A 449,371-nucleotide genomic window follows, 5' to 3' on the forward strand; every position below is an offset into this window, starting at 1 on the left:
ATGTCCCGCTCCGAGGAGAAGCTGCCCATCTGAATTTTTGTCTGAACTTAGACAAAAAACTTTCCCGCCATGGAGGGTTTTGCTAGCCTCGCGGCAGTTGCCCGGCCGGCTCGCCGGAGCGACCGCTCGGGAGGAACTGCCATGGTTGGAACGTATTTGGGCCGGCTGGGTCTAGCCGGCGCGGCGATCGTCTATGCCCTGTCGGCAAGCGCTGCCGACAAGCCCAAAGTGCTGGTGATCTATCCCTATCTGGGCGATCAGTCCTTCGTCCGCATGCACAAGGCTTCCGAGGCGGAGGCAAAGAAATATCCCGACGTGACGATCAACATCGTCGCCGGGCCGGATCGCACCAACGCCAATTACTTCATCACCGCCATCGAGAAGGCGATGACCGAGGGCTACAACGTCATCGCCATCAACCACGGCGGCGCGGCCGCCCAGCTCTATCCCGCGCTGGAGAAGGCCCAGGCCGCCGGCATCAAGGTGGTGGGCTTCGACACCGGCCTTCCCCAGCTCAAGGACCACGCGTCGGACGTGCTCTACGACATTCCCGGCGCCTCCGGAAAAGCCGGCGAATTGTTCGCCGGCATCGTGCCGAAGGGCGCCAAGATCGGCATCATCCGCTGCCTGCTCGGCAATCCCGACACGGACGCCTTCATCGACGGCTTCAAGAAGGCGACCGCCGCGATGGCGTACAACGTCGTCATGGACGCGGACGCCAAGTGCGACCCGGCCAATGCCCGCACCATCACCGAGAACATGCTGACGGCGACGCCGGACCTCGGCGGCCTGTTCAACGTCTTCGATGTGTCGGCGCAGGGCTCCCTCCAGGCCCTGAAGGCGGCCGGCAGCAGCGTGCCGATGGGCTCCATCGGCGGCCAGCTCTACGGGGCGGACGCCGTCGCGGCCGGAACCAGCTGGAAGTTCACCGTGCCCTATCCCTTCGAGGCCATCGGCTCCTACGCGGTCGACACGGCGGTCAAGGTGGCGAAGGGCGAGAAGGTCGAGCCGAAGACGGTCGTGCCGGTCGCCACGCCGCTGACGCCCGAGAACGCCGGCAAATATGCCGCGGACCTGAAGGCGTCGCTGGCGCAGTGATCCCGCGCGGCGCTTATCTTGGCGTCTATGGGGGCAAGCCCGGCCATGACGGGCTGAGAGGTCTTCGCCAATCGACAACCGGAGCATTTGTTTCCCGGCGATGCCCTCCTGTGTGTGACCAGACATGGTTTGGAGCGCGATGACCGACACGACCTCCCCACAGGCCGCCGACCGCAAGGACAGTCCCGTCCCGTTTGCGATCGACTTCGGCCTCAAGCTGCTGCGCACCGGCCCGCTGTTCATCCTGCTGGCGCTGGTCGTCGCCATGACGCTGCTGAACGAATATTTCCTCACCGTGCGCAACCTCCAGAACCTGTGCACGCAGACGGCGATGGTGGCGGCGCTCGCCCTCGGCCAGCTCCTCGTCATCGTGGTGCGCGGCGTCGACGTGTCGGTGGGCAGCGTGCTCGGCCTCACCGTCGTCGTCTCCGGCCTGCTGATGCAGGCCGGCCATGACAGCGGCTTGCTGCACGTCGCCACCTTCATAGGCGTCGGCGCTCTCTTCGGCGCCTTCAATGGCTTCATGATCGTCAAGGGTGGCATCCCGCAGCCGCTGATCGTCACCGTCGCCACGCTGGGGATCGGCCGCGGCATGGCGCTGCTCCTGAGCGGCGGCACCGAGCATATCGGCATGGCGCCTGTCGTCGGCGCCGCGGGCAGCGGCTTCGTGCTCGGCATCCCCGTCCCCGCGCTCCTCGTCGGCCTGCTGACGGTCGGGCTGGCAGTGTTCACCATGCGCACGCTGTGGGGCCGCTGGATCTACGCCGTGGGCGGCAACCCGGATGTCGCCGGCTGGCTGGGCGTCCCGCGCGACCGGGTGATCATCAGCTGCTACGTCATCTGCGGCGCCATGGCCGGCTTCGCCGGGCTTCTCTACGCCGGCCGCACGGATGCGGCCTCGCCGCTGGCCGGGGTGGGCATGGAGCTGGATGCCGTCACCGCCGTCATCATCGGCGGCGCCAGCCTGTTCGGCGGCAGGGGCCACATCGCCAACGCGCTGGTGGGAGCGCTGATCATCGGCGTCATCCGCAACGGATTGAACCTGATGAGCGTCTCGCCCTTCTGGGAAGCCATCGCCATCGGCGCATCGATCCTGCTGGCGCTGGAGCTGGACGTGCTCCGCCGCTATCTGGAAAACCGGCTGCGGGCCCTTGCCGCGAGGTCGCTGCGATGACGCGGGACGTGATCCTGGAAGTGCGCGGCGCCCGCAAGTCCTTCGGCTTCGTGACGGCGCTGGGCGGCGTCGACCTGCAACTCCACCGCGGCGAGATCCTGGCGCTGCTGGGCGACAACGGCGCGGGCAAGACCAGCCTGGTGCGCGCCATCAGCGGCGTCATGCGCCTGGACGAGGGCGAGGTGCTGCTGGAAGGCAGGCCGCTGGTGCTGCATTCGCCGGGGGACGCGCGCCGGGCCGGCATCGAGACCGTCTACCAGAGCCTCGCGGTGCTGGACAATCTCGACGTGGCGTCGAATTTCCTGATCGGGCGCGAGCGCACGCGGCCGCGCTGGCTGGGCCCGCTCGGCTTCCTCAACCCGCGGCGCGAGGCCGAGCAGTGGGTCGAGGCGACGAAGGACCTGGGCATCAAGGCGCTCAATCCCAGGCAGGAGATCGGATTGATGTCGGGCGGCCAGAGGCAGGCGGTGGCGGTCGCCCGCGCGGTTGCCTTCGCCAGCAAGGTCGTCATCCTTGATGAGCCGACCGCGGCGCTCGGCGTGCGCGAGTCCGGCCAGGTGCTGAAGCTCATCAAGTCGCTGCCGCAACGCGGCGTCTCGGTCATCCTGATCAGCCATAACATGGACCATGTGATGCAGGTGGCCGACCGCGCGGTCGTCTTGCGGCAAGGCCGTGTCGCCGGCTCGTTGGTCCCCGAACGCGCCAGCGTGCCACAACTCATCGCCATGATCATGGGCGCCGACGCCGGCGCCCAATCGGCGGCCGGCTGATCCGGCGCATTTTCGGAAGGGGCTCCCCGTGTCGGATCGTGAACCACGCCGTGACGAGGGCGCCGGCCGGACGGCCGACCGCCCCCCCCGCACCATCATCGGCCTGGACTACGGCACGGAATCGGCGCGCGGCGTCCTGATCGACGCCGACACCGGCGCCCAGCTTGCCGATCACACGCATGCCTATCGCCATGGCGTCATGACCGCCCGCCTGCCCGGCGGCGAGGCGCTGCCGCGCGGATGGGCGCTCCAGGACGCGGCCGACTATATCGAGGCGGCGCAGGACATCCTCGGCCGGCTCGGCCGGGGCCGCACGGTCGAGGGCATCGGCATCGGCTTCACCGCCAGCACGCCCCTGCCGGCGGACAGGGACGGGACCCCGCTGTCCCGGCATTTCCCGCATGAGCCGCACGCCTATGTGAAATTGTGGAAGCACGCGGCCGCCCAGCCGCAGGCCGATCGCATCAACGCTGCGGGCGGCGCCTTCCTCGACAATTTCGGCGGCAAGGTCTCAGGTGAATGGCTGCTGGCAAAGGCGGCCCAGCTCGCCGAAGAGGCCCCCGATATCTGGTCGAAGACGGCCCGATTCATCGAGGCCGGCGACTGGCTGGTCAGCCAATTGATCGGGCATGAGGTCCGCAGCCTCGGCTTCGCGACCTACAAGGCCCAATACCTGCCCGGCGCAGGCTATCCCGTCGGCCTCGTGCCGGGCCTGGAAACCCGGCTCGCCGCCCCCGCCCCCGCCGGCACGGCGGCGGGCGCGTTGAGCGAGGAATGGCGGTCACGCACGGGAATTGCCGGGCCGGCGAAAGTCGCGGTCGCGATCATCGATTCCCACGTGGTGCTGCCGGCGGTCGGCGGCATCTCGGACGGAACCCTGGTGGCCGCGCTCGGCACATCCGCGGTCTACCTCTACCTGTCCGAAACGTTCCGGCCGCTGCCGCCCGGCATCGAGGGAGTCGCCCGCGACGGCTCGATCGCCGGCCTGTGGTGCTACGAGGCGGGACAGGCCGGCTTTGGCGACTCGCTGGCGTGGTTCGTGCGCAACTTCCGCCCCGGCGGCGACGAGGCCGAGGGCTATCGCCTGCTCGGCGAGCAGGCGAGCCGCATCGCGCCCGGGCAGGCGGGGCTGGTCGCCCTCGACTGGTGGAGCGGCAACCGGGTGCCGTGGGCGGACTCCCGCCTGAGCGGCGTGCTGGCCGGGTTGACCATGCAGACCGCTCCGGCGCAGGTCTACAGGGCGATGATCGAGTCGATCTGCTTCGGCGCGCGCAGCATCGTCGAGCGTTTCGAAAAAGGCGGCCTGCCGGTGAAGCGCGTCGTGCTCACCAGCGGGCTGGCGGCGAAGAACCCGCTCCTGGTGCAGATCATGGCCGACGTGCTGGGCCGTCCGGTGCTGCTGGCGGAGATCGACAACCCCACCTCCACCGGCGCGGCCATCCACGGCGCGGTTGCGGCCGGTTTGGTCGCAGGCTTCGCCGAAGGCAGCAGGACATACGGCGCGGCCCGCTTCGCGACCGTCGAGGCCGACGCCGCCAATGCCACGACCTATTCCCGGCTGTTCGGCATCTACGAGGATCTGTCGAACAACGAAGCGCTTCGCCGGAGCCTGGTGGCGATCCGTGACATCGAGCTGTCGCGCGTCCCCGGATCGTAGCGCCGGCGAGGCCCGCGGCGCCTACCCCTTCCAGACCCACTGCTCCGGCACGCGGACATGGATCGGGTCGCCGGCCGCGATCCGGCCGGCGCGGTCGACGGTGGCGACCACGCCGCGCAGGCGCTTCGACACCTCGACGAAGCGGAAATCGATCCGCGCCTCGTCCGGCAGCCGGCGGGCGATCTCGCCGCCGGCGATGCGGCACGGCGCGTTCTGGTCGGTGACCGCCAGCGCGGCGCCGGAGGGGAAGAACAGCCGCGTGCCGCGCGGGATCATCGAGAAGGCCGGCAGACCGGAGACGGCGAGGTTCGCCCCGATCCATTCCGGCTCGATCACGGCGACGCCGAGCGCCGCGGCGATCTCGGCCAGTTCCTCGACCGAGACGATGGAAAGCTGGCGTTCGTTGCGGATCGGGTCGCCGCGCTTGAACCACGGCACGCGCACATCGGCCGGGCGGGAGAAGCCGGCATGGCGGTCGCCCGGAATGCCCTCCAGCGTCAGGTCGATCGTCTCGACCCGCAGCGTCGCGATCTCCTCGCCCTGCCCGACCGCCAGCGACGCGGCCAGCGCCGTGCGCTTGATCACCGGGATGATCGCAACCGCAGCCTCGACCCGCTTGCCCTCGTCAGCCATGGCTTGCTCCTGTTCGGTGCGGACCATGCCTCACGCCGCACCGGTTCGCCATCGCAAAACGCCGATGACCCCGCGGCGAGCGCCGACGGGCGGTTCCCCGCTCAGCGTCGGGCGACAATGAACAGCCGCGGAAAGGCCAGCAGGACCTTGCCGTCGGCGCGCACGGGATAGGCCTCCGCCAGCCTGGCCTGGTAGGCGGCGAGGAAGCCCCGGCGCTCCTCCTCGTCGAGCGGGTCGAGGAAGGGCCTCAGCCCGGTCGCCCGCAGCCAGTCGACGATCGCGGCCGTGCCGGCCAGCGGATGATGATAGGTGGTGCGCCAGATGTCGACCGACGCGGCCCGCGACGCCAGCAGGTCGTAATAGCCGGAGGCCGGCAGGATGCGCTCGCGGATCGCGGCGGCATCGCCGAGCTTGGCGGCCCACGGCCCGTCCGCCGCGGTCGCCCGCATGGCGCGATGGCTGGGCTCCTCGAGGTTGTCCGGCATCTGCACGGCGAGAACGCCGCCGGGCCTGAGCTGCGCCATCAGCCGCGGGAACAGGCCGTCATGGCCGCCGACCCATTGCAGCACCGCATTGGCGAAGATCACGTCCACCGGCGCCTCGGCCTGCCATGTCGCCACATCGGCCTTGACGAAACGGGCGGTCGGAAGCCGCTTCACGGCATTCGCCAGCATGTCGTCCGACGTGTCGAGGCCGGTCAGCGCCGCACCGGGCCAGCGCTCGGCCAGGAGTTCGGTCGAATTGCCCGGACCGCAGCCGAGGTCGACGGCCTGCGCCGCCGTCTCCAGCGGCACCCGGGCCAGCAGTTCGCGCGCCGGACGCGTGCGCTCATCCGCGAAGCGCAGATACAGGGAGGCGTTCCAGTCAGCCATGACGACCTCGTTCGCTCGGTCCGCGCCGCTCCGGCATGCGGCGGTCGCCGCGAATGTGACCGAGTCGCTCCCCGCCTTCGAGGGGCAAGAGGACGCACGCCCACCGACCGACACTGTCACGCCAGGGACAGGGCCCTGTCGAACACGGGGTCTCGCCCCGCCGCATAATCGGAAAAGGTCGTGTCGACGCGGATGTCGGGCATCAGCGAGATGCCGCGCGGCCCGAAGGCGACGCTGGCCCAGTAGCAGGCCGCAAGGTTGCGGCATCCGTCCTGATAGTCCTCGTAGCGGGTGCTGTATGTGGCGACGATGCCGGAATTGGGCAGCGTCCTGGTCCTGGTTTCGGCCCAGAAATGTCCGTCGTCGCCCATGGGCTCGCCGATGAACACCACCGTGCCCGGGCCTGCCGCCTTCAGCACCGCCGCGGTCGCGATGGCGGCGGAGAAGGTCCCGCGCCCGATCAGCACGGCGATGCGCCCCTGCGGCATCAGCTTGGGCAGCGCCTCGGCGAAGAGCAGCGTCTCGAAGAGATTGCCGCCATTGTTGAAGCGCAGGTCGAGCAGGACGCATTGCGGCGGCTTCGGCGCCACCTGCCGCTCGAGCACGCCGAACAGCAGCTCCCTGTCCAACGCCTCCGGCTCGCGGCCGACCAGGCTGTTGCTGCGGATGTAGAGCAGCTTGCCGCTGTCGCCCAGCCACTGCGTCGACAGATCCCGCGGCCGGGCATAGGCCAGAGGGAGATCGGCCAGCCCGTCGAGGACATGCAGCCAGCGGCCGGGCAAGGCCTTGTCGTCGGGCATGAGCACCGACCAGGCGCTGGCGAACGGCAGATGGGCGTCGCCGGGATCCGGGCGGGTCGCCGGCCCGAGCCGGACCACGCTGTCGCGGCCGTCGCGCAGGCGCAGCGTCAAGGTGAGGTCGCCCGCCTGCGGCATGGCCCCGATGCGTCGCAACATCGCCGGGCCGGTGAGATAGGCGGCGCCGAGGCACCGTATCCGCTGGTCGGTGCCGGACACGTAGGGCGCCACCCGGGAGAGGGCCTCCTCCGCCGCCAGGGGGCCGAGCCGGTCGATGCGCGCGCCCAGCAGAGACGGCAATTGCGGTTCTGCGCGGACGATGTGGAGCCCGTCGGCGAACCACCATGTCCGGATCGGCAGGTCGCCGAGGAGGCGGCCGACCATCGCCGCGGTGTGGCCGTTGCGCGGGATGGCGGCCGCCCGCATCACGGCCAGGGCCAGATCGGCGGCCGACATCGTCCCCGCCCCGGCCATGGCCTCGGCGACCGCCCGGTCGAAGAGCACGCGCTGCTGTGCATCGAAGCTGCGGTCGAGCGGCGCCCACTGCGTCCGCAGATAGGTCAGATCCGCCCGGATCTGATCGGCCGTCAGCTCGGAGCGCCGAGCCCCCGCAGCGGTCTGTGCCATGCCGAAACCGGGCACCGCAGCCCAGGCCAGGGCGGCCGAAGCTCCCCGCATCCATTGCCGGCGATTCAGGTGCATGGCGCAGGCCCCGGCAGACGACCCTTCGCATAGTAGCGCCGGCCGACGCCGCTCGCCATTGGCCTCCGGCCCTCCACCGTCACGCTTTCGCGATGGCGCGGATTGCGGTATTACTTTTTGCGACGAGTAATACGAGGTGGCGATGGCGACGGCGGTAACCGTCAAGGGGCAGGTCACCCTGCCCAAGGCCGTGCGCGAGGCGGCCGGCATCCGGCCCGGCGACTATGTCGAGGCCCGGGCGACGGCGCTCGGCACGGTGGTGATCGAGAAGACCCGCACCGACGCGCTGGCGCGCATCGAGCGCAGCCTGGACGACCTGCGCAAGCGCGGCCTCTTCGCCAGCATGAGCGCCGAGGAGATCCTGCGCCTGACCCGGGACGACGAATGACGCTGGTCGACAGCGACGTCCTGGTCGACCTGTTCTTTCGCGACGCGATCTGGTTCCACTGGTCCAAGACCAACCTGGCGCGGCGCTCGGAGATCGGGCCGCTCGCCGTCGTCGACGTGACCTTCAGCGAGATCGCCATCGGCTTCGCCCATGCCGCCGACGTCGAGATGACGCTGGAGGCGCTCAGCATCGAGCGCATGGCCATGAGCAACGAGGCGCTGCACGCCGCCGCCCAGGCCTTCAAGCGCTACCGGGCGGCCGGCGGGCGCCATACGGGCGTGCTGCCGCATTTCCTGATCGGGGCCTGCGCCCTCACCGCCGGCCTGCCGGTCCTGACGCGGGACCGCCGCTATGCCGTGCACTTTCCCGGCGTCGAGCTGATCACGCCGTAGCCCGACGAATGCGCGCGGCGCGCCGAGGCGAGGCCGCCCGGCCCCACGCAACGGATTGTCGGGACGATCCGCGCATGCAATCTTCCCCTGCGTGACTCACGGCATAACCACGCACGACGCCACGCTGGCGGCGCGGTGACCTCAAGACCGTCGAGACCGTTCATATGGACCGAACCACGGGGCCGATGCCGCCAGGCGGGGCCTCCCGATCCTCCAGGCATGTTGGAAGAGAATACGATGGTGGAAATTCCTGAAGCGACCCTGTCGTTCCAGTGGGACTCGACAAAGAGCATGGGTTGGACGGCCGGCGTCGTCGGCGATTTTCCCGAGGCGGACTGGATACGCCTCGATCTGACGTCAGGCCGCACCTACGATTTCTACACCGGCGTGGTCGGGGCCGAATCCTATCCGTACCTCGAACTCTACGATTCCGACGGCAACAAGATCGCGCAATCCGACGTCGCCATCGTATCCCACCTGTCGTACACCGCGACAACCGATGGAGTCGCATACGTCAAGGCGCATTACGAGTTCGGCGGGTATTACGATATCTTTGCCACGACGCTTCAAGGCGGCGGCTACGTCGCGACGGACTGGATCCCGGGCATAAGCGCCACCTATTACGGCCGGGGCCCCCGGATCTTCGGCCTCGACGGCAACGATCAGATCTGGCTCGGAACCAGCCACGAGGCGCATGGCGGCGGCGGCAACGACAAGATCGTCGGCAATGCGGGGAACGATCGGATCACCGGCGGCTACGGAAACGACAGCCTCTATGGCAATGGCGGCAATGACGTCATCTGGGGCGGGCACGGAGACGATCGGATCTGGGGCAACGAGGGCGACGACGAGATCTTCGGCGGCCTCGGCAACGATACCGTGCAAGGCGGCAGCGGCAATGACAGGATCCTCGATCTCGACGGGCAGAACATCCTGCATGGCGGCGACGGCGCGGATTCCATCACGGGCTCCGGCAAGCTCTACGGCGATGACGGCAATGACGTGCTTGTCGGATCCCAGGGCAAGGACACGCTCATCGGCGGGAACGGCGACGACCGACTGGAAGGAGACGCGGGAGCCGACCGCCTGACCGGCGGGGCGGGCGCGGACCTCTTCATCTTCAAGGCGAACGACAGCACATCGGCCATTGCCGGCCGCGACACCATCGCCGATTTCGCCCAGGCCGATGGCGACAGGATCGAGCTGCGCTACATGGACGCCGACACCGGCACGGCCGGCAACCAGGCTTTTCACTTCATCGGCACCAGTGCCTTTTCGCACCATGCCGGGGAACTGCGCTACAAGGCGCAGAGTGGAAACGTCTATGTCTATGGTGACGTCGACGGCGACGGCCGCGCCGACTTCTCCGTCCAGATCAACGGCCTGACGACGATCGACGCAAGCGCGTTCCACCTGTAGCGCCGGCCTGCCGCGACGCCGGCCGGCCCCCCGACGCGGCCGGACATGCCGCCCCGGCGGGGCCGCTGCGCGCCTACGACGCCTTCGACGGCCTGCGGGCCTCGATCACGATGCGCACGCCGAGGATCACCATGGTGATCGCGATCAGGATCACCGAGATCGCGGCGATGGCCGGGTCGATATTGTCGCGCAGGCCCATCCACATCTGGCGCGGCAGGGTGATGGCGTTGACGCTGGTGACGAACAGCGTGACGCCGATCTCCTCCCAGGACAGCACGAAGGACAGCATCAGCGCGGTGAGGATGCCGAACTTGATGTTGGGCAGGATCACCTGGAAGGCGCGCTGGGTGACGGTGGCGCCGAGGCCGCGGGCGGCAAGGTCGATGCGGCGGTCGACCTGCGACAGCGCCACCAGCACCAGCACCACGGCGAAGGGGGCGATCATCACGGTGTGCGCCAGCGCGACGCCGAGCCAGGTGTCGTAGCCGACCAGCTCGTTCACCTTGGACAGGCCCGTCAGCAGGAAATACAGCGTCATGGCCGAGACCACCGGCGGCACCACCATCGGCAGCAGCACGAAGCCGATGAGCAGGGCCGAGAAGCGCGGCTGGAACATCCAGATGCCGAGGCTGAAGGTCACGGCCAGGGCGGTGGCGAGCAGGCTCGCCACCACGCCGATGCGCACGCTGAGCAGGATGCTGCGGCCCCAGTCGGGGTTGTCGATCAGCGCCTGGTAGTGCCGCAGCGACAGCACGCCCGAGGGCATCGACAGGTAGCGCGTCGGCGTGAACGACACCGGCAGCACGGCCACGATCGGCAGCAGCAGGAACACCGCGACGAGCACGGCGAAGACGAGGACGACAGGTCCGGGACGGGCTTGGATCATGGGTCAGCGCATCATCGTCGAGGGTTTGACGAAGCGGAACAGCAGCGCCATCAGGCCGCCGACGATCAGCACCAGCACGACGCTGATGGCGGCGCCCAGGCCCCAGTCCGGACTCTGGAAGATGCGCAGATAGACCAGCTCCGCCACCATGACGCTGCGCCCGCCGCCGAGGATGGCCGGCGTGACGAAGAAGCCGAGGGCGAAGACGAAGACGATCAGCCCCGCGCCGATGATGCCGGCCATCGTCATCGGCAGGAACACCGTCCAGAAGATGCGCATCCGCGAGGCGCCGAGGCCGCGCGCCGCCAGCAGCACGCGCTCGTCCAGGCTGCGCATGGCCGAGGCCAGGGGGAACACGGCGAAGGGGATGAGGAAATGCGTCATGCCGACGATGACGCCGAACTCGTTGCGCACCAGCGTCAGGGGCTCGGCGATGATGCCGGTCGCCTGCAGCCAGGTGTTGATCAGCCCGCGGTTCTGCAGCAGCGCCAGCCAGCCGAAGGCGCGGGTGAGCACCGAGATCCAGAACGGCACCAGGATGCAGAACTCGGCGAGCAGGCGCTGGGTCGGCGTGCCGCGCACCCAGACATAGGCGATGGCGTAGGCCGAGACCACGGAGCACAGCATCACCGCGGCGCAGATGCGGAAGGTGCGCAGGAACACCGACTGCACCAGCGGATCGGTCAGGGCCGTGACATAATTGCCGACCCCGGGCTCCGGCAGGGTGAAGCTCCACTGCATCACGCCGAGGAAGGGCAAGGCATAGGCGAGGCCGAGGAACGCCAGCAATGGCGCCAGCAGTGCGAACTTGCGCAGGGCCATGTATCGCCGCTCCTGGTTCGGGGCCGGGATGGTCGCGGCGGCGGCCGGGCCGAGGGCCGACGCCGCGCAGGCGCGCCGGGCGCGGGGCGGCTGTGCGACCCGCGTCCGGTCCGGATCAGGCGGAGATGATCTTGGTGTATTCGTCCAGGGCCTTGCCGTAATTGTCGGCATACCAGTTCATGTCGAGCGCCACCTGCTTGACCATGTTGGCCGGGTCGACCGGATTGATCCGCTTCTTGTCGGCCGGGATCAGGGCATCCGTCGCCGGGTTGGCCGGCCCCTGGCCGAGCATGTCGAAGATCACCAGCTGGCGCTGCGGATCCTGGGCGCTGGCGATGAACTTCATCGCCGCCTCCTTGCCGCCGGGGTTGTTCTTGATCACCGCCATGGCGCCGGGCGAGAGCAGGCCCTGGTCCCAGATGAACTTGATCTGGCCGCCGGAATCCTGCTCCAGCAGCGAGGCGCGCGTCGACCAGATCAGCGCCATCGTGGCCTCGCCGTTCAGCAGGACGGACTGGCTCTCGGCGCCGCCGCCCCAGTAGGCCACGACATTGTCCTTGAAGGCGGCGATCTTGTCGTGCGCGCGCTTGAGGTCGAGCGGATAGAGCTTGTCGGCGGGGACGCCGTCGGCGAGCAGCGCCGCCTCCCACATGCCCACGCCCCACTTGTACAGCGAGCGCTTGCCCGGGAACTTCGCGACGTCGAAGAAGTCGGCCATGCTCTTGGGCGGGTTGTCGCCGAACTTCGAAGCGTCGTAGGCGATGACATAGGAGAAGAAATAGGTCGAGGCGGCATGCTCCCAGCCGAAGCCCGGGCGCATCTTGGCCTTGTCGACGATGGTGTAGTCGATCGGCTCCACCATGCCCTGCTTGCCCAGCGAGATCGCCGAGAACGGGTCGGCGTCGACGATGTCCCAGGTCGGCTTGCCGCTCTTGAACTGGGCGGTGATGCCGCCCTCGGTCGGCCCCGAGCCGTCCATCTTGACGACGATGCCGGTCTCCTTGGTGAAGGGCTTGCCATAGGCCTCGTCGTAGGCCTTGATGGCGTCGCCGCCCCAGTTGACGAACACCAGTTCCTTGGCCTGGGCCGAGGCGTCGCTCGAGCGCAGCAGTGCGGGCGCGCCCGCCAGGAGCATGCCGGCGAGCTGGGCGAAGCGGCGACGGGTGATCTCGCCCCGTGCGACCTTGTCCGACAGGATTTCGAGGCAGTCCTTCGTGAAGGCGTGATTCATGGTGGTGTCCCCTGCGGTTTGTCGTAATTGCCGGACTAGTTCCCGTCCGGAAGGAGGAATCCCTGGTCGGCCGGCCAGGTCGCCCAGACCGGCGCGCCGGGCGCCAGGCCGGCCGCGGCGGTGTTGGCCGGCACCGACAGGGACAGCGCGACGCCGCCCCTGGTGACGAGGTTGAGCTGCGTGGCCGAGCCGAGATAGGAGCTGGAGACCACCGTCGCCGGGACACCGTTGCGATCGGCCGGCTGCTGCAGCGACAGCGCCATGTGCTCGGGCCGCACCGCCAGCATCGCCGAGGCGTTGAGGTCGCGGCGCGGCGCCCGTACCCCGATGCGCACGCCCTCGCACAGGCCGGCGGCCCCGCCGGCCTCGGCCGCGACGTCCGCCAGCGGCAGCAGGTTGATCTGGCCGAGGAACTCGGCGACGAAGCGGCTCTCCGGCCGCTCATAGACCGCCTGGGGCGTGCCGACCTGCAGCACCTCGCCATGGTTGAAGATGGCGATGCGCGAGGACAGGGCCAGCGCCTCGGACTGGTCGTGCGTCACGAACACGAAGGTGGTGCCGGTCTCGGTGTGCAGGCGCTTCACCTCCGCCTGCATCGCCTCGCGCAAGGTCTTGTCGAGGGCGGAGAACGGCTCGTCGAGCAGCAGCACCGCCGGTTCGAACACCAGGGCCCGCGCCAGCGCCACGCGCTGCTGCTGGCCGCCGGAGAGCTGCGAGGGCGACTTGTGGCCGTGGCCGGCAAGGCCGACGCGCTCGATCATCTCGCCGACGCGGCGCTTGATCTCGTCGGCGGGACGGCGGCGGATGCGCAGGGGGAAGGCGATGTTGTTGGCCACGCTCATGTGCGGGAACAGGGCGTAGCCCTGGAACACCATGCCGAAGGACCGCTCCTCCGCCTTCACGTCGGTGATGTCCTTGCCGTCCATGTGGAGCCGCCCCCCGGTCGGGGACAGGAAGCCGGCGAGGATCATCAGGAAGGTGGTCTTGCCCGAGCCCGACGGCCCCAGCAAGGTCAGGAATTCGCCGCGACCGATGGTCAGCGACAGGCCCTTGAGTGCCTGGAACGAGCCGAATGTCTTGCTGATGCTATCAGCCCTGATCTCGACGGTCTGACGGTGTGGAGCCATGCCAACCCCTGCTCGTTGTCGAAAGGTTAGGCAGAGGTGCAGCCGAGGGCAACCGAATTGTTTTCGTCCGATCGACAAACGAAATTCACCACTGCGCGGCCCGGAGCGTCAGGCGTGGCGCGGGCGCAGCGTGTCGGTCTGGGCAAGGCGCGACTTCAGCCAGCCGGTGAAGGCGGCCAGCCCGGCATGGCCGGCCCGGGCGTGCTCCGTCACCAGGAAATAGGAGCGGGTTGACTTGATCGCCAGCTCGAAGGGCCGCACCAGCTGGCCCGAGCGCATGGCCGGGCGGCAGGTCAGCTCGTCGCCCATGGCGATGCCCTGGCCGGCGGTCGCGGCGGCAAGGACGAGGTTCATGTCGGAGAAGACGATGCCGCATTCGGTGTCGGGATTCTCCACCCCGGCCAGGGTCAGCCAGCGCGTCCAGTCCTCGAAATCGCCGAGATGCAGCAGGTGCGTCCCAAGCACGTCGGCGGGCGCGGCCAGGCCGCCGATCTCGTTGAGCAGCACCGGGCTGCACAGCGGCGTGAATTCGACCTCGCAGAGCAGCTCCACCGCCCGGTTCGGCCAATTGCCGTCACCGAAGGCGATGAAGATGTCGACGGCGGGATTGGTGACGTCGTCGAGCCGGCGCGGCGTGACGATGCGCAGCGATACATCGGGATACTGGTCCTGGAAATCGGCGATCTCGGCGCAGAGCCAGAACGAGGCGAAGCCGGGCGTGCAGCTGACCGTCAAGGTGCCGCCGACGCCGCGATCGCCGGTCTGCAGCGCGGCATCGCCGATGACCGTGAGGGCCTGGCGCACCCGGTTGGCATAGCGCCGGCCCCGGGCCGTCAGCTCCACGCCCTTGCCGGCCCGCTCCAGCAGGGCGAAGCCGAGGTCGCGCTCCAGCAGGCGCAACTGGTGGCTGACGGCGCTGCGCGTCAGGTGCAGTTCGTCCGCCGCACGCCAGACGCTGCCATGGCGGGCGAAACTGTCGAGAGCCCGCAGGGCCTGGGTCGAGGGAATGCGTGGCGGCATGGCGGCGAGGGGTGAACAGAATTTGCCGGTAACGGGAAAACATATCACTTTTTTCGACGCCGCATCACCGCATAGGATTTGGCTGTGAACAGGCGGGCGGCCCGGCGATCCGGGCCTGGACGCGTCCCGCCCGCCGCCCGGCCTCCGGCGCCGGTCGACGGCGGGCCGGAAGCTTCGCGGTTCGCGAGCGCCTGCCCGACCGTACCGAGGAAGCGTGCCGTGACGTCAGATGCCCAACGATCCGCCCTGCTCCACGTCGACGAGACGCGCCCCGCGCTCTCCGCCTGGACGAGGCACATCTTCGACCTCGGCGAGACCGCCTGGCGCGAATATGAATCCGCCGCCTGGTATGTCGACCTGCTGCGCCGGGAAGGCTTCTCGGTCGAGGAAGGTTCGGCCGGCATGCCGACCGCCTTCGCCGCCCACTGGACCAACGGTCCCGGCCCGACCATCGGCATGTATGCCGAGTATGACGCGGTGCCCGGCAATTGCCAGGACGCGGCCACGGTGAAGCGCCCGCGCCCGGGCCTCAGCGAGCATGCCGGCGGCCACACCGATCCGCATTCGGGCCTGGGCATCGGCAGCCTCGGCGGCCTGCTCGCCTGCAAGGCGGCGATGCAGCGCCACGGCGTCACCGGCACGCTGCGGTTCACCGGCGAGCCGGCCGAGAAGGTCCGCGGCTCCAAGCCGATCCATGCCGCCAGGGGCTATTATGACGGGCTGGACGGCATGATCTCGTTCCATCCCGCCTATATGCTGCCGCTGTGCAACACGGCGCGCTGGGACACCCATTGCGGCGCCGCCTATGCGATGATCTACCGCTTCGTCTGCGACCGGCCGGAAGACTGGGCCCGCGGCGGCGGCGACGGCGCGCCGATCCCGCAGTCGCATTCGGCGGTGCGTGCGCCCGGGGCCAGCGAAGCCCTGATGACCATGTTCATGATGTCGAAGGCGCTGCGCGACTCCATGCTGCCGCACCAGGGCGGCTGGTCGATCAGCGAGGCGATCCTGACCGCGGGCCAGGCCACCGCCGACAATCTGCCGGCGCGCCTGGCCGAGATCCAGTACATGATGCGCGTGCCGACCCTGGCCATGGCCAAGCAGGTCACGGCCGCGCTCGATCGCAACGCGGCCGCCGCCGCCGCCATGGCCGGCTGCCGGGTCGAGCGGCACTGGGTGTCGAAGTCGCGGCCCGGCCTGGCCAATCACGCCATGGCCCGCATCACCTACGAGGCCCTGGCCGGCATCGGCGCGCCGCGCTGGGACGAGCCGGCCAGGGTGGTGGCGCGCCAGATGCAGGCCGGCCTCGGCCTGGAGCCGATGGCCGATCCCTTCCTGCCGGAATGCGAGCGGCTGATCGAGCCGCAGGCGGCGGAGGCGATCCTGCGGCGCGACCTGCCGCCCTCCCAGGTCAACTCGACCTCGGACGACTACACCGACATGACCTGGCACGCGCCGACCGTCCGGTTCTACATCGCGCGCCCGGCCCTGCGGGCTCCGACCGGCTTTGCCTATCCCGACTGGGTGATGAACGCGCTCGGCGGCATCGGCGCGACCATCGACCCGATGGTCGCGTGCGCCGCCAAGACCGTGGCGCTGACAGCGCTGCGCCTGATCGAGGACGGCGCGGCCCGCGCCGCCGCCCGCGACGAGTTCCTGCAGCGGACCGGCGGCGGCATCGGCGGATCGAACTGGATCGCGCCGCTCTGCGACTACGAGCCGCCGATCCATTTCCGCTGGCCCGAATACGTCACCACCGTCCGCGGCCGGGACTGGTGGATCCCGACCCCGCCCTGAAGGAGCAACAGATGAACCGGCAAGACCGCATCGGCACCACCGAACCCTTCACCCTGCAGCGTCGCAACCCGAGCGGCGGCACGAAGCCGCTGGCCGGCTGGGGCTTCCGCAACGAGACCGATCCGCTGACCGACGTGCTGCTCGGCTCGCCGGCCTTCCTGCGGCACCTCGCCACCAGCTCCCTGTCGCGCAAGCATCTGCGCGAGGCGCCGTGCAACATCCAGACCGCCCAGGCTCAGCACAAGGACCTGGTCGCCGCCTACGAGCATTTCGGCGTCAAGGTGCACTGGCACGAGCCGACCCCGGAACTGCCGATGCAGGTCTATTCGCGCGATTCCAGCGTGATGACGCCCTATGGCGCCATGATCACCGCCATGGCGAACTGGTGGCGCCGCGGCGAGAACTACGCCGCCATCCGCACATATGAGAAGCTCGGCATTCCGATCTACGACATGGTGACCGCCGGCACCTTCGAGGGCGGCGACTTCAACGTGATCGAGGACGGCGTGGTGCTGATCGGCTGCGGCGGCGCCCGCACCCAGGAGGAAGGCGCCCGCCAGGTCGAGGCCTGGTTCAGGGCCGAGGGCTGGGAGACGCGTCTCGCCTTCATCGACGAATACTACGTCCACATCGACCTGATGGTGGTGCCGGTCGCCCCCAAGCTGACCGCCGTCTGCCTGGCCTGCACCGAACCGGGCATCGTCGACTGGCTGAAGGGCAAGGGCCATGAGATCATCGACGTGCCCTTCCAGGACACGATGGCGCTCGGCTGCAACTTCATGTCGCTGGGCAAGGACCGGATCATCGCCCCGACCTCGAGCAGGACGCTGATCGAGCAGCTCAAGGCGCGCGGCTTCGAGGTTGCGGCGGTCGACACGGCCGAGATCTCGAAGACCGGCGGCGGCATCCACTGCATGGCCCAGGCCCTGCGCCGCGAGCCGGCCTGATCCGACATAAAAAGCCCCGCCGGCGTCACCACGCCGGCGGCGTCGGCATGCGATCGGCAGCAATTCCCGCGCCGTGCCCGAAAATCCGGAGACGATAAGCCGGCAAAGAATCTTGCATGTCGGCAGGTAGCGACCGCGGCCGATATCGGGATATCGACAACATCCCTGGCGCGAAAGGGCCGGCAGGACAGAACCGCCGGCGTTGCCGGACGGCTCCTCAGCCGTTCCCGGCCGGAAGCAGCATGCTCGCGTGCGAGTAGGCCGAGTCGGGCTGCGCCTGGTTTTCGGCGGCGAGCGACCGCACGATCCGGATCAACGAGCTGATCGCCGCGCGTGGATCGCCATCACAATTGTGGATGAGCTCGTCGATCAATTCGTCTTCGTCCGTGCCGAGCAAGGACGGTTCGGCCGTCGGAGGGGGTCTGGAAAAATGAATCATGGCGGACGCCTCGTTTCCATGGACCATGGCATGGCGAATTTATGGCCGCATACCCCATTTGGGGTAGAGCCGCCCCAAACGAAAGCAAAACCCTTGAGGGTGTTCCCTGGGTAACAGCTCCCCCATGGGAATGCTGACGGAGATCGATTGCACCGCCACGACAGCCCCCGCCTCGCTCGCGGCGGCCTCGCACTCTGCCGGACCGGGCGTATGCTGGCGCAGGGCCTGGGAGCGCAACCGGACGAGGAAGCCGGACGATGCCATGGGCGCTGCGAAGCCGGGTCCTGCGCGCAAGCCTGTTCTTGCCCGGCCTGCTGGCGTCCGTGCCGGCGGCGATCATCGTCTGGCTCCGGGGCGCAGACATATGGTTTTCGTACCGATCGCCGATCGCGGACGGCCTCCCCGGCAAATGGAGCGAGGATCGGCCGGAGTTCCGGCGCCGCGTGCACCGGCAGTTCCCGGTCGGGGCCCCTGCCAAGGACGTCAGGCAAGCCTTTCTCGATCAGGGGTTCGAGGAGAACGGGCCGGTGGCCCTGGGTGGCCTGTCGACCGACGATGGGGGGCGGCCGGCTGCGCGCCGCTGCCACGCGATTGAGCCCGGAGCGAGGCGATTTCCCCTGTCGCACGCTGCTTTCCGTAGGATGGACCGCGGATGCAGTTGGCAGGATCGCGTCGATCGAGGCGAACTTCGACTATTATTGCCTGTAGACAGCGCCGATCACTCGGCCGCGCGGCGGGATGGCAGGACGGACGGTTCGGCCGCCGGGACCGACTGCGGCAAGGCGCGAGCTCCTTCTCCCGGTTGAGAAAAGGACGGGGGTGAGAGACTTCCAGAAATGAGGCTGATCTCTGCCGAAAGGGCTTGATCCGTCAGCCTTGCTCGGGACCGTTGAGCCCCTCGCCCCTGCCCCTCTCCCGATCGGGAGAGGGATTTCCAGCGCCTCGGTTTGGAGGGACGGCCGCGCTCAGCGCGAGAACTTCTTGTACTGGATGCGCTTCGGGATGGTCGAATCGATGCCCAGGCGCCGCTTCTTGTCCTCTTCATAGGCCTCGAAATTGCCCTCGAACCACTCGACATGGCTGTCGCCCTCGAAGGCGAGGATGTGAGTGGCGAGGCGATCGAGGAAGAAGCGATCGTGGGAGATGATGACGGCGCAGCCGGCATAGTTCTCCAGCGCGTCCTCCAGCGCCCGCAGCGTCTCCACGTCGAGGTCGTTGGTCGGCTCGTCCAGGAACAGGACGTTGGAGCCTTCCTTGAGCATCTTGGCGAGCTGGACGCGGTTGCGCTCGCCGCCCGAGAGCACGCCGACCTTCTTCTGCTGGTCGCCGCCCTTGAAGTTGAAGGCGGAGGTATAGCCGCGCGAATTGATCTCGCGCTTGCCGAGATAGAGGATCTCGTTGCCGCCCGAGATCTCCTCCCACACCGTCTTGTTGGGATCGAGCTGGTCGCGCGACTGGTCGACATAGCCCGGCTTCACCGTCTCGCCGAAGCGGATCGTGCCGGCGTCGGGCTTCTCCAGGCCGAGCAGCATGCGGAACAGCGTGGTCTTGCCGGCGCCGTTCGGGCCGATCACGCCGACGATGCCGCCCGGCGGCAGGCTGAAGGACAGGTCGTCGATCAGGAGCCGGTCGCCATAGGCCTTGGACAGGCCCTCGGCCTCGATCACCACGCCGCCGAGGCGCGGGCCGGTCTGGATCATGATCTGGGCCGTCGACGGGCCCTTCTCGTTGGCCTTGGCCAGCAGGTCCTCATAGGCGTTGATGCGCGCCTTCGACTTGGCCTGCCGCGCCTTGGGCGAGGCGGAGATCCATTCCTGCTCGGCGGCCAACGCCTTCTGGCGGTTCTCCTCCTCGCGCGACTCCTGGGCCAGGCGCTTCTGCTTCTGCGCCAGCCAGGAGGAGTAATTGCCCTCGTAGGGGATGCCGCGGCCGCGGTCGAGCTCGAGGATCCAGCCGGTGACGTTGTCGAGGAAGTAGCGGTCGTGGGTGACGATCAGGATCGCGCCGGGATAGTTGCGCAGATGGCCTTCGAGCCAGGCCACCGTCTCGGCGTCGAGATGGTTGGTCGGCTCGTCCAGCAGCAGGAGTTCGGGCTGCTCCAGCAGGAGGCGGCACAGCGCGACGCGGCGGCGCTCGCCGCCCGACAGGGTGGCGACGTCCGCGTCGTCCGGCGGGCAGCGCAGCGCCTCCATCGCCTGGTCGATCTGGCTGTCGAGGTCCCACAGGTTCTTGGCGTCGATCTCGTCCTGGAGACGGGTCATCTCCTCGGCGGTCTCGTCGGAATAGTTCATCGCCACTTCATTGTAGCGGTCGAGGATCGCCTTCTTGGCGGCGACGCCGTCCATGACGTTCTCGCGCACCGTCTTGGCCGGATCGAGCTGCGGCTCCTGCGGGAGGTAGCCGACCCGCGCGCCTTCGGCCACCCAGCCGTCGCCGGTGAACTCCTTGTCGATGCCGGCCATGATCCGGAGCAGCGTCGACTTGCCCGAGCCGTTGACGCCGAGCACGCCGATCTTGGCGTCGGGGTAGAAGGAGAGGTGGATGTTCTCCAGCACCTTCTTGCCGCCGGGATAGGTCTTGTTCAGACCCTGCATGTGATAGACGAACTGATAGGAGGCCATCGCCGCGCCCTGCCGCACTGAAGTTTCGGGATTGGGCCGGTGTGTACCCGAGGGGGCGCGGTGGAGCAAGGCGCCTGCATCGCCGATCGCGCGCCGCGGCGGCGTCCGATGAACCCGCGGCCTTGAATTCGTCGGCCCTTACGCCCTAGACGATTGAACGCAACCAGCAGCGGAGCACTCCCATGCCGTCTTCCCTTCGCGGCCGCATCGTCCTCGTCACCGGCGCCTCGCGCGGTATCGGGCGCGCGGCGACCCTGGCGCTCGCCGGGGAAGGCGCTACTGTGGTCGGGGTCGCGCGCACACTGGAGGCCATGGACGGGCTGCAGGCGGAGGCGCGCGCCGCCGGCGGCGACCTGTTCGGCATCGCCGCCGACATGGTCGACGGCCGGCGCATCCACGAACTCGGCGACCTCGTCGGCACCCGCTACGGCCGGCTCGACGGGCTGTTCGGCAATGCCGGCCTGCTCGGCCCCAAGGCCCCGATCGCCACGATCGCGCCCAAGGACTGGGATTATGCGGTCGCGGTCAACCTGACGGCGAACTGGCGGCTTCTGCACGTGCTCGACCCGCTGCTGCGCCGCTCCGACGCCGGCCGGGCGCTGTTCGTCACCTCCGGCGTCGCCTGGAAGCGCCACGCCGGCTGGACGCCCTATGCCGCCACCAAGGCCGGGCTGGAGGCCGTGGTCGGGGTCTATGCCAACGAGGTGGCGGACACGCCGGTCCGCGCCAACCTGATCAGCCCCGGGCCGATCCGCACGGAGCTGCGGGTCGAGGCCTGGCCGGACGAGGATCCCTCGACCGTGCCGACGCCGGAAGACCTCGCGCCCTCCATCGTCATGCTGCTGTCACCCACCTTCACCGAGAACGGCGTCATCTACGACTTCAAGCAGCGTCGCGTCACCCGCCACCTGGCGCCGGCCTGAACGCCGGCCACGCCGGCCAGGCCGGGCTCCCCGGCACCGTTCACGATACCGGCGGTTCGGCCGGCACGGCCGGCGGTTGAGTGCTAGGCTATCAGCCATGATACCGATCCGCGCCGCCGTCCTGCTGCTGGTCCTCGCTGCCCCCCTGCCCGCCCGAGCGCAGATGCTGGACAACGGCTGCGACATCGAGACCTCATCCTTCGCCGGCGTGAAGCCGCCGACGCGCCAGCAGCGGTCCGGCCCGATCGTCGCCAGGCCGCAGACCCCCTGCCCGACCGTCCCGAGCCAGTGGGACAATGCGATCGGCCCGATCGGTGTCGAGGTCGACCTGAACGCGCGCCGCCGTCCGCCCTTTCCGCAGCCGCGGGACTGAGTCGGCGGTCCAGGCTGTGCACGGCTCGCGCCCTCCCGTCAGGCCCCGGCCGCAAGACCGATCCCACGAACGAGCTGCCCCGGCCGCGAGCGATGGCAAGCCATCCCCATCCCTGTGCGCCGCAGCATGGATCGCGCCTTGACAGGTCGTGCATCCTCTGCAAATTTTTACACCAGAGAAAAAAATTTACAGGGAGAGGCGGGCGGGTGATGCGGGCCAGTGGCGTTGCCGCAATCGACGAGGAAGTCTCCCTCGCCACCCGGGCGGCCTGGCTCTATTTCGCCGGCGGCTTCACCCAGGCGGAGGTTGCGGCGCGGCTCAACGTGCCGAGCGTCAAGGCCCATCGCCTGATCTCCCGCGCCAGCCGTGACGGCCTGATCCGCGTCTTCGTCGACGGGCCGGTGGCCGAATGCTTCCAGCTCGAGGAAGAGATCAAGCGGCGCTTCGGCATCGCCTTCTGCCATGTCTCGCCCGACATCGGCGAGACCGGCCTGCCGCTGAAGACGCTCGGCCTCGCCGGAGCCTCCTTCCTGCGCTCGCAGCTGGACGCGGGTCACGAGGTCATCGGCGTCGGCCATGGCCGCACCCTTGCCGCCGCCGTCGCGCATCTGCCGCAGGTGCCCGGCGCCAGCGTCAAGTTCGTGTCTCTGCTCGGCGGCCTGACACGCAAGTTCTCCGCCAGCCCCTTCGACGTCATCCACCGCCTGGCCGAGCGCACCGGCGCCGAGGCCTACCTCATGCCGGTGCCGGTCTTCGCCAACACGGCCGCGGACCGGGCCGTGCTGCTGGCGCAGATCGGCATCGCCGACGTCTTCGCCATGGCCCGCACGGCGACGCTGATGCTGGCCGGCATCGGCGAGGCGCGGGCCGAAGGGTCGCTCGTCACCTCCGGCATGATCGGCCTCGACGAAGTGGCCGAGCTCGAGCGCGCCGACGTCCGGGGCGAGATCCTCAGCCATTTCCTCGGCGCCGACGGCCGGGTGATCGAGACGAGCCTGTCGCAGCGCTCGATCTCGCTCGGCGTGGAGGATCTGCGCGGCCGCCGCGTCGTCGCCATCGCCGGCGGCCCCAGCAAGACCAGCGCCATCCGCGCGGTGCTCAACAGCGACTTTTTGAAGGGACTGATCACCGACGAAGCAACGGCTCGTCGCCTCGTCGGTCCGATACCTGGAGCCTGAGGTTCCCAATTCCAACACAAGAGCGGCGCAACCGCCCGCAACCGATCACGGGAGAGAACCATGTCCGAAAAGGCGAAGGACTTCTTCAAGCAGTTCAAGGCGGGCAGGATCAGCCGCCGCGAGCTGATGGAGGGCGCGGGGAAGCTCGGCATCACCGCAGCGACCGCCAATTTCATGCTCAACGCCGCGGCGACGAACGCCATCGCGGCCGATTTCGACTGGCAGAAGTTCAAGGGCAAGTCGATCAAGCTTCTGCTGAACAAGCATCCCTATGCCGACGCGATGATTGCCGACATCGCCAACTTCAAGTCGCTGACCGGCATGGATGTCACCTATGACATCTTCCCGGAGGACGTCTATTTCGACAAGGTGACGGCCGCCCTCTCCTCCAAGTCCGACCAGTACGACGCCTTCATGACCGGCGCCTACATGACCTGGACCTACGGCCCGGCCGGCTGGATCGACGACCTCAACGAGTACATCAAGGACCCGGCCAGGACCAACCCGAACTATGCCTGGGAGGACGTGCTGCCGGGCCTGCGCGCCTCCACGGCCTGGAACGGCGTGCCGGGCGGCGAGCTCGGCTCGGCCGACGCCAAGCAGTGGTGCATCCCGTGGGGCTACGAGCTCAACTCGATCACCTACAATCGCAAGATGTACGAGAAGGCCGGCGTCGAGCCCGCCAAGAACCTGCCCGACCTGGTGGAGAAGTCCGCCAAGCTGACCAAGGACCTCGGTGGCCCCTATGGCATCGGCGTCCGCGGCTCGCGCTCCTGGGCGACGATCCACCCGGGCTTCCTGTCGGGCTATTCGAACTACGGCCAGCGCGACCTCAAGGTCACCGACGGCAAGCTGTCGGCGGCGATGAACACGGCGGAATCGAAGGCCTATCACAAGCTGTTCGTGGAGATGATCCAGAACTCCGGCCCGAAGAACTGGTCGACCTACACCTGGTACCAGGTCGGCACCGATCTCGGCGCCGGCGCCTCCGCCACCATCTTCGACGCCGACATCCTCGGCTACTTCATGAACGGCGGCGACAACAAGGAGAAGGGCAATCTCGGCTTCCACGCCTTCGCGGCGAATCCGGACGCCAAGGCCCCGACCCCGAACGTCTGGATCTGGTCGCTGGCGATGAACGCCTTCGGCAAGCAGAAGGACGCTGCCTGGTACTTCATGCAGTGGGCCTCCTCCACCGAGCACGACATGTTCGGCGCCCGCAAGATGGACTTCGTCAACCCGGTGCGCGCCTCGGTCTGGAAGGACGAGGAGTTCCGCGCCCGCATCGACAAGTCCTACAACGGCTACCTCGCCCAGCATGACGCTTCGGCGCCGGGCGCGAAGATCTACTTCACCGCGCAGCCCCTGTTCTTCGACGTCACCACCCAATGGGCGGAGGCGCTGCAGAAGATGGTCGCCAAGGAGGTGCCCGTCGACGAAGGCCTCGACCAGCTCGCCGCCTCCATCGACAAGCAGCTCAAGGATGCCGGCCTCGGCTGAGCCGAAGCAGGCCGGACGCCTCGCGGCGCGCGTTTCCTCCGCGCGCGCCGCGACTCTTCTCCTTCCAGCGCAGGACCCCGCGCCATGACCGCCATCGCAGAGCCAGCCCGGCGCCGCCGCAAGGCGCAGGTCCTGCCCTATCTCCTCAGCCTGCCGGCGCTTCTGGTGTGCATCGGCATCCTCGTGCCGTTCGTCACCGCGCTCTATTATTCTATGCTGCGCTTCCGCCTGAACATGCCGGCGATGAAGGGCTTCATCTGGTTCACCAACTACCTGAACTTTCTGTCCGACCCCGAGTTCTGGAACACGGTGCGGGTGTCGCTGGTCTACACCGTGCTGACGGTGGGCATCGAGCTCGTCTTCGGCCTGATGATCGCCATGCTGCTGGTCAAGCGCAGCCGCTTCAACAACATCGCCTCGATCCTGCTGCTGCTGCCGCTGATGACGGCGCCGGCCATCGCCGCGCTGATGTGGAAGCTGATGACCAACCCGAACTTCGGCGTCCTGTCCTACTTCGTCCAGAGTCTGGGTTTCGAGGACTTCAAGTGGGCCTCCGACACCCGCACGGCGATGTTCACCGTGGTGCTGGTCGACGTCTGGGTCTACACGCCCTTCATCATGATCCTGCTGCTCGCCGGCCTGCGCTCGCTGCCGCAGCAGCCCTTCGAGGCCGCGGCGCTCGACGGCGTGCCGCGCCGCTTCGTCTTCTTCCGCATCACGCTGCCGATGCTGATGCCCTACATCATCACCGCCTCGCTGTTCCGGCTGCTCGACAGCATCCAGCAGTTCGACATCATCTACGCCATGACCCAGGGCGGGCCCGGCAACACCCTGATGGCCTTCCAGGTGCGCGCCTATATCGAGTTCTATTCCTACACCAATGTCGGCAAGTCGGCGGCGCTGCTCGTCATCCTCTGGGCGGTCACCTATGCCTTGTCGAACCTCTTCATCAAGCACTGGCTGAAGCTGCGCGAGCGCGCGCACGGCGCGGCGTAGGGGGCGACCATGGAACACACCTCCGCCCTCGAACGGGCCGTCCGCGCCATCCTGATCACCCTGGTGCTGATCTTCTTCCTGTTCCCGATCTTCTGGATCTTCCTGATGTCGTTCCAGACGAACGAGGACATCCTGCGCATCCCGCCGAGCCCATTCTTCTCGCCGACCCTGTCGAACTACCAGGCGCTGATCACCGGCAAGCTGGTGTCCGTGGCCGGTACGCTCGACATCGCATTCATGAAGAACCTGTGGAACAGCGTGCTGCTCTCCACCGTCTCGGTGGCGATCTCGCTGCTGCTCGGCGTGCCGGCGGCCTATGCCTTCGCCCGCTTCAAGTTCCGGCTGAGCGAGGACATCGCCTTCACGCTGCTGTCCTTCCGCTTCGCGCCGCCGCTCCTGGTGCTGCTGCCCCTGTCGCTGTTCTTCCAGAGTCTCGGGCTGACCGACACCTATGTCGGCCTGATCTGGGTCTACCAGCTCATCGCCCTGCCGCTGATCCTCTGGATCGTACGCGGCTATTTCGAGGACATCTCGCCGGACATCGAATATGCCTACCGCATCGCCGGCCACAGCTGGTGGCGCACCTTCACGCGCATCGCCGTGCCGCTCGCCGGGCCCGGCATCGCGGCGGCGGGGCTGCTGGCCTTCATCTTCTGCTGGAACAATTTCGTGTTTGCGCTGATCCTGGCTTCGGCCGACAAGCAGCCGGTGACGGTCGGCGCCCTCGCCTTCGTCACCGCCTCCGGCATCCAGTACGGGCAGGTCGCCGCGGCGATCGTGCTCTCGGTGACCCCGACCCTGCTGCTGGCCCTCTATGCCCAGCGCTACCTGGTCGAGGGCCTGTCGCTCGGCGCAGTGAAGGGCTGACCCATGGCTCAGATCGAACTGCAAGGCCTCGCCAAGGCATTCAAGACCGGCAGCGTGTTCCATGACCTGTCGCTGGCGGCGGAAGAGGGCGAGATCGTCGTGATCTTCGGTCCCTCCGGCGCCGGCAAGACGGTGCTGCTGCGCCTGATCGCCGGGGTCGCCGATCCCGACGCGGGCGCCATCCACCTGGAGGGCCGCGACGTCACCGATGCCCCGCCCGAGACGCGCGGCGTCGGCATGGCCTTCCAGAACTTCGCGCTGTTCCCGCACATGAGCGCCTTCGACAACATCGCCAGCGCCCTGACCGCCGGCTCGACCCCGGCCGGGACGATCAAGACCAAGGTCGATGCGGTGGCGCGGCTCCTCAAGATCACCCATGTGATGCAGCACCAGCCGCGCGAGCTTTCCAACGGGCAGAAGCAGCGCACCGCCCTGGCCCGCGCCCTGGTGGCCGACCCCAAGATCCTGCTGCTCGACGACCCGCTGCGCAACGTCGACGCCAAGCTGCGCTACGAGATGCGGCTGGAGCTGCCCTCGCTGCTGAAGGCCTCGGGCTCGACCGTGCTCTACGTCACCCAGGACTACAAGGAGGCGATGGCGCTCGGCGACCGCATCGCCGTGCTGCTCGACGGCGGCTTCGCCCAGGTGGCGACGCCGACCGAGATCTATCGCGAGCCGGCCTCGCTCGGCGTCGCCCGCCTGTTCGGCGACCCGACCATCAACCTGATCCCGGTCTCGCCCAAGGCCTCGCCCTCCGGACCGCGCATCGAACTCGGCGGCAAGATCCTGCATCTGCCCGAGCGCTATGCCGACGCCGCCGGCTCGGATTGCACGCTCGGCCTCAGGCCGGAGTCGATCACGGTCGAGGATCTGGCGACACCCGAGAGCTTTCCGGTCGAGGTCGTCGCGGTGACGCCGCTCAACGAGAAGACCGTGCTGCTGCTGCGCACCGGCGACGGCCGCGAGATCCTGGCGTCCGAATCCGGCAACGAGGAGGCGCCGCGCCGCCATGGGCCGGCCCATGCCCGCTTCGACGGCGAGACCGCCCTCCTGTTCGACACCGCCACAGGCCGCCGCATCGCACCGCGGACCTCACTCCGGGAGCAGCCCCTTCATGTCTGACACGGCTCTCTCGATCGACGCCGTCGACAAGATCTACCAGCGCCGCGGCAAGCCGCCCGTGCATGCCGTGAAGGCGCTGAGCATGGCGGTGAAGAAGGGCGAGATCGTCGCGCTGCTCGGCTCCTCGGGCTGCGGCAAGACCTCGACGCTGCGCATGATCGCCGGCTTCGAGGGGGTCAGCCGGGGCTCGATCTCGCTGGCGGGCCGACGCATCGAGCACCTGCCGCCGGCCGGGCGCCGCGTCGCCATGGCCTTCGAGGGCTACTCGCTCTATCCCCCGCTCACCGTGCGCGACAACATCGCCTTCGCGCTGAAGTCCTCGCGCATGGCGCAGGACGAGATCGCCCGCGCCGTCGGCGAGGTCGCAGCCCTGGTCGAGATCGAGGCGATCCTCGACCGCTATCCCTCCTCGATCTCCGGCGGCCAGCAGCAGCGCGCCAGTCTAGCCCGCGCCCTGGTGCGGCGCGCCGACCTCTATCTGCTCGACGAGCCGATGGGCCAGCTGGAACCGCAGCTGCGCGCGGTGCTGCGCGGGCGCCTCAAGAGCCTGCTGGTCGAGCGCGGCATGACCTCGATCTTCGTCACCCACGACCAGACCGAGGCCAACGCCCTCGCCGACCGCATCGCGGTGATGGAGGGCGGCGTGCTGCAGCAGTTCGCCAGCCAGAAGGAGTTGAAGGACCGCCCCGCCAACCTGTTCGTCGCCACGTTCATCGGCGAGCCGCCGATGAACGTCTTCGACGCCGCCATCGAGGCGGGCGAGCGTCTGCGTATCGCCGTGACCAACGGGCCGACGCTCGAGCTCGGCCCGTCCGACCTGCCGCCGCCGGTGCGCGAGGCGATCGGCCGGCGCACCAGCGCGGTGATCGGCGTGCGCCCGCATTCGGTCCGGCTCGGCTCCGGCCCGAACGAGGCGCGCGTCGTCTCCAACCAGTGGCTCGGCGACCAGAGCCACCTGGCGCTCGACGTCGCCGGCAAGCTGCTGGTCGCGGTGTCCCATGCCGCGGTCCCCGCGCGGCCGGGCGAGACCCTGCGCTACGATTTCCAGGCCGCGGACCTGCACGTCTTCGATGCGGCCAGCGGAGCGGCCGTGTCCCACGGCAGGGAGGTGGCGTGATGGGCTCGGGAAAAGGTTCCGGACACGTCGCGGTGCCCCCCTCTCCCGGCCGGGAGAGGGGCAGGGGTGAGGGCCTGATCGGATCGGTGATCGGCAATACCACCGATCACCGCAGCAACCGGCATCGTCCTCTCCTGGCAGGTCTAGTCCCTCACTCCTGCCCCCTCCCAGTCGGGAGAGGGGTGGCGCGCGAGCGTAACCCATGACCCGCGACATCCTCATCGGCATCGATGCCGGCACCTCGGTGATCAAGTCGGTGGCGTTCACGCTCGCCGGCGAGCAGGTCGCCATGGCCTCGCTGCCCAACAGCTACGCCACGCCCGGCCCCGGCCAGGTCGAGCAGGACATGCTGCGCACCTGGGCCGACACCGCCGCGACGCTGCGCCAGCTCGGCGAGATGGTGCCGAACCTCTCGGCCCGCACCGCCGCCCTGGCGGTGACGGCCCAGGGCGACGGCACCTGGCTGATCGACAAGGCGGGCGAGCCGGTCGGCGGCGGCCTGCTCTGGCTCGATAGCCGGGCCGCGGCCGACGTAGCCGAATACATGGCGACGGACGCCTATGCCCGGCATTACGCCCTCACCGGCTCCGGCCTCAACGCCTGCATGGCCTCCGGCCAGATCGCCTGGCTGAAGCGCCACCAGCCCGAGCGCATCGCCCAGGCCGCGACCACGCTGCATTGCAAGGACTGGCTTTATTTCAAGCTGACCGGCGACCGCGCCACCTGTCCGTCCGAAGCCAACTTCACGTTCGGCAACTACCGCACCCGGGAGTACGAGCCCTTCATCCTGGAGGCGATGGGCATCGCCGACTGCGAGCGCCTGCTGCCGCCGATCATCGAGGGCACGCGGGTGGCCGGCAGCCTCGGCGCCGCGGCCGCCTCGGTCACCGGCCTGCCCACCGGCCTGCCGGTGGTGCTCGGCTATCTCGACACGGTCTGCACCGCCCTCGGAGGCGGGCTCTACGACCGCGACGGCAGCGTCGGCGTCTCGGTGTTCGGCTCCACCGGCATGCATATGCGCTTCGCCCCGACGCCGGACGATGTCCGCCTCAACCCGGACCGCTCCGGCTACACCAAATGCTTCCCGGTGCCGGGGGCCCTGGCGCAGATGCAGTCGAACATGGCGGCGACGCTCAACATCGACTGGCTGCTGGACGTCGCCCGCGGCGCCGCCGCCATGGCCGGCACGCAGGTGACGCGCAAGGACCTGCTCTCCGGCATGGATGCCCACGTCCTCGGCGCCACGCCGGGCGCCGCGCTCTATCATCCCTACATCTTCGAGGCGGGCGAGCGCGGCCCGTTCCTCGACCCCAACGCCCGGGCCCAGTTCACCGGCCTGTCGACCCGCACCAGCTTCGCCGACATGATGCGCGCGGTCTATGAGGGCCTCGCCTTCGCCGCGCGCGACTGCTACCTCGCCACCGGCTCGATCCCGCGCGAGGTGCGGCTCGGCGGCGGCGCGGCCCGCTCCTCCGCCATCCGCCTCATCCTCGCCTCGGCGCTGGACGCGCAGGTGCGCACGGTGCAGCGCGAGGAGGCCGGCGCCGCCGGCGCCGTGATGATGGCGGCCGTCAATCTCGGCCTCTATCCCGACATGGCCGCCTGCGCCCAGGCCTGGGTCACGCCGCTGCTCGGCGAAGCCACCGCACCCGACCGCGACCTGACCCGCCTCTACGGCGAGTTGTTCGAGGTCTATCGCACGGTCCGCGCGGCGATGCCGCCGGCCTGGGCCGCTCTCAATTCCATCAGACAGGAACGAACGCCATGACCGCATCCATCGTCATCATCGGCGACCGCTTCATGCTGCCCGGCATGTTCGAGAAGGCGCTGCGCGACAAGTGCGGCGAAGGGCTCGACATCCGCTCGCACGAGATGCCCTGGCCGGACGAGCCCATGGAGCACGGCTATGCCAAGGCCGGCATGGACGGGCTGAAGGAGTACCAGGGCGACGCCGACGAGATCGTGGCGATGATCGGCGACGCCGAGATCGTGGTGACCCAGCTCGCTCCCTTCTCCGCCGGCATGATGGACCGCCTGCCCAACCTCAAGTTGATCGCCGTCTCGCGCGGCGGACCGGTCAATATCGACATGGCGGCGGCGCGCGAGCGCAAGATCCGCGTCGTCAACACGCCCGGCCGCAACGCCAGCGCGGTCGCCGAGTTCACCATCGGCGCCATCCTGGCCGAGACGCGGCTGATCACCCGCGGCCATGAGAGCCTGCGCAGGGGCGAGTGGCGCGGCGACCTCTACCGGGCCGACCTCACCGGCGAGGAACTGTCCGAGATGACGGTCGGCGTGGTCGGCTACGGCCATGTCGGCACCAAGGTCGTGCGCCTGCTCAAGGCCTTCGGCTGCCGCATCCTGGTGCACGACCCCTATGTGCAGCTCTCGGTCGACGACCTCAACGACGGGGTCGAGCAGGTGTCGATGGACAAGCTGATCAGCGAAAGCGACATCGTCACGCTGCATGCGCGCGTCACCAGCGAGACCCGCGGCTTCTTCGGCAAGGACCAGTTCGCGGCGATGAAGCCGGGCGCCTTCTTCGTCAACACGGCGCGCGGCCCGCTGGTCGACTATGCCGCGCTGACCGAGGCGCTGAAGAGCCGGCACCTGCGCGGCGCCGCGATCGAGACCTTCGCCATCGAGCCCGTGCCGCCGGACTGGGAGCTGCTGCAGCTCGACAACGTCACGCTGACGCCGCACATCGCCGGCGCCTCGGTCAAGACGGTGAAATATGCCGCCGAGCGCGCAGCCGAGGAAGTGCGGCGCTTTCTCGCCGGCGAGCCGCCGCTCAACCCGTGCTGAACGACGCCGGAGCCCGCGACGCCTGGGCGCGGCCGGTCACCCAGTCCGAGAAGCGGGCGACTAGGGGCTCGGCCGCGCGGCCTTCGGCGCACAGGCAATAATAGCTGCGCGAGGCCTCGACGCCGGCCTCGAACGGGCGCACCAGCCGGCCCGAGCGCAAGTGCTCCTGCGCCGGGAGATCGCTGACCAGCGCCACGCCCCGCCCTTCCAGCGCCGCGGCCAGGGCCATCGGCAGGCTGCCGAAATGGGCGTTGCGCCGCGGAGCCCCGGCGACGCCGGCCGCCGCCAGCCAGCGCCGCCACTCCGCCCCGTCATCCTCATGCAGCAGCCAGTGGCCGGGCAGATCCCGCGCCGCCCGCAGCGGCGCGGCGCCGTTGAGCAGGCGCGGGCTGCACACCGGCCGCAGCACCACGTCGGCCAGGCGCCGCCAGCGGCAGCCCGGCCAGGGCGGATTGCCATAGACCACCGCCACGTCGCACTCGCGCCAGTCGACCTGCGCCATCTCCGCCGCGGGCAGCATCCGGAAGGCGGCAAGGCCGGCAGTCTCGGCGAACTCGAACATGGCCGGCGCGAGCCAGGAGACCGCCAGCGCCGGCGGCACCGCGACCGTCAGGGACCGCGCCGCCAGGCTCTCGACCGGCGTCGCGATCGCCGCGGCGCAGCCGTCGAGCTCCTCGAAGGCGGCGGCCACCGAGCGGCGCAACGTCTGGCCGGCCTCGGTCAGTTGCAACGTCCGTCCCCGGCGCGCGAACAGGGCGGCACCGAGCCCCTCCTGCAGCGCTCGGATCTGCTGGGAGACCGCTCCGGGCGTGACATGCAGCTCCATCGCGGCGCCCCGCACCGAGCCGATCCGCGCCACCGCCTCGAAGGCCCTGAGATAGACGAGGCCCTGCAGCCGCTTCGTCACCCGATCGTTCGCTTTCGCTAAATCCGCACCGTCGAAATCATATGGTTTGTCGAACGGTTGTCGAGATCTTAGCCTTGCCCCGACCTGATACCGGAGCTGCTCGCATGGCAGGCGAAACCTTCATCAAGGCGCGGCCCTTCGACTACCCCTATGACGGCCGGCTCGATCCGGCCGCTACGGCCCTGCTGGTCATCGACCTGCAGATCGACTTCCTCTCGCCGGACGGCTATTTCGCCCGCAAGGGCTACGACCCGGCGCCGCTGCGCGCCATCCTGCCGGCGGTGAACAGCGTCATCGCCGCGGCACGGGCGGCCGGCTGCCCGATCATCCACACCCGCCAGGGCTATCGCGCCGACATGGCCGACATGACGCCCTATGAGCGCTGGCGCCGCCGGCGGGCCGGGCTGGAGGGCACGCAGGTACTGCTGCGCTCCTCGCCCGGCTACGACATCGTGCCGGAGATTGCGGTGCTGCCCGAGGACATCGTCGTCGACAAGACCGCCAACGGCGCCTTCACCCACACCGACCTCGACCACGTTCTGCGCGCCAGGGGCATCACCCACCTGCTCTTCGCCGGCTGCACCACGGATGTCTGCGTCGGCACCACCATGCGCGAGGCGGCCGACCGCAACTACCAGTGCCTGCTGATCGAGGATGCCTGCGCCAGCGGCGACGCCTATGCCCATGCCGCGGCCGTCCACATGGTCACGGTCGAGGACGGCATCTACGGCGTCGTCTCGACGGCGGCCGACGTCGTCGCCGGACTGGCCGCCCTGCCGCCCGGGCGCTGAGGAAGAGCCCGTGCCCCTCTTCATCTCGCTGATGCGGCTGACCCGGCGCGGCCTCGAGGAGATCGGCAACTCGCCCGAGCGCGCCCGCATCAGCGCCGCCCGCGTCGAGAGCCTGGGCGGCAGCAGCCTCGGCTTCTACGCCACCATGGGCGCCTACGACTTCGTCCAGATCTTCGAGATGCCGAGCGAGGCGGCGATGATGGAATATCTCGTCGCGGCCCGGCGGGACGGCCATGTCGAGCCGCTCGTCCTGCCGGCCTTCGACGGCGAGGATTGGCGCTCGATCGTCGGGCGGGCGCTGGCGGGCTGAGTCGTCGGACCGTCGCGGGAACATCGCGCTCAAGGTTCGATGCGTGCCGTCGCCCGTGGCATCGGCCCCGGGCGGAAGCGGTTCGGCCTTCCGATTCCCCGCTGCGAGCAGCGTGGCGTACGGCGGCCGTCGCAAACGATCTCACGGCCGACGACATCGGCGCGGACCGCACGGATATCCAGCGCACGCCCGGTGCAGTCCGGGACGACGAAACGGTCCCGTTGCCCATCGATCGATTGGCGGTCGGCGCCGGACAGGCTAACCTGCGGGACCCGGACCGGTCCGGGCCGTCCCCGTCCCGCCGCGCAGCGATGCCAGCCCATGTCCCGTTCCGAACTCGACCGCCTTCTCGACCTTTCCGCGCGCATCGGCGCCGATCCCGCCCTGGTGCAAGGCGCCGGCGGCAACACCTCGATCAAGCAGGACGGCACCCTGGTGATCAAGGCCTCCGGCGCCTGGCTCGCCCAGGCCAGGGAGCAGCCGATCATGGTGCCGGTGCGCCTCGGCGCCCTGCTCGACGCCGTGGAGCGTGACGACCCGGCTGCCGAGAGCTGCGTCGACTTCGTCGTCGCCGAGAACAATCCACTGGGATTGCGCCCCTCGATCGAGACCACCATGCACGGCGTGCTGCCCCAGCGCGTCGTCGTGCACGTCCACTGCGTCGAGACCATCGCCTGGGCCGTGCGCGAGGACGCGAGGACGGCGCTGGCCCCGAAGCTCGCCGGCTTCGACTGGGCCTTCGCGCCCTATGCCCGTCCCGGCCGCCCCCTCACCCGCTCCATCCTCGACAATCTGCGCCCGGGCGTGAACGTGCTGGTGCTCGGCAATCACGGCCTCGTCGTCGCCGCCGACACGGTGGCGGAGGCCGAGGCCCTGCTCGCCGCCGTGTCGGAGCGGCTGCGCCTGCCGGTCCGCACCGCTGCCGCCGCCGACGCGGGCGCCCTCGAGCGCGCCGCGGCCGGCTCGCATTACCGGCCGGCCGCCGACCCGCGCACCCATGCCAGCGCCACCGATCCGGCCAGCTTCCTCATCGCCACCGCCGGCTCCTTCTACCCCGACCACGTCATCTTCCTCGGCCCGGCGGCGGTGCCGCTGGCGCCGGGCGTCGCGCCCGACGCGCTGGCCGCCCATGCCGGCCGCCCGGCCCTGCCGATGATCCTGGTCGAGGGCGCCGGCGTGCTGCTGCACGACACCGCCACGCCCGGCGCCGCCGCCCTCGCCCGCTGCCTCGCCGACGTCGCCGCCCGCATCGACCCGCGCGCCAGGCTGCGGCTGTTCTCGCCGGCGGAGGAGGATGCGCTGACCAATTGGGACGCGGAGAAGTACCGCCAGGCGCTGGACAGGAAGGCGCAATAGCCGGCGCTACGGCCCGGCCGTGGCGTCGCGCCGGCGCAGCGCCCGCAGGATCTGCGCGACGACAGCGTCCACGGGCGGTTCGACGCCGACCGTGATCACGTCGGCCTCGTCGGCACCGGGGCGCTCCAGCGTCGCGAACTGGCTCTCGATCAGGATTGTCGGCATGAAGTGGCCCTTGCGCCGGCCCATGCGCTCGCGCACCTCGGCCGGCGTCGCATCGAGGAAGACGAAGGTCACCGCACCGCCGGCGCCTTGGCGGATACGGTCGCGATAGGCCCGCCGGAGAGCGGAACAGGCGATCACCACGCCCCTGGGATAGGCCGCGGCGTCGGCGAGACTGGCCGCCACCCGGGCGAGCCAGGGCCAGCGATCCGCGTCGGTCAGCGGCTGGCCGGCGGCCATCTTGGCGACGTTCCCGGGCGGATGCAGGCTGTCGCCGTCGACGAAGGAGATACCGAGGCCGGCGGCAAGGCCTGCGCCGACCACCGACTTGCCCGAGCCGCTGACGCCCATCGCCACTAGGCGGAACCGCGCCTCGGGTGCTGTCGCGTCCGGGATCGTGTCCATGGCCTCTCCCCCTGTCGCCGCCCCCCGCCCCTCGGACGCTGACCTCGCTACCGTCCGGTCCGGCGCGTCTGGAAGCTACCTCCCCTGTTGGGCCGGCGATAGTGCGCGTGGCGGAAGAGTCGCGCAGGCCCTGTGGCAGGTCGGCTGGACGGCCCCCTGGAATGAGACAGCTGAGTCCGGATGACAGGGGACGGCCGGGTTGTGAGCCTGTGGTCCCGGGACCTCGCGGTCCTCGATCAGCCCTGCCAGGGATCGACGGCGATCACGCCGGTTCCCTCGAAATCCCTGACGTTCCGCGTCACGACGGTCAGGCCACGAACCAGGGCCGTGGCCGCGATCAGCGCGTCGGCCTCGTTGCGTCGGTCGGGGACATGCAGATGTGCGCAGCGGGTGGCCACCGCGTCGTCCACGGGCAGGATGCGTCCTTCGAATTCGGGTCGGATGCGCGTGTCGAGCCAGACCCGAAGGCGAGCGCCTTGTGCGGCATCGCGGCGCTGGACGGAGAGGACGCCGCGCTCCAGCTCCAGGATGGTGATCGCCGAGATGGAGAACTTCGCCGCATCCTCCGCGCCGATCCATGCGACGACCTTGGCGTCCGCCTTGCCGTCGCCGATCTTGCGCAGCTCGGAGACGACGTTCGTGTCGAGGAGATAGCTCAAGAGAGGTCGACCTCGCGCGGCGCGATCCCGGCACGCGGCGGATCGAAGTCGATGTCCGACAGGCCGGGCATGGCCAGCGCCTCGATGAGGCTGCGGCGCTCGCCGGTCAGGCGCTGAAACTCGTCATAGGTCATCAGCACATGCGAAGGCTTGCCGCGGTCGGTAATGACCACCGGACCCTTCCGGGCGGCCTTCTTGGCGCGGCTGACGTCATGGTTCAGCTCACGGCTGGAAAGGGTCGTGATGCTCACGGCGCACCTCCATGTAGGCAACTGCCTACATACGGCGGATAAGATCGAAATTCCAGTGGTCAGCCGCGACGCGCCGCCTGCGCGCGCCGATACGCGCCGATGCCCTCCTGGCCGGGCCGAGAAGCACCTCTCCGGCGACGCGCGCCTGGGCGGAGCGCATCCATGTGCGACACGGCGATCGCCTGCTGCCGATCGGTCGTGACCGTGGCGCTTCCGCAGCGGCGCGGGGACGGATTGCCGATGAGAGCAAGGCGGCCGAGCCGGGGCATGATCGTGCCTCCGTCGAACGGTACCGGGCTTGGACGTCGCAACGTTCGACGGGCAAGGGCGGTCAATGACGCCAGCTCTGCGGGGTTGCAGGCAGGTCTCCCGTGACGTCCACGTGGGCGGCGCCGCCTGCCTCCAGCGGCGCCTTTTCGGAGAAGCTGAGATCGAGGAGACGGCCGTCATCGGTGAGGAGTTGAATGTCCCTGCGGCCGAACACGCGGGTGAGAGCGATCGCGGGCAGCCTGATCTCGCCGCAGCAGACGATGCCGACCGGTTGTCTGAAGAAGCCGTCAAAATCGTAGGACACGCGTGCGATCTCTTCGCCGTTGCGCCTGAGCATGCCGCTCCCTGAGATGCCGCCGAGATAACGCATGATCGAGTGCCTCCGAAGTCCAGAGGGGCCGGCCATGCAGGCCGACGCGCCCCTGCATGTCGACGGCCCCTGAAAGAGCTGCTCGGGGCTGCGGTCTGGAATGAAGTCAAATCCCCGCCACGAGTGTGGATTTCACCTGTCGTGGAGCCGAAAAACACTGCAGATCAGAGATTCAGAAAATAAACTTCCGAAAACACCACCGACCAATCCAGCGTAAATCCAGGCGCCAAACCTCCATGCACTCGATCAACATGGGCTTTTGTGAGCATAAATACAAGCATTTCCTGGAAAATTTCCTCAAGGCGCGGAGACGATAGACAAAATATCCCGCAAGCAAGCGAGCCTTGACAGGCCTCTTCATCGGAGGAGACGTGCGACCGGGCGGGGCCGGCCGGAGGACGTCTGTAGCCATGGAAAGGAAAATGGCCGCGGATAGTTTTGGGAGCGCGCAATTTTCGCTGAATGACGATCGAGGATCAATGTATCCTGAAATAATTATCTGCCGGCCATCCACTTTCGTGCTATGGTGATTTTGATCATATGCGATCAAAAAATTCTTCGTCCAGGCGTGCTTTTACGAAGCCCCCCGTCCGGCTCGCTGTTCGCCGCGCGCATTTTGTCTTCAGCGAAGCGCGAATTCACGCGGGTTCGGAAAATTCTATCAGGACATCCAATGGAACATCACAGATTTCAAGTCGGTGACAAGGTCTCGCTCATGGGCGACCCTCGCGCCATGGCCCACGGCTCCGGCTACACGGTCAGCCGCCTGCTTCCCGCGGCAAGAGTCGAGCCGCGCTACCGCATCAAGCGAAGCATCGAGGCTCATGAGCGGGTCGCGGAAGAGCATGAGCTGCGAAGCGCGGAGCTCGGTCGGTGAACCAGCGCACGACGAGAGCAGCACGGGCTATGCGGTTTGGCGCGATCGTGCGCGCCGGCGGAGAGCCGACATGACCATCCGTACGTCCCGCGGAACCACAACCTTCACGAGGCCGTTCGAGCTGGAGGGATTTGCCGCGCCCCAGCCGGCCGGCGAGTACCGCCTCGACTGGGATGAGGAACTCATCGAGGGGGTTTCGTTCCTCGCCTACCGGCGTGTGGCGGCGCTGTTGTACCTGCCTGCCATCACGGCCCCGCAAGGCCGCGTCGAGGTGGTCACCGTGCTGCCGTCGACGCTCGACGCCATGCTGGAATATGATCGCCGTCCCGCGTGACGAAGGTCTGCCCCGGGACGGCGATGGCCCGGGCGGCCGGGCGCCCCGGTTGCCCCAGCGGGAATTTCCCAGGATGAGATCGGTCGGCCGGCAGATTTGAACTGACGCGCCTGCGGCAGTGGAATGTGCGTATGTAATAATATTTTGAATTTCCTTGTATTTTTGTCCGCGGAGGACCATACTTAAAAAGTAGATAAATAGACTTTTCCCGGAGACAGGCCTTCTGCATGGCTGAAGATAATTGCGCTTGTCTGCCCGGTTAACGGAGAATCATCATGAACACCAAGTCGCTGATATGGATCAAGCCCGCCTTGTTCGGCGCGGTTGGCGGTGCTGTCGCGCTCGCCGTCGTCGGCTTCAACTGGGGCGGATGGATGACGGGAGGCAGCGCCAAGACCATGGCCGACAATCAAGCGCAGACCGCCGTCGTGCTCGCCCTGACGCCCATTTGTCTGGATTTGGCGAAGCGGGACCCCGACTTCACCGCGAAGCTTACGGAGCTGAAGAAGGTCTCCGCCTACGGACGCGGCGAGGAGATCGTGAAGGCCGGATGGGGAACGACGCTCGGCACGCTGGAAACCAACAAGCTGGTCGCCCGCGCCTGCGCGGACAAGCTGGTGCTCTGAAGGTGGGAGTCGTCGCAGCCGGGATGAACGGCCCATACTGTCGCCGGCCCCCATTGCCGGCGCCGCCGTTCCTGGTGCTGCTTGTCGAGCGGGACCTCGGTTCTCGGCTGAGGAGCGCGCACGAGCTGCTCGACGACGGATACGAGGTCGTCGAAAGCGAAAGCGCCAGCGAGGCGATGAGCGTCCTCGACAGCCGTGACGACTTCGATGCGATGATTGCCGACGTCCACCCGGATCAGGCTCCGGGTGGCTTGGCGTTCGCCCGTTACGTCGCCAACCGTCACCCGTCCATGAAGATCCTGGTTGTCTCCGACTGGACCGAGGCACATGCCGAAGCGAATGCGATCGCGGTCGGGTTCCTGCCGAAGCGGCATTTCGCCGGCGCCCTGACCCGGCAAATGCGCGGTCTGCTCGCGCAAGCACCGACGCCCGTTGCGACGGCTTGATGCAGGTTCCGATGCCGGCGGAAAGGGCCCCTCTCGACACAGCGTCCGTGGGGCGCCCCGGCGTCCGGGATTTTCCTTCCTTGGCGGGTGCGAAGCGCTCCAGTGCGTCGGTGCTGTCCCCCAACGCCTCCGCGGGCTCCGGACCATCATACCGGTCAAGCCCTGCCGACCGGTAGCAGAGTTCGAAAGGCTGGACCTTCGGCAGGCGCGGGTCATTCCACGCGGCGAAGCGGTGCGGGACGGAGAAGGAGAGTTGTCGTGACGACCGAGGCGAGGCTGATCTACAGCAGTTCGAATGGAGACAGATGGCTCCTCGTCCCTCAAGAGGGCTCGGGCTGGCCGCGCGTGAGACATGAGCCGAACCGCTCTTCGGGCGGCCTTGCAGCCGAGATCGAGATCGCCGACTTCCTGTTGCGCGACGGCCGGGGCCCGCAGCATGATGCGCTGCGGGTGCTTCTCGGCACTTCGCTCTTCCCAGGCGGCAAGGACGAGCGCGGGCTCCGCACCGCGGCGCCGGATGCCCCCGAGGCCGGCCGGATTACCGCCGCGCAGATACGGGCCGGCCGGGGGCTGCTCGGTTGGTCCGAGGACCGGCTGGCGCAGGAAGCCCAGCTGGAGCGCGACGAACTCGCGGACTGCGAAAGCGGGCGTGGCACGCCTCCCTATGACCATCTGGTGCGGATCGGCCGAACCCTGGGGTTGGCGGGCGTCGTGCTGATCGGCGAAGGCGAGATCACAGCCGGCGGCCCCGGTGTCCGGATGGGGGCCCTGGGCACCTCGACGGGCTACCCCGGCGAAGCTCCGGAATCGGACCTCAACGACAACGATCGGTCGGATGAGGCGGCGCGGGCGAACGCGGCGAGATAGCGGTGCCGGCATGGGGCGAGCCACTCCCCGGTCCGGGCGAAGTCGCCGACGGCACGCGGACAGTGGAGCCGCGCCCGGCGATCGGCGGCGCAGGCGCCTTCACCACCCCCGGGGCTACAGCCTCGGGCTGCGGGCTGGATCGTCGGTTCGCCTGTGGACGTCCCGCCGCCCGCGGCGAGCAGATCGGATCGTCAAGCCGCACCGATCGACCGATGCGGGAACTCCCCCCTCCCGCCCGACGAGCAGCCGCCGCAGATAGCCCTGCTCGCCATTACGGGGATGGTTTACTTAAATCTTCGATTAAGTAAACCATCCCCGTAATTGTGATCGCCGTAATCGCGATCTGGATCTGGGACGAGATCGACGGCGGACTGACCGTTTCAAATCGATGCACAACCTGTCTGACGAGGCGCTGGGCGAGCAATGGGGGCGCCCGTAGCTGACTCTTCTCGCGATGGCCGGCATCGGTGGTGAGCCCATTTCAATCCCTATCCATCGCTCGGCAGCAAAGCCGTTTATTTCGAGCAGAATATCGGCATCCGGGGGACTCTCCGTAGATATACGCAGGTTCATCGTGCCACCAGCCATTGGCGCGCCCTCGAAATAGCTTCGCATCAGAGTCTTCACTCACTTGATACTATCATAATTCATTCAAACTAACGCAAGGATACATCATTATATAAGACTTAGTCCACCATTTATTCATACAAATTTCATTTCAATTCACAAAAATTTCGACAGCAATAGGTATATACTTCATGAATCTTTACGTAAAAACAAGTTGATTTTCTAAATTTATTGATCAGAATGCAATTGCGCTGGGCCTTTCAGATGGATATCCAGCTACGTAAACTGGAGGTAATGGTCGTGGCCAACATCGTTGGACCGCCTGGATCCGCTATTCGGAATCGACCGATCACGTCTGAACTTCGCGACATACTAATGGCGGCCGCAGACGCGGTCGGAGTTGACCGGGTCAGGATCACCTCTGGCGGCCAGCCCGGCACGACCGGCGGGCGAACCGGCTCTACGCGGCACGATGGCGGCAGGGCCGCGGATCTTCAACTCGAGCAAAACGGTAGCACGCTCTCTTTCACAGACCAGAATGGCGGGCCAATCATTGAAGGATTTGTGACGGCTGCCGCAGCACGTGGTGCCACGGGGATCGGCGCAGGTGTCGGTTACATGGGAAACAAAACCCTTCATATTGGGTTCGGCCTCACCCCATCGGACGACTCAAAGCTCGTCTGGGGCGCGGGCGGCAAATCGGCAAACGCGCCGGACTGGTTGAGAAGAGCCGCCCGGAAAGGATGGGACAATCCCCCAGCAGCTATTGCCCAGGAGATCGTCGCAGCCAGAGAGCCGGGCCGCTATGTGGTGATTGCCCGAGGAGGCCTGCGTCTGCGCAATGGGCCGAGCCTTAGCTTCGATGCCACCAGAACCCTCGGCGCCGGAACTGAGGTTACGGTCTTGGGTTTCGATGGCCCGGCTGCGGATTGGGCGCGCGTGGACCTGGAAGACGACGGCCTGATCGACGGGCATGTGTTCGCGGCCTTCCTGACCCCCGTGGATGCTCATGCCGTCGATGAGGCGGCGGAAGAAGAGCCCACCGCCTGACGCAGTTCGAACGGACGTTCCGCTCGCCTTACATGTCGAGCTCTCTACCTTGATCGACGGATGCATGGTCATGCCGAAGGCGAACGACATACAATGGTTCAAGGGAGAATTCAGTGCCGATATCAATGCCGCAGTCTCGGGAACGCCGTTCGACGTCGACATGATCGTGGCGATAGCCTGCCAGGAGACCGGCTATATCTGGTCGGTTTTGAGAAAAAAGACACTTTCACGTGACGAAATATTGGCCCTCTGCGTGGGAGATACGATCGACTATGCGGGGCCAAACAAGGGCCGCCAAGCCTTTCCCAGAAACAAGGCTGCTTTGCTTGCAAGGCCGAACGGCGAACGAATGTTTCAGATCGCCCGAACCGCGCTCGTCAGCATGGCGGCCTATGTGCCGGGGTATGAAAAGGCAGTCACCAATCCGGACAAGTTTTGCCGCGGTTACGGCGTGTTCCAGCGCGATCTGCAGTTCTTCAAGGGCGATCCCGATTATTTTCTTGAAAAAAAATACGAATACTTTTCGAAATCTCTGGAATTTTGCCTAAAGGAACTAAAGTCAAAGGCAGAGAATTTAGGATTGAATAATAAACCTCGGTTATCCGACATGGAATTCGCCAGCGTCGCAATTGCGTACAACACCGGACATTATGATCCGAACAAGGGACTGAAGCAGGGATATTTTGACGGTAACCGTTACTATGGTGAGTACATTTATGATTTCGTGCGGCTATCCCGCAACGTCGGCTCGACTGCTGCTCCGCCGCTAGCACTGGGGCGTTATGTCGTTGCGGCACGTGGGGGATTACGCCTTCGCAACGGTCCCGGTCTCGACTTCGCGGTGACGAAAACACTCAGCCCGGGTACCGAGTTGACCGTGGTCGGGTCCGATGGTGCGGAGGGTGAGTGGGCACGTGTGGACCTCGAAGGCGACGGACTCGTCGACGGGCATGTTTTCGCCTCTTTCCTGGTGGCCGCTGCCGCTCAGCCAGATAATTATGAGCATGCCGAAGAGCCCGACGAAGAAGCCGTTTCTTGGAGCCCATCCTGAAAGGGTTGAGCGGTTGAGGTGCGCGTGCTTCCAAGGGGTTGTTCAGGCCATCTTGGTAAGTCGAGAGAGGGCGCAGTGGCTTGGGCCTGTTGGCAACGCCCCGTTTCCCTTCCTCGCTCATCAAACCGGACATGCGGATTTCCCGCCTCCGGCTTTCCGAGTGGCTTCATTGTCAGGCCCACGGCGTGGCGTGGGGTGCACGCGTTGGAGTTGCCGCACGTCGAGTTCCGCGAAGATGGTGCTGCAAAATAAGCCCTTCACCCGATTCCCCTGAGCGCCGGATGCGTGCGGCAAGCAGGGTCGCGGCTTCGCCGGCATGGCACGATGCTGGTGTGAGCAGGGCCAAGGCGAGCCTTTCGGGCCTCACCTCCCGCCCCGACGGCGTCGGGGCGCCTTCCCCGCCTTCGGCGGAGAAGGCTTTTCCGAGCCCCTTCCGGAAGCGCGCCTCCCGCCCCCGCCTCAGGCGCTGACCTCGCTGCCGTCCTGGCCCCAGCGCGTGTGGAAGCTGCCTTCCTTGTCGAGCCGGCGATAGGTGTGTGCGCCGAAATAATCGCGCAGGCCCTGCAGCAGGTTGGCCGGGCCGCGCGCGCGCCGCAGCCCGTCATAATAGGCGAGCGAGGAGGCGAAGGCCGGCACCGGCACGCCCTGCTCGACGGCCAGCGCCACCACGCGCCGCCAGGCCGGCTCGGCCTTGGTCACTGCGGCGCGGAAGGAACTCTGCAGCAACAGGTTCGGCACGCTCTCGCCGCTGTCATAGGCCTCGCGGATGCGGTCGAGGAAACGGGCTCGGATGATGCAGCCGCCGCGCCAGAGCGTGGCGACCTCGCCGAGCCTCAGGTCCCAGCCGAACTGGTCGGAGGCGGCGGTCATCTGCTCGAAGCCCTGGGCATAGGCGGCGATCTTGGAGGCATAGAGCGCGTCACGGATCGCGTCGATGTCCGCAGGCGTCGCCGGGCGCGGCGCGGGAGCGGGGTGCGGCAGCAGCTTCTCCGCCGCGATGCGCTGCGCCCGGCGCGCCGACAGGGCACGGGCGAAAACCGCCTCGGTGATCGAGGTCAGCGGCACGCCGAGATCGAGCGCCGACTGTGCGGTCCAGCGGCCGGTGCCCTTCTGCTCGGCTTCGTCGACGATGGCGTCGACCAGGGCGCCGCCGGTGGCGTCGCGCTTGCGCAGCACCGCGGCGGTGATCTCGATCAGGTAGGAATCGAGCTCACCCGTCCTCCAGTCCGCGAAGATGTCGGCGATGGCGGCGGCGTCGAGGCCGTAGACCGTCTTGAACAGGTCGTAGGCCTCGGCGATCAGCTGCATGTCGGCATATTCGATGCCGTTGTGCACCATCTTGACGTAGTGGCCGGAGCCCTCGGGCCCGATGAAGGCGCAGCAGGGCGTGCCGTCCACCTGCGCGGCCATGCGCGTCACCATCGGCTCGATGCGGGCATAGGCCTCGCGCTCGCCGCCCGGCATCATGCTTGGGCCTTCGAGGGCCCCTTCCTCGCCGCCGGAAATGCCCATGCCGAGGAAGCGCAGGCCCTTGTCCTTGAGCTGATGGAAGCGTCGACCGGTGTCGGTGAAGAGCGAGTTGCCGCCGTCGATCACGATGTCGCCGGCTTCCAGATGCGGTACCAGCTCGGCGATGACGTCGTCCACCGGCTGGCCGGCCTTGACCATGATGATGATGGCGCGCGGGCGGGCCAGGGCGGCGACGAAGTCGGGAATGGTCTTGGCCGGCACGAAGCGGCCCTCGCTGCCATGGGCGGCGATCAGCTCGTCCGTGCGCCCACCATGGCGGTTGTACACCGCGACGCCGAAGCCCTTGCGGGCGGCGTTGCGCGCCAGGTTCGCGCCCATGGTCGCCAGGCCGAGGACGCCGAGGTCGGCAAGATCAGTCATGGTCCCTCTCAAAATCACCGAAGACAAATCGCATCAGGCGGAACGCCTGCCGCTCCCCTCCCCCTTGCGGGGAGGGGTGTGGGGTGGGGGTCCCTCAGGACAAGGCGCACCATGCTCGTCACGACCCCCACCCTTTATCCCTCCCCGCAAGGGGGAGGGAAGACTCACGCGTCACGCTTGAGGCGGGAGCGATGCGTCTCGCCCGGCCGAAGGAGCGAGCCGCCGCCCCTTCATTTCGAATCCTGCTGGAAGAAGGCGTGCACCTTCCGGGCGGTGGCCTCGTCGATGCCGGGGCAGCCCTGCAGGTCGGCCAGCGAGGCACGCGAGATCGCCTTCAGCGTGCCGAAATGGTGCAGCAGCGCCCGCTTGCGCTGCGGGCCGATACCGCCGATCTCCTGCAGCCCGCCCTCGCGCATCGACTTCGAGCGCTTCTGGCGATGCGCTCCGATGGCGAAGCGATGCGCCTCGTCGCGCAGGCGCTGCACGAAGTAGAGCACCGGGTCGCGCGGCGCCAGCTTGAACGACGGCCGGCCCTCGATGACGAAGGTCTCGCGCCCGGCGTCCCGGTCGAGCCCCTTGGCGATGCCGACCAGCGGCACGTCCTCGATGCCGAGATCGGCCAGGGTCTCGCGCGCCGCCTTGAGCTGGCCGGCGCCGCCGTCGATCAGCACCAGGTCGGGCCAGGGCGAGCCTTCGCCCTCCCCCCGTTCGCCCTCGCGCGGCGCCTCCTTCAAGAGCCGCGAGAAGCGCCGCTGCAGCACCTCGCGCATCATGCCGAAATCGTCGCCCGGCGTCAGTTCCTCGGACTTGATGTTGAACTTGCGATAGCTGTTCTTCATGAAGCCGTCCGGCCCGGCGACGATCATGCCGCCGACCGCGTTCGTCCCCATGATGTGGGAGTTGTCGTAAACCTCGATCCGCCGCGGCATCTCCTCCAGGCCGAAGGCCTCGGCAACGCCTTCCAGCAGCTTGATCTGCGAGGAGGATTCGGCCAGGCGCCGCCCCAGCGCCTCGCGGGCGTTGTTGGCGGCATGCTCGACCAGGTCGCGCTTCTCGCCGCGCCTGGGCGTCGCGACCTCGGTGCGATGGCCGGCCTTGAGGCTCAGCGCCTGCTGCAGCAGGTCCGCTCCCTCCACCTCGTGCGACAGCAGCACCAGGCGCGGCGCCGGCTTGTCGTCGTAGAACTGCGCCAGGAAGGCGTCGAGCACCTCCGCCGCCGACAGGGTCTTGTCGGCCTTGGGGAAGTAGGCGCGGTTGCCCCAGTTCTGATAGGTGCGGAAGAAGAACACCTCGATGCAGAACTGCCCGGCCTCCTCGTGGATGGCGAAGACGTCGGCCTCCTCCACGGTCTGCGGGTTGACGCCCTGGGTCGACTGGATCGCCGACAGCGCCGCCAGGCGGTCGCGATAGCGGGCGGCCCGCTCGAACTCCAGCTCCTCGGCCGCCGCCTGCATCTCGGCCGCCATCCGCTCCTTGATCGCCTTGGACTTGCCGGTCAGGAAGGCGCGCGCCTCGCCGACCAGCTCGCTGTAGGCCTCCGGGCCGATCTCGCCGGTGCACGGCGCCGAGCAGCGCTTGATCTGGTGCAGCAGGCAGGGGCGCGTGCGGGTGGAAAACACCGAATCCGTGCAGGAACGCACCAGGAAGGCGCGCTCCAGCGCGTTCATGGTGCGGTTGACGGCAAGCACGCTGGCGAACGGTCCGAAATAGTCGCCCTTGCGGGTGCGGGCGCCGCGGTGCTTGGTCAGTTGCGGCGCCGGATGGTCGCCGGTCAGGAGGATGTAGGGGAAGGACTTGTCGTCCCGCATCAGCACGTTGAAGCGCGGCTTCAGGCTCTTGATCAGGTTGGTCTCGAGCAGCAGCGCCTCGGTCTCGGTCTCGGTGGTGACGAACTCCATCGCCGCCGTTTCCGCGATCATCCGGGCGATGCGCGCCGTCGGCGCCACGCCGCGGGCATAGCTCGCCACCCGCTTCTTGAGGGAGCGGGCCTTGCCGACATAGAGCACCGCGCCCTCGGCGTCGATCATCCGGTAGACGCCGGGCGCGTTCGGCAGCGTCTTCCAGAAGGCGTGGATCACCGCCGCGCCGGCGCGCAACGAGGAGGGCACGCTGGCTTCGTCGAAGGCGAAGTCGACGGCGGACGCCGTTTCCTCGAACGCGTCCTCGACAGTGTCCCGGGGTGAATCGATCATGCCCGGAAAGTAATGGCTCGCCGGCCCCATGGCGAGAGGGCGCGGCGCGGATACCGCACCCGGCGGACCGGCAGGCGGATTGAGCGGATTCGGCCACAGGATTGCCATGTCGGGCGCGCTCTCTTGGCGTCCCGGGGCTGGGCGGACACGATTCACTTCGCGAGGCAGACTTTATGACGATCTGGCGGGCGCTGCTGGTCCTTGCCGGCCTGGTTCTTTCGACGATCCCCTCCTATGCCGCGCCGGCCGAGAAGCGCATCGCTCTCGTCGTCGGCAACGCCGCCTATGCGGCGGGCGCCCTGCCCACCCCGGCCAACGATGCCGGCCTGATCGCGCAGACCTTGCAGGCCGCCGGCTTCGATGTCGTCGGCGCGCGCGATCTCGACGGCGAGTCGCTGCGGCGTGCGCTGCATGACTTCCTCGACAAGGCCTCCTCCTCCGGTCCGGACACGGTCGCCTTCATCTATCTCGCCGGCTACGGCCTGCAGCTCCAGGGCGACAATTACTTCGTGCCGGTCGATGCCCGGCTGTCGCGCGTCTCGGACGTGCCGGTCGAAGCCGTGCGCGTCTCCGACTACGTCAGATCCCTGGCCGGCCTCGGACTCAAGGCCGGCGTCGTCGTGCTCGACGCGGCGCGGGCCTCGCCCTTCCTGAAGTCCGAGCAGCAGCCGCCGGCGGGCGGGCTCGCGCTGGTCGATCCCGATCCGGGCCTGCTCGTCGCCTTCAACGCCGCGCCGGGCACGATCGGCCCGCCTGAGGCCGGCCCCTACGGCGCCTATGCCAAGGCGCTGGCGGAGATGATGCGCCAGGCCGGCCTCGCCCTGCCGGACGTGTTCGCCCAGACGCGCCTGCGCGTCGGCGAGGCCACCCAGGGGGCCGAGTTGCCCTGGGATGCCTCTAAGCTCACGGCCGCCGTCACGCTGTTCGAGCGCGGCCCCGACGCTCCCCCGCCCCCGGAGGCCTATCGGGACGCACCGCGGCTGCGCAGCCAGCCCGTCCGCTCCTTCGCGCCGGCCGAGGCCTACACGGCCGCCGTGGCCCGAGACACCTTCCAGGGCTACCAGGACTTCCTCGCCGCCTTCCCGGACGACCCGATGGCGCCGCGGGTGCGCGCCATCCTGGCAGCCCGCCGCGAGGCCATCACCTGGCGTCGGACCTGGCAGACCGACTCGCCGCAGGCCTACTGGTCCTATCTCGATCGCTACCCGCACGGCCCCCATGCCTGGGACGCCCGCCGGCGCCTGCGCGAGCTCAGCGCGGCGGCAGCCCCGCCGCCCGCCTTCACCGCGATCGCCTACGACCTGCCGCCGCCGCCGCCCGCCGAGATCGTCTATGTCGAGCGGCCCGTCATCGTCTTCGACGATCCGGTGTGGCGGCTGCCGCCGCCGCCCCCGCCGCCGGTGATCTTCCTGCCGCCGCCGGTGGTCGTGGTGGTCGCGCCCCCGCCGCCGCCGATCGTCGCCTACGCGCTGCCGGTGCCGGTGTTCGAGCCGGTGCCGCGCTGGGCGGAGCCGCCGCGCTACGTCGTCGCGCCTCCCGAGGATGAGCTGTTCCGCAACATTCACGAGCGGATCGATCCCCGCGCTCCCGAGCACGGCGTCACCGCGGGCCAGGTCGCGGGCGCGGCGGCGGCGGTCGGCGCCGGGGCGGCACTGCTCAAGGTGGCGCTGCCGCCGTCGGTCGCCAGGAAGGCGCAGCCGTCCCCCGGGCCCCGGCCCCTGCCAGGCGCCGCCGCCCTGCCCGGCAACGAACACCTGCCGGCCCAGCAGGCCCTGCGGCCGCCGGCCGCCGCGCCCGACATGAAGCCCGTGCCGGGCAAGCCCCTCCCCGCGCCGCCGGCGGCTCCGCTCGGAAAGCCGCTGGAGGCCAGGCCGGGCAAGCCGGTGCTCGACAACGGCGTCAAGCCGCTGACCGGCGCCGCTGTCGTGCCGGGGACCGTATCCCCGCCCGCCCTGCGGGCTCGCAAGCCCCCCCGCGACAACGCCGGCCCCGCCGACAAGCAGCCGGCGGCCGCCGTGGCCGAGCCGGTCGACCAGGCCCATCGGACCAAGGCCGCCGAGCCGCGCAAGCCCGACCGGCGGCCGGCGCCAAAGCCGGTGCCGGCGCTCGGTGACGGAAAGCCGGTCCGGCCGCAACCCGGGCTCGCGCGCGACACCGGTCCTCCCCGGCCCCAGGCCAAGCCTCCGCGCGCGGCGGGACCGGCACCGGCACGGATGCGCGCCGCGCCGCCGCCCCATCCCTCCGCGCCCCATCCCTCCGCGCCCCGTCCGGGCGCGCAGCACCCGCGTTGCGGCAGGCCCCCATGCCACTGAGGCCGGGCCGGACCGCCGGCCGCCTCGCAACTTTCCCCGCGGCATCCCCGTAATGCCGGAACCGGGCCGCGCCCCGCGCGGTCCGGCCAAATCATCAAAGGGGGATACCATGCGTTCAACACTGCTGATGGAGGCGGGCCTGGTGGTCGCCGCCCTGTCCTGCGGCGCCGGTGCTGCGGAAGCCGCCGCCAGGAAGAGCCTCTATGAACGGCTCGGCGGCCAGCCGGCGATCGTTGCCGTCGTCGACGACTTCGTCGGCAACGTCGCAGCCGACAAGCGGATCAACGCCTTCTTCGCCAGGACCGACGCCAAGACCTTCAAGGCCACGCTGGTGGACCAGCTCTGCGCCGGCACGGGCGGGCCCTGCGTCTACAAGGGAAAAGACATGAAGACTGCGCATCAGGGCCGCGGCATCCGCGAGGAGCACTTCGCCGCCCTGGTCGAGGACCTCGACAAGACCCTGGCCAAGTTCAAGGTGCCGAGGAAGGAACAGAAGGAGCTCCTGGCCATCCTGGCGCCGATGAAGACGGACATCGTCGAGAAATAGGCTGCGGGGGCCGGCCTCGGAATGCTCGACAAAGGAGGTCGTCCCGGCACCGTGTCCGCGGCGGCCATCCGCGGTGTCGCCGCACGCATCGGCGGTTCAGCCTGGCGTGCGGCGGCGCCGCGGCCGCCTCCGGCCCGGCACGGTCGCCGGCTGTGCCGAGGCAGTGCCTCCGAGAAAACGAAGCGAAGGGAGCCGCGGCCCGGGCTATAGCTCGCCTCTCCAGCAAGGAACACCGCCATGTCCGCCTCGTCCGCCCTCCGCCTTCTCCGGTCCTGCGACTACCGCGTCACCCCGTGGAAGAACGGCCAGGGCGTGACCCACGACATCCTGCTGCTGCCGGAAGGCAGCGGCCATGACGACTTCGATATCCGCATCAGCCGGGCGCCGATCGCCGGGGAGGCCCCGTTCTCCAGCTTCCCCGGCATCGACCGGCGGATCACGCTGCTGTCCGGCGATGACTTCGACCTCGTGTTCGAAGACGGCGCACGCCTGCCGCTGCGGTGGCTGCAGCCGCAAGGCTTCGACAGCGCGCGGGCGCCCTCGCCTCGCCTGCCCGGCGGGCCGGTGACCGTCCTGAACGTGATGACCCGGCGCGGCCGCTGGCGCTCGCAGGTCGAGCCGCTCGCCGGCGGCGCGGTGCTGCATCTCCAGCCGGCCGACGGCGCGCTGGTCGTGCTTCACGCCGTATCGGGCGACTGGACGATCACTGCCGGCAAGGCGGAGGTCCGGGCCGGCGCCGGCGAGACGCTGCTGGCGCATGGCGGCTCGGAACTGGCCCTCGCCGGCGGCCAGCCGGCCGAAGCCCTGCTCGCCGTGCTGACGCCGGCGGCCGAAGGAGCGTGAGCGAACGGGCGGCGCATCGCCGCCGCCCGTTCGTCCCGGCTCCGATCAGAGATAGAGCTTGCGGACGACGTCGTTGCCGAGGAGGTCCTTGGCCGAGCCGCTGGCCGCGATGCGCCCCTTGACCACGAGATAGCCGCGATGGGCGATCGACAGCGCCGTCTCGGCGTTCTGCTCGATCAGGAGCACGGCCGTGCCCTCTTCATTGATCCTGGCGACGATGTCGAAATATTCGTCGATCAGCTTGGGCGACAGGCCGAGCGAGGGCTCGTCCATCACCACCAGCTTGGGCGCGGCGATCAGGGCGCGGGCCAGAGCCACCATGGCCTGCTCGCCGCCGGAGAGCGTGCCGGCCTGCTGGCCGATGCGCTCGCGGATGCGCGGGAACAGCTCGGCCATGGCGTCGAGCCGGGATTCGAAGTCGAGCCTGCTGCGGGCCGCGTCGAAGCCGAGCCGGATGTTCTCGCGCACCGTGAGCTGGGGAAACAGGCGCCGGCCCTCCGGCACGAAGCCGATGCCGCGGCGCGCCAGCATCTCCGTGCGCAGGCTGCCATTGCCGGCGCCGAGCACGTCGATCCTGCCGCCGACCAGGGGCAGCAGCCCGGAGATGGCGCGGAACGTGGTGGTCTTGCCGGCGCCGTTGGGTCCGAGCAGGCAGACGAGCTCGCCTGGCGAAACCGCCAGCGAGACGTCGCGCAGCATCGGCACGACGCCGTAATTGGTGCTGATCGATTGCAGCTCAAGCATGACCGGCCTTCCGTCCGAGATAGGCTTCCTGCACGCGAGGCAGGCGGCGCACGTCGGCGAAATCGCCGTCTGCGATCTTCTGGCCGTAGTCGATCACCATCACCCGGTGCGGCAGCTCGGCCACCAGGCGCATGTCGTGCTCGATGATCATCACCGCCAGCTCCGGCCGCCGGCGCGACACTTCGCGGATGTCGGCGATCAGGGCGTCGGTGTCGCGGTCGTCCATGCCGGAGGACGGCTCGTCGAGCAGCAGCACCTGCGGCTCGGAGGCGAGCGCCCGGGCGATCTCCAGGCGGCGCCGGTCGGCCTGGGCGAGCTCGCCCGCCGGCCGCTCGCGCTGGGCGTAGAGCCCGGCCGAGACCGCCTTCAGCAATTCGCCCGCCTGCTGCGCCGCCCCCTCCAGCTCGCGCCGCGCATGGCCCGGCCGGAACAGCGCATCGAACACGCCGCAGCGGGTGCGGGTGTGCATGCCGATGACGACGTTGTCGACGACGCTGAGATCGGAGAACAGACGGCTCGACTGGAAGGTGCGGGCGATGCCGCGGGCCGTGATCCTGTGGGTCGGCACGCCCCTGAGGTCGGTGCCGCCGAGGCGGACCTGGCCGGCCGTCGGCGTGTAGATGCCGGTGATCAAGTTGAAGAGCGTCGACTTGCCGGCCCCGTTCGGACCGATGATGCCGAGGATCTCGCCGCGCTTCAGCGTGAAGTCGACGCCGTTGAGGGCGACGAGGCCGCCGAAGCGCATGGTCAGGCCCTGGCCTTCGAGCGCGATGCTGCCGCTCATCTCAGCCTCCGTAGCGGCGCAGGCGCTGGGGGAACAGCCCCTGCGGCCGGATGATCAGGAACAGGATCACGACGACGCCGGTGAACAGGATGCGGTAATCGGAGAAGACCCGCAGCTTTTCCGGCAGGAGCGTGAGGAGAAAGGCGCCCAGGATCACGCCGAGGATGTTGTCCATGCCGCCGACGATGACCATGGTCATGATCGTCACCGACACCAGGAAGGTGAAGTTGTCCGGCGAGATGAAGCTGATATAGAAGGCGTAGATCGTGCCGGCGAAGGCGGCGAGGAAGGCATCGACCGCGAAGGCCAGCACCTTGTACCAGGTGACGTTGATGCCCTGGCAACGGGCCGCCAGTTCGTCCGCCCGCAGCGCGTTCCAGGCCAGCCCGACCCGGGAGGCGTGCAGGCGCCGCGCCGTGACGATGGCGAGAGCGACCAGCGCGGCGGAGAGATAGTAGAAGTTCGCCTGGCTCGGCAGCGAGTATCCGAAGATCTCGATCGGCGAGGCGAAGGAATGGCCGAACAGGCTCGGCGCCGGGATGCCGACCAGGCCGTTGGGACCGCCGGTCCATTCGAAATTGTTGAGCAGCTGGTGCACGACGACGCCGAAGGCGATGGTCACCAGGGCGAGATAGCTCTCCTTGGTGCGCATCGAGGGAATGCCGAGCAGGAAGCCGAAGGCGGTCGCCACCAGGGCGGCGATCGGCAACGCCAGCCAGAAGCTCACGTCGAAATTGATGGCCAGCAGCGCCGAGGCGTAGGCGCCGATGCCGTAGGAAGCGCCGGTGGCGAAGTTCGGGATGTTGGCGCTGCCGAGCTGGAAGTTCAGCGCCAGCGCCAGCACCGAATAGAGCTGCGCCACGATCAGAAGGTGCAGCGCGTAGCTGTCGCCACCCATGGTGAAGGGCAGCAGCACGACGATGGCGATGCCGAGCACGAGCGCGAAGGCGCCGTTGGCGGCAAAGGCGTCGGCGATGCGCGCCTCGATGCGCGGGCGGATCTGCAGGACGGCGAAGCCGGCGCCGAGGACGGCAAGGATGGCGACGACGAGCGGCCAGTCCTCGGCGAGCAGGAACTGGCGGAGCAGGGCGGCGGCGATCAGCTCCAGGCCGGCGACGATCGCAAGATCGGCGGCGACGCCGGGTTTGGCGGTGTTGGACAGCACGGTGGTCGACATCCCGTTTTCAGACCTTCTCGATCACCGGCCGGCCGAGCAGCCCCGACGGCCGGAACACCAGCACGAGGATGACGAGCAGGAAGGCGAAGACCAGCCGGTAGGAGGCGCCGTCCGGCACCATGGCCTGGATGACGGTGTCGAGCCCGGCGATCAGCAGGCTGCCGAGGATCGCGCCGGGCATGCTGCCGAGGCCGCCGATCACCGCCGCGGAAAAGCCGATCAGGCCGGCCTGCACGCCGAAGTCGAACCGGACGACGCCCGCATAGCTCGAATAGAACAGGCCGCCGACGGCGCCGACGGCGGAGGCGATGAAGAAGGTGGCCCAGAAGATGCGGTTGGGATCGATGGCCATCAGGCGCGCCGCCTCCTGGTCCTGCGACACCGCCCGGATGCGCACGCCGAGCGGCGTGCGGTGCAGAACGAAGAACAGCAGCGCCACGGCGGCGACCGACGTGGCGATGACGAACAGGCTGAAGCCCGGCAGGACGATGCCGCCCGGCAGCTCCAGGTTGTTCGATATCAGTTGCGGAAAGGCCTGCGGATTGCTGCCGTTGGGATAGAGGTGGCGCACCAGTTCGCGCAGCACCGTGCCGAGCGCCACCGTGGCGACCAGCGCCATCATCGGCGGCGCATGCCGGAAGCGACGGATCACCAGGAGGTCGAGCAGGACGCCGAGCAGGCCGGTGAGGACGACGGCGACCAGGCAGGCGGCCACGAGGCTGGCGGCCCCGACTTCACCGGCGGCCGAGCCGAGCAGGATCTGCACCGTGGCCAGCGCCAGGAACGGCGCCATCAGCGACACGTCGCCATGCGAGAAGTGAATGACATTCAGCACGCCGAACAGCAGGCTGAAACCGAGCGCCACCAGCGCATAGATGCAGCCGAGCGTGATCCAGTTCAGGCATTGCAGCAGAAAGATACTTCCCATGGGCTGGAAACTCCGGCGCGGCGCCTTGTTGCTTCTTGTATGCGCTGGCGCCGATCCTGGAACTCTGAACGGCGCGGATCCGGATTTCCAGAGCAGGATGGCAACGAATTTCCGCAGCCGAGGCTCGGAAAAAACGAATTTGATCGCCCATGGCCTCAATGCACCCTTTCCAGGCCGACCAGCAAGGCCCGACCCGATCGGCCGACGCATGGGCAGGCGGTCCCATCTCGAGAGCGGAAAACAAAGATGAAAATCAAGCAAGCCAGCGGCATTACCCGGCGTCTGGCAACGGTGGCGGTCGCGGCGGCCGCGATGCTGGCCGTCGCGCCGGCCGTGCAGGCCCAGGAAGTCATCAAGCTCGGCTTCATCGGCCCGGTCAGCGGCGGCAACGCGGCGCAGGGGCTGGGCGCACGCAACGGTTTCCTGCTGGCCATCGAGCAGGCCAACGCGTCCGGCTATCCCTACAAGGTCGAAGGCGTCGCCCTCGACGATGCATCCGACCCGCAGACCGGCGTCTCGGCCGCGCTGAAGCTGGTCAACGACCCGAAGGTGGTCGCGGCCACCGGCCATTGGAACAGCCCGGTGGCCCTCGCCACCATCCCCGTCTTCAACCGCTACCAGATGCCCTTCATCGTCTGGGGCGCGATCGGGCCGAAGATCACCGAGCAGAACCTGCCGGTCGTCACCCGCGTCACCCCGACCCTTGTCAACGAGAACAAGCCCCTGGCCGAGTGGGCGGCGAGCGGCCTCAAGGCCAGGAAGATCGCGGTCGTCACCGACACCAGCGACTATGGCCGGGCCAACGCCCAGTGGTTCAGCCAGTTCTTCAAGGACAATGGCGGCGAGATCGTCGCCAGCGAGGCCCTGCCGGTCGGCACCACCGATTTCCGCGCCATCCTGACCCGCATCAAGGGCCTGTCGCCCGACGCGGTCTATTTCGGCGGCGTCATCACCGAGGCGGGCATCCTGCGCAAGCAGATGGCGGAACTCTCGGTCGGCGTGCCGATGATCGGCATCTCCGGCTTCTACGATCCGGACTTCATCAAGATCGCCGGCGCCGCCGCCGACGGCACGATGGTGAGCTATCCCAAGTCGCAGAGCAACCCGAAGCTCGACAAGATGAATGCCGACTACGAGGCCCGCAAGTTCGCCGAGGCCGCCAGCCCCTACACCAAATATGCCTTCGATGCGACCAACATCCTGCTGCAGGTGATCCGCGAGCACGGCACGAAGGACAAGGCGGCCCTGGCCAAGGCGGTGCGCGACATCAAGTTCGACGGCGTGCTCGGCACCACCACCTTCGATGCCCAGGGCCAGACCCAGATCCCGGTCGAGATCGAGATCAAGGAAGTCAAGAACGGCGCCTGGACCGACCACTGAACCGCGGCCTTGCGCCGGCGCTTCGCGCGGACGAGCTTCGTCGCGCCGAGGTGCCGGCGCCCGTCGACGCCGTCGCGGGCGGCCCGTCGCTGCGCCGGGCTGCACGACGCGCGATGGCCCGTTCGCCCAGGACCTCAGAAATTCTGATCCAAAAGATACACAAGATATAATTTACAGAACTTGAAGCAGTGTTCATGGTCGGCGCAAGGATCGACCGCCGCCCCGGCTGTCTCTGATGGCGAAGCGAAGTATTCGGGAGAAAAGCTCATGTCGACCGCAGCCGAATGCCTGACCACGGACCTCGCCGGCCCGCCCGCGCGCGACCTGCCTGCGGCGGACCGCGAAGCCTTCGTCGCGGCGATGAGCGGAGCGGTGACCGGCGTGAACATCATCACCACCGACGGCGTCGCCGGCCAGCGCGGCGTGACGGTGAGCGCCGTCGCCTCGGTCTCGGCCGACCCGCCGATGGTGCTCGCCTGCGTCAACCGCCGCAGCCCCGCCGCCGACGCCATCCGCCGCAACGGCGTGTTCTGCGTCAATCTCCTGGCCGCCCACCATGCTCCGCTCTCCGACGTCTTCGCCGGCCGACCGCGCGAGGGCGAGCCGTTCGATTTCCGCCGTGCCGACTGGCAGGCGGGGGCCAGCGGCACCGCCAGGCTCGCCGACGCCGTCGCCGCCTTCGACTGCGTGCTCCACAGCGCCGTCGACGCGGGCACCCACACCATCTTCGTCGGCCGCGTGGTGGAAGTTTCCGCCGGCGACCGGGAGCCGCTCGCCTATTGCCGGCGCTCCTACTGCACTCCCGCCGCGATGGCCGTGGCCGGCTGACGCCGCCCCTCGCGCTTTCCAGCTTCGACAGAAAGGCACTTTCCATGATCAGGACCGGTCAGCAGTACCGCGACTCCATCCGCGACGGACGCCGCGTGTGGATCAACGGCGAACGCGTCAAGGACGTCACCGTCCATCCGATGTTCAAGCCGCTGGTCGACATCCGCGCCCGCATCTACGACATGGCGCACGAGGAGCGCTACCAGGCCGAGATGACCTATGAGGAGGGCGGCGAGCGCTTCGCCGTCGGCCTGAAGCTGCCCCACACCCAGCAGGACTGGCACGACAAGCGCCGCGCCACCGACCTGGTGCTGGAGGACGTCAAGGGCATCGTCACCCGCGTCGGCGACGAGACGGTCGGCGAGATGTGGTCGCTGTTCGACGGCCAGGACGTGCTCAACGAAGTCGATCCGCGCTTCTCGCAGAACATCGCCCGCCACATCGACCTCGTCACCCGCAACGACCCCTTCCACGTCTCCGCCAACACCGATCCCAAGGGCGACCGTTCCAAGCGGCCGCAGGACCAGGATCCGGACATGCTGCTGCACGTGGTCAGGGAGACCGACGCCGGCATCGTCGTGCGTGGCGCCAAGTATGAGACGGCGGCGGCCTATGCCAACCAGGCCTTCACCAAGCCGACCATCGCCAACTGGGGCGACAGCAAGCTGTCGGAATATGCCGTCGGCTTCATCTGCGACTTCGCCTCGCCGAACCTGCGCTTCATCTCGCGCACCGGCTTCGCCGGCCGCGCCCCGGCCGAGGACTACCCGCTCGCCAACCGTTTCGACGAGGTCGACACGCTGGTCGTCTATGACGACGTGCTGATCCCCTGGGAGAACGTGCTGTTCTACCAGCACACCCGGGCCGCCGCCTTCATCCGCGCGACGCTGCACCGCTACTCCGCCTTCGCCTTCGTGCAGCGCAACCTCAAGCTCGCCGACATGATGATCGGCGCCGCGCTGTGGAACGTGAAGCAGACCGGCCTGGAGCACCAGCAGGCGGTGCAGGAAAAGCTGGCGACGCTCGCCTGCTATCGCGAGGGCATCAACGCCCACCTCACCGCGGCGATCGCCACGGCCGAGCCGAGCCCGGCGGGCCTCCTGATGCCGAACCAGTCGCTCCTGATGACCGGCCGCGTGCTCGCCTGCTCGCAGCTGCACCTGATGATGCACATCGCCCGCGAGCTCTGCGGCGGCCAGATCTGCGTCACCCCCGACGCCGCCACCTTCCGCGATCCGGAAGCCGGCAAGTGGCTGAACAAGTTCTACAGCCTCAACGACAACTGGCAGGCCGACGACCGGCGCAAGCTGCTGGCCTTCGCCCGCGACCTGCTCAATTCCGACTACGCCGGCCACCGGCTGACCTTCCAGCTCTTCGCCCAGTCGCCGCCCTTCGCCCATCTCGCCGCGGTCTACCGCAACTTCGACTGGACCGACGCGCTGCGCTTCACCAAGGAAGCCGCCGGCCTGTCCGACCAGATCTATGGCCGCAAGCCGATCGCCGCCGAGTGACCCCGCCGCCCCGCGGCATTCCTTCCTGCCTGGACTCTCCTCCCATGATCCACAAGCGCCTTCGCCCGTTCAACACCAAGGAAACCTATCCCGAGCAGAAGCTCGACAACGACCTGTCGCAGGGCGTGGTCGCGCGCGGCACCACAGTGTTCCTGCGCGGCCAGGTCTCGCAGGATCTCGACAGCCGCGAGAGTCTGCATGTCGGCGACGCCACCCTGCAGACCCGCAAGACCATGCAAAACATCAAGATGCTGCTGGAGGAAGCCGGCAGCGAGATGGCCCATGTCTGCCGCATCGTCGTCTACCTCACCGACATCCGCTACCGCGAGGCGGTCTACCAGGAGATGGGCCGCTGGCTGAAGGGCGTGTTCCCCTGCTCGACCGGCCTGGTCGTGCCGGCCCTCGCCCGCCCCGAATGGGTGGTCGAGATCGAGGTGACTGCCGTCATCCCCGACGCCTGAGCACAGCCGTCACGGGCCTTAAACACCAGGGCGTCTCGCCGGGAGGGAATGACCGCCCGGCGGGACGCCGCCGCGATTCAGCCAATTCCGGACGCCGCGCGTCCGTACAGGGGGAACAGCCCATGACCTTTTCCATTTCGGCCCGGTGCAGCCGCAGCGGCATGTTCGGCATCGCCGTGTCCTCGTCGAGCCCCTGCGTCGCCGCGCGCTGCGCCCATGCCCGTGCCGGCGCCGGCGCGGTCGCGACCCAGAACATCACCGACCCGACGCTGGGCCCGCGCGGCCTCGACCTGCTCGCCTCCGGCCTGTCGGCGAGCGAGGCGCTGGAGGAACTGAAGGCTGGGGCCCGGCACATCGAATACCGCCAGCTCGCTCTGGTCGACCGCGACGGCAACAGCGCCGGCTTCTCCGGCAGCCGCACGCTGGGCCAGCACCGCACCGTGACCGGGCGCGACGTGGTTGCCGCCGGCAACCTCCTGTCCAGCCTGGCCGTGCCCGAGCGCATGGTCGAGACCTTCCTGAAGCTCGCCGACGCCCCGCTCGGCGATCGCCTGGTCAAGGCGATGCAGGCAGCCCTGGCGGCCGGCGGCGAGGAAGGACCGGTGCATTCGGTCGGCATGCTGCTGGTGCGCGACGTCGCCTGGCCGGTGGCGGACCTGCGCGTCGACTGGCACGAGACCGACCCGATCGGCGAGCTCGACCGGCTCTGGGAGCTGTGGAAGCCGCAGATGGACGCCTATGTGACGCGCGCCCTCGATCCGTCGTCCGCACCGTCCTACGGCGTGCCCGGCGACCTTTAGGGACAGTGCGGTTCGGCGGAGACACGCCTTGCGTCCTCGCCCCGTTTCGACGCATCCGGACAATCCGGCGCGATGCCGTCGGACCGCAGGACGCCCCAGGTTCCGATGGCAGGCGCGGGCACCGCAGCCGGCCGTCGTCACGGCGTTGCGCACCATCGCTTGACCCGCGGCTGCAAGGCATGATCATGCCCTCCAGCCCGGGGCGAGCCATGGCCCGCCGCCGGGGCGGGTTTTCCCTGCCCCGGCCCGACCATTCCTTTCCCCCCGGGCGCGCCGTGATCACACAGGACCTGCAAGCCTTCTCGATGCGCTTCACGCTCAGGCAGCTCGCTTACTTCGTGGCCGCGGGGGAGACCGGCAGCATCACGCTCGCATCCGAACGGGTGAACATCTCCCAGCCCTCGATCTCGGCCGCCATCTCCCAGCTCGAGACCGAGTTCAGCCTGCAGCTCTTCGTTCGCCACCACGCCCAGGGCCTCTCCCTGACGCCGGCCGGCGAACGCTTCCTCCAGGCCGCCAAGGCGCTGCTGCAGCAGGCGGAGGAGTTGCACGACGTCGCCGACGAGGTTGCCTCCTCCGTCACCGGTCCCCTGCATATCGGCTCGTTCCGCACCTTCGCGCCGCTGCTGGTGCCGGACCTGTGCAAGAGCTTTCTCGACCAGTATCCCGGCGTGAAGCTGCGCGTCTCGGAGGGGGACGAGGCGGCATTGATCGGCAAGCTGCGCCGGGCCGAGATCAGCATCGCCATCACCTATGAGCTCAACGTCACCGACGACGTCGCCTTCGAACCGCTGGCCGAGCTGCCGACCCATCTCGTCCTGCCCGCCGGCCACGCCATGGCCGGGCGCGACGCCGTTGCCCTGGCCGAACTGGAGGGCGAGCCGTTCATCCTCCTCGACATGCCGCTGACCCGCGAATATTTCCTGTCGCTGTTCCTGCGCGAAGGGCTGACGCCCAACATCGTCACCAGTTCGCACTATCCCGAGACCGTGCGCAGCTATGTCGCCAGCGGCTTCGGCTACGCCCTGGCGACCGCCCGCCCCGCCAACATGACCGCCGTCAACGGCAAGCCGCTGGTCTATGTCCGGCTGCTCGGCGACTATGCCCCGATGGTCCTCGGTCTCGCCTCGCTCAAGGGCCTGCGCAAGACCCGCGCCGCCGAGGCCTTCGAAGCCCATTGCCGCCGCCAGGTCTCCACCCGCAACCTCCCCGGCATGGCGCCCTGGGACATTCCGGCCGGCCGCCGGACCTGAGGCTCTTCCTCGGAGCCTGACGCGAAAGTCGGCGACGGAGGATCGTCGAGGGATTTTCGTCGATCCGGCAGGAGCCGATCGCCGCCAATATCAAGGATGCTGGCAAGATGCGGCGACGCACCGGGCGGCGAAAGGACCCGCCGAGTCGACCCTCGACTTTCGGATCAAGCTCTCAGGCCGCCAGCGTGTCGACCAGGCGTTCCAGCATGCGCGAGCACGCCGCCATCTGGTCGAGCGTGACGAACTCGTCCGGCTTGTGGGCGTGGCGGATGTCGCCCGGACCGCACACCACCGTCGCAATGCCGAGGCGCTGGCGGAACAATCCCCCTTCCGTGCCGAAGGCGATCTTGCGCAGCGCCGCTCCGCCGGTGAGGCCGCCGACGAAGCCCACGACCGCCTCCTCCGCTCCCGTCTGCAGGCCCGGATAGGCATTGACGATCTCCACCGTCACCCCGGTGTCGGCGAAGCGCTCGCGGGCCCCGCGCGTCAGCGCTCCCGCCGCGTCGAACAGGCGGTCGAGCAGCCTCTGCGGCTCGTCGCCGGGCAGGTTGCGGATCTCGAAATCGAGGGTGCAGTCCCGCGGCACGATGTTGAGCGCCGTGCCCCCGTGAATGGTGCCGACATGCACCGTGGTGAACGGCACGGCATAGTCCGGGTCATGGCTGCCCGAGGCCAGGATCTCCTCCTGCAGCGAGCGCAGCGCCGTCACCATGTCGGCGGCGAGATGAATGGCGTTGAGCCCTTCCGGCGCATGGCTGGAATGGCATTCCCTGCCCAGGCAGGCGATGCGGCCGGCGGTCTTGCCCTTGTGCGCCACCACCGTCTCCATCGCGGTCGGCTCGCCGATGATGCACATCGCCGGCAGGTCCGCCGAGCCCGCCATCTGGTCGATCAGGCGCCGGACGCCGACGCAGCCGATCTCCTCATCGTAGCTGAAGGCCAGGTGCAGCGGCCGCGCCAGGGGCCGCCGGGCCGCCGCCTCGGCCGCGGCGAGGGCGCAGGCCAGGAAGCCCTTCATGTCGGCGGTGCCGCGGCCGATCAGCCGGTCCTCCCGCTCCAGGAGGCGGAAGGGATCGGAGCTCCAGGCCTGCCCCTCGGTCGGCACCACGTCGGTATGCCCCGACAGCATGACCCCGCCCGGCCCGGCCGGCCCGACAACCGCGTGGAGGTTTGCCTTGCGCCCGTCCTCGCTCGGCACGAGGCGAGCCTCGATCCCGACGGCGGCGAGCAGGTCGCGGACATAGGCGACGAGGTCGAGATTGCTGTCGCGGCTGACGGTCGGAAAGGCGATGAGGCGATCGAGGATCGCGAGCGTGCGCTGCATGGACATGGACTGGAACACCACGGCGGCTGAGGGGCAGCCGCATCATAGCCGCCGGTCCGCCCGGCGGGCGTCGGCATTTTCGAGGCGTCGCGTCGGCAAAGCCGAAGCAGGTGCGAGCGCGGCAGGTGCCTATCCGGTCCAGGCCAGGTGCTGTCCGCCGTCGACCACGAGCATCTGGCCGGTAACGCTGCGGGCGCGGGCGAGGTAGAGCACCGCCTCGGCGATGTCCGCGACGGAGCTGCCGTGGCCGAGCGGCGTACCGGCCGCCTCCCGCTCGAATTCGGCCTCGGTCTGGCGCGTGTTCGGCACGGTCGGTCCCGGCCCGATGCCATTGACGCGAATGCGCGGCGCCAGCGCCTGCGCCAGGGTCTGCGTCGCCGTGTAGAGGCCGGCCTTGCTGAGATAGTAGGAAACGTAGTCCGGCCGCGGATGCAGCACCCGCTGGTCGATCAGGTTGACGATCGACGGATCCGCCGCATCGGGCGGGACTTGCCGGGCGAAGGCCTGGGAGAGGAAGATCGGTGCGCGCAGATTGACCGCCATCGTCCGGTCATAGGCCGCCATTTGCAGCGTACCGATTTCGTCGGGCTCGAACTCCGAGGCGTTGTTGACCAGAAGCGTCAGCGGCCCGACGGCGGCGGCTGCCGTCGGCACCAGTTGCTCGACCGCTTCGGCCAGCCCCAGATCCGCGGCGACGACGGCAGCCCTGCCGCCGGTGCCGACGATCTCGGCCGCCACGTCTTCCGCCGCCCGGCGCGAACGGTTGCAGTGGATGGCGACCGCATAGCCCTCGGCCGCCAGCGCCCGGGCGACGGCGCCACCGATGCGCCTGGCGGCACCGGTGACGAGCGCGCCGCCGCGCGATTGCAGATATGACGTCATGACCAGCCGCTCCCCGTGCAGGATTTCCGGACTGCACCGCCGGGGCGGCTCGAAAACCTCGCAGAGTCACAAGATCGGACCGCCTGTCGGAACCGCAACCCCGGCGGGCGGGCATCGTTAACCCCCGCACCGGCCGTATACGATCGATTCACACTGAACGAAAGATGACGGCGACTGCGCAAAGGCTCTTAACGCTCGTTAACGACTTGCGCCCTATCGATCGCGGCGAAGGCCGGCCTGACAACCGGCCGTTGAGGTTTCCGAGGATGCACCATCGACCGCGCCCGCTCCTGCCCGATGCGAGGGTTTCGACCGGATCCCCGATCCGGCCGAACCGCCGCCGGGGAGCCCTGCGGTCGCCGCAGGCTGGCGGGACCAGCGGCCCATGCCCCCGAATCGCCTGCAAGTATCCCGCTCGCGTCCCTGCCCCGGGCAGCGGGCTCAGCTCCGTCCTCCGCCTCGCCGCGGCTCGCCTGGCATTGGCCGCCATGGCGGCGACCGGCTCCGTCGAAGCCGGGCGTGCCGCCGAGCCGGCACCGCTCGAAGCCTACGACGCCCAGACGGTCTCGGCCGCGGTCTATGACTGGACCGGACTCGACGCCGCGGCGCATGACGGCCGGGACCGGATTGCCACCATCCCGGCCAATGCCGGCGACCGGCCGGGTGGCGCGCGGCCCGGCGCGGCCTTCGCATCCCCACCCCGCGCCACCGGCCGCGACGAGGACATCGTCACCGGCAGCATCGACAGGCCCGACAGCCCGAAGGCGCTCGGCTGGCTCGGCTCGCCGCAAACCCGGGCGAGCCTCCCCCTCAACCGGTACTTCATCCACGGCATCGGCAGCTTCGGATTCGGACGCCTCGCCGCTCCCGTCAGCAGCGCCGACCTCGGCCGCTGGAACCGCGACTGGACGCAGGGTGTCGGCGCCGAGCTCGTCCTTGCCCGTGACTGGACGCCCCGGCTGGAGGCGTTCCGCTATGATCTCGGGCATATCGGCTTCGACGGGCTCCTGTCGCCGATCGCGCCCGGCGGCGTGATGGCTCGCGGCGGAGATCCGGGCGAATTCTGAAATGACCGCATCGGGCAATCTCGACAAAAGCGCGTGACTGTCACGCAACAATCTCATTAACAGAAGTTAAACATTTTTGATGATCAACATCTCTTCATCCAGAATCTCTCATGCCATAACAATGTAAGCGACTGTCCCATAAAATTTCCGACCCGATCCGGTCATAATACCGCCTCTTTGTGAAAACACCTTGTGACTATGGAACTACAGATTTTCACATCCAAACAGACTACATCTGAACCATCGCGATGACGGGCGAAACATCTTCGACCCGCCCGCACAGACTGCGTATCCGAGTACATGGAGACCATCATGAAGACGCTTCTTTTCGCCACTGCCGCGGCCATGCTGCTGGCGGCCCCGGCGATTGCAGCCGACCTCGCGCCCAACTACGGTGAGCCGGCCCCGCCGCCTTATGCGGAGCAGCCGGCCGGCCACAACTGGACCGGCTTCTATGCCGGCGTGAACGCCGGCTACGGCTTCTCGGGCGACCTGGGCAAGAGCGACACCACGCGCCTCAACGATGCCAAGGGGTTCGAGGCCGGCGGCCAGGTCGGCTACAACTACCAGATCGCTCCGGTGGTGGTCGGCATCGAGGCCGAGATGGATTATTCGGACGTCAAGGACAAGTACGCCGGCACGAGCGGCAACCTGAACTACCGCGGCTCGGTGACCCCGCGCCTCGGCTACGCTGCGGACCGGATCATGCCCTATGTGAAGGGCGGTCTCGCCTTCGGGGATACCGAGATCAAGGTCAACGGCGTCGGCTCCGACAGCAAGACCCAGGTCGGCTGGACCGGCGGCGCCGGCGTCGAATACGCCGTCACCGACAACGTCTCGGTGCGCGGCGAGTACAACTACACCGATCTCGGCAAGGACACCTTCACCTTCGGCAACAAGACGGTGAAGAGCGGCTACAAGGGCAGCGACGTCAAGGCCGGCATCAACTACAAGTTCTGATCCTCTCGATCGGAAGACCGAAAGGCCCGGCTCGCGCCGGGCCTTTTGTCGTGCGCGGACTGCGCGGCATCCGCGAAAGCGGAGCCGCCCTCAGCCGGGCACCCGGGTCAGCTCGAAGGAGGGCACGGCCGCGGCGAAGGCCGTCAGCCATTCGACCAGTCGCGGGTGGTCCGCGCGCCAGGCCCCGGCGAAGCGCAGGTCGAGATAGCCGAGCGCGCAGGCCAGCGCGATGTCGTCGACATGGATGTCCGGATCGAAGGGTCCGACCGTCTGTTCCAGTGCCGCCAGAACCCGCTCGACCTTGCCCGCCTGATGGTCGGTCCAGGTCTTGGCCCGCTGTTCCTCCGGCCGGAACCGCACCTCGTAGACCTGCAGGAGGGCAGCATCCATGAGGCCGTCGCAGAGGGCCTGGCGGGTCAGCACGTCAAACCGCGACAGGCCGACCGGAATGATCCGCCCTCCCCCGGCCAGGGCGTCGAGATATTCCACGATGACCCGGCTGTCGTAGATCACCGTCCCGTCGGCGACGACCAGAGCCGGGATCTTACCCAGCGGATTCTGCAGGCGCAGGGAATCGCCGGGATCGTTGGTGTCGGCGGCGACGATGGTGATGCGGTCGATCAGGCCCAGATGATGGGCGGCGATCTTGACCTTGCGGCCAAAGGGCGAGGCTGGCGATGAGCGCAGAATCATCATGGCGTTCGGGCAACTCGGTTGGCGGAAGGGAACGAAACCTCAAGCAAACGACGGACCGGCGCCGAGCTCCTGTCCACCATTCTGCTTAGGGCTTCGGCCTCTCCGTGGCCAGCCTGAAACGGTGTCGCGTCGTCAGCCGAGGACCAGGTTCACCGCCTTCGGCCCCTTGCCCTTCTTGTCGGGCTCGACGTCGAAGGTGATCCGCTGTCCTTCCGCGAGGTCGGACAGGCCGGACCGCTCGACTGCGGTGATGTGGACGAAAATGTCCCTGCCGCCGTCATCGGGCTTGATGAAGCCGTAGCCCTTCTGGGCATTGAAGAATTTCACCGTGCCGCTCTGCGCCATCGATTGCTCCGCGTCCGCTCAATCGGCTGCCGGCGCCCACGCCGGTAGAGACGGTCGAAGACCAGGATACGTCGAAGCATTGCCACCATGGAGGAGTCGGCCATGGGATCTACTTGCGATTTCACCGGGTGCCTACCCCGCCCGATTAATCATAAGTGTCATCCAAGTGCAGCTTTCGCGCAAGGGGGTGGTGTTGCGTTATGTGTCGTCATGTCTCGCTGCGTCACTCGGCCTTGAGCCATTCCACCCGCGCATGGCCCCGGCCCTCGCGGGCCAGCCGTTCCGCCAGGGCCGGTGCCAGGACGCCCAGCTCTTCGTCGAGGCGCCAGGGCGGATTGACGATCGCCATGCCGCAGCCGTTGAGCCGGTCGACGCGCTCGACGTCGAAGAGCCCGATCTCCGCCCGCAGCACCGTCGCGGCCGGCAGCGTCGCCAGCTTGCGGGCGAAGGCGTCGACCTCTCGCCGCCCCTTGATCGGATACCAGATGGCGTAGATGCCGGTGGCCCAGCGCCGCAATCCCGCTTCCAGCCCTTCGATGATCGCACGGAACTCCCGCTCCTGCTCGAAGGGCGGGTCGACCAGCACCAGGCCGCGCCGCTCCGGCGGCGGCAGCCGCGCCTTGAGCACGCCCCAGCCATCGGCCTCGACGATGCTCGCGCGCCTGTCGCGGCCGATCGCTTCGTGCAGCAGCCGGGCCACGGCCGGCTGTGTCTCGCAGAAGGTGAAGCGGTCCTGCGGCCGGGCGAGGCGCTGCACCAGGTGCGGCGACCCCGGATAGAGCCTGGGCCGATAGGCCGCCATCTCGCGGGCTATGCCCAGCCAGGGCTCGGCGAGGTCGGCCGCCGCGCCGTCGAGCGGCCGGTCGAGCAGGCGGCCGAGGCCGTCATGCCATTCGCCCGTCCGCTGCGCGGCCTCGGCGTCGAGATCGTAGAGGCCGGCCCCCGCATGGGTGTCGATCACCCGGAAGGCCGCGTCCTTGCGGCACAGATGCTGCAGGATCCGGCCGAGGACGGCGTGCTTGAAGACGTCGGCGAAATTGCCGGCGTGGAAGGCGTGGCGATAATTCATGCCGGCTCACAAGCAGGTCGCGGGCAGGAAGTCCAGCGCCCAGCAGAGCCCGAAGCGGCGGCGGCATCAAGTCCGGTCGCGAATGGCCGCCCGACGCGACAAGGCGGGCCGGAGGGCCCGCCTGCCAGGTGCCGTTGGGGGGAGCGTCAGTCGCAGCCGCCACCGTAGCCGTAGCCGCCATAGCCGCCCTCATAAGAGTTCCGGCGGCGGGGAGCGTAGGAGACCTCGTAGCCGTAGTCGCCCTCGTCGTAATAGCGCACGATCCGGCGCTGGATCTTGACCGGCTTGCGCACCGGGGCCTCGACCACCGGCGCCTCGGCCGGAGCAGCCTTCCCGGCCACGGGCGGCGGCGCATCGGCCTGCGGTGCGGCATCGGCCTGCGGCGCCGGATCGGCGGCGTCGACGGCGGCCGGCGCGGGCTGCTCGGCGACCGGCTCCGAAGCGGCGAGCCTGGCCGGAGCCGGCCCGGCGGCGTCCGGGGCGGCCGCGACGGGCACGATCTGGCGCTGGGCCGGAACCTGGCCCTTGTCGGCGACGGACTGGACCGGTGGCACCGGCCGCAGCCGCACCGGGTCGCCGGCCGGCTGGGTAGGCAGGACGAAAGGCTGGGTCCGCGGCGGCCGCACGACATCGCCGACCGGCTGGACCGGGCGGGAGAAGACACGCTGCGGGTTGCCGCGATCGGCCACCGGCGAGATCGGCACCAGCGGCCGCAGGCGCACCGGCGCGCCGACCGGCTGGGCCGGCGGAGCCTTGACGAAGCCTTGCGGACGGGGCTGCTCGCCGACCGGTCCCACCGGACGCAGGCGCAGCCGGCCCGGCGACTGGCCGGTCGGCTCGCCGGCCGGCCGGACCTTGAGGATGCGGGGGCGGAAGTCGCTCTGGGCCGAGGCCGTCCCGGCGGCGGTGGAGATGAAGGCGAGAGCGGCGACGGAAGCGGCGAGAAGAATGCGCATTGGACGTCTCCTGTGCCCGGAAAGATCTGATGGGCGGAGACTATGCTGTTCGCCGGCGCCTGCCTGTGCCGGTTGTCACACGCGGATGACGTAGGTCTTTCGCGTGGTCTCGACCACCTCCCACGTACCGGTCAGGCCGGGCTCGAGCACGATGGTATCGCCCGGGCCGAGCCGCACCGGCTCGCCGCCGTCCGGCGTGACGATCGAGCGGCCTTCGAGCAGGGTGCAACTCTCCCACTCGTCGTAGGAGACACGCCATTTGCCCGGGGTCGCCTCCCACACGCCGCAGAAGGTCTTGCCGTCGGCGCTCTCATAGGCGTTCCAGGTGCGGAAGCGCGGCTGTCCGGCGAGCACGCGGTCCGGCGCCGGCGCCCCCGCCTCGGGCTCGCCCGCGCCGGCGGCGGGAAAACGAATATGCCTGGTCATGTCAGCGTACCTTGGGAACAACGATGGATCGGGCCCGGCACGTGTCGCGCTGGACTTCCTGCGGGCAGGCGCGGAACGTGCGCATATCCTTGGTCAGGCAGATGCGCACGCCCTGCAGCACCGGACGGCCGCCGTCGCCGCGACCGCAATCGACCGTCATCATGTCGGGGCGCAGGCCCGGATTGGCGGCGGCGATCGCCCTTTCGATATCGAGCGGCGAGGTTTCGACGTCCTCGGCCGGGGCGCGGTAGGCTTCGGGCGTCTCCAGCGACGAATAGAGCTTGGCGATCGCTGCGAAATACTGCGACGGCGGCAGGCCGGAGCAGGTGCCGTGCTTCTTCCATTCGTAGCGCGCCAGCCCCTCGGAGGGCATCACGCCGCGGACCGCCTCGACGTCGCGCCGCTGCGGAACGCGCCCCTGCGGCAGGCAATAGGACGGGTAGCCCTGCTCGGATTGCGGCCAGAGCCCGTGTACGACGAAGCCGAGCCCCGTGCCCACGGCGCATTGGTCGCGCGCCTTGGCCTCGCCGCCGGACGCGCAGAAGCCCGGCGACCAGGACAATGCCAGCAGGTAGAGATCGAAATCGCCGGCGGCGGCGCCCTTGTTCTCGCGCGGGGCAGCCGAGGCGCCGCCGCCGATCAGCAGCGCCGCGACGCCCGCGCCGATCGCGCGCTGCAGCCGGCGGCTGCGACCGGAAGAACGGATCGGTCCACTGGCGCGACCCGCAGGCCTCACGGCTGCGCCATCTTGCAGTCGGGCGCGAAGGCGAGGTTGCGATCGAGGCCGCTGACGCACCACTCCACGCCCCAGCTCCCGCCGGAAGCCCCGATCATGCTGGCAAAATTGAGGTCCTCGCCGATGGCATAGTAGACCGTGCGATAGCGCTGGTCGGAGACCAGGACGCGTGCGCTGCAGAAGCGCCGCGGAATATAGCTCGGCCCCCACGGCCGGAACGCGATCTCCCGCGCCCGGTCGAAAGACAGAAGGGTGAGGCTGGAATTCCAGTAGGTGGACTCCCGGCTGGCGAATTTCTGCGCGATCTTCGTGACCACATACGAGTCCCGGCAGGACGGCAGGACGCCGTCATAGTTGGGGCCGGACAGCCAGAAGTTCTTCTCGAGCAGGGACGCGGCGCTGGCCGGCGCCGCGACCGCGACAGCGAGCACGAAAGCGGCGAGACGGACGGCAGTCATGTCTGGAATCCTCGGTCCTGTGTGGCGCGAGCTTGCGTGGCGGTGCGAGCGGCGTCAAGGGCGTCGCATCGTCCTTTGCGGCAAGACGTCGTCCGCCGGGCGGCAACGGATCACCCGAACGCCATGCGGCGCGGGCGGGTCGACCGGGAGGAGCGACTCGTCGCGAAGGACATGTTCATGGCCCGGTGCCGGCGGCTATCGGCGGACCGCCGCAAGCGACGGCCGGGGCCGTCTCCTTCATGCGGCGCCGGCTTTTCGGGCAGCGGCGATGCCGTTCCATCTGTGGCAGGCGTTTGTATCGATGTCGAAGAGGTCGAGGGCGCGAGCGACGGAGTAGTCGACCATGTCTGCGAGGGTTTCGGGCCTGGCGTAGAAGGCGGGGACGGGCGGCATGAGGACGGCGCCCATTTCGGCGAGGGCGGTCATGGTGCGCAGGTGTCCGAGGTGGAGCGGGGTCTCGCGGACCATGAGCACCAGGCGGCGGCGTTCCTTGAGCACGACGTCGGCGGCGCGGCTGATCAGGCTGGAGGTGACGCCTGTGGCGATCTCGGACATGGTGCGGACCGAGCAGGGGGCGATCAGCATGCCGAGGGTGCGGAAGGAGCCGCTGGCGATGGCGGCGCCGACATCGGCGACGGCGTGGACGACGCCGGCCTTCGCGGCCACGTCGGCGGGGCTGAGGCCGAGCTCGTGCGACAGGGTGAGGTGGGCGGAGCGGGTGACGACGAGGTGGGTCTCGATGCCCGCCGCCGCCAGGAGCTCGAGCGCCCGGACGCCGTAGACGGCGCCCGAGGCGCCGCTGATGCCGACGACGAGGCGCGGGCGCTGCTGGGGTGGGGTTGGGGTCATGGCGCGGCCCGCTCAGGCGCCCGGGAACCAGTGCGCCAGGTCGACGGTGTCGGCGAGGCGGATTGTCTTGCGCTCGAACTCGGCGCGGCGGTGGAACGGCTTGGTGGCGTCGATCAGCAGGCGGCCCCAATGGTCCTTCTGCTCGTCGCGGTAGAAGGAGGGGGTGTCGGGGATGATCATCATGTCCTTGTCCGGGCGGCAGCGGGTCAGGATGGCCCACATGACGTCGTCCATGTCGTAGATGTCGACATCGGCGTCGACCACGGTGATCACCTTGGCCCAGATCGGCTCGGCGCCGATCGTCGCCAGCATGACCTGGCGGGCATGGCCCTCGAACTGCGGGTCGATCTTGACCACGGCGTGGGTGACGAAGGGCTGGCAGGTGACGTCGAGGATGCCGGGCAGGGCCGCGCTCAGGCGCTGGTAGATGTTGGCCGAGACCGAGAGCTCCAGGGTGAGCACCTCCTCGGCCGAGCCGCACAGGATGGAGTGGAACACCGCGTCGCGGCGGACGGTGACGCCGAGCACCTCGAACACGGCGTTCGGGCCCTCGGGCACGTAATAGCCCATGAACTCGCCGAACGGGCCCTCGGGCCGGCGTTCGTTCGGCAGGAAGCGGCCCTCGATGACGATCTCGGTGTCGGCCGGCACCTCCAGGTCGATGTGGCGGCACTTGCGCATGGCGATCGGGCTGCCCTTGAGGCGGGCGGCCACCTCCAGCTCGTCGACGTCGTAGGGCAGCGGCGCGGCCGCGGTCAGGAAGGCGGTGGCCGGGGCGCCGATCAGCATCGCCGCCTCCAGCGGCCGGCCCAGCTTCTCCGCCTTCTCGTGGTAGAGGGTCAGGTGGTGGCGCGGCGCCAGGCGGCAGCGCAGCTCGCGGTCGCTGACATACATCGAGCGGTGGTAGGACAGGTTGCCGACGCCGGTCTCCGGGTCCTTGGCGATGAACATCGCCGAGGTGAAGTAGGGCGCGGCGTCGCGGTCCGAATAGGTGATCAGCGGCAGGTCCGACAGCGTGCACTCGGTCAGGCCGTCGTCCCCGGCCGGCACGAAGGGCGCGCCGCCCTGGCTGCCGAGATGGGCCAGGTTGCTCCATTGCCGGCAGAAGTCCCGGGCGTCGATGCCGATGACCTCGGCCAGGCGCTCGCGCGAGCCGTAGACATTGGTGACGACGGGAAAGCGGGTGCCCTTGACGTTGGTGAACAGGATCGGCTTGCCCCAGCGCTTCTGCGCCGCATGGGTGACGGCGGCCAGCTCGTGGAACGGGTCGATCGCCTTGTCGACCACCAGAAGGTCGCCGCGCTCGCGCAGGCGGGCAAGATAGGTCCTCATCGGATTCTCCGGGGGGAAGGGTTGGTCGGGGGCGGCGTCGCGGGCCCGGGCCGGGGGCCGCCGGAGCTGGCCTCGTGGGCGCTGCGCAGGCGGTAGCGGTCGCCCGGATAGAGGAAGCGGCTGCGCGTCACCGGCACGTCGCCGCGCCAGGTGCGGCGGTCGAGCAGCAGGCAGGGCTGGCCGGCGTCGATCTGCAGCGCCGCCCGGCTCTCCTCGTCCGGGCGGATGGCGCGGATGGTGTTGTCGACATAGGTCACCTCCGTCTCGCGCAAGAGGTAGGCGTGCGGCGTCATCCGGGTGAAGTCCTGGTCGAGATAGCCGGGGGCCTCCTCGGCGTTGACGAAGCGGTCCTCCAGCTGGATGGGGGTGCCGTCCTCCTTGTGCAGGAGGCGCGAGTGGAAGACGACGCCGTCCTGGGGCAGCGCCAGCAGCTTGGCGCGGGCGTCGTCGGGGGCGAGCGCGCAAAGTGATATCACTTCGCTGGCGTGCACGCCGCCGTCGCCCTCGATCTCCTCGGAGACGTCGGGCAGGTCGAAGATGGCGCATTGCATGCGCGGGCCGATGACGAAGGTGCCGCGGCCCTGGATGCGCACCAGCACGCCCTCGGTCTGCAGCTCGCGCAGGGCGCGGCGGACGGTCAGCCGCGAGGCGCCGAACTCCTCCGCCAGCTCCTCCTCGCGCGGGATCTGGAAGTCGGCCGGCCATTCGGCGGCGCGGATGCGCTTCTCGATCGCCGTCTTGATCTGGCCGTACAGCGGCTGGGCAACCGGCAGTGTCCCGCTCATGGAGCCTCGGTCGGATGACAAATGAATATCACTTTCGCCAGGATACGCGGCCTTGCGCGGCGCTGTCCAGCCTCGGATGCGGCAAATGCCGCGAAATCCCGCCAGAACCCGCAAGAGTCCGCTTGACAGGCCCGGGATAATCCTATCCATTCCCAGCAAACGAATATCATTATCCACGAAAAAACATAGACATTTGTCGGCCGCGGCCCCTGCGCCTGCCGCCGCACCCCGGCGGCCGCGCCGGATCATGGAGAGACCGGATGATGGCGGGCGCGTTGCCGAAGCTGGACATGTACATCGACGGCGCCTGGGTCGCGCCGGCCTCGGGCGCGTATTTCGAGACGGTCGACCCCTTCACCGCCAGGCCCTGGGCCCTCGTCGCCCGCGGCGGCGCCGCCGATGCCGACCGCGCCGTGCGCGCCGCCCACAAGGCCTTCACCGACGGGCCATGGCGCCGGATGCACCCCTCCAGGCGCGGCCGCATCATCCACCGCCTCGGCGAATTGATCGAGGCGCATGCCGACGCCCTCGCCGAGATCGAGGTCCGCGACAATGGCCGCCTGCTCGCCGAGATGCGCCACCAGATCCGCTACATCCCGAACTGGTACTTCTACTATGCCGGCCTCGCCGACAAGATCGAGGGCGCGGTGCACCCCTGCGACAAGCCGGCGCTCAGCTTCTCGCGCCACGAGCCGCTCGGCGTCTGCGTCGGCATCGTGCCCTGGAACGCGCCGCTGTTCCTGTTGTCGCTCAAGGCCCCGGCGGCGCTGGCGGCCGGCAACACCCTGGTGCTCAAGCCGGCCGAGCACACCTCCGCCACCGCCCTCAAGCTGATGGAGCTGGTCGAGCAGGCCGGCTTCCCGCCCGGCGTCATCAACGTCGTCACCGGCTACGGCAAGGAGGTCGGCGAGCCGCTCGTCACCCATCCCCTGACCCGCCATGTCGGCTTCACCGGCTCGACCGCCACCGGCGCCCATCTCTACGCCCTGGCGGCCCGGGACGTGAAGCGCGTCAGCCTCGAGCTCGGCGGCAAGTCGCCCAACATCGTCTTCAACGACGCCGACCTCGACAACGCCGTGCGCGGCGTGGTCGGCGGCATCTTCGGCGCCGTCGGCCAGACCTGCATCGCCGGCTCGCGCCTCCTGGTCCAGCGCGGCATCCACGACGCCTTCGTCGAGAAGCTCGCCGCCTTCAGCAAGTCGGCCCGCATCGGCGATCCGCGCAACCCCGCCACCCAGATCGGCCCGATCGCCAACCGCATGCAGTACGACAAGGTGCTCGGCTATATCGACATCGCCCGCCAGGAGGGTGCCGAGCTGGTGCTCGGCGGCAAGCGCCCGGACGCGGCCGAATGCGCCGAGGGCTTCTTCGTCGAGCCCACCATCTTCACCGGCGTCGACAACCGCATGCGCATCGCCCGCGAGGAGGTGTTCGGCCCGGTGCTCTCCACCATCGTCTTCGACACCATGGAGGAGGCGGTCGCCATCGCCAACGACACCGAGTTCGGCCTCGCCGCCGGCCTGTGGACCGCCGACATGAAGCAGGCGCTGCGCATGACCGAGCTCCTCGACGCCGGCAGCGTCTGGGTCAACACCTACCGCGACGTCTCCTACACCACCCCCTTCGGCGGCTACAAGAAGAGCGGCATCGGCCGCGAGAACGGCCTCGAAGGCGTCCGCGAATACCTCCAGACAAAGGCCGTCTGGCTCTCCACAGCTCACGAAATCGCAAACCCGTTCGTCATCGGGTGAGGAACGGACCCGAGCCGTCATGACCCGCGCGACCGCACCATGCCTGCCCGCAGAGGCCGATGTCGTCGTCATCGGCGGCGGCATCATGGGCACGGCGGCCGCCTTCTTCCTCGCCAGGCGAGGGATCTCGGTGGCGCTGTGCGAGAAGGGCGTCATCGCGGGCGAGCAGTCGAGCCGCAATCTCGGCTGGTGCCGGACATTGGGGCGCGATCCGGCCGAAATGCCGCTGATGCTCGAAAGCGTGAAGCTCTGGCATGCCAGCGGCGACCTGCTGGGGGAACAGACGGGATATCGCGCCACCGGCCTTCTCTACGGCTATGGCGACGACAAGGAGATCGCGGGCCGCACCGGCTGGCTCGACGTCGCGGCCACGCACGGCATCGAGACACGGCTGCTGCGCGGCCGCGACATCGAGGCCTTGCTGCCCGGCGCCAGGACCTTGCCGAAGGTCGCCATCTATACGCCGGGCGACGGACGGGCGGACCCCGGCCTGGCGACGCACGCCTTTGCCAAAGCGGCGCGGCTCGGGGGCGCCGCGGTCATCGAGAACTGCGCCGTGCGTACGCTCGACATGAGCGCCGGGCGCGTATCCGGCGTCGTCACCGAGCATGGCCCGATCCGCTGCAAGGCCGTGCTGCTCGCCGGCGGCGCCTGGTCCCGCGCCTTCGCCGGCAATATCGGCCTCGATCTGCCGCAGCTCAAGGCGATTTCCTCGGTCATGAGCACCACGGCGATCGCCGGCGGGCCGGACGTGACCACGACGATCGGCTCCTATGCCTTCGGGCGGCAAGAGGATGGCGGCTATACGGTCTCCGGCTCGTTCTCGGTGGTCGCCGACATCGTGCCGGACAGCTTTCGCCAGTTCGCCCGCTTCATCGGCCCCTTCTGGAGCGCACGGGACAAGATAAGGCTGCGCCTGGGGGGCGCCTTCCTCGACGAATGGGGCAGGCGCAGCCGCTGGACCGGCGCCGAGGCGAGCCCCTTCGAATCCGTCCGGACCCTCGATCCCACGCCGCTCGCGCGCCAGCTCGATGCCTCGTGGCGCGATCTCTGCCGCGATTTTCCGGCCTTCCGCGAGGCCCGGATCACCAGGCGCTGGGGCGGCGCCATGGACGCGACGCCCGACATGCTGCCGATCATCTCGCAGGTGCCGGCCTTGCCTGGGCTGGTCATCTCCACCGGCTATTCCGGCCATGGCTTCGGCCTCGGCCCCGCAGCCGGCCATCTCGCCGCCGATCTCCTGACCGGCGCCGCCCCGATCGTCGATCCACGGCCGTTCCGTATGGACCGTTTCCGGCCTGCGCCATGGTGGCGGACGGGCGCGCGGGACAATCAGGCCTCGTCCGCCGACAATCAGACAAAGCTCACCAACGGGAGGGAATACCAATGAATCGGCATCTCACGCATCGCCTGCGCCTGCTTGCCCGCATCACATGTCTCGGGCTTGGCCTCGCGGTCGCCGCGACGGTTCCGGCCCAGGCCGACTCGGCTGCGAGCAAGCTGCCGGCCAAGTATCGCGAAGCCGGCGTGATCAAGCTCGCGACGGAGGCGAAATACCCGCCCTTCCAGATCTTCGCCGAAGACGGCAAGACGATGATCGGCTTCGAGGTGGAGCTCTGGGACGAGATCGCCAAGCGTCTCAACGTGAAGATCGACGCGGTGTCGGTGTCGTTCGACAGCCTCATTCCCGGCGTGCAATCCGGGCGCTGGGATATCGCCATGGAAGCGATCTCCGACAATCTCGAGCGCCAGAAGGTCGTCAGCTTCGTGGATTACGGCTATACGACCCCGGCGGCCTATGTGCTGGAGAGCAACACGGCCATCAAGGATCTGGCGGATCTGTGCGGGCGCAAGGGCGGCGCGCAAAGCGGCACCGAATATGTCGACGTGATCTCGCATCACATCGCACCGGCCTGCGCCAAGGAGAACAAGCCCGAGCCGACCGCGTCCGAGTACGGCGCCGCCGATGCGGTGCTGCTTGCGCTCTATTCCGGGCGCGTCGATTTCGTCGTCACCGACTCCGCCTCGGCCCAGGAAATCAAGAAGAACGCGCCGAAGCCGGTGCGGGTGCTCACGAGCACGTCGTTCCCCCGTCCGATGAGCGGCATTGCCTTCCGCAAGAACGAAACCGAGCTCGGGCAGGCCTTGCTGGCCGCTCTCGAGGAGGTGATGGCCGACGGGACCTATGACGCCATCTACAAGAAGTGGGACGTGTTGCCGATGCGGCTCGACATCAAGCCCGGCATCAACCTGGAAACCGGCAATCCCATGAAGTGATGCAGCCTCAAGTGTCAGGCGCGCCGCCAACCACTCCCTTCCCTCTTGCGGGGAAGGGTAAGGGCTGGGGGTCGTTGACGCAGGGCTCGTCCTGTCCCGCTGGGGGCCCGCCCTTTATCCCTCCCCGCAAGAGGGAGGCGAAGATTCAGGCGTCGCGGCAAGACTCGAACGGCAGCGTCTCGCACGGCCACAGGCAAAACTGACAGGCGCGGCGTCCAACCGCTTCATCTGTTCGCGGGTGCCAACATTGATTTCGAGCGATTTCGACCGGACCATGAACAGACCTCCCCAATCGACCGATAGCGACGATATCATCTACGTCGCGGAGCGCGGCTACGGCCGCCGCCTGGCCGCAGTCCTGCTCGTCTGCCTGGTCGCGGGCTTCCTTTTCCTGATGGCCCGCAATCCCAATGTCGGGCCCGAGATCATCGCCGAATATCTCTTCAGCCCTCGCATCCTCTGGGGCCTCTTTCTGACGGTCTGGCTGACGCTGGTCACCATGGCGATCGGCATCGCCCTCGGAACGCTGCTGGCGGTCATGACCATGTCCACCAACGGCGTCATCGCCGCCGTGGCGCAGGGCTATGTCTGGTTCTTCCGCGGCACGCCGGTGCTGGTGCAGTTGATCTTCTGGTACAATCTCGCAGCCCTGTTCCCCGCCATTTCGATCGGCATCCCGTTCACCTCCTATTGGCTGGAGGTTCCCACGAACGACGTGATCACGCCGTTCACGGCCGCGATCCTCGGGCTGGGCCTCAACGAGGCGGCCTATATGTCGGAAATCGTGCGCGCCGGGCTCCTGGCTGTCGATCCCGGCCAGCGCCAGGCGGCGAAGGCGCTCGGCATGACCAATGGCAAGGCGCTGAGGCGGATCGTCCTGCCGCAGGCCATGCCGTCGATCATTCCGCCCACGGGCAATGAGACGATCGGCATGCTGAAGACGACCTCGCTGGTCAGCGTCATCGCTCTCGCCGACCTGCTGTATTCGGCGCAGATGATCTATTCGCGCAACTTCCAGACCATCCCGCTCCTGCTTGTCGCCTGCTTCTGGTATCTCTTCGCCACGACCATTCTCAGCCTCTTCCAGCGCCGCATCGAACAGCGCTTTGGCCGCGGCCTCGCCCGGAGCAGCATCCGATGACGCATCCGATGGTCGTCTTTGACAACGTCTCGAAAACCTACGGCGCGGTCCCGGTCCTCAAGAAGATCGACCTGACGGTCGCCGCCGGCGAGGTGCTCTGCCTCATCGGGCCGTCGGGCTCCGGCAAGTCGACGCTCCTGCGCTGCGTCAATCATCTGGAAAAGGTCGACGGCGGCAGCATTCACGTCGACGGCGAGATGGTCGGCTATCGGCGTGTCGGCCGTTTCGCCCACGAGCTGCCCGAGCGCGCGCTGGCCAAGCAGCGGGCGTGCATCGGCATGGTGTTCCAGAACTTCAATCTGTTCGGCCATATGACGGTGCTGGAGAACGTCGTCGAGGCGCCGATGCAGGTTCTGGGACGCCCCCTCAAGGAAGCCCGGGACGTCGCCGAGACGCTTCTGGCTCGCGTCGGATTGCTGGAAAAGCTGGACGTGTATCCGCGCATGCTTTCGGGCGGCCAGCAGCAGCGCGTCGCCATCGCCCGCGCACTGGCGATGAAGCCCAAGCTCATGCTGTTCGACGAGCCGACGAGCGCGCTCGACCCCGAGCTTGTCGGCGAAGTGCTCGACGTGATGCGCGGACTCGCCAGCGAAGGCATGACGATGATGGTGGTCACCCACGAAATGTCGTTTGCGCGCGAAATCTCCGACCGTGTCGCATTCATGGCGGACGGCAACATCGTCGAGTACGGCCCGCCGAAGGAGGTCCTCGACAATCCGCGCCTCGAGCGCACGCGCAACTTCCTGGCCAAGGTTCGCTAGGTAGAGCTGCAGCCGCGGCGCGCGGCGGAGACGCCCGGCGCCTCCGCAGGCTGCCTTTCGATGCCCGGGGCTCGCGGGCCGTCGCCCCGCCTGTCGGAGCCGACGGGGCCAGCCGCGGGACGACGAGGCGGGTCCTCGGCTGGCGGCCCTTCCTTCGGCCTGAACCGAAGGAGGTCGACAGGGCCGGCGCAAGGCCCTCCTCTCATCGATTTCTTCGCCCGATGTCCCTGCACCGCGCCGTGTCGCCATTTCGTCGTCATGCTTGGCCTGATAGAAGCGCGCGATGATGACTGGTCGGGATTCGCCCATGCAGGCTTTCACCACCGCCCGTGACGCCGCCCTGGCGCTGCGCCCCGACGAGCCGGTCTACGGCTTCCGCCCATCCGTGCTGAAGGCCGACGCCCGGACCTTCATGCAGGCGTTCCGCGGCAAGACCGCCTATGCCGTCAAGACCAATGGCGAGCCGATGATCCTCAAGGTGCTGGCCGAGGCGGGCATCGACACCTTCGACGTGGCGAGCCCAGCCGAGTTCGCGGCGGTGCGCAGCGTCGCGCCTTCGGCGCAGATGCTCTACATGCACCCGGTCAAGGCCCAGTCGCATATCCGCCTGGCGCTGGAGACCTACGGCATCCGCACCCTTTCGCTCGACCATGAGGCGGAAGTGGCCAAGATCGTGCGCATCGTCCGCGCCCTCGACATCCCGCCCGAGGAAGTGACGCTGTTCGTGCGTCTTCTCACCAAAGGTGCCGCAGCCTATGAATTGTCGAAGAAATTCGGCGCCGGCCCCGCCCATGCCGTCGAGCTGCTCGACCGGATCTCGGCGATCGGCTTCAAGACCGGCATCGCCTTCCATGTCGGCTCGCAGGTCGAGGATCCCGAGACCTATGAGCGGGCTCTGGCCTCGACGGCCTGGGTGCGCTCGCGCATCAAGACCGACATCGTCGAGCTCGACATCGGCGGCGGCTTTCCCGGGCAGTACGGCATCGACCCGAAGAAGGGCAACGGCGCTCCGACGCCGACTGTGCCCGAATTGATGACCCGCATCGCCGCCGACACCGCCGAATGGGGCCTCGACGACCTGCCGATCGTCGCCGAGCCCGGCCGGGTGATCGTGGCGCGCTGCCTGTCGGTGCTGGTGCGCGTGCTCCTGAAGAAGGGCCAGCGCGTCTACATCAACGACGGCGTCTGGTCGTCCCTGTCCGATTCGTGGACGGGCAAGCTGCTGCTGCCGACCCGCCTCATTCCCGATCCCGCCCGCAATCGCCGCAACGGCTCGCCGGACAAGATCGTTCCCTTCCGCATCTGCGGCGCCACCTGCGATTCCGTCGACATCCTGTCGCGCCCCTTTCTGCTGCCGGAGACGGTGGAGACCGGCGACTGGATCGAGATCGGCCACATCGGCGCCTATTCCCTCGGCTTGCGCACCCGCTTCAACGGCTTCTATCCCGACACCTTCGTCGAGATCGCCACCCCGTTCGAGGACGAGGCCGGCGTCGCCGGCTTCGCCGCGCCGGAGATGCGCGGCGGGCATTGACGTCGGCGAACCGTGCCCCTCCGGAAACGGGCTCAGCTTGTGCAATCCGGGCTCGAATGAGGCCGCGAAAATGCGGGGTCATCGCAGCATGGGTGCAACGCTCCCCAACGACGCGCCCCTTGGCGCAATATGAGTGGTTTAAGGCTCCGAATTCTGCTTATTGCGGTAGGGCATGGGTCTCGCGCGAGCAAGAAGCACGACCCGTTTCGGGCGGGCGATTCTTTCCGGGCGCCTGCCTGAAACGCTGAAACGTCGCAACCGGCTTCGAGACAGATCTGAACATGGCCGCTTTCAGCTCTTGCTGAGACAAGTCGGCAGAGATGAAGGAGCATGGCGAATGTTGACGAAGCGGGACCTACTTCGCTCGGCCGCGGCGATCGCCGCCGGCTCGACGATTGCGAAGCCGAGCCTCCTGATGGCGCAGGGCTACCCCGGCATCATCGAGGCCAAGGACATCGCCGAAGCCGGATTCATTTACGGTCTTCCGATCGTGATGAACTACGGCATCATGTACGAATACGCCATCGATCGAAATTCGAGCCAGTTCAAGGCGCCGTTCAATCAGATCAAGAGCGAAACCCACGTCTCCACTTATAAGGACACCGCTGTCGTTTCGCCGAACAGCGACACCCCCTATTCGATTCTGTGGATGGACCTTCGGGCAGAGCCGCTCGTGCTTTCGGTCCCGCAGGTGGCCCCAGAGCGTTACTACTCTGTCCAACTTGTGGACTGCAACACCTTCAACTACGGCTATATCGGCAGTCGCGCGACCGGCAACGATGCGGGCGACTACATGGTGGTCGGACCGGAGTGGAACGGAACCACGCCCGCCGGAGTGAAGAAGGTGTTCCGGTCGAGCACGCAGTTTTCGCTCGCGCTTTTCCGCACCCAGCTTTTTGAGCCGAGCGACATTGACAACGTGATGAAGGTGCAAAGCGGCTACAAGGCGCAGCCGCTTTCCGCCTATCTGAAGCAGTCGGCGCCGCCGGCCCCGCCGGCTGTGAATTTCCCGAAAATCGACAAGGAACTCGTGAAGACGAACTTCTTCGAGTATCTCGACTTCTGCTTGCAGTTCGCGCCGGTGATCGAGAGCGAGAAGGATATTCGCGCGAAGCTCGCCCGCATCGGTGTCGGGCCCGGCAAGACTTTTAACTTCAGGGATCTCTCGCTTGAGCACAAGGCTGAGATACTCGTCGGAATGAGGCAAGGCGAGCGAAAGGTCGACGAGGCTGCCGACAAGGCCGGCGTGTCGGTCAATGGCTGGCGGCTCAGCGCCCTTTGGGGCGATGCCGAATTCATCGACGGCGATTGGCTGAAGCGCGCCGCGGGCGCCAAGGCTGGTATCTACGGAAACGATTCAGAGGAAGCCACCTATCCGCTCGGGAAATTCGACTCGGAGGAAAGGCCGCTCGACGGCAGCAAGCATAATTACACGCTGACTTTTCCCGCCGGTCAATTGCCGCCCGTCAACGCCTTCTGGTCGGTGACGATGTACGATGGCAAGACCCAATTGCTGATCGAGAACCCGATCGACCGCTATCTGATCAATTCGCCGATGCTGGCGAACATGAAGAAGAACGCGGATGGGTCGCTGACGCTGTACATCCAGCACAAGTCGCCGGGCGCGGACAAGGAATCGAACTGGCTGCCGGCGCCGAACGGCCCGATCTACACGGCCATGCGGCTCTATTGGCCGAAAGCAGACGCGCCTTCAGTCCTGCCCCCGGGCAAAGGCACGTGGCAGCCGCCCGGTCTCGTTGCAGCGCAACAGTGATCTCCCGACTTTGCTGATGCGCGGTGCCGTATCTCGGCGAGGAACGAGAATGAAACGCACGACGAAACTGCTGTGCGCCACCGCCGCGGTGGCGCTGATGAGTTTCGGCACCGCTTCCGCGGTCGCAAACACCAGGAAGTTCGCCAAGGTCTATTCTGGTTCGGCCCGACTCCGCCCGAAGGCCATCAGGCCACCTGGGTCCAGACGGTCCCCGGCAAGGGCTGGAACGTTCTTCTTCGCCTCTATGGGCCGCTGGAGTCATGGTTCGACAAGACTTGGAAGCCGGGCGAGATCGAACCGGTGCAGTGATGCGGCGCTTTTTCCGGTCAGCCTGATCTCCGGTCAAATCGAGAATGCACACGCTGGAGAGACGACAACCGGAAAGCCGCTGTGATTCGGCGGCTTTCAATCTGCCTGCGACCGTCCTTCTCGGAGGGCTATGGCGCAGGCGAATCGCCCTCCCTGTATCGTTCTCGGCCCATCTCGGGCGTTCCCGAGATGGGAGGGAGGGAAAACGCGGGCGTCGCGGTGAAGGCGGAACCGCGGCGTCTCGCACGAAGGGCGGGCTTCGTCGGCCCGCCTCCAGCCGGTCTCAGGCGGCGGCCTTGGACGGATCGGGCCGCACGGCGAGGTTGAAGTCCTCGATCAGGGTGCGGGTGATGGCGCCCGGCTTGAAGCTGTAGGGCCCGATCTCCGCCACAGGCGTCACTTCCGCCGCGGTACCGGTGAGGAAGCATTCGTGGAAGCTCGCCAGTTCGTCCGGCATGATCCGCCGCTCGATCACCTCCAGCCCCCGCGCCTTGGCGAGGCCGACGACCGTCTGGCGGGTGATGCCGTCCAGGAAGCAGTCGGCGATCGGCGTGTGGATCTGGCCGTCGCGGGTGAAGAACACGTTGGCGCCGGTGCACTCGGCCACCCGGCCTTCCCAATCGAGCATCAGCGCATCGGCATAGCCCTTGCGCTCGGCCCGGTGCTTGGAGATCGTGCAGATCATGTAGAGGCCGGCGGCCTTCGACAGGCACGGCGACGTGCGCGGGTCGGGGCGGCGATAGTCGGCGATGTCGAGGCGGATGCCCTTCATCTTGGTGGCCATGTCGAACATGCTCGGCCACTCCCAGGTGGCGATGGCCACATGGATGGTGTTGTGCTGGGCGGCGACCGCCATCATCTCCGAACCGCGCCAGGCGATCGGGCGGACATAGGCGTCCTTCAGGCCGTTCTTCTCCAGCACCAGGGCCTTGGCCGCGTCGATCTCGGCGACGGAATAGGGCACGACGAAGTCGAGAATCTCCGCCGAACGCCTGAGCCGGGCCGAATGCTCCGTCGATTTGAAGATCGTGCCGCCATAGGCGCGCTCGCCCTCGAACACGGCGCTGCCATAGTGCAGCCCATGCGACAGGACATGCAGCTTGGCCTCGGTCCAGGGCACGATCTTGCCGTCGAGCCAGATGAAGCCGTCGCGTTGATCGAAGGGCACAGACATCGTCAATCCTCCCGCGCTTTGTCGCGCGTTCCATCGATAAGCCGGCGCTTTTGCGTCGGGAAACAAGTCCCGGTATTGTTTTGCGCCGGGAACCGCTTGCCGTCCAGCGGGGACGGTTCTGGCCTGAACAGACAGGCCGATCCTTGCGCCGCGGACCCTTTTTGAGTAACGATCCGACCGAAATATGTCAATATGGCTGACGTAAATTTCTCCTCCCCCCTGCCGCCCCGGCTCGCGGATCCCGCGTCGCCGCCGCTCTATGACCTGATCGAACTCCTGTTCTTCGCCTATCGCGACTTCGTGTCGGAAGCCGACCATCTGCTGGAGGCCTACAGCTTCGGCCGGGCTCATCACCGCGTGCTGCACTTCGTCGACCGCAATCCCGGCCTCACGGTGGCCGAGCTCCTGGAGATCCTGAAGATCACCAAGCAGTCGCTCGGCCGGGTGCTGAAGGAACTGGTCGACCAGGGCTTCATCATCCAGCGCAAGGGCGACGAAGACCGGCGCCAGCGCCTGCTCGAACCGACGCCGGCCGGCAAGGCGCTGGCGCACGAGCTGGCCGTGCTGCAGTCCCGGCGCATCGCGGCGGCCCTCGCCGAGACCGGCCCGGGCAGCCACGCTGTCGCCAAACGTTTCCTGTTCTCTCTCGTCGATCCCTTCGAGCGTCCGGCGGTCGAGCGCCTGGTGCTCGAGAACGTGGCCAACCAAGAGGACCGATGACCAAGCCGATCCAGCCCGTCGCCGACGATGCGCCGCATCTCCTGGTCGTCGACGACGACAACCGCATCCGCGCCCTGCTGTCGCGCTACCTGGCCGAGCAGGGCTATCGCGTGACCACGGCGGAGAATGCGGCCAGCGCCCGGGCCCGGATCGAGGCTCTGTCCTTCGACCTCCTCATCCTCGACGTGATGATGCCCGGCGAGAACGGCTTCGCGCTCGCCAAGTCGATCCGCGCGAGCTCGAACGTGCCGATCCTGATGCTGACCGCCCAGGGCAACACCAACGACCGCATCCGCGGCCTGGAGATCGGCGCAGACGACTACCTGGCCAAGCCTTTCGAGCCGCGCGAACTGCTGCTGCGCATCGGCAACATCCTCAAGCGCACGCCGCCGGCTCCGCCGGCCGAACCGGCGCGCGAGAGCGTCAGCTTCGGCACCTTCACCTTCCACGTCGCCCGGGGCGAGCTGCAGAGCGACGGCGAGACCATCCGCATCACCGAGCGCGAGCGCGACATGCTGCGCCTGCTGGTCGAGGTTCCCGGCGAGACCGTCGACCGCCTCGCCCTCGCCGGTCCCTCCTCCGACGCCTCGAACGAGCGCACGGTCGACGTGCAGATCAATCGCCTCAGGCGCAAGATCGAGCGCGACCCGGGCAACCCCGTCTATCTGCAGACCGTCCGCGGCTCGGGCTACCGCCTGGTGGTCGACCCGTGACGACGGCCCCTCCCGCCTCCCCCACCCGTTCGAGCTGGCTGGCGTCGCACTGGCGCGACCTGCTGGCCGCGCCGGGCCGCGGCCTGTCGGCGCTCGGCGACCGCATGCCCAAGGGGCTCTACGCCCGCTCGCTGCTGATCATCATCACGCCGATCGTCATCCTCCAGGCGGTGCTCGCCTATGTCTTCATGGAGAAGCACTGGCAGAGCGTCACCGCCAGGCTTTCGGCGGCGACGACCAAGGACATCGCGGCGCTCATCGAGCTCTACCAGCAGTTCCCGCACGACCCGCAGACCGTGCAGAAGCTGGCGCGCATCGCCCAGGACCAGCTCGCCCTGACCGTCGAGTTCCGGCCGCCGGAGGATCTGCCGCCGGCCGGCCCGAAGCCGTTCTTCTCCATCCTCGACCAGGCCCTGTCGGACGAGATCACGCAGCGCATCGCCCGGCCGTTCTGGATCGACACGGTCGGCCGCTCCGACCTCGTCGAGATCCGGATCAAGCTCGACGACGGCGTGATGCGCGTCTTCGCCCGGCGCAGCCAGACCTACGCCTCCAACAGCCACATCTTCCTGGTCTGGATGGTCGGCTCGTCGCTGATCCTGATGACCGTGGCCGTGCTGTTCCTGCGCAACCAGATCCGGCCGATCCAGCAACTGGCCTCCGCCGCGGAGGCGTTCGGCAAGGGGCGCGACGTCGCCAATTTCCGCCCGCGCGGCGCCCGCGAGGTCCGCCAGGCCGCCAGCGCCTTCATCGAGATGCGCCGCCGCGTCGAGCGCGCCATCGAGCAGCGCACCACCATGCTCAACGGCGTCTCGCACGACCTGCGCACCATCCTCACCCGCTTCAAGCTGTCCCTGGCGCTGATGGACGAGGCCAGCCCGGAAGCGCAGGACATGCAGAAGGACATCGACGAGATGAGCCGCATGCTGGAGGCCTATCTCGCCTTCGCGCGCGGCGACGCCGCCGAACACGCCTCGGCCACGGACATCGCCGGGCTGCTCGAGGATCTGCGCGCCGAATCCCAGCGCCAGGGTCACGAGACCCGCGTGTCCTTCCAGGGCGACCCGATCGTCACCGTGCGTCCGGACGCCTTCAAGCGCTGCCTCGCCAACCTCGTCTCCAACGCCCAGCACTTCGGCGAGGAGATCGTCATCACCGGCCAGCGCGAAACGCGCTACCTCACCCTCCACGTCGACGACGACGGCCCCGGCGTGCCGGAAAGCCAGCGCGAGGAAGTGTTCAAGCCCTTCGTCCGCCTCGACGAGGGCCGCAACCAGGACCATGCCGGCACGGGGCTGGGCCTGGCCATCGCCCGCGACATCGCCCGCGGCCATGGCGGCGACGTGACCCTCGGCAAGAGCCCGCTCGGCGGCCTCAGGGCGAGCGTGCGGGTGCCGGTGTAGCGCCGGCCGGCGTCCTCAGAACAGCCGGCCGCCATTGGGCACCGGCCGGCTCGGGCCGACCAGCACCACCGCGTCCTCGCCGTCGGGGAAGCCGAGCGTCAGCACTTCCGACATGAACTTGCCGATCTGGCGCGGCGGAAAGTTCACCACCGCCGCGACCTGCCGCCCCACCAGCGTCTCGGGCTTATAATGCACAGTGATCTGCGCCGAGGATTTCCTCACGCCGATCTCGGGGCCGAAGTCGATCTGCAGCTTGAAGGCCGGCTTGCGCGCCTCGGGAAAGGGCTCGGCGGCAATGATGGTGCCGACCCGGACGTCGACAGCCAGGAAATCGTCGAAACCGATCTGGCGCGCGCGATCCGAACCGCTCATGTGTCTGGTCCTGTCAGGAAAGGGCGGGAGGGGGCGGCGACCACGGAGCGCCGCTGTTTCGGCCTGAGGCGTCGTCCGTAAATAAGTGCTCCAGGCGCGACGCCGGCCGGTCCCCTCCCCCTTGCGGGGAGGGATAAGGGGCTGGGGGTCGTCGACGTAGGGTTCATCCTATCCTGCACGACCCCCACCCTGTATCCCTCCCCACCCATCTCGGGTGTTCCCGAGATGGGCAGACAAGGAAGGCAAGTCGGAAACATCCGACTTGCCGGGGGAGGGAAGACGCGGGCGGCGCGGCAAGTCCGGCATGGAGCCCATCTCGCCCACAGGGGGGCTTCGCAAAATGGAGGTGAAGCACTTAGTCCCGGACGCAGTCTTAGCGCGGCGATCGGCGGGATTCAATCAGATCACCGCCGGACGAGCGACAGGCCCGGCGCAGGGTCCGGAAAAAGGGCGGAAATCCCCTCTGCACGAAGCGGCGCCCCACCGACTTCGCTGGAGAGGGCTCTTCCGCGCCTCGTCCTGCAACGCCCTCAGACGGCCTCGGCGCCGTCCCGGCCATCCTCGCGACGGCGACGTTCGGTGGCGTCGGAGAAACGCTCCCGTATCCGGTCGCGGAAGCGCGAGCGACGCTGCATCGAGCGCTCGGCGATGCGGCGGAATGGGCTCGTAATCCGCCACAGGTCGTCGGCGCGTTCCATCCAGCGCTCGCCGGAACGCAGCTGCCGGTCGATCTCGGTCATGGTGCGGCCCAGGCCCTCGTCCTCGTCGGCGAGCCAGACCCGCACGATCCGCGACCAGGCCAGCGCCAGGCCCTGGGCCCGGATGGCGCCGAGCGGGCCTTCGGTGTCGATCGACGCGGCCGCCAGCATCCATTGCATCGAGCCGACGGCCACTCGGTTCCAGGCGGCGAGCGCCAGCGGATCCTGCAGCAGCGCCCGGGAAATGTGGCGGATCGCCTGCTTGTGGGGCCCGAGCGCATCGATGCGGCGCATCAGCGTGTCGAACAGCCGCTCGCGCGCCGGCTCCTCCGCCATGGCGGGATCGATGCCGTCGAGCACGATCTGGTCGACCCGGCGCGAGAACGCCGCCAGGACCGCTCCTTTCGATGGAAACAGGCCACGCAGCTCCGAGAGGGAGAGACCCGCCCTCTCGGCGAGATCCGGCAGGCTGATCTCGTGCCAATCCCGCTCTGCCGCCAGTTCCATCAGAGCGTCGATGGCGGCGGCGCGCATATCCCTCGGCGCCTCGGATTCGGGGTTCGTCGCCGGCTTTCTCGCCATGGTCGCCTCCGTTTCGATGCTGCGCCTGAAACATAGGCACTCGCCGGCGGCGATCAATGTGGCGGATCAGCCCGCCAGCTCCTGCGCCCGCTTCCTGGCTGCGGCGACCGCCCTTTCCATCAGCGGCGCCAGACCGCCCTCGCCCATCAGCACGGCGAGCGCAGCCGCCGTCGTGCCGCCCGGGCTGGTGACGTTCTGGCGCAGCGTCGCCGCCGTCTGGTCGGAGCGGTGCAGCAGCTCGCCCGACCCCGCCACGGTCTCGCGGGCGAGGCGCATGGCAAGCCCGGCCGGCAGCCCCGCGGCGACGCCGGCCTGGGCCATGGCCTCGACGAGATGGAAGACATAGGCGGGGCCCGAGCCGGACACCGCGGTCACCGCATCGATCAGCGCCTCGTCCTCGACCCACTCCACCGCGCCGGTGGCGCGCAGCAGCGCGTCGGCCGCGGCACGCTGGCCCGCCGTCACCTGCGCATTCGGCACCGCGACCGTGATGCCGCGGCCCACGGCCGCCGGCGTGTTGGGCATCGCCCGCACGATCGCCGCTCCGGGCGGCAGCAGCGCCGCAATGCCGGCGATGGTCTTGCCGGCCATGATCGACACGGCCAGCGTGGTCGGCGCCACATGGGCAGCCACCTGCGGCAGCACCTCGGCCATCATCTGCGGCTTGATCGCCAGCAGGATCACGGCGGGAGCGCCGAAGGCGGCAAGGTCCGGGTTCACGGCGACGCCGGCCGCCCGCATCAACGCCGTGGTGTCCTCGGGCGGATGCGGATCGATGGCGGCGACGCTCTTCGGGTCGAGCCCGAGCTTGAGCCAGCCGTCGAGCATGGCGCCGCCCATCTTGCCGGCGCCGAGCAGCAGGAGCTTGCCGCCGAGATCGAGCATCACGCCTCTCCCACGGTTTCGAACAGCACGACCGCCAGCGCGTCCTTGGGCGACTTGCCGCCCCAGATCACGAACTGGAAGGCCTGGAAATAGCGCTCGCAGGTCTGCAGCGCCGTCTCGATCAGCGCCTCGCACTGGCGCGGATTGACCGTGGCGCCGCCGGCCAGGAACAGCGCGTGCCGGAACATGATGACGCTGTCGGCATTCCAGATGTCGAAATGCCCGACCCAGAGCTGCTCGTTGACCAGCGCGACGAGCTGCAGCACGTCGGCCAGGCGACGATCGGGAATGCGGGTATCGAAGGAACAGGACAGGTGCAGCGCCTCGATGTCGTCCATCCAGGTGAAGGCGACCGAGTAGTCGGCGGCCAATCCCTTGACGACGATCGAGATCTCGTCCTCGCCATGGCGGTCGAAAGCCCAGTCGTGAGCGCTTGCCACATGCTCGACGAGGTCGACGGGATGACCGGCCCGCTCGCTCAGCATTTCGATCACGGCGAACCCTTTTCCGGCGCCGCCGGGGACGCCGCGCCGCCTTGCTACCGCGGCGGACCGTCCCGCCGTTTCCATGGCGACGACTTTCGGGATTCTCGCTGAATCGGCAAGGATTCGTTCATCTCTTCCACAAGCTGGCTTTTCGCCCGGGAGTCGGCTGTGGATAAGCCTCGCCGGCTGCGATCAATGCGCGGCGAGCCTGGCCTCCAGGTCCGTCAGCCGCGCCGCCAGGCGCTCGTTCTCGTCGCGGGCCTTGGCGGCCATCTCCTTCACCGCCTCGAACTCATCGCGCGTGACATAGTCGAGATCGCGCAGGATGCGCTCGGCCTGGGCGCGGACCACGCCGTCGACCTCGCGGCGCACGCCCTGCGCCATGCCGGCGGCATCGGTCATCAACTTGGCGAACTCGTCGAAAATGCGGCCGGTGGTCTGGGTCATGGCGAAACTCCTTTGCCTGCTCCTATCATGGCGCCGCGGCCGGCGCGAGACGGGAACCATGCGCCGCCGCGCCCGCTGTCTTGACCCCGCCACACAGCCGCGACACTAAGGCCGCATGCTGTACGCGCTCCCCCTGCCCATCATCGATCCCGTCCTCGTCGAGATCGGTCCCTTCGCCATCCGCTGGTATGCGCTGGCCTATATCTTCGGCCTGGTCGCAGGCTGGCTCTACGGCAAAAGCCTGATCGCCAACACGACGCTCTGGACGAAGCCGCCGGGCGATCCGGCGCTGTTCGACGACCTGCTGGTCTGGGTGACCTTCGGCGTCATCCTCGGCGGCCGCCTGGGCCAGGTGCTGATCTACGAACCCGGTTACTACTTCGCCAATCCGGCCGAGATCGTGCAGGTCTGGCACGGCGGCATGGCCTTCCACGGCGGACTGATCGGCGCGGCGCTGGCGATCGTCCTGTTCGCGCGCCGGCACGGCGTGCCGGTGCTGTCCTATCTCGACGTGGCCGCGGCAGTGGCGCCGATCGGCCTGTTCCTCGGCCGGCTGGCGAATTTCGTCAACGACGAGCTCTGGGGCCGGCCGACCGACGTGCCCTGGGCCGTGCTGTTCCCGCGCTCGGCCGACGCCAGCGGCGAGATCGTGCCGCGCCATCCCAGCCAGCTCTACGAGGCGGCGCTGGAGGGGCTGCTGCTGTTCGTGGTGCTGCTGGTCCTGACGCGCCGCGGCGGGCTCAAGCGTCCTGGCCTCGTCACCGGCGTGTTCGGCATCGGCTACGCCCTGGCCCGCTCCTTCGCCGAGCTGTTCCGCGAGCCCGACGGCTATGTGCTCGGCCCGATCACCGCGGGCATGGCCCTCTCCCTGCCGCTGATCATCGTCGGCGCCGGCCTGGTCTGGCAAGCCCTGCGGCAGAGGGCTCCGGCGTGACCACGCCGCTCGGCCGGGAGATCGCCGAGCTGGTCCGGGCCGACGGCCCGATCAGCGTCGCCCGCTTCATGGCCCTCGCCCTCGGCCATCCCGTCCATGGCTATTACCGCACGCGCGACCCGCTCGGAGTACGCGGCGACTTCGTCACCGCCCCGGAGATCAGCCAGATGTTCGGCGAGTTGATCGGGCTGTGGGCGGCCCATGCCTGGCACCGCTCCGGCCGGCCCGATCCCGTCATCCTCGCCGAGCTCGGCCCGGGCCGCGGCACCCTGATGGCCGACGCCCTGCGCGCCGTCGGCAAGGCGGCGCCGGACTTCTCGGCGGCACTGCGCCTCCACCTGGTCGAGACCAGCCCGGTGCTGCGCCGCCGGCAGGCCGACGCCCTGCCGGGCCGCGCCCCGCACTGGCACGACGGCGTCGAGACCCTGCCGGACGGCCCGCTCATCCTGGTGGCGAACGAGTTCTTCGACGCTCTGCCGGTGCGCCAGCTGCAGCGCCGCGGCGGCCGCTGGCACGAGCGTCTCGTCGGACTGGGGGAAGGCGGCGATCTCGCCTTCGGCCTCGCCGCCGGGCCGGTCGATGCGAAGGGACTGCCGGATGCGCCCGAAGGCGCGGTGCTGGAGATCGGCGAGGACGGCCTCGCTCTCATGGGCCGCCTCGCCCGCCGCCTCGGTCGCGACGGCGGCGCGGCGCTGATCGTCGACTACGGCCACCTGGAGACCGGCTTCGGCGACACGCTGCAGGCGATGCGCGACCACGCCTATGCCGATCCGCTCGCAGACCCGGGCGAGGCCGACCTGACCGCGCATGTCGACTTCGCCGCCCTGGCCCGCGCCGCCACGGCCGCCGGCGCGCGCATCGATTTCGCCGCGACCCAGGCCGATCTCCTGGAGAGCCTCGGCATCCATGCCCTCGCCGCCACCCTGAAGCGGCGGGCTTCGCCGACCCAGGCCGCCGATATCGACGCGGCGCTGGCCCGGCTGACCGACCGCGGCGACCGCGGCATGGGCGGGTTGTTCAAGGCGCTCGGACTGAGCGGCGGGTAGGGTCACGCCGACGACGCCGGGCCGACGCCCTACCGCACCTCGTTGCCCCAGATCCCGACCCGGCCGCGCCTGGCCTCGGCCGTAGCCGTCTTGATCATCTCCGGCGCGTCGGGCGTCGCCTTGGCGAAGCCGTCTCGGACCATGCGCACGGCCAGCGCCAGGCCGGTGGCGCCGCATTCGACCACGATCACCGCGCCGTCGGTGCCGACGGAGCGGCACTCCAGCGTCTTGCCGAGCAGTTCCTTGCGCAGGGCGACCACGCTCCGCCGCCCGCAGGCCGTGCGGGCGCCCTGCGCACCCTTGCACACGGTTCCCGGCGCGATCGGATCGAGGCCCTCGAGGCGGTAGGACTTGCCGCCGACGATGAAGGTGGCGCTGTCGACGGCGCGCAGGTCGGCCGGCATGGTCAGCGCGAGGTCGTAGCGCGCCTGCGGCGCGGCGGCGCCTGCGACCCGTGGGAACTGCGGCGCCTCGCGGTCGACCCGCTGCGGCGCCGCAGTCCAGAACGGCTCATGCGGCTCGTCCGCCCGGCCGGCGAGCGGCGCGACGGCGGGCGGCGGCGGCGGCGTGGCGCTCGCCTGCACCGGGACCGGCGCATCGGCCACGGCGCCGCGCCGGTCCTGCGGCGGATCGGGCGCAGGCCGGGGCTGGATGATCGCCACCGCCGCCAGCCCCGCCAGCGTGAGCACGTTCAGCAAGCCCGACACGGCCCCGGCGCCACCCCTGCCGCGGCCGGCCGGACGGCCGCCGGGCACGAAGTCTCCGCGATCCGATACGACGCTCAGGCTCGGCCGCCTAGGACCGGATGTGCCAATCGCCATTCCACATTCCACGCCGTTGTGACTTCGCCTCTTCCAGCTCGCGAGCATAGGCGCCTTCGCCCTCGCGCGGGCGCAGCCATCCCAGGCCGACCAGGATGCTCGCCAGATTGCCGCCGTTGATGGTGCAGCTCATTTCCGCTTCCTGCCCAGGTTCGGCCGGCAGCGGCGCGCAGGCGACCTGCCGGTCCTTCAGCGCATTGTTCAGCGCGGCCCTGGCATAGAGGCCGCAGGCCCACAGCCCGTTGTCGGCGTCGATGCAGACGGCATTGCGGGGCGGGCCCTCCACGCCGGCCAGCCTGAACACGCGCGTATCGGCCTTGAACGTATCGGCGCTGACGATATCGAAGGGCGGCTCCACCGGACTGAACTTGCCCAGCGCCGGTTTCGCTTTCGGCTTCGAGGGTTCGCCGGCGCTGTTGCGATCGGACTTGAGCGAGGTGTTGGAGCGCAGCGGCGCTGCCTCCGGCGCGTAGGCGGCCTTGTCGGTCTTCGCCGACGCGTTGGACTGCTCGGCCACCTTGGGAGGCTGCACCGAGTCCGGCACCCCGCGCACGACCAGGACGACGAGCGCGATCAGCGCCAGCAGGCCGGCCAGCGCCGCTCCTCTGGCGACAATGGTCAGGAAATTCGGCCGCACGCCCCTCATCGCATCCGACATCATGACCTGGACGCCACTCAACTCCACTCCGCCGACGGGTCTTCTGGAAAATGCCTGCGGCGATTATGCGTCGAACGCGGCGGGATTGCGAGAAGAGCCGGCGCATGCCGTTGCCCCGGCGGCGCCGACCGCCCGGAGCCTCGCTCCGTCTCGTCCGATGCCGTCCGGCGGGCAGCATCGGCCGGGCGGGATAAGATGTGGTAAACGGAGCGGTTTGACAGCGCCGCCGCCGAGCGACGATCCTGCCGCCATGTCCGATTCGCCCGCCATCGCCCTCACCCATCCCGCGCTCGAGCTGCCGGGCGTCCGCCACGGCTTCTTCACCCGCCGGGGCGGCGTGTCCTCCGGCATCTATGCCAGCCTCAATGGCGGCCAGGGCTCGTCGGACGATCCCGGCCATGTCCGCGAGAATCGCGGCCGGATGGCGGATGCGCTCGGCGTGGAGCGCGAGCGTTTCGTCACCTGCTACCAGATCCACTCGCCCGACGTGATCACCGTCACCACGCCGTGGACGCGCGAGACCTCGCCCAAGGCCGACGCGATGGTGACGCGCGAGCGCCGGCTGGCGATCGCCGTGTCGACGGCCGATTGCGGCCCCGTTCTGTTCGCCGACGCCGCGGCCGGCGTGGTCGGCGCCGCGCATTCGGGCTGGAAGGGGGCCTTCACCGGCGTGCTCGAGGCGACGCTCGCCGCCATGGAGGCGCTCGGCGCATTGAGGACCGGCATCGTCGCGGTGCTCGGCCCGACGATCTCCAGGACCGCCTATGAGGTCGGCCCGGAATTCGTCGCGCGCTTCGTCGCGGCCGATCCCGCCAATGGATGCTACTTCGGCCCGAGCGAGCGCGACGGCCACGCCATGTTCGACCTGCCAGCCTATATCGGCGCCCGCCTGACCACAGCCGGGGTCGGCCGCTTCGAGGACATGGCGCTGTGCACCTATGCCGACGAGGAGCGCTTCTTCTCCTATCGCCGGGTGACGCATCGCAAGGAGCCGGATTACGGCCGCCTGCTGCACGCCGTCGCCCTGGCCTGAGCGGACGGACGTCCGCCCCCGCGGCCAGGATCAAGGCCGTGCCTCCCCGGCGCTTGCCTCCATGCCATCCTGGAAGGGCACGGGCTGCGGCGGCACGATGTCGAAGGGCCTCTCGGCATGCTCCGGCGACGGCGAGGTGAAGCTCCGACCGGCCGCCAGCAGGGCCAGCAGGGCGGCGGCGCCCGCCATGAGATAGAACACGGCGTCGATATCGAAGCGCCGCATCAGGCTCATGCCGACGAGCGGACCGACCACCGAGCCGAGGCCGCTGATCAGGATCAACCGTCCGCTGACGGCGACGACCCGGTCGGCCGGCATCCGGTCGTTCGCGTCGGCGGCGCAGACGGGGTAGAGGGTCGACATGAACCCTCCGAGCAGCGCCGCGGCCGGCAGGACCATCGACAGCGTGCGCGGCAGGTGGATCAGGACGATGGCGGCCACCGCGAAGCCGAGGCCGAGGCCGGCCAGCACCCGGCTCCTGTCAAAGCGGTCCGACAATCGGCCGACCGGGATCTGGAAGGCGAGGCCTCCGGCCACCGCAGCCAGCATGAACAGGCCGACCGTCGACGTTTCGATGCCCTCCCCCTGCGCCCAGGCGGGGACGAGCGCATAGAAGGCGCTGGAGATCAGTCCGTTCACGGCCGCGCCGGCAAACGCCACCGGTGCGCCCCGCAGCAACTCCCCATAGCCGAGCGTCGCCGTCGCAGTCAGGCGCGGCGGATCGGCCCGGGTCGTGCTCACCATGACCAGAGCCAGCGCGAAGAGCGTGACGATGATGTTGAACGGCAGCATCGTCTCCATCTCGACCCGGCCGACCAGGAGCTGTCCGAGGGCGAGGGCGACGAAGGTGCCGACCATGTAGAGCGAGAAGACGCGCCCGCGCTCGGCGGGCGCCGCCTTGGCGTTGAGCCAGCTCTCGGTGGTTATGAACAGGCCGGCGCAGCCGAAGCCGACGACGGCGCGCAGAAGCAGCCAGGACAGCGGCCCGACCAGCACCGGCATGGCGGCGGTCGCCAGCACGGCAAGGCCGGCGAACCCGGCATAGCCGCGAATATGGCCGATCCGCGCGATGATCGTCCCGCAGCGGATCGCGCCGATGGTGAAACCGGCGAAATAGCCGCTCAGGACCAGGCCCGCAACGGGGCCGTCGAAATTCTCCAGAGCGATGCGCAGGGAAAAGAAGGTGGTGAAGAAGCCGTTGGCGAACTGGATGACGCTCGTGGCGATGATGAGGGTACCGATCTGGGTGGGGGACGATCCGCCCGCTGACATGCGACCTCCTCGCTTTCGGGACCGAACGGGAGCATCTCGTCACGCGGGGGAATCGGCACGGAGGCGGACCGAGCCCGGGCGATCGAGACCGTCGGACGATCGTTCCCGATAATCTGGGCCGTCGCAAGGCGGTATCGGCATGCACCGGACTTCGCGGCCGGGCCGGATCAGATCCGAGGATCGGCGGAGCGGACGGGGGTCAGCGCCCGGCGGCTTCGTAGAGGCGCTGCGTCTCCAGGAGCGCCTCGTCGAGCCGCCGGCCCTCGCGATAGGGCTCCAGGCCCTCCGGACGGCTCATGCCGGGGAGCAATCGCGGGCACGGCTCGTCGGCGCCGATCACCGTCCGCACCGGGATGACGCCGGCCCAGACCGGGTGGCCATAGTCCTCCTCGTCATCGCCGACGCCCTTGGCCCGCACCTTGGCGGAGGCCTCCTCGATGTGCATGCCGATGACGGTGGTGGCCTTGGTCTCCTGTTCGGTCGTGGCGCGCAGCGCCCCGGCCCGGGCGGGGTAGAAGCGGTCGACCAGGCCGAGCAGCGCCCGCGCCTTCTCCTCGGGATCATCGACGATGCGGGCCGTGCCGAAGCACATGGCCGAGCGGTAATTGGCCGAATGGTTGAAGCCCGAACGAGCCAGCACCAGGCCGTCGAGATGGGCGACGGTCAGGCAGGCCGGCGTGCCCGCCTTGAGCTGGCGCAGCATCCGGCTCGCCGAGGAGCCGTGCCAGTAGAGATTGTCGCCCTCGCGCCAATGGATGGTCGGCGTGCAATAGGGCTGCCCGTCGAACGTGTAGGCGACGTGGCAGAGCAGGCCCGCATCGAGCACGGCGAAGACCGCGGCCCGGTCGTAGCGGCCGCGTTCGTGCATGCGCTTCACCCGGTTACGCTCGGTGACCGGGAAGGCATCGGCGGCGGCGATGGTCATGTCGTTCATGGCGCTTGCGTCCTCATTCGGTACGTGCAATCTGCGCCATGGCATTGGTCCAAAAAAGAACCAATTTTGGATTGAAACACTTGACCAATCTCCCCGACTGGTCCGCGCTCGTCCCGGTGCTGCCGGGCGAGGGTCCGCGCACGCGCGAGCTCTACGCGGCCATCCGGCGGCTGATCGAGACCGGCGCCGTCCCGGCCGGGGCCAAGCTGCCCACCACCCGTGACCTGGCCCGCCGCTTCGGCCTCTCGCGCGCCGCCGCGGTCGCCGCCTTCGAAATGCTGACCTCGGAGGGCTATGCCGAGGCGAGGGTCGGCGCCGGTACCTTCGTCGCCGGCGCGGTGCCGCAGCTGCCGCCGGCGCCGACGCAGCCGCGCCGGCCCGACCTGCAGCCGCCCCGGGCCCTGCCCTGCGCCCTGGGCGTGACGATGGCGGATGCGCGGACGCTGCGGACCTTCCGCAGCCTGCTGTCGCGCCGCCTCGCCCGGTTCGGCCCGGAGCATTTCCACTACGGTGACCCACGCGGCGGCGCGGCGCTGCGCGAGGCCATCGCCGCCTATCTGCGCTCGGCGCGCGGCGTGCGCTGCGACGCCGGCCAGATCATCGTCACCTCCGGCACGCAGCAGGGCCTCGACCTCATGGCCCGCGCCATCATCCGCCCGGGCGACGCGGCATGGATCGAAGACCCCTGCTACCCCATGGCGCGGGCGGCGCTCGCCAATGCCGGCGCTCGCGTCGCCGGCGTGCCCGTCGACGGCGAGGGCCTCGACCCGGCGCTCGGGGCCAAGCTCTGCCCGGCGGCGCGGGCCGTCTATGTCACGCCCTCGCATCAATATCCGCTCGGCGTGACCATGACCATGCGCCGCCGGCTCGCCCTGCTCGACTGGGCTCGCCGCGGCGAGGCCTGGATCATCGAGGACGACTACGACAGCGAGTTCCGCTACGCCGGGCCGCCGCTCACCGCCCTGCAGGGCATGGACGGGACCGGCCGCGTCGCCTATCTCGGCACCTTCTCCAAGGTGCTGTTTCCGGGACTGCGGGTCGGCTATGCCGTCGTGCCGGAGCCGCTGCTCGGCGCGGTGATGGATCTGCGCGCCCGAGCCGACAGGCATCCGCCGACCCTGGCCGAGGGCGCGCTGGCCGACCTGCTGAACGAGGGCCATTTCGCGGCGCATCTGCGCCGGGCCCGGCGTAGCGCGCAGGCGGCGCGCGACGCCCTTGTCGCCGGCTTGCGCCGGGAGGCGGCCGACCATCTCGCCGTCGCCGTGCCCGAACAGGGACTGCACATGGTCGCGACGCTGCACCCGGGCTTCGCCGACGACGTCGCCGTCGCCAGTGCGGCCCGGCTCGCGGGCGTCGCCCCCCGCGCCCTGTCGCCGATGCATATCGACGCCCCGCCGCGGCAGGGCCTCGTCCTCGGCTTCTCCGGCTTTACGCAGGAGCAGTTGCGCGGCGCCGCGGCGAGGCTGGGACGGGTGCTGCGCGACCGGGCGATCAAAGACCCAGCATCAGCCTGAGGTTCTGCACCGCGGCTCCGGACGCGCCCTTACCGAGGTTGTCGAGGCGGGCGATCAGCACGGCCTGCCGCTGCGCCTCGTTGGCGTGCACGCGCACCTCCAGCCGGTCGGTGTCGTTGAGCCCCTCGGCCTCGAATCGGCCCGACTGCAGCTCGGCCGCATCACGCGGCACGACGCCGATCGCGTCCGAGCCCCGGTAATGCGCCGACAGGGCGGCATGGAGGTCGCCGGCGGACGGGCGGCCCGGCAGCGCGTCCAGATGCAGCGGCACCGACACGAGCATGCCCTGCCGGAAATTGCCGACCGACGGCACGAAGATCGGCGGCCGCGCCAGCCGGGCATAGGCCTGCATCTCCGGCAGGTGCTTGTGCGAGAGACCGAGGGCATAGAGCTCGAAGGACGGCGCCCGCCCGGCCTCGTAATCCTCGATCATCGCCTTGCCGCCGCCGGAATAGCCGCTGACCGCATTGATGGCGACGGGATGGTCGGCCGGCAGCAGGCCGGCGTCGACCAGCGGCCGCAGCAGCGCGATGGCGCCGGTGGCGTAGCAGCCGGGATTGGCGACCCGCTTCGCCGCCCGGATCGCGTCGGCCTGGCCGGACGCCAGCTCGGCGAAGCCGTAGACCCAGCCTTCGGCCACGCGGTGCGCCGTGGACGCGTCGAGCAGCTTCGGCGCGTCGGCGCCGAGTCCGTCGGCCAGCGCCACCGTCTCCCTGGCCGCCGCGTCGGGCAGGCACAGCACCACAAGGTCGACCTCGCGCATCAGCGCCTGCTTGGCCGCCGCATCCTTGCGCAGTTCCGGCGCGATGCTGCGCAGCCTCACGCCCGACATGCCGGAGAGGCGCTCGCGGATGCCCAGGCCGGTGGTGCCGGCCTCGCCGTCGATGAAGACCGTGGCTTCGGACGGCGCGGCTTGCGAGGCCCTGGAGAGTTCCGACACGCTGGCCATGGCAGGCTCCACTGGTTTCACATCCTGCCTGCGGCAGGAGGAGACGATGAAACGGGAATGACGACAAGGAGAAGACAGGGCGCCGCAGGCAAGCGGCCGCGCCTCATCGCAGCCGCGCGGCGGCGGTCGAAAGGCGCAAGGCGATGGCGGCAGGCGCGATCATGCCCCGCGATATCGGGCATGACGCCGGGCCTGTCAACCATCCGCCCGCCGGCCGGCATAGCCATGCGCATGATGCAAATCGGCCACCCATCTGTGAACTTAACGTGACGCACCATTGTCGTACCCCGCGGGCCTTGGTAAGAGCCGCGCCAAGGTGCGACGTTTGAGGGTGTTCCAGATGGCGGCTGGCGACCGTGGACGCGGTTCAGGCGATATCAAGCTCGTCTGCGGCAACTCGAACAGGGCCCTGGCTGAGGCCATCGCCGCTTATCTCCAGACATCCCTGACCAAATGCTCGGTGCGGCGCTTCGCCGATATGGAGATCTTCGTCGAGATCCAGGAGAACGTCCGCGGCACCGACGTCTTCGTCATCCAGTCGACGTCGTTCCCGACCAACGACCACCTGATGGAGCTGCTGATCATCACCGATGCGCTGCGCCGCTCCTCGGCCCGGCGCATCACCGCGGTGATCCCCTATTTCGGCTATGCCCGGCAGGACCGCCGCGCCTCGGGCCGCACGCCGATCTCGGCCAAGCTGGTCGCCAACCTGATCACCCATGCCGGCGTCGACCGCGTGCTGACGCTCGACCTGCATGCCGGCCAGATCCAGGGCTTCTTCGACATTCCCACCGACAACCTCTTCGCCGCCCCGGTGATGGAGCGCGACATCAAGGCGCGCATGGACACGCGCAACCTGATGGTGGTGTCGCCGGACGTCGGCGGCGTGGTGCGTGCCCGGGCTCTGGCCAAGCGCATCGATGCGCCGCTCGCCATCGTCGACAAGCGCCGCGAACGGCCGGGCGAGAGCGAGGTGATGAACGTCATCGGCGACGTCTCCGGCCGCACCTGCATCCTGATCGACGACATCATCGACAGCGGCGGCACGCTGGTGAACGCTGCCGAAGCCCTGCTCGAGAAGGGCGCCAAGGACGTGCTGGCCTATATCACCCACGGCGTGCTGTCCGGCGGCGCCGTCGCCCGCATTGCCTCCTCCAAGCTGCGCGAGCTGGTGATCACCGATTCGATCATGCCGACCGAGGCGGTGCGCGTGGCCGAGAACATCCGCGTGCTCTCCATCGCTCCGTTGATCGGCGAGGCCATCAACCGCACGGCTTCCGAAGAGAGCGTCTCCAGCCTGTTCATCTGAGGCCTGGCCGGGCGGCGCCACGACCCGTCACGCGCCTGTCACCGCCCTGTCTTATCCGCCTTCCCCCAACGGCTCGAACGATTCGAAGCCGCCGGAGGATGCCGGACGTGAGCACTGCCGAGACAGTACGGACAGACGACGCCATCAGCACCCGTCGCCGCATCAAGGGCGCCGTGGAGCACCACCGCCTCCTGTCGATGCGCGGCCTGCAGGACCGCCTGTTCACCCTGGCCTTCAGCGGCCTCGTCTACGCCCAGATCTGGGAAGACCCCGAGATCGACATGGAGGCGCTGGCGCTGACGCCCAGCGACCATGTCGTCGCCATCGCCTCGGGCGGCTGCAACGTGATGAGCTACCTGCTCGCGAACCCCGCGGCCATCACCGCCGTCGACCTCAACGCCCATCACGTGGCGCTCAACCGCCTGAAGATCGCGGCCGCCCGGCACCTGCCGGACCACGGCACCTTCTACGACCTGTTCGCCCGCTCGGGCGTGGCGGGCAACATCGAGACCTATGCCCGACTGCGCCCCTGGCTCGATGCCGAGACCCGGGCCTACTGGGACGGCCGGGATGCGCTCGGCCGCCGCCGTGCCCGCTACTTCACCAAGAACCTCTATCGCCACGGGCTGCTCGGCCGCTTCATCGGCTTCGGCCATCTCCTCGGCCGCCTGCACCGCATCGATCCCGGCGCGCTCCTGCAGGCGCGCGACCGGGCCGAGCAGCGCACCATCTTCGAGCGCCGCATCGCTCCGCTGTTCGAACGCCCCCATATCCGCTGGTTCGCCCGGCGGCGCGCCTCGCTCTACGGTCTCGGCATCCCGCCGGCGCAGTACGACGCCCTGGCCGGCGGCGGCGACATGGCGACCGTGCTGCGCCGACGCCTGGAGCGGCTCGCCTGCGACTTCGACCTCGCCGACAACTACTTCGCCTGGCAGGCCTTCGGTCGCGGCTACAAGCCGGAGGGCGACGGCCCGGTGCCGCCCTATCTCGCCCGTGACGCCTTCGAGACCATCCAGGCCCGCGCCGGCCGTATCGAGGTGCGCCACATCAACCTGATCGACCATCTGCGCAGCCGGCCGAACGCCAGCCTGGACGCCTATGTTCTGCTCGACGCGCAGGACTGGATGACCGACGAGATCCTCACCACGCTCTGGCGCGAGATCACCCGCACCGCCCGCCCCGGTGCCCGCGTCGTCTTCCGCACCTCGGCGGAGGAGAGCCTGCTGCCCGGCCGCATCCCGGACGACGTCCTGGCGCGCTGGTCCTACGACCGCGAGCGCTGCCGCGACTTCACCGCCCGCGACCGCTCCGCCATCTATGGCGGCTTCCATCTCTACACGCTGAGGCCGCTGCAGTGACGGATCACGCCCCCGCCGCCCTCGTCTCCGCCGCGGCCGCCGAGATGGACGGCATCTATCGCTGGCAGCGCTATATCTACGACCTGACGCGCAAATACTACCTGCTCGGCCGCGACAGGCTGATCGCCGACCTCGACGCCGGCAACGGCGAGAGCGTCCTGGAGATCGGTTGCGGCACCGGCCGCAACCTGGTCGCGGCAGCGCGGCGCTTTCGAACGGCCCGGCTGCACGGTTTCGACATTTCCAGCGCCATGCTCGACACGGCGCGCCGGTCGCTCAAGCGCAGCGGCCTCGGCCAACGCGTCACACTCGGCTGCGCCGACGCCACCCTGTTCCAGGCGGCCATGTTCGGCCGCCCGCATTTCGACCGGCTCTACCTCTCCTACACCCTGTCGATGATCCCGGGCTGGCGCCAGGCGCTGGAGCGCGCCGCCCTGGCGATCGCGCCCGGCGGCAAGCTCATGATCGTCGACTTCGGCCAGCAGGAGCGGCTGCCCCTCTGGTTCAAGGCCCTGCTCTTTGCCTGGCTGCGCCGCTTCCACGTCCATCCGCAGGCCGAGCTGCCGCAGGTCCTGGCCGCCCTCGCCGATCGCCACGGCCTCACGCTCGACTGCCGGCAGCTCTACCGCGGCTACGCCTTCTCTGCCGTGCTGAGCCGGCCGAGCTCGCTCTCCTAGAGCAAAGCGCGTTTTGATGGAAATGCGCTTTGCTCTAACGCCTTGTTTCGACGCGTCTTTGCGACTTGACGCGATTCCGTCAAATCCCAAAACGCTTTAGCCCGGCCGACGCTCCCAGAACACCACGCCCTCGAAGCGGAAGGCTTCGGCACCATCCTGGTTCGTCGCCCGGTTGAGCATGGTGACGATGCCCCATTGCGGCCGGGAGGCGCTCGCCTTCCTGGCGGTGATCTCCCAGCGATAGGCCAGCGTGTCGCCGGCGCGCACCGGCAGCGCCCACACCATGTTGCGGAACCCCGGCGACGGGCCGAGGCGGCCGACCGGGCGGTCCTGCGCCCGGGCTTCCGCCAGCATGCGCTTCTGGTAGGCCACCATCAGCTTCATCCAGATCGCCGCCACGTGCCAGCCGGAGGCGACCAGACCGCCGAAGGCGCTCCGGGCCGCCGCCGCCTCGTCCATGTGGAAGGGCTGCGGATCGAACTGAGCCGCGAAGCGCTTGATCTCCGGCGCGGTGAAGGTGAAGGAGCCGAGTTCGTCGCTGTGGCCGACCGGCACGTCGTCGTAATACATCAGGCGCTCCCTCGCCGGCCGAGCATGATCGTGCCCTCCTGGGTCAGGATGGTCTCGTCGCCGGCAACGAGCTCGAACAGGAACTTGACCAGGCCCATGCCCGGCCGGCTGCGCGAAGCGCGCGCCTCCAGCACGTGCCGCCGCACCGACACGGTCATGCCGGGCCGAAGCGGCCTGAGCCATTTCACTTCGTCGATCCCCGGCGCGCCCATCGACGCCGCATCGAGCAGGAAGCCGTCGCAGTTGAGTCGCATCAGGATGGCGCAGGCGTGCCAGCCCGACGCCGCCAGCCCGCCGAGCAGCGAGGCTTCGCCCGCCGCCTCGTCGAGGTGGAAGGGCTGCGGGTCATATTCGGCGGCGAAGGCTATGATCTCGTCCTTCGTCACAGTGTGCGAGCCGTAGGCGAGCACCTCGCCGGGATGGAAGTCTTCGAAGAAGAGATGCGGTTCAGCCATGGCGGCAGACTGCCCGAACTCGGCCGGGCGCGACAAGTGCGCCCGGGGCAAGGCTGCCCTGCGACCCTTCAATTGGCGAAGCGGAAATGCAGCACGTCGCCGTCGGCAACGACATAGTCCTTGCCCTCCAGGCGGAACTTGCCGGCCTCCTTGGCACCCGCCTCGCCGCCGAGCGCGACATAATCGGCATAGGCGATGGTCTCGGCGCGGATGAAGCCCTTCTCGAAGTCGGAATGGATCACGCCTGCCGCCTGCGGCGCGCGCGTGCCCTTCGTGATGGTCCAGGCCCGCGCTTCCTTCGGGCCGACGGTGAAATAGGTGACGAGGTCGAGCAGGGCGTAGCCGGCGCGGATCACGCGGTTGAGCCCGGGCTCGGCGAGGCCGATGGCATCGAGATAGTCGCGCTGCTCCTCGGCCGGCAGCACCGCGATCTCGCTCTCGATCTTGGCCGAGACCACCACGGCCACGGCCCCCTCTTCCCGTGCGCGGCCGAGCACGCGCTCGGAGAAGTCATTGCCCTTGTCGGCCGAGGCCTCCTCGACGTTGCAGACATAGAGCACCGGCTTGGCCGTGAGCAGCTGCAGCATGTCGAAGGCCCGCCGCTCCTCCGGCTTCACGTCGACGAGGCGGGCCGGCTTGCCCTCGCGCAGCAGCACCAGGGCCCGGTTGACCAGGTCGAGCTGTTCCTTGGCCTCCTTGTCGCCGCCGCGCGCCTTCTTCTCCAGGGCGACGACGCGCTTCTCCAGGCTTTCGAGATCGGCGAGCATCAGCTCGGTCTCGATCGTCTCGATGTCGGCGATCGGGTCGATCTTGCCCTCGACGTGGGTGATGTCGCCATCCTCGAAGGAGCGCACAACATGGGCGATGGCATCGCATTCGCGGATGTTGGCAAGGAACTGGTTGCCGAGCCCCTCGCCCTTGGAGGCGCCGCGCACCAGGCCGGCGATGTCGACGAAGGTCAGGCGCGTCGGGATGATCTGGGCCGACTTGGAGATGCCCGCCAGCTTCTCGAGCCGGTCGTCCGGCACGGCGACGTCGCCGACATTCGGCTCGATGGTGCAGAATGGATAGTTCGCCGCCTGCGCCGCCGCCGTCTGCGTCAGCGCATTGAAAAGGGTCGACTTGCCGACGTTCGGCAGGCCGACGATGCCGCATTTGAAGCCCATGACCGTTCCATCATCTTGCTGGCGGCGGGTCCGCGGACGATGGGAAAGTCCCGATCCGCGCCGCCGCAAATCCGAGCGCTGAATAGCCCTTGAGGCGGAGCCCGCGCAACCGGCTTCGCAGGATCGGACCGCGTCAGTCGCCCGCCTTCTCGCCGACACGCCGCACCACCTCATGGCCGTGAGCAGCCATGAACAGGTGCACCTTGTTCTGGAAGCTCGGATCGTCCCCGGCGGCCAGCAGTTCGGCGAAGTCGGCGCAGGCCGTGCACAGATCCTCCACCCACGGCATCTCCGCCTTGGCGAAGTCGTTGAGCACATAGGGATGGACCAGCCCCTTGTCGCCGGGATGGCCGATGCCCAGGCGCACCCGCCAGTATTCGTTGCCGCAATGGGCCGTGATCGAGCGCAGGCCGTTGTGTCCGGCATTGCCGCCGCCGCGCTTCACCCTGAGCTTGGCCGGCGCGAGGTCCAGCTCGTCATGGAAGACGAAGACGTCGGTGACGCCGATCTTGTAGAAGCGCATGGCTTCGCCGACGGCCCGGCCGCTCTCGTTCATGTAGGTGGTCGGCTTGAGCAGCAGCACCCGTTCGGCGCCGAGCGATCCCTCGCAGACTTCGCCCTGGAACCGGGCGCGCCAGGGCGCGAAGCGATGCCGCCGCGCGATCTCGTCCACGGCCATGAAGCCGATATTGTGCCGGTTGCCGGCATATTTTCCGCCCGGATTGCCCAGGCCGACGAAGAGGCGCATGGCGCTCTCCCATTGACGCACAAACAGCGATGGCCGGGACAAGCCCGGCCATCGCAAGCTCAGGCGCGATGACGGCCTTACTTCTTCTCGGGCGCCGCGGCGGCGGCCTCGGCAGCCGGAGCAGCCTCGGCCTCGGTGGTCGGCGGCACGATCGACACCAGCGTCGCATCGCCCTGGGCGGCAACGGTGACGCCGGCCGGCAGCGTGACCTGCGAAACGTGCAGCGCATCGTTGATGTCGAGCCCGGACACGTCGACGTCGATCGATTCCGGAATGGCATCCGCCGGCGCCAGCACCGTCAGCGAGTGCGTGACGATGTTGACCGAGCCGCCACGCTTCACGCCGGGAGCCGACGAGGCGTTGACGGCGTGCACGGGGACGTCGACGCGGATCTTGTCGCCCGAGGCGATCCGCAGGAAGTCGACATGCTCGACCGTATCCTTGACCGGGTGCAGCGCATAGTCGCGCGGGATGACGCGGGTCTTCTCGCCGGCGATGTCGATCTCGAAGATCGTGGTCAGGAAGTGACCGGCATAGACGAGCTGCGTCGTCGACTTCAGGTCGATGGCGATGGGGGTCGGAGCCTTGCCGGCGCCGTAGATGACGGCCGGCACCTTGCCGCCGAGGCGGACGGCACGTGCGGCCCCCTTGCCGACACGCTCGCGCACCGTGGCGGAGATCTGCTTGACAGCGGACATGGTGGTGAAATCCTCAGGGTCAAAAGAAAAGGGCCGCCCACGCGGCCATTGCGCCCGCGATGCCTCCAGGGGTGTCTGGTCACGGACGCGCCGGGACATACAGCCTGATCGGCCGAAAATCAACCCGAGCACGCCTGTGACCGCCGCAGCGAGCCATGCGGCACGCTCAGAGCAGCCCGAAGAACGCGAGGCTGCCGCGGATCCCCGGCCCCAGGGCGGTGAAATGATCGCCCGGCACGGCCGCGGCCTGGACGTCGAGCCCGGCCCCGCCGGCCCGATCCGCGGTCAGGCGGCTGGCTTCGGCGAGGCGCGTCTCCGCCGTGCCGTGCAGGATGCGGACGGGACATTTGAAGCTCGTCGCATAGCACAGCGCCGAACGCATCTCGAACTCGCGCCGGTTGCGCGTGTCGAAGCAGACCTCCTCCGGGAAGCGCTTGAAGAAGGCATAGGCGTTCGGATTGCCCGAGAAGGCGACGGCGCCGCGGAACAGCCGCGTGCTCATGGCGGCCAGCATGGCCTGCGTCCCGCCGATGCTGTGCCCGGCCAGGAAGATCCGCTCGCGATCGACGCCTGGCAGGCCGGCGAGGGCTTGCGCCGCAGCCAGCACGTCACCCGTCTCGTCGTAAAAGGCGGAAAAGGCGCCGGGCAGGCCGTTCTCGCCGCGCAGGGCCGGCACCATCGCCACATAGCCGGACAGGCGATAGGGCAGCGTCAGGTCCCAATGCCCCGTCCCCAGCGCGTTGCCGCCGTGCAGGAACAGCACCGCCGGCCGGGTGCCGGCCTCGACGCCGTCGGACACCCAGGCGACGAGGTCGAGATCGCCGGAGCGGTAGCCCAGGCGTCGCGCGCCCGCCGGCGGCGTCAGCGGCTCGCCGCGATCGGGCGCCGGGCCGACCCGGGTCAGACGGGTCCGGAACGTCGTCCTTGCCGCGGCATAATCCGTCGCGATCAGCGGCGGCGCGGCGGGAACGGCGAAAGCCTGGGCAGCCCCGCCGGGCAGCACGGCGGCGAGGGCGCCGCCGAGGACGGTCCGCCGGCTGGGGCCCTTGCGATGTCGCCTCATATTTCCTCCCCCGCGAGCGCATGCCGGACAGCCGGCGTTGCAGCAGGAGAATGCGGCGAAACCATGCGCCATGCGCTGCAAGGCGCCGGGGCGGGGGTCAGACCGGGATCCGCCCGGCGACCGTAACGAGCCGGCGAGCAGCACCGGCGCCGTTGTCACCGCGTGGCCGAGCACCCGGTCGGAGCCGACCGGGCGGGCCTCGTGCTCAGCCGGGAGGCGGTCCGCTCGCCGAATGCGAAAGGGCCCCGCGAGGGGCCCTTCCGGAAACATCGTCATGCCGACATGAGGCAGGCTCAGTGCGCCCCGATGGCGGACCAGACCTTCTTCTTGGTGAAGTAGAGCAAGCCGGCCAGGACGATCAGGAAGATCATCACCTTGAAGCCCGTCTGCTTGCGCTCCTCGAGCTTGGGCTCGGCCGCCCACATCAGGAAGGCGGCGACGTCGCGGGCGTACTGGTCCACGGTCTGCGGCGTGCCGTCGGTGTACTCGACCTGGCCGTCGGCGATCGGCTTGGCCATGGCGATGAAGTGCGGCGCCGGGAACACCCTGTTGAAGTGGGTGCCGTCCGGAACCTTGACGCCTTCCGGCGGCTTCTCGCCCTTGGCCTCGTCGAGATAGCCGTCGGCGATCAGCGCGTGGATATAGTCCGGCCCGCCTTCCTGATACTGCGTGAAGATATCGAAGATGAAGCCGGGGAAGCCCGGGGGATTGCTGCGCGCCTTGGCCAGCAGCGACATGTCCGGCGGCACCGCGCCGTTGTTGGCGGCGCGGGCGGCGTTGTCGTTGGCGAAGACCAGCGGGAAGTGGTCGGCCGGCCGGCCCTTGCGCGGATTGACCTCGCCCTTGTCGTCCGGCTCGCCCGGCACCTCGTACTCGGCTGCCAGCGCCTTGACCTGGCCCTCGGTGAAGCCGGGGCCGCCCGGATCGGCGAGGTTGCGGAAGGCGACGCGGTGCAGGCTGTGGCAGGCGGCGCAGACCTCGCGATAGACCTTGAAGCCGCGCTGCAGCTGAGCCCGGTCGAAAGTACCGAATGGGCCGGAGAAGGACCAGCTCTGGCGCGGGATATGCGCGCCGCCTTCCGAGGCCATGGCCGGAAGCGAGGCGAAGCTCAGGGCGGCGGCGAGGCTGAGGCCGGTGAGGCGAGACAATTTGAACATCTGCATCGTCATCTCTTTGAAGCCTGCCTCAACCCTTGGTCTGCGGCGCAGCCGGGGCACCCACGGACGTCGGGGCCGATCCCTTCGAACGCTCCAGCACCGCGTCGGCGATCGAGGCCGGCAGGGGCTTGGTCTTCTCGATGAGGCCGAGCACCGGCAGCACGATCAGGAAGAACGCGAAGTAGAGGAAGGTCAGGAGACGCGAGGCGATGACATACCCACCTTCCGGCGGCTGAGCACCGAGATAGCCCAGGCCGATCACCACCGCGCCGAAGATCAGGATGCACTGGCGATAGAGCGGGCGATACTTGGCCGAGCGCACCTTGGACGTGTCGAGCCAGGGCATCAGCGCCAGCATGGCGATGGCGCCGAACATCAGGATCACGCCGCCGAGCTTGTCGGGAACGCCGCGCAGGATGGCGTAGAAGGGCAGGAAGTACCACTCCGGCACGATATGTGCGGGGGTGACGCCCGGATCGGCCGGCACGTAGTTCACCGCGTCGCCCAGATAGTTGGGGATGTAGAACACGAACCAGGAATAGAAGATCAGGAAGCAGACGATGCCGAACAGATCCTTCAGCGTCGCATAGGGCGTGAACGGCACGGTGTCCTTCGACGACTTCACCTCGATGCCGTCGGGGTTGTTCTGGCCGGTCACATGCAGCGCCCAGACGTGCAGGACGACCACGCCCAGCAGCATGAACGGCAGCAGGAAGTGCAGCGCGAAGAAGCGGTTGAGCGTCGGGTTGCCGACGGCGTAACCGCCCCACAGCCAGGTCACGATCGACTCGCCGACCACCGGGATGGCGCTGAACAGGTTGGTGATGACCGTGGCGCCCCAGAAGGACATCTGGCCCCAGGGCAGCACGTAGCCCATGAAGCCGGTCGCCATCATCAGGAGGAAGATCACCACGCCCAGCAGCCACAGCACCTCGCGCGGGGCCTTGTAGGAGCCGTAATACATGCCGCGGAAGATGTGGATGTAGACCGCGAGGAAGAACATCGACGCGCCGTTCGCGTGCAGGTAGCGCAGCAGCCAGCCGTAGTTGACGTCGCGCATGATGCTCTCGACCGAGGAGAAGGCGAGCGTCGCCTCGGGCGTGTAGTGCATCGCCAGCACGACACCGGTGACGATCTGCGCCACCAGCATGAACGACAGGATGGCGCCGAAGGTCCACCAATAGTTCAGGTTGCGCGGGACGGGATAGGCGATGAAGGAGGAATGGACGAGTCCGCCGATCGGCAGGCGGCTCTCGAACCACCGCCCGATGGCGCTCTTGGGGGTCCAGGTCGACGGTCCGCTCATGAGTTCATGACCTTGGCTGGTATCTTCTTGGGGTCTGAATCGGCGTCAACCGATGATGATCTTCTGCTCGCCCTCGAAATTGTAGGGCGGAATGGCGAGGTTCAGCGGCGCCGGCCCCTGCCGGATGCGGCCGGAGGTGTCGTAGACCGAGCCGTGGCAGGGGCAGAACCAGCCATCGTACTCGCCCTGGTAGCCGAGCGGCACGCAGCCCAGATGCGTGCAGATGCCGGTCACGACCAGCCACTCGGCCTTGCCCTTCTTGACGCGGTCCGAATCGGCCTGCGGGTCGCGCAGCGTCGCCACATCGACATTCTCGGCCGCCTTGATCTCGGTCTCGGTGCGGTGGCGGATGTAGATCGGGGCGCCGCGCCAGAAGATCTTGATCTCCTGTCCCACCGGAATCGGCGTCAGGTCGACCTCGACGGGCGCGCCTGCGGCGATCGTGGCGCTGTCCGGGTTCATCTGGCTGATGAACGGCCAGACCGCGGCAGCGGCGCCGACGGCGCCCACGGTCGCGGTGGCGATGTAGATGAAGTCCCTGCGACTGGCCGGTAAGGCGTGTTCGTGCGTGGAGGCCACGGATCGATCCTTCTACTGCGTCCGTCCCGGTCGGACCGGAACGCCTGACACGCCACGCCTCGACCGTGGCCGTGCATCCTGGAGCATTCCCTGCGTCGCGGCGAGCCTAATCACGGCGAAACCGGGGCAAACTCCGATCAGACGGCTCATGCCATCCTGTTGCGAAGTTGTCTAGATCGCACATGCGGGCAAGGCGCTATGTCGCATCAACGCCCGGGACGGCTCGGGCGAGGAGCCGCGGGCTCGCCCCGCCGCAGGCGAAGGGCGAGCCGGCCTTGCGCCGGCGCCGCGATGCGCGCATGGCAGGACGCCCCGCGCGCCGGCACGGCGTCCGGCGCGCGCCGGACCGGACCAGCCATGCTCACCCTCGCCCTCTACCAGCCCGATATCCCGCAGAATGCCGGGACGATGCTGCGCCTGTGCGCCTGTCTCGGCGTCGGCGCGGCGATCGTCGAGCCCGCCAGCTTCCCGGTGTCCGACCGGGCCTTCCGCCGCGCCGGCATGGACTATCTCGACCGCGTCGGCATCGATCGCCACGTGTCCTTCGCCGCCTTCGAGGACTGGCGCAGCGCCGGCCGGCGGCGCCTCGTGCTGCTCACCACCCGCGGCGCCCTGCCCTATGCCGACTTCGCCTTCCGCGCCGACGACGTGCTGATGGTCGGCCGCGAATCCGCCGGCGTGCCCGAGGCCGTGCATGCGGCGGCCGACGCCTGCGTCCGCGTGCCGATGCGCCCCGACCTGCGCTCGCTCAACGTCGCCGTCGCGGCCGCCATGGTGCTGGGCGAGGCGATGCGGCAGACCGGCGCACTCGACTCCCTCGCCTCGGGCCGGAGCTGACACTATGGTGCCGCCCGACCCGCAGGCCGACTGGACCGACGCCGTGACCGAAACATCCCTCCCCACCGACCTCGACGCCCGGAAGGCGGCCGCCCGCGCCTGGTTCGAGGCGCTGCGCGAGCGCATCTGCACCGCCTTCGAGGCGATCGAGGACGCGCTGCCGCCGGCCACGCCCCTGGCCGACCGCCCGCCCGGACGCTTCGTGCGCACGCCCTGGGCCCGCACCGACCACAGCGGCGCGCCGGGCGGCGGCGGCGTCATGGCGATGATGCACGGACGCGTCTTCGAGAAGGTCGGCGTGCACTGCTCCACCGTGTTCGGCGAGTTCTCCCCGGAATTCCGCAAGGACATTCCCGGCGCAGCGGAGGATCCGCGCTTCTGGGCCTCCGGCATCTCGCTGATCGCCCACCTGCACAATCCGCACGTCCCGGCCGTGCACATGAACACCCGCTTCGTGGCGACTTCGAAGGCTTGGTTCGGCGGCGGCGCCGACCTGACGCCGGTGCTCGACCGCCGCCGCACCCAGGAGGACGCCGACACTCAGGCCTTCCACGCCGCGCTGAAGGCGGCCTGCGATGCCCATGCCGTCGCCGACCATGCCCGCTACAAGGCCTGGTGCGACGAGTATTTCTTCCTCAAGCACCGCAACGAACCGCGCGGCGTCGGCGGCATCTTCTACGACTGGCTGAACTCCGGCGACTGGGAGGCGGATTTCGCCTTCACCCGCGACGTCGGCGAGGCCTTCCTCGGCGTCTATCCCGACCTGGTCCGCCGCAACTTCGCCGCGCCCTGGACCGAGGCCGACCGCGAGGAACAGCTCGTCCGGCGCGGGCGCTATGTCGAGTTCAACCTGATCTACGACCGCGGCACCCTGTTCGGCCTCAAGACGGGCGGCAACGTCGATTCGATCCTGTCGTCGATGCCGCCCATGGTGAAGTGGCCCTGAGCAGCACCGTCGCAGACCTGGCCGAACGGGCTTTCGAGCCGCTTTCGTCTGGCCGTCACGCAACCGGCCTAGCCTTGTCGCGCACGCAACAGAGGAGGCGGCGATGGTAAAGGCTGGAGACGTGGTGGTTCTGAGGTCGGGCGGTCAGCCCATGACGGTGATCGAGGCGCGCGGCGAGGATGCCGTGTGCGTCTGGATGGGCGAGGAAGGCGACCTCTTCCGCGACACGCTGCCGATCGTGGCGCTCGACCTGGTCGAGGCCGAGGAAGAAGACGAGGACGAAGAAGACGCGGATACGGACGCGGAGGACGAAGGAGACGAGGACGAAAGCGAAGAGGACGAGGACGACAAGGCCGAAAAGGCGGCCTGACCGCGGCCCTGTTCTGCCGCCGACGCATGCGAGCGCCCTCCCCGCCGGAGGGCGCCTTCACATGGAAGCGCTGCGTTCATCAATCGGCCGCCGGCAGGCGACGCATCGTCATGAAGATGCGGCCATCCGGCAATTCTTCCCAGAACTCGATCTCGGTCATGTAGGCGGCCTTGGGGTAGCGCGAGAACATTTCGCGCGCCTTCGCCCTCGCCTCCTCGCGCGGCAGCGTGAAGGTCTCCCGGCGAAAGCCGTCGCCGGTCTCGCCGCGCCGATCCGCATGCCTGCGGGCCAGATCTCTTGGACGAACCTCGGAGCTGCGCATGAAGTCACCCCGCTGGGAGACCTCAAATGTAGGACCGGGCCGGCCAAGAGTCGAATCGGGGCGAACACGGCATCCTTGCAAATCTGCAAGGCCATCTCGCCAATCCTGCGATTGGAAAACACGGCGGCTTGTCCGATACCTGCAGCATCGGCGTGCCTTCGCGGCACCCGTCCACAGCATTCGGAGCCTCCATGTCCGCCCGGAAGACCGTGGCTGTCCTCATCGGCAGCCTGCGCAAGGAATCCTTCAGCCGCAAGATCGCCAAGGCGCTGGCCGCCCTGACGCCCGATCTCGCCTTCGACTTCGTCGAGATCGGCAACCTGCCCTTCTTCAACCAGGATCTCGAAGCCAATCCCCCGGCCGAATGGACGGCCTTCCGCGACCGGATCAAGGCAGCCGACGCCGTGCTGTTCGTGACCGCCGAGTACAATCGCTCGGTGCCGGGCGTGCTGAAAAACGCCGTCGACGTCGGCTCGCGCCCCTACGGCCAGGGCGTGCTCATCGGCAAGCCCGCAGCGGTGATCTCCACCTCGATCGGTGCGATCGGCGGGTTCGGCGCCAACCATCATCTGCGCCAGTCGCTCTCCTTCCTGGCCATGCCTACCCTGGGCCAGCCGGAAGCCTATATCGGCAACACCGGCAGCCTGTTCAGCGAGTCGGGCGAGCTGACAAATGACGGCACCCGTGATTTCCTCATTGCCTATGGCGTGGCCTTGAACGCCTGGATCGCCAAGCATCCGGCGTGAGCCGCGGCCCGGTCGATGCCGCGACGGCCACCCGCCGCGGCATCGGCCATCCTTCGGACCGCCGGCCGACAGGCCGGCGACGATCTCGCGCCGCACCGCCACGCCGGCGATGGATCGGGTCGGCGCCTTGGCCGCCCCGCCGCCGCGATGCTATAGGCTAGGTCCATGGCATCCCGGAGCTTCACCATCTTCGACACGCCGATCGGCGCCTGCGCCATTGCCTGGGGCGAGCGCGGCGTCTTCGCGTTCCAATTGCCCGAGGCCAGCCCGGCACGCACCGGCGACCGGTTGCGGCAGAAATATCCCGATCTCGCCGAGGGGGTGTCGCCGCCCGACATCGCCGCCGCCATCGAGGCGGTCAAGGCCCTGCTCGCGGACGGCCGCGCCGACTTCTCCGCCGTCCCGCTCGATCTCGACGGCGCCCCGCCCTTCCACCGTGAAGTCTATGCGCTGGCCTGCGCCATTCCTCCGGGCGAGACCATGACCTATGGCGAGATGGCCGCCCGGCTGGGCGATCCCGGCGCAGCGCGCGCCGTCGGCCAGGCGCTCGGCCAGAACCCGATTCCGGTCATCGTGCCCTGCCATCGCATCCTGGCCGCCGGCGGCCGCACCGGCGGCTTCTCTGCCAATGGCGGCGTCGACACCAAGCTGCGCATTCTCTCGATCGAGCGGGCGCGCACCAGCGCATCGCCGCTCCTGTTCGACGAGCTGCCGCTGGCCGCCCGCTCCGACAGAAAGCGATAGCGCCCCTTGGCAGCCACGGCCTCGGGCGGGAGGCGGGCGATTTTGGCCGATCGACGCGCTGGATCGCCAGGCGAGGCTACACCGTCGCCTTGACGTTCGAGGAGCGGGTCCACAGGTCGATCCCGCCCTCGGTGGCGTGACGGTCGATCTCGGCCAGTTCCTCCGGCGAGAAAGCGTCGGCCAGCGTCGCATCCAGCGAGACATCGAGCTGCTCGACCGTCCGGGCTCCGATCAGGGCCGAGGTCACGGCCGGCTGGCGCAGCACCCAGGCGATCGCCATCTGAGCCAGGCTCTGCCCGCGCCGCCGGGCGATCGCGTCCAGCGCCCGGATGCGGGCGATGTTGTCGTCCGACAGGAAATGCTGGCGCAGCGAGCCGCCCTTGGTGACGCGCGAGCCGGCCGGCACGCCGTCGAGATATTTGTCGGTGAGCATGCCCTGGGCCAACGGCGAGAAGGCGATGCAGCCGATGCCGAGTTCGCCCAGCGTGTCGAGCAGCCCGCCCTCCACGTGCCGGTTGATCATCGAATAGGACGGCTGGTGGATCAGGCAGGGCGTGCCGAGTTCGGCGAGGATGCCGGCGGCCCGCCGCGTCAGCTCCGGCGAATAGGAGGACAGGCCGACATAGAGCGCCTTGCCCTGGCGCACCGCGCTGTCGAGCGCGCCCATCGTCTCCTCCAGCGGCGTGTCGGGATCGGCCCGATGCGAATAGAAGATGTCGACATAGTCGAGGCCCATGCGCTTCAGGCTCTGGTCGAGGCTGGCGAGCAGGCTCTTGCGCGAGTTCAGGACGCCATAGGGGCCCGGCCACATGTCGTAGCCGGCCTTGGTCGAGATAATCAGCTCGTCGCGATAGGGTTTCAGGTCGCCGGCCAGGAGCCGGCCGAAATTCTCCTCGGCCGATCCGGGCGGCGGGCCGTAGTTGTTGGCGAGGTCGAAATGGGTCACGCCGCGGTCGAAGGCGCGGCGGACGATCGCCCGCCCGGTCTCGGCGACGTCGACCCCGCCGAAATTCTGCCAGAGGCCGAGCGAGATCGCCGGCAGCATCAGGCCGCTGCGACCGGTGCGGCGATAGGGAAGCTTCGAATAGCGGTCGGCATCGGCGACGTAGGGCATGGCGGCCTCCAAATGAGGCGGAAGGTGTGGAACCGGGCCGTCGCGACGTCAATCCCGAATGTCAGACTTATTCGGCCGGACGACGCGCTCCCGCGCCCTTGGCAGGCCCCGCCGAACCGGCTTGCGCCAGCCACGGGACGCCGCGCGGCCGATGCGGCGTGCATCCGCCGCCAGCCTGTTGTATGCCGCAAGAAAGATCAGACAAGGCGGAGATGCCGCTCGGAGCGGCCATGAACGCGATCAACATCATAGCGCCTTATCGCTACCTCGATATGTGGGTCTTCGACGATCCGCGCGTCGGGCTGGTGGCCGAGCCCTTCGTCGGCGGCGCCGACACGATGCTCGACCGCGTCACCGCCCATATCCCGGACGCGCATCGCGGCTTCGTCCTGGTCTTCTCCGCGACCGCCTTCCCCGGCCACCAGTTTCGCCTGGAATGGCGACGGGAGGACGGCAGCGGCAACGTCTACTATTCGTCCGATCTCGACGCGGAAGGCTGGCTCTGCCCTGCCCTGTTTCGCTATTTCGCCGAAAGACCCGCCGAGATCTACGTGCAGATCAAGCCGAAGCCGCCCGCATAGCTGCGAGGCGCCGGCCAAAGAGGTCCCTTATGTCCACCGGAACCATCAGAGCCATATTCGACGACACCACCATCCGCGTCTACCAGGCCTTCCGTCCCGAAATCGCCGGCGCCGCCGTCAAGGCCAGCCGCTTTGTGCCGCCTTTCAGGATGGGGCGCATGACCTGGATCAAGCCCTCCTTCAACTGGATGATGTATCGCTGCGGCTACGCGCAGAAGGAGAGCCAGGAGTGCGTGCTGGGCATCGACATCACCCGCGAGGGCTTCGAATGGGCGCTGGACCACGCCGCCCTGTCGCATTTCGTGCCCGGCTTGCACGAGTCCCATGACGCCTGGAAGCGATCCGTGGAGAACAGCTCCGTGCGCATCCAGTGGGACCCGGAACGGGACTGGAAGATCCGGCCGATCGAAGGCGTCCGCTCCATTCAGATCGGCCTTGCCGGCGAGGCGGTCGAGCGCTACGTCAACGACTGGTGCGTGCGCATCGAGGATGTGACGCCGATGGCGCGCCAGACCGCCGCGGTCCTCCGCTCCGATATCCCGCCGGAGGGGCACCCCAGCACCCGCGAGCGGGCCTATCTCTACAGCGGACCGGCGGCGCGCTTCGCGGCGGAGTAGCCACCCTCCCCCGGGTGTGCAACGGCGGCCCGCCCTCGAGCTGCGCCACGATCCCCGCATCTTCCCGCCTGCTGGTGCAGGAGGGTCATGAATGCGGTGGCCTGCGGTTCCGGGAGGGGCTATCTCGCCCGCGGCACCCAGCCCTCCCTCGCCCACATCGCCGCCAGGACGCCCAGCAGCAGGGCGAGGCCGATCAGGCCGCCGAAGAGGGGCAGCACTCCGACGCCGCGCACCACGCTGACGCTGGCCTGCTTGACGCCGATCCACCCCTCGCCGGCAAGGTTGCTGCCCGAGGACACCAGCGCCACTCGCGGCACCTCGACACCGGTTCCCTCGACGAGGCGACGGACCGAGCCGTGCGTTTCCTGCGCCAGCGGCGCCAGGCGTTCGGTGGTGGAGACCACCTCCTGGTATTCACGCGGATTGGCAGGTCCGATGTTGACCAGCGCCGTCAGGGTGCCGTCGGTGGCCCGCCACAGCCCCATGGCCTTGGTGGCGAGCGTGCCGCGCCACAGGCCAGGCTCGGCTTGGGTCAGTTGCAGCGTCGTGTTCTCGCCGGAGGGACTGGTCACCGTGACGGGGTTGACCTTGTCGGCCATGGTCTGCCGCTCGACCACCAGGTTGGCGCCGTGCGCCGAGGCCCGCAGCGCCTCCTCCTCCAGGTCCGGCTCCTTCATCAGCCAGTGCGACAGCCGCCGCAGCAGGTCGACATAGGGGCCGCCGCCCTCGAAGCCGCGCGCCCACAGCCAGACATGGTCTGACAGGAACAGGGCGACGCGGCCCTTCTGCTGGCGCGACAGAACCAGCAGCGGCTGGTCCTTGGCGCCCGACATCACCGCCGTGCCGCTCTTCTGATTGGTCTCGACGGTGCGGAACCACTCGCTCCAGGCCGGCGGATCGGAGGCGGAACCGGGCAGGTCGCGAGTGACGGGGTGACGCTTGCCGAGTTCCGTGACCTTGGGCCTGAATGGCTGCTCGATCACGCCGCCGGTCGGCTCGGCCGGCAGGATATCGGCCAACGACGTGCCCCACAGGCTGGCGTCGGAGGCGAAGTCCGGGCCGGAAGCCAACATCACCGCGCCGCCGTTGCGGACGTATTCGGTGATGTTGTCGAAGTACATCTGCGGCAGAATGCCTTCCTGGGCGTATCGATCGAAAATGATCAGATCGAAGTCGGATATCTTCTCGGCAAACAGGGTGCGCGTCGGGAAGGCGATCAGCGACAATTCGTAGATCGGCGTGTTGTCCTGCTTGTGCGGCGGCCGCAGGATCGTGAAATGCACCAGCTCGACATTGGCGTCGGCCTTGAGCAAATTGCGCCAGGTCCGCTCGCCCGCATGCGGCTCGCCGGAGACCAGCAGCACCCGCATCTTGTCGCGGATGCCCTCGATCGACAGCACGGACTTGTTGTTGATGGCGGTCAGCTCGCCGGGAACCGCCTCGGCATCCAGCTCGACGATGTTGGCGCCGCCATGGGCGATCTCGACGTCGACGGCGGCGACCGAGCCGACGGCGACATTGCGCCGGGCGATCTCCTCGCCGTCGCGCCGGACCACGACCAAAGCGCTGCGCGGCATGTCCGGTCCCTGGTCGACGACACGGAAGCGCACGGTCTGGCTGCGGCCGACGATGCCGAAGCGCGGCGCCTCGACCAGCGCGATGCGCCGGTCGCGTTCATCGGCCCGGCCGGTGATCAGCGCATGCACCGGCGCATCGAAGCCGAGCGCCGCCGCCTTGGCCGGGACGTCGTCCACGACGCCGTCCGTGATCAGCACGGCGCCGCCCACCCGCTCCGGCGGTACGTCGCCGAGCGCGTTGGACAGGGGCCCGAACAGGGCGGTGCCGTCGACGACGGCACCGTCATTGCCGGCCTCGACCACCCGCACCTCGGTGTCCTTGAGCTCCTTCAGGCGCCGCACCAGGACGTCGCGCGCCGCATCGGTCTCGGCCGTCCGGTCGGCGATGCCCTGCGAGCCGGAGCGGTCGACCACCACCGCCACGACATTGGCCAGCGTCTCGCGATCCTGCCGCATGATCGAGGGGTTGGCGAGCGCCAGCACCGTGAGCGCCAGGGCTCCGGCCCGCAGGATCGCACCGCGCAGGCCGGCGCCGAGGTTGAGCAGCGCGACCGCGCCGGCCAGCGCGGCCAGGACCCAGATCGCCGGCCAGGGCAGCAGCGGGGCAAAAGCGAGGGAAAGGCCCGACATCACTGCCCCAGCCTTTCCAGCAGCGCCGGCACATGCACCTGATCGGCCTTGTAGTTGCCGGTCAGTGCATACATCACCAGATTGACCCCGCCCCGGTAGGCCATCTCGCGCTGGCGCGCGCCGCCGGGCGTCAAGGGATAGATCGGGTCGAGGCCGGGCGTCACCGCCCAGGCCGCGGCAAGGTCGTTGGACGTGATGATGATCGGCGAGACCCCGTCGCCCGCCCGCACCGGCCGGTCGCCCTCCTCGGCGCTCGCCGCCGGCATGGCCTCCACCCAGGTGTCGCCGCTGTCATAGCGGCCCGGAAACTTCTCCATGAGGTAGAAGGTCTTGGTCAGGACGTGGTTGCCCGGCACAGGCTCAAGCTCCGGAATATCGAGCGAGGACAACAGTTTCTGCAAGGTTTCTCCAGCCGGGGTCGCGCCGAACCCGGTGCCCTGCTGCAGGGCGTCGCGCGTGTCGAACAGGATGGTCCCACCCGACTTCATGAAGGCGTCGATCTTGGCCATCACCGCCGGCGGCGGCGGCGCGGCGCCGGCGACGATCGGCCAGTAGAGCAGCGCATGGAAGGCAAGTTCGTCGCGGGTGAGGTCGATGCCGATCGGATCGCCGGGCTCCAGCGCCGTGCGGTCGGTGATGAAGGCGGTCAGGCCGCGCAGACCGGCGAGGCTGGTTTCGTCGGTCTCCTTGTCCCCGGTGACGACATAGGCGAGATGAGTCTTGAGCGTCGCCTCGAAATCGACGGGAGGCTTGCCCTGTGCCCGCGCCTCGCCCGGCGGCGCGACCGCCAGTGCCAGGACAAGTCCCGCGGCGCCGGCCGCACCGGCAAGGCGCCGCAGCCGCGCGCCGCCCCCGCCCAGGAGGAAGACGAGCAGGCTGTCGGCCAGCAGCAGCGTCAGCGCCGCCAGCAGCAGCGGCGAGCCGAGCTCGCGCGGGGCCGCGGCCGCATAGGCGCTGACGCGCGCGCCCGGCCAGTCCGGCACGAACGGCGTCAGCGCCGTGTCCGGCGCCAGGGTGTTGACCGCCACCAGGGCGTCGGGCGGTCCGTAGAAGCCGGGAGGATGCTCGGCGCGGCCGATGCCGGGATCGTCGGCGTGCACCGGCTGGGCCGTCGGCGGCGGCGCCTCGAAGACGCCGGCACCGTTCAGGGTCCGGGCCGGGGCGGCCAGGACCGGTTCGGCGCGGTGCTGCGCGGCCTCGCCCGGCTTCACCGCCGAACCGGCCAGCGCTACCAGGCGGCGCAGCATGTCGACGAAGGTGCCGGACAGCGGCAGGTTGGACCAGCTCGTGTCGGCGGTGACGTGGAACAGCACGATCAGCCCCTTGCCGTGGCGGGCTGCCGTGACCAGCGGCGTGCCGTCGGCGAGCACCGCCCATGTGCGCTCGGGCAGGTCGCCGTCGGGTTCGGCCAGCACCTGCCGCGTCACGGTGACGTCGCCGGGCACGGCAAGGCCGGCGAACGGACCGCCCGCGGGGAAGGGTCCCAGCGTCTGCGGCTTCTCCCAGGAGAGCGCGCCGCCCAGCGTGCGCCCGCCCCGCCGCAGCGTCACCGGCACCAGCGGGTCGGAGGCGGCCGTCAGGCGCGAGCCGGCGAAGCGCACGAGCACGCCGCCGCCATCGACCCAGGCGGCGAGCTTGTCCTCAGCCTCGGCGAAGGTGCCGACATCGGCCAGCATGATCACCGGCAGCTTGTCGTCGACGAAGCGCAGGATCGATTCGGCCGGTGACACGCCCTCCGACGGGCGGACATCGGCGAAGGGAGCCAGGGCCTGCGACAGGTAGAAGGCGCCCGACAGCAGCGGCTGGGCCGTGTCGGCGGTCTGGCCGGAGACGACGCCGACGACGCGCCGCCGCCAGCGGTCGTCGAGAAGCTGCACCGCCCCGGCCGAGGCTTCGCCGGCAATCTCGATCCGCGCCACGTCGTTGCGCAGGTCGACCGGCATGCCGAAGCGCGCCACGGTGTCCCGGCGGCCGGGCTCGAAGGCATAGCGGGCCTCGCCGAGCGGCAGGCCCTTGATGTCGAGGGCCCGCACGATGCCGGCCGACGGCGCTCCTTCGAGTGCACGCAGCACCTTCACCGTCAGGGCTCCGGGCGCATTCTCGGCTCCGGCCAGGGCCAGCGGGCCGCGGGCCGTGTCCTGGACGATCTCCAGCGCCCGCCCGGCGAGCACGTCCTTCAGGCCGTCGACGGACGGATCGGCCGCGGCGGCGAGGCCGTCACTGAACCAGACCACCGCCGCGGCAGGTTCGCGCTTGAGAAAGGCCGCCAGGGTCTTGAGATGCGCCGACCGGTCCGGGGTCCAGGGTTCCGGCCTCAACGCCCGCAGCCGGTCGCGCGCCGCGGCGGCGGTGGACAGCGACAGATCCGTCGCCGGCCCGGCCGTCGCCAGCAGCGCCACCGGGCGGCCGGCGCCTTCGGCAACGGCGAGATGATCCTCGACCGCCTTGAGGCGAAGCTCCCAGTCGCGCGCGGCGGCCCAGCCATTGTCGACCAGCAGCAGCAGCGGCCCCGACCCGGAGGCGGCCCGTCCCGTCGGGTTCCACACCGGGCCGGCCAGCATCAGGATGACCAGCGCCGCGATGCCGAGGCGCAGCAGCGTCAGCCACCAGGGCGTGCGCGCCGGCGTCTCCTCGGTCGGCGCCAGGCCGAGCAGCAGCCTCAGCGGCGGGAAGGCGATGCGCTGCGGCCGCGGCGGCACCAGGCGCAGCAGCACCCAGAGCGCCGGCAGGGCCGCCAGGGCCAGCAGCATCAGGGGTGAGGTGAAGGCAAGCGGCATCATCGCGGCGCTCCCCCGGCGGCCTGCAGCAACGGATGCAGCGCCAGCAGCACCTGCGAGGCCGGCCGGTCGGTGCGGTGCAGCGTCAACGTCCAGCCGAGCGGCCGGATGTCCCGGCGCAACGCCTCGCGATGCGCCGCCAGGCGGCCGACATAGCCGTCCCTGAGCGCCTGCACCCGGCCTGCGGTGAGGCGACGCCCGTCCTCCGGATCGATCAGTTCGGAACGGCCGGAGAAGGGAAAGGTCTCCTCCACCGGATCGGCGATCATGACCAGGTGCCCGCGCGCCCCGCGCGAGGCCAGCGCGGCGACGCGCTCGACGGTCTCGGCCGCCGAGCCGAGGAAGTCGCCCAGCAGCACGGCCTCGGTGCGCGGCGCCAGCGGCATGGCGGGGGGCAGGCCCTGCGGGACGGCGCCCTGGCGCAGCATCGCCTCGGCGAAGCGTTCCACCACGTTGCGGCTGGACGACGGCCGCGTGGCACCGATCAGCCCGACCCGTTCGCCGCCGCGCACCAGGAGGTCGGCCAGCGCCAGCGTCAGCACCAGCGCCCGCTCGACCTTGGAAGCCTGCGCCAGCGAGGAGATGAAGGCCATCGACGCCGACCGATCGGCCCAGAGCCAGACGGTATGCGCCGATTCCCACTCGCGCTCGCGCACGTAGAGATGGTCGTCGCGCGCCGAGCGCCGCCAATCCACCCGCGTCGCCGCCTCACCGAAGCTGAAATGCCGGAACTGCCAGAAGGTCTCGCCGTCGCCTGCCTGGCGACGGCCGTGCAACCCGTGCACCGACGCGCTCGCAACCCGCCGCGCCTCGATGGCAAGGCGCGGCAGCGAGCGGGCGAGGTCGAGCGCAACCTGTTCGGTGCGCGGGCCGGGCCGGGTTTCGGCTTCGGCCAGAAGACGCGTGGCGACCGCCAAATCCCTACCCTACCGTCTTGACGAGGCGCGCGATCACGCCCTCGACCGTCTCCCCCTCGGCCCGCGCCGCGAAGGTCAGCGCCATGCGGTGCTTGAGAATCGGCTCGGCCAGGGCGGCGACATCGTCGACCGACGGCGCGAAACGGCCGTCGAGCAGGGCGCGCGCGCGCACCGCCAGCATCAGCGCCTGGCTGGCGCGCGGGCCGGGGCCCCAGGCGATCTTGCCTTCCAGATCCTTTGCCGCGCCCGGTCGCGCCGCGCGTACCAGGTCGAGGATCGCCTCCACCACGCTGTCGCCGACCGGCAGGCGCCGCACCAGGCGCTGGGCGTTGAGCAGGTCCTCCACGCTCATCGCCGGCCGCGGCGGCGTCTCCTCGGCGCCGGTGGTGAACAAGAGGATGCGCCGCTCGGCCTCGCGGTCGGGATAGGGCACGTCGATCTGCATGAGGAAGCGGTCGAGCTGGGCCTCGGGCAGCGGATAGGTGCCCTCCTGCTCCAGCGGGTTCTGGGTCGCCAGCACGTGGAAGGGCTTGGGCAGGTCGAAGCGGTTGCCCGCCACGGTGACGTGGTATTCCTGCATCGCCTGCAGCAACGCCGACTGGGTGCGCGGCGAGGCGCGGTTGATCTCGTCGGCCATCAGGAGCTGGGCGAAGACCGGCCCCTGGACGAAGCGGAACGCGCGCTTGCCGGCCGCGCTCTCCTCCAGCACCTCTGAGCCGAGGATGTCGGAGGGCATCAGGTCGGGCGTGAACTGCACGCGCCGCGCATCGAGGCCCAGCACCGTGCCGAGCGTCTCCACCAGCTTGGTCTTGGCCAGGCCCGGCACGCCGACGAGCAGGCCGTGCCCGCCCGACAGCAGCGTGATCAGCGCACCGTCGACGACGCCCTCCTGGCCGAAGATCACGGCATGGATCGCCTCCCGCGCCTTGCGGACCTGAGCGGCCGTGGTTTCGGCGGAGCGGATGATCACTTCGTCCAGGCTGGTGGCGGTTTCGCTGCTCATCATCACCTCATGGTTCCCGGTTCCTGCGAGCCCGGCACGACATCGCGCCCGTTCGCGCACGAGCCGGGCACCTTCCGGGCCGATGGTGGCGGAAAGGCGGCCGTCCCCACCCTTTTTCCGCCGTGCGGCCATCGCGACCGTTGCGCAGAAGCGCGTCGCAGGCCCGATCGTCCCGGGCACGCCCGAGCGCGACATAGTAACGCCGCCGGCCGATTGCGACGAGCGCCTGCGCGGAACTTTCGCCGGAGCGGCGGGGTTTTCCCCGGCAAGCGTTCAAAGTATCGTGACCGCACCATGCGGACCGAGCCGTGAGCACGCCCAGACAACCCGATCTCGACGGCCTGACCGAGGCGGCCCGAGCCGCTGCCACCGGCGGCCGGGCTCTGCCGCCGGTGCATCTGTGGAATCCGGACTTCTGCGGCGACATCGACATGCGCGTCGCCGCCGACGGCACCTGGTTCTACATGGGCAGCCCGATCGGCCGGCTGCCGCTGGTCAAGCTGTTCGCGTCGATCCTGCGCAGGGACCCCGAGCGCTATGTGCTGGTAACACCCGTCGAGCGTGTCGGCATCACGGTCGAGGACGCGCCCTTCGTCGCGGTCGAGATGGTGGTTGCCGAGACGGCGGCCGGGCCGGCCCTGTCCTTCCGCACCAATGTGGACGACTGGACCACCGCCGGCCCGGACCATGGCCTGCGCTTCGAGACCGGCGCTGCGGACGGGTTCAAGCCCTATGTCCATGTCCGGGCCGGGCTATGGGCGCTGGTGAACCGGGCGCTGTTCTACGATCTCGTCGCGCTCGGCGAGGTTCGCCCGGTCGACGGCGTCGCCATGTTCGGCGTCGCCTCCGCCGGCGTCTTCTTCCCGATGGCGCCCGCCGCGGCGATCGGCGCGCCGGGCTGAGGCCGGGACGAGGCGCAGCCACTCCGCATCGCCGCGCCGATCTTGCCGATCCTCGAAGCCGGTGGGCTCGCTGTCGCCGACGTGACCGCGAGGCGCGCCGCGGCCGGTCGCCACGCCCTGCCGGCGCTGCTATGAAGGCGGCGCAATCGGCGCCCGTCGCCATGCCGACCATCGGGGACAGCCGACACTTGCAGTATTCGACCAAAGCCGACGGCCTTCCGAGCCCCCAGCGCGCCTGGGCCTTCCTCGCCGTGGCCATCGCCATGACCATGGCCGTGCTCGACGGCGCCATCGTCAACGTGGCGCTGCCCTCGATCGCCCGCGATCTCGCCATCGCCGAATCCGAGACGATCTGGGTGGTCAACGCCTATCAGCTCGCCGTCACCGTGAGCCTGCTGCCGCTGGCTGCGCTCGGCGATATCGTCGGCTATCGCCGCGTCTACTGCTGGGGGCTGGCGCTGTTCACGGCCGCCTCGCTGCTCTGCGCCCTGGCTCCCTCCCTGCCCCTGCTCGTCGCGGCGCGCGGCCTGCAGGGCCTGGGGGGCGCGGGCATCATGAGCGTCAATATCGCCCTGGTGCGCTTCATCTATCCCTCGGCCATGATCGGGCGCGGCGTCGGCAATGCGGCGCTGGTGGTGGCGGTGTCGGCGGCGGCCGGCCCCACCATCGGGGCGGCCATCCTCGCCGCCGCGCCCTGGCAATGGCTGTTCCTGGTCAATGTGCCGATCGGCCTGCTCGCCCTCGCCGTCGCCACGCGCACCTTGCCCAGGACGCCACGCTCCGGCGCGCGCTTCGACCTGCCCGGGGCACTGCTCAGCGGTGTGACCTTCGGCCTGCTGATCCACGGCCTCGACGGCCTCGGCCACCACGACATTCCGATCCTCCCCTGGCTGGAGCTGGCCGCGGCAGCGGCCGTCGGCACGATCCTCGCCCGCCGCCAGCTCGCCGAGCCGCAGCCGCTGCTCCCGGTCGACCTCCTGCGCCTGCCGGTGTTCGCCCTGTCGATGGCGGCCTCGATCAGCGCCTTCAGCGCGCAGATGCTGATGTATGTGTCGCTGCCCTTCTACTTCCAGCTCCAGCTGGGCCTCTCCCCTCTCACCACAGGCCTGCTGATGACCCCCTGGCCGGTCGCCACCGGACTGATGTCGCCGATCGCCGGCCGGCTGTCCGACCATCATGCACCGGGGCTGCTGGGCGGCCTCGGCCTCGCGGTCATGGCCGCCGGGCTGTCGCTGCTGCTCCTGCTGCCCGTCGCGCCCGGCCTCCTCGACATCGCCTGGCGGCTGGCGGTCTGCGGCATCGGCTTCGGCCTGTTCCAGTCGCCGAACAACAAGACCATCATCACCTCGGCCCCGCCCTGGCGCAGCGGCGGGGCGAGCGGCCTGCAGTCGACGGCGCGGCTGCTCGGCCAGTCGATCGGCGCGGCGCTGGCCGGCGTCGTCTTCGCGCTCGCCGGCAGCCGCGACCAGTTGCTCGCCGCCATCCCTGTCGCCGTCGCCCTCTCCTGCATGGGCGCGGTCGTCAGCGCCCTGCGCCGCGCGTCCGCCAAGTGACCAACGCGGCCGGCTTGCGCACCCGGCCGTAGCGGAACCGCCGGCGCCACCACCCGTCGAGCGCCCCGGGCCCGCCCGGCACCCGGTGCTCGTCATGCATGAGGCGCATGGCGGCGATGGCGATGAGATGCGTGAGCAGGGCGGCGAGCAGCACATCCGACAGAAAATGGCCACCAAAGCCGATGCGCAGCAGCGCCACGCCAGCCGTGAAGGCGAACGCGATCACGGCGGCGATGCCGCGAAGCATCGCCGGCAGCAACGCCGTCGCCGCGAGCAGGAACGCGGCGGCGGACACCTCGCCGGAGGCGAAGGAGCAGTTGGAGCGGCAGCTGCCGCCGAAATCCCACCATGGCCGGAACCGGCTCGCCTCGCCGCGCTCGACCGCCTCCAGGACAGCAAGCGGACGCTCGCGCCCGGAATGACACTTCAGCACGCCGTTGACCAGCAGGCCCGGGCCGAGGAGGAAGGCCAGGAGCACGGCGATCAGCGTCCGCGTGTCGACGAATCGCGGCAACCGCGGCAGGGCCATGCGCAGCGCCAGGGCGAGAGCGGCGGCCATCGCCACGCAGACCGGCAGGTGCATCCCCAGCGACCGCAACAGCCGGGCCGATGCCGAAAAGCGCCATGGGAATGCCGGGCCGGCGCCGACAAACAGATCGGACACCGCCAGATCGAGTTGCGGGACCAGTCCGAGCCCGAGCCCGGCAGCGAGGGTCAGGGCCAGGGTGATGCGCAGGGCGATGCTGCCGAACATCGATCGTCCTCGCTTGCCCGGACTTCCGTCCTGATCCACAGGATCGGGATAGCGGCTGGTCATGGCGTGCTTGCGACAAGGGAGCCTGCCTCGCTGCGGCCCGATCCTCGGCTTGAAATCGACCGATGCGGCAGGCAATGCTCCGCCTCGACCCGCCGGCCCCGTGTCCGGCCCTGACATAGATCGAACCATGCCGGCCTCGGACCCGTTCCTTGACGATTTCCTCGACCGGGCTCGCCGGCGTCTCCTCGCCGCCCCGCCGCCGGGCCTGGCCGAGTTCGACATGCCGGTCGCGCTCGGCGATCACAGCTTCTCGCCCGGCCTCGCGGCCGAGATGCCGGCCGGCCCGGGCAAACCGGCGGCGGTGCTGATCGGCCTGGTCGACCATCCCGCCGGCGCCACCGCGCTGCTCACCCGGCGCTCGACGGCGTTGCGCAACCATTCCGGCCAGATCGCCTTTCCGGGCGGGCGGATCGACCCCGGCGATGCCGGCCCGCTCGGCGCCGCGCTGCGCGAGGCGGAGGAAGAAATCGGTCTCGACCGGACGCGCATCACCCCGCTCGGCTATCTCGACCTCTATCTCACCACCTCGGGTTTTCGCGTCGCGCCGGTGGTGGCGCTGGTCGAGCCCGGCTTCGCGCTGACCCTCAACCCCGCGGAAGTGGACGAGGCCTTCGAGTGCCCGCTGGCCTTCCTGATGGATCCGTCCAACCACCGCCGCGAGAGCCGGGAGTGGCGCGGCGCCATGCGCAGCTATTACGCCATGCCCTACGAGGATCGCTATATATGGGGTGTCACCGCAGGTATCCTGCGGACCCTGTACGAACGGATCTATGCCTGATGGCACGCCCCTTCCTCTACGAGGCGCTGCTCTTCCTCGTGCCCTTCGCGCTCTATGCGCTGTGGCTCGTGGTGCGGCGCGTCAACCCGGCGCGCTCGGAGGCCTGGCGCGGCGCACCGCTGATGTGGCTGGTCCTGGGCGCGCTGGTCTCCACCGGCATCGGCTTGGGCCTGGTCGGCCATTTCGGCGGCGCGCCGGCCGGCAGCTCCTACGTGCCAGCCCATCTGGAGAACGGCGTCCTGGTCGGACCGGTGATGAAATGACGGCATCCTTCGACTGGCTGGCCGAGCCGCGGCTCGGCGCGGTGCTCGCTGCGCTCGACCGCGACGGCGAGCAGGCGCGCGTCGTCGGCGGCGCCGTGCGCAACACGCTGCTCGGCGAGCCGGTCGCCGACTGGGACATTGCCACCACCGCCACGCCGGACGTCGTCGTGCAGCGCGGCACCGCCGCGCATTGGAAGGTGGTGCCGACCGGCATCGAGCACGGCACCGTCACCATCGTCGCCGGCGGCCAGCCCTTCGAGGTGACGACGCTGCGCCAGGACATCGAGACCGACGGCCGCCGCGCCATCGTCCGCTTCGGCCGCGACTTTGCCGCCGACGCGCTGCGACGGGACTTCACCATCAACGCCCTCTCCGTCTCCCGCGACGGCCGGGTGCACGACTATGCCGGCGGCATCGCCGACATCGCCGCCCGGCGCGTGCGCTTCATCGGCGAGGCCGACCGGCGCATCGCCGAGGACTATCTGCGCATCCTGCGCCTGTTCCGCTTCCATGCCCGGTTCGGCGAAGGCCCGGTCGACGCCGAAGCCATGGCCGCCTCGATCCGCGGCCGGGAGGGCCTCGCCCAGCTGTCGCGCGAACGGGTGCGCGCCGAAGCGCTGAAGCTGCTGGTCGCCTGCCGCGCCGGCGACGTGCTGGCCGAGATGGACGGCGCCGGCTTCCTGGCGGCGACGCTCGGCGGCGTCTGCCGCGTGGCGGTGTTCCGCCGCCTCGCCGCCCTGGAAGCGGCCCGCGGGCTCGACGCCGACCCCGTGCGCCGGCTGGCGGCGCTGGCACTGTTCGTCCGCGAGGACGCCCTGCGCATCGCCGAGCGCCTGCGCCTCTCCAATGCCGAGGCGCGCCGGCTCGAGACCATGGCGACCGTCGGCGAGAGCCTGAGGCGGCCTCTCGGCGACAAGCCCGGCCGCGACCTGCTCTACCGGTTGAAGAGCGCGGATTTCCGCGACTGCGTGCTGCTGGCCTGGGCTGGCTCGGACGAGGCCGGCTGGAGCCGTTCCCTCGACCTGATCGACACCTGGGCGCCGCCGCGGCAGGCGCCCTTCGGCGGCGCCCAGGCCGCCCGCCTCGGCGTGCCGCCCGGCCCGCGCATCGGCCGGGTGCTGCAGGAGGCGGAACGGCGCTGGATCGACGCCGACTATCCCGCCGACGCCGAGACCCAGGCCGCCATCCTGCGCGCCGCTATCGCCGCGTCGGCCTGATCGCCCGGCTCACCGTCCCTTGGCCATGCCCGAAACGCCCTGGAATGCCCCTTCGGCCAGTTCCTTGACCAGGAGCCGCAGCGGGTCGACCGGTCCCGGCAGGATCACCTGCCCGACCGGGATCCGGCGAAAGCCGATCCGACCGTAATAGGGTTCGTCGCCGACCAGGATGACCAGCCGGTGGCCGTCCCGGGCCGCTGCCTCGAGCGAGGCCTGCAGCAGGGCCAGGCCGATGCCGCGCGAGCGGAAGGCCGGCTCGACCGTCAGCGGCCCGAGCAGCAGGGCCGCATGCCCGCCGATCGTGATCGGCGTGAGCCGGTTGGAGCCGACGACCATCGAGCCGACCCGCGCCACGAAGGACAGGTCCAGTTGAGGCGACACGCCCTCGCGCAGGCGGAAGGCCGTGCGGGCGAAACGGCCTGGGCCGAAGGCGCGCTCATGCAGCTTCTCGATGGCCGCACCGTCCTCGGGACGCTCGGTCAAAAGGTCGATCGGGATGTCGGGCATGATGTCGGGGTCCGGTCGGAGCGAGACTTGCCCAACCGGCACTGCCGGTCAGGCATACGAAAGGGTGCGGGTCCTGCCCACGGCTCGTCGTCGCGAGGAACGGATGATCGACATGGCGGGCCGCTTAGCATGGTCCGGCGCGGCGGGGAAGGCCCGGAAAGCCGTCTCGCGCACTTTCTCGATGCGGCCGGGCCTACCAGTAGCCGTCGGGCATGCGGCGGGCCAGGACCTCGTCGATGCGCCGGCGCGTCGCCGCGGTCACGCCCTCCGGCAGGGCATCGAGCGCAAAGAAACCGCTGTCGGCGATCTCGCCGTCCCGGCTGCGCGGCGCGGTCTGCTCGAAGCGGCGCACGACATAGAACGCGACATGGTCGCGCCGGCTGACGTCGCGGTTCTGGTAGAGCCCGCGCAGTTCGACCGGGCCGTCGACGCGGATATTGCCCTCCTCCCTCAGTTCGCGCACCAGCGCCTCCTCGGCCGTCTCGCCGGGATCGACCCCGCCGCCGGGCAGGTACCAGCCCGGCACATAGGTGTGCTTGACCAGGAAGACCCGTCCCTCGCCGTCCAGCACCGCACCGCGGACGCCGAAGGTCATGCCCCTGCTGAAGCGAAAATAAAGCATGAAGAACGGCGTCATCAGACGGCCGAGCTTCTGGCGGAACGTCGAGTCCGGAAAGCGCATGGGAGACTTCTAGACGAAGAGCAAAATCTCGCGCAATTGTCGTTCGGTAAAAATCCTGCTCATTGCCTCCCCTGCGTGGCGCGCATGGCTGCCAAGCCCGGGAAAGCGCCCGCGTGGGCTGGCGTTACTCTCCGCGGCAATTTATATTGCAGCGCACAATAGAGGAGACCTGAGGGCCGGCGAGCCCTGGTATTGCATGATGATGACCTTCATTCGGATGCTCGTGGCCGCAGCGACGATTCGCCAGGACGGTGCCGGTCCGGCCCGTGCGGCGATCGGCCTGATAACCTTCAGCGGCCGCTGACACCATCCGGCGGCCTCCCGCCCCACGCCGGAGGCCGCATCCCCAAACGCTTCCCCTTTCCCCTCGAAGACGCCGTCCCCGATCGCAGCGGCCATGCCTCGCCCGGCGCATGACGCGTCGCGCCGGCGCATCTTGCCGATGTCGCGGAGATCGGCTTCCGCCATGCCGCCGCCAAGACCCGGCGCGCGCCGAGCCGCCGACCTTCGGACCGGCCCGTGACAGATCCCGGCGAGCGGCGAAGAACTGACCGGAAGGAACGATATCCATGATCAACCGGATCTGGCGGTTCGTCGCCATTGCCACCGCCGCCCTGGGCCTCCTGGCCCATGCCGGCTCCGCCATGGCCGCGCCGCGGACGCTGAGCGGGACCGTGACCTATCGAGAGCGCATCGCCCTGCCGGCCTCGGCCAGGGTCGAGGTCCGCCTCGCCGACGTGTCGCTGGCGGACGCCCCGTCGAAAACCATCGCCCGGACCGTGATCCGCCCCCGCGGACAGGTGCCGGTCCATTTCCGCCTGCGCTACGACGATTCGAAGATCAGGCGGGGCCACAGCTACGCCCTCGAAGCCCGCATCACCGTCGACGGACGGCTCTGGTTCATCTCCACGACCCGATACGCCGTCTTCGCCGGCGGAGCCGACGACACCGACATCCTGGTCGAGCGCGTCGGCGGCCAGTCGCGGACCGACGCCGCGGCGAGTCCGGCCGGACGCTGGCTGCTCGAGGACATCCGCGGTCGCGGCGTGATCGACAACCTGCAGACGGTCCTTCAGATCGCCGCCGACGGGACGGTCGGCGGCACCGGCGGCTGCAACGGCATGGGCAGCAAGGCGACCGTCAAGGGCAGCAGCATCCGCTTCACCCCGGTCGTGGCGACGATGAAAGCCTGCGCCCCCGCCGTCCTCGACCAGGAGGGCAGGTTCTTCAAGACACTCGAGGCCGTCCGCGCCTGGCGGATCGACCCGGCGCGCGGCAAGCTTCTTCTCCTCGGCGCGGGCGGCAAGCCGCTCCTTACCCTGGCCCGAATGTAGCTGCCTCGCTCACGGCGCCACCTCCCCCGCGAACACGGCGCGATAGGCGCTCGGGCTGGTGCCGAGCTGGGCCCGGAAATGGTGGCGCATGGTCGCCAGCGTGCCGAAGCCGCTGGCGGCCGCGATGTCGTCGAGCGTCGCGCCGCGTTCGCGCTCCAGGAGATCGCGCGCCCGCTGCAGGCGCTGCATCACCAACCATTCCCCCGGTGGCAGCCCCGTCGCCGCCTCGAAGCGGCGTTGGAAGGTGCGCACGCTCATGCCGGCCCGCTCCGCCAGCAGGCGGACCGGCTGGTCCCGGTCGAGCCGCTCGCGCATCCAGTCGAGCAGCGGCCCGAGGCGCATGCCCTCCCGCTGACGCGGCACCGGCGCAGCGATGAACTGGGCCTGGCCGCCCTCGCGATGCGGCGGCACCACCAGCCGCCGCGCCACCGCATTCGCGGTCTCGGCGCCGAAGTCGCACCGCACCACATGCAGGCACAGGTCGATACCCGCGGCACTGCCGGCCGCGGTCAGCACGTCGCCCTCGTCGACGTAGAGCACGCCGGGGTCGAGGCGGATGTCGGGAAAGCGCGCCGCCACCGCCGGGACATGGCGCCAATGGGTGGTGGCCCGCCGACCGGCGAGCAGGCCGGCAGCGGCCAGCACGACGATGCCCGAGCACAGCGACATGACCCTCGCCCCGCGCCGATGCGCCTGACGAAGGGCCGCGACCAGCGCGTCCGGGACCGGCGCGTCGATGCCGCGCCAGCCGGGCACGACGATCAGCCCGGCCTCCGCCAGCACGTCCAGCCCCGTCCCGGCCAGGACGGTCAGGCCGCCGCCGGCGCGCAACGGCCCCGGCTCGGCCGCGGCGACGGCGTAGCGGTACCAGTTCCCGCCGAGTTCCGGGCGCGGCAGGCCGAACACCTCATAGGCGATGCCGAACTCGAAGGTGCACAGGCCGTCATAGGCGAGGACGGCGACGGCCGGGCCGTGGGTGGCGGGCGAAGCACTTGGCATGATCTTGATGCTAGTTGGCATCTTGGCCAATAGGCAAGCCCGGCATCGCCGGGCATGGTCGCGCATGCCGAACCTGAGGAGACATGTCATGCCCAGCCCCGTCACCGCGATCCCTGCCGCCGCGCCGCAGGAGGCCGCCGAACACTATGCCCGCCGCCTCGCCTTCGAGACCGACTGCTGGGACGTGCACGAGGCGCTCCGCACCGGTGCCGCCGACTTCGTGCTGCTCGACGTGCGCGGCCCTGCCCTCTACGGCCGGGCGCATGTGCCGGGCGCGCTCAACCTGCCGCACGGCAAGATCACGGCGAGCCGCATGGCGGAATGGCCCGCCGGCACGCTGTTCGTGGTCTATTGCGCCGGGCCGCATTGCAACGGCACGGACAGGGCGGCGCTGCGGCTGGCCCGGCTCGGCCTGCCGGTCAAGGTGATGATCGGCGGCATGACCGGCTGGGCTGACGAAGGCTTTGCCGTCAGTGCGGGAAACGAGGCTGGAACCCTGGCGGCCTGAGCGCGTTTGGGCTTGCGGGGGACCGCATGCTGCAAGGGGGGCGATGCAGAAGGTACTGATCATCGGCTGCTCCGGCGCCGGCAAATCGACGCTCGCCCGTGGGCTGAGCGAACGCACGGGGCTGCCGCTGATCCATCTCGACCAGCACTATTGGCGCCCGGGCTGGGTGGCCCTCGAGGAGGACGACTGGGTCGCGGCACTGGCAGACCTGACGCAGGGAGCGCGCTGGATCATCGACGGCAACTACACCCGCACCCTGCCGCTGCGCATCGCGGCCGCGGACACCGTGGTGTTCTTCGACTTCCCCGCCTGGCGCTGCCTGTGGCGGGTGTCCCGCCGCGCGGTGCAATGGTTCGGCCGAACCCGACACGACATGACTCCGGGCTGCCCGGAGCGCCTGACGCCGGCATTCCTGCACTATGTCGCGCGCTACAACCGCGACCAGCGGCCCCGCGTGCTGGCGGCGCTCGACACGTTCGGAGGACGGCTGGTCGTGCTGAAGACGCCGGCTCAGGCCGCTGCCTTCCTCGACGCCGCTGCGCCGAGAGCCGTCCCGCAGCCGAGTCCCGCGCTGTCCCTGGCCCCTTTGCGGAAAGAGCATCCGCCGTCATCCTCCCTCTAGCCCTCGGCGATTGCGGCCGCTAGAACATCCTTGATGTTCACGCTTGCCCATTTGTCGGACCCGCATATCGGCCCCCTGCCCCGTGCGATGATGCGTGAACTCGCGGGCAAGCGCGTGCTCGGCTGGCTGAACTGGAAACGTGGCCGCCGCGACGTGCACCGCATGGACGTGCTCGAGCAGTTGCTGGCGGACCTCCACGCCCAGGAGCCCGACCACATCGCCTTGACCGGCGACGTGGTCAATCTGGCTTTGCCCGGCGAATTCCCGGCCGCCCGCCTCTTCCTGGAGCGCGTCGGGCCGCCTGACCGCCTGTCTCTGGTGCCCGGCAACCATGACGCCTACACCAAGGCCGGCGCGGTGCGGCTGCTCTCGGCCTTCGATCCGTGGATGCGCGGCGACAACAGCGGCGCCCACCCGCTCGACGAGGCCGAGCGCTTCCCCTATGTGCGCATCCGCGGCCAGGTGGCGCTCGTCGGCCTGTCCACTGCCGTGCCGACGGCCCCGTTCATGGCGACGGGAAAGCTCGGCATCCGCCAGGTCTCGCGCCTGCGCGACACGCTGGAGCATCTGGGGCATGAGGGCTATTGCCGGGTCGTGATGCTGCACCATCCGGTGCGGCGCCAGGACGCCGGCCCCACCGCCATGCTGATGGACGCGGACCGGCTGACCGCCGTGCTGCGCGGCACCGGCGCCGAGCTGGTGCTGCACGGCCATATCCACACCGGCCGCGTGCACCGCACCAACGGGCCGAAGGGCCCGATCCCGGTGGTCTGCACGCCCTCGGCCTCGGCAGCGCCGGAGCGGGCGCGCTGGCCGGCGTCCTACAACCTGTTCTCGATCAGCGGCGAGCCAGGCGCCTGGCGCATCGGCCTCACCGTCCGCGGCTTCGTCGCCGCCGGCCACCCGCCCGCGGAACTGCGGCGCGAGAAACTGTGTTGAATCGCGGCGGCGCGTCAGCGCGACCGGCCTCGTAACCCTGCCGGCAGGCTCCGCGGTCACGCGCTCGACCTTCTAGTGCAACGCGCTATGATCAGCGGTCAGGAGCATTGCCGATGGATTCTCGCACGCCTCCTTCCGCCGAGCCGCCCAGCCTGCGCGACGCAATCCGCAAGGCACGGCTCGACGATGCCGAACGCGCCGCCGCGATCGCCGATCTGCGCGGCGGCGAGCTGGCGCGCCTCGAGGTGCTCAACGACGCGCTCTCTCCGGTGTTCGCCCAGCTTCCCGACGGGGTGGAGTTGTTCGACCATGGCGTCGTGCCGGGCGAGCGCCCGCGTCTCTATGTCGACATGCTCGCCTTCGTGGAAATGGTCCGCGGCACGCGCCAGTACCGTTTCGTGCAGGATTCGCGCTGGGGCCAGCGCGTCATGGCCGAAAGCGAGGATCCGACGGCGATCCGCAAGGCCGTGACCAATTATGTCGCCCTGCGCCTGGTCGAGCGCGAAAAGGCCCTGGCCTCCGACAGCATCCAGGGACGCCTGAAGACGGACGGCGTCGCCAAGCCGCTGCCGTCGTCGGAAGGGGTCGAGGAGCGCCTGCTCGCCAAGCTGGCCCAGGTCCAGCCGCAGGAGCCGGCAGCGCCGCCCGCGGCACCGCCATCCGCCGCACCGCTTCCCGAGCCGGCGGCGGTGGCCGCGACGCCAGCGGCCGAGGCGCCGGCCCCGGCGCAAAAGCCACGGCCGCACCGCCTGCGCCAAGGCATCGGCGTGGTGGCCCTGCTGCTCGTCGGCGCCGTCCTGGGCGCCGCCGCCTTTGCCTATGCGGCGCCCTGGTTCATCAAGAGCGCCCTTTAGGTTCAGCTCCCGTCAGAGCAGGCCTCGCTTGGCGAGGTTTCGCATGAGGTGGCTCGCACCGTAGGTCCAAGGCGCGGCATCGTTGGAGCGGACGATGCGGTTGGTCAGAGACCCCAGCTCCCGGGCCGAGATGGTGACGATGTCGCCAACCTTGTGGGTGAAGCCCTTGCCGGGCGCGTCGCGATCCTCAACCGGCGCGAACATGGTGCCGAGATAGAGCACCGCCCCGTCGGGATATTGGTGGTTCGGCCCGATCATCTGCAGCACGAGGTCGCCGGGATCGCGGCTGATCCTGGCGATGGAGCTCGAGCCGGTCATGCGGAAGCCGTCCTCGCCTTCCACGGTCAGCGTCACCTCGGTGCGGCGGACATGGTCGAGCGAGAAGGTCGAATCGAACAGCCTCAGGAACGGGCCGAGGGTGGCGGAAGCGTTGTTGTCCTTGGCCTTGCCGAGCAGCAGCGCCGAGCGCCCCTCGACGTCGCGCAGGTTGACGTCGTTGCCGAGCGTGGCGCCGACGATGCGGCCGGCCGAGGAGACCGCCAGCACCACTTCCGGCTCCGGATTGTTCCAGGTCGAGGCCGGATGGATGCCGGCGTCGAAGCCGGTGCCGACCGAGGCCATCGGCGGGGCCTTGGTGAAGATCTCCGCGTCCGGGCCGATGCCGACCTCCAGATATTGCGACCAGACGCCCTGGGCGATCATCACCTCCTTCAGCCGTGCCGCCTCGGCCGACCCCGGCCGCAGCCTGGCGAGATCGTCGCCGACCAGCTTGACGATCTCGGCGCGAATCGCCGCCGCCGCGCTGGCATTGCCGCGGGCCCGCTCCTCGATCACCCGCTCCAGCATCGACACCACGAAAGTGACGCCGGCAGCCTTGATCGCCTGCAGGTCGATCGGCGACAGCAGCCAGGGCTTGCGCGGGTCTCGCGTCGCCGGCGGCGTGTTGGCCAGGATGTCGGCGATGCTGCCGACCGGCTCGGACAGCGCGGCCTTGGCAGCCTGGGCCGGATTTCGGGCCTCGCAGAGGTCGCGCACGGTCGCGAAGGTGCGGGTAATGTCGTGAAGCGCCTCGCCCTTGGCCACCACTACGGCCGGACCGTCAGCCTCCGGCAGCCAGACGCGACCGATCAGCGTGCCGGCGACACCGTCGCCGGGAAGAGTGGTTTCGGGGGAGAGGGTCAGGGACATGGCTCGACATCCGGTGGAACCTTCGCCTTAGACCAGAAGACCAGCCCTCCGTCCATCACCTGCCCGCCCCATCGCGGGTATCGTCACGCGCCATCGGCTACGATTGAAACGCCCCTGCCCGGCTTAACCAAATCTTCACCAAGCCATTGACGGCCGGCTGCCGCCAATTAGATTTGCTTTTTACGCAATGCTTGCGCACGGCCGGGTGGCGGAGTGCTTACGCGGAGGGGGGTGCATCCACCTCAGACCCTGGTTCAATTCCAGGCCCGGCCTCCACTATACAGAAACACCATTGATTTTACTGTATTTTTCCGATCTCCCGTGAAAACCTCATCAGGACGAAAGCGGGAGAATCCTGTTTCCTCTTCGTCCGCGCGAGGGACCGGGAAGTGCGCGCCGGCGGTCGTTTCCGGCGGTACGCCTGCCACGTGCAGTTGGCCGCGTGCCGGTGATCGCCCTCTTCCTCAGATCGCAAACAGGGTGCGATAGTCCTCGGGCGTATCGACGCTCGACTCGTAGACCGGATTGCGCGTGACGAAGGCTGCGGCCCTGTCGGGGTGGGCGGCAGGCAGGTCGTCCGCCGCCAGGTCGAGGCCGGCTGCCGTGAAGCCGGCCGGCACCACCACGGGATAGCCGCGCCTGCCCTGGCGCATCGGCACGAGGATGCGGGTGCGATCCCCCGCCAGATAGGCCTCGATCAGGCCGGCGACCTCACGGCCGGTGAGGCGCGGCTGGTCGCCGACGCACACCAGCGTCGCGACCGCCGAAGCGGCCGCCGCCAAACCGGCCGCAATCGCGGCGCCCTGCCCGGCCGCGGCCTCCGAGCGCACGAAATCGACGGGCAACCGCGCCAGCGCCTCGCGCACGAGTTCGTCTTGGTGGCCCGTGACGACGACGACATGCCCGACGACGCCGCGCACCGTCTCGACCACGTGCCGGATCATCGGCCGCCCCGCCACCTCGAACAGCAGCTTGTTGCCGCCCATGCGCCGCGAGGCGCCGCCGGCGAGCACCACGCCGGCGAAGCCGTCGAGCGGCAGGTCGTCCCCATCCATCGTCCGATGCTCCCGGGCTGCGGGCGGCCAGACGCTGGGGCCGCCGACCGCGTCATAGAGCATGGATGCATTGCGCTGTTAAGACGATCCGCGCCGGCTCCGAATCGGGACTCGCGCGGCGGCGGCGGGTTAATGATTCGTTTCGAAATTTGCTCGCATTGTCCGCCGCATGTTGCGTCGCGTTGCGTCCTGGGTCATTGCCGTCGGCTCCGTTGCGAGCATTGCGGCTTGCGGCTCCTTCTTCAGTTCGGAGGAGCGCGAGCCCTGGCGCGCCCGTGTCGAGGCCGCCTGCCTCGCCTCCGGCCAGGTTCGCGAGACCGCCGGCATCCGCATTGCCGAAGCCATCGAGGGGCCCGGAAGCTGCGGCCTCGACCATCCCTTCCGCGTCGCCTCACTCGAAGGCACCGGCCCGGCCGCCGCCTTTGCCTTGCTGCGGCCGCCGGCCCCGGTGCCGAACGTGCCTGCCCCGGATATGGCGCCGGACGCATCGGCTCCGGCCGTCGGCGCGCCGCTGCAACTGCCCGACGGTCCGGCGGCTTCGCAGGCGGGCCAGGACCCCGCCGCCGGTTCCCCCGACGGCTTCACGCCGCTGCCGCAACTGCCGGCATCGCAACCGATCCGCATGCGCGAGGGCGGTCCCTTCACCGTGTCGATGGACCGCAGCGTCGTCCTGTCCTGCTCGATGATCCCGGCCCTGACCAAATGGCTGGCCTCGGAGGCCCAGCCGGCGGCTCTCGCCAATTTCGGCTCGCCGATCGTCGAGATGACTTCCTTCGGCACCTATTCCTGCCGCCGGCGCAACAATGCCAGCCGCGGCCGCATGTCCGAGCACGCCTACGCCAACGCCATCGACGTCAAGGGCTTCAAGCTCGCCGACGGCCGCGAGACGCGTGTCCTGACGGGGTGGCGCGGCAGCCCGGAGGAGCGCAGCTTCTGGCGCGACATCACCTACGGCGCCTGCCGTACCTTCACCACCGTGCTCGGGCCCGGTACCTCGGGCGGCCTGCACGAGAACCACCTGCACCTCGACCTTGCCCGCCACGGCGCCCGCCTCGTCCATGTCTGCCGGCCGCGCGTGCCGCAGGGCTGGATCGCCACCGCCCAGCGCAACGGCCAGCAGCCGCCCGCCCCCGAATTCACCGGCTCGATCGTCGAGCCGCTGCGCGGCGAGGACGATCAGTAGACCGACCTCCCGGCGCAGGCATCAGGCGAAGATCCGGCCGCAACGCCCTGCCCCGACTCCGCATCCTCCAGGCGGAGAGCGCCTGCGGCCGGCCTTGCGCACGCAACGACCTGATTCGATTCCTCAGGAGATGCGCCAAAAGCCCTGGAATCCCGCAAGTTTCGGCTCGCGGCGGATCCCGGTGAGGCTGCCATCACGCGGCCACCATGGCGGGGCAGTTTCCAAAATCGGCGTGAGCGCCTATCCACGCTCCGCGTTCGTCGTCGTCCAGGGATTCGCATGCGCCTCCGCTTCCGTCTGTCCGCACTTGCCGCCCTCGCCCTTCTCGCCGTCGCCGGCTCGGCGGCTGCCGAGGACGGCCCGTGCCAGCCGCTGCAGCATGCCGGAAAGTCCTTCACCGTCTGCACCGCGGACCTGCGCCGCGACGACATCCGGCTGTTCTGGAAGGACGCCGATGGCAGCGCGCTCGGCTCCTTCGCCCGTCTGCGCCAGACGCCCGAGGGACAGCGCCTGATCTTCGCCATGAATGCCGGCATGTACCGGCCCGACTTCTCGCCGGCCGGCCTCTATGTCGAGAACGGGCGTGAATGGGTGCGCCTCAACACCGCCAACGGCCCCGGCAATTTCCACCTCAAGCCGAACGGCGTCTTCTTCATCGACGAGGGCAATGCCGGCATCGCCGAGACCGGCCGCTTCCTCAAGCTCCGGGCCCAGGCCGGGTTCAAGCCGGACTTCGCCACCCAGTCGGGACCCATGCTGGTGATCAGCGGCCGGATCCACCCCAAGATCTCCGAGAACGGCACCTCCGCCAAGATGCGCAACGGCGTCGGCGTGCGTGATGGCCAGACCGTGGTCTTCGCCATCTCCGAGGAGCCCGTCACCTTCGGCGAGTTCGCCCATCTCTTCCGCGATGCCCTGCATTGCCCGGACGCGCTGTTCCTCGACGGCAGCATCTCCGCGCTCTACGCCCCGGCGCTCGGGCGTACCGACAGCCTGTGGCCGCTCGGCCCCATCGTCGGCGTGCTGCCGAGGCAATAGCGCCGCTCTTGATCCTGTCGCCTCGGGCCCCATATGCCGTGGATGAGCAAGGGATCCGCCGGGGCGGCCGGTGCGTACGATCCGGCAAAGGCCATAGCCCGCTGGGAGACGGAGGGCGGCGCGCCGCGCGAAGGCCGCGCCTCCGGCCATCCGCAACAGGCGACCGAGCCTGAGCCCGCCAAGCATGGCGGGGCCGACCGGCGGAAGCAGGCACGCCAGGCGGCGGCACGATCGGGAACAAAATCCGACTGAGACTGTTCCCTCCACCGATGGCGCCGGGAGCGGCCTCCGGGGCGCACCGGCTTGACATGCGGAAGGGGGCTGCCAATATGAACACCATGTTCAAGATGGCTCATTCGCGGAAGACGCTGGCCCGCCGGGAAATCCCGGTCGCGGGCTTCTAACCCCGGCTCGGCCGCTCAACGCGCCCCCGAGCCCGGGGCGCTCCTATCATTTTATCACAATTTGTCTCACCGGGATCGCCGATGATCCTTGTGGTCCTGCGGGCGCTGGCATCCAGCGAGAATCCCGCGTTGCGCTCGGCAAGCCGGAAAGGCCTGCGCGGCGCCTTTCCGACAGGTGGCGAACATGCCCGAAAGCAGCAACAGCCGGTGGTTGCCGGCGATCATCGTCAGCGACGTCGACCAGGAGCGGCTGAGCCGGCTGGCGGCCTCGGCCATGGGCCGCACGCCCGAAGTGGCGGAAGACCTGATGGCCGAAATGGACCGGGCCACCGTGGTGGCCGAGCATGATGTGCCGCCCAACATCGTTCGCATGGGCTCGACGGTGGAGTTCAAGTCCGACGACGGCCAGCGTCGCCGCGTCACCCTGGTCTTCCCGGGCGAGGCAGACATCGCCCAGGGCAAGGTCTCGGTGCTGACGCCGATCGGCACCGCGCTGATCGGCCTCGCCGAAGGCCAGTCGATCATGTGGACGACGCGCGACGGCCGCGACCAGCAGCTGACCGTGCTGGCGGTCGAGCCGGCGGCCGTGCCCGCCTGACGCGCCGGTCGGCAAGCTCCGGCGAGGGGAGAGCGCGATGCGGACATGTCGGGCATTCCAGCGGTCGCCGCACCATGCGGAGCGCCTGATCGCAGGACCCTAGCCCCTGGCTGGCGCGCGCCCGGACGGCGCGGCGGAGCCAGGGGAAGCCCTCCAGCACCACAGGGTCCATCTTGTGCCGAAACGGAAAGCCTCCGCTTCGGTCGGAGACGCGTCATGTCCAATCCCAAACGCTGCCTCTTGACGACCAAAGACTATTCCACTCTCGAGCGCCTGCTCGAACGCGGCATCACGCGCAACGATCCGATCGTGCCGATGATCCGCGACAAGCTGTCGAACGCGACCGTCGTGTTCCGCGACGACATCGACCCCCGCGCGGTGACGCTGAACAGCCGCGTCGTCTTCCGCGTCGATGACGGGCCGAGCGATATCCGCATCCTCGTGCATGGCGAGGACAACGGCTTCGTCGGCATGACCATCCCGATCACGATACCGCGCGGGCTCGCGCTGCTCGGCCTGGTCGAGGACCAGGAAACGGTCATCGAAGGTCTGGGCGGCCCGCCCGAACGTATCCGTGTCGAGGAGGTGGCCTACCAGCCCGAGGCCGCGCGGCGCGGCACTCCGGGGCGCGGCCAGGGCGTAGCCTGGCCCGGCGCAGCGGCCGGCGTGGTCGATTTCGGCGCGCGGCGCGGCGCCGCCGCCCGCTCGATGCGGCCGACCTTCGATCCCGACGATGACGGGCCGTCGGCGGCCTGACTGCCGAAGCGTCTTGCGATTTGGCGGAACCACGTCGAATCGCAACGACGTGCCGAACCGGCTCGGGCCACCCTGCCGGCGCCGAACCGAGCACGACAAAGCAAAAGGACCCGCTCCGCGGCACGGAGCGGGTCCTTCCGGTTCGGTGCTGCGTGGATCGCGGCGTCGGCGGCGATCCCGGCGGCCCGTCAGGCCAGCGTGTAGCTCGTCTTCACCGTGGTGTAGAATTCAGCGGCGTAGCGCCCCTGCTCGCGCGGGCCGTAGCTCGAGCCCTTCCGGCCGCCGAACGGCACGTGATAGTCGACGCCGGCGGTCGGCAGGTTGACCATCACCATGCCCGCCTCGGCGTTGCGCTTGAAGTGGGTGGCGTGCTTCAGGCTGGTGGTGCAGATGCCGGCCGAGAGGCCGAATTCGGTGTCGTTGGCGGCGGCCAGGGCTTCGTCGTAGGTCTTGACCCGGACCACGGCGGCCACCGGCCCGAAGATCTCCTCGCGGGCGATGCGCATGGAGTTGGCGACGCCGGTGAACAGGGCCGGCGTCAGATAGAAGCCGGGATGGTCGCGGCTGACCAGTTCGCCGCCATGGGCGAGCGTCGCGCCCTCGTCCTTGCCGATCCGGATATAGTCGAGATCCTGGTCCAGCTGGCTCTGGTCGACCACCGGGCCGACATGGGTGCCGGCCTTGAGCGCATCGCCGACGACGATGCCCTTCATCCGCTCCACCAGCGCCGCGACGAAGGCGTCATGGATGCCGTCCGTGACGATCAGGCGCGAGGATGCGGTGCAGCGCTGACCGGTCGAGAAGAAGGCGCCGTTCGCCGCCACCTCGACCGCCGTCTTCAGGTCGGCGTCGTCGAGCACGACAAGCGGGTTCTTGCCACCCATCTCCAGTTGCACCTTCTTCATCGGCGAGGAGGCCACGCAGGTCGCGGCGATCTTGCGACCGGTGGCGACCGAGCCCGTGAAGGAGACTGCCGTTACGTCCGGCGAGTTGAGGATCGCCTCGCCGACCACCGAGCCGCGGCCCATGACCAGGTTGAAGACGCCGGCCGGCAACCCCGCCTTGGCGATGATCTCGGCAAGCGCATGCGCCGTCGCCGGCACCAGGTCGGCGGGCTTCAGCACCACGCAGTTGCCGTAGGCGAGCGCCGGCGCGATCTTCCAGGCCGGGATGGCGATCGGGAAGTTCCACGGCGTGATCATGCCCACCACGCCGATCGGCTCGCGCGTCACCTCCACGCCGACGCCCGGCCGGACCGAGGCCAGGATGTCTCCGGCCTGGCGCAGGCATTCGCCCGAGAAGAAGCCGAAGATCTGGCCGGCGCGCACCACCTCGCCGATGCCCTCGGGCAGCGTCTTGCCCTCTTCCCGCGACAGGATGGCGCCGAGCTCGTCCTTGCGGGCGATGATCTCGTCGGAGATGCGCTTGAGGACGTCGTGGCGCTCCTGCGGCGTCGACCGGCTCCAGGCCGGGAACGCCGCCTTGGCGGCGGCAATGGCGCGCTCGGCGTCCGCCTTGGCGGCCCGCGGGAAATGCCCGACCACGTCGCCGGTGTTGGACGGGTTGACGTCGGGTGCGAGGTCGGCGGCCTCCACCCACTCCCCGGCGATGAAATTCTTGGCGTGGATCGTCATGGCCATCCTCCTCGGTCGCGATTGTCAGAGGATTTGGCCGACGCAGACCACGACGTCAACAGGAGTCCGAGCGATCCAGCCATGCCGGCCGCGCCGTCGCGCCCTTCAGCTCGCCAGCCGCAGGTCGCTCATATATTTGTCGATGGCGTCGAACGCGGCCTGGATGCCGCCGGCCGAGTTCACCGGATAGTATTGGCCGGGGCTGGCGCAGCGCTGCAGCATCGCCGAGGTCGGGTCGCCGCCGGTGTTGACCTGGATGGTGAACAGGGTGATGCCGGCCGACTTGACGTTGCCGCACAGCTTTTCCGTGCGCTGGTCGATCGCCGACTGGCTGCTTGACCAGCGGTTTTCGGTGTTGAGCCCGTCCGTCAGCAGGATGACATAGGTGTCGTAGTCGTATTTCGGGTCCTTCGCCGGCGCCGAGAGCGGTGCGGAGCCGATCAGCGACTGGAAGCCCCATTGCAGGCCGATGGTCTGGTTGGTGTTGCCGTTCGCGTTCATCCGGTCGACCGCATCGTTCAGCCCCGTCCAGTCGGCGGTGAGCGGCATCACCTTCGAGGCCGGGCAGGCCCCCTGGACGGCCGGGAACTGGGTCGATCGCACCCCTGCCGCCGGGGCGCTGGCATTGACGTCGTTGTCCTGGTCCCGATCGGTGACGCATCCTGCCCAGGCCGTCTTGTCGGTCGTGCCCAGGAGGTCCCAGCGCAGAATCGTGTCGCGCGTGGTCGGGGTCGCGTTGAGGCCGGTGCCGATGTTGACGTTCTTGGCGAAGGGAACGAGCGAGACGTAGACGTCGCCGACCGTCTGCTCCTTGCCCTTGAGGCTCTTCAGCAGGCTCTTGGTCGCGCTCTTCAGCGCGGCCAGCTTGCCGGCCTGCGCCATCGAGCCGGTGTTGTCGAGCACCAGCGCCACGCGCAGCCGCTTGGTGCCCCAGTTCGTCGTCGTCGTCGTGCCGATGTCGACTGTCTCCCGGCCGAAGATGCGCATGAACTCGGTCTGCAATGTCCCGCTTGCCGTCATGTCGATGCGCGAAAAGCCGTCCTTGCTGTACTTGGCGGTGACGGAGACGCCGCTCATCCCCTTGTAGACGAACATGGAATTGAAATAGGCCTGCGCCAGCGTCGTGATCTTGGCCGCCTTCTGCGCCTCGCTCAGATCGACCATCGCCAGGCCCTGGGCATCCTTCGACACGGAGAGCGCCGCATAGTCGAGCGCAGCCTGCATCTCGGTGCGCGCTGCCGAGGCGCGGCCGTAATCGACAGCCACACCCGTCGCCGCCAGCAGCGGCACCAGCGCCAGGCCGAACAGCATCATGGCGTTGCCGCCCTCCGCCGGTGCAAACGCACCGATGCGCCCGCGGAGCCGGACGAGGATCGATGTCGCAGCCATGAAGACCTCCCTGCCCGGCCATCCCGACCGCAGTCGATCGGGATGAGGCGCAATTCGCTTAAATCTTTAGAGAGGATCCCGCGACCGTCGGCAAGAAGCAACAACGGCCGCATCCATCGCCGAACAGAATTGTTTTGGAGTATTATTAATAACCTCTCGTTAACCAAAAAATTCTCAACTTGGCTTTACAGATGATGAACCATGATCTCGCCTGGGTCGACCGTGGCCACGCCGGTGATGACCAGGGGGCGGCATCGGCACCGGCGCGCGCCATGCCGGATTTCCGAGCTCCTCCCACCGGGCAGGCTCGGAAACCCGGCGGACTCTCGAAAGCGAAGCAGAGTTTTGCGGATCGGAACCGTGCTCCGATCCGCGAAGCCCTGCCTAAAGCGTTTTGCGATTTGACGGAATCGCGTCAAGTCGCAAAGACGCGTCGAAACAAGGCGTTAGAGCAAAGCGCGTTTCCATCAAAACACGCTTTGCTCTAGCCTTCCATCCCGGCAAGGGCGGGTTGACGCTCCCTGACGGCGGATTCGAGGAAGTCGCAGACAACCCGGACGCGCCGGGTGTGACGGATGTCCTCGTGTACGGCGAGCCAGATGGCTTCGTCCTGCCGGCACAGATCGGGCTTTATCCTCGCAAGGCCCCGGTCCCCATGGGCGAGAATGCAAGGCAGGACCCCAAGCCCACGGCCCGACCGGATGGCGAGCACCAGCGCCTGCATGGAGTCGACCGCGAGCGCGGCGCTCCCGTCTTGCGTCCAGGACTGCAGTGCCTTCGGCAGGACGAGGAAGGACAGCGGATCGTTCCAGACGACCAGTCGATGCCCGACGATCGGCAGAGTCTGCTCCCGGACGGGATGGCGCACGAGATAGCCCGGCGCGGCATAGAGGCCGAAGGCCATCGTGCCCACGCGCCTGACCGCAAAGGTCCCGCGCTCCGGCCGGCACAGGCGCAGGCCGATATCGGCCTCGCGCTGCGGCAACCGGGCGAAGGAGGCATTGACCGTGACGCCGAGGGACAGGCCGGGGTGAGCGTCCTGCAGTTCCGGCAGCCGCGGGATGACAAGGTGATGCGCCAGGGTCTCCACGGTAACCACCCGCACCGTCCCGGATACGTGCCCGTCGCGGCCGCTGAAGCCGTCCTCCAGCTCGATCATACGGCTCTCGATCGCCGCGGCCTGCGCCACCATCCTCCGACCGGCTTCCGTGAGTTCGTAGCCGTCCGGGCGACGCTCGAACAGCCGGGTGCCCAGCGCCTCCTCCAGGGTCTCGACCCGGCGCGACACCGTCGAGAGGCTGACTTGCAGCTCCCGCGCTGCGCCGGTCAACCCGCTGCAGCGCGCAACCGCGAGAAAATAGCGCAGATCGTTCCAATTCATGCTTCTGTTTTCAGAAAGAACCTTTCCAAACATAGGCGTCACGACGCCGCCGGAGAAGCCATAGTTTCGCAACTGCGGTGCAGGGCCTGTCGATGACGACGCCCCCAGGGCCGTTGCTCGACGAAAGCACAGCCCGGGCTCACCATTCCATGAAACAGTCACGCCGGTTCGGTATCGCTGCGGCACTCCTGGCCGCATTCGCCTGGTCGCTGAACTTTGCCGTCCCGTTTGCGATCGGCCCTTACTCGGTCTTCGACTTCGCATTGCTTCGCTTCGGTCTTTCAGGGCTGGCCGGTCTTGGCTTCCTGGCCCTGAAGCGGAAGGCGGGCCGGCCTTTCACGCTCTCCGACTGGCTGACGGCGGCCCGGCTCGCCTTCATCGGATATGTCGGATATTTCCTGATGGTGACCGGAGCCGCCCTCCTGGCGGGCCCGGTGATCGCCCCCGCCATCCTCGGGCTGGTGCCGATCGTCCTCGCCCTCGCAGGCAATTTCCGCCAGGGATCGGTGCCATGGCGCTCGCTCGCGCCCCCGCTGTCGCTGGTGGCCATCGGCTTGATCCTCGTCAACTGGAGCGCCTTCGCCGTGCCGCCGGGTACGGGTCCAGCGCCGGCGCTGCCGGTCGGCCTGCTGCTCGCCGTCGGTGCCGTCGCATTGTGGGTGTGGTTCGCCCTCGCCAACGAGGCCGCGCTTGCCGCCCGCCCAGGCATGCCATCGACTGCCTGGACTGCCCTCACACTGGCCGGCGGAGGATTGGAAATGCTGGCCTTCCTGCCCGTCGGTCTGGCGATGGGGCTGTTCGAATTCCCCCGGCTCGGGTTCGGCTGGCAGGTGGCGGCGCCGCTCTATGCCTGGGGCGCCCTCCTGGCGATCCTGGGTTCGGTCGGGGGTGTCTGGGCCTGGACGATCGCGACCCGTGAGCTGCCGGTCGCGCTCGCCGCACAGCTGATCGTATCGGAGACCGTCTTCGGTGCGGTCTTCGGCCTCGCAGCGCATGGCCGCTGGCCCGCGCCGGCCGAAGCCGGCGGCATCCTCGCGCTGATCGCCGGCGTCGTCGCCGCCATCCGGGCCTTTCACAGCGCCCGCCCCTCCTCGGCCTCTGCCCGGAAGGTCCGCCCCGGATCTCCGCCAAGTCCGAAATAATGCCGGAACACATGGAACAGGGGCTTCCAGCGCTCGGTGTCGATGGGATGGGTCCCGGCGATGACGATGCTGCGATGCGCATGCGCGCGCCGAAACCTGGTCTCGACGACAAGGCGCCGCAGTTGCGCGTTCACGTACGGCGTCTCGGCCCGGCCGTGGCAGGCGACGACCTCGGCCTCGAGCTGAAGCGGGCATTCCCGGATCCGGGGCGCTCGCGCGGTCCGCGCCGCGCTCGCCGAGAAGCCTCCGGGCGCGCGCTTGTCCGCGACATGATCGCAATGGCGGACATGCGGGCCCTTTCGGCTCATGCGAGGGATTGCATCGTGGCGCCGGGATGCGGACTGTGTCTCGGTCGCGACCGAGTCGTCCGGATGCGCGCGACGCCGGACGGCAGGCTCGCGCGACCCTGGCGGTGCCGCATGCAGGAGATCGAGATGACGCCGCCGGTCAGGATCGCGGTTGCCGGGGCGGTCGGCCATATGGGGCGGGCGGTCGCCGCGGCCGTGGCCGCCGACCCGACGCTGGCGCTCGCGGGCCGCTTCGGCCGGCCCGGCAGCCCGGCGGAGGGGCTGGTCGACGCGGACACCGCGCTGGCTGCGGCGGACGTGGCGATCGACTTCACCACCGGCGCGGCTTCGGCGGCGCTGGCGCGTCTCTGCGCCGAGCGGGGCGGGCCGGCGCTGGTGATCGGCTCGACCGGCTTCGAGCCGGATGACCTTGCCGCCATCGCCGAAGCCGGCCGCCGCGTCGCCATCGTGCGCTCCGGCAATTTCTCGCTCGGCCTCAACATGCTGCTCGGCCTCGTCGCCCAGGCGGCCCGGTCGCTGCCGGCCGAGGCCTGGGACATCGAGGTGTCCGAAGCCCATCACCGCCGCAAGATCGACGCTCCCTCCGGCACGGCGCTGATGCTCGGCGAGGCTGCGGCGGCCGGCCGGGGCGTGAGCCTGGCCGCGGTCGAGCGGCGCGCCAGGGACGGCGTCACCGGCGCCCGCGGCATCGGCGAGATCGGCTTTTCCGTGCTGCGCGGCGGCGGCATCGTCGGCGAGCACAGCGTGATGTTCGCGGCGGACGAGGAGGTGCTGACCCTGTCGCACGCCGCCCTCGACCGCGGCATGTTCGCCCGCGGTGCGCTTGCCGCCGCCCACTGGGTCGCCGGCCGCCCGCCGGGCGAATACGACATGCAGGACGTCCTCGGCTTTCCGGCGAAGGACTGACCGCCGGGCCCTACACGCCCCAGCGCAGGGCGGCAGTGTGCAGCGGTGCGTCCCACAGCGCCTTGGCCTCATCGTCGAGCAGCGAGACCGTGAGGGAGCAGCCGGCCATCTCCAGCGAGGTGACGTAGGAGCCGGTGAGGAAGCGCACGGCCCTCACCCCCGCGGCCTCGAGGATGCACCGGGCGCTGCCGGCCATCAGGTAGAGCTCCATCAGCGGCGTGCCGCCGAAGCCGTTGACCAGCAGCAGCGCCTCTGCTCCCGGCCTGGGCGCCAGATCCTTGAGGATCGCCCCGAGCATCTCCTCGGCGATGGCGTCGGCCTCGGCCAGCTTCACCCGCCGGCGGCCCGGCTCGCCGTGAATGCCGACGCCCATCTCCATCTCGTCCTCGGCGAGCGTGAAGGTCGGCGTGCCGGCGGCCGGCACGGTGCAGGAGGTCAGCGCCACGCCCATCGAGCGGGTGCGGGCGTTGACCGCATCGCCCAGGGCCTTCAAGCCGGCAAGGTCGCGGCCCTGCTCCGCCGCCGCCCCGACCAGGCGTTCGACGATCAGGGTCCCGGCCACGCCGCGGCGGCCGGTGGTATAGGTGGAGTTCTCCACGGCGACGTCGTCGTCGGTGATGACGCTCAGCACCTCGCGCCCGGCCATCTCCGCCGCCATGGCGAAGTTCATCACGTCGCCTTCGTAGTTCTTGACGATGAAGAGCACGCCGGCGCCGGTGTCGACGGCCTCGGCCGCGGCGATCATCTGGTCGGGCGTCGGCGAGGTGAACACCTGGCCGGGGCACGCCGCATCCAGCATGCCGAGCCCGACGAAGCCGGCATGCAGCGGCTCATGGCCCGAGCCGCCGCCGGAGATCAGCCCGACCTTGCCGGCCTTCGGCGTCTTGCGGCGCACGAACTTGCGCTCCTCGCCCATGACCAGGATGTCGGCATGGGTGGCGACGAAGCCGTCGAGGCTCTCGGCGAGGATGGAGTCGACGGCGTTGATCAGCTTCTTCATGGCGTTTCCTCAAGGGATGATCATATCGGGCGCCTCCTGCTCCGGGAAGCGCGGGCGGGCTGTCTCAGCCCACGTCCTCCGCATAGCGCGCCAGGCGGGCGGCGACGTCGGCGATGGTCTGCTCCAGCACCCGGTTCTTCCGGGCGTCGCCGAGATCGGGCACGGTCAGCGTGATCGTGCGGGTATGCGGCTCGTGGCCCTTGCCGGCGAGCCGGCGCGGATGGGCCTGGTGATAGGCGTCGAGGAAGGCCGCCTTCTCGGCGGGCGACAGGTGGCAGACCTCGAAGATCAGCTCGACATGCTGGGCCGGGATCGGCACGGGATAGGCGGGATTGGTGATCTGCGAGACGAAGGAGCGGTTCTTGCCCAGCGCCGCCGCGAGCTTGAGCCGCGTGCCGGAGGGGCGGTTGTCCAGGACCTGGCGCAGCACGCCCTTGTAGGCGGCGACGCCGGAAGCGCCTTTGGCACCATCCTTCTCGTGCAGCGAATCCGCCATGTCACATCCTCGCGATGGCCGCCTTGACGCGAGCCACCGCGACCGGCGCGACCGACACCGCCCGCAGCCCCGTCGCCAGGAGCTTGGCCAGCAAGGATAGATCGGCGCCGGCATCGCCGCAAAGCGAGACCTCGACGCCGCGCGCCGCCCCCGCCTTCACGGTCGCCGCGATCAGTTCCAGCACGGCCGGATTGCCGGCATCGTTGAGGTCGGCGACCGCGCCGACGTCGCGCGCCGCCGCCATGGTGTACTGGGTCAGGTCATTCGAGCCGATCGAGTAGAATGCCGCGGGGAAGCGCGCCGCCGAGATCGCCGCGGCCGGCACCTCCACCATCATGCCGAGAGGCGGTCGCGCATGCGGCACGCCGGCCGCCGCCAGCGCCGCGACCGCCTCGTCGAGCAGGATGCTCGCCTGCTCCAGCTCGGCCGGGATGGCGACCATCGGCAGCATCACCTTGAGGTTGCCGTGCACGGCGGCGCGGGCCAGCGCCCTGAGCTGCACCGAGAACACCTCCGGCCGCGCCAACGACAGGCGGACGCCGCGCAGGCCGAGGAAGGGATTGGACTCGCCTTCCACCGTCAGCCCGGCGATCGGCTTGTCGCCGCCGGCATCGAGCGTGCGGATGGTGACGGGCCGGCCCTGCGCCCAGGCGGCGATACGGCCATAGACCGCGGCCTGCCTGTCCTCGTCCGGCAGGCCGGCGCTGGAATGGAACAGGAATTCGGTGCGCACCAGTCCGATCCCGTCGCAGATCGCCGGGTCGAGCCGGTCGAGCTCCTCCGGCTCGGCAATGTTGATCATGACCGCCACCGGCGTGCCGTCGGCCATGGCCGCCGGCCTGTCGCGGAAGGCCAGCGCCGCCTCGCTTTCCGCTGCCGCCGCGTTCAGCCGCGCCTCGAAGGCGAGATGCGTCCCGGGCTCGGGGTCGAACACGACGACGCCGCGGTCGCCGTCGACCAGGGCCACGGCGCCGGCAGCCGGCATGCGGCCGAGCGACACCACCATCGGCACGCCGCGCGCCCGTGCCAGCATGGCGACGTGGGACGAAGGAGAGCCGGCCCCGAGCGCGATCGCACCACCCCGGCTCCAGTCCACGGCCAGGAAACGCGACGGCGTCAGGTCCTCCCCGGCGATCACGGCGCCGTGCGGGATGGCATCGGCGCCGGCCGTGCCGGTGAGATGGCCGAGCACCCGGTCGCGGATATCGGCGAGGTCGGCAGCGCGGGCGCGGAAATAGTCGTCCTCGGCCGCCTCGTAGCCCTCGATCTCCGCCGCCAGCGCCTGCCGCCAGGCATGGTCGGCGGGTATGCCGGCCTCGATCGCGTGGAAGGCGCCTTCCGACAGCGCCTCGTCCTCCAGCATCGCCACCTGGAAGGCAAGGATGTCGGCCGCCTCGCCGTCGGCGCCCGCCGCCAGCGCGGCGACCTCCGCGGCGGCCGCGGCCAGCGAGGCCGTCAGGTCGGCCGCTTCCCGCGCCGGATCGCCGCTCGCGCGCCGGTCCACGGTGCCGGCGGCCAGCACAACCAGCGGGCCGGCGGCCAGGCCCGGCGAGGCGGCGCGGCCGGTGAGCGAAAGCTCGGTCATGGCTGCTCCCGCCGCGGGACGATGATGGTCATCAGTCCTCCCCGAACTTGTCGCGCACCAGCCCGAGCACGGCCTCGAGCGCAGCCTCGGCATCCGGCCCCGCCGTACGGAAATGCAGCGTCGTGCCTTTGGCCGCCTTGACCCGCATCACCTTCACCGGGCTCTTGGCGTCGGTCCAGGGGCCCTCCGGTATCAAGGCGAACTCGATCGAGGCGGTGTAGCGCTTGGCGAGCTGGGTCAGCTTGACCGAGGGGCGCGCGTGCAGGCCGACCGCGTTCTCCAGCACGGCCGATCCGGTCAGGGCTGTCTGCCGGGTCATGGTCACGTCCTCACGCATAGAGTTCCTCCGCCGTCCGCTTGACCGCATCGAGCGAGGAGCCGCCGGACGCTTCCGTCGCCGCGATCACCGCGCCTTCGACGATCGGCGCGTTGCACACCACCACATGCTCGCGCTTGTCCTCGTCGAGCAACTCGATCGCCATTTCCGCATTGGTCTCGGCGCCGCCGAGGTCGACCAGCACAGCGACGCCGGCCGGCGACCACACCGCCTCGATCGCCGCCTGGATCTTGGCTACGTCCGTGCCGAGCCCGCCGTCGGGGTCGCCGCCGGTCCAGGCGAGCGGCACCGCCTCGCCGACCATCTGGCGCACCATATCGGCGGCGCCTTCGGCGACCTTCACGGAATGGGAGACGATGACGATACCGACATTCATGCGACTGGCTTCCGAGTGGCAGGGGGGATTGCAGTTCCTAGAGTCCGGCGGCGTCCACCGCCGCGCCGATCATCAGCTCCGACGAGCGCGCGCCCGGATCCATGTGGCCGATGGAGCGCTCGCCGAGAAAGGAGGCGCGCCCGCGCGTCGCCTGCAGCGGCACGGTGGCCGCCGCGGCCGCCGCGGCCGCGGCCTTGATCGCTATGCCGTCGCCGCCGGCGGCGAACACCGCCTGCACCGGCACCAGCACGTCGAGCAGGGTCTTCTGCCCGGGCTCGGCCTTGCCGCGGGCCTTGACTCCGGCGATCGCCTTCTCCGTCGCCACGACCAGGTCGGCCCGGGCGGGCTCGGCCGGCAGCGCCTTGCCGAGCTCCATGAAGAAGGTGCCGACCAGCGGCCCGGAAGCACCGCCGACCTTCATCACCATGGTCATGCCGAGGGCCTTGCACAGATCCGGCAGCGGCTTGTGCGCCAGGGCCGGCAATTCCGCCAGCACCGCCTCGAAGCCGCGCTTCAGGTTGACGCCGTGATCGCCGTCGCCGATCGCCTGGTCGAGCCGGGTCAACTCCTCGGCATGGTCGATCACCGCCGCCGCCAGCGCCCTGACCAGCTTTTCCCGGCCAGCTTCGTCCATCGTCATGCCGCCACGCGCTCCCCGCTTGCGTCGAAGAGCAAGGCGCCCTTCAGACCGACCTCGATCCGGTCCCCCGCCGCCAAGGTCGAATCGGGGTCCGCCAGGGTCACGATACTCCGTCCGGCGACATCGAGATGCAGATGGCTCTGGTCGCCGAGATGCTCGATGCGCGTCACCGTGGCGGCCAGGCCCGCCGCCGTGCCGCGCGGCGCGATGGCGAGGTGCTCGGTGCGCACGCCGACAGTCTCGGTGGCGCGCGGCAAGCCGGCGTCGCGGAACAGGCTCGCCGGCACCAGGTTGATGGCGGGCTGGCCGAGTCGCGTCGCCACATAGGTGTTGACCGGGTTCTCGTAGATCTCGCGCGGCGACCCGACCTGCACCAGTCGGCCGCGATCGACCACGCCGATCCGGCTCGCCATGGTCATGGCCTCGGTCTGGTCGTGAGTGACGTAGAGCATGGTGGCGCCGAGGTCGCGCTGGATATGCTTGAGCTCCAGGCGCAGCTCGGCCCGGAGCTTGGCGTCGAGCGAGGACAGCGGCTCGTCCATCAGGTAGACCGAGGGCGAGCGCACCAGCGCCCGGCCGATGGCGACGCGTTGCATCTGGCCGCCGGAGAGCTCGGTGGCGCGGTTGGCGAGCTTGGCCTCGATATGCAGCAGCCGGGCGATCTCGCCGATCCGCGCCTTGATCTCCGCCTCCGGCGTGCGTCGCGTCGGCGAGCGCAGCGGGAAGGCCAGGTTGTCGTAGACACTGAGATGCGGATAGAGCGAATATTGCTGGAACACGAAGGCGACGTCGCGCACCGCCGGCGCCTCGGCGGTGACGTCGCGCCCGCCGATGAAGACGCTGCCGGCATCGGGCGCATCGAGCCCGGCGACAAGGCGCAGCGTCGTGGTCTTGCCGGCGCCGGTCGGACCGAGCAGCACGACGAACTCGCCGTCGCCGACGGTCAGCGTCAGGTTCTCGACGGCGCGCGTCTGCCGGAATGCCTTGGAGACGCCGTTGAGCCGGATCTCAGCCATGGAGCGCTCCCTCGTGCAGGGCCGTGCGCACGGCGCGCCCGGAGCCCTTGTGGAACAGCGACAGCTTGTCCGGCCGGAACTCCAGCCCGACGGCCTCGCCGGTCGAGAACGCCGTCGCCGACGACGCCCGCGCCCGCAGCGTGCCGTAGTCGGTCGTGACCGTGACGACCTGGGTGGTGCCGAGATATTCGGTGCCGTAGACCGCGCCGCGCACAGCTCCGTGGTCGGAGAAGCGCACATGCTCCGGCCGCACGCCGAGCACGAGCTCGCTGTCGGCCACCGCCTCGCGCGCCGCCGGCACCGCCACCGTCCCCTGCCCCAGCCGGATCTCGGCCGCGCCGGGGGCCAGCGCGCCGCGGAAGGGCAGGAAGTTCATCGGCGGCGAGCCGATGAAGTCGGCGACGAACAGCGACGCCGGCCGGTCATAGATCTCCTTCGGGCTCGCCACCTGCTCGACCACGCCGGCATTCATCACCGCGATCTTGTCGGCCATCGCCATGGCTTCGAGCTGGTCGTGGGTGACGTAGACCGTGGTGGCGCCGAGCCGGTCGTGCAGCGCCCGCAATTCCAGGATCATCGCCTCGCGCAGCTCGGTGTCGAGCGCCCCGAGCGGCTCGTCCATCAGGAAGCACTTCGGCTTGCGCACGATCGCCCGCCCGAGAGCCACCCGCTGCCGGTCGCCGCTCGCCAGGCCCGACACCGGCTTGTCGAGGAGATGGGTGATCCTCAAGGTCCGCGCCGCCTCCTCCACCCGCGTCCGGATCTCGCCCTTGCCCAGCCCCTCGCACAGCAGGGGAAAGCCGATGTTGCGCCGCACGTTCATGTGCGGATAGAGGGCGAAGAGCTGGAACACGAAGGCGATGTCGCGCGCCGAGGCCCGCTTCTGCGCCACCTCGTCGCCGCCGAGGAAGATGGCGCCGGAGGTCGGCAGCTCCAGCCCGGCGATCATGCGCAGCGTCGTCGTCTTGCCGCAGCCCGACGGGCCGAGCAGGCAAAAGAACTCGCCGTCCTCGACCGTGAAGGTCGAGGCCCTCACCGCCTGGAAGGTGCCGAAGGATTTTTCCAGGTTCTGCACGCGGATCTGCGCCATCGCTCCTACTCCGGAAACTTCGAGACGATGATGAACATCACGGTGCCGATCAGGGTGGTGACGAAGGAATAGGAATAGAGCGTCAGGGACAGGGGTTGCATCAGCATGACCACGCCGAGCGCGATGATGCCAGTGGCGATGGCCTCCAGGGGGCCGCGGCGCAGGAACCTGGTCATTTGCGCACCGCTCCGAAGGTGATGCCCCTGAGCAGGTGCTTGCGCAGCAGGACGGTGAACACGACGATCGGCACCAGGAAGAGAGTGGTGCCCGCCGCCACGGCCGGCCAGTCGAGCCCGCCCTCGCCGATGATGATCGGGATGAAGGGCGGCGCGGTCTGCGCCTCGCCCGAGGTCAGCAGCACGGCGAAGGCATATTCGTTCCAGGCGAAGATCAGGCAGAAGATGGCAGTGGCGGCGATGCCGGTCGCCGCCTGCGGCAGCACCACCTTGGTGAAGGCCTGGAAGCGGGTGTAGCCGTCGATCATCGCCGCCTCCTCATATTCGCGCGGGATCTCGTCGATGAAGCCCTTCAGCAGCCATACGGCCAGGGACACGTTAACCGAGGTGTAGAGCAGGATCATGCCGAGCCGGGTGTCGGAGAGCCCGACCTCGCGGAACATCAGGAAGATCGGGATCGCCACGGCGATCGGCGGCATCATCCGGGTGGAGAGGATGAAGAACAGCAGGTCGTCCTTCAGCGGCACCTTGAAGCGCGAGAAGCCGTAGGCCGCCAGCGTGCCGAGCAGCACGGCCAGGAAGGTCGAGCCGAAGGCGATGATCAGCGAGTTGACGAAGCGCGGCACGTAGTTGGACGGGCCGACGATCACCATGTTGCGCTCGCGCGCGATCTCCTCGCATACGCCCGAGGCCGGGCCGAGGCCATGGATGTAGTCCGGCGTCTGGCGCGAGCGCGTGGTGAAGAGGTTGCAATAGCCCTCCAGCGACGGCGTGAACATCACCTTGGGCGGATAGGAGATCGAGTCGGTCGGCGACTTGATCGAGGTCAGGCCGATCCAGGCCAGCGGGATCATGGTGATCAGGGCATAGAGGATCACCAGCGTGCCGGCGACGCCCTTGGCGAGGCGCGAGGGCGCGACGACGGAATGGGCCGAGGTCGCGGCGGTCATGGCAGCACCTTTGCGGATGATGCGCGACGCCCACCGAAATCACCGGCGTGGCGCTTGGTTCTCGAACACATCGCCATCTCCCTCACCGCTGCTTCACCCGGTTGAGCGCCTTCACATAGATGTTCGCCAGGCCGAACACGGTGACGAACAGGATGATGGCGAAGGCGGAGGAATAACCCGTGCGCCATTTCTCGAAAGCTTCGCGCTTGAGCGTGATCGAGGCGACCTCGGTGGTCGAGCCCGGTCCCCCGCCGGTGAGCAGGTTGACCATGTCGAACATCTTGAAGTTCTCGATGCCGCGGAACAGCACCGCCAGCATGATGAAGGGCAGCGCCATCGGCAGGGTGATCGACCAGAACTGCCGCCAATTGGAAGCGCGGTCGACCTCCGCCGCCTCGTAGATGTAGTCAGGGATGGAGCGCAGGCCCGCCAGGCAGATCAGCATGACGTAGGGCGTCCACATCCAGGTGTCGACGATGACGATCGCCCAGGGGCTGAGCGTCACATTGCCGAGCATTTGGAAGGACGAGGGCGGTATGCCGGTCAGGAACGACACGGCATAGTTGAACAGGCCGATCTGCGGCTGGTAGAGGAAGGTCCAGAAATTGCCCACCACCGCTGGCGACAGCATCATCGGCAGGAGGATGATGGTGGTCCACAGCCCGTGGCCGCGGAACTTCTTGTCGATGAGATAGGCGAGCCCGAAGCCCAGCACCGTCTGGATCAGGATGGTCCAGATGACGAAATGCGCCGTCACCTGCATCGCCGCCCAGACATCGGGATCGGTCAGGATCTTCTGATACCAGTCGAGCCCGACCGACTTGACCTCGGCGTTCGGCCGGTTGGCCCGGTAATTCGTGAACGACAGGTGGATCGTCCAGATCAGCGGGAAGATGTTGATCGCCAGGAGGAGCAGGATCGTCGGCGCGATGAACACCCAGGCGATGGCCCGGTCCGACAGGCCGCGGACCCGCCGCGCCAGGTTCGGCGGCGTGGCCCGGGCTGCCAGTTCGGAGGCTTTGGCGAGATCGTTCATCGAAGGTCCGCGAGGTTGGCTTGGCGATGCCGGTCGGCTCCCCCGGCTGAGTGCGGCCGGGGGATAAGCTCAGGAACGATCCGTCAGATCTTGCCGTCTTCCTTGAAGACCTCTTCCCAATCCTTCACCAGGCCGTCGAGCGCTTCCTTGGCCGTGCCCTTGCCGGCAACGACATAGTCGTGGACACGCTTCTGCTCGGCCAGGAGCAGCTGGGCGTAGGACGGCTCGGCCCAGAAATCCTTGACCTCGCCCATCGCCTTGAGGAAATCGGCCGCGAACGGCGCGGTTTGCGGGAAGCCGGGGTCGTTCAGCACCGACTTGGCGCAGGAATAGCCGCCGAGCGCCCACCACTTCTTCTGGGTCTCCGGCGCGGCGAACCACTTGATGTAGGCGAGCGCCTCGTCCTGGTTCGGCGAATAGGACACCACCGAGATGCCCTGCCCGCCGAGCTGGGAGGCATGGGTCTTCTCGCCGGGATTGACGAAGAAGCCGATCTTGTCGCCGCCGACATTCGGATCCTTGTAGAGGCCGGGGAAGAAGGCGAACCAGTTCATCTGCAGCGCGACCTGGCCCGACTTGAAGGCGTCGAGGCCCTCCTGCATGTAGGCGTTGGAATAGCCGGGCGGCGTGCAGCAGTCGAACAGCGCCTTGTAGGCTTCCAGTCCCTTCACCGCATCGGGCGAGTTGACGAAGCCTTCCATGCTGTAGGGCTTCTTCGGATCCTCGTATTGGAAGCCATAGGGATAGAGGAAGTTCGACACGCCCATGGTGATGCCTTCCGAGCCGCGCTCGGTGAAGATGGCGGCGCCATAGACTTTCTTGCCGTCGATCTCGCGGCCCTGGAAGAACTCGCCGATCTGCTTGAGCTCGTCGAGCGTCTGGGGCGGAGCAAGGTCATGGCCGTACTTCTTCTTGAACTCGGCCTGGAGCTCGGGCCTGGAGAACCAGTCCTTGCGATAGGTCCAGCCGAGCGCATCGCCCATCGCCGGCAGCGCCCAGTAGTTCGGCGTGTTCTTCGGCCATTGCGAATAGCCAACCACCGTGGCCGGCATGAAGTCGTCCATCTTGATTCCTTCCTTGTCGAAGAAATCATTCAGCTTCACATAGTGTCCGTTCTCGGCGGCACCACCGATCCACTGGGAGTCGCCGATCAGGAGATCGCAGAGCTTGCCCTTGGAATTGAGCTCGTTGAGCATGCGGTCGGCGAAGTTCGGCCAGGGCACGAACTCGAACTTCATGGCGACGCCGGTCTTGGCGGTAAAATCCTTCGACAATTCGACCAGCGCATTGGCCGGGTCCCAGGCGGCCCAGCACAGCGTGATCGTCTTGCCCTCGGCCCGCGCCGCAGGCGCGGCCATGCCGAAGCCCAGGGCCAGCGCGCCGGCCAGCAACGCCTTCATCGAAGTGGTCATGGTGCCTTTCCTCCCGTTGCAATCATCCAGGTCAGGACGCCCGCACCGCAGCCGTCGATCGGGCGTGGTTCTCCGATCCCGCCCGAAGCATTCGGGCGAAGCGGACGAGCCGTCAGCCGGCATGCGGGCGCAAGGCCGCACACAGCAAGCAAGGCTGCGGACTATCGGCGAACTGTCACGAAACCAGCATTTCCCCCGACGGATCGCCCAGGCTGTTGAGCGCCATTGCGATCCCTCGATTTGTTTAGTGCATCACGAAAGACTAAACATTGCAAGCGCCATTTTGGGCAGAGACGCGTTCACGCGCATCGGCATCGGCGCGCCGGGATGGGAGGGACCATGGATCGTCGCGGGCGCCGTCGCGCGCCCGCGATCACGGGAAGGCCGTACGAGCCGTCGGGAAGGCCCGCGGCCCTCCCGGCCAAGCAGCGTCTCGCGGTTTTCGCCACGATTGATTTTGCATTTTCCAATGCAAAATCAATGCTGCTCGGACTCTTAAATGTCAGCAGGCCCTGGAGAACCCGCCCCGGTCACATCCTGACCCAGGCGCCGTTGCGCTTCGACGATTTGATCGCCGCTTCGATGAAGGCCATGCCGGCAACACCGTCGTCGAGGGTCGGAAAGAGCACGGCGGCGTCGACCGTGGCGCCCTCGCGCCTGGCCCGGATCGCCGCCGCCGCCTCGGCGTAGATGGTGGCGAAGGCCTCCAGATAGCCTTCGGGGTGGCCGGGCGGCACCCGCGTCACCCTGGCTGCCGCCGCGCCTGCCGCGGCCGAGCCGCGGGTGACGATCCGCGTCGGCTCGCCATAGGGGGAATGGAACATCAGGTTCGGATTGTCCTGGCGCCATTGCAGGCCGCCCTTGGTGCCGTAGACGCGCAGCATCAGGCCGTTCTCGTTGCCGGGCGCCACCTGGCTCGCCCACAGCGAGCCGCGGGCGCCGTTGGTGTAGCGGAAGGTGATCTGCACGTTGTCGTCGAGCTTACGGCCCGGCACGAAGGTCGTGAGGTCGGCCGACAGTTCCGCCACCTCCAGGCCGCCGACGAACTGCGCCAGGTTGAAGGCATGGGTGCCGATGTCGCCGATGCAGCCGCCGGCGCCGGAACGGGCCGGATCGGTACGCCACTCCGCCTGCTTCTGCGCCGTGTCCTCGATCTTGGTCGTCAGCCAGTCCTGCGGATACTCCACCTGGACGAGGCGGATCTCGCCGAGCTCGCCGGCCTGCACCATCTCGCGCGCCGCGCGCATCAGGGGATAGCCGGTGTAGTTGTGGGTCACGGCGAAGACCACGCCCCTGGCCTCGGCCAGCTTCTTCAATCGCAGCGCGTCCTTGAGCGTCGTGGTCAGCGGCTTGTCGCAGATGACGTGGATGCCCGCCTTGATGAAGGCTTCGGCGGCAGGCGCATGCATATGGTTCGGCGTGACGATCGCCACCGCCTCGATCCCGTCCTTGCGCCGCTTCTCGCGGGCGGCCATCTCGGTGAAATCACCATAGGTGCGCGCCGGGTCGAGCCCGAGCGCCGCGCCCGAGCGCAGTGCCTTCTCCCGGGTCGAGGACAGCGCTCCGGCGACCAGCACGTAATGGTCGTCGATCCGGGCGGCGATGCGGTGCACCGCCCCGATGAAGGCGCCCTCACCGCCACCTACCATGCCGAGCCGGATCCGCCCGCCCGCCTTGTCGTCCGACCGTCCCTCTATGGCCATTGCGGCTCTCCCCTCGTCGCTTAAGGATTTGCCCCCCTCTCCCGGACGGGAGAGGGGCAGGGGTGAGGGCCTAGCCCTCTCCCGTCAAGACAGCAGCCTTGGCAATAGTGCCAAGCACCGCATCAATATCGCCCAGCACGAGCGCATTCGGAAACCGCAGGAGGACGAAGCCCACCGCTTCGATCTCACGCGTGCGGTCGGCGTCGTAGTCCCGGCTCCAGGCGTGCTGCCTGCCGTCGATCTCGACAATCAGATGTTTCTCGGAACAGAGGAAATCCACCGTGTAGATCAGCAGCGGAACCTGCCGCCTGAACTTCAGGCCCTGGAACCTGCGGCCGCGCAAGGCCTGCCACAGCACATCCTCGGCCCGGGTCGCAGAGGCGCGCAAATGCCTGGCGAATTGGCGCTGTTCGCTCGTCATTGCGACCGGCTAGACCCTCACCCCTGCCCCTCTCCCGCAGGGAGAGGGGTTCCTCGCGCCTGATGCCGCAGGTGTCCGACACCCCGTCTAACGGATCCCCAGCAGCCTTCGGATCTGCTTGCGGTCGACACCGGCGCCGGCGAAGTCGTCGAAGGCCTTCTCGGTGACGCGGATCAGGTGGCTCTCGATGAAGGGAGCCCCCTCGCGCGCGCCGTCCTCGGGATGCTTGAGGCAGCATTCCCACTCCAGCACCGCCCATGAGGAATAGTCGTACTGCGCCAGCTTGGAGAAGATACCGCTGAAGTCGACCTGACCGTCGCCGAGCGAACGGAACCGCCCGGCCCGCTCCGTCCAGGAGGCATAGCCGGAATAGACGCCCTGGCGCCCGGTCGGGTTGAACTCGGCGTCCTTGACGTGGAAGGCCTTGATGCGCTCGTGGTAGACGTCGATGAACTGCAGATAGTCGAGCTGCTGCAGGAGGAAGTGCGAGGGATCGTAGTTGATGTTGCAGCGCGGGTGCTGCTTCAGCTTGTCGAGGAACAGCTCGAAGGTGGTGCCATCGAACAGATCCTCCGTCGGGTGGATCTCGTAGCAGACGTCGACGCCCGCCTCGTCATGGGCGTTGAGGATCGGCTTCCAGCGCTTGGCGAGCTCGGTGAAGGCCTCGTCGATCAGGCCGGCCGGCCGCTGCGGAAACGGATAGAGGAACGGCCAGGCCAGGGCACCGGAGAAGGTGACCTCGGCGGCGAGCCCGAGGTTCTTCGATGCCTGCGCGCCGTAGAGCAGCTGCTGCACCGCCCATTTCTGCCGCTCCTTCGGCTTGCCCCGCACTTCAGGCGGAGCGAAGCCGTCGAGCATCTCGTCATAGACGGGGTGGGCGGCGACCAGTTGGCCCTGGAGATGGGTCGACAGCTCGGTGATCTCGACGCCGTGTCTGGCGGCGATGCCCTTGACCTCGTCGCAATAGGTCTTGGACTCGGCTGCCTTCTTCAGGTCGAACAGGCGCCCGTCCCAGGTCGGGATCTGCACGCCCTTGTAGCCGAGCGCCCCCGCCCATTTGCAGATCGAGTCCCACGAATTGAACGGGGCGGCATCGCCCGCAAACTGGGCAAGAAAGATCGCCGGTCCCTTGATGTTGGCCGCCATGGTTCGCCTCTCCTCGGATATCTCAGCCGGAACGCTGTTCTTGTTGCTTGACCGATCCCGGTCGCGGAAGCAGGCGCCCCCGCCAACTGGTAGGACCATGGCAAATGCTGGCGAGCGGTGCAACCTGCCCGTACCGGCGAGATCGACCTGGGCCGGACGGCGCAGAGCCGCATCGGATGTCCGGTATGGCAGGCGAACAGGTGCGAGGCGCCCGCCCGGCGCCGGGCACAAGCGCCGCAACTGGTAGGGCCAGGCTCGAGACATCATGCAAGACAGCGCCGGCCGCCCAGGTCGGGGGTGCCGGCGCTGTGATGAACCGCGAACCGCGCGAGGCTCAGCCGACCGGCTGCTCCGAGCCAAGCACCACCACCTTCGTGCCCTCGGGCGTGCGCTCATAGAGGTGCATCGCATCCTGGTTGATCATGCGGATGCAGCCGGAGGAGACGCTCTTGCCGATGGTCCAGGGCTCGACGGTGCCGTGGATGCGGAACAGCGTGTCCTTGTTGTCCTGCCACAGATACATGGCGCGGGCGCCGAGCGGGTTGCCCGGGCCGCCATGCATGCCGATACCGCTCTGCAGCTGCGACAGCCGCTTGCCCAGCTCGGGCTGGCGCTTGATCATCTCTTTGGGAGGATACCAGTCCGGCCATTCCTGCTTGGACTTGATGACCGCCGCGCCCGACCAGCCGAAGCCCTCGCGCCCGACGCCGACGCCGTAGCGCATCGCCCGGCCGTTCTCGCCGACATGGTAGAGGTAGTGGGCGTGGGGATCGATCACGATCGTGCCGGGCTGCTCGCCGGTGCTGTAGTCCACCTCCTTGCGCAGGAAGGCCTTGTTCACCTTTTTGAGGTCGACGCCCGGCACCGGAAAGGCCCCGGCCTCGGCCGGACCGTACATCGCCGCATAGTCGAAGCGCTCGCCCGACTCGTACAGCGGCTCGCTGGTCACCGGCGACACCGGCACGGCCGGCGCCGGCTCCAGGCCGGGTACGAGCATCGTAGTCGATTGCTGCGAGGTGACGCAACCGCCCAGGCCGAGCGAAAGGCCGGCGGCTGCGGTCAGGAAGGAACGGCGAGACAGGGCGGACATCGACGAAGGCAACTCCATGGCGGGGAACGGCGCATTCTACGGCAACAGCGCCGTGAGCCGCTGTTGCCGACCTGCAACGTTCCGGTTTTCTTTCCGTCCGGAGTCGCCGCTAACCGCCTGTCAGCCAACCACATTCCGCGGCTGGCCCGCCCAGCCCGCCTCGATGTTGTCGACGAGCTGGTCGGCCAGTCCCTGGATCGCCTCCTCGCTGGCCCAGGCCACGTGCGGCGTCAGGATGAAATCGGGCCGGTCGAGCAGGCGCATGAAAGGATGATCGGCCGGCGGCGGCTCCTGCGTCACCACATCGAAGGCCGCGCCGCCGATCTGCCCGCCCTCCAGCGCCGTCACCAGCGCCGCCTCGTCGACCAGGCCGCCGCGGGCCGTGTTGATGATCAGGGGCTTGCGCTGCATCAGCGCGAATTCCGGGCCGGAGATCATGTTGCGGGTGGAGGGCATCAGCGGCGAGTGCAGGGTGATGATGTCGCTGGTGCGCAGTACCGTCTCGAAGGGCGTGTAGAGCGGCCCCATGCCGGTCGTGCCCTTGTAGTCGGAGAACAGCACCTTCATCCCGAAGGCGCGGGCGATGTCGGCCACCGCCTTGCCGAGCACGCCGTCGCCGATGATGCCGAGCGTCGAATTGGCGAGGTCGCGGATCGGATAGTCGAAGTAGCAGAACTGAGCCGCATCGCGCCAGCGCCCGCGTCCGACCGAGGCATGATAGGCCAGGATCGAGCGCCGCAGCGACAGAAGCAGGGCGAATGTATGCTCGGGCACCGTATGCACGGCGTAATTGCGAATATTGGTGACGAGGATGCCGCGGGCCTTGGCGGCGGCGATGTCGATCACGTCGGTACCGGTCGCGGCCACGGCGATCAGCTTCAGGCGCGGCGCTCCGGCGATGGCGTCGGCCCGCACCGGGGCCTTGTTGGTGACGACGATGTCGGCGTCCCGGATGCGCTCGGCGACATCGGCCGGCGCAGTGCGGTCATAGGTGACCCAGTCATGGGCGAAGGCGGGGCTGCGCAGGCGCGTGCCGGGGGAAAGCGTGTCGCGGTCGAGGAAGACGATGCGGGGCTGAGTCATTGAGGAGCTTTCGGCGAGACGAGCGGCAGGAAGCGCTCATGGTAGCGACAGCATCCGACGCTCCGCCACACTTAACTCTTACTCAGATTGCCGCAGCCCCTGTGCCGCCGGGGCCGGAACCCGCCGACGGCCTCTCCCGGCGGATGGTCCCGCTACGCCGCCGACTGTGTCCGCAGGAGCTCTCCCAGCCGCTGGCGGGTCGCATCGTCGGCGGCGGTGTGGATCGCCACGGTGAAGCCGTCGTCCGGGCCGCCGGCTCGCAACGCCGCAAAATCGAACAGCAACGAGCCAACCGCAGGGTGGGTCATTGCCTTCTGCCAGAGCGGCGGCTCCGCCAGTTCGCCAGCGTTCCAGAGATGCGCGAACTCGGCGCTGGCAGCGCAAAGCTGCTTCACGAACGAGTCCATCACCGGGTCGTTCGCCATTCCGGCCGTCGTGAGCCTCAGTTGCGCGACCACCGACCGCGCCACGGCCGGCCAGTCGACGAATCGGTCCCGCATTCTCCGGTCCTGAAAGAGGCGGGCGATCAGGTTGGCCCCCCACTCGATATCGTCGTCGATATTTCCCAGGAGGAGCCGCGCCGGAGCATTGCAGGCTTTGACTTGCCAATATCGGTTCAGGATATAGGCCGGGCTGGGGCTCAGGCCGTGCACCAACGCCAGGAGGCCGGGCGACGGCACTTCGTGGCCGCGAAGCCTGCTTTTCCAATCGAGGTCGGGCCTGGCCAACTGCAGCAGGTAAGCCTGCTCGGGCGCGCTCAGCCGCAGCGCCCGCCCGATGCGGTCGAGCGCATGCAGCGAGGCGCGCACGTCCCGCCCCTGCTCCAGACGGATGTACCAGGCCGTGCTGATCCCGGCGGCATCCGCGATCTCCTCGCGCCGCAGGCCGGCTGTCCGCCGTCGTCCGGAGGGGGTCAGCCCGATGCTCTGCGGGCTCAACCTCTCCCGTCGGCCCTTCAGGAAGCGGCGAAGCTCGGCCCGCCTGGCCAGGTCCCGATCCGACATGGTCCTTCTTATCCCACGATAAGATAGCATTTTGTACCACGCTCATAGTCTCCCTATCAAACCGCATGAGCGGCGGGAGGAACGATGCGGATCACCAGACGAAGCCTGTTCGGCCATGGCCTGGCCTTGCATCTGACCGCGCGGGCGCCGAGCGCCCTTGCTGCTCGGAGCTATCCCAGGCCGAAGGACCCGACAATGAGCCCACTCCAGCAAATCCGGCAGATCGACTACACGGTGATCTTCGCGCGAGACATGAAGGCCATGCGCGCGTTCTACGAGACCGTCATGGAATTCCCCGTCGTCAAAACGCTTGGCGAAGGCTGGATCGAGTTCGGCGTCGGATCGAACCGACTGGCCCTTACGGTCTACGGCCTCGTCTTCAACGATGCCCCGCCCGCCGATGGCACCCTTTCCCTGCAGCTCGCATTTCGCGTCCCGCCTGCCGACGTGGCGGCATGCGCGAGCGCTCTCGAGGCAAAGGGCATCGGGCTGGCCGCGCCGGTGACGGATCAACCCTGGGGCCACCGCACGGTGTTCTTCCGGGATCCGGACGGCAACGTCGTCGAGATATATGCCGAGATCTAGAAACTGTCAGGGCGTGCGGGGCGGCGTCCGGCCGAGGTCGGCGGGGACTTGCCCGGCGGCGCGCAACATGAAGACGATCACCTGGGCCACGGCGCGATAGAGCGCCTCGGGGATCTCGTCGCCGAGTTCGACCGCAGCCAGGGCCCGGACCAGGGCCGGGTTCTCCTCGACGGCGACGCCGGCGGCCCGCGCCGTGGCGATGATCTCCTCGGCGATGCGGCCATGGCCCTTGGCCGTGACCCGCGGCACACCGGGATGGCAGTAATCGAGCGCGACGGCGGTGCGGCGGTCGGCGGCGGTCATGAACGACGATCCAGGACGCTGCCGGCAGGGACCTCGGGCGCGGCCGGCGCACCGGAACGCACCTCCAGCAGGCCGACATCGAGATCGGCGACGGCCAGTGCGTCGTGCAACTCGCCGATGGAGCGACGGAACAGGTCGGCCGTTTCCGGCCGCTCCGCCCAGAGCGTCACGCCGGCCCGCTCGCCCCGCAGCGAGATCAGCGCCTGCATCGGCCCGGTGCCGTCGAGATCGAGCGACAGGCGCATGCTCCAGGCCGGCGCTCCCCCCGCCGGACTTCCCCGTCCGTCGCGACCGATCGCCAGCGACACGATCGGCGCCTGCCCGCCCGGCAGCGACAGCGGAATCTCGGCCAGCCGGTCGTGGCGCGGCGGCAGGTCGGCAGGCGCGCGCGCCTCGGGCGCGACCGCGGGCGGCGGCTGCCGGGCCTGTTCCGGCATGCCGTCGGCGCCCGCCACCGGCCGGGCGACGGGGGCCGGCGACGTGTCCGGCGTCGATGTCACGGCAGCGGCCGGACGCGGCGTCGGCGCGCCGTCGCGATGCTGCGGCGGCTGGCCGGGCGCGGCCACCGGCCGGTCGGGCCGCACCGGCAGGCCCGGATCGCCGTCCGCGGGCCGGCGCGCCGCGTCCCGCCCCTCGGGCAGGACAATCAGCAGCAGCAGCGCGGCGACGACATCGCGCATGGAGGGGGCGACAGGCGATGACGGCAGGGGAGACGGAGGCCCCACCGCGGCCGAGCCGTGACCGGCCGGCGGCAGGTCGCGCAGGGCCGTCGCAACGTCCTGCGGCCATGGCCGCGACGGGAGCGCTGCGGTGGTCCCGGTCGGACCTTGCGGGTTCGGGCTGCTCCGGACCGGACGCTGCGCTGCGCCGCCGGCCTCGCCCTCGCTCCGCGGCAGGCCCGCCCCCGTCGGCGTGGGAGCAGGCCGTTCGACTGCCGTATCGGGCGTCGGAGCGATGAGATGCATCGGGTCGATCGCCGCGGCGATCAGCGCTGCGAGCGTCTGCCGGACCGGGGCGGGCAGTTGCTCGCCGCCTCGCCCGGCCAGCACGGCCAGGGCGCTGGCGATATGCGGCCCCCGCTCCGACCGCGCTTGAGCGGGTGGCGCCGGCGCCCCGTCGCCCCGCGGGTCCGCCCGCTGCGTGGGCGTGGGTTCGGAGCCGGCGGCCGCGGCGAAACGGCTTCCGTCGATCGGTTCCATCCCTGCAGCAGACGGCAAGGGCGCGGCGGACGTCTGCGACCCGGCAGCCGGAGGGGTGGCCCGGCCTGCCGGCGCATCGGCGGTTCGCGGCGTGTCCCCGGCCACCATCGCCTCGGGCGCCACCGGCTGCATCGTCCCGGACGCCGCAGCATCGATCGGCGTCGGCAAGGGCGGCACCGGTGCGCCGGCCGCCGGCGACAGCAAGGGCGGTGCGAACGGCAGCGGGTCCGCCATCGCGGCGATCGTGCCTCTCGCCGCCGCGACGCGCGTGACGGCCGCCCCCGGGGAATCCGGAGCCGACGGCGGCCTCGGGGCGACGGCGACAAGCTGCGCGGAAGCCGGCATCGCAGGCGGCTCGGCGACCGGGACGAGCGCCGCGCCCTGCCGGACGGAGGCCGGGATGCCGGACGCCGCCGGCGACTGGGACGCCCGCGGCGGCGGGCGGACGGCCGGGACGGCTGCGCCGCCGGCGGTCTCGGGAACCGGCATCGGCCCCGCCATATCGACGGCCGGCTGCACGGGTGCGGCCGGCGGGCGCGGCTGCAGGGGCTGCGCGATCGAAGCGATCTGCGCGACGAGCAGCGGCGCTGCGATCTCCGGGCTCGGCGGGCGCGACAAGCCGTTGGCCGGCAGGGCCGGCGGCTGCGACGGCAGGGCCCGCGGCTCGGCGGGCGACGGCTGGCGCCGCACCGAGACCATCAGTCGCCGGTCGTTCTCGACCACGGTCAGCTTGATCGGCTCGCCGGGCTGCAGCGGTTCGACCGGCAGGATGTCGAGCAAGGTGCCGAGCAGGGCGAGCCGCATCTCGCCACTGTCGAGCCTGGCCAGCGCCACGGCATCGACGGTCTCGCCGGCCTTGAGGGTGGCAAGCGCAGCCGGCAGCTCGGCCCGGCCCTGCGGCGCGGCCGATGCCTGCACGCTCCCCGGCACTATGGTCTCGATCGCCACCTGCGCCCCCGCGGTCCGGCCGCGCCGGTCCGATCAAGCGCCCCGCCGGGTTAAGATCCGGCAAATGCCGGCGGCGAAATCCGATCCTGTCCGCCTCGGCCAGCCTTGACCCCGGCCATGCCCCGCTCCAAAAGGCCGGGCATGGCACCTCCCCTTCTCTACCTGCGCGACATCAAGCTGACCTTCGGCGGCACGCCGACGCTGGAAGGCGCGGATCTGTCGATCGCCCCCGGCGAGCGGCTCTGCCTCGTCGGCCGCAACGGCTCGGGCAAGTCGACCCTGCTGAAGATCGCCGCCGGCCTGATCGACGCCGATGCCGGCGAGCGCTTCGTCCATCCCGGCGCGACCGTGCGCTACCTGCCGCAGGAGCCGGACTTCACCGGCTTCGACACCACCCTCGCCTATGTCGAGGCCGGGCTCGGACCGGGAGACGATGCCTATCGCGCCGCCTATCTTCTCGGCGAACTCGGCCTGAGCGGACAGGAAAATCCGCGGAACCTTTCGGGCGGCGAGGCCCGCCGCGCCGCCCTCGCCCGCGTGCTGGCGCCCGAGCCCGACATCCTGCTGCTCGACGAGCCGACCAACCATCTCGACCTGCCGGCCATCGAATGGCTGGAGCGCGAGATCGGCTCGCTGCGCTCGGCCATGGTGCTGATCAGCCACGACCGGCGCTTTCTGGAGACGCTGTCGCGCGCCACCGTCTGGCTCGACCGCGGCCAGACCCGGCGGACGGACCGCGGCTTCGCCCATTTCGAGGAATGGCGCGACGCAGTGCTGGAGGAGGAGGAGCGCGACCGCCAGAAGCTCGACCGCAAGATCGTCGCCGAGGAGCATTGGGTGCGCTACGGCGTGACCGCCCGGCGCAAGCGCAATGTCCGCCGCATGGCCAACCTGGAAGCCCTGCGCAGCGAGCGGCGCGAGGCCAGGCGCGCAGTCGGCTCGGTCAAGATGGCGGTGACCGAGGGCGAGGAGAGCAGCAAGCTGGTGATCGAGGTGATCGACGTCACCAAGGCCTGGCGTCCGGGCGAGCCGGTGGTGAAGGACTTCTCCATCCGCATCGCCCGCGGCGACCGCGTCGGCATCGTCGGCCCCAACGGCGCCGGCAAGACGACGCTGCTCAACCTGCTGACCGGGGCGATCGCGCCGGACGCGGGCACGGTCAAGCTCGGCGCCACCCTCGCCATGGTGACGCTGGACCAGCGCCGCGAGAGCCTCGACCCGAACGAGACGCTCGCCAACACCATGACCGGCGGCGGCTCCGACTACGTCGACGTCGCCGGCGAGCGCAAGCACGTCATCGGCTACATGCGCGACTTCCTGTTCCTGCCCGAGCAGGCTCGCACCCCGGTCTCGGCCCTGTCCGGCGGCGAGCGGGGCCGGCTGATGCTGGCGCGCGCCCTGGCCAAGCCCTCCAACCTGATGGTGCTGGACGAGCCGACCAACGACCTCGACCTGGAGACGCTCGACCTGCTGCAGGAGATGATCGCCGACTACAACGGCACCGTCATCGTCATCAGCCACGACCGCGATTTCCTCGACCGCGTCGTCACCTCGACCCTGATGTCCGAGCCGGGTGGACGCTGGCAGGACTATGCCGGCGGCTATTCCGACATGATCGCCCAGCGCGGCGCCGGCGTGGAGCGCCGCGCCACTCTCGCCAAGCCGGCGGAGAAGGCCGAGGACGCGCCGCCCGCCGCCCCCGCGGCCAACCGCAGATCGGCACGCAAGCTCTCCTACAAGGAGAAGCACGCGCTGGAGACGCTGCCGCGCACCATCGACAAGCTGGCGGCCGAGGCGGCACGCATCCAGGCGCTGATGGCCGATCCCGACCTGTTCTCGCGCGATCCGAAGGCGTTCTCGGAGGCCGGCCTCAAGCTGGCCGACGTCGAGGCGAAGAAGCACGCCGCCGAGGAGGAATGGCTGACGCTGGAAATGCTGCGCGAGGAGCTCGAGGGCTGACACCCATCGAGAGTGAGGCACGGGGCCCCCCTCTCCCGGAGGGAGAGGGAGATCGCGCCTTTGTCGGCCGCCGGCCTCGCCTTATCGAAATCCCCCCCGCTCCAGCACCCCCCTGCCCTTGGCGGTGAGGACATAGCCGATCGCCCGATAGCCCGCCCTGACGATGGCGATCGAGTCCATCGCCAGCGGCAGGCTGGAGCGCGCCACCTCTTCGCCGGCCGGGGTCCGGTAGACCACCTCGCACCAGCCGAACTTGCGGCACATGTGGCCGGCCTGCCCGCTGATCGGCGGGCGCAGGTCGCCGCCGGCCAGGGCCTCCAGATAAGCCTGCTCGCGCGGCGTCGGAGGTCGGTCGAAGACGGGCATATAGGTCATGATGTCCTCATTCGGCGGCGATCGGCAGGGAACGGGCCAGGCCCTCGTCGGGCCGCCGCGCCGGCGGCGCGGGGACCGGATCGTCCTCATCCTTCGGACCGATGAACCGGCCGAAGACCCAGACGAAGAAGCGGGTGACGTCGTCCATCACCGAGTAGAACGACGGCACGAAGATCAGCGACAGCACGGTCGAGACCACCAGGCCGCCGATCACGGCGATCGCCATCGGCGCGCGGAACTCACCGCCGTCGCCGTGGCCGAGCGCGGTCGGCACCATGCCGGCGACCATGGCGATGGTGGTCATCACGATCGGCCGGGCCCGCTTGCGTCCGGCATCGATGATGGCGTCGTGGCGCGACATGCCGTGCTTGACCCGCTCCACCGCGAAATCGACCAGCATGATGGCGTTCTTGGTGACGATACCCATCAGCATCAGGATGCCGATCACCACCGGCAGCGAGATCGAGTTGTTGGTGACCAGCAGCGCACCGACCACGCCGCCGAGGGAGAGCGGCAGCGAGAGGAGAATGGTGACGGGATGGAAGACGCTGCCGAGCAGCAGGATCAGTACGCCGAACACCAGGAGCAGGCCGACGCCCATCGCCATGGCGAAGCCGGTGAACACCTCCTCCATGATCTCGGCGTCGCCGGTTGGCGCGGTCCTGACCGACGGCGGCAGCGTCTGCATCACCGGCAGCGCCTGGATCTTCTCCTCCGCTTCGCCCAGCGTCATGTGGCCGGGCAGATCGGCGCCGACGGTGATGCGGCGCACGCGGTCGTAGCGGTCGATCGAGGATGGTCCCTGCCCGAACTTGACGTCGGCCACCGCCGTCAGCGGCACGGAGTCGCCGGTGGCGGTGGTCAGGCGCAACGCCTCGATCATGCCGAGATTGGTGCGCGAGGCTTCCGTCAGCTGCACCCGGATCGGGATCAGCCGGTCGCCGGCGTTGAACTTGGCGAGGTTGCCGGAGATGTCGCCGATGGTGGCCACACGCACCGCCTCCGAAATCTGCTCGGTGGTGATGCCATAGCGCGCGGCCTCGTCGATCCGCGGCACGATCTGCACCTCGGGCCGCTCGAGGCCGGCGCTGGCGGCGACGCCGGTGAGGCCGGGGATCTTGCGCATCGAGGCTTCGAGCTTGGCGACGGTGGCGTCGAGCACCACCGGGTCCGTGCCCATCAGCGCGACGTTGATGCCGCGCTCGCCGCGATCGTTGACGTACCAGGCGCGCACGTCGGGGATATCGGCGATCAGCCGGTTGATCTCCTCCTGAAGCGTCCATTGCCTGCGCTCGCGCTCGCTCTTGTGCACGAGCTCGACATAGAGCGCCGCCTTGCGCGGCTCCATCGAGCCGGTGGGCGAGGCGCCGCCGATCACCAGCACGCGTTTCACCTCGGGCATGGAGCGGATTGCGGCGACGACCTCGTCGGTCTTGGCGCTGGTATCCGCGAGGCGGCTGCCCGGCGGCAGGTCGACCGAGATGACGATGCGGCCTTCGTCGGTCCTGGGCATGAAGCCCTGGGGCAGGAGGCCGACGGCCGCCAGCGAGCCGACGAACAGCAACATGCCGACGAAGACGGTGAGATAGGGCGAATACCAGCGCGCCAGCGTCATCGCCAGGAAGCGCGTATAGGCCCGCATCACGGAGCCGTCGACCGGCTCCTTGTGATGGTGCGGCCGCAGGAGATAGGCCGTCATCGTCGGCGTGATCAGGCGCGCCACCAGGAGCGAGAAGAACACCGCCACGGCCACCACCAGGCCGAACTGCTTGAAGTACTGGCCGGCAATGCCGCCCATGAAGCTGACCGGCGCGAAGATGGCGATGATGGTCATGGTGATGGCGATCACGGCGAGGCCGATCTCGTCCGCCGCCTCGATCGAGGCGCGATAGGGCGACTTGCCCATCTTCATGTGGCGGATGATGTTCTCGATCTCGACGATGGCGTCGTCCACCAGGATGCCGGTGACCAGCGTGATCGCCAGGAGGCTGATCAGGTTGAGCGAGAAGCCCATCATGCTCATCGCCCAGAAGGTGGGGATGGCCGAGAGCGGCAGCGCCACCGCGGCGATCAGCGTGGCGCGCCAGTCGCGCAGGAAGATCAGCACGACGATGACGGCCAGCAGCGCTCCTTCGATCAGCGTCGACATCGCGGCCCAGAAGTTGCCGTAGGTGTCCTTCACGCCGTCGTCGACGAGCTGGTAGGTGATGTCGGGGCGCGCCTTGGCCAGCGCCTCGATCGCCTTGGCGACCCGGTCGGCGACCTCGGTGTCGCTGGCGCCCTTGGCGCGCTGGATCGAGAAGGCGACGATCGGCGTCTTGCCGTCGAGCCGGGCGAAGGATTTCGGCTCCTCATAGGCGTCCGTCACCTCGGCGATCTCGTCGAGGCGCATCTGCCGCCCGCCCGGCAGCGCGATCCTGGTGCCTTTCAGGTCCTCCAGCGTGTGCGAGCCGGCCAGGGTGCGGATCGACTGCTCCTGGGTGCCGATATCGCCCTTGCCGCCGGCGAGATCGACGGTGGTGGCCTGGAGCTGGCGATTGACGTTGGCCGCCGTGACGCCGAGCCCCATCAGCCGGTCGGGATCGAGCGACACCCGGATCTCGCGCGCGACGCCACCGATGCGATCGACCTTGCCGACCCCCTTCAGGCCCTGCAGCTCGCGCTTGACCACATCGTCGACATGCCAGGACAATTGCTCCAGCGTCATGCTGGGCGCGGCGACGGAATAGGTCAGGATCGGCAGGCTCTCCACGTCGATGCGGCTGACCAGCGGCTCGTCGATGGCGCGCGGCAGGTCGGTCCGGACCTTGGTGACGGCGTCCTTGACGTCGTTGAGAGCCCTGTCCGTGTCCACGCCGATGCGGAATTCCAGCATCGTCACGGACGAACCGTCGGTGACGGTCGACTGGGTGTGCTTGATGCCGGCGATGCTGGAGACGGCGTCCTCGATCTTGCGGGTGACCTGCGTCTCCAGCTCCGACGGCGCCGCGCCGGACTGGGTGACCGTGACCGAGATCAGCGGAATGTCGATGTTCGGGAACTTGGTGATCGGCAGGGTCTGGAACGACACCCAGCCGAGCGCCATCAGCACGACGAACAGCAGGATGGACGGCACGGGGTGACGGATCGACCAGGCGGAGACGTTGAAGGACATGGACGCGCTCCGTTCCTCAGCCCTTCGGCCCGATCGGCGTCACCCGGTCGCCGTCGCGCACGAACGTGCCGGCGGTGGCGACCACCGCATCGCCCGCGACGACGCCCTTGGTGATCTCGACATGGCTGGCGGTGCGCAGGCCGATGACGATCGGCATCGTCGTCACCACGCCGTCACGCACCACCTGCACCGTCGGGCCGGCCTGGGTGTAGAGCACGGCCGACTGGGGCAGGAGCACGCCGTCGCGGCTGGCGACGTCGATATTGGCCCGGCCGAAGGCGCCGATCGTCAGGCCAGGCGCCGGATCGATGGCAAGGCGCACCCGGCCGAGCCGCGTCGTCTGGTTCACCTCCGGCGAGACCAGGCGGACATGAGCCGGATAGGGCTCGGTCCGCGCCGCCGTCACCACCCTCGCCGGCATGCCCGGCTTGAGACCGGCGAGCGTCGCCTCGGGCACATCGGCCTCCAGCTCGATGGCCCCGTCCTCGATGATCCGGAACAGCGGCTCGCCGGTGGTCGAGGCGATGGCGCCGAGGCGGGCGGTGCGGCGGCTGACGACCCCGGCGGTCGGCGCCTTGATCTCGGTGCGCTCGACCTTGACCATCCACTCGCTGCGCTGCGCCTCGGCCAGCCGGCGGTCGGCCTGCGCCACGGTCAGCGCATGCTGCGCGGCGCTGAGGCGCGCGGTCGCGGTGCGGTCGGCGGCTTGGCGCAGCTCGAGCGTGTCGGCGGTGGCGATGCCGTCCTGGCGCAGGGTTTTGGAGCGGGCGAAGGCGCTGGCGGCCTGGTCCTTCGTCGCCTGTGCCTCGGCGATCGCGCTCTCGGCCTGGGAGATCGCCGCATCGGCCCGGGCGATCTGGGCGGCATTCTGGGCCAGCGAGGTCTCGATCATGGCGCGCGACAGGCGGGCCAGGACCTGCCCCTTTGTCACCGTGTCGCCCTCCTCCACCAGGATCTCGTCGACCGGGTAGCCTCCGATCTCGGGCAGGACCAGCACTTCCTCGCGCGGCACCAGGTTGCCGGTGACGATCGCGGTCTGGGTGATCGGACCGCGCACCGCCTGCACCACGGTCACCGACGGCGGCTTGGCGGCCGCCTCGGTCGGCGACGGAGCGGCCACGGCCGGCCCCGTCGGCCCCGGGCGGGACAGCAGCAGCGCCGTCGCACCGGCGACGGCGACGAGACCGGTCACCACCCCGGAGGCGCGAAACCAGAACGATCGCGACGGGCGCGGGCGAGTCGACGCCGGCGGCTGCGGCGCCGGCATCGCCGGGGCAGGCGCATCCGGGCACAGGTCGGACGGAGCCGCAACCGGCACGCCTTCGATCGGGCCATGGACAGTCTGGGCGGACATGGTGCTGGTTCCTGGTCAGGACGCGGTTTCAGCGAGGGTCTTCGCCGCCGGAGGAGCGGCGGCTGGGGCGGAATCCGGAGGGTTGAGGTCGATCTCGCCGGAGAACACGCCGTGCATGATTGCCAGCATCAGGCGGAAGCCCTCGGCGGGGTCGTAGGCCGGGTCGACGGCACGGCGCATGTGCAGGCCGTCGCCGATCGCCGAGAGGATGAAGAAGGCGGCGGCGCTGTCGACCTGCGGCGCCACCTGGCCGGCCCGCTTGGCGGCATCGATCAGGGCGATGATGCTCCGGGTGATCTCCTCGTCCGTGGCCAGGCACACCGCCCCGACCGCGGGGTTGCGCGTCGCCTCGGCCCATATCTCCATGTACTGGATGGAGCGCGAGCGCGGCTCATCGACGAAATGCTTGCGGCCGAGCTCGACGAAGGCGGCCATCACGTCGGCATTCTCGTGCACGTGCTGGAAATCGGCGCCGAAGCGCTCGCGGTCGCGCTCGCAAAGGCCCGAGACGAGTTGCTCCTTCGACTCGAAGTAGCGGTAGAGATTGCCCGCGCTCATCCCCGCCTCCTTCGCCACATCCTGCATGGTGGTGCGATGGAAGCCCGAGCGCACGATGCAGCGCTCGAACGCATCCAGGATCAACGCCCGGCGTTCTGCCGAGCGGCGGTCGCTGGCGGGGGTGGGATCGAGAAAAGGCAAGGTATGCGATGTCCTGGAATGAAAATGAATGTTCATTCTCACTACCACACCCCATGAAGCCGCGCAAACGCCGGATCCATCGCATTCCGTTATCGCGTTCATGACGGGTCGCGAGTCACTCGCCCGTATCCAATACAAATCATGAACCAACAGGAAACACCAGTGCGATCACCGGGATCACGCAGGCGTCGCGGCGAGCGGCCTTGCGGCCGGCCCGGTTCCGCCTAGGCTCGGACGGCGCGGGGTCGAGTCGCCCCCCCTGCCAGCCACAGCCGGACCGCCCCATGCGCCCCAACATCCTCTTCATCACCGCGGACCAGTGGCGCGGCGACACGTTCGGCGCCGCCGGCCACCCGGTGGTCCGCACGCCGCACATCGACGCGCTGGCGGCGAGCGGCGCCTGTTTCGCCCGGCACTACGGCCAGGCCACGCCCTGCAGTCCGGCGCGGGCCTGCCTCTACACCGGCCTCTACCAGATGACCGCCCGGGTGGTGCGCAACGGCACGCCGCTCGACGCCCGTCACGACACCATCGCCCGGATGATGCGGCGCGGCGGCTATGATCCGACCCTGTTCGGCTACACCGACCAGGCCATCGATCCGCGCACCACCAGCGAGGGCGATCCCTGGCTCACCACCTATGAGGGCGTGCTGCCCGGCTTCACCGCCCGGCTGCGCCTGCCGGAGGACAACGGTCCCTGGCTGTCCTGGCTGGCCGCCCGCGGCCACGCCATTCCGGCCGACCGCTGGGACATCTACCTGCCGGCCTCCGGCCGCTCGGATAGCCCGACCATGGCGCCGGCCCGCTACGGCGCGGACGAGACCGAGACCGCCTTCCTCACCGGCGAGTTCCTGCGCTGGCTGTCGGAGCAGCGGCCGGACCGGCCCTGGTTCGCCCACCTCTCGTTTCTGCGGCCCCACCCGCCCTTCGTGGTGCCGGAGCCGTTCAGCACGATGTACGATCCCGCCGATCCCCTGCCCTTCGCCCGCAACGCCACGCCCGCCGACGACGCGGCCCTGCACCCGCTCGTCGCCTACTGGCACGCAATCTCCCGACGCGGCGCCGGCCATTTCGTCATCGGCGCCGGCGACGCCACGGTGGCGAGCTGGTCGGACGCCGATTTCCGCACCGTCCGGGCGATCTACTGGGGCATGGTCTCGGAGGTCGACCGCCAGATCGGCCGCCTCGTCGCCGGGCTGAAGGCGGCCGGCGCCTGGGACGACACCGTGCTGGTGCTGACCGCCGACCATGGCGAGATGATGGGCGACCACTGGGCCCTCGGCAAGTTCGGCTTCTTCGACCCGTCCTGTCACGTGCCGCTGATCATCCGCGCCCCGGGCCGGCCGGCGGTGCGGGTCGAGCGCTTCACCGAGGCGGTCGACCTGGTGCCGACCCTGCTCGACCTCGCCGGCCTGCCCGTCCCCGATCACCTCGACGGCGAGACCCTCCTGCCCTATCTCGACGGCGGCGAGCCGGCCCGGCCGCGCGCCGAGGTGCATTGGGAATACGACTTCCGCGAGGTCGCCACCGGCCGGGCCCAGCAGCATTTCGGCCTGCCGCTGGACGCGCTGAACCTCGCCGTGCTGCGCGACGAGCGCTTCAAATACGTGCATTTCGGCGGCCTGCCGCCGCTGCTCTTCGACCTCGACGCCGACCCCGGCGAATGCGTCGACCGCTCCGGCGATCCGGCTCTGCAGGGCGTGCGCCTCGCCATGGCCGAGCGCATGCTGGCCTGGCGCGCGCGCCATCTCGACCGCCGGCTCACCGGCCTGGAGCTGACCGGCCGGGGCGTCGCCGAGGCCCGCCGGCGCGGCTGACGCGCGGGGCGGCGCAGATCTTCGCCCGCCTGGCCGGCCATTCGCCGCTCGATCCCCGGCCCGGAACCGGCCGCGCCGCGCGCGTCAGCGCAGGACGTAGTCCACCGGCCGCAGCGGAGGCGGCAGGTCGGTCTCGCCGAGCTGCTCCAGGACGTTCGCCTCGATCGTGCGCATGATCGCCTCCAGCGGCAGGCTGTTGGTCGCCGTGCCGAACGGCGCGGCGAGCTCGTCGCCGAGCGCGTCGAGGCCGAAGAAGGTGTAGGAGACGATCGCCGCCAGCAGCGGCGTCCACAGGCCCGAGCTCGCGACGATGCCGAACGGCAGCAGGAAGCAGAACAGATAGGCCGTGCGGTGCAGCAGCAGCGAATAGGCATAGGGCAGCGGCGTCAGCTTGATCCGCTCGGCCCCGCCCAGCACGCCCGACAATCCGCCGACACCGGCCTCGAGCGTCTGCGCCAGCTGCGGCGAGACACGCCCCGCCGCCAGCGCGGCCGCGATGTCGGCGCTGATCCGGTCGAGGACGAGGTTGGGCGGGTTGCGCCCGGCCCCGACCGCGGCGGCTTCCCCGGCCGGCAGGCGCTGCAGCGCCGCCTCGTCCACCGGCGCGTCGCGCAGGTGGCAGCGCAGCGCGTGGGCGAAGGCGATGATCCGCAGCGCCACCCGCCGCCCCTCCTCCGGGCCGAGATAGGCGACGGCCTGGCGCGCCAGGCTGCGCGCGTCGATCACCATCTGGCCGAGGATCTTGCGCGCCTCCCACCAGCGGTCGTAGCTGGCCGAATTGCGGAAGCCGGCGAAGATCGACAGGGCGATGCCGATCAGCGAGAAGGGCAGCGCCGCGATCGGCGCGGCGTGCAGCAGGCCGCGCTGCTGCAGGAGCGTGACCAGGGTCGACAGGCAGGCCACCACCAGGATCTGCGGCCAGATGCGGGGCACGATCGAGCCGCGCATGGCGAAGAGCAGCTCCCAGGCCTTGGGCTTGTCACGGATGATCACGGCGGGACTCGGGAAGGTCGGTGGCGGACAATAAGCTGGATGTACAATCCTGGTCCTTGCAGAATCAAGTCGAACATATTGTTTGGTATTTCTTGACTGGAACTCTAAGTCACATCATCGTAGCGGCTCCGCACGGTTCGTTCCGAAGGATCGCCTGACGAGCATCCGTCCCTGCGGCCCGGTCTCGCGGCGCCCCGCCCGGCGATCGGGCGCCGGCGTCGCGGGATCGGCCCCGCGGGCAGGCGCGGGATGCTCGACACCACCGACGAGGCGGAGAAGCCGGCATGACCACATACACGGGCACCAATCGCGACGACACCCTGGTCGGCGGCGTCGGCGATGACCGGCTCATCGGTCAGGGCGGCGACGACATCCTGACCGGCGGCGGCGGCGATGATGTCTTCGTCTATGATGCACGGCGATTCGGCCGTGATACCATCACCGACTTCGCCGCCGGCGACCGCATCGATCTTTCGGCGCTCGGCGTCTCCGATTTCGCCTCCCTGACGCCGTTCATGCGTCAGGTCGGCTCGGATGTCGTGATCGGCTTCGTCTATGATCAGGCATACGAACGCATCACCCTGAAGGCGACGAGCCTCGCCTCGCTGACCGCCGCGGACTTCGTGTTCGACACCTCGACCGCACCGCACACGGTGACCGGTTCCTCGCGGAACGACGTGCTGTTCGGCGGCAAGGGCGCGGACACGCTGCTGGGCGACAGCGGCAACGACACCCTGGTCGGCGGCGACGGCGATGACCGTCTGGATGGCGGTTGGGGCGATGACCGCCTGAACGGAGGCGCCGGCAACGACCGCCTGGATGGCTATTTCGGCGATGACACCCTGAACGGAGGCGCCGGCGATGATCGCCTGGATGGCGATCGGGGCGATGACACCCTGAGCGGAGGCGCGGGCAACGACCGCTTGAATGGAGGCGACGGCGCGGACATCCTGACCGGCGGCAGCGGCAGCGACACCTTTGGCTTTGATCCGCGATTTTTCGGCCGGGACACCATCAACGACTTTTCCACCAGCGACCGGATCGACCTGTCGGCGCTCGGTATCCCCGATCTCGCCACCTTGACCCCGTATATGAGCCAGATCGGCCAGGACGTGGTGATCAGTTTTGACGAAGAGGCCCGGATTACGCTGAAGGCGACGAGCCTCGCCTCGCTGACGGCCGCGAACTTCGTGTTCGACACCTCCCCCGGACCGCGCACGATGACCAGCGACGGTCTTGGCGGCATTCTGTTCGGTGGAGCGGCGGCGGACACTCTGACCGGCGGCAGCGGCAACGACGTCCTGGCTGGCGGTGACGGCGACGACATGCTGGTCGGCGATTGGGGCGACGACACCCTGACCGGTGGCGACGGCGCCGACCGCTTGAACGGAGGCGTCGGCGATGACGCCCTGAACGGAGGCGCGGGCAACGACCGCTTGAACGGAGGCGACGGCACGGACATCCTGACCGGTGGCGACGGAAACGACACCTTCGTCTTTGACCGGCGATCGTACAGCCAGGATACCATCACCGACTTCGCCGCCGGTGACCGCATCGACCTTTCGGCGCTCGGCGTCTCCGATCTGGCCACCCTGGCTCCGCTGATGAGTCAGGTCGGCGAGGACGTGGTGATCGACTTGACCCGGCATTCCCGGATCACGGTGAAGGCGACGACGCTCGCGTCGCTGACGACCGGGGACTTCGTGTTCGCCGCCCCGAGCGGGCGGCACACGATGACCGGCACGCCGTGGGACGACGTGTTGTTCGGCTCCGCGGGAGCCGACACGCTGATCGGCGGCGCAGGCGACGACACGCTCGTCGGAGGCCGCGGCAACGACGTCTTCTCCTACAAGGCGCGCGGTTTCGGCAGTGACACGATCGCCGACTTCTCCACCGGTGATCGCATCGACCTTTCGGGGATCGGCGTCCCCGATTGGGCCGCGCTGGCGCCGTTCATGAGCCAGGTCGGCCCCGACGTGGTGATCACGTTCGGTTATGCCGGCCGGCCCGAAGCGATCACCCTGAAGGCGACGAGCCTCGCCTCGCTGACGGCTGCGGACTTCGTGTTCGCCACATCGACCGCACCACGCGCCGTGACCGGCACTCCCCAGGGGGACGTCCTGTTCGGCGGCCCGGGGGCCGACGGGCTCGCCGGCGGCAAGGGCGACGACACACTCGTCGGCAGCGCCGGCAACGACATCTTCGTCTATGACGGGCGTGGCTTCGGCCGTGACACGATCGTCGACTTCTCCGCCGGCGACCGCATCGACCTTTCAGGGATCGGCGTCCCCGATCTCGCCACCCTGAGCCCGTTCATGCGCCAGGTCGGCTCCGACGTGGTGATCACCTTCGGCTACAGCTGGCAAACCTATCACTTCACGCCCGAGACCATCACGTTGAAGGGAACGGCCCTCGCCTCTCTGACCACCGCGAGTTTCGTGTTCGACCCATCGACGACGCCGCGAGTGTTGGTCGGCACGGTGTCTTCCGAAGCCCTGATCGGCGGTCGCGGCGATGACCGCCTGGCCGGCCAGGCCGGCGACGACACCATCGCCGGCGGCAGCGGCAACGACAGGCTGCAAGGCGGCGACGGCGACGACAGGCTCATCGGCGGCCTCGGCGACGACACGCTGACGGGCGGCGCCGGCAACGATATCTTCGTCTACGATGCGCCGGGCTTCGGCCGGGACGTGATCACCGACTTCAGGGACGGCGATCGCATCGACCTTTCCTCGTTCGGTTTTGTCGACCTGGACGGCCTGGCACCGTTCATGCGCCAGGCCGGCGCGAATGTGGTGATCGACTTCGGCGACGAAGGCATCACCCTGAAGGCGACGACTCTCGCCTCGCTGACGGATGCGGACTTCGTGTTCGGCCCCACGACAACGCCCGGGACGGTGACCGGCACGCCCGGCGCGGATCTGCTCATCGGCGGCGTCGGCAACGACAGGCTCGTCGGCGGCGCGGGCGACGACAGGCTGATCGGCAGCAGCGGCGACGACACGCTCCTGGGCGGTCCCGGCAACGACAGGCTGATCGGCGGCGACGGCGTCGATCTCGCCGTCTACACCGGCCTCGGCGGCGGCGTCACCGTCAACCTGTCGCTGACCGGGCCGCAGAATACCGGCGCGGGCGGCCGCGACACCCTGACAGGCATCGAGAACGTCTACGGCAGCGGCTATGCCGACATCCTGCGCGGAGACGACGGCGGCAACCGGCTGAGTGGCGATGCCGGAGACGACAAGCTGCTCGGCGGCGGCGGCGCGGACTGGCTCAGCGGCGGCGCGGGCAACGATCTCCTGACCGGCGGCGCCGGCCTGGACGTCCTGACCGGCGGCGCCGGCAGCGACACCTTCGTCTTCGACCGCCCGCCCCTGGCCGCCAGCCGCGACATCATCACCGACTTCGTCTCGGGAACCGACATGCTGCGGATCGACGCCTCGGCCTTCGGCGGCGGCCTCACGGCCGGCGGCGGCGTCACCCTGGTCGCCGGCGCCGCCCCGTCGGCGGCTGGCCACGCCGGCGGGGTGTTCCTCTACAACACCGCGACCGGCGACCTTTCCTACGACGCCGACGGCGAAGGGACAGGCCCGGCCCAGCTCTTCGCCCGCCTCAACGGCCATCCGGCGCTGGCGGCGGCGGACTTCGTCCTGGTCGCGTGAAGTCGGGCCGCGGCGCCACGGCGCGGCCGTCCACGTTCCCCGGCGCCTCGGCCTCGGCTTCGGCTTCGGCCTGCGCCCGGAAGCGGGCGATCAGCCATGCGGCCGCCGGTCCCGGCGGCGTGTCGGTGCGGTAGACGACCTCGAAGGGGTAGCGGCCGCCCTCGGCGTCGGGAAGGTCGAGCTGCACCAGCCGGCCGGCCCGCAAATCCTCCTCGATCATCGGCCTGGGCATGTTGCCCCAGCCGATGCCCTCGCGCAGCAGCGTGTGCTTGGCGCCGAGATCGGCGAGGCGCCAGGTCCGGGGGCTGGCGACGGCGAAGTCGAGGCCCCTGGTCAGGTCAGACCGGTCGGTCAGCACGAGCTGGATGTGCTCGCGCACCGCTCCGGGAGCGACCCGGCCGCCCCGGGCCAGCGGATGGTCGGGCGCGGAGACCGGGATGAGCTCGACGCTGCCGACGACGATGCGCTCGATGCCGGCATGGCCCATCCGGCCGGCGACGGGACCACTGACCCCGAGCGTGGCCGTGCGGTCGAGGATCATGCCGGTGACGGCGCCCAGCGCCTCGACGTGCAGGCGCAGATCCACCGTCGGGAACGCCTCGCGGAACCCCTTCAGCGCATCGACGACCCGCGCGGTCGGCAGCATGACGTCGAGCGTCAGGTGCACCTCGGCCTCCAGGCCCTGCAGCAGGCCGCGCACCTTGGCGCGCAGGCCGTTGACGCCGTCGGCGACGGCGCGCGCTTCCGACAGCACCGTGCGGCCGGCCTCGGTGAGTTGCGGCCTGCGGCTGGCTTCCCGGTCGAACAGGGCGAGCCCGAGCTGGGCCTCGAGATTGGCGATGGCGTAGCTGACCACCGAGGTGGCCCGCCCCAGCCGGCGGCCGGCGCCGACGAAGCTGCCGGTGTCGACCACGGCGAGGAACACCCGCAACTGGTCAAGTGTCGGCGAGCCCGGCTCGGCGGTCATGGCGATGTCCCGGCTGTCTGGCCCATGCTGTCCTTCCCCCGCCCGAGCGAAGCCTCGCACCCCCGTCGACGACCGGCCGTTCGAACAAATCGAACGGCATGGTCGATATTATTCGACTATCCTCCCGTCCGCAGCAATGCCAGACAGGGCGTGACGGCGGATGATACCGCTCATGCAGCCAGGAGCTCCGGATGACCAAGGTCCTCGTCCTCTATTACTCCACCTACGGCCATATCGAGACCATGGCCGGCGCCATCGCCGAGGGCGCGCGCGGCGCCGGCGCCGAGGTCGACATCAAGCGCGTGCCGGAGACGGTGCCCGAGGAGATCGCCAAGGCGGCCTATTTCAAGCTCGACCAGGCCGCTCCGGTGGCCAAGATCGAGGATCTCGCCGATTACGACGCGATCGTGATCGGCGCCCCCACCCGCTTCGGCCGCATGCCCTCGCAGATGGCGAGCTTCCTCGACCAGGCCGGCGGCCTGTGGGTGCGCGGCGCCCTGAACGGCAAGGTCGGCGGCGCCTTCACCTCCAGCGCCACCCAGCACGGCGGCAATGAGACCACGCTGTTCTCGATCATCGCCAATCTGCTGCATTTCGGCATGGTCGTCGTCGGCCTGCCCTACAGCCATGCCGGCCAGATGACCCTGGACGAGATCGTCGGCGGCGCCCCCTACGGCTCCACCACCATCGCCGGCGGCAAGGGCGAGCGCCAGCCCAGCGCCATCGAGCTCGCCGGCGCCCGCCACCAGGGCGAGCTGATCGCTCGCACCGCCGCCAAGCTGGCCGGCTGATCCCGCCGGGAGCGGCGAAACGCCGCCGCTCCCGCCCGTTCGCCCGGCTCACCGCCTTTCCCCCTGCCCCTGGACACGACCGCGCGAAGCCGCTATCTGAGCCTCAGTTTAGATATATTCTAAAGAGTGCGGCCATGAAGCGCTTTGCCGATCTCACCGAGGCGGAAATCCTCGCCCTTGCCATTTCGAGCGAGGAGGAGGATGCGCGCATCTATCTGCAGTTCGCGCAACGCCTCGGCGCCGCCTATCCGGCCACGGCCGCGCTGTTCGAACGGATGGCCGAGGAGGAGCAGGGCCATCGCCACAGCCTCCTGGAACTGCACACGCGCAAGTTCGGCCCGACCCTGCCCTACATCACGCGCCAGGACGTGACCGGCTTCCTCAAGCGCAACCCGATCTGGCTGCTCGAAACGATGCGCATCGAGGAGGTGCGCGAGCAGGCCGAGATGATGGAGCTGGAGGCTGCGCGCTTCTATGCGAAGGCGGCCGAACGCGCCCGCGACGTCGACATCCGCCGGCTGCTCGCCGATCTCGCCGAGGCCGAGAGGAAGCATGAGCGGACCGCCACCGAGGTCGGCGAGACGCTGGTCCCCGGCGACGTGCGGGCGCAGGAGCGCGACACCGCCCGCCGCCTGTTCGTGCTGCAGATCGTGCAGCCGGGCCTGGCCGGCCTGATCGACGGCTCGATCTCGACCCTGGCGCCGATCTTCGCCGCTGCCTTCGCCACGCAGAACTCCTGGGATGCCTTCCGGGTCGGCCTCGCCGCTTCGATCGGCGCCGGCATCAGCATGGGCCTGACCGAGGCGCTCTCCGACGATGGCGCCATCACCGGGCGCGGCAGCCCCTGGCCGCGCGGCATCGCCTGCGGCGTGATGACGACCCTGGGCGGACTCGGCCACACCCTGCCCTACCTGATCTCCGATTTCTGGACCGCCACGGCCGTGGCGGGCATCGTCGTGGCCCTGGAGCTGGCAGCCATCGCCTGGACCCGGTGGCGCTACATGGAGACGCCGTTCACCTCGGCCATGGTGCAGGTGGTGCTCGGCGGCATCCTGGTGCTGCTCACCGGCATCTTCATCGGCAGCTCGTGACGCGGGCGCGCCGTCCAGGCCGGGGACTGCCGCCGGACCCCTGCCCGCCGCCTCATGCGACGCGGCATGTCCCGAGGGCCGACGTCTCGCAGGTCGGCCTGCCTAAGGCGTTTTGCGATTTGACGGACTCGCTTCAAGTCGAAAGACGCGTCGAAACAAAGAGTTGGAGCAAAGCGCGTTTCCACTGAAACGCGCTTTGCTCCAAGCATGAGCCCGAAACAGAAAAGCCGCCGGAGCGAGCCCCGGCGGCCGGACTTTCCTGACCGCGAGCGATGCGCTCAGCGCACCGCCACGCCGCGCGCGATCTCGTCGATGCGACCGCGGAAGATACCGAGGTCATACAGCTCGCGATCGTCCAGCGCCGAGAGCGCCTTGTAGGTCTGACGATAGTTGCGATAGGCCGAGATGCGGGCGAGGAGGGCGGAAAACAGACCGGTGAGAGCCATGACGGACATCCATTGGAGAGCGATTGGTTGCCGTTTTTATAGCTCGGATCGCGCCGCGAATGTGGAAAATCGCACATATGACAAGGAATGTCCGCCATGCGCAGATTGCATGGATTTGCGGCAGACGCCCATGAATCCGGCGGCATTCCGCCCAAGCTATGATCGAAACGATCAGAAAATCGGCACATGGAGATAGATTCCCGGCCGACCTCGCAAGTGCAACATCGTTAATGTTGCGTTGCATTCGTGGAAACCTCCACATTCGTGCCGCCGGCGCAGGCTATGACGACGCGATGTCTTGCCAGCCATGGATCAAAGCCCGTCCATCCGCCTCGAATGCAAAGTAGCAGCCGCCGCCTGCCACGGGTTGCCCCCGCGTCCGTGATATCGGCTCGCCCATGAGCTCGCACAGAAGGAGCGTGCCGACCCCGCCGTGGGAGAAGATGCAGATGTCGCCTTCGCCCGTGCGCCCGGCGATGCAATCCGACACGGCTCGCCGGATTCGCTCCTGAGCATCGATGGCGCGTTCCCATCCAAGGACGCTCTCGTGAGGTTTGCCGAAGAACTGGGTTACGATCTCCCAGAAGCGCGGCGGCTCGACATATCCGGTCGACGAGCGGTCATTCTCGCCAAGCCTCGCGTCGATCTCGAAGGCAAGCCGGCGCTCCGCCTTCAACGCTTCAGCGCAATCCATCGCCTTGCGTTCGCTGCTCGCATAGACATCGCTTGCCCGTGAAAGTTCGGGCCGAGCGCAGAACGATCGAATGCGGGACCAGCCCCGTTCGGAAAGCTGCCAATCCGGGACGGGAATGGCTGGATCTATGACGACTTCGGGATGCGTGACGAAGTAGACTGTCGTCATCCTGTTTCCTGCCGTTTTCGCGAAACGACCGACGTCTGTATCGGTCTGGCGTTCGGTCGGCCGGTCCTCGCCTGCAGGCTTGCCCTCGGTCCCCACGGCGGGCGGAAATTCCCAGGCAGGCTCTTGGGAACCTGCCTGGGCTCGGCGATCGCTGCCGAAGCCGTGGGAAGCCGCCCGGCCGATCCTCGGCCGCCGGCTTTCGGACCGGGCCCTCAGGCCGTGGCGGTCACCTGGATCTCGATCAGGAGCTCCGGCAGGGCGAGCCGTGCTTCCACGGTGGCGCGCACCGGCAGGTTGGACATGTCCACCCAGGCGTCCCACACTTCGTTCATGGCGGCGAAGTGCGCGATGTCGCGCAGCCAGATGTTCACGGTGAGCAGCTTCGACTTGCTGCTGCCGGCCTCGGCCAGCAGGGCGTCGATCTGCTTGAGGATGTCGCGGGCTTGCGCCTTGACGTCGCCGGACGTGTCCTCGGCCGTGAGACCGGCGGTGGTGACGATGCCGTTGGCGACGACGGCCTTCGCAAACCGCTTGCCGGGGTGCAGACGCTTGGTCATGGAATATCCCTCAGAAGGAATGAAGACGCCGCTGTCTGGCCGAAGCCCCGGGCGAAGTCAAACCTTGCGCGGCCCGGCGAAAGTCAGCCTCAGCCGCCGGTCTTCGCCACCAGCGCCGGCGACGCGCGATAGTCATTCGGGAACAGGCGTCTGAGGGCTGAGAGCTTCGGCAGGTCGTTGGCCACGATGTAGGGATGGCCGGGATGGCGGGTCAGGAAATCCTGATGATAGCTCTCCGCCGGATAGAAAGCCTTGAGCGGATCGGTGCGGGTGACGATCGGACCGGAAAACACGCCGGCCTTGCCGAGCTGGGCGATATAGCTCTCGGCCACCCGCCGCTGTGCCGCATCGGCGGGAAAGATCGCCGACCGATACTGCGTGCCGGTGTCGGGCCCCTGGCGATTGAGCTCGGTCGGGTCGTGCACCACCGAAAAATAGATCTGCAGCAGCTTGCCATAGCTCACCACGCGCGGGTCGAAGCTGATCCTGACCGCCTCGGCGTGGCCGGTGTCGCCGCCGCTGACACTGTCATAGGTCGCCGTGTCGCGGCTCCCGCCGGAATAGCCCGAGACCGCGCCGGCGACACCCCGCACATGCTGGAACACGCCCTGCACGCCCCAGAAACAGCCGCCGGCGAGCACCGCGGTCTCGAGCCGCCGGCCGGGTGCCGGCGTCTCGTCCACGGACGGCGGCGGGATCGCCACCGCCTCCTCGGCGACGGCCACCGACGCCGGCAGCAGCAGCACCGCCGCCAACACTCCCAGCCCGGCGGCCCGGAAAACCGCGGCCAGGCTTCGGGCGGACACGAACGACATGGCGGGCCTCCGTCTGCAGTGATTGCGCCATTGTGGCCGTGCCCTCGCATCGGCCCAACACACGATTGCGCCAGCCCGGTACACGAGATCGCGAGCCGCGTCCGCCCGCCTCGGGCCTCGGCGGGTAGCCAGGACCGGCCGATCGGGGTATCGATCGAACGGCGGCGATACCGTCCGCTCCGGCACCCGCAGCTCCGTCCGGTCGCCGGCGGCCCACAAGTCCCGCGCCGCCTCGGAGGAGCCCGCCGCCAGGGCCGCCGGCAGCAGCAGGACCAGGCCTGCCAGGCTGAGGCGCCACGCTCGCCGTTCCCATGCCCGCCGGTCCTCTGTCTGCCCCCGGCCCGTCATGGCTTGCCCTTGCCGAGTTCGATCCGCTCGGCCACCGCGATCCCGGCAACGTCGAGCGCGACCTCGACCTCGCTGTCCAGCGGCGTCAGCCGTGACTGCGACACGAGCAGCCTCGCCCCGCTCCGCTTGCTCTCGGGGATCTCGAAGACGAGGACGAAGCGCCGCGGCAGTCCCCGCTGCAGCGGGACCGTCGACAGCCCGCCGGGCACGCTGGAGAGTCGCTCGCTGGCGGCATAGTCGGCGCCGCTGCGGCCGCGCCAGCTGGCAGCCGCTACCCGCACGGTCGTGCCCCGGGCTTCCGCCTGCCCCTCGACCACGGCCCACAGGCCCGAACTGGTGTAGAGCCGCTCGCGGCCGAAGGCCGTGACCGCCAGCACCCGGACCAGGCGCACCGTATCGACCTCAATGTCGAAGCCGCGAGCCGCTCGCCGACGCCGCCGCGCACCGCGACCGGCCGGGTGATGTCGACATAGCCGGGCTGGCTCGACTGCATCAGCGCCAGCAGCAGCGCCGCGCCGAGCAGCCCTGCCGGGATCCGCAGGGACGCCATCATGGCGCCATCCGCTCCGCCGGACCGAAGTCGACCGCTACCTCGACCGTGGCCACGACGTCGCGGTCGAACCAGCCGGGCGCGCCATAGAGGTTGTCGCGCGGCTTGTAGATCTGGCCGAGCAGCGCGACGCGTAGCCTGTCCGGCACAGACCGGCCCTGCGGCCAGTCCCGGACGGCGAGGTCCCGTTCCGTCATGCCGGGATGCAGCCCCGAACAGGATCGCGCGGTCGCGCGCGAGATAGAAGGCCGGCTGGCCGATGCCGTCCAGCGGCGAATCGAAGGCGAGCAGGCGCCCGAAGGCATTGCTCGTCGCCGCCGACAGGTTGGTGATGTCGAACCCCACCAGCAGCGCGTCCGGAGGTCCGGCCCCCGGCTCCAGCTGGACGGCTTCGCACCGAAACGGGCGTCCTGCACGGCCACCCGCCAGCGCCCGGTCTCGACTGCTTGCCCGTCACGGCGGCCACGATCGGCACCGGCCGGGCTCCGACCACGGCGACCGCCAGCGACAGCAACGCCGCCGCGCCGGCCCCGACGCCGGCGATCGCCCGCACGGCCATGCGCCGGCGCAGCGACGGCAGATCCACGCGGGCCATGCCCCGCCCTACCTCGCCTGTCGCCGGACAGTCTCCGGCCGATGGATGGCGGACCGGCGGCCCGCCCGCTCACAGGACATCGCATTCCTCGCAGCCCGGCCCAGCGCCGGGACGAGGAGCCACATTAGAGCAAAGCGCGTTTTGGTGGAAACGCGCTTTGCTCTAACTCCTTGTTTCGACGCGTCTTTGCGACTTGACGCGATTCCATCAAATCGCAAAACGCTTTAGCCGACCGCGGCATATCTCAAACCATCGCCGACCGACCGGGGCCTTTACAGCAGGAAGTCGCCGGCCTGGAGCGAGGCAACGTTGACCAGGTGGACGGAGAAGTCGAGGCGGCCGTCACCGTTGGTATCGCCCTGCAGGAAAAGGTCGCCGCCGCGTGCGACATAGCGCAGCTCGCCGGCATGGCGGGTGAAGGCATCCGTGCCGATGAAGGAGCTGCGTGCCGCGGCCCGGACAGAGGCGGCGAGCGGCATCACGGTTTGCCGAATCCGGGGCTGGGCGCTCGGCGAAACATGACGCTTCGCCACAGGCAAAGCGGGGACAACGTCCTCACGTTGCTCCCAAGCCACAGCCACAACAGACAGATCTTATCGTGTCGTGGAAAAAGGATCCGAGACGACCGAACGTCCGATTAACAAGCCCCCCACACGCCAATGCTGGGCCGATTTCGCCGATCCTGACTAGACCAGCCTCATCCCCTCGTCATCAAAAGGCCAGTCCGACAGATCGCCAGGAAAATAGTACCGCCGACTCTTTCTTTTTGGCCAAACAATGGTAATCCGATGCAAAATATGCCACAGTGAACAAATTTTCGAGCTTTCTACCTTTCCGGAATGATATCAATCTGCTATCTATTTATCGGAGGTTGCTTAGGATACAGAAGGAAGATCATGACGATCATACTTCATCCGAGTCAGCATGTTGATGATAATACATCAACAGTCCTTGGAGCCGATAGCTACAATGGGCCTACAACCGCGACTTCACAAACAGATGACGCCTCCCACACGCCGATTTTTCGGCCCGACTCAACCACCTCGCCCTGATCCATGCCAACGACTTTCCCTTATGATACAGTAATGGCAATTACTTCCAATGAACTCTTGAATTTTAACCATTGTCGTCTGCGTTTTTGTTAGAAAATTGCGTAACGGCAAGATGTAGTACCATAGTGCCACGCTGACCAGAAAAAACTCCTCGATAACTGGAGCTAGTAATACAATGGTTGACCTTCCCAGCAACACCACGACGACTGCGACCTTTTCCGGCGACGTACAGATGGCCGCTTCCTTCTCGGGCGACTTCGAGCAATTGGGAGATAGCGACTGGATCGGCCTTCACCTGGTCGCCGGCACCACCTATCGCTTCTTCGCCCGTGACGAGACGACTCCGGGCGTGAGCGGCGATGCCTACCTCCGCTTCTTCGACGCCCACGGTGTGGAACTCGCTCACGACGATAACAGCGGCAGCGGACAGAACGCCTACATCAGCTTCACCGCCACGCACACCGGCACCTATTTCGTCGGTGTGAACGACGTCGGTAACGCTACAGGGCGCTACACCGTCGATCTCATCAGCAGCAATTATCATGGCACGGTCATCATCAACGACGAGGTTGTTGACCAAGGAACGAACGATTGGCAGCGCTTCACGTCTGGCACGCCGAGCGACGACTTCATCGACAATGAGGATTTTGACGCGGAGGTCGAAGACACCATCTTCGGTGGAGCCGGGGACGATACGATCATCGCTGGGCAAAATTATGTTGACCCAAAGTTGGATTACAGCGACGCAAATAATACTGTGTATGGCGGGACAGGTTCTGACCATATTTATGGCGCTTATCGAGACGACACCCTCCACGGCGATGACGGGAACGATCACGTTTCCGGTGGTGCCGGCAACGATTTGGTTTGGGGCGACGCAGGCAATGATACGATCGAAGGAAACCAGGGGGCAGACTCGCTGAGCGGCGGCACTGGCGCTGACAAAATGATCGGTGGCGACGGCAGCGATACTTATTATGTGGACAATGCCCGCGATGTGATCGACGAAACCAACACGAACGGCCTCGACAAGGTCTATGCGTCGGTTAGCTTCAACCTGTCCGACTCTTTCCATTGTAAAGGTAAAGTCGAAAATCTGATCTTAACCAACATTTACGATATTAATGGTACCGGCAATGCCGTCGCCAACCAGATCTTTGGCAATGGCGGTATCAACACCCTCAAGGGCCTTGCGGGTAATGACAACCTCGACGGCCGCGGCGGCAATGATGCGCTGATCGGCGGCGCTGGCGCCGACCAGTTGAGGGGCGGGGCGGGCGCCGACAGGTTCATCTTCAACGCCGTGTCGGAGAGCACGGTCTCGGCTTTGGGCCGCGATACGATTCTCGACTTCAGCAGCGCTCAGCACGACAAGATTGATCTGCACGGCATCGACGCCAACACCGTCGCCAGCGGCAATCAGGCCTTCCACTTCATCGGCAGCGGTACGTTTACCCATCACACCGGCGAATTGCGCTACGAGACGCACGACGGCAATGTCTATCTCTACGGCGACATCAACGGCGACGGGAGCGCAGACTTGTCCGTGCAAGTCAGCCACCTTGCGACGATCCACGCAAGCGATTTCGACCTGTAGGTAACGGGAAGGCTCCGAGAGAGTCCCTGCGGGACCATAGCCGCCATCGTAGGTCGTCCCGGCGACTAAATCGCCCGGATCCAGTCGGCATCACCGAGGCTCGAACTCGCCGTTGAGGGACGGTCCCGTCAGAGGCGAACCAGGGATGGTGGCTGTCGTCATGGAGTCGGAGGGGATGTCAACCATGGCGGAGCTTCAGGCGGGACGATGAACTATAGGAGGAAGCTGCAGCAAGGAGCGCTCGGCTGAAACCTGGCTGAAACATGCCGCGAAAACGGGCGAAACCGGCCCCTGGCAGAGTGTCGGCGGATCACAATGAAAGGATCGCCCGATGCTCCCCGCCATCGACCGCCGCGGCTTCGCCCGCATCTTGCTTGCAGGCGTCTTCCTGTCCGCCGTCGATCCCGCCCTTGCCGCGGGACCGGCCACAAAGCTCTTCGCCTTCGTCGGTGAGCAGGGCGAGATCGTCGTGGCGCTGACGAAGGAGGACGCGGCGCTGGGGACCGATGCCGCGGCGATCGGCCAGGCGCTGCGCGAGCGCGGTTCGCTGACGGTGTGGCGCTATGCCGTCCGCAAGGCGAAGGACGGCGAGCTGGAGCAGGCGCCGCTGGCGAAGGTCGGCATGTCGGCGCAGGGCATTCTGCGGGTCGAGCCCTACAAGACGCCGCTTCGCGTGGTGCCGGCGGAATGAGGCCCGGTCCGATGTCCCGTCTCGCGACGGCGGCCGCGGTCGCAACGCTCCTCGCCGCGGCGGACGGCCCTTCTTCGGCGCAGGAGCTTCCGGCGGCGCCGCAGAGCCCGGCGCAGCGCCTGGCCGCGGCGGACGCGGCCAATCCGCAATGGCGCGAGGCTGCCGCCCGCGCGCTCCCGGCCGGCTGGGTGCTCGGCCGCCTTTACCGCCTGGACGACACGGCCGGAACGGCGCGCTTCGCCGCCTTTCCGCAGGGAGCGGATACGCCGTGGACGCCCGGCAACGCCTTCGACCCCGGTCGGACCGTCGAAGTGACGCTCAATGGCCAGGTCGTTGCCGGTGTCCGTGTCACCGCGCGCGCGCCGGATGACGGCGACGGGAGCGACGAGGACGAGGTCCGCCTCATGTCGGAGCTGCGTGCCGCAACGCGGGCGGAGGCGGCGAGCGGCATCACGGTCTGCCGGATCCGCGGCTGGGCGCTCAGCGAAAGCAGCGCCGGCACGCCTGTCCGCCGGACGCCGTCCGACGACGCCCCGATCGCCGGACGGCTCGCCCCTCCCTATGTGTCCCAGGACACCGACGCGTCTTCCATCGACGGATGGCGGGCCGAATTCGACATCACCGGCTACAAGGACGGCTGGTTTCGCATCGCCCATGCGACGGCGCCGGGCTCGGCCTATGACGACGAGCCGCCGCGGAGCCATCCCAGGACCTATGCCGGGACGGGATGGGTCCGGGCGACGGATGTCACCGGCGCCTACGCCAACACGCAGATGCCCGTGCCGCGGCTGCTGCAATATCCCCATGTCGACGCGCAGCCGTTTCAGCCGGGCGACTCCATCGCCGACCATGACGGCAATCTGCCGATCGACGGCACGCTGGTCCGGCTGCACGCCTGCTCGGCGGATTGGGCCCTGACCACGAGCAGGGACGGCCAGCGGGGCTGGTGGCGCGGCATCTGCTCCAACCAGGCGACGAATTGCAGCTGAGGGCTCGCGAAACACACGCGAAACACACGCTGTCTATCGTGGGGCGGTTTTTCGTCTCCCGGAAGGACAGGTCATGCCTCCATCGTCCAAGGTGCGCGCAGCCGAACCGGAGCGGACGAGCGGGAGCGCCTTCGAGCCGGTCGAGGCGGGCCTGCTGCAGGCCCTGTTCAGCGGCGTGCCGGGCCGGGCGGTTTTCGTCGACGCCGCCCATGTCTGCCGCTTCGCCAACGCGGAGTTCCTGGCCTTCGTCGGCCTGCCCGAAGCCAAGGTCATCGGCCGCACCATCGGCGACGTTCTCGGAGACGCGGTCGTCGCCTCCTACGCCCCCCATTTCGAATCGCTAGGCCGTGGCGAGCCGCTGCAGTGGGAGGGATGGGCCGAGTATGGGACGTTCGGCCGCCGCTACGTGCAGGAGACCGTGACGCCCTATCGTCGCGGACCCGACTCGGCGATCCTGGGCTTCATCGCCATTGCCCGCGACCTGACGGATCTGAAGCTGCGCGAGCAGGAGCTGGCCGATCAGGTCGCTCTGCAGAAAGCGACGGAAGCCTATCACGCGGCCGTGGTGCGCACCGCCCTCGACGGCATCGTGGTGATCGACGGCGACGGCCTGGTGGTGGATTTCAACCCGGCGGCCGAGCGGATCTTCGGGTATGAGCGGAACGCGGCGATCGGCCGTCCGATCGTGGACCTCATCATTCCGGCGGATTATCGGGCCGCGCATGAGCATGGCCTGAAATCCTATCTTGCGACCGGCGCGAGCCGCGTCCTCGGCCAGCGCCTCGAACTGCCGGCCATGCTCTCGACGGGCGCGACGATTCCGATCGAGCTGACCATCACCGACGTGACGCTGGGCGGGCGGCGGCTGTTCGCAGCCCATATCCGCGACCTTCGCGCGGCGAGGCGCGCGGAGGCGGAGATTCGCGAGCAGCGCAATGCGCTCTACCAGAAGGAGAAGCTCGCCGCGCTCGGCTCGCTTCTCGCCGGCGTCGCCCACGAGCTGAACAACCCGCTGTCCATCATCACCGGGCAGGCGATGATGCTGCGGGAGGCCATGGAGGATCGACTCGTCGCCGACTGGAACGGCCTGACGGGACGCTGCGAGCGGATCGAGAAAGCGGCAGACCGTTGCGCGCGCATCGTGCGCAGCTTCCTCGCCATGGCGCGCCAGCGCGAGGCCGAGCGCAGGCCGACCCGGCTGGCGACGGTCGTGAACGAGGCGGTGGAGCTTCTCGCCGACACCATGCGCGCAAGCGGTGTCGAGGTCGAGCGCCACTGGCCGGACGACGTGCCGACGCTCTCGCTCGACGCCAGCCAGATCCATCAGGTCGTGCTCAATCTCCTCGTCAACGCGCAGCAGGCGCTCGAGCAGGCGGGCGGCGCCGACCGCAGGATCGCCGTCCGCATCGATGTCGACCGTGAGGCGGGGGCGGTGTCGCTGTCGGTCGACGACAACGGACCCGGCGTGCCGGAGACGATCCGCAGCCGCATCTTCGATCCGTTCTTCACCACCAAGCCACAGGGGGCCGGAACGGGGATCGGGCTTGCCGTGTCCCGCGGCCTGGTCGAAGCGCATGGCGGCAGCCTGACGCTGGGCGAGGCGCCGCTGGGCGGGGCGCGCTTTGCCATCCGCCTGCCCTATGAGCCGGCGCTCGGAGAAATCGACGCCCTCCCGGACAGCGGCGCGGTTGCCGCGCCCGGGCCTTCGCACGCGCAGAGCGTGCTCGTGGTCGATGACGACGCCGCGGTCGCCGAGCTCCTGGCCGAGTTCGCCGGCCGCATCGGCTATGCGGCCGTCATCGCCAACAGCGGCAACGAGGCCAAGGCCCGGGTCGCCGCCCGTGCGGGATGCTTCGACGCGATCCTGTGCGATATCCGCATGCCGTCGGGCGACGGCCCGGCCTTCTACGACTGGCTGCTGGCGCATTATCCGGCGCTGAGCCGGCGGATCGGCTTCGTCACCGGCGACACGCTCGGCCCGCTGGCCGGCCGGTTCCTGGCGCGATCGGGCTGCCCGATGCTCGAAAAGCCCTTCGCCCTGGACGACATCCGCGCCTTCCTGGCCGATCTGACCAAGCCGCCGGGATGAGGCGCATGGCTGGCCCGGCAGAATGGCCCGCCCGGGCCGAAAATCCCGTGCCTGAAACAGTTGAAACAAATCGGACCGAGAGGGGAAACCGCGCGCGTCCATCGTGCCGGCATCGAAACCGCTGGGATGACGGCCATGGACGAACGCAAGATCGCTCTGCTCGAAACCACCTTCGCCGAAGTCAGACCCGTGCAGGAAGAGACGGCAGCGCTCTTCTATGAGCGGCTCTTCGCCAACGACCCGTCCCTGCGCCCGCTCTTTGCCGGAGCCGACATGGATGCGCAGGGCAGAAAACTCATGGGAGCGCTCGGCTTCACTGTCGGCTCGCTACGCAAGCTTGACGCGCTGGCCCCGGCCTTGGAAAGCCTCGCCGTCAGGCATGTCGGCTACGGCGTCGAGCGCGGGCACTACGACACGGTCGGCAAGGCGCTGATCGAGACGCTGGCGCTGTTCTTCGGCGTGCGGTTCACAGCCGAGACGCGCGCGGCCTGGGCCGAAACCTACAAGCTCGTCGCCGGCGTCATGACGCGTGCGGCCTATGGCGAGGCCGAGGCGGCCGCAGCGTGAGCGGCGCGCCATGCGGACCGATCACCCGCCGCGGGCCGTCACGAACATATAGCCGACCCCGCGAATGGTCTTGATCGTCGCCGGCTTGGCCGGATCCGGCTCGATCTTCTTGCGCAGCCGCGTGATCCTGACGTCGATGCTGCGGTCGAAGGGCTCGTTGTCGCGATTGTGCGCGAGGTCGAGCAGGCGATCGCGCGTCAGGACGCGGTTGGGATGCTGCGCCAGCACTCTCAGGAGATCGAATTCCATCGCGGTCAGCGGATCGCGTGAGTTGTCGGGGAGAATGAGGCAGTGCCCTTCGAGATCGAGCTTCACCTTCCCGAAGGGGACGACACGTCGGTCCGACACGTCCGGCGGCACTGGAGGCGCCGCTGCGGGCTGGGCGGCGGCCGGCGGCTCCCGCTCGGCGGCATCGCGCCCGTTGCGCCGGAGAACGGCCCGGATGCGCGCCTTGAGCTCCCGCAGATCGAAGGGCTTGGTCACATAGTCGTCGGCGCCGATCTCCAGTCCGACGATACGGTCGACGACGTCGCTTGCGCCGGTCAGCATGATGATGGGAACGCCGGACCCGGCCCGGATGCGCCGGGCGATCGAGAAACCGTCTTCCCTGGGAAGGTTGAGGTCGATGATCAGGAGATCCGCCGGATGATCGGCGAGGGCCCGGTCGAGCTCGCTGCCGCTGCCGACACCTCGCGTGGCAAATCCCTGTCCGCCGAGATAGTCGACGACCATCTCCCGCAGATCCTGATCGTCGTCCACGACGACGACACGTCCGGCATCACCACCGTTGCTCAAATCCGCAGGTCCAGCCTCGGTCACGAATCGATCCCGCATAGAGCCCGGCAACCGATTCCGGGTGTGCGGCATAGCACAGTGCGACACATTGAAAGCGGGCCTTTCCGGAAGCAAGAATGATCCTCCGAATTTTGCTGCAACACATGCGTCGCCCTCCCCTGATATCGCTCGCCGTCGTGCTGACACTCTGCGGCACATCGCCGGCCCGGCCCGACGACGCCCAGACCCCGCGGGACCTCCAGCTCCCGTCCAGCCTGCACGCCTGCCGCGCCGGCGCCTATCTGGTCGACCAGGACATCGCCGGTGTCGCCGTCAGGAAAGGGCCCGGCACGGCCTCGGCGGCGATCGCCATGCTTCCAGCCCTGCGGATGAAGCAGGGCGGCGGCGGACTCGAGCTCTACGGGGCCGAAGTCAAGGTCGTCGGCGCGGATGGCAGGGGCTGGTTCCTGATCGAGGGCGCCGAATACGACCCCGAGGACGATGCGGACGGGCCGCCCCGCAAGGTCCGGACCTTCGGCGAGACGGGCCGCGTCTACAAGGGACGCGGCTGGGTGCATGGTTCGCGTCTCGGAACGGAGATCGTGGCGTCCCGCGGCTTGCGGTCAGGCCCGGACCGCTCGGCCGGGACCGTCCATCCCCTGGCCCTGTCCGACGCGGATGCGGAGGTCGACGCAACCTTCCTCGACTGCAGAGGCGCCGCGCTGCGCCTCAGGGCCAGGGATCGGGGCAAGACGATCGAGGGCTGGATCAACCCCGAGATCGACGGCGAGAAACTCTGCTCCAGCCAGCGCACCACATGCAGCTGACGGCGCAGCCCGCCATGGTGACCTTCAGGCTGGGCGCCGAACCGATGGGACGCCACTGCGGCGAGAGGTGCTCGGCCGAGCTTCGGCATAAGCACGGAACCGTCGGACAAGAACTCCATGTCCCCAAAGAATCGAGGAGGCCTTCGATGGAACTGCCGCGGCGGGATCGCATCCGATCCCGCCGCGGCAGGTCTCGTCACACGAGCAGCAGGAAGTCGCCGGCCTGGAGCGAGGCAACGTTGACCAGGTGGACGGAGAAGTCGAGGCGGCCGTCGCCGTTGGTATCGCCCTGCAGGAAGAGGTCGCCGCCGCGTGCGACATAGCGCAGCTCGCCGGCATGGCGGGTGAAGGCATCCGTGCCGATGAAGTTGAAGGACTGCAAGCCGTCGGTGACGACATCCGCATCGATGCCGCTCAGGTCGATCTTGTCGCCCTGGGCGGCGCTGAAGTCGAGGATGGTGTCGCGGCTGCTGACGGAGGGGCTGTCGGCGGTGGTGTTGAAGACGAACCTGTCCGCCCCGGCCCCGCCGAGCAGCCGATCGGCGCCGGTGCCGCCGATCAGCACGTCGTCGCCGGCCCCGCCCAGCAGCGTGTCCTTGCCCGCGCCGCCGACCAGAAGGTCGTTGCCGGCCCGGCCATCGAGCCGGTCGTCGCCGTCGAGGCCGTCAAGGATGTTGGCCCCGCTGTTGCCGGTCAGCTTGTTGGCGAGGCCGGTGCCGGTGCCGGTGAGGTCGGCCGTCCCGGTCAGCACCAGGTCTTCGACCCCGCCGAGAACATGCAGCGCGTCCGACAGGCTGAAGCTGATCGAGGCATAGACCTTGTCGGTGCCGGTCGAGCCCGTCTCGTCGACCACGTCGCCGGCATTGTCGACATAGTAGATGTCGTCGCCATCACCGCCGGTCATCGTGTCGGCGCCGGCGCCGCCCAGGAGCGTGTCGGCCCCGGCGCCGCCGGTGATCGCATCGTCGCCGTCGTCGCCCCACAGCAGGCTGCCGTCGTTGCCGCCATGGATCTCGTCATTGCCGGCCCCGCCGTGGATGCGGTCATTGCCGGCGTCGCCGTAGAGGATGTCCGCGCCGTCGCCGCCGAAGATCTGGTCGTTGCCGTCGCCGCCATGGATCGTGTCGTCTCCCCCGTCGCCGAACAGGGAATCATTGCCGGCATCGCCCTGGATGACGTCGTCGCCTGTGCCGCCCGACAGGAAATTGTCGAAGAAGTTGCCGATCAACTGGTCGTTGCCGGCGCCGCCCAGCGCATCGAGGGCGAGCCCGAGAGTGATGGTGTCGTTCCCGGCCATGCCGAGGATGCGCTCGGCAGGCAGGCCGAGATAGATGTCGTCACTGGGCGACAGCAGGCGGTCGATGGCGGGAACCGCGCTCACGCCGACGGTGTAGGCGGTCGAGGGGAACGGATCCTGCACCTGGACGAAATAGGTCCCGGTCACGGCCGCCATATAGGTGAATGACGGGTCAATGCCGATAAAAGGCGGGGCGCCGGCGACATACAGGCCCGTCGCATCGAGGAGGCTGACGTTCAGCATCGACGGTCCCGCCCAGCCATCGTCACTGCCGTAGAAGCTGTAAGTGGTCCCGGCGACCAGGTCGACCCGGATCCAGTCCGCGTCCCCGGGGCTTTCGAAGTCTCCGCCGAAGGACGCCCCCGTCAGGGGCGAACCGAGGAAGGCGGCGGTTGTCGTGGAATCGGCGGGAAAGTCGACCATGGCGGGGGCTTCCGGATGGAGCAGGAATGGACGAGAGGGCGGTGCGGCGCGGAACACATCGGCAGCATCGCGTGGGTACCATGAAACCCTTAGGGAAACATTGCATTTCCTCAAAGGATCGGAGGCAACGCGGGGAGGACTGCAACAGCCAAGATTTCTGCGCCGGCTTCACAACGGTTGATCTCGGCTGCGAAACGCGAAGGCATCAATCGACAATTTTCTGTTTTGCATGACCAAACAGAGCCCCGGTCTGTGCGCGCTGATCCGCCGGGATTTCTGAGCTGTTCAAATCCTCTGTTTTCGTCAGGGCCTATAGTCAGATGATATTAGGCTCTTCGACCAGGACGATCCCTGCGAGCCTTGGCGACCGTCGGGTGTAGCCAGGCCCGCCGGCATCATGACGGGAGGCACGCCATCTTCCACGGCCGGCACTGCCGCAGCATGAAACTTGCCGGTCTTCCAACTCCGACGGCTCGTTTCGAACCGTCGGAGCCGGAAGACTCGGGACGCCCTGCCCAGAGCAAAGCGCGTTTTGGTGGAAACGCGCTTTGCTCCAGCTCCTTGTTTCGACGCGTCTTTGCGACTTGACGCGATTCCGTCAAATCGCAAAACGTTCTAGCCTCGAAGAACCGCAAGTCCCTTCGGCAAGGATCGCCTCCGCTCCGCCAGGCCAGCCGCCGCTGGCGGCCGCTGCCGTCACAGCAGGAAGTCGCTGGCCTGGAGCGAGGCAACGTTGGCCAGGCGGACGGAGAAGTCGAGGCGGCCGTCGCCGTCGACGTCGCCCTGCAGGAATGCGTCACCGCCCCGCGTGGCATAGCGCAGTTCGCCGGCATGGTGGGTAAAGGCGCTCGTGCCGATGAAGTTGAAATGCTGCACGCCTTCGGCGGCACTCAGGTCGAAGTTCAGGTCGATCTTGTCGCCCTCGGCGGCGCTGAAATCGAGGATGGTATCGCGGCTGAGGACGGATGGACTGTCGGTGATGGTGGTGAAGACGAAAGTGTCCGCCCCGGCCCCGCCGAGCAGCCGGTCGGCGCCGTCGCCGCCGACCAGGGAGTCGTTGCCGGCTCCGCCCAGCAGCGTGTCGTTGTCCAGGCCACCGATGAGCCGGTCGTCGCCGTTCCGGCCGTCGAGGCGGTCGGCGCCGGCGAGGCCATAGATGTCATTGCCGCCGCTGTTGCCGGTCAGCCGATTGGCGAGGCCATTGCCGACGGCCTCGTTGTCGCCCGTCCCGGTCAGCACCAGATCCTCGACGTCGCCGGCCACGCGCAGCGGATCCGTCAGGTTGAAGCCGAACGCGGCATAGATCTTGTCGGTGCCGGTCGAGCCTGTCTCGTTGACGATGTCGCCGGGATCGTCGACATAATAGATGTCGTTGCCGTTGCCGCCGGTCATGACGTCGGCGCCGGCGCCGCCCAGGAGCGTGTCGCCCCCGGCGCCGCCGATGATCTGGTCGTCGCCGTCGTCGCCCCACAGCAGGCTGCCATCGTCGCCGCCATGGATCTCGTCGTCCCCGGTCCCGCCATGGATGCGGTCATTGCCGGCGTCGCCGTAGAGGATGTCCACTCCGTCGCCGCCGAAGATCTGATCGTTGCCGGTACCGCCGTGAATGCTGTCGTCTCCCCCGTCGCCGAACAGGGAATCATTGCCGGCATCGCCCTGGATGATGTCGTCGCGTGTGCCGCCCGACAGGAAATTGTCGAAGCCGTTGCCGATCAACTGGTCGTTTCCGGCGCCGCCCAGCGCATCGAGGGCGAGCCCGAGAGTGATGGTGTCGTCCCCGGCCATGCCGAGGATGCGCTCGGCGGGCAGGCCGAGATAGATGTCGTCACTGGGCGACAGCAAATGGTCGATGGCGGGAACCGCGCTCACGCCGACGGTGTAGCCGGTCGAGGGGAGCGGATCCTGGACCTGGACGAAATAGGTCCCGGTCACGACCGCCATATAGGTGAATGACGGGTCAATGCCGATCAGAGGCGCGGCGCCGGCGACATACAGGCCCGTCGCATCGAGGAGGCTGACGTTCAGCATCGACGGTCCCGCCCAGCCATCGTCACTGCCGTAGAAGCTGTAAGTGGTCCCGGCGACCAGATCGACGCGGATCCAGTCCGCGTCTGCGGGGCTTTCGAAGTCACCGCCGAAGGACGCCCCTGTCAGGGGCGAACCGAGGAAGGCGGCGGTTGTCGTGTTACCGGCAGGAATATCGACCATGGCGAGGGCTTCCGGATGGAGCAGGAATGGGCAAGAGTGCGTTGCGGTAGGGAATGCACCGTCAGCGTTTCCCGGGTACCATGAAACCGTTAGGGAAGCATCTCATTTCCCCGAAGGATCGAAGGAAACTCGGGGACGACTGCAGCAGCCAAGGTTTCTGCTCCGGCTCGATGATGGCTGATTTCGACTGGGAAACGCGCCGTCATCGATCGAAGACGTCCTGTTTTGCATGACCAAACAGCCCCCCGGTTCCTGCACGCCGATCTGCCGGGTTTGCCGAACTCTTCAGCTCCCCTGTTTTCGTCGGGGCCTTTATTCCAGTGACATTCGGACTATTCGCGACGGATCAGGTTCTCGGGCCCGCGACATCCATCTCGACGCCGGCCAGCCCGACGATCATCGGATGGCTGCCGCGTCTCGCTCCGCCTTTCTATCGTCCGGCGAACTCGGCGATGCGCGAGACCAGGGCCGCATCCTGGCCGCCGAAGCCGTGATGCGCGCTGAAGCGGCAGGGATTGCCCTGTTCGGTGCCGCCGCTCAGCCACGTCACCTCGACCCTGCCGCCGGCCCATGCCTGGAACGGCGCCACCCCGGCCGGCCGGGTGAAACGGCAATGGTCGTCGCGATGATGCACCACCAGCGTCGGCGGCAGCAGGCGCGGCGTGCCGAGGATCGCGGCAACGCTTTCTGCCGGGCCGGACGCCTCGCTGAGGAAGCCCGACGTCAACACCAGCTTGTCCGGCCGCGCGCCCGCGGCCAGCCCCTGCGCCGCCCGCTGCGTTCCCTTGCTCGTCCCGACCACGACGACGGGTCGCCCGAGGCCGGCCATGAACTCGACCGCGGCGGCAAGGTTCGTGCCGAGCTCGACGAGCAGCACATTGTAGCCCCGGGCCGCGAAGGCGTCGCGGTTGCGGATGAGGGCATTGTCCCCGCCATCGGCGAAGCGGCCGCCGTCGCCGACATTCAGCCGGCCGTTCCCCCCTGTCAGCAGGAGGATGCTGCCCTTGGGCTTGTCGACGCGGACGAGGATGTTCGGCACCCCGGCCACCGCAACGGTCTCGCCGCCCTTCACCGTCCGAACGGTTTGCGCGACCGGGCCCGCGGACGGTCCGACCGCCAGGCAAAGCGCCACGGCGCCGGATACGGCCGACAAAATGCTGTTCCGGGACATCATCCGGCGACTCCGCTGCAGGCGTTCGAGAGCGCCGACACTGGCCAAGGACCGGATGCCCCACAAGCAAGGAATTTTCGCCCGAGCCATGAGAAAAATTCGAGGCGTCGAGCGCAGTTGGAGATCACACGGAAAATAGCCGGCTATGCGTAGTTTGACGAAGGCCCTCGCCGCCGCGCCCGGATGCGATCGTCCTGCACGGTGCGAGCAGCCGGGACGACCGCCGGTTTCGATCGTCCTGCGTCGCCCGAGGCCGGAGGCATGGAGCGGGGAGCCGGACATCGACCGGCTGCCCGCCCCGCATCGAAGCCGCCCCCTGCCCCCGGACTTGGCGCCGGGCGCCGGGCGCTGCTACAGGCGTGGTATGGTGATGTGCCGGATCGGCGTCCGAGGCGCGGGCCGGCGGCAGCGAGGACGGCGGGGAGGCAACGGGTGCCGGGCGGCAAACCGACGATTTTCACGACGATGCGAACCGAGGACGTGATCGAGGCCTATGCCCGATGGGCCCCCGTCTACGACATCGTCTTCGGTCCGGTCCTGAAGCCGTCGCGCATGGCGGCGCTTGCAGCCCTGCCGCCCGGCACCCGCCGTGTCCTGGAGGTGGGCGTGGGCACCGGTCTGTGCCTGCCCGATTACCCGCCCCATGTCGGCGTGGTCGGCATCGACCTTTCCGCCCGCATGCTGTCGCGCGCCCGCGCCCGGGTCCGGCGGCAGGCCATGACCCATGTCGAAGGCCTGCACGAAATGGATGCGGCGGAGCTGTCCTTCGCCGACGACAGCTTCGACGTGGCGATGGCCATGTACGTGATCACCGTCGCGCCCGATCCCGTCGGCATCATGGCCGAGATGCGCAGGGTGGTGAAGCCCGGCGGCCGGATCCTCGCCGTCGGCCATTTCGCATCGGACGCGGCGGCCGGCAGACCGGCCAGCCGGGCCCTGACGGCGTTCTCCCGCCTCGCGGGCTGGAGCACCACGGTTTCGGCCTCCCAGCTTCGGCGTCTGACCGGCCTGCGCCTCCTGGCCAATCGGCCGGCCGGCCTGCTCGGCGTCCATCGCCTGCTGGAGTTCCAGGTCGAGAAATAATCCGGCCCCGACACGTCATGCCTCGCGGCCACCGTCCCGCCGCCACGCCTGCGTCGCCCGACGCGGCTGGACCGGGACAGGGCGGAGCATCCGGGATCGCCGAAATCTGCGCGATGCGACTGATGGCGTGATGACCGTCACTCGCCGGCGACGGGAGAATCGATCGGTTGGGACGCGGTCGCCGCTTCCGCGGCCAGACGGATGGGATTGACGTCGTGCACGACATGGGCCGCCCGGGCGAGCGTTCCCATGACCCTTGCCTTGATGTCGGCATCGATGCCCGCCCGGTCGAACGCCATGTCCATGCAGCGTATCCAGATGTCGCGGATCTCGGCCGTGATCGGTACATGGGTATGGATGGCGCGGACGTCCGAGTGTCCGTGAAACTCGACGTAGACACGCGGGCCGCCAAAGAACCCCATCAGGAATCGGGTCTGCTCGACACGGGCATGGGCGATGCCGTGCCCGTCGAGATGCAGGACGTGCAGGGCGGCGGCGGCCGGATCCTGCTCGATGATGTCGTAGAAGCAGTCGACGAGACGGGATATCCCGTCTTCGCCGCCGAGCTGATCGTAGACGGAGGCAGGGCGTCCGGTCATCATGCCTATCCCATCCCGTGGCCGTACGGGAACGCTAGCATCGCCATCGGCGGCGCGCCATGAGACACTCCCTCACAGGCAACGGGACAGGCAAGCGATCCGGTCAGTCCGGGCCTTCATGTCCGTTCGCCCTCCTGTATCGATCGGATACGCGGCAAACCGCTTTGAACTGTCCGGCCGCCGCGATACGATCGCTGCATGGCCCCCACCGTCAGCCCGACCATCTTCGCCCGCCGCGATCAGATGTTTCCCGTTCTGGCCGATGCGGACATCGAGCGCATGCGCCGGTTTGGCGAGGCAAGGACCTATGCCGCCGGCGACCATATCGTTACCGCCGGCGAGGTTTCGCCCGGCGTGATCGTCATCCTGTCGGGCAAGGTCGATATCACGCAGTCCGGCGGGCTTGGCCGGCGCGAGGCGATCATCACCTATGGCGCCGGCAACTTCATCGGCGAACTGGCGCAGCTTTCCAGCCGGCCCTCCCTGGTCAATGCGGAGGCGGTCGAGCCGGTCGAGGCCATCGTCATCCCGTCGCGGCGTCTGCGGGACCTCATGGTGCAGGAGGCAGGTCTCGGCGAGCGCGTCATGCGGGCGCTGATCCTGCGCCGCGTCGGGCTGCTCGAAAGCGGCATCGGCGGGCCGATCATCATCGGCCCTCCCGGCAATGGCGACGTCTTGCGGCTGCAGGGTTTTCTGACCCGCAGCGGCCTGCCGCATCGCGCGCTCGATTCCGACACCGACCCCTGCGCCAAGACGCTGATCGAGCGCTTCCGCGTCGATCCGCACCACCTGCCGATCGTGCTTTGCCCGAGCGGCACGCTGCTGCGCAATCCGGGCGAGAACGAACTCGCCCGCTGCGTCGGCCTCCTGCGTCCCGTCGATGCCGACAAGATCTATGACGTGGCCATCGTCGGCGCCGGCCCCGCGGGACTGGCGGCCGCGGTCTATGCAGCCTCCGAAGGATTGTCGACGATCGTGCTCGACTGCCGCGCCTTCGGCGGCCAGGCGGGCGCGTCCTCGCGCATCGAAAACTACCTCGGCTTTCCCACCGGAATTTCGGGCATGGCGCTGATGGCCCGCGCCTACAACCAGGCACAGAAGTTCGGCGTCGAAATGGCGATACCGGACGAGGCCACGCTGCTTGGCGCGGCCGACGGCGCATCGGGCGCCCGCTACGCGCTCGATGTCGGCGACGGCGAGACGGTGCGGACGCGCGCGGTGGTGATCGCCAGCGGGGCGCGCTACCGCCGCCTCGATATCGCGAACCTGGCGCAGTTCGAGGGGACGTCCGTGCATTACTGGGTCTCTCCGATCGAGGCGCGGCTTTGCAGGGACCAGGAGGTCGTGCTGGTCGGTGCCGGCAATTCGGCCGGACAGGCCGCCGTCTACCTGGCCGGCCATGCGAGGAAGGTGACGCTGCTGGTGCGTCGCGACAGCCTCGATGCAACCATGTCGCGCTACCTGGTCGAGCGCATCGAGGCGCAGCCGAACATCGAAGTGCTGACCGAGACGGAAATCGAGGCGCTGGAGGGGCACGAGGGCCATCTTGAAGAGCTGCGCTGGCGCAACCGGGCGACCGGCGCGGAAACGACGCGCCCGATCCGCCATCTTTTCCTGTTCATCGGCGCCGACCCGAACACGGACTGGCTCGCGAACTGCAACGTCGCGCTCGATCCGAAGGGCTTCGTGCGCACCGGACCGGATCTCACGCCGACGCATGGCCTGATGGAGACGAGCCGCAGCGGCGTGTTTGCCATCGGCGACGTCCGCTCCGGCTCGACCAAGCGCGTCGCGGCCGCCGTCGGCGAAGGCGCCCAGGTGGTGGCGGCGCTGCATGCCTATCTTGCGCGGAACGGCGGCCGCGCCGTCGCGACCGAACCGGCGAGGAGATCGTGATGGACGAGTGCAGGCATACGGAAGAGATCAGGGACGTCACGCCGAGCGCACGCGGCTGCGAGGAATGCCTGAAGAGCGGGTCGCCATGGGTGCATCTTCGGATTTGCCGCACCTGTGGCCATGTCGGTTGCTGCGACGACTCGCCCAACCGCCACGCCACCAGGCATTTTCGCGCCACCGGCCACCCGATCATCGAGGGCTACGATCCGCCGGAGGGATGGGGATGGTGCTATGTCGACGAGGTCTTCATCGACCTCGGCGACCGCACCACGCCGCAGGACGGCCCTATCCCGCGCTTTTACTAGGGCGTAAACTCATAAAATGGTTTGGTGTTTATGGCGAGGCGTGATTCTCATGTCCATTTTCAAGAGGCTTTGGCAAGCAGATCTGTTCCGCGGCAGCGGCCTATTCAGTTTGTCCTGCGCATAGCCGGAGGCGAAGGCTTCGAGACGACGGTTGATCAGACTCTGATGCGCGGGTTGGCTACCGCAAGACCGCGTTTTCGTCTCGGGCCTGCCTCTGTCTCAAGCCGGGCGTCGACCTTTCGATCGGCCACAGAATCACAGCGAGGATTGCCCTACCGTGCCTCCGCCTCCGGCGATGAGCAGATGTTCAACGACGGATTTCGACAGTTCTCCCTCTTTTCGGCAGCCTGTCTTCTTTCAGGCGGCGGTGATGGCGGGATTTGTCGCAATGGCCCAAACAAATGCGGCGAGTTCGCGCGCGATGGCGACGCAGACGACATTGATCGGCTTTCCAGCCTTCGCAAGTCGACGATATCTCGCGCACAGCCGCACCTGCGCCTTCCAGGCGATTTCCTTGACAGACTGCGGCAGGAATTCGTTGCGCTCCAAAATCGCGAGTCCGACGCGCGCCGGTGAGCGATATGTCCAGGCGCCTTCGACGAGCATGCGCCGCCCGCGCGTGTTGCCCGCCTTCGTTATGCCGCCACGCGCCGTCTTGGCGCCGGACGACCGCTCGCTTGGGCACAGCCCGAGATAAGCCATGAGTTGCCTCGGGTTGGAGAAGCGGCGGAAGTCGCCGATTTCGGCGACCAAAGTCATCGCCGAAATCGCGGCGATGCCGCGCAAGGCTTGAATGGCCGCGACGACCTTCGCAAGCGACCAGGAGGGCAGAAGCTCCTGCATCTGCTTGGCCAGCCGGTCGCGTCGCGCCAGCGCCTCCTCCATTGCCTGTACAAGCTCCTCGAATGCGATCTGCCGCGCGGGATGATCAAACCGCTGGCCAGCAAGCCATTTGCGATATTTGCCGCTCCAATGTTTGCCGTCTGAATAGACCCGATCGTGCCGCAGAAGAAAGCCGGTCACCTGTTGGCGTGCTCGCCGCAAGGTCTCCACCGCCGCCTGCCTGGCGCGGCATAGGTCACGCATGGCTTCGTGCGCCTCGTCGGGAACCCAGACCGGTGTCAATTCGCCCGACCGGAACAGCGAGGCCTGGGTCACCGCATCGCGGCGATCCGTCTTCACCCGGTCGCCGGGCCGAGTGGGCACCAGCGACGGCGCCACCACCACGCATTCGTGGCCGAGCGCGACGATCTGCCGATAGAGCCCGTAGCCGCAAGGCCCGGCCTCATAGCAGAACGCCAATTGAGCGTGCTTCTTCGAGAGCCGCTCCACCAGCTTGGCGACCGCCTCCGGACGGCTCGTGATCTCGCCCAGGAACCGTGTTTCGCCTCGCCGCCCACCTTCGGCGATCGCCACCGAAATCGTCCGCTTGTGCGTATCCATCGCCACGAAAGTCGTTGTATTTTGGTCCATGGCCCATTCCCCATGCATGAGGCTCTGACCGAAAAGCCGGTCAACCCTCGTTGTTGCATGCCGCGGAACGGGCCGCCCAAATGGACATAGCGTCTCAAGGTTTCCGAACAGGGAAGTCTTTGATGACGCGCCGTCGCCACGAACTCACGGACCATGAATGGTCAATTCTTTCGCCGCTCCTGCCGAACAAACCGCGCGGTGTTCCCCGTGTGGATGACCGGCGTGTGCTGAATGGCATTCTCTGGCGGTTTCGGACTGGTTCGCCCTGGTCAGAAATCCCGGAGCGCTACGGTCCACCAACCACCTGCTACAACCGCTTCGTCCGCTGGCGGAAAGCCGGGGTCTGGGACCGGCTTCTGGAAGCGGTTTCGGAAGCTTATGATGGTGACATCGTCATGATCGACTCCAGCTGTGTCCGCGTTCACCAGCATGCGGCCACGGGAAAAAGGGGGATGGCGAGGATGGCGGCATGGGACGTTCCCGCGGCGGACTTACGAGCAAAATCCACGCGCTCGTGGACGCCGAAGGCCGTCCCGTCACCCTCCGTCTGACCGGCGGGCAGATCGCCGACTGCACCGAGGCCGACGCGTTGACGGATCAACTCGGCGAGGGAACCATCCTCTTGGCCGACAAGGGGTATGATAACAATGCCATTCGGGCCAAGGCCGCCGAGCGCAAGGCCTGGGCCAACATCCCGCCGAAGTCAAACCGCAAGGCCTCCTTTGTCTTCTCGCCCTGGGTCTATCGGCAGCGCAACCTCGTGGAGCGCTTCTTTAACAGGATCAAGCAGTTCCGAGGCATCGCAACCCGATATGACAAGCGGCCCGAGAACTTTCTCGCAGCCGTAAAGCTCATCGCAGCAAAAATATGGTGCCAAAGTTTATGAGTCGACGCCCTAGAGCAAAGCGCGTTTTGGTGGAAACGTGCTTTGCTCCAACGCCTTGTTTCGACGCGTCTTTGCGACTTGACGCGAGTCCGTCAAATCGCAAAACGCTTGAGGGCGTGCCCGGCCGCCGCGAAGCGGCGCGGAATTCGGCCGCTTTCCAATGCCGCGCGGCCACCATCCCGCCGAACTCGGCACAGATGAGCGCAGGTGTGAGCCGATCATCCCGACGCCGGCGCAAATCATAGCAGCCCTTGGGCGCTGATGATTTCAGCACGCATCTTGCCGACGACGGCATCGATGAAGGCCGAGACCGCCAACGGCAGGTGAGACCGGCTCGGGTAGACGACGCTCACGGCCAGATTGCGGCGCATGTACCGGGGCAACACCGGCACCAGTCGGCCGGCCGCGAAATCGGCCGTTCCCAGTATCGGGGTCAATGCGATGCCGAGGCCCGCGATAGCGGCCTTCCGGATTGCCTGCGCGGTGTTCGCCATCACGCGGCCGGTGACGGTCACCTCCTCCTCGGCGCCGTCGGGACCTTGGAGGCGCCACGTCGCATAGTCCCGGGCCTGCGGCACGAACAGACAGTCATGCCGGGTCAGGTCCTGCAACGTCGCCGGCGTCCCGCGCGCGGCGAGATAGGAAGGGCTGGCGACAAGCCCGATCGACCGGCTCTGGATTTTGCGCACGACATAGTTCGGACCGCGCGTCTGCGTGCCCCGAAAGGCGACATCGATGCCCTCCTCGATGAGATCGACCGTCGCGTCGCTCAGGACGAACTCGATGCGCACCTGCGGGTGAGAGGCGAGGAATTCGGCAACCCATTCCATCTTGTAGAAGTCGAAGAAGTCGGCAGGCATCGCCACGCGTATCAGTCCCCGGGGTATCCGCGCGCCGGCAATCAGATCCTCTCCCGCCTGCTGCAGCCCGTCCACGGCCGCCGCGCTGTTGCCGTAGAGCTCGTATCCGGCGTCCGTCAGCTTCAGCTTCCTGGTCGATCGCTGCATGAGCCTGACGCCGAGCTGCTCCTCCAGTTCCTGAATGCGCCGGCTGACCGTGTTGGCAGGAATCCCCAGGCGCCGCGCGGCCTCCGCGAAGCTGCCGAAGCGAACGACCTGAACGAACAGGCCGATGTCGTTCAGGTCGAGCATTGCCGGCATTCCTTCCAAATATGGAGGAGTTAAACCCGATAACTCCGCCTAGTCAATCAAACGCGGAGCGGCCACTTTCAGGGGCAGCGGGAGCCTGCCCGGCCCCGACCGTTCAACCATCCCAGGGAGCGTCCCACATGCCAAAGCCCCCGCACATCGGCATCGTCGTCGGCTCGACACGGCAGGGCCGCTTCAGCGAGCGCGCGGCCGGGTGGTTTCACACGATTGCGGCTCGCCGCACCGATCTCAGCGTCGAAACCGTCGACCTGCGCGACTACCCGATGCCGTTCTTCGACGAGCCGGCATCGCCGGCCTGGATGCCGCCGAAGCACCCGGCCGCGGAACGCTGGGCGGCGAAGCTGGCGGAGCTCGACGGGATCGTGTTCGTGACGCCCGAATACAATCACGGCTACAGCGCGGTGCTGAAGAACGCGCTGGACTATGCCTTTCAGCAGTTCAACCGCAAACCTGCCGCCTTCGTCGGATATGGTGGTGTCGGTGCCGCACGTGCGATCGAGCAACTGCGCACGGTCGTGATCGAGCTTCAGATGGCGCCGATTGCGAAGTCCGTGAACATCGGCATGGTCGAGTTCCTGGGTATCTGGCAGCAGGGCAAGGATTTCGCGGATTATCCGCATCTCGAACAGGCGGCCGTCGCCTTGCTCGACGATCTGTCCTGGTGGAGCCGCACCCTGCAAGTCGGACGTCAGGCCGCATCCGCACTGGCGTCGGTCGATTGAGCGTCCTGTGCCGCCACTCGGCCCACAACGCATGCCCACGGCGTCGTTTCGAGGGTCGGTGTCCCCGTTCGCCGTGACGGGGAGAGCCAAAGGAGACCGGTCATGAGTCAGAAGCTCGCCGTCGTCGTTTCCGGAGCCACGGGCCAGCAAGGTGGCGCAGTGGTGAAAAACCTCCTCGAGCGCGGTCACGAGGTCCGCGCCGTCACGCGCAACACCGACTCCGCGAAGGCGAGGCAATTGGCCGGCGCGGGCGTCACGCTCGTGCGCGCCGCACTCGAGGACACGGCCGCGCTTGCAAAGGCGCTCGAGGGCGCGACCTCGTTCTTCATGATGACGACGCCGTTCGAGGAAGGCCCACAGGCCGAGACCCGCCAGGGCACCTCCGCCGCGGACGCAGCCAAGGCGGCAGGCGTACACCTCGTCTTCAGTTCGGTCGGCTCGGCCGATCGGCAGACCGGCGTCCCGCACTTCGACAGCAAGTACGAGGTCGAAAAGCATATCGCCAGGATCGGCGTACGCGCCACGGTGCTGGCGCCCGTCTATTTCATGGAGAATCTCTATTTCGGCAGGGAACAGCTGGCGAAGGGCATCTACGCAACGCCGCTCCCGCCGGCGCGGCGGCTCGCGCAGGTGGCTGTCGCGGACATCGGCGCCGTCGCCGTTCGCCTCCTCGAGGATCCCGGCCGTTTCGCGGGCAAGCGCTTCGATCTCGGGGGAGACGACCTCACGGGCAACGATGTCGCGGCCGTCCTCTCACGTGTCACCGGTCGCCCGTTCAGCTATTTCCAGGTGCCGCTGGACGTCATCCGCCAACGCATGGGCGAGGACTACGTCAAGATGTACGAATGGTTCGACCGCGTCGGCTACACGCTCGATGGCGCCGCGCTGCGCCGCGAGTTCCCTGACGTCGCTTTTCACGACTTCGAGTCGTGGGCGAAGACGCAGGACTGGAACAGACTTCTCCAGGGCGCGTAGGACGTCCGCGCAACCGATGCATCGAGCCAATCACGAACGGGGAGAACTCCCATGAAAGCCGTCAGGTTGTTCGAATATGGCGGGCTGCTGGCGTTCAACGACATAGCTGCGCCGGCGATCGGGCGCGACGAGGTCCTGGTCAGGATCAGGTGTACTGCAGTCAATCACCTGGATCTCGTCGAGGCCTCGGGAAAGGCGAGAGAGATCCTGCGGATCGACCTGCCCTGGATACCTGGTCATGAGTTTTCGGGCGTCGTCGAACAGATCGGAAGTGACGTAACGACATGCGCGCCCGGTGACGCCGTATTCGGTACGACGACCGGAATGGGCGCCTACGCGGAGTATCTGGCTGTCAAGGCGTCGGCCATCGCCAGGAAGCCTTCCAACCTCTCATTCGAGGAGGCCGCATCCGTGCCGGTGGCCTCCCAGACGGCATGGCAGGGCCTCTTCACCCACGCTGACCTGAAGAAGGGACAAACGATCCTGGTTCATGGCGGCGCCGGTGCCGTGGGTACCTATGCGGTGCAGTTGGCATCGCATGCCGGTGCCGCCGTCATTGCCACCGCGAGCGGCGGCGACGAGACGTATCTCAAGTCCATCGGGGCCGGTATGGTTGTCGACTATCGGAAGGCTCCATTCGAGCATGTCCTGCAAGAGAAAGTCGATGTGGTCTTCGACTTGATCGGTGGCGATACACAGAAGCGGTCGTTCCTCGTCCTGAGGGAAGGCGGCCATCTCGTCTCCGCCGTCCAGCCCGTGTCGCAGGAAGAAGCGGCGGCGCACCACGTGTCCGGCATGATGATGCGGCTCGCCCCTTCGGGAGAGACGCTCGGCAGAATCGGGCGATTGCTGGAAGAGGGGACGATACGAACAGACGTCGCGACGGTGTACGCGCTCGAGGATGTGGCCCGCGCCTGGGAGGATATCGCCGGGAGCCTGCCGAGGGTTCATGGGATGTCGCCCGGCGGACAGCAAGCGGCGAGGCGCAAGTCCCACGGCAAGATCGTCCTTCGCGTGAGCGAATAGGGACGCCGCATTGCGGGCAATCGTCATGCGCCAGCGAATCCGACGCGATGGGCCGACCATCATCTGAAGCGAGCGATGATCTCCCAAAGACGCTGGCAGGACGCCGCGACATGCTTTCTTGGCGCGGTTGCTATACCGAGAAGAAGGCCGGTTTGGCTCGCGTCAGGCAATGAGTACCAGGCCGATAGAGGCACCGGCGACATTCCAAACGCGGCTGCTTCTCTGACAACGGGAACGTCGGGCATATCGCCGGAAAGCCTTATCAGGGCTGCCAGCCCCGCCGTGGTGATCTCGGCGACGGCATCATGCCTCTGAAGGCATTCCAGCAACGCATCACGTTGAGAGGCATAGATTCGCTTGGAACGCCGGAGATGACGCAAATAGTGCCCCTGGCGCATGAACTCGGCAGTGGCCAGTTGCGTCGACGGCCCAGGCGGCGGCCCGAGACAGGCTGCGACTTCGATGAAGCGGGACAAAAGCGATGGCGGGGCGACGAGGAAGCCGAGCCGCAAGGTCGGGCTGATCGTCTTGCTGAAAGAGCCGATGTGGATGACGCGCTCGTCTCGATCCAGTGACGCGAGAGCCGGCGCGGCCCTCCCCTGCAGCTGCAGTTCGCTCAGATAGTCGTCCTCGATCACCCAGACGTCTTGCCGGCCCGCCCAGTCTAGCAGGCGCAATCGTCGCGCCAGCGAAAGCGTGGCGCCAAGAGGCGCCTGCTGGCCCGGAGTCACGACGACGAGTTTCGCGCCGGGAGCGCGGCGCAATCCATGGTCGACGTCGATGCCGTCGGCATCGACCGGGATCGGAACCACCGATAATCGCGCGAGTTCCAGGCCGCGCCGGGTGAACGGGAAGCCAGGCTCCTCCATCCACGCCTTCGCCCCGTCGAGGCCGAGCACGCGCAGCGCCAGGCCAAGGCCGCCGGCATATCCGCCGGTGACGATGACCTGAGACGGCGAGCATTCGAGACCGCGAGACACCGCCAGGTAGCCGGCAATTTCCCGCCTCAAGTCGATCTCCCCGCGAGGATCCGGATACATCGGAGGAGCACTGGCCTCCGCGCGAACCGCATGAGCACGGATGCGCGCGAAAAGCGTCGCCGGAAACGTTTCGATCGCTGGGACGCCCATCTGGAAGATGGCCGGACCGCGCGTCATCTCCCGATATGTTTCCATGAATGAACCGGGATCGAACGGCTGTTCGGACCTGACCGCCGGACGAGGCCTCTGTGCGACATGGGTTCCGGCCGAACGAGACGCCTCGACGAGCTGTGCGGCGGACAGCTTTTCGTAGGCGACGCGCACCGTGCCGCGCGCGACGCCCAGCTGCGCCGCAAGATCCTGCCATGACGGCAGGCGCGCTCCTGGTGCGAGCACCCCATTTTCGATCGCAGCGCCGATACCGATCCGGATCTGCTCGGTCAGCGAAACCTTGGCGGAGCGATCGAGACGCAAGTGGAGCCGCTTGTCCATGCACTCCGTAGTACACGATTCTAATTCATTCTTGGTTCTTTTCCCTGGCTCATGGCGAGAGCATTTTCAAACCGGACAGGAGAAAAGCCATGGCCTTTCGATCGCTCGCCACGACGGCGTGTGCCGTACTCGCTCTCGGCATGACGACGCCCTTGGCCCGGGCGGCAGGCGACCGCGTCACCCCGAATTTCGAGCAGGCGATTCCGAACAGTCCCGGCAAATCGCTGGTCGCCGTGGTCGTCGACTATCCGCCGGGCGCGGCATCGATCCCGCACATCCATGCAAAGTCGGCCTTCATCTATGCCTTCGTTGTCTCCGGAAGGATCGAATCGAGGGTCAATGACGGCCCGACGCGGATCCACAAGGCGGGTGAGAGCTGGTCCGAGCCACCCGGCGCGAACCACTCCGTCAGCCGCAACGCAAGCCGGACCAGACCGGCCAGGCTCCTTGCGGTCTTCGTCGTCGATACCGACGACAAGAAGCTGACGACGCCGACAAAATGATGCTGCCGGCGGGAGGAAAATCACGATGAGCAAGCGCCTCGACTACAACCGGATCGCTCCCAATGGGGTGAAAGCCCTTGGCGGTGTCTACGGCTACGTCGCGCAGAGCGGGCTTCCCGCCGGCCTGGTCGAGCTTGTCTATCTGCGCGTTTCGCAGATCAACAACTGCGCCTACTGCCTCGACATGCACACCCGCGATCTCGTCAAGAAAGGGGTGTCGATCGAAAAGCTCGCTCTGGTCCAGGCCTGGGCGGAGGCCGGCAATCTGTTCAGCGAGCACGAGCGCGCCGCACTCGACTGGGCCGAGACGGTGACGCGCGTCGTCGAAACCGGCGTTCCGGATAAAGCCTTCGAGGCAGCGCGCGGCGTCTTCGAGGAAAAGGAGCTGGTCGATCTCACCATCGCGATCAGCCTGATGAACAGCTACAATCGGATGGCGATCAGCTTCCGCAATACGCCGCAGGCGGTGCTCGAGAAGTAACGGACGAGACGCTCTCGCTGGGCGCAATCAAGGAATTCTGATCATGAGAATATTCGTTGCCGGCGCCACCGGTGCGGTCGGCCTCCCGCTCGTGCGTGCGCTATGCGCGCTCGGACATCAGGTGACGGGCATGACCCGCGCCGGGCCGGGCATAGACCGCCTGCGGGAGCTGGGCGCCACTCCCTCGACCGCCGATGCTTTCGATCCGAACGCGGTCCGCAAGACCATCGCAACGGCCGCACCGGACGTCGTGATCGACGAGCTCACCTGCCTCCCCGCCGATCCGGCCGACCTCATCAGGTCGATGCCCAACGACACCCGCCTTCATCGAGAGGGTGGCGGCAATCTGCTCGCGGCGGCCGGAGAACTTGGCGTCAAGCGCTATATCATGCAGTCGCGCGGCTTCTACCTCGACGCCCCTGCCGGGCACCTCGCGGACGAGACTGCAAAGCTCCGCTATGATGCGCCCGGCGAGATCGGCAACAGTGCCCGCGCCATCGGTGCTTATGAGGATGCGGTCCTGGCTTGCCCCTCCCTGGATGGAATCGTCCTGCGTTACGGCTTCTTCTACGGGCCCGGCACCTGGTATCGCCCGGATGGCGCCATCGCCGAGCAGGTCCGCCAGCGCAGATCCGCGATTGTCGGCGATGGCAATGCCGTCTGGTCCTTTGTTCACGTCGACGATGCCATTGCCGCGACAGTTGCCGCCCTCACGGCGGAGCCAGGGGTCTACAACGTCGTGGACGACGATCCGCTGCCCGTCTCCCAATGGTTGCCCGGCTTTGCCCGCTGGGTCGACGCGCCCGAGCCTCCTCGCATGAGCGTCGAGCAGGCGCGGCAAACTGCCGGAGAAGAAGCGGTCTGCTACCATACCAGGTTGACCGGGGCCTCCAACCATCGCGCCAAAGCACAGCTCGGGTTCAAACCGCGCCCGCTGCCTTGGAAGGAGCCTGGAGCGCGCTGACATTCGGGATGCTGGTGCAGCGGAACATCTGCTTCAGGCCTCTTTTTCAGGGATGCTTGGATGTCGGTTCGCCTGATGTTGGAGCATCATGTCTGCCCGGGCCTCGATCAGGAGCGTCCGGCGCAAGGACGGCGGCGACGATCCCGACGGCGCGGGCCGCAATGCCGAACGCGCCGGGTGTTGAGAAACTCCGCGGCAACCATCAGGCCGCGAGCAGCGCGCATGCGAGTCGACCGGTCGAGACCGACGCTGGTCGCCGGCACGAGCGACCGCGTGGTGCTCATCGAGGACACGCGCGAGCTGCAGTGTCGGCGCCGAACCTGGTCGCGATGCGGACCAAGGACGGCGTCGCCTCGCTGTCGCCCTGGGAGACGCCGCTCAACGATCGATTCTTTGCCGCCGCCGAGCTTCGTCCCGGCGACAAGGACAGCGAACGCCGCGTTCGTATCGTCCGGCGTGTACCCCGGCCGCCTCGCGAAAATCGGTGCAGGCTCCAAGCGCGTCAACGAGGGCTGCTTCTATCGTTCAGAGGGAGGACAAGCTGGTGCGGAGCCGTTTCGCCGCAAAATCGAGAAAGAACCTCGTCTTCGTCGGGAGGGCGCCGGCTCCGCTGTGAATCAGGTGTACCGGCAACGGCTCGGGCTCGAACTCCGAGAGGATGATCCGCAACGCACCGTCTCGCACGGCATCCGCACATTGGTAATGCAGGACGCGGGTCGCCCCAACGCCCGACTGGGCGGCCGCCACCGCAGCCTCGGCCGTGCTGAGCGTCAACCTCGGTTTGATCGGCACGTCCACGACGCCCTTGGCGTCCCTGACCTGGAACGACCAGGTCAGGCCGGGCGCAATGAAATCGAAATTGACGGTGGGCAGCGAGGCCAGTTCGGCTGGCGATTTGGGCACGCCATGGCCGGCGAGCAATTGGGGACTCGCGCACACGACCGTCCGGATCGCGCCGACACGCGTGGCGATCATCGAGCTGTTCGGAAGCGGCCCGATCCGCACCGCCAGGTCGACATGGTCCTCAATCAGATGAAGGTTTCGGTCCGAGAGGAGAAGGCGGATATCGATTTCGGGGTATGTGGCCAGGAACTCCGTGACGATCGGCAGGATCTGTAGACGCCCGAAGAGCACCGGCGCCGTCAGGATCAGTTCGCCGCGTGGGACATTGAATTCACCAGCGGCGACGCGCTCCGTCTCTTCGATTTCGTCGAGGATGCGGCGGGCCGAGGCGATGTAGACGGCGCCAGCGTCGGTCAGCGCAAGCTTCCGCGTGGTGCGGGCCAGGAGCCGCGCCCCCAGATGCGCTTCAAGCTCGGTCACTTTCCGGCTGATCGTTGGAAGAGGCACGCCCAGTTCCCGGCTGGCTTCAGTGAAGCTGCCCCTGTCGACGACCTTCAGGAGAATCGACATGGCTTCCAGGCGATCCATAACTATTCCACTCCACGAAAATATTACCTCCAGGAATAGCCGATTATCCATCCGACTGGAACGGCGTACCTGTTGCTCGAGAGGGGCCGCTCCCCGGCTCCGCAGGAAGAGGACGACCGCCATGTCCCGTCTCGCCATCCCCGCCCGCGACGATGTCCCCGCCGCGTCGAAACCGATCCTGGACGCCGTCCACGCCAAGCTCGGCGTCGTCCCGAACATGTTTCGCCTTGTCGCGCAGAGCCCGGCTGCGCTGGAAGGCTTCGTCTCCAGCAGTGGCGCCCTGGGCAAGACCCTCGATGTCAAGACCCGCGAGCGCATCGCGCTGGCCGTGGCGCAGGTGAACGGCTGCGACTACTGCCTCTCGGCGCACAGCTATCTGGGCCTGAACCTGGCCAAGATCAGCCCGGAGGAAATCGACCTCAATCGCGCCGGCAAGTCGGGCGATGCGAAGGCGAACGCGGCGGTGAGCTTCGCCGCCAGGGTCGTCCGCGAGCGCGGCCACGTCAGCACGGCTGACATCCAGGCGGTGCGCGACGCCGGCTACAGCGACGCCGACATCGTCGAGATCCTCGCCGTGACGGCCGAGAACATCTTCACCAATATCCTCAACGTGGTCGCCGAGACCGACATCGACTTTCCGGTCGTTCGCGCCGCAGAGGCTGCCTGACGTCAGGGGGCTGACGGAACTTTGCACCGTCAGCCCCTCCATGTTCCGCGCGAAGGAGCGCCGCCCTGCCGTATGGATTCCTGGATATCGCCGGGACGTCGAGCGTCAGGGCCGCGCAGGCCCGGATGGGCGCGGACCAGTTCTGGGAGGAGTCCAGGGGGCACCGCGAGTTCGACCGCTTCACCGAGGAAGAAATCGTAGTAGCGGTCCGTCCGCTCCGCGATCGCCTGACCTCGCTCGAAACCGAAAATGCGGAGCCGCGCTTGTCTCGCTCAAAAGGGAGATCGCCCATGACCGAACAACGCCCCCCGTTGCCGCCGTTCGACTTTGAGGCGGCGACCCGAAAGGTTCGCTTGGCTGAGGACGGCTGGAATGGCACGGATCGCAGCTCGTCCAGCGCCTGCTCGAACAGCTCGACCTGCATGTCGAGCTCGGTGCCTGATAAGGGAGAACGCGCCGCTCCGCCCCGCCCGCCGGCGAGCGCCGGGTTCAGCATGCCCCACGGCGACAGGGGCTCATGGATGTCCCACCAATAGGTCAGGGTGAGTCGGCTGTCGCGGTCGGCCCGGACCATGCTCTCGATGAAGGGATCGCCTCACGGGCAAGCGGCGACCGAAGGAGGGCATGGACGCTCATGCCACGGCCTCCAGCAGGCAGAGGCAAGGTCGGGCGCGGCAGGGGCAGTAATTGTCGAGGAAGTGGGAGCCCGCTTCGGCTTGGTCGCCCGAGGACACTGCGTGAACGCGGCTTCCCGCATTTTCCCCACATTCCTGGAGACGTTCGCGGTTTCCGGCTATCGCTCGCGGGTTATCCAACCCCGGCGGCGCTCCAGTCATCTCAAGCAAGCCATCAATGTGTCTTGAGAAAACTGGAGCGGGCGAAGGGATTCGAACCCTCGACCCCAACCTTGGCAAGGTTGTGCTCTACCCCTGAGCTACACCCGCATCCGTTTTTGCCGCCGCGTCGTGGTGCGGCGACGCGGCTCGTATGCCAAAGGGCGGCGGCGATTGCAACAGGGAAAATCGCGTCCTGTGCATAACCCGCGATTTTCCGCGAGGCAGCCCGGAGGTGACGCGCCGCGCATTTCATGTCAGAGAGCGCCCACGCCACGACACGCCGGATTTCGCCTTGAACGACCTTTCGCCCAACGCCGCCGCCTCTCCCCTCGCCCGCGAGGTCGAGCGGCGGCGGACCTTCGCCATCATCTCGCACCCGGACGCGGGCAAGACCACGCTGACCGAGAAGCTGCTGCTGTTCGGCGGCGCCATCCAGCTCGCCGGCCAGGTCAAGGCCAAGGCCGACCGGCGCAACACCCGCTCGGACTGGATGTCGATCGAGCGCGAGCGCGGCATCTCCGTCGTCACCTCGGTGATGACGTTCGAGCATGGCGGCCTCGTCTTCAACCTGCTCGACACGCCCGGCCACGAGGACTTCTCCGAGGACACCTACCGCACGCTCACCGCCGTCGATTCGGCGGTCATGGTGATCGACGCGGCCAAGGGCATCGAGGCGCGCACGCGAAAGCTGTTCGAGGTCTGCCGCCTGCGCGACATCCCGATCGTCACCTTCATCAACAAGATGGACCGCGAGGGCCGCGACCCCTTCGAGCTGCTCGACGAGATCGAGAAGACGCTGGCGCTCGCCACCGTGCCGATGACCTGGCCGCTCGGGCGCGGCCGCGACTTCGCCGGTACCTATGACTTCACAGCCCGGCATGTCCGCCTGGTCGATCGCGACGACGAGCCCACGCCGCTGGCCGCCGACGATGCGGCCGGCATCGGCCGGATCGCGCCCCACCTCGACGCCGCCGCGACCGCCGAGGAACTGTCGCTCGTCCAGGAGGCCTGCGGCGCGTTCGACCTGCAGGCCTTCCGGGAGGGGCACCAGACGCCGGTGTTCTTCGGCTCGGCCATCAAGAATTTCGGCGTCGGCGACCTGCTCAAGGGTCTGGGCGACCACGCGCCCGCCCCGCGCGACCAGGCCGCGGCGACACGGGTGGTGCACGCGACGGAGGACAGGCTCTCCGCCTTCGTCTTCAAGATCCAGGCGAACATGGATCCGAACCACCGCGACCGCATCGCCTTCGTGCGGCTGTGCTCGGGCAAGCTCTCCCGCGGCATGCGGGTCAAGCTGATGCGCACGGGCAAGTCGATGAGCCTGAACGCGCCGCAGTTCTTCTTCGCCCAGGACCGGGCGCTCGCCGAGGAGGCCTACGCCGGCGACGTGGTCGGCATTCCCAACCACGGCGCGCTGCGCATCGGCGACACCCTCACCGAGAACGAGGACATCGCCTTCCTCGGCGTGCCGAGCTTCGCTCCGGAAATCCTGCGCCGCGTCCGCCTGCCCGACGCGATGAAGGCCAAGAAGCTGAAGGACGCGCTGCAGGATCTGGCCGAGGAAGGCGTGGTGCAGTCCTTCCGCCCGCGCGACGGCTCGCCGGCGCTGGTCGGCGTCGTCGGCGCCCTGCAGCTCGACGTGCTGCAGAACCGGCTCGAGGCCGAATACGGCCTGGAGATCCGGTTCGAGCCGTCGGAATTCGCCCTGGCCCGCTGGATCTCGGCCGAAGACCGGGCCGACCTCGACAAGTTCATCACCGCCAACGCCTTCTCCATCGCCGACGATCTCGACGGCGACCCGGTGTTCATGGCCAAGTCCGCCTTCGACCTGCGCTATCGCGGCGAGCAGGCCCCGGCAATCCGTTTCGCCGACATCAAGGACGTGAAACGGGGATGAACGCGCTTACGCCAGCCAGTTCTCGACCTTGAGATCGGGAACGCGGCGGAACTCGCGTTCGTTGTTGGTTACGACAGTCAGGCCCGCGGAAAGGGCGTGGGCAGCGATCCAAAGATCGTTGTTGCCGATCGTCTCGCCGCGCCGTTCATCATCATCATCGCCGGGAAGGGTGGCAAGCAACTCGAAGGCGCGGGCGAGCCCCTGCGCCCGCTCCCGCAGCACCACTTCGTCGCCGCGTCGAAAAATCTCGACTTCCACCCCTTTGAAGCGGAATGCCTTCGGCAATCGCACGGCCTGGCTGTTGCCGGATTTGAAGACACGCGCAGTCGCCATCACCACCCCGCATATACATGGCAGTAATACGGAAGTGAGGCCATGCTTCGAGCCTGGTGCCTGACGCTACGCCGCTTCCCGTTCCAGCGCGGGATAGTCGGTATAGCCCAGCGCTCCCTCCGCATAGATCGTCGAGACATTGAGCTCGTTGAGCGGGGCGCCACGGGCGAAGCGTTCGACCAGGTCGGGATTGGCGATATAGGCCTTGCCGAAGGCGACCGCGTCCGCCTCGCCCGAGGCGAGCGCAGCTTCCGCCGTCTCGCGGGTGAAGCCGTCATTGGCGATGAACACGCCGCCGAACGCCTCCCGTACGCCGGGCGCCAGGCGCGGCTCGACCAGCGACTCGCGGCCGCAGAGGAAGGCGATGCCGCGCTTGCCGAGCTCGCGGGCGACGTAACCGAAGGTCTCGGCCGGGGTCGAATCGCTCATCGAATGGGAGTCGCGCCGCAGATTGAGGTGCATGCCGACCCTGTCGACGCCCCACACCGACGTCACCGCGTCCGTGACCTCCAGCATCAGCCGGGCCCGGTTCTCGATCGATCCGCCATAGCGGTCGGTGCGCCTGTTGGTGCCGTCCTGCAGGAACTGGTCGAGCAGGTAGCCGTTGGCCCCGTGGATCTCGACGGCGTCGAAGCCGGCGGCGCGCGCGTTCGCAGCGCCTTGGCGGTAGGCCTCGACAATGCCGGGGATCTCGTCCGTCTCCAGCGCCCGCGGCGTGACATAGGGCTTTTGCGGCCGGATCATGCTGACATGGCCGCCCGGCGCGATGGCGCTCGGCGCCACCGGCAGCGCGCCGTCGAGATAGACCGGGTCGGAGATGCGCCCGACATGCCAGAGTTGCAGGGCGATGCGCCCGCCGGCCGCGTGGACGCCGTCGACGACCTGCCTCCAGCCCTCGACCTGCTCGGGCGACCAGATGCCGGGCGTGTTGGGATAACCCACGCCCATCGGCGTCACCGAGGTCGCCTCGGTCAGGATCAGGCCGGCGGCAGCGCGCTGGATGTAGTAGTCGCGCATCAGCGTGTTCGGCACGCGCCCGGCGCTCGCGCGCGTGCGCGTCAGTGGCGCCATGATGATGCGGTTCGGCAGCTCCAGGGCGCCGATCTTTATCGGATCGTGCAATTTCGGCATGATGCCTCCATATAGGGATGAACACGCGCCGATGCGCTGTGGTGACCTGACGTTCGATGTTCATCGAACATCGAATATAAGTGACCTTTCGAATGAAGCAACACCCTCATCCCGATGTGAGCGAGATCAGCCTGACCGGCGTGCTGACGGCGCTGGGCGATCCGGTGCGCCTGGACATCGTCGCCTCGCTGCTCGATGGCGAGCGCGGCTCGAGCGAGTTCGACTGCAAGGTCGGCAGTTCCACGCTCAGCCACCATATCAAGGCGCTGCGGGAGGCAGGCGTCATCTGCCACCGCAAGGAGGGAACGCGCTGCTTCGTGTCGCTGCGGCCCGATATGGAGGCGCGTTTTCCCGGCCTGCTCGCGTCCGTGCTGCGCTTTGCGCCGGTCGCGGCCACGCAACGGCCCGCCGACTGACGGCTACTGCGTCATCCCGCGCACCGAGCGGCGCTCGATCAGTTCCGGCGGCAGCGCAAGCATGTGCGGCAGCTCGGCGCCGCTGTCCAGGTGCTCGATCAGCACGCGCGCCGCGGTCTGGCCCATCTCGAAGGCCGGCTGCCGGATCGTGGTCAGCGGCGGCGCCGTATAGGCCGCCATCTCCGAATCGTCGTAGCCCATCACCGACAGCTCGTCCGGCACGGTGAGCCCGCGCTCATGCGCGGCGCACAGCGCGCCCATGGCGAGCATGTCGTTGATGCAGAACAGGGCGTCGGGCAGCCGGTCCGGCCGGGAGGCCAGCTCGCCGAAGGCGCGATAGCCTCCCGCGATGGTGAAGTCCGAATTCACCACCAGCGCCGGATCAAGCCTCGCCCCCGCCTCCTCCAGCCCGGCCTGGAACGCCTCGAACCGGGTGATGCCGCGCGGATGGTCGGCCGGGCCTGTGATGCAGCCGATGCGTCGAAAGCCTCGCTCGACCAGGTAGCGGCCGGCCAGCCGCCCGCCGATGCGGGAGTCGTCGTTGACGACGCAGTCGACAAGCCCCTCGGCCGTGTCGAGCCCCACCACCGGCAGGCGGCCGTTCGCGGCGACCTGGCGCAGGAAATCGGGCGCGGCATTGGTGGTCATCACCACCAGGCCGTCGATACGCCGCGCCGCCAGCGTGCGCCAATAGGCCTCCAGCCGTTCGGTGACGTCACCGGTGTTGCCGAGGATCAGCGTGTAGTCGCGCTCGAAGCAGCCGGCTTCGACGCCGCGGATCACCTCGGCGAAGAACGGATTGACGCTGGTGGTGACCAGCATGCCCAGCGCATGGGTGCGGTTGGCCTTCAGTGCCCGGGCGATGCCGGAAGGCCGGTAGCCGAGCCGGCGGATGACGTCGCTCACCCGCTCGCGCGTCTCAGGCGCCACCGGCCGGGTGGCGTTCACGACATGCGACACCGTGGTGACGGAGACACCGGCCTCCCGCGCAACATCCTTGATCGTCGACAAATCGATCACCCCTCGTGTTGGCCTGGAGCGGCCCAAGCCTAAGGGCATGTTGCACGAACCTGCAAACGTTAGCTGCGCTGCATCGCAAAAAAGCCACAGAGATCCATCGCACCGCGGCGCAGCCCGCTCAGGGCGCCTCGTTGCGGCGCATGCGCTTCTCCAGCCGGCGCACAAGCACCGACAGGCCGATCGTCATCACCAGGTAGAAGAAGGCGACCACCGTGTAGGTCTCGAAGTAGAGGAAGGTGGCGACGGAATAGGTCTTGCCGATCTGGGTGATGTCGGCGACGCCGAGCACGGAGACGAGCGAGGAATCCTTCAGCATCGCCACCAGGTCGTTGCCGAGCGGCGGCAGCATGGTCTTGAAAGCCTGAGGCAGCACGACCAGGCGCAGCGTCTGCCAGCGCGACAGGCCCAGCGCCTGCGCCGCCTCGACCTGCCCCCGGTCGACCGCCTCGATGCCGCCGCGCATGATCTCGGCGATGAAGGCGGAATAACCGAAGGTCAGCGCCGTCACCGCCCGCCATTCGAAGCTGAAATCGCGGACCGTGATCGCCGGCAGGAAGCCGGCCTCGATCGCCCCGGCGAACAGGCCGGAATAGCCCGAGATCAGCGCCGGGCCGACGGCGAAGGCGACGTAGTAGAGCAGCACCAGCATCGGCACGCCGCGCATCACCTCGACATAGGCCTTCGTCACCTCGCGCAACCAGCGCAGCCGCGACACCAGCGCCAGGGCGAGCAGCGTGCCGAACACCAGCGAGGCTGCGTAGGCGACGACGGTGACGCGGACGGTGACGAACAGCCCCTCCCCGATCGCCAGGAAGATCGCGCGGTAACTGGGGCTGCCGAGGCCGAGCACCAGCAGCATGGCCGCCAGGGTGACCAGGATCGCCGCCCACCAGGGGACGCGTGCCAGCACGGACGGCCGCCGCGGCGGCGAGACGCTGGTCATGGCCGGCCGCCGCCGGCGATCGCAAAACAGGGACGGGCGCCGGAACGGCGAGGCAACGGCGCTTCAGGCATTCGCGGGGGCCGCCTCGATCAGTTGGCGATCTTGTAGTCGTAGAACCACTTCTTCTCCAGCGCCGCCAGCGTGCCGTCGGCCTTCATCGCCGCCAGCGCGGCGTTGACCGGCGCCACGAGGTCGGAGCCCTTCTTGAAGATGAAGCCGAACTCGTCATGGCCGAGGCCGCCGCCGACGACCTTGAACACGCCGGGCGAGGCAGCCATGTTGCCCTGCGCTCCGGCCATGTCCATCAGCACGGTGTCGACGTCGCCGATCTTCAGCGCCTGCAGCGAGGCGCCGAAGGTCTCGAACAGCTTCAGGCGCGGGCTCTTGTCGTTGCCGCCCAGCAGGTCGGACACCGCCACGTAGAAGTTCGTCGTGCCGGTCTGCGCCCCGACCAGCAGCTTCGGATCGGCCGCGAAGGACTTGGCGTCGCCGAAGCGCTTCTCGTCTCCCCGCACCAGCATGAACTGCTCGGACACCATGTAGGGGTCGGAGAACTCGATCTGCTTCTTGCGCTCCTCGGTGATCGAGATGCCGTCCATGCCGATGTCGAACTGCCCGCCCTGCACCGCCTGGATCATGCTGTCCCAGGAGGCGGTCTGCCACTCCACCTGGGCATTGAGGCGCCGGGCGATCTCGTTCACCGCGTCATACTCCCAGCCGATGCCCTTGCCGCTCTTCGGATCGGTGAAGTTCAGCGGAAAATAGGCGTTCTCGGTGACGGCGACGATCTTGCGCCCCTTGAGGTCCGGAAGGCCATCGGCAAGGGCGGGAAGCGCAGCCAGCGCTGCGACGGCGGCCGCAAGGCCGAGAAAGGCACGGCGAAACATCCTGACGCTCCTGGGCAGATCGGGAGGAGGTGCAACTCTGGCACGGGACGGGCCGCCGCGACAGGGGCAAATCATGCCCCCGCACAGCCTTGGACCGGCCCGCCCTCCCCGATGCGACGATCAGGAATTGCCGGCGATGCGGTCGGCCAGCAGGGCGATCGTCCGGGCGTAGATGTCGCTCTTGTTCCACTGCTTGATCACGTCGAAGTTCGGCGTGCCCGGCTCCCAGGACTGGCCGGCCACCCAGCCATAGCCCTTGAGGTAGTTGGCGGTGGAGGCCAGCACGTCGGGCGTGCTGTGCAACAGGTCGCGACGGCCGTCGCCGTCGAAGTCGACGGCATATTTGATATAGGAGGTGGCCATGAACTGGGTCTGGCCGAGCTCGCCCGCCCAGGCGCCGCGCAAGGCGGCCGGCTCCATGTCGCCCTCGTCGAGGATCTTGAGAGCCGCGATCAGCTCGCCGTGGAAGCGCTCGGTCCGGCGGCAGTCATAGGCCAGCGTCGATAGCGAGCGGATGGTCTGGAAATTGCCGATATTGGCGCCGAAATCCGTCTCCAGGCCCCAGATCGCCGTGAGCACCGGCGCCGGCACGCCGTATTGCTGCTCGATCCGCGCGAACAGATCCTGGTTCTTGGCGATGAAGCTCTGCGCCTTCTTGATGCGGTAGGCGTTGACCATGCGGCCGGAGAACTGCTCGAAGCTCTGCTTGAAGACCTTCTGATTGCGGTCGTAGCCGATCGTCTTGGGGTCGTAGGTCACGCCCTCGAAGGCGGCGGTGATCGTGCCCTGCGAGATGCCGGCGGCGGCGGCTTCGCCCCTGAAGGCCTCCAGCCAGGCCGGGAAGCCGCTCTCGTCGTCACCGCATTGCGCGGCGGCGGCCGGAGCGGCGGACAGCAGGGTAAGGACGGCGAAAAGGACGGAACGACGCATGATCAAAAATCCAAAGGGTTTGGCTCATTAAGCGCAACGGCCCCCACCCGGCACCCCTAAAATGCCTGATATCCCTGCGTCGACACAAGTTTCCGCCCACCGTTGCAGAGCTGCCGCACCGGCCGCCGCGAATCTTTCGAGACAAGCGGCCACCTGCCGGCTATGTCGAGCACTTGGTCCCGCCCAGCGGTGCCCACGGATCGTCAGGGAAAGATGCCATGAGCCTCATCGCCCATTCGCCCGCTGTCGCGGCCGCTCTCGCCGCCGGCAAGCCCGTGGTGGCGTTGGAATCCACCATCATCACCCACGGCATGCCCTGGCCGCAGAATGTCGAGACGGCGCGGCGGGTCGAGAACGCGGTGCGCGAGCAGGGCGCCGAACCCGCCACCATCGTCGTGCTCGACGGCGTCATCCATGCCGGCATCGACGAGGCGACGCTCGATGCGGTCGGCCGTTCCGACGGCTTCCTCAAGCTCAGCCGCGCCGATCTGGGCTATGCCGTCTCGGCGAAGCGGAACGGCTCGACCACGGTCGCCGCCACTATGATCGCCGCCGCCCGGGCCGGCATCCGTGTCTTCGCCACCGGCGGCATCGGCGGCGTGCATCGCGGCGCCGAGCGCACCTACGACATCTCGGCCGACCTGCATGAGCTGGCGCGCACGCCGGTCTGCGTCGTCTGCGCCGGCGCAAAGGCCATCCTCGACCTGCCCAAGACGCTGGAGACGCTGGAGACGCTCGGCGTGCCGGTTGTCGCCTATGGCGCGGACGAGTTCCCCGCCTTCTGGAGCCGCAGCAGCGGCCTCTCCGCCCCGATCCGGCTGGATCAGGCGCAGGACATCGCAGCCCTGATGCGGGCGCGCGACAGCCTGTCGCTGGACGGCGGCGTGCTGGTCGGCAATCCCATTCCCGCCGACGAGGAGATCGCCGCCGCGGAAATCAATCCGGCGATCGACGCGGCGATCGCCGAGGCCGACGCCCTCGGCATCGCCGGCAAGGCGCTGACGCCCTTCCTGCTCTCGCGCATGCTCGAGCTGACCGAAGGCCGCAGCCTCAAGGCCAATGTGGCGCTGGTGGAGAACAATGCCCGCCTGGGCGCCCGGATCGCGGCCGCCCTGGCCGCCTGATCGCGACGCAGCAGGCAGATCCCCAGACCTGCGGCACGCATGATGCCGAGCAGCGGAGGGCTTGCCTTTCCAGGGCGAGATCAACCTCGGCGAGAGCCGGGGGAGACTGCCTAGGCCGGCGGCGCGTCGACCTTCTCGCCGGCCGGCTCCGACGTGGTCAGCAGCTTGCGCAGGCGGCTGTCGAGATCGTCATTGGCGGCGGCGAGGTCGGCCACCGGCGGCACGGCCGCGCCGTTGCGGACCGCCGCGTCCCGGGCAATCTCCGCGGCGAGGCGGGCGAGTTCGACGCGAACGGCCTGATTGTCGCGATCCACCGCCTGCCAGCCCTCGCGGGCCTCGCGCCGGAGTTCCGCCGCCTCGGCCTTCAGGCGGGCCTGCTCGATCTTGGCCTCTTCCAGCCGCGCTTCCAGGGCCTGCCGGTCGCTGCGCAGCGTATCGGTGCCGCGCGCGAGATCCGTCGCGGTGCGCTGGGCCTCGGTCTTCAACCGCGCGATCTCGTTGGCCAGCTCGGCCTCGCGCCCGGCGACGAAGGCCAGCTTGCCATCCCGCTCCGACAGCGCCACATCGCGGCGGCGCAGGTCGGACGTGGCGGCGCCGAGCCGGTTCTCCAGCTCGGCCATGCCGGTCTCCAGGTTGCGCACTTCGGAAGCCCGTTCCGACAGATGCTGCTCGAGCCGGGCCACCTTGGCAGCGAGGGCCGCGGCCGATGCCTCCTTGCTCGCCAGTTCCGCCGCCTGCAGCGCCAGGCGGCTCTCGCGCTCGACGCCGGCGGCCGTCAGCGCGGCCAGCTCGCGCTGTCCCTGCGCCAGCTCGTCCTCGGCCGTGCCGAGCTTGGTCCTCAGCGCGACGATCTCGACATGCAGGCCGTCGATCTCCATGCGCGCGCCGTCGAGCTCGCCCCTGAGGGCCTGCGCGCCCGCATCGCCTTCAGCCATCGCGGCCCTGGCCGCGTCCAGCTCCGCCTTCAGGCCGACGATGTCGCGCTCGCGCTCGATCAGGTCCGCGCGCGTCGCCAGCGCCTCTTCCTCCAGCGCGCGCAGCCGTTCCAGCCCGGCCGCGCCGTCCACGCTGAGACGTCGGATGATCTCGCTCTGCCGGCCGTTCTCCGCCATGACGGCGTGACGGCGGTCCCGCTCCGCCTCGTAGCGGCTCTCGACCCGTCGTTGCTCGATGGCCGCCTCGGCCCGCACCAGGTCGCGGCCCGCGCGCACTTCCGCCATGGAGATCGGGATCGCCGTCTCAAGCTGCCGTCTGGTCAGCCGCAGCGCCCGCGCCCAGACAGCCGGCAGCGTCGCAAAGGCGATCAGGCCCGCAACGAGGAAGCCAAGTGCGAAGACGATGGCGTAATCGAGCAAGAGGAGATCGATGCTCCAGCAGAACCGGCCTGTATCCGCCTTCTATATGGCACGGGCGGCGCGCCGCTCAAAGGGAGGCCGCGATTTTCACGCCCGAACAGGGGCCGGGCTCCGATCCCGAAGGCGGGAGCGAAGCCCGGGCAGGCTCGCAGTCCGCCCGGCGGGACTCAGAGCGGGTTCCAGGTCGCCTCGGGCGTGAACTTGAGATAGCCGAGATTGACGCCGAGCCGGGCGCCGACGCCGGACTTGATCGGCACCACCACCATGTCGTCCCACATCAGCGCGGTCATGCCGATGCCGCCTACCACATAGGCGGAGCCGGCAATGCCGGCGAAGCGCGAGAAGATCGCGTCGGAACGCGGCATGTTGTAGACCAGCATCATGGTGCGGGCGCCGTCGCCACCGAAGTCCCAGCCGAGCGAGGGGCCCTGCCAGTAGACCTTCTGGTCGCCGGCATTGCGGGTGAACAGCGTGCCCTCGCCGTAGCGCAGGCCGGCGAAGAAGGCCCCCGCGCCCTCCTCCCCGAGGATGTAGCCGTTCGGCTCGCCCCAGCGGCTGACGGCCGACTGGATCGCCATGGCCAGGTCGCGCGAGACGGTGCCGAAGAAACGGTGGCCGGTGGAGACCAACTCGTTCTGCGAGATCTTTTCGGGGCGGGCGTACCGGTCCTGAGCGGAGGCCGGCCCGGCCATCGGCGCGGCCAGCAACAAGGCGGCCACGGCGAAGACGACAGCACGGAACTTCGACGTCATGAATCTAACCCTCTTTCCGGTTGAGCTTCCCGGATGCGCTCGGCTCCTGCTGCTGCTTCAACGCCTGTTCCATAGAATTTTAGCCATTCTTCTAACGCCGACTTTCCTCCATGCGGGTTAACGAAACCCCAGCGGAGGCGTCTCGCATCGGCCGCACGGGATCTTGCGAGCGTCGGGCGCGATACAGTCCGCAAAATCGTACGGAACTATGGCCTTGTCCGACTTTCCCCCTCGCCGCACCATCATGGCTTTGCGGCTCGCGGCCTGCGCCCTGGCGCTGGCATGCCTGGCCGGGCCGGCCGCGGCGGGCACGCTGGCCTATGAGGGCATCACCCTCACCGAGGTCGGGCTCACCGAGCGGATCGTCGCCGATCGGCAGTCCGGCGTGGCGATTGCCGGCTATGATCCCGTCGCCTATTTCGCGGCGGGCCGCCCGGTGGTCGGCTCGGCCGAGTTCCAATTCGTCTGGAGCGGCGTGGCCTGGCGCTTCGCCAATGCCGGCAACCTCGCCGCCTTCCAGGCCGACCCCGCTGTCTATGCCCCGTCCTTCGGCGGCTACGACGCCGATGCCGTCCGCCAGGGCATCGCCGTCGCCGGCGACCCCCGCATCTTCGCGGTCTCCGGCGAACGCCTCTATCTCTTCCGTGATCCGGCCAGCCGGGCTGCCTTTCTGGCCTCGCCGGACCAGGCCGCCGCGGCAGACGCAGCCTGGCCGACTGTCGAAAGCGGACTGATGCGCTGATCAGTTGAGTGGCAGGCGCCCCCACGCGACGAAGGCCCCGTTGCGAAATCCGCCCGGGCCGCGCTGGTAGCGGAAGGGCGAGCCGTCGGGTGCCACCACCGTGCCGCCCGCGGCCGCCAGCACGGCATGGCCGGCGGCCACATCCCACTCCATGGTCGGGCCGAAGCGGGGATAGACGTCGGCCGCTCCTTCCGCCACCCGGCAGAACTTCAGCGAGGAGCCCGCCTCGCGCCGCTCGACGATCGGAAAGGCTGCCAGGAACGCGTCGCTCCCGGCGTCCGGATGGGAGCGGCTGCACAGGGCCGTCAGCCCTCTGGCCGGATAGGGACGGGTGTGCAGCGCGGTCTCCACGCCGTCGGCGCTGCGCCAGGCACGGGTGCCGCCGGCATAGAGCACGCCCGCAGCCGGCGCATAGACGCAGCCGGCCACCGGCCTCCCCTCCTCGATCAGGGCGATGTTCACCGTGAACTCGCCGTTGCGGCTGAGGAATTCCTTGGTGCCGTCGAGCGGATCGACCAGCACGTAGCGCGTGCTCACATCCGGCACCTCGCCCCGGCACACGCTCTCCTCGGCCACCACCGGCACGCCTGGCAGCACCATCGGCAGGCGCTGCAAGATGATCGCTTCGGCCACCTCGTCGGCCTGGGTCACCGGCGAGCGATCGTCCTTGAGCCGCGCCTCGGCGCCGAATTCATACAAGCGCATGATCGCCTCCCCCGCTTCAAGAGCGATCAGGGAAAAGGCCTTGGCCAGGATATCGGGAGTCACGAGGGCGATCCGTTGGAGAAACGGGATGCGGCCCGGCAATCAGGCCGGATCGATCCCTGCAGCCTAAGGTGGCCCGCCGGGCCGGCGGGCGCAAGGCGCCGCGATTCAGCCGCCCTTGCGGACGTCGCAGGCACGACCGCCCGTCAGGGCGACAAGCTGGTCCGGTGTCAGGCGGAACACCGCGTTGGGCGTGCCGGCGGCCGCCCAGATGCTGTCGAAGCCCGACAGGTCGGCGTCGACCAGGACCACCGGCGCCTCGCGATGGCCGAGCGGCGGCACGCCGCCGATGGAAAACCCGGTGCGCTCGCGCACGAAATCCGCATCCGCCCGGCCGATCGCCTCGCCGACGAGCGCCGCCACCTTCCTTTCGTCGACCCGGTTGATGCCGCTGGCCACCACCAGCACGGAACGGCCGGACGCGGAGCGGAAGATCAGCGACTTGGCGATCTGAGCAACCGTGCAGCCGATGGCATTCGCCGCGTCCTCGGCGGTGCGCGTGCTCTCGTCGAATTCGAGCACCTGGAAGGCCGGCCCGAGCAGGGCCTGGATCTTGAGGGCGCTCGCGGCGGTGGCGGGCTTCATCGGGCGGCAGCTCCGGCTGGCGACGGCGGCAGGAGAGGCAAGGGCATGGCCAGGCGCCGGGCCACGCCCTTCACAACCCCCGCCGCAAGGGCTATCAGGTCGCAGACATATAGGTCCGGACGCGGCGATTCTGAACTCCATCGGAGGCCGCAATCGGCGGTTCCAGTCTTCGTGTCAGTCCTTACTTCTTGACCTTCGGGATGCCCTCATGACGGCCGGATTTCACCTCGATGCCCTCGACCTCGCCGCGCTGCTGTGCTCGCGGGTCTGCCATGACGTCATCAATCCGGTCGGCGCCATCGTCAACGGCCTGGAGGTCCTCGAGGACGAAAACGACCCTTCGATGAAGAGCTTCGCGCTCGACCTGATCAAGAAGAGCTCGCGCAACGCCTCGGCCCGCCTGCAATTCGCGCGCATCGCCTTCGGCGCGGCCGGCTCGGCCGGCGCCTCGATCGATCTCGGCGACGCCGAGAACGTCGCCCGCGGCTTCATCCATGACGAGAAGGTCTCGCTGACCTGGGCGGCCCCGCGCCTGCTGATGCCCAAGAACAAGGTGAAGCTGCTGCTGAACCTCCTGGTGGTGGCGACCTCGACCATCCCGCGCGGCGGCATGGTCAACGCCGCCGTCACCGGCGATGCCGACACCGCCCGCTTCGAGATCGTCGCCACCGGCAATCATTCGCGCGTCCCGCACGGCCTCATCGCCCTGCTGGCCGGCGAGCCGGAAGGCGGCACGCTCGACAGCCACGCGATCCAGCCCTACTACGCCGGTCTGGTCTCCCGGGCGGCCGGGATGACCGTCACCGTCGAGGCGATCGAAGGCGGCGTGTCGATCGTCGCGGCCCCGCAGGCCCCGGCGACGGAGGCTCCCGCCGCCGCGTAGGCCCGGGTTCTACCGATCGCCGGCCTGGATCATAGGGAGTGTCGGCGCCCCGGCCGGGGCGCAAGGCGGTGCGGCTTGTCGTCCGGGAGGTGCTAAGACATCTTCAACTCTTTGCCTCGATTCTTGCCGCCGGATCGAGGCGTCCGCGTACGCCGCCGGGGTGGGACGATGGACGATCTTCTGAAGGAATTTCTCACGGAGACCAACGAGAGCCTCGACGTCGTCGACGTCGAGTTGGTGAAGTTCGAGGCCGACCCGAACAACACCCGCGTGCTCGACAATATTTTCCGTCTCGTGCACACCATCAAGGGCACCTGCGGCTTCCTCGGCCTGCCGCGCCTGGAAGCATTGGCCCATGCCGCCGAGACGCTGATGGGCAAGTTCCGCGACGGAACCGCGGTCACCGGCCCGGCGGTCAGCCTGGTCCTGTCCACCATCGACCGGATCAAGCAGATCCTCGCCGACCTCGAGCGCACCCAGGCCGAGCCCGCCGGCGACGACCAGGATCTCATTGCCGAGCTGGAGAAGATGTCGTTGGCGGCGACCCCGGCCCGCAAGGAGCGGGAGGTCACCGTCGGCACGCTCGTGCCCCAGACCCTGGAACGGCCGCTGCGCGTCGGTGAGGTGTCGCTCGACGAGCTGGAGCGGGCCTTCCGGGAGACCGAGGTGGAGCCGCCGCCGGCGCGGCCCAAGCCTGCACCGGAACCCGAGCCGCCCCGCCGGGCCGCCTCGCCCCCGCCGGAGAAGGAACGCGACGACGAGGCCAGGCTCGAGAACAGCGTCGCCACCCAGTCGATCCGCGTCAATGTCGACACGCTCGAGACGCTGATGACCATGGTCTCGGAGCTGGTGCTGACGCGCAATCAGCTGCTCGAGATCGTCCGCCGCCACGAGGACTCGGAGTTCAAGGTCCCGCTGCAGCGCCTGTCCAATGTCACGGCCGAGCTGCAGGAAGGCGTGATGAAGACGCGGATGCAGCCCATCGGCAATGCCTGGCAGAAGCTGCCACGTATCGTCCGCGACCTCGCCAACGAACTCGGCAAGCAGATCGACCTGGACATGCACGGTGCCGAGACCGAACTCGACCGCCAGGTGCTCGATCTCATCAAGGACCCGCTCACCCATATGGTCCGCAACTCGGCGGATCACGGGCTGGAGACGCCGGAGGAGCGCCAGGCGAGCGACAAGCCGCCCAGGGGCACCATCAAGCTCTCCGCCTATCACGAAGGCGGCTACATCATCATCGAGATCGCCGATGACGGCCGCGGCCTGAACACCGACAAGATCCGCCGCAAGTCCGTCGAGCTCGGCCTGGCCTCGGACGCGGACGTCGAGAAGATGACCGATGCCCAGATCCAGAAGTTCATCTTCTCCGCCGGCTTCTCCACGGCCCAGGCCGTCACCAATGTTTCCGGCCGCGGCGTCGGCATGGACGTGGTGCGCACCAACATCGACGCCATCGGCGGCACCATCGACCTGAAGTCGGTGCCGGGCCGGGGCACCACCTTCTCGATCAAGATCCCGCTGACGCTCGCCATCGTCTCGGCGCTGATCGTCGAATGCGCGGCCAACCGCTTCGCCATTCCGCAATTGTCGGTGATCGAGCTGGTCCGGGCCCAGTCGAATTCCGAGCACCGCATCGAGCACATCAACGACACGCCGGTGCTGCGCCTGCGCAACAAGCTGCTGCCGCTGGTGCATCTGAGCAAGCTGCTGCGCATGGACGGGGACGGCGCCATCCGCGCCGACGCCGAGAACGCCTTCATCGTGGTCACCCAGGTCGGCAGCCAGACCTTCGGCATCGTCGTCGACGGCGTCTTCCACACGGAGGAGATCGTCGTGAAGCCGATGAGCAGCAAGCTGCGCAACATCCCGATGTTCTCGGGCAACACCATCCTGGGCGACGGCTCGGTGATCATGATCATCGACCCCAACGGCATCGTCTCGGCGATCGGCTCGGGCGCCAACACCGTGCAGGAGGCCTCGCCCGACGCCGATGCCCGGCGCGTGGAGGAGGAGAAGCAGATCTCGCTCCTGATCTTCCGCGCCGGCAGTCCCGAGCCCAAGGCTGTGCCGCTGTCGCTGATCACCCGCCTGGAGGAGATCGAGGTTTCCAGGATCGAGCTCTCGAACGGGCGCCATCTCACGCAGTATCGCGGCATGCTGATGCCGCTGGTGCCGGTCAATGCCGAGGTGCGCCTCAACACCGAGGGGACCCAGCCCATGCTGGTCTTCTCCGATGCCGGCCGGGCCATGGGCCTTGTCGTCGACGAGATCGTCGATATCGTCGAGGACCACCTCGACATCCAGGTGGAGAGCAGCGTCCCGGGCCTGCTCGGATCGGCGGTGATCCGCGGCCAGGCGACCGAGATCATCGATGTCGGCCACTACCTGCCGATGGCGTTCGAGGACTGGTTTCGCCGCAAGGAGATGAGTTCGGACGCCCTGACCCGCAAGCTCCTGTTCGTCGACGACTCCCCTTTTTTCCGCAACATGCTGACACCGGTCCTCAAGGCGGCCGGCTACCAGGTGGTGGCGGTAAGCGACGCCCATGAGGCCCTGGAGCTCGCCCTCGGCGACCAGGGCTTTCAGGTCGTGGTCTCCGACATCGAGATGCCGGACATGAACGGCTTCGAGCTCGCCGAGGCGCTGCGCGCCGATCCGCGCACGGCGAGGCTTCCGATCATCGCCCTGTCCTCGATCACCACCCCGGCCGCCATCGAGCGCGGCCGCCAGGCCGGCTTCCAGGACTACGTCGCCAAGTTCGACCGCCAGGGCCTGATCGCCGCCCTGAAGGAGACCGCCCTGGAGTACGGAGCCGCCGCATGACGAGCGCCAACGACAACGGCCTGGCCGTCAAGGCCGCAGACAGCCTCGCGCAAGGCACGACCGAATATGTTACCGTGGTGATCGGCGGCCAGCTCTTCGGGCTGCCCATCAACCGGGTGCAGGACGTGTTCATGCTGGACCGCCTGACGCAGGTGCCCCTGTCGCCGCGCGAGATCGCCGGCGTCCTCAACCTGCGCGGGCGCATCGTCACCGCCATCGATATGCGCTGCCGTCTCGGCCTGCCTCCGGTCGAGGGACGGACCGGCGGCATGGCCGTCGGCACGGAATATCGCGGCGAGAGCTACGGCCTCGTCATCGACCAGGTCGGCGAGGTGATGAAGCTCGCCGACACGACCCGCGAAGCCAACCCGGTGAACCTCGATCCCCGTTGGGGCCGCGTCTCGGCGGGCGTCCATCGTCTCGACGGCCAGTTGATGGTCATCCTCGACGTGGACCGCGTGCTTGAACTGCCCAGCGACGTGCTGGCCGCCTGATCGGAAGGAAAGCACCATGAAGCATTGCCTCGTCGTCGACGACTCCAGCGTCATCCGCAAGGTCGCCCGCCGTATCCTCGAGGGCCTCGACTTCAAGATCACCGAAGCCGAGGATGGCCGGAAGGCGCTCGACATCTGCTCGCAGGCCATGCCCGACGCCGTGCTGCTCGACTGGAACATGCCGGTGATGGACGGCTTCGAGTTCCTCAAGGAGCTGCGCCGGCTGCCGGGAGGCAAGGAGCCGAAGGTGGTGTTCTGCACCACGGAGAACGACATCGCCCACATCGCCAAGGCCATGCGGGCCGGCGCCGACGAATACATCATGAAACCGTTCGACAAGGACATCGTGGAAGCCAAGTTCCAGGAAGTCGGGCTGATCTGACGTCGTGCCCGCCGGTTTCGGCCGCCCCGCGGCCCTCGCCGGCCACCATTCCAGTTGCGAGCAAACCACCGATGAGTGTCGCGACCACGCCCCTCGCCGCGTCACGCGCCGAGCCGCCGGTGCGGGTCATGGTCGTCGACGACGCCGTCGTCGTGCGCGGGCTGATCGCACGCTGGCTGACGGAAGCCGGCGGCTTCGAGATCGTCGCCAGCCACCGCACCGGCCGCCAGGCCGTCGACGACATGGACCGCGCCGATCCCGACATCGTCATCCTCGACATCGAGATGCCGGAGATGGACGGGATCGAAGCCCTGCCGCTGATCCTGAGGAAGAAGCGCACCTGCGCCGTGATCATGGCTTCGACCGTGACCCGGCGCAACGCCGAGCTCTCGCTGAAATGCCTGGCTCTCGGCGCGCTCGACTATGTGCCCAAGCCCGCGACGAACCGCGAGATCACCACGTCCGAGGATTTCCGGCGGGAGATCGTAGAGAAGGCCCGCGACATCGGCCGCCGTGCCGCCGCCGCCCGCCGCATCGGCGCAGCCGTCCGGCCCGAGGACCTGCCCGAGCGGATCAGGACGCGCATCCGGCCCGACGCCGAGCGCCCCCCGTTCCGGGTGACGCAGACCGCCTCGCCCGTCGTCGGCGGCTTCCTCGCCAGGGAGCGCGCGGCAAGCCGGGCAGCCGAGCCCGCCCCCGTCCCGGCGGCCGCCGGCGGCATCGTGCTGCGTCCGTTCTCCTCGGCCGTGCCCCGCCTCCTGCTGATCGGCTCCTCGACCGGAGGTCCGCAGGCCCTCAACATCGTCCTGTCCGGCATCGCGCCGCTGATCGACCGCGTGCCGGTGCTGATCACCCAGCACATGCCGGCGACCTTCACCACCATCCTTGCCGAGCATCTCGGGCGCAGTTGCGGCCGGCCCGCGGCCGAGGGGATCGACGGCGAGGCGATCCGGCCCGGCCGCGTCTATGTCGCACCCGGCGGCCGCCACATGCTGGTGAGGCAGGTCGACGGCCATGGCGCCATCGCGCTCGACGACGGGCCGATGATCAATTTCTGCAAGCCCTCCGTCGATCCGCTGTTTTCCTCGGCCGCCCGCATCTTCGGCAGCGCCGTCTGCGCCCTGGTGCTGACCGGCATGGGCTCGGACGGCACCCATGGCGCCGGCGACATCGTCGCGGCCGGCGGCAGCGTCATCGCCCAGGACGAGGCCACCAGCGTGGTTTGGGGCATGCCGGGCGCCGCTGCCCAGGCCGGCCATTGCGCCGCGGTGCTGCCGCTCGCCGACATCGCTCCGAAGCTGTTGCGTATCTTTTCCGGAGACCGGACATGACCCCCGCCGATTTCGACTTCCTCCGGGCTCTGCTGAAGGACCGCTCGGGCCTGGTCCTGTCCGCCGACAAGCAATACCTGATCGAGAGCCGCCTCTCGCCGGTCGTCCGCAAGCACGGCCTCGCCTCGATCAGCGACATCGTCCTGCGGCTGCGCGGCTCGGCTCCCGCCCTGGAGGCGGCGGTGGTGGAGGCGATGACCACCAATGAGAGCTTCTTCTTCCGCGACAAAACCCCCTTCGAGCATTTTCGGGAGGTGATGATGCCGGCGCTGCTGGCCAGCCGCGCCGCTCAGAAGAAGCTGCGCATCTGGTGCGCCGCCGCCTCGACAGGGCAGGAACCCTACACCCTCGCCATGATCCTCGACGCGATGGTCCCCAGGCTCGCCGGCTGGTCGATCGAGATCCTCGGCACCGACATCTCCAACGCCGTGCTGGAGCGGGCCCGCAGCGGCCTCTACACCCAGTTCGAGGTGCAGCGCGGCCTGCCGATCCAGCTCCTGCTCAAGCACTTCGGCCAGAAGGGCGACATGTGGGAGATCGCCCCGAAGCTGCGCGGAATGGTGCATTTCCGGCCGCTGAACCTGCTGCGCGACTTCAGCGGCCTCGGCCGCTTCGACATCGTCTTCTGCCGCAATGTGCTGATCTATTTCGACGCCGAGACCAAGATCGACGTGCTCGGCCGCATCGCCCGCCAGCTCGCTCCGGACGGCTATCTCATCCTTGGCGCGGCCGAGACCGTCGTCGGCCTCACCGACGCCTTCAAGCCCCATCCGGACCGGCGCGGGCTCTACCTCGTCAATACGGCCAAGAGCACGGCCGCGCCGACGGCGGCGTTGCGCCTTGCCGCGGCTGCGGCCCCCGGTTTCCGGTAGCGCCGCCTCCCTCGCCGCCGGCGCGCGCAAAGGGCAACCGGGCTCGCGCCGGCGCATACCGTCTCCTGCGGCCATTCCGCCCGGCTCACGGCCGGCACCCGATGCGATGGGTCGATGACGGAGCGGGCCGCGGCCCCGGATTCGCCTTGTCCATGGCCAGCGCAATCCCGACGCGCCGAAGCCCGCCGCGGCGAAGACCGGGGCGGGCGCGTCACGCCATGGGTGCGGCTGTCTGGCGGCCTATGCCCGGCCGTGGCCCCGCGCCAGGCCGATCCGGTCCATCTCCGACTGCTCGCGCTGGGCCTCCACGGCCCGCTCGCTCGCCTTCTCGCGGTCGTCCAGGATCTCGACCTTCTTCAGCTCCTCGAAGGCCTCGCCCAGGGCGGCCTTGGCCGAGTCGAGCTTACTCTTCAGGTCGTTGGCGGAATCCATCAGGTTGTCCCGGCGCACCATGGCGGCGCGCGCATAGGTTGGATAGGCGAAGTGGGCGGTGTCCGTGATGCCGGCCTTCTGCTCCTCCTGGCGGATCTCGCGGTCGAGTTCAGCGGCCATCCTCTCGAATTCGGCAACCATCGTCTCGATTTGCGTGACCTGCCGGCGCTTCTCGTCGACCTGGAAGCGTTTCAGCCGGATAAGGGTCTCGCGCGACTTCATCGATCTTCACTCCGTTCGGCCGGCGCACGGATCCGGGCGCTAGCGCGCCGCGGCTCCGACGATCTCGGCCAGACGAAGATAACCATCGCGCATGGACGTGAATTCTTCCTTACCCTGTCTTAGAAAAGCCTCGAATTCCGGGTTGAGCCGAATGGCTTCGTCCACCTCGGCGCTCGAGCCGCTGCGGTAGGCGCCGAGGCGGATCAGTTCCTCCATGTCGGCATAGGTGGCCATGATCTGCCGGGCCTTGCGGACCGTGCCGAGGAAGTCGGGGTCGGTGGCCCGCGGCATGGTGCGCGACACCGTCTTCAGGACGTTGATGGCGGGGTAGCGGCCGCGTTCGGCGATCGCCCGCTCCATGACGATATGGCCGTCGAGGATGCCGCGCACCGCATCCGCCACCGGCTCGTTGTGGTCGTCGCCGTCGACCAGCACGGTGAAGACGCCGGAGATCGTCCCCTCCCCCATGCCGGGCCCGGCCCGCTCCAGGAGGCGCGGCAGCTCGGAGAAGACGGTCGGCGTGTAGCCCTTGGCAGTCGGCGGCTCGCCGGCCGAGAGTCCGATCTCGCGCTGGGCCATGGCGAAGCGCGTGATGCTGTCGATCATGCACAAGACGTCGCGGCCGAGGTCGCGGAAATGCTCGGCCAGCGCCAGGGTGAGATAGGCGGCGTTGCGGCGCATCAGTGCCGGCTCGTCCGAGGTCGCCACCACCACGACCGAGCGCGACAGCCCCTCCTCGCCGAGATCGTCCTGCAGGAACTCCTGGACCTCGCGGCCGCGTTCGCCGACCAGGCCGATCACCGAGACGCCGGAGGCGACGTTGCGCGCCAGCATCGACAGCAGCACCGACTTGCCGACGCCCGAGCCGGCGAAGATGCCCATGCGCTGGCCCCGGCAGCAGGTCGCGAAGGCGTTGAGAGCCCGCACCCCGAGGTCGAGCGGCGCCCCGACCCGGCGGCGGGCATGGGCCGGCGGCGGCAGGGCCCGGAACGGGTAGAGCGTCCGGCCGGACGGCAGCGGCCCCTTGCCGTCGATCGGCTCGCCCAGCGCGTTGACGACGCGCCCCAGCCAGGCCTCGCACGGGCGCACGCCGGCCGAGGCGACACCCACCACCGCCTTGCAGCCACGCCGCACCCCGTCCAGCGCCCCGAAGGCGAGGGCTAGGGCCCGGTCCCCCTCGAAGCCGACGATCTCGCACGGCACCAGCCGGTCATGGGCGATCTCGATCGTCACGCGACCGCCGACGATCATGGCATGGACCGGGCCGGCGATCTCGACCATCAGGCCGCGCACCGCCGCGACGCGGCCATAGACGACCGCCTCCGGCATGCCGGCGATCTCCTCGATCAGAGCCTCCAGGCCCATGTCGCCCTCACGTGCCAGGCGCGCCCCGGCACCGCGGAAGCGGCATCCGGACGAGCGCCACGAATCATTTCGCAACCGACTCGATGGTAACCTTTAATTTACCCGCCTCCTTAATGATCACCTGGGGTGATCAACGGACTGGAAACCTCTTTCGTCAAGGAATTGGCAAAGGGTCGAGTCGGTTGAATCACTTAACGACAGATCTTGGTATGGAAGATGAGGACGGCAGCCTGACGAATTCCTCTTTGTGGCAAAGCTTTATGATGATTTGCGCACATTCTGCGCAGATGGGCTTGCTTGGAAGAATCAGAATTTGTTAACCATTAGGGCGTAGTGTTGTCGTAATCATCGTCGAGGCGGATTCACCGTGCCGCTCGCGATTGCGGGCGGGCTGGCGACCCCTCAAGGGGCGCGGTGGGGGATAGAGATGCGCGTATTGCTGATCGAGGACGACAGCGCCACGGCTCAGAGCATCGAGCTGATGCTCAAGTCGGAGAGTTTCAATGTCTACACGACCGACCTCGGCGAGGAGGGCGTGGATCTCGGCAAGCTCTACGACTACGACATCATCCTCCTCGACCTGAACCTGCCGGACATGTCGGGCTACGAGGTGCTGCGCTCGCTGCGCGTCGCCAAGGTCAAGACGCCGATCCTGATCCTCTCCGGCCTTGCCGGCATCGAGGACAAGGTCAAGGGCCTCGGCTTCGGCGCCGACGACTACCTGACCAAGCCCTTCCACAAGGACGAGCTGGTCGCCCGCATCCACGCCATCGTCCGCCGCTCGAAGGGCCATGCCCAGTCGGTGATCGCCACCGGCGACCTGATCGTCAACCTCGACACCAAGACCGTGGAAGTCTCCGGGGCCCGCGTGCATCTGACCGGCAAGGAATATCAGATGCTGGAGCTGCTCTCGCTGCGCAAGGGCACGACCCTCACCAAGGAAATGTTCCTCAACCACCTCTATGGCGGCATGGACGAGCCGGAACTGAAGATCATCGACGTCTTCATCTGCAAGCTGCGCAAGAAGCTGGCCAATGCCACGGCCGGCAAGAACTACATCGAGACCGTCTGGGGCCGCGGCTACGTGCTGCGCGAGCCGAGCGACGACGACGTCCGCATGGCCGTGTAGCGCTCGCCGTCCGACAGAAGACCCAGAGCATGGCCGGGGAAACCCGGCCATCGTCGTTTCAGGGGTGGCGTTGCGCCGAGCGACAGGCAGGTCCGACCCCGTCCGAAAAAGGGCGTGGAAGAGCCTTCTCCCTGCAAGTCGGATGTTTCCGACTTGCTCTCTTGCATGCCGATCTCGGGAACACCCGAGATTGGTGAGGCGGGGAAGGTAGCCCGACGAAGTCGGGTCGGATGGGGTGCGGCAAGCAGGGCTCCGGCTTCGCCGGCATGGCACGACGGTGGCAGGCGGGGCCAAAGCCGGAGCCTTGCGGACCGCGCCCCGTCCGCCAATCCTACGGATTGGCACCTTCCCCGCTTCGCGGAGAAGGCTTTATGCACCCATTCCCGCCCTCGCCCCCTTCCTGCTCGCACCATCGATCGCGCTCCCCCGGCCGCGCTTGACACGCCCTCCGAAATGTAGAAAAACTAGATAGTCAAACTACAAACATGCCGGTTGGGTCGGCTTTGAGCGCGCAAAGCGCTCGAAACGGAGGAAACACCATGTCTGCGGATCTTTTCCGATCGTCCCGTCGCGCCTTCCTCAAGGGCGCCGCGGCTGCGGGCGTCGCCCTGGCAGGCGGGGCGCACGGCGCCTTCGCCGGGGGCAAGAAGCCCTTCGTTCCCTACAGCAACAAGAGCCTCGACTATTATTTCTTCGTCACCCAGGAAGAAGCCGTCAAGCGCGCCGTCGAGGCCCAGGGCTGGGAGTTCCAGGCGGTCAACGCCAACTTCGACAACACCCGCCAGCTCGAGCAGTGGCAGAACCTTTTGCTGAAGGGCCCGGCTGCCATCATTTCCGACCCGATCGACAGCCAGGCCATCGCCAGCGCCATCAAGCGCTACAACGCCAAGAAGATCCCGGTCGGCATCATCGACACGCCGGCGCTCGACGGCCAGGTCGCCATCACCGTCGACTTCGACAACTACCAGGGTGGCGCCATGGCCGCCGAGCAGATCGTCAAGCTCCTCACCGCCCGGCACGGCTCGCCCAAGGGCACGGTGCTCAATTGCTACGGCGCCCTGCAGAGCGTCGCCTGGCGCCTGCGCAAGGAGGGCTTCGAGGCCACCATGCAGAAGTACCCGGAGGTCAAGCTCTACAGCCGGCCGACCGAGGGCAAGATCGACAAGATGCAGGCCGTCACCCTCGCCACCCTGGCCGAGGTGCCGACCCTGGACGCCGTGCACGCGCCCAGCGACACGCCCTCGCGCGGCATCGTCACCGCCCTGCAGCAGAAGAACCGCTGGAAGAAGGTCGGCGAGGAAGGCCACGTCATCTTCGTCAACATCGACGGCGAGCCGATCGCGCATCAGTGGATCAGGGACGGCTATATGGACGCATCGGTCGCGCAGGATCCGATCGCCTATGCCGAGATCACCGTCGAGATGCTGGAAAAGTACGCGATGAAGGAGCAGCCGGTACCGATCGGCCCCTACGAGAACAAGAAATACTACTGGGAGCGCGCCACGATCACCGACTCGATCACCGGTCCCTCGCTGATCATCGCCCCCTTCGTCATCGACAAGTCCAATGTCGACGACAAGCGCATGTGGGGCAACATCGCCTACAACGAGTGGGGCCTGCGCTACAAGTAGGCGCGCCCCGTGCCGCAGCCCCTCTTCCGGCCGGGAGGGGGCCTTCGGCGCCTCCCCGCACGCCTGCCTCCCGAGGCCGCAATCCCATGGACATGCCATGACGAACGCCGCGCGCCAGCCGGTCCCTGCCTCCGAAGGGACGATCCTGCGGGCCGAGAACCTGGTGAAGACCTATGGCAGCGTGCAGGCGCTCAAGGGCGTCTCGCTCTCGGTGCGGCGCGGCACGATCCACGGCCTGCTCGGCGAGAACGGCGCCGGCAAGTCGACGCTCGTCGGCCTGATCTCCGGCATGAAAACCCCGACCAGCGGCGAGATCTGGCTCGGCGACCAGCCGGTCGCCGGCCAGGACGTCAAGAGCATGGAACGCTCCGGCGTGTTCCTGGTCACCCAGGAGCCGATGATCGTCGAGCAGCTCAGCGTCGAGGAGAACCTGATGCTCGGCCGCTGGCCGGTCCGGCGCGGCTTCGTCGACCGCAGCCGCCTGCGCCGGGACGCCACGCGCATGCTGGCGGATACCGGCATCGCCCCGGAGGCGCCTGCCGGCTCGCTCGGCGCGGTGGAAAAGCGCAAGCTCAACATCCTGCGCGCCCTGTTCAGCGGCGGCGAGGTGATCATCCTCGACGAGCCGACCACCTCGCTCACCGTCGCCGACCGCAACCACCTGTTCGACTTCATGCGCGAGCTCAAGGCCCGCGGCGTCACCTTCATCTTCATCTCGCACTACAACGAGGAGATCCTGGAGATCTGCGACGCGGTCTCGGTGCTGCGGGACGGCTCGCTCGCCGGCGAGAGCCACGACATCGCCGCCCTCGACTCCGACCGTCTCTCGGAACTGGTGCTCGGCCGCGACCTCGCCCTGTTCCATCGCCGGCGCCGGGCGCCGGAGAGCCTTTCCGCTGATGGCGGCCTCAGCTTCCGGGGCGTGCGCGCGCCCGGCGTCGCGGTCGAGGCCTTCGCCATCGCCCCCGGCGAGATCGTCGGCTTCGCCGGCCTGCCCGGCTCCGGCGCCAAGGACTTCGCCCGCTGCATGTTCGGCCTCGTGCCGGTCGAAGCGGGCCGCTTCACTGCCGGCGCCGCAGGCCCGGCGCCGCTGCCGCGCGACCCGCGCGAAGCCTTCCGGGCCGGCATCGCCTATCTCTCCGACGACCGGCGCCGCGACGGCCTGGTCGGCATCCGCTCGATCCGCGACAACCTGGTGATGTCGAGCCTCGACGCCCTCTCTTCCTTCGGCTGGATCGACGTCCGCCGCGAGGAGGAGACTGCGCGCACCTTCTTCAGGCAGATGGGTGTCAAGGCGCCGGGCCTCGACACGCCGGGCGACGCCCTCAGCGGCGGCAACCAGCAGAAGGTCTGCCTCGGCCGCGTCATCGCCACCGGTCCCAGGCTGCTGATCCTCGACGAGCCGACCCGCGGCATCGATGTCGGCGTCAAGGAGGACGTCCACCGCCAGATCGACACGCTGACGGCGGCGGGCATGAGCATGATCATCATCACCACCGACCTCGACGAGATGGTGCGGGTGGTGGACCGCGTCTGCGTCTTCTCGGGGGGCTCGATCGTCGAGACCCTCACCGGCACCGACATCACCAAGGAACGCCTGCGCGCCGCGGCCTTCGACCGGGGCGGCGCCAACAGCAAAGGGACCAGCCAGCCATGAGCGACGGAGCCTCCTTCGACGTCGGCACCCGGGCCGGCGGCATCGCTCCCACGGCCGCCCGGCCGGCAGGCGGCGGCCGCTCCGCCGTGCTGCAATGGCTGCTCCAGAACGTCGTCTGGTTCTGGCTGCTCGGCCTGATCGTGATCTTCGGGGTGTTCAACCCCTACTTCTTCACGGTCAACAACATGCAGAACATCATGGTCCAGGCGACCGTGCTGGGCCTGCTCGCCCTCGCCATCTCGCTGCCGCTGCTCGTGGCCGAGATCGACCTGTCGATCGCCTCGAACATGGGCTTCTCCTCGGTGCTGGGGGCGCTGGCGATCGGCCACGGCATGCCCTGGTGGGCGGGCATCCCGCTCGGCATCGTCGCCGGGGCCGGCGTCGGCCTGTTCAACGGCCTGTGCGTCACGCGCCTGCGCATGGTGTCGCTGATCGAGACCCTGGCGATGATGATCATCCTGCAGGGCGCCCTGCTCGCCATCACCGAGGGCAACACCGTCGCCAACATGCCGGACGCCTACACCTGGATCGGTCAGGCCACCCTCGCCACCTGGCCGATCATGCCGCTGGTGTTCGTGGCGTGTCTCGCCGCGATGGCGATCATGCTGCGCCGCACCGTGCTCGGCCGCAGCATCTATGCGGTCGGCGGCAACGCCGCCGCCTCGGCCGCCGCCGGCATCCGCGTCGAGCGCATCAAGATCCTCGCCTTCACCCTGTCGGGCCTGCTCGCCGGCATCGCCGGCTACATGCTGGCCGCCTGGCAGATGGCGATCACCTCCAACCAGGGCGAGGGCTTCCTGCTCTATGCCATCGCCGCGCCGATCATCGGCGGGGTCAGCGTCTTCGGCGGCCGCGGCTCGGTCGTCGGCATCCTCGGCGGCGTGCTGCTGCTCACCACCATCCAGGCGGGCCTGGCCGTGGTCAGCTTCCCCTCCTTCTATGTCGGCATGATCGGCGGCCTGATGATCTTCGTCGCCGTGGCCATCGACGCCGTCCGGGTGCGCATGTCGGCCGGTCGCTGACCGGCCGGCCGCCACGGGCACGTCTGTAGTTAAACTAGATAGAATATGCTTGCCGGATGGCGCCCCGCCGTCCATCCCGTTCCGAACACGGCCACCGCTTCGGCCCCGAGACCCGCCATGACCGACATCCCGACCCATCCCAACTACATCGACGGCGCCTGGACGGCCGAGGGCGTGGCCGAGTGGATCGACGTGGTCAATCCCGCGACCGAGACGGTGATCGCCCGCGTGCCCCAGAGCGGGCCGGCGCTGGTCGACAGGGCCGTGGCGGCCGCCCGCCGCGCCTTCCCGGCTTGGCGCGACCTCGGCGCCCATCGGCGGGCCGAGATCCTGCGCCGGGCCGGCGCCCGCGTCGCCGCCAGCTGCGAGCCGATCGCCCGCGCCATGACGCGCGAGCAGGGCAAGCCGCTCAACGAGGCGCTCGGCGAGGTCGACAAGCTCGCCAAGACCTTCGCCTATTATGCCGAGGAGGCGGTGCGTGTCCTCGGCTACACCGCCCCGAACGAGGAGGCCGGGTATCTCAGTCTGGTCGAGAAGGAGCCGATGGGCGTGGCCGCGGCGATCGCGCCCTGGAACTATCCGGTCGAGCTGATCGGCTGGAAGCTCGGCGCCGGGCTCGCCGCCGGCTGCACCCTGGTGGTCAAGCCGTCGGAATGGACGCCGCTTTCGGCCATCGGCGTGATCGAATGCCTGCACGAGGCCGGCCTGCCGCCCGGTGTCGTCAACCTCGTCATCGGCGACGGCCGCACCGGCCAGGCCCTGGTCTCCCATCCCGACATCGACAAGATCGCCTTCACCGGCTCGCAGGCCGTGGGCGAACAGATCTTCCGCACCATGGGCGGCATCAAGTCGGTGTCGCTGGAGCTCGGCGGCACCTGCCCGCTGCTGGTGGCCCCGAGCGCCGACCTCGACGCCGCCGTCAAGGGCGCGGCCCGGCGCGGCTTCCGCAACATGGGCCAGGTCTGCATCGCCATCAACCGCATCTATGTCCACCGCCCGCTGTACGAACGCTTCGTCGCGGACCTCGTCGCGGCGGCGCGGCGGCTGGTGATCGACGACGGCCTCGCCAATCCCGCCGCCGATCTCGGGCCGATGACCAACGCCGCCGGCCTGGTCAAGGTGCGCGAGCACGTCGCCGACGCCCTCGCCAGGGGCGCGCGCCTGGGCTGCGGCGGCAGGCCTCCCGAAGGCCGGACAGCCGGCCACTTCTACGAGCCGACGGTGCTGGCCGACTGCACCTCCGACATGCTGGTGATGAGCGCCGAGACCTTCGGCCCGGTGGTCGGCGTCACCGCCTACGACACGCTGGAGGAGGCGATCGAGCTCGCCAACGCCTCGCCCTATGGCCTTGCCGCCTATGCCTATGCCCGCGACGCCGGCGAGATGTTCGAACTCGCCCGGCGCTTGTCCTTCGGCAGCGTCGCCATCAACAATGTCGACGCGGGCACGATCAACGCGCCCTATGGCGGCCGGCGCAAGAGCGGCGTCGGCTATGAGCACGGGCGCGAGGGCATGGAAGGCTATCTCACCCTCAAGCATGTGCGCATCCGCCATCGCGCCTGAGCCCGGAGGATCCGCGCCGCCATGACCGCCCCGCCCTGCTTCCTCGGTATCGATATCGGCACCTCGACCTGCAAGACGCTGGCCCTCGACGCCGACGGCCGGGTCCTGGCGCGCGCCACCGCCGACTATCCCCTGTCGACGCCGCGCCCGGGCTGGGCCGAGCAGGATCCGGACGACTGGTGGCGTGCGGCGGCCGAGACGGTCTCGGCCGTGCTGGCGCAGCTCCGGGACCGGCGCGTCCACGCCATCGGCCTCACCGGCCAGATGCACGGGCTGGTGCCGCTCGACGCCGGGGACCGGGTGATCCGGCCGGCCATGCTGTGGTGCGACCAGCGGGCCGCGCCGCAATGCGAGACGATCACCGCCCGGGTCGGCGGCCTCGACGCCCTGCTCGCCCTGACGAACAACCGCATGCTGCCCGGCTTCACCGGCGGCAAGGTCCTCTGGCTGGCCGAGCACGAGCCCGAGGCCTTCGCCCGCATGCGCCGCTTCCTCAACCCGAAGGATTATCTGCGCCTGCGCATGACCGGGGTGCACGCCACCGACGTCTCCGACGCCTCGGGCACCGGCCTGTTCGACGTCGCCCGCCGCCGCTGGTCGCCGGAGATGCTGGCGGCCGTCGGCCTCACCGAGGCGCACACGCCGATGGCCTTCGAATCCGGCGAGGTCACCGGCGGCCTCTCGCCCGAGGCCGCGGCCCTGTGGGGCCTGCCGGCCGGACTGCCGGTGGTGGCCGGCGGCGGCGATTCCGTCATGCAGACCACGTCCCAGGGCGTGGCCGAGCCGGGCCACATCGGCGTCACCATCGGCACGGCCGGCATCGTCGGCGGCGCCGCCCGCGCCTGCCCGGACAATCGCGGCGGCCTGGTGCAGGTCTCCTGCGGCAACGCGCCCGACCGCTGGCACGTCATGGGCGTCTCGCTCAATGCCGGCGGCTCCTTCCACTGGCTGAAGCAGACGCTGGAGGCGCTCGCCCCGGATCTCGGCTTCGACCGCCTGGCCACCCTCGCCGCCGCCACACCGGCCGGCGCCGGAGGCCTCCTGTTCCTGCCCTACCTGATGGGCGAGCGCTGCCCGCACGTGGCGCCGGACGGACGCGGCGCCTGGGTCGGCCTCACCCGCGGCCATGGCCTCGGCCACATGGCCCGGGCGGTGATGGAGGGTGTGCTCCTCAACATGCGCGCCATCCTCGACCTCTTCGCCGAGGCGGGCCTGAGCGCCGGCAGCCTGCGCGCCTCGGGCGGCGCCACCGCCTCGCGCATCTGGCTGGAGCTGCTGGCCGACGTCACCGGCCGCCCGGTCGCCACCGTGTCCGGCGCCTCCGAAGGCGGAGCCTTCGGCGCGGCGCTGCTGGCCGGCGTCGGCGCCGGGCGCTGGCCGAACCTTGACGCGGCGATCGGCGTGGTCGACGAGACCTCGCAGGCCGCGCCCGACCCGGCTCGGGCCCGACTTTACGACGCCCTCCACCCCATCCACAAATCGCTCTATGCGACGCTGGAGCCGACCTTCGCGGATCTTGCGAGGCTTGCCGATGGCGATCGCGACGGAAAGGCCCCGACATGAAGGCAGTCATCTTCGATCTCGACGGCACGCTGGTCGACAGCGCCCCCGACATCGCCCTGGCGATGAACCGGCTGCTGGCCGACCGCGGCGTGCCCGCCCAGGAGGTGGCCTTCGTCGAGGGCTTCATCGGCGAAGGCGCACGCATGCTGGTGCAGAAGCTGTTTGCCGCGCTCGGCGTCGCCAGCGACGACCTCGACGCCGACACGGCGCGCTACCTCGCCCATTACCGCGCCGCTCCGGTCGCCGCCTCGAAACTCTATGCCGACGCGGCGCCGGCACTCAGGGCCCTGCACGCCTCCGGCATCCGCCTGGGCGTGTGCACCAACAAGCTGCAGGAGCTCGCGGTGACGGTGCTGGACCATTTCGGCCTGCTGCCGCTGATGTCGGTCGTGGTCGGCGCCGACACCACGCCCTTCACCAAGCCCGATCCGCGCCCGCTGCTGCATACCGTCGCCGCGCTCGGCGTCACGGCGGCGGACACCGTCTTCGTCGGCGACACCGCCATCGACCGCGACTGCGCCGCGGCCGCCGACATCCGTTGCCGCATCGTCGACTGGGGCACCGGCCGCGAGGTCGACGTGCCGGCCTCGGCCCGGCTGGCGCGCTTCGCCGACCTGCTGCCCAGCCCCGTCGGCGCAAGCTGAGGCCCTTCCGCCATGCTCAAGCAGGTCGCCAGGATCCGGGATACGCTCAGCAAGGCGGAGCTGCGCCTCGCCGAGGTCGTGCTGAAGCAGCCCGAGGCCGTGATCACCATGAGCATGGTGGACCTGAAGAAGGCCGCCGACGTCAGCGATCCCACCATCGTGCGCTTCTGCCGGCGGCTGGGCTGCTCGGGCTATCCCGAGTTCAAGGTACGGCTGGCCCAGGGGCTCTCGCCCGAGCCGCCCTTCACCCACCGCGCCATCGAGCAGGGCGACAGCATCGCCGCGGCCTGCGACAAGATCCTGACCAACTCGATGAACGCCATCAAGCGCTTCGCCAGCGACGTCGATGCCGACGCGGTGGAGCGGGCGGCGACGAGCATGCTGAACGCGCGGGCGGTGTTCCTGCTCGGCCTCGGCATTTCCGAGACCGTCGCCTTCGACGCCGAGCACAAGCTGTTCCGGCTCGGCCTGCACTGCCGCACGGTGCTGGAATCCCAGCGCCAGATGCTGCTGGCGCCGACGCTGCGCAGCGACGAGGCGGCCGTGTTCTTCTCCCATTCCGGCGCGACGCGCACGCTGGTCAACGTCGCGGCCACGGCGCGGGAGAACGGGGTGGCGACCATCGCCGTCACCGCCCCGCAATCCCAGCTGGCGCGGACCTGCGACATCGTCATCGCCGTGCCCCGCTACGAGCACAGCGAGCTCTACACGCCGCTGACCGCCCGGTTGAACCATTTCCTCGTCATCAACATGCTCGTCGTCGCCATCGGGCTGAAGCAGGGCCGGCGCATGCCGGACAACCTGACCGCCCTCGACCCCTGGCTGACCGAGAAATTCATGGACTGACGGGCGCACCGCCCGGACAGCCGACGCCTGCCGCCCCCGTCATGAGGCCGGATGCCTTCGCATCGCCGGCCAACGCCCGAACCAGGAGCAAGGAACCGATGCTGCAGCCCAGGACCGAACAGGACAAGGCCAAGATCGCCGCCGGCCGCAAGGCCATCGCCACCTATCTCGGGAACGACATGCAGATCGGCCTCGGCTCGGGCACGACCTCGCACTGGTTCGTCCGCGCCCTGGGCGAGGAAGTCGCCAAGGGCCTGCGCATAGCCGGCGTGCCGACCTCCAACGCCACGCGCGACGTCGCCCTCGAGGTCGGCGTGCCGCTGCTCGACCTCAACGATGTCACCGAGCTCGAAGTCACGCTCGACGGGCCGGACGAGGTCGACCATGCCGGCCGGATGATCAAGGGCGGCGGCGCCTGCCTGCTCTGGGAAAAGATGGTGGCCCGTGCCTCCAAACGCATGGTCTGCATCGCCGACGACACCAAGATCGTCGACACGCTCGGCCGCTTTCCGCTGCCGATCGAGGTGATCCGCTTCGGCTGGCGCAACACCGCCCATCAGTTGCAGAAGCTGTTCGCCGAGTTCGGCTTCGGCGAGGTGCCGATCGTGCTGCGCGGCGGCGAGGCCAGCCCCGTGCTGACCGACAGCGCCCACTACATCCTCGACTGCCACCTGAAGGCGATCGGCGATCCCGACCGGCTGGCGCCGCGCTTCAACGAGATCCCCGGCGTGGTCGAGCACGGGCTGTTCGTCGGCATCGCCAACGAGATGGTGGTCGGCCACGCCGACGGCAGCGCCGACGTCGTGGTGTTCTGACGGCCGATGCCCCAGCACGCCAGCGCCGGCCGGCCGGACGATCTCGACGCGCGCCTTGAGGCCTTCGACCCCGTGGGAGACGGAGACGAGCAGGAGCGTTATCTCAGCGACTGGCCGCGCGATGCCATCGGCCGGGCGCGGGCGATCCTGCGCCCGCGCGACGCCGAGGAGGTGGCCGAGATCGTGCGCCTGTGCGCCGCGGCCGGCGTGGCGGTGACGCCGCAGGGCGGCCATACCGGCCTCGTCGCCGGCGCCGTCCCTTCGCCCGACGGGACGGAGGTGGTGGTCAGCCTGGAGCGGCTGAACCGCATCCGCGAGATCGACGCCGTCAACTTCTCCATGACGGTGGAGGCCGGCTGCATCCTCGCCAATGTCCATGAGGCCGCAGCGGCCGAGGATCGCATCTTCCCGCTCTCGCTCGGGGCGCAGGGCAGCTGCCAGATCGGCGGCAATGTCGCCACCAATGCCGGCGGCATCAACGTGCTGCGCTACGGCATGACGCGCAACCTGGTGCTCGGCCTGGAAGTGGTGCTGCCCGACGGCCGCATCTGGAACGGCCTGAGGAAGCTGCACAAGAACAACACCGGCTACGACCTCAAGCAGCTCTTCGTCGGCTCGGAAGGCACGCTCGGCATCGTCACCGCCGCAAGCCTGAAGCTGTTCCCGCGGCCGACCCAGGTCGAGACCGCTTTCCTCGCCGTCGAGTCGGCCGCGGCCGCGGTGGCGCTCTACGGCGCCGCCCGGCGCGACCTTGCCGACCTGCTCTCGGCCTTCGAGATTATCCCGCGCCTCGGCGTCGAGCTCGCCCTGGAGGCGACGCCCGAGCTGCGCGACCCGCTGGAGACGAAAGCCCCCTGCTATGTGCTGATGGAGGCCTCGGCCAGCGGCCTGGTCGACCTCAATGCCCTGGTGCAGCGCTTCCTGGAGGCCGCGCTCGAGCAGGGCCTTGTTTTCGACGGCACCCTGGCCGGCACGATCGGCCAGGCCCGGGCGCTGTGGCGCATCCGCGAGGATCTGGTCGAGGCCCAGGCCCGCCGCGGCCGGCACCTGCGCACCGACGTCTCCGTGCCGATCTCGGCCATCGCCGCCTTCCTCGACACGGCGCATGCCGCGCTCGCCGCGGCGGAACCGGCGGCCACGGCGCTGGCCTACGGCCATGTCGGCGACGGCAACATCCACTTCAACGTGCTGGCCCCGTCCGCCATGCCGGACGCCGAGCGGATCGATTTCCTGCACCGCTGCGAGGCCGTGATCTTCGCCGAGGTCGACCGCCGCGGCGGCTCGATCAGCGCCGAGCACGGCATCGGCCGGGCCAAGCGCCAGGCCCTGGCCGAGCGCCTGCCGGTCGTGGACGGCGAGCTGATGCGCACCCTCAAGCAGGCGCTCGACCCGGCCGGCCTGATGAGCCCGGGACGGGTGATCGAGGGATAGGCCGCCCTGGCACGGACGGCCTCCCTCGCTGCCCCTACCCTCGCGGCCGCTTCACCAGGGCTCGGGCGGAGATTGCCGCCACGCACAGGACCGAGACGATGAAGATCGCGCCGGACATGGCATAGATCGTCGGCGATGCGCCGGAATTCATCTTGCCGAACAGGACGACCGGCAGGGTGTTCTGGCGTCCGGCCAGGTAGAAGGCGCGGGTGAACTCGTTGAGCGAGAGCAGGAAGGAGAAGATGAAGGCGCTGACCAGCCCCGGCCGGATCAGCGGCAGCGTGATATCCCGGAACTGCTGCCAGCGGCCGGCGCCGAGATCGGCGGCCGCCGTCAGGTAGGAGCGGCGGACCGCGGCGAAGCTGGTGAGGATGACGATGAAGGCGAAGGGCATCGCCCACAGGAGATGGCCGGCGATGACGGTCAGGGCGGACGCCTTGACGCCCGCGCGCGTCATCACGGCCGACAGGGCCAGGCCCTGGATGACGCCGGGCACGAACATCGGCAGGATGACCGCCAGGAACCAGGCGGCGCGGCGCCCGTGCAGGTCGACATAGGCCAGAGCGGCGAGCAGCGACAGCGCCGTCGCCGCCGCCGCGGTGACCGTCGCGACGACGAGGGACTGCCAGAGCGCGGCGAGCAGCGCATGCTCGCCCGCCAGCGCCAGATACCATTTCAGCGTCGCGTCTGAGGGCCGCGGCAGGCCCGGCTGCAGGGACGGCCCGAAGGAGACGCCGAGGAGGTAGAACGGCGGCGCATAGATCGCGATGAGGCCGAGGATGGTGATCGTCCACACCACCAGGCGTGGGACGGGTTCGTCGCGGACGGTCATGGGCTGCGGTCCTCGAACAGCCGCGCCAGGCCGAAGGCCCAGTTGCCGATCAGGACCATCCCGAAGACCACGACGAGCACGACGGTCGAGATGGCGAAGGCAAGCGGATAGTTGGCGACGCGCATGACGTCGTTGATCATCACCGACACGATGCTCGCGCCGGCGCCGCCCAGCATCTGCACCTCGGTGGAGGAGCCGGCGACCATGACGAAGACGAAGAGGAAGCCGGCGAAGATGCCCGAGAAGGTCAGCGGCAGCAGCACGGTCCGCACCATCGTCCAGAAGTCGGCGCCGAGGTCGCGCGCCGCGGCGAGCGCGATGGGGTCGACGCGCCGCATGGCCAGGATCAGCGGGAAGGTCGCGAAGGGAAGGTAGGAGGCGACGAGGCCGACGATCACGGCGAAGTCGCTGAACAACAGCCAGTCGAGCGGCGCCGAGGTCAGTCCGACCGCCTGCAGCAGCGTGTTGATGGCGCCGGTGCGCCCGAGCACCAGCCGCCAGGAAAAGGAGCGGATGAGGTAGGAGGTAAAGAAGGGGATCGTCATCAGCGCCAACAGCGTCACCGCGAGCCGGCGCCCGGCGAGGAAGTGCACGGCGTAGGCCGTGGGATAGGCGATCAGGAGGCAGAGCGCCGCGGCGAGGAAGGCCTTGGCCAAGGTCGAGAGGATCACCGTCCAGCGCCCCGCCTCCAGGATGCCGGCATAGCCGGCAAAGCTCAGCTCCGGCTTGATCCAGTAGGTCGCGGGATCCCAGGCCCAGAAGCTCCAGACGACGACGAGGGCGAGCGGCAGCAGCCCCAGGACGAGGATGGCCAGGAGCGGCGGCGACATCAGCAGCAGCAGCGCGGACCGGGACGCCTTCATGCCCTCGCTCCGCTGCGCACGCCGCGGGACAAGGGAGCCGGGATGGGCCGGCAAGACCGCGTCATGGCAAGTCCCACGGGCGCTGAGACAGGGCCGAACCATGCCGCTCTCGAGAAGGACGACGTCCTCTCAGCCGTCATGGCCGGACTTGATCCGACCATCCGCGCGGCCACAGATCTGGCAGAATGATACGATGGTGACCTCGCAGGACTGGTCAATTGCCGCATTCCCTTACGATATCGTAAGCGATCTCGCAGCGAAATCGAGTTCGATTTCGCTCGGGATGGCCGGATCAAGTCCGGCCATGACGCTCCTGAGAGGTTGAGCCCGGTCCTCCGACGATCGCTTATCTCAGCGCCTATGGGATCAAGTCCGGCGATGACAACCGAGAGGGCGTCGCCCTCTCCTGGAACGACATGGCTCGGCCCTGTCCTGGCGCCTATGCGGACAGGCCCGGCCATGACGGCGGAGACCGAGCCGTGCGCGTGGGTTGCCGGACCGCGGGCGGTCGTGGCGGCAGAACGCACGTTGCCGGTCGTGCAGGCGGTACCCTTCGATCGTGTCCTGGCGCCCATGGAACCTGATCCGGCCGTGACGGTCGAACCGGCGAGGTCTGGTCTACCGCCGGTATCTTCCGTCCTCTGCATGCATCGACCGGCCGCGGGCGGGCCCCGGCGGCCGGGCTGCCGCCTCACGCGTTGCGCAGCTTCTGCCACCATTCCTCGTAGAGTTGGAACTTGTCCGGCCGGCAGTTCTGCCAGTAGATCTTGCCGCCGAACTTGGCCTTCACATGGTCACCCAGCGCCTTCACCTCCTTGGGCGGATAGGCGTCCGGGTGCTTCTCGGCATAGGCGAGATTGTTGTCGGTCGGCACGAGGTAGCCGCGCGACTTGCCGAGCTCGCAGCCGTAGAAGCCGGCCAGGAGTCCGTTGACGAAGGCATGGGCGGCATCCGCGGTGCCGCGGTCGGCGGCGCCCTTGAGGAGCACGGTGTTGTTGCCCCAGCCCTCATAGCCTTCCACCGGTGCGGCATACTCGACCTGCAGGCCGCGCTTGCGGCCCTCGAGGACAATCGGCTCCCAGCCGGTCATGGCGTCGACCTCCTCGTTGGCGACGAGCTGGACGCCCTGCTCCCAGCCGTTCCAGAAGGTGCGGAACTGGCCGTCCTTCTTGTGCTTGATCAGGAACTCCATCACCAGGCCGAGCTCGGACTCGGTCAGGTTGCCGGGGTCGCCGATCGGCTTGTTCTCGGCCTCCTTGAGATAGATGGCCGTGAACACCGCGCTGTTGATCCAGGCGTCCTCCATCGCCACGCGCCCCTTCAGCTTCGGGTCGAAGATGACGCCGTAGCTGTCGACCTTGCCGAGCTTGTCGGGCCGGTAGATGATCGAGTCGGCATTGATCACGGCGGGGATGCCGTATTGCTTGCCCTCGTGCTTGAGGGTGGGAATGTCCTTGGCCCATTGCCAGACGCCGTCATAGTTCGGGATCTTGGCGAGGTCCCAGGGGACGATCAGTCCCTGGCGGACCAATTCCTTCTCGGCGCCGCCCTGGAAGCCGCCGACGTCGAAGAGATCGTTGGCGTTGCCCGCGGCCAGGCGCGCGATCACCGGGCCGACATCGTTGCCGTTGTCGGTAAATTCCGGCATGACGCCCGTCTCGGAGGCGAACTCCGCCCATTTCTCGCCGATGTCGAGCGTCGCGGTGGCCCAGAAGGCGACGCCGGCCGTCTCCGCGGCCATGGCGAGGCGGGGCAGGCCGCCGACGGTCAGGGCGGCCGCGCCGGCGCCCATCAGCTTCAAAAGGTGGCGGCGCTGCATGTTGCTGCGAAGCGCGGCCGGGCCGGATCGATCTTGCAATGCCATTTCCTTGTCCCCTCTTTCGTCTTGCCGACCGTCGGGGTCGGGTCCGCCGCGTCACGCCGAGGCCGGCATGCCGGAACCGGATAGTTGCAGCGCCGCGCCCGGCCTCAGGCCGATCGTCATCACGTCGCCCGGCGCCGGGACGCCGGCATCGGCCGCCAGCGCCACCACCAGCGTCTGGCCGTCGACGAAGGCAAGCCTGACGTCGCGGTGGAGGCCGCGGAACGTCGTGTCGACCACGGCGAGCGACAGCGTCGGCAGGTCGGCGCCCGCCGCCGGCGGCGCCACCACCAGCCGGTCCGGGCGGATGGCGACGATGCTGCCGGCCATGTCCGTTCCGTCCGCAAGCTGCACCGGCAGGCGCTGGCCGGCGATCGTCGCCCAGCCGACCCGGCCGGCCGCTCCGTCGCGGACGATGGCCTCGGGCCGCAGCAGCGTGTCGATCCCGACGAAGCGGGCGACGAAGGCGTTCGCGGGCGCCTCGAAGAAGCGCGCCGGCGCGTCCACCTGCTCGATCCGGCCGCGATGCATCACCGCCATGCGGTCGGAGAGGCTGAGCGCTTCGTCCTGGTTGTGGGTGACGAGGATGAAGGTGGCGCCGGTGCGCCTGTGCAGGCGGCCGAACTCGTCGCGCATCTGCTGGCGCAGCCGCTCGTCCAGGCCGGTCAGCGGCTCGTCGAGCAGCAGGATGCCCGGCTCCATCACCAGGGCGCGCGCCAGGGCGACGCGCTGGCGCTGGCCGCCGGAGAGCAGGTTCACGTCGCGCGGCCCGAAGCCCGAGAGCTCGACGAGGTCGAGCGCGTCCTCGACCTTGGCCCGCAGCGCCTCGCCGGAAAGGCCGCGCAGGCGCAACCCGTAGCCGACATTCTGCGCCACCGTCATGTGCGGGAACAGGCCGAGGCTCTGGAACACCGTGTTGACGGGGCGGCGATTGGCCGGCACGCGGGCCATGTCCTCGCCGTCGAAGGTGATGCGCCCTGCCGTCGGGCCGTCGAAGCCGCCGATCAGCTTGAGCAGCGTGCTCTTGCCGCATCCCGACGAGCCGAGCAGCGTGAAGAACTCGCCGGCGCGGATGTCCAGGCTGACATCGTCGACGGCCCTGACGGCGCCGAAGCTGCGGGTGACGGTCTCGATGCGGATCGCGATCGCCATGGTCAGGCCGCCACGGCCGCCTGCTCGCGGATCAGCAGCAGGCCCTCGTCCGAAACCTCGAGCGACTGGCCTTCGAGCACCAGGCTCGTCGCCGTCGCCTCCTCGACGATCAGCGGTCCCTGCAGGCGGGCTCCCGGCGCCAGCCGGCCGCGGTCGTAGACCGGGCAGGCGACCCAACCGCGCCCGCGCCCGAAATACACGTCCCGCCGGCCCCGCAGGGCCGCCGCCGCGGTGCGCCCGTCCGGCTGCGGCCGGGGCATGGCGATCACCGGCCCGCTCAGCACCGCTTCCAGATGCAGCATGGTGATCTCGATCGGCGCATGCGACAGGCGGAAGGAGTAGGCCCGCTCATGGCTCGCATGGAAGCGCTCGGCAAAGCTCGCCTCGTTCTCGCCGGGCTGGAACAGGGCGAAGACGCCGTGCTCCTGGCCGCGATAGCGGGCCTCCACCCGGTAGGTGAAGCGGATGTCGGCGCCGACGCCCTTGCCGAAATACTCGACCGCCTGCCTCTCCAGGCCGCCGAAACGGCGGCGCAGCTCCTCGACCGACTCCGGCGACAGCGGCGAGAACCACGTCCCGCGGAAGTCGGCGCGCGGCTCGGCCGCCAGCATGCCCCAGGCCGAGAAAATGCCGGGATGCGGCGGCACCACCGTGGTCTTGACGCTCAGATCCCGCCCGAGCCGCGCGGCCAGCGCCGGGCCGGCGCCGCCGCTGATGACGAAGGCGGCGTCGCGCGGATCATGGCCGCGCTGCACGGTGACCAGCTTCAGCGCGTTGATCATGCTGGCATGGGCGATCTCGATGATGGCGAGCGCCGCATCCTCGACCGTCAGGCCGAGCGGCTCGGCCACCGTGGCGATCGCCGCGGCGGCCTTGGCCTTGTCGAGCTGCATGGTGCCACCTGCGAAGGTCGCTGGATCGAAGATGCCGATGGCGAGGATGGCGTCGGACAGCGTCGGGCGCTCGCCGCCGCGCCCGTAGCAGGCGGGCCCCGGGGTGGAGCCGGCGCTCTCGGGGCCGACATGCAGGGCGCCGCGCGCATCGACGCGCGCGATCGAGCCGCCGCCCGAGCCGATCTCGACGATGTCGACCACCGGCACCTGTACGGCATAGCCCGGCTGGATGCGGGTATGCTCGAGCTTGTACTCGCTGTCGAGCGTCGGGCGGCCGTCATGGATCAGCGAGCACTTCGCCGTGGTGCCGCCGACGTCGAGCGACAGCACCTCGGTCTCGCCCAGCACCTTGCCGATGCGCGCCGCGCCGGCCACGCCCCCGGCCGGTCCCGACTCCACCAGCGTCAGCGGGCTGCGGATGGCCTGGTCGAAAGTGGAGATGCCGCCGTTCGACTGCATGGCGTAATAGGGACAGGAGAGGTCACGCTCCGCCAGCGCCGCCTCCAGCCGCTCGAAATAGTGCTGGATGATCGGCTGGACATAGGCGTTGAGCACCACCGTGTTCGAACGCTCATACTCGCGCCACTGGCGCGACACCTCGTGGCTGGCGCAGACCGTCAGGGCCGGCAGCGCCTGCGCCAGCGCGCGGGCGCAGAGGATCTCGTGCTCGGGATTGACGTAGCTGTGCAGGAACAGGATCGCGACCGCCTCGACGCCCTGCTCCAGGCAGCTCCGGATGATCGGCTCCAGCCCGCCGGGATCGAACGGGCGCAGCACCGTCCCGCGGGCATCGATGCGCTCGTCCACCTCGAAGCGCAGGTGTCGCGGCACAAAAGGCGCCGGACTGAGGAAGCGCAGGTTGTAGAGGTCCGGCCGGTTGCCGCGGCCGATCTCCAGCACGTCCCGGAAGCCGGCGGTGGTGACGAGCGCCGTACGCACGCCCTTGCGCTCGGTGATGGCGTTGATGACGGTCGTGCCGCCATGGGCGAAGAAGGTGACGTCGCGGCTGCGCAGCCCGTCCTTCGCCTCCGCCATGGCGATGGCGGCAAGCACGCCCTCCGACTGGTCGTGGGTGGTCGTCAGGCTCTTGGCCGTGAACACCTCGCCGGTGCGCTCGTCATAGCCGACGAGATCGGTGAAGGTTCCGCCGACATCGGTGGCAAGCCTGATCATCCCGCCGTCCTCCGCGCATGGCCATAGGTCCGTCCCGCCTCCTCCGGCGTGACGAAGCCGCGGGCGATATCCTCCTCGACCAGTTCGGGCTCGCGCAGGCTCGGATCGCCCCAGCCGCCGCCGCCGCCGGTGACGATCCGGACCACGTCGCCGCGACCGAGATCGATATGCGGGTCGCGCCCGTAGTCGCGCGCCGTGCCGCCGGCGGCGAGGATCTGCAGCCGGTTCGCCGTGCCGGGGCGGCCGCCGTTCATGCCCCAGGGCAGGGTTTTCGTCCGGCCGAGGCTGCAATAGGCGGAAGCGCCCTCCCCCAGCACCTCGTATTCCCGCACCACGCCGAAGCCGCCGCGCCGGCGCCCGGCGCCGCTGCCGCCCTCGACGTTGAGCTGGTAGCGCCGGACGAGCAGCGGGAAGCGAGCCTCGATGGCCTCGACCGAATAGTTGTAGGTGTCGCCGTCGGTCAGGGCGATCAGAGCGCTGGCGCCGTCGTGGTCCTCGCTCGCGCCCCAGCCGCCGTGCTGCGGCTCGATATGGATGAAGGGCTCGCCGGCCAGGTCCTTTCCGGCGATGTAGACGACGCACAGGCTCGAATAGGAGCCGGCGGAAAAGCGCGACGGCATCAGCGGCGCCAGCGCCTTCCAAACCAGTTCCGAGGCGTGGACCGAGCCCTCATAGTACCAGCCGGTGGGCGAAGGCCGCTCGGCGGTGAAGATCGTGCCGGGCGGCGCGACCACGGTCAGCGGCCGGAACCAGCCCTCGTTCGACGGCGCCTGGGGTCCCACCAGCGCCTTGACGATGGTGCGGACCGCCGACTGCAGCGCGCCGCGGGCGCAGTTGATCGGCCCGGCCACGGCCGGGGGGCTGCCGGTGAAGTCGGCGGTGATGCTGTCCCCGGCGATGGTCACCGCCACCTGGACGCGGATCGCCGCGTCGGTGACGCCGTCCCCGTCGATCACGTCCTCGGCGCGGTAGGTGCCGTCGGGAAGCGCGGCGATGGCGGCGCGGCTCTGGGCTTCGCCGGCGGCCAGCAGGTTGGCGAAGGCCTGGCGCACCACGCCGCTGCCGTACCGGGCCGCGAGCTCGAGCATGCGCCGGGCCGCGACCCGCACGGTCGCGACCTGGGCGGTGAGGTCGCCGATCGCGATTTCGGGGAGGCGGACATTCTCGCCGATGATGTGCAGCAGGTCGCCGGAGAACACGTCGGAGCGGACGATCTTCACGCCGGGCAGGCGCAGGCCTTCCTGGAAGATCGAGGTCGCGTTCGGCGCCAGGCTGCCGGGAACCGAGCCGCCGACATCGAGGTGATGCGCCACGTTGATCGCGTAGGCGAGAATGCGGCCATCGAAGAAGACCGGCTTGACGATGGCGAAGTCGCAGGCGTGCGTTCCGCCGGAATAGGGATCGTTGGTGAGCAGAATGTCGCCGTCGGCGAGGTCGTCGCCGAAACGCTGGATCAGGCCCTTGACCTGGGTGCCGAATGTGCCGGTGAAGATGGTGATGCCGTTCATCTGCGCCACCAGTTCGGCGTCGGCGGTCAGCAGGCCGCAGGCGAAATCCAGCACCTCGTAAATGACGGGGCTCATGCTGGTGCGCGCCATCACGATCCCCATCTCGTCGACGGTTGCCGTCAGCTTGCCCTCGATGATTTCCTGGGTCACCGGATCGACGGTGTGCGCGGCGATGGTCACGGCTGGAGGCGTCCTCTTGGCGGGTACGGACACGTCCAGACTAGAAGCTCCGACGCCGGACGACAGCCTGCCGGATGGGTGGGCCGGCCGGCAGCCGCCCCACCCGATCGGGTAGGCGGCCGCGGCTCTCAGCGCGACAGGAGGCCGACCGCGCGGGCCGCCGTGACGGCGGCGGTGCGCGTGCGCACGTTCAGCTTCGAATAGATGTTGCGCAGATGGAACTTGACGGTGTTGCCGCTCAGATCCATCCGGCGGCCGATCTCCTTGTTGCTCAGCCCGGTGCCGAGCAGCTCGACCACCCGGCGCTCGCGGGTCGTCAGCCAGCCCGGCTGCTCCGCCTCGGCGTCGCCGGAGCCCGGCTCGGCGGCGTCCTGGCCGGCGGCGCGCCCGAGCATCGACGGCAGCCGTTGCTGGATGACGTGTGGCAGGCCCGCCTGCTCCGCCAGGGCGCGGAGCTCGCGGCAGAACGCCCTGCCCTCCATATGCAGCAGCATCGGCTGGGTGGCGACGGGCGCGGCGAGCATCAGGTCGCCCAGGCTCTCGACGGCGGCGCTCCGCGCTCCCTCGGCGAGCATCAGGCGGATCTCGAACAGGGCGAGCTCGATCGACCGCAGAACGTGAGGGGGCTGCGACTGGCTGGCCCTCGAACGGTCGAAGATCGCCCGTGCCGCCTTCCGGTCGCCGCGGGCGAGATGGATGCGCGCCCACAGCAACGCGGGCGTGGTACCGCGCAGATGGGTGGCGAGATCGTTGAGGTCCCCGGCCTCGACGAGCCGTTCGCCGAACCCGTTCGCGGCGGCATAGCGGACTGCCGGCTCGACGTCGCCGCTGGCCAGGAGCAGCGCCACCCGCTCCCCGTCGATGAGCCGCGTCAGCCGCTCGAAGCCCCGGCGCCTCGCCATGGCGCGGACGCCGTCGAGGGCGGCATGGGCGGCGACCATGTCCCCGGCCGCCCGGTGGATGCGCTGTTGTGTCGTGACGCCGGCGGCCAGGAGGTCGAACCAGGTGTCGTGGCGTTCGAGATGCGGCAGCGCCCATGACAGCCTGGCGGTTGCCCCGCCGAAGTCGCCCTGCACCGACAGGAGTTCCGCCTTCAGCACCTGGCCGATGGCGTCGAGATCGCTGCGCCTGCCGATATTGGCCTGCGCCTCGTCGATCAGCCGGTCATAGGCCTCGGCCGCCGCGGTGAAATCGCCGCCGAAGAAGGCGGCCTGGCCGAGGTGGACATGGAGATGCATGGCGCCGAAATCCGCGCCGCCGGCGCGGAACGCATGCATGGCGAGGTGGCAGTAATGCACGGCGCGGTCGAAGTCGCTGCGGATCAGGAAGTTGCAGGCGAGCATGTTGAGGGTGAGCGCCCGGTTGATGATCCCCATCTCGCCCGTCGCCACCAGGTCGTGCTCGAGCGCGGCCAGGTCGGCCGCGCTCACCCATCGATCGATGTAGAGGGAGACCACATTGCGGACGACGCGCAGGTCGTTGCCGATCGCCGTCGCCTGGCCCGGATCGGCGCCACGCTCGGCGATCGAAAGATAATGCTCCGCCAGGTCGAGATGCGAGGCCTTGGCGCTGACCAACGCCAAGCCGAGGGTCGTCAGCGGAAAGCACGCAAGCTCGATCTCGGCCACCCGCGCCAGGATGGCATGGAACAGGCCGGCCAGTCCGCGCCTGGTCGAATAGACCAACCGCCAGCCGCCGGTGGCCTCGACGATGCGCGCGGCAAGCTGGACATCGTCGCACAGCAGCGCGTGCCTTACCGCCAGCTCGCAGTCGCCGCGCTGCTCGAACCAGAGTGTCGCACGGCGCAGCGGCGCCCGCATGTCGACGCCGCGCCGTTCTGCCTCCTCCTTGAGATAGGCGTGGAACACCGGGTGGCAGCGGATCCAGCCCCCCGGTCCGGCGAGTTCGTCGATCGGCAGGGCGTGGTCGGCGAGGCGTTCGAACGCCGCCACCATGTCGTCCCGCCCGAAGACCGCGGCGACCAGGTCGCGGTTGATCGCCGGGAAGGGCGAGGTCTGCACCAGGACATGCTGCACGGCGGCGGGCAGGTTGGCGAACACCTGCTCGGACAGATAGGCGCCCATCTCCGCGCTGCCGCCGTTGAACGAGGCGAGGATCGCGTCGCCGTCGGCCTTGTCGTCGACGAGCAGGCGGACCATCTGCAGCGCCACCGCCCAGCCTTCCGTGCGCCGGTTGAGCACGCTCACCTGGTCCGGCGTCAGGCCGGCCGTGCCGTCGCCGAAGAAAGCCTGGGCTTCCTCGTCCGAGAAGCCGAGTTCGGCGATGCCGATGCGCCGCAGCTCGCCGCGGACGCGCAGGGCCGAGATGGGAAAGCGCGGCGGACAGCGCGACATCAGCACCAGCTTGACGTGATCGAGGCCGCGGTCGGCCAGCAGCCTGGCGATGACCGTCTCCGTGGCATCGGTCTGGGCGCAATGATAGTCGTCGAGGAACAGGATGACGGGCGCCGGCAGCTTGCGCAGGCGCGTCGCCAGGATGGCGAGCAGGGCCGGCGCGGCCATGCTGCCGGCATCGAGGCCGGAGGTGTCGTCCTCCCTCAGAGGCTTCAGGGCCTCCAGCAGCGCCAGGACGAACTGGCTCTGCTCGCTGTGCTCCGCATCGAGCGCGACCCACGACAGAAGGCAACCCCGCCGGCGCAGCGCCTCGTACCACTGCGCGCCGAGCGAGGTCTTGCCGTATCCCGCAGGCGCCGTGATCATGGTGAGCCGCCGCGGCTCGCCTCGCTGCAGCGACTGCAGCAGCCCGCGGCGCTCGACCAGCCGCTGCCCGCTCTTGGGAGGCTCGAACCGTGTCCTGTCGTGCATCCGCCAAACTGTGCAGTGCAGGGCTGGGCATTGCAAGGCGGGGGAAGGCCCCCGCCTCGATCCATGCCCGGCGTCATGTCGCCGCCTCCGGGCTTGAGCCCGCGGCTCGGGGCAGCGCCTGTTCCGAACACCGCCCAGTTGAGCTTCGAGCGCGGGAATTGGCAAAAATTGGCAACGCTATTGTGCTGCGCCCGTGTGGAGGTCCACGATGCCAACCCGCAATATCAGCCTCACGGCCGAACAGGATGCCTTCATCGATGAAGTCCTCAAAAACGGCGAGTATCGCAATGCCAGCGAGGCGATCCGCGATGCCATTCGCACGTGGCAGCAGCAGCGGACCTTGGGTGCCCTCAAGCTGGATCAACTGCGCTTGAGCATTGCGGCCGGTGCCGCGGCGCTGGAGCGCGGCCAGTATACCGAAATCGAAGACGAGGATCTCGACGACACCCTTGCGCGCCTCGCCGAGTAACCGAGGCGCGACTTCATGGCTAGATATCGGCTGTCGGATCCGGCGAAGGCCGATATCGCTTGGATCCTGAGGACCAGCACGTTTCGTCACGGCGCGCAGGCCCGCGACCGCCACCGAGCCTTGCTTGCGGCGGCAATTCGGCGCATTGCAGCGGAGCTGAATGGCGTTTCAACGGCCGATCGCTCCGAATTGCTCCCAAACCTGCGCAGTTTTCACATTCGGCATAGCCGCGGTACGACCCTGGAGGCCAAGGTCGCCAATCCGGTGCATGTGATCTTCTATCGTCCCGTGCAGCCCGGCCTTGTGGAGATTGTTCGTGTCCTTCACGAGCACATGGAGCCGGGGCGCCATATCGGCTGACCAGTCCTCACGGCAGGGAATCCGGATCGACGGTTCTTGAGCAGCCAGGCGACGATGTCGTCGCGGCCGGCAATCGTGGCGCAGGCCGGCAGCAGCATCTCGGCGAGTGGAAGCCCGCACCCGCCAAGGCTCGCGATCACGCTCTGCGAGCTCTCTCTTGGCCCGACCCCATCGCGATCTGGTCGCGACCATTCCGCTTGGCTGCGTAGAGCGCCTTGTCGGCGTCGCTGAGCAATTCGTCGAAGTCGATGATGGTGTCCTCGATATAGGAAACGCCCGCGCTGACCGTGCACCTGAAGGAGCCGCCTCTCCCGGCGAAATGATGCCTGGCCAGGCGCGTGCGCACGTCTTCGGCAAGCCTGACTGCCGCGACGAGCGAGGAGCCCGACACGAACAGCGCAAATTCCTCGCCACCGAACCGCGCGGCGAAGACGTCCGGTCGGGCGCTAAGGGTCAGGATTTCGCCGAACACCCGCAGCACCTCGTCCCCGGCCGGGTGGCCATGGACGTCGTTGATCCTCTTGAAGTGGTCGATGTCGAAAATGATCAGCGTGGCAGGCCCCTCGATGCCAACCTCGATGCGGTTGAACAGCGCGCGCCGATTGAGAAGGCCGGTGAGCGGATCAATTTCGGCGTCGCGCTTGTGGCCTCGTGCCAGGCGCGCCTGGTTGAGCGCCAGGGAGAGGGCGCCGATCCCGGCAAGCGTGGTCAGGCACACGCCGATGTTGAGGTCCTCGGCCCAATTTGCCGGGGCCTGCGACAGGATCCACTGGCTCGGATGGATCAGGACGATGGCACAGGGAACGAAGGAAAGCCCGGTCGCAATATAGAGGGCCGTCAACAGCATGATCGCCAGCCGAGCTTCGTTGCGCCCGAGCCAGTAGTCCCAGGCCGTTATGAACAGAATGGCGGCGGCCACGATATTGAGCACGAGGATGGACAGGCCGTTGTAGCCGGACAGCATGGGAACCGCCATGGCAACGGACGATACGATCGCCATGACGCCCATGGCGCGTCGGGGAAGACGTCCGGTGCGGAACTCGCGACCGGCGCCGAATACGAAGGCAAGACCCGTCAGCAGGACCGCATAGCCTGCGGCGCCCAGGGCGGACGACATCGTCTGCACGTACTCGCCGTAGATCAACGCGCCGAGCGCCATCAGCAGGACGCCGATGCTCCAGACCATCAGAAAGCGCTCCTGCCTGGAGACCAGCCAACTGACGAGAAAGGCGACCGCCAATCCACAACCGGAAAGGGTGAAGGCGGTCAGCAGCGATTGATAGTCCAATGGCACGGGAAACCCACGGGCAGGCAGCAGGGAGCCGAGAGCCTGCCCGAAAGTCGGCGGAGGCGGCCCGGCGGGCCTTTCCGCCGACCTACCGGTCAGGCTCCCGTACGTTATGTGGTTGCGGCAATTGCGAAAAACTTAAGAAGTCCCGTCGAACGGCTCCGGCTGCGGCGGATTGGACCGCGCCCGCGGGATTCAAGTGGCTTCCTGCGCGGGAGAGGCCGCTTGGGCATCGCTTCGTTTTCGCGGCGCCGCCGCGGCAGCGGTCTTGCCTTCGTCATGTTCGCATTGTTTATGACAGGAGGCGGACCGTGCGGACCGCCCCACTCCCGGAGCGCACGCAGGCGGCATGAAGATCAAACTCGACTATGTCTGGCCGTTCGTCGGCCTCGCCGCCGTCGTCTTCTCGATCTATCTGCTGTCCAAGGAGTTGAAGGGCGTCAGCGTCGGCGCCGTCTGGGATGCCATCGTCGACCACGGCCCCGTGGCCTTCGGCCTCAGCATCGCCTCCTGCCTGCTCGCCTATGCCGCCCTCGCCTGGTACGACCGCATCGCCCTGATGCATGTCGGCAAGAAGCTGTCCTGGCTGGTGGTGTCTGTGGTGTCCTTCTGCGCCTATGCGCTCGGCCACAATATCGGCGTTTCCGTGCTCTCCTCCGGCGTGGTGCGCTACCGCGCCTACAGCCGCATGGGCCTGACCGCCGCCGAGGTCGCCATCGTCACCGGCTTCTGCGCCTTCACCTTCGCCTATGGGGCGATATTCCTCGGCGGCATCGTGCTCACCTTCGAGCCGGCGCTGGTCGCACGCCTGTTCCACATGCCGGAGGACCTCGCCTTCGGCCTGGGCCTTGCCATGCTCGTCGCGGTGGCGCTCTACCAGCTCGGCGCGGTCATGCACTTCAGGCCGCTGCGCATCCGCTCCTTCCAGATCGCCTATCCCAGGCCGGGCATCGCCTTCCGGCAGCTCTTTGCCGCGCCGATCGAGATCATCGGCGCCGCGGCGATCATCTATTTCGCCCTGCCGGAGGCCAACCATCCCGGCTTCTTCGTGGTGCTCGGCGTCTTCCTCGCCTCGTTCTGCGCCGGGCTGATCTCCAACGCGCCGGGCGGCATCGGCGTGTTCGAGGCTGTGTTCGTTCTGGCGATGCCCGAGATCCCGAAGGCGGAGGTGCTGGCGGCGCTGATCGTCTTCCGCCTGCTCTACCTCCTGATCCCGCTCGCCATGTCCTGCGCCGTCATCCTGATGACCGAGCGCCAGGCCTTCTCGGAGGCGATCGCCGCCGCGTTCGGCCGCAAGAGCGCGCCTCAGCCCTCCGACGAGGGCTGATCCACGAACGGCACATGCGGCGCCGCCGTGCGCGGCAGGTGGCCGGTGAGCCGCGGGTCGTCCGCGACCTCGACCATGAAGGCATAGGGGGTGAAGCCGGACCGGGTGTAGAACGCCACGGCGCCGGGATGGTCGAAGGTGCAGGTGTGCACCCAGAAGCGCCTGATCGGCCGCGCCCAGGCCCTGGCGACGGCCTGGTCCATCAGGAAACGCCCGGCGCCCTGGCCGATCGCCTCCCGGACCAGCCCGAAATAAGCCAGCTCGCAGGTCTCCGCTTCGCGGAAGTCGAGCTCCAGCAGCCCCAGCACCCGCCGCCCCTCGCGCAGGCGGAACACCTCCACCTGCGGGTGGGCGAGGATGGCGCGCAGCGTGTCGTCCGGCGTGAACAGGCGCGAGAACCACAGCCAGTCCTCGCCGACGAGGCGGAACAGGGCGCGGTACTCATCGAGATCCGGCGCCTCCCAGCGCTCGACCGTCAGCGGCCGCTCCATCGGCCGGAGGGGCTTTTTCGGCGGCCGCGTCGTCATCTCCAGGCAGGTGACGACGTTGGCGAGCTTGCCGGGCGGGACGGCGGAATAGCCGGAGGGAAGCGGGGGATTGGTGAGTTGCATCGGCTGGGAAAAGACCATTCGGCGGAGGGCGTCAAGTCCCCGTACCGCTCACACGCTGCCCACCGTCCGCAGCCGCGCCCGCGGATGGATCTCGGCCTGGCTCATCACCGTGGTCTGGGCCCGGAAGCGCTCGACGATGCCGCGCACGAAGGGGCGGATCGAGGCCGAGGTGACCAGCACCGGCACTTCGCCGGCCCGTGCCGCCGCTTCGAAAGAGTCCCGCACGGCATGCACGAACTCGGTGAGCCTGGAGGGCTGCATGGCCAGGTGCTTGTCGTCGCCGCTGCCGACGATCGATTCGGCGAAGGCCGTCTCCCAGCGCGGCGACAGGGCGAGGATCGGCAGCACCCCGCCCGGCCCGGCATTCTGCGCGCAGAGCTGGCGGGCGAGGCGCGTGCGCACATGCTCGGCCACGTCGCGCGGGTTGCGGGTGAAGCCGACGGCCTCGGCGATGCCCTCCAGGATCGCCGGCAGGTCGCGGATCGACACGCGCTCGGCCAGGAGCTGCTGCAGCACGCGCTGGATGCCGGTGACGGTGATCAGCGAGGGCACGATGTCCTTGACCAGTTCTCCCTGCTCCTTCGGCAGTTCCTTCAGGAGCTTCTGCACCTCCCCATAGGAGAGGAGATCGGCCATGTTGGCCTTGAGGATCTCGGTGAGGTGGGTGGAAAGCACGGTGGTGGAATCGACCACGGTGTAGCCGCGGATCGCCGCTTCCTCGCGCAGGTTCGCCTCCACCCAGGTCGCCGGCAGGCCGAAGGTCGGCTCGATGGTATGATGGCCCGGCAGGCTCACCTGCCCGCCGGCCGGGTCCATGACCATGTACTGGCTGGCCCAGATCTGGCCCGAGCCCGCATCGGTCTCCTTGACCTTGATCATGTAGGTGTTGGCCTCGAGCTGGACATTGTCGAGGATGCGCACCGAGGGCATGACGAAGCCCATCTCGGCGGCGAGGGAGCGGCGCAGCGCCTTGATCTGCTCGGTGAGGCGGTCGGAGCCGTCCGGTGAGTTGACCAGCGACAGCAGGGCGTAGCCGAGCTCGATCTTCAGCTCGTCCATCTTCAGCGTCGCCGAGATCGGCTCTTCGGCCGGCGGCGCCTTGGCCTCCTCGGCCTGCCTGGTCACGGCCGACCGGGCGGCGGCGGCCCGCTGCGTCTTGGTGGCGTTCCAGGCCAGCACGCCGGCGCCGACGGCCAGGCCCAGGAAGGGCAGCATCGGCAAGCCCGGCAGCGTGGCCATGACCGCCATCACCCCGGCCGCCATGCCGAGCGCCTGGGGATAGCCGGACAACTGCCGGACCAGCGCCTTATCGGCGGCGCCCGACACGCCGGCCTTGGAGACGAGCAAGCCGGCCGCGGTCGAGACCAGCAGGGCCGGCACCTGGGTGACGAGGCCGTCGCCGACGGTCAGCACCGTGTAGGAATGCGAGGCCTGGGAGAAGCTCACCCCCATCTGGAACACGCCGATGACAATGCCGCCGATGACGTTGATGAAGGTGATCAGCAGGCCGGCGATCGCGTCGCCCTTCACGAATTTCGAGGCGCCGTCCATCGCGCCGTAGAAGGCGCTCTCGTCCTCCAGATCCTTGCGCCGCTTCCTCGCCTCCTGCTCGTTGATCAGGCCGGAGGAGAGGTCGGCGTCGATCGCCATCTGCTTGCCGGGCATGGCGTCGAGGGAGAACCGCGCCGCGACCTCGGCGATGCGGCCCGAGCCCTTGGTGATCACCATGAAGTTCACGATGATCAGGATGGCGAAGACGACGATGCCGATGACGAAGTTGCCGCCCATCACGAAATCGCCGAAGGCCTGGATCACATGGCCGGCGGCCTGGGTGCCCTCGTGGCCGTGCGACAGGATCAGGCGGGTCGAGGCGAGATTCAGCGACAGCCGCAGCATAGTCGCGATCAGCAGCACGGTCGGAAAGGCCGTGAACTCCAGCGGGTGCTGGATGAACAGCGCCGTCATCAGGATCAACACGGAGAGGATGATCGACACTGCCAGGAAGAGATCCAGCAGCATCGCCGGCAGCGGCATGATCAGCACGACCATGATCGCCAGCACGCCGATCGCCAGCAGGATGTCGCCGCGCCGCAGCACCGCCGCGATGCCGTGCAGGCTGAAGCCCGCGGCGCGATCCTGTCGCGCCGTGGCGGGCTGCGCCACCATCAAGTCCGTCATTCCAACCGCCCCCCGGGGCAGCCGGCGTTTCACGACGCAGGTCAGCCCGGCAAGTTTTGCCGGGTGCATGGTTAACAAGGAGTTATCGAATTGCATTGCCGGAGGGCCTTGCACGCCGGCAGCCTTGCCAGCCGCTGCGTCCCGTCGGCACACTCGCGCCGCCAAGGCCGGGGACGGGTGCGCCGGAGGCGTGTTTTTCGACGCCGGGCAGCGCGGGGCGCATTGCACAGCTCGGGCGATCTTGTAAAATCGTAAGACAACAGCGGCGCCGCAGCGCCCCTCCTCCCCGCCCGAAAGGTTCCAGGCATGGCCGAGACGCGTCCGATCCTGTTCACCGGTGCCGCCGGCATCCTCGGGCGCTGGCTGCGGCCGCGGCTGGTCGAGCGCTACGGCGCGCTGCGCTCCACCGACATCGTCGATCCGGCGCCGGCCCTGCCGGGCGAGGAGATCGCCGTCGCCGACCTCGCCGACGCCGACGCGGTGGACCGCCTGGTCGAAGGCACCGGCCGCATCATCCATTTCGGCGGCATCTCCTACGAAACCGGTTTCGAGCGCATCCTCGCGGCCAATATCCTCGGCACCTACAACCTGTTCGAGGCGGCGCGCCGCCATGGCGCCGGCCCGATCGTCTATGCCAGCTCCAACCACGCCATCGGCTTCTACACCCGCGATGACCGGCTCGACGCCAATGTCCGCACCCGGCCGGATTCGCTCTACGGCGTGTCCAAGGCGTTCGGCGAGGATCTCGCCAGCCTCTATGCCGACAAATACGGGGTGGAGAGCGCCTGCCTGCGCATCGGCACGGCGCGCCCCGATCCGATCGACCCGCGCCATCTCTCGACTTGGCAGAGCTACGAGGATCTCCTGCGGATGATCGAGGCCTGCTTCGCCGCGCCGCGGCTCGGCTGCACCATCCTCTACGGCGTCTCGGCCAACGACCGCAGTTGGTGGAGCAACGCCGCCGCGCCGCATGTCGACTACCGCCCGCAGGACAATGCCGAGCGCTTCGCCGCGGCGATGCTGCCGGACGGCGATCGGCGCGACCCGGAGGCGCCAGAGGTCAGGTTCCAGGGAGGCCCCTTCGCCTCCGCCGACTATGTCGCTCGCAAGCCCTGAAGCCGGGCCGCCGCCTCGCGGATGCGGCCGGCGACCAGGTCGAGCCCCGCCGCGTCGAGGCGACGGACATCGACGAGCAGCAGGCCGCGCCCGGCCATCAGGTCGCGCACGACGATGCGCGGCGTCCCCTGCTCGATCGCCCGGGCCAGGGCGTGGGCATCGCCGCCGGCCCGCGCCGCGTCGACCGTCAGGCCGACGCGGCTGAACGGGTTGCCGGTCTCGTCCGGGATCACGGCGGCGGCGATGCCGGCAAGGCCCTGCAGCCGCGCCGCGAGCTCCCCGGCGCGCTCGAGCCCCCACGCCTGCTCGGCCGCGGCGTCGCGGCGCACCCAGCGCTCGAGCGCGGCGATCGCGCCGGCGACCGCCTCCTTGCCCGCCTTCATCGGCCGGCCGATGCCGCGCTGCTGGGCGGCGCAGGCCCGCACCAGCTCGGCCCGGCCGGCGATCAGGCCGGCGGTCGGGCCGCCCAGAGCCTTCTGGCCGCTGAACAGCACGAGGTCGGCGCCGGCGGCGATCAGGCCGGGCCAGTCATATTCGGCGGCGGCGTCGACGATCACCGGCACGCCCGCGGCGTGGGAGATGGCGATGAAGTCGGCCAGCGGGATCATGCCGGTCTGCGCCGTATGGTGCGAGACCACGTAGAGCGCCGCCGCCGTGCGCGGCCCCAGCGCAGCGGCGAGCTGATGCTCCTCCGCCTCGCAGGCCGCCCCGAACTCGACGGGAACGGCGCCGCTGAGACGGATGTCGCCGGTGATCACCGAGCCGTAGCAGACGACATGGCCCTTGTGCAGCACCACCTCGTTGCGCAGCCCGCCCGTGTCCGGCAGGCGCTCGATCCGGCCGAGGTCGCAGCCGGTCATGGCGGCGGCCACCGCCACGACGATGCCGGCGGATGTGCAGTTGGTGACGAAGCCGGCCTCCGCGCCGGTCGCTGCCGCGATAACCCGGCTCGCCGCCGCCTGCAGCTCGGCCATGTCGACCGACACCGCCAGCATGGCCGCCACCTCGCGGACGATCTCCGGGTGGACGGGGCTGGCGCCGAACACCGTCTCCGTCCCCGACGCGTTCACCATCGCCGACAGGCCGTGGCGCGCCATCAGGTCGCTCGCGGTCATCATGCCCTCCCTCCGGGCCAGCCCCGTCTTGCACCAAGCTGTCTGATAAGTTTACAATTGTCCAGACGGAGTGATGGCGGGGGGTGGGGATGTCGGCGATCGATCTCGGCGCGATCGAGGCCAGCCTGGTCGACGGCGGCACCAAGGGCCTGCCGCCCGGCCTCGGGCCGACGCCGCTGTCGGCGCTCGGCCGGCAGGGCTGGAACCTGCTGCGCGAGGACCTGCCCCTGCCGCTTGCGGTGCTGAAGCGCTCGGCGCTGGAGCGCAACAGCGCTTATTTCAGCAGCTTCCTGGCGCTGACCGGCGCCGCGGTCGCCCCGCACGGCAAGACCACCATGAGCCCGCAGCTCTTCGCCCGGCAGATCGCCGACGGCGCCTTCGCCATCACGCTCGCCACCGTGCAGCAGGTGCGGGTGGCGCGCAGCTTCGGCTTCGACCGCATCGTCCTGGCCAACCAGGCGACCGGCCCGCAGGCGGCGCGCTATCTCGTCGGCGAGGTGGCGCGCGACCCGGCCTTCCAGCTCTGGATCTTCGTCGACTCGCCGGCCGGCGTCGAGCGCCTGGCCGCGGCCGCCCGCGAGGCCGGCGGCACGCGGCCGCTGCAGCTCGTCCTGGAGGGCGGCTTCCTCGGCGGCCGCACCGGTTGCCGCACCATCGAGGACGCCATGGCGGTCGCCGAGGCGATCATGGGCGCCGCGCCCTTCGTGGCCCTCGCCGGTGTCGGCGGCTACGAGGGATTGCTGGCGGCAAAGGATCCGGAGACGACCGTGCTCAGGGTCGGCGCCTTCCTTGACCATCTCGTCGACATCGCGCGGGCCTGCGAGGCCCGCGGCGCCTTCGCGCCGGGGCCTGTCCTGCTCACCGCGGGCGGGTCGAGCTATTACGACCTCGTCGCTTCCCGCTTCGCCGCCGCCGGCCTTGGCCGCAAGGTGACGGTGGTGCTGCGTAGCGGCTGCTACCTCACCCATGACTCCGGCACCTATGAGGATCGCTTCCTGGAGCTGCGCCGGCGCATGCCGGCGGTCGACGGCCTGCCAGCCCGCCCCGCCCACGCGCTCGAGGTCTGGGCCTATGTCCAGTCGCGGCCGGAGCCGGAGAAGGCGATCCTGACCATGGGCAAGCGCGACGTCTCCTTCGATTCGCGCCTGCCGGAGCCGCTCGCCTGGCACCGGCCAGGGCGGGCCGGGCCGCCGCTGCCGATCGGCGAGCGCCATGCGGTGGCCGGCCTCAACGACCAGCACTGCCATCTGGTTCTGCCGGAGGACAGCCCGCTGCAGGTCGGCGACATGGTGGCCTTCGGCATCTCGCATCCCTGCACCACCTTCGACAAATGGCAGGTGATCCCGGTGGTGGACGACGACTACACCGTGGTCGACGCCATCCGCACCTTCTTCTGACCGCCGGGAGGTAGTTTCCGACATGAGCCTGGATTTCGACCGGAGGCTGGCGGCGCTCGGTGCCGAAGTTCCCGACCCCACCGTGCCCGCCGCCAACTACATCCCGGCGGTCATCGCCGGCAATCTGGTGTTCCTCGCCGGCCAGATCCCGCGGCGCGGCGAGACGCTGACGGGCGTCGGCCGGCTCGGCGAGACCCTGACGCTGGAGCAGGGCCAGGCCGCCGCGCGCCTGTGCGCGCTCAACCTGGTGGTGCAGCTCAAGGTCGCCTGCGGCGGCTCGCTCGCCCGCGTCCGGCGCATCGTCAAGCTCACCGGCTTCGTCAACGCCGCCCCCGACTTCGTCGACATGCCGCGGGTGATCAACGGCGCCTCCGACCTGTTCGTCGAGATCTTCGGCGAAGCCGGCCGGCACGCCCGCAGCGCCGTCGGCGCGCCGATCCTGCCCCGCGGCGTCGGCGTCGAGGTCGAGGCCATCGCCGAGATCGATCCGTAGTGTCGTGTCCAACGCCCCATCCCGGTCGCCGTGCCGGCAACATGGCGCAAGGCCTTGAATCAACGAAGGTTCCGTGCCGCCGGAGCCGGAGCACGAGCCTGCCCTCCCCGCCGGGAGGGCCTCGCCGCCGTCGAACCTGAAGCATTCCGGTCCCGCGGGCTTCGCCCAGGGGATCGCCGACATGGGAGAGCCCGCATGACCGTGTCCCCCGCCGCCCTCGCCGCCGATGCGCCTTCGCATAGGAGCCGGCGCGACCCGCGCTACGACATCCTGTTCGAGCCGGTGCGCATCGGCCCCAAGGTGATGAAGAACCGCTTCTACCAGGTGCCGCAATGCACCGGCATCGGCCACGTCCGGCCGGGTTCGAGCGCCGGCCACCGGGCGGTCAAGGCGGAAGGCGGCTGGGGCGGCATCTCCACCGAGTCCTGCTCGATCCATCCGGAGGTGAACCAGACGCTCTCGACCAACACCACGATCTGGGACGAGGGCGACGTCATCAACCATCGCCACATGGTCGACGAGGTCCACAAATGGGGCGCCCTCGCCGCCGTGGAGCTCGGCGCCGGCGGCGTCAAGGACAACCTGTTCAGCCGCTACGTCGCGCCGGCCATCGACCGCTTCCCCTCCGGCGGCATTCCCAAGGTCTACACCTATCCGGCGACCGAGGAAGACATCGCCCGCGTCATGCAGATGTACGAGGACGCGGCCCGCCGCGCCCGCGACGCCGGCTTCGACATCCTCTACATCCATGGCGCCGCCGGGGTCTTCCCCGTCCACGCCCTGTCGCGCCATTTCAACCGCCGCACCGACGGCTATGGCGGCTCCTTCGAGAACCGGGCCCGCTTCTGGGTCGAGGCGCTGGAGCGGCTGAAGCGGGTGGCCGGCGACGACTGCGCCGTGGCCACGCGCATGTCGATCGACGACCTCGCCGGCCCCTGGGGCCTGGAGTTGCACGACGAGGGCCTCGCCTTCGTCGAATATGTCACGCGGCTCGGCCTGGTCGACATGTGGGACATCATCATCGGCGGCTCGGGCGAGGACATGTGGGGCGAGGACTCCGGCCCCTCGCGTTTCTACAAGTCGAACCACCAGGCGCCGTGGAACGCCGAGGTGAAGCGCATCGCCAAGGTGCCGGTGGTCGGCGTCGGCCGCTTCACCGAGCCGGACGAGATGGTACGCGTCGTGCGCAGCGGCCAGCTCGACATCATCGGCTGCGCCCGCCCCTCGATCGCCGACCCCTGGCTGCCGCGCAAGATCGACGAAGGGCGGATCGAGGACATCTGCGAATGCATCGGCTGCAACGCCTGCGTCTCGCGCTTCAACCTGAACAACGCCATCATCTGCACCCAGAATCCGACGGCGCTGGAGGAGTATCGCCGCGGCTGGCATCCCGAGCGCTTCGAGCCGGCGCCGCGGCCGCGCACCGTGCTGGTGGTGGGCGCCGGTCCGTCGGGTCTCGAATGCGCCCGCGCGCTCGGCCGCCGCGGCTATGACGTGCATCTGTGCGAGGCCCGCCAGACCCTGGGCGGGCACCTGCAGGATGTCGTGCGCCTGCCCGGCCTCGTCGAATGGGGGCGGGTGATCCAGTATCGCGAGGGCCAGATCCAGCGCATGCCGAACGTGACGCTGATGCGCGGCACCGGCCTCGTCACCGCCGACGACATCCTGGAGTTCGGCGCCTCTCGCGTGGTGCTCGCCACCGGCGCCCATTGGGTCGGCGACGGCCTCGGCGCCACCGGCCCGGATCCGGTGCCCGGCATCGACGCCGCACTGCCCCACTTCGTCACGCCCGAGCAGGTCTTCGCCGGCAAGCCGATCGGCGACCGGGTGGTGGTGCTGGATGCCGACGGCTACTTCATGGCGGTGAGCCTGGCCGAGATGCTGGCGGACCAGGGCAAGCAGGTCACCATCGTCACCCATCTCGACAAGGTGGCGCCGATGACCGAGCTGACCCTGGAAGGCTACAACATCCACCGGATGATGCGCGAGAAGGGCATCGCCGACCGCACCGGCCATTGGGTCGAGAGCGTGCGCGGCAGCCTCGGTGCGGTCGAGGTGCTGCTCTACGACCGCTACCGCGACGGTTCCCGGCGCACGACGACGCCGACGGCCGGCGTCTATCCCCGCCGCCTCGGCGACGCGGTCGAGATGCTGGCCTGCGACAGCGTCGTGCTGTGCACCGCCCGCGAGTCCAACCGCGAGCTCTACGACGCCCTGGTGGCGCGCAAGGAGCGCTGGGCCGGCGCCGGCATCGAGGCGGTGGTGCGCTCCGGCGACTGCCTGGCGCCGCGCTATCTCGCCGACGCCATCTTCGACGGCCACCGCATCGCCCGGGAGATCGAGAGCCCCAATCCCGAGCGCCCGCGCGCCATCATCCGCGAGCGCCACATCTGGGGCCAGGAGACCTTTCCCAAGCTGGGCGATCCGGTGCTGTGAGGCGGACGGACCGTATCCGGCTCAACGCCCGCCGGCCCGCTCTGCCGGACTGGAGAGCGAGCCGGCATCGGGCCTCACCGCTCCTTTCGCCAGGCCTTGAACTGCTCCATCGTCTCGGCGTTGGCGGGATAGAGGCCGAAGATCGACTGGCCGGCCTTGACGCGCTCGGTGACGAAATCCTCCAGCAGCGACTGCTCATAGCCGTCCCGCGCGACCTCGTCGGCGAGGTGGCGCGGAATGACGACGACGCCCTCATGGTCGCCGACGATCACGTCGCCGGGATAGACCGGAACCTCGCCGCAGCCGATCGGCACGTTGATGTCGATGGCATGATGGCGGGTGAGATTGGTCGGCGCCGAGCGGCCGGCGCAATAGACCGGGAAGTCCAGCGCCTCGATGGTCGGGGAGTCGCGCAGGCCGCCGTCGGTGACCACGCCGGCGGCGCCGCGCATCATCATGCGCGTCACCAGGATGCTGCCGGCACCGGCGGCGCGCTTGTCCTGCCGGCAATCGATCACCATGACATGGCCGGGCGGCACGGTCTCGACCGCCCTGCGCTGCGGGTGGTTGCGGTCCTCGAACACGGCGGAGACGTCGATGTCCTCGCGCGAGGGGATGTAACGCAGCGTGAACGCCTCGCCGACCAGCGGCGGCCCGCCCCTGGTCAGGCGATGGACGCCCTGCATGAAGGTGTTGCGCAGGCCGCGCGCCATCAGCTGCGATGTCAGCGTCGCCGTGCTGATCTTGGCGAGCAGGGAACGCGTCTCGTCCGAGAGGGGTGTCGTGCTCATGGCGTGTCCGTCCGGCGTGGCGGGGAAAGGTCGAGAAAACTCGTCTTACATCTTTACGGGTTTATCTCGCAATGCCCTTGATGGTCGCGCGCAGGCACTGATTGCGCAAGGGCATGGAGCGGCGGAGGCTCCCAGCGTCCTGCTCTGCCGCCGCTATGCGCCGGACCGGCGGTCATGATCGCGCGTTCGGAGCGGCAGACCTGCCTGACAAGTTTATCAATTCATTGACAGGCCCGGGATCCCATGCAAGCCTCCGGTCCCAGGCTGGGCAATGGCAGGGGAGCATCCCCTCTTCGGCAGCCGAACAGCGGAGGTTGTCATGGTGGTGCGCGAAGGTGATCCCCGAACAACTCGTGTTTGGCGGCGGACATTGGGGCGGGCGGCGGCAGGCAGGGTGTCCTGCCTCGGTCTCGCCGCCCTCGGCGCGGTCTGGCTCGGCCTGCCGGCGGCATCCGCCGCCGAGTATCACGAAGCGCCGATGCTGGCCGACGAGGTCAAGGCCGGCAAGCTGCCGCCGGTCGCCGAACGGCTGCCGGAGGCGCCGCGGGTGGTCACACCCTACGAGAAGGTCGGCACGTATGGCGGCACCTGGCGCTCCGGCATGGTCGGCGGTTCCGACCGCAACTGGCTCTTCCGCATCGCCGGATACGAGCCGCTGCTGGCCTGGGACCGGGAGTGGAGTGGAAAGGTCGTCCCCAATCTCGCCGAATCCGTCACCAGCAACGCCGACGCCACCGCCTTCACCATCAAGCTGCGCAGCGGGCTGAAATGGTCGGATGGCAAGCCGTTCGGCAGCGACGACATCGGCTTCTTCATCAACGACATCGCCGGCAACAAGGAACTGCTGCCCAACGGCGTCGACTGGCTGATGAGCGCCGGCGAGCTCGGCAAGTTCGAGAAGGTCGACGACACGACCTCGACGATCACCTTCAAGGAGCCCTACGGCCTGTTCCCGCAGCGCCTGGCCAGCGTCTATGGCGTGCAGATCGCCATGATGGCCAAGCACTACTGCTCCCAGTTCCACTCCGCCTACAACAAGGACGGCGTCGCCGCCCTCGCCAAGCAGGCCGGCGTGCAGAACTGGACCGAGCTCTTCATCAAGAAATGCGCCGTCGACACCGAGGCCAACGAGCGCTGGCAGAACCCGGAGCGCCCGACCATGGAGCCCTGGGTGATCAAGGATCCCTACGTCAGCGGCGCCACCCTGGTGACACTGGTCCGCAACCCCTTCTACTTCAAGGTGGATCCAGACGGGAACCAGCTGCCCTACATCAACGACCTGCGCATCTCGGTCAATGCCGACAAGCAGACCCTGGTGCTCAAGGTGGTGAACGGCGAGATCGACTATCAGGACCGCCACATCAACACCAACGCCAACCGCGCCGTCTTCGTCGACGCCGCCGAGAAGGCGCAGATCCGCCTGGTCGACGGCCCCAACGCCGACATGAACACCACCATCGTCTCGCTCAACCTGACCCACAAGGACCCGGTCAAGCGCGAGATCTTCAACAACAAGGATTTCCGCATCGGCCTGAGCTACGCCATCGACCGGCAGGCGATCATCGATTCCGCCTTCGTCGGCCAGGGCGAGCCCTGGCAGGCGGCGCCGCGTAAGGAATCGCCCTTCTACAACGAGCAGCTGGCCAAGCAGTACACCGAGTTCAGCGTCGAGAAGGCCAATGAATACCTCGACAAGGCCTATCCCAAGAAGGATGGCGAAGGCTTCCGGCTCGGCCCGGACGGCAAGCGCATCACCTTCAACGTCATGGTGATGCCGGCCCTGGGCGACTTCCTCGACTCCACCCAGCTCGTCGTCCAGTACTGGCAGGCGGTGGGCGTCGACGCCAAGGTCCAGACCGTCGACCGCACCCTGTTCTACGACCGCAAGGACAACAACGACCACGACGCAGCCGTGTTCCTGGGCAGCGGCGGCATGGTCGACGCCCTGTTCGAACCGACCTTCTACTTCCCCTTCTGGAACGAATCCCTGTTCGCCGTGCCGTGGGGCAACTGGTATGCTTCCGGTGGCAAGTCGGGCGAGGAACCGCCGGCCGTGGTCAAGCAGCAGATGGACCTGTTCCGGGAGGTCACCCAGCAGGCCGACCCGGCCAAGCAGGTGGAGCTGATGCAGAAGGTGCTGGCGATCGCCGCCGACCAGTTCTACGTCATCGGCGTCAACAGCCCCGGTCCGCTCTACGCCGCAGCGAAGAACAACCTGCACAATGTCTATCCCAGGCCCTTCGCCTGGACCTATCCGACCCCGGTCGCGAGCAATACGGAGACCTATTACTTCGATCCGCAGAAATAGCGGTCGCCGCAGCGTGCCGGCGCCGGGCCTGCCCCGGAGCCGGCGCATTCTTCACGGGGAGGCAGGGGCGAGCATGGTCAGATTCATCCTCCGGCGTCTTCTCTGGATGATCCCGTCGTTCTTCGCCGTCTCCGTCGTCGCGTTCACGATCATCCAGCTGCCGCCGGGCGACTTCGTCACCAGCTACGCCGCCGACCTCGCCACCTCCGGCTCCCCGGCGAGCCCGGCGACGCTGGAGGCCATGCGGGTGCGCTACGGCCTCGACCAGCCCATGGTGGTGCAATATCTACGCTGGGTCGGCAACGCCCTGCAGGGCGACCTCGGCATGTCGTTCGAGTACCGCACGCCGGTCGCCGACATCATCTGGAACCGCCTGGGCATGACGACGCTGGTGGCGTTCTGCACGCTGATATTCGTGTGGGTCATCGCCTTCCCGGTCGGCATCTACTCGGCCGTGCGCCAATACAGCGTCGGCGACTACGCCGTCACCTTCCTGTGCTTCCTCGGCATGGCGACGCCGAACTTCCTGCTCGCGCTGTTCGTCATGTACCTCTCCGTCGAGTTCCTCGGCTATTCCGTCGGCGGCCTGTTCTCGATGGACTATGTCAACGCCCCCTGGAGCTGGGGCCGGGTGGTCGACCTCCTCCAGCACCTGTGGATCCCGGTGGTGGTGCTCGGCGTCGCCGGCGTCGCAGCGCTGGTGCGGATCATGCGGGCCAACCTGCTCGACGAGCTCGGCAAGCCCTACGTCGAGACCGGCCGGGCCAAGGGCCTGCCGGAGACGACGCTGGTCCTGCGCTATCCCACGCGCGTCGCGCTCAACCCCTTCATCTCCACCGTCGGCTGGGTGCTGCCGGTGCTGGTCTCGGGCGACGTCATCGTCTCCAGCGTGCTCAGCCTGCCCACGGCCGGGCCGATCCTGATCCAGGCCCTGAAGACGCAGGACATGTATCTTGGCGGCGCCCTCATCATGTTCCAATGCGTCCTGGTGCTGATCGGCACCCTCCTGTCGGACCTGCTGCTGGTCTGGGTCGATCCGCGGATTCGCTATGACAATTGACCCATCGCCGCCGATCGCGCTGCTGCCGGACGATCCGGCCCGCAAGCGTGACTCCGCCTCGCAATGGCGGTTGATGTGGTGGCAGTTCCGCCGCCACCGCCTGGCCATGGCGAGCAGCGTCGTGCTCCTGTTCATTATCCTCGTAGCGGTCTTCTGCGAGTTCCTCGCCCCCTTCTCGCCGACGGCCTTCACCCCGCGCTACACCTATGCGCCGCCGCAGGCGCTGCATCTGTTCGACCGCGACGCGCAGGGCAGCCTGATCTGGCGCCCGCATGTCAACGGCTACAAGGTGACGATCGAGCCGACGGCGCTGCGCCGCAGCTTCGTCGTCGACCCCACCCAGAAATATCCGGTCGGCTTCTTCGTGCCGTCCGAGCCCTATACGATGTGGGGTCTGTTCACCCTGGAGACCAAGCTGATCGGTCCCCTGAAGAAGGGCGATCCGATGTATCTGCTCGGCGCCGACCGGCTCGGCCGCGACATGCTGAGCCGCATCGTCTACGGCACCCGCATCTCCATGTCGATCGGCCTGATCGGCGTGGCGCTGAGCCTCCTGCTCGGCATCGTGCTCGGCGGCATCTCCGGTTATTACGGCGGCTGGATCGACAACGTCATCCAGCGCGTCATCGAGTTCATCCTGTCGCTGCCGACGACGCCGCTCTGGCTGGGCCTTGCCGCCGCCCTGCCCAACGACTGGCCGCCGCTGCGCATCTATCTGTGCATCACCATCATCCTGTCGCTGATCGGCTGGACCAGCCTGGCGCGGGTGATCCGCGGCCGCTTCCTGTCGCTGCGTACCGAGGACTTCGTCACGGCCGCGCGCCTCGACGGCGCGAAGGAGCCGCGCATCATCTTCCGGCACATGGCGCCCTCCTTCGTCAGCCACATCATCGCCGAGGTGAGCCTCGCCATCCCGGCGATGATCCTGGCCGAGACCGCGCTCAGCTTCCTCGGCCTCGGGCTGCAGCCGCCGATCGTCAGCTGGGGCGTGCTGCTGCAGGAGGCCCAGAACATCCGTTCGATCACCACGGCGCCCTGGCTGTTCGCACCCGGCATCGCCGTGGTTGTCGCCGTCCTGTCCCTCAACTTCGTCGGTGACGGCCTGCGCGACGCCGCCGATCCCTACCGGCAATAGCGTGGTCTCCCGCATGACGACCGCTCCCGACGACATCGTGCTCGAGGTCCGCAACCTGTCGACCTGGTTCGACAGCGGCCGCGACGTGCTCAAGGCGGTCGACGGCGTCGACCTGACGCTGCGGCGCGGACGCACGCTCTGCGTCGTCGGCGAGAGCGGCAGCGGCAAGAGCGTCACCGCCCGCTCCATCCTCAACATCGTGCCCAAGCCCGGCCGCATCGTCGGCGGCGAGATCCGCCTGCACGGGGCCGGCCCCGGCGGCGGTCCGCTCGACCTCGCCGCGCTCGATCCCCGAGGGCGGCAGATCCGCGCCATCCGCGGCCGCGACATCGGCATGATCTTCCAGGAGCCGATGTCGAGCCTCAGCCCGGTCCACACCATCGGCCAGCAGATCGTCGAGGCCATACGCCTGCACCGGCGCGTCAGCCGGGCCGAGGCGCGGGCCCGCGCCGTCGAGGTGCTCGACCAGGTCAAAATCCCGCGGCCCGAACGCAGCTTCGACAGCTACCCCTTCGAGTTCAGCGGCGGCATGCGCCAGCGGGCGATGACGGCGATGGCGCTGGTCTGCGAGCCCAAGCTCCTGATCGCCGACGAGCCGACCACGGCGCTGGACGTCACCACCCAGGCCGAGATCCTCGACCTGATGAAGGGCCTGCAGGCCCGGCTCGGCATGGCGCTGATGTTCATCACCCACGACATGGGCGTGGTCGCCGAGATCGCCGACGACGTGGCGGTGATGTATCGCGGCAAGCTGGTCGAGCACGGCCCGGTCAACGACATCTTCCTCGCGCCGCGCCATGACTACACCAAGCGCCTGCTGGGCTCGGTGCTGGCGCTGGAGCGGCGCTCGCACCTTGCCGGCAAGGTGGCCGTGCCGCGGCAGGACGACGTCATCCTCGACGTGGCAGAGCTGTCCATGTCCTATGGCGGCCGCCAGCCCTTCTTCGGCCGCCGCCAGGAAGGACCGGTGAAGGCGCTCGACGCCGTCAGCTTCCAGCTCCGGCGCGGCGAGACGCTCGGCATCGTCGGCGAGAGCGGCTCGGGCAAGACCACGCTCGGGCGCTGCATCATGCGCGTCATCGATCCCGTCTCGGGCCGCATCCTGTTCAAGGGCCGCGACGCCGCCCCGGTCGACCTGGCGCCGCTGCCGCGCACCGCGGTGCGGCCCTACTGGCGCGACATGCGCATGATCTTCCAGGACCCGTTCTCCTCGCTCAATCCGCGCATGACCGTCTTCCAGGTCGTCGCCGAGCCCCTGCGCAACCATGGCATCGCCGCGGGGCAGGAGCTGGAGGACCGCGTGGCGGATCTGCTGGAGCGGGTCGGCCTGCCGCGCGATGCCATGCGCCGCTACCCCCACGCCTTCAGCGGCGGCCAGCGCCAGCGCATCGGCATCGCCCGGGCTATCGCGCTCAAGCCGCAGCTCATCGTCGCCGACGAGGCGACTTCGGCGCTTGACGTGTCGCTGCGGGCCCAGGTGCTCGACCTCCTGCTCGATCTCGGCCGGGAGCTCGGCATCAGCTACGTCTTCATCAGCCACGACATCGGCGTCATCCGCTACATGTGCGACCGGGTGGCGGTGATGCACCGCGGCCGCATCGTCGAGATCGGCGAGACGCAGGCGGTGTGCGACGACCCGCAGCATCCCTACACCCGGTCGCTGATCTCGGCCGTGCCGAAGCCGGATCCGCGCCTGCGCGGCAAGACCGTGCGCATCCGCTACGATATGGCAACGGCGCCGTGAGGCGGCCTACCCCGACACGAGGACATCGCCCATGCCCCATCCCTCCGTCGATTGCGTGCTCGACATCCGGGCCGATCTCGGGGAATGCCCGGTCTGGTGCGGGCGGGAGAATGCGCTCTACTGGGTCGACATCCCGGCCGGACGCCTGAACCGCTTCGATCCCTCGACCGGCGCCAACCGCGTCTGGACCGTGTCCGAGCCGATCGGCTCCTTCGCCCTGCGCCAGGACGGCGGCGCGCTGCTGGCGCTGAAGTCGGGCCTGTGGCGCTACGACCTCGACACCGAGGCGATGACGCCGCTGGCGCGGCCCGAGCCGGATCGTCCCGGCAACCGACTCAACGACGGGCGCTGCGACCGGCAGGGCCGTTTCTGGGTCGGCAGTATGGAGGATCCGGTGCAGCCGGAACGGGCTCGCGGCACGCTCCACCGCTTCGACGCCGATCATCGCTGCACCGCCATGGTCGATGGCCTGTTCGTTTCCAACGGCCTCGCCTTCAGCCCGGACGGGCGCACGCTCTACCACTCCGACTCCTTTGCCGCCGTGCGCACCATCTGGGCCTGGGACCTCGACCCAGACGACGGTGCCATCCGCAACCGTCGTGTCTTCGTCGACACCCACGGCATGCCCGGCCGCCCGGACGGCGGCGCCGTCGACGCCGACGGCTGCTACTGGATGGCGGCGAACGACGGCTGGGAGCTGATGCGCTTCACGCCCGATGGCCGGATCGACCGCCGCATCCCCCTGCCCGTCGCCAAGCCCAGCATGCTGGCCTTCGGCGGCCCGCGCCTCGACACGATCTATGTCACCTCGATCCGTCCCGCCGCAGGCCTCGACCGGCAGCCCCAGGCCGGCAGCCTGTTCGCGCTCCATGCCGGGGTGACCGGGCTGGCCGAGCCGAGGTTCAAGGGGTAGCCAGTGGAGGCGAACGCAAGGCCACGATCAGTCGTAGAGGAAGGGCGAGGCGCAAGAAGCCTTCTTCGCGGAGCGGGGAAGGTTTTATGCGTCCCATCCTGGTCCGGCGGCCGCGAATGTCGCGATGAATGCCGTCCGTGTCGCAGAGACGATCTTGTCTTCACCCTTCCGGCGCTAAGGAGCCGTGTGCTAACAAGCGAATCGAGGTGGGCGTCATGACCGTACTTGATCCCATAGGGGCTGAGATAAGACCGAACCATACCGCTCCCGAGAGAGGCGGCGTCCTCTCGGCCATGACGCGATTGAACGGACGGGTCCATTTCCCCGACAATCGCATATCTTAGCGCCTATGGGATCAAGTCCGGCCATGACGGCCGAGAGGGAGCACATCAGGAGTAGTAATGCGCTTGTCCGCCAACAAGCCCCAAGGCGAAAGGGCGCGGTGCGCCGCCATGTCCCAGCGCCCACGAAGGCAAAACCGTTCATGACGGGTCCGACGATTCCGATGTCCGCGGCGGCCGCCGAGAATCGAACGACGACTTGTCAGGCGACTTGACATCGCCACGACGAGGGCCGGACTGGCTTCGAGACGGCCGCAGCGGGCGGTGACGCCGCGGCCGCAGATCGGCAGAACAAGGAGGACCGCTTGGCTCGCAAACCCGCCGAACTCAAGTCCCGGCCGAAGATGGAGTGGCCGGCCCAGTCGCCGCAGCGCCCGTCCCGCCTCGGCGACCAGCTCTACGGCCAGATCCTCGACCGCATCGTCTCCGGCGCCATGCCCGAGGGCGAGAAGCTGCCTTCGGAGAGCCAGCTTTGCGAGATCTACGGCGTCTCGCGCCCGGTGGTGCGCGAGGCGCTGTCGCGCCTGCAGGCGGACGGGGTGGTGGTGTCGCGCCACGGCTCCGGCTCCTTCGTGCAGCGCCGGCCGAACCGGGAGTTCTCGCTGCTGGCGCCGATCGGCGATGTCGCCGACCTCATGCGCTGCATGGAATTCCGCATCGCACTGGAGGGCGAGGCCGCCTTCCTTGCCGCGACGCGACGCAGCGAGGCCGATCTCGAACGCATCAAGCGGGCCTATGATGACCTGGAAGGCGTGATCGCCCGTGGCGAGGTCGGCGGCGAGGCTGACCGCGCCTTTCACGTGGCCATTGCCGCGGCGGCGCAGAACCGCCTGTTCGTCCAGGCCATGGAGGTCTTCGCCGAGGCGACGCTGAAAGGCATCGAGCTCGCCCGCAAGCTGTCGCTGCGCCAGAGCGCCCGCCGCCTGCAACTGGTCCAGCAGGAGCACAAGCGCATCCTCCAGGCGATCGAGGCGGAAGAGCCGGCAGCGGCGCGCGAGGCGATGCGCACCCATATCGACAATGCGCGGGTGCGCGTGCTGACCGACAGCACCGAGCCCTGATCAGGCCGCCGCAGCCAGGCCGTCGTTGAAGGCGCGCAGACTGCGCGCGGCCGGAGCGACGCGCTCGCGCGCCTCAGGCTCCAGGTTCGACATCAGCGGCAGCACCGGCCCCATCTCGGCGATGCCGGCAAGGGTCACGCCGTCATGCAGGACGCGGACGGGATTGATGGTGTCGCGCAGCGTCTCGAACGGCAGGAAGCCTGAACGGATCCGCGCCGCGGCCTCGAAATCACCGGCCTGCAAGGCCCGCAGCAGCGCCATCGAGGCGCGCGGGGCGATCGAGACCGAGCCGGACGTGAAGGCGCGCAAGCCGAACCGGCGCCAATGCTCGATCGCCGGCCGCTCGCCGATGCCGCTGATGATGCAAGACCGGTCGACGCGCTCCACCAGGTCCGCGAGGAAGGCATCCTCGGTCGGATCCGTACGCACGATGGCATATTTGATGGCGGCGACCGCACCTCTGTCGACGAGACGGGCGACTGCCGCCGGTGCCAGATAGGTCTCCGAGCGCAGATAGGCGATCGCCGGCCGCCCCAGCCGCTCGGCGAAGCGGGCGATGCCGTCCTCGACGCCGGCTGGCGTCGCGGCGCCGGCGGCCGGCAGAACCATGGCGGTCGGGAAGGGCCGGCTGCGCAGCGCCTCGGCCTGGTCCATCATCTTGCCGAAGTCCGGCCCGACCGCCGGGATGATCCAGCTTCCGGGGGAGGCCAGTTCCAGCAGCATGTCGAGCAGCTCGGCATAGCCGCCGACGCCGATATTGTAGAAATTGGCGTTGCCGCCATACATCAGCGTCGAGACGCCGCCGGCCTCCAGGTGTCGGATCAGCGCCGCATTCGCCGGCCGGTTGAGCGTCAGGTCCGCGTTCCGGGCGAGCGGGGGCACCGCCAGGACCGACTTCGTCAGATCGCCATGCATGGATCGTTCTTTCCTGCCCGGCCCGGGGCGGCCGGATCATACCATCATCCTAAGGCCTGACGCTGCGGAGTCAATAAGGCGTAAACTTGTCTTACATGTATGGTCTTTCCAGGCCGAACAGGTGGGCGGCGGTGCCCCCCATCACCAGGTCGCGCTCGCGGCCGGAAAGGCCGGGAAAGGCCTCGCCCCAGCGGACGGCCTGCGCGTAGGGACACACGCTGCGCACGCCCGGATAGTCCGAGCCGAACAGCACGCGGGCGGCGCCGAACCGGTCGAGCACGGCCCGGTAGAACGGCACGATGTCCGGGAAGGGATAGGAGGTGCGGGCATCTTCCGCGACGCAGAGCAGCTTGAAATGAACGTTGTCCCGCGCCGACAGCATGTCGAGCAGCGGCGCGGCGTCGCCTCGGCGGTGCACGTCCGGCCCGAGATAGTCGACGATGAACGCCGTGCCGGGATGGCGCGCCGCCAGGGCCGCGATCACGGGGGCCTGGTCGAGGTCCATATGAAACGACAGCGACAGGCCGAGGGCCGCGACCGCCTCGAACAGCGGACGCCGCTCCTTCCGCGCCAGCCAGGATATGTCGCCCTGGCGAATGAGGTTGAGGCGCAGTCCGCGGCAGCCGCCGGGCCCGCACCACCGCGCCACGTCGGGCTCGGGCGTGGCCGATCGCGGATCGATCAGGCAGATGCCGGCAAAGCGGTCCGGCCGCGCCGCCAGGCAAGCCATCAGGTAGCGGTTGTCCCAGCCATAGACGCTCGGCTGCACCAGCACCGCCGTCCCGACACCGGCCCCGGCCATGTCCTGCAGCAGCATCTCCACCGGCGCCGACGTGGTCGGGGCCGGCACATGCGCCAGGATCGGCTGCCAGGGATAGGCGTCGGCATCGCCCGACCAGACATGCACATGCGCATCGATGATCATCGTCAGACCTCGCCGGATGGGATGGGGCGCCGCCCCAACTTGTCTGTCAAAATACACAGTTTGCCCGCACCGCTCTTGAATCACGCCCACACGGGTGAAACAAGAAGGGACCACCGGCTCGGAGCCTCTCCATGACCATCGGAATCGGCATCATCGGCGCGGGCGTCATGGGCGGCGACCACGCCCGCACGCTGGCACGCTCCATCCAGGGCGCGGCGCTCGTGGCCCTCTCGGATGCGGACCCGCAGCGTGCCGGAGCGGTGGCGGCCGAGACCGGCCGGCCGCATCTGCATGCGGACGGCCGGGCATTGATCGCCGATCCGGCGGTCGGCGCCGTCATCATCGCCTCGCCCGACGCCACCCACCGCGAGCTGGCCCTCGCCTGCATCGCGGCCGGCAAGCCGGTGCTGTGCGAGAAGCCGCTGGCGCCGACCGCCGAGGAATGCCTCGACGTCGTCGCGGCCGAGACCCGGCTCGGCCGGCGGCTGGTGCAGGTCGGCTTCATGCGGCGCTTCGATCCGGGCTACCGGGCCATGCGGGCGGCGCTGGTCGCCGGCCGGCTCGGCGCTCCGGCGATGCTGCACTGTGTCCATCGCAACGCCAGCGTGCCGCCCTGGTTCGACGCCGGCATGGTCGTCACCAATTCGGCGGTGCATGAGCTCGACATCGCCCGCTGGCTGCTCGACGACGAGGTCGCCGCCGTCTCCACCTTCATCCGGGCGCCGGACGGCGGCACGCCCCCGGGCGACCGCCAGTTCATGGTGCTGGAGATGCGTGGCGGCGTGCTCGTCGACGTCGAGCTCTTCCTGGCCGCGGGCTACGGCTACGACGTGCGGGCCGAGCTGGTGTGCGAGCAGGGCACGGTGTCGCTGCGCCCGCAAGCCCCGGTCGAGCAGCGTTTCTCCGGCGAGCAGGCCATCGGTTTCGCGCCGGACTGGCGGGCGCATTTCGCCGCCGCCTATGCGGCCCAGCTCCAGGCCTGGGTCGATTCGATCCGCACCGGCACGCCCGCGACCGACGGCGCCAGCGCCTGGGACGGCTATGTCGCCTCCGCCACCGCCGCCGCCTGCCTCGAGGCGCTGCGCAGCGGCCGGCGCACGCGGCTCGACCTGCCGGGCAGGCCGGCCTTCTACGCCTGACGCGTCTTGCGATGTGGCGGAGCGAAGGGCGCCCCGTCCGCTCCCGTGCGGGACGCCTACCGCCGTCCGGACATGATCAGGTGGACGATCTCGGACTGGCTGGTCTCCGCCGTCCGCAGCTCCTCGGCCTTGCGGCCGCGATAGAGCACGGCGATGCGGTCGGTCACCTGCATCACGTCGTTCATGTTGTGGGTGATGTAGACCACGGCCACGCCCTGGCTCGCCAGCTGCCGGGTGAGCTCGAGCACCTTGTTCTGCTCGGGCACGCTCAGCGCCGCCGTCGGCTCGTCGAGAATGACGAGATTGGCCTTCCAGCGGATGGCGCGCGCGATGGCGATCGCCTGGCGCTGCCCGCCCGAGAGGCTGTCGACGGTGACCCGCAGCGAGGGAATGTGGATGTCGAGCCGCTTCAGCGTCTCGGCGGCGTCCCGCTCCATCTCCCGCGTCTTCAACAGGCGGATCAGGCCGGGAACGAGGTCGACGGTTCGCTCCCGCCCGATGAAGAAGTTGGCGGCCACCGGCAGGTTCGGAACCAGCGCGAGATCCTGGAACACGGTCTCGATGCCGAGCTGATGGGCACGGTCGGGCGAGTTGATCCGCACCTCGGCGCCGCCGCACTCGATCGTGCCGCCGCTCGGCTGGTGCACGCCGGAGATCACCTTGACCAGGGTCGTCTTGCCGGCGCCGTTGTCGCCGAGCAGGCCGAGCACCTCGCCGCGGCGGATCTCCAGGTCGATGCCGTCGAGCGCCAGCAGGCCGCCGAAGCGCTTGCTGACGTTGGTGAGCTTGAGGAAGTGCTCACCCGCCGCTTGTGTCCCGGTCATGCCAGCCCTTTCCCGCCGGCGCCGAGGCGCTCGACGAAGGCGAGGCCCGAGCGCAGGATCTCATCCTCGCTCAGCATGAAGCCGTAGACCTGCGCCTCGTACTCCACCGAAAGCGCCCCGCCATAGCCGGCGCGCTCGAGGCCGCGGACCAAGGCGGGGAAGTCGATGGTTCCCTGGCCGAGAGGCGGAAAGGCGAAATCCGGGAAGCGGCCGCTGCCGTCCTTCAGGTGGACGTGCACGATGCGGTCGGCCAGTTCGTCAACCACGCGGGCCGGGTTCTCGCCCTGGACCTCCAGGTGGCTCGGGTCGAAATTGACCCGGAACGGCACACCGGGCAGGTCGCGCGCCAGCCGGTGATAGTCGTCGACGGCATGGAAGAGATGGCCGGCGATGGCCTCGATCGCCAGGGTGACGCCGCGGCGTCCGGCATGGTCGGTGGTCCGCGCCACGGCATCGGCGAACCAGCGCCAGCCGTCCTCGCGCGTGCCCTCCCCCGCCTGCGGCCCGGAGAGGATATGGACGACCGGCGCGCCGACCTCGGCGGCGAGATCCGTGCAGCCGTCGACGAAGGCGATCGCCGCCTCGCGCGACGCCTTGTCGGCGGCGACCATGCCGACATGCGCGCCGACGGCCGGGATGGCGAGGCCCCGGCCGCGGCAGGCCGCGACGATGGCGCGGCGCTCCTCGCCGGTGGCCTCGGGTGTCACATGCGGCGGCGCCCAGGGCAGCGTTTCGGCGTTGAGCTCGATCGCCGCATAGCCGGCGTCGGCCACTCGGCCGATCACCTCCCCGATGCCGAGCGCCGGAAGGCCGACGCTGTGGAAGCAGGCTTGCATGGCGAACCTCAGGCGTAGGTCGGGACGATGAACGGGGCGTCGGCGGGCAGCGGCAGGTCGACCCAGCCGCCCGAGCGCATCGAGAGATAGGCGGCCTGCACCACCTCCTGCGCCTTCAGGCCGTCGACGCCGCTCGCCGCTTCGAGGCGGCCGGTGCGGGTGGCGGCGCAGAAAGCCCTGAGCTGCGCCTCGTAGGGGCTGCGCCGGGGCGGCTTCACCGTGATCCAGCCGCCCTCGAAGCCCTTCCACCAGGCGTCGGGATAATGGGCCTCGCGCAGCACCTCGGGCAGGTCCTTGGCGCTCTTCTCGGTGTAGACCGCCAGCGGCGCGGCGTTGAACGGGTTCAGCGTCTCGCTGGCGATATGGATGGTGCCCTCGGTGCCGTAGAGGTCGGTGCCGTCGCCGATATTGGGCGAATAGCGGTTGCCGGACAGGCAGCCGCGCGCGCCGCCCTCGAAGCGCGTCAGCAGCCAGACATTGTCGTCGACCTTCTCCTGCATCTGGCTGTGCGCCAGCTCGGCGAAGACGCCGGAGACGTCGCCGACGAGGTGGCGGGCGAGGTCGATGCGATGGATGGTCAGGTCGATGATGGTGGCCCCGCCCGACTGGGCCAGGTCGTAGCGGTAGCGCGTCGCCGCCGGATAGGCGGTCGACTTCTCCGAATAGACCGAGCGCATCTGGTGGACCTTGCCGATGAAGCCGGCATCGAGCAGGGCCTTGGCGATCTCGACCTGCCCCCAGAAGCGCTGGTTGAAGCCGACCTGCAGCACGACACCGGCCCTGGCGCAGGCCTCAACCATGCGCCGGCTCTCGGCCACGTCGATCGCCAGCGGCTTCTCGCACAGCACGTGCTTGCCATGGGCGGCGGCGGCGATGACGCCCTCGCCGTGGAAGCGGTTGGGCGTTGCCACGATCACGGCGTCGACGCCGCCCTTGTCGAGCATGGCCTCCAGGTCGCCGAAAGCCTTGCCGCCGAACTCGGAGGTGATCGCCTCGGCCCTGGCTAGGTCGCTGTCGAAGACGGCGGCCAGCTCGGCCTCGGCCGACCTGGTGACGACCGGCGCATGGCTGAGCCGCATGATGGCGCCGGCGCCGATGAGCCCGATGCGGACGGGAGGTGCTTTCGGTTCAGACATCGTTCCAACCCATGTTCTCGTGTTCCGGCCCCGGCGCTTCGTCCCGAGCCGCCAGCCCGGACCCCTCATTGGTTCGAGGCTTCGTGCCGCGTTCAATCTACCCCGGCGAAAGCCGCACGGAAGCCGCCCGGCGGCCTGCGGGGCCGCTACTTGATGATCTTCAGCTTGCCGCGGCGGATGGAGATCATCACCGCGCCGACGAGGACGATGCCGGTCAGCACCGTCTGCACATTGGTGGCGACCCCCATGATGATCAGGCCGTTGGCGAGCGTGGTGATGACCAGGCTGCCGACCACCGTGCCGAGGATCGAGCCGGTGCCGCCGGTGAGCGGCGTGCCGCCGATCACCACGGCCGAGATCGCCATCAGCTCGAAGCCCGTGCCGACGGTGGGGCTGCCCGAGCCGAGCTGCGAGGTCAGGATGCCGCCGCCGATGCCGGCCAGCATGCCCGACAGGATGAACATCGCAAGCTTGACGCCGTCGACCGGCACGCCGAGCACCCGCGTCTTCTCCTCGTCGCCGCCGATGGCGAAAGTGTAGCGGCCGAAGGTCGTGAAGCGCAGCAACGCCGCCATGACCAGGGCGACGCCCACGGCGATGACGAAGGGCATCGGCGGCGTGCCGAACAGGTAGAACTCGCTGGTCAGCGGGATCGGCACCGGCATGCCGCCGGTGAAGATCACGGTCGAGCCGCGGGCGACCGAGAGCATGCCCAGCGTCACGACGAAGGAGGGGATGCGCCCGAAGACGAAGACGCTGCCGTTGACCGCCCCGAGGACGGCTCCGACCACCGGGGCCACCAGGAAGGCCCAGGCACCGAGCATGCCGACGCAACTGGCGGCGACGGCGCCGGACAGGGCCATCACCGAGCCGACGCTGAGATCGATGCTGCCGCCGATGATGATGAAGGTGATGCCGATGGCGACGACGCAGAGCACCGCGCTGTTCTGCAGCACGATGCCGAGATTGTTCAGGGTGAGGAAGCGCTCCGGCGCCAGCACCCCGAACACGAGGATCACGACGGCGAGGGCGACATAGGCGATGTATCGCGACAGGAACTCGCCGACCGAAGGAGACTGCATGACAAACCCGTTCAAGGACATCCAGGCATGGGCGCGGGCCGGCGAGCGCAGGGGCGCTCGCCGGCCTCGCCTCACTTGGTCTGCAGCGGGAAGGTCTGGCTCGTCGCCTTCGGGTTGGTCGTCAGCGTGTAGTCCTTGACGTCATAGGGCGGCGCGCTGTCGATGAACTGCGCCTTGAAGGCGGCGAAATTGGCGCCGTTGACGCCGAGCAGGTCGAGCCGGATGTCGGTCTTGATCGGCTTGTGGCCGTTGATCGCGTCGAAGGCGATCATCACGCCGAAGCCGAGTTGCAGCCAGTGGCCGCCGGTGGAGAAGACGTAGTTGGTGCCCTGCTGGATCAGGTCGAGCGCCTGGGGCACGAGGTCCATGCCGCCGAGCTTGATCTCCTTGTCGCGCCCGGCCTGGCGGATGGCGCGGAAGGCGCCGAGGCACAGGGCGTCGTTGTAGCACCACACCGCGTCGATCGAGCCGGCGCCATGGGCCGCGAGCAGGTTCTGCATCGCCTGGTAGCCCGCGTCTTCGGACTCGCCGGCGCCGACATATTGGACCAGTTCGACGCCGCTCGCCGCCTTCACTGCCTCGATGAGCCCCTGCTGGCGCCCTTCCGCCACCGAGGAGCCGGGCAGGCCGCCGAGGCCGACGACCTTCCTGGCGCCCTGGCCGATCAGGTACTGGGCGATGTCCCGCCCGGCGGTGACGTCGTTCGGGCCGATGAAGGCGACATAGGGAGCCTTGTCGTTCTCCGCCGCGAAGCCGGGATAGCGGTCGACGATGACGATCGGCAGCTTGGCGCGCTGGGCGAGCACGATCAGGCCCGGGGCGCTGGCGGTCGACTGCGGCGTGACGACCAGGGCATTGGCGCCGCCGGCGATCAGCGACTGCACGTCGGCCAGCTGCTTGTCCTCGCGGTTCTCGGCGCCGACGACCACCAACTTGACGCCGAGCGCCCCGGCCGCGTGCTGGGCAAAATTCACGGCGTTGACCCAGAACGGGTTGTCGAGCGTCGGAATCGAGACGCCGATCGTCTTGGATTGCGCCATGGCAAACGGCGTTGCGGACACCAGGGCGCCGAAACCAAGGGCCGTTGCGGCCACGGCGCCCAGGAGGGCGCGCCGCGTGAAATGTAGAGACATGGATTCCTCCCTGATCAGCGCTTTTGAGCGGCGCCGGACATCGTCGCTGGCGCTCCCGGTTTCCGGTGAACGCGTTGCATCGCGACGATCAAAATCTATCCACATCGTCCCTCATACGTCAACAATGATGTTCAATGCGACACACAGACTCCAAAACTCCTGCCGTAGCCGACCGCCGATGGCCACATTCCAGGCACCAGCGGGAATGGAGTGGACAATGTCGCCGCGTAGAACTCGATTGCGAACAAGTGCTTCACCCTCCGGCGCGTCCTCTCCGCCGTCATGGCCGGACTTGATCCCATAAGCGCCAAGACAAGATCGAACTATGCCGCCCCCGAGAGAGGCAACGGCCTCTCAGCCACGATTGACCTGACGAGCCTATTTCCCTAACGATCGCTTATCTTAGCACTCATGGGACTTGGTCCGACCATGACCGCCACGTTGGCTTCGCCTGCCGATGAATGCCCCCCCCAAAGACCGGAAGTGCCGCCTCGGCACAGCCTTGGACCCTAGTTTCGCAACACTGTTGACCAAAGCGCATCATCTCGCCATAGTGATGTCATTCCTTCGACCGGATGGACGCAGGCGTGGAAATCAGATCAGTCAGCAAGGCTATTCGGCTCCTGGAGACGCTGGGACGCGAGCCCGGCGCCGTCGGCGTCTCGGACCTGGCGCGCCAGGTCGAGATGGACAAGAGTTCGGTGTCGCGCATGCTCCGCACGCTGGAGCAGGCCGGCTTCGTCGCCCAGGATCCCGTTACCCAGCGCTACACCCTCGGCATCACCCTCGGCATCCTCGGCCACAAGGCGCTGCGCCGCATCGACCTGCGGTCGAGCGCCCGCCCGACCCTGGAGCTGCTGGCCGAGCGGACCGGCGAATGCTCGCACATGGCCATCCTGGCCGACGGCCGCGCCTTCTATGTCGACCAGGCCGCGCCGGACCGCGGCGTCATCGTCGATGCGCCGATCGGCACGCTGGCTCCGCTCTATTGTACGGCGCTCGGCAAGTCGCTGCTGGCGTTCCAGCCGCCGCGCATCCGCGAGGCCCTTATCGCAGCGCTGTCCTTCGAACCCTTCACCCGCCGCACCATCACCGACGCCGCCGCGCTCGAGGGGCACCTGGCGCAGGTGCGCCGCAACCGCGTTGCCTATGACGACGAGGAGTTCAGCATCGGCGTGCGCTGCCTCGCCGCGCCGGTCTTCCGCCATGACGGCATGGTGTGCGGGGCGGTCGGCGTTTCCGGCCCGAGCCCGCGGGTCACCGACGACCGGATGAAGGCCTGGGAGATCCTCGTGCGAGACGAGGCGGCCGCCTTGTCGCGCCGGCTCGGCTACGAGGAGGACGCAGCGGCGGGGACGGTCGTCGGCGCCGACTAGGCGGCTCATTCCGCGTCCAAATCCGGGAGCGTGCCGCCGGCGGGGCGGTGCGAACCCTCGTCTGTTGCCCGCACCAAGACCAAGACACGACAGGGAGAGAACGTCATGCACGCTCAAGGGGAGGAGATGCGCGCCCGGGCGCGCGCCATCGCCGCCGCCGGTGGCCTGTCCGCCGCGCTCGCGGCCGGGACCGTTGCGCCGACGGTCGACGTCACCGTCTCCGAGGGAGTCGTGCTGGGCCTGCTGCGCCAGGGCGTCACCAAGTTCTTCGGCATCCTCGGCCACGGCAACACCGATCTCGGCGAGGTCCTGCGCCTCTACGCCGAGGCTGGCGCCCTGCGCTTCCTGCACTGCCGCAACGAGGTGGCGATGGCCCATGCCGCCACGGCGCTGCGCTGGGTCTACGGCGAGACGGCCGCGGTGCTGACGTCGATCGGCCCGGGTGCCCTGCAGGCCTTCGCCGGCTCGCTGGCCGCCGCTTCGAACGGCATCGGCGTCTACCATCTCTACGGCGACGAGACGACCCATGGCGAAGGGCCGAACATGCAGCAGGTCCCGGGCACCCGCCAGGGCCAGTTCGGCCGGCTCGTCGACGTCATGGCCCCCGCCTTCACCCTGCACACGCCGCAGGCCCTGCGCGAGGCGATGCGCCGCGGCACGGCCGCCGTGCACCGCCCCGGCTTCGCCTCGCCCTTCTATCTCTGCCTGCCGATCAACGTGCAGCCGCGGCTGATCCGCGGGCTGCGGCTGGACGCCCTGCCCCGCCGTATCGAGGCGCCGGCGACGGCGCCGGCCGGCGCCGATCCCTATCGAGCGGCGAGCGCCCTCGCCCGCCGCCATGCCCGCATCGTCATCAAGGCGGGCGGCGGCGCCTGCGGCGCGCCCGAGGCGGTGCGGCGCCTGGCCGAGCGGCTCGGCGCCGTGGTCGTGCTGTCGCCGAAATCGACCGGCGTGCTGCCGGACCGCCACCCCCTCAACATGCATGTCGGCGGCAGCAAGGGCTCGATCAGCGGCAACCACGCCATGGAAGAGGCCAGCCTGCTCATCGCCGTCGGCACGCGCGCCGTTTGCCAGGCCGACTGCTCGGGCACCGGCTATCCCAAGGCCGAGGCCGTCATCAACATCAATGCCGACCTCGACGACGCCGCCCACTACAACGACACGCTGATGCTGCCCGGCGACATCGGCGCGGTGATCGCCCGCTGGCTGGAGGATCTCGGTCCGGCCGATGCGGCCGATCTGGCGCGGACGGAGGCATGGCGCCGCGACTGCGCCGCCCGCAAGGCCGAGTGGCAGGCCTTCAAGGCCGAGCGCTGCGGCGCGGTGACCCTGCACGACGCCGCCTGGGGCCGCCCGGTCCTGACCCAGCCGAGCGCCATCGCGGCGCTGGCGCGCTTCGCCGCGGCCGTCGGTGCGGTCAAGGTGTTCGACGCCGGCGACGTCCAGGCCAACGGCTTCCAGATCGTCGAGGACGACCGGCCGGGCGAGAGCGTCACCGAAGCCGGCGCCTCCTATATGGGCTTTGCCGCCAGCGCCCTGCTCGCGGCCGCCGCAGCCGACCGGCCGGCCTACATGATCGCCTTTTCCGGCGACGGCTCCTTCGTCATGAACCCGCAGATCCTGATCGACGCGGTGGTGCACGGCGCACGCGGCATGGTCGTCGTCTTCGACAACCGGCGCATGGCGGCGATCTCCTCGCTGCAGAACGCCCAGTACGGGCCGGACTTCGCCACCAGCGACGAGGTCGCGGTCGACTACGTCGCGATGGCCGCCGCGGTCCCCGGCGTCAAGGCCGTGTTCGGCGGCTGGACGCTCGCCGAGTTCGAGGCGGCCCTGCGCCAGGCCCATGCCCATGACGGGCTCGCCCTCGTCCATGTCCCGGTCTACTGGGGCGACGATCCCCTCGGCGGCATGGGCGCCTATGGCCGCTGGAACGTCGGGCCGTGGTGCGCCGAGGTCGAGCGCCTCTATGCCGGCCAGACCATCTGAGGAGCTTTCGACATGTATGAACGGTTCGGACTCTTCATCGCCGGATCCTGGCGCCCGGCCCGGGACGGCAGGACGCTCGCCGTCGTCGACCCGGCCGACGAGGAGGTGATCGGCACGATCCCGCAGGCCGGGCCGGCCGATCTCGACGACGCCCTCGCCGCTCTCGCTTCGGCCGCGCCCGCCTGGCGCGCCGTGCCGGGCTGGGAGCGCTCCGCCCTGCTGCGCCGCATCGTCGAGGAGCTGCGCGCCCGGGCGGCCGAGGCGGCGCTGATGATGTCGCGCGAGACGGGCAAGCCCCTGGCCGAGGCGCGCGGCGAGTTCGCGGCCGCCATCGACCAGTTCGACTGGCAGGCCGACGAGGCGCGGCGCATCTTCGGCCACAGCCTCGGCGGCCGCGAGGCCGACATCCGCCTCGACGTGCGCTACGAGCCGGTCGGCCCGGTCGCGGCCTTCACGGCCTGGAACTTCCCGGCGCTGCTGCCGGCCCGCAAGATCGCCGCGGCGCTGGCGGCCGGCTGCCCGATCGTGGTCAAGCCCTCCGAGGAGACGCCGTCGAGCGCCTACGTCATCGCCGAGGCGGCCCGCGCCGCGGGCCTGCCCGCCGGCGTGCTCAACATCGTCACCGGCTCGCCCGACGCGATCTCGCGTCACCTCATCGCCTCGCCGGTGATCCGCAAGGTGTCGCTCACCGGCTCGGTGGCGGTGGGCAAGGCGCTGGCGCATCTGGCCGCCGACGGCATGAAGAAGATGACCATGGAGCTCGGCGGCCATGCCCCGGTGCTGGTCTTCGCCGACGCCGATCCGGTGGCGGCGGGCCAGGCCTGCGCCCGCGCCAAGTTTCGCAATGCCGGCCAGGTCTGCATCTCCCCGAGCCGCTTCTTCGTGCACCACTCGATCTACGAGCCCTTCGCCCGGGCCATGGCCGACACCGCCGGCGCGATCCGCATCGGCCGCAGCCGCGACGACGGCGTCGAGTTCGGCCCGATGATCAACGCGCGCGGGCGCGAGCGGACGGCCCAGCTGGTGGAGGACGCGCTCGGCAAGGGAGCCGAGCTCCTGACCGGCGGCGGGCCGCCCGCCGGCTTCAACCGCGGCTTCTTCTTCGCGCCGACCGTGCTCGGCCGGGTGCCCGAGGACGCCGCGATCCTCCGCGAGGAACCCTTCGGCCCGGTGGCGCCGATCCTGCCCTTCGCCGATTTCGACGAGGCTGTGCGCCGCGCCAACGACGTGCCCTACGGCCTTGCCGGCTACGTGTTCTCGCGCTCGCTGGCGACCGCCTCGCGTGCGGCGGACGCGCTCGAGGTGGGCATGGTCGGCGTCAACGACATGCTGCTCGCCGCCGCCGAGATCCCGTTCGGCGGCATCAAGGAGAGCGGCATGGGCCGCGAGGGCGGCCGGCTCGGCATCCTCGACTATCTCGAGCCGAAATATGTCAAGCTGCGCCTGGCGTGAACACGGAACGGAGCGGGTGCGGATGCCGCCGATCGTCTCGCCACGGTGCGGGCATCGCCTGATTTCTGAAATGATGCGTCCTGCGGCCGGCGCCCTCGACCGTCCCCGGACACAGGGAGGATGCGAACCATGAGCGACGACACGGCCGAACCGCGCGGCTTGCGGCGCGGGCTCACCAATTACGGCGACCGCGGCTTCAGCCTCTATCTCCGCCGGTCCTTCGCCAGCTCGATGGGCTACAGCCGGCAGATGCTCGACCGGCCGATCGTCGGCATCGCCCAGTCCGCCAGCGGCTTCAACAATTGCCACCGCCATTTCCCCGAGCTGATCGAGGCGGTGAAGCGCGGCGTGCTCGCCGCCGGCGCGCTGCCGGTGGAGTTCCCGACCATCTCGCTCGGCGAGGTGTTCCTCGACCCGACCAGCCTGAAGTTCCGCAACCTGATGGCGATGGACGTGGAGGAGATGATCCGCGCCCAGCCCATGGACGCGGTGGTGCTGCTCGGCGGCTGCGACAAGACGGTGCCGGCCCAGCTCATGGGCGCGGCCTCGGCCGACATCCCCGCCATCCAGCTGGTGGCAGGGCCGATGTCGACCAGTCGCCACCGCGGCGAGCGGCTCGGCGCCTGCACCGATTGCCGGCGCTTCTGGGCGCGCTACCGTGCCGGCACCGTCGACGAGGCCGAGATCGACGCCGTCGAGCAGCGCCTCGCCTCCACCGCCGGGACCTGCGCGGTGATGGGCACCGCCAGCACCATGGCCTCGCTCGCCGAGGCCCTGGGCATGATGCCCGCCGGTGCCGCCGCCATTCCCGCCGTCGACGCCGACCGCCTGCGCATGGCGGAGGAGACCGGGCGCATCGCCGTGTCGCTGATCGGCACCGACCGGCGCCCGAGCCGGATCATCACCGCCGCGGCGATCGAGAACGCGACGCGGGTGCTGCTGGCGCTCGGCGGCTCCACCAACGCGGTCGTTCATCTCGCCGCCATCGCCGGCCGGCTCGGCCTTTCGCTCGACCTCCGGGCGATGAACGAGCTCAGCCGGACCACGCCCGTCCTCGTCGACCTCAAGCCGACCGGCTCCGGCTACATGGAGGATCTCCATGCCGCCGGCGGCATCCCGGCCGTGCTGCGCGAGCTGCGCCACCTGCTGCATCTCGACTGCCTGACCGTCACCGGCGAGACGCTCGGCGAGCGCATCGCGGCGGCCGACGCCTGGGTCGACCGGCAGATCGTCCGGCCCGTCGACGATCCCGTGCGCGAGACCGGCGGGCTCGTCGCCCTGTTCGGCAACCTGGCGCCGCGCGGCGCGGTGCTGAAGCGCGCCGCCGCCGATCCCGCCCTGTTCGAGCGCGAGGGGCGCGCCGTCGTCTTCACCTCGCTGGCGGATCTGGCCGCCCGCATCGACGATCCGGCGCTCGACGTCACGCCCGACGATTTTCTCGTGCTGCAGAATGCGGGGCCGGCCAGCACGGCGGCCATGCCCGAGGCCGGCTACCTGCCGATTCCCGCCAAGCTGGCCCGGGCCGGCGTCAAGGACATGGTGCGCATCTCCGACGCGCGCATGAGCGGCACGGCCTACGGCACCATCGTGCTGCACGTCGCGCCCGACGCCGCCTCGGGCGGGCCGCTGGCCCTGGTGCGGAGCGGCGACCGGATCGGGCTGAGCGTCTCGCGGCACCGGCTGGAGCTGCTGGTCGACGAGGCCGAGCTCGACCGCCGCCGGGCCGCCCTGGCGCCGCCCGGCCCGGCGCGGGACCGCGGCTACCAGCGCCTCTATCGCGAGCAGATCCTGCAGGCCGACCAGGGTTGCGACTTCGCCTTCCTGCGCGCGGTGGAGCCGGAAGGCGGCTGAGCGGCGCCCTCGCACCCCTCACTCGCCGATCAGGTGCAGAACGATGTCGCGCCGGTAGGGCTGGCTGCGGTGCTCGAACAGGAAGAGCCCCTGCCAGGCCCCGAGCACCATGGCGCCGGCATCGACGGGAATCGAGAGCTGCACCTGGGTCAGCGCTGCGCGGATATGGGCGGGCATGTCGTCCGGCCCTTCGCACTCGTGGGCGTAGCGCCCGGGCTGCTCGGGCGCGATCTGCCCGAAAAAGGCGAGAAGGTCGCCGCGGACGTCGGGATCCGCCCGCTCCTGGATCAGGAGCGAGGCGGAGGTATGGCGGCAGAAGACGGTCAGGAGCCCGGTCGCGATCTTCTGCGCGCCGACCCAGGAGCGCACGGCCTCGGTGACCTCGATCAGCCCCTTGCCGCGCGTCGGAATGGAGAGGTGATGAATTGCCTGGCGCATGACTCCTGATATAGGGCCATAGCCGCAAAAATCACTCCCTTTCGATCGTGTTCACCTCCGACTGCGTGCCGTCGCGCCAGGTGATCTGCACGCTGATCGACTTGGTCTTGCCCGGCACCTTCATGTAGGGCGTGGCGTTGCCCGGGATCGAGTACGGGTCCTTGGCGTTGCAGGCCGGCATGTCGAAGCGGCGGAGCGGCGCGGCGCCGTCGAGGCCGTAGCGCACCTCGGTGATGGCGCAGCGATAGCTCATCAGCGTGGTGAAGTAGACCAGCGTGCCGTTGAAGTCGCGGAATTCGACCCAGCTCGGCCAGATCTGCTCCAGCGCCTTGCGCTGGGTGTCGAACAGCGCCACGTCGGGGTCGAAGCGGATCGGGAACGGGCCGACCGTCGCCCCGTCCACGGTCTGGTAGCGCACCTGGATGATCGCCGCCTGGGCCTTGCCGGAGAGCTGGAAGGACGGGTTGGGCATGCGCTGGCCGGTGCGCTGGTCGAGCACGTCGAGCAGGCCGGTGTCGCGGTACTCGCCGGCCTCGCCGACGCGGTAGGAGATCGAGACCACCGGCTCCGGCGTCGACAGCGTGACCGTCCAGCCGGAATTGGAGCGCATGAAATTGGCGATCGGCGCCCGTACCGCCCCTTGCGCCGCGTCCTTGACGCTCGGGTCCGGCCGCACCATCGCGAGCTGCTGGCTGCCGGCGGGCACGCCGCCCTGCTGGGTCGCGAGGCGCTGCTCGGCGCTGTCCTTGGGCGGATTGGCCGGGTCCTGCAGGGCGATCTTGGCGTCCTTGCCGCCGATGACCACGCCGGGCCCGAGCGTGACGCCCGGCCCGAGCGTGACGCCGGCACCGGCCTGGGTGGTCTCGGTGACGTGGATCTCGGTCGGCACGTTCGGCGAGACGTTGTGGGCCTCGGCCGCCGGCTGGTCGGCCTGCGGCGCGCCGGCGGGCGCATCCGAGAGCACGACGTCGCCGATCACCTGGTCGTAATAGGCCGGCGTCTGCTCGTGGCCGATGGTCCGGGCCAGCGCCTTGACCTTGACCTGCGTCGCCTTGGCGATCTGCACCAGCGTCCGGCCGGGCTTGTCGAGCTCGGCGAGGAAGGTGCGGGTGAAGACCGAGTTGGGATTGCCGTCGGCGTCCGACAGGCGGTCGAGCGCCTCCTGCTTGGCGCCGGCCGACATCAGCACGAACACGCCCTCGGGCGCGTCGACGCGGCTGAGACCGCGCGTCGCGGCGGTCGAGCGCGTGCCCGGCCCGGAGAAGGGGTTGTCGCGGCAGGCGTCGAGCACCAGGATCGCCACGCCCGCTCCCTTCTCGCGGATACCGTCGATGATGCGGTCGACCGGGAAGGAGGCGTCGCGCACCAGATCCTGCTCGCTCGACTTCGCCGCAGGCACGTCGGTGGGCAGGAGGTAGTTGGTGCCGCCGATCTCGAAGCCATGGCCGGAATAGTAGAACACGGCGCGGTCGCCGGGCTGGATGTCGGCGTTGAAGGCGACGATCGCCTTGCTCATGGCGCGCTGGTCGACGTTCTCCACCCGGCGCACGACGAAACCGAGCTTCTCCAGCTCCGCGGCGATCGAGCGGGAATCGTTCACCGCCTTCTGCAGCGTCGGCACATTGGCGTAGGCGTCATTGCCGACGACGAGCGCGATGCTGCGCGCCTGCGCCGCGAAGGGCGCCAGCACCAGGACGGCGGCGAGGACGAGAAGACGGCGCATGGACGAGGCTCCCGGGACGGATGAAGCACCCTAGCGCGCGGCGCGAGGTTCCTCCACCCGCCCTGCCCGATCCGGCGCCGGCGGGCCGTGCGCAAACGCACATCGCTGCGGCGGAGGCCATCCGGTTTCCCAGGTGACACCCTCACGTCTTCCAATTTCCACGTTGATCTCCTAACTCCTACCGAGCGACGACGACGGGAGGGAGAAAGCGTCCATGGCCGATTTCGATGCCGCGATCAAAGCCGCCGAGGCCGAAGTGAAGGCCGCCCAGGCCAAGGTCGCCGACATGACCTCGAAGATCGAGGCCACCCGGGCCAAGATGGAGCAGGGCACGGATGTCTCCATCGACATCGCCAATGCCACGCTGGACGACGTGCACGCCCATTCGGAGGCGATGAACGCCAACATCGCCGAGCTGATCATCGGCCTCGACGACATCACCGCCGGCTTCTCCAAGGACTTCAGCGCCCTGCGCGAGAAGACCGGCTGGGAGAGCTTCGTGGGCATGTTCTCGGAGGCCAAGTCCGACAGCATGCGCGAGGAGCGCCTGCGCGGCACCTCGATCGACGACAAGCTGCAGGATCTGATCGCCAAGTCCGACATCATCGTCAACCTGCTGCAGGGCCAGCTCGGGGTGCTGAACGACCACAAGGCCCGGGTGGAGAAGAACCTGTCGGCGACGCTGGGCGAGCGCGAGGCGACCGTCGGCCAGCTCGATGCCATCAAGGCCCAGATCCTGGCGATGGATCCGAAGATCATCGAGCTGGAAAACAAGATCTCGATGGAGCAGAACGCCGCCGCCCGCACCAGGCTGGAGACGGAGCTCGCCGAGACCAATGCCCGCTTCAACGCGCTGGCCCAGGAGGAGCAGGTCAAGCTCGCCCAGTCGCAGACGCTGGAGCGCTATATCGAGAAGGGCAAGAGCTGGGTCGACAGCCTGCAGAACCAGGCTGCCACGCAGATGGTGCTGATCAACAAGCTGCAGACCGACACCAAGCAGCGCGTGGTGCTCTACGACGCCTTGACCAAGTCGTTGAAGACGGCCCAGCAGCAGGATGTCGCCCACCGCATCAACGAGATCGGCGTCAAGACCGACCAGGAGGCGCAGGCCGCCATGGCCGCGATCGGCTCGGCCACCAACCAGCGCATGGCCGACATGATGGAGCGCCACGAGGACCACATGGTCTTCGCCCGCAAGGTGCTGGAGGAGAAGGCCAAGTCCGATGAGCGCTTCGCCCGGCGCTTCGCGGCGATCGTCGAGAAGCACGACAAGAACCTCTACGGCCAGTCCTGACCGGCACGTCCGTGAGCGCTCCAGGAGACGACCACGCCGTCCTGCCCGATCCGATGGCGACGCGGCGCTACTTCGCCAAGTTCGCGCGGATCATCAGCCATCTGCGCGACGTGGCCGGCCTGGCCGAGAACCGGTCTCCGGGCGAGCTCGGCAAGCTGCAGCTCGACCTGATCGAGGCTTATCTCAATCGCCTGGCCAACAGCTTCACCGCCCTCGGCCTGAAGCACCTGATGGCCGGCCGGGCGGGCGCGCCGCCCCTCAGCCTCGAGATCGACCGGCGCGACAGCGGTTTTCCCGTTTTCCGCGAGATCCTGACCATGGCGACCGACCTCACCCAGGCCGACCGCCACCTCGCCGCCCTGCCGGACCAGGCCGCGCTCAAGCAGCAGATGATCGCGCATATCCTCTCCGAGCGCAGCGCGCCGGGCAGGCTGCAATATGCCATGAGCCAGCGCGTCTATTACGAGACGCTGAAGGCGCGCGCGCTGTTCTTCGCCCAGAACCATCCGCAGTTCCTGCTGATCTCCCGTCCGGACGAGCCGCGGCGGCGCTACCTCGTCCACTGGGCGGTCTATGACAGCATGGAGAGTGTGCCGGCGATCTATGTGCTGGTCATGGAGGATTCCGGCCGCACGCCCCTGCCCGACGATGCGGAACGGGCACCGGTGGTGCAGTCCCATCTCCTGGCCCAGTCGCTGTCGTCGCTGAAGCTCCTGACCATCGCCCGCGGCTTCGACGCCGATTTCGACGAGCTGCATCCGAAATTGCTGCGCCGCATCCATGTCGGCCCGATGTACTCGCACGCCTTCACCGAGCAGAACGGACCGCTGCGCGACATCCTGGCCGAGGCGTCCGGCGTCAACGGTCGCGACTGGGCCCTGGCCTGGACCGTCGAGACGCTGGTCTCCGCCCGCTGCGAGACGCAACCCAAGGGGCTGTTCTCGCAGGTGCAGCGCGAGATCTTCGATCTCGACCAGTACGACCCGGTGGCCGCGGACGCCGGCGTGACGCGGCTGGAGCGCTCGCTGATCCTGCCGCTGCGCGCCTATCAGGTGCTGAGCGACCGCAACCCGCCGGGCTTTGCCGGCGTGCGCAAATATGTGGTGGCCGAGAACGGCGCCGTGCTCAGCGGCATGTGACGGCGGGGATGCATGACGGCGGGCCGAGGCGGAGACGACTGACGAGATGGCGACATCGCTCAACCTGATGGAAGTGCGCGAGGCGGCGATCCGGGCGCATTACGACGGCGTGGTCGCCATGCTGGAGCATTTCGACTACGCCCCGCGCATCGCGCCGCCGCGGCCGGAGGCGGCATCGCCCCGGCAGCTTTCCCCCGGCATCACCGCCACCGGCCGGCGCTTCCGCGCCACCACGCCGGGGCTTGCCGCCCGGGCGTCCGTCCCGGCCTCGGGCGTCAGTCTCATCGAGCGCGTCGGCGCCGCCGATGCCGGCGATCCGCTGGTCAGCCCGGCCCAGGCCGGCGCTCTGCAGGCGCTGCGCCGCGCCGTCGCCACGGCCATGGCCGTGTCCGACCTGTTCGAGGAGCGCACCGCCCTCGGCCAGCTCAAGCGCGACAACCGCGACGGCCGGCTCGACCCGGCCCGCCGCACCGAGTTCGCCGAGCTGCTCGCCGCCGCCGCCCTGATCACCCTGCACGTCACGGCCAGCATGCTCGCCTTCCTCATGTCGGCGTCGCCGGCCGAGGGCGAGGCCGAGATCGGCCCGGTGCAGGAGATCGTCACCGACAATCCGCTGGTGGCCCTGCACGGCGTGCTCTGGGAACTCGACGGCATCCTGGCCCGGCTCGACGACGACGCCCGGCTGGTGCCGGCGATCAACGCCTGGTGCGAGGCGGTGATGCAGGCGGTGGCCGCGCGGGCCGCGACGGCGCCGCGGCTCGAAGCCTTCACCGCCGCCGCCTACCGGGTCGAGGCCGACGATTTCCGCATCGACGGTTTCAGCCCGGCCACCCGCAGGCGCAGCACCGGGCTCGCCATGGCCTTCAAGCAGCCGCAGGAGGTGATCGGCAACCATATCGCCAAGCACCAGTCGATGAAGCTGGCGAAGATGCTGATGGCCTATGATTTCACCCGCCGGCTCAACCCCTTCGCCGAGCTCGGCGGCTTCATCTTCACCTTCATGGGCGACGGCAGGCCCGGCACCGGCAAGACCACCCTGATCCAGATGATGGCGGGGCTGCTCGACACCTATTGCCGCAATGCCGGCTATCCCTTCCACTATGCCAACCTCTCCACCGAGAGCATCGACAGCTACCAGGGCAAGTCCGCCCAGAACGCCAAGGCCTTCATCCGCGCCGTCACCGATCCCGGCGTGATCGGTTTCGGCACCATCGACGACATCGACCAGCTCGCCGGCCGGCGCGGCGACCGCCAGTCCTCGGCGGGGCAGTTGGAGATCACCGCCGTGCTGATGGAGAGCTTCGCCGGCGCCGGCACCGTGGTGCGCGGCAACTGCACCTTCGGCATGTTCTCCAACTTTCCCGAGAACGTCGACGACGCCCTGCGCCAGCGCGCCGGGGCGCGCTTCCTGGTCGACGGGCCGCAGACCCGCGAGGACTATGTCGACATCCTCGCCCTGCTGCTCGGCAAGCGCCACCAGATCCCGGTGGGCGAGCATCGGCTGTTCGCCACGCAGGAGATCCGGAAAGCGGTCGCCGCGTCCTATGAGAGCCATGCCCGCCCCCGCGAGGAAGCCCTGGCCCGGGTGTTCGAGAGCGTGGAGGCGAAGCTCGGCCGGCTCGACACCCTGGCCAAGCTCGGCGCCTATCTCAAGGCGATCCAGGAGGCCGACGCCCGCTTCACCGGCCGCGCCGTCAAGAACATCACCGACGCGGTCAAGGTGCGCGCCATGGACTTCGAGCTGCCCGACGAATGGATGGAGAAGCCGGAGCTGTTCCTGGCCAGGGACTACGACACGAAGAAGGCGATGATCGCCGAGCTTGCCGGGCCGATCACCGTCGACATGGTCGTCCAGGAGATCAACCGCTACGCCGACAGCGAGTTCCGCTACGCCGACAAGTCGGACGAGGCGGCCATCGCCGAGGCGGTGCGCGACATGGGCCGGATGGAGGAGGCCAGGCGCCGCTTCGCGGAGGCGCGACGGGCATGAGGCGGCTGATCGAACAGGGCCTGATGTTCGGCAACCTCGTCGAGGTCGCCTCCCCCACCATGGTCGCCCGCTACAACGCGGCCCTGGAGAAGCTCACGGGCAAGCGCACCGCGCTGGCCGATTTCCATATCGACCTCTCCGGCTTCTCGCCGGAGATCGGCGACGAGCTCGGCGACCCGCTCTACCTCAACCCGCACGGCTGCAACCGCCAGTTCATCCTGCTCGGCCTCGACCAGATGGGCGCGCCGCTGCTCAACGCGCAGTTCTCGACGACCCGCACGATCCTGCGCCATTTCATCGAGGACAATGCGGCGGCGCTGGCTGCCCTGACCGCGCGCGAGGCGGTGCTCGGCGAGCTGGTCAACTCGGTCTGGCGGCTGACCCGGCCGCTCGACGTGCTGGGCCTGCGCACCATCACGGTGGAGGCCAACACCACCACGGGCCGGGTGACCGACGCCCAGAAGCTGTCGCAGATGATCGAGGCCTTCCGCACCGAGGACGGGCTCTGGTACGACGACGCCCATATCGCCGGCATGATCGCCCTGGCCGAGCGGGTGGGCGACATCGCCAGCCATCCCGTGGCGTTCAGGAAGACCGTCTACCGCCAGGGCAACTTCCACACCACGCATTTCGGCGGGCTCTACCTCTTCCGCGACGTCCCGTATCCGGCCCTGCTCTACCGCGACCCGGCGGTCGGCGCCGCGCAGATGGAGGGCATCTCCAGCCTCGACCTGAAGGACGCCGCCATCATCGCCAATTTCCTGCAGTTGAACGGCCTGATCGAGCCGGTCTTCGACGCCTTCGAGCTCGACGTGAAGGCGCTGCTGCGCCAGCGCCAGGACTTCATGCTGGTCGATCTGCTGGCCGACCTGGAGACGGCGCCGACCGAGCTGGCACGGCTGACCCGGGCGGACCTGCGCCGCATCGCCATGCGCCACGCCGCCGACCTGCCGCCGGACTTCGAGGCGGTGGCCTCGGCGCTGGCCGCGGTCGAGGATGGCCGCGCGCCGTCCCTGCCCCGTCCGGGCGAGCCGGGCTTCTTCTACCTGCACCGCGCCACGCCCGCGACGGACCGCGACCTCGTGAACCAGCTGCTGAGCGAGTTCACGCCGCTCGACATCCGCCAGCTCTTCATCTGCAACAAGCCGGCCTTCTACACAGCCTATCTCGGCTGGAGCGAGCGCAGGAAGGACTATGTTGCCGAATTCCTGGCCCAAGAATATGCCATGGACAAGCAGGGCGTCCGCGAGGAGCTGTTCGGTCCCGAGCCGACCATGGCCGATCCGGGCGTGGCCACCGGTCCCTGGGGGCCGCGGGCCGGCGGCACGTCGGGCGATGCCGGGCCGCGCCATGGCGCGATCAAGGGGCCCTGGGGCCCGCGCGCGGGACACTGAGGCCGCGTCGTGCCGCCGACATGGTGCAGGGCGATGATTGACCGGAGATCCCGATGGGGATCGGAGCCGGATTGCAAGGAGGGACGATGCTGCGCCTGCTGAAATGGGTCGTGATCGTCGCGGTGGCGGCGGTGGCAGCGCTCTGGCTGAATTTCGTCCTGCCCTCGCACGACATCGTCCGTATCGCCGGCACCGACACCAAGCGCCTCGACAGCTCCGGCTGGTTCGACAGCGAGGCGCCCGGCCTGCAGGCCAAGAACACCCGCGACGTGCGCTTCATCAACACCACCTATCCCGACGGCGGCATCCGCGTCTTCCGCAACGAGGACACGGACTGGTCCTTCCCCTTCTACTTCAAGTTCGACAGCGGCAACCTGCAGGCCGAGGCGCAGGCGCTGAGCTCCAGCGCCGACAAGCCGCAATGGGTCGTGATCACCAGCTATGGCTGGCGCATCCCCTATCTCACCATGTTCCCGAACGCGCTCAGGATGCGCCCGGCCACCGGGCCGGACGAATTCGTCATCCCCTGGTTCAACATCATCGTCCTCAGCGTCCTCGCGCTGGCGGTCGGCTGGGTTGTCTATCGCGTCCGCCGCTTCAAGCGCGAACAGGTGGATCCGATGATCGAGGATATCGGCGAGCGCATCGACAACGCCGTCGAGACGGTGGACTGGCACGCCGAAGCCGTGAGCAACCGCGCCACCGGCCTGTGGAGCCGCTGGCAGCGCTGGCTCGACACCTGGAAGAAGAAGCCGGGCCGCCGGTGAGGCGGTTGCCGAATTCCCGGCTCGCGCCCATGCCGTCGATGCGCCGGCCGGGGCCGAACGATGGGGAGGGGCTATGCTGCGCCTGCTGAAATGGGGAGCGATCGCCACAGCCTTGGCGGTAGCGGCGCTGTGGCTGAACTTCACCCTGCCCTCGCACGACATCGTCCGCATCGTCGGCACCGACACCAAGCGCCTCGACAGTTCCGGCTGGTTCGACAGCGAGACACCGGGCGTCAGGACCCAGAACACCCGCGACGTGCGCTTCATCAACACTGCCCACCCCGACGGCAGCATCCGCGTCTTCCGCAACGAGGACGCGGGCTGGTCCTTCCCCTTCTACCTCAAGTTCGACAGCGGCACGCTCCAGGGCAAGGCACAGGCCCTGGCCTCCGGCGCCGACAAGCCGCAATGGGGGCTCGTCACCAGCCAGGACTGGCGCATCCCCTATCTCGGCATGTTCCCGAACGCGCTCAGGATACGCCTGGCCACCGGGCCCGACGAGGTCGTCATCCCCTGGTTCAACATCGTCGTCCTCGGCGTCCTCGCCCTGGCGGTCGGCTGGATTGTCCACCGGATCAGGCGCTTCAAGCGCGAGCGGGTGGACCCGGTGCTCGAGGGCATCGGCCAGCGCATCGGCGGCGCGGCCGGGACGTGGACCGACACGCCGAAGCCGTGAGCCCCCTACCCCGTCATCACCTCCTCCAGCAGCTCGAAGACGCGCGGCGGCATGCACTGGGCGACGTTGAAGCGCAGAAAGCGGCCGGCGGACTGGGACACGCTGAAGACATTGCCGGGCGCCAGCACCATGCCGCGCTCCAGGGCGCGACGGGCCAGAACGGCCGAGTCCCGCCCCTCGGGCAGCATCGCCCACAGGAACATGCCGGCGCGCGGCTCGACCCACGGCGTCAGGCCGAGGCCACGCAGCCGCCGCAGCGTCAGGGTCATCGCGCCGGCAAGGCGGGTGCGCAGGCGTTCGGTATGGCGCCGATAGCTGCCGTCGGTCAGCACGCGATAGAGCAGCTGGGCATTGGCGTCGCAATTGCCGAAGCCGGTGGCGAGCTTGAGGTCGGTCAACTGCTCGACCCAGTCCGGCCGCGCCGCCACGAAGCCGATGCGCACCGACGCCGACAGGGTCTTGGAGAAGCTGCCGATGTGGATGACGCGCCTGAGCCCGTCCAGCGCGGCCAGGCGCGGCGTCGGCGCGATCTCGAATTCGCCGAAGCTGTCGTCCTCGACGATGGTGAGATCATGGGCCTCGGCGATGGTCAGAAGCTGGTGCGCCACCGCTGCCGACAGGGTGGCGCCGGTCGGGTTCTGCAGCGTGGCATTGGTGAGGTAGAGGCGCGGCCGGTGCTCGGCCGCCAGCGCCGCGAAGCGTTCGAGGTCGGGTCCCGAGGGCGTCACCGGCACGCCGATCACCCGGGCGCGTTGAGCCCACAGCAGCGCCTGGAAGTTGAAGTAGCAGGGATCGTCGACCAGCACGGTGTCGCCCGGCTGCAGCAGCAGGCGGCAGACGAGGTCGGCGGCGACGGAATCGGAGTCGGTCAGCATCACCGCGTCCGGCTCGGCGGCGATGCCGCGCTCGTTCAGGGTGCGGGCGATATGGGCTCGCAGCGGCGCCAGCCCGAGCGGCGAGCCATAGGCGGTCAGATTCGCCGCCTCGTCGCGCCCCAGGCTGCGGAAGGCCCGGCGGATCGCCTCCTGCGGCAACCAGTCGTCGGGCAGGCAGCCCCAGCCCGGCTTGAGCGCGCCGGGCGGCGCCTCCAGTGACTGGCGCATCACCCAGAACGGGCCGATGACGCGGTCGAGCTTCGGCCCGGCCTCGATCAGACGCAACGCCGGCCCGCGACCGGCGACATAGAAGCCCGAGCCGGGGCGCGAGACGATGGCCCCCTCCGCCACAAGTTTGTCATAGGCTTCGACCACGGTCGACTTCGAGACGCCCTGCGTCTCCGCAAACCGCCGGATCGACGGCAGCCGCGCGCCGGGCGCCGCCGCCCGCGTCGCGATCTGGCTGCGGACCGCCTGCATCACGCGGGCGACAAGCGTCGATTCCGTCTCGCTGCCGGCGACGATATCGAACATCCGTATTACCTTTCGTACCAATACAGTTCGGATGAATTGTACCGGATTGTGTCTGTCCTGGCCAGGGTGCCCAACCTATCGTCGGAGCATGGCAGCAACGTCCGACGGCGATCGGCCGGGCGGGCTTGCCGCCGCACCGGCGAAGGGATCTCGACCATGGACGACAGATGGACCGGCTGGCTCAACGGCCTTCTCGGCGTGCTGATCTTCAGCGGCTCGCTGCCGGCAACGCGCGTCGCCGTGCTCGACCTCGACCCGCTGTTCCTCACCGCCGCGCGTGCCGCCATCGCCGGCCTGCTCGGCGGCGTGCTGCTGCTGGCGCTGCACCTGCACATCCGCTGGAACCCGGTCAGCCCTCATGACCTGCAGCAGGGCAAGACTGCGGTTTCCCGGCGCATCGACCTGCCGGGGCGGGCGGAGATCGTGCCGCTGATCGTGGTGGCGCTCGGTGTCGTCGTCGGCTTCCCGCTGCTGACGGCCCTGGCGCTGCGCAGCATCACCTCGGCCCACGCCATCATCTTCGTCGGCCTGCTGCCGCTCGCCACCGCCACATTCGGCGTGCTGCGCGGCGGCGAGCGGCCCAAGCCGGCCTTCTGGCTGTTCTCGATCGCCGGCAGCGCCGCCGTCGCCGCCTTCGCCCTGCATCAGGGCGGCGGCGGCAGCGGCACGGGCGACGCGCTGATGCTGGCCGCGATCATCGTCTGCGGCCTGGGCTACGCCGAGGGCGCCCGGCTTTCGCGCCGACGCAGCGGCTGGCAGGTGATCTCCTGGGCGCTGGTGATCTCGCTGCCGGTGACGCTGCCGCTCGCCGCCATGCTCGAGCCCATCGCATGGAGCCGGGTCGGCTGGCCGGCCCTGTCGGCCCTCGCCTATGTCTCGCTGTTCTCGATGCTGATCGGCTTCGTGTTCTGGTATCGCGGCCTCGCCCTCGGCGGCATCGCCGCCGTCGGCCAGCTGCAATTGCTGCAGCCCTTCTTCGGCTTCGCCCTGGCCGCTCTGCTGCTGCACGAGCCGGTCGGCTGGATGACGCTGGGCGTGGCGGTCGCGGTGGTCGTCTGCGTGGCGGGAGCGAAGCGCTACGGCTGAGGAGCGGCCGGAGCCGGCTGATCGGGCCCCGGTCCGATAGGATCAGCACCACCACGGGCCATGATGCGACGGCCTTCGCCCCCGAGCAAGATGCCTCCCTGCCTGCCGCTCCCGGCGATATCCGGAATTGGCGGCGAGGAGGCCTCTTGCACCTCGCCCCGTCTCCTTCCCATCGCAGGAAGGCCGGGTGCGCGGCTGCGCTCAGTACCCCACGGCCCGCGCCTCGGCGCCCGGCGGCGGCGGGATGCGGTGGCCCTCGTCGCTGTACTGGTTGAGCTTGTTGCGCAGGGTGCGGATCGAGATGCCGAGGATGTTGGAGGCGTGGGTGCGGTTGCCCAGGCAATGGTCCAGCGTCTGCAGGATCAACTCGCGCTCGACATCGGCGACCGTACGGCCGACGAAGGAGCGCGACAGCGCCTCGGCCGTCGCCGCGGCCTGTGCCGCCAGGCCCTGGCTGAGGGCGAGGCTGTCCATCGCCGTGCCCTCCGGCGTGCGCAGCGCCTCGGGGCCGATCTCGGGGCCGGCGGCGAGCAGCACCGCCCGGTGCATGGCGTTCTCCAGCTCGCGCACATTGCCCGGCCAGCGCGCCGCCATCAGGCTCTTGCGCACCTCGACGGACAGGCCGCGCACCGGCAGGCCGTTGGCCTGCGCATATTTGCGGGCGAAGTGCTGGGCCAGCTCCAGCACGTCCTGGGGCCGCTCGCGCAAGGCCGGGATCTTCAGGTTCACCACGTTGAGGCGGTAGAGCAGATCCTCGCGGAAGGAGCCCTTGCGCACCTCGTCCGCCAGGTTGCGGTTGGAGGTGGCAAGGATGCGGATGTCGACCGGCACCGGCTTGGCCCCGCCGACACGGTCGATCACCCGCTCCTGGATGGCCCGCAGCAGCTTGGCCTGCAGACGCACATCCATCTCAGAGATCTCGTCGAGCAGCAGCGTGCCGCCGTTCGCCTCCTCGAACTTGCCGACGCGGCGCGCCACCGCGCCGGTGAAGGCGCCCTTCTCATGGCCGAACAGCTCGCTCTCCAGGAGGTTCTCCGGGATCGCAGCACAGTTCACCGAGACGAACGGCCGCTCGCGCCGGCTCGACTTGGCGTGGACGTAGCGGGCCAGCACCTCCTTGCCCGTGCCGCTCTCGCCGGTGATCAGGATCGAGGCGTCGGAGGGCGCGATCTGCCCGGCGAGCCGCACCACGGCCTGCATCGCCTCGTCGCGGACGACGAAATCGTTGCTCTCGCCGGCGACGGCGGCGAGGATGGCGCCGATCAGCTCCGGATCGGGCGGCAGCGGGATGTACTCCTTGGCGCCGGCCCGGATGGCGGCGACCGCGGCGCGCACGTCGTTGTCGACGCCGCAGGCCACCACCGGCACATGGATGCGTTCGGCCTCGAGCTTGCCGACGAGATCGCGGATGTCGAGCATCACGTCGATCATCAGGAGGTCGCCGCCGCGGCCGGCCCGCAGATGGCGCAGGGCCCCCTCGACGTCGGCGACATGGGTGACGGTCGCGCCGCGGTCCATGGCGATCTTGGTGGCCGCCGTGAGCTGGCCTTTCAGAGTTCCCGCGATCAGGAGTTTCATGGCTTACTTCTCCCCCTTCAGGATTTCGGTCATCGTCACGCCGAGCTTGTCCTCGACCAGAACCACCTCTCCCCGCGCCACCAGACGATCGTTGACATAGATGTCGATGGCCTCGCCGACCTTGCGGTCGAGCTCCAGCACCGAGCCGGGCCCGAGCTTCAGCAGGTCGCCTACGCCCATGCGGGCCCGCCCGAGCACGGCCGAGACCTTGACCGGCACGTCGAACACGCTTTCCAGGTCGGACGCCACGCGGCTCTGCCCATCCTCGGCATAGGCCATCCCCGCTCCATCCGGCGCCACCAGATCGATGTCGTCGTTCAGATGCGGCAGGCTCATGTTCTTCACACCGGGCTTCTCATTCATCGGCGGTTCTCCTCCGGCCGGATGACTGGTCGAGGTGGCGGCCGATGGCCTCCTCGAGCACCGCCTCCAGCGCCACGGTGTCGCGCACCGCGCCGCCATCGGCCCATTCGATCCGCGCATCCCCGACCAGGATGTCGGGCTCGCCCAGCACCACGATCGCGCCGGCGAAGCCGGACTCGCGGGCGATGGCTTCGAGCCGCGGCTTGACCGCCTCGACCAGGGCGGCATTGACCCGCACCACCGCGTGGGGCGTCGCCCGGAGATGGCTGAACACCGAGCGGGCAAGCTCCTCGATCGGCACCAGGGGCTGCTGCTCCAGGAGCGTCCCGGCCAGCTTGCGCGCCAGCGCCAGCGCCAGCCGCGCCGCCTGTTCCTCCGACCTGTCGGCGATCCCGGCCAGGCGTCCGCCCGCCTCGCCGAACTGCAGGGCAAGCCGCTGCATGGTCGCGGCCAGCCGGGCGGTCTCGTCGATCTCGCTCTGCCGCCGCCCTTCGGCAACGCCGCGCAGGAAAGCGGCCTCGTCGGCGAGCCGCACCGCGCTCTGGTGGTCGACCAGCGGGATGCTCGGCTCAGCGGCGGCCGGCGCGGCGCGCGGCGCGCCGAAATCGTCGTCGAACAGGAACTTGGCGCGGGGGGTCACGGCGCAGGCCTGCGCGGCGGGCGCGGCAACGGCCTCGCCTCGGGGGTCGGCGTCTCGCCGTGGGGCATGGGCAAGTGCGGGCGCATCAATATACCAGCTCGTCGTCGGCGCGGTTCTTGGTGATCATGATCTCGCCCTTGGCGGCGAGATCCTTGGCGCTGGAGACGAGGATGGCCTGGGCCTCGTCGACATCGCGCAGGCGAACCGGCCCCATCGCCACCATGTCGTCCTGCAGCAGCTTGCCGGCGCGCCCCGACATGTTGGACAGGAAGAAGCTGCGTGCCTTCTCCGAGGCGCCCTTGAGAGCAATCGCCAGCTTGTCGCGGTCGACCGCGCGCAGCAGCGTCTGCACCGCCGCCGGGTCGAGCTTCATCAGATCGTCGAAGGTGAACATCAGCGCCTTGATGCGCTCGGCGCTCTCGCGGTTGGCTTCCTCCAGCGAGGTCAGGAAGCGCGTCTCGGTCTGGCGGTCGAAGGCGTTGAAGATCTCGGCGATCAGCTCGTGCGGGTCGCGCCGCTGGGTCTGGTTGAGGTTCGACATGAACTCGGTGCGCAGCGTCTGCTCGACGCGATCCAGCACTTCCTTCTGCACGCTCTCCATGCGCAGCATCCGCCCGATCACGTCGAGCGCGAACTCCTCGGGCAGGATCGCCAGAACCCGCGCCGCCTGGTCCTGATGCACCTTGGTCAGCACCACGGCAACGGTCTGCGGGTACTCGTTCTTGAGGTAGTTCGCCAGGACGTTGTCCTGCACGTTGGACAGCTTCTCCCACATGTTCCGGCCGGCGGGGCCGCGGATCTCCTCCATGATCTGCGCCACGCGGTCGGACGGCAGATAGGTCTGGAGCAGCCGCTCGGTGTTCTCGAAATTGCCCATGATGGCGCCCGACGCCGACATCTGGCCGACGAATTCGAGCATGAACATCTCGACCGCCTCGGCCTCGAGGGCGCCCAGATGCGCCATCGCCGCCGAAATCGCGCGGATCTCGTCGTCGTCGAGGCCGCTCCAGATCGTGCTGGCATATTTGTCGCCGAGCAGCAGCATCAGCATGGCTGCGCGTTCGACGCCCCGCAGCACGCGCGTGCCGGGGGAAAACTTCTTCATGGGCTCGACGGGAACCGGTTCGGTCGACATGGCCCGTCCTCAATTCGCCGGCTCGGCCAGCCATGTCCGGATCAGGGACAGGGTTTCGCCGGGGTTGCGCTCGACCAGCTCGCCGATGCGTTCGACCGAGCGCTGCTGGATGCTGCCGTTGATCTGTGCGACGTCGAGCAGTTGCAGCGTCGGACTGGGCTCGGGCGGCGGCAGCACCAGCGGCGGGCCCTCCGCATGCGCCGCGGCGATGCCGGCCACCGCGACGGCCGGCGCCAGGGGCCGGTCGGCGGCGTCGGGCGAGACGATGCGCCGCACCAGCGGCCTCACGGCGAACAGCAGCACCAGCAGCGACAGCAGGGTCAGCACGCCGAGCTCGGCGAAGCGCATGATGTCGATGCCGGAGAAGGCGCTCATCCAGCCCTGGCCTGGCTCGATGTCGGCAGCGGCCGGCGCGTCGGCGAAGCGCAGGTTGACCACCTCGACCTGGTCGCCGCGCTGCTGGTCGTAACCGATCGCCGAACGCACCAGCGCGGCGATACGGTCGAGATCCTCCTTGGCGCGCGGGTTGTAGGCGAGCGCGCCGGCATTGTCCTTGGCATAGGACCCGTCGACCAGCACCGCCACGGAGACGCGCTTCACCCGCCCGCCGTCGATGGTCTCGGTCTTGGTGGTGCGCGAGATCTCGTAGTTGATCGTCTCCTCGTTGCGGCGGGTCAGATCCTGCGCCCCGGCATTGGGATTGGCCTGGCCGCCCGCATTGGGCAGCTCGTTGCCGACGGTGACGCTCTGGTCGCGCGCGGCGACGGCGGTGCTCTCCTCCCGCGTCTGGGTCGAGCGGATCACCTTGGTGTCGGGGTCGTAGAGATCCTGCGTCTGGGTGATCCGGTTGTAGTCGAGCTCGGCCGTCACCTGCACCCGGGCCCGGCCGACGCCGACGACGCTCTCGACGATGCGCTGCACCTGGTCCGACAGGCGCCGCTCATAGGCGACCTGCCGCTCGTCGGCGGCGCTCTCGGGCTCGCCGGCGGCGGCGCCGTCGGCGAGCAGGGCGCCGGACTCGTCGACGATCGAGATGCGCTCGGGCTTCAGCCCCTCGACCGCGCTGGCGACGAGGTGACGCACCGCCCGGATCTGGCTCTGGTCCAGGCCGCCGCGCACCTTCAGCACGATCGACGCGGAGGGCGGCTCGCGGTCGCGCTGGAACAGCGCCTTCTCCGGGATGACCAGGTGGACGCGCGCCTGCTCGATGCGGTCGATGCCGCGGATCGAGCGCGCCAGCTCGCCCTCGAGCGCCCTCAGCTGGTTGATGTTCTGCACGAAGCTGGTGGCCGACAGGCTGTCGCCCTTGTCGAAAATCTCGTAGCCGACGCCGCCGCCCGAAGGCAGGCCATCCTGCGCCATGGTCATGCGCAGGCGGGCGACCCGCTCGCGCGGCACCAGGACGGTCGAGCCGTCGCCGCGCAGCTCGAACGGCACGCCGGCCGCTTCCAGCGACTTCACGATCGCCGCGGAGTCCCGCATGTCGAGATTGGCAAAGAGCACGGCCATGTCGGGCTGGCTGAAGCGCAGGATCACGAAGGCGAAGAAGCCGATCAGCGCGAGCGTCATCGCTCCCATGGCCGCCAGGCGCCCCGGGCCGAATCGCTTCAGAACCTCCATCAAACCCTGCACGCGCACGCCCCATGTGCTGCGGGAGCGGGGGTCCCGTGGCCGCCGGCCCCAGGCCTCCCGCACGTTTTCCGTGCCGCGACCCGACCGGGCGATCGCCCGGTCCATGCCGCAGACTAGGCAAGAATTGCCCGGTTCATGGTTTCGAAAAGGTTAACGCGGTCCGACGCGCGGCAGATCGGCATCGTCCGCCACCCGGCAAGACTTGCCGGGTGGCGGCACAAGGTGCCGCCCGGATTCTCTTCCTTCACATCATGAGATCCTATCAAGCCATTGATCCTGAAAGTGTCACCGTGGCACCGCGACTGGTACGCCTCTTGCGTCACGCGGAATGACGACGCACCCGCCATTCCGCGGGCGCCGACGCGAATCCGAGACCGCCGCTTGCCCAGTTCCGTATCCGCCGCCGACATCGAGCCCGCGCAGCCCAAGGCGCGGAAGAAGCGCGTCGACCCGGCCGATCCGTCCGGTTTCGCCGAGCTTCTCGTCCCGCCCGCCGCGCCGCCATCTCCAGCGCCGACGGGGCCGGCCGAGGCCATGGCGCAGCCCGCCGCCCGGCCGGCCGGCGCAGTCGCAGCCGCCGGCGCGCTCCCGGCTGCTCCGTCGGCGGCACCGGTGCAGACGGTCCTCCCGGCGATGCCGGCGGGAGATGGCGGCTTGGCCGCATTCCTCGCCGCGGCCGGCGTTCCCACCGAAGCGGCCGGGGCATCCGCCGCCATCGCGCCCACACCGGAGGCCACGGCCACGGCGCCTGTGGCCGGCCGCCTCGCTCCGCCGGATATCACGGCGTCGACGCCGGTCGCGGTGCCCCCGGCCGCCGCCCCTGCCCTCGCTATGGTCCAGTCCGGGCCTGCAGTGGCGGAGCCGGCCGTCACCGCCGCGCCCGCGTCGGCCGCCACCGAAGCGTCCATCCCGCCCGCGCACCTGCTGCCGGCGCGAACAGCCCCGCAGCCCCAGGCGGCCGCCCCCCGGCCGCATCCTGAAACCGGCACGCCGCCGGTCAAATCGTCCCCGGCCGGGGCCACGGGTGCGCCGGCCGGTCCGCCTGCCACCGTCACGGTCTCCGTCAGTGCCGCCGCGCCGACGCCGGGCGCCCTCGCCGCCCCGGCTGCGACCGGTCCGGCAGCGGTATCGACCTCTGCTCAGGCCGAGCCGGTCCATGCCGGCGCCGTGGCCCCGCCCGAGATCGATGTCGCCGCCTCCGCCCGCCCGCCGGCGATCACGGCGCAGCATGATGATCGGGCGCCGGAAACGGCATTGCCGCCGGTCGCCGCCGACCGCAGCAAAGCCGCCTCGACGGCGGCCCCGGCGCAGACCTCTGCCCCGCCCCCCCCACCTGCTCCGTCTCCCGCAACCGCACCGGCGGCGCCGGTCCAGCCTGCCGAGGCCTCCGTGCCGGCAACCGGTAGCGACACGCCTGAGGCCCCGACCGCAGGCAGAACCGCCACCGGGACGGACACAATCGCGGCACCCACCCTCCCGGCCGGCCTGCCGAGACCCCTTGCCGGCGCCGCGGTGGCCGAGAGTCCGTCGGCGCCGGCCGCCAGCTCCCGCCCCGCCGCGCCGCCGACCGGCCCGACGATGGCTGCGGCCGTGGACCGGGCGTCCCGCCCGGCGGCGGACGGCAAGCCCGCTGCAGCGGCGGACGACGCCGGGCGTGAGGACACGGCGGACGTTGCTGCCCGGCCTGCAGTCGAGGCGTCCCGGCAGGCCGAGGCCGCCGCGCCGGCGAGGTTGGAGGCTCCGACACCGATACCGATACCGATACCGCCGGCTGGGGCGGCCCAAAGCACCGACGGCCCCCGTCCGGCGGCGGAGCAGACGCCGCAACCATCCGTGCCGGTGATCCCCTCCTCGCTGCCCCATCTGGCCGTGACCGTCGCCGCGCGCGCCAAGGCGGGCGAGAGCCGCTTCCAGATCAGGCTCGACCCGCCCGAGCTCGGCCGGGTCGACGTCAGCCTGTCGATCGACGACAGAAGCGGCGCCGCCACCACCACCCTGACGGTCGAGCGGATGGACACGCTCGACCTGCTGCAGCGCGATTCCCGGGCGCTGGAGCGGGCGCTGAACACTGCCGGCTTCCGGACCGATCCGGGCTCCCTGCAGTTCAACCTCCGCGACCCCGGCCAGAACCCGCAGGGCTTCACCGGCCACGACCAGGGCGCGGGCCGGCAGGCGCCGCACCGCAGCGCCCCCGACGGCGGCGAGACTTCCCGGCCGCCTGTCCCGTCGCCAGCCGCCTATGCCCATCCTCTCGGTCGCCGCAGCGGCCTCGACATCCGCGTCTAAGGGAGCTCCAGCATGACGAGCGTGTCCTCCGCCACCGACATCGCGACCGCCCAGGCCGGCGCACGAAAGACCATTGCCGGCAATTTCGACACGTTCCTGCAATTGCTGACCACACAGCTGCAGAACCAGAACCCGATGGATCCGCTCGATACCAACCAGTTCACCCAGCAGCTGGTGCAGTTCTCCTCGGTCGAGCAGCAGCTCAAGACCAACGATCTGCTCGGCACGCTGGTGTCCGCCAACACCGCCAGCATCGTCGCCGCCTCGGCTGGCTATCTCGGGGCGCAGATCACCGCCGACGGCTCCACCACCACCCTGGACAACGGCAAGGCGACGTGGACGCTGACGGCCGCCAAGCCGGCGGCCAAGGCGACCTACAGCGTCATCGACAGCAAGACGGGCGAAACCGTCTACACCAAGACCGGGACGCTCGATGCCGGCCCCGGCACCTTCAACTGGGACGGGCGCACCGATGACGGCTCGCTCTACACCTCCGGCACCTACAAGCTGAAGATCGACGCCATCGACGCTGCCGGCCAGCCGGTCACCGTCTCGACCGAGATCTCGGGCAAGGTCGACGCCGTCGACCTGTCCGGCGAGACGCCGCTGCTGCAGGTCGGCGGCATCCATGTCCCGCTCGACAAGATCAAGACCCTGCGCAAGGCCTCGTCCTGACGCCTCGGGCGCGGGCCGGCTGCCCCTGTGGCACCCCGTCGCCACAACTGCCGCGGCCGGCCGGCAGCCACGGATTCATCGAGGGCAGGACGGGGGCGCAGACACCGGGAAAACACTGGTACAACTCACCACAACCCATTGCTACATAAGGATTTTATAACAAGTCCCAAGGTGGTTCCAATGCGATATTTTCCCTTCAGCAATTTTTAAGCGGAGGTAACTACGCTCATAGGAGACAAGGTCAGTCGAGTTGTATGAGCGTATCCCATGACCGAACCTCTTCGCCCACGGGTGAAATACGTAATCGGCCCGGACGGCAGTCCGCTGACGATCGCCGACCTTCCTCCGCCCGGCACGCAACGCTGGGTGATCCGCCGCAAGGCGGAAGTGGTCGCTGCGGTCCGCGGCGGGCTTCTCAGCCTCGACGAAGCGTGCACCCGCTATACGCTCACCACCGAGGAGTTCCTCGGCTGGCAGGCCTCGATCGACCGTCATGGCCTGGCCGGGCTGCGCACCACGCGCATCCAGCACTACCGCCAGTAACCGACCTCGCCCTTCCCGGACGCCGGCCTCGCAAGAGTCCGGCGTTGCTGCATTTGAGGACGCCCGGATGCCCCGGCCGGTCACCGGCCAGAGGGCGGCCTACGTGCCAAGCGCCGCCTCGGGCGGATGCGATTCCCCCCCGTCACAGGACCTTGGCGGCGAGCCGGCTCTTCGACGATCGCCTTCATCCCGCGCCCGCGGGCATGGCGTCAGGCGTCGGCCAGGACCTGCAGGTCGCGCGAGAACGATAGCGTCACCGGAACGCCTCGCTCCGGCGGCGGCGCGCTCGGGCTGTTGAAGCCGTCGAGCGAGATCACCGTGTTGTTGCAGCGCACGCGCACCCGGACGATCGCGCCCTGGAAACCGACATCCTCGATCACGCCGCCCAGCTTGTTGGAAAAGTCGTTGCCCTGGGACAGCGAGATGCCTTCCGGCCGCAGCGCCACCGTGGCCTTGTCGCCGGCCCGGGCGCCGGGGAAGCCGCCCGCCACCGAGATCTCCTGCCCGTCCACGGCGATCCTGCCGGCCGCCGGATCGAGGATGCGCCCTTCCAGGAGGTTGAGCGTGCCGACGAAGGAGGCGACGAAGCGGGTGCGCGGCCGGTTGTAGATCTCGAACGGCGTGCCGACCTGCTCGATCCGGCCCTCGTTCATCACGACGATGCGGTCCGACATGGTCAGCGCCTCCTCCTGGTCGTGGGTGACGAACAGGGTGGTGATGCCGAGCTCGCGCTGCACCGCGCGGATCTCGGCGCGCAGCGACACGCGGATCTTGGCGTCGAGCGCCGAAAGCGGCTCGTCGAGCAGCAGCATCTGCGGCTTGACCGCCAGGGCCCGCGCCAGCGCCACGCGCTGCTGCTGGCCGCCGGAGAGCTGGTAGGGATAGCGGTCGGCATGGGTCGGCAGCGTGATCAGCTTCAGCATCTCGTCGACCCGGGCGGCGACCTCCGCCGCCGGCCGCTTGGCGACCTTGAGGCCGAAGGCGATGTTCTGGGCCACCGTCATGTTGGGGAACAGCGCATAGGCCTGGAACACCATGCCGACCTTGCGCTGGTTCGGGTTGAGGCCGGTGACGTCGGCGCCGTTGATGCGGATGCTGCCGGAATCCGGCCTCTCGAAGCCGGCCACCATGCGCAGCACCGTGGTCTTGCCGCAGCCCGACGGCCCGAGCAGCGAGATGAACTCGCCCTTTTCGGCGCTGAAGTCGAACTGGCGCACGCCGGTGTTGCCGCCGAAGGTGCGCTGGAGCTTGTCGATCTGGAGGAAGGCCATGGCTGCGCTGCTCATCTGGAGGGTCTGGCGCTGCGCGCGCGCCCGAAGATCTGGATCAGGCCCATGCAGGCCCAGGTGACCAGGAAGGCGATGATCGCCAGCGCCGACGGCTCATAGGCCCGGTTGGCTCCGATCAACTGCAGGTAGGGACCGAAGGCCGGGCGGTTGAGCAGGCTCGCCAGCGTGAACTCGCCGATGACGATGGCGAAGGTCAGGAAGGCGCCGCTCAGCACTGCCGAGCGCACGTTCGGCAGGATGATCTTGAACAGGATGGTCGGCCAGCCCGCGCCGAGACTCTCCGCCGCCTCCGTCAGGGTCTTGACGTCGATGGCGCGCAGGCCCGTGTCGACGGTGCGGTACATGTAGGGCAACGCCAGCGTCACATAGCCGAAGGTCAGGAGCACGTTGGTCGCCCCGGCCGAGGCGGTGAACGGCAGCCAGGACGAGGAGTTGTACAGCCGGAGATAGCCGAAGACGATGACGATCGCCGGGATGACCAGCGGCAGCAGCGTGATGAACTCGACCAGCGAGCGCAGGTGCGGCAGGCGCAGCCGCACCCAGTAGGCCGTCGGCACCACCAGGAGCACGCCGACGACGATGCTCGCCAGCGCCTGCACCACGGAATAGAGGAAGGTTGCCTGGAACTGGCTGTCGCCGAAAACGACGCGGTAGGCCTCGAAGCTGTACTGGCCGCGCAGCATGCGCAGCGAGAACTCGAAGGTCGCCAGCAGCGGCACGATGAAATAGGTCGCGGCGAAGGCGAAGATCAGCCAGCCGATGATCGATTGGCGTTTCATCGGAGCCACCGTTCGCCGCGGCTGCGCAGCCAGATATAGGCGCCGTTCGACAGGCAGGTGATGACGATCATGCCGAAGGCGAGCGCGAAGCCGAGATTGGGATCGTTCAGCACGTCGCCGCGGATCTGGGCGAAGAGCTGGATGGTGACGATGTTGAGCGAGGAGCCGGTGAGCGCATAGGCCGTCGCCACGGCGCCGAAGGCATTGGCGAACAGCAGCAGCGTCGCGCCCAGGATGCTCGGCCACAGCACCGGCAGCCCGATATAGCGCCAGTAGTGATAGGCGCTGCCGCCCAGGATCGCACAGGCCTCGCGCCACTCACGCTTCATGCCGTCGAGGGCCGGCACCAGGATCAGCACCATCAGCGGGATCTGGAAGTAGAGATAGGTCAGCGTCAGGCCCCAGAAGCTGAGCAGGTTGAAACCGGTCGCATAGAGGTTGATGCCGAACCAGTCGCGCAGCAGCACGGTGACGAGGCCGACCCGCCCGAAGGTCGCCACGAAGGCGAAGGCGAGCGGCACGCCGGCGAAGTTCGAGGCAACGCCGGAAAAGGTCATCACCGTCGGCCTGAGCCTGTCGGGCAGCGCCCCCGACACCAGGGCGTGGGCGATGAAGAAGCCGACGAACGCGCCGCCGAAGGCGGAGGCGGCGCTGATCTTGATGCTGATCCAGTAGGAGGCCAGCAGGTCGGGCCGGTTGAAGAGCTCGACGAAGTTGGCCAGCGTCGGGTTGCCCGCCTTGTCCTGGAAGGCAGCGACCATCAGCATGCAGGTCGGCACGATCAGGAACAGCAGCGCGAAGGCGAAGAACGGCAGGACGCCGAGCGTCGCCAGGGAGAACAGGCCCCCGGCGGAGGCGGTCCTGGCGACGGGCGGGGCTTGCTGGGCGGCAACGGTCATGCGGGAACCGGGGTGGTGACGGGTGTGCCCGGCATCGGAGTGTGCCTCGAAAATCGGCGGCCGAGGACCGGCGACGAGCCGACCCGACGACTTTCGAGGCACACGCTCACCATGCCTGAACCATCCTGGTGTTTCGAATCGGTCCTTCCTGAAACCCTCGCCCCCGCCGGAGCGGACGTGGTCCGCCGCGACGGGGGCAAGGATCGGGTCGGCGGCCCGGACGAGCCGGGCCGCCGTGATCTCACTTCACGTTGGCGCCGACGACGGCGTCCCAGTTCTTGGTGATCTCGGCCTTGGCGGCGTTCTGCTCTTCGAGGGTCGGGAACACCGCCTTGGCATAGGCATCGGCCGGCGGCAGCTTGTCGAGCAGATCCTGCGGGATCTTCTTGTTGGCCGCAAGGTCGTTGAAGCGGATCGGGTGGCAGTAGCCCTTGAGCCAGCCGAGCTGGCCTTCGTCGGAGTAGAGATACTCCATCCACAGCTTGGCGGCGTTCGGATGCGGGGCATAGGCGCTGATCGCCTGGACATAGACGCCGGCGACGACGCCCGAGGCCGGCACCACGACCTCGACCTTCGGGTTGCCCTTCAGCGTGTCGCGGTCGGCCAGGGCGTTGTAGTCCCAGCGCACGAGGATCGGCGTCGCGCCCTGCGCCACCGAGGCCGCCTTGCCGATCACCGGCACGAAGTTGCCGTTCTTGTTGAGCTCGCCGAAGAACTTCAGGCCCTCGGCCGCAGCCTTGGAGGCATCGCCCTTGGCGGCGGAGAGGCCGGCGGCATAGACGCCCTGGATCGCCTGGTTGGCGACGCGCGGGTCACCGGCGAGCGCCACGGAGTTGGCGTATTCGCTGGTGAGCAGGTCGGCCCAGTCCTTCGGCACCGTCTTGACGATGTCGGCGTTCACCTCGAAGGCGAGCACGCCGTAATAGTCGCCGTACCAGTAGCCGTCCTTGTCCTTGGCGCTGTCGGGGATCGTGTCCCAGGTCGAGACCTTGTAGGGCTGGATCAGGCCGGCTTCCTTCGCCGTCGGGCCGAAAGACAGGCCGACGTCGATCACGTCGGGAGCCTGCGGGCCGGTGTTGCCCTTGTTGGCCTTGATCGCCTCGATCTCGTCGCCCGAGCCGGCATCGGGATTGAGCTCGTTGATGGTGAGGCCGTACTTGGCCTTGAAGCCGTCGATCACCGCGCCATAGCCGCACCAGTCATGCGGCAGGGCGATGGTCGTCAGCTGCCCCTCCTTCTTGGCGGCGGCGATCAGCTCTGCCGACGGCTCGGCGAGGGCCGGGCTGACGGCCGCGAGCAGCATCGCCGACGACACGGTCGCGGCCAGGCTCTTCCTGAGACTTGCGTTCATAGTTCTCTCCCCTGCGGCCGCGATCTGTTTTGACGGACGCCATTCGGAATAAACGATACGAAAAGCGCCTAGCAACGGCACACGACACATTTGTGACAGCAGCGCGTCACTTGCGCAATCCCCCCACCGTCGCCTCATGGCGTGCTCGCGACCTGCGCGGACGGGTTGCTTCGCAGGTCCTTACGCAGGATCTTGCCGACGTTCGACTTCGGCAGCTCGTCACGGAACTCGACGAACTTCGGCACCTTGTAGCCGGTGAGATGCTCCTTGCAGTAGGCCCGCACCGCTTCGGCCGTCAAGGCCGGATCGGTGCGCACCACGAAGGCCTTCGGCGCCTCGCCGGCCGGCCCGTCGGCGATGCCGATCACCGCCGCTTCCTTGACGCCCGGCATCTTGGCCAGCACGTCCTCGATCTCGTTGGGGAAAACGTTGAAGCCGGAGACCAGGATCATGTCCTTGCGACGGTCGACGATGCGAAAGAAGCCGTCCGCGTCCATGGTGGCGATGTCGCCGGTCAGCAGCCAGTCGCCGCGCATCACCCTGGCGGTCTCGTCGGGCCGGCGCCAATAGCCCGCCATGACCTGCGGGCCGCGCGCCGCCAGCTCGCCGGGCCGGCCGACCGGCACCTCGCGAAAATCGTCGTCGACGCATTTGAGCTCGGTCAGCGGGATCGGCACGCCGATGGCGCCGATGCGGTTGTTGCTGAACGGGTTGAAGGTCAGCACCGGCGAGGCTTCTGTCAGGCCGTAGCCCTCGATCAGCGGACGCCGGGTCAGCGCGACCCAGCGCTCGGCCACGGCCGCCTGCAGCGCCATGCCGCCGGCGACCGCGATGCGCAGCGTGGCCGGGGGCGCGTCGCGGAACCAGGGCTCGTTCACCAGCCCGTTGAACAGGGTGTTGACGCCGGTGACGAAGGTGATGCCGTGGCCCTCCATCGCCTTGCGCAGGTTGGCGAGCGGGCGCGGGTTGGGGATCAGCACGCTGTGGGCCGAACGCATGTAGAAGGCCAGGAAATTCACCGTGAAGGCGAAGATGTGATAGAGCGGCAGCGCCGTCAGGATGGTGTCGGTGGCGGAGATGTTCTCGCCGGCGAAGGCGGTGACCTGCGCGGCATTCACCACCAGGTTGCGATGCGTCAGCATGGCGCCCTTGCAGACGCCCGTCGTCCCGCCGGTATATTGCAGGCAGGCGACGGCGGAGGGGTCGAGGCCCGCGGTGTAGGATTCCGTCGCCGTCCGGCCCCGCAGGTGCCGTCCGCCCCGCTTCAGCGCCGCGGCCAGCCTGACATGGGCGAACGTAGCCGGCGGCAACTCCTTGCGCACATATTTCTGCACCGCCCCGATCAGGGTCCGGCGCAGCGCCGGGAAGAGCTCCGCCGCCGAGGTCAGGACCACGTGCGGGATCGGCGCCCGCGCCAGCGCGGCCGCGAGCTTACCCCCGAACATGTCGATGACCACCAGCACCGACGGCCCGGCGTCGGCGAAGACCTGCACCATCTCGTCGGCGGTGTAGAGCGGATTGATGTTGACCAGGATGCAGCCGGCCTTGGCCACGCCGAAGACCACGACGGGATAGGCCAGCCCGTTCGGGATCTGGACCGCCACCCGTTCGCCCGGCTTCAGCCGCAGCTCCTCGCGCAGATAGGCGGCGAAGGCATCCGACAGCCGGTCGATCTCGGCGAAGGTCAGCGCTCCGGCCATGCCGTTGGGCATGACGCAGGTCACCGCCGTCTTCCCCGGCGTCCGCCGGGCCCGGTCCCTGGCAATGTCGCCGATCAGGCGATAGGGCGCGGCCGCGGCCGCCTCGATCGCCCCGTCCGGATAATGCACGACCCATGGTTTGTCGGTCCACGACACCCCAGGCGCCGCCGCGATATCCCCTGTCATGCGTTTCCCCGGTTGGCCCTGCCCGTCGGCAGCATCCTTGTTCGCGGAGGCATCATGGCGCGCTTTGCCGCGAACGAACAGGCCCCGCCGGGCCGGGCCGTGACACCCCGGCGGTCCGGCGACGCCACGCCGCCGGACGGCGCCTCCCGACGCGCGGCCTGCCGCAAGCGTCGCCGGACAAGGCCGTCGTCAGGCTCTCGCCGCATTTGCGGCCAGGGCGGCGACCGCCGGCATCAGCCCGGATTCGACCGATCTCGGCAGGCCCAGCCCGAAGCTCTCGCCGGCGAGGCGGGTCAGGTGGGCGCCGATCGGCAGCGAGCAGGTCGCGGCCGGCGAAGGCGCGTTGCAGATGTGCAGCGTGCGCGCGGTCCTGCGCACCAGGAAGTCGTGCACCAGGGTGCCGTCGCGCAGCATCGCCTGGGCGCGCACGCCGGAGCGATAGGGCTGGAGGTCGTCGAGCGTCAGCTCGGGGCAGTATTTGCGGCAGAGCTGGAGATAGCGCCGCCGGCTGAGGGAACTGCCGAACTCGGCCATCGCGGCGCCGAAATGGCGGCGCAGCATGCGCCAGAAGCCGGGAAAGGCCAGGGTGTCGGCCATGTCGCGCAGGTCGACGTCGCGCCAGCGATAGCCCTCGCGTGCGAGGGCGAGCACCGCGTTCGGGCCGACGGTGACATAGCCGTCGATCATGCGTGTCAGATGCACGCCGAGGAAGGGCATGGCCGGGTCGGGGATGGGGTAGATCAGGTGCCGGACGATGTCGTCCTTCGACGCCGGCAGCCGGAAATATTCACCTCGGAAGGGGACGATCCTGAAATCGGTGTCGATGCCGCAGAGCCTGGCGAGGCGGTCGGCCATCAGCCCGCCGCAGGCGATGAGATGGCGCGCGCGCAATGTCCGGTCGCCGGCGGCCACCGTCACCTCGTTCGCCCCCTCGCGGATGTCCGTCACCTCGTGCCGGGTCAGGATGGTGCCGCCGGCCTGACGGAAGCGCTCGGCCATGGCCAGCGCGACGCGGCGCCAGTCGACGATGCCGGTCACCGGCACGAACAGCGCGCCGAGCCCGGCGATCCGCGGCTCGCGACGGGCGAGTTCCGGCGCGTCGAGCCGCTCGATCGCCAGCCCGTTCTGGCGGCTGCGTGCCTCCAGTTCGCCCATCCGCTCCAGTTCCAGCGCATCGGTCGCGACCAGGAGCTTGCCGCATTGCTCGACCGGGATGGCGTGCTCGCGGCAGAACCGCAGGGTCGCGGGCACGGCGATCCGGCAGAACTCGGCCTTGAGGCTGCCGGGCTTGTAGTAGACGCCCGCATGCACGACGCCGCTGTTGTGCGAGGTCTGGTGCCGGCCGAGCTCCGCCTCCTTCTCCAGCACGGCGACGGCCAGGCCGGGATAGTGCTCCAGGAGCTGCATGGCGGTCGACAAGGCGACGATGCCGCCTCCGACGATGCAGATATCGACATCCGTCATCGGCTCTCTCCGGTCGTGATCCGGCCGGCGGCGAGAGCGGGCGCGAGGCATCGCCGGATGACCGCGCCGACGCCGGGAAGCAGATTGGGTTCGCCCATGGTCCGACAGGCCTGGTTGGCAGGGCCGCCCAGGACGAGGCCGGCCGGAGCGCTGCACCTCCCGATATCACGAACGCCGCGACAATGACACGAGGGCGGCGCGGATCCGGTCGCCGGGCGGATTTGCCGACCGGCCGGGCTCAGGCCCGCTCGACCGAGGCGGCGAAGACGTAGCCGACGCCGCGCTCGGTCTGGATGACGCGCGGCGCGCCCGGCGCGCGTTCGAGCTTGCGCCTCAGGCGCAGGATCTGGACGTCGATGCTGCGGTCGAAGATATCCTCGTGCACGCGCGTGGCCTGCAGCAGATGCTCGCGGCTGAGCGGGCGCTGCGGCGCATCGAGAAAGGCCAGCATCAGGGAATATTCGCCCCTGGTCAGCGCCACGGGCATCCCGTCCGGATCGGTAAGACGCCGGGTGCGCAGGTCGAGCTGCCAGCCGCCGAAGCGGAAGCGTCGGTTCGCCGGATCGCGCGCCGCCGGCGCGCTCCGCCCGCCCTCGATCCGGCGCAGCACGGCGCGGACACGCGCCAGCAACTCGCGCAGATTGAACGGCTTGGTCAGGTAGTCGTCGGCGCCGAGCTCCAGCCCGACGACGCGGTCGATGTCGTCGCGGTGATGACCGCTGGTGAGGATCACCGGCAGGTCCGAGCTCGACCGGATCTCGCGCAGCAGATCCAGCCCGTCCTCCTGGCCGAGCCGGAGGTCGAGGATCATCAGATTCACGTCCGCGCTTTCGAGGACGCAAGTCATCTCGTGGCGGTTGGAGGCCACCAGGACGCGGATGCTGTTCTCGACGAAATAGGTCCGGATCATGCGCTGCAGGGCCGGGTCGTCCTCGACGACGAGGACGCACACCTGGCGATCGCTGCCGCCATGGGGAGCCCGCTCCTGCAATGATACCTGGCTCATGCCGCCCAGCTACCGCAGTGACGCCGCACCAGGCTGTCTCGCCGGTTACATGCGATGCTGCGGCAGACCCTCGTGGTGCTCGAACGTTTCACGGCAATTACGCTGCGTTGATCGTCATGCCACGGATAGGCACGAATGCCGCCCATGCCAATACCCATGACGGGGTATGCGGCGGGCCTCGGCACGTTACCGCGTTACCGCCGTAACGCGATGGCCCACGGCTGAAACACTTCTGTAGCACGAGGCCGCGAGCCTGACGGTCGGGGGCCGATCCGCAGGCCTGCGCCCGCTCGGGAGAACACGCCGGTCCAAGGAGCGACCATCGCCATGGCAGATTCGATCGACTCATGCGGCGCGGTGAGCGCCGGTCCGGCAGGGCTCCCGCTCTCCCGTCCGCACGCGCGGGACGCAATGCGCGCCGAGCAGTCCTCGGCGTCCCCGCCTGCCGGCAGCCAGACGGCACGGCGGGTCCGGGCGGGCGGCTCCTCTCCCTCCTGGCCACGCTTGCCGCCGCGATGGCCCGGCGGCGTCGGATGCGGCGCGACCATGCCCGCCTCATGGCGATGAGCGATCACGACCTCGTCGATATGGGGCTCGGCCGCGGCCCTCCCGACGGCCCGCACCGGCGCTGGCGCCTCGTGCCGCGCGACGGCCCGCGGGCAGTCGGCGACGACGGCGAGCCCGGCCCACGCTGAGCGGGCGTCGGCCGCAACGCCGATCATCCTCGCCACGAGCATTCGAGCACCTGACGCCCGAACCGGGCCGGCCTCGAATAAATCTCCATCCCGCGTGTTCATACGCCGTCGGCCACGCGAGCAGGGCGCCATGTCCATCAATCAGAAGATCGGAGGGCAGTCGCGCAGGACCGGCGTCGCCATGCCACCGGGGATGCGCTTCGGCACCACGATGCCGGGCCGAGGGCCGGCCACGTTCGGCGCGGGACGCGCCTAGTGGCCCTCGACGAGCATCACGCCCGGCTGCACGCCTGGCCGGCTGCGGCGAATGCCGCCGGGCGCGAGGCGGTCGGCTGCGACCGGCCGGTCGAGCCGGCAGGTCAGGACCACGCCCGGCGCCTGCAGGCGCTCGGATCGCTGGCGAGCGGGATCGCCCACAACGTCAACAATATTCTCAGCGCCATCCTCGGCTATTCCGAGATGGTCGAGCCGCATCTGGCGCGCGGGACCAAGGCCGCGCAGCATGTCGGCGAGATCCGCCAGGCGGCCGAGCGCGGGCGCGACCTCGTCGACGCCATCCTCGCCTTCGGCCGGCGCAGCCCGCCCTGCCCGCGCCCGGTCCGAATTGGCGCGCTGCTGGATGAGACGACCTCGCTGCTGCATGCCTCCCTGCCCGCCGGCATCGGCTTCCTGGTCGGGGCGGTGCCGCCGGCCCTGGCGGTGTCCGGCGAACCGGCACAGCTGCAGCAGGTCCTGCTCAACCTCTGCGCCAACGCGGCGCAAGCCATGGAAGGGCGCGGCTGCATCCGGCTCGCAGCCGAGCGACGGCACGTCCCGACGCCGATGCGCACCAGCCATGGCGAGCTGACGCCGGGCCGCTATGTCGGCCTCTGCGTCGCCGACCGCGGCCACGGCTTCGGCGATGGCATCGCCCGGCGCCTGTTCGAGCCCTTCTTCACCACGAGGCCGGGCGGGACCGGTCTCGGCCTGGCGACCGTCCGCGATATCGTCCACGGCCATGGCGGCGCGATGCACGTGCTGAGCCGGCCGGGACAGGGCAGCCGCTTCGAGGCGTGGCTGCCCGCGGCCGAGGCAACCGACGAGGAGACCATGCCGGCGCCGCCGGCGGACGACGTGCAGCCTTGAGCCCGGCGATGCCGTCCGGCATCGCCGGCGTGCCGGAGGCATCGCGGCGGCACTGCGCCGGGCCTGTCCGATATGTTACGGGCGTAGCGCAATATCGCGCCTTTGAAATGATATCGTAGCGTCACGCCGCCACGCTTTGCATCTACCGCTCGACATGCGTGCGATGAAGAGCATTGTGTCAAAAATACTGTCTGGGACGATCTTATCATGGCCAAATTGTCGGGAAGCTGCTTTTGCGGCGCAGTCGAGATCGAGGTGGACGGAGCGCCGGAGGCGATGGGCTACTGCCATTGCCGTTCCTGCCGTTCGTGGTCCGGCGGACCGGTGAACGCCTTCAGCCTGTGGAAGCCGGGGGCGGTGCGGGTCACATCCGGGGCCGAACATGTCGCGACCTACAGCAAGACCCCGGTCAGCCTGCGCCAATATTGCGCCAGGTGCGGCGGGCATCTGATGACCGACCATCCTCCGCTCGGCCTCGTCGACGTGTTCGCGGCGACGATCCCGGGCCTCGACTTCAAGCCCGCCGTCCACGTCAACTATGCCGAGACGGTGCTGCCGATGCGTGACGGCCTGCCCAAGCTCAAGGATTTTCCCGCCGAGTTCGGCGGATCCGGCGAGATGATGGCGGAGTAGCGCTCGCCCCGACCGGGACGGCGTAGCACCGACGGGCGATATCGGACCGCCACCCACCCCTCCCCCTCCTGCAAGTCGACGCGCGCGCTCCACCAGCCCGCGCGAGCCCTCCGATTCATCCCGGTTCATGCAAGGCCCGGAGCCTGGCCGCCTCGACGCGCCGGCACCCGCGGCGGATTCCAAGGACACCTCCATGACAACGACGCCAACCATCGGCGGTCAGGCGACCGTCGCATCCGAGCCCTTCGGCGGGATCCAGGTGACGGCGCTGGCCGACGACACCTTCGTGCTGGCCTGGGACGACGGCACCGACCTCTTCGCCCGCCATCTCGACGAGTCCGGCACGGTCACCGCCGTCAACCTCCTCTCCGGCGTTTCCAACGCCACCACGCAGCCCCTGATCAATCCGCACGTCGTCCAGCAGGTCAATGGCGCGGTGACGGTCACCTACAGCGTCTTGGACGCCGCCGGCAACGGCGACGTGCGCTGGCACGACGTTCCGCCCGGTTCCACGCCCGACGGCGACAGCTCGCCCATCGCGGTCGATGCCCGCACTGAGATCCTGGTCGACAGCGCCGCCGTGGCCGGCGGCGGCTCAGTCGTGGCCTATGGGGTGGCCGGCGCCGGCATAAACTCCCATACGGTGCTGCGCTTCGTCGACGCGACCGGCCATCCGACCGGCAATCAGATCTTCGTCGGCGCCCAGCCCGGCCAGACCCAGCAGAATGCCGCGGTGACGGGGCTGGCCAACGGCAACGTCGTGGTCGCCTACGAGAACGTCGACACGTCGACCGGCGCGCGCGACGTCCGCTTCCACATCGTCACCCCGAGCGGCTTCGATTCCGGTCCCGTGCCGATCAGCTCCGCTGGCGCCAATGCCGGCATCCCCGACGTCACCACCCTGGCGGACGGGTCCTGCGTCATCGTCTGGCAGCAGGCCGGGGGGCTGGCCATGCGCCACGTGCTGGCATCGGGCCAGCTCGACGGCGACACGGTGACGGTCGCCGGCACGGCGGGCGCCCTGGTGCCGAAGATCACGGCCCTGAAGGATGGCGGCTTCATCGTCGCCTGGACCAACCGCGACGGCCAGGAAAGCGACGGATCGGCCGATCTCGACGTCTTCCTGCAACGCTTCAGCTTCGACCGGCCGGATCCCGGCTCCGACTCCGTGCTCACGCGCATCGGCGACACCGTGCATATCGAGCAGGCCGGGGACCAGGGCCTGTTCCAGCTCGACATGGCGACGCTCGCCGACGGCCGGGTGATCCTGACCTATGTCAGCGAGACCGGCGACTCGACCAATGTCGACGAGCTCGTCTACCGCATCATCGACCCGCGCGACGCGGCGATCCTCGGCACCGAGCGGGGCGAGACCATCGTCGGCCGCGCCGACGGCTCGACGATCTCCGGCCTCGGCGGCGACGACAGGCTGATCGGCGGGGCCGCCGCCGACATCCTGAACGGCGGCACCGGCAACGACATCCTCGACGGCGGCCTCGGCAATGACCGGCTGGACGGCGGCACCGGCATCAACACTGCCTCCTTCGGCAAGATCTCCCTGGCTGTCGATGTCGACCTCTCGGCCGGCAAGGCAACGGGCCAGGGCAGCGACACCCTCCTGCGCATCCGCAACGTCGTCGGCTCGTCCCAGGCGGACAAGATCACCGGCGACGGCCAGGCCAACGTCATCGACGGCGGGGCCGGTGCCGACATCATGCGGGGCCTGGCCGGCAACGACACCTATCACGTCGACAACGCCGCCGACGTCGTGCTGGAGGCCGCGAACGGCGGCACCGACACCGTGCTCGCCAAAGTCAACTACACCCTGGCGGCCGGCCAGCACATCGAGACGCTCACGGCGGTGAGCGGCAGCGCCGCCACGCGCCTGACCGGCAATGCGTTCGCCCAGGCCCTGGTCGGCAACGAGGCGGACAATATCCTCGACGGCAAGGGCGGCGCCGACGTCATGACCGGCGGCGGCGGCAACGATCTCTACGTCGTCGACGATGCCGGCGACGTCATCCGCGAACGGGTTGGCGGGGGAGCGAACGACAGGGTGGCCGCCTCGGTCAGCTACCAGCTCGCCGCCGGGGTGGAGGTCGAACAGTTGCGGGTCGCCGCCAGCGCCGGAGCCGCCGCGATCAACCTCACCGGCAACGAATTCGCCCAGCAGATCATCGGCAATGCCGGCAAGAACGTCCTCGACGGCGGGGGCGGCGCCGACACGATGGCCGGCGGCGGGGGCGACGATACCTACATCGTCGACAATGTCGGCGACGTCGTCGTGGAGGCGGCCGGCAATGGCAATGACCGGGTGCTGACCAGCGTCAGCTACACGCTCGGCGCCCATCAGTCGATCGAGCTCCTTGCGACCACCAACAGCAACGAGACCACCGCGATCGACCTGACCGGCAACGAGCTCGCCCAGCGCATCGTCGGCAATGCCGGCCACAATGTCCTCGACGGCAAGGGCGGCGCCGACCGCATGGAGGGGCGTGGCGGCAACGACCTCTACATCGTCGACAATGCCGGTGACGTGGTCGTCGAGGCCGCGGGCGGCGGCTTCGACATCGTGCACGCCGGCGTCAGCTATGTGCTGGGCGCCGGCCAGTCGATCGAAGGCATGGCCACGGCGGGAGGCCTCGGCAGCAACGCCGCGATCAACCTGACCGGCAACGAGTTCGCGCAGATAATCGAAGGCAACAATGCTGCGAACATCATCGACGGCCGCGGCGGCGCCGACATCATGTCCGGCGGCGGCGGCAACGACACCTATATCGTCGACAATGTCGACGACATGACGCTCGAATCCGCCGGCAACGGCAATGACCGGGTGCTGACCAGCGTCAGCTACACGCTCGCCACCGGCATGGCGATCGAGCGGCTGACCACGACCAACACCGCCGGCACCGCCGCCATCAACCTGACCGGCAACGAGCTCGCGCAGGAGATCGTCGGCAATGCGGGCGCCAACATCATTGCCGGCGGGGCGGGCAACGACACGCTCACCGGCGGCGGCGGCACGGATGTCTTCGTGTTCAACACGGCCCTCAGGGAACGCGCCAACGTCGACCGGATCACCGACTTCGACGTGCAGGACGACACCATCCGCCTGGAGAACGCCGTCTTCACCGCGCTGACCGCCACCGGCGGGCTGTCGGCCGACGCCTTCTTCGTCGGCGCGGCAGCGCACGATGCCAGCGACCGCATCATCTACAACGCCCAGACAGGCGCGCTGATCTACGACAGCAACGGCAGCGCCGCCGGCGGGCAGACCCAGTTCGCCACCCTGGCGCCGGGCCTTGCCCTCACTGCCCAGGACTTCCTGGTCGTGTGAGGGCGGGAGGAGGGCCGGGCGTACCGCTCGCGACGCCCGGCCCTCCGTCAGCTATCATCCCGTCGAGCCGCGGGCGCTCCGCACGGGAGCGTCGCGCTCCCACGCCACCAGGAGGGTCGGACCCATGGCGAATTTCACCGGAACCGTCGCCGACGAGGTCATCATCCCGGACTTCGTCTCCGCCACCGTCACTGCGACCGGCACGCCGCGGCCGTCCGATGCGCCCGACGTCATCGACGGCGGCGGCGGCAACGACATGATCGACGGCGGCGGCGGCAACGACATGCTGCTCGGCGGCGACGGCAACGACGTGCTGCTCGGCGGCGCCGGCGACGACCAGGTCTTCGGCGGCCGCGGCAACGACGTCGCCGTGCTCGGTGCCGGCAACGACCTGTTCACCTGGAACCCCGGCGACGGCAGCGACGTGGTCGACGGGATGGACGGCACCGACGCGCTGGTCTTCAACGGCGCCAATATCGCCGAGACCATGACCCTCGCCGCGCACGGCGCGCGGGCGGCGCTGAGCCGCGACGTCGCCGCCATCACCATGGATCTCGGCAGCATGGAGCGCATCGAGCTCCACACCCTGGGCGGGGCCGACACCATCGCGGTTGGCGATCTCGCCGGCACCGGCGTCAAGCACGTCGTCGTCGACCTCGCGGCCGTCGGCGGCGCGGGCGACGGCGCAGCCGACATCGTGGCCGCGGACGGCACGAGCGCGGCCGACCAGATCCGGATCGGCAGCGCCAGCGGCCCGGTCGTGATCCTCGGCCTGTCCGAGCGCGTGACCATCGAGAACGCCGAGGCCGGCCTGGACACGGCTGTCATCAACGGCCTCGGCGGCGCCGACACGATCGACGCCTCCACGCTCGGCGTCGGCCGGATCAGGCTGACGGCCGACGGCGGCGACGGCAACGACACCCTGCTCGGCAGCGCCGGCGACGACCGGCTGATCGGCGGCGCCGGCGACGACCTGGTGACCGGCGGGCGCGGCAACGACGCCGCCCTGCTCGGCGACGGCAACGACCGGTTCATCTGGACATCCGGCGACGGCAGCGACACGATCGACGGCGAAGGCGGTACCGACACGCTCGAGTTCCGCGGCGCCGGTACGGGAGAGACCGTCACCATCCTCGCCAACGGCACGCGCGTGTTCCTGGCCGAGGACGCCGGCGGGGCCAATCTCGACATCGGCACCGTCGAGACCCTGGAGATCACGGGCGGAGGCGGCAACGACGCGATCCGTGCCGGCAACGGCCTGGCGGCGCTGACGCAGCTCGTCATCGACGGCGGCAGCGGCAACGACGTCCTGGTCGGCGGCGACGGCGCCGACAGGCTGATCGGCGGCCTGGGCAGCGATACGGTGACCGGCGGGCGCGGCAACGACCTCGCCCTGCTCGGCAGCGGCAACGACCTGTTCATCTGGAACCCGGGTGACGGCAACGACGTGGTCGACGGCCAGGACGGCATCGACACGCTCTCGTTCACCACCGCCAACATCGCCGAGTCCCTGAGCCTCTCGGCGGTCGGCGGGCATGCGGCGCTGTTCCGCAACGTCGCCAACATCACCATGGACCTCGTCCATGTCGAGCGCGTCGCGATCGCGACGCTCGGCGGCGCCGACACGGTCGCGATCGGCAACCTCGCCGGCACCGACGTCAAGCGCGTCATCGTCGACCTCGCATCGTTCGGAACGACGGCCGGCGACGGCGCCGCCGACACGGTGACGGTGGACGGCACGGCCGGCGGCGACCGGATCCGGGTCACGGCCGCGGGCAGCCTGACATCGGTGAGCGGGCTGACGGGGATCGTCGACGTCGATCATGCCGACAGCCTCGATCGCCTGGCGATCACCGGCGGGGCCGGCAACGATACGATCGATGCATCCGCCGTGCCGGCCGGCATGATCGCGCTCAGCCTCGACGGCGGCGCCGGCGACGACACCCTGGTCGGCGGCGCCGGCAACGACACCTTCGTGTTCAGGGCGGCCGACGGCGGCCGCGATGTCGTCCGCGGGTTCCAGGCGCACGGCGCGACGGCCCAGGGCGACGTCGTCGCGCTGTCCGGCTTTGCCGACCAGACCTTCGCGCAGGCGGTGGCGAACGGCCATATCGCGCAGGTCGGCGCGAACGTCGTCATCTCCGACGGGACCGGCCTCGTCGTGGTCCTCGACCACGTCTCCCTCGCGGCGCTCCAGGAGCAGGATTTCCTGTTCTCCTGAGACCCGCTGCGCCGCCTCCCGCCGGAGGCGGCCCCGGAGAAGCGCCTGCGATCGGGCTCTCCTGTCAGCCGATCTTCACCATGACGTGCCGGACCACGGTGTAGTCCTCCAGCGCGTACATCGAGAGGTCCTTGCCGTAGCCCGACGACTTGACGCCGCCATGCGGCATCTCGCTCGTCAGCATGAAATGGGTGTTGATCCAAGTGCAGCCATATTGCAGCCGCGCCGCCGTCGCCATGCCCCGGGTGATGTCGCGCGTCCACACCGAGGAGGCCAGGCCGTAGTCGCTGTCATTGGCCCAGGCGACCGCGTCGTCGACATCGTCGAAGCGCGTCACCGACACCACCGGGCCGAACACCTCGCGGCGCACGATCTCGTCGGACTGCAGCGCGCCGGCCACCACGGTCGGCTCGTAGAAGAAGCCCTTGCCGGCGCCTTCGCGCCCGCCGGTGGCGATGGCGATGTGCTTCTGCTCGGATGCGCGCTCGACGAAGGAGGCGACGCGCGAGCGCTGGCGCGCCGAGATCAGCGGCCCGATATCGTTCTCGTCGTCATTGGCCTGGTTGAACTTCAGCCCCTTCACCGCCGAGGCAAGGTCGGCGACGAGGTTGTCGTACACTTTCTTGCCGGCATAGATGCGGCAGGCGGCGGTGCAGTCCTGCCCGGCATTGTAGTAGCCGAACACCTTGATGCCTTCGACCACCGCCTCGATGTCGGCGTCATCGAACACGATCACCGGCGCCTTGCCGCCGAGCTCCAGGTGGGTGCGCTTCACCGTCTTGCTGGCGGCCTGCAGCACCTTCTTGCCGGTGGCGACGTCGCCGGTCAGCGACACCATCGCCACCTTGGGATGATGGATCAGCGCGTTGCCGACGGTCTCGCCGCGTCCGACCACGACATTGACCACGCCCTCGGGGAAGATGTCGGCGATCACCCGGGCCAGCTTGAGCATCGTCAGCGGCGTCTGCTCCGAGGGCTTGATCACCACGGTGTTGCCGCCGGCCAGCGCCGGACCGAGCTTCCAGGCCGCCATCATCAGCGGATAGTTCCACGGCGCGATCGAGGCGACGACGCCGATGGCGTCACGCCGGATCATCGAGGTGTGGCCGGCCAGGTACTCGCCGGAGACGGCGCCGTGCATGTTGCGCACCGCGCCGGCGAAATAGCGGAAGCAGTCGACCACGCCCGGGATCTCGTCCTGCAGCACGCGGATGCGCGGCTTGCCGCAGTTGAGCGCCTCGAGCGTGGCGAAGGCCTCGGCATCCCTTTCGATGGCGTCGGCGAGCTTCAGGAGCAGGGCCGAGCGCTCGGCCGGCGTGGTGCGCGACCAGCCGGCAAAGGCCTTCTCGGCCGCGACCACGGCCGCATCCACCTGCTCGACCGAGGCCTCCGGCAGATCGACGACCGTCTCCTCGGTCTTGGGGTTCAGCACCTTTTCCGGCGTCTCCGTGCCGGCGACGAAGCCGGAGCCGATGAGCATGGACGTATCGAGCATGGCTGTTTCCTCCTGGGACGAAGAAAGGTCGGGGCGCTCGGGGCGCGGCGTCTCACTTGCCGCTGCCGGCCACGTGCTCGCCCTCGCGGGTGAGGTAGTAGGCCGCCAGGATCGGCAGCGCCGTGACGGCGATGACGACGACGGCGACGACATTGGTGACGGGACGCTGGCGCGGCCGGATCAGTTCCGACAGCATCCAGATCGGCAGCGTGCGCTGCTGGCCCGCGGTGAAGGTGGTGACGATGACCTCGTCGAAGGACAGGGCGAAGGCCAGCATGCCGCCCGCCAGCAGCGAGGTGCCGATCGAGGGCAGCACCACGTGACGGAAGGTCTGGAAGCCGTCGGCGCCGAGATCCATCGAGGCCTCGACCAGCGAGGGCGACAGGCGGCGGAAGCGCGCCACCGCGTTGTTGTAGACCACCACGATGCAGAAGGTGGCGTGGCCGAGCACGATCGTCCAGAACGAGAACGGGATGTCGGCCAGGTTGAAGGCGGCGCGCAGGGCGATGCCGGTGATGATGCCGGGCAGCGCGATCGGCAGGATCAGCAGGAGCGACACCGCCTCGCGGCCGAAGAACCGCGTCCGCGCCAGGGCGGCCGCGGCCAGGGTGCCGAGCACCAGCGCCATGGCGGTCGACAGCGCCGCCACCTTGACCGACAGGGCCAGCGCCTCCCACACGTCCGGCCGGTTCCAGGCGACGGCGAACCATTTCGTCGTCAGGCCCGGCGGCGGGAAGGCGTAGCTGCGATCCTCGGTGGTGAAGGCATAGAGGATGATGAAGGCCAGCGGCAGGTGCAGGAACAGGAGGCCGAGGCCGGCGGCGATCCGGAGCGCCAGGGGCGAGCGGGCCTGGGTCATGGACATCCTCCCACCGTCGCGGCGGCGGCGCGGTCACAGCGCATCGAAGGCCCCCATGCGCTTGGCGACGGTCAGGAACACGCCCATGATCAGCACCGGCACCACCGAGAAGGCGGCGGCGAGCGGGATGTTGCCGGCCGTGCCCTGCTGGGCATAGACGACCTGGCCGAGGATCAGCGAGGACGGCCCGACGATCTGCGGCACGATGTAGTCGCCGAGGGTCAGCGAGAAGGTGAAGATCGAGCCGGCGACCACGCCCGGCAGGGCGAGGGGCAGGATCACGGCGCGGAAGGTCTGGCCGGGACTGGCGCCCAGATCCCCGGACGCCTCGATCAGCGAGCCCGGCACCCGCTCCAGGGAAGCCTGGATCGGCAGGACCATGAACGGGATCCACAGATAGAGGAACACCAGGATCATGCCGGTGTAGCTGACCGACAGCGACGGGCCGCCGGCGACCGGCAGGGCCAGCCAGGCGTCCAGCACCGAACCGGCGCCGATGGCGTTCATGAACCAGCCGATGGCGCCTTCCTTGGCCAGCAGCAGCTTCCAGGCATAGACCTTGACGAGATAGCTCGACCACAGCGGCATCATCACCGCCACGTAGAACAGCGCCTTCGTCCGCCCCCTGGCGTAGCGGGCGGCGTAATAGGCGATCGGGAAGGCGATGACGATCGACAGCAGCGTGACGATGGTCGAGACCGCGAAGGTGCGCAGGATGATGTCGAGATTGGCCGGCTGCAGCAGTTCGCCATAGGTCTTGAGCGTCGGCTCGCGGACGATGGTGCCCGAGAACTCGTCGATCGAGAAGAAGCTCTGGGCCAGCAGGGCGAAGAGCGAGCCGAGATAGACGATGCCGAGCCAGAGCAGCGGCGGCACCAGGAGCAGCATCAGGTAGAAGCCGCGCCGGGTGACGAGGATGTCGGAGAGCCGGCGCAGGGCGCCGTCGGGCGGCGATGCGACCGGCAGGGCGGCGCTGTTCGTGGCGGCCATCACCCCTCCTCCATCACATGCAGGGCGCTGCGCGCGAACGCCGCCCGCACCGGCGTGCCGGGCTCGTGCGCGGCGCTGCCGGCGGCCGGGACGGCGGCGAACAGGCGGCCACGGGCCGTGGCGATCTCCACGCGCTTGATCGCGCCCTGGTAGAGCGTCTGCGCCACCTGCCCGTCGACGACGATGCGCTCGGCCGGCGCCGGCTCGCCCGGCGCCAGCAGCACGATCTTCTCCGGCCTGAGGCTGGCGGGCCGGGCCTGGCCCGACCATTCGCGCGCCGCCTCGGCTTCGATCACATTGGATCCACCGACGAAATCGGCGACGAAACGGGTGCGCGGCCGCTCATAGATGTCCTGCGGGCTGGCGACCTGGACGATGCGGCCCTCGTTGAACACGGCGACCCGGTCGGCCATGGACAGGGCCTCGCCCTGGTCGTGGGTGACGAACACGAAGGACAGGCCGAGCGAGCGCTGCAGCGCCTTCAGTTCGCCCTGCATCTCCTCGCGCAGCTTCAGGTCGAGGGCGCCGAGCGGCTCGTCGAGCAACAGCACCTTGGGCCGCACCACCAGGGCGCGGGCGAGCGCCACGCGCTGGCGCTGGCCGCCGGAGAGCTGTCCGGGCTTGCGCGCCTCCATGGCCGCCAGCTTGACCAGGCCGAGCGCCTCGCGGCCGAGTTTCTCGCGCTCGGCCCGCGGCACCTTGCGGATCATCAGGCCATAGCAGACGTTCTCCAGCACGTTCATGTGCGGGAACAGCGCATAGTCCTGGAACACGGTGTTCACCGGCCGGCGATAGGCCGGCATGCCCTCCACCGCCTCGCCGAAGATGCGGATATGACCGGCGGTCGGCTGCTCGAAGCCGGCGATCAGGCGCAGGCACGTGGTCTTGCCCGATCCGGACGGGCCGAGCATGGCGAAGAACTCGCCGGGCGCGATGTCGAGGTCGACGCCGTCCACGGCCCTGACCTGGCCGAAATGGCGCTCGACACCGCGGAAGGACACGGCAGGCTGGAGAGAAGACATGGCGATGGTCCCATGGGCCGGGCGCGATGCCTGCGGCATCGTCCGGAAAGTAAGTGCTCCAGGCGCGACGCCGGCCGTTCCCCTCCCCCTTGCGGGGAGGGGTAAGGGGGTGGGGGTCGTTGGCGTAGGGCGCGCCTAATCCTGAAGGACCCCCGCCCTTTATCCCTCCCCGCAAGGGGGAGGGGAACGGCCGGCGTCGCGCCATATCCGACGGGGACCGCGTGTCGCCCAAAGGATGCCCACACGAACCTGATGTGAAGCACGCCTTCCCAGACGACGCCTCAGCGGCCGCCGATCACGGCGATGTAGTCGGTGACCCAGCGATAATACGGCACGCAGGCTTCCTGCGAGGCGCATTTGGCCACCGGGGTACGCCAGAACCTGATGCGGTCGAAGTTCTCGAAGCCGTTGGTCTTGCAGCCCTCGTCCGTCAGCAGCGCGTTGCCCTTGCAGGCGGCGGGAACCGAGGGATTGGAGCCGAACCAGGCGGCGAGGTCGCCCTGCAGCTTGGGCTGCAGCGAGTGTTCCAGCCACATATAGGCGCAGTTGGGATGGGCCGCCTCGGCATGCATCATGGTGGTGTCGGCCCAGCCCGTGGCCCCTTCGACGGGAATGGTCGAGGCGATCGGCTTCTTGTCGGCCTGCAGGAGGTTGACCTGGAACGGCCAGGACCCGGAGGCGACGACGCCCTCATTCTTGAAGTCGTCCATCTGCACGTTCGAATCGTGCCAGTAGCGCTGGACCAGGGTGCGCTGCTTGCGCAGGAGGTCGAGTGCGGCCTTGTACTGGTCCTCGTTCAGCTCGTACGGGTCCTTGATGCCGAGCTCGGGCTTGTTGTGCATGAGGTAGAGCGCGGCGTCGGCGATGTAGATGGCGCCGTCATAGGCCTGGACCCGGCCTTTGTTGGACTTGCCGTCCGGCAGGGTCTGCTCCTCGAACACCACGTTCCAGCTCTTGGGAGCCTCCTTGAACGTCTCGGTGTTGTACATCAGCACGTTCGGCCCCCACTGGTAGGGCACGCCGTAATGCTTGCCGCCGACCGTGTGCCAGGGCGCACTCTGCAGGCGCTCGTCGATGGTCTTCCAGCTCGGGATCAGGCTGGTGTTGATCTCCTGGACGCGCTTGCCGGCGACAAGGCGCAGGCTGGCGTCGCCCGAGGCGGTGACGAGGTCGAAGCCGCCCTCGTTCATCAGCGCCACCATCTCGTCCGAGGTGCCGGCGGTCTTCACCGTGACCTTGCAACCGGTCTGCTTCTCGAAGTCGGTGACCCAGTCATAGGCCTTGTCGGTCTCGCCGCGCTCGACATAGCCGGGCCAAGCGACGATATCGACCTGGCCCTCGCCCTTGCCGAGTTCCTTGACCTGGGCCAAGGCCGGGCCGACGGCCATGGCGGTGCTCATCAGCGCCGCCATGGCGACGTTCGCCAGGCGGAACGCAACAGGTCCGTGTGATCGCATGGTGCTCTCTCCCCTCGAAGACGATGGCTGGCGGCCTTGTCGCTACGGCCACCTCTTGCTTGGACAGCTTCGATGACCCCACCATGACTCGGGGCACCCGCCCCGCGCCACACCATTCGAGAGATCGAAGCTATCGGGATTTCCGATGGGAGAGCCGACCTATCGCCCCCGACCGCCGCGCCAAGTCTGTGCCACCGCGACGAACTGCCCGGCCACCCGGCTGAGCGGCGAGCCCCTCCGCCAGACGATGGCGACTTCGACCGGCGGCAGTTCCTCCTTGAGGTCGCGCGCTTCGATCTTGTCGCCTTCCAGCGACCAGGGGCGATAGGCCAGATCCGGCAGGATCGCGACGCCGGCGCCCGTGGCCACCAGGCTGCGCGCCGCCTCCACCGAGCGGGTGCGGATCGCCACCGGCGGACGCACGCGGGCACGCCGCCAGGCCTCCTCGGCCGCCTCGGCGATCTCGTCGAGGATCAGCAGCACGAAGGGCTCGCGTGCAAGATCCGCCACGCCGATGCGCTCCTCCTCGGCCAGGCGGTGGCCGATCGGCAGCCACAGCCGGTAGCGCGACACGTCCACCGTCTCGACATGGAAGGCCGGCTCGTTCTTCTCCGTCCCCGCCAGCACCACGGCGACGTCGAGCTCGCCGCCGACCAGCAGATGCTCGAGATAGTCGCGGCCATCCTCGACGATCTCCACCGTCACGCCCGGAAAGGCGCGGCGGAAGCGGGCGAGCAAGTCGGAGAGCACGTAGCTGGCCACCAGCGGCGTCACCCCCAGCGCCAGCCGCCCGTCGACGGGAGCTGCCTCGTCCTTGAGGGCGCGGCGGGCATCGGCGATGTCGGACAGGATCTTGCGGGCGTGACGCAGGAACTGGTGGCCCTTCAGCGTCAGGTCCACGCCGCTGGCGCGCCGCTCGAAGAGGGCAAAGCCGAGGTCGCTCTCCAGCTCGCGGATCGCCTCAGTGACGGTCGACTGCGAGATGGAGAGCCCATGCGCGGCGCGCGACACCGCCCCGTTCTCGGCGACGGCGACGAAATACTGGATCTGGCGGAAGGAAAAGGCCATGGGCTCCGATGCTAAGGGTCCGTCGGACAATAAGAGAATCGGTCGCGACGCCTGCCAATCCCTTCCCCCCTTGTGGGGAAGGGTAAGGGATGGGGGCCGTGCAGGACGAACTCCATCCTGTGGCCCCCACCTCGTACTCCTCCCCACCCATCTCGGGTGTTCTCGAGATTGGCATGCAAGAGAGCAAGTCGGAAACATCCGACTTGCGCGGAGAAGGCTTTTTCGCACCTCGTCCTGGCCCGACATGCCGGGTTTTGGATATAGTCGAGCGAAGGGGATGGCAAAACGCCCCCCCGGCATGGCATAGGACCTGGCGTCCTGCCCGACGACCACGCACTTTCCTCTTTCTCGACTGTCGATGAAACCGCCGATGCGCCTTCTCGCGATCTCCGGCAGCCTGCGCCGCGCATCCTCCAACACCGGCGTCCTCGAAGCCATGGCGCTGCTGGCGCCGGCCGGGATCGAGATCCGCAGCTTCGGCGGCCTGGCGGAGCTGCCGGCCTTCAATCCCGACCGCGACGACGCCGTCGACCTTCCCGCCGTCCTCGCCTTCCGCGATGAGTTGCGCGCCGCCGACGGCGTGCTGATATCGAGCCCCGAATACGCCCATGGCGTGCCGGGAGCCCTGAAGAACGCGCTCGACTGGGTGGTCGGCAGCGGCGAACTGGTGGACAAGCCCGTCGCCCTGATCAATCCCTCGCCGCGCTCCCTCTTCGCACACGCCCAGCTCACCGAGACGCTGACGGTGATGAACACCCATCTCGTCGCGGCGGCCTCGATCACGCTCTTCGTCAGCGGGCGCGGGCTCGACGGCCGCGGCATCGCGGCAGATCCGGCCCTGGCGTCAAGCCTGCGCCAGACCCTGGCGGAGCTGGTGGCGGTCGTGAGCGCCGGGAGGCCGGCGGCATGAGCGACGCATCTCCCGATATCGCCGTCATCGGCGGCGGCCCGGCCGGGCTGATCGCAGCCGAGACGCTCGGCGCCGCCGGCAGGTCGGTCGCCGTCTACGATCGCATGCCCTCGGTCGGCCGCAAGTTCCTGCTTGCCGGACGCGGCGGGCTCAACCTGACGCATAGCGAGGACATGGACCGTTTCCTCGCCCGTTACGGTGCGGCAGCCGAGACCCTGGCGCCCCTTCTCCGGGACTTTCCGCCGGAGGCACTGCGCCGCTGGGCCGAGGGCCTGGGCGAAGAGACCTTCGTCGGCTCCAGCGGCCGCGTCTTTCCCGGGAGCTTCAAGGCCTCGCCGCTGCTGCGCGCCTGGCTGGGCCGCCTCGGCGGGCTCGGCGCCGCCCTGCATCCGCGCCATCGCTGGACGGGCTGGGACGAGGCCGGCGCGCTCGCGTTCGAAACGCCGAACGGACCGCTGGCGCTCAGGCCGCAGGCGACGATCCTCGCGCTCGGCGGCGCATCCTGGCCGAGGATGGGCTCGGACGGCGGCTGGGTCGGCATCCTCGAAGCGCTCGGCGTGGCGGTGGCACCGCTGCGCCCGGCCAATTGCGGTGTCGAGATCGGCTGGTCGGCGGCGATCCGCGAGAAGTTCACCGGCGAACCGCTGAAGCGCATCGCCCTCGCCTTCGACGGCCGCACCGTACGCGGCGAGGCGGTGCTCACCGCCCACGGGCTCGAAGGCGGCGCGGTCTACGCCCTGGCGGCGGCCCTGCGCGAGGCCGTCGCCGGCGCCGGCGCGGCGACGCTCGCCGTCGACCTCAAGCCCGACCTCGCCGAGGCGGAGGTGGCGCGGCGGCTGACGCGGCCGCGCGGCGGCCAGTCCTTCGCCACCTTCCTGCGCAAGGCGCTGGCCCTGCCACCGGTCGCGGTGGCGCTGGTCCGCGAGGCCAGCGGCAACCACCCGCCGGATGCGCCGGACGCGCTGGCGCGCCTGATCAAGGCCGCTCCCCTCGCCGTCACCGGCGTGCGCGGCCTGGAACGCGCCATCTCCACCGCCGGCGGCGTGCCCTTCTCCGCGCTCGACGACGCCCTGATGCTGCGCGCCCGGCCCGGCCTCTTCATTGCCGGCGAGATGCTGGACTGGGAGGCGCCGACCGGCGGCTACCTGCTGCAGGCCTGCTTCGCCACCGGCATTGCCGCGGCCAGGGGAGCGCTTGCGTGGCTGAAACAGCGGCCGGCGGCTTGATTCCCGTGGGGAAGCCTCGGATAGTCTGCAAGGCTAGACATCCAAACGAGTGCATCATGATCAGGGTTCGCGGGTTCGCATTGTTCGCCGCTCTGTCCGCCGTGGCCGGCTTCGGCACCGCCACCATCGTCGACGCCAAGACCTTCTCCAAGACCGTGTCGACCGGTCGATCGACCAAGATCGACCATTACACCGGCTGGAACGATGACTGCTCCTTCCTCGACATCAGCATCGACATTGTCACCAAGCCGGCGCATGGCACGGTCACTCCGCGGATTGCCAGCGGGCGCATCGGCCAGGCCCAGATCGGCAAATCCGGGGCCTGCCTGGGCAAACCGACCAAGGTGCTGGAACTCTACTACAAATCTGCTCCCGGCTACCGGGGCGCCGATGCCATGTCGGTCGACATGCGCACGCCGACCTCGGCTCCCGTCCGCTTCGACTACGACATAACCGTGAGATAGGCCCGCCCCGGGTCAGCCGAGGCTGGCGCTGCCGCTCAGTTGCACTGAAGCACTCCGTTGAACCGGAAGCAGTTCGCACCGGTCCCGGGAGCCTGCGCGCGAGGGCGCGGTGCCGGCGGCCTGGCCTGGCGCTGCTGCACAACGCGCGGCGGCCGCTTCGCCGGCGGACGCCTGACCACTGGCGCCGTCGCGGGAGCGACGGGAGCGGGCTTGATGGCCGGCGCCGGCGCGTCGGGTTCGACGGCGCCGACCCGGGCCGGAGTCGCCTTCCTTTCCAGCTCCGTCTTCAGCGCCCGCGCCAAGTCGGCGTAGACGCCCGTCGGGAAGGACTTCAGGAAGGCGTCGAGCGCCGCCGCGGTGCCGATTGCCTTCGCCGCCTCGAAGGCCCTGGCCGGATCGTCCGCCGGCACCGCCGGTGCCGGTAGCTGCGGCTCGGCCTTGACGAAATAGAATTCGGACGACAGGCGCGACAGGCGCTCAGGCTCCTGCTCGCCGCCGGTTGCGGCTCGGACGCTGGCGGTGACGCGCTTCATCATGCTCTCGATCTCGACTCCCGGTTCGGTCACGTGCCGCAGGAAGGCTGCGGTGAACGGACTGTTGCGTCCGCTACCGTCGTCCGCGACCTTGCCCGGCCCGGCGGCGTAGACCATCAGCAGATCCTGGCTGCCGATATCGACGCGCGCCAGGCCGCGCCCGATGCTGCTCGACCGGTTTGCCGCCCTGGCCTGGCGCCGGAGCCGGTCGGCCAGCGGATTGTTGCGGCAGGCATCGAGGAAGACCAGGTTGAGCTTGGCCCGCCCTTCCATTTCGCTGAGGACATCGGCAAGCGCCACGCCCTCGCGCTTGAGCCCGAACTCGTCTTCTACGCGCGCGTCCACCGGGATGAGATAGTTTTGGTCGTTCACTTGCACACCGTGACCGGAATAATAGAACAGCGCCACGTCGGCGCCCTCGATCTTGCGCGCGAAGCTCCCGACTGCCCGGGTGAAGGCGGCTCCGTCGAGATCGAAGCCGTCGATCACGTCGAAGCCGAGCCCGGCGAGCGCCTTCGCGACGTCCTCGGCATCGGTGCGGGCATTCCGCAACGCACCGACATCCGTGTACGCGGCATTGCCGACGATCAGGGCCACACGCCGCTCGGCCCTGGCCGCGGCGGAAAGACAACACAACACGATCAAGGCCAGCAACAGACGCGACATTGCCCAGGCTCCGGGACGCAGGCGGCGATCATGGCATGGCAGCTTCCCTGCGTCAGCAGACAGGGCATGCCCGCTCACCCCGCATTCCCCGTGCCAGGACGCGGCACACAGATGAGAACCATTATAAACTATTGAAATATCTCGATAATTATTGCAGCGCCGTCTGAATCGTGCTGTGGTCGCGCCGTCCCAGATGCCGAGGCCTTGACCCTCGCGGATTGAAGGATCGACCCGATGAGCTTCCACGACAAGACCGTCCACGACGCGCAGGCGTCCCGCCCGATCGGCTATCACGTCGACGCTGCGGCCGAGAACCTGTTCTTCACCGTCTATCGCTGCTGGATGGCGGGCTACGCCACCGGCGACGTCGCCTGCTGGGACATCGCGTGGGAGGCGCTGCGCCGGGAAATGCCGGCGGACAACGCCAAGCCGCTCTACGGCGAGTTCCATCATTTCGTCCGCACGCTGCGCGAGGCGGCGACCCGTGACCTCGCCTGGCGGCCGGCCGCCTGCCGGGCGCTGTGCCGCGACGAATGCCTGATCCTGGCCATGGCCGACGCCGCCCAGCGCAACGTGCCGGCGCAACTGAGCGCCGCCGCAGCCGAGCTTCTGCAGGGCGGCGAGGCCGACGAAGCCCTGGCGGCAACCCTGTCGCTGACCCGGGCCCTGGCCCGCATCGGCCTGTTCATCACGCCGGTCAGCGCCAATGCCTTCGAGATGATGCTCGGCCGGAGCGCGGGGCCGGACGCCGCGCAGCCTCGATCGGAAGGCAATACTTGACGTTCGATAGTTTATTGGACCAATTCCAGATTAGAGTCATTTTCATGTACAGATTTGACTGATTTAAAACTGTAGATTTATCTTGTCGCTCCAGGAGAATTCGCTTAGGCCTCGTCCGCGAACCGGTGCTTCGCCTTCGACGACTATCCCTTGACGCGCCGTACCAGCCGTCATCTCCGGTCGGAAATGACGACAGAAGAATCACGCCTTTACCGGACCTGCCTCCATGGCTTGCGCAGCCGGTCCGGCACCGACGGAGAGAAGATGATGCAGATGGGTTGGACCAGGAGAGCCGCGCTGGCGCTCGGCGTCATGGCGCTGGGCTCCGGCGTGATGACTGCCGCGCCGGCCTCGGCCGAGACCAAGGCCCGGGACGTGCTGAAGACTTACGCCGACATCGCCCAGGCCATGTACGGCGATGCCCATGCCGCCAGCCTCGACCTGCAGAAGGCGGTCGATGCGCTGATCGAGAAGCCCTCGGAGGAAACGCTCGCCGCCGCCCGCAAGGCCTGGGTCGACGCCCGGCCCTGGTACATGCACAGCGAGCCCTTCCGCTTCGGCAACCCCATCGTCGACGAATGGGAAGGCGACATCAATTCCTGGCCGCTCGACGAGGGCCTGATCGACTATGTCGACGCCGGCTCCTACGGCGACAAGTCCGACGAGAACCCGCTCTACACGCTCAACGTCATCGCCAACAAGACGCTGAAGATCGGCAAGGAGACGGTCGACGCCTCGACGATCACGCCCGAGTTGCTCAAGGACAAGCTCAACGGCGCCATGTCGAGCGACGCCAACGTCGCCGTCGGCTGGCACGCCATCGAGTTCCTGCTCTGGGGCCAGGACCTGCACGGCACCGGCACCGGCGCCGGCGAGCGTCCCTGGACCGACTATTCGCTCACCCAGTGCACCCACGGCAATTGCGACCGCCGCGCCGCCTATCTCAAGGTCGCGACCGATCTTCTGGTTTCGGACCTCGCCGACATGGCCGACTGGTGGAAGCCGGGTGGCAAGGCCCGCGCCGATCTGGAGGCCAAGGACGACAAGGCCGGCCTCGGCGTCATCCTCACCGGCCTGGGCTCGCTTTCCTTCGGCGAACTGGCGGGCGAGCGCATCAAGCTCGGCCTGGTGCTGCACGACCCCGAGGAGGAGCATGACTGCTTCTCCGACGACACCCACCATTCCTACCTGAACTCGCAGCGCGGCATCATCGCCGTCTGGACTGCGAGCTATACCGGCCGCGACGGCAAGGTGTTGAGCGGTCCCAGCCTGGAGAAGCTCGCCGCCGAAGCCGACGCCAAGAGCTCGGCGGCCGTCGACGCGGCCCTGGCGGAGACGCTCAGGCGCTTCGTCACGGTGCAGGAGGAAGGGGACAAGCCCCGGGGCCAGCGCTGGGACCAGTTGATCGCCGCCGACAATCCGAAGGGCAACCAGATGATCCAGGCTCTGGTCGACGGACTGGTCGCCCAGACCCGGGCGCTCGAAGGCGTCATCGCCAAGCTCGGCATCGAGGTGAAGGTGCAGGGTTCGGACAGCCTGAAGGACGTGAACTGAGACGTCGCGGCACGCCGTCGGGGCACCGGCCCGGCGACGGCGTGCCGCATGCCTGCCCTGCTCGCATGACGGGTGGGGAGGCGGTAGCCTGTGGGGGGCGAAGCAGCCAGTCTTCGCCGGCCACCGGCGCCCCCGAAGGGGCGACCGGGAAGCCGGCCCGATCGTCACGCGGATGGACGCGCAACCATGATCTCCCCCCTGACCCGCCGCTCGGCGCTCGCCCTCGCCGGCGGTGCCGGTCTCGCCGCCGTGACCGGCTTCGCCGGCCGCCGTCCGGCCCACGCCGGGAGCGGCCGAGCGCCGGTGACGCACGAGGTCTCGCTCATCGCCAACGAGCGCCCCTACACCCTGCCCGCCTTTCCGGCAAAGCCCCTGCCCTTCTGGCTCTACGGCGAGGCACCGTTTCCGATCATCCGCGTCACCAAGGGCGATCGGGTCCGCGCCACGCTCACCAACCGGCTGCCCGAGCACACCTCCATCCACTGGCACGGCCTGCGCATCGCCAACGGCATGGACGGCATCCCCTGGCTGACCCAGCCACCGACCCGGCCGGGCGAACACTTCGTCTATGATTTCATCCCGCCGGACGCCGGCACCTTCTTCTTCCATCCCCATTGCAACGAGGTCGGCCAGGTCGGCCGCGGGCTGGAAGGCCTGCTGATCGTCGACGACGAGAACGCCACCTACGCCGTCGACCATGTGCTTGCGGTGCGCGACTGGCGCATCGACGCGGAGAAACAGGACTTCCTGCCCTTCACCACCGAACAGGGCGCGGCCAAGGCCGGCACCTTCGGCGCGCTGCGCAGCGTCAACGGCCGGCGCCAGCCGGACTTCCCGGTGCCGGCCGGCGACTATGCCCGCATCCGCATCCTGGCCGTCGACCCGACCCGGATCATGGAGGTCGGCATCGAGGGCGCCGAGGCCGCCATCATCGCCGTCGACGGCTTTTCCGTCGGCCCGATGCCCCTGGAGAGCTGGCGCATGGGCATGGGCATGCGCCTCGACGTCGCCATCCGCCTGCGCGAGCCCGGCGCCACGGCGCGGCTGATCGACTATTTCAGCGCCGACCAGGTGACGCTCGCCACCTTCACCGCCACCGGCGAGGCCCGCACCACCGGCGAGTTCGCCCCGCCGGCGCTGCCGCCGCACGGCCTGCCCGAGCCGGATCTCGCCAACGCCCAGACCATCCCCTTCACCTTCTCCGCTTCGAGCGTCGCCGGCACGGTGCCCGATCCGATCGTGCTGCCGGACGGCCGGGTGTTCGATCCGACCGACAATCTGTGCCTGTCGAGCCGCACCTTCTGGGCGATCAACCGGCAGTCCTGGCCCGGCCACGGCGCCGCCGGCCTGCCGCAGCCGCTGGCGACGCTGCAGCGCGGGCGCACCTATATCTTCGAGCTCCTGAACACGACGCCGCACGTCCACCCCGTGCACACCCACGGCTTCGGCGCCAAGGTCCTGGAGTGCTCGCGCCTCGCCCGGCCGGTGCACCGCGCCGACACGGTGCTGCTCACCACCAAGGAGCGCATCCGCCTCGCCTTCGTCGCCGACAACCCGGGCGACTGGATGTTCCACTGCCATATCCTGGAGCACCTGGAGACCGGCATGATGGGCATCATCCGCGTGGCGTGATGCGGAACGGGACGATGCCGCGCGACGCGACCGACGCCCAAGCCCCCTCTCCCGACCGGGAGAGGGGTCTCGCGCCTTGCCTTGCCATCGTCTTGCTCCTCCTCGCCGCCCCGGCCCTCGCCGATCCGCTCGAGATCGCCATCGGCCAGAAACTGTTCAAGCGGCAATGGGTTTCGGCGCCGTCCTCGACCAAGGCCAATGACGGCCTCGGGCCGCTCTACACCGCCACGTCCTGCGCCGCCTGCCACCCCGGCGGCGGCGCCGGGACGACCCGCGTCGTCCGCTTCGGCAAGGGCGAGGGTGGCGATCCCGTCTACGGCCGCCAGCTTCAGCCCTTCGCCGTCACGGGACTGCAGGGCGAAGGGACGGCCGACATCGCCGATACCGCCGGCCGGCCGGCCGTGACGATCACCGGCCTGGCCTACGGACCGTTCGATCCGGCGACGCGCATCGGCCTGCGCCGCCCGCCGGCCCTGGCCGGGCTCGGCGCCATTGCGCGGCTGGGCGACGACGCCATCCTTGCCAACGAGGCGGTGGGCGGAGGCCGCGCCAGGCGCCTGCCGGACGGACGCATCGGCCGCTTCGGCTGGAAGGCGGCCGACGCCGACGTCGAAGGCCAGGTTTCCGCCGCCTTCTCTCTCGACATGGGACTGTCGACCGCCAGGCATCCCGATCCGTTCGGCGACTGCACGACGGCCCAGGCGCAATGCCGCGCCGCCCCCACCGGCTCGGACCACGGCGAGCCGGAAATCGCCGCTCCGATCCTGGCCGCCATATCGGCCTACGTCATGAGCCTGGAACCTCCGCCACCACGGGTCGAGGCGCCGGGAGCCGCCGCGTTCCGGAGCCTGGGCTGCGCCGCCTGCCACGTGCCGGTATTGGCCGATCGCCAGGGCCGCTCCGCCACCGTCTTCTCCGATCTCCTGCTGCACGAGATGGGTCCGGACCTCGACGACGGCGTGGCCGAGCCCGGCGTCGCCTCGTCGCAATGGCGCACCGCGCCGCTGATCGGGCTCGGCGCCCGGCTTGCGGCCGGCGCCGCCCTGTTGCATGACGGTCGCGCTGTCTCGCTCGCCGGCGCCGTCGCCGCACATGGCGGCGAGGCCGCCGCCGCCCGACGGGCCTACGATCAGGCCCCGCCGGGCGAGCGGGCGCTGCTGGAATCCTACCTGAAAGGCCTTTGACCGATGCGCTTGGATCTCCACAGGTTGAGACGCCGCCCGAACATCAGCGCTTCGCTACGGTCGTCCGTCGAACGCGCCCTTTCGACCGTCATGGCCGGGCTTGCTTCCATAGGCGCGACAACATGGCAGACCATGTCGCGCCCGAGAGAGGCGACGTCCTCCCAGCCGTCATGGCCGGGCTTGACCCGGCCATCCACGCGCACGCCAACGGCAGCAGGCTTGCCGCCCTCCTTGGCCCGTTCCCTCTTCTGCGCTGACAATGGTCGCGTGGATGGCCGGGTCAAGCCCGGCCATGACGGTCAGGTTGGTGCGCATGATCCCAAACAGTGCCTGATTTCGCACCACGCGGCAGTGGCCGCGCTCGCCGTCCTCACCCTCGTCGTGGCCTCTCCCGCCCTCGCCGACCCCGCGCAGGACCAGGCGGTGGCGAGCAACATCGCCTCCCGCTTCCTCGCGCCGAAATATGCCGCGCTCGCCGACGCCGCCGCGGCCGACGTGACGGCCTGGCGCGCCTATTGCGCCGCGCCGGACGAGGCCGGGCTGCCGGCGCTGCAGGCGGCGTACCGCAAGCTCGCCCTCGCCTTCGGTCAGGTCCAGGCCTTCCGCTTCGGCCCGATCGGCGACGGCACCACGGCCGAACGGCTTTATTTCTGGCCGGAACGCAAGAACGCCACCGCCAAGGGCCTGGCCGACCTGCTGGACGGCTCGGCGCCGATCACCGCCGAGCGGGTGGAGCGGGCGAGCGCCGCGGCGCAGGGCATTCCCGCCCTCGAACGTCTGGCCTTCGGCGACACGGGCGCGGCGCCGCCGGTCGCCGGCACGACCGACGCCGCCAGGCGCAGTTGCTCCGCCGGGGTGGCGATCGCCGCCAATGTCGCCGATATCACCCGGGCCGTCTCCACCGCCTGGAACACGCCGGGCACCGGCTATGCGGCGCGCCTGGCCAAGGGCGACCTCGATCCGGCCCTCGCGCCCTCGATGCAGCAAGCGGCCTCGACCCTGGTCACCGGCTTCATGACCGGCCTCGCCGTGATCCAGGACCAGAAGCTGGAGCCGATCCTGGGCGACAGCGCCGAGGAAGCCAAGCCTTCTGCGGCCGAAGCCCGGCGCTCCGGCCTCACCGTGCCGATGATCCTCGCCAACCTCCAGGGCCTGAAGGATTTCGTCGCCGCGCTCGAGGGGCCGATCACGCCGCTGCAGCGCAAGTCCTGGGAGGCCCTGATCGCCCGTCTGGAGAAACAGGCCCAGGCGCTGCAGCGGGACTTTCCCGACGGCGTGAACGACCCGGCGCGGCGCGCCGACGCCGAGGCGCTGCTGGAACGCATCAAGGGCGTGCGCGCCGTCCTGCGCGACGAGGTGCCGATCGCCCTCGGGCTGAAGCTCGGTTTCAACGGCCTCGACGGAGATTGAGGACCATGCCGACCCGCCGAGACATCCTCCGTACCGCCGCGGCGGCGGCCGCCGCCATGGTGGTCCGCCCCGCCCTCGCCGGCTCCATCGCGGCGCCGCAGGTGGTCGCGCCCTTCCTGGAGGACGGCCTCAGGCCCGGGCTCGGCCGCTGGAGCACCCATGCCGCGCCTGACGCCCGGATCGACCTGCCGGCGCGCGTGCATGCGGTGGCATTGCATCCCGACGCCCGCAGCTGCGTCGCCGTCGCCCGCCGGCCCGGCCGCTTCGGCGTCGCCGTCGACCTCGCGCGCTTTGAGCAGTCCGTCGCCTTCGAGAGCACGCCGGACCGGCATTTCTTCGGCCACGGCCTGTTCGCCGACGAGGGCGCGCTGTTCCTCACCACCGAGAACGACTACGAGGCCGGGCGCGGCGTCATCGGCGTGCGCGACGTCCGGCGCGGCTTCAAGCCGGTGGCGGAGTGGCCGAGCGGGGGCGTCGGCCCGCACGACCTCGTCATCGATGCCGGCGGGCGGACCGTCATCGTCGCCAATGGCGGCATCGACATGTCTCCGGACACCGGCCGGGCCAAGCTCAACGAGGAGACGATCGTATCCTCGATCGCCCGCATCGACATCGGCTCCGGACGGATCACCGGGCTCGCGCGGCTCGACGAGGACGTGGCTTCGCTCTCCATCCGCCACCTCGCCGTGCTGGCGGACGGCGCCGTCGCCTTCGGCTGCCAGGAGACGCTGCGCGACGGGCACGTCCGCCCGCTGGTCGGCAGCGCCGATGCAGGGGGGCGCATCCGCTGGTTCGAGGCTCCGCCGGGCGGCTGGGCCGACATGGCCGGCTATGTCGGCGGCGTCGCAGCCGACGAGACCGGACGCCTGGTCGCCGCCACCTCGCCGCTCGGCAGCCTATGCGGCGTCTGGGATGCGGCATCCGGACGCTGCCTCGCCGCCGTCCCGCTCGCCGACTGCTGCGCCGTCGCCGGTTTCGAGGACGGCTTCGTCATGACCGGCGGCCATGGCGGCATGGTGCGGATCGAACCCGGCGGCTCCGAACCTTTGCTGGAGGCCCGCGTCGGTTTCGACAATCACCTCGCGGTGGTTTGAGCACGGCGCCGCCGTGCTATGAGGGGCCGGCACAACCGCCGAGGTCCCGCATGTCCCGCCCCGTCCGCGTCGTCGAGAACCTGTTCATTCCCGTGCCGGGCGGCATCGATCTGGCGGCGCGCCTCTGGCTGCCGGAGGATGCGGAGGCGGCGCCGGTTCCCGCCATCCTGGAATATATCCCCTATCGCAAGCGCGACGGCACGCGCCGGCGCGACGAGGCAATGCATGGCTGGTTCGCGAGCCAGGGCTATGCCGCGATCCGCGTCGACCTGCCGGGTTCCGGCGACAGCGGCGGCCTGCTCGCCGACGAGTATGACGCCCATGAGCTGGACTGCGCCTGCGCCGTGATCGCCTGGCTGGCCGAACAGCCCTGGTGCGACGGCAAGGTCGGCATGATCGGCAAGAGCTGGGGCGGCTTCAACGCGCTGCAGGTCGCGGCGCGCCGGCCCCCGGCGCTGAAGGCGGTCATCTCGGCGTGCTCCACCGACGACCGCTATGCCGACGACGTTCACTTCATGGGCGGCGCCCTGCTCAACGACAATCTGTGGTGGGGCGCCGCCATGCTCGCCTGGCAGGCCCTGCCGCCGACGCCGGCTCTGGTGCCCGACTGGCGGGAGACTTGGCGCCGCCGCCTGGAGCACCTGCCCTTCTTCCCCGCGCTCTGGGCCGCGCACCAGCGCCGCGACGCCTATTGGCGGCACGGCTCGGTCTGCGAGGATTTCTCCGCCGTCGCCGTGCCGGTCTTCGCCGTCGGCGGCTGGGCCGACGCCTACAGCAACGCGGTGCCGCGGCTGCTCGAGCATCTCGACGGGCCGCGGCTCGGCCTGATCGGACCCTGGGCGCATTGCTACCCGCACGAGGGCCGCCCCGGCCCGGCCATCGGCTTCCTGCAGGAGGCCAGGCGCTGGTGGGATCATTGGCTGAAGGGCCTCGACACCGGCATCATGGCCGAGCCGATGCTGCGTGCCTGGGTGGCCGAACGCGCACCGCCGGCGACATCCGCACCGGACAGTGCCGGCCGCTGGGTGGGCGAAGCCTCCTGGCCCTCGCGCCTGATCGTCAAGCGGCCGATGTTCCTCTCGCCCGGCCAGCTCTGGTGGCGACCGGCGCTCACCGCCGACCTCGCCATCCGCTCGCCGCTCTGGGCCGGCATGACGGGGGGCGAATGGATGGGTTCCGGCCTGCCCGGCGAGGCGCCGGCCGACCAGCGCCTCGACGACGGCCTCGCCCTCGTCTTCGACTCCAAGGAGCTCGCCGACCGCATCGAGATCCTTGGCGCGCCGGAGCTGGTGCTCGAGCTCGCCGGCGACAGCGAGGCCGCGCAGATCTGCGTGCGCCTCTCCGACGTCGCGCCGGACGGCACCGCCACCCGCGTCTCCTGGCAGGTGCTGAACCTGAGCCACCGCACCGGCCATGCCGAGCCGACGCCGCTGGTGCCGGGCGAGTTCCAGATCGTGCGCATCCGGCTCAACGATTGCGGCCATGCCTTCCCGGCCGGCCACCGCATCCGCCTCTCGATCGCGACCGCGGCCTGGCCCGCCGTCTGGCCGGCCCGGGACGCGGCGACGCTGACCGTCCGCACCGGCGACAGCGCCCTGATCCTGCCGGCCCGCCGGCCGCGGCGCGAGGACGCGGCGATCCGCTTCGAGCCGCCGCTCGAGGGCCCGCCCGGCTCGGCGGCCGAACTCGCCCCGCCGCGGGCCGAGCGCCGCTTCGGGCTCGACCTCGTCAGCGGCGAGGCGACGATGGTGGTGGAGGGCGACGCCTTCGGCGCACCGCCGACCCGGTTCGAGGAGATCGGCACCGAGGTCTCCCATCACATCCGGCGCGAGTTCTCCATCCGCGACGGCGAGCCGGACAGCGCCCGCCAGCGCGTGACGCAGGCTTGCACGCTCACCTGCAAGGGCCGGCAGTTCCGCACCGAGGTCGAGGCCGAGATGACCGCGACGCGCGAGGCGTTCCGCCTCACGGGCATGGTACGCGCCTTCGAGGACGATCGCCTGTTCGCCGAGCGCCGCTGGGACGAAGTCCTCCCGCGCGACCACGTGTGACGGCCCTGCCCGCCCGACGCCTGCTCCGGCCGATGCGGGACGTGCCCGTTCCGGCCCGCGCCGCCTCATGCCCTCCCGCCCGCACATGCCGATCGCCGCCCCGCCCCATCCCGCAACGCTGACCCAGACCGGCTTCCCGCGCTTCTGGTGCTCGCGCGTGCTGTCGGCCGCCAGCTTCCAGATCGTCGGCGTGGTCATCGGCTGGCAGCTCTACGCCCTGACCGGCAGCGCCTTCGACCTCGGCCTGGTCGGCCTGTGCCAGTTCCTGCCGATGCTGGCGCTGACCATCCCGGCCGGACACGTCGCGGATCGGTACGACCGCCGCCACATCGTCGCCATCTGCCAGCGGGTGACGGCGACCGCGGCGGCCGGCCTTGCCGCCGCCTCGCTGACCGGCGCGCTGTCGCCGGCGGTGATCTTCTGCGCCGCCGCCCTGATCGGCACCTGCCGCACCTTCGAGAATCCCACCATGGCGGCGCACCTGCCGGGCGTGGTCGGCACGGCCCTGCTGCCGCGGGCCCTGGCCCTGTCGGCCTCGGCGATCCAGACGGCGACCATCCTCGGTCCGGCTCTCGGCGGCGCGCTCTTCCTTGCCGGGGCGGAGGCCGCCTATGTCGCCGTCGCGCTCTTCTATGCCCTCGCCAGCCTGCTCGTCCCGCCACGGACCGTGACGGCCCCGTCCGAGCAGCGCGAGCCCGCGACCATGACCACCCTCCTCTCGGGCTTCGTCTTCATCCGCGGCAAGCCGATCGTCCTTGGCGCCATCTCCCTCGACATGGTGGCCGTCCTGCTCGGCGGCGCCACCGCCTTGCTGCCGATCTATGCCCACGACATCCTGCAGACCAACTCGGTCGGCCTCGGCCTGCTGCGGGCGGCGCCGGCGGCCGGCGCGCTGGCGACCTCCCTGGTCCTGGCCCGCAGGCCCCCGCGCCGCCGGGTCGGCCGCACCATGTTCGCCGCCGTCGCCGCCTTCGGCCTCGCCACGGTGCTCTTCGGCCTGTCGACCTCCTTCCCGCTGTCTCTCGCCGCCCTTGCCGCCATGGGCGCCGCCGACGTCGTCAGCGTCGTCATCCGCTCGACCCTGGTGCAGCTGGAAACGCCGGATGCCATGCGCGGGCGGGTGAGCGCAGTGAACGCCATGTTCGTCGGCACCTCCAACCAGCTCGGCGAGTTCGAATCCGGCATGACCGCGGCCCTGATGGGAACCGTGCCGGCCGTGGTCTTCGGCGGCATCGGCACGATGCTGGTCGCCGTCCTATGGTCGCGCCTGTTCCCGGCCCTGCGCCGGGTCGACTCCATGCCGGGCTGACGGCGAGGCGGCCTGAGGGCTCGCATCCCCGAGCCGGGGAGCCCCGGCTCGGGGATGCGGTTCTACAGCTCCAGGATCGTCTCGAACCCGCCATAGATCATACGCTTGCCGTCGAAGGGCATGTTCGCCATATCGCCTTTCAGCCGCGGGTCCGCCATGACCTTGGCGTTGATGGCGTCCCGATCCTGGCGCGAGGCGTAGACGATCCACGAGAACACGACGACCTCGCCCTCCTGCGCCTGCACGGCACGCGGGAAGGAGGTGATCTCGCCGTAGGGAACGTCGTCGCCGATGCATTCCACGAAGGCGAGCGCGCCATACTCCTTCCAGATCGCGCCGGCCTTCTGCGCCATCGCCTTGTAGGCGTCGATGTTCTGCCGTGGCACGGCCAGAACGAAACCGTCGACATAGGACATGGTCATCTCCTCGGGTTGCGAACCATCGGAGGACGATCGGGCGGACAGCGGTCCGACAGGCGCGCCGATCTTTTTTCGGCCGGTCCGGCACGGACCATCCTCGTCGCGCCAGGAAGCGGCCATTCGAAGATAACCCGGGCCGGGCGCGGTGCTAGGATGGCGCCGTTGCCGGGGGAGCCGCGATGATCCGCCTTGCCGAGCCCAAGGACGTGCCCCAGATCGAGGCGCTGGTCTGCGAGGCCTTCTCCCTCTACCTCCCGCGCATGGACCGGCCGCCGGGCCCGATGCTGGACGACTATGCCGCCCATGTCGCCGCCGGCCGGGCCAGCGTGCTGACGCGGCGCAACCGCCTCGCCGGCGTGCTGGTCCTGGCGGCGGAGGCCGATCATCTCCTGCTCGACACCGTCGCCGTCGCGCCCCGCTTCCAGGGCCAGGGCATCGGCGGCCGCCTGATCGGCCATGCCGAGGCGCAGGCCCGCCGGCTCGGCCTGCCGGAGCTGCGCCTCTACACCAACGAGGCGATGACCGAGAACCTGCCGCTCTACCGCCATTTCGGCTTCGTCGAGACCCACCGGGCGGAGGAGAACGGTTATCGCCGGGTGTTCATGACCAAGCGGCTGTGAGGCAGGGGAGTTGCGGGCTCCGGAAGACCAGCGCGCCCCGCAATCCCGCCGGCGCCGACCGGCGGCTGCTCCGGAGGTGCAGGAAGGGGATCGTTCTCGACGGATCCGTAACTTGACGTTGCGCGAGGTCCTCCGCACAATTGCGGCCGAACGTCTGCATGGTCGTGCTTGCTTCCTGCCCCGTGGCGGAAAGGTTCAGCCAAAGGACACGCTGAAATCCGCCTTCAGGGGACCATCATGGCCACCGTCTACGGCACGCCCGGCAACGACTTCATCCATCGCACCGGTGACGGGCGCAAGCCGCCCGCCGGCTCCACCGAGATCCTCGGCGTCACCATCGGCGACGACACCATCGCCGGCGGCCTGGGCGACGACATCATCTTCGGCGACCGCGGCAATGACCGGCTCAGCGGCGGAGCCGGCAACGACATCCTGGACGGCGGCGCTGGCGCCGATACGATGACCGGCGGGGCCGGCGACGACATCTTCATCGTCGACAATTTCGGCGACACCGCGCTGGAAGCCCGCGGCGGCGGCATCGACACGGTGAGGAGCTCGATCCATCACCGCCTTGCGGCCGAGATCGAGAACCTCGTCCTGACCGGCACCGCCGCCCTCAAGGGAGTTGGCAACGCTCTGGATAACAAGATCACCGGCAACAGCGCCGCCAACACCCTGGACGGTGGCGCCGGCGCCGACACGCTGGCCGGCGGCGCGGGCGACGACACCTACATCGTCGACAATGTCGGAGACCGCGTGATCGAAGGCCTTGCCGGCGGCGTCGACACGGTGAAGAGCTCGATCTCCTATGCCCTCGCCGCCAATGTCGAGAACCTGACGCTGCTCGGCTCGGCTAACATTAACGGCACCGGCAACAGGCTCGACAATGTCCTGATCGGCAATGCCGGCGCCAACATCCTCGACGGCCGCGGCGGGGCGGACACGATGACGGGAGGCGCCGGCAACGATACCTATATCGTCGACAATGTAGGAGACGCCGTCGTCGAAGCGGCCGGGGGCGGTACGGACACGGTGCAAAGCGCCATCACCCATACGCTCTCCGCTCATGTCGAGAACCTGACCTTGCGCGGCAGCGCCGCCATCGATGGTACCGGCAATGAGCTGGACAACGTCATCGTCGGCAATTCAGGCGCCAATCGGCTGGATGGCGGAACGGGCGCCGACGCGATGACCGGTGGAGCCGGCGACGATATCTTCATCGTCGACAATGTCGGTGATAGAACGATCGAGGCGGCCGCCCTTGGCATCGACACCGTGCTGAGTTCTGTCTCACTCACCCTGGCGGACAATATCGAGAACCTGACTCTGACTGGCGCTCTGACCAACAGCGGCATCGGCAACGCCCTCGACAATGTCATCATCGGCAATGGGAGCGACAACACCCTCTCCGGTGCGGATGGCAATGATACGCTGGACGGTGGCGAGGGAAATGACCGACTGTCTGGCAGCATCGGTCTCGATCAGGTCAACGGCGGCGCTGGCGACGACACGCTCGTCGTCAACTCAGGCGAAGTCGTTGCCGGCGAGATCTACGATGGCGGCTCGGGCAACGACACGCTCGACGGCACCGGCGCACAGGGATGGACCGATCTTACCAACGTCACGCTGACTGGCCTGGAAAACCTCATCGGCTTCCGGTCGGCCTGGCCCTGGCCGAGCTTCCCCAGCCTGTTCCTCACTGCGGCCCAGCTCGATGCCTTCACCGGGACGATTTCGACCGGATCAATCGTATTGTCTGGGGCCGGCGCCGTCGATCTTTCCGATGCGGACGTCTTTACCAGCTCATTCATGTTGTCCGATTCCGGCAACAGCCTCACGCTCAGAGACAAGGGGCTTGCAGAGTATACGGTTGATGGCGGCGAGGGCGCCGATACCATCACGCTGATCGGGGGCACTTCCGGTGGTGAGTTCTATGGCCGCGGCGGGGACGACACGTTGACCGGCAACGCGGGGAGTGACAGTCTCGTTGGCGATGACGGCGCCGACACCCTGGTCGGCATGGGCGGTGACGACCGGCTCGACGGCGGCGAAGGCGACGACACGCTGAGCGGCGGCGGCGGTAATGATTCGCTGGGCGGCGCTGGCGGCCTGGACAACATCCGCGGCGAGAGTGGGGACGATCGTCTCTATGTCCAGCGGACGAGCGATATCGTCAACGGCGAGGCCTATGACGGCGGCGCGGGAAACGACACGCTCAGCGGGTATGATGGTGTCGTCGCCGATTTCACCCGGGTCGCGCTGAAGGGCCTGGAGAACCTGGTCGGCTTTGAACGCGTGACACTGACGGCCGCCCAGCTCGATGCCTTCACGGGATCGATCGATGTCCCGGAAGTGACCTTGGTCGGAGGCGGCGCCGTCGATATCGCGGATGCCGATATCGGCCAGGGCATTTTCAATCTCTCCAATGCCGGCAATCACTTGACGCTCGGCGGCGGCGTGGACGGGCCTGTTACGGTGAACGGCGGCCTCGCTGCCGACGTTGTCACGGTGATCGGCTCCGCCTTACACGGCGTGACGCTTCATGGCGGCGGCGGTGCCGACACACTGACCGGTGGCGGGGGAGACGATCATCTGCTCGGTGGTACGGGCAAGGACGTCGTCAGCGGTGGAGCAGGCAACGACACGCTGTCGATCAATTCGGTCGAAGACATCGCCGCCGGCGAAATCTATGACGGCGGCGACGGAAACGACACTTTGACTGGGTGGGGCTCGGGCAAGGTCACCGATTTTAGTCGCGTGACGCTGACGGGACTGGAGAATCTGGACGGGTTCTATGATCTCGGCGTGAGGCTGACGGCCGCCCAGCTCGATGGATTCACGGGCAAGATCTCGACGTCCTTGATCACGCTGGTCGGCGCTGGCGCCGTCGACATCTCTGATGCCGATTTGCGAGCCGCCTGGATCCGCCTGTCCGAAGCCGGCAACAGCCTGAGGGTGAGGGATGCGGGCTTTGACGAGATCGACGTCACCGGTGGTGGCGGAGCCGACACCATCACCGTCGTCGGCGGCATTCCCAACGATGACTCATCTCTCTATGGCGCCACACTCGACGGCCGCGGCGGCAACGACATCCTGAGCGGCGGCGACAGCGACGATTGGCTGGCCGGCGGCGCCGATATCGACGCTGTTCACGGCGGTGATGGAAACGACACCCTCTGGATCGAACGCGGCACCGATATCATCGCCGGCGAAACCTACGACGGCGGCGACGGCCGAGACATGTTGAACGGATATCATGTCACCTCGGCGGACCTCAGTGGCGTGAACCTCGTCGGGATCGAAGACATATCGGGCTTCAGGAGCGGGCTGGCACTGACCGCCGCCCAACTCGACGGGCTGACCGGGGTCATCGAAACCGGCACCATAACCCTGACCGGAGCCGGTGCTGTCGATATTTCGGATGCCGAAGTTCACACCGCTACATTCAACCTGTCCAAGTCCGGCAACAGCCTGATCCTCAACGACCAGGGATTCGGCTACGGCCCGTATAAGGTGAACGGTGGCGAAGCAGCCGATGTCGTGAGCATCGTCGGTGGCTTCGTCGGAGCGGTGCTCAATGGCAATGGCGGTGCGGACAATCTGAGTGGCGGCAGCGCGGACGACGTTCTGAACGGCGGCGCCGGCAATGACACGATCCGCGGCGGCGGCGGCAGCGACGACCTCGTCGGCGAGGCCGGCAACGACGTGCTGGCCGGCGGCTTCGGTGCCGACACGCTGACGGGGGGTGCTGGCTCCGACCGCCTGACAGGCGGAGCCGGAGCCGATCAGTTCGTGTTTACCGAGACGTCCAGCCTCGTCGACGTCATCACGGATTTCAGCGGCCAGACGAATTTCGCGGGTGTCAGCGGCGACGGCGATGTCCTGACCCTCAAGGGGTTGACCGGCGTTTTCGAATATCGCGGCAGCCAGGCCTTCACGGCATCGGGAAATACCGAGGCCCGCGTCGTCGGCGACCGGGTTCTGATCGACACGGACGGCAACGGAACTGCGAACATCACGATCGCGATGACGGGTCTGACCAACCCGGCGCATCTCAGCGCCGCGGACTTCCTCTTCGTATGAACCGGCACGAGTGCCAGCACGCGGCGGACGAGGCCACGTCGAAACGGCAGGCACATTGAGCGCCCTTGCCTTGGGAGACTGTCATGGCGACCATCACCGGCACATCCGGGAACGACTTCATTCACCGGGCGGGAGACGGACGGGTCCCGGCTGAGGGAGAGATCGAGGTCGTCGGCGTCACCACGGGCAACGACATCGTCAGCGGCGCCGGCGGGGACGACGCCTTGTTCGGAGACGACGGCGACGACCGTTTGAATGGCGACGAGGGCAACGACTTCCTCTCCGGCGGCGCTGGCAGGGACGTTGTTCACGGCGGGACCGGCAATGACACGCTGTGGATCAGGGATGCGCGCGATCTCGTTGCCGGCGAGACTTATGACGGCGGCGACGGCATCGACACACTGGACGGCCGTCGTGTCGCCGCAGCAATCGACCTCAGTGACGTGGCCCTGACCCGCCTGGAAGCCCTGATCGGCTTCGATCAAGGCGTGAGCTTGACGGCGGCCCAGCTCAACGGCTTCAAGACGACGGTAGAGACAGGGGTCGTGACGCTGTCGGGTGCCGGCGCCGTCAATATTTCCGATGCGGATGTCCGCACTCGCACATTCAATCTCTCCAACCTCGGCAACGCTCTCATCCTGAGAGACCAGGATTTCTTCGAGTACTCGCAAGACTACACCGTGAACGGCGGTCAGTCCGCCGACACCGTCACCATTATCGGTGGTGTGTCCGGAACCTACGGTTCGGAACTCCACGGCAATGGTGGCGACGACGTGCTGAGCGGCGGCCGTGCCATGGATACTCTCGACGGCGGCAGCGGCGATGACACGCTCAACGGCGGTCTCGGCAATGATTCGCTGATCGGTGGAGCCGGCAGAGATGCAGTTCATGGCGGGGCCGGCAACGACGAAATCGACATCAAGCTCTCCAGCCATGTCGTCGCCGGCGAAATCTACGACGGCGGTGCCGGTACCGACATGCTGAGCGGCTATTTCGGGGGCTCGACGACCGATCTCAGCAACGTGACCCTGCTCGGGCTCGAAAGTATCACCGGTTTCGCGGCCGGATTGCGACTGACGGCGGCGCAGCTCGACGGGTTCAATGGCCGGATCAGCACCGGAGCCATAAGCTTGACCGGAGCTGGTGCCGTCGACATCTCGGATGCCGTGGTGAGCACCCGGATATTCAACCTCTCCAGCGCCGGCAACAGCCTCACCCTTTACGACAGCACCGGAGGTTATACGATCAATGGCGGTAGGAATTCCGATACCGTTACCATCATCGGCGGTACGCATTACTATGGCGTGACTCTGTACGGCAACGGCGGTGACGACACGCTGAACGGCGGCAAGGGGGATGACAAGCTGGATGGCGGCTCCGGCGCCGACAGGCTGAACGGCGGCAGCGACGGCGACGTGCTGACAGGCGGTGCCGGCGCGGATATCGTCAATGGTGGAGCGGGGGCCGACACGCTGGTGATCAGCCGCGTCAGCGATATCGTCAGCGGCGAGATCTATGATGGGGGCGATGGCCTTGAAGACACGCTGGACGGACGCGACCTCGGTGCTTCGGCCGATATCAACCGCGTTACCCTGGTGGGCGTGGAAAATCTGAGGGGCTTCAAGGACGGGGTGGCGCTGACGGCTTCCCAGCTCAGCGGGTTCACCGGCTCCGTCGATACCGGGACCATCTCCATAAGGGGCGCCGGCACCATCGATCTATCGCACAGCCATACCTTCACCGATCGATACGTTCTCTCGAACTTGGGTAACACGATTGCGATCAACAGCTGGTACGGTACCTACACCGTCATCGGCGGCCTCGCAGCCGACACGATCTCCATCGGCGGCTCCTCGCCGTATTATGGCGCCACTTTCTACGGCAATGGCGGCGGCGACACGCTCAACGGCGGCGGGGGAGCCGACGCCCTCTATGGCGGAGCCGGTGCGGACATATTGAACGGAAACGGCGGGCGGGACACGCTGGACGGCGGCGACGGCAATGACGTGCTGAGCGGCGGCACTGGCAGCGACATCATCAATGGCGGCGCTGGAAACGACAGACTCGTCATCCAGTCCGCAGGTGACCTCGGCAACGAGGAATCCTATGACGGCGGTGTCGGCGTCGACACACTGGATGGAACCGCTGTGGCTTCGGCGGTTGACTTGCGCGACATAACACTGCGGGATCTGGAAAATCTGACCGGCTTCGAGCGCGGCGTGACGATGACGGCAGCGCAACTCGACCGTTTCACCGGCACGATCTCCACCGGCACGATCACCCTGACGGGAAGCGGCAGCGTCGATATCTCAGACGCCCGCACCTCCACCGGCACGTTCCGTCTTTCCGACGGCGGAAACAGCCTGACGCTCAGCGACAGCGGTTTGGCTGCTCTCACCGTGCATGGCGGCAGCGCCGCCGATATCGTGACGGTCGTCGGAGGCTCTCGCGGCGCCACGCTCAACGGCAATGGCGGCGTTGATGTGCTCAGTGGCGGAAACGCCGGCGACATCCTCAACGGCGGCGCCGACGCCGACACACTGAGCGGCGGCGGCGGCAATGATACCCTGATCGGCGAGGCAGGCACCGACGTGCTGCGTGGCGGCAGCGGCGCCGATACGCTGACCGGTGGCTCCGGGGCGGACAGGTTCGTCTTCGCGGGAGTGTTCGGCGGCATCGACACTGTAACCGACTTCAGCGGCCGAACGAGATTCGGTGGCGGCACCGGGGAGGGCGACGTCCTGTCTTTCGAAGGCGTGCTGCACGGCGCCTTCGAATACCGCGGCGGCCAGGTCTTCACGGCCTCCGGTCACACCCAGGCCCGCGTCGTCGGTAATCAGGTTCTGGTCGATGCGGACGGCGACGGCGCGTCCGATATCACGGTCGTGCTGACGGGCCTGACAAGCGCAGCCCAACTACAGGCGGCGGATTTTCTGTTCGCATGAGCAGCGGGCAGGGATCCATATGGGCTCCCGCCGGCAACTTCCGATCACCGACACCGATGCGTTGAGCATCCCTCCCGAAGGACGACCGACTATGGCGACCATTGCCGGCAGCACCGCAGACGATTTCATTCACCGCACCGGCGACGGGAAGTCGCTGCCACCCAACCACAACGAAATCGTCGGCGTGACCACCGGCGACGACGTGATCAGCGGGGCCGGCGGGTACGACACGATTTTCGCGGATCTCGGCGATGACAGGCTGGATGGCGGGGAAGGCAACGACACGCTGTACGGAGAAGGCGGCAGCGACACGCTGGACGGCGGCACTGGCAATGACGTCCTGAACGGCGGGATCGGCAACGATGTGATGAGGGGAGGCACCGGCAACGATACCTTGAACGGCGGCAATGGTGTCGACGCCATGGCCGGCGGGGACGGCAACGATATCTACGTCGTCGACAGTTTCGGCGATACGACGCTGGAACTTGAGGGTGGCGGCACCGATACGGTGCAAAGCTCGATCAGCCATCGCCTCGCGGCCGAAGTCGAGAATCTGATACTGACCGGCATTGCCGCGCTCAGGGGCATCGGCAACGCGCTCGACAACAGGCTGGTCGGCAATGCCGGCTCCAACAGTCTCGACGGCGGGATCGGCGCCGATACGATGATCGGAGGCGCCGGGGACGATCTCTACATCGTCGACAATACCGGAGACACCACGATCGAAATGAGCGGAGGCGGCACCGACAGCGTGCAAAGCTCCGTCACCCTTACCTTGATGGATCATGTCGAGAACCTGACACTGACCGGCGTCGCGGCCATCAACGGTACAGGCAACGCTCTCGACAACCGCCTCCTCGGCAATGGCGTCGCCAATATTCTGAATGGCGGCGCCGGTGCGGACGTGATGAAGGGCGGGGCCGGCAACGACATCTATGTCATCGACAACACCGGCGACACTGCGATCGAAAAAGCGGATGGCGGCACCGACGCGGTCAGGAGTTCAGCCAGCTATAGTCTAGCCGCTTACATCGAAAATCTGACATTGACTGGATCGGATGCCATTAACGGTACCGGCAATGCTCTGAACAATACCATCATTGGCAACGCCGCAGCGAACATCCTGTCGGGCGGTGGCGGCGACGATTTTCTGGATGGTGAATTGGGCGCGGATGCCATGCGTGGCGGCGCCGGCAATGACATCTTCATCGTCGACAATATCGGCGATACCGTGGTTGAGCATTCGGGGGGTGGCTCCGACACGGTGCGAAGCTCCGTGAACTATACCCTGGGTTCGGAGACCGAGAACCTGATCCTGACGGGCACAGGTTGGATCACAGGCACCGGAAACGCTCTGGACAACGTGCTCATCGGCAATGCCGGCTCCAACACCCTAGACGGCAAGGCCGGCGCTGACACGATGACGGGAGGGCGCGGCGACGATCGCTATATCGTCGACAATGCCGGCGATACCATCATCGAAACCGCCAGTGGCGGCTGGGACTCCGTCCGGAGCTCTGTCACCTGGACACTGGCCGCCCACTTTGAGGGGCTGGTGCTTGCCGGCACCGCGGCAATCGACGGAACCGGCAACGAACACTCCAACTCCATCATCGACAACACGGGTGACAATACTTTGCATGGCGGTGATGGTCACGACTATTTGCAAGCCGGCGAAGGCAAGGACCATGTCTATGGCGACGGAGGGAACGACACCCTTCAGATCGGCGGCTTCGGGAACTACCGCCCTCACGTTGATGTCGTTGCCGGCGAGATCTATGACGGTGGAACGGGTATCGATACTCTGTGGGGATATACGGGTGCCCGCCTGACGCCTGTTGATCTTACCGGCGTCACCTTGATTGGACTGGAAAACCTGCGCGCCTTTCTCAACGGTCTGATCCTGACAACCTCGCAACTTAGCGGCTTCTCCGGCAGCATCGATACCGGCGCCATAACGCTTGCTGACGGTGGTGGGATCGATCTTTCCGAAAGCGCTGTCTCGACACAATATTTCAACCTGTCCGACAGTGGCAATCAACTGACCCTCCGAGATCAGAACCTGGCCGGTTACCGGGTAAGCGGCGGTGCCGCAGCGGACACAGTCACCATTGTCGGCGGTGCCGGCGGCCGCTATGGGGCTGTTCTCGACGGCCGTGGCGGCGCGGACATCCTGAGCGGCGCTGCCGCCGCCGATACCCTGAACGGCGGCGAGGGGGCTGATATCCTGAACGGCGGAGGCGGAGCCGACAAGCTGACCGGAGGGGCCGGCGCCGATCACTTCGCCTTTGTCAGCCAATATGGCGGCCTCGACACCATCACCGATTTCAGTGGCCGGACAAGATTCAGCGGCGGCGCCGGTGAGCACGACGTCTTGCGGTTCGAAGGCCTGCTGCACGGGACCTTCGACTATCGCGGCAGCCAAGTCTTCACCGGGTCAGGCAACACGGAGGCGCGGGTCAGCGGCGACCGCGTCCTGGTCGACACCGACGGTGACGGATCCGTCAACATCACGATTGCGTTGACGGGCCTGACCAGCGCCTCACAATTGAGCGCAGCCGATTTCTTGTTCGTCTGAGCAAAGGAGCCGATCCACCAGAGGGCGGCGTGGCCCCGCCCTCCGCCAACCTTCCGCACCAGCGCACCGCCCCCATCCACTCGAGGAGGCGCTGGCGCTGCATTTCGGTGCGACGCGAGGCATCGAGTTTCCAACTCGGAAACCCGCCCCGTTGGGCGCGTCCACCTGAGTCGGCCGGCGTGGAACGAGGTAGACCATCCCGATCAATGCGGCCGGCCGTCCTCATGCCCGATCGAGGCCTCGACGGCCGCGACGATCTCCTGGATGGACGGGAACTTCCCGATCCCCGCCAGCCCTTCGCCGCATTCGATATGGGTCCAGCGCACGAGGCCGTCGCGGTCGATGAGGAACTGGCCCTTGAGCTGCGGCCATTGCCGCTCCATGTCGGCATGATCGGTCGGGTTCTCGACATAACCGTCAAGCCTGGCCAGCGCCTCGGCGGCTTGCCGGACAGGGAGTGGCTCGGGCAGTTCGCCGGTGGGATTGATGCGCGTCTCGGCCAGCGCGGCCATCAGATCCGGCGTCGGCGCAGGCTTGGGGACGCCGTAGGCCCGATGCGTCGACAGCTCCGGATCGGCTGCGATGCGCAGGCGGCTCGGGCGAAACCTGAAATAGAGGCGGGCGTTTTCCAGCTCGGTGGCAACGATACCGAGTGTCTCGACCCCCAGGGCCTGCAAATGAGGGCCCGAGGCCGCCATCTGCGCGATCGCCCGGCGGCAGAAGGGACACCAGAGCCCGACGAACAGGGCGAGGAACAGGGAACTCCTGCCGCGATAGTCGGAGAGCGACGCCGTACCCGACCCATCGAGAGCGGGCAGCGAGAAGTCGGGAGCGCGTTCACCCGGGGCAACCTGCGTCGGCAGCATCGTCATGCGCCTTCCTCCTTCATCGGTGCCACAACATCGTGTCGAAAATCGAGAGCCCGGCTTTCGGCAGAAACGAAGCGACGACAGAACGGAGCTAGCAGAGAAACGGCAGGACCATCAGCGCGTCCGGTTCGACACCGGCGCGCCGGCAGACTTCTTCCGACTTGCTCAAGTATAGCGCGGCTTGGCCCTGGTTCCCAGCGTCGAGATGCAGCGTGCCCAGGCCATCGTAGCAGGGGAACAGGAATTGCGGCTCGCCCATCCGCTCGGCCAGGCTCAGCGCCTCCTCATAGGACGCGAATGCGAGCGCATGCTCGCCCCGGCATTGATAGATCTGGCCGAGGATGATGAGCGGCGCGGCCAGGTGGTCGATGAGGCCCAGCCGGCGGTCGAGGTCGACCGCCATTTGCGCCGCCCTGACACCCTCCGCCTCGCACCGATCGGTCAAGGCGCAATAGGCGACGGCGAGGCTGGCATAGATCCGGGACTGGAAGCCCAGGTCTCCCGCCTTCCTGGCGGTTTCCAGTCCGTGCAGGCAGGTCGCGATGCTGCGCTCGGGATCGAGCGAGCTGTAGAGCACGCCGAGATTGGTGTAGCCGCGGCAGGCGGCCTGCAGCAGATGATGCTCCTCGGCCAGCCCGATGCTTTGCTCGATCTGCTCGACCGCAGCCGCCGGCCGGCCGGTGCGCGCCAGCGCCACGCCCTTCGTGTTGCAGGCCTGGGCGCGTATCGCGGCGAGCTCCCGCAGGCGTTCCGGGTCCGGATCGGCGCTGCCGTCGCGCTCCGTCTCGGCAAGCGCCCGCTCCGCCCAGGCGATCGCGCCGTCATTGTCGCCGGCGCGAAAGGCGAGCCGGCCCACCTCCTGGAACAGTTGCGCGCGCTCGGGCGAATAGCCCTCCTCGCCGAGCAGGGCGAGGCCTTGCATGAAGCAGGCCCTGGCGCCTTCGCGGTCGCCCGCTTCCCAAGCGAGGCCGCCGATCTTGCGCCGCAGCCGCGCCGCCCCCGCCCGGTCAGCCTCGGCTTCGAGCGCCTGCCGCACCGCCTCGTAGTGAACCGCGGCCTCGGTTCGCCGCTCGGTCAGCGCCAGCAGGTCCGCCAGCCGTTCGCGCGTGGCCCGAATGTCGCTTTCGCAGTCCCGGCAATCGGCCAGCGTGCGCAGGGCCCGCTCATAATGCCGGATCGCATCGTCATTGGCATAGACGGCACCGGCCCGATCGCCGGCCGCCATGAGATAGCGCGCGCCCCTGGGCCTGTCGGAGCTCAGGCTCCAGTGATGGCCCAGCGCTTCGAGATCGCTGAGCCGCTCGGGCCGGCTGCCGACGCTGCGTTCGAGCGCGCGGCCGGCCCGTCCATGCAGTTCGGTTCGGCGGGCGAGCAGCAGATTCCGGTAGACGGCTTCATGGACGAGGGCATGGGTGAAGCGATAGCTGCCGCCCTCGTCGCCGGCCGGGCAGAGGAAGTCCACCTCCGCCAGGCGCCGGAGCGTGGGTTCGACGACGGCCGGCTCGGCGGCAATGTCGGCAAGATGGGCCACATCGAACGCGATGCCGAGCACGGCCGCCTCGTGGAGGACGCGCCGCTCGCCGGCGGAGAGCCTGTCGACACGCGACAGCAGGAGGCCCTGCAAGGTCGGCGGCACATCCTCGGTGTCGAGCGGGGCAGCACGGCGCCAGCGGCCGCCCTCGCGCCTGAGCACGCCCCGGGCCACCAGGCTTCGCACGATCTCCTCCACGAAGAGCGGGTTGCCGCCGGCCCGCCGGACGACGAAGGCCCGGATGTCGTCGAGGACACCGCCGTCGGCCTCGCCGAACAGGGCGCCGACGAAGGCCCGCGTCTCATCCGGCGACAGCGGGGCGAGGCGAAGGCTCGACTGCACGGCGCGGACGAGGCGCGGCGCCGACCTGCCGGGGCGCTGCGACAGCACGACCATCAGGCGCCTGTCGGCGAGGTGATCGACCACGTCGTACAGGAGATCCACCGAGGCCGTATCGGCCCAGTGAAGGTCGTCGACGACGACGAGACAATGTCCCTGGTCCAGGCGCCGTTCGAACAGCAGGCGCGCCGCCAGCGCGATCTGACGTTTCACCTGCTCCGGCGCGCGCTCGTCGGGCTCACGCCCCTCCACCCCGAGCATGGGGCCGAGGACCGGCTCGACCGCATCCGCCATGTCGGCCCGGGCGCCGAGCGCGGCAAGCCCGGCCGCCAGCTTCCGGCTTGCCGTTTCCAGCGTATCGTCGCGGCGCATCCGATAGGCCTCGCGGAACAGGGTGCCGAAGACGCCATAGGCGGGCTCGCCGAGGGACGAACAGGCGGCACGGCGGACGGAGCCGCCGGCAAGACGGCCCTGTGTTTCGAGCGTGCCGAGAAACTCGGCGATCAGCCGCGACTTGCCGGAGCCGGCCTCCCCGACGAGTGTGACGATCTCGGCGCTTCCCGCCTGCGTCCGATCGAAGGCCGCGACGAGCCGCGCCAGTTCGTCGTCGCGGCCGACCATCCGGCTTTCCAGCCCATGCGCCGCCAGTCCGCGCCCCGAGGCCGGCGCGGCCAGGAGCCCGGTCAGCCGATACGCCGCCACCGGCGCCGCCTTGCCCCGCAGGGAGAGATCCCGCACGGGCGCGAAGCCGAAACGATGCCGGGTCAGGGCATGCGTGGTCTCGGAGACCAGGATGGTTCCCGAGGCCGCTGCCAGCAGGCGCGCCGTCGTGTTGACGGTGTCGCCCGTCACCGCATAGGCGGCGCCGGCGGCCTCGCCGAGGTGGCCGGCGACGACGAGCCCGGTATGGACGCCGATATGGAGGCTCACCGGCTGGCCGAGGCGCCCGGCCCAGCGCTCGTTGAGCCGAGCCACCTCGCCGGTCATGTCCAGCGCGGCGGCGAGAGCCCGCTCCGGGTCGTCCTCATGGGCGATGGGGGCGCCGAACACCGCCAGCACGGCATCGCCGACGAACTTCTCCACGAAGCCCCGATAGCGCGCCACCACCCCCGCCAGGGTTTCGAACAGGGCATTCTGGAAGGCGCGGACGTCCTCCGGATCGAGCCGCTCGGCCAAGGCGGTGAAGCTGGAGACATCGGCGAACAGCACCGTCACCTGCCGCCGGTCCGCCTCGGGCTGGTCGGGTGTCCCGGCCGCTACGTGCGGCGCCCGCGCCGTTCCGCAGCGCGGGCAGAAGGCGAAAGCCGGCTCGCAGGCAAAACCGCAATTCGCACAGGACGTCGGTTGCGGACGCCCGCACCGCGGGCAGAACGCGAAGCCCGATGCCAGCTCAAGACCGCAACCGGCGCACGCCATGGGACGATCCGCCATCGACGATACGAGCTGCCCCACCCTGCCCGCGACTGCGAAGGCCGGCCGGCGCCGACCCCGATCTCCAGAGTCCGAAGGATCGAACGCCGCCGGACGGAAGGCGATGCATCGTCCTGCTCCAAAGCAGGCTCTGACTCATGGTACGAATTTTGAGCGGCTTGCACCAGCGCAGCGAGCATCGTCATGCGCTTGCCGCGCGCGGTCGCCGCTCCCAGTCCGCCGGAGGCGCGTCAACCTTCGGAACGCAGGAAGCGCGGGAGGTCGAGCGGCATGAGCCCTTCGACGCCGGCGCATTCATGTCCCGATGGAGTCGCGATCGCCCGGCCCCGCGCTGCCGGAGCCTCGACGGCGCCGGCAAGGCCCGGCCGGCGGCCGGCTTCGCCGAGGCCGCCGTTTTCCCGGCGGCTGCGCGCCTTTGCTTGCGGAATTTCAGCCGCACAATCGCGGCCAAACATCCGCGTGATCCGGCTCGCCGCCTGCCTCCGGGGCATCGACCATCCCGCGTCCTTCATGGTAGCCTGCGGTATCATGCAACGGCCCGATCCGGCGGCCGTCATAGAGCGGGGCACGATCCATGCCAGCCGACGAAACATTTTTCCCCGACACGGCCGACCATGGGACCTCGATGGGAGGGATCCTTGTGGCCGGCACTCAGGACAACTCCTATATTACCCTTGCAGCCGGCATCACGTATAGTTTCTATGCCCACTTCGACAATGGAGACCAAGCATACTTTGGAATCTATGATTCCGCGACCGGAGATTGGGGCGCCACATCGACCGACGGCGGCGTCGGGAGCAATGCCGTCTTTACCTTCACGCCCACGATCAGCGGGATATACCAGATAGGCATCCAGGATGTTTCCGGTGGCGGCGGCCCATGGACCATCGAGGCCACGGGCGTCCCGGCAACCAACCACCTCCTGACGACGAGCGACGACATTTTCACCGGCACGACGGCAGGCGAGCGCATTCTGGGCGGCCTCGGCAACGACACCGTCGCAGTCGGCGCGGGCCTGGATGCCCTGGGCGAGCAAGGCAACGACACGCTGACCGGCAACGGGCTCGCCAACTTCATCTCCGGCGGCACGGGCGACGACGTCGTCGACGGCGGCGCCGGCGACGACACCCTGTTCGGAGACGGCGGCGCCGACCGGGTCTACGGCGGCACGGGCACGGATATCATCTACGGCGGGGCCGGGGACGACTCCCTGTACGCCTTCTACCGCGACATCGGCGACCGCGGCAACGACATCCTCCATGGCGGCGGCGGCAACGACGGCCTCCTCGGGTCCGACGGCGACAACCAGTTGTTCGGCGACGATGGCTCCGACCAGCTCTTCGCGCTGGCGGGGGCCGACCTGCTGGACGGTGGCCTTGGCGCCGATCTCATGGTCGGCTTCACAGGAGACGACACCTACGTGGTCGATGACGCCGGGGACGCCGTCGTCGAGGCCAGCGGCGACGGCATCGATACGGTCCGGTCCTCGATCAGCTTCAGCCTGGTCGCGGACGGGGCCCACGTCGCAGGCGACGTCGAGAACCTGACCCTCACGGGGACGGCCGCGATCGACGCCACCGGCAACGCCCTCGACAACGTCCTCATCGGCAACAGCGGCGACAACCGCCTGGACGGCCGCGGCGGCGCCGACCTCCTGTTCGGCGGGGCGGGCAACGACATCTATGTCGTCGACAATGCCGGCGACGTGGTGCGGGAGGATACGGTCGCCGGCATCGACGACGGCGGCGTCGACACAGTCCGGGCCTCGATCGCCTTCACGCTCGGCAGTCTCTTCGAGAAACTGGTCCTGACGGGGAGCGCCGCCATAGCCGGCACCGGCAACGGGCTCGCCAACAGCCTGACCGGCAACGGCGCCGACAATGTCCTGGTCGGCCTGGCGGGCGCCGACCGTCTCGACGGCCGCGCCGGCGCCGACACCCTTTCGGGCGGCGCGGACAGCGATACGCTGCTCGGCGGCGCCGGCGACGATGTCCTGGCCGGCGGGGCCGGCGGGGACCGGCTGATGGGCGGGGCCGGGGCCGACACCTTCGTCTTCGCCGACGGCGCCGACAGCGTCTATTCCGCCACCGGCCGCGACGCGATCCTGGATTTCGACGCGAGCCAGGGCGACAGGATCGACCTCGCCGCGGTCGACGCGGACATCACCAGCGCCGGAAACCAGGCCTTCGACTTCATCGGCACGGCGCGCTTCACCGGCCATGCCGGCGAACTGCGCTACACCGCGCAGGCCGGCGACGTGTTCATCCACGGCGACACCGACGGCGACGGCCAGGTCGACTTCTCCATCCGCGTCTCCGCCCTCCACGGGGACCTGGCCTCGCTCCAGGCCGGCGACTTCATCCTGTAGAGCCGAGGCCTCCATGTCGGGCGACGGCCGAGCCGCCCTCGCCCGACTCTCGCGCCAGCGCCGCCGCCCGGATCAGGGCGGCGTCGTCGCCGAGCTCGGCCGCGACGATGCCGGCCGGGCGGAAGCCGGGGAGCAGGAGGTCGAGCGGCATGGACCGGCCGCCGCCGAGATCGACGCCGATGACGCTGGCGCCCCGCTCCGCCCCGCCGGTGGCGGTCACGCCGGCCTGCCCCCGCCAGGCCTCAGACCGTCACCTTGGCCGTGCGCAGCGGCGTGCCGACGCCTTCGGCGATACGGCGATAGGCCATGGCGATGTTGAGCGGCTGCATGGCGAGCACCATGGACGCGGCGGCCGCCAGCCCCGTGTTGCGCGGCAGCGCCAGCGTCGTGCAGCCGCCGACCGGCGCCTCGTCGCTGGCATCGACAACGACGGTGGCGCAACCCGCCTCGACCGCGGCCGCGGCCAGCGGCGGCACCAGCGCCGCATCGCCGCCGGCGCTGCGGAACAGCACCACGCCGAGGCCGGGCCGCAAGCCTTCGAACGGGCCGTGGCGGAACTGCCCGCCCTCGAAACCGATGGCGGCGACGCGCGCCAGCTCCATCATCGACAGGGCGGCGCTGGCGGCGACGCCGGCCATGGCGCCGTAGCCGGCGAGGATCACGGCCTCGCTGTCCTTGAGGGCCTCGTCCACGGGGCCGCTCGGCGGCGGCGCCGCGGCGGCGAACAGCGCGCGCAGGCCGGCCTGCGGTGCGCCGAGCGCCTCCAGGATGGCGCCGTGCATCGCCAGGGTCAGGGTGATCGAGCGGGTGGCCGCGAAGGCGTGCTCGCTGCCGCCATGGGCGACCAGCGCCGCCCGGCAGGCCCGGGCAAGCGGGCTCCCGCCCTCCAGCGTCAGGGCGAAGCGCTCCTCGCTGCCGGCCGGGCGCTCGATCAGCTCGACGATCTCGCCGGACCGGCCGGACTGGGAGGCGATCAGGGCGGTGCGCGGCGCGTCCGGCAGCGGCGAGGCCAGCACCTCGGAGGCGATCCACGCCCGGCAGTCCAGGCCGAGCTCGCGGTAGAGCGGCGCGACGATGCTGTTGACATGGTGCGAGCCGCCCATGGCGTAGAGGGCGAGGCTGCCGGTCGCCCGCGCGCTCCGCGCCACGGTGGCGGCGCCGGCCGCGACGCCGTCGAGCGTCGCCAGCGCGTCCGGGTATTGGCGCGTCATCTCCGAGCGCATGCGCCGCACGCCGTCATGGTCCTGCATGTCCGAATCCTTCCAGGGATAGAATGGGATGATAGCCGCAAGCCGCGGCGAAGGTCAGGCGAGGATCCGGCCCGTGTCGGGATCCGCCGGGCACAGGCTGTCGAGGTTGACGGCCGGCACCGGCGGCGCATCGGGCCGGAACTGCAGGCCGCCCATGGATCGGGCCATCGCCCGCTTGCGGTCAGCCCGGCCATCGCGCAAAGCATGGGGATGGAGGCATCCTCGCCGATGCCTGATGCCGACAGGATGTGAAGATCGCGGCCAGGACCAGCGAGCCGAAGACCGGCGCCAGCATGAACGTCATCACTCTCAAGGTGACGCTGCGCGGCACGAAGCCGCCGGTCTGGCGCCGGCTGGTCATGCCCGGCACGATGACGCTCGGCGACCTGCACCGGGCGATCCAGGCGGCGATGGGCTGGCACGACAGCCACCTCCATGTCTTCACCATCGGCGGCGAGCCATATGGCGACCGCCGCAGTGTCGACGACGTCGCCGACGAAAAGCGCGTGACCCTCAACGGCCTGCTGAAGTCACCCGTCATTCGCTTCTCCTACACCTATGACTTCGGCGACGATTGGGAACACACGATCGCCTTCGAAAAAAGCGAAGCGGCGGTCGAGGGCGTATCCTATCCCCTCTGCGTCACTGGAAAGCGCAACTGCCCGCCGGAGGATTGCGGGGGCGTCTGGGGCTATGCGGAACTGTTGGCCATTCTGGCCGATCCCGCCCATCCCGAACGGGCCGAACGGATCGACTGGATCGGCGAAGACTTCGATCCGGACGCCTTCAACCTCGAACGCGCCAACGCCGTCCTCGCCGCATGCTTCAGGAAAAAATAGCCGGCACTCGGCAAGCCGTCCCGATGCCGGATCTCGGAACGTGAGCAATTACTCATGATGATAGCGGCACTATGATAGCGGCACTGCGCTATGAACAGGCTGTCTTCCGCAGCGCGATAGACCAGGCGATGCTCCGGCGTGATGCGCCGCGACCACCAGCCGGCGAGCGGACCGCGTAGCGGCTCCGGCTTGCCGGTGCCCGTGAACGGGTGCGGGCGCATTCCTTGATGAGGCCGTTGATGCGCGCCGGCCGCTTGGCGTCCATCGCCTGCCAATGCAGGCAATCCTCCCAGGCGCGCGCGTGGAAGACGAGCTTCACTCCGAAAGCCCGCGCTCTGTCCCGTCGACACTGACACCGCGGCTTTCGCCGCGCAGACCATCCGCCGATGGTGACGGGAGGTCGGCTGCCTTCGCTATCCCCTGGCCAGGCGTCTGGTCATCACCGCCGATGGTGGCGGCAGCAACGCCTCACGCGGACGCCTTTGGAAACTTGAATTGCAGCGCCTCGCCGATGAACTGGGTCTCTCGATCGAAGTGCACCACCTCCCGCCGGGAACAAGCAAGTGGAACACGATCGAGCACCGCCTGTTCTCGTTCATCACCCAAAATTGGCGCGCCCCCCTCGTCAGCTATCGCGTCATCGTCGATCTGATCGCCTCGACAACCACGAAGACCGGGTTGAAGGTCCTGTGTAAACTCGACACCAACACATATCCCAAAGGCATCGCATTTCGGTGACACGCCAGCGCGGCGCCGCGGACGCCGGAGAATGATTTCTGTGGAGTGTCATCGCAATCCCGGTGCCAGGTGACCAGGCGCAAAATCAGTGCAGGAACTCGAAGCGACCAAGGGCGTGACTGCCGGGATGCCTTCCTCGGCCTCGCCAAAACCTGCACAAAGTTCGGCATCACATTCTGGGACTATCTCGCCGACAGGCTGCAAATCCCTGACCAGAAACCCACCCCCAGCCTCCGATCCATCGTCAGAAGCCGCTGCGCTTCTGCTTGGACCCACTCGATCCCGCCCCGATGCCTCGGCCTGATCGATCCTGAAAGCAAATCCGCGAACTCTTGCCACAGGTTTTCCCCCATTGCCTAGGCACTGAGTAACTTATTGGTAAATCAGGACTTTGTAGCTTTCTCCGATTTTGTGGAAAACCTCAAAGGCGGCCGTCCGACCAAGGAATACGACATCGATCTCGGATGTGGGACCGGAGCCCGCTACCAAAGGCGTTTGACTGCGAAACCGTCGAAGAGTGCTTCATTCGAAATCAACACCATGTCCTCGGATTGAGCCTGGGCAATGAGGAGGCGGTCAAACGGGTCCTTGTGCGCGATGTTCATCCCACCGGCTAGCAGGGCATGGCGGACGGTGATCTCCAATTCGGCAAAGCCCTGATCGGCGATGATCGCCTCGAAGTCCTGCGCGAGCAGCGCCGCGTCAGGGAGCTTGCCAATGCGGAATTTGGTGGCGACCTCCATGGCCGAGGCGGCGCTGACGGCGATGCTGTTGACCTCGTCCCCGATAGCCTCGCGGGCACGGCGGCTCAGCGCCTCATCACCCGCAAGCCACCAGATCAGAGCATGGGTATCGAGCAGCAGCCTCAAGCGAGATTCCACCCCCCGAGTTCATTGTCGGGCAGCGGCTCGTCAAAGCGCGCATCGACGGCGATCTTTCCCTTGAGCGCCCCAAAGCGCCGCTTGCCGCGTGGCGCGACCGGCACCAGGCGCACCACCGGCACGCTGCCACGGGCAATGACCACATCTCCGCCCTCGAGTGCGTCTGCGATGAGTTTGGACAGGTTGGTCTTCGCATCGTGAACCGAGAACTGGGCCATCGGCATCTCCTTAGCTAAGAAGATAGCTAAGAAGTCCGCGCCGAGCAAGAGCCATGCCGTTTCCTGGCTGCTCCAGGTTCCATTGCACGCGACGCCCCACGCGACAATCCGGTTAGGGGCCGTTCGCGAACAAGTGAATCAACGTGGGCGTCATGGCCGGACTGATCCGGCCATCTCGACGAGATCGCATGCGATCTCGTTAGGGAACGCGACGAAGGCGGGTCCAGGTGCAATCCTGGTCCATATCCTGCACCGACAGTGGCCGCGTGGATGGCCGGGTCAAGCCCGGCCATGACGGTTGGGACGGAGCGCCCTACGAGTAACGAAGCACTTGTTCGCGAACGGCCCCTTAGCCCGTTTTGCTTCGCCCATGCGCGGCGGGGCTTCTTTGAACTGGCCGACATCGAGAAAAATGCCCGGGAAGGTCAGAAGGGTAAACCCATCTCCCCGATCGCGGTGGAGGCGGTCAGGCGCCTGGATGCGCCGTTCGAGATCGAGCGCATCATCAACGGCCGCAGCGCCGACGAGCGGCGTGCCGTGCGCCGGGAGAAGAGCAAGCCGCTTCTCGACCAAATGCCGGGAATACGCCGCCGGTGGCGCACGGCGCCGCCGTCCGCACCAGCAAACGCCATGCCGGGCTGGCGATCAAGCCTGCCGGTGCTGCACAGGCCGCGCCGGCAGGTCTCACTCGATCGGCCGGGCCTCTTCCGGCAGCATGATCGGGATGCCGTCGCGGATGGGATAGGCGAGCTTGGCCGGCCGCGAGATCAGCTCCTGCTTCTCCCGGTCATATTCCAGCGTCGCCTTGGTCAGCGGGCAGACCAGCAGCTCCAGGAGCTTGGGGTCGACGAGGTTGGCGTGACGGGGCGCGGGGGTGTTCGGCATGGGGGCCTCGATCCGGTTTCGTGGGCGACGCCTATTGCAGCGGCCCGTCGCCGCCCGCTCCGTTCTTGGCCAGCTCGATCTCGGTGATCGCCACCAGCATGTCGGCGCGCTCCTTCAGCGACGCGGCCTCGAGCAGGGCCTGCTTCTCGCGCACGTCGAAGGGGCTCATCATCGACAGCGCATTGACCAGCGCCTCGTTGGGGGCCTGGCGAATGGCGTCCCAGTCGGCCTGCAGGCCGGTGGCGTCGAGATAGGCCCGCAGCGTCTTCACCAGGGCGTCGCGATTGACCTCCCCCTCCCCGGCCCGCGGCTTGAAGTCGGTGGCGAAGGCCTCCACGCTGACGCGGCACTGCCGGTAGGGCGTCGTCGCCGGCACCTCTTCGAGAACGCGGAAGCGGGTGACGCCGGTGAGCTGGATGAGGTAACGCCCGTCGCCGGTCTCGGCGAACTGGGTCAGGCGGCCGAGGCAGCCGACATGGTAGAGGCGCGGCACGTCCGAGCTGTCCTCCGCCTCCGGCTGGATCATGCCGATCAGCCGCGCGCCGCTGAGCGCGTCGTCGACCATGGCGAGATAGCGCGGCTCGAAGATGTTGAGCGGCATCTGCCCGCGTGGCAGCAGCAACGCCCCGGACAGGGGGAAGACCGGAATGACCGCAGGAACGTCGCCCGGTTCCCTGATCAGGTGAGCCATGTCACCCCTCCCCCGTATTCGCGCGCCGATGCCCCCGGACGTCCCGGTTTCCCGGAAGGCCGCCTATGCGAACAGGATCGACGACAGCCGCCGGCGGCCGCTGATCGTGTTCTCGTCCGTCGGGCCCCAGGCCTCGAAGAACTGCACGAGCTGCTTGCGGGCACCGTCGTCGTTCCATTTGCGGTCGCGCCGGGCGATATCGAGCAGGTGATCGACCGCCTCCTCGCGCCGGCCGGCCGCGGCAAGGCCGAGCGCCAGGTCGAAGCGGGCCTGATGGTCCTTGGGGTTCGCCTCGACCTGCCTTGCCAGGGCCGAGAGATCGCCGACCGAGGCCGCCTGCTCGGCGAGCTCCAGGGCGGCGCGGGCGCCGGCGATGAGGGGATCGTTCTCCTTGCCCTTGGGCGTCAGCGACAGCGTCGCCTTGGCCTGTTCCAGTTCGCCGGCGGCCGTGGCGGCCCGGACGAGCCCGGCGATGGCCTTGAGGTTCTCGCCATCCTCCTCGAACACCTGCGCGAAGAGCTGCGAGGCGCCGGCGAAATCGCCGGCGGCGAGCGCCGCCTCGGCATCGGCCAGGATCAGGTCGAGCTCGTCGGGACCGCCGGGGCCGGCGATCTTGTCGATGAACGCCTTGATCTGGCTTTCGGGCAGCGCGCCCATGAAACCGTCCACCGGCTGGCCCTTGGAAAAGGCGAACACCGCCGGAATGGACTGGACCCCGAGCTGCCCCGCGATCTGCGGGTACTTGTCGATGTCCATCTTGACCAGCTTGACCCGGCCCTTGGCGGCGCGCACCGCCTTCTCGATGATCGGAGCGAGCTGCTTGCAGGGGCCGCACCACTCCGCCCAGAAATCGACCAGCACCGGCTGGTTCATCGATTCCTGGATGACGTCGGCCATGAAGGTCTGCGTCGTGGTGTTCTTGACGAGGCCGTCGGCACCCGCTGCTTCAGCGCTCATGATCGTCTACCCGTTGTCGTGAGAATTGACCGCTTAGATGGGACCGTCCGGCGCAAAAGGCAACATGCCGAACCGCATTCAGCCCTGCGCCTCAGCTCCGCCCGAGACCGGCATGATCCTCGGCTCGTGGCCGGTGGAGCGCAGGAAGGCGAGGAGGTCGTCGCGCCGGATCGAGGTGGTCCGCGTGTTGACGAGCGGATGGTGGTTGAGCACGTCGTGACGCATCAGCGCCTCGTCCAGCACCACGCTCACCCGTCCGTCCCGGTCGTTGATCGCGCCGAACGGCGTCACGGCGCCGGGCTGCACGCCCCAGACCTCGACAAGCAGATCGGCCGAGCCGAACGACACCTTGCCGCTGGCGCCGATGATCTCATGGATGCGCTTGAGGTCGATCCGGGCGTCTTCCTCGGCGACGACCAGGAAGAGCGCCCCCTTGCGGTCCTTGAGAAACAGGTTCTTGGTGTGTCCGCCGGCGATCTGGCCGCGCAGGGCCTTGGAATCCTCGACCGTGTACAGCGGCGCGTGCTCGACGGTCGCCACGGCGATGCCGAGCCGGTCGAGATGGGCGAACAAGTCTTCGGGCGTCGCGGGCATGGCGTTCTCCAACCGGGGCCAGCCTCATAGGACGCCGCAGGACGGGCGACAAGCCCGCGCGGCCGGCGCTCAGGACATCGAACTCCGCTGGGGCCAGGCGGCGCCCCCATGGACGTCATGGCCGGATCAAGGTCCGGCCATGACGGAAATATCGCACCAGGGACTGTGCCGGCGGCGGCACCCGTCGCGATTCATGCATCGACCCGGGTCCGGAGCCCCGGCGCTCACCAACAGGTGAAACCGCCGTCGGCCACCACGGTGGCGCCGGTCATCAGGCTGGAGGCGTCCGAGGCCAGGAAGTGCACGACGGAGGCGATCTCGTCGGGCTTGCCCAGGCGATGCATCGGCGTGTCGCGCAGCCAGACGTCGATCATGCCGTCGTTCTCGTGCCGGTACATCGTCATCGCGGTCTCGATGTAGGTCGGCGCCACCGCATTGACGCGCACGCCGCGGTCGGCCCATTCGGCGGCGAGCGAGGATGTCATCTGGTGCACGGCGGCCTTGGCCGCGTTGTAGTAGGTCTGCTTCTGCGGGCGGTTCGAGATCAGGCCCGACATCGAGCCGATATTGACGATGGCGCCGCGACCGGCCTTCAGCATATGCCGGGCGAAGGCGCGGTTGCACCAGAAGACCCCGTTGTAGTTCACGTCGTTGACGTGCAGCCAATGCTCGTCCGTGACGTCCTCGGCGGCCGTGCCGGAACGAGCGATACCTGCGTTGGCGACCAGGATGTCGACGCGGCCATAGTCGCGCACAACGCCGTCGGCAAGCGCGTCCACCTCGGCCGATCTGGTGACGTCGACCTGGCGGATGTCGGCGTCATGGCCCTTGGCGGCGAGCTCCGCCTTGCCCTGCCCGGCAATGGCAAGGTCGATATCGGCGATGACCACCTTGGCGCCGTGCTCCAGCAGCGCCTCGGCGCAGGACAGGCCTATGCCCCGCCCGCCGCCGGTCACCACCGCCACGCGGCCGTCGAGCCTCAGCTTCTCGGCAAACATCGAAGGCCTCCTTGTCTCGTCTTCAGGTTGTTCGCAGTCAGGATGCGGGTTGCGCGGGCTTGTCGAGGAACGGATGGCGTCCGGGCTGCGCGAAGCGCGTCCGGCGCACCTCGAGCAGCTTCTCGACCTGCTCGGCGCTGAACTCCCTGGCGCCGCCGTAGTGCGCGGCGAGGTAGACCACCTTGGCATAGTAGTCGAGCGCTTCCATCTTGAAGTAGGCGCTGGTGAGGTCGTGCCCGTAGGAGAGCGCGCCGTGGTTTTCCAGCAGCAGCGCGTCATGGGTCGCCAGATAGGGCGTGATCGCGTCCGACAGCTCCGAGGTCGAGGGCAGGCCGTAGGGCGTCAGCGGCACCTCGCCGAGGAACATGGTGGATTCCGGCATGATCTGCTGGGTGATCGGCTTGCCGCAGATGGCGTGCACGGTCGCATAGAGCGGATGCGCGTGCACGACGGCGCGCACGTCGGGACGGTGATCGTAGACGCACAGGTGCATCATGATCTCCGTCGAGGGCCGATAGCCGGCCTCGGCGAGAAGGGAGCCGTCGCGGCGGATGCGGCAGATCATGTCCGGCGTCATGAACCCCTTGGATACGCCGGTCGGCGTGCACAGCAGCGTGCCGTCGTCGAGCAGGACCGAGATGTTGCCGTCGTTCGCGGCCCCCATCCCGCGCGCATAGGCGCGGCGCCCGATTTCGCAGATGTCTTCGCGCAGCTTCGGATCGTCTTGCATGGTCATCGCTCTCCGGCGCCGACCCTCTCCGCACCTGGGCGAAAAGTCAATGATTCGGATGTCCGAATTTTTGAAAATGTCCGAATTTTCACATGTTGCCGGGCAGCGAGCTGCCCCGCGCATCAGCAGACGAGCTGGACGCCGCGCCGCTCGAACAGGTCGAGCCAGGCTTCGGACGGACGGCTGTCTGTCACCACGACGTCGATCAGATCCAAACCGCACATGTTGACCAGAGCCGTCCTGTCGAACTTTCCGCTGTCGACGAGGAGGCAGACGCGTCGGGCATTCTCGATGAAGGCGCGCTTGACCTCGGCGTCGGCGATGTTGTTTTCCATGAGGCCTTCCGACAGCGACAGCGCCTTGCAGCTGATCAGCGCGATGTCCGCGTTGAAGCGGGCGATCGCCTGGCTGGCGAGGGGCCCCACGAAGGTCATGGACCGCCGGCGCAGTTCACCGCCGACCGACATGACGGTGTGGTCGGGCAGGCTCGCATCGGACAGGATGCGCACCGAATTGGTGATGACGGTCAGGTCGCGGCGGGCGCCGACCGCGCGCAGGGCCTCATGGGCGGTGGACGAGGAATCCATCATCACCGCATCGCCGTCCCGGACCAGCCCGGCGGCCTTGGCGGCGATGGCGCGTTTGGCCTCGATGTTGATGAGGTGCCGCGTCCTGTAGGGCAGGTCCTCCACGCCGCCGCGCGGCGCCACCGCGCCGCCATGGGTGCGGCTGACCAGCCCCTCCCGTTCCAGCTTGTTGAGATCGCGCCGGATCGTCTCCTCCGTGACGCCCAGCAGCGTGCTGAGATCCGTCACCACGACCCTGCCTTCGCGCAGGATGCGGTCGAGAATGCTGTTCTTGCGCTCAATTGCGAGCATGTGTCACCGGATGGGGTCGCATCGTGGCCAGCGGAGGCCCGGACGGATCGCGGATGTCGGCCGACTGTTCAATCAGGGCCCGGGCTTCGTCCAGCGTTTTGAGGCGGGCGAGGCCGATCCGTCGGCACGCCCCCTCGGGCCGGTCTACCGCACGGTCCTCGAAGCGACGGACGTTCCCGAACGACCGGCCCGTGCCGGCGAAGGCGGCCGGCGTCGCCCGGCCGCTGCCGGGACCGAGATCGAAGACAAGGCATCGGGTCATGGCAAGCTTCGCGGGAATATCGGCGCCCCTCTTGACGAAGATTCAGACATAATCGGGCATGAGAGACGAGATCAAGATCCGATCATGACCGATCCTCCCAGGGCCGCCGCCGCACCGGAGCAAAGGTCTCCGGCCACCCCGGCTGTCATCGGCTCAGGCGAGGAGCTGCGAACACGCTTGCTCCTGCCCGCCCCTTCGCGGTAAATCCGGCGGGCTCGCGGAGACCTTGACCCTCCGCCGGGCGAAGAGGTTTCGATGTTGAACTCGCTCGACCTGCCGCGTCGGCCGCAGGACACCCGCGTCGTCGTCGCCATGTCCGGCGGCGTCGATTCATCCGTCGTCGCCGCCCTCCTCAAGGAGGAGGGCTATGACGTGATCGGCGTCACGCTGCAGCTCTACGACCATGGCGCGGCCATCCACCGCAAGGGCGCCTGCTGCGCCGGGCAGGACATTGCCGATGCCCGGGCCGTCGCCGAGCGCATCGGCATCCCGCATTATGTCCTCGACTATGAGAGCCGTTTCAAGAGTGCGGTGATCGACGCCTTCGCCGATGCCTATGTCGCCGGCGAGACGCCGATCCCCTGCGTCGCCTGCAACCAGAAGGTCAAGTTCCGCGACCTGCTCGACACGGCGCTGGATCTCGGCGCCGACATCCTCGCCACCGGCCACTACGTCGCCAGCCGCCCCGCGGCCGGCGGCCGCGCGCTCCATCGCCCGCGGGATGCCGAGCGCGACCAGAGCTATTTCATGTTCGCCACCACCCGGGAGCAGCTCGACATCCTGCGCTTCCCGCTCGGTGACATGACCAAGCCGCAGACCCGCGCGGCGGCCGAGCGCTTCGGCCTCTCGGTCGCCGGCAAGGCCGACAGCCAGGACATCTGCTTCGTGCCCACCGGCCGCTATGCCGAGGTGATCGAGCGGCTGAAGCCGGGCGCGGCCAGGCCCGGCGAGATCGTGCACGTGGACGGCCGTGTCCTCGGCCGTCATGCCGGCGTGATCCACTACACCATCGGCCAGCGCAAGGGCCTGGGCATCGCCGCGGGCGAGCCGCTCTATGTCGTGCGCCTCGATGCCGACGCAGCCCAGGTCGTGGTCGGCCCGCGCGAGACGCTGGCGACCCGCACCGTGCTGCTGCGCGACGTCAACTGGATCGGCGACGGCCCCCTCGATGCCCTGCCGCCCGAGGGCATCGAGATCGCCGTGCGCGTGCGCTCGACCCGGGCGCCGAAGCCGGCGCTGCTGCGCCGCGGCGCCGACGGTCCGCTGATCGAGCTCGCCGAGGCCGAGGACGGCGTTTCGCCCGGCCAGGCGGCGGTGTTCTACGACAGTGCCGAGGACCGGGCGCGCGTGCTCGGCGGCGGCTTCATCCTCAAGGCCCTGCCGGCCGCGACCGTGCAACCGGCCCTGAGCGTCGTCGCGGGATAGAACTCCGCCTCCGGCTCTGCATAGCGCCGTCCTATCCTCGGCATCGCCTTGGGTCTTGCTGCGCCTTGGGCTATGAGTGAATCGGCAATGCGATATGCGGCTGGTGCGATGGCAAGAGACCTCGATCCTTATAAGCTCTCGTCCCCGCGGATCTTCCTCGTCCGCATGCTGGTTTTCCTTGTGCTGGCCGGCTGCGTGCTCGCGGTGCTCTATCGCCGCCTGTTCGAAGCCTTCATGGCCAATCCAGGCCTCAACGGCCTGATCGTCCTGTCGCTGCTGCTCGGCATCGCCTTCGCCTTCCGCCAGGTGGTGCGCCTGGTGCCGGAGGTGCGCTGGGTCAACGCCTACCGCATGCGCGATCCCGGCCTGAACCTGCACGACCAGCCGGTGATGCTGGCGCCGATGGCGGCGATCCTGGGCGACAAGGTCGGGCGCAAGGCGATCTCGATCGCGACGCTGCGCTCGATTCTCGAATCGATCGGCATGCGCCTGGACGAGCAGCGCGAGATCTCGCGCTACCTCACCGGCCTCCTGGTGTTCCTCGGCCTGCTCGGCACGTTCTGGGGCCTGATCGAGACGGTCGGCTCGGTCGGCAAGGTGATCAATTCCATGTCGGTGGGCGGCGGCAACGCTGCCGTGGTGTTCGAGGATCTGAAGAACGGCCTCGCCGCCCCGCTGTCGGGCATGGGCATCTCGTTCTCGTCCTCGCTGTTCGGCCTTGCCGGCTCGCTGATCCTCGGCTTTCTCGACCTGCAGGCCGGCCAGGCGCAGAACCGCTTCTACAACGAGCTGGAGGACTGGCTCGCCGCCACCGTCACCGACATCGAGGCGGAGAGCCTGGCGCGGGCCGGGGCCGACGGCGAGATGGCCGCGATCAAGACCGCGATCGAGCGCATGGCCCATGCCCCGCAGGACGGACGCACCGCCACCGCCGCCATGGCCCAGCTCGCCGAGGGCATCCAGGGCCTCGTCCAGCACATGCGTTCCGAGCAGCAGATGATCCGCGACTGGGTCGAATCCCAGGCCGAGCAGCAGCGCGACATCAAGGTGGTGCTGCAACGGCTGTCGCGCGAGCGTGAGTCGCACTGATGGCCTATGCGCGCGGCCGCCGCCGGGGCGAGGGCATCAACTACTGGCCGGGCTTCGTCGACGCGCTCTCGACGCTGCTGCTGTCGATCATCTTCATCCTGTCGATCTTCGTGCTCGGCCAGTTCTTCCTGTCGCAGGAGGTCACCGGCAAGGACGAGGCGCTGAACCGGCTCAACGGCCAGATCGAGGAATTGTCGCAACTGCTGGCGCTCGAGCGCTCCAACAACCGCAACGCCCAGGACCAGCTCGCCCTGCTCGGCGACAGCCTGAGCAAGGCCGAGGGCGAGAAGCTGCGCCTGCAGGGCCTGATCGACGCAGCCCGCGGCGACGCCGCCAAGGCCCAGGCCGATGCCGCCGGCGGCGCGCTCGGCGAGATGCAGTCCCGGCTGGACAGCCAGAAGCGCATCTCCGACCAGGCCATGGCCCAGATCGAGCTCCTCAACCAGCAGATCGCGGCGCTGCGTCGCCAGATCGGCGCCCTGGAGGAGGCGCTCGACGCCTCCGAGACCCGCGACCGCGAGAGCCAGACCAAGATCGCCGACCTCGGCTCGCGCCTGAACATCGCCCTGGCCCAGCGCGTGCAGGAGCTGTCGCGCTACCGGTCCGACTTCTTCGGCCGCCTGCGCGAGATCCTCGGCAACCGGCCCGACGTGCGCATCGTCGGCGACCGCTTCGTCTTCCAGTCCGAGGTGTTCTTCGCCCCCGGCCAGGCGACCCTGCAGCCCGAAGGCAAGGCGGAGATGGACAAGCTCGCCACCGCCCTCCTGGAGCTGCAGGACAAGATCCCCGCCGACATCCCCTGGGTGCTGCGCGTCGACGGCCATACCGACAACCGGCCGATCAAGTCGCCGCAGTTCCCCTCGAACTGGGAGCTGTCCGCCAGCCGCGCCATCGCCGTGGTGCAGTATCTCATCTCCAAGGGCATCCCGGCCCAGCGCCTCGTCGCCGCCGGCTTCGGCGAGTTCCAGCCGATCGATCCCAGCGACAGCGACGAGGCGCGCAGCCGCAACCGGCGCATCGAGATGAAGCTGACCGAGCGCTGATGCCCCGCCGGGCGGATCGCCGGCTCGCGGGCGCACGACGGCGCCAGCCACGACCTCCGCGGCATGGCGGCTCTTCACAGTGGACTGTTGCCCCCGGCATTGCCGTGCGGATCGAATTGGGCTGGGGTCCGGCAGGCATGGAATTGGCTGGACAGGCCTGTTACCGTCGAAAATAATTTTTGAACGGTTGCCGTGATGGAATTCTGGCACATTCGCCAGGCAAAGCGTGGGGTCGAGAGTTTTTCGATGACGAAAAAATACTTCGGGACGGACGGCGTGCGCGGGCGTGCCAACACCGTGATCACGCCCGATCTGGCCATGCGCGTCGGCATGGCCGCGGGCCTTGCCTTCCACCGGGGAGACCATCGCCACCGGGTCGTCATCGGCAAGGATACGCGCCTGTCCGGCTATATGATCGAGAATGCGCTGGTTGCCGGCTTCACCGCCGTCGGCATGGACGTGATGCTGCTCGGTCCGGTGCCGACGCCGGCGGTGGCGATGCTGACGAGCTCGCTGCGCTGCGACCTCGGCGTGATGATCTCGGCCTCGCACAATCCCTTCGACGACAACGGCATCAAGCTGTTCGGCCCGGACGGCTACAAGCTCTCCGACGAGATCGAGCAGCAGATCGAGCTCCTCATCGACAATCCGGGCAATGGTCTCGCCGGCTCGCGTGAGCTCGGCCGCGCCAAGCGCATCGACGACGGCCGCTTCCGCTACATCGAGTTCGCCAAGCGCACCCTGCCCCGGCACCTCACGCTCGACGGCCTGCGCGTCGTCATCGACTGCGCCAACGGCGCCGCCTACCGGGTCGCCCCGGAAGCGCTGTGGGAACTCGGCGCCGACGTGATCTCGCTCGGCGTCGAGCCGGACGGCTTCAACATCAACCGCGACGTCGGCTCGACCTCCCCCGAAGCCTTGTCGCGCAAGGTGCGCGAGATGCGCGCCGACATCGGCATCGCCCTGGACGGCGACGCCGACCGCGTCGTCATCGTCGACGAGAAGGGCCATCTGGTCGACGGCGACCAGCTCATGGCCGTGGTCGCCGCCTCCTGGCACGAGGACGGGCGCCTGGCCCAGCCCGGCATCGTGGCGACGGTGATGTCCAATCTCGGGCTGGAGCGCTATCTCGGCGGCCTCGGCCTGATGCTGGAGCGCACCGCCGTCGGCGACCGCTACGTGCTCGAGCGCATGCGGGCGAACGGCTACAATGTCGGCGGCGAGCAGTCCGGCCATATCATCCTGTCCGACTATGCCACCACCGGAGACGGCCTGGTGGCGGCGCTGCAGGTTCTGGCGGTGCTGAAGAAGGCCGACCGGCCGGTCAGCGAGACCTGCCACCGCTTCGAGCCCCTGCCGCAGATCCTCAAGAACGTCCGCACCCGGGGCGGCAAGCCTCTGGACGATCCGAAGGTCGTCGTCGCCATCGAGGATGGCCGCCGCCAGCTCGGCGACGGTGGCCGCCTGATCATCCGCCCCTCCGGCACCGAGCCGGTGATCCGCGTCATGGGCGAAGGCGACGACCGCCTCGTCGTCGAGACGGTGGTCGACCAGATCATCGACGCGATCGGCAAAGCGGCCTGAGCAGCCCGTCCGGCCTCGGCCCGAAACAGCTTTCGGGGCGAGCCCGCCGGCAAAGACACCAGCGGGTGTTTGTGGCGGCCTCGGCCGCCGCTGGCATTTCCGGGGACAGCCGACTGCGACGCTCGTCTTGGCAGCGACTTGATCGAACCGGTACCCAGACACCATCACCGCAGATTTCGACTTGGATGCGCTGGAGGCGGCGCCGGCGAAAGCTTCGGCCCGACGCTCACCATCACGGGCCGCGCCAAGCAGAGGTAAAGGATCGCGGTTAAGAATTAGGGTTAAAGGCTCTTTAAGACTTGGTCTCCATAGTCGGCACCAGGACTGCGGGCCGTGGTGTCGAACGGCTCCTTGGACGGAAGGACCCGATGATGGCCACCTTGAAGACCTTTGCCTTGGCGAGCACCCTCCTCCTCGCCGCCTCGGCGGCCTTTGCCGCCGACATGCCGATCCCCGAGCCGCCACCGGTGGCGGATTACGGCGGCTGGTATCTGCGTGGCGATATCGGCTTCTCCAACCAGCAGGTCGACAAGCTCGACAACGTCCTCTATGGCGGCCTCGACACCCTGAACACCCGCCAGAAGGATTTCGACGCCGCCCCGTTCGGCGGCCTCGGCATCGGCTACCGCTTCAACCAGTGGCTGCGCGTCGACGTGACCGGCGAATATCGCGGCAACGCCAACTTCAACGGCCTCGACACCATCACGTACACCGACGACGGCGTCCTGCGGGTCGGCGAGAACCGCTACACCGGCAGCAAGTCCGAATGGACCGGCATGCTGAATGCCTATGTCGATCTCGGCACATGGTACGGCATCACGCCCTTCGTCGGCGCCGGCATCGGCGGCTCGCTCAACACCATCTCCGGCTTCCAGGATGTCGGCACGACCGACCTGCCGGGCGGCGGCGACATGACCCACAGCGTCGCCTATGGCAAGGACAACTCCCAGTGGAACTTTGCCTGGTCCCTCCAGGCCGGCCTCGCCTACGAAGTCACGCCGAACCTGACCATGGAACTGGCCTATCGCTACATCAATCTCGGCAACGCGCAGTCCGGGGATCTCGTCACCTACGACGGCACGAACGCCATCTACAATCCGATGAAGTTCAAGGACATCACTTCGCAGGACTTCAAGTTCGGCATACGCTGGGCGCTGGGCGAGCCGGCCCCGGCCGCCGAACCCTATCCCCTCACCCGCAAATATTGAGGCGACGGACGCGACGGCCCCACCCAGGCCTTCCGCATTCCGGGCAAGACGGCGTGGCCTCCAGGGCCGCGCCGTTCTGCTTTTCAGGGCCACGACAGAGCAGGGATTTCCGAGAATTTCAAGATGATTGACGAATATGGTTAAGAGATAAGGTTAAGCAGCGCTTAAGGATCGGCTGCTAGGCTGATGCCCGTTGGGACAGTCCGGATCGGCAAGACGATCCGGCACGCAAGGGGGACCGGCATGGTCAGCGACACGGGCAGCTTCAGGATATTCGCTCTGGCCGCGGCCCTCGGGCTGGTCGGTCCGGCTCATGCCCTGGCCGGCGACATGCCCGAAATCCCCCCGGTCGAGGACGCCGGCGGCGAGCCGGAGCTCGGCAGCAACTGGTATCTGCGCGGCGACGTCGGCTACACCCTGTGGCAGAATCCCGGCGTCAACGGCCGCTGGACCAGCCCTATCGAAGCCCCGTCGAGCAATGTCAGCCTCGACGGCACCTGGTCGGCCGGGCTCGGCGCCGGCTATGATTTCGGTGGCGCGCGCGTCGATCTGACGGTCGACTATATCGGCAGGCAGAACGTCGAAGTCGGCTTCGGCGCCTTCGACTGCGATCTCGGCGCCGGCGGTGCCACCTGCCTGGGGCAGGCCAAGAGCAGCGTCTCGGCGATCCCGATCCTGCTCAACGCCTATGCCGATCTCGGCAACTGGGGCGGCTTCAAGCCATATATCGGCGCCGGCCTCGGCGTCGCCCGCGTCGATTGGGGCCGCTGGGATACCCAGGTCGCCTGCGCCGAGAACGGCGGCACCTGCCCGCTCCCGCCGGGCGGCGACGCTGCCATCGATTTCTCCAATGAGGGTGCCACGACCTGGAACTTCGCCTGGGCGCTGATGGCCGGCATCAGCTACTCGGTCAACCAGAACCTGTCGCTCGATCTGGGCTACCGCTTCCTCGACATCGCCGACGGCAAGGCCGGCCGCAACCACGCCTATCCGACCGATCCCGTCACGCCGCTCGGCGATGTCCAGTACAAGGATCTCTACGCCCACGAGATCCGGCTCGGCTTCCGCTATCTCGTCGACTGACGCCCCCACCAAAGAAAGCGACGCTCTCTCTACAATCGCGCTTGACGCCGCCGCCGCCCGCGCGCATACGGGCGGTGGGACATCCCTCCCCAACGAGGGACGCCCATCTGCGAGGATGGAGACATCGCGATGACGACGACAATGCCCGCGGCACGGCCGACGGTTGCAAATTTTTCGTCCGGCCCCTGTGCCAAGCGGCCGGGCTGGACCCCCGAAGTCCTGAAGAACGCGGCGCTGGGCCGCTCGCACCGGGCCAAGATCGGCAAGACCAAGCTTGAGCAGGCGATCGAGGAGACGCGCGAGATCCTGCGCATTCCCGCCGACTACCGGATCGGCATCGTTCCGGCCTCCGACACCGGTGCGGTCGAAATGGCGCTGTGGTCGCTGCTGGGCGCCCGCGGCGTCGACCTGCTGGCCTGGGAATCCTTCGGCGGCGAGTGGGTCGCCGACGTCGTCAAGCAGCTCAGGCTCGCCGATGCCCGTGTCCTCAAGGCCGGCTACGGCGAGATCGTCGACCTCTCCGCCGTCGACACCCGCACGCGTGACGTGGTCTTCACCTGGAACGGCACCACCTCGGGCGTGCGCGTGCCCGACGCCGACTGGATCGCCGCCGACCGCGAGGGCCTGGCCATCTGCGACGCCACCTCGGCCGCCTTCGCCCAGCCGCTCGACTGGGGAAAGCTCGACGTCGTCACCTTCTCCTGGCAAAAGGCGCTCGGCGGCGAGGCCGCGCATGGCGTGCTCGTGCTGTCGCCGCGCGCCGTCGCCCGCCTCGAGAGCTACACGCCGGCCTGGCCGCTGCCCAAGATCTTCCGCCTGACCAAGGGCGGCAAGCTGATCGAGGGCATCTTCAAGGGCGAGACCATCAACACGCCCTCCATGCTGTGCGTGGAGGACTATCTCGACGCGCTCGCCTGGGCCCGCTCCATCGGTGGCCTCGACGCCCTGATCGGCCGCGCCGACGCCAGCCTCGCCGCCATCGAGCGCTTCGTCGCCGCCACGCCCTGGATCGATTTCCTCGCCCGGGACAAGGCGACGCGCTCCAACACCAGCGTCTGCCTGAAGGTGGTGGACCCGGCGATCACCGCCCTCACCGCCGAGGCGCAGGCCGCATTCGCCAAGGCGCTCGCCGCGGCGATCGAGAAGGAGAAGGCGGGCTTCGACATCGCCTCCTACCGCGACGCCCCGCCCGGCCTGCGCATCTGGTGCGGCGCCACGGTCGAGGCGGCCGATGTCGAGGCGCTGATGCCCTGGCTCGACTGGTCGTTCCACAAGGCGAAGGCCGAGCTCGCGGCCGCGTCCTGACCGGAAAGCCGGTTGGGCCGGCCCGACCGGCGGGCCCGCCGCCCTCCCCACGATCCAGCATGGCCGGCCGGCGCCGGCCCCCCTCTCCGCGGTTGCATAGAAGGTTTCGCCCCATGACCGCCCCGAAAGTCCTGATTTCCGACGCCCTGTCGCCCGCCGCCGTCCAGATCTTCCGCGATCGCGGCATCGAGGTCGACTTCCAGCCCAACCTCGGCAAGGACAAGGACAAGCTCGCCGAGATCATCGGCAACTATGACGGCCTCGCCATCCGCTCGGCCACCAAGGTGACAGCCAAGATCCTGGAGAACGCCACCAGGCTGAAGGTGATCGGCCGCGCCGGCATCGGCGTCGACAATGTCGACATCCCTGCTGCGACCGCCAGGGGCGTGATCGTGATGAACACGCCTTTCGGCAACTCGATCACCACCGCCGAGCACGCCATCGCCATGATGTTCGCCCTCGCCCGCGAGATCCCCGCGGCCGACGCCTCGACCCAGGCCGGCAAGTGGGAGAAGAACCGCTTCATGGGCGTCGAGATCACCAACAAGGTGCTCGGCATCATCGGCTGCGGCAATATCGGCGCGATCGTCGCCAACCGGGCCATCGGCCTGCACATGCGCGTCGTCGCCTACGATCCCTTCCTCAGCCCGGAGCGGGCGGTGGAGATCGGGGTGGAGAAGGTCGAGCTCGACGACCTCATCGCCCGCGCCGACATCATCACCCTGCACACGCCGATGACGGCGCAGACCCGCAACATCCTGTCGCGCGAAGCGCTGGCCAGGACGCGCAAGGGCGTGCGCATCATCAACTGCGCCCGCGGCGGCCTCGTCGACGAGGAGGCGCTGGCCGAGCTGCTCAAGTCCGGGCATGTCGCCGGCGCCGCCTTCGACGTCTTCGTCGAGGAGCCGGCCACCGCCAACCCGCTGTTCGGCCTGCCCAACGTGGTCTGCACCCCGCATCTGGGCGCCGCGACCACGGAAGCCCAGGAGAACGTGGCGCTGCAGGTGGCCGAGCAGATGTCGGACTACCTCCTGCGCGGCGCCATCCAGAACGCGGTCAACTTCCCCTCGATCACCGCCGAGGAAGCGCCCAAGCTCAAGCCCTACATCACCCTCGCCGAGAAGCTCGGCTCCTTCGCCGGCCAGCTCACCGAGAGCACGATCAAGACCGTGCGCATCATCTATGAAGGCGATGTGGCGCACATGAAGATCAAGGCGCTGACCAGCGCCGCCATCGCCGGGCTGCTGCGTCCGGCCCTGGCCGACATCAACATCGTCGCCGCTCCCTCGATCGCCCGCGAGCGCGGCATCGTCATCGAGGAGACGACCCGCGAGAAGATGGGCGACCACGAGTCGCTGATCACGCTCGAGGTCGAGACGGAGGCCCTCACCCGCGCGGTGGCCGGCACCATCATCGCCGGCACCAGGCCGCGCATCACCCAGATCAAGGGCATCAATGTCGAGGCCGACCTGCTGCCCCGCATGCTGTACATCACCAACCACGACCGGCCCGGCTTCATCGGCGCCATCGGTTCGCTGCTGGGCAAGAACAACATCAACATCGCCCACATGCAGTTCGGCCGTGACTTCGAGGGCGGCGACGCCATTGCCCTCGTCGCCATCGACCAGCCGGTGAGCGAGCCGCTGCTCAAGGAGATCAACACCCTCCCGAACGTGGTGCAGGTCAAGGCGCTGACGTTCTGAACGATCGCCACGCGGCGGGCGCTAAGGGCTCGTCAGCGGTCACGTGCTTCGTTACTCCCGGACGGATTTTGAGCGAGGGAGACACTTGCCGACCCTAGAGATATGAAGCAAGCTCCCGCACAATCAACTCTACGATAAATCGAGAACTATCCAGGTCTGATCGACCTGGATAGTTCTTTGCGGTCGCCTCCACTCAAGTAGATGCTGCCGCCTATCCCGAGCGTCTATAACCACGGCGCAACGGGTAATCGCACACCGAACATGGACAGAATCGGCAAGGAGGGGCAGAACCTCAGAGATCTTGATGGCCAGCCAAGTTGCACGGCGGCCGTGCGGCGGTCATCACAGTGCGGTTGCCGGTGCGCACCACTGCACCGTGCGCATGAAAGGTGCTCTGTCGCAGGGCACCGCTCGACTGATAGTGTTCAAGTTCGTGATGGACGGCGGCCAAAACTTGGCGTCGACTGAAAGTACAAAGCCAGTTTCCGAAAATGATCGGCAGCGTAAAGCTCCACGACGGCGTCGAAGGCACCGCCGAAATCAAATCTGCCGCCTGATTCGTCTCCCCCGGCTCCCGCATGGCTCCCACTTTCGCACCGTACGGCCATGCCCTACGCTGCTCGCTTCTGGTCTCTCAATACTCCGAGAACATGATCATGCGTCATCGGCCGACCGACGGATCCGCCTCTCCGTCGACCCCTGAAGGAATCAGGCGTCGCGATCTCGTTCTGAACGGCGGCATGGCGCTTGCCGCGGCTTCCCTGGCTTCAATGGCGCCCGCGAGCGTCACGTCGGCCCTGGCCCAATTGGCGTCACCGCGCCCGCACATCGTCTATATCGTCGCGGACGATCTCGGCTGGAAGGACGTCGGATTTCACGGCTCCGACATCAAGACCCCCAATATCGACAGGCTGGCACAGGAGGGGGCACAGCTCGAACAATTCTATGTCCAGCCGATGTGCACCCCCACGCGCGCGGCCTTGATGACCGGTCGGTACCCCTGCCGCTACGGCCTGCAAACCCTGGTCATCCCGACCCCGAGCAAATACGGCCTGCCGACGGACGAAAGGCTGCTGCCGCAGGCCCTGAAGGATGCAGGCTACAAGACGGCGATGGTGGGCAAGTGGCACCTGGGACATGCCGACCGCAAGTTCTGGCCCCGCCAGCGCGGGTTCGACTATCACTACGGGTCGATGGTGGGCGAGGTCGACTACTTCACCCATTCATCGGCAAATGTGCTCGACTGGTATCGCAACGACCGGCCGGTGAAGGAGCGGGGCTACGCCCCCCAATTGTGGGGCGCGGATGCCGTCGCGCAGATCAACCGGCATGATCCCAAGACGCCGCTCTTTCTCTACCTCGCCTTCACAGCCCCGCACTCGCCCTATCAGGCGCCGAAGGACTATATCGACAGATACCAGCACATCGAAGACCCGACGCGACGCACCTATGCGGCGATGATCACCTGCATGGACGACGAGATCGGCAAGGTCGTTGCCGCGCTCGAAAAGAAGCAGATGCGCGAGAACACGCTGATCGTCTTCATGAGCGACAATGGCGGCAACCGGACCGCGATGCTCGCCGGGGATGTCGACGTCTCGAAGCTGAAGCTGCCGGCCGACAACGGCCCCTATCGTGGCGGCAAGGGCACGCTGTACGAGGGCGGAACGCGCGTTGCCGCCCTGGCGAACTGGCCGGGACGGGTCAAGCCCGGCGAGGTGAAGGAAATGATGCATGTGGTGGACATGTTCCCCACGCTTGCCGGGCTGGCGGGGGCGAGCCTGACCGGGGGAAAGCCCCTCGATGGGCTCGACGCCTGGTCTACGATCAGCAAGGGCAGTGCCTCGCCGCGGCAGGAGATCGTCTACAATATCGAGCCCTTCCGCGGCGGCGTGCGCGAAGGGGACTGGAAGCTGATCTGGCGGACTCCCCTTCCCTCCTCGACGGAGCTCTACAACATTCCGCAGGACCCATCGGAAACGACCAATCTCGCCGCGAGCAATCCCGAGAAAGTCACGCAGTTGAAAGCCCGTATCGAGCAGCTGGCCAAGGAGAGCGCCAAGCCGCTGTTCCTTGTCGACGCCTTCACGGCGGTCAAGGGGGCCTCGCACGGACCACCTCCGTTGCCCAATGAGGATAGCTATTTCACGCAGGACGATTGAAGAGGGTTACGTCCTCCCGCCCGCCATGGGATCACCATCGAGGCAATCGGACGCATCCCTCGATTGACACCAAGTCGCGAGGATGCCGACGCATCCGCGCCTTGAAAAGCTCAAGCGCCGCTCGGGCTTACCCAAAGCTCAATGAGGCAAGCTCATCGAGCTTTGGCATGAGTTGTTCTTCGGAGCGCCCGGGGCCGGCGCCCGTTCCGTCATCGCGGCATCGGAACATCGGGAAAGCCCGGCAACGGCTTGTCGACGGGCGCCTGCTGGATCGGCTCGGGCCGCGGTGCGATGCGCTTCTTCCGCCTCACCGTGGGCGCCGGCACCCACGCTTCCCCCATGGGCGCCAGGACCGGCCCAGGCGGGGCGCCCGCTGCCGACAGGGCATCCAGGCCGCCGCCCGGCGACAGCACGACCTCGCCTGAGCCGACACCGCCCTGCAGCCCCTGGACGGCGGCGACCAGCGCCTCCGCGCCCACCCGGGTCCGGCACAACCGCACCCGGATCGACAGGCCGAGCCGTTCGCCGAACAGGCTCGGCGGTGTGCCCGTCACCCACTCGTTGGCATTGCTGACCGACTGCCAGGCATAGAGGCAGATCTGCGGGCCGCTGCGGCCGAGCGCGTAGCCGAAGGCGCCGAAGCCGTTCTGCGTGAAGCCCGGCTGGAGCGACATGGCGATCCCCGGCAGCCGCTCCGCCATCTCGGCGACGAGCTGTTCCTGGGTCGCGGACCGGACGAAGCCGCGGCGCGACAGCGTCACGTAGATCGCGTTCTGACCTACCGTCCCCGGATCTCCCCGCAATCCGATCGTCTGTTTCAAGGACGATTCCGTGATCCGCTCGGACAGCCCGATGGCCGGCCCGGCCGCCCCCACGGGCATCACCAGCGGCACGTTCGGCGCCAGCCCGAGCGCCCTCGCCCAGCGATCGGCGGAGGCGGCCTGCGCCGCCGCTGCCGACAGGATCAGCAGGCCGGCCGCCAGGCGGATTTTGATCGAGGCCGCCATGCGTCAGTGCCCTCGTCCCGCATCCGGATCCGTCGCCGCGGCGAGCCCGGCCCGGGTGTCGCTCGTCGACATCTGCCGATCGAGTCTGGAAAAGATTGCCGCGGCCTCGTCGCGGCGCAACAGGTGATAGAGCGACCAGCCGCGCAGGACCATCAGGTCGCGCGGTTCCGCCACGAAGGCCCGCCGCCGATCGAGCGTCCGAAGCACGGCCTTGTACTGCCCGCGATCGAAGGCGTTCGCCGCCTGCTGGGCGAGGACGGCGGTGCCGATCTCGTTGCGGCGCTGGCTGGTGAGAGGTCCCGAGGCCGCCGCCGCGAGCGCCGCATCCGGACGGTTGCTGCGCAGCTCCGCCAGGGCCTGGCCATAGGCGGCATCCCCGGGATTGGATCCGCCCTGTGCCGCGGCAAAGGCAATCGCCGCCTCCTGCGGCCGATTGAGCGCCATCAGGCACCAGCCCTTCTGCAGGCTGGTGTTGGCGTTGCCCAGGCCGGACGCTTCCGCCTGCACCGCCAGCGCGACGCAGCGCCCATAGTCCTTGCGCCGGGCCGCGGCCGCCGGGCCGCCGCCGCTCGCCCCGCCGGCGCTCCGCTTGCGCGGGCGGCCCGCTTCGCCGGCCGGGTCACCGCCGGCGGCCACGGTCCGTCCGAGGGCAGCCAGGGCCGGGAAGGTCGGCAGGTTGCGCTTGAGGAAATCGGCCAGACCTGCCTTGTCGCCGAGCCGCTGCAGCGAGAGCGCGAGGCCGAGCGCAGTGCTGTCACGCGGCTGCCAGGCCATCGCCTTCTCGAACCAAGCCTTGGCCGGCTCGAACTGGCCAATATTGTAGGCATACCACCCCAGGGCCCGGGCGCCCGACCCCAGCTGGCGCGCGAGCACCACCTCGCTGAACCGCTTCAGGCGCTCGGCGTCCATGACCACCGGCTTCGGGGCGGTCAGGTCCGGCTCGACCAGGCCGGCATAGGCGAGGAGTATCGCCGGATCCTGCTCCCGCCACCGATAGGCCAGGCTCTCGGCCTCGGCGTTGCGTCCCAGCTCCCGCAGTGCATTCACCGCGCCCTGCGCCGCCTTGGCGTCCTCCGGCCGGGCCTTGTCGACCGAGGGGACATGGGAGAGCGCGAGCTGGAACCAGCCGAGCGCCCCGGCCCAGTCCTTTCGCTGCGAAGCCCGCCAGCCCAGCAGTGCAGCATCGTCGGCGCCGGCAGCCCCCGACTTCGCCGAAGCCTCCAGCAACTGCTGCTCGGCCGGGCTGAGATCGTCGGTCGCTGTCCCGGCGACGATCTCGCCCAGATGCCGGCGGGCCAGCTCGAGGCTGATCACATCGAACTCCGGTCGCCCGTCCGGGCCGGTCCGGCCCATGGCGATCAGCGTCCTGACATCGCCGGGCGACAGGACCGCCATGGCCTTGCGCACCGTGGCGAGCCGCGCCTCGCCATCCTGCACGGCGCCGAGGATGCTGCGGTAGATCTCGAGCGCCTTGGCTGTGTCACCGGTCCGCGCATAGGCTTCGGCGACGCGCCAGGCGACGTCGAGGTCGGCGGTGTCGACCAGTTCCGGCGTCTTGCCGGCGAAGTCGATGACGGCGGGCCAGTCGCTGCGGTCCGAGGCCGCCACCAGCGCGGCCCTGGCCTGCTTCAGCGCCAGCTTGGCGGCGAGATCCTCCGGCACCGTCCAGGACGGATCGGCAGCCTTGCGCCGGGCGATCTCGGCTTCGAGCTCGGCGAGCTTGTCGGCGGCGAACAGATCCCAGAGCGGCTTGTCGTCCGACACGGCTTCCGGCAGGGCGATCGAAGCCGGCTCGGCCGGCGGCTGCCAGCCGGGGTAGAGGCTGCGCAGGCGCCGGATCTCGGCGTCGACGCGCGCCGTCTCGTTGCGCGAGGCGTAGTAGCGCAGCGCGCTCATGTCGACGTCGGCGACCGTCGTCTGGCCGGCCTGCTCTGCGGCGGAGGCGGCGCCGGCCAGAGCGAGCACTCCGAGAAAGGGCAGCATGCGGCGGATCACAGGCACTGCGGATACCTCTGCCGGGCCGCAATCAGCACCAGGGCTCGCAGCGTTGTCGGGTAGTAGCGGTCGACGGCGGCACCGGTGAGGTCGACGTCGATCTTCCGGCCCGCCGCGGCGCAACGCGTCAGGGCGGCGATCGCGCGATAGCCGCTGTCCGAGAACGGCTCGATCACCTCGCCGCTGACCACGTTGATGCGCTGGGGAGGCACCGCCGGGTCCGCCCAGGCGGTCATGTAGGGAGCGAGGTTCGCCTTGCTGCCGAACCCGCCCCAGACCAGGTAGAGCGGGATGCGGATGGCGTCGTAGCCGAAGGTCGGCGCAAAGCCCTTCGCCGGTGCCGGCTTGCCGCCGGCCAGCGCGACCCAGTCGCTCGGCAGGCTCGGCGGCCCGAAGCGGGCGGCGGAGAGGAGGTCCAGGCCGCCCTTGACGGCGGCGTCCCACGGGTGGCCCGGCGCCACCGCCGCCAGGCGGAGGAGACCGGGAAAGACCCAGTAGGACGGGTTGACCACCGGGCCATCGGCCCGGTCCTTGGCGGAATAGCCGGCCATGCCCGGCTTCAGGAGAGTTCCGAACTTCCCCTGGACGATAGCCTTGTCGGCGATGACCGCCGCCAGTTGCAGCGACGCCGCCTTGTACGCGTTGTCGCGCCAGAGGTCGCCTGCCTCGGCCAGGGCCCAGGCGATCAGGATGTCGCCGTCGGTGGCGTTGTTGCGGTCGCCGACATGCGGCGTCGCCGCCGGATCCCAGCGCCAGGCGGCGAGGCCGTCGTCGCGCAGCATGAGCTGCGCCCGAGTCCAGTTCCACATCAGGTCGAAGGCCGCGCGGTCGTCGGCGGCGGCGGCCAGCAGCATGCCGTAGCCCTGGCCTTCGCTGTGCGAGATGTCGTGGTTGGCGTTGTCGGTCACCCGGCCGTCGCCGCTGACGAAGGCGGCCTTGTAGGCCTGCCACAGCGCCGGCGCCTGCAGCGTCCCGCCGATCGGCGTAACCTCGCCGGCCCGGGCCAAGCCGGCCATGGCAGCGAGGATGAGGAAGGCGAACAGCCGGCGCATCAGGCCCCCCGTCGCGAAAAGGCGAGCGTCGCCCAGGTGGCAATGCCCAGGGTCATCGTCGCCAGCAGGGCGAGGCCGATATACCAGCCGGCATTGCTGGAGACCCAGCCGGCCGCGATCAGTCGTTCGTTGCCGACCGAGAACGGCGCGGTCCGGAAGAAGGCGATGCTGCGGGCGGCAACGAGGTCGACGCTGCCGCCGGCCGCCGCCAGCGTGGCGGCCCGTCCCGCCAGCTGGGCGACCCGGACGGGATCGGTGACGGCGGCTGCGCCCGCCGCCAGCGCCTCGTCGTCCCGCGCCGCGACGACGGTCAGGGCCGTGCCGTCGCGAAGGCCCTGCGCCATCAGCATCGACATGTCGCCGGTGACCGCCACCGGCCGGTCCGGATAGGACATCAGGCCGGCGCTCTGCAGGGAGCCGACCGCCAGGCCTCTCAGCCACTCGATGGTCGCGCCGGCCGGGCCGTACCAGCCTTCGCTCCGGTCGACCTGTTGCCCCCAGGCGTCGAGCCGGTCCATGTCCGCGCTGTCACCGGCCGCCCACGGCGTCGGGATGGCGCCGGTGATGTCGTTCCTCGCCGGCACCGGCCGGCCGGACCAGGCGCTTGCGACCGTGGCGGCGTCGACGCCCGCTGCCTCGAGCAGCGACGGCGTGATGTCCGTGGAGGTGCCGAGGATCACGGCGGACGCCTCGCCGGGCTGTGGCGGTCCGCGCCGGATGACGGCGTTCGTCGGCACGCCGGAGCCGAGCGCCGCGTTGACCATGAGGGTCGCCGCGGCCGCCACGGCCTCGGGCGTCTGGCGCGTCAGGAACAGCTGCGGCGGCGCGTCGGGGGTGATGCGAAAATTGCCGACCATGGTGGCCGAGAGGTTCGGGAACTGGGCGATCCGCGCCAGCCGCGGCACCGCCAGCGTGCTGCTGCCGAGGATCAGGAAACGCTCCTTGGCGTTGATCGAGGTCAGCGTGTCGCAGGACAGGTCCGAGCGCGCCGGCAGCTCGGCCTGGATCTCGATGCGGTTGCGCCCCGGGCGGAACGCCGTCAGCGGCATGTGGATGACCTGCCCTTGCAGGGCGGCCCCGCCCGGGCGGTCGAGGTCGAGATTGCCGTTGATGATGCCGTTGACGCGGATGATCAGGCGGGCGTCGCGGGTCAGCCCGGCCGAGTATCCGCCGTCGAAGGTGAAGCGCGCCTCGCCGTAGTCGGCGGGAAAAGCGTCCGGCGGCAGGACGATGTCGAAGCCGGTCCGGAACAGGCGGCCGCTGAAGGTCGCCGTGCGCACGCCGAGATCCGCCAGGCTCGCAGCCTCGCCCGGCCGGATGCGCGCGCCCCGGGCGGTCGCCAGCGCCTGCAGGCCCTCCGGCGTGCCGGCCGGCCGCGGCACGGCCTCCAGCTCGGCGACCGCCCGGTCGAGCTCGGCTTCGGTGAACCCCGACACGGTCAGGAGCGGCCCTCCCTGCTTGGTGGTGCCGAGGCTGACCGCGGAAGCGGCGGAGGGCGGCGCGGTTCCGAGCGTTGCGGCAAGGGCGGCCTGGGTGCCGACGGCGATGGTCAGGCCGTCGGGAGCCGGGACGGTGTCGACCACCGGGTGGTTGAAGCGCCCGCGCAGGGCGACCCGCTCGGCCACGGCCACCGCCCGCTCGATATCGGTCGCGGCGGCGTTGGCCGGCAACAGGAGATGCAGGCGGGTGGCGCCGGACGTATCGACCGCAAGGGCCGGCAGGTCGTCCAGGCTCTCCATCGTGGGGTCGATGCCGGAAAAGCCGCTGCGTGCCGGATCGATCTGCGTCCACAGCTCGTAGGTCGCCTCGATCGAGCAGTCGACGCGGTGGCGCTGGGAAATGCCGATCTGCACGGCATTCCAGCCGGGCGTCAGCGTGCCGGCGGGCAGGTCGAAGAACAGGCGCTTGGCCGAGGTCGGCGCCGCGATCGGCACGCGGCCGATGGTGTGGCCGTTGACGGTCAACGTCAGCCAGGACGCCTCCGGCATCACCGAGATCGCCGCCTGGTAGGTGAGCTGGAACCGTTTCGCCTCTCGCGTGGCCCCCGGCGGCAGGTAGACCGGCACGGTCAGCGTGCCGTCCTCGCCGTCGACGCGCATGGCGTCCGGCGAGGCCGGCAGGCGCCAGAGGCTCGCCGCGGGCGAAGCCGGCGTGGCGGGGACCGTTGCCGGCACCTTGGCGACCGTCGCCGGCACCGTGGTAACCGGCGTCGTGGTGATCGGCGTCGTCTCCTCCGCCCCCGCCGGACGCACGGCGATCGCGGCCGAGAGCGCGGCGGCGGCCGCGACGGCGAGGGTGCGATGCGTCCTCGTCATGCCGCGCTCTCCCGCCCGGCCGGCGCCGTCTCCGGTGCCGTGGCGGCCGGCGCCGGATCCGGGCCGCCGTTCCCGGGCCGTCGCGGCGTCTCGGGCAGCCGCGCCGGCGGCGGCGCCTTCTTGCGCGTGCCGCGCACCGCGAAGCCGAAGGCGCGCAGGCTGTAATGCAGCCCCCAGGCGATGAACTGCAGCGTGCCCGCCAGGATGCCCTTGTGCTGGCGGCGAGCCTGCCTGACCCGGTCGAGCGCCATGAAGTCGCCGTACATCAGGTCCGCGACCAGCCGCATATGGGCCGGCGAGGTCTGGATGAACTGCAGGCCGTAGAGATTGTCCGGCCCTTCGGCGCCGATATGGCGGACGATGACGGAGACGCTGCGCACCGGCACGTCGGACCGCAGCTGGTCGACGATCAGGGTGCCCAGCAGCTCGCTCTCGCGGTTGGACGGCAGCTGTCCGCCGATCGTCCGGACCCTGGCGCCGCCGGTGGAGACGTCCTCGATCAGCACGGGGACCTCGATGCCGCCGGCGATCAGCAGGCCGCGCCGCTGGATGTCGAGGCGCTGGGTCTTGCGCAGCTCGCGCCGTTCGGTGACGGCGCCGAGCGCCGCGCCGGCGATGATGAGGTTGAAGGCGTTCCAGGCCAGCACCACGACCAGGAGCTCGTTGAACACCGGTTCCGTCGCCAGCTTCCAGATGCCGACGCCTGCCCCCAGGCACAGGACGAAAAACAGCGCGAAATAGGGTCGGGCCAGCTCGGACAGCTGGTCCTCCTCCAGCGTCAGCGACTTGTCGGTGACGTTGAAGGTCGGCTTGCGCGGATTGAGCACGACGCCGATGATGGCGCGGAACAGGTGGATCGACTGGACATATTCGTACAGCTCGGACACCCAGGGCCAGCGCACGCGCCCATAGAGATAGTTCTGCATCATCACGTTCACCACGAGATAGGTCACGGTGTAGGCGACCATCTGGTGGACGTTGGCCACATAGATCTTCAGCGAGAAGAACAGATAGAGCAGCGGCGCGAAGGTGAAGGCCAGGCGCGGGAACGGAAAGAACCAGAACAGCGGGTTGGAGACGTAGCATATGCGCTGTGCCAGCGAGAGGCCGCGGCGGAACAGCGGATTCTTCAGCAGCAGGATCTGGATCATGCCGCGGCACCAGCGCGAACGCTGGCCGATGAAGCTCGCCAGCGTCTCCGGCTGCAGGCCCGCGATCAGCGGCTTCTCGACATAGACGCTGTTCCAGCCCCTGGCGTGCAGTTCCAGGGCCGTCTCGCAGTCCTCGGTGATGGTCACGCCGGCAAAGCCGCCGACGCTGTCGAGCGCCCGCCGGCTCAACACCGCGGCCGAGCCGCAGAAGAAGGAGGCGTTCCAGCGATCCAGCCCCTTCTGGATGACGCCGTAGAACATCTCGTTCTCCGACGGCATCTTCTTGAAGGTCTGCAGGTTCTTCTCGATCGGATCGGGATTGAGGAAGACGTGCGGCGTCTGCACCAGGAAGAGCTTGGGGTCGGCCCGGAAGAAGCCGACAGTCTCGCGCAGGAAATTGCGGAAAGGTGCGTGGTCGGCGTCGAAGATGGCGATGAGTTCGCCGTTGGAGACAGCCATGCCCGCATTCAGGTTGCCCGCCTTGGCGTGCTCGTTGCGGGCTCGGGTCACGTAGCGCACGTCGAGGCGCTCGGCCAGCGCCTGCAGCGCCGCGCGCCGCCGCTGCGCCGGCAGGGCGATGCGGGGGTCGGGCGAATTGACCTTGGCGTCGGTGCCGCCGTCGTCCAGCAGGAAGACGGTGAACTTGTCGCGCGGATAGTCCATCGCCTTGGCTGCCGCCAATGTCGAGGCGAGGAGATCCGCATCCTCGTTGTAGGAGGGCACGAACACGTCGACCGTCGGCAGATCCTTGTCGTCGACCTCGGGCGCCCGGCGCTCCTCGACCGGATCAGCGATGATGAACAGGCTCATCGCCAGCACGGCGACGCAATACATCTCCGCACCGTAGAGCAGCAGGCCGAAGGCGAAATCGACCGGATTGGCCAGCGGCGGCAGCGTCGAGGTGGTGCGCCAGAACACGTAGCGCAGTACGACGAAGGTGCCGAGCGCGAGGAAGACGTGCTTGGCCAGGCCGGAATGACGCAGGCGCGACAGCACCAGCATGCCGCCGATGCAGGCGACGCTCAGCAGCAGCTGCGCGTCGATGCCGATCGGCAGGGTCGCCAGGCAAACCACCAGGGCAACGGCCGACAGCCAAAGCAGAAATCGAGCCCAACGCGCCATGCCGTTCCTTCCCTGCATATCCGCTCCCGGCAAGAGCGAAAAGCGCAGCCTCCTGGTTCCCGGAGATCGCATGGTGGCGGCGGTATGGATAATAATTCCTTTATGCCCCCGTCGGAGGTAGCAAGAAACCGCGGCATGCCGGCCGCCCCGACTCGCGCATGCGCGGACAGCGACGGTCGCACGGCCCCGGCTGCGCCGATTTCCCCTGTCCGGCCCCTATCGTCCCGGCGACGGGTGTGGTGTGCGGGACACAGGATGGCAGGGAAGCCACACGCTTCCGTGATCGTGCGGGAGGTCAAACATTAACCCTGTTTTGACGGAACAAGATCAACAGTAGCGGATACCCGCTTTGCTTTTGATTCCACGCAAGGTTGTTGTTTCATGATCGATCTGTCCCGTCGCGCACTTGTCCTGGGCGCACCCTTTGTTCTGGCCGGTTGCAGCGGCGTGCCCTCGTCCATGGCGGGCCTGGACGGCTTCGGAGTCGATCCCGAGTACCAGCGGATCTATGGCGAGATCGACGACGGCCGCTTCATCGTGCCGGCCATCGACGTCCGCAAGATCGACCCCAGGTTCCTGCGCCGGCAGGTCCAGGATCCCACCGGCGAGGCGCCCGGAACGATCGTCGTCGACCCCGACGCGCATCACCTCTTCCACGTGCAGGGTGACGGCACAGCCATGCGCTACGGCATCGGCGTCGGCCGGGAGGGCTTCGCCTGGAACGGCGATGCCCGCGTCCGCCGCAAGTCGGTCTGGCCGACCTGGACGCCGCCGGCCGAGATGATGCTGCGCGATCCGAAGGCCGCGCTCTATGCCGGCGGCATGCCCGGCGGCCTCGACAACCCGCTCGGCGCCCGGGCGCTCTATCTCTACCAGGGCGACCGCGACACGCTCTACCGCATCCACGGCACCGCCGAGCCGGCCTCGATCGGCAAGTCCGTGTCGAGCGGTTGCATCCGCCTGTTCAACCAGGACATCATCGACCTCTACAACCGCGTTCCGGTCGGCACCAACGTCGTGGTGCTGCCATCGAGCGGCGGCTACGCCTGATCTCGACCGGCCCCGGGGGCGGCGTCCATCCGCCCCGGCCGCGTCAGGCGCCGTCGACGAAGACCGCATCGAGGTTCCCGTCCTGCCGAAAGGCGCGGGGCCATCTCGCCAGCGACCAGAACCTGCCTCTCAGCGCTGCTTGCCGAGCTCGGCGACGGCGATGCCGCCGAACACCAGGCCGGCGGCGGCGATCTCGCCCCAGCCGATCGGCTCGCCCAGGATCGCCACCGCCATCAGCGCCCCGAACACCGGGATGAGGTTGATGAACAGGCCGGCCCGCGCCGGACCCAGCAATTCCACACCGCGAATGTAGAAGATCTGCGACAGGAGCGACGGGCAGATCGTGACATAGGCCATGATCGCCCAGCCCTTGGCGGTCGGCCAGTGGAAGGCTCCCTGCGCCATTTCCCAGATCAGCAGCGGCGCGGAGACGAGCATCGCCACCACCGAGAACCAGCTGAACAGCGACAGGCCCGGCAGCGGCGGCCGCAGCCGGAGGCCGAGCGTATAGCCGGCATAGAGCCCGCAGGCGACGAGGACGTAGAGGTCGCCGATGTTGAACTGGAACTCGGCCAGGCGCCGCAGGTCGCCGCCCGAGGCGACGACCGCGACGCCGACCAGCGTCGCGGCCGTGCCGACGCCCTGCAGGAGACTGGTCCGCGAGCCGAACAGCAGCATCGAGCCGGCGAGCACGAACACCGGGATCGAGGACTGCAGCATGGTGAGGTTGACGCCGCTGGTGTGATAGGCCGCCAGGTAGAGCAAGGCGTTGAACGCGGTGTAGCCGAGGGCCGCCATCGCCACCACCCAGGGCCAGCGCGGCGCCAGCACCGGCAGCACCGTACGCGCCTCCCGGCGATAGAGCGGCAGCAGGATCAGGCAGACCAGCAGCCAGCGCAGGAAGGTCAGGGTCATCGGCGTCACCTCGCCGATCGCCAGCTTGCCGACGATCGAGTTGCCGGCCCACATCAGGCTGGCTGCCGGCAGCACCACATAGGCGTTGTCGTAAAGGCCACGGAGGGGATTTCGCATCGCGGACGCCGGTGGGCGCCGTCGCCGAGGCCCGGCCCCGGTGGACGGCGGTTGAGGGGCCGGCGGCAGGACATCCGGCGAGCCGACCCGGCCGGCATTCGGCCGGGCTTCATGGCTCTACCGGCAGGCCCCAGGCCCGGCAACCCCCATTCGGCCGCCGGCCTGCCCGCGCGGCATGGCTCCCCTGCCCCATGCCGTACGCCCTTTTCCAAACGGGAGCGCACTGCTACATCACGATCGAAACGGACCAGAGACTGTCATGCCCCCCATTCGCCTCCTCGTGGTCGAAGGCAATGTCCGCGCCGCCCGCGAGCGCCACAAGTCGACCTACGGCCTGACGCCGTCGGAATCCTATGCGGCGACCCTCAGGCGCTTCGCGCCCGACGCGGTCTGCGACATCGCCTTTCCGGCCGACGAAGGCGCGAACCTGCCCGAATCGACCGGCCTGGCCGACTATGACGGCGTGGTGCTGACCGGCTCGGGGCTCAACCTGTGGAAGGCGGAGCCCGAATCCATGCGCCAGGTCGAGCTGGCGCGCGAGGTCTACCGCTCGGGCACGCCGTTCTTCGGCTCCTGCTGGGGCCTGCAGGTGGCGACGGTCGCCGCCGGCGGCTCCGTCCGCGCCAATCCCAAGGGTCGCGAGGTCGGCATCGCCCGCGACATCACCCTGACGCAGGCCGGCATCGGCCACCCGCTCTATGACGGCAAGGCGCCGATCTTCACCAGCCCCTGCGTGCACGGCGACGAGGTCGAGGCCCTGCCCGGCAACGCCGTCGTGCTCGCCGCCAACGCCGTGAGCGACGTGCAGGCGGTCGACATCAGCCATGACGGCGGCACCTTCTGGGGCATCCAGTACCACCCGGAATTCTCGCTCAACGAGCTGTCGGTGATCATGCGCCGCTACAAGCCGACGCTGATGGCCGAGGGCTTCTTCCGCGACGGCGCCGTGGCCGACCGCTGGATCGAGGATCTGGAGGCGCTGGTGGCCGACCCGCGCCGCACCGACATCTCCTGGCGCTACGGCATCGGCCCCGACATCCTCGACCCCGGCCGCCGGCTGAAGGAGATCGAGAACTTCATCGAGCACCGCGTCAGGGCGGTGCGGGCGCAACGCGGGCGGGACTGACGCCCGCCCCGGCTGTTCCGGCGGAAACAACCTCCCCGCGGCGCCTCCATGGCGCCGCAATCGCGCTCTTCATACAGCGTGTCATCCACGGGGAGGCTTTCATGCGCCACGCTCTCGCGATCGCCCTGGCCCTCGCGGCGCCGCCGGCCTTCGCCGCCGACCTCGCCGCCGGCTCGAAGGTCGACGCCGTCACCGTCTATCCCGACGGGGCGACCGTGACGCGCATCATCGCGTTCGACGCGCCCGCCGGCGACACGACGCTGGTGGCCAGGGACTTCCCGGCCGACCTCGACCAGGCGTCGCTGCGCCTCGACGCCTCGGCCGCTCCGGGCATGTCGGTCGCCGGCATCGATGCCAGGCAGGTCTTCGTCGACCCGCCGGAACCCGACGCCAGCCTCGAACAAGCGCTGCAGGACCTCAGGGACAGGCGCGCCGCGGTCGACGGCGAGATCGACGCGCTGCGCACCAAGCGCGGCTTCATCGAACGCATCGCCAGGAGCGCCTTGCCGGCCGTCGGCAAGGACGCCGGCGACAAGCCGTTCGACCCCGCCACGCTGCGCGCGACCTGGACCATGGTCGGCGACGATCTCGCCGCCGTGAACGAGGCGGTGCGCCAGGCCGAGATCCGCGCCCGCGACATCGACAAGGAGATCGCCAGGGCGACGGCGCAGCGCGACGGCCGGCCCCAGGGCCAGCAGCGCACGGAGCTGCGCATCGCCCTCACCGCCGACCAGGCCGCCAAGGGCCGCATCGCCGTCAGCTACGTCATCGGCCATGCCGGCTGGACGCCGCTCTACGACGCGCGGCTCGACAGCACGGCCGGCTCGCTCGATCTCGTCCGCCGCGCCCGCATCAGCCAGTCGACCGGCGAGGACTGGAGCGACGTGGCGCTGACCGTCTCCACCGCCAGGGCCACCGCCGGCGCCGCCGCGCCCCGGCTCGAGACCAGGCTGGTCCGGCTCTACCAGCCGCCGATCGTGCTGCAGGAAGCTCCGGCTCCGCTGGACGCCGCCCGTCCGAAGCTGCGGATGAACGCCCCGGCCGGCTCCGCCATGGCGGAGCCACCGGCTCCGGCGCCGGTCACGCCCGGCCGCGAGCAGGAGGCCAGCCTCGACACCGGCGGCTTCCAGAGCAGCTGGGCCCTGCCCGGCCGCACCTCGGTCGCCTCCGGACCGGCAACGCGGTCGCTGCGGCTCGCCTCCGACACGATCACGCCGGACATCGTCGCGCGCGCCGCGCCGGCCGTGCAGGCCACGGCCTTCCTGGAAGCCCGCTTCGACCATGCGGCGGACACGCCGCTCTTCCCCGGCCGGGTCTCGATCTATCGCGACGGCCTCTATGCCGGCCAGGCCGACATGCCGCTGGCCACGCGCGGCGAGCCGGTGCGCATCGGCTTCGGCGCCGACGACCGCATCAAGGTCGAGCGCGTCGTCACCCGCCGGACCGAGACGGATGCCGGCCAGGCCCGCGCCGGCCGCAGCGACCGCCGCGACTTCAAGGTGACCCTGCGCAACGGCCGGCCCGCGCCGATCCGGATCTCGGTGGAAGAGGCGATCCCGGTCAGCGAGATCGCCGACGTCAAGGTCGAGCTCTCGCCGCAGACGACGCCGCCGACCGAGAAGAACGCCGACAACCGCCGCGGCATCATGGTGTGGACCTACGACCTCGCCCCCGGCGCCATCCAGGACATCAAGTTCGGCTACAAGGTCTCCTGGCCGCCGGACCTGGACGTGCAGATGGATTGACGGGAACGCCCCCTGCGACGCTATTTCACGCGTTCATATGGGGTATAAAGTTGATTACACATAAAAATACGGATATGGGCATCGTCATGTCGAACCTGGCGTCCGGCACCACTCGCGGCGGCTTCTCAGCATGAGCAATTTCTTCGAAGAACGGGTTCTCAGCGTCCATCACTGGACCGACACGTTGTTCAGCTTCACCACCACGCGGGATCCGGGCTTCCGGTTCGAGAACGGGCAGTTCACCATGATCGGCCTGCCGGTGGACGGCCGCCCGCTGCTGCGGGCCTATTCGGTGGCCAGCGCCAACCACGAGGAGACGCTGGAGTTCTTCTCGATCAAGGTGCCGAACGGGCCGCTGACCTCGCGCCTGCAGCACCTGAAGGAGGGCGATCCGATCATCGTCGGCAAGAAGGCGACCGGCACGCTGCTGCTCGACAACCTCAAGCCCGGCAAGCACCTCTATCTGCTCGGCACCGGCACCGGCCTCGCCCCCTTCCTCAGCCTGATCAAGGACCCGGAGGTCTATGAGCGCTTCGAGCGCATCATCCTGATCCACGGCGTGCGCCAGGTCGACGAATTGGCCTATGGCGAGCGCATCACCCGGGAGTTGCCCGAGCACGAATTCCTCGGCGAGAGCGTGCGCGAGAAGCTGATCTATTATCCGACCGTGACGCGCGAGGCCTTCCGCAACACCGGCCGCATCACCGACCTGATCGCCACCGAGAAGCTGTTCGAGGACATCGACCTGCCGCCGCTCGACATCGAGGATGACCGGGTGATGATCTGCGGCAGCCCGGAGATGCTGCGCGACCTCAAGGCCATGCTGGAACAGCGCGGCTTCCTCGAAGGCAACCACGGCGAGCCCGGCCATTTCGTCATCGAGAAGGCCTTCGCCGAGCGCTGAGGGGTGGGGCACGCGGCGGTGCCGACAGCCGGCTACGGCGTCCAAAACCCTCTTCGCGAAGCGGTGGGGTGACCGACGAAGCCGGCTCCGGTGCGGAAGGTCGCGAGGTCCCGTCCGGTGCCGCTGCCTCGCGACGGCCGTACTCGCCGGACACAGACCCATAGGCGCTAAAATAAGCGACCGTCCGAGAAATGGGCTCGCCCATTCAGTCGCGTCACGGCCGGACTTGATCCGGCCATCTCGACGGGATTGCATGCGATCTCGTTAGGGAACACGGCGGTTGGGGCCTGTCGTCGCCCGATTCTGTGTCGTTGGTGTCCGCGTGGATGGCCGGATCAAGTCCGGCCATGACGGTTGAGAGGACGTCGCCCTTCCCAGCAGCGGCACGATCCGCCCCTATCCTGGTGCCCGTGGGAGACAGCCCTGCCCGTACCCCCACAATGCGGCGCCTTGGGGTGAAGGAAACGGGGTTTCTGGCCCCTATCTCCACGCACTACTCCCGCCTGGCCGTCCCCGGCAGCGCCACCACGTCGCCGGCTGCGACGGCGAGGCGGATCGCCTGGCCCTCGGCCACCGCGGCGGAGGGGCCGAGATGGGCGACGATCTCCAGGTCCGGCGCCGCGTCCGGCCGGACGTGGCAACGGTAATGCGTGCCGAAGAAGGCGGCGCCGGTGACCGTCGCCTCGCCGAGCGCCAGCGCCGCATCCGCCGGCCCGGCCTGACGAAACTGCTCGGGCCGGATGCACAGCGTCACCGCCTCCCCGGCGCCGGGAACGCCGGCCGTGAAGCTCGACAGCGGCAGCCGCACCGGGCCGAACGGCGTCTCCACCGCCGCCGCGTCGCCCGCCGTCCCGGCGATCCGGGCCGGCACGAAATTGACCTCTCCCATGAAGCCGGCCGAGAACAGCGAGCGCGGCCGCATATAGACCTCGGCCGGCCGGCCCGCATCGGCGATGCGGCCGGCGCTCATCACCACGATGCGGTCGGCGATCGCCATCGCCTCCTCCTGGTCGTGCGTCACGTGCACGAAGGTGGTGCCGACCCGCTTCTGGATCGCCTTGAGCTCGTCCTGCATCTGGCGGCGCAGCTTGAGGTCGAGCGCCCCGAGCGGCTCGTCGAGCAGCAGCACGTCCGGGTCGACGGCGAGCGCCCGCGCCAGGGCGACGCGCTGGCGCTGGCCGCCGGAGAGCTCGTGCGGCTTCTTGTCCGCCGCCGCCCTGAGGCCGACGAGGTCGAGGAACTCCAGCGCCCGCGCCTGGCGCTCGGCCCTGCCGACGCCGCGCATGCGCAGGCCGAAGCCGACATTGTCCTTCAGGCGCATATGCGGGAACAGCGCATAGTCCTGGAACATGGTGGTGGTCGGGCGCCGCGCCGGCGGCACCCGGGTCATGTCCTTGCCGCCGATCAGCACCTGCCCGGCATCGGGCGAGAGGAAGCCGCCGAGGATGGAGAGCAGCGTGGTCTTGCCGCAGCCCGAGGGACCGAGCAGCACGATGAACTCGCCCGCCCCGATCTCCAGCGAGACGTCGTCCAGGGCGGTGAAGACGCCGAACCTCCTGGTCGCATTGCGGACGGAGACCGAGGCGGTCATGGCTTGGCGTTCCTTCTGAACAGGACGAGCTCCAGCACCAGCAGCACCGAGACGGAGACGAGGAAGACGAAGGAGCCGATGGCGTTGGTCTTGGGGCTGAGGCCCGAGCGCAGCAGGCTCCAGATCTCGACCGGCAGCGTCACGTCGAAGCGCGACAGCAGGAAGGCGATGATGAACTCGTCCCAGCTGAAGGTCATCGACAGGAAGAAGGCGGCCAGCAGCGAGGGCATCAGCATCGGCGCCGTCACCAGCACCATGACCTGGAGGTCGCCGGCGCCGAGGTCGCGCGCCGCCCGCTCGATGTTGACGTGGTGCGAGCCCATCGAGGAATAGATGATGGCAAAGCACAGCGGCAGGTTGATCACGACATGACCGATGCCGACCGTCCACAGCGACAGGCGGATGCCGAAGCTGTTGAGCACGGTGAGCAGGCCGAGGCCGATGATCAGGTAGCTCACCGTCATCGGCGCGATCAGAAGGCCGCGCTGCAGGGCCGAGCCCGGCAGCTTGTACCGTGCCAGCCCATAGGCGGCGAGGAAGCCGAGGAGGCAGGCCAGCAGCGAGGAGAGGACGGCGACCAGGAAGGAGTTGCCGAGCGCCCGCATCAGCTTGGCGTCGTTGAACACGGCCGCGTACCAGCGCAGCGACGCGCCGTTGAAGGGCGGCACCGGCAACTGGCCGTCCTGGAACGAGAACAGCACCAGCACCGCCACCGGCAGGAAGATGAAGCCGAAGATCAGGACCGCATAGGCCGAGGACAGGGCGTGGACGATCCGCTCGCGCATGTCACACCCGGTCGATCTTGAGCCAGCGGGCCGTGGCGGCATAGGCCAGCGTCACCGCCAGCATCAGGATGATGGACAGGGCAGCGGCCATCGGCAGGTCGGCCCGGCGCCCGACCTGCAGCATGATGATCTGCGGCAGCACCAGTTCGTTGTTGCCGCCGAGGATCTGCGGCGTGACATAGTCGCCGATGCACAGGACGAAGGTCAGGAAGGCGCCGGTCATGATGCCAGGCAGGGTCAGCGGCAGGATCACGTGCCGGAAGGTCTGGAAGCCGTTGGCGCCGAGGTCGGCGGCGGCCCGGCGGTAGTTCGGCGACAGCTGCACCAGGTTGGCGTAGATCGTCAGGGTCAGCAGCATGACGAAGAAGTGCACGAAGCCGATCACGGTCGCCGTGCGGGTGCTGGCCAGATCCAGGGGCTCGGCGATCAGGCCGATGCCGATCAGGGCCTGGTTGACGATGCCGTTGCGGGCCAGCACCAGCAGCCACGCGTAGGAGCGCACGACATAGGAGGTCCAGAACGGCAGCACCGCCAGGATCAGCGCCAGGCGCTGGAAGCGGCGCGGCACGCGCTCGGCGATGATCCAGGCCAGCGGATAGGCGAGCAGCACCGAGAGCACGGTGACGGTGAGGGTGATCTCCAGAGAGTTGACCAGCCCCTTGAGCAGCGCCTCCTCCTGGAAGAAGCGCAGGTAGTTGTCGAGGTTCCAGACCCGGACGATGCCCTGGCCCTGCCGCGACCAGAAGCTCATAGCCGCCATGAACAGGAAGGGCAGCACGAAGAAGGCGAGCGTCCAGACCAGCGCCGGCAGGACGAAGCCCCAGGCCTTGCGGCGTTCGGCCTGTTCGAGGGACAGCGCGGCCATCGGCACGCTCCAGGCGGATGAGAGTGGCGGTCGGGCCGGGCGGGCGTGGCGCCGGACGATCCGGCCGAGCCCCGGGAAGGGATCGGCCGGCCGGGCTCAGTGCTGCATCATCTCCGTCCAGGCGTCCTGCAGCTTGCGGTCGAGCTCGGGCGTCGGGGCGGGATAGAGCTGCGCCCGCTTGAGATAGTCGGCCTGGTCGTTCCAGCGCAGCGCCGCCTTCTGGGCGTCGGTCAGGTGGGCGCCCGCCTTGCTGTTGGCCGGCATCGCCCAGTAGCAGGACGAGGTGGCGAGCCGCGCCTGCCCCTCGGGACTGAGGATGTACTGGACGAATTTCAGCGCCAGGTCCTTCCTGGTCGAGTCCTTCATCACGGCGAGCGACTGGCTCCAGCGCACGGCGCCCTGGTCGGGGATGACCCAGTCGAGGTTCGGCTTGTCGTGCACCAGGGACGCGGTGATCCACTCGCCGCCGCCGACGAGGATGTCGACCTCGCCGGTGGCGAGCGCGGTCTGGGACGCGGTGACCTCCCCGACCTGCTTGGCCACCGCCTTCATCGCCGCCAGCTTCTCCTTGATCGCCGGCAGGTCGGCGTCGGACAATTCGGCCGTCTTCTTGCCGAGGGCGATGTCGACGAGGCCGATCATCGGCAGGTAGTAATCGTACAGGGCGATGCGACCCTTGTACTTGTCCGACCACATGACGGACAGGTCCTTGACGTCCTTGGCGTCGACCTTGCTCTTGTCGAAGGAGATGGTGTTGTAGCCGAACTTCTCGGTGACGGCGTAGGTCTTGCCGTCCTTGCCGTTCTTGTCCGCCAGCCGCACTTCCGGGAAGATGTCGGCGTCCGGCAGCGCGCCGGCGGGAAGCTCGGCCAGCAGGCCGAGGTCGACGGCACGGTGCACGTCGATGCTGTCGATCACCATCACGTCCCAGTCGCCGGGCTGCGACTGCTCGAGGATGGAGAGCGCCGCCCCCGTCCCCTCATAGTCCTTCAGGTTGACCTTGACGTTGTTGGCCTTCTCGAAAGGCTCGATCAGCGCCGGATCGGTGTGGTCGCACCACACCAGCGCGTTCAGCTCGTCCTGCGCCGCGGAGGGCGTCGTGCCCGCGGCGGCAGAGACGGCCAGCACCGCGACGGTCGCCAGGCACCGGCGCAGCAGCGCGCCTGCGTTCGAAACAGGTTTCATGATCGGTCCCTCCGCCGGCGCGTCTGTTGCCGGCGCCGTTGACAAGAAAACTGAATGAACTCATTTTTCGTGTCAATCTGAAAAAATGAACCTGTTCATATTTGAGGAAGCCCATGGCCGGACTGCGCGCCAGGCAGAAGGCGGACCGGAACCGGCGCATCCTGGATGCGGCCACGAGGCTGTTCCGCGAGGTCGGCTACGACGCCGCGCGCATCGAGGACATCGCCGAGCTGGCGGACATATCGGTGGGCACCTTCTACAATTACTACGAGAACAAGGGCGACATCCTGGTCGCGGTGGTCACGATGGAGGTCGAGGAGGTGCTGCAGGCCGGCGGCGCCGTCGTCGACGCCCCGCCCCCTTCGGTCGCCGAGGCGCTCAAGGCGCTGATCGACCGGTACTACGACCACTCCCTGGTCTATCTCAGCAAGGCGATGTGGCGCGCCGCCATGGCGATGTCGATCCAGCAGCCGGAGAGCCCGTTCAGCAGGCGCTACACCGAGCTCGATTGCCGCCTGTGCCAGCAGGTCGCGACCCTGGTGCTCAGGCTGCAGCGGCGCGGCGCCGTCCGCCCGGACATCGACGCCGAGGCGGTCGGCCAGATGTTCTTCAACAACCTCAACATGATGTTCACGGAATTCGCGAAGCAGGATGCGATGACGCTCGATCACCTCAAGCAGGAGGTGACGCGCCAGAACCGGCCCCTGGCCACGCTGATCGCCGCGCCGCCGGCGCCCGACGCCCCCATTCCTTAAGCGACCGTCACATCGGCCGTCGCGGCTGTCATCAAAGCGTTGCGCAAGCGCGCTAGCCCCTATGCAGGATTTGAAGTTCGAGCAGGACATCGCGGATCGGGCCACGGTCCGCGATGTCCTGCGCGGAGACAACCGACCGCAGGGGATGGCATGCTGGCTATCGAACGGGTCTCGCGCCGCTTCGGCACCAAGACGGCCGTGAACGACGTCAATCTCCGGATCGCTCCCGGCAGCTTCATCGGGGTGATCGGCCGCTCCGGCGCCGGCAAGTCGACGCTGCTGCGCCTGATCAACCGCCTCGCCGACCCGACGCAGGGTCGCATTCTCTGGGACGGGGTCGACGTCACGGCGCTGCGCGGCCGCGAGCTGCGGCAGTGGCGCAGCCGCTGCGCCATGATCTTCCAGCAGTTCAACCTCGTCGGCCGCCTCGACGTCCTCACCAACGTGCTGATGGGCCGCCTCGCCACGGTCTCCACCGCCAGCTCGGTGCTGCGCCTGTGGAGCGACGAGGACAAGGCGATCGCCCTCTCCGCCCTCGAGCAGTTCGACATCGGCGGCCTCGCCGGCCAGCGGGCCGACTCCCTCTCCGGCGGCCAGCAGCAGCGCGTCGCCATCGCCCGGGCGATGGTGCAGGACCCGGCGATCATCCTGGCCGACGAGCCGATCGCCTCGCTCGACCCGCGCAACACCAGGACGGTGATGGATGCGCTGCTGCGCATCAACAAGCATTTCGGCATCACCGTGCTGTGCAACCTGCACTCGCTCGACATCGCCCGCGACTATTGCGACCGGCTGGTCGGCATGGCCGCCGGCAGCGTCGTGTTCGACGGCGTCCCGGCGGAGCTCACCGCCGACGTGGCGCGCCAGCTCTACGGCCTGGAAGCCGCCGACGTCATCGGCGCCGAGGCCGCTCCCACTCCGGCCGCGGCGACAGTTGCCCGCCCCGTCGCGGCCTGACCCTCGCCCCGGGGCTGCGGCCGTCGCTCCGGGGCGAGCCCTTTCTTTCCCACACTGTTCCCAATCGGACCAACAGGAGAAGTCCATGCTCACCCGCAGGACCATGCTCGGCGTCGCCGCCACGCTCGCTTTCGCCGGCGCCGCCCAAGCGCAGGACTGGAAAGCCCAGTATCCCGAGCTGACCCTCGGCGTCATCCCGGCCGAGAACGCCTCGGGCACGGTGGACCGCTACACCCCCCTCACCGACTATCTCAGCAAGGAGCTGGGCGTGAAGGTGACGCTGCGCGTCGCCAACGACTATGCCGCGGTGATCGAGGGCCAGCGCGCCGGCAACATCCATCTCGCCTTCTACGGCCCGGCCTCCTATGCCCGCGCCGTCATCACCGGCGTGGCCACCGAGCCCTTCGCCGTGCAGCGCCACGAGACCGGCCTCACCGGCTATTACTCCGTGGTCTATGTGAAGGCCGACAGCCCCTACAAGACCATGGACGACCTCAAGGGCAAGAAGATCGCCCTGGTCGACCCGAACTCGACCTCCGGCAACAATGCGCCGCGCTACTACCTCAACAAGGCCGGCTACAGCGTCGACAAGTTCTTCGGCTCCAACGTCTACGCCGGCAGCCACGACAATGCGGTGCTCGCCCTCGCCCAGGGCACGGTCGACGCCGCCGCCAACTCCTGGAATTCGGAGAACGATTCCAACCTCACCCGCATGCTGACCCGCGGCCTGCTCAAGAACGCCGACGGCACGCCGATGAAGAAGGAAGACTTCCGCGTCGTCTTCAAGTCGGACCTGCTGCCGGAGGGCCCGTTCGCGGCGCTGGCCTCCCTGCCCCCGGAGCTGAAGCAGGCGGTGGCCCAGGCCTTCCTCGATATGCCCAAGAAGGACAAGGCCGCCTTCGACAAGCTCTCCGACGGCAAGGACATCGAGTTCGTCGCCACCAGCCCGAAGGACTATGAGGGCATCATCGGCATGGTCAAGTACAACGACGAAGCCCGCAAGAAGTCCTGAGCCCGGCCATCAGGCCCGCGCCCGGCACGGCGCGGGCCTGATGCTCATGCGGACGAAGCGGACAGCGATCGCCCGCCTCGTCCGGAGCCATGCCCGACCTGATCGCAAAGGTGCTGAGATAGGGTCGGACCATGCCGCAGCTGGGAAAGGCGGTGTCCTCTCAGCCGTCATGGCCGGACCTGATCCGGCCATCCACGCGACTGCCAACGACACAGAATCGGGTGACGACTGAGAGGGCGCCGCCTTTCCCAAGAGCGTCATGGCTTGGCCCTATCTCTGCGTCCATGGAATCGAGTCCGGTCATGGCGCCCCTGGACCCGCGAACCTGCGTGTCGACGGCCGGTTCGTCCCAGCACCCACCGGGCGGCGCCCGCCCGTGACTTGCCGAAGCGTTCACGCGAAAGCCGTGCCGCGTCATGCCCTTGCCGACGATACCTGACTCATCGGCTCAAGCGACGTCCCTCCCCAAGCCGACCACCGGAGCCGCCTTGCCCAGCGCCCTGCCCCGCCTGCCAGACCACCAGGCCGCCGCCCTGATCGCCGCCTACCAGCGCCGCGTCGCGGCGCGGCGGTGGCGCATGCTCGGCCTCGTCGCGGTCTTCCTCGTCCTGCTCGGGCTCAGCGGCGTCATGGCCGAGGTCAGGCCCTGGGCGCTCGTCGCCAACATCGCCAATTTCGGCAACTACCTCGCCAAGACGGTGCCGACGCTGTCGCTGCAGAATTTCGGTGGCGACGTCGCCACCTGGTACTGGAACTTCCCGTCCTGGCTGCTGCTGCTCGGCGAGACGCTGCTGATGTCCTATCTCGGCACGCTGCTCGGCGGCATCGTCGCCTTCGGCCTGGGCTTCCTCGCCTCGGCCAACCTCGTCGGCAACCGATGGCTGCGCGTCGGCATGCGGCGCTTCCTGGAATTCTGCCGCACCGTGCCGAGCGTGGTCTTCGCCCTCCTGTTCGTCATCGCCTTCGGCCTCGGCCCGATGGCCGGCGTGCTGGCGCTCGCCATCCACACCGCCGGCGCGCTCGGCAAGCTGTTCGCCGAGGTCGTCGAGAACATCGACATGAAGCCGGTGGAGGGCCTGACCTCGACCGGCGCCGGCTGGGTGCAGACCGTGCGCTTCGCCGTGCTGCCGCAGGTCCTGGCCAACTTCACCAGCTATTCGCTGCTGCGCTTCGAGATCAACGTCCGCGAGGCCGGCGTGATGGGCTTCGTCGGCGCCGGCGGCATCGGCCAGGAGTTCCTGGTGGCGATCCGCAACTTCTACTACACGGACGTCAGCGCCATCCTGCTGATGATCATCGTCACGGTGGTCGCCATCGACCTCCTCACCGAGCAATTGCGCCACCGCCTCACCGACGCCCGGGGTGTGGCATGACCGGCGCCGCTCCCGCGGCCTCGCTGCGCGACCTCGCCCTGGCCGACATGGCCGGTCTCAAAGCCCGCCATCCCCAAGCCTTCGCCGTGTCGCCGCGCCGCCGCGCCGCCGCCATCGGCATCCCCGCCGCGGCCGCTCTCCTGGCGCTGTTCGCCATGGTCTGGTTCGACTTCTCGCCGGCGCGGATCTGGAACGGGCTCTACCGCCTCGGCGACTTCGTGGTGATGATGTTTCCGCCGAGCGCCGGCGGCCGCTTCCAGGCCTTCCTCGTCGCTCTCGGCGAGACGCTGGCCATCGCCTTCCTCGGCACGCTGGCCGGCGCGACCATCGCCTTCCCGCTCTCCTTCCTGGCGGCGCGCAACGTCACCGCCGGCTGGCCGCTGCGCTTCGCCATGCGCCGCGTCTTCGACGTCCTGCGCTCGGTCGACACGCTGATCTGGGCGCTGATGTGGGTGAGCGTCGTCGGCCTCGGCCCCTTCGCCGGGGCGCTGGCCATCGCCTGCTCCGACATCGGCGCCTTCGGCAAGCTGTTCTCCGAGGCGATCGAGACCACCGAGCGCAAGGCCGCCGAAGGCGTGGCCGCCTCCGGCGGCAGCAAGCTGCACCAGGTGCGCTTCGGCCTGCTGCCGCAGGTGCTGCCGGTGATGGCGAGCCAGGTGCTCTACTTCTTCGAATCCAACACCCGCTCGGCCACGATCATCGGCATCGTCGGCGCCGGCGGCATCGGCCAGTACCTGACCGAGCTGATCCGCGTGCTGGAGCTGGAGCAGGTCGCCTTCCTGATCATCATGATCCTGATCACGGTGGCGCTGATCGACATCGTCTCGACCCGCCTGCGCATGGCGCTGATCGGCCGACCCCTGGCGCAGAAATAGCCCCGCTCAGCTGACGACGACCAGCTCCATCCGATCAGCGACGAACAGCGTCTGCCCCGCCTTGATCGGCACGCCGTCCGCGTCGAGATTGGCGCCGTTGACCACCATCAGCACGCGGCCGGGCGCGAGGTCGAGCTCCGTCGCCTCCGCCGCGCTGGCGATGCGGGCCGAGACGCGCAGTTCGCCCAGCCGGTAGTCGGCGACGCCGCAGGCCGCCAAGGCCGGCGTGATCGCGCCCGTACGCCCGAAGGCCGCCGGGAACCCGGCGAAGCGCGGCAGCGGCAGGAACGAGGTGGCGATCGACACCGGCACGCCGTCGACGAAGCGCTTGATCCGCGTCTTCAGCACCGGCGAGCCCGACGCGATCCGCAGGATCTGCGCCGTCTCCTCGGACGCCGCCACCGTCACCGCCTCCAGAAGGTCGCCCGCCGCCGCGTGGCCGGCCCGCGCGACATTCTCGGAAAAGCGGGTGCGGGCGCCGATCGGATAGGGCACGCGCCGCCCCTCGACGAAGGTGCCGCGCCCCTGCGTCGCCCGCAGCAGTCCCTTGGCGGCAAGCTCGCCGATAGCGCGGCGCACGGTGTGGCGGTTGACGGCGAACCGCGCCGCCAGCTGCGCCTCGGTCGGCAGTTGCGTCCCGGCGGCAAGCAGGCCGGCAGCGATCTCCGCCTCGATCGTGTCGGCGATCTGGCGCCATGCGGCGACGCCGTCGCCGCGGGAGAGAGGCAGGCCGGCGACACCGTCGCCGCGAGACAAAGGCAAACCGGCGACACCGTCGCCGCGGGGCTGCGGGGCCGTGCCGGACGGCGCCGGCAGGGCCTCGGGCGTCATGAAGATGTCATTGGACTCGGACATGCATTTGTCTATACCATTAGACAAATCACTTGCATAGATATGGACGGCATCAGCATGGCAGTACCGGGCATGGCCGATTCAGGCGCGATCGCAGCGCGGCGCGAGATGATGCGCGTGTGCACGGAGGCGACGGCGGCGGAGCTGGCGGCGGCACTCGCCGCGCTGGCGCCGACGCCCCCGGCCCGGGACCTGCGCGCGCCCGAGACCGGGCTGGTGATGCTGCGCGGGCGCACCGGCGGCGACGGCGCGCCCTTCAACCTCGGCGAGGCCAGCCTGGTGCGGGCCGCGGTGCGGCTGGCCGACGGCGGCACGGGCTTTGCCTATCATCTCGGCCGCAACGCGGCCAAGGCGCGCAACGCCGCGATCCTGGATGCCCTGTGGCAGCAGGAGCAGCGGCGCCGGGCCGTCGAGGACGCCCTGGCGCCGGTCCGCGGCCGCCTCGACGCGCAGGCGGCGACGGCGGCCCGCAAGACCGCGGCCACGCGGGTCAATTTCTTCACCATGGTGCGGGGCGAGGACCAATGACCATCACCGCAGACCTTGCCGCGATCGGCGACCACGACGAGCTCAGCCCCGGCTTCATCGATCCGGTCGCCGATTCCCAATCCGTGTTCCGCGCGGTGATGATGGCCATCGCCCGCCCGACCACCGTGCATGCGCTGGCGTCCGGCCTTGCGCCGCCGGCGCCGCTGACGCCCGAGCTCGCCGCCGTGGCGCTGGCCCTCGCCGACCACGAGGCGCCGATCTGGCTCGACGCGCCGCTGGCCGCGGCGCCGGCGGTCTCCGCCTTCCTGCGCTTCCACACCGGCGCGCCGATCGTCGCCGATCCCGCGAAGGCAGCCTTCGCCCTGATCGCCGACGCCCCCGCCATGCCGCCCTTCGACAGCTTCGCGCTCGGCACCGATCCCTTCCCCGACCGCTCCACCACGGTGGTCTGCGCCGTGACGAGCCTCGACGGCGGCACGCCGATCGAGGTCGCCGGTCCCGGCATCCGCAGCCGCGCCACCTTCAGGGCCGGACCGCTGCCGCCGGATTTCCCGGCCCGGATCGCCGCCAACCATGCGCTGTTCCCGCGCGGCCTCGACACGCTCTTCGTGGCGTCTGGCTGCGTCTGCGCCCTGCCGCGGTCCTCCTTCCTGTCCCGGGAGGCCTGAGATGTACGTTGCCGTCAAGGGTGGCGAACAGGCCATCGACAATGCCCACCGTCTGCTGGCCGAGACCCGTCGCGGCGACACCGCCGTCCCGGAGATCGGCACGGACCAGATCACCGGCCAGCTTTCTCTCGCCGTCGACCGCGTCATGGCCGAGGGCTCGCTCTACGACCGCGATCTGGCCGCCGTGGCGATCAAGCAGGCGCGCGGCGACCTGATCGAGGCGATCTTCCTCACCCGCGCCTTCCGCACCACCCTGCCGCGCTTCGGCTATTCGGAGCCGCTCGACACCGGCGGCATGGCGATCCGCCGGCGCATCTCCGCCACCTTCAAGGACCTGCCGGGCGGTCAGGTGCTCGGCCCGACCTTCGACTACACCCATCGCCTGATCGACTTCGCCCTTGCCGCCGAAGCCGACGCTGCCGCGTCCGCCCCGGTCGCCGAGGCCGCGGCGGACGCCGGTCCGACGCCGCGCGTCACCGACATCCTCGGCGATGAGGGCCTGATCGAGCGCGACGTCCCCGCTCCCGAGGGCGTCGAGATCGGCGACCTCACCCGCACCCCGATCGATTTCCCGGTCGAGCGCGACATCCGCCTGCAGAGCCTCGCGCGCGGTGACGAGGGCTTCCTGCTGGCGCTGGCCTATTCCACCCAGCGCGGCTTCGGCCGCACCCATCCCTTCGTCGGCGAGATCCGCTTCGGCGAGGTCGAGGTGGAGTTCGTGCCCGAGGAGCTCGGCTTTCCCGTGCCGCTCGGCCGCATCGGCGTGACCGAGTGCCAGATGGTCAACCAGTTCCACGGCTCGGCCGAGGTGCCGCCGCAGTTCACCCGCGGCTACGGCCTGGTGTTCGGCCAGCTCGAGCGCAAGGCCATGTCGATGGCGCTGGTCGACCGCTCGCTGCGCGCCGGCGAGTTCGGCGAGGAGCGCGGCGCCCCGGCCCAGGACGAGGAGTTCGTCCTGTCCCATTGCGACAATGTCCAGGCCACCGGCTTCGTCGAGCACCTGAAGCTGCCGCACTATGTCGACTTCCAGGCCGAGCTCGACCTGGTGCGCCGCATGCGGGCGGAGCAGGCCGGCGAGACACCCCCCTTGCAGGAGGCGGCGGAATGACCAGCGCCAGCATGTCCGCGCCGGCCGGCGGGCCGACCGTCGCCGGCTACAATTTCGCCTATCTCGACGAGCAGACCAAGCGGATGATCCGGCGGGCCATCCTCAAGGCGATCGCCATCCCCGGCTACCAGACCCCCTTCGCCTCCCGCGAGATGCCGATGCCCTATGGCTGGGGCACCGGCGGCGTGCAGGTGACGGCGGCGGTGATCGGCGAGGGCGACACGCTGAAGGTGATCGACCAGGGATCGGACGACACCACCAACGCCGTGTCGATCCGCAAATTCTTCCAGAAGACGGCCGGGGTGAGGACCACCACGGCCACCGCCGAGGCAACGATCATCCAGACCCGCCACCGCATCCCCGAGGCGCCGCTGGGCGAGGACCAGATCCTGGTCTACCAGGTGCCGATCCCCGAGCCGCTGCGCTTCCTGGAGCCGCGCGAGACCGAGACGCGCAAGCTGCACGCGCTCGCCGACTACGGACTGATGCACGTCAAGCTCTACGAGGACATCGCCCGCCACGGCCATATCGCCACCACCTATGCCTATCCGGTTGAGGTCGCCGGGCGCTACGTCATGGACCCGTCGCCGACGCCCAAGTTCGACAATCCCAAGATGGACGACTGCGCAGCGCTGCAGCTCTTCGGCGCCGGCCGCGAGAAGCGCATCTATGCCGTGCCGCCCTACACCAAGGTGCGCAGCCTCGACTTCGACGACCACCCCTTCCGCATCCAGAGCTTCGCCCAGCCCTGCGCGCTGTGCGCCGCCGACAACGTCTATCTCGACGAGGTGGTGCTCGACGATCGCGGCGGCCGCATGTTCGTGTGCTCCGACACCGATTTCTGCGCCGCCCGCCGCGCGGCCGGCCACAAGGGCGCCATGCTGGGCGAGGCGCCCGCCGAGGTGTCCGGAGAGGCGCGGCATGGATAGGGGCATTGCCGCCAAACCAATCGCCGGAGCGCGACGCCGGCCGCTCCCCACTCCCGCCCGGGCGAGGGGGTCCGCGTCGCGGTTCAGCGTTTCCTTCGCGATGGCCGAGTGCCGTCGCAGTGCGATCCCGCCCCGAACGACACCCGACCAGCCCGCGCGACCGTTTCTCCCGGCCGGAGCCGCCCATGCCTGATGCCCCCCTTCCCCTCCCCGACGCGCCGCTGCTCTCGGCGCACGGGCTGACGAAATATTACGGCCGGCAGCTCGGCTGCGCCGACGTCTCCTTCGACCTGCACGAAGGCGAGGTGCTGGCGGTGGTCGGCGAGTCCGGCTCGGGCAAGTCGACCCTGCTCGGCCTGCTCGCCACCGAGCTGGAGCCGTCGGCGGGCGCGGTGTCCTACCGCATGCGCGACGGCCGCGCGCGCGATCTCCACACGCTGTCGGAAGCCGAGCGCCGCTTCCTGCTGCGCACCGATTGGGGCTTCGTGCGCCAGGATGCTCGCGAGGGCCTGCGCATGGGCGTCTCGGCCGGCGGCAATGTCGGCGAGCGGCTGATGGCGGTCGGCGCGCGCCACTACGGCGACATCCGCGCCGCGGCGCTCGACTGGCTCGGCCGGGTCGAGATCGCGAGCAACCGCATCGACGAGACGCCGGCGGCCTTCTCCGGCGGCATGCGCCAGCGCCTGCAGATCGCCCGCAACCTCGTCACCCACCCTCGCCTCGTCTTCATGGACGAGCCGACTTCCGGCCTCGATGTCTCGGTGCAGGCCCGCCTGCTCGACCTTATTCGCGGCCTCGTCGCCGAGCTTGGTCTGGCTGTCATCATCGTGACGCATGATCTGGCGGTGGCGCGCCTGCTGTCGCACCGCATCATGGTGATGCGGCACGGGCGCGTCGTCGAGACCGGCCTGACGGACCAGGTGCTCGACGATCCGCAGGAAGCCTATTCGCAACTTCTCGTGTCTTCGGTGCTCGCGGCATGACGGACGACCAGCCCATCCTCGCTCTGGAGAGCGTCGCCAAATCCTTCACGCTGCATCTGCGCGACGGCACGACCATCGGCGTGATCGGCGGCGTCGGTTTCACGGTGAAGCCCGGCGAATGCGTCGTGCTCGGCGGCCGGTCGGGCGCCGGCAAGTCGTCGATCCTCAAGATGATCTACGGCAACTACCGCGCCAGCGCCGGCCGCATCCTCATGCGCCGCGGCGCGGCCGTCGTCGACGTGACGGCGGCGGCGCCGCGCGAGATCCTCGCCCTGCGCCGCGACACGATGAGCTATGTCAGCCAGTTCCTGCGGGTCATCCCGCGCGTCTCCGCGCTCGACATCGTCGCTGCGGCGGCGCGCGAGACCGGGCTCGAGGCCGAGGCGGCGCTGGCCCGCGCCGCCAGCCTGCTCTCCCGCCTCAACCTGCCGGAGCGGCTGTGGCACCTGCCGCCGGCCACCTTCTCGGGCGGCGAGCAGCAGCGCATCAACATCGCCCGCGGCTTCGCCCCGGACCGCCCTCTCCTGCTGCTCGACGAGCCGACCGCCTCGCTCGACGCCGCCAACCGCGCCGTGGTGGTGGAACTGATCGGCGAGAAGAAGCGCCGCGGCGTCGCCATCGTCGGCATCTTCCATGACGACGACGTGCGAGAAATGGTCGCCGATCGAATCGTCGACGTCACCCGTTTCGCCGTTCCGCCCCAAGCCGAAAGCGCCCGCCATGATCGAACCGACGAGCTTCCTCATCGCCAACGCCACGCTGGTGCTGCCTGACCGGGTGGTCGAGGGCGGCTGGCTCGCCGTCGACGACGGGCTGATTGCCGAGATCGGAGAAGGCGCGCCGCCGGAAAAGGGCCTCGACTTCAACGGCGACCTGCTGCTCCCCGGCCTGGTCGAGCTCCACACCGACCATCTCGAGGCCCATTACGCGCCGCGCCCGCATGTGCGCTGGCACGCGCCGAGCGCGGTCGCCGCCTATGACGCCCAGCTCGCCGCCTCCGGCATCACCACCGTGTTCGATTCGCTGCGCGCCGGATCGGACGCCGACTCCGCCTCGATCGGCAAGGATCTGGTGGCGCTCGGCGAAGCGCTCGATGCCGCTCGCGCCGACGGGCATCTGCGCGTCGACCATCACACCCATCTGCGCTGCGAGATCGCCTCGCCGGACGTGGTCGAGCAGGCCATGGGCTTCGCCGAGCGCTTTCCCGTGCACATGATGTCGCTGATGGATCACACGCCGGGGCAGCGCCAGTTCCGGGATCTCGAGACCTGGCGGCGCTTCTACATGCGCAAGTCGCCGCTCAGCGACGCCGAGATCAACGAATTCGTGCGCCAGCGCCTCGACCTGCACGAGCGCTTCGCCACCGCCAACCGCCAAGCCCTGGTCGAGCTGGCGAAGCGGCACGGCATCGTGCTGGCGAGCCATGACGACGCGACGCAAGGCCATGTCGCCGAGGCCGTCGGCGACAAGGTCGCCATCGCCGAGTTCCCGACGACGATGGAGGCGGCGCAGGCTTCGCACGGTGCCGGCATCGCCGTGATGATGGGCGGGCCGAACATCGTGCGCGGCGGCTCCCATTCCGGCAACATCGCCGCCGAGGCTCTCGCCCGCGCCGGCGTGCTCGACATCCTCTCCTCCGACTATATCCCCGCCAGCCTGATGATGGCGGCGTTCGAGCTGCCGCGCCGGGTGCCGGCCATCGACCTTGCGGCGGCGGTCGCCATGGTGACGCGCACCCCGGCCGAGGCCACCGGCCTGACCGACCGCGGTGCCCTCGGGCCCGGCCTGCGCGCCGATCTCGTGCGCGTGCACCTCAACGCCACCACGCCGGTCGTGCGCCGCGTCTGGTCGCAGGGCCGGATCGCGGCATGAGCGCCGGCGCCTTCGTCTGCGTCGTCGGCCCGAGCGGCGCCGGCAAAGACGCGCTGATCGCCGAGGCGCAGCGCCGGCTCGCCGGCGATCGGCGCTTCCTGTTTCCGCGCCGCCTGGTGACTCGGGCGAGTTCGGCCTTCGAAGACCATGACAGCCTCAGCGAGGAGAGGTTCGCCGAGGGGGTCGACCAGGGTTGCTACGCGCTGAGCTGGCGGGCGCACGGCCTCGGCTACGCGCTGCCCGGCGACCTCGTCGGGGTCGTCGCGGACGGGACCTGCGCTGTCTGCAACGTCTCGCGCAAGATCATCCCCGAGGCGCGCCGACGGTTCGGACGGGTGCGCGTGGTGCTGGTCACCGCCCCGCCCGAGGTGATCGCCGCCCGCCTCGCCGCCCGCGGCCGCGAGAGCGCCGAGGCCATCGCCGCCCGCCGGGCCCGCGAGCAGGCGATGGACGATGTCGGCGTCGACCTCACCATCGTCAACATCGGCACGATCGCGCAAGGTGCGGACCGGCTGACGGCGTTCCTGGCGACGCACGCCGCGCCGGCGATCGTGTAGCCGCCGGCGCGGCGAATCAAGGCTGCGCCGGCTTGCCCGCCTGCTGCTGCCGACGATAGCCCTCGATCGCCTCCTGCGCCATCTCCTCACCCCAGCGGGCGCCGGTTGTCGCTATGAACTGGGCGACCACCGGCCGCTTCTGATCAGAATTAGGCCGAACAACACGGAGTGCAAAAGGCGCATGGGCCTCTCCTTGAGCAGACGAGCCCGCCCCCTACGGGCGCGATTGCGAACCTATTCGATCGGGAGGATCGATCGACGCTGAGGAAGGCATTCCCCATCTCCTTCTTGAACCGGGCGCGACCTTGTCGCCTGCCAAGCGACGCCCCCGCCATTTCGTGCGCTCTACGCCGCCCGCCCTGCCAGCATCTGCTCGATCAGCCCCTCCACCGCGCCGGGCTTGAGCCGTTCGTCGATCACCAGTTGCGCGGCGCCGAGGATGCCGGCGTTCCCGCCGGTCCGGCTGGTGACGATGGCAAGATCGCTTACGGCGAGCGGCAGGCAGCGTTGGTAGACATGCTCGCGGAGGCCGGCAAGCAGGTGCTCGCCGGCGCCGGCCAGCGTGCCGCCGACCACGATCATCGCCGGGTTGAGCATGCTGACCACGTCGGCCACCACCTGGCCGAGCACGCGCCCCGCCTCGCGCACGCTCTGAATGGCTTCGGGCACGCCGTCTTCCAGCAGCGCCATGACGTCGCGGGCATCGCGTGCCTCGAACCCGGCCTTGCGCAGGTCGCGGGCGATCGCCCAGCCGGCGGCCCGCGCCTCGACGCAGCCGCGCTTGCCGCAGCGGCACAGCGGCGCCCCGGGCGCGTCGAACTGGATATGGCCGATGTCGCCGGAGGCGCCGCGAGCGCCGCGATAGACGCCCCCGCCCATGACCAGGCCGCTGCCGATGCCGGTGCCCGCCTTGACGAACAGCACATGGTCCTGCTCCGGCCACATCAGCCGGTGCTCGGCCAGCGTCATCAGGTTCACGTCGTTGTCGGTGAAGACGTCGAGGGCGAGGTCGCGCCTGAGGCAGCCCTGGATGTCGAAATCGTCCCAGGCCCGCATCACCGACGGCCCGACGACGCGCCCGACATCGTAATGCACCGGCGCCGGCAGGCTGACGCCGAGGCCGAGCACCGGCGCGGCCCGGTCGGCGCGGCGCGCCAGGAGGGCGCGGCAGCCGCGGGCGACCTCGCCCAGGATCGCCGCCGGCCCGCTGCCGACATCCATGGGCACCAGGGTCTCGTCGCGGATCGCCGGCTCCAGGTCGGTCAGCGCCACGCGGATCATGCTTTCGCCGATATCGGCGGCGAGCACCGTGCCGAAGCCGGTGTTGAGCCGCATGGTCTTGGCCGGCCGGCCGCCGCTCGGCAGCGTCTCCTCGGCCTCGACGATCAGCCCGGCCTCGAACAGCACGGCGAGGCGCTGAGAGACCGTGGCGCGCGACAGGCCCGACACCCGCTCCAGGGCCGGGCGCGTCGAGGCCTGACGCGACAGGATCAGCGACAGCACGGGCCCCGCGCCGGCTGTGGTCAGATGCACGCGCATGCTGCCGGCCCCCCTCTCCCGGCAGGCTGCCGGGCCGCTGCTTCAATGGCAAGAATTAATGTATGAAATTATACATAAGTCAAATGCCATTCGCTTGACATCCTACAGAAAGCGGCAATACTCCCCCCGCTGCCGGAGCGTCGCGCCGGCCGTCAAGAACGCCGCCCCGCCGAGCCGAGGGCGCAGACTATCGGAGGAGACGAGATGAGTTCGAAGACTTTTGCGCGTGCCCGCCGCCCGCTGCTTGCCCTCGCGAGCGTCGCCGCCCTCGCCCTGATGAGCGGCACCGGCTTTGCCGCCGACAAGGTGCTGGTCGGCCTGATCACCAAGACCAACACCAATCCCTTCTTCGCCAAGATGAAGGAAGGCGCCGAGGCCAAGGCCAAGGAGCTCGGCGTCGAGTTCCAGGCCTTCGCCGGCAAGTATGACGGCGACAACGACGCGCAGGTCGCGGCGATCGAGAACCTGATCGCCTCCGGGGCCAAGGGCATCCTGATCACCCCCAGCGACACCAAGGCGATCGTGCCGACGGTGAAGAAGGCGCGCGACGCCGGCATTCTGGTGATCGCCCTCGACACGCCGCTCGACCCGATCGACTCGGCCGACGCCACCTTCGCCACCGACAACTTCAAGGCCGGCGAGCTGATCGGCGCCTGGGCCAAGGGCACGCTCGGCGACAAGGCCAAGGACGCCAGGATCGCCTTCCTCGACGCGATCGAGAGCCAGCCGACGGTCGACGCCATGCGCGACCAGGGTTTCATGAAGGCCTTCGGCATCGACATCAAGGATCCCAACCGCTACGGCGACGAGGACGATGCGCGCATCGTCGGCCATCAGTGGGGCAAGGGCGCCGAGGAAGGCGGCCGCACCGGCATGGAGAACCTCCTGCAGAAGGATCCCTCCATCAGCGTCGTCTACACCATCAACGAGCCGACCGCCGCCGGCGCCTACGAGGCCCTCAAGGCCGTGGGCAAGGAAAAGGACGTGCTGGTCGTCTCGGTCGACGGCGGCTGCCCCGGGGTCAAGAACGTCAAGGACGGCGTCATCGGCGCCACCTCCCAGCAATATCCGCTGCTGATGGCCTCCATGGGCGTGGAAGCCGTGGTCGCCTTCGCCAAGGACGGCAAGAAGCCGGAGAAGACCCCCGGCCTCGACTTCTTCAACACCGGCGTGTCGCTGATCACCGACAAGCCCGTCGACGGCGTTCCCTCGATCACCACCGAGGAAGGCCTGAAGAAGTGCTGGGGCTGATCCCGGCCAGGCCCGGCGCCTGACCTTTCGACATCCGGGGAGCGGTGCGAGCCGCTCCCCTTCCCTTGGGCCCGGCCCAGTTGACGAGGACCTTCCTGACATGACGCGCGCCGACGAAAAGCTCGCCCGGATCCGGGCCGGCAAGTACACCCGTTCGGATTTCATCATCGCCGACGCCAAGGACGGCGACATGGGGCCGAGCATCACCTCCTGCGGCCCGCATCGCGCCAAGGACGGTAGCTGGTCGCGCTACCGCACCCGCGCCGAGTTCCTCGACCAGATCCAGGCGATCGTCGAGCAGGACATCGTCGACATCATGCTCACCTCCGCCTCCAACCTGGAACTGCTGCAGGAGCGCGGCGTGTTCCAGGGCAGCGCGGTGAAGCCGGCCATCCGCGCCAACGACACCACCGACATCTGGGTGATGCGCGGCGCCTCCTACGTGAAGAAGCCCTCGCGCCCCTACCGCACCGCCTCGCTGTCGCGGGTGACGACGGGCACCGACTATCCCGCACCGGGCGGACGCCTCGTCGGCACCGATCTCGGCCTCTACTCCATCACGTTCAACAACGACCTCGACGCCGACTACGAGTCGCTCGAGGCCTTCGCCGCGTTTCGCGAGGACGCTGCTGCGAACGATTTCAAGTACTTCCTGGAAGTCTTCAATCCGAACGTCGACACCGGCATCGCTCCCGACGTGCTGCCGCATTACGTCAACGACTGCATCATGCGCTGCCTCGCCGGCGTGGTGAAGGCTGACCGGCCGCAGTTCCTGAAGATCGCCTATAACGGCCCCAAGGCGCTGGAGGAGCTCGCCTCCTACGATCCCGCCGTCATCGTCGGCGTGCTCGGCGGCGGCGCCGGCACCACGCGCGACTGCTTCGAGCTCCTGTTCCAGGCGGAGAAGTACGGCGCCCGCGTCGCCCTGTTCGGCCGCAAGATCAACCTGGCGGAAAGCCCGCTCGACATGGTCGCGACCATGCGCGAGGTCGCATCCGGGAACCTCGCCCCCTCCGCGGCGGTCAAGGCCTATCACGGCGCGCTGGAACGCCAGGGCATCAAGCCGAACCGCAGCCTGGCGGACGACGATCAGGTCACCGAGGCGGTGCTGAAGAACTGACAAGGAAGCGATCGGACACCGTGCCCGTCTCGACCTTGCCCGGGCAGTGCGAGACGCCGCGGTTCCGATCAAACCGAGACGCCCACACCCTCCCTGACGGCATGCCGGACCGTTCCAGCTTGCCGTCCTTGTCCACCCATCTCGGGAATACCCGATATGGGTGGACAAGGACAAAGGGTGGGGACGCTGACGCGGGGGACGCTCTCCCAGCCCGTCATGGCCGGACTTGATCCGGCCATCCACGCGGACGCCAACGGCACAGAATCGGGCGACGACAGGCCCCAATTGCCGCGTTCCCTGGCGCGATTGAACGGGCGAGCCCATTTCCCCGACGATCGCCGATCTCAGCGCCTCCGGGGTTTGTCCCGGCCATGACGACCAGGTTGGCGTACTCGGTCCGGGCGGCGCCTTGGTGCCACGCCCGAAGCGACTGTCCTCCAACGAAAGCCAGGCGCCGGTCCGAGCGATCGACGCCTCCGAATTCGAACGACAAGGTCCGACGAGAATGACCGAACGCCGAGGCATCGTCACGGCCGGCACCTGGTGTGTCGACCGCAACAACATGATCGAGTTCTGGCCCGCCGAGGACGGCCTGGCCGAAATCGACGATATCCAGCCGCGCGGCGGCGGCTCGGGCTGCAACATGGCCTGCGACATCCGCCTGCTCGACCCCACCCTCCCCGTCGAGACGATGGCCCTGGTCGGCGCCGACGCCAATGGCCAGCTCCTGCTGGCGCAGGCCGACGAGTTCGGCATCGACCGGCGGCGCATGATCGTCACCGACGCGGCACCGACGCAGTGCACCGACGCCTTCATCTCCCGCCGCTCGGGCCGTCGCACCCATATCTACTTCGCCGGTACCGCCACGCTGCTGACCCCCGACCATTTCGACCTCACCGGCCTCGCCGGCCGCTTCTTCCATCTCGGCCTGCCCGGTGTGCACCGGATCATGGATGCGCCCTGGCAAGGCGATGCCAATGGCTGGGTGACGGTGCTCAGGCGCGCCCGCGCCGCCGGGCTGGAGACCAGCCTGGAGCTCGCCAGCGTCGAACGCGACCGCCTGGCGGCCCTCGCCCGCCCCTGCCTGCCGCATCTCGACTTCCTGATCGTCAACGACACCGAGATCGGCGCCATCGCCGGCGAGGAGACGGTGCGCGGCGACGCGACCGATATCGAGGCCTGCGTCCGCGCCGCCCGCCATGCCATGGACAGCGGCGCCATGCGCCTCGTCGTGGCGCATTTCCCGCTCGGCGCCGTGGCGGTCACGCGCGACGGCGCCGTCGTGCACCGCCCCTCCGTCCGCGTGCCGCAGGCGGAGGTGGTCAGCGCCAACGGCGCGGGCGATGCCTTCGCCGCCGGCATGCTCTACGGCCAGCACGAGGGCTGGAGCCTGGAGGACAGCCTGTCGCTCGCCCATGCCGCGGCCGCCGCCTCGCTCAGGGCGATGTCCACGGTCGACGGCCTCGAATCCTGGCAAGGCTGCCTGGCGCTCGCGCAGCGCTGGGGCTGGCGCGAGGATCGGGCCTGAGATCAGCCAAGGGCTTTGCCGGCGTTCCGTCCTGCGGTAGGTCCTATCCGGTCACTGCATCGGCAAGAGAATCCTCATGTTCATCGGCATCGACCTCGGCACCTCGGCAGTCAAGATCGCGCTGGTGGACGGCAGGCAGACGGTCATCGCCTCGGCCGACCGGGCACTGCACCCGGTGCAGCCGCGCCCGCTCTGGTCGGAGGATGATCCGGAGAGCTGGTGGACTGCGGTCGCCTCCGGCCTCGACCAGTTGGCGGCCGAGCAGCCCGAGGCGATGGCCAGGGTTGCCGGCATCGGCTTTTCCGGCCAGATGCACGGGGCGCTGCTGCTCGACGGCGAGGATCGCCCGGTGCGCCCGGCGATCCTGTGGAACGATGGCCGCGCCAGCGCCGAGGCTGCCGAGCTCGCCGCCCTCGGCACCGCGGTGCAGGCGGAGATGGGCGTCCTGGCCATGCCGGGCTTCACCGGGCCGAAGATCCTCTGGCTGGCCAAGCACGAGCCGGAGGCGATCGAGCGCACCCGCCATCTCCTGCTGCCCAAGGACTATATCCGCCTCAAGCTGTCCGGCGAGCGGGCCACCGACGTCTGCGACGCGGCCGGGGCCTGGCTGCTCGACGAGGCCGGGCGGCGCTGGTCGCCGACCGCGCTGAAGGCCTGCGGCGTCGACCCCGCCTGGCTGCCGCGCCTGGTCGAATCGCGCGAGCCGACCGGCACGCTGCGGCCCGAGCTCGCCGCCCGCTGGGGGATGCCGGCCGGGGTGGTGCTGGCCGGCGGCGCCGGCGACGTGGCGGCCGGCGGCATCGGCATCGGCTCGGTGCACGAGGGCGAGGGCTTCGTCTCGCTCGGCACATCGGCCCAGATCTTCGTCGCCGCCGCCGAGCACCGGCCCGACCCCGACCGCATGGTCCACGCCTTCTGCCATGCCCTGCCCGGCGTCTGGTGCCGCATCGCGGCGCTGCTCAGCGGCGCCAGCCCGCTCGCCGCCGCCGCGCGCTGGACCGGCAATGCCGAGATCGGCACGCTGCTGGCCGAGGTCGAGGCCCGTTTCAAGGGGCCCTCGCGCCTGCTGGCGCTGCCCTATCTCTTCGGCGAGCGCACGCCGCACAACGACCCGCATGCGCTCGGCGCCATCGTCGGCCTCACCGCCTCGACCCACCGCGCCGACCTGATCCAGGCCGTGCTGGAGGGCGTCGCCTTCTCGCTGGTCGACGGGCTCGACACGCTCGCCGCTTCGGGCGCGCAGCTCCAGCGCCTTGCCTTCATCGGCGGGGGCACCCGTTCGGCCTTCTGGGGGCGGCTCATCGCCTCGGCCATGGGCGTCACCCTGGTCAAGTACGACGCCTCCGACCGGGGCCCGGCCTTCGGCGCCGCCCGGCTCGCCCGCCTGGCCGTGACCGGCGAGGATGCCGGCGATGTCGTGGTGCCGCCCCCGGTGCAGGCGGTGATCGAGCCCGACCCGGCGCTGCACGAGGCCTACCGGCCGCGCGTCGAAGCCTTCCGCTCGCTCTACCGGGCGCTGAAGCCGGAATTCGCGCGGGGCCTCTGACGGCCGCGACATCGCCCGTCGGCGCTGGCAATGTCGCGGGCGCCGTCGCAATCGTCTTCCCTTCCCGCCCGGGGCTCGCTATATAAGCCGAATTCCCGACATCAGGCTTGCGTCGGGCTTCGTTCCGGGAGGCCGGAGCGCGGCGGCGGCAGCCCTTGCCTGAAGACGATTTCAAGGAGAGGCACCATGAACGCCCCGCTGATGCCCAAGGCGACCGCCGTCTGGCTGGTCGAGAACACGGCGCTGACCTTCGATCAGATCGCCGATTTCTGCAAGCTCCACCCGCTCGAGGTGAAGGGCATCGCCGACGGCGAGGTCGCCGCCGGCATCAAGGGGCTCGACCCGGTGACCTCCAACCAGCTGACCCGCGAGGAGATCGCCCGCGGCGAGCGCGATTCGCGGTATCGCCTCAAGCTGGCCGAGCCCAAGACCAAGATCGCCGTCGCCAAGGTGAAGAAGGGGCCGCGCTACACCCCGGTCTCGCGCCGCCAGGATCGTCCGAACGCCATCCTCTGGCTGGTCAAGAATCACCCGGAGCTGAAGGATGCGCAGCTGATGCGCCTGATCGGCACCACCAAGTCCACCATTGCCGCCATCCGCGACCGCACCCACTGGAACACGGCGCAGCTCACCCCGATGGATCCGGTGATGCTCGGCCTGTGCTCGCAGATCGATCTCGACTTCGAGGTCAACCGCGCCTCCAAGGACAAGCCGGCCGAGATCGAGAGCGGCGCCACGCTGCTGCCGGCCGAGATCACCACCGGCCCCGCCGAGCGCGCGCCGCGGACCGAGGACCCCTTCGCCGCCATGCCGAGCCGCATGGCCGAGCGCGAGGAGCAGATCGACGTCGACAGCGTGTTCGCCAAGCTCAAGGGCCTGAAGCAGAAGGACTGAGGAGCCCTTTTGCCGGACGGCGGTTCCGGCGGGCACGCTCACCTGCCTCGGACCGGCTCTCAGGGGCAGTTCGCCAAGAAGCGAACACCGCGGGCGTCATGGCCGGACTTGGTCCCATAGGCGCCAAGATGGAGCCGGACCATGCTGCTGCTGAAAAGGGCGACGCCCTCTCAAGAGTCATGGCCGGACTTGATCCGGCCATCCACGCGCACGCAACGGCACAGAAACGGGTGATAATAGCCCCAATCGCCGTGTTCTCCTACGAGATGGCCGGATCAAGTCCGGGGCCATGACGGCTGAGAGGGAGTGCCTCCCGGAGGGCGCGACGCACTTGTTCGCGAGCAAACTCTCAGGCGATGATGTCGGGGGTCAGTTGATCCTCCAGAAACGCGATGCGGTCCTTGAGGGCGAGCTTGCGCTTCTTCAGACGCTGCAATTGCAGGCGATCGGGCGTACCGACCTGCTCCAGTGCCAGGATCGCCGCGTCGAGGTCGCGATGATCCTGTCGCAACCGGCCGAGTTCGATCTGCATGGCGACCTCTTCCTCTTCGGTCAGTCGCTGTCCCACGCCGTCGCCCCCCTGCCTTGCACGCCAGATTATGCCGCCCGTATCCGTGCGCCGCAAGACGCAGCCACGGGCGCAATACCCCCTGCTCCCCCAAGAGAAGCCGGCCGCGCCGGTGTCCAGCCGGCCTCGACGTCCCGGGACGCCGGGAGTGCTGCGGCAGGCAGAGTCTCGGCCCGGCCGTTGCGGGAACCAATACGCAACGATCTGTTTTCGCAGACGAAACCGCTGCTCCGCGCGTTCGAAGCCTCGTGCACGGCGCGATTCGATCGCCTCGACAGCTTGACCGATTTGTGACAGGGTCAGCGGGTCCGTAGGGTGACACAAGGAGGCCGTCTATGCCCGTGGAGTCGCATCTGGTCGAACTCGAACGCAAGCACCACGCGCTTGAGTCGGAACTGGTCGAAGCTATGGCTCATCCGTCCTCCGACGATCTCAAGATCGCGGAGCTCAAGCGCAAAAAGTTAGCGTTGAAAGACGAGATCACTCGGTTGAAAAAAACAATGACGGTGCACTGAAGAACCACTGCAGAGAATTCTTGCTGTCACGCCGCCGGTCCGGGACGTCCTGGCCGGCGGTTTTTGTTGAAAGGAAGCGGAGCCCGAGCCTCCCTCCGGCGCATCTCCGATCGCTCCGTCGCCGCCGCCCGCCGCTGCCGGGACGCCTGCGGCTGCCAGGACCGTGCCTGGGCGCACAGACGCCCGCCTTGATCCGATGTCATGCTGGATGCCGATGAGCGGAGAGGCCCATGCCCAAGCCGTCGCACCGATATCTGCCGAGCTTCGCCCGTGGCCTGCGTGACGGGCTCATCTTCATCGTCCTCGCCCTCATCGGAGCCGTCCTCGCCGCCGCGGCCATTCCCGGGGCGGCCCATGCCGCCGCCCCGCAGGCGATCGCCCAGGGCGTACCGCCGACCCTGGACGACTTCAGGCGGGTGCTGAACCAATATGGCGGCTACATCTATTCCGAGCGCTATGGCGACGTCTGGCGCCCGACGACGCTGCCGCCCGGCTGGCATCCCTACCCCGCCTGCAACTGGGTCTACGACCGCACCTATGGCTGGATGTACGACGACGCCACGCCCTGGGGCCGGATCGTGCACCATTACGGCCGCTGGGCCCACGACGCCGATGCCGGCTGGGTCTGGGTCCCCGGCATAGAATGGAGCCCGGCCTGGGTGATCTGGCGCACCGGCGGCCCCTGGACCGGCTGGGCGCCGACGCCGCCGGCCGGCGATCAGCAGGAGACCACGGTCGCCGCCTTCGAATCCGACAAGCAGTGGACCTTCATCGAGACGGAGAAGCTGGCCAATCGCTGCACGGCCGAGCCCGCTCCCGCGCCCGCCGCGGCCTTCCGGGCCACCACGCTCGTCACCACCGTGAAGATCGTCCGCAACATCGCCGTCTTCGCGGTCGAGCCGCCGCCCGGCACCGCCGCCGTCGACGTCGACCCCGGCCCGGTCGCGCCATGGCCGGCCGCCTTCCTCGGCGACTGGATCACGCTGCTCGGCGCCGTGTCGTCCGGCGCGCCGATCACGCTCGCCAATGCCGCGCTCTGTCCTGCGCCGGCAGCCGACCCCCGGGCGATCGTGTCCCAGCCACCGCCCGCGCCGCGCCGGGCCCGGCCGCAGGCGCTGCGCGAGACCAGGGCGCTGCCGGATCCGCCACCGCCGCTGCGGGTTGGGCCGCGCCCGCCGCCGGTCGAGGGTATCCCGCAAGGGATCGTCCGAGGGCCGGTGATCGTTCCCGACGTCCGCCCGCCGCGCCCCTGGCCGCCGCGGGTCCAGGGGCCCGCTGCCGGCCCCGGCGGCGGCTTCCGCCCGCCCCGCCCGCACCGTCCCGGCGACCTGCAGCCGCTTCCCGGCGGTCGCCCGGTCCTGCAGCCACCGCCGGGCTCGAGCCGCTTGCCGCCCGGCAGGCCCCGCCGGCCATTGCCGATCGAGGGAGGCCCGGTCATCCGCTGACCGGGCCCGGCCCTTCGCGCCATGCGCCGAGGTTACAGCCGGCCAGCCATCTCGCGCAGCTTGAACTTCTGGATCTTGCCGGTCGAGGTCTTGGGCAACTCGGTGAACACCACGTGCCTCGGCACCTTGTAGCGGGCCAGCTTCTGCCGGCACCACTCGATCAGCTCCTCGGCGGTTGCGTTCGCCTCGGGCTTCAGCTCGATGAAGGCACAGGGCGTCTCGCCCCAGGTCTCGTCGGCCCGCGCCACCACGCCGGCCGCCTGCACGGCCGGATGCTTGTAGAGAGCATCCTCCACCTCGATGGAGGAAATGTTCTCGCCGCCGGAGATGATGATGTCCTTGGACCGGTCCTTGAGCTGGATATAGCCGTCGTCATGCTTCACGCCGAGGTCGCCGGAGTGGAACCAGCCGCCGGCCAGCGCCTCCTGCGTCGCCTTCGGGTTCTTGAGGTAGCCCTTCATCACCATGTTGCCGCGAAACATGACCTCGCCAAGGGTCTCACCATCGGCGGGAACCGGCAGCATGGTCGCCGGGTCGATCACGTCGACGGCCTCGAGCGGCACGTAGTTCACGCCCTGCCGCGCCTTCTTCGCGGCCTGCCCGGCGGCGTCGAGCTCGTTCCAGGCTCCCTGCCACTCGTTCACCACGGCCGGGCCGTAGGTTTCGGTCAGGCCGTAGAGATGCGTCACCTCGAAGCCCGCCGCCTTCATGCCGGCCAGCACTGCTTCGGGCGGCGGGGCGGCGGCAGTCATGAACGCCACCCGATGGTCGAAGGGACGCTTGTCCTCGGCCTTGGCGTTGATCAGCGTCGACATCACGATCGGCGCGCCGCACATGTGCGAGACCTTGTGGGCGGCGATCGCCTCGTACATCGCCGGCGCCCGCACCTGCCGCAGACAGACATGGATGCCGGCCAGGATCGAGATGGTCCAGGGGAAGCACCAGCCGTTGCAGTGGAACATCGGCAGCGTCCACAGATAGGTCGGGTGCCGCCCCATCTCGCCGCTGAGCACATTGCCCAGAGCGGTGAGATAGGCGCCGCGATGGTGGTAGACGACGCCCTTGGGATTGCCGGTGGTGCCGGAGGTATAGTTGAGCGAGATCGCGTCCCATTCGTCGTCCGGCCGGCGCCATTCGAAGGCCTCGTCGCCCTCGGCCACCAGCGCCTCGTAGTCGAGCGTGCCGAGACGGTCGCCGCGGGTCGGCGCCACGACGTCGTCATAGTCGACCACCAGCGGCTTGACCTTGGCCAGCGCCAGGGCCTCGCGCATCACCCCGGCGAACTCGCGGTCGGTGATCAGCACCTTGGCCTCGCCATGGTCCATCGAATGGGCGAGCACCGCGGCGTCGAGCCGGGTGTTGAGCGTATTGAGCACGCCGCCCGTCATCGGCACGCCGTAGTGGCATTCGAGCATGGCCGGCGTGTTGGCCAGCATCACGCTCACCGTGTCGCCGCGGCCGATGCCGCGCCTGGCGAGGGCGGAGGCGAGCTTCTTCGAACGCGCCCAGAAGGTACGGTAGTCGACGCGGGCGTCGCCGTGGATGATGGCGGTACGGTCCGGGAACACCTGGGCCGCCCGCTCCAGGAAGGAGATCGGCGTCAGCGGCTGGTGGTTGGCCGGCGTGCGGTCGAGGTCGAGGTCATAGGGTGTCGAGGCCATTGCAGTCTCTCCCGGATTCGTCTTTTGCCCGAGAGGCTACCCGCTGTCCCGGCGCGTTGAAATAGCCTTGGTCGTCGGCATTTCACGATGGCGCCGCCGGGCCGGGCGCGGCTGTGGCGGAACGGGCCGCCGCCCGCCGGTCAGGACAACTGGCGCAGGCGCCGCTCGCCCGTCCGCGCCTCGGCGCCCTCGTCGAAGCCGATGCGCTGGTCGACGAGATAGAGCGGCCGGCCTTTCACCTCGTTGTGGATGCGTCCGACATAGAGGCCCATGATGCCGGTCATCAGCATGTTGATGCCCGACAGGAGCGCCGTGATCACCACGGTGGAGCTCCAGCCGGGCACGAGATGGGCCTGGCTGAACCACATCGCCACGACATAGGCGGCATAGAGCATCGCCAGCACCGAGACGCCCATGCCGATCCACAGCGCCAGGCGCAGCGGCGCGTCGGAGAAGCTGACGATGCCGTTGGCGGCCAGCCGCAGCATCCTGCGCAGGGGATATTTGGTCTCGCCGGCGGCGCGCGGCTGCCTGCGGAAGGTCACCGCGGTCTGCCGGAAGCCCATCCAGGCGAACATGCCGCGGACGAAGCGGTCGCGCTCGCGCATGGTCGAGAAGGCATCGAGCACCTTGCGGTCGATCAGCCGGAAGTCACCGACATCGCGCGGGATCTCGACCGAGGCGAGCCGGTTCAGCACGCGGTAGAACAGATCCGCGGTCGCCTTCTTGAAACGGCCCTCGCCGTCCCGGCTCAGGCGTTGGGCATAGACGATCTCATAGCCCTCGCGCCATTTGGCGATCATGTCGAGCACCAGCTCGGGCGGATCCTGCAGGTCGGCATCCATGACGATGACGGCATCGCCGCTCGCCCGGTCCATGCCGGCGGTGATCGCCACCTGATGGCCGAAATTGCGCGACAATCCGATGAACTTGTAGCGCGGATTGTCGCGGGCGCGGGCCGCCAGCACGATCGGGCTGCAGTCCCGGCTGCCGTCGTCGACGAAGATCACCTCGGCCGGCGCGTCGAGCCGGGCCAGGAGCTGGTCGAGCCGGTGCAGCAGCAGCGGCAGCACCGCCTCCTCGTTGAAGATCGGCACGACCAGCGAATAGCGCGGCCGGACTGCGGTTGTGTCGGACACGGAGGCCCCTTCCCTGCGGCTCGCCCCGCCCGGCGCCGCGGCATGGCATCGGCGCCGGGCGGGGCGATGATGGCGCGCCCGGGTTAATCGCCGGTCAATCCGGCGCGGCACCCCGGCAGGGCCGAAGCATGGCGGACGGCCGTGAGGCGATGACCGGGATCATGAAAATCTTAGGAAAATACTGTATATTTTCCATGTTCCCATGAATAGAGATCCTTGATCCGAGCGACGGCAACATCTCGTTCATGATTGAGCTGGTAGAAGCGGACCATTGCTTGGACCGCTCTCATGCTCTCTTCGCTACGGACCTTCCTGCAAGCCGAGGACGGCTCGGTCCTCCCCCTGTTCGCCGCGGCGCTCGTACCAATCCTGGCGGTGGTCGCGATGGGCGTGGACTACGGCCTGGCGGCCAAGGCGCGCCAGCACGACCAGCAGGTACTCGACGCGGCGCTGATCGCCGCCGCGGGACAGCGCGGGGCCGCCAAGGCCCAGGCCACCTTCACCGCCATGCTCTCCCAGGGTCTGCAGCCGGGTTCCGTCGCCAGCGCCCTCGTGGTCGACACGTCCAACCCCGACGCCTTCCAGGTCCGCGCCTCGGTCGACGGGGCGCAGAGCACGGTCTTCGGCGGCATCGTCGGCCGTCTGTCGATCCCCTACAAGGCACAGGGCTCGGCCCTCGCCGGCTACAAGCCGACCACGGCCAACGTCACCGTCACCTATGTGAAGGGCTACTGGTACAAGGTGATCGGCCTCTACGTGCACCGTCCCGGCGCGAGCACCGACACCGCCCTGGCGACGATCACCTACCAGCCCACCAACCTCGTCAGCGACGGCGGCATCGGGGTCGGCACCGCCACCATCAGCGGTCCGGGCCTGCAGACGGTGACCGCGGCCGGCCTCAACCTGTCGCTCGCATCCGGCCCGATCCAGCTCGGCGACTACGACAAGGTCTACTTCAAGATGTCGGTGAAGAAGGCGAGCTGCGCGCCCGGCTACAAGCAGTCGTCGCAATCGACCAACACCAACGTCAAGTGCGTCTCGACCTCCGGCTCGGCGACGTTCGACTCCGTCTTCCGCACCGACGACCCGAACACGTCCGAATATCTCTTCGTCGACGGCAAGCAGCAGCCGCACGGCGTCGTCGTGCCGATCGCCACCATGATGCCGTGCCAGACCAGGGGCGCCAAGCAGGAGTGGGAGGACGGCGGCGGCTTCTCCAGCCAGGACTTCGGCTTCACCATCGTGTCGGCCTGCACCACGCCGGACGCCGACAATGTCCGCCTGACCAACTGAGGGGGCGCTCAGATCCCGAAAGTGCCGCGCACGCCCTCCCAGACCAGGTTGACGCCGACCACCACCAGCAGACCGTAGATGATGCGGTAGAATTTGGCGGCGTCGACGCGGCGCACCAGCCAGACGCCGAAGACGGTCGAGGCCACGGCCACCGGCGCCAGTGCCGCCGACAGCATCAGGTTCTCGCTCGAGAACTGGCCGAGCATGAAATAGGGCCAGACCTTGATCAGGTTGATCATGGCGAAGAACCAGGCGGTGGTGCCGGCCAGCAGTCCCGGCTCCAGGCGCTGGGGCAGCGAGTAGATCTGGTAGGGCGGCCCGCCGGCATGACTGACGAAGGAGGTGAAGCCGGCGACCACGCCCCAGAACAAGCCGGCGCCGTCCCCCGGCTTCGGCCCTTCCGCCCGCTTCTGCACCAGCCCGATCCACCAGTTGAGGGCGAAGGCGAGCGCGATAAGGCCGACGATCAGCCGCACATGCCCGTCCCGGACATAGGCTGCCAGCAGATAGCCGGCGACGGTGCCGACGATCGCCCCGGCGAGCGGCACCAGGAACACGCGCTTGTCGAAGGAGCGGCGATAGGACAGGAGCGACACCCAGTCCTGCAGGATCAGGATCGGCAGCAGGATCGCCGCCGCCTTCACCGGCGACATGACGATGGCGAGCAGCGGCACGCCCAGCACGCCCAGGCCGGCGAATCCGCCCTTGGAGACGCCGACCACCGTCACCGCAAGGACGGCCACAAGCCAGAACAGGGGATCGGACAGCATCGGGGGAGACTCGAGGATCGGCGGGGGAAACGATTGCCTAGCACCGTGCGCCGTGCCAGGCGAGGCTTCGCGACGATTTTCAGGCCGGGAAAGCGAATTATCGCCGTCGATGCGCCGCCCGCCCCTGGCAGCTTCGGGGAATTCTGCCTAAGAGGGCACACTCCGGGCACCGGACGCGTCGCCCCGGTGCCGACGAGGCCAAGGCCATGACCACGACCGACATCCCCCACGCCGCCGATCTCCTGCCCAAGCGCCCGCTCGCCGCCGGCGACTACCGCACCCTGGCCCTGGCCTCGCTCGGCGGCGCGCTCGAATTCTACGATTTCATCATCTTCGTGTTCTTCGCCACCGTGGTCGGGCAGCTGTTCTTTCCGCCGGACATTCCCGACTGGCTGCGCCAGGTGCAGACCTTCGGCATCTTCGCCGTCGGCTATCTCGTGCGGCCGCTCGGCGGCATCGTCATGGCGCATTTCGGCGATCGCCTCGGCCGCAAGCGCATGTTCACGCTCAGCATCTTCCTGATGGCGGTCTCGACGCTCGGCATGGGCCTGCTGCCGACCTACGCCGTCGCCGGAGCCTGGGCGCCGCTGGCGCTGGTGCTGCTGCGCATCCTGCAGGGCGCGGCGATCGGCGGCGAGGTGCCGGGCGCCTGGGTGTTCGTCGCCGAGCACGTGCCGGCCAACCGCGTCGGCTTCGCCTGCGGCGTGCTGACGGCTGGCCTGACCGCCGGGATCCTGCTCGGCTCGCTGGTGGCCAGCGCCGTCAACGCCGCCTTCACTCCCGAGACGATCGCCGGCTGGGCCTGGCGGCTGCCGTTCCTGCTCGGCGGCGTGTTCGGCCTCGCCTCGGTGCGGCTCCGGCTCCTGCTGGAGGAGACGCCGGTGTTCCGCGAGATGCAGCGGCGCAAGGCGCTGGCGGCGGAACTGCCGCTGAAGGCGGTGCTGCGCGACCATCGCAGCGCCGTGGTGGTATCGATGCTGCTGACCTGGCTGCTGTCGGCCGCCATCGTCGTCGTCGTCCTGATGACGCCGGCCCTGCTGCAGAAGCAGGGCATCTCGCTGGCAAGGGCGCTGGAGGCCAACAGCTTCGCCACGCTCTGCCTCACGGCCGGCTGCGTCCTGGCCGGCGCGCTCATCGACCGGATCGGAGCCGGGCTCTTCTTCCTGGTCGGCAGCCTGCTGCTCGGCGTCAGCGTCTTCCTGTTCTACACCCGGATCGGCACCGACCCGGCGCTGCTGATCCCGCTCTACGGCCTTGCCGGCCTCTGCGTCGGCGTCGTCGGCGGCGTGCCCTTCGTCATGGTCCGCGCCTTCCCGGCGGCGGTGCGCTTCTCCGGCCTGTCCTTCTCCTACAACGTCGCCTATGCGGTGTTCGGCGGGCTGACACCGCTGGTCGTGCCGCTGCTCCTGGCGTTGAACCCGCTGGCGCATCTCTATTACGTGCTGGCGCTGTGCGTCCTGGGCTGCGGCGTCGGCCTCTGGCTCCTGCGCGCCTCGCCGCGCTGACCGGTCAGCGCGGCGCCGGCCTTTGCCGGCCGGCCCTTTGGGCGTAGACCGGGGGACCAAGCCAAGCCGGATCACGCCATGCCCCTGCCCCGCCGCCACTGGTTCGAGATGACGACCGAGGAGTTCCGTACCGGCGACACCGCGTCCTGGATCGCGGTGCTGCCGGTCGCGGCCATCGAGCAGCACGGCCCGCATCTGCCGGTCGGCGTCGACAGCATGATCATGCAGGGCTATCTCGACCGCGTCATCCCGCTGGTGCCCGACGACGTCCCGGCGACCTTCCTGCCGATCCAGACCGTCGGCAAGTCGAACGAGCACCTCGCCTTCCCCGGCACGATCAGCATCTCGGCCGAGACGGCGATCCGCAGCTGGGTCGAGATCGGCGAAAGCGTGCACCGGGCCGGCGTGCGCAAGCTGCTAATCGTTAACTCGCACGGCGGCAACATGGCGGTGATGGATGTGGTGGCGCGCGAATTGCGCGTGCGCCACGGCATGCTGGCCGCCTTCACCTCCTGGCACATGTTCGGCTACCCTGACGGCGCCTTCCCGGCCGAGGAGATGCGCCTGGGCATCCATGCCGGCGAGATCGAGACGGCGCTGATGCTGGAGTTCCGGCCCGACACCGTGCGGATGGACGAGGCCCGGGATTTCCGCCCCGCCACCTACGAGATGGAGACGATCTACCGGCAGTTGCGCACCGGCCGCCCGGGCGGCTTCGGCTGGATGGCGCAGGACCTCCACCCGGCCGGCGCCGCCGGCAATGCCGCACGGGCGACGCGGGCCCAGGGCACGGCCTCCGCCGACCACGGCGCCGCCGCCTTCATCGAGCTGCTGGGCGACCTCCACCGCTTCGACATGGCGCGATTGAAGCCGGGGCCGCTGGATCGGGACTGAGGCCGCAGGCCGCGCCGGCGCGCTTTGCGAAAGGGTTTACTCCCCCCGTCCGATCCGTTATTTCACCAAAAAGCCCGGCCGGTTATCGTGCCGGGCTTTGTCGCGTCAGCGAGCCGGAGGAAACGCCATGGCCAACGTCGTCGTCGTCGGATCCCAATGGGGTGACGAAGGCAAGGGCAAGATCGTCGACTGGCTGTCCGAGCAGGCCGACGTCGTCGTCCGCTTCCAGGGTGGGCACAATGCCGGACACACCCTGGTGATCGGCAATCAGGTCTACAAGCTGTCGCTGCTGCCGTCCGGCATCGTGCGCGGCAAGCTGTCGGTGATCGGCAACGGCGTGGTGCTGGACCCGCATGCGCTGGTGGCCGAGATCGCCAAGCTCGGCGAGCAGGGCGTCTCGGTGACGCCCAAGACCCTGCGCATCGCCGAGAACACGCCGCTGATCCTGTCGCTGCACCGCGACCTCGACCGCCTGCGCGAGTCGGCCACCGACGGCACCAAGATCGGCACCACCGGCCGCGGCATCGGCCCGGCCTATGAGGACAAGGTCGGCCGGCGCGCCATCCGCCTGATGGATCTGGCCGATCTCGGCGCACTGCGCTCCAAGATCGGGCGGCTGCTCAACCACCACAACGCCCTGCGCCGCGGCAACGGCCAGCCGGAGATCAGCGCCGACACGCTCTA

Annotated in this window: 407 protein-coding genes, 2 tRNA genes and 4 pseudogenes (2 of these 413 running past the window's edge); 216 read left to right on the top strand and 197 right to left on the bottom strand. The window is 68.9% G+C overall.

Annotation, left to right across the window (positions count from 1 at the left end):
• From AC27L4_RS10335 to AC27L4_RS10355, 5 genes are all read left to right on the top strand, one after another.
• On the top strand, positions 1 to 33 hold the end of the coding sequence (locus AC27L4_RS10335; protein WP_487142038.1) for an ROK family protein. 1,242 nt of this gene lie to the left of the window's left edge; 33 of the gene's 1,275 nt are visible here — the last part of the coding sequence; the start codon falls outside the window, past its left edge; it ends in the stop codon at positions 31 to 33.
• Between the two features lie 108 nt (positions 34 to 141).
• Positions 142 to 1,098, top strand: a complete 957-nt coding sequence (locus AC27L4_RS10340) for a sugar ABC transporter substrate-binding protein (RefSeq protein WP_487142039.1) — start codon at positions 142 to 144, stop codon at positions 1,096 to 1,098.
• Positions 1,099 to 1,237: 139 nt separating this feature from the next.
• On the top strand, positions 1,238 to 2,272 hold the full coding sequence (locus AC27L4_RS10345) for an ABC transporter permease (RefSeq protein WP_487142040.1): 1,035 nt from the start codon (positions 1,238 to 1,240) through the stop codon (positions 2,270 to 2,272).
• Positions 2,269 to 3,042 carry an ATP-binding cassette domain-containing protein gene (locus tag AC27L4_RS10350; protein WP_487142041.1) on the top strand — a complete coding sequence of 258 codons (774 nt, stop codon included), beginning with the start codon at positions 2,269 to 2,271 and terminating at the stop codon, positions 3,040 to 3,042. The genes AC27L4_RS10345 and AC27L4_RS10350 overlap by 4 nt, the downstream gene beginning before the upstream one ends.
• A gap of 28 nt (positions 3,043 to 3,070) precedes the next feature.
• Positions 3,071 to 4,699: an FGGY-family carbohydrate kinase gene (locus tag AC27L4_RS10355; protein WP_487142042.1), complete on the top strand. Its 1,629-nt coding sequence runs from the start codon at positions 3,071 to 3,073 to the stop codon at positions 4,697 to 4,699.
• 21 nt (positions 4,700 to 4,720) lie between these two features.
• Here AC27L4_RS10355 and AC27L4_RS10360 read toward each other — a convergent pair whose 3' ends face one another.
• The 3 genes from AC27L4_RS10360 to AC27L4_RS10370 all read right to left on the bottom strand — a co-directional run bounded on the left by AC27L4_RS10360 (position 4,721) and on the right by AC27L4_RS10370 (position 7,703).
• Complete coding sequence (locus tag AC27L4_RS10360) at positions 4,721 to 5,332, bottom strand: MOSC domain-containing protein (protein WP_487142043.1); 612 nt, start codon at positions 5,330 to 5,332, stop codon at positions 4,721 to 4,723.
• Positions 5,333 to 5,433: 101 nt separating this feature from the next.
• On the bottom strand, positions 5,434 to 6,204 hold the full coding sequence (tam, locus tag AC27L4_RS10365) for a trans-aconitate 2-methyltransferase (RefSeq protein ID WP_487142044.1): 771 nt from the start codon (positions 6,202 to 6,204) through the stop codon (positions 5,434 to 5,436).
• 116 nt (positions 6,205 to 6,320) lie between these two features.
• Positions 6,321 to 7,703: a S41 family peptidase gene (locus AC27L4_RS10370; protein WP_487142045.1), complete on the bottom strand. Its 1,383-nt coding sequence runs from the start codon at positions 7,701 to 7,703 to the stop codon at positions 6,321 to 6,323.
• A 142-nt stretch (positions 7,704 to 7,845) separates the two neighbouring features.
• On the opposite strand from AC27L4_RS10370, the gene AC27L4_RS10375 reads away from it, so the two are divergent.
• The 3 genes from AC27L4_RS10375 (at position 7,846) to AC27L4_RS10385 (ending at position 9,902) form a co-directional block, all read left to right on the top strand.
• Positions 7,846 to 8,091, top strand: coding sequence for an AbrB/MazE/SpoVT family DNA-binding domain-containing protein (locus tag AC27L4_RS10375; protein WP_487142046.1), 246 nt, complete (start codon positions 7,846 to 7,848; stop codon positions 8,089 to 8,091).
• The gene (locus AC27L4_RS10380; protein ID WP_487142047.1) at positions 8,088 to 8,483 is read left to right on the top strand and encodes a type II toxin-antitoxin system VapC family toxin; all 396 of its coding nucleotides are present in this window, start codon (positions 8,088 to 8,090) and stop codon (positions 8,481 to 8,483) included. Before AC27L4_RS10375 ends, AC27L4_RS10380 begins: the two co-directional genes overlap by 4 nt.
• A 237-nt stretch (positions 8,484 to 8,720) precedes the next feature.
• Entirely contained in the window at positions 8,721 to 9,902 is a 1,182-nt protein-coding gene (locus AC27L4_RS10385; RefSeq protein ID WP_487142048.1) for a calcium-binding protein, read from the top strand.
• Between the two features lie 73 nt (positions 9,903 to 9,975).
• Here the strand turns inward: AC27L4_RS10385 and AC27L4_RS10390 are convergent, their stop codons facing one another.
• From AC27L4_RS10390 to AC27L4_RS10410, 5 genes are all read right to left on the bottom strand, one after another.
• Entirely contained in the window at positions 9,976 to 10,788 is an 813-nt protein-coding gene (locus AC27L4_RS10390; RefSeq protein ID WP_487142049.1) for an ABC transporter permease, read from the bottom strand.
• Between the two features lie 3 nt (positions 10,789 to 10,791).
• The gene (locus AC27L4_RS10395) at positions 10,792 to 11,610 is read right to left on the bottom strand and encodes an ABC transporter permease (RefSeq protein ID WP_487142050.1); all 819 of its coding nucleotides are present in this window, start codon (positions 11,608 to 11,610) and stop codon (positions 10,792 to 10,794) included.
• 115 nt (positions 11,611 to 11,725) lie between these two features.
• Positions 11,726 to 12,841, bottom strand: coding sequence for an ABC transporter substrate-binding protein (locus tag AC27L4_RS10400; protein WP_487142051.1), 1,116 nt, complete (start codon positions 12,839 to 12,841; stop codon positions 11,726 to 11,728).
• A gap of 35 nt (positions 12,842 to 12,876) precedes the next feature.
• The gene (locus AC27L4_RS10405) at positions 12,877 to 13,968 is read right to left on the bottom strand and encodes an ABC transporter ATP-binding protein (protein ID WP_487142052.1); all 1,092 of its coding nucleotides are present in this window, start codon (positions 13,966 to 13,968) and stop codon (positions 12,877 to 12,879) included.
• A 108-nt stretch (positions 13,969 to 14,076) separates the two neighbouring features.
• Positions 14,077 to 14,988: a LysR substrate-binding domain-containing protein gene (locus AC27L4_RS10410; RefSeq protein ID WP_487142053.1), complete on the bottom strand. Its 912-nt coding sequence runs from the start codon at positions 14,986 to 14,988 to the stop codon at positions 14,077 to 14,079.
• Positions 14,989 to 15,207: 219 nt separating this feature from the next.
• Here AC27L4_RS10410 and AC27L4_RS10415 point away from each other — a divergent pair, with 219 nt between their 5' ends.
• Both AC27L4_RS10415 and AC27L4_RS10420 read left to right on the top strand, forming a co-directional pair.
• Positions 15,208 to 16,785, top strand: a complete 1,578-nt coding sequence (locus tag AC27L4_RS10415) for a zinc-binding metallopeptidase family protein (RefSeq protein WP_487142054.1) — start codon at positions 15,208 to 15,210, stop codon at positions 16,783 to 16,785.
• Positions 16,786 to 16,796: 11 nt separating this feature from the next.
• Entirely contained in the window at positions 16,797 to 17,732 is a 936-nt protein-coding gene (locus AC27L4_RS10420) for a dimethylarginine dimethylaminohydrolase family protein (protein WP_487142055.1), read from the top strand.
• Positions 17,733 to 17,949: 217 nt separating this feature from the next.
• On the opposite strand, the gene AC27L4_RS10425 is transcribed toward AC27L4_RS10420, so the two are convergent.
• On the bottom strand, positions 17,950 to 18,171 hold the full coding sequence (locus AC27L4_RS10425) for a hypothetical protein (RefSeq protein ID WP_487142056.1): 222 nt from the start codon (positions 18,169 to 18,171) through the stop codon (positions 17,950 to 17,952).
• 257 nt (positions 18,172 to 18,428) lie between these two features.
• Between AC27L4_RS10425 and AC27L4_RS10430 the strand changes: the two genes are divergently transcribed.
• Entirely contained in the window at positions 18,429 to 18,977 is a 549-nt protein-coding gene (locus AC27L4_RS10430) for a hypothetical protein (RefSeq protein ID WP_487142057.1), read from the top strand.
• A 159-nt stretch (positions 18,978 to 19,136) separates the two neighbouring features.
• Here AC27L4_RS10430 and ettA read toward each other — a convergent pair whose 3' ends face one another.
• Positions 19,137 to 20,792, bottom strand: a complete 1,656-nt coding sequence (gene ettA / locus AC27L4_RS10435; protein ID WP_487142058.1) for an energy-dependent translational throttle protein EttA — start codon at positions 20,790 to 20,792, stop codon at positions 19,137 to 19,139.
• 182 nt (positions 20,793 to 20,974) lie between these two features.
• Here ettA and AC27L4_RS10440 point away from each other — a divergent pair, with 182 nt between their 5' ends.
• From AC27L4_RS10440 to AC27L4_RS10485, 10 genes are all read left to right on the top strand, one after another.
• Positions 20,975 to 21,715 carry an SDR family NAD(P)-dependent oxidoreductase gene (locus AC27L4_RS10440; RefSeq protein ID WP_487142059.1) on the top strand — a complete coding sequence of 247 codons (741 nt, stop codon included), beginning with the start codon at positions 20,975 to 20,977 and terminating at the stop codon, positions 21,713 to 21,715.
• A 97-nt stretch (positions 21,716 to 21,812) separates the two neighbouring features.
• On the top strand, positions 21,813 to 22,088 hold the full coding sequence (locus AC27L4_RS10445; RefSeq protein WP_487142060.1) for a hypothetical protein: 276 nt from the start codon (positions 21,813 to 21,815) through the stop codon (positions 22,086 to 22,088).
• A 209-nt stretch (positions 22,089 to 22,297) separates the two neighbouring features.
• Positions 22,298 to 23,266, top strand: coding sequence for a sugar-binding transcriptional regulator (locus tag AC27L4_RS10450; RefSeq protein ID WP_487142916.1), 969 nt, complete (start codon positions 22,298 to 22,300; stop codon positions 23,264 to 23,266).
• Positions 23,267 to 23,326: 60 nt separating this feature from the next.
• Positions 23,327 to 24,766, top strand: coding sequence for an extracellular solute-binding protein (locus tag AC27L4_RS10455; protein WP_487142061.1), 1,440 nt, complete (start codon positions 23,327 to 23,329; stop codon positions 24,764 to 24,766).
• An 84-nt stretch (positions 24,767 to 24,850) separates the two neighbouring features.
• Positions 24,851 to 25,762 (top strand): carbohydrate ABC transporter permease, encoded by a 912-nt coding sequence (locus AC27L4_RS10460; RefSeq protein WP_487142062.1) that lies wholly within the window; start codon positions 24,851 to 24,853, stop codon positions 25,760 to 25,762.
• A gap of 9 nt (positions 25,763 to 25,771) precedes the next feature.
• Positions 25,772 to 26,629: a carbohydrate ABC transporter permease gene (locus AC27L4_RS10465; RefSeq protein ID WP_487142063.1), complete on the top strand. Its 858-nt coding sequence runs from the start codon at positions 25,772 to 25,774 to the stop codon at positions 26,627 to 26,629.
• A 3-nt stretch (positions 26,630 to 26,632) separates the two neighbouring features.
• Positions 26,633 to 27,751, top strand: a complete 1,119-nt coding sequence (locus tag AC27L4_RS10470; protein ID WP_487142064.1) for an ABC transporter ATP-binding protein — start codon at positions 26,633 to 26,635, stop codon at positions 27,749 to 27,751.
• Positions 27,744 to 28,868, top strand: a complete 1,125-nt coding sequence (locus AC27L4_RS10475; RefSeq protein WP_487142065.1) for an ABC transporter ATP-binding protein — start codon at positions 27,744 to 27,746, stop codon at positions 28,866 to 28,868. Before AC27L4_RS10470 ends, AC27L4_RS10475 begins: the two co-directional genes overlap by 8 nt.
• Positions 28,869 to 29,070: 202 nt before the next feature.
• Complete coding sequence (locus tag AC27L4_RS10480; protein WP_487142066.1) at positions 29,071 to 30,636, top strand: FGGY family carbohydrate kinase; 1,566 nt, start codon at positions 29,071 to 29,073, stop codon at positions 30,634 to 30,636.
• Positions 30,633 to 31,673: a 2-hydroxyacid dehydrogenase gene (locus tag AC27L4_RS10485; RefSeq protein ID WP_487142067.1), complete on the top strand. Its 1,041-nt coding sequence runs from the start codon at positions 30,633 to 30,635 to the stop codon at positions 31,671 to 31,673. Before AC27L4_RS10480 ends, AC27L4_RS10485 begins: the two co-directional genes overlap by 4 nt.
• Here the strand turns inward: AC27L4_RS10485 and AC27L4_RS10490 are convergent.
• Positions 31,660 to 32,580: a LysR substrate-binding domain-containing protein gene (locus AC27L4_RS10490; RefSeq protein WP_487142068.1), complete on the bottom strand. Its 921-nt coding sequence runs from the start codon at positions 32,578 to 32,580 to the stop codon at positions 31,660 to 31,662. The genes AC27L4_RS10485 and AC27L4_RS10490 overlap by 14 nt on opposite strands.
• Before the next feature lie 104 nt (positions 32,581 to 32,684).
• Here AC27L4_RS10490 and AC27L4_RS10495 point away from each other — a divergent pair, with 104 nt between their 5' ends.
• From AC27L4_RS10495 to AC27L4_RS10505, 3 genes are all read left to right on the top strand, one after another.
• Positions 32,685 to 33,371, top strand: a complete 687-nt coding sequence (locus AC27L4_RS10495) for a cysteine hydrolase family protein (RefSeq protein ID WP_487142069.1) — start codon at positions 32,685 to 32,687, stop codon at positions 33,369 to 33,371.
• Between the two features lie 10 nt (positions 33,372 to 33,381).
• A complete protein-coding gene (locus AC27L4_RS10500) occupies positions 33,382 to 33,681 on the top strand; it encodes a GYD domain-containing protein (RefSeq protein WP_487142070.1) in 300 nt (99 codons plus the stop codon).
• 321 nt (positions 33,682 to 34,002) lie between these two features.
• Positions 34,003 to 35,037, top strand: a complete 1,035-nt coding sequence (locus tag AC27L4_RS10505) for a class II aldolase/adducin family protein (RefSeq protein WP_487142071.1) — start codon at positions 34,003 to 34,005, stop codon at positions 35,035 to 35,037.
• Between the two features lie 6 nt (positions 35,038 to 35,043).
• Here the strand turns inward: AC27L4_RS10505 and AC27L4_RS10510 are convergent, their stop codons facing one another.
• The 4 genes from AC27L4_RS10510 to AC27L4_RS10525 form a co-directional block, all read right to left on the bottom strand.
• On the bottom strand, positions 35,044 to 35,604 hold the full coding sequence (locus AC27L4_RS10510) for a gluconokinase (RefSeq protein WP_487142072.1): 561 nt from the start codon (positions 35,602 to 35,604) through the stop codon (positions 35,044 to 35,046).
• A gap of 236 nt (positions 35,605 to 35,840) precedes the next feature.
• Positions 35,841 to 36,263, bottom strand: coding sequence for a PIN domain-containing protein (locus AC27L4_RS10515; RefSeq protein WP_487142073.1), 423 nt, complete (start codon positions 36,261 to 36,263; stop codon positions 35,841 to 35,843).
• Entirely contained in the window at positions 36,260 to 36,514 is a 255-nt protein-coding gene (locus AC27L4_RS10520) for a type II toxin-antitoxin system Phd/YefM family antitoxin (RefSeq protein WP_487142074.1), read from the bottom strand. The genes AC27L4_RS10515 and AC27L4_RS10520 overlap by 4 nt, the downstream gene beginning before the upstream one ends.
• A 331-nt stretch (positions 36,515 to 36,845) precedes the next feature.
• Positions 36,846 to 37,154 carry a hypothetical protein gene (locus AC27L4_RS10525; RefSeq protein WP_487142075.1) on the bottom strand — a complete coding sequence of 103 codons (309 nt, stop codon included), beginning with the start codon at positions 37,152 to 37,154 and terminating at the stop codon, positions 36,846 to 36,848.
• A gap of 523 nt (positions 37,155 to 37,677) precedes the next feature.
• On the opposite strand from AC27L4_RS10525, the gene AC27L4_RS10530 reads away from it, so the two are divergent.
• From AC27L4_RS10530 to AC27L4_RS10560, 7 genes are all read left to right on the top strand, one after another.
• Positions 37,678 to 38,031 (top strand): hypothetical protein, encoded by a 354-nt coding sequence (locus AC27L4_RS10530; RefSeq protein ID WP_487142076.1) that lies wholly within the window; start codon positions 37,678 to 37,680, stop codon positions 38,029 to 38,031.
• 70 nt (positions 38,032 to 38,101) lie between these two features.
• A complete protein-coding gene (locus AC27L4_RS10535) occupies positions 38,102 to 38,365 on the top strand; it encodes a hypothetical protein (protein WP_487142077.1) in 264 nt (87 codons plus the stop codon).
• 275 nt (positions 38,366 to 38,640) lie between these two features.
• Positions 38,641 to 38,991: a hypothetical protein gene (locus tag AC27L4_RS10540; RefSeq protein ID WP_487142078.1), complete on the top strand. Its 351-nt coding sequence runs from the start codon at positions 38,641 to 38,643 to the stop codon at positions 38,989 to 38,991.
• Between the two features lie 23 nt (positions 38,992 to 39,014).
• Complete coding sequence (locus AC27L4_RS10545; RefSeq protein WP_487142079.1) at positions 39,015 to 39,437, top strand: hypothetical protein; 423 nt, start codon at positions 39,015 to 39,017, stop codon at positions 39,435 to 39,437.
• 258 nt (positions 39,438 to 39,695) lie between these two features.
• A complete protein-coding gene (locus AC27L4_RS10550) occupies positions 39,696 to 40,304 on the top strand; it encodes a helix-turn-helix domain-containing protein (protein ID WP_487142080.1) in 609 nt (202 codons plus the stop codon).
• A gap of 807 nt (positions 40,305 to 41,111) precedes the next feature.
• Positions 41,112 to 41,921: an SH3 domain-containing protein gene (locus tag AC27L4_RS10555; protein WP_487142081.1), complete on the top strand. Its 810-nt coding sequence runs from the start codon at positions 41,112 to 41,114 to the stop codon at positions 41,919 to 41,921.
• A 70-nt stretch (positions 41,922 to 41,991) separates the two neighbouring features.
• A complete protein-coding gene (locus AC27L4_RS10560; protein WP_487142082.1) occupies positions 41,992 to 42,972 on the top strand; it encodes an SH3 domain-containing protein in 981 nt (326 codons plus the stop codon).
• 459 nt (positions 42,973 to 43,431) lie between these two features.
• Here AC27L4_RS10560 and gndA read toward each other — a convergent pair whose 3' ends face one another.
• Together gndA and uvrC are read right to left on the bottom strand one after the other, a co-directional pair.
• The gene (gndA, locus tag AC27L4_RS10565; RefSeq protein ID WP_487142083.1) at positions 43,432 to 44,862 is read right to left on the bottom strand and encodes an NADP-dependent phosphogluconate dehydrogenase; all 1,431 of its coding nucleotides are present in this window, start codon (positions 44,860 to 44,862) and stop codon (positions 43,432 to 43,434) included.
• Between the two features lie 230 nt (positions 44,863 to 45,092).
• The gene (gene uvrC, locus AC27L4_RS10570; protein WP_487142084.1) at positions 45,093 to 47,054 is read right to left on the bottom strand and encodes an excinuclease ABC subunit UvrC; all 1,962 of its coding nucleotides are present in this window, start codon (positions 47,052 to 47,054) and stop codon (positions 45,093 to 45,095) included.
• A 173-nt stretch (positions 47,055 to 47,227) separates the two neighbouring features.
• On the opposite strand from uvrC, the gene AC27L4_RS10575 reads away from it, so the two are divergent.
• From AC27L4_RS10575 to AC27L4_RS10585, 3 genes are all read left to right on the top strand, one after another.
• Positions 47,228 to 49,366 (top strand): caspase family protein, encoded by a 2,139-nt coding sequence (locus tag AC27L4_RS10575; RefSeq protein WP_487142085.1) that lies wholly within the window; start codon positions 47,228 to 47,230, stop codon positions 49,364 to 49,366.
• A gap of 109 nt (positions 49,367 to 49,475) precedes the next feature.
• Positions 49,476 to 49,913, top strand: a complete 438-nt coding sequence (locus AC27L4_RS10580; RefSeq protein WP_487142086.1) for a group I truncated hemoglobin — start codon at positions 49,476 to 49,478, stop codon at positions 49,911 to 49,913.
• A 237-nt stretch (positions 49,914 to 50,150) separates the two neighbouring features.
• Positions 50,151 to 50,756 (top strand): HutD/Ves family protein, encoded by a 606-nt coding sequence (locus AC27L4_RS10585; RefSeq protein ID WP_487142087.1) that lies wholly within the window; start codon positions 50,151 to 50,153, stop codon positions 50,754 to 50,756.
• A 45-nt stretch (positions 50,757 to 50,801) separates the two neighbouring features.
• Here AC27L4_RS10585 and AC27L4_RS10590 read toward each other — a convergent pair whose 3' ends face one another.
• From AC27L4_RS10590 to AC27L4_RS10605, 4 genes are read right to left on the bottom strand one after another with little or no spacing between them, the layout of a single operon-like run.
• Complete coding sequence (locus tag AC27L4_RS10590) at positions 50,802 to 51,500, bottom strand: ABC transporter ATP-binding protein (protein ID WP_487142088.1); 699 nt, start codon at positions 51,498 to 51,500, stop codon at positions 50,802 to 50,804.
• A complete protein-coding gene (locus AC27L4_RS10595; RefSeq protein WP_487142089.1) occupies positions 51,493 to 52,284 on the bottom strand; it encodes an ABC transporter ATP-binding protein in 792 nt (263 codons plus the stop codon). Before AC27L4_RS10595 ends, AC27L4_RS10590 begins: the two co-directional genes overlap by 8 nt.
• A 1-nt stretch (position 52,285) precedes the next feature.
• A complete protein-coding gene (locus AC27L4_RS10600; protein WP_487142090.1) occupies positions 52,286 to 53,461 on the bottom strand; it encodes a branched-chain amino acid ABC transporter permease in 1,176 nt (391 codons plus the stop codon).
• A gap of 7 nt (positions 53,462 to 53,468) precedes the next feature.
• Entirely contained in the window at positions 53,469 to 54,389 is a 921-nt protein-coding gene (locus tag AC27L4_RS10605; protein ID WP_487142091.1) for a branched-chain amino acid ABC transporter permease, read from the bottom strand.
• A 246-nt stretch (positions 54,390 to 54,635) separates the two neighbouring features.
• On the opposite strand from AC27L4_RS10605, the gene AC27L4_RS10610 reads away from it, so the two are divergent.
• The 6 genes from AC27L4_RS10610 to AC27L4_RS10635 all read left to right on the top strand — a co-directional run bounded on the left by AC27L4_RS10610 (position 54,636) and on the right by AC27L4_RS10635 (position 60,622).
• On the top strand, positions 54,636 to 55,769 hold the full coding sequence (locus tag AC27L4_RS10610; RefSeq protein WP_487142092.1) for a branched-chain amino acid ABC transporter substrate-binding protein: 1,134 nt from the start codon (positions 54,636 to 54,638) through the stop codon (positions 55,767 to 55,769).
• 267 nt (positions 55,770 to 56,036) lie between these two features.
• Positions 56,037 to 56,597: a flavin reductase family protein gene (locus tag AC27L4_RS10615; RefSeq protein ID WP_487142093.1), complete on the top strand. Its 561-nt coding sequence runs from the start codon at positions 56,037 to 56,039 to the stop codon at positions 56,595 to 56,597.
• Positions 56,598 to 56,641: 44 nt separating this feature from the next.
• A complete protein-coding gene (locus AC27L4_RS10620) occupies positions 56,642 to 58,108 on the top strand; it encodes a 4-hydroxyphenylacetate 3-hydroxylase family protein (protein ID WP_487142094.1) in 1,467 nt (488 codons plus the stop codon).
• A gap of 44 nt (positions 58,109 to 58,152) precedes the next feature.
• On the top strand, positions 58,153 to 58,569 hold the full coding sequence (locus AC27L4_RS10625; RefSeq protein ID WP_487142095.1) for a RidA family protein: 417 nt from the start codon (positions 58,153 to 58,155) through the stop codon (positions 58,567 to 58,569).
• A gap of 122 nt (positions 58,570 to 58,691) precedes the next feature.
• The gene (locus tag AC27L4_RS10630) at positions 58,692 to 59,369 is read left to right on the top strand and encodes a DUF1028 domain-containing protein (protein WP_487142096.1); all 678 of its coding nucleotides are present in this window, start codon (positions 58,692 to 58,694) and stop codon (positions 59,367 to 59,369) included.
• A gap of 275 nt (positions 59,370 to 59,644) precedes the next feature.
• Entirely contained in the window at positions 59,645 to 60,622 is a 978-nt protein-coding gene (locus tag AC27L4_RS10635) for a LysR family transcriptional regulator (RefSeq protein WP_487142097.1), read from the top strand.
• Between the two features lie 172 nt (positions 60,623 to 60,794).
• On the opposite strand, the gene argE is transcribed toward AC27L4_RS10635, so the two are convergent.
• Both argE and AC27L4_RS10645 read right to left on the bottom strand, forming a co-directional pair.
• Positions 60,795 to 61,952 (bottom strand): acetylornithine deacetylase, encoded by a 1,158-nt coding sequence (argE, locus tag AC27L4_RS10640; protein WP_487142098.1) that lies wholly within the window; start codon positions 61,950 to 61,952, stop codon positions 60,795 to 60,797.
• 123 nt (positions 61,953 to 62,075) lie between these two features.
• On the bottom strand, positions 62,076 to 62,828 hold the full coding sequence (locus AC27L4_RS10645) for an SDR family oxidoreductase (protein ID WP_487142099.1): 753 nt from the start codon (positions 62,826 to 62,828) through the stop codon (positions 62,076 to 62,078).
• Between the two features lie 488 nt (positions 62,829 to 63,316).
• On the opposite strand from AC27L4_RS10645, the gene AC27L4_RS10650 reads away from it, so the two are divergent.
• Together AC27L4_RS10650 and AC27L4_RS10655 are read left to right on the top strand one after the other, a co-directional pair.
• Positions 63,317 to 63,895, top strand: coding sequence for a hypothetical protein (locus AC27L4_RS10650; RefSeq protein ID WP_487142100.1), 579 nt, complete (start codon positions 63,317 to 63,319; stop codon positions 63,893 to 63,895).
• A gap of 312 nt (positions 63,896 to 64,207) precedes the next feature.
• Positions 64,208 to 64,855 (top strand): outer membrane protein, encoded by a 648-nt coding sequence (locus AC27L4_RS10655; protein WP_487142101.1) that lies wholly within the window; start codon positions 64,208 to 64,210, stop codon positions 64,853 to 64,855.
• Between the two features lie 90 nt (positions 64,856 to 64,945).
• On the opposite strand, the gene AC27L4_RS10660 is transcribed toward AC27L4_RS10655, so the two are convergent.
• From AC27L4_RS10660 to hutC, 10 genes are all read right to left on the bottom strand, one after another.
• Entirely contained in the window at positions 64,946 to 65,551 is a 606-nt protein-coding gene (locus AC27L4_RS10660; protein WP_487142102.1) for a glutathione S-transferase, read from the bottom strand.
• Positions 65,552 to 65,683: 132 nt separating this feature from the next.
• A complete protein-coding gene (locus AC27L4_RS10665) occupies positions 65,684 to 65,896 on the bottom strand; it encodes a cold-shock protein (protein WP_487142103.1) in 213 nt (70 codons plus the stop codon).
• A 223-nt stretch (positions 65,897 to 66,119) separates the two neighbouring features.
• Positions 66,120 to 66,965 carry a 23S rRNA (adenine(2030)-N(6))-methyltransferase RlmJ gene (locus AC27L4_RS10670; RefSeq protein ID WP_487142104.1) on the bottom strand — a complete coding sequence of 282 codons (846 nt, stop codon included), beginning with the start codon at positions 66,963 to 66,965 and terminating at the stop codon, positions 66,120 to 66,122.
• A gap of 146 nt (positions 66,966 to 67,111) precedes the next feature.
• Positions 67,112 to 67,921 carry a hypothetical protein gene (locus tag AC27L4_RS10675; RefSeq protein ID WP_487142105.1) on the bottom strand — a complete coding sequence of 270 codons (810 nt, stop codon included), beginning with the start codon at positions 67,919 to 67,921 and terminating at the stop codon, positions 67,112 to 67,114.
• A 75-nt stretch (positions 67,922 to 67,996) separates the two neighbouring features.
• Positions 67,997 to 68,347, bottom strand: a complete 351-nt coding sequence (locus AC27L4_RS10680; protein ID WP_487142106.1) for a cupin domain-containing protein — start codon at positions 68,345 to 68,347, stop codon at positions 67,997 to 67,999.
• Between the two features lies 1 nt (position 68,348).
• Positions 68,349 to 69,083, bottom strand: coding sequence for a ribonuclease T2 family protein (locus tag AC27L4_RS10685; protein ID WP_487142107.1), 735 nt, complete (start codon positions 69,081 to 69,083; stop codon positions 68,349 to 68,351).
• On the bottom strand, positions 69,080 to 69,541 hold the full coding sequence (locus AC27L4_RS10690; RefSeq protein ID WP_487142108.1) for a hypothetical protein: 462 nt from the start codon (positions 69,539 to 69,541) through the stop codon (positions 69,080 to 69,082). The genes AC27L4_RS10685 and AC27L4_RS10690 overlap by 4 nt, the downstream gene beginning before the upstream one ends.
• 237 nt (positions 69,542 to 69,778) lie before the next feature.
• Complete coding sequence (locus AC27L4_RS10695) at positions 69,779 to 70,390, bottom strand: UbiX family flavin prenyltransferase (RefSeq protein WP_487142109.1); 612 nt, start codon at positions 70,388 to 70,390, stop codon at positions 69,779 to 69,781.
• A gap of 12 nt (positions 70,391 to 70,402) precedes the next feature.
• The gene (locus tag AC27L4_RS10700) at positions 70,403 to 71,722 is read right to left on the bottom strand and encodes a UbiD family decarboxylase (RefSeq protein WP_487142110.1); all 1,320 of its coding nucleotides are present in this window, start codon (positions 71,720 to 71,722) and stop codon (positions 70,403 to 70,405) included.
• Positions 71,719 to 72,507: a histidine utilization transcriptional repressor HutC gene (gene hutC, locus AC27L4_RS10705; RefSeq protein WP_487142111.1), complete on the bottom strand. Its 789-nt coding sequence runs from the start codon at positions 72,505 to 72,507 to the stop codon at positions 71,719 to 71,721. The genes AC27L4_RS10700 and hutC overlap by 4 nt, the downstream gene beginning before the upstream one ends.
• Positions 72,508 to 72,770: 263 nt before the next feature.
• On the opposite strand from hutC, the gene AC27L4_RS10710 reads away from it, so the two are divergent.
• The 8 genes and pseudogenes from AC27L4_RS10710 to AC27L4_RS10745 all read left to right on the top strand — a co-directional run.
• Positions 72,771 to 74,258 carry an aldehyde dehydrogenase gene (locus AC27L4_RS10710; RefSeq protein WP_487142112.1) on the top strand — a complete coding sequence of 496 codons (1,488 nt, stop codon included), beginning with the start codon at positions 72,771 to 72,773 and terminating at the stop codon, positions 74,256 to 74,258.
• Positions 74,259 to 74,277: 19 nt separating this feature from the next.
• A complete protein-coding gene (locus AC27L4_RS10715; protein ID WP_487142113.1) occupies positions 74,278 to 75,648 on the top strand; it encodes an NAD(P)/FAD-dependent oxidoreductase in 1,371 nt (456 codons plus the stop codon).
• Positions 75,645 to 76,535 carry an ABC transporter substrate-binding protein gene (locus tag AC27L4_RS10720; RefSeq protein WP_487142114.1) on the top strand — a complete coding sequence of 297 codons (891 nt, stop codon included), beginning with the start codon at positions 75,645 to 75,647 and terminating at the stop codon, positions 76,533 to 76,535. The genes AC27L4_RS10715 and AC27L4_RS10720 overlap by 4 nt, the downstream gene beginning before the upstream one ends.
• A gap of 358 nt (positions 76,536 to 76,893) precedes the next feature.
• The gene (locus tag AC27L4_RS10725) at positions 76,894 to 77,676 is read left to right on the top strand and encodes an amino acid ABC transporter permease (protein ID WP_487142917.1); all 783 of its coding nucleotides are present in this window, start codon (positions 76,894 to 76,896) and stop codon (positions 77,674 to 77,676) included.
• 8 nt (positions 77,677 to 77,684) lie between these two features.
• The gene (locus tag AC27L4_RS10730) at positions 77,685 to 78,437 is read left to right on the top strand and encodes an amino acid ABC transporter ATP-binding protein (RefSeq protein ID WP_487142115.1); all 753 of its coding nucleotides are present in this window, start codon (positions 77,685 to 77,687) and stop codon (positions 78,435 to 78,437) included.
• Between the two features lie 307 nt (positions 78,438 to 78,744).
• Positions 78,745 to 79,971 carry a type III PLP-dependent enzyme domain-containing protein gene (locus AC27L4_RS10735; RefSeq protein WP_487142116.1) on the top strand — a complete coding sequence of 409 codons (1,227 nt, stop codon included), beginning with the start codon at positions 78,745 to 78,747 and terminating at the stop codon, positions 79,969 to 79,971.
• Positions 79,972 to 80,308: 337 nt separating this feature from the next.
• The gene (locus tag AC27L4_RS10740; RefSeq protein WP_487142117.1) at positions 80,309 to 81,745 is read left to right on the top strand and encodes a DUF1254 domain-containing protein; all 1,437 of its coding nucleotides are present in this window, start codon (positions 80,309 to 80,311) and stop codon (positions 81,743 to 81,745) included.
• A gap of 156 nt (positions 81,746 to 81,901) precedes the next feature.
• A pseudogene (locus tag AC27L4_RS10745) lies at positions 81,902 to 82,054 on the top strand (DUF1214 domain-containing protein); the annotation flags it as partial.
• A gap of 283 nt (positions 82,055 to 82,337) precedes the next feature.
• On the opposite strand, the gene AC27L4_RS10750 reads toward AC27L4_RS10745, so the two are convergent.
• Positions 82,338 to 83,228, bottom strand: a complete 891-nt coding sequence (locus AC27L4_RS10750; RefSeq protein ID WP_487142118.1) for a branched-chain amino acid aminotransferase — start codon at positions 83,226 to 83,228, stop codon at positions 82,338 to 82,340.
• 192 nt (positions 83,229 to 83,420) lie between these two features.
• Here AC27L4_RS10750 and AC27L4_RS10755 point away from each other — a divergent pair, with 192 nt between their 5' ends.
• The 3 genes from AC27L4_RS10755 to AC27L4_RS10765 are packed head-to-tail and all read left to right on the top strand — an operon-like array spanning position 83,421 to position 86,064.
• Complete coding sequence (locus tag AC27L4_RS10755; protein ID WP_487142119.1) at positions 83,421 to 83,948, top strand: MarR family winged helix-turn-helix transcriptional regulator; 528 nt, start codon at positions 83,421 to 83,423, stop codon at positions 83,946 to 83,948.
• The gene (locus tag AC27L4_RS10760) at positions 83,945 to 84,661 is read left to right on the top strand and encodes a response regulator (RefSeq protein WP_487142120.1); all 717 of its coding nucleotides are present in this window, start codon (positions 83,945 to 83,947) and stop codon (positions 84,659 to 84,661) included. Before AC27L4_RS10755 ends, AC27L4_RS10760 begins: the two co-directional genes overlap by 4 nt.
• 59 nt (positions 84,662 to 84,720) lie before the next feature.
• The gene (locus AC27L4_RS10765) at positions 84,721 to 86,064 is read left to right on the top strand and encodes an ATP-binding protein (RefSeq protein WP_487142918.1); all 1,344 of its coding nucleotides are present in this window, start codon (positions 84,721 to 84,723) and stop codon (positions 86,062 to 86,064) included.
• 15 nt (positions 86,065 to 86,079) lie between these two features.
• Here the strand turns inward: AC27L4_RS10765 and AC27L4_RS10770 are convergent, their stop codons facing one another.
• The 5 genes from AC27L4_RS10770 to AC27L4_RS10790 form a co-directional block, all read right to left on the bottom strand.
• A complete protein-coding gene (locus AC27L4_RS10770) occupies positions 86,080 to 86,436 on the bottom strand; it encodes a tRNA-binding protein (RefSeq protein ID WP_487142121.1) in 357 nt (118 codons plus the stop codon).
• Positions 86,437 to 86,966: 530 nt separating this feature from the next.
• Positions 86,967 to 87,716 (bottom strand): TetR/AcrR family transcriptional regulator, encoded by a 750-nt coding sequence (locus tag AC27L4_RS10775; RefSeq protein ID WP_487142122.1) that lies wholly within the window; start codon positions 87,714 to 87,716, stop codon positions 86,967 to 86,969.
• 66 nt (positions 87,717 to 87,782) lie between these two features.
• Positions 87,783 to 88,601: a pyrroline-5-carboxylate reductase gene (proC, locus tag AC27L4_RS10780; protein WP_487142123.1), complete on the bottom strand. Its 819-nt coding sequence runs from the start codon at positions 88,599 to 88,601 to the stop codon at positions 87,783 to 87,785.
• The gene (locus tag AC27L4_RS10785; protein WP_487142919.1) at positions 88,601 to 89,086 is read right to left on the bottom strand and encodes a type III secretion system chaperone family protein; all 486 of its coding nucleotides are present in this window, start codon (positions 89,084 to 89,086) and stop codon (positions 88,601 to 88,603) included. The genes proC and AC27L4_RS10785 overlap by 1 nt, the downstream gene beginning before the upstream one ends.
• A 192-nt stretch (positions 89,087 to 89,278) precedes the next feature.
• Positions 89,279 to 89,533 (bottom strand): accessory factor UbiK family protein, encoded by a 255-nt coding sequence (locus AC27L4_RS10790; RefSeq protein WP_487142124.1) that lies wholly within the window; start codon positions 89,531 to 89,533, stop codon positions 89,279 to 89,281.
• Positions 89,534 to 89,648: 115 nt separating this feature from the next.
• Between AC27L4_RS10790 and lgt the strand changes: the two genes are divergently transcribed.
• Both lgt and AC27L4_RS10800 read left to right on the top strand, forming a co-directional pair.
• Positions 89,649 to 90,467 (top strand): prolipoprotein diacylglyceryl transferase, encoded by an 819-nt coding sequence (lgt, locus tag AC27L4_RS10795; RefSeq protein WP_487142125.1) that lies wholly within the window; start codon positions 89,649 to 89,651, stop codon positions 90,465 to 90,467.
• Positions 90,464 to 91,513: a class I SAM-dependent methyltransferase gene (locus AC27L4_RS10800; RefSeq protein WP_487142126.1), complete on the top strand. Its 1,050-nt coding sequence runs from the start codon at positions 90,464 to 90,466 to the stop codon at positions 91,511 to 91,513. Before lgt ends, AC27L4_RS10800 begins: the two co-directional genes overlap by 4 nt.
• Positions 91,514 to 91,542: 29 nt before the next feature.
• Here AC27L4_RS10800 and AC27L4_RS10805 read toward each other — a convergent pair whose 3' ends face one another.
• Both AC27L4_RS10805 and AC27L4_RS10810 read right to left on the bottom strand, forming a co-directional pair.
• Complete coding sequence (locus AC27L4_RS10805) at positions 91,543 to 92,268, bottom strand: hypothetical protein (RefSeq protein ID WP_487142127.1); 726 nt, start codon at positions 92,266 to 92,268, stop codon at positions 91,543 to 91,545.
• Between the two features lie 40 nt (positions 92,269 to 92,308).
• On the bottom strand, positions 92,309 to 93,013 hold the full coding sequence (locus AC27L4_RS10810) for a thermonuclease family protein (protein WP_487142128.1): 705 nt from the start codon (positions 93,011 to 93,013) through the stop codon (positions 92,309 to 92,311).
• A gap of 247 nt (positions 93,014 to 93,260) precedes the next feature.
• On the opposite strand from AC27L4_RS10810, the gene pgeF reads away from it, so the two are divergent.
• Positions 93,261 to 94,025: a peptidoglycan editing factor PgeF gene (pgeF, locus tag AC27L4_RS10815; RefSeq protein ID WP_487142920.1), complete on the top strand. Its 765-nt coding sequence runs from the start codon at positions 93,261 to 93,263 to the stop codon at positions 94,023 to 94,025.
• A 30-nt stretch (positions 94,026 to 94,055) separates the two neighbouring features.
• On the opposite strand, the gene AC27L4_RS10820 is transcribed toward pgeF, so the two are convergent.
• Positions 94,056 to 95,297, bottom strand: a complete 1,242-nt coding sequence (locus tag AC27L4_RS10820) for an MFS transporter (protein WP_487142129.1) — start codon at positions 95,295 to 95,297, stop codon at positions 94,056 to 94,058.
• A 199-nt stretch (positions 95,298 to 95,496) separates the two neighbouring features.
• A complete protein-coding gene (locus tag AC27L4_RS10825; RefSeq protein WP_487142921.1) occupies positions 95,497 to 96,222 on the bottom strand; it encodes a pyridoxamine 5'-phosphate oxidase family protein in 726 nt (241 codons plus the stop codon).
• Positions 96,223 to 96,269: 47 nt separating this feature from the next.
• Here AC27L4_RS10825 and pdxR (AC27L4_RS10830) point away from each other — a divergent pair, with 47 nt between their 5' ends.
• Positions 96,270 to 97,745 (top strand): MocR-like pyridoxine biosynthesis transcription factor PdxR, encoded by a 1,476-nt coding sequence (pdxR, locus tag AC27L4_RS10830; RefSeq protein WP_487142130.1) that lies wholly within the window; start codon positions 96,270 to 96,272, stop codon positions 97,743 to 97,745.
• On the opposite strand, the gene argC is transcribed toward pdxR (AC27L4_RS10830), so the two are convergent.
• On the bottom strand, positions 97,723 to 98,694 hold the full coding sequence (gene argC, locus AC27L4_RS10835; RefSeq protein WP_487142131.1) for an N-acetyl-gamma-glutamyl-phosphate reductase: 972 nt from the start codon (positions 98,692 to 98,694) through the stop codon (positions 97,723 to 97,725). The two genes, pdxR (AC27L4_RS10830) and argC, sit on opposite strands and share 23 nt — an antisense overlap.
• Positions 98,695 to 99,034: 340 nt before the next feature.
• On the opposite strand from argC, the gene AC27L4_RS10840 reads away from it, so the two are divergent.
• The 3 genes from AC27L4_RS10840 to AC27L4_RS10850 all read left to right on the top strand — a co-directional run bounded on the left by AC27L4_RS10840 (position 99,035) and on the right by AC27L4_RS10850 (position 102,038).
• On the top strand, positions 99,035 to 100,003 hold the full coding sequence (locus AC27L4_RS10840) for a ribose-phosphate pyrophosphokinase (RefSeq protein ID WP_487142132.1): 969 nt from the start codon (positions 99,035 to 99,037) through the stop codon (positions 100,001 to 100,003).
• 98 nt (positions 100,004 to 100,101) lie between these two features.
• Positions 100,102 to 101,361 (top strand): BtaA family protein, encoded by a 1,260-nt coding sequence (locus AC27L4_RS10845; protein ID WP_487142133.1) that lies wholly within the window; start codon positions 100,102 to 100,104, stop codon positions 101,359 to 101,361.
• On the top strand, positions 101,358 to 102,038 hold the full coding sequence (locus tag AC27L4_RS10850) for a class I SAM-dependent methyltransferase (protein WP_487142134.1): 681 nt from the start codon (positions 101,358 to 101,360) through the stop codon (positions 102,036 to 102,038). Before AC27L4_RS10845 ends, AC27L4_RS10850 begins: the two co-directional genes overlap by 4 nt.
• A 96-nt stretch (positions 102,039 to 102,134) precedes the next feature.
• On the opposite strand, the gene AC27L4_RS10855 is transcribed toward AC27L4_RS10850, so the two are convergent.
• From AC27L4_RS10855 to petA, 9 genes are all read right to left on the bottom strand, one after another.
• Complete coding sequence (locus AC27L4_RS10855) at positions 102,135 to 102,608, bottom strand: MaoC family dehydratase (RefSeq protein WP_487142135.1); 474 nt, start codon at positions 102,606 to 102,608, stop codon at positions 102,135 to 102,137.
• Positions 102,608 to 103,063 carry a MaoC family dehydratase gene (locus AC27L4_RS10860; RefSeq protein ID WP_487142136.1) on the bottom strand — a complete coding sequence of 152 codons (456 nt, stop codon included), beginning with the start codon at positions 103,061 to 103,063 and terminating at the stop codon, positions 102,608 to 102,610. Before AC27L4_RS10860 ends, AC27L4_RS10855 begins: the two co-directional genes overlap by 1 nt.
• 68 nt (positions 103,064 to 103,131) lie before the next feature.
• Positions 103,132 to 104,229, bottom strand: a complete 1,098-nt coding sequence (gene ychF / locus AC27L4_RS10865) for a redox-regulated ATPase YchF (protein WP_487142137.1) — start codon at positions 104,227 to 104,229, stop codon at positions 103,132 to 103,134.
• A 133-nt stretch (positions 104,230 to 104,362) separates the two neighbouring features.
• Positions 104,363 to 104,977 carry an aminoacyl-tRNA hydrolase gene (gene pth / locus AC27L4_RS10870; RefSeq protein ID WP_487142138.1) on the bottom strand — a complete coding sequence of 205 codons (615 nt, stop codon included), beginning with the start codon at positions 104,975 to 104,977 and terminating at the stop codon, positions 104,363 to 104,365.
• A gap of 77 nt (positions 104,978 to 105,054) precedes the next feature.
• A complete protein-coding gene (locus tag AC27L4_RS10875) occupies positions 105,055 to 105,675 on the bottom strand; it encodes a 50S ribosomal protein L25/general stress protein Ctc (RefSeq protein ID WP_487142139.1) in 621 nt (206 codons plus the stop codon).
• Between the two features lie 166 nt (positions 105,676 to 105,841).
• Positions 105,842 to 106,738 carry an alpha/beta hydrolase family protein gene (locus AC27L4_RS10880; protein ID WP_487142140.1) on the bottom strand — a complete coding sequence of 299 codons (897 nt, stop codon included), beginning with the start codon at positions 106,736 to 106,738 and terminating at the stop codon, positions 105,842 to 105,844.
• 293 nt (positions 106,739 to 107,031) lie between these two features.
• Positions 107,032 to 107,901, bottom strand: a complete 870-nt coding sequence (locus AC27L4_RS10885) for a cytochrome c1 (protein ID WP_487142141.1) — start codon at positions 107,899 to 107,901, stop codon at positions 107,032 to 107,034.
• Positions 107,902 to 107,923: 22 nt separating this feature from the next.
• Complete coding sequence (locus AC27L4_RS10890; RefSeq protein WP_487142142.1) at positions 107,924 to 109,201, bottom strand: cytochrome b; 1,278 nt, start codon at positions 109,199 to 109,201, stop codon at positions 107,924 to 107,926.
• Positions 109,202 to 109,246: 45 nt separating this feature from the next.
• Positions 109,247 to 109,780: a ubiquinol-cytochrome c reductase iron-sulfur subunit gene (petA, locus tag AC27L4_RS10895; protein ID WP_487142143.1), complete on the bottom strand. Its 534-nt coding sequence runs from the start codon at positions 109,778 to 109,780 to the stop codon at positions 109,247 to 109,249.
• A 357-nt stretch (positions 109,781 to 110,137) separates the two neighbouring features.
• Between petA and AC27L4_RS10900 the strand changes: the two genes are divergently transcribed.
• The 3 genes from AC27L4_RS10900 (at position 110,138) to AC27L4_RS10910 (ending at position 111,933) form a co-directional block, all read left to right on the top strand.
• Positions 110,138 to 110,617 carry a tRNA (cytidine(34)-2'-O)-methyltransferase gene (locus AC27L4_RS10900; protein WP_487142144.1) on the top strand — a complete coding sequence of 160 codons (480 nt, stop codon included), beginning with the start codon at positions 110,138 to 110,140 and terminating at the stop codon, positions 110,615 to 110,617.
• Positions 110,618 to 110,621: 4 nt separating this feature from the next.
• Positions 110,622 to 111,563 carry an oxygen-dependent coproporphyrinogen oxidase gene (gene hemF, locus AC27L4_RS10905; RefSeq protein WP_487142145.1) on the top strand — a complete coding sequence of 314 codons (942 nt, stop codon included), beginning with the start codon at positions 110,622 to 110,624 and terminating at the stop codon, positions 111,561 to 111,563.
• Between the two features lie 103 nt (positions 111,564 to 111,666).
• Entirely contained in the window at positions 111,667 to 111,933 is a 267-nt protein-coding gene (locus AC27L4_RS10910; RefSeq protein ID WP_487142146.1) for a DUF2158 domain-containing protein, read from the top strand.
• Positions 111,934 to 112,012: 79 nt separating this feature from the next.
• Here AC27L4_RS10910 and AC27L4_RS10915 read toward each other — a convergent pair whose 3' ends face one another.
• On the bottom strand, positions 112,013 to 112,255 hold the full coding sequence (locus AC27L4_RS10915; protein WP_487142147.1) for a hypothetical protein: 243 nt from the start codon (positions 112,253 to 112,255) through the stop codon (positions 112,013 to 112,015).
• Positions 112,256 to 112,446: 191 nt separating this feature from the next.
• Between AC27L4_RS10915 and AC27L4_RS10920 the strand changes: the two genes are divergently transcribed.
• Both AC27L4_RS10920 and AC27L4_RS10925 read left to right on the top strand, forming a co-directional pair.
• Entirely contained in the window at positions 112,447 to 113,001 is a 555-nt protein-coding gene (locus AC27L4_RS10920; protein WP_487142148.1) for an NADPH-dependent FMN reductase, read from the top strand.
• A gap of 165 nt (positions 113,002 to 113,166) precedes the next feature.
• Positions 113,167 to 113,745, top strand: a complete 579-nt coding sequence (locus AC27L4_RS10925; RefSeq protein ID WP_487142149.1) for a methylated-DNA--[protein]-cysteine S-methyltransferase — start codon at positions 113,167 to 113,169, stop codon at positions 113,743 to 113,745.
• 76 nt (positions 113,746 to 113,821) lie between these two features.
• Here the strand turns inward: AC27L4_RS10925 and mgrA are convergent, their stop codons facing one another.
• Complete coding sequence (mgrA, locus tag AC27L4_RS10930; RefSeq protein WP_487142150.1) at positions 113,822 to 114,859, bottom strand: L-glyceraldehyde 3-phosphate reductase; 1,038 nt, start codon at positions 114,857 to 114,859, stop codon at positions 113,822 to 113,824.
• 230 nt (positions 114,860 to 115,089) lie between these two features.
• On the opposite strand from mgrA, the gene AC27L4_RS10935 reads away from it, so the two are divergent.
• Together AC27L4_RS10935 and AC27L4_RS10940 are read left to right on the top strand one after the other, a co-directional pair.
• Positions 115,090 to 115,440 (top strand): DUF6717 family protein, encoded by a 351-nt coding sequence (locus AC27L4_RS10935; RefSeq protein ID WP_487142151.1) that lies wholly within the window; start codon positions 115,090 to 115,092, stop codon positions 115,438 to 115,440.
• A 29-nt stretch (positions 115,441 to 115,469) separates the two neighbouring features.
• Positions 115,470 to 116,057 (top strand): DUF4291 domain-containing protein, encoded by a 588-nt coding sequence (locus AC27L4_RS10940; protein ID WP_487142152.1) that lies wholly within the window; start codon positions 115,470 to 115,472, stop codon positions 116,055 to 116,057.
• Positions 116,058 to 116,176: 119 nt separating this feature from the next.
• On the opposite strand, the gene AC27L4_RS10945 is transcribed toward AC27L4_RS10940, so the two are convergent.
• The 4 genes from AC27L4_RS10945 to AC27L4_RS10960 are packed head-to-tail and all read right to left on the bottom strand — an operon-like array spanning position 116,177 to position 122,964.
• The gene (locus AC27L4_RS10945; RefSeq protein ID WP_487142153.1) at positions 116,177 to 118,264 is read right to left on the bottom strand and encodes a hypothetical protein; all 2,088 of its coding nucleotides are present in this window, start codon (positions 118,262 to 118,264) and stop codon (positions 116,177 to 116,179) included.
• Entirely contained in the window at positions 118,264 to 121,044 is a 2,781-nt protein-coding gene (locus AC27L4_RS10950; RefSeq protein ID WP_487142154.1) for a DUF4159 domain-containing protein, read from the bottom strand. Before AC27L4_RS10950 ends, AC27L4_RS10945 begins: the two co-directional genes overlap by 1 nt.
• Positions 121,041 to 121,958 (bottom strand): DUF58 domain-containing protein, encoded by a 918-nt coding sequence (locus AC27L4_RS10955; RefSeq protein WP_487142155.1) that lies wholly within the window; start codon positions 121,956 to 121,958, stop codon positions 121,041 to 121,043. The genes AC27L4_RS10950 and AC27L4_RS10955 overlap by 4 nt, the downstream gene beginning before the upstream one ends.
• Before the next feature lie 4 nt (positions 121,959 to 121,962).
• A complete protein-coding gene (locus AC27L4_RS10960; RefSeq protein WP_487142156.1) occupies positions 121,963 to 122,964 on the bottom strand; it encodes an AAA family ATPase in 1,002 nt (333 codons plus the stop codon).
• A 305-nt stretch (positions 122,965 to 123,269) separates the two neighbouring features.
• Here AC27L4_RS10960 and AC27L4_RS10965 point away from each other — a divergent pair, with 305 nt between their 5' ends.
• Complete coding sequence (locus tag AC27L4_RS10965) at positions 123,270 to 123,863, top strand: DUF1285 domain-containing protein (protein ID WP_487142157.1); 594 nt, start codon at positions 123,270 to 123,272, stop codon at positions 123,861 to 123,863.
• 161 nt (positions 123,864 to 124,024) lie between these two features.
• Positions 124,025 to 125,416: an MFS transporter gene (locus AC27L4_RS10970; RefSeq protein WP_487142158.1), complete on the top strand. Its 1,392-nt coding sequence runs from the start codon at positions 124,025 to 124,027 to the stop codon at positions 125,414 to 125,416.
• Here AC27L4_RS10970 and AC27L4_RS10975 read toward each other — a convergent pair.
• A complete protein-coding gene (locus tag AC27L4_RS10975; RefSeq protein WP_487142159.1) occupies positions 125,385 to 126,170 on the bottom strand; it encodes a phosphatase PAP2 family protein in 786 nt (261 codons plus the stop codon). The two genes, AC27L4_RS10970 and AC27L4_RS10975, sit on opposite strands and share 32 nt — an antisense overlap.
• Before the next feature lie 190 nt (positions 126,171 to 126,360).
• Here AC27L4_RS10975 and AC27L4_RS10980 point away from each other — a divergent pair, with 190 nt between their 5' ends.
• The 3 genes from AC27L4_RS10980 to AC27L4_RS10990 are packed head-to-tail and all read left to right on the top strand — an operon-like array spanning position 126,361 to position 128,491.
• Positions 126,361 to 127,011: a CoA pyrophosphatase gene (locus AC27L4_RS10980; protein ID WP_487142160.1), complete on the top strand. Its 651-nt coding sequence runs from the start codon at positions 126,361 to 126,363 to the stop codon at positions 127,009 to 127,011.
• Positions 127,011 to 127,274: a DUF6111 family protein gene (locus AC27L4_RS10985; protein WP_487142161.1), complete on the top strand. Its 264-nt coding sequence runs from the start codon at positions 127,011 to 127,013 to the stop codon at positions 127,272 to 127,274. The genes AC27L4_RS10980 and AC27L4_RS10985 overlap by 1 nt, the downstream gene beginning before the upstream one ends.
• Entirely contained in the window at positions 127,271 to 128,491 is a 1,221-nt protein-coding gene (locus AC27L4_RS10990; RefSeq protein ID WP_487142162.1) for a CCA tRNA nucleotidyltransferase, read from the top strand. The genes AC27L4_RS10985 and AC27L4_RS10990 overlap by 4 nt, the downstream gene beginning before the upstream one ends.
• Positions 128,492 to 128,500: 9 nt before the next feature.
• Here AC27L4_RS10990 and AC27L4_RS10995 read toward each other — a convergent pair whose 3' ends face one another.
• Positions 128,501 to 128,998, bottom strand: a complete 498-nt coding sequence (locus AC27L4_RS10995) for a GNAT family N-acetyltransferase (RefSeq protein ID WP_487142163.1) — start codon at positions 128,996 to 128,998, stop codon at positions 128,501 to 128,503.
• A 193-nt stretch (positions 128,999 to 129,191) separates the two neighbouring features.
• The gene (locus AC27L4_RS11000) at positions 129,192 to 129,680 is read right to left on the bottom strand and encodes an NUDIX domain-containing protein (protein ID WP_487142164.1); all 489 of its coding nucleotides are present in this window, start codon (positions 129,678 to 129,680) and stop codon (positions 129,192 to 129,194) included.
• Between the two features lie 569 nt (positions 129,681 to 130,249).
• On the opposite strand from AC27L4_RS11000, the gene AC27L4_RS11005 reads away from it, so the two are divergent.
• A complete protein-coding gene (locus tag AC27L4_RS11005; RefSeq protein WP_487142165.1) occupies positions 130,250 to 131,014 on the top strand; it encodes a YbaY family lipoprotein in 765 nt (254 codons plus the stop codon).
• A gap of 9 nt (positions 131,015 to 131,023) precedes the next feature.
• On the opposite strand, the gene ftrA is transcribed toward AC27L4_RS11005, so the two are convergent.
• Positions 131,024 to 132,034: a transcriptional regulator FtrA gene (gene ftrA, locus AC27L4_RS11010; protein WP_487142166.1), complete on the bottom strand. Its 1,011-nt coding sequence runs from the start codon at positions 132,032 to 132,034 to the stop codon at positions 131,024 to 131,026.
• A 67-nt stretch (positions 132,035 to 132,101) separates the two neighbouring features.
• On the opposite strand from ftrA, the gene AC27L4_RS11015 reads away from it, so the two are divergent.
• The 4 genes from AC27L4_RS11015 (at position 132,102) to AC27L4_RS11030 (ending at position 134,936) form a co-directional block, all read left to right on the top strand.
• Positions 132,102 to 132,521 (top strand): rhodanese-like domain-containing protein, encoded by a 420-nt coding sequence (locus tag AC27L4_RS11015; protein ID WP_487142167.1) that lies wholly within the window; start codon positions 132,102 to 132,104, stop codon positions 132,519 to 132,521.
• A 43-nt stretch (positions 132,522 to 132,564) separates the two neighbouring features.
• The gene (locus tag AC27L4_RS11020) at positions 132,565 to 133,143 is read left to right on the top strand and encodes a P-loop NTPase family protein (RefSeq protein WP_487142168.1); all 579 of its coding nucleotides are present in this window, start codon (positions 132,565 to 132,567) and stop codon (positions 133,141 to 133,143) included.
• A gap of 33 nt (positions 133,144 to 133,176) precedes the next feature.
• Positions 133,177 to 134,082, top strand: coding sequence for a metallophosphoesterase family protein (locus AC27L4_RS11025; RefSeq protein WP_487142169.1), 906 nt, complete (start codon positions 133,177 to 133,179; stop codon positions 134,080 to 134,082).
• A gap of 113 nt (positions 134,083 to 134,195) precedes the next feature.
• Entirely contained in the window at positions 134,196 to 134,936 is a 741-nt protein-coding gene (locus AC27L4_RS11030; protein WP_487142170.1) for a hypothetical protein, read from the top strand.
• Between the two features lie 12 nt (positions 134,937 to 134,948).
• Here AC27L4_RS11030 and AC27L4_RS11035 read toward each other — a convergent pair whose 3' ends face one another.
• Complete coding sequence (locus tag AC27L4_RS11035; protein ID WP_487142171.1) at positions 134,949 to 136,124, bottom strand: fumarylacetoacetate hydrolase family protein; 1,176 nt, start codon at positions 136,122 to 136,124, stop codon at positions 134,949 to 134,951.
• A 199-nt stretch (positions 136,125 to 136,323) separates the two neighbouring features.
• Here AC27L4_RS11035 and AC27L4_RS11040 point away from each other — a divergent pair.
• Positions 136,324 to 136,400 (top strand) — tRNA-Ala (locus tag AC27L4_RS11040).
• 188 nt (positions 136,401 to 136,588) lie between these two features.
• On the opposite strand, the gene AC27L4_RS11045 is transcribed toward AC27L4_RS11040, so the two are convergent.
• Entirely contained in the window at positions 136,589 to 137,179 is a 591-nt protein-coding gene (locus AC27L4_RS11045; protein WP_487142172.1) for a nucleotidyltransferase family protein, read from the bottom strand.
• Positions 137,180 to 137,348: 169 nt separating this feature from the next.
• Between AC27L4_RS11045 and AC27L4_RS11050 the strand changes: the two genes are divergently transcribed.
• From AC27L4_RS11050 to AC27L4_RS11065, 4 genes are all read left to right on the top strand, one after another.
• Positions 137,349 to 138,362, top strand: coding sequence for an extensin-like domain-containing protein (locus AC27L4_RS11050; RefSeq protein WP_487142173.1), 1,014 nt, complete (start codon positions 137,349 to 137,351; stop codon positions 138,360 to 138,362).
• A 279-nt stretch (positions 138,363 to 138,641) separates the two neighbouring features.
• On the top strand, positions 138,642 to 139,400 hold the full coding sequence (locus AC27L4_RS11055) for a phosphodiester glycosidase family protein (RefSeq protein WP_487142174.1): 759 nt from the start codon (positions 138,642 to 138,644) through the stop codon (positions 139,398 to 139,400).
• Positions 139,401 to 139,988: 588 nt separating this feature from the next.
• Positions 139,989 to 140,402 carry a nucleoside diphosphate kinase regulator gene (gene rnk, locus AC27L4_RS11060; RefSeq protein ID WP_487142175.1) on the top strand — a complete coding sequence of 138 codons (414 nt, stop codon included), beginning with the start codon at positions 139,989 to 139,991 and terminating at the stop codon, positions 140,400 to 140,402.
• A 216-nt stretch (positions 140,403 to 140,618) separates the two neighbouring features.
• Positions 140,619 to 141,158 (top strand): GreA/GreB family elongation factor, encoded by a 540-nt coding sequence (locus AC27L4_RS11065; RefSeq protein ID WP_487142176.1) that lies wholly within the window; start codon positions 140,619 to 140,621, stop codon positions 141,156 to 141,158.
• A gap of 188 nt (positions 141,159 to 141,346) precedes the next feature.
• Here the strand turns inward: AC27L4_RS11065 and AC27L4_RS11070 are convergent, their stop codons facing one another.
• The 3 genes from AC27L4_RS11070 to AC27L4_RS11080 form a co-directional block, all read right to left on the bottom strand.
• A complete protein-coding gene (locus AC27L4_RS11070; RefSeq protein WP_487142177.1) occupies positions 141,347 to 142,792 on the bottom strand; it encodes an aldehyde dehydrogenase family protein in 1,446 nt (481 codons plus the stop codon).
• Between the two features lie 105 nt (positions 142,793 to 142,897).
• Entirely contained in the window at positions 142,898 to 144,181 is a 1,284-nt protein-coding gene (locus AC27L4_RS11075; RefSeq protein ID WP_487142178.1) for a pilus assembly protein TadG-related protein, read from the bottom strand.
• A 484-nt stretch (positions 144,182 to 144,665) separates the two neighbouring features.
• On the bottom strand, positions 144,666 to 145,595 hold the full coding sequence (locus AC27L4_RS11080; protein ID WP_487142179.1) for a LysR family transcriptional regulator: 930 nt from the start codon (positions 145,593 to 145,595) through the stop codon (positions 144,666 to 144,668).
• Between the two features lie 116 nt (positions 145,596 to 145,711).
• On the opposite strand from AC27L4_RS11080, the gene AC27L4_RS11085 reads away from it, so the two are divergent.
• On the top strand, positions 145,712 to 146,704 hold the full coding sequence (locus tag AC27L4_RS11085) for a DMT family transporter (protein ID WP_487142922.1): 993 nt from the start codon (positions 145,712 to 145,714) through the stop codon (positions 146,702 to 146,704).
• On the opposite strand, the gene AC27L4_RS11090 is transcribed toward AC27L4_RS11085, so the two are convergent.
• On the bottom strand, positions 146,635 to 147,183 hold the full coding sequence (locus AC27L4_RS11090; protein ID WP_487142180.1) for a hypothetical protein: 549 nt from the start codon (positions 147,181 to 147,183) through the stop codon (positions 146,635 to 146,637). The genes AC27L4_RS11085 and AC27L4_RS11090 overlap by 70 nt on opposite strands.
• Here AC27L4_RS11090 and dapB point away from each other — a divergent pair.
• Positions 147,139 to 147,918: a 4-hydroxy-tetrahydrodipicolinate reductase gene (dapB, locus tag AC27L4_RS11095; protein WP_487142181.1), complete on the top strand. Its 780-nt coding sequence runs from the start codon at positions 147,139 to 147,141 to the stop codon at positions 147,916 to 147,918. The two genes, AC27L4_RS11090 and dapB, sit on opposite strands and share 45 nt — an antisense overlap.
• A 10-nt stretch (positions 147,919 to 147,928) precedes the next feature.
• On the opposite strand, the gene dhaK is transcribed toward dapB, so the two are convergent.
• The 18 genes from dhaK to AC27L4_RS11185 form a co-directional block, all read right to left on the bottom strand.
• The gene (gene dhaK, locus AC27L4_RS11100) at positions 147,929 to 148,918 is read right to left on the bottom strand and encodes a dihydroxyacetone kinase subunit DhaK (RefSeq protein ID WP_487142182.1); all 990 of its coding nucleotides are present in this window, start codon (positions 148,916 to 148,918) and stop codon (positions 147,929 to 147,931) included.
• Between the two features lie 64 nt (positions 148,919 to 148,982).
• The gene (locus AC27L4_RS11105; protein WP_487142183.1) at positions 148,983 to 149,414 is read right to left on the bottom strand and encodes a hypothetical protein; all 432 of its coding nucleotides are present in this window, start codon (positions 149,412 to 149,414) and stop codon (positions 148,983 to 148,985) included.
• Position 149,415: 1 nt separating this feature from the next.
• Positions 149,416 to 150,999 carry a phosphoenolpyruvate--protein phosphotransferase gene (locus AC27L4_RS11110; protein WP_487142184.1) on the bottom strand — a complete coding sequence of 528 codons (1,584 nt, stop codon included), beginning with the start codon at positions 150,997 to 150,999 and terminating at the stop codon, positions 149,416 to 149,418.
• Between the two features lie 31 nt (positions 151,000 to 151,030).
• Positions 151,031 to 151,318: an HPr family phosphocarrier protein gene (locus tag AC27L4_RS11115; protein ID WP_487142185.1), complete on the bottom strand. Its 288-nt coding sequence runs from the start codon at positions 151,316 to 151,318 to the stop codon at positions 151,031 to 151,033.
• Between the two features lie 10 nt (positions 151,319 to 151,328).
• Positions 151,329 to 151,712: a dihydroxyacetone kinase phosphoryl donor subunit DhaM gene (gene dhaM, locus AC27L4_RS11120; protein ID WP_487142186.1), complete on the bottom strand. Its 384-nt coding sequence runs from the start codon at positions 151,710 to 151,712 to the stop codon at positions 151,329 to 151,331.
• A 37-nt stretch (positions 151,713 to 151,749) separates the two neighbouring features.
• A complete protein-coding gene (gene dhaL, locus AC27L4_RS11125; protein ID WP_487142923.1) occupies positions 151,750 to 152,346 on the bottom strand; it encodes a dihydroxyacetone kinase subunit DhaL in 597 nt (198 codons plus the stop codon).
• Positions 152,347 to 152,348: 2 nt separating this feature from the next.
• Positions 152,349 to 153,368: an ABC transporter ATP-binding protein gene (locus tag AC27L4_RS11130; protein WP_487142187.1), complete on the bottom strand. Its 1,020-nt coding sequence runs from the start codon at positions 153,366 to 153,368 to the stop codon at positions 152,349 to 152,351.
• Complete coding sequence (locus AC27L4_RS11135; RefSeq protein WP_487142188.1) at positions 153,361 to 154,458, bottom strand: ABC transporter ATP-binding protein; 1,098 nt, start codon at positions 154,456 to 154,458, stop codon at positions 153,361 to 153,363. The genes AC27L4_RS11130 and AC27L4_RS11135 overlap by 8 nt, the downstream gene beginning before the upstream one ends.
• Before the next feature lie 5 nt (positions 154,459 to 154,463).
• Positions 154,464 to 154,634 (bottom strand): hypothetical protein, encoded by a 171-nt coding sequence (locus tag AC27L4_RS11140; protein ID WP_487142189.1) that lies wholly within the window; start codon positions 154,632 to 154,634, stop codon positions 154,464 to 154,466.
• Positions 154,631 to 155,584 carry a carbohydrate ABC transporter permease gene (locus AC27L4_RS11145; RefSeq protein ID WP_487142190.1) on the bottom strand — a complete coding sequence of 318 codons (954 nt, stop codon included), beginning with the start codon at positions 155,582 to 155,584 and terminating at the stop codon, positions 154,631 to 154,633. Before AC27L4_RS11145 ends, AC27L4_RS11140 begins: the two co-directional genes overlap by 4 nt.
• Before the next feature lie 82 nt (positions 155,585 to 155,666).
• Entirely contained in the window at positions 155,667 to 156,620 is a 954-nt protein-coding gene (locus AC27L4_RS11150) for a carbohydrate ABC transporter permease (protein WP_487142191.1), read from the bottom strand.
• An 83-nt stretch (positions 156,621 to 156,703) separates the two neighbouring features.
• A complete protein-coding gene (locus AC27L4_RS11155; RefSeq protein ID WP_487142192.1) occupies positions 156,704 to 158,032 on the bottom strand; it encodes an ABC transporter substrate-binding protein in 1,329 nt (442 codons plus the stop codon).
• Positions 158,033 to 158,562: 530 nt separating this feature from the next.
• On the bottom strand, positions 158,563 to 159,735 hold the full coding sequence (locus tag AC27L4_RS11160) for a Gfo/Idh/MocA family protein (RefSeq protein WP_487142193.1): 1,173 nt from the start codon (positions 159,733 to 159,735) through the stop codon (positions 158,563 to 158,565).
• Positions 159,736 to 159,805: 70 nt separating this feature from the next.
• Positions 159,806 to 160,156 carry an endonuclease domain-containing protein gene (locus AC27L4_RS11165; protein WP_487142194.1) on the bottom strand — a complete coding sequence of 117 codons (351 nt, stop codon included), beginning with the start codon at positions 160,154 to 160,156 and terminating at the stop codon, positions 159,806 to 159,808.
• An 87-nt stretch (positions 160,157 to 160,243) separates the two neighbouring features.
• Positions 160,244 to 161,302 (bottom strand): sugar phosphate isomerase/epimerase family protein, encoded by a 1,059-nt coding sequence (locus AC27L4_RS11170; protein ID WP_487142195.1) that lies wholly within the window; start codon positions 161,300 to 161,302, stop codon positions 160,244 to 160,246.
• Positions 161,303 to 161,636: 334 nt separating this feature from the next.
• Positions 161,637 to 162,392, bottom strand: coding sequence for a L,D-transpeptidase (locus tag AC27L4_RS11175; RefSeq protein ID WP_487142196.1), 756 nt, complete (start codon positions 162,390 to 162,392; stop codon positions 161,637 to 161,639).
• A 120-nt stretch (positions 162,393 to 162,512) separates the two neighbouring features.
• Positions 162,513 to 163,475, bottom strand: a complete 963-nt coding sequence (locus tag AC27L4_RS11180; RefSeq protein ID WP_487142197.1) for a D-2-hydroxyacid dehydrogenase — start codon at positions 163,473 to 163,475, stop codon at positions 162,513 to 162,515.
• A 152-nt stretch (positions 163,476 to 163,627) separates the two neighbouring features.
• The gene (locus AC27L4_RS11185) at positions 163,628 to 164,479 is read right to left on the bottom strand and encodes a helix-turn-helix transcriptional regulator (RefSeq protein ID WP_487142198.1); all 852 of its coding nucleotides are present in this window, start codon (positions 164,477 to 164,479) and stop codon (positions 163,628 to 163,630) included.
• Positions 164,480 to 164,563: 84 nt separating this feature from the next.
• On the opposite strand from AC27L4_RS11185, the gene AC27L4_RS11190 reads away from it, so the two are divergent.
• Positions 164,564 to 165,064, top strand: coding sequence for a VOC family protein (locus tag AC27L4_RS11190; protein ID WP_487142199.1), 501 nt, complete (start codon positions 164,564 to 164,566; stop codon positions 165,062 to 165,064).
• Between the two features lie 6 nt (positions 165,065 to 165,070).
• Here AC27L4_RS11190 and AC27L4_RS11195 read toward each other — a convergent pair whose 3' ends face one another.
• Together AC27L4_RS11195 and fliK (AC27L4_RS11200) are read right to left on the bottom strand one after the other, a co-directional pair.
• Complete coding sequence (locus AC27L4_RS11195; protein WP_487142200.1) at positions 165,071 to 165,367, bottom strand: EscU/YscU/HrcU family type III secretion system export apparatus switch protein; 297 nt, start codon at positions 165,365 to 165,367, stop codon at positions 165,071 to 165,073.
• Positions 165,364 to 167,514, bottom strand: coding sequence for a flagellar hook-length control protein FliK (fliK, locus tag AC27L4_RS11200; RefSeq protein ID WP_487142201.1), 2,151 nt, complete (start codon positions 167,512 to 167,514; stop codon positions 165,364 to 165,366). The genes AC27L4_RS11195 and fliK (AC27L4_RS11200) overlap by 4 nt, the downstream gene beginning before the upstream one ends.
• 141 nt (positions 167,515 to 167,655) lie before the next feature.
• Between fliK (AC27L4_RS11200) and AC27L4_RS11205 the strand changes: the two genes are divergently transcribed.
• Positions 167,656 to 169,473 (top strand): ABC-F family ATP-binding cassette domain-containing protein, encoded by a 1,818-nt coding sequence (locus tag AC27L4_RS11205; RefSeq protein WP_487142202.1) that lies wholly within the window; start codon positions 167,656 to 167,658, stop codon positions 169,471 to 169,473.
• 81 nt (positions 169,474 to 169,554) lie between these two features.
• Here AC27L4_RS11205 and AC27L4_RS11210 read toward each other — a convergent pair whose 3' ends face one another.
• From AC27L4_RS11210 to AC27L4_RS11225, 4 genes are read right to left on the bottom strand one after another with little or no spacing between them, the layout of a single operon-like run.
• Complete coding sequence (locus tag AC27L4_RS11210) at positions 169,555 to 169,848, bottom strand: hypothetical protein (RefSeq protein WP_487142203.1); 294 nt, start codon at positions 169,846 to 169,848, stop codon at positions 169,555 to 169,557.
• A 7-nt stretch (positions 169,849 to 169,855) separates the two neighbouring features.
• Positions 169,856 to 173,002 (bottom strand): efflux RND transporter permease subunit, encoded by a 3,147-nt coding sequence (locus AC27L4_RS11215; protein WP_487142204.1) that lies wholly within the window; start codon positions 173,000 to 173,002, stop codon positions 169,856 to 169,858.
• Positions 173,003 to 173,018: 16 nt separating this feature from the next.
• Positions 173,019 to 174,356 (bottom strand): efflux RND transporter periplasmic adaptor subunit, encoded by a 1,338-nt coding sequence (locus AC27L4_RS11220; RefSeq protein WP_487142205.1) that lies wholly within the window; start codon positions 174,354 to 174,356, stop codon positions 173,019 to 173,021.
• Between the two features lie 15 nt (positions 174,357 to 174,371).
• Complete coding sequence (locus AC27L4_RS11225) at positions 174,372 to 175,055, bottom strand: TetR/AcrR family transcriptional regulator (RefSeq protein ID WP_487142206.1); 684 nt, start codon at positions 175,053 to 175,055, stop codon at positions 174,372 to 174,374.
• A 284-nt stretch (positions 175,056 to 175,339) separates the two neighbouring features.
• On the opposite strand from AC27L4_RS11225, the gene AC27L4_RS11230 reads away from it, so the two are divergent.
• Positions 175,340 to 176,872, top strand: a complete 1,533-nt coding sequence (locus AC27L4_RS11230) for an alkaline phosphatase family protein (RefSeq protein ID WP_487142207.1) — start codon at positions 175,340 to 175,342, stop codon at positions 176,870 to 176,872.
• 84 nt (positions 176,873 to 176,956) lie between these two features.
• Here AC27L4_RS11230 and AC27L4_RS11235 read toward each other — a convergent pair whose 3' ends face one another.
• A complete protein-coding gene (locus AC27L4_RS11235; protein ID WP_487142208.1) occupies positions 176,957 to 177,865 on the bottom strand; it encodes a bestrophin family protein in 909 nt (302 codons plus the stop codon).
• 284 nt (positions 177,866 to 178,149) lie between these two features.
• Here AC27L4_RS11235 and AC27L4_RS11240 point away from each other — a divergent pair, with 284 nt between their 5' ends.
• Positions 178,150 to 181,527: a calcium-binding protein gene (locus tag AC27L4_RS11240; protein WP_487142209.1), complete on the top strand. Its 3,378-nt coding sequence runs from the start codon at positions 178,150 to 178,152 to the stop codon at positions 181,525 to 181,527.
• Here the strand turns inward: AC27L4_RS11240 and AC27L4_RS11245 are convergent.
• The gene (locus tag AC27L4_RS11245; protein WP_487142210.1) at positions 181,478 to 182,494 is read right to left on the bottom strand and encodes a LysR family transcriptional regulator; all 1,017 of its coding nucleotides are present in this window, start codon (positions 182,492 to 182,494) and stop codon (positions 181,478 to 181,480) included. The two genes, AC27L4_RS11240 and AC27L4_RS11245, sit on opposite strands and share 50 nt — an antisense overlap.
• A 191-nt stretch (positions 182,495 to 182,685) precedes the next feature.
• On the opposite strand from AC27L4_RS11245, the gene wrbA reads away from it, so the two are divergent.
• Together wrbA and mbfA are read left to right on the top strand one after the other, a co-directional pair.
• The gene (wrbA, locus tag AC27L4_RS11250; RefSeq protein ID WP_487142211.1) at positions 182,686 to 183,285 is read left to right on the top strand and encodes an NAD(P)H:quinone oxidoreductase; all 600 of its coding nucleotides are present in this window, start codon (positions 182,686 to 182,688) and stop codon (positions 183,283 to 183,285) included.
• A gap of 134 nt (positions 183,286 to 183,419) precedes the next feature.
• Entirely contained in the window at positions 183,420 to 184,376 is a 957-nt protein-coding gene (gene mbfA, locus AC27L4_RS11255; RefSeq protein ID WP_487142212.1) for an iron exporter MbfA, read from the top strand.
• Between the two features lie 278 nt (positions 184,377 to 184,654).
• Here mbfA and AC27L4_RS11260 read toward each other — a convergent pair whose 3' ends face one another.
• From AC27L4_RS11260 to AC27L4_RS11290, 7 genes are all read right to left on the bottom strand, one after another.
• Positions 184,655 to 184,822, bottom strand: coding sequence for a DUF1127 domain-containing protein (locus tag AC27L4_RS11260; RefSeq protein ID WP_487142213.1), 168 nt, complete (start codon positions 184,820 to 184,822; stop codon positions 184,655 to 184,657).
• Between the two features lie 280 nt (positions 184,823 to 185,102).
• Positions 185,103 to 185,684, bottom strand: a complete 582-nt coding sequence (locus AC27L4_RS11265; protein ID WP_487142214.1) for a histidine phosphatase family protein — start codon at positions 185,682 to 185,684, stop codon at positions 185,103 to 185,105.
• 212 nt (positions 185,685 to 185,896) lie between these two features.
• Positions 185,897 to 186,241 (bottom strand): RidA family protein, encoded by a 345-nt coding sequence (locus tag AC27L4_RS11270; protein WP_487142215.1) that lies wholly within the window; start codon positions 186,239 to 186,241, stop codon positions 185,897 to 185,899.
• Between the two features lie 89 nt (positions 186,242 to 186,330).
• The gene (gene msrA, locus AC27L4_RS11275) at positions 186,331 to 187,056 is read right to left on the bottom strand and encodes a peptide-methionine (S)-S-oxide reductase MsrA (protein WP_487142216.1); all 726 of its coding nucleotides are present in this window, start codon (positions 187,054 to 187,056) and stop codon (positions 186,331 to 186,333) included.
• A gap of 344 nt (positions 187,057 to 187,400) precedes the next feature.
• Positions 187,401 to 187,796, bottom strand: coding sequence for a hypothetical protein (locus AC27L4_RS11280; protein WP_487142217.1), 396 nt, complete (start codon positions 187,794 to 187,796; stop codon positions 187,401 to 187,403).
• A 157-nt stretch (positions 187,797 to 187,953) separates the two neighbouring features.
• Positions 187,954 to 188,151: a hypothetical protein gene (locus AC27L4_RS11285; protein ID WP_487142218.1), complete on the bottom strand. Its 198-nt coding sequence runs from the start codon at positions 188,149 to 188,151 to the stop codon at positions 187,954 to 187,956.
• Positions 188,152 to 188,821: 670 nt separating this feature from the next.
• Positions 188,822 to 189,028, bottom strand: a complete 207-nt coding sequence (locus AC27L4_RS11290) for a hypothetical protein (protein WP_487142219.1) — start codon at positions 189,026 to 189,028, stop codon at positions 188,822 to 188,824.
• 748 nt (positions 189,029 to 189,776) lie between these two features.
• Here AC27L4_RS11290 and AC27L4_RS11295 point away from each other — a divergent pair.
• The 5 genes from AC27L4_RS11295 to AC27L4_RS11315 all read left to right on the top strand — a co-directional run bounded on the left by AC27L4_RS11295 (position 189,777) and on the right by AC27L4_RS11315 (position 195,534).
• Positions 189,777 to 191,198 carry a hypothetical protein gene (locus AC27L4_RS11295; RefSeq protein WP_487142220.1) on the top strand — a complete coding sequence of 474 codons (1,422 nt, stop codon included), beginning with the start codon at positions 189,777 to 189,779 and terminating at the stop codon, positions 191,196 to 191,198.
• A gap of 331 nt (positions 191,199 to 191,529) precedes the next feature.
• Positions 191,530 to 191,889: a hypothetical protein gene (locus AC27L4_RS11300; protein WP_487142221.1), complete on the top strand. Its 360-nt coding sequence runs from the start codon at positions 191,530 to 191,532 to the stop codon at positions 191,887 to 191,889.
• Positions 191,890 to 191,900: 11 nt separating this feature from the next.
• On the top strand, positions 191,901 to 192,878 hold the full coding sequence (locus AC27L4_RS11305) for an SH3 domain-containing protein (RefSeq protein WP_487142222.1): 978 nt from the start codon (positions 191,901 to 191,903) through the stop codon (positions 192,876 to 192,878).
• 73 nt (positions 192,879 to 192,951) lie between these two features.
• Positions 192,952 to 194,967: a hybrid sensor histidine kinase/response regulator gene (locus AC27L4_RS11310; RefSeq protein WP_487142223.1), complete on the top strand. Its 2,016-nt coding sequence runs from the start codon at positions 192,952 to 192,954 to the stop codon at positions 194,965 to 194,967.
• Positions 194,968 to 195,102: 135 nt separating this feature from the next.
• Complete coding sequence (locus AC27L4_RS11315; protein WP_487142224.1) at positions 195,103 to 195,534, top strand: globin family protein; 432 nt, start codon at positions 195,103 to 195,105, stop codon at positions 195,532 to 195,534.
• Between the two features lie 21 nt (positions 195,535 to 195,555).
• On the opposite strand, the gene AC27L4_RS11320 is transcribed toward AC27L4_RS11315, so the two are convergent.
• The gene (locus tag AC27L4_RS11320; RefSeq protein WP_487142225.1) at positions 195,556 to 196,443 is read right to left on the bottom strand and encodes a response regulator; all 888 of its coding nucleotides are present in this window, start codon (positions 196,441 to 196,443) and stop codon (positions 195,556 to 195,558) included.
• A 29-nt stretch (positions 196,444 to 196,472) separates the two neighbouring features.
• Between AC27L4_RS11320 and AC27L4_RS11325 the strand changes: the two genes are divergently transcribed.
• Positions 196,473 to 197,135, top strand: coding sequence for an SH3 domain-containing protein (locus AC27L4_RS11325; protein ID WP_487142226.1), 663 nt, complete (start codon positions 196,473 to 196,475; stop codon positions 197,133 to 197,135).
• Between the two features lie 196 nt (positions 197,136 to 197,331).
• On the opposite strand, the gene AC27L4_RS11330 is transcribed toward AC27L4_RS11325, so the two are convergent.
• From AC27L4_RS11330 to AC27L4_RS11340, 3 genes are all read right to left on the bottom strand, one after another.
• Positions 197,332 to 198,855: a calcium-binding protein gene (locus tag AC27L4_RS11330; protein ID WP_487142227.1), complete on the bottom strand. Its 1,524-nt coding sequence runs from the start codon at positions 198,853 to 198,855 to the stop codon at positions 197,332 to 197,334.
• Between the two features lie 696 nt (positions 198,856 to 199,551).
• A complete protein-coding gene (locus AC27L4_RS11335) occupies positions 199,552 to 201,063 on the bottom strand; it encodes a calcium-binding protein (protein WP_487142228.1) in 1,512 nt (503 codons plus the stop codon).
• 430 nt (positions 201,064 to 201,493) lie between these two features.
• The gene (locus AC27L4_RS11340; protein ID WP_487142229.1) at positions 201,494 to 202,216 is read right to left on the bottom strand and encodes an alpha/beta fold hydrolase; all 723 of its coding nucleotides are present in this window, start codon (positions 202,214 to 202,216) and stop codon (positions 201,494 to 201,496) included.
• A 483-nt stretch (positions 202,217 to 202,699) separates the two neighbouring features.
• Between AC27L4_RS11340 and AC27L4_RS11345 the strand changes: the two genes are divergently transcribed.
• Entirely contained in the window at positions 202,700 to 203,317 is a 618-nt protein-coding gene (locus AC27L4_RS11345; RefSeq protein ID WP_487142230.1) for a class I SAM-dependent methyltransferase, read from the top strand.
• Positions 203,318 to 203,454: 137 nt separating this feature from the next.
• On the opposite strand, the gene AC27L4_RS11350 is transcribed toward AC27L4_RS11345, so the two are convergent.
• A complete protein-coding gene (locus AC27L4_RS11350) occupies positions 203,455 to 203,916 on the bottom strand; it encodes a group II truncated hemoglobin (RefSeq protein ID WP_487142231.1) in 462 nt (153 codons plus the stop codon).
• Between the two features lie 198 nt (positions 203,917 to 204,114).
• Here AC27L4_RS11350 and AC27L4_RS11355 point away from each other — a divergent pair, with 198 nt between their 5' ends.
• Positions 204,115 to 205,812 (top strand): FAD-dependent oxidoreductase, encoded by a 1,698-nt coding sequence (locus tag AC27L4_RS11355; RefSeq protein ID WP_487142232.1) that lies wholly within the window; start codon positions 204,115 to 204,117, stop codon positions 205,810 to 205,812.
• Positions 205,812 to 206,117: a UBP-type zinc finger domain-containing protein gene (locus AC27L4_RS11360; RefSeq protein ID WP_487142233.1), complete on the top strand. Its 306-nt coding sequence runs from the start codon at positions 205,812 to 205,814 to the stop codon at positions 206,115 to 206,117. The genes AC27L4_RS11355 and AC27L4_RS11360 overlap by 1 nt, the downstream gene beginning before the upstream one ends.
• Positions 206,118 to 206,474: 357 nt before the next feature.
• On the opposite strand, the gene AC27L4_RS11365 is transcribed toward AC27L4_RS11360, so the two are convergent.
• Positions 206,475 to 207,590, bottom strand: coding sequence for an IS110 family RNA-guided transposase (locus AC27L4_RS11365; protein WP_487141059.1), 1,116 nt, complete (start codon positions 207,588 to 207,590; stop codon positions 206,475 to 206,477).
• A gap of 122 nt (positions 207,591 to 207,712) precedes the next feature.
• On the opposite strand from AC27L4_RS11365, the gene AC27L4_RS11370 reads away from it, so the two are divergent.
• Positions 207,713 to 208,476 (top strand): IS5 family transposase gene (locus AC27L4_RS11370; protein ID WP_487141060.1). Its coding sequence is split into 2 segments (ribosomal slippage): positions 207,713 to 208,028 and positions 208,028 to 208,476, totalling 765 coding nucleotides; the frame shifts between segments, so codons are not numbered across the junction.
• A 239-nt stretch (positions 208,477 to 208,715) separates the two neighbouring features.
• Here AC27L4_RS11370 and AC27L4_RS11375 read toward each other — a convergent pair.
• Positions 208,716 to 209,627, bottom strand: a complete 912-nt coding sequence (locus AC27L4_RS11375; RefSeq protein WP_487142234.1) for a LysR family transcriptional regulator — start codon at positions 209,625 to 209,627, stop codon at positions 208,716 to 208,718.
• A 137-nt stretch (positions 209,628 to 209,764) separates the two neighbouring features.
• Between AC27L4_RS11375 and AC27L4_RS11380 the strand changes: the two genes are divergently transcribed.
• The 3 genes from AC27L4_RS11380 (at position 209,765) to AC27L4_RS11390 (ending at position 212,368) form a co-directional block, all read left to right on the top strand.
• A complete protein-coding gene (locus AC27L4_RS11380; RefSeq protein ID WP_487142235.1) occupies positions 209,765 to 210,367 on the top strand; it encodes an NADPH-dependent FMN reductase in 603 nt (200 codons plus the stop codon).
• A 102-nt stretch (positions 210,368 to 210,469) separates the two neighbouring features.
• On the top strand, positions 210,470 to 211,342 hold the full coding sequence (locus AC27L4_RS11385; RefSeq protein ID WP_487142236.1) for an NmrA/HSCARG family protein: 873 nt from the start codon (positions 210,470 to 210,472) through the stop codon (positions 211,340 to 211,342).
• A 51-nt stretch (positions 211,343 to 211,393) separates the two neighbouring features.
• Complete coding sequence (locus AC27L4_RS11390) at positions 211,394 to 212,368, top strand: NADP-dependent oxidoreductase (RefSeq protein ID WP_487142237.1); 975 nt, start codon at positions 211,394 to 211,396, stop codon at positions 212,366 to 212,368.
• Between the two features lie 59 nt (positions 212,369 to 212,427).
• Here AC27L4_RS11390 and pdxR (AC27L4_RS11395) read toward each other — a convergent pair whose 3' ends face one another.
• Positions 212,428 to 213,840, bottom strand: coding sequence for a MocR-like pyridoxine biosynthesis transcription factor PdxR (pdxR, locus tag AC27L4_RS11395; RefSeq protein ID WP_487142238.1), 1,413 nt, complete (start codon positions 213,838 to 213,840; stop codon positions 212,428 to 212,430).
• 89 nt (positions 213,841 to 213,929) lie between these two features.
• On the opposite strand from pdxR (AC27L4_RS11395), the gene AC27L4_RS11400 reads away from it, so the two are divergent.
• From AC27L4_RS11400 to AC27L4_RS11410, 3 genes are read left to right on the top strand one after another with little or no spacing between them, the layout of a single operon-like run.
• Positions 213,930 to 214,343 (top strand): cupin domain-containing protein, encoded by a 414-nt coding sequence (locus AC27L4_RS11400; RefSeq protein ID WP_487142239.1) that lies wholly within the window; start codon positions 213,930 to 213,932, stop codon positions 214,341 to 214,343.
• A gap of 25 nt (positions 214,344 to 214,368) precedes the next feature.
• Positions 214,369 to 214,824 (top strand): carboxymuconolactone decarboxylase family protein, encoded by a 456-nt coding sequence (locus AC27L4_RS11405; RefSeq protein ID WP_487142240.1) that lies wholly within the window; start codon positions 214,369 to 214,371, stop codon positions 214,822 to 214,824.
• Between the two features lie 43 nt (positions 214,825 to 214,867).
• Complete coding sequence (locus AC27L4_RS11410) at positions 214,868 to 215,788, top strand: NAD-dependent epimerase/dehydratase family protein (RefSeq protein ID WP_487142241.1); 921 nt, start codon at positions 214,868 to 214,870, stop codon at positions 215,786 to 215,788.
• Between the two features lie 525 nt (positions 215,789 to 216,313).
• On the opposite strand, the gene AC27L4_RS11415 is transcribed toward AC27L4_RS11410, so the two are convergent.
• A complete protein-coding gene (locus AC27L4_RS11415) occupies positions 216,314 to 217,219 on the bottom strand; it encodes a LysR family transcriptional regulator (protein ID WP_487142242.1) in 906 nt (301 codons plus the stop codon).
• Between the two features lie 121 nt (positions 217,220 to 217,340).
• Here AC27L4_RS11415 and AC27L4_RS11420 point away from each other — a divergent pair, with 121 nt between their 5' ends.
• Entirely contained in the window at positions 217,341 to 217,886 is a 546-nt protein-coding gene (locus AC27L4_RS11420; RefSeq protein WP_487142243.1) for a carboxymuconolactone decarboxylase family protein, read from the top strand.
• Between the two features lie 869 nt (positions 217,887 to 218,755).
• Here AC27L4_RS11420 and AC27L4_RS11425 read toward each other — a convergent pair.
• A tRNA-Gly gene (locus tag AC27L4_RS11425) sits at positions 218,756 to 218,830 on the bottom strand.
• Positions 218,831 to 219,014: 184 nt separating this feature from the next.
• Between AC27L4_RS11425 and AC27L4_RS11430 the strand changes: the two genes are divergently transcribed.
• Positions 219,015 to 220,619: a peptide chain release factor 3 gene (locus AC27L4_RS11430; protein ID WP_487142244.1), complete on the top strand. Its 1,605-nt coding sequence runs from the start codon at positions 219,015 to 219,017 to the stop codon at positions 220,617 to 220,619.
• 6 nt (positions 220,620 to 220,625) lie between these two features.
• On the opposite strand, the gene AC27L4_RS11435 is transcribed toward AC27L4_RS11430, so the two are convergent.
• A complete protein-coding gene (locus AC27L4_RS11435; protein ID WP_487142245.1) occupies positions 220,626 to 220,952 on the bottom strand; it encodes an antitoxin in 327 nt (108 codons plus the stop codon).
• Positions 220,953 to 221,018: 66 nt separating this feature from the next.
• A complete protein-coding gene (locus tag AC27L4_RS11440; protein ID WP_487142246.1) occupies positions 221,019 to 222,083 on the bottom strand; it encodes an alkene reductase in 1,065 nt (354 codons plus the stop codon).
• A 116-nt stretch (positions 222,084 to 222,199) separates the two neighbouring features.
• Between AC27L4_RS11440 and AC27L4_RS11445 the strand changes: the two genes are divergently transcribed.
• Positions 222,200 to 222,499 carry an ArsR/SmtB family transcription factor gene (locus tag AC27L4_RS11445; protein ID WP_487142247.1) on the top strand — a complete coding sequence of 100 codons (300 nt, stop codon included), beginning with the start codon at positions 222,200 to 222,202 and terminating at the stop codon, positions 222,497 to 222,499.
• Positions 222,500 to 222,502: 3 nt separating this feature from the next.
• Here the strand turns inward: AC27L4_RS11445 and AC27L4_RS11450 are convergent, their stop codons facing one another.
• From AC27L4_RS11450 to AC27L4_RS11465, 4 genes are all read right to left on the bottom strand, one after another.
• Complete coding sequence (locus AC27L4_RS11450; protein WP_487142248.1) at positions 222,503 to 223,510, bottom strand: LacI family DNA-binding transcriptional regulator; 1,008 nt, start codon at positions 223,508 to 223,510, stop codon at positions 222,503 to 222,505.
• Between the two features lie 127 nt (positions 223,511 to 223,637).
• Positions 223,638 to 224,462, bottom strand: coding sequence for an amino acid ABC transporter permease (locus AC27L4_RS11455; RefSeq protein ID WP_487142249.1), 825 nt, complete (start codon positions 224,460 to 224,462; stop codon positions 223,638 to 223,640).
• Between the two features lie 89 nt (positions 224,463 to 224,551).
• On the bottom strand, positions 224,552 to 225,349 hold the full coding sequence (locus AC27L4_RS11460) for a transporter substrate-binding domain-containing protein (RefSeq protein ID WP_487142250.1): 798 nt from the start codon (positions 225,347 to 225,349) through the stop codon (positions 224,552 to 224,554).
• A 120-nt stretch (positions 225,350 to 225,469) separates the two neighbouring features.
• Complete coding sequence (locus tag AC27L4_RS11465) at positions 225,470 to 226,279, bottom strand: lytic murein transglycosylase (RefSeq protein WP_487142251.1); 810 nt, start codon at positions 226,277 to 226,279, stop codon at positions 225,470 to 225,472.
• A gap of 218 nt (positions 226,280 to 226,497) precedes the next feature.
• Between AC27L4_RS11465 and AC27L4_RS11470 the strand changes: the two genes are divergently transcribed.
• On the top strand, positions 226,498 to 227,403 hold the full coding sequence (locus tag AC27L4_RS11470; protein ID WP_487142252.1) for a pseudouridine-5'-phosphate glycosidase: 906 nt from the start codon (positions 226,498 to 226,500) through the stop codon (positions 227,401 to 227,403).
• 110 nt (positions 227,404 to 227,513) lie between these two features.
• On the opposite strand, the gene AC27L4_RS11475 is transcribed toward AC27L4_RS11470, so the two are convergent.
• Together AC27L4_RS11475 and AC27L4_RS11480 are read right to left on the bottom strand one after the other, a co-directional pair.
• Entirely contained in the window at positions 227,514 to 228,758 is a 1,245-nt protein-coding gene (locus AC27L4_RS11475; RefSeq protein WP_487142253.1) for a hypothetical protein, read from the bottom strand.
• A gap of 167 nt (positions 228,759 to 228,925) precedes the next feature.
• Positions 228,926 to 229,510 carry a DUF1134 domain-containing protein gene (locus AC27L4_RS11480; protein WP_487142254.1) on the bottom strand — a complete coding sequence of 195 codons (585 nt, stop codon included), beginning with the start codon at positions 229,508 to 229,510 and terminating at the stop codon, positions 228,926 to 228,928.
• Positions 229,511 to 229,724: 214 nt separating this feature from the next.
• Between AC27L4_RS11480 and AC27L4_RS11485 the strand changes: the two genes are divergently transcribed.
• Entirely contained in the window at positions 229,725 to 230,252 is a 528-nt protein-coding gene (locus AC27L4_RS11485) for a YHS domain-containing (seleno)protein (protein WP_487142255.1), read from the top strand.
• Here AC27L4_RS11485 and cysQ read toward each other — a convergent pair whose 3' ends face one another.
• Positions 230,253 to 231,020, bottom strand: coding sequence for a 3'(2'),5'-bisphosphate nucleotidase CysQ (gene cysQ / locus AC27L4_RS11490; protein WP_487142257.1), 768 nt, complete (start codon positions 231,018 to 231,020; stop codon positions 230,253 to 230,255).
• Positions 231,021 to 231,125: 105 nt separating this feature from the next.
• Positions 231,126 to 231,602, bottom strand: coding sequence for a YbaK/EbsC family protein (locus AC27L4_RS11495; protein WP_487142258.1), 477 nt, complete (start codon positions 231,600 to 231,602; stop codon positions 231,126 to 231,128).
• Positions 231,603 to 231,810: 208 nt separating this feature from the next.
• Here AC27L4_RS11495 and chpT point away from each other — a divergent pair, with 208 nt between their 5' ends.
• The 6 genes from chpT to AC27L4_RS11525 all read left to right on the top strand — a co-directional run bounded on the left by chpT (position 231,811) and on the right by AC27L4_RS11525 (position 238,393).
• Entirely contained in the window at positions 231,811 to 232,485 is a 675-nt protein-coding gene (chpT, locus tag AC27L4_RS11500) for a histidine phosphotransferase ChpT (RefSeq protein ID WP_487142260.1), read from the top strand.
• Positions 232,486 to 232,653: 168 nt separating this feature from the next.
• Entirely contained in the window at positions 232,654 to 235,314 is a 2,661-nt protein-coding gene (locus AC27L4_RS11505; protein ID WP_487142261.1) for a hybrid sensor histidine kinase/response regulator, read from the top strand.
• Positions 235,311 to 235,808 (top strand): chemotaxis protein CheW, encoded by a 498-nt coding sequence (locus AC27L4_RS11510; protein WP_487142262.1) that lies wholly within the window; start codon positions 235,311 to 235,313, stop codon positions 235,806 to 235,808. Before AC27L4_RS11505 ends, AC27L4_RS11510 begins: the two co-directional genes overlap by 4 nt.
• 16 nt (positions 235,809 to 235,824) lie before the next feature.
• Complete coding sequence (locus tag AC27L4_RS11515; protein ID WP_487142264.1) at positions 235,825 to 236,190, top strand: response regulator; 366 nt, start codon at positions 235,825 to 235,827, stop codon at positions 236,188 to 236,190.
• Between the two features lie 71 nt (positions 236,191 to 236,261).
• Entirely contained in the window at positions 236,262 to 237,521 is a 1,260-nt protein-coding gene (cheB, locus tag AC27L4_RS11520) for a chemotaxis-specific protein-glutamate methyltransferase CheB (protein WP_487142265.1), read from the top strand.
• Positions 237,518 to 238,393, top strand: a complete 876-nt coding sequence (locus AC27L4_RS11525) for a CheR family methyltransferase (protein WP_487142266.1) — start codon at positions 237,518 to 237,520, stop codon at positions 238,391 to 238,393. Before cheB ends, AC27L4_RS11525 begins: the two co-directional genes overlap by 4 nt.
• Before the next feature lie 240 nt (positions 238,394 to 238,633).
• Here the strand turns inward: AC27L4_RS11525 and fliJ are convergent, their stop codons facing one another.
• Both fliJ and fliI read right to left on the bottom strand, forming a co-directional pair.
• Positions 238,634 to 239,047, bottom strand: coding sequence for a flagellar export protein FliJ (fliJ, locus tag AC27L4_RS11530; RefSeq protein WP_487142267.1), 414 nt, complete (start codon positions 239,045 to 239,047; stop codon positions 238,634 to 238,636).
• Between the two features lie 39 nt (positions 239,048 to 239,086).
• Complete coding sequence (gene fliI / locus AC27L4_RS11535) at positions 239,087 to 240,406, bottom strand: flagellar protein export ATPase FliI (RefSeq protein WP_487142924.1); 1,320 nt, start codon at positions 240,404 to 240,406, stop codon at positions 239,087 to 239,089.
• A 433-nt stretch (positions 240,407 to 240,839) separates the two neighbouring features.
• On the opposite strand from fliI, the gene ctrA reads away from it, so the two are divergent.
• From ctrA to AC27L4_RS11585, 10 genes are all read left to right on the top strand, one after another.
• Complete coding sequence (gene ctrA, locus AC27L4_RS11540; RefSeq protein ID WP_487142268.1) at positions 240,840 to 241,541, top strand: response regulator transcription factor CtrA; 702 nt, start codon at positions 240,840 to 240,842, stop codon at positions 241,539 to 241,541.
• Positions 241,542 to 242,080: 539 nt separating this feature from the next.
• Entirely contained in the window at positions 242,081 to 243,172 is a 1,092-nt protein-coding gene (locus AC27L4_RS11545) for a sugar ABC transporter substrate-binding protein (protein ID WP_487142269.1), read from the top strand.
• A 97-nt stretch (positions 243,173 to 243,269) separates the two neighbouring features.
• Positions 243,270 to 244,829 carry a sugar ABC transporter ATP-binding protein gene (locus AC27L4_RS11550; protein ID WP_487142271.1) on the top strand — a complete coding sequence of 520 codons (1,560 nt, stop codon included), beginning with the start codon at positions 243,270 to 243,272 and terminating at the stop codon, positions 244,827 to 244,829.
• Positions 244,826 to 245,851 carry an ABC transporter permease gene (locus AC27L4_RS11555; RefSeq protein WP_487142272.1) on the top strand — a complete coding sequence of 342 codons (1,026 nt, stop codon included), beginning with the start codon at positions 244,826 to 244,828 and terminating at the stop codon, positions 245,849 to 245,851. The genes AC27L4_RS11550 and AC27L4_RS11555 overlap by 4 nt, the downstream gene beginning before the upstream one ends.
• Positions 245,852 to 245,968: 117 nt before the next feature.
• Positions 245,969 to 247,414, top strand: a complete 1,446-nt coding sequence (locus AC27L4_RS11560; protein WP_487142274.1) for an aldehyde dehydrogenase family protein — start codon at positions 245,969 to 245,971, stop codon at positions 247,412 to 247,414.
• A gap of 21 nt (positions 247,415 to 247,435) precedes the next feature.
• Entirely contained in the window at positions 247,436 to 248,977 is a 1,542-nt protein-coding gene (gene xylB, locus AC27L4_RS11565) for a xylulokinase (RefSeq protein WP_487142275.1), read from the top strand.
• Entirely contained in the window at positions 248,974 to 249,621 is a 648-nt protein-coding gene (locus tag AC27L4_RS11570) for an HAD family hydrolase (protein ID WP_487142276.1), read from the top strand. Before xylB (AC27L4_RS11565) ends, AC27L4_RS11570 begins: the two co-directional genes overlap by 4 nt.
• A 12-nt stretch (positions 249,622 to 249,633) precedes the next feature.
• On the top strand, positions 249,634 to 250,467 hold the full coding sequence (locus tag AC27L4_RS11575; RefSeq protein WP_487142277.1) for a MurR/RpiR family transcriptional regulator: 834 nt from the start codon (positions 249,634 to 249,636) through the stop codon (positions 250,465 to 250,467).
• A gap of 98 nt (positions 250,468 to 250,565) precedes the next feature.
• On the top strand, positions 250,566 to 251,282 hold the full coding sequence (gene rpiA / locus AC27L4_RS11580; RefSeq protein ID WP_487142278.1) for a ribose-5-phosphate isomerase RpiA: 717 nt from the start codon (positions 250,566 to 250,568) through the stop codon (positions 251,280 to 251,282).
• Between the two features lie 6 nt (positions 251,283 to 251,288).
• The gene (locus AC27L4_RS11585) at positions 251,289 to 252,713 is read left to right on the top strand and encodes an FAD-binding oxidoreductase (RefSeq protein WP_487142280.1); all 1,425 of its coding nucleotides are present in this window, start codon (positions 251,289 to 251,291) and stop codon (positions 252,711 to 252,713) included.
• A 34-nt stretch (positions 252,714 to 252,747) separates the two neighbouring features.
• Here AC27L4_RS11585 and AC27L4_RS11590 read toward each other — a convergent pair whose 3' ends face one another.
• The 7 genes from AC27L4_RS11590 to AC27L4_RS11620 all read right to left on the bottom strand — a co-directional run bounded on the left by AC27L4_RS11590 (position 252,748) and on the right by AC27L4_RS11620 (position 264,000).
• The gene (locus AC27L4_RS11590) at positions 252,748 to 253,545 is read right to left on the bottom strand and encodes an ABC transporter permease (protein WP_487142281.1); all 798 of its coding nucleotides are present in this window, start codon (positions 253,543 to 253,545) and stop codon (positions 252,748 to 252,750) included.
• Entirely contained in the window at positions 253,542 to 254,408 is an 867-nt protein-coding gene (locus AC27L4_RS11595; protein ID WP_487142282.1) for an ABC transporter permease, read from the bottom strand. The genes AC27L4_RS11590 and AC27L4_RS11595 overlap by 4 nt, the downstream gene beginning before the upstream one ends.
• Positions 254,409 to 255,099: 691 nt before the next feature.
• Positions 255,100 to 256,227 carry an ABC transporter substrate-binding protein gene (locus AC27L4_RS11600; RefSeq protein WP_487142925.1) on the bottom strand — a complete coding sequence of 376 codons (1,128 nt, stop codon included), beginning with the start codon at positions 256,225 to 256,227 and terminating at the stop codon, positions 255,100 to 255,102.
• 96 nt (positions 256,228 to 256,323) lie between these two features.
• Positions 256,324 to 257,421, bottom strand: a complete 1,098-nt coding sequence (locus AC27L4_RS11605; RefSeq protein ID WP_487142283.1) for an ABC transporter ATP-binding protein — start codon at positions 257,419 to 257,421, stop codon at positions 256,324 to 256,326.
• 2 nt (positions 257,422 to 257,423) lie between these two features.
• Positions 257,424 to 259,487: a hydantoinase/oxoprolinase family protein gene (locus AC27L4_RS11610; protein WP_487142284.1), complete on the bottom strand. Its 2,064-nt coding sequence runs from the start codon at positions 259,485 to 259,487 to the stop codon at positions 257,424 to 257,426.
• Positions 259,484 to 261,175 carry a hydantoinase B/oxoprolinase family protein gene (locus AC27L4_RS11615; RefSeq protein ID WP_487142285.1) on the bottom strand — a complete coding sequence of 564 codons (1,692 nt, stop codon included), beginning with the start codon at positions 261,173 to 261,175 and terminating at the stop codon, positions 259,484 to 259,486. The genes AC27L4_RS11610 and AC27L4_RS11615 overlap by 4 nt, the downstream gene beginning before the upstream one ends.
• 128 nt (positions 261,176 to 261,303) lie before the next feature.
• Positions 261,304 to 264,000 (bottom strand): winged helix-turn-helix domain-containing protein, encoded by a 2,697-nt coding sequence (locus AC27L4_RS11620; protein WP_487142286.1) that lies wholly within the window; start codon positions 263,998 to 264,000, stop codon positions 261,304 to 261,306.
• Positions 264,001 to 264,208: 208 nt separating this feature from the next.
• Between AC27L4_RS11620 and AC27L4_RS11625 the strand changes: the two genes are divergently transcribed.
• Together AC27L4_RS11625 and AC27L4_RS11630 are read left to right on the top strand one after the other, a co-directional pair.
• Positions 264,209 to 264,469 carry a type II toxin-antitoxin system ParD family antitoxin gene (locus tag AC27L4_RS11625; protein ID WP_487142288.1) on the top strand — a complete coding sequence of 87 codons (261 nt, stop codon included), beginning with the start codon at positions 264,209 to 264,211 and terminating at the stop codon, positions 264,467 to 264,469.
• Positions 264,470 to 264,484: 15 nt separating this feature from the next.
• Positions 264,485 to 264,829 carry a type II toxin-antitoxin system RelE/ParE family toxin gene (locus AC27L4_RS11630; protein WP_487142289.1) on the top strand — a complete coding sequence of 115 codons (345 nt, stop codon included), beginning with the start codon at positions 264,485 to 264,487 and terminating at the stop codon, positions 264,827 to 264,829.
• Between the two features lie 136 nt (positions 264,830 to 264,965).
• Here AC27L4_RS11630 and AC27L4_RS11635 read toward each other — a convergent pair whose 3' ends face one another.
• Positions 264,966 to 266,117, bottom strand: coding sequence for a GGDEF domain-containing protein (locus tag AC27L4_RS11635; RefSeq protein ID WP_487142290.1), 1,152 nt, complete (start codon positions 266,115 to 266,117; stop codon positions 264,966 to 264,968).
• Between the two features lie 349 nt (positions 266,118 to 266,466).
• Here AC27L4_RS11635 and AC27L4_RS11640 point away from each other — a divergent pair, with 349 nt between their 5' ends.
• The gene (locus AC27L4_RS11640; RefSeq protein WP_487142291.1) at positions 266,467 to 267,444 is read left to right on the top strand and encodes a lysylphosphatidylglycerol synthase domain-containing protein; all 978 of its coding nucleotides are present in this window, start codon (positions 266,467 to 266,469) and stop codon (positions 267,442 to 267,444) included.
• Here the strand turns inward: AC27L4_RS11640 and AC27L4_RS11645 are convergent.
• Together AC27L4_RS11645 and flhA are read right to left on the bottom strand one after the other, a co-directional pair.
• Positions 267,423 to 268,073, bottom strand: coding sequence for a GNAT family N-acetyltransferase (locus tag AC27L4_RS11645; protein WP_487142292.1), 651 nt, complete (start codon positions 268,071 to 268,073; stop codon positions 267,423 to 267,425). The two genes, AC27L4_RS11640 and AC27L4_RS11645, sit on opposite strands and share 22 nt — an antisense overlap.
• Positions 268,074 to 268,103: 30 nt before the next feature.
• Positions 268,104 to 270,233 carry a flagellar biosynthesis protein FlhA gene (gene flhA / locus AC27L4_RS11650; RefSeq protein ID WP_487142294.1) on the bottom strand — a complete coding sequence of 710 codons (2,130 nt, stop codon included), beginning with the start codon at positions 270,231 to 270,233 and terminating at the stop codon, positions 268,104 to 268,106.
• 306 nt (positions 270,234 to 270,539) lie between these two features.
• On the opposite strand from flhA, the gene AC27L4_RS11655 reads away from it, so the two are divergent.
• Positions 270,540 to 271,349, top strand: coding sequence for an NAD-dependent epimerase/dehydratase family protein (locus tag AC27L4_RS11655; RefSeq protein WP_487142295.1), 810 nt, complete (start codon positions 270,540 to 270,542; stop codon positions 271,347 to 271,349).
• On the opposite strand, the gene AC27L4_RS11660 is transcribed toward AC27L4_RS11655, so the two are convergent.
• Complete coding sequence (locus AC27L4_RS11660) at positions 271,328 to 272,464, bottom strand: aminotransferase class V-fold PLP-dependent enzyme (protein WP_487142296.1); 1,137 nt, start codon at positions 272,462 to 272,464, stop codon at positions 271,328 to 271,330. The two genes, AC27L4_RS11655 and AC27L4_RS11660, sit on opposite strands and share 22 nt — an antisense overlap.
• An 89-nt stretch (positions 272,465 to 272,553) precedes the next feature.
• Between AC27L4_RS11660 and AC27L4_RS11665 the strand changes: the two genes are divergently transcribed.
• The 3 genes from AC27L4_RS11665 (at position 272,554) to AC27L4_RS11675 (ending at position 276,790) form a co-directional block, all read left to right on the top strand.
• On the top strand, positions 272,554 to 273,861 hold the full coding sequence (locus tag AC27L4_RS11665) for an alanine racemase (RefSeq protein ID WP_487142298.1): 1,308 nt from the start codon (positions 272,554 to 272,556) through the stop codon (positions 273,859 to 273,861).
• Positions 273,862 to 273,883: 22 nt separating this feature from the next.
• A complete protein-coding gene (locus AC27L4_RS11670) occupies positions 273,884 to 274,354 on the top strand; it encodes a RidA family protein (protein WP_487142299.1) in 471 nt (156 codons plus the stop codon).
• A 195-nt stretch (positions 274,355 to 274,549) separates the two neighbouring features.
• Positions 274,550 to 276,790, top strand: coding sequence for an oxidoreductase (locus AC27L4_RS11675; RefSeq protein ID WP_487142301.1), 2,241 nt, complete (start codon positions 274,550 to 274,552; stop codon positions 276,788 to 276,790).
• A gap of 74 nt (positions 276,791 to 276,864) precedes the next feature.
• On the opposite strand, the gene AC27L4_RS11680 is transcribed toward AC27L4_RS11675, so the two are convergent.
• On the bottom strand, positions 276,865 to 277,581 hold the full coding sequence (locus AC27L4_RS11680) for a ribonuclease activity regulator RraA (RefSeq protein WP_487142302.1): 717 nt from the start codon (positions 277,579 to 277,581) through the stop codon (positions 276,865 to 276,867).
• A gap of 394 nt (positions 277,582 to 277,975) precedes the next feature.
• Between AC27L4_RS11680 and AC27L4_RS11685 the strand changes: the two genes are divergently transcribed.
• From AC27L4_RS11685 to AC27L4_RS11710, 6 genes are all read left to right on the top strand, one after another.
• Positions 277,976 to 279,889 (top strand): ABC transporter substrate-binding protein, encoded by a 1,914-nt coding sequence (locus tag AC27L4_RS11685; RefSeq protein ID WP_487142304.1) that lies wholly within the window; start codon positions 277,976 to 277,978, stop codon positions 279,887 to 279,889.
• A gap of 73 nt (positions 279,890 to 279,962) precedes the next feature.
• A complete protein-coding gene (locus tag AC27L4_RS11690) occupies positions 279,963 to 280,949 on the top strand; it encodes an ABC transporter permease (protein ID WP_487142305.1) in 987 nt (328 codons plus the stop codon).
• Positions 280,939 to 282,084, top strand: a complete 1,146-nt coding sequence (locus tag AC27L4_RS11695; RefSeq protein ID WP_487142306.1) for an ABC transporter permease — start codon at positions 280,939 to 280,941, stop codon at positions 282,082 to 282,084. The genes AC27L4_RS11690 and AC27L4_RS11695 overlap by 11 nt, the downstream gene beginning before the upstream one ends.
• A gap of 13 nt (positions 282,085 to 282,097) precedes the next feature.
• Positions 282,098 to 283,828, top strand: coding sequence for an ABC transporter ATP-binding protein (locus AC27L4_RS11700; RefSeq protein ID WP_487142307.1), 1,731 nt, complete (start codon positions 282,098 to 282,100; stop codon positions 283,826 to 283,828).
• Between the two features lie 31 nt (positions 283,829 to 283,859).
• Positions 283,860 to 284,741, top strand: a complete 882-nt coding sequence (locus tag AC27L4_RS11705) for an SMP-30/gluconolactonase/LRE family protein (RefSeq protein ID WP_487142308.1) — start codon at positions 283,860 to 283,862, stop codon at positions 284,739 to 284,741.
• 646 nt (positions 284,742 to 285,387) lie between these two features.
• Positions 285,388 to 286,143 carry a FadR/GntR family transcriptional regulator gene (locus tag AC27L4_RS11710; protein WP_487142309.1) on the top strand — a complete coding sequence of 252 codons (756 nt, stop codon included), beginning with the start codon at positions 285,388 to 285,390 and terminating at the stop codon, positions 286,141 to 286,143.
• Here the strand turns inward: AC27L4_RS11710 and AC27L4_RS11715 are convergent, their stop codons facing one another.
• Together AC27L4_RS11715 and AC27L4_RS11720 are read right to left on the bottom strand one after the other, a co-directional pair.
• Positions 286,144 to 287,058 (bottom strand): dihydrodipicolinate synthase family protein, encoded by a 915-nt coding sequence (locus tag AC27L4_RS11715; RefSeq protein ID WP_487142310.1) that lies wholly within the window; start codon positions 287,056 to 287,058, stop codon positions 286,144 to 286,146.
• A 91-nt stretch (positions 287,059 to 287,149) separates the two neighbouring features.
• Positions 287,150 to 287,983, bottom strand: coding sequence for an amidohydrolase family protein (locus AC27L4_RS11720; RefSeq protein ID WP_487142311.1), 834 nt, complete (start codon positions 287,981 to 287,983; stop codon positions 287,150 to 287,152).
• Between the two features lie 131 nt (positions 287,984 to 288,114).
• Here AC27L4_RS11720 and AC27L4_RS11725 point away from each other — a divergent pair, with 131 nt between their 5' ends.
• Positions 288,115 to 289,122, top strand: coding sequence for a Gfo/Idh/MocA family protein (locus AC27L4_RS11725; RefSeq protein WP_487142312.1), 1,008 nt, complete (start codon positions 288,115 to 288,117; stop codon positions 289,120 to 289,122).
• Between the two features lie 56 nt (positions 289,123 to 289,178).
• On the opposite strand, the gene AC27L4_RS11730 is transcribed toward AC27L4_RS11725, so the two are convergent.
• The 5 genes from AC27L4_RS11730 to AC27L4_RS11750 all read right to left on the bottom strand — a co-directional run bounded on the left by AC27L4_RS11730 (position 289,179) and on the right by AC27L4_RS11750 (position 294,133).
• Positions 289,179 to 289,946: an ATP-binding cassette domain-containing protein gene (locus AC27L4_RS11730; RefSeq protein ID WP_487142313.1), complete on the bottom strand. Its 768-nt coding sequence runs from the start codon at positions 289,944 to 289,946 to the stop codon at positions 289,179 to 289,181.
• A complete protein-coding gene (locus AC27L4_RS11735) occupies positions 289,943 to 290,782 on the bottom strand; it encodes a sugar phosphate isomerase/epimerase family protein (RefSeq protein ID WP_487142315.1) in 840 nt (279 codons plus the stop codon). Before AC27L4_RS11735 ends, AC27L4_RS11730 begins: the two co-directional genes overlap by 4 nt.
• A gap of 8 nt (positions 290,783 to 290,790) precedes the next feature.
• Positions 290,791 to 291,918, bottom strand: a complete 1,128-nt coding sequence (locus AC27L4_RS11740) for a Gfo/Idh/MocA family protein (protein WP_487142317.1) — start codon at positions 291,916 to 291,918, stop codon at positions 290,791 to 290,793.
• Between the two features lie 146 nt (positions 291,919 to 292,064).
• Complete coding sequence (locus AC27L4_RS11745; RefSeq protein WP_487142318.1) at positions 292,065 to 293,000, bottom strand: ABC transporter permease; 936 nt, start codon at positions 292,998 to 293,000, stop codon at positions 292,065 to 292,067.
• A gap of 71 nt (positions 293,001 to 293,071) precedes the next feature.
• Positions 293,072 to 294,133, bottom strand: coding sequence for a substrate-binding domain-containing protein (locus AC27L4_RS11750; RefSeq protein ID WP_487142319.1), 1,062 nt, complete (start codon positions 294,131 to 294,133; stop codon positions 293,072 to 293,074).
• 587 nt (positions 294,134 to 294,720) lie between these two features.
• On the opposite strand from AC27L4_RS11750, the gene AC27L4_RS11755 reads away from it, so the two are divergent.
• The 4 genes from AC27L4_RS11755 (at position 294,721) to AC27L4_RS11770 (ending at position 300,801) form a co-directional block, all read left to right on the top strand.
• Positions 294,721 to 295,509 (top strand): IclR family transcriptional regulator, encoded by a 789-nt coding sequence (locus AC27L4_RS11755; protein ID WP_487142320.1) that lies wholly within the window; start codon positions 294,721 to 294,723, stop codon positions 295,507 to 295,509.
• Between the two features lie 105 nt (positions 295,510 to 295,614).
• On the top strand, positions 295,615 to 297,498 hold the full coding sequence (locus AC27L4_RS11760) for a thiamine pyrophosphate-dependent enzyme (RefSeq protein WP_487142321.1): 1,884 nt from the start codon (positions 295,615 to 295,617) through the stop codon (positions 297,496 to 297,498).
• Between the two features lie 12 nt (positions 297,499 to 297,510).
• Entirely contained in the window at positions 297,511 to 298,950 is a 1,440-nt protein-coding gene (locus AC27L4_RS11765; protein ID WP_487142323.1) for an NAD-dependent succinate-semialdehyde dehydrogenase, read from the top strand.
• Positions 298,951 to 299,079: 129 nt separating this feature from the next.
• A complete protein-coding gene (locus AC27L4_RS11770) occupies positions 299,080 to 300,801 on the top strand; it encodes a dihydroxy-acid dehydratase (protein ID WP_487142324.1) in 1,722 nt (573 codons plus the stop codon).
• Positions 300,802 to 300,819: 18 nt separating this feature from the next.
• On the opposite strand, the gene AC27L4_RS11775 is transcribed toward AC27L4_RS11770, so the two are convergent.
• Positions 300,820 to 301,239, bottom strand: a complete 420-nt coding sequence (locus AC27L4_RS11775) for a secondary thiamine-phosphate synthase enzyme YjbQ (protein WP_487142326.1) — start codon at positions 301,237 to 301,239, stop codon at positions 300,820 to 300,822.
• Between the two features lie 31 nt (positions 301,240 to 301,270).
• Complete coding sequence (locus AC27L4_RS11780; protein WP_487142327.1) at positions 301,271 to 302,962, bottom strand: caspase family protein; 1,692 nt, start codon at positions 302,960 to 302,962, stop codon at positions 301,271 to 301,273.
• 214 nt (positions 302,963 to 303,176) lie between these two features.
• On the opposite strand from AC27L4_RS11780, the gene AC27L4_RS11785 reads away from it, so the two are divergent.
• The 6 genes from AC27L4_RS11785 (at position 303,177) to AC27L4_RS11810 (ending at position 310,222) form a co-directional block, all read left to right on the top strand.
• Positions 303,177 to 304,256 carry a hypothetical protein gene (locus AC27L4_RS11785; protein ID WP_487142328.1) on the top strand — a complete coding sequence of 360 codons (1,080 nt, stop codon included), beginning with the start codon at positions 303,177 to 303,179 and terminating at the stop codon, positions 304,254 to 304,256.
• Between the two features lie 11 nt (positions 304,257 to 304,267).
• A complete protein-coding gene (locus AC27L4_RS11790) occupies positions 304,268 to 305,395 on the top strand; it encodes a hypothetical protein (protein ID WP_487142329.1) in 1,128 nt (375 codons plus the stop codon).
• A 46-nt stretch (positions 305,396 to 305,441) separates the two neighbouring features.
• Positions 305,442 to 307,385, top strand: a complete 1,944-nt coding sequence (locus AC27L4_RS11795) for an AAA family ATPase (protein ID WP_487142330.1) — start codon at positions 305,442 to 305,444, stop codon at positions 307,383 to 307,385.
• Positions 307,382 to 308,779: a DUF6638 family protein gene (locus AC27L4_RS11800; RefSeq protein ID WP_487142332.1), complete on the top strand. Its 1,398-nt coding sequence runs from the start codon at positions 307,382 to 307,384 to the stop codon at positions 308,777 to 308,779. Before AC27L4_RS11795 ends, AC27L4_RS11800 begins: the two co-directional genes overlap by 4 nt.
• A gap of 86 nt (positions 308,780 to 308,865) precedes the next feature.
• Positions 308,866 to 309,546: a DUF1523 family protein gene (locus AC27L4_RS11805; protein WP_487142333.1), complete on the top strand. Its 681-nt coding sequence runs from the start codon at positions 308,866 to 308,868 to the stop codon at positions 309,544 to 309,546.
• Positions 309,547 to 309,619: 73 nt separating this feature from the next.
• Positions 309,620 to 310,222 carry a DUF1523 family protein gene (locus tag AC27L4_RS11810; protein WP_487142334.1) on the top strand — a complete coding sequence of 201 codons (603 nt, stop codon included), beginning with the start codon at positions 309,620 to 309,622 and terminating at the stop codon, positions 310,220 to 310,222.
• Between the two features lie 5 nt (positions 310,223 to 310,227).
• Here AC27L4_RS11810 and AC27L4_RS11815 read toward each other — a convergent pair whose 3' ends face one another.
• On the bottom strand, positions 310,228 to 311,631 hold the full coding sequence (locus tag AC27L4_RS11815) for an aminotransferase-like domain-containing protein (RefSeq protein WP_487142335.1): 1,404 nt from the start codon (positions 311,629 to 311,631) through the stop codon (positions 310,228 to 310,230).
• A 156-nt stretch (positions 311,632 to 311,787) separates the two neighbouring features.
• Here AC27L4_RS11815 and AC27L4_RS11820 point away from each other — a divergent pair, with 156 nt between their 5' ends.
• On the top strand, positions 311,788 to 312,717 hold the full coding sequence (locus tag AC27L4_RS11820) for a DMT family transporter (protein ID WP_487142336.1): 930 nt from the start codon (positions 311,788 to 311,790) through the stop codon (positions 312,715 to 312,717).
• 201 nt (positions 312,718 to 312,918) lie between these two features.
• On the opposite strand, the gene flbD is transcribed toward AC27L4_RS11820, so the two are convergent.
• The 5 genes from flbD to fliF all read right to left on the bottom strand — a co-directional run bounded on the left by flbD (position 312,919) and on the right by fliF (position 318,065).
• Positions 312,919 to 314,295 carry a sigma-54-dependent transcriptional regulator FlbD gene (flbD, locus tag AC27L4_RS11825; RefSeq protein ID WP_487142337.1) on the bottom strand — a complete coding sequence of 459 codons (1,377 nt, stop codon included), beginning with the start codon at positions 314,293 to 314,295 and terminating at the stop codon, positions 312,919 to 312,921.
• A 3-nt stretch (positions 314,296 to 314,298) separates the two neighbouring features.
• Positions 314,299 to 314,658 carry a flagellar motor switch protein FliN gene (gene fliN, locus AC27L4_RS11830; protein WP_487142338.1) on the bottom strand — a complete coding sequence of 120 codons (360 nt, stop codon included), beginning with the start codon at positions 314,656 to 314,658 and terminating at the stop codon, positions 314,299 to 314,301.
• Positions 314,651 to 315,298, bottom strand: a complete 648-nt coding sequence (locus tag AC27L4_RS11835; RefSeq protein ID WP_487142339.1) for a FliH/SctL family protein — start codon at positions 315,296 to 315,298, stop codon at positions 314,651 to 314,653. The genes fliN and AC27L4_RS11835 overlap by 8 nt, the downstream gene beginning before the upstream one ends.
• 85 nt (positions 315,299 to 315,383) lie before the next feature.
• On the bottom strand, positions 315,384 to 316,403 hold the full coding sequence (fliG, locus tag AC27L4_RS11840) for a flagellar motor switch protein FliG (RefSeq protein ID WP_487142926.1): 1,020 nt from the start codon (positions 316,401 to 316,403) through the stop codon (positions 315,384 to 315,386).
• Positions 316,404 to 316,442: 39 nt separating this feature from the next.
• A complete protein-coding gene (fliF, locus tag AC27L4_RS11845) occupies positions 316,443 to 318,065 on the bottom strand; it encodes a flagellar basal-body MS-ring/collar protein FliF (protein WP_487142341.1) in 1,623 nt (540 codons plus the stop codon).
• A gap of 1,833 nt (positions 318,066 to 319,898) precedes the next feature.
• On the opposite strand from fliF, the gene fliK (AC27L4_RS11850) reads away from it, so the two are divergent.
• The 3 genes from fliK (AC27L4_RS11850) to sciP all read left to right on the top strand — a co-directional run bounded on the left by fliK (AC27L4_RS11850) (position 319,899) and on the right by sciP (position 321,569).
• Positions 319,899 to 320,351, top strand: coding sequence for a flagellar hook-length control protein FliK (fliK, locus tag AC27L4_RS11850; RefSeq protein WP_487142343.1), 453 nt, complete (start codon positions 319,899 to 319,901; stop codon positions 320,349 to 320,351).
• Positions 320,352 to 320,363: 12 nt separating this feature from the next.
• Positions 320,364 to 321,026 carry a flagellar hook assembly protein FlgD gene (locus AC27L4_RS11855; RefSeq protein WP_487142344.1) on the top strand — a complete coding sequence of 221 codons (663 nt, stop codon included), beginning with the start codon at positions 320,364 to 320,366 and terminating at the stop codon, positions 321,024 to 321,026.
• Positions 321,027 to 321,293: 267 nt separating this feature from the next.
• Positions 321,294 to 321,569, top strand: coding sequence for a CtrA inhibitor SciP (sciP, locus tag AC27L4_RS11860; protein ID WP_487142345.1), 276 nt, complete (start codon positions 321,294 to 321,296; stop codon positions 321,567 to 321,569).
• Positions 321,570 to 321,778: 209 nt separating this feature from the next.
• On the opposite strand, the gene AC27L4_RS11865 is transcribed toward sciP, so the two are convergent.
• From AC27L4_RS11865 to AC27L4_RS11895, 7 genes are all read right to left on the bottom strand, one after another.
• Positions 321,779 to 322,840 (bottom strand): ABC transporter ATP-binding protein, encoded by a 1,062-nt coding sequence (locus AC27L4_RS11865; protein ID WP_487142927.1) that lies wholly within the window; start codon positions 322,838 to 322,840, stop codon positions 321,779 to 321,781.
• 11 nt (positions 322,841 to 322,851) lie between these two features.
• Positions 322,852 to 323,637, bottom strand: coding sequence for an ABC transporter permease (locus AC27L4_RS11870; protein ID WP_487142346.1), 786 nt, complete (start codon positions 323,635 to 323,637; stop codon positions 322,852 to 322,854).
• The gene (locus AC27L4_RS11875; RefSeq protein ID WP_487142347.1) at positions 323,634 to 324,536 is read right to left on the bottom strand and encodes an ABC transporter permease; all 903 of its coding nucleotides are present in this window, start codon (positions 324,534 to 324,536) and stop codon (positions 323,634 to 323,636) included. Before AC27L4_RS11875 ends, AC27L4_RS11870 begins: the two co-directional genes overlap by 4 nt.
• Positions 324,537 to 324,777: 241 nt before the next feature.
• A complete protein-coding gene (locus tag AC27L4_RS11880; RefSeq protein ID WP_487142928.1) occupies positions 324,778 to 325,839 on the bottom strand; it encodes an ABC transporter substrate-binding protein in 1,062 nt (353 codons plus the stop codon).
• Between the two features lie 182 nt (positions 325,840 to 326,021).
• A complete protein-coding gene (locus AC27L4_RS11885; RefSeq protein WP_487142348.1) occupies positions 326,022 to 327,773 on the bottom strand; it encodes an AMP-binding protein in 1,752 nt (583 codons plus the stop codon).
• A gap of 189 nt (positions 327,774 to 327,962) precedes the next feature.
• Positions 327,963 to 329,237, bottom strand: a complete 1,275-nt coding sequence (gene lhgO, locus AC27L4_RS11890; RefSeq protein ID WP_487142349.1) for an L-2-hydroxyglutarate oxidase — start codon at positions 329,235 to 329,237, stop codon at positions 327,963 to 327,965.
• Positions 329,238 to 329,475: 238 nt separating this feature from the next.
• Positions 329,476 to 330,243: a response regulator gene (locus AC27L4_RS11895; protein WP_487142350.1), complete on the bottom strand. Its 768-nt coding sequence runs from the start codon at positions 330,241 to 330,243 to the stop codon at positions 329,476 to 329,478.
• Positions 330,244 to 330,776: 533 nt separating this feature from the next.
• On the opposite strand from AC27L4_RS11895, the gene AC27L4_RS11900 reads away from it, so the two are divergent.
• The 5 genes from AC27L4_RS11900 (at position 330,777) to AC27L4_RS11920 (ending at position 338,254) form a co-directional block, all read left to right on the top strand.
• Positions 330,777 to 330,938, top strand: coding sequence for a hypothetical protein (locus AC27L4_RS11900; RefSeq protein ID WP_487142351.1), 162 nt, complete (start codon positions 330,777 to 330,779; stop codon positions 330,936 to 330,938).
• A 255-nt stretch (positions 330,939 to 331,193) separates the two neighbouring features.
• Positions 331,194 to 332,063 carry an ATP-binding protein gene (locus AC27L4_RS11905; RefSeq protein ID WP_487142352.1) on the top strand — a complete coding sequence of 290 codons (870 nt, stop codon included), beginning with the start codon at positions 331,194 to 331,196 and terminating at the stop codon, positions 332,061 to 332,063.
• A 207-nt stretch (positions 332,064 to 332,270) separates the two neighbouring features.
• A complete protein-coding gene (locus AC27L4_RS11910) occupies positions 332,271 to 332,696 on the top strand; it encodes a GFA family protein (RefSeq protein WP_487142353.1) in 426 nt (141 codons plus the stop codon).
• Between the two features lie 193 nt (positions 332,697 to 332,889).
• Positions 332,890 to 336,033 (top strand): beta strand repeat-containing protein, encoded by a 3,144-nt coding sequence (locus tag AC27L4_RS11915; RefSeq protein ID WP_487142354.1) that lies wholly within the window; start codon positions 332,890 to 332,892, stop codon positions 336,031 to 336,033.
• Positions 336,034 to 336,157: 124 nt separating this feature from the next.
• Positions 336,158 to 338,254 carry a beta strand repeat-containing protein gene (locus tag AC27L4_RS11920; protein ID WP_487142356.1) on the top strand — a complete coding sequence of 699 codons (2,097 nt, stop codon included), beginning with the start codon at positions 336,158 to 336,160 and terminating at the stop codon, positions 338,252 to 338,254.
• Between the two features lie 64 nt (positions 338,255 to 338,318).
• On the opposite strand, the gene AC27L4_RS11925 is transcribed toward AC27L4_RS11920, so the two are convergent.
• From AC27L4_RS11925 to AC27L4_RS11950, 6 genes are all read right to left on the bottom strand, one after another.
• Complete coding sequence (locus AC27L4_RS11925; protein WP_487142358.1) at positions 338,319 to 339,749, bottom strand: gamma-aminobutyraldehyde dehydrogenase; 1,431 nt, start codon at positions 339,747 to 339,749, stop codon at positions 338,319 to 338,321.
• Between the two features lie 52 nt (positions 339,750 to 339,801).
• Positions 339,802 to 340,608, bottom strand: coding sequence for an ABC transporter permease (locus tag AC27L4_RS11930; RefSeq protein WP_487142359.1), 807 nt, complete (start codon positions 340,606 to 340,608; stop codon positions 339,802 to 339,804).
• Between the two features lie 33 nt (positions 340,609 to 340,641).
• Positions 340,642 to 341,598, bottom strand: coding sequence for an ABC transporter permease (locus tag AC27L4_RS11935; protein WP_487142360.1), 957 nt, complete (start codon positions 341,596 to 341,598; stop codon positions 340,642 to 340,644).
• On the bottom strand, positions 341,598 to 342,620 hold the full coding sequence (locus AC27L4_RS11940) for an ABC transporter ATP-binding protein (protein WP_487142361.1): 1,023 nt from the start codon (positions 342,618 to 342,620) through the stop codon (positions 341,598 to 341,600). Before AC27L4_RS11940 ends, AC27L4_RS11935 begins: the two co-directional genes overlap by 1 nt.
• A 281-nt stretch (positions 342,621 to 342,901) precedes the next feature.
• Positions 342,902 to 344,032 (bottom strand): ABC transporter substrate-binding protein, encoded by a 1,131-nt coding sequence (locus tag AC27L4_RS11945; RefSeq protein WP_487142929.1) that lies wholly within the window; start codon positions 344,030 to 344,032, stop codon positions 342,902 to 342,904.
• Between the two features lie 204 nt (positions 344,033 to 344,236).
• Positions 344,237 to 345,145: a LysR family transcriptional regulator gene (locus tag AC27L4_RS11950; RefSeq protein WP_487142362.1), complete on the bottom strand. Its 909-nt coding sequence runs from the start codon at positions 345,143 to 345,145 to the stop codon at positions 344,237 to 344,239.
• Between the two features lie 370 nt (positions 345,146 to 345,515).
• Here AC27L4_RS11950 and AC27L4_RS11955 point away from each other — a divergent pair, with 370 nt between their 5' ends.
• From AC27L4_RS11955 to AC27L4_RS11965, 3 genes are read left to right on the top strand one after another with little or no spacing between them, the layout of a single operon-like run.
• On the top strand, positions 345,516 to 346,055 hold the full coding sequence (locus AC27L4_RS11955; RefSeq protein ID WP_487142364.1) for an NADPH-dependent FMN reductase: 540 nt from the start codon (positions 345,516 to 345,518) through the stop codon (positions 346,053 to 346,055).
• A complete protein-coding gene (locus tag AC27L4_RS11960; RefSeq protein ID WP_487142365.1) occupies positions 346,052 to 347,281 on the top strand; it encodes a BaiN/RdsA family NAD(P)/FAD-dependent oxidoreductase in 1,230 nt (409 codons plus the stop codon). Before AC27L4_RS11955 ends, AC27L4_RS11960 begins: the two co-directional genes overlap by 4 nt.
• Before the next feature lie 56 nt (positions 347,282 to 347,337).
• A complete protein-coding gene (locus AC27L4_RS11965) occupies positions 347,338 to 347,745 on the top strand; it encodes a hypothetical protein (RefSeq protein WP_487142366.1) in 408 nt (135 codons plus the stop codon).
• 35 nt (positions 347,746 to 347,780) lie between these two features.
• Here the strand turns inward: AC27L4_RS11965 and AC27L4_RS11970 are convergent, their stop codons facing one another.
• Complete coding sequence (locus tag AC27L4_RS11970) at positions 347,781 to 348,875, bottom strand: caspase family protein (RefSeq protein ID WP_487142367.1); 1,095 nt, start codon at positions 348,873 to 348,875, stop codon at positions 347,781 to 347,783.
• 303 nt (positions 348,876 to 349,178) lie between these two features.
• Here AC27L4_RS11970 and AC27L4_RS11975 point away from each other — a divergent pair, with 303 nt between their 5' ends.
• The 8 genes from AC27L4_RS11975 (at position 349,179) to AC27L4_RS12010 (ending at position 359,958) form a co-directional block, all read left to right on the top strand.
• The gene (locus AC27L4_RS11975; RefSeq protein ID WP_487142368.1) at positions 349,179 to 349,724 is read left to right on the top strand and encodes a hypothetical protein; all 546 of its coding nucleotides are present in this window, start codon (positions 349,179 to 349,181) and stop codon (positions 349,722 to 349,724) included.
• A 267-nt stretch (positions 349,725 to 349,991) separates the two neighbouring features.
• Positions 349,992 to 351,278 (top strand): imelysin family protein, encoded by a 1,287-nt coding sequence (locus AC27L4_RS11980; RefSeq protein WP_487142930.1) that lies wholly within the window; start codon positions 349,992 to 349,994, stop codon positions 351,276 to 351,278.
• Positions 351,279 to 351,464: 186 nt separating this feature from the next.
• Entirely contained in the window at positions 351,465 to 352,910 is a 1,446-nt protein-coding gene (locus tag AC27L4_RS11985) for a multicopper oxidase family protein (protein ID WP_487142369.1), read from the top strand.
• A gap of 14 nt (positions 352,911 to 352,924) precedes the next feature.
• Positions 352,925 to 354,094, top strand: a complete 1,170-nt coding sequence (locus AC27L4_RS11990) for a di-heme oxidoredictase family protein (RefSeq protein ID WP_487142370.1) — start codon at positions 352,925 to 352,927, stop codon at positions 354,092 to 354,094.
• A 351-nt stretch (positions 354,095 to 354,445) separates the two neighbouring features.
• The gene (locus AC27L4_RS11995) at positions 354,446 to 355,504 is read left to right on the top strand and encodes an imelysin family protein (protein WP_487142371.1); all 1,059 of its coding nucleotides are present in this window, start codon (positions 354,446 to 354,448) and stop codon (positions 355,502 to 355,504) included.
• 5 nt (positions 355,505 to 355,509) lie between these two features.
• Positions 355,510 to 356,598, top strand: a complete 1,089-nt coding sequence (locus AC27L4_RS12000; protein ID WP_487142372.1) for a DUF1513 domain-containing protein — start codon at positions 355,510 to 355,512, stop codon at positions 356,596 to 356,598.
• A 50-nt stretch (positions 356,599 to 356,648) separates the two neighbouring features.
• Positions 356,649 to 358,649 carry a CocE/NonD family hydrolase gene (locus AC27L4_RS12005; protein ID WP_487142373.1) on the top strand — a complete coding sequence of 667 codons (2,001 nt, stop codon included), beginning with the start codon at positions 356,649 to 356,651 and terminating at the stop codon, positions 358,647 to 358,649.
• Positions 358,650 to 358,734: 85 nt separating this feature from the next.
• The gene (locus AC27L4_RS12010; protein ID WP_487142931.1) at positions 358,735 to 359,958 is read left to right on the top strand and encodes an MFS transporter; all 1,224 of its coding nucleotides are present in this window, start codon (positions 358,735 to 358,737) and stop codon (positions 359,956 to 359,958) included.
• A 62-nt stretch (positions 359,959 to 360,020) separates the two neighbouring features.
• Here AC27L4_RS12010 and AC27L4_RS12015 read toward each other — a convergent pair whose 3' ends face one another.
• Positions 360,021 to 360,374, bottom strand: coding sequence for a DUF1428 domain-containing protein (locus tag AC27L4_RS12015; protein WP_487142374.1), 354 nt, complete (start codon positions 360,372 to 360,374; stop codon positions 360,021 to 360,023).
• Between the two features lie 182 nt (positions 360,375 to 360,556).
• On the opposite strand from AC27L4_RS12015, the gene AC27L4_RS12020 reads away from it, so the two are divergent.
• From AC27L4_RS12020 to AC27L4_RS12035, 4 genes are all read left to right on the top strand, one after another.
• Positions 360,557 to 360,997, top strand: coding sequence for a GNAT family N-acetyltransferase (locus AC27L4_RS12020; protein WP_487142375.1), 441 nt, complete (start codon positions 360,557 to 360,559; stop codon positions 360,995 to 360,997).
• Positions 360,998 to 361,234: 237 nt separating this feature from the next.
• Positions 361,235 to 365,080: a beta strand repeat-containing protein gene (locus tag AC27L4_RS12025; protein WP_487142376.1), complete on the top strand. Its 3,846-nt coding sequence runs from the start codon at positions 361,235 to 361,237 to the stop codon at positions 365,078 to 365,080.
• A gap of 83 nt (positions 365,081 to 365,163) precedes the next feature.
• Positions 365,164 to 368,025, top strand: coding sequence for a beta strand repeat-containing protein (locus tag AC27L4_RS12030; RefSeq protein ID WP_487142377.1), 2,862 nt, complete (start codon positions 365,164 to 365,166; stop codon positions 368,023 to 368,025).
• 91 nt (positions 368,026 to 368,116) lie between these two features.
• Entirely contained in the window at positions 368,117 to 370,603 is a 2,487-nt protein-coding gene (locus AC27L4_RS12035) for a hypothetical protein (RefSeq protein ID WP_487142378.1), read from the top strand.
• A gap of 203 nt (positions 370,604 to 370,806) precedes the next feature.
• Here AC27L4_RS12035 and AC27L4_RS12040 read toward each other — a convergent pair whose 3' ends face one another.
• From AC27L4_RS12040 to AC27L4_RS12050, 3 genes are all read right to left on the bottom strand, one after another.
• On the bottom strand, positions 370,807 to 371,475 hold the full coding sequence (locus AC27L4_RS12040) for a redoxin domain-containing protein (protein WP_487142380.1): 669 nt from the start codon (positions 371,473 to 371,475) through the stop codon (positions 370,807 to 370,809).
• An 88-nt stretch (positions 371,476 to 371,563) separates the two neighbouring features.
• Complete coding sequence (locus AC27L4_RS12045) at positions 371,564 to 374,773, bottom strand: adenylate/guanylate cyclase domain-containing protein (protein WP_487142382.1); 3,210 nt, start codon at positions 374,771 to 374,773, stop codon at positions 371,564 to 371,566.
• A 230-nt stretch (positions 374,774 to 375,003) separates the two neighbouring features.
• Positions 375,004 to 375,285, bottom strand: a complete 282-nt coding sequence (locus AC27L4_RS12050; protein ID WP_487142384.1) for a hypothetical protein — start codon at positions 375,283 to 375,285, stop codon at positions 375,004 to 375,006.
• A 113-nt stretch (positions 375,286 to 375,398) separates the two neighbouring features.
• On the opposite strand from AC27L4_RS12050, the gene AC27L4_RS12055 reads away from it, so the two are divergent.
• Positions 375,399 to 377,141, top strand: a complete 1,743-nt coding sequence (locus AC27L4_RS12055; RefSeq protein WP_487142385.1) for a calcium-binding protein — start codon at positions 375,399 to 375,401, stop codon at positions 377,139 to 377,141.
• Here AC27L4_RS12055 and AC27L4_RS12060 read toward each other — a convergent pair.
• A complete protein-coding gene (locus AC27L4_RS12060; protein ID WP_487142386.1) occupies positions 377,131 to 377,361 on the bottom strand; it encodes a hypothetical protein in 231 nt (76 codons plus the stop codon). The genes AC27L4_RS12055 and AC27L4_RS12060 overlap by 11 nt on opposite strands.
• A 22-nt stretch (positions 377,362 to 377,383) precedes the next feature.
• Complete coding sequence (locus tag AC27L4_RS12065; protein WP_487142387.1) at positions 377,384 to 378,391, bottom strand: SIS domain-containing protein; 1,008 nt, start codon at positions 378,389 to 378,391, stop codon at positions 377,384 to 377,386.
• A gap of 248 nt (positions 378,392 to 378,639) precedes the next feature.
• Here AC27L4_RS12065 and AC27L4_RS12070 point away from each other — a divergent pair, with 248 nt between their 5' ends.
• Positions 378,640 to 379,230 carry a plasmid pRiA4b ORF-3 family protein gene (locus AC27L4_RS12070; RefSeq protein ID WP_487142388.1) on the top strand — a complete coding sequence of 197 codons (591 nt, stop codon included), beginning with the start codon at positions 378,640 to 378,642 and terminating at the stop codon, positions 379,228 to 379,230.
• A 71-nt stretch (positions 379,231 to 379,301) separates the two neighbouring features.
• Here the strand turns inward: AC27L4_RS12070 and AC27L4_RS12075 are convergent.
• Positions 379,302 to 379,549 (bottom strand): annotated as a pseudogene (locus AC27L4_RS12075) (Txe/YoeB family addiction module toxin); the annotation flags it as partial.
• Between the two features lie 26 nt (positions 379,550 to 379,575).
• Between AC27L4_RS12075 and AC27L4_RS12080 the strand changes: the two are divergent.
• Positions 379,576 to 379,956: pseudogene (locus tag AC27L4_RS12080) on the top strand (ISAzo13-like element transposase-related protein); the annotation flags it as partial.
• A 494-nt stretch (positions 379,957 to 380,450) separates the two neighbouring features.
• Here the strand turns inward: AC27L4_RS12080 and AC27L4_RS12085 are convergent.
• Positions 380,451 to 380,837, bottom strand: a complete 387-nt coding sequence (locus AC27L4_RS12085) for a type II toxin-antitoxin system VapC family toxin (RefSeq protein WP_487142389.1) — start codon at positions 380,835 to 380,837, stop codon at positions 380,451 to 380,453.
• Complete coding sequence (locus AC27L4_RS12090; protein WP_487142390.1) at positions 380,834 to 381,067, bottom strand: type II toxin-antitoxin system Phd/YefM family antitoxin; 234 nt, start codon at positions 381,065 to 381,067, stop codon at positions 380,834 to 380,836. Before AC27L4_RS12090 ends, AC27L4_RS12085 begins: the two co-directional genes overlap by 4 nt.
• A 357-nt stretch (positions 381,068 to 381,424) precedes the next feature.
• Between AC27L4_RS12090 and AC27L4_RS12095 the strand changes: the two are divergent.
• Positions 381,425 to 381,643 (top strand): annotated as a pseudogene (locus AC27L4_RS12095) (IS66 family transposase); the annotation flags it as partial.
• A gap of 108 nt (positions 381,644 to 381,751) precedes the next feature.
• Here the strand turns inward: AC27L4_RS12095 and AC27L4_RS12100 are convergent.
• The 7 genes from AC27L4_RS12100 to AC27L4_RS12130 all read right to left on the bottom strand — a co-directional run bounded on the left by AC27L4_RS12100 (position 381,752) and on the right by AC27L4_RS12130 (position 386,800).
• Positions 381,752 to 381,952, bottom strand: coding sequence for a Trm112 family protein (locus tag AC27L4_RS12100; RefSeq protein WP_487142391.1), 201 nt, complete (start codon positions 381,950 to 381,952; stop codon positions 381,752 to 381,754).
• 31 nt (positions 381,953 to 381,983) lie between these two features.
• Entirely contained in the window at positions 381,984 to 382,643 is a 660-nt protein-coding gene (locus tag AC27L4_RS12105; protein ID WP_487142392.1) for an LON peptidase substrate-binding domain-containing protein, read from the bottom strand.
• A gap of 63 nt (positions 382,644 to 382,706) precedes the next feature.
• A complete protein-coding gene (gene trxA, locus AC27L4_RS12110; protein WP_487142393.1) occupies positions 382,707 to 383,600 on the bottom strand; it encodes a thioredoxin in 894 nt (297 codons plus the stop codon).
• A 78-nt stretch (positions 383,601 to 383,678) separates the two neighbouring features.
• Complete coding sequence (locus tag AC27L4_RS12115; RefSeq protein WP_487142395.1) at positions 383,679 to 384,194, bottom strand: prolyl-tRNA synthetase associated domain-containing protein; 516 nt, start codon at positions 384,192 to 384,194, stop codon at positions 383,679 to 383,681.
• 224 nt (positions 384,195 to 384,418) lie between these two features.
• Positions 384,419 to 385,192: an SDR family NAD(P)-dependent oxidoreductase gene (locus AC27L4_RS12120; RefSeq protein WP_487142396.1), complete on the bottom strand. Its 774-nt coding sequence runs from the start codon at positions 385,190 to 385,192 to the stop codon at positions 384,419 to 384,421.
• 37 nt (positions 385,193 to 385,229) lie between these two features.
• Positions 385,230 to 385,922, bottom strand: coding sequence for a class II aldolase/adducin family protein (locus AC27L4_RS12125; protein WP_487142397.1), 693 nt, complete (start codon positions 385,920 to 385,922; stop codon positions 385,230 to 385,232).
• Positions 385,923 to 386,044: 122 nt separating this feature from the next.
• Positions 386,045 to 386,800 (bottom strand): DeoR/GlpR family DNA-binding transcription regulator, encoded by a 756-nt coding sequence (locus tag AC27L4_RS12130; protein WP_487142398.1) that lies wholly within the window; start codon positions 386,798 to 386,800, stop codon positions 386,045 to 386,047.
• A 517-nt stretch (positions 386,801 to 387,317) separates the two neighbouring features.
• On the opposite strand from AC27L4_RS12130, the gene mnmA reads away from it, so the two are divergent.
• The 9 genes from mnmA to AC27L4_RS12175 all read left to right on the top strand — a co-directional run bounded on the left by mnmA (position 387,318) and on the right by AC27L4_RS12175 (position 399,664).
• The gene (mnmA, locus tag AC27L4_RS12135; RefSeq protein WP_487142399.1) at positions 387,318 to 388,487 is read left to right on the top strand and encodes a tRNA 2-thiouridine(34) synthase MnmA; all 1,170 of its coding nucleotides are present in this window, start codon (positions 387,318 to 387,320) and stop codon (positions 388,485 to 388,487) included.
• Positions 388,488 to 388,652: 165 nt separating this feature from the next.
• Positions 388,653 to 389,576 carry a flagellar motor protein MotA gene (locus AC27L4_RS12140; RefSeq protein ID WP_487142400.1) on the top strand — a complete coding sequence of 308 codons (924 nt, stop codon included), beginning with the start codon at positions 388,653 to 388,655 and terminating at the stop codon, positions 389,574 to 389,576.
• A complete protein-coding gene (locus tag AC27L4_RS12145; RefSeq protein WP_487142401.1) occupies positions 389,576 to 390,619 on the top strand; it encodes a peptidoglycan -binding protein in 1,044 nt (347 codons plus the stop codon). The genes AC27L4_RS12140 and AC27L4_RS12145 overlap by 1 nt, the downstream gene beginning before the upstream one ends.
• Positions 390,620 to 390,865: 246 nt before the next feature.
• A complete protein-coding gene (gene glmM / locus AC27L4_RS12150; protein ID WP_487142402.1) occupies positions 390,866 to 392,203 on the top strand; it encodes a phosphoglucosamine mutase in 1,338 nt (445 codons plus the stop codon).
• 371 nt (positions 392,204 to 392,574) lie between these two features.
• On the top strand, positions 392,575 to 393,411 hold the full coding sequence (locus tag AC27L4_RS12155; RefSeq protein WP_487142403.1) for an outer membrane protein: 837 nt from the start codon (positions 392,575 to 392,577) through the stop codon (positions 393,409 to 393,411).
• A 243-nt stretch (positions 393,412 to 393,654) separates the two neighbouring features.
• The gene (locus AC27L4_RS12160; RefSeq protein WP_487142404.1) at positions 393,655 to 394,494 is read left to right on the top strand and encodes an outer membrane protein; all 840 of its coding nucleotides are present in this window, start codon (positions 393,655 to 393,657) and stop codon (positions 394,492 to 394,494) included.
• A gap of 129 nt (positions 394,495 to 394,623) precedes the next feature.
• Complete coding sequence (locus AC27L4_RS12165; protein ID WP_487142405.1) at positions 394,624 to 395,799, top strand: phosphoserine transaminase; 1,176 nt, start codon at positions 394,624 to 394,626, stop codon at positions 395,797 to 395,799.
• A gap of 113 nt (positions 395,800 to 395,912) precedes the next feature.
• Complete coding sequence (serA, locus tag AC27L4_RS12170) at positions 395,913 to 397,502, top strand: phosphoglycerate dehydrogenase (RefSeq protein ID WP_487142406.1); 1,590 nt, start codon at positions 395,913 to 395,915, stop codon at positions 397,500 to 397,502.
• A gap of 656 nt (positions 397,503 to 398,158) precedes the next feature.
• The gene (locus tag AC27L4_RS12175) at positions 398,159 to 399,664 is read left to right on the top strand and encodes an arylsulfatase B (protein WP_487142407.1); all 1,506 of its coding nucleotides are present in this window, start codon (positions 398,159 to 398,161) and stop codon (positions 399,662 to 399,664) included.
• Positions 399,665 to 399,873: 209 nt separating this feature from the next.
• On the opposite strand, the gene bcsN is transcribed toward AC27L4_RS12175, so the two are convergent.
• The 5 genes from bcsN to bcsA are packed head-to-tail and all read right to left on the bottom strand — an operon-like array spanning position 399,874 to position 408,306.
• Positions 399,874 to 400,671 carry a cellulose biosynthesis protein BcsN gene (gene bcsN, locus AC27L4_RS12180; RefSeq protein WP_487142408.1) on the bottom strand — a complete coding sequence of 266 codons (798 nt, stop codon included), beginning with the start codon at positions 400,669 to 400,671 and terminating at the stop codon, positions 399,874 to 399,876.
• Between the two features lie 3 nt (positions 400,672 to 400,674).
• Positions 400,675 to 402,654, bottom strand: coding sequence for a hypothetical protein (locus AC27L4_RS12185; protein ID WP_487142409.1), 1,980 nt, complete (start codon positions 402,652 to 402,654; stop codon positions 400,675 to 400,677).
• An 8-nt stretch (positions 402,655 to 402,662) separates the two neighbouring features.
• The gene (locus tag AC27L4_RS12190) at positions 402,663 to 403,718 is read right to left on the bottom strand and encodes a family 8 glycosyl hydrolase (RefSeq protein ID WP_487142411.1); all 1,056 of its coding nucleotides are present in this window, start codon (positions 403,716 to 403,718) and stop codon (positions 402,663 to 402,665) included.
• Positions 403,718 to 406,033, bottom strand: coding sequence for a cellulose biosynthesis cyclic di-GMP-binding regulatory protein BcsB (locus tag AC27L4_RS12195; RefSeq protein ID WP_487142413.1), 2,316 nt, complete (start codon positions 406,031 to 406,033; stop codon positions 403,718 to 403,720). The genes AC27L4_RS12190 and AC27L4_RS12195 overlap by 1 nt, the downstream gene beginning before the upstream one ends.
• Positions 406,030 to 408,306, bottom strand: a complete 2,277-nt coding sequence (bcsA, locus tag AC27L4_RS12200; RefSeq protein WP_487142414.1) for a UDP-forming cellulose synthase catalytic subunit — start codon at positions 408,304 to 408,306, stop codon at positions 406,030 to 406,032. The genes AC27L4_RS12195 and bcsA overlap by 4 nt, the downstream gene beginning before the upstream one ends.
• A gap of 381 nt (positions 408,307 to 408,687) precedes the next feature.
• Here bcsA and AC27L4_RS12205 point away from each other — a divergent pair, with 381 nt between their 5' ends.
• On the top strand, positions 408,688 to 409,356 hold the full coding sequence (locus tag AC27L4_RS12205; RefSeq protein ID WP_487142415.1) for a L,D-transpeptidase: 669 nt from the start codon (positions 408,688 to 408,690) through the stop codon (positions 409,354 to 409,356).
• 129 nt (positions 409,357 to 409,485) lie between these two features.
• On the opposite strand, the gene AC27L4_RS12210 is transcribed toward AC27L4_RS12205, so the two are convergent.
• Positions 409,486 to 410,388, bottom strand: coding sequence for a DMT family transporter (locus tag AC27L4_RS12210; RefSeq protein ID WP_487142416.1), 903 nt, complete (start codon positions 410,386 to 410,388; stop codon positions 409,486 to 409,488).
• Positions 410,389 to 410,647: 259 nt separating this feature from the next.
• Between AC27L4_RS12210 and AC27L4_RS12215 the strand changes: the two genes are divergently transcribed.
• The 3 genes from AC27L4_RS12215 to AC27L4_RS12225 all read left to right on the top strand — a co-directional run bounded on the left by AC27L4_RS12215 (position 410,648) and on the right by AC27L4_RS12225 (position 414,163).
• On the top strand, positions 410,648 to 411,514 hold the full coding sequence (locus tag AC27L4_RS12215; RefSeq protein WP_487142417.1) for a type 1 glutamine amidotransferase: 867 nt from the start codon (positions 410,648 to 410,650) through the stop codon (positions 411,512 to 411,514).
• Between the two features lie 101 nt (positions 411,515 to 411,615).
• A complete protein-coding gene (locus tag AC27L4_RS12220; protein ID WP_487142418.1) occupies positions 411,616 to 413,259 on the top strand; it encodes a mucoidy inhibitor MuiA family protein in 1,644 nt (547 codons plus the stop codon).
• A 130-nt stretch (positions 413,260 to 413,389) separates the two neighbouring features.
• Positions 413,390 to 414,163, top strand: a complete 774-nt coding sequence (locus AC27L4_RS12225; RefSeq protein ID WP_487142419.1) for a ferredoxin--NADP reductase — start codon at positions 413,390 to 413,392, stop codon at positions 414,161 to 414,163.
• A 493-nt stretch (positions 414,164 to 414,656) separates the two neighbouring features.
• Here the strand turns inward: AC27L4_RS12225 and AC27L4_RS12230 are convergent, their stop codons facing one another.
• From AC27L4_RS12230 to AC27L4_RS12245, 4 genes are all read right to left on the bottom strand, one after another.
• A complete protein-coding gene (locus AC27L4_RS12230; protein ID WP_487142421.1) occupies positions 414,657 to 415,754 on the bottom strand; it encodes an ABC transporter ATP-binding protein in 1,098 nt (365 codons plus the stop codon).
• Complete coding sequence (locus tag AC27L4_RS12235) at positions 415,751 to 416,539, bottom strand: ABC transporter permease (RefSeq protein WP_487142423.1); 789 nt, start codon at positions 416,537 to 416,539, stop codon at positions 415,751 to 415,753. Before AC27L4_RS12235 ends, AC27L4_RS12230 begins: the two co-directional genes overlap by 4 nt.
• A gap of 1 nt (position 416,540) precedes the next feature.
• Entirely contained in the window at positions 416,541 to 417,404 is an 864-nt protein-coding gene (locus AC27L4_RS12240) for an ABC transporter permease (RefSeq protein ID WP_487142424.1), read from the bottom strand.
• A 96-nt stretch (positions 417,405 to 417,500) separates the two neighbouring features.
• Positions 417,501 to 418,589, bottom strand: coding sequence for a polyamine ABC transporter substrate-binding protein (locus tag AC27L4_RS12245; RefSeq protein WP_487142426.1), 1,089 nt, complete (start codon positions 418,587 to 418,589; stop codon positions 417,501 to 417,503).
• A gap of 113 nt (positions 418,590 to 418,702) precedes the next feature.
• On the opposite strand from AC27L4_RS12245, the gene AC27L4_RS12250 reads away from it, so the two are divergent.
• The 5 genes from AC27L4_RS12250 (at position 418,703) to phnE (AC27L4_RS12270) (ending at position 423,561) form a co-directional block, all read left to right on the top strand.
• Positions 418,703 to 419,344: a TetR/AcrR family transcriptional regulator gene (locus AC27L4_RS12250; RefSeq protein WP_487142427.1), complete on the top strand. Its 642-nt coding sequence runs from the start codon at positions 418,703 to 418,705 to the stop codon at positions 419,342 to 419,344.
• Positions 419,345 to 419,494: 150 nt separating this feature from the next.
• Positions 419,495 to 420,301, top strand: a complete 807-nt coding sequence (gene phnC, locus AC27L4_RS12255; protein ID WP_487142428.1) for a phosphonate ABC transporter ATP-binding protein — start codon at positions 419,495 to 419,497, stop codon at positions 420,299 to 420,301.
• 85 nt (positions 420,302 to 420,386) lie between these two features.
• Complete coding sequence (gene phnD / locus AC27L4_RS12260; RefSeq protein WP_487142429.1) at positions 420,387 to 421,313, top strand: phosphonate ABC transporter substrate-binding protein; 927 nt, start codon at positions 420,387 to 420,389, stop codon at positions 421,311 to 421,313.
• A gap of 488 nt (positions 421,314 to 421,801) precedes the next feature.
• A complete protein-coding gene (gene phnE, locus AC27L4_RS12265) occupies positions 421,802 to 422,686 on the top strand; it encodes a phosphonate ABC transporter, permease protein PhnE (protein WP_487142430.1) in 885 nt (294 codons plus the stop codon).
• Positions 422,683 to 423,561, top strand: a complete 879-nt coding sequence (phnE, locus tag AC27L4_RS12270; RefSeq protein WP_487142431.1) for a phosphonate ABC transporter, permease protein PhnE — start codon at positions 422,683 to 422,685, stop codon at positions 423,559 to 423,561. The genes phnE (AC27L4_RS12265) and phnE (AC27L4_RS12270) overlap by 4 nt, the downstream gene beginning before the upstream one ends.
• A gap of 6 nt (positions 423,562 to 423,567) precedes the next feature.
• On the opposite strand, the gene phnF is transcribed toward phnE (AC27L4_RS12270), so the two are convergent.
• The gene (gene phnF / locus AC27L4_RS12275) at positions 423,568 to 424,416 is read right to left on the bottom strand and encodes a phosphonate metabolism transcriptional regulator PhnF (RefSeq protein WP_487142433.1); all 849 of its coding nucleotides are present in this window, start codon (positions 424,414 to 424,416) and stop codon (positions 423,568 to 423,570) included.
• A gap of 69 nt (positions 424,417 to 424,485) precedes the next feature.
• Between phnF and phnG the strand changes: the two genes are divergently transcribed.
• The 8 genes from phnG (at position 424,486) to phnN (ending at position 431,019) form a co-directional block, all read left to right on the top strand.
• A complete protein-coding gene (phnG, locus tag AC27L4_RS12280) occupies positions 424,486 to 424,941 on the top strand; it encodes a phosphonate C-P lyase system protein PhnG (protein ID WP_487142434.1) in 456 nt (151 codons plus the stop codon).
• Positions 424,938 to 425,570: a phosphonate C-P lyase system protein PhnH gene (gene phnH, locus AC27L4_RS12285; protein WP_487142435.1), complete on the top strand. Its 633-nt coding sequence runs from the start codon at positions 424,938 to 424,940 to the stop codon at positions 425,568 to 425,570. Before phnG ends, phnH begins: the two co-directional genes overlap by 4 nt.
• A gap of 1 nt (position 425,571) precedes the next feature.
• The gene (locus tag AC27L4_RS12290; protein WP_487142436.1) at positions 425,572 to 426,678 is read left to right on the top strand and encodes a carbon-phosphorus lyase complex subunit; all 1,107 of its coding nucleotides are present in this window, start codon (positions 425,572 to 425,574) and stop codon (positions 426,676 to 426,678) included.
• A gap of 11 nt (positions 426,679 to 426,689) precedes the next feature.
• Positions 426,690 to 427,607 carry an alpha-D-ribose 1-methylphosphonate 5-phosphate C-P-lyase PhnJ gene (locus AC27L4_RS12295; RefSeq protein ID WP_487142932.1) on the top strand — a complete coding sequence of 306 codons (918 nt, stop codon included), beginning with the start codon at positions 426,690 to 426,692 and terminating at the stop codon, positions 427,605 to 427,607.
• 185 nt (positions 427,608 to 427,792) lie between these two features.
• Entirely contained in the window at positions 427,793 to 428,590 is a 798-nt protein-coding gene (gene phnK / locus AC27L4_RS12300; protein WP_487142438.1) for a phosphonate C-P lyase system protein PhnK, read from the top strand.
• Positions 428,587 to 429,363: a phosphonate C-P lyase system protein PhnL gene (phnL, locus tag AC27L4_RS12305; protein ID WP_487142439.1), complete on the top strand. Its 777-nt coding sequence runs from the start codon at positions 428,587 to 428,589 to the stop codon at positions 429,361 to 429,363. Before phnK ends, phnL begins: the two co-directional genes overlap by 4 nt.
• Positions 429,311 to 430,462: an alpha-D-ribose 1-methylphosphonate 5-triphosphate diphosphatase gene (locus AC27L4_RS12310; RefSeq protein ID WP_487142440.1), complete on the top strand. Its 1,152-nt coding sequence runs from the start codon at positions 429,311 to 429,313 to the stop codon at positions 430,460 to 430,462. Before phnL ends, AC27L4_RS12310 begins: the two co-directional genes overlap by 53 nt.
• Positions 430,459 to 431,019 carry a phosphonate metabolism protein/1,5-bisphosphokinase (PRPP-forming) PhnN gene (gene phnN / locus AC27L4_RS12315; protein ID WP_487142441.1) on the top strand — a complete coding sequence of 187 codons (561 nt, stop codon included), beginning with the start codon at positions 430,459 to 430,461 and terminating at the stop codon, positions 431,017 to 431,019. The genes AC27L4_RS12310 and phnN overlap by 4 nt, the downstream gene beginning before the upstream one ends.
• 345 nt (positions 431,020 to 431,364) lie before the next feature.
• Here phnN and AC27L4_RS12320 read toward each other — a convergent pair whose 3' ends face one another.
• Positions 431,365 to 432,558 (bottom strand): ROK family protein, encoded by a 1,194-nt coding sequence (locus tag AC27L4_RS12320; RefSeq protein ID WP_487142443.1) that lies wholly within the window; start codon positions 432,556 to 432,558, stop codon positions 431,365 to 431,367.
• A 204-nt stretch (positions 432,559 to 432,762) separates the two neighbouring features.
• On the opposite strand from AC27L4_RS12320, the gene AC27L4_RS12325 reads away from it, so the two are divergent.
• From AC27L4_RS12325 to AC27L4_RS12345, 5 genes are all read left to right on the top strand, one after another.
• The gene (locus AC27L4_RS12325; RefSeq protein WP_487142444.1) at positions 432,763 to 433,809 is read left to right on the top strand and encodes a substrate-binding domain-containing protein; all 1,047 of its coding nucleotides are present in this window, start codon (positions 432,763 to 432,765) and stop codon (positions 433,807 to 433,809) included.
• Positions 433,810 to 433,909: 100 nt separating this feature from the next.
• Complete coding sequence (locus AC27L4_RS12330) at positions 433,910 to 434,929, top strand: hypothetical protein (protein WP_487142445.1); 1,020 nt, start codon at positions 433,910 to 433,912, stop codon at positions 434,927 to 434,929.
• A gap of 505 nt (positions 434,930 to 435,434) precedes the next feature.
• Positions 435,435 to 436,457: a carbohydrate kinase family protein gene (locus AC27L4_RS12335; protein ID WP_487142447.1), complete on the top strand. Its 1,023-nt coding sequence runs from the start codon at positions 435,435 to 435,437 to the stop codon at positions 436,455 to 436,457.
• A gap of 76 nt (positions 436,458 to 436,533) precedes the next feature.
• On the top strand, positions 436,534 to 438,003 hold the full coding sequence (gene xylB, locus AC27L4_RS12340) for a xylulokinase (protein ID WP_487142448.1): 1,470 nt from the start codon (positions 436,534 to 436,536) through the stop codon (positions 438,001 to 438,003).
• Between the two features lie 186 nt (positions 438,004 to 438,189).
• Complete coding sequence (locus AC27L4_RS12345; protein ID WP_487142449.1) at positions 438,190 to 438,897, top strand: DUF1013 domain-containing protein; 708 nt, start codon at positions 438,190 to 438,192, stop codon at positions 438,895 to 438,897.
• A gap of 349 nt (positions 438,898 to 439,246) precedes the next feature.
• Here AC27L4_RS12345 and AC27L4_RS12350 read toward each other — a convergent pair whose 3' ends face one another.
• Positions 439,247 to 439,429, bottom strand: coding sequence for a YdcH family protein (locus AC27L4_RS12350; RefSeq protein WP_487142450.1), 183 nt, complete (start codon positions 439,427 to 439,429; stop codon positions 439,247 to 439,249).
• 371 nt (positions 439,430 to 439,800) lie between these two features.
• On the opposite strand from AC27L4_RS12350, the gene AC27L4_RS12355 reads away from it, so the two are divergent.
• Entirely contained in the window at positions 439,801 to 439,980 is a 180-nt protein-coding gene (locus AC27L4_RS12355; protein ID WP_487142452.1) for a YdcH family protein, read from the top strand.
• A gap of 230 nt (positions 439,981 to 440,210) precedes the next feature.
• A complete protein-coding gene (locus AC27L4_RS12360) occupies positions 440,211 to 441,425 on the top strand; it encodes a DUF6600 domain-containing protein (RefSeq protein ID WP_487142454.1) in 1,215 nt (404 codons plus the stop codon).
• Between the two features lie 32 nt (positions 441,426 to 441,457).
• On the opposite strand, the gene AC27L4_RS12365 is transcribed toward AC27L4_RS12360, so the two are convergent.
• Positions 441,458 to 443,086, bottom strand: a complete 1,629-nt coding sequence (locus tag AC27L4_RS12365) for an acyl-CoA synthetase (protein ID WP_487142455.1) — start codon at positions 443,084 to 443,086, stop codon at positions 441,458 to 441,460.
• A gap of 140 nt (positions 443,087 to 443,226) precedes the next feature.
• Positions 443,227 to 444,225: a glycosyltransferase family 2 protein gene (locus AC27L4_RS12370; RefSeq protein WP_487142457.1), complete on the bottom strand. Its 999-nt coding sequence runs from the start codon at positions 444,223 to 444,225 to the stop codon at positions 443,227 to 443,229.
• A 288-nt stretch (positions 444,226 to 444,513) separates the two neighbouring features.
• Here AC27L4_RS12370 and AC27L4_RS12375 point away from each other — a divergent pair, with 288 nt between their 5' ends.
• Complete coding sequence (locus AC27L4_RS12375) at positions 444,514 to 445,518, top strand: TadE/TadG family type IV pilus assembly protein (RefSeq protein ID WP_487142459.1); 1,005 nt, start codon at positions 444,514 to 444,516, stop codon at positions 445,516 to 445,518.
• 8 nt (positions 445,519 to 445,526) lie between these two features.
• On the opposite strand, the gene AC27L4_RS12380 is transcribed toward AC27L4_RS12375, so the two are convergent.
• A complete protein-coding gene (locus AC27L4_RS12380) occupies positions 445,527 to 446,288 on the bottom strand; it encodes a sulfite exporter TauE/SafE family protein (RefSeq protein ID WP_487142460.1) in 762 nt (253 codons plus the stop codon).
• A gap of 206 nt (positions 446,289 to 446,494) precedes the next feature.
• On the opposite strand from AC27L4_RS12380, the gene AC27L4_RS12385 reads away from it, so the two are divergent.
• The 3 genes from AC27L4_RS12385 to AC27L4_RS12395 form a co-directional block, all read left to right on the top strand.
• Positions 446,495 to 447,793 (top strand): MFS transporter, encoded by a 1,299-nt coding sequence (locus AC27L4_RS12385; RefSeq protein WP_487142461.1) that lies wholly within the window; start codon positions 446,495 to 446,497, stop codon positions 447,791 to 447,793.
• 78 nt (positions 447,794 to 447,871) lie between these two features.
• Positions 447,872 to 448,687, top strand: a complete 816-nt coding sequence (locus tag AC27L4_RS12390) for a creatininase family protein (protein ID WP_487142462.1) — start codon at positions 447,872 to 447,874, stop codon at positions 448,685 to 448,687.
• A gap of 127 nt (positions 448,688 to 448,814) precedes the next feature.
• A protein-coding gene (locus tag AC27L4_RS12395) for an adenylosuccinate synthase (RefSeq protein WP_487142464.1) crosses the window boundary here: on the top strand, positions 448,815 to 449,371 show its start. 733 nt of this gene lie beyond the right edge of the window; only the first 557 of its 1,290 coding nucleotides appear in the window; its start codon is at positions 448,815 to 448,817; the stop codon falls past the right edge of the window.

The sequence above is a fragment of the Labrys sp. Lb11 genome (assembly GCF_057554225.1).

What these genes read in the sequence shown, in the direction of transcription:
- AC27L4_RS11495 (WP_487142258.1), bottom strand. Translation starts at nt 231,602, where the DNA reads ATGAAGCCCGCCACCGCCGCGAGCGCCCTCAAGATCCAGGCCCTGCTC.
- AC27L4_RS11550 (WP_487142271.1), top strand. Translation starts at nt 243,270, where the DNA reads ATGACGAACGCCGCGCGCCAGCCGGTCCCTGCCTCCGAAGGGACGATC.
- AC27L4_RS11090 (WP_487142180.1), bottom strand. Translation starts at nt 147,183, where the DNA reads ATGGCCGACCGCCCCGGCAACCGCGATCCTGACCGGCGGCGTCATCTC.
- AC27L4_RS12000 (WP_487142372.1), top strand. Translation starts at nt 355,510, where the DNA reads ATGCCGACCCGCCGAGACATCCTCCGTACCGCCGCGGCGGCGGCCGCC.
- AC27L4_RS11005 (WP_487142165.1), top strand. Translation starts at nt 130,250, where the DNA reads ATGATCAACCGGATCTGGCGGTTCGTCGCCATTGCCACCGCCGCCCTG.
- AC27L4_RS11715 (WP_487142310.1), bottom strand. Translation starts at nt 287,058, where the DNA reads ATGCATGGCGATCTGACGAAGTCGGTCCTGGCGGTGCCCCCGCTCGCC.
- AC27L4_RS11925 (WP_487142358.1), bottom strand. Translation starts at nt 339,749, where the DNA reads ATGCTCGATACGTCCATGCTCATCGGCTCCGGCTTCGTCGCCGGCACG.
- AC27L4_RS11015 (WP_487142167.1), top strand. Translation starts at nt 132,102, where the DNA reads ATGCCCAGCCCCGTCACCGCGATCCCTGCCGCCGCGCCGCAGGAGGCC.
- AC27L4_RS10915 (WP_487142147.1), bottom strand. Translation starts at nt 112,255, where the DNA reads ATGCGCAGCTCCGAGGTTCGTCCAAGAGATCTGGCCCGCAGGCATGCG.
- AC27L4_RS10595 (WP_487142089.1), bottom strand. Translation starts at nt 52,284, where the DNA reads ATGAGCGGCAGCATCGCGCTCGAAGGCCAGGGCCTGACCATGCGCTTC.
- AC27L4_RS11760 (WP_487142321.1), top strand. Translation starts at nt 295,615, where the DNA reads ATGCACGCTCAAGGGGAGGAGATGCGCGCCCGGGCGCGCGCCATCGCC.
- AC27L4_RS10475 (WP_487142065.1), top strand. Translation starts at nt 27,744, where the DNA reads ATGTCTGACACGGCTCTCTCGATCGACGCCGTCGACAAGATCTACCAG.
- AC27L4_RS11915 (WP_487142354.1), top strand. Translation starts at nt 332,890, where the DNA reads ATGACAACGACGCCAACCATCGGCGGTCAGGCGACCGTCGCATCCGAG.
- AC27L4_RS10645 (WP_487142099.1), bottom strand. Translation starts at nt 62,828, where the DNA reads ATGACGTCATATCTGCAATCGCGCGGCGGCGCGCTCGTCACCGGTGCC.
- AC27L4_RS11240 (WP_487142209.1), top strand. Translation starts at nt 178,150, where the DNA reads ATGACCACATACACGGGCACCAATCGCGACGACACCCTGGTCGGCGGC.
- AC27L4_RS10985 (WP_487142161.1), top strand. Translation starts at nt 127,011, where the DNA reads ATGGCACGCCCCTTCCTCTACGAGGCGCTGCTCTTCCTCGTGCCCTTC.
- AC27L4_RS11230 (WP_487142207.1), top strand. Translation starts at nt 175,340, where the DNA reads ATGCGCCCCAACATCCTCTTCATCACCGCGGACCAGTGGCGCGGCGAC.
- AC27L4_RS11285 (WP_487142218.1), bottom strand. Translation starts at nt 188,151, where the DNA reads ATGACGGAACGGGACCTCGCCGTCCGGGACTGGCCGCAGGGCCGGTCT.
- AC27L4_RS10425 (WP_487142056.1), bottom strand. Translation starts at nt 18,171, where the DNA reads ATGATTCATTTTTCCAGACCCCCTCCGACGGCCGAACCGTCCTTGCTC.
- AC27L4_RS11145 (WP_487142190.1), bottom strand. Translation starts at nt 155,584, where the DNA reads ATGACCGCCGCGACCTCGGCCCATTCCGTCGTCGCGCCCTCGCGCCTC.
- AC27L4_RS10750 (WP_487142118.1), bottom strand. Translation starts at nt 83,228, where the DNA reads ATGTCTGTGCCCTTCGATCAACGCGACGGCTTCATCTGGCTCGACGGC.
- AC27L4_RS12155 (WP_487142403.1), top strand. Translation starts at nt 392,575, where the DNA reads ATGGCCACCTTGAAGACCTTTGCCTTGGCGAGCACCCTCCTCCTCGCC.
- AC27L4_RS11770 (WP_487142324.1), top strand. Translation starts at nt 299,080, where the DNA reads ATGAGCGACGACACGGCCGAACCGCGCGGCTTGCGGCGCGGGCTCACC.
- phnH (WP_487142435.1), top strand. Translation starts at nt 424,938, where the DNA reads ATGACCATCACCGCAGACCTTGCCGCGATCGGCGACCACGACGAGCTC.
- AC27L4_RS11075 (WP_487142178.1), bottom strand. Translation starts at nt 144,181, where the DNA reads ATGGCTGCGACATCGATCCTCGTCCGGCTCCGCGGGCGCATCGGTGCG.
- AC27L4_RS10665 (WP_487142103.1), bottom strand. Translation starts at nt 65,896, where the DNA reads ATGGCGCAGAGCGGCACGGTGAAATTCTTCAATGCCCAGAAGGGCTAC.
- AC27L4_RS11990 (WP_487142370.1), top strand. Translation starts at nt 352,925, where the DNA reads ATGCCGCGCGACGCGACCGACGCCCAAGCCCCCTCTCCCGACCGGGAG.
- AC27L4_RS10460 (WP_487142062.1), top strand. Translation starts at nt 24,851, where the DNA reads ATGACCGCCATCGCAGAGCCAGCCCGGCGCCGCCGCAAGGCGCAGGTC.
- AC27L4_RS12245 (WP_487142426.1), bottom strand. Translation starts at nt 418,589, where the DNA reads ATGAAACCTGTTTCGAACGCAGGCGCGCTGCTGCGCCGGTGCCTGGCG.
- AC27L4_RS11080 (WP_487142179.1), bottom strand. Translation starts at nt 145,595, where the DNA reads ATGTTTGGAAAGGTTCTTTCTGAAAACAGAAGCATGAATTGGAACGAT.
- AC27L4_RS10345 (WP_487142040.1), top strand. Translation starts at nt 1,238, where the DNA reads ATGACCGACACGACCTCCCCACAGGCCGCCGACCGCAAGGACAGTCCC.
- phnK (WP_487142438.1), top strand. Translation starts at nt 427,793, where the DNA reads ATGCCTGATGCCCCCCTTCCCCTCCCCGACGCGCCGCTGCTCTCGGCG.
- AC27L4_RS11440 (WP_487142246.1), bottom strand. Translation starts at nt 222,083, where the DNA reads ATGCCGAAATTGCACGATCCGATAAAGATCGGCGCCCTGGAGCTGCCG.
- AC27L4_RS10690 (WP_487142108.1), bottom strand. Translation starts at nt 69,541, where the DNA reads ATGACTGCCGTCCGTCTCGCCGCTTTCGTGCTCGCTGTCGCGGTCGCG.
- AC27L4_RS10620 (WP_487142094.1), top strand. Translation starts at nt 56,642, where the DNA reads ATGATCAGGACCGGTCAGCAGTACCGCGACTCCATCCGCGACGGACGC.
- AC27L4_RS11465 (WP_487142251.1), bottom strand. Translation starts at nt 226,279, where the DNA reads ATGCGTCGTTCCGTCCTTTTCGCCGTCCTTACCCTGCTGTCCGCCGCT.
- AC27L4_RS11420 (WP_487142243.1), top strand. Translation starts at nt 217,341, where the DNA reads ATGTCCCGTCTCGCCATCCCCGCCCGCGACGATGTCCCCGCCGCGTCG.
- xylB (WP_487142448.1), top strand. Translation starts at nt 436,534, where the DNA reads ATGTTCATCGGCATCGACCTCGGCACCTCGGCAGTCAAGATCGCGCTG.
- AC27L4_RS12210 (WP_487142416.1), bottom strand. Translation starts at nt 410,388, where the DNA reads ATGCGAAATCCCCTCCGTGGCCTTTACGACAACGCCTATGTGGTGCTG.
- AC27L4_RS12115 (WP_487142395.1), bottom strand. Translation starts at nt 384,194, where the DNA reads ATGCCCGCGACGCCCGAAGACTTGTTCGCCCATCTCGACCGGCTCGGC.
- AC27L4_RS11940 (WP_487142361.1), bottom strand. Translation starts at nt 342,620, where the DNA reads ATGTCTTCTCTCCAGCCTGCCGTGTCCTTCCGCGGTGTCGAGCGCCAT.
- AC27L4_RS11045 (WP_487142172.1), bottom strand. Translation starts at nt 137,179, where the DNA reads ATGGATGGGGACGACCTGCCGCTCGACGGCTTCGCCGGCGTGGTGCTC.
- AC27L4_RS10535 (WP_487142077.1), top strand. Translation starts at nt 38,102, where the DNA reads ATGACCATCCGTACGTCCCGCGGAACCACAACCTTCACGAGGCCGTTC.
- AC27L4_RS11270 (WP_487142215.1), bottom strand. Translation starts at nt 186,241, where the DNA reads ATGACCAAGCGTCTGCACCCCGGCAAGCGGTTTGCGAAGGCCGTCGTC.
- AC27L4_RS10900 (WP_487142144.1), top strand. Translation starts at nt 110,138, where the DNA reads ATGCTCACCCTCGCCCTCTACCAGCCCGATATCCCGCAGAATGCCGGG.
- AC27L4_RS11205 (WP_487142202.1), top strand. Translation starts at nt 167,656, where the DNA reads ATGGCACCTCCCCTTCTCTACCTGCGCGACATCAAGCTGACCTTCGGC.
- AC27L4_RS11910 (WP_487142353.1), top strand. Translation starts at nt 332,271, where the DNA reads ATGGCCAAATTGTCGGGAAGCTGCTTTTGCGGCGCAGTCGAGATCGAG.
- AC27L4_RS10885 (WP_487142141.1), bottom strand. Translation starts at nt 107,901, where the DNA reads ATGCAGATGTTCAAATTGTCTCGCCTCACCGGCCTCAGCCTCGCCGCC.
- AC27L4_RS11140 (WP_487142189.1), bottom strand. Translation starts at nt 154,634, where the DNA reads ATGACCAGGTTCCTGCGCCGCGGCCCCCTGGAGGCCATCGCCACTGGC.
- AC27L4_RS12140 (WP_487142400.1), top strand. Translation starts at nt 388,653, where the DNA reads ATGCTGGTTTTCCTTGTGCTGGCCGGCTGCGTGCTCGCGGTGCTCTAT.
- AC27L4_RS12385 (WP_487142461.1), top strand. Translation starts at nt 446,495, where the DNA reads ATGACCACGACCGACATCCCCCACGCCGCCGATCTCCTGCCCAAGCGC.
- gndA (WP_487142083.1), bottom strand. Translation starts at nt 44,862, where the DNA reads ATGACTGATCTTGCCGACCTCGGCGTCCTCGGCCTGGCGACCATGGGC.
- AC27L4_RS11190 (WP_487142199.1), top strand. Translation starts at nt 164,564, where the DNA reads ATGCGGATCACCAGACGAAGCCTGTTCGGCCATGGCCTGGCCTTGCAT.
- AC27L4_RS11920 (WP_487142356.1), top strand. Translation starts at nt 336,158, where the DNA reads ATGGCGAATTTCACCGGAACCGTCGCCGACGAGGTCATCATCCCGGAC.
- AC27L4_RS11820 (WP_487142336.1), top strand. Translation starts at nt 311,788, where the DNA reads ATGGACGACAGATGGACCGGCTGGCTCAACGGCCTTCTCGGCGTGCTG.
- AC27L4_RS10760 (WP_487142120.1), top strand. Translation starts at nt 83,945, where the DNA reads ATGACCAAGCCGATCCAGCCCGTCGCCGACGATGCGCCGCATCTCCTG.
- dhaL (WP_487142923.1), bottom strand. Translation starts at nt 152,346, where the DNA reads ATGGACGAAGCTGGCCGGGAAAAGCTGGTCAGGGCGCTGGCGGCGGCG.
- phnD (WP_487142429.1), top strand. Translation starts at nt 420,387, where the DNA reads ATGCTCACCCGCAGGACCATGCTCGGCGTCGCCGCCACGCTCGCTTTC.
- glmM (WP_487142402.1), top strand. Translation starts at nt 390,866, where the DNA reads ATGACGAAAAAATACTTCGGGACGGACGGCGTGCGCGGGCGTGCCAAC.
- AC27L4_RS11330 (WP_487142227.1), bottom strand. Translation starts at nt 198,855, where the DNA reads ATGGTCGACTTTCCCGCCGATTCCACGACAACCGCCGCCTTCCTCGGT.
- AC27L4_RS12215 (WP_487142417.1), top strand. Translation starts at nt 410,648, where the DNA reads ATGCCCCCCATTCGCCTCCTCGTGGTCGAAGGCAATGTCCGCGCCGCC.
- AC27L4_RS11265 (WP_487142214.1), bottom strand. Translation starts at nt 185,684, where the DNA reads ATGACGACAGTCTACTTCGTCACGCATCCCGAAGTCGTCATAGATCCA.
- AC27L4_RS11955 (WP_487142364.1), top strand. Translation starts at nt 345,516, where the DNA reads ATGCGCCTTCTCGCGATCTCCGGCAGCCTGCGCCGCGCATCCTCCAAC.
- AC27L4_RS10775 (WP_487142122.1), bottom strand. Translation starts at nt 87,716, where the DNA reads ATGGCGAGAAAGCCGGCGACGAACCCCGAATCCGAGGCGCCGAGGGAT.
- AC27L4_RS11025 (WP_487142169.1), top strand. Translation starts at nt 133,177, where the DNA reads ATGTTCACGCTTGCCCATTTGTCGGACCCGCATATCGGCCCCCTGCCC.
- AC27L4_RS12065 (WP_487142387.1), bottom strand. Translation starts at nt 378,391, where the DNA reads ATGCAGGACCATGACGGCGTGCGGCGCATGCGCTCGGAGATGACGCGC.
- AC27L4_RS11625 (WP_487142288.1), top strand. Translation starts at nt 264,209, where the DNA reads ATGCCAACCCGCAATATCAGCCTCACGGCCGAACAGGATGCCTTCATC.
- AC27L4_RS12360 (WP_487142454.1), top strand. Translation starts at nt 440,211, where the DNA reads ATGCCCAAGCCGTCGCACCGATATCTGCCGAGCTTCGCCCGTGGCCTG.
- AC27L4_RS12145 (WP_487142401.1), top strand. Translation starts at nt 389,576, where the DNA reads ATGGCCTATGCGCGCGGCCGCCGCCGGGGCGAGGGCATCAACTACTGG.
- AC27L4_RS12055 (WP_487142385.1), top strand. Translation starts at nt 375,399, where the DNA reads ATGGGAGGGATCCTTGTGGCCGGCACTCAGGACAACTCCTATATTACC.
- dapB (WP_487142181.1), top strand. Translation starts at nt 147,139, where the DNA reads ATGACGCCGCCGGTCAGGATCGCGGTTGCCGGGGCGGTCGGCCATATG.
- AC27L4_RS11300 (WP_487142221.1), top strand. Translation starts at nt 191,530, where the DNA reads ATGCTCCCCGCCATCGACCGCCGCGGCTTCGCCCGCATCTTGCTTGCA.
- trxA (WP_487142393.1), bottom strand. Translation starts at nt 383,600, where the DNA reads ATGAGCGCTGAAGCAGCGGGTGCCGACGGCCTCGTCAAGAACACCACG.
- AC27L4_RS10555 (WP_487142081.1), top strand. Translation starts at nt 41,112, where the DNA reads ATGCAATTGCGCTGGGCCTTTCAGATGGATATCCAGCTACGTAAACTG.
- AC27L4_RS11675 (WP_487142301.1), top strand. Translation starts at nt 274,550, where the DNA reads ATGACCGTGTCCCCCGCCGCCCTCGCCGCCGATGCGCCTTCGCATAGG.
- AC27L4_RS12030 (WP_487142377.1), top strand. Translation starts at nt 365,164, where the DNA reads ATGGCGACCATCACCGGCACATCCGGGAACGACTTCATTCACCGGGCG.
- AC27L4_RS11460 (WP_487142250.1), bottom strand. Translation starts at nt 225,349, where the DNA reads ATGTTTCGCCGTGCCTTTCTCGGCCTTGCGGCCGCCGTCGCAGCGCTG.
- AC27L4_RS12175 (WP_487142407.1), top strand. Translation starts at nt 398,159, where the DNA reads ATGCGTCATCGGCCGACCGACGGATCCGCCTCTCCGTCGACCCCTGAA.
- AC27L4_RS11085 (WP_487142922.1), top strand. Translation starts at nt 145,712, where the DNA reads ATGAAACAGTCACGCCGGTTCGGTATCGCTGCGGCACTCCTGGCCGCA.
- AC27L4_RS11980 (WP_487142930.1), top strand. Translation starts at nt 349,992, where the DNA reads ATGCAGATGGGTTGGACCAGGAGAGCCGCGCTGGCGCTCGGCGTCATG.
- AC27L4_RS10980 (WP_487142160.1), top strand. Translation starts at nt 126,361, where the DNA reads ATGCCGGCCTCGGACCCGTTCCTTGACGATTTCCTCGACCGGGCTCGC.
- AC27L4_RS11810 (WP_487142334.1), top strand. Translation starts at nt 309,620, where the DNA reads ATGCTGCGCCTGCTGAAATGGGGAGCGATCGCCACAGCCTTGGCGGTA.
- AC27L4_RS10625 (WP_487142095.1), top strand. Translation starts at nt 58,153, where the DNA reads ATGATCCACAAGCGCCTTCGCCCGTTCAACACCAAGGAAACCTATCCC.
- AC27L4_RS12090 (WP_487142390.1), bottom strand. Translation starts at nt 381,067, where the DNA reads ATGGCCCAGTTCTCGGTTCACGATGCGAAGACCAACCTGTCCAAACTC.
- AC27L4_RS10465 (WP_487142063.1), top strand. Translation starts at nt 25,772, where the DNA reads ATGGAACACACCTCCGCCCTCGAACGGGCCGTCCGCGCCATCCTGATC.
- AC27L4_RS10790 (WP_487142124.1), bottom strand. Translation starts at nt 89,533, where the DNA reads ATGACCCAGACCACCGGCCGCATTTTCGACGAGTTCGCCAAGTTGATG.
- AC27L4_RS11360 (WP_487142233.1), top strand. Translation starts at nt 205,812, where the DNA reads ATGGACGAGTGCAGGCATACGGAAGAGATCAGGGACGTCACGCCGAGC.
- AC27L4_RS11640 (WP_487142291.1), top strand. Translation starts at nt 266,467, where the DNA reads ATGAAGATCAAACTCGACTATGTCTGGCCGTTCGTCGGCCTCGCCGCC.
- AC27L4_RS10660 (WP_487142102.1), bottom strand. Translation starts at nt 65,551, where the DNA reads ATGATGATTCTGCGCTCATCGCCAGCCTCGCCCTTTGGCCGCAAGGTC.
- sciP (WP_487142345.1), top strand. Translation starts at nt 321,294, where the DNA reads ATGACCGAACCTCTTCGCCCACGGGTGAAATACGTAATCGGCCCGGAC.
- AC27L4_RS11375 (WP_487142234.1), bottom strand. Translation starts at nt 209,627, where the DNA reads ATGCTCGACCTGAACGACATCGGCCTGTTCGTTCAGGTCGTTCGCTTC.
- AC27L4_RS12120 (WP_487142396.1), bottom strand. Translation starts at nt 385,192, where the DNA reads ATGTTTGCCGAGAAGCTGAGGCTCGACGGCCGCGTGGCGGTGGTGACC.
- AC27L4_RS11545 (WP_487142269.1), top strand. Translation starts at nt 242,081, where the DNA reads ATGTCTGCGGATCTTTTCCGATCGTCCCGTCGCGCCTTCCTCAAGGGC.
- AC27L4_RS11470 (WP_487142252.1), top strand. Translation starts at nt 226,498, where the DNA reads ATGAGCCTCATCGCCCATTCGCCCGCTGTCGCGGCCGCTCTCGCCGCC.
- AC27L4_RS11105 (WP_487142183.1), bottom strand. Translation starts at nt 149,414, where the DNA reads ATGGCGGATTCGCTGCACGAGAAGGATGGTGCCAAAGGCGCTTCCGGC.
- AC27L4_RS10360 (WP_487142043.1), bottom strand. Translation starts at nt 5,332, where the DNA reads ATGGCTGACGAGGGCAAGCGGGTCGAGGCTGCGGTTGCGATCATCCCG.
- AC27L4_RS10400 (WP_487142051.1), bottom strand. Translation starts at nt 12,841, where the DNA reads ATGAATCACGCCTTCACGAAGGACTGCCTCGAAATCCTGTCGGACAAG.
- AC27L4_RS10890 (WP_487142142.1), bottom strand. Translation starts at nt 109,201, where the DNA reads ATGAGCGGACCGTCGACCTGGACCCCCAAGAGCGCCATCGGGCGGTGG.
- AC27L4_RS10600 (WP_487142090.1), bottom strand. Translation starts at nt 53,461, where the DNA reads ATGTCGACCACCGTGCTGTCCAACACCGCCAAACCCGGCGTCGCCGCC.
- AC27L4_RS11165 (WP_487142194.1), bottom strand. Translation starts at nt 160,156, where the DNA reads ATGACGAGCGAACAGCGCCAATTCGCCAGGCATTTGCGCGCCTCTGCG.
- AC27L4_RS12035 (WP_487142378.1), top strand. Translation starts at nt 368,117, where the DNA reads ATGGCGACCATTGCCGGCAGCACCGCAGACGATTTCATTCACCGCACC.
- AC27L4_RS11985 (WP_487142369.1), top strand. Translation starts at nt 351,465, where the DNA reads ATGATCTCCCCCCTGACCCGCCGCTCGGCGCTCGCCCTCGCCGGCGGT.
- AC27L4_RS10485 (WP_487142067.1), top strand. Translation starts at nt 30,633, where the DNA reads ATGACCGCATCCATCGTCATCATCGGCGACCGCTTCATGCTGCCCGGC.
- AC27L4_RS11175 (WP_487142196.1), bottom strand. Translation starts at nt 162,392, where the DNA reads ATGTCCGCCCTGTCTCGCCGTTCCTTCCTGACCGCAGCCGCCGGCCTT.
- AC27L4_RS10545 (WP_487142079.1), top strand. Translation starts at nt 39,015, where the DNA reads ATGAACGGCCCATACTGTCGCCGGCCCCCATTGCCGGCGCCGCCGTTC.
- AC27L4_RS12005 (WP_487142373.1), top strand. Translation starts at nt 356,649, where the DNA reads ATGTCCCGCCCCGTCCGCGTCGTCGAGAACCTGTTCATTCCCGTGCCG.
- AC27L4_RS12375 (WP_487142459.1), top strand. Translation starts at nt 444,514, where the DNA reads ATGCTCTCTTCGCTACGGACCTTCCTGCAAGCCGAGGACGGCTCGGTC.
- pth (WP_487142138.1), bottom strand. Translation starts at nt 104,977, where the DNA reads ATGCGCCTCTTCGTCGGCCTGGGCAATCCGGGCGGAAAATATGCCGGC.
- AC27L4_RS11975 (WP_487142368.1), top strand. Translation starts at nt 349,179, where the DNA reads ATGAGCTTCCACGACAAGACCGTCCACGACGCGCAGGCGTCCCGCCCG.
- AC27L4_RS10945 (WP_487142153.1), bottom strand. Translation starts at nt 118,264, where the DNA reads ATGTCGGGCCTTTCCCTCGCTTTTGCCCCGCTGCTGCCCTGGCCGGCG.
- AC27L4_RS10925 (WP_487142149.1), top strand. Translation starts at nt 113,167, where the DNA reads ATGGCATCCCGGAGCTTCACCATCTTCGACACGCCGATCGGCGCCTGC.
- AC27L4_RS10970 (WP_487142158.1), top strand. Translation starts at nt 124,025, where the DNA reads ATGCCGACCATCGGGGACAGCCGACACTTGCAGTATTCGACCAAAGCC.
- AC27L4_RS11505 (WP_487142261.1), top strand. Translation starts at nt 232,654, where the DNA reads ATGGACGATCTTCTGAAGGAATTTCTCACGGAGACCAACGAGAGCCTC.
- tam (WP_487142044.1), bottom strand. Translation starts at nt 6,204, where the DNA reads ATGGCTGACTGGAACGCCTCCCTGTATCTGCGCTTCGCGGATGAGCGC.
- AC27L4_RS11735 (WP_487142315.1), bottom strand. Translation starts at nt 290,782, where the DNA reads ATGCAAGCCTGCTTCCACAGCGTCGGCCTTCCGGCGCTCGGCATCGGG.
- AC27L4_RS11700 (WP_487142307.1), top strand. Translation starts at nt 282,098, where the DNA reads ATGACGACCGCTCCCGACGACATCGTGCTCGAGGTCCGCAACCTGTCG.
- AC27L4_RS11405 (WP_487142240.1), top strand. Translation starts at nt 214,369, where the DNA reads ATGAGCAAGCGCCTCGACTACAACCGGATCGCTCCCAATGGGGTGAAA.
- AC27L4_RS10675 (WP_487142105.1), bottom strand. Translation starts at nt 67,921, where the DNA reads ATGCGCATTCTTCTCGCCGCTTCCGTCGCCGCTCTCGCCTTCATCTCC.
- AC27L4_RS11670 (WP_487142299.1), top strand. Translation starts at nt 273,884, where the DNA reads ATGAGCCTGGATTTCGACCGGAGGCTGGCGGCGCTCGGTGCCGAAGTT.
- AC27L4_RS11690 (WP_487142305.1), top strand. Translation starts at nt 279,963, where the DNA reads ATGGTCAGATTCATCCTCCGGCGTCTTCTCTGGATGATCCCGTCGTTC.
- AC27L4_RS12320 (WP_487142443.1), bottom strand. Translation starts at nt 432,558, where the DNA reads ATGCGCGTGCATCTGACCACAGCCGGCGCGGGGCCCGTGCTGTCGCTG.
- AC27L4_RS10380 (WP_487142047.1), top strand. Translation starts at nt 8,088, where the DNA reads ATGACGCTGGTCGACAGCGACGTCCTGGTCGACCTGTTCTTTCGCGAC.
- argC (WP_487142131.1), bottom strand. Translation starts at nt 98,694, where the DNA reads ATGGCCAGCGTGTCGGAACTCTCCAGGGCCTCGCAAGCCGCGCCGTCC.
- AC27L4_RS10370 (WP_487142045.1), bottom strand. Translation starts at nt 7,703, where the DNA reads ATGCACCTGAATCGCCGGCAATGGATGCGGGGAGCTTCGGCCGCCCTG.
- AC27L4_RS11245 (WP_487142210.1), bottom strand. Translation starts at nt 182,494, where the DNA reads ATGACCGCCGAGCCGGGCTCGCCGACACTTGACCAGTTGCGGGTGTTC.
- AC27L4_RS10430 (WP_487142057.1), top strand. Translation starts at nt 18,429, where the DNA reads ATGCCATGGGCGCTGCGAAGCCGGGTCCTGCGCGCAAGCCTGTTCTTG.
- mnmA (WP_487142399.1), top strand. Translation starts at nt 387,318, where the DNA reads ATGTTGAACTCGCTCGACCTGCCGCGTCGGCCGCAGGACACCCGCGTC.
- AC27L4_RS10860 (WP_487142136.1), bottom strand. Translation starts at nt 103,063, where the DNA reads ATGGCTGAACCGCATCTCTTCTTCGAAGACTTCCATCCCGGCGAGGTG.
- AC27L4_RS12325 (WP_487142444.1), top strand. Translation starts at nt 432,763, where the DNA reads ATGAGTTCGAAGACTTTTGCGCGTGCCCGCCGCCCGCTGCTTGCCCTC.
- AC27L4_RS10990 (WP_487142162.1), top strand. Translation starts at nt 127,271, where the DNA reads ATGACGGCATCCTTCGACTGGCTGGCCGAGCCGCGGCTCGGCGCGGTG.
- AC27L4_RS11210 (WP_487142203.1), bottom strand. Translation starts at nt 169,848, where the DNA reads ATGACCTATATGCCCGTCTTCGACCGACCTCCGACGCCGCGCGAGCAG.
- AC27L4_RS12015 (WP_487142374.1), bottom strand. Translation starts at nt 360,374, where the DNA reads ATGTCCTATGTCGACGGTTTCGTTCTGGCCGTGCCACGGCAGAACATC.
- AC27L4_RS11480 (WP_487142254.1), bottom strand. Translation starts at nt 229,510, where the DNA reads ATGACGTCGAAGTTCCGTGCTGTCGTCTTCGCCGTGGCCGCCTTGTTG.
- AC27L4_RS10340 (WP_487142039.1), top strand. Translation starts at nt 142, where the DNA reads ATGGTTGGAACGTATTTGGGCCGGCTGGGTCTAGCCGGCGCGGCGATC.
- AC27L4_RS10405 (WP_487142052.1), bottom strand. Translation starts at nt 13,968, where the DNA reads ATGGCTCCACACCGTCAGACCGTCGAGATCAGGGCTGATAGCATCAGC.
- AC27L4_RS11695 (WP_487142306.1), top strand. Translation starts at nt 280,939, where the DNA reads ATGACAATTGACCCATCGCCGCCGATCGCGCTGCTGCCGGACGATCCG.
- AC27L4_RS11410 (WP_487142241.1), top strand. Translation starts at nt 214,868, where the DNA reads ATGAGAATATTCGTTGCCGGCGCCACCGGTGCGGTCGGCCTCCCGCTC.
- AC27L4_RS10610 (WP_487142092.1), top strand. Translation starts at nt 54,636, where the DNA reads ATGAAAATCAAGCAAGCCAGCGGCATTACCCGGCGTCTGGCAACGGTG.
- AC27L4_RS12050 (WP_487142384.1), bottom strand. Translation starts at nt 375,285, where the DNA reads ATGAAGGACGCGGGATGGTCGATGCCCCGGAGGCAGGCGGCGAGCCGG.
- AC27L4_RS11050 (WP_487142173.1), top strand. Translation starts at nt 137,349, where the DNA reads ATGTTGCGTCGCGTTGCGTCCTGGGTCATTGCCGTCGGCTCCGTTGCG.
- AC27L4_RS11590 (WP_487142281.1), bottom strand. Translation starts at nt 253,545, where the DNA reads ATGACCGTCCGCGACGAACCCGTCCCACGCCTGGTGGTGTGGACGATC.
- AC27L4_RS10510 (WP_487142072.1), bottom strand. Translation starts at nt 35,604, where the DNA reads ATGGACACGATCCCGGACGCGACAGCACCCGAGGCGCGGTTCCGCCTA.
- AC27L4_RS11435 (WP_487142245.1), bottom strand. Translation starts at nt 220,952, where the DNA reads ATGGCGACTGCGCGTGTCTTCAAATCCGGCAACAGCCAGGCCGTGCGA.
- AC27L4_RS10935 (WP_487142151.1), top strand. Translation starts at nt 115,090, where the DNA reads ATGAACGCGATCAACATCATAGCGCCTTATCGCTACCTCGATATGTGG.
- AC27L4_RS10715 (WP_487142113.1), top strand. Translation starts at nt 74,278, where the DNA reads ATGACCCGCGCGACCGCACCATGCCTGCCCGCAGAGGCCGATGTCGTC.
- phnF (WP_487142433.1), bottom strand. Translation starts at nt 424,416, where the DNA reads ATGTCCGAGTCCAATGACATCTTCATGACGCCCGAGGCCCTGCCGGCG.
- AC27L4_RS11290 (WP_487142219.1), bottom strand. Translation starts at nt 189,028, where the DNA reads ATGCCGCTCGCCGCCTCTGTCCGGGCCGCGGCACGCAGCTCCTTCATC.
- AC27L4_RS11575 (WP_487142277.1), top strand. Translation starts at nt 249,634, where the DNA reads ATGCTCAAGCAGGTCGCCAGGATCCGGGATACGCTCAGCAAGGCGGAG.
- AC27L4_RS10650 (WP_487142100.1), top strand. Translation starts at nt 63,317, where the DNA reads ATGGCGGCGACCGGCTCCGTCGAAGCCGGGCGTGCCGCCGAGCCGGCA.
- AC27L4_RS12130 (WP_487142398.1), bottom strand. Translation starts at nt 386,800, where the DNA reads ATGCTCGCAATTGAGCGCAAGAACAGCATTCTCGACCGCATCCTGCGC.
- AC27L4_RS10630 (WP_487142096.1), top strand. Translation starts at nt 58,692, where the DNA reads ATGACCTTTTCCATTTCGGCCCGGTGCAGCCGCAGCGGCATGTTCGGC.
- fliJ (WP_487142267.1), bottom strand. Translation starts at nt 239,047, where the DNA reads ATGAAGTCGCGCGAGACCCTTATCCGGCTGAAACGCTTCCAGGTCGAC.
- AC27L4_RS10975 (WP_487142159.1), bottom strand. Translation starts at nt 126,170, where the DNA reads ATGTTCGGCAGCATCGCCCTGCGCATCACCCTGGCCCTGACCCTCGCT.
- AC27L4_RS12235 (WP_487142423.1), bottom strand. Translation starts at nt 416,539, where the DNA reads ATGCGCGAGCGGATCGTCCACGCCCTGTCCTCGGCCTATGCGGTCCTG.
- AC27L4_RS11740 (WP_487142317.1), bottom strand. Translation starts at nt 291,918, where the DNA reads ATGTCTGAACCGAAAGCACCTCCCGTCCGCATCGGGCTCATCGGCGCC.
- AC27L4_RS11035 (WP_487142171.1), bottom strand. Translation starts at nt 136,124, where the DNA reads ATGTCCCTGACCCTCTCCCCCGAAACCACTCTTCCCGGCGACGGTGTC.
- AC27L4_RS11895 (WP_487142350.1), bottom strand. Translation starts at nt 330,243, where the DNA reads ATGAGCCAGGTATCATTGCAGGAGCGGGCTCCCCATGGCGGCAGCGAT.
- AC27L4_RS11345 (WP_487142230.1), top strand. Translation starts at nt 202,700, where the DNA reads ATGCGAACCGAGGACGTGATCGAGGCCTATGCCCGATGGGCCCCCGTC.
- AC27L4_RS11020 (WP_487142168.1), top strand. Translation starts at nt 132,565, where the DNA reads ATGCAGAAGGTACTGATCATCGGCTGCTCCGGCGCCGGCAAATCGACG.
- AC27L4_RS11595 (WP_487142282.1), bottom strand. Translation starts at nt 254,408, where the DNA reads ATGAAGGCGTCCCGGTCCGCGCTGCTGCTGCTGATGTCGCCGCCGCTC.
- AC27L4_RS10950 (WP_487142154.1), bottom strand. Translation starts at nt 121,044, where the DNA reads ATGATGCCGCTTGCCTTCACCTCACCCCTGATGCTGCTGGCCCTGGCG.
- AC27L4_RS11725 (WP_487142312.1), top strand. Translation starts at nt 288,115, where the DNA reads ATGACCATCGGAATCGGCATCATCGGCGCGGGCGTCATGGGCGGCGAC.
- AC27L4_RS12240 (WP_487142424.1), bottom strand. Translation starts at nt 417,404, where the DNA reads ATGGCCGCGCTGTCCCTCGAACAGGCCGAACGCCGCAAGGCCTGGGGC.
- AC27L4_RS11945 (WP_487142929.1), bottom strand. Translation starts at nt 344,032, where the DNA reads ATGGCGGCGCTGATGAGCACCGCCATGGCCGTCGGCCCGGCCTTGGCC.
- AC27L4_RS12105 (WP_487142392.1), bottom strand. Translation starts at nt 382,643, where the DNA reads ATGGCTCACCTGATCAGGGAACCGGGCGACGTTCCTGCGGTCATTCCG.
- AC27L4_RS10855 (WP_487142135.1), bottom strand. Translation starts at nt 102,608, where the DNA reads ATGTATTACGACGACGTGCCGGTCGGCCACAGCGACGAACTCGGCTCC.
- AC27L4_RS12390 (WP_487142462.1), top strand. Translation starts at nt 447,872, where the DNA reads ATGCCCCTGCCCCGCCGCCACTGGTTCGAGATGACGACCGAGGAGTTC.
- msrA (WP_487142216.1), bottom strand. Translation starts at nt 187,056, where the DNA reads ATGTCGTTCGTGTCCGCCCGAAGCCTGGCCGCGGTTTTCCGGGCCGCC.
- AC27L4_RS11515 (WP_487142264.1), top strand. Translation starts at nt 235,825, where the DNA reads ATGAAGCATTGCCTCGTCGTCGACGACTCCAGCGTCATCCGCAAGGTC.
- bcsA (WP_487142414.1), bottom strand. Translation starts at nt 408,306, where the DNA reads ATGGCGCGTTGGGCTCGATTTCTGCTTTGGCTGTCGGCCGTTGCCCTG.
- AC27L4_RS11155 (WP_487142192.1), bottom strand. Translation starts at nt 158,032, where the DNA reads ATGACCACTTCGATGAAGGCGTTGCTGGCCGGCGCGCTGGCCCTGGGC.
- AC27L4_RS11380 (WP_487142235.1), top strand. Translation starts at nt 209,765, where the DNA reads ATGCCAAAGCCCCCGCACATCGGCATCGTCGTCGGCTCGACACGGCAG.
- AC27L4_RS12020 (WP_487142375.1), top strand. Translation starts at nt 360,557, where the DNA reads ATGATCCGCCTTGCCGAGCCCAAGGACGTGCCCCAGATCGAGGCGCTG.
- AC27L4_RS10580 (WP_487142086.1), top strand. Translation starts at nt 49,476, where the DNA reads ATGCGTTCAACACTGCTGATGGAGGCGGGCCTGGTGGTCGCCGCCCTG.
- AC27L4_RS11510 (WP_487142262.1), top strand. Translation starts at nt 235,311, where the DNA reads ATGACGAGCGCCAACGACAACGGCCTGGCCGTCAAGGCCGCAGACAGC.
- AC27L4_RS11785 (WP_487142328.1), top strand. Translation starts at nt 303,177, where the DNA reads ATGGCCGATTTCGATGCCGCGATCAAAGCCGCCGAGGCCGAAGTGAAG.
- AC27L4_RS12380 (WP_487142460.1), bottom strand. Translation starts at nt 446,288, where the DNA reads ATGCTGTCCGATCCCCTGTTCTGGCTTGTGGCCGTCCTTGCGGTGACG.
- dhaK (WP_487142182.1), bottom strand. Translation starts at nt 148,918, where the DNA reads ATGAAGAAGCTGATCAACGCCGTCGACTCCATCCTCGCCGAGAGCCTC.
- AC27L4_RS11000 (WP_487142164.1), bottom strand. Translation starts at nt 129,680, where the DNA reads ATGCGCTTTCCGGACTCGACGTTCCGCCAGAAGCTCGGCCGTCTGATG.
- AC27L4_RS11935 (WP_487142360.1), bottom strand. Translation starts at nt 341,598, where the DNA reads ATGGCCGCCACGAACAGCGCCGCCCTGCCGGTCGCATCGCCGCCCGAC.
- AC27L4_RS11335 (WP_487142228.1), bottom strand. Translation starts at nt 201,063, where the DNA reads ATGGTCGATATTCCTGCCGGTAACACGACAACCGCCGCCTTCCTCGGT.
- AC27L4_RS12335 (WP_487142447.1), top strand. Translation starts at nt 435,435, where the DNA reads ATGACCGAACGCCGAGGCATCGTCACGGCCGGCACCTGGTGTGTCGAC.
- AC27L4_RS11620 (WP_487142286.1), bottom strand. Translation starts at nt 264,000, where the DNA reads ATGCACGACAGGACACGGTTCGAGCCTCCCAAGAGCGGGCAGCGGCTG.
- AC27L4_RS11310 (WP_487142223.1), top strand. Translation starts at nt 192,952, where the DNA reads ATGCCTCCATCGTCCAAGGTGCGCGCAGCCGAACCGGAGCGGACGAGC.
- AC27L4_RS10880 (WP_487142140.1), bottom strand. Translation starts at nt 106,738, where the DNA reads ATGAGGCGACATCGCAAGGGCCCCAGCCGGCGGACCGTCCTCGGCGGC.
- AC27L4_RS10710 (WP_487142112.1), top strand. Translation starts at nt 72,771, where the DNA reads ATGGCGGGCGCGTTGCCGAAGCTGGACATGTACATCGACGGCGCCTGG.
- argE (WP_487142098.1), bottom strand. Translation starts at nt 61,952, where the DNA reads ATGTCCATGCAGCGCACGCTCGCGATCCTCGATCGCCTCATCGCCTTT.
- AC27L4_RS11610 (WP_487142284.1), bottom strand. Translation starts at nt 259,487, where the DNA reads ATGATCAGGCTTGCCACCGATGTCGGCGGAACCTTCACCGATCTCGTC.
- AC27L4_RS10960 (WP_487142156.1), bottom strand. Translation starts at nt 122,964, where the DNA reads ATGATGAGCAGCGAAACCGCCACCAGCCTGGACGAAGTGATCATCCGC.
- AC27L4_RS12190 (WP_487142411.1), bottom strand. Translation starts at nt 403,718, where the DNA reads ATGCGCCGGCTGTTCGCCTTCCTCATCCTCGCTGCCATGGCCGGCTTG.
- AC27L4_RS11195 (WP_487142200.1), bottom strand. Translation starts at nt 165,367, where the DNA reads ATGACCGCCGCCGACCGCCGCACCGCCGTCGCGCTCGATTACTGCCAT.
- AC27L4_RS10560 (WP_487142082.1), top strand. Translation starts at nt 41,992, where the DNA reads ATGCCGAAGGCGAACGACATACAATGGTTCAAGGGAGAATTCAGTGCC.
- flhA (WP_487142294.1), bottom strand. Translation starts at nt 270,233, where the DNA reads ATGACGGACTTGATGGTGGCGCAGCCCGCCACGGCGCGACAGGATCGC.
- AC27L4_RS11065 (WP_487142176.1), top strand. Translation starts at nt 140,619, where the DNA reads ATGTCCAATCCCAAACGCTGCCTCTTGACGACCAAAGACTATTCCACT.
- AC27L4_RS12195 (WP_487142413.1), bottom strand. Translation starts at nt 406,033, where the DNA reads ATGACGAGGACGCATCGCACCCTCGCCGTCGCGGCCGCCGCCGCGCTC.
- AC27L4_RS11600 (WP_487142925.1), bottom strand. Translation starts at nt 256,227, where the DNA reads ATGCAGCGCCGCCACCTTTTGAAGCTGATGGGCGCCGGCGCGGCCGCC.
- AC27L4_RS10840 (WP_487142132.1), top strand. Translation starts at nt 99,035, where the DNA reads ATGGCGGCTGGCGACCGTGGACGCGGTTCAGGCGATATCAAGCTCGTC.
- xylB (WP_487142275.1), top strand. Translation starts at nt 247,436, where the DNA reads ATGACCGCCCCGCCCTGCTTCCTCGGTATCGATATCGGCACCTCGACC.
- pdxR (WP_487142130.1), top strand. Translation starts at nt 96,270, where the DNA reads ATGGCATTGGTCCAAAAAAGAACCAATTTTGGATTGAAACACTTGACC.
- AC27L4_RS10525 (WP_487142075.1), bottom strand. Translation starts at nt 37,154, where the DNA reads ATGCGTTATCTCGGCGGCATCTCAGGGAGCGGCATGCTCAGGCGCAAC.
- AC27L4_RS11570 (WP_487142276.1), top strand. Translation starts at nt 248,974, where the DNA reads ATGAAGGCAGTCATCTTCGATCTCGACGGCACGCTGGTCGACAGCGCC.
- AC27L4_RS10350 (WP_487142041.1), top strand. Translation starts at nt 2,269, where the DNA reads ATGACGCGGGACGTGATCCTGGAAGTGCGCGGCGCCCGCAAGTCCTTC.
- AC27L4_RS12350 (WP_487142450.1), bottom strand. Translation starts at nt 439,429, where the DNA reads ATGCAGATCGAACTCGGCCGGTTGCGACAGGATCATCGCGACCTCGAC.
- AC27L4_RS11180 (WP_487142197.1), bottom strand. Translation starts at nt 163,475, where the DNA reads ATGACTCAGCCCCGCATCGTCTTCCTCGACCGCGACACGCTTTCCCCC.
- rpiA (WP_487142278.1), top strand. Translation starts at nt 250,566, where the DNA reads ATGCTGCAGCCCAGGACCGAACAGGACAAGGCCAAGATCGCCGCCGGC.
- phnL (WP_487142439.1), top strand. Translation starts at nt 428,587, where the DNA reads ATGACGGACGACCAGCCCATCCTCGCTCTGGAGAGCGTCGCCAAATCC.
- AC27L4_RS11815 (WP_487142335.1), bottom strand. Translation starts at nt 311,631, where the DNA reads ATGTTCGATATCGTCGCCGGCAGCGAGACGGAATCGACGCTTGTCGCC.
- AC27L4_RS10480 (WP_487142066.1), top strand. Translation starts at nt 29,071, where the DNA reads ATGACCCGCGACATCCTCATCGGCATCGATGCCGGCACCTCGGTGATC.
- AC27L4_RS10825 (WP_487142921.1), bottom strand. Translation starts at nt 96,222, where the DNA reads ATGACCATCGCCGCCGCCGATGCCTTCCCGGTCACCGAGCGTAACCGG.
- AC27L4_RS12330 (WP_487142445.1), top strand. Translation starts at nt 433,910, where the DNA reads ATGACGCGCGCCGACGAAAAGCTCGCCCGGATCCGGGCCGGCAAGTAC.
- fliN (WP_487142338.1), bottom strand. Translation starts at nt 314,658, where the DNA reads ATGAATGAGAAGCCCGGTGTGAAGAACATGAGCCTGCCGCATCTGAAC.
- AC27L4_RS11325 (WP_487142226.1), top strand. Translation starts at nt 196,473, where the DNA reads ATGCGTCGCCCTCCCCTGATATCGCTCGCCGTCGTGCTGACACTCTGC.
- AC27L4_RS11110 (WP_487142184.1), bottom strand. Translation starts at nt 150,999, where the DNA reads ATGACCGAGCTTTCGCTCACCGGCCGCGCCGCCTCGCCGGGCCTGGCC.
- AC27L4_RS10450 (WP_487142916.1), top strand. Translation starts at nt 22,298, where the DNA reads ATGCGGGCCAGTGGCGTTGCCGCAATCGACGAGGAAGTCTCCCTCGCC.
- AC27L4_RS11780 (WP_487142327.1), bottom strand. Translation starts at nt 302,962, where the DNA reads ATGCGCCGTCTTCTCGTCCTCGCCGCCGTCCTGGTGCTGGCGCCCTTC.
- AC27L4_RS11950 (WP_487142362.1), bottom strand. Translation starts at nt 345,145, where the DNA reads ATGGCCTTTTCCTTCCGCCAGATCCAGTATTTCGTCGCCGTCGCCGAG.
- AC27L4_RS10920 (WP_487142148.1), top strand. Translation starts at nt 112,447, where the DNA reads ATGTCCGCCCGGAAGACCGTGGCTGTCCTCATCGGCAGCCTGCGCAAG.
- AC27L4_RS12125 (WP_487142397.1), bottom strand. Translation starts at nt 385,922, where the DNA reads ATGCAAGACGATCCGAAGCTGCGCGAAGACATCTGCGAAATCGGGCGC.
- AC27L4_RS11260 (WP_487142213.1), bottom strand. Translation starts at nt 184,822, where the DNA reads ATGGCTCTCACCGGTCTGTTTTCCGCCCTCCTCGCCCGCATCTCGGCC.
- AC27L4_RS12025 (WP_487142376.1), top strand. Translation starts at nt 361,235, where the DNA reads ATGGCCACCGTCTACGGCACGCCCGGCAACGACTTCATCCATCGCACC.
- AC27L4_RS10375 (WP_487142046.1), top strand. Translation starts at nt 7,846, where the DNA reads ATGGCGACGGCGGTAACCGTCAAGGGGCAGGTCACCCTGCCCAAGGCC.
- AC27L4_RS11390 (WP_487142237.1), top strand. Translation starts at nt 211,394, where the DNA reads ATGAAAGCCGTCAGGTTGTTCGAATATGGCGGGCTGCTGGCGTTCAAC.
- AC27L4_RS10390 (WP_487142049.1), bottom strand. Translation starts at nt 10,788, where the DNA reads ATGATCCAAGCCCGTCCCGGACCTGTCGTCCTCGTCTTCGCCGTGCTC.
- AC27L4_RS10470 (WP_487142064.1), top strand. Translation starts at nt 26,633, where the DNA reads ATGGCTCAGATCGAACTGCAAGGCCTCGCCAAGGCATTCAAGACCGGC.
- AC27L4_RS11930 (WP_487142359.1), bottom strand. Translation starts at nt 340,608, where the DNA reads ATGACCCAGGCCCGCTCGCCCCTGGCGCTCCGGATCGCCGCCGGCCTC.
- AC27L4_RS10590 (WP_487142088.1), bottom strand. Translation starts at nt 51,500, where the DNA reads ATGCTTGAGCTGCAATCGATCAGCACCAATTACGGCGTCGTGCCGATG.
- AC27L4_RS10445 (WP_487142060.1), top strand. Translation starts at nt 21,813, where the DNA reads ATGATACCGATCCGCGCCGCCGTCCTGCTGCTGGTCCTCGCTGCCCCC.
- AC27L4_RS12365 (WP_487142455.1), bottom strand. Translation starts at nt 443,086, where the DNA reads ATGGCCTCGACACCCTATGACCTCGACCTCGACCGCACGCCGGCCAAC.
- bcsN (WP_487142408.1), bottom strand. Translation starts at nt 400,671, where the DNA reads ATGGCGGCCTCGATCAAAATCCGCCTGGCGGCCGGCCTGCTGATCCTG.
- AC27L4_RS11315 (WP_487142224.1), top strand. Translation starts at nt 195,103, where the DNA reads ATGGACGAACGCAAGATCGCTCTGCTCGAAACCACCTTCGCCGAAGTC.
- AC27L4_RS11560 (WP_487142274.1), top strand. Translation starts at nt 245,969, where the DNA reads ATGACCGACATCCCGACCCATCCCAACTACATCGACGGCGCCTGGACG.
- cheB (WP_487142265.1), top strand. Translation starts at nt 236,262, where the DNA reads ATGAGTGTCGCGACCACGCCCCTCGCCGCGTCACGCGCCGAGCCGCCG.
- AC27L4_RS11295 (WP_487142220.1), top strand. Translation starts at nt 189,777, where the DNA reads ATGGTTGACCTTCCCAGCAACACCACGACGACTGCGACCTTTTCCGGC.
- ftrA (WP_487142166.1), bottom strand. Translation starts at nt 132,034, where the DNA reads ATGCCAACTAGCATCAAGATCATGCCAAGTGCTTCGCCCGCCACCCAC.
- AC27L4_RS11030 (WP_487142170.1), top strand. Translation starts at nt 134,196, where the DNA reads ATGGATTCTCGCACGCCTCCTTCCGCCGAGCCGCCCAGCCTGCGCGAC.
- AC27L4_RS10845 (WP_487142133.1), top strand. Translation starts at nt 100,102, where the DNA reads ATGCCGGACGTGAGCACTGCCGAGACAGTACGGACAGACGACGCCATC.
- AC27L4_RS11355 (WP_487142232.1), top strand. Translation starts at nt 204,115, where the DNA reads ATGGCCCCCACCGTCAGCCCGACCATCTTCGCCCGCCGCGATCAGATG.
- AC27L4_RS10785 (WP_487142919.1), bottom strand. Translation starts at nt 89,086, where the DNA reads ATGCTGAGCGAGCGGGCCGGTCATCCCGTCGACCTCGTCGAGCATGTG.
- AC27L4_RS11585 (WP_487142280.1), top strand. Translation starts at nt 251,289, where the DNA reads ATGCCCCAGCACGCCAGCGCCGGCCGGCCGGACGATCTCGACGCGCGC.
- AC27L4_RS11215 (WP_487142204.1), bottom strand. Translation starts at nt 173,002, where the DNA reads ATGTCCTTCAACGTCTCCGCCTGGTCGATCCGTCACCCCGTGCCGTCC.
- AC27L4_RS10440 (WP_487142059.1), top strand. Translation starts at nt 20,975, where the DNA reads ATGCCGTCTTCCCTTCGCGGCCGCATCGTCCTCGTCACCGGCGCCTCG.
- hutC (WP_487142111.1), bottom strand. Translation starts at nt 72,507, where the DNA reads ATGAGCGGGACACTGCCGGTTGCCCAGCCGCTGTACGGCCAGATCAAG.
- AC27L4_RS11455 (WP_487142249.1), bottom strand. Translation starts at nt 224,462, where the DNA reads ATGACCAGCGTCTCGCCGCCGCGGCGGCCGTCCGTGCTGGCACGCGTC.
- mgrA (WP_487142150.1), bottom strand. Translation starts at nt 114,859, where the DNA reads ATGCCCTACGTCGCCGATGCCGACCGCTATTCGAAGCTTCCCTATCGC.
- AC27L4_RS11900 (WP_487142351.1), top strand. Translation starts at nt 330,777, where the DNA reads ATGCGGCGCGACCATGCCCGCCTCATGGCGATGAGCGATCACGACCTC.
- AC27L4_RS12310 (WP_487142440.1), top strand. Translation starts at nt 429,311, where the DNA reads ATGATCGAACCGACGAGCTTCCTCATCGCCAACGCCACGCTGGTGCTG.
- hemF (WP_487142145.1), top strand. Translation starts at nt 110,622, where the DNA reads ATGGTGCCGCCCGACCCGCAGGCCGACTGGACCGACGCCGTGACCGAA.
- AC27L4_RS11130 (WP_487142187.1), bottom strand. Translation starts at nt 153,368, where the DNA reads ATGGCTGAGATCCGGCTCAACGGCGTCTCCAAGGCATTCCGGCAGACG.
- flbD (WP_487142337.1), bottom strand. Translation starts at nt 314,295, where the DNA reads ATGAAACTCCTGATCGCGGGAACTCTGAAAGGCCAGCTCACGGCGGCC.
- ettA (WP_487142058.1), bottom strand. Translation starts at nt 20,792, where the DNA reads ATGGCCTCCTATCAGTTCGTCTATCACATGCAGGGTCTGAACAAGACC.
- chpT (WP_487142260.1), top strand. Translation starts at nt 231,811, where the DNA reads ATGACGGCCGGATTTCACCTCGATGCCCTCGACCTCGCCGCGCTGCTG.
- AC27L4_RS11630 (WP_487142289.1), top strand. Translation starts at nt 264,485, where the DNA reads ATGGCTAGATATCGGCTGTCGGATCCGGCGAAGGCCGATATCGCTTGG.
- phnC (WP_487142428.1), top strand. Translation starts at nt 419,495, where the DNA reads ATGCTGGCTATCGAACGGGTCTCGCGCCGCTTCGGCACCAAGACGGCC.
- AC27L4_RS11605 (WP_487142283.1), bottom strand. Translation starts at nt 257,421, where the DNA reads ATGGCGATCGCGATCCGCATCGAGACCGTCACCCGCAGCTTCGGCGCC.
- AC27L4_RS11870 (WP_487142346.1), bottom strand. Translation starts at nt 323,637, where the DNA reads ATGAAACGCCAATCGATCATCGGCTGGCTGATCTTCGCCTTCGCCGCG.
- AC27L4_RS10740 (WP_487142117.1), top strand. Translation starts at nt 80,309, where the DNA reads ATGTTGACGAAGCGGGACCTACTTCGCTCGGCCGCGGCGATCGCCGCC.
- AC27L4_RS11220 (WP_487142205.1), bottom strand. Translation starts at nt 174,356, where the DNA reads ATGTCCGCCCAGACTGTCCATGGCCCGATCGAAGGCGTGCCGGTTGCG.
- AC27L4_RS10730 (WP_487142115.1), top strand. Translation starts at nt 77,685, where the DNA reads ATGGTCGTCTTTGACAACGTCTCGAAAACCTACGGCGCGGTCCCGGTC.
- AC27L4_RS11865 (WP_487142927.1), bottom strand. Translation starts at nt 322,840, where the DNA reads ATGGCCTTCCTCCAGATCGACAAGCTCCAGCGCACCTTCGGCGGCAAC.
- AC27L4_RS10495 (WP_487142069.1), top strand. Translation starts at nt 32,685, where the DNA reads ATGGCAGGCGAAACCTTCATCAAGGCGCGGCCCTTCGACTACCCCTAT.
- lgt (WP_487142125.1), top strand. Translation starts at nt 89,649, where the DNA reads ATGCTGTACGCGCTCCCCCTGCCCATCATCGATCCCGTCCTCGTCGAG.
- AC27L4_RS10755 (WP_487142119.1), top strand. Translation starts at nt 83,421, where the DNA reads ATGGCTGACGTAAATTTCTCCTCCCCCCTGCCGCCCCGGCTCGCGGAT.
- AC27L4_RS12185 (WP_487142409.1), bottom strand. Translation starts at nt 402,654, where the DNA reads ATGCTGCCCTTTCTCGGAGTGCTCGCTCTGGCCGGCGCCGCCTCCGCC.
- AC27L4_RS12290 (WP_487142436.1), top strand. Translation starts at nt 425,572, where the DNA reads ATGTACGTTGCCGTCAAGGGTGGCGAACAGGCCATCGACAATGCCCAC.
- AC27L4_RS11385 (WP_487142236.1), top strand. Translation starts at nt 210,470, where the DNA reads ATGAGTCAGAAGCTCGCCGTCGTCGTTTCCGGAGCCACGGGCCAGCAA.
- AC27L4_RS11115 (WP_487142185.1), bottom strand. Translation starts at nt 151,318, where the DNA reads ATGACCCGGCAGACAGCCCTGACCGGATCGGCCGTGCTGGAGAACGCG.
- AC27L4_RS10395 (WP_487142050.1), bottom strand. Translation starts at nt 11,610, where the DNA reads ATGGCCCTGCGCAAGTTCGCACTGCTGGCGCCATTGCTGGCGTTCCTC.
- AC27L4_RS10695 (WP_487142109.1), bottom strand. Translation starts at nt 70,390, where the DNA reads ATGACCCCAACCCCACCCCAGCAGCGCCCGCGCCTCGTCGTCGGCATC.
- proC (WP_487142123.1), bottom strand. Translation starts at nt 88,601, where the DNA reads ATGCTCGATCTCGGCGGCAAGCTCCTGCTGCTCGGCGCCGGCAAGATG.
- mbfA (WP_487142212.1), top strand. Translation starts at nt 183,420, where the DNA reads ATGAAGCGCTTTGCCGATCTCACCGAGGCGGAAATCCTCGCCCTTGCC.
- AC27L4_RS12220 (WP_487142418.1), top strand. Translation starts at nt 411,616, where the DNA reads ATGCGCCACGCTCTCGCGATCGCCCTGGCCCTCGCGGCGCCGCCGGCC.
- dhaM (WP_487142186.1), bottom strand. Translation starts at nt 151,712, where the DNA reads ATGAATGTCGGTATCGTCATCGTCTCCCATTCCGTGAAGGTCGCCGAA.
- AC27L4_RS10455 (WP_487142061.1), top strand. Translation starts at nt 23,327, where the DNA reads ATGTCCGAAAAGGCGAAGGACTTCTTCAAGCAGTTCAAGGCGGGCAGG.
- AC27L4_RS11170 (WP_487142195.1), bottom strand. Translation starts at nt 161,302, where the DNA reads ATGGCGGCCAACATCAAGGGACCGGCGATCTTTCTTGCCCAGTTTGCG.
- AC27L4_RS11150 (WP_487142191.1), bottom strand. Translation starts at nt 156,620, where the DNA reads ATGAACGATCTCGCCAAAGCCTCCGAACTGGCAGCCCGGGCCACGCCG.
- AC27L4_RS11965 (WP_487142366.1), top strand. Translation starts at nt 347,338, where the DNA reads ATGATCAGGGTTCGCGGGTTCGCATTGTTCGCCGCTCTGTCCGCCGTG.
- AC27L4_RS11415 (WP_487142242.1), bottom strand. Translation starts at nt 217,219, where the DNA reads ATGGATCGCCTGGAAGCCATGTCGATTCTCCTGAAGGTCGTCGACAGG.
- AC27L4_RS12160 (WP_487142404.1), top strand. Translation starts at nt 393,655, where the DNA reads ATGGTCAGCGACACGGGCAGCTTCAGGATATTCGCTCTGGCCGCGGCC.
- AC27L4_RS11525 (WP_487142266.1), top strand. Translation starts at nt 237,518, where the DNA reads ATGACCCCCGCCGATTTCGACTTCCTCCGGGCTCTGCTGAAGGACCGC.
- AC27L4_RS11645 (WP_487142292.1), bottom strand. Translation starts at nt 268,073, where the DNA reads ATGGTCTTTTCCCAGCCGATGCAACTCACCAATCCCCCGCTTCCCTCC.
- AC27L4_RS10385 (WP_487142048.1), top strand. Translation starts at nt 8,721, where the DNA reads ATGGTGGAAATTCCTGAAGCGACCCTGTCGTTCCAGTGGGACTCGACA.
- ctrA (WP_487142268.1), top strand. Translation starts at nt 240,840, where the DNA reads ATGCGCGTATTGCTGATCGAGGACGACAGCGCCACGGCTCAGAGCATC.
- AC27L4_RS11305 (WP_487142222.1), top strand. Translation starts at nt 191,901, where the DNA reads ATGTCCCGTCTCGCGACGGCGGCCGCGGTCGCAACGCTCCTCGCCGCG.
- AC27L4_RS11800 (WP_487142332.1), top strand. Translation starts at nt 307,382, where the DNA reads ATGAGGCGGCTGATCGAACAGGGCCTGATGTTCGGCAACCTCGTCGAG.
- AC27L4_RS11885 (WP_487142348.1), bottom strand. Translation starts at nt 327,773, where the DNA reads ATGACAGGGGATATCGCGGCGGCGCCTGGGGTGTCGTGGACCGACAAA.
- rnk (WP_487142175.1), top strand. Translation starts at nt 139,989, where the DNA reads ATGCCCGAAAGCAGCAACAGCCGGTGGTTGCCGGCGATCATCGTCAGC.
- AC27L4_RS10770 (WP_487142121.1), bottom strand. Translation starts at nt 86,436, where the DNA reads ATGAGCGGTTCGGATCGCGCGCGCCAGATCGGTTTCGACGATTTCCTG.
- AC27L4_RS10615 (WP_487142093.1), top strand. Translation starts at nt 56,037, where the DNA reads ATGTCGACCGCAGCCGAATGCCTGACCACGGACCTCGCCGGCCCGCCC.
- AC27L4_RS11750 (WP_487142319.1), bottom strand. Translation starts at nt 294,133, where the DNA reads ATGTCTCTACATTTCACGCGGCGCGCCCTCCTGGGCGCCGTGGCCGCA.
- lhgO (WP_487142349.1), bottom strand. Translation starts at nt 329,237, where the DNA reads ATGACGGATGTCGATATCTGCATCGTCGGAGGCGGCATCGTCGCCTTG.
- AC27L4_RS10575 (WP_487142085.1), top strand. Translation starts at nt 47,228, where the DNA reads ATGACGATCTGGCGGGCGCTGCTGGTCCTTGCCGGCCTGGTTCTTTCG.
- AC27L4_RS12345 (WP_487142449.1), top strand. Translation starts at nt 438,190, where the DNA reads ATGAACGCCCCGCTGATGCCCAAGGCGACCGCCGTCTGGCTGGTCGAG.
- AC27L4_RS12295 (WP_487142932.1), top strand. Translation starts at nt 426,690, where the DNA reads ATGTCCGCGCCGGCCGGCGGGCCGACCGTCGCCGGCTACAATTTCGCC.
- AC27L4_RS11160 (WP_487142193.1), bottom strand. Translation starts at nt 159,735, where the DNA reads ATGGCCATAGAGGGACGGTCGGACGACAAGGCGGGCGGGCGGATCCGG.
- AC27L4_RS11135 (WP_487142188.1), bottom strand. Translation starts at nt 154,458, where the DNA reads ATGGCGCAGATCCGCGTGCAGAACCTGGAAAAATCCTTCGGCACCTTC.
- AC27L4_RS11720 (WP_487142311.1), bottom strand. Translation starts at nt 287,983, where the DNA reads ATGATCATCGATGCGCATGTGCATGTCTGGTCGGGCGATGCCGACGCC.
- AC27L4_RS10910 (WP_487142146.1), top strand. Translation starts at nt 111,667, where the DNA reads ATGGTAAAGGCTGGAGACGTGGTGGTTCTGAGGTCGGGCGGTCAGCCC.
- AC27L4_RS11805 (WP_487142333.1), top strand. Translation starts at nt 308,866, where the DNA reads ATGCTGCGCCTGCTGAAATGGGTCGTGATCGTCGCGGTGGCGGCGGTG.
- AC27L4_RS11960 (WP_487142365.1), top strand. Translation starts at nt 346,052, where the DNA reads ATGAGCGACGCATCTCCCGATATCGCCGTCATCGGCGGCGGCCCGGCC.
- AC27L4_RS12010 (WP_487142931.1), top strand. Translation starts at nt 358,735, where the DNA reads ATGCCGATCGCCGCCCCGCCCCATCCCGCAACGCTGACCCAGACCGGC.
- AC27L4_RS11855 (WP_487142344.1), top strand. Translation starts at nt 320,364, where the DNA reads ATGACGAGCGTGTCCTCCGCCACCGACATCGCGACCGCCCAGGCCGGC.
- AC27L4_RS10505 (WP_487142071.1), top strand. Translation starts at nt 34,003, where the DNA reads ATGTCCCGTTCCGAACTCGACCGCCTTCTCGACCTTTCCGCGCGCATC.
- AC27L4_RS10680 (WP_487142106.1), bottom strand. Translation starts at nt 68,347, where the DNA reads ATGACCAGGCATATTCGTTTTCCCGCCGCCGGCGCGGGCGAGCCCGAG.
- AC27L4_RS11660 (WP_487142296.1), bottom strand. Translation starts at nt 272,464, where the DNA reads ATGACCGCGAGCGACCTGATGGCGCGCCACGGCCTGTCGGCGATGGTG.
- AC27L4_RS10995 (WP_487142163.1), bottom strand. Translation starts at nt 128,998, where the DNA reads ATGCCCGACATCCCGATCGACCTTTTGACCGAGCGTCCCGAGGACGGT.
- AC27L4_RS12045 (WP_487142382.1), bottom strand. Translation starts at nt 374,773, where the DNA reads ATGGCGGATCGTCCCATGGCGTGCGCCGGTTGCGGTCTTGAGCTGGCA.
- AC27L4_RS11705 (WP_487142308.1), top strand. Translation starts at nt 283,860, where the DNA reads ATGCCCCATCCCTCCGTCGATTGCGTGCTCGACATCCGGGCCGATCTC.
- AC27L4_RS11185 (WP_487142198.1), bottom strand. Translation starts at nt 164,479, where the DNA reads ATGTCGGATCGGGACCTGGCCAGGCGGGCCGAGCTTCGCCGCTTCCTG.
- AC27L4_RS11680 (WP_487142302.1), bottom strand. Translation starts at nt 277,581, where the DNA reads ATGAGCACGACACCCCTCTCGGACGAGACGCGTTCCCTGCTCGCCAAG.
- AC27L4_RS11350 (WP_487142231.1), bottom strand. Translation starts at nt 203,916, where the DNA reads ATGACCGGACGCCCTGCCTCCGTCTACGATCAGCTCGGCGGCGAAGAC.
- AC27L4_RS12100 (WP_487142391.1), bottom strand. Translation starts at nt 381,952, where the DNA reads ATGCCGAACACCCCCGCGCCCCGTCACGCCAACCTCGTCGACCCCAAG.
- AC27L4_RS11730 (WP_487142313.1), bottom strand. Translation starts at nt 289,946, where the DNA reads ATGACCGGGACACAAGCGGCGGGTGAGCACTTCCTCAAGCTCACCAAC.
- AC27L4_RS10720 (WP_487142114.1), top strand. Translation starts at nt 75,645, where the DNA reads ATGAATCGGCATCTCACGCATCGCCTGCGCCTGCTTGCCCGCATCACA.
- AC27L4_RS10410 (WP_487142053.1), bottom strand. Translation starts at nt 14,988, where the DNA reads ATGCCGCCACGCATTCCCTCGACCCAGGCCCTGCGGGCTCTCGACAGT.
- AC27L4_RS10605 (WP_487142091.1), bottom strand. Translation starts at nt 54,389, where the DNA reads ATGGGAAGTATCTTTCTGCTGCAATGCCTGAACTGGATCACGCTCGGC.
- AC27L4_RS11765 (WP_487142323.1), top strand. Translation starts at nt 297,511, where the DNA reads ATGTATGAACGGTTCGGACTCTTCATCGCCGGATCCTGGCGCCCGGCC.
- AC27L4_RS10655 (WP_487142101.1), top strand. Translation starts at nt 64,208, where the DNA reads ATGAAGACGCTTCTTTTCGCCACTGCCGCGGCCATGCTGCTGGCGGCC.
- phnG (WP_487142434.1), top strand. Translation starts at nt 424,486, where the DNA reads ATGGCCGATTCAGGCGCGATCGCAGCGCGGCGCGAGATGATGCGCGTG.
- ychF (WP_487142137.1), bottom strand. Translation starts at nt 104,229, where the DNA reads ATGGGCTTCAAATGCGGCATCGTCGGCCTGCCGAACGTCGGCAAGTCG.
- AC27L4_RS11795 (WP_487142330.1), top strand. Translation starts at nt 305,442, where the DNA reads ATGGCGACATCGCTCAACCTGATGGAAGTGCGCGAGGCGGCGATCCGG.
- AC27L4_RS12205 (WP_487142415.1), top strand. Translation starts at nt 408,688, where the DNA reads ATGATCGATCTGTCCCGTCGCGCACTTGTCCTGGGCGCACCCTTTGTT.
- AC27L4_RS12040 (WP_487142380.1), bottom strand. Translation starts at nt 371,475, where the DNA reads ATGACGATGCTGCCGACGCAGGTTGCCCCGGGTGAACGCGCTCCCGAC.
- AC27L4_RS11745 (WP_487142318.1), bottom strand. Translation starts at nt 293,000, where the DNA reads ATGCAGTCTCCTTCGGTCGGCGAGTTCCTGTCGCGATACATCGCCTAT.
- AC27L4_RS10420 (WP_487142055.1), top strand. Translation starts at nt 16,797, where the DNA reads ATGAACCGGCAAGACCGCATCGGCACCACCGAACCCTTCACCCTGCAG.
- AC27L4_RS11070 (WP_487142177.1), bottom strand. Translation starts at nt 142,792, where the DNA reads ATGACGATCCACGCCAAGAATTTCATCGCCGGGGAGTGGGTGGAGGCC.
- AC27L4_RS12230 (WP_487142421.1), bottom strand. Translation starts at nt 415,754, where the DNA reads ATGACCGCCTCGGTCTCCGTCCGCAATGCGACCAGGAGGTTCGGCGTC.
- AC27L4_RS11875 (WP_487142347.1), bottom strand. Translation starts at nt 324,536, where the DNA reads ATGACCGTTGCCGCCCAGCAAGCCCCGCCCGTCGCCAGGACCGCCTCC.
- AC27L4_RS11055 (WP_487142174.1), top strand. Translation starts at nt 138,642, where the DNA reads ATGCGCCTCCGCTTCCGTCTGTCCGCACTTGCCGCCCTCGCCCTTCTC.
- phnN (WP_487142441.1), top strand. Translation starts at nt 430,459, where the DNA reads ATGAGCGCCGGCGCCTTCGTCTGCGTCGTCGGCCCGAGCGGCGCCGGC.
- AC27L4_RS11555 (WP_487142272.1), top strand. Translation starts at nt 244,826, where the DNA reads ATGAGCGACGGAGCCTCCTTCGACGTCGGCACCCGGGCCGGCGGCATC.
- AC27L4_RS11665 (WP_487142298.1), top strand. Translation starts at nt 272,554, where the DNA reads ATGTCGGCGATCGATCTCGGCGCGATCGAGGCCAGCCTGGTCGACGGC.
- AC27L4_RS11365 (WP_487141059.1), bottom strand. Translation starts at nt 207,590, where the DNA reads ATGGACCAAAATACAACGACTTTCGTGGCGATGGATACGCACAAGCGG.
- AC27L4_RS10530 (WP_487142076.1), top strand. Translation starts at nt 37,678, where the DNA reads ATGGTGATTTTGATCATATGCGATCAAAAAATTCTTCGTCCAGGCGTG.
- AC27L4_RS12355 (WP_487142452.1), top strand. Translation starts at nt 439,801, where the DNA reads ATGCCCGTGGAGTCGCATCTGGTCGAACTCGAACGCAAGCACCACGCG.
- AC27L4_RS11400 (WP_487142239.1), top strand. Translation starts at nt 213,930, where the DNA reads ATGGCCTTTCGATCGCTCGCCACGACGGCGTGTGCCGTACTCGCTCTC.
- wrbA (WP_487142211.1), top strand. Translation starts at nt 182,686, where the DNA reads ATGACCAAGGTCCTCGTCCTCTATTACTCCACCTACGGCCATATCGAG.
- AC27L4_RS10670 (WP_487142104.1), bottom strand. Translation starts at nt 66,965, where the DNA reads ATGAATTATCGCCACGCCTTCCACGCCGGCAATTTCGCCGACGTCTTC.
- AC27L4_RS11880 (WP_487142928.1), bottom strand. Translation starts at nt 325,839, where the DNA reads ATGCTGCTCGCGGCCGTCAGCCCGGCCCTCGCCGAGCCGTCGGCAGAG.
- fliG (WP_487142926.1), bottom strand. Translation starts at nt 316,403, where the DNA reads ATGAAGAAGTTTTCCCCCGGCACGCGCGTGCTGCGGGGCGTCGAACGC.
- AC27L4_RS10875 (WP_487142139.1), bottom strand. Translation starts at nt 105,675, where the DNA reads ATGTCCGCTGTCAAGCAGATCTCCGCCACGGTGCGCGAGCGTGTCGGC.
- pdxR (WP_487142238.1), bottom strand. Translation starts at nt 213,840, where the DNA reads ATGGACAAGCGGCTCCACTTGCGTCTCGATCGCTCCGCCAAGGTTTCG.
- AC27L4_RS12225 (WP_487142419.1), top strand. Translation starts at nt 413,390, where the DNA reads ATGAGCAATTTCTTCGAAGAACGGGTTCTCAGCGTCCATCACTGGACC.
- AC27L4_RS10820 (WP_487142129.1), bottom strand. Translation starts at nt 95,297, where the DNA reads ATGTCAGCGGGCGGATCGTCCCCCACCCAGATCGGTACCCTCATCATC.
- AC27L4_RS12250 (WP_487142427.1), top strand. Translation starts at nt 418,703, where the DNA reads ATGGCCGGACTGCGCGCCAGGCAGAAGGCGGACCGGAACCGGCGCATC.
- AC27L4_RS10940 (WP_487142152.1), top strand. Translation starts at nt 115,470, where the DNA reads ATGTCCACCGGAACCATCAGAGCCATATTCGACGACACCACCATCCGC.
- phnE (WP_487142431.1), top strand. Translation starts at nt 422,683, where the DNA reads ATGACCGGCGCCGCTCCCGCGGCCTCGCTGCGCGACCTCGCCCTGGCC.
- serA (WP_487142406.1), top strand. Translation starts at nt 395,913, where the DNA reads ATGACCGCCCCGAAAGTCCTGATTTCCGACGCCCTGTCGCCCGCCGCC.
- AC27L4_RS10540 (WP_487142078.1), top strand. Translation starts at nt 38,641, where the DNA reads ATGAACACCAAGTCGCTGATATGGATCAAGCCCGCCTTGTTCGGCGCG.
- AC27L4_RS10585 (WP_487142087.1), top strand. Translation starts at nt 50,151, where the DNA reads ATGTCCGCCTCGTCCGCCCTCCGCCTTCTCCGGTCCTGCGACTACCGC.
- AC27L4_RS11655 (WP_487142295.1), top strand. Translation starts at nt 270,540, where the DNA reads ATGGCCGAGACGCGTCCGATCCTGTTCACCGGTGCCGCCGGCATCCTC.
- AC27L4_RS10700 (WP_487142110.1), bottom strand. Translation starts at nt 71,722, where the DNA reads ATGAGGACCTATCTTGCCCGCCTGCGCGAGCGCGGCGACCTTCTGGTG.
- AC27L4_RS12165 (WP_487142405.1), top strand. Translation starts at nt 394,624, where the DNA reads ATGACGACGACAATGCCCGCGGCACGGCCGACGGTTGCAAATTTTTCG.
- AC27L4_RS11775 (WP_487142326.1), bottom strand. Translation starts at nt 301,239, where the DNA reads ATGCGCCAGGCAATTCATCACCTCTCCATTCCGACGCGCGGCAAGGGG.
- uvrC (WP_487142084.1), bottom strand. Translation starts at nt 47,054, where the DNA reads ATGATCGATTCACCCCGGGACACTGTCGAGGACGCGTTCGAGGAAACG.
- AC27L4_RS10735 (WP_487142116.1), top strand. Translation starts at nt 78,745, where the DNA reads ATGCAGGCTTTCACCACCGCCCGTGACGCCGCCCTGGCGCTGCGCCCC.